The following is a 454,166-nucleotide window of genomic DNA, read 5'->3' on the forward strand; positions in this document are numbered from 1 at the left end:
CGGCTTTGCCGGGCGAAATCGCTCAAAGTATCGAGTTCTTCAAGAGCGTGGCCGTCTAGACCAGCTCCCGTAAGAGCGGCACCGGAGATAAGCCGCACCGCTCTGCTAGTCGGTACTTACGCCATCAGCTTCTCGATCAGTGCCGCCGCCGCTTCCGCAATCACGGTTCCGGGCGGGAAGATCGCGTCGGCGCCGGCTGCCTCCAGCGCCGCAAAATCCTGCGGCGGGATGACGCCACCGACTGCGATCAGAATATTGCGGGCGTGGCGCCGGGTGAGCGTCTCCTTCAATTCCGGCACCAGCGTCAGATGGCCGGCGGCAAGCGACGATGCACCGACGATATCGACGCCTTCGCGAACGGCGACGTCGGCGACTTCCTCAGGCGTCTGGAACATGGCGCCGACGACGACATCGAAGCCAAGATCGGCAAAGGCCGTAGCGATCACCTTTTGCCCGCGGTCGTGCCCATCCTGGCCCATCTTGGCGATGAGGATGCGGGGCTTTTCGCCGCGCACCGTGCGGAAGGCCTCGACCTTGGCGACAGCCTTGTTGAAAGCGGGATCGGCGTCGCCGACTTCCTGACGGTAGACGCCTGAGATGGTCCTGATCTCGGCGACATGCCGGCCATAGGCCTTTTCCAACGCGAGCGAGATTTCGCCGACGGTCGCTCTTGCCCTTGCCGCCTTCACGGCGAAGTCGAGCAGATTGCCGGTGCCGTTTCGCGCGGCATCCGTTAAGGCATCCAGGGCTGTTTCGACGGCTGTCGTCTCGCGCGTGCCCTTCAATTGCTGCAGCTTGGAAAGCTGGCGTGCCCGCACCTCGGAATTGTCGATCTTCAGAACGTCGACCTCGATATCTTTTCCCGGCCTGGAAAAATTGATGCCGACGAGGGTTTGATGGCCGCTGTCGATGCGTGCTTGCGTGCGGGCCGCCGCTTCCTCGATGCGAAGCTTGGGGATGCCTTTCTCGATCGCCTTTGCCATGCCGCCAAGTGCCTCGACTTCCTCGATATGGGCAAGGGCGCGCGCGGCGAGATCATGGGTCAGCCGTTCGACATAGGCCGAGCCGCCCCAGGGATCGATGATGCCTGTCGTTCCCGATTCCTTCTGCAGCAGGATCTGCGTGTTGCGGGCGATGCGGGCGGAATGATCCGTCGGCAGCGCCAGCGCCTCGTCGAAGGAATTGGTATGGAGCGACTGCGTGTGTCCCTGTGTGGCAGCCATCGCCTCGACCATAGTGCGGATGATGTTGTTCATCGGGTCCTGCGCCGTCAGCGACCAGCCGGAGGTCTGGCTGTGGGTTCTGAGCGCCAGGGATTTCTGGTCCTTCGGTGCGAAATTCTTCTGCATCAGCGCGGCCCAGATCAGCCGCCCCGCGCGCATCTTGGCGACTTCCATGAAGAAGTTCATGCCGACGGCCCAGAAGAAGGAGAGGCGAGGGGCGAAGCTGTCTATATCGAGCCCGGCTGCCACGCCTGCCCGCGCATATTCGATGCCGTCGGCGATGGTGTAGGCGAGTTCCAGATCCGCCGTCGCGCCGGCCTCCTGCATGTGGTAGCCGGAGATCGAGATGGAGTTGAACTTCGGCATACGCTGGCTGGTATAGCTGAAAATGTCAGAAACGATCCGCATCGAGGGTTGGGGCGGATAGATATAGGTGTTGCGGACCATGAACTCCTTGAGAATGTCGTTCTGGATCGTGCCGGACAGCTTGTCCTCGGAAACGCCCTGTTCCTCCGCCGCGACGATATAAAGCGCCATGACCGGCAGCACCGCGCCATTCATCGTCATCGATACGCTCATCTCATCGAGTGGAATGCCGTCGAAGAGCTGGCGCATGTCGAGGATGGAATCGATCGCCACACCCGCCATGCCGACATCGCCTGATACCCTCGGATGATCGCTGTCATAACCGCGATGGGTGGCAAGATCGAAGGCGACGGAGAGCCCTTTCTGGCCGGCGGCGAGATTGCGGCGATAGAAGGCGTTGGATTCTTCCGCCGTGGAGAAGCCGGCATATTGGCGGATAGTCCAGGGCTGCTGGACATACATGGTCGGGTAGGGGCCGCGCACAAATGGTGCAGCGCCAGGATAGGTTTCAAGGAAGCTCAGGCCGGCGAGGTCGTTTTCGTCGTAAGCGCGCTTGACGCTGATGCCTTCGGGGGTTTCCCACGCCGGGGCGGTGGTCGTTGGTGCCGTTGCTTGTAGCTTGGCCCAGGGGATGGTGGCGAAGTTGGGGATCTTGGTCATGGAGCGGATGCCTCCGCGAACACGATGTCCATTCTCATCCCTCCATCCCCTCATCCAGCCGCATCGGCACCAACCCCGTCCCGCCAGCGATCGGACTCAAAGGGCCCAAAACCGTCACTGGCCGCTCGGTCTTCATGGCAAACAGCGTCGTCCCTACGATCGGCTTGGCGATGCGGCTCTCGCGTGCCTCGGCAACCATCGCCGCCAACTCACCGCTGGGAATGACCCTCGCCAATCCGCCCTTGCTTTCGATCTCGATAAAGATATCCCATGCCCGCTCGCAAAGCGCGTCGGTCAGCGCCTCGATGCCACCCGCACCGGCAGCGGGATCGAGGACATGATCGAGGTGGCTTTCGGCAATCAAAATCGTCTGCATGTTGCGCGCCAGCCGCCGCGCCAGCGGGTCGGGTATGCCGTGCGTCAGGCTGTGCGGCAGGACGGAAATCTCGTCAGCGCCGCTGACGCCGGCTGAAAAGACCGCGATCGTGTTGCGCAGGATGTTCGTCTCCGGATCGAGGCGGGTCAGCATGCGATAGCTCGTCTCCGCAAAGAGATGCGCCGGTCGTGGGTCGGTGACGCCGCAGGCCCCGGCGATCCGGGTGAAGATCAGCCGTGCGGCGCGCATCTTCGCGATGGTCGTGAACTGGTTCTGATCGGCTGAAAGGCAGAGGCTGGTTGCCGCAAGCGCTGCTTCCGGCGACAATCCGATCTCCTCAAGCAGTCGTAAATGGCCGACGAGGCTTGCTGCCATCACCGCCAGTTCCTGCGCCTCGGTCCCGCCGGCGTTATGCACGGCACGGCCGTCTGCATTGACGATCGTGCCAACCGACTTCAACTCTTTGAAGTATTTGATGTCCTTGGTAAAATTGGCGAAATGCACGGCTGTCAAGAAAGCGTCGAGCCCAAGGTGCAAACTTTGGGCACCACCGTCCACAACCGAGGCTGCTACCGTTTTGGCGATGCTGGAGGAAAAGCCGTCGAGGCGCAGAGTTGTCGTCTTGGCGGATGCTGCTGCCAGCACTTCGGAAAAGGTTGGCGACTGAGCGTCCATGCCGATGCCGAAAGCCGAAGCGGCACTGCTGGAAACCAAGCTGATACCGCTTGCGCCGTTGGCAAGATCGTTGCTGAGCTGCGCTATTGCCCGCTCGGGGTCCGGATCGTCCATGCGCTGCGTCACCGTCCAGGGCAGCTCGGCCCGCTGACGAAATAGCGGCTTGCCGTCGCGCCGTCGCTCGTAAAGCGGCTCTATCGTGATGCCGTCATCGGTTCGCGAGACCAGTGCTTCCTGGAAATCCTTGCCTTTCAGCGCCCGTTCCACCAGCTTCAGCCAAGTCTTGTGGTCGGTCTGGCCGAAGATGCCCGGGTCGAGACTGTCGATATTCATGCGCTCCTCCGTACTGCATTGGTCTAGCCCATGATGCCGCAAGGGAAAACAGGAGTTTGGCTGATCGGTGCAATATCTTCGTTGGAACCGTCTGGTGATCGACGCCAGCCTCGCTCCAGCCGCGGCATTCATTATGCGGCCGATCCGATGTGTCCCAACTGGTTTCCGATAATGGCCGACCTGCTGCCTGTTTCCCGTCACCTGTTTGTCGCTGCCGCGCTGACGACATTGTCCGCCTGCAGCATCATTCCTGATACGGGCGCCACCGATCCGGATCGCTTTGTGCAGGAGACGACGCCCGTCTTCTATCGTCCGGAGGGTATCGAGCCGAACAGGGTAAGGCGCCTGCCGGTGCAGCCCGTGCCGCAATCGCGCGATCTCTTCCGCACCCAATTCCATCAGACCTATGGCCTACCGACCTTCAATCCAGTGCATCAGGCCATGTATGCGCAGCGCAGCGAGGATGATTTCACGTTGCCGGCCATTCCCTACAAGCGCATCGATCCGCGCTTCCTGCGGCAGGAAGTGGACTACCAGACCAGGGAGCGCCCCGGCACTATCGTTGTCGATACGCGCGAACATTTCCTCTATTTCATCGAACCGGGCGGCAAGGCGATGCGCTATGGAGTCGGCCTCGGTGCGGCGGGATATGCCTGGCACGGAAGGGGCCTGATCCAATGGAAGCAGAAATGGCCGCGCTGGACCCCGCCCGCCGAAATGGTTGCGCGCGAACCGCAGATGAGGCCGCTATCGGCCGAGCGCGGCGGCATGAATCCGGGGCCGACCAACCCGCTCGGCGCGCGTGCGCTCTATATCTATCAGAACGGCCGGGATACGCTTTATCGGGTTCACGGCACGCCGGATTGGCAGTCGATCGGCAAGGCCGCATCTTCCGGATGTGTTCGGATGCTCAATCAAGATGTAATAGATCTCTACAGCCGGGTGCCCGATAAGGCAGAAATCGTCGTTCTGTAGCGGTATTTTACCACAAATTTTCGTGATGTTGCATAAGTGCGATAGTCGGGGTGGTTTGCGCTCTTTAGTTTTGCGTCTGTCTCTGCGAACCTCTCGGGGAGCCGAATCAGCCTGTTGTTACGGGTTTTCGCTTCCTCCACAAAAGGAACTATGCTGTCGACATGAGCCTTCCTTCATCCCTATCCCGACGTAACTTCCTCGCTCTAGCTGGTCTCGGCGCCGTTTCGACGCTTGCCAGCTGCGCCTCCACCATCGACAACGGCCCCGTCGTCAGCCCGGTTCAATATACCGGCTCCCCCCGGCCGTTCCGCACCTGGTTCTCCAGCTATGATGGCGAGCAGCCCGATCCGGCCGTAATCTATGCCTCCGTCGAGGATGGGGGCTTCATAATTCCGGCGGTTCCCTACCAGCAGATCGATCCACGCTTCTACCGTCAGCGGGTGGTCGACCCAACAGGCGAGGCACCCGGCAGCGTGATCGTCAATACAACGCAGCGCATGCTCTATGTGACCGAGCAGGGCGGAACGGCGATGCGCTATGGCATCGGCGTCGGCCGCGAAGGATTTGCCTGGCAGGGCCGCGGCGTCATTCAGTGGCGCAAGAAATGGCCGCGCTGGAATCCGCCGGATGAAATGGTCGCCCGCCAGCCGGAACTCGTGAAGTATTCCATCGCCAATGGCGGCATGGACCCGGGTCTGAAGAACCCGCTGGGCGCACGAGCTCTCTATATCTTCGAGGACAAGCAGGATTCGCTTTACCGTCTGCACGGCAATCCCGACTGGCGCTCCATCGGCAAGGCCGTTTCCTCTGGCTGTGTCCGCTTGCTGAACCAGGACGTCATCGATCTCTACGATCGCGTGCCGGAACGGGCGCCGATCCTGGTCACGGCCTGATACCGTATTGAAAAAAGGGCGTCACTGGGCGCCCTTTTTGTTTGAGTCCTGACCGGATTATCCGGCATTCCTGAAATCGATCTCAAACCATTGTCAAATTGAACTTCGGCTACCGGCGCTGGTCGCGCGGATTGGCTATTTCCCTCATATCGCGGCCGTTGCCATCTTCCTGTTGCCTGGATTGTCGCAATTCATTTTCCCAAATCAAATTGCGAAATATATATTGCGCGCGATTAAATCGTGATGTATATAAAATCCATCCAACCGAAGGAGACATGACATGCCTATTCTCTACACGACCAAAGCTTCCGCCACCGGTGGCCGCGCCGGCCATGCAGTTTCCGAAAATGGCGTCCTCGACGTCACGCTGACCGTGCCGAAGGAGCTCGGCGGCGATGGCGCTACCGGCACCAATCCGGAGCAGCTCTTTGCAGCCGGCTATTCCGCCTGCTTCCTGGGTGCCCTGAAATTTGTCGCAGGCCAGCAGAAGGTCAAGATTCCGGAAGACGCGAAGGTCACGGCGACTGTCGGCGTCGGTCCGCGCGCGGATGGCACCGGCTTCGGCATCGAAGTGTCCCTAGCCGTCCACATTCCCGGCATGGACAAGGCCGAGGCTCAAAAGCTCGCCGCCGCCGCCCATATGGTGTGCCCGTACAGCCACGCCATGCGTACTTCGACCGAGGTGCCGGTTGCTGTTGTCTGACGCGCACCGCGCCGCCAGCCGATTGAAGGCCGGAAATACGGAATATATTGAAAAGGAGCGACAGTTTGATCTGTCGCTCCTTTTCTTTTGCAAGAAAAATGCTATATCTTTTCCTAGGAAAGGAAGTAGCCATGATAAAGGCCCAGACAATAGGTCATACGATGCCCGGCGAAGCGCTCGTTATGACTAAAGCCGTCGTCAACGCTGCTGAAAGACTGGGATTGAACGCCCGTAGCCTGGCGGCCATCATCGGCGTGTCGGAGGCGACGGTATCGCGCATGAAGCGGCAGGATCATCTGTTGGAGCGCGATAGCAAGCCTTTCGAACTTGCCGTGCTTCTCGTTCGTCTCTTCCGTTCGCTCGACGCTATCGTCGGCGGCGACGAGGCTGTGGCGCGGCAATGGCTGCGTAACGGCAATATCGCCTTCGGCGCGGCGCCGATCGACAAGATCATCTCGATTTCTGGTTTGACCGATGTCCTTGCCTATCTGGACGCCCGTCGCGCTCTCGTCTGAAGCAAGGGCCATTTCCGGCGAATATTGGCGGCTGGTGGAATCGCAGCATCAGGTCTCCACGCTAAAGCTTGTGGACACGTTGGAGGAGCAGGCGCTTCTCGAAAGCATCCTGGAAGAAAGCAAGCCGGTTCTGCCGCCGGAATGCGCCGGGCTCGACTATCTGCTCGCCACACCCTTCCGCTATGGCGCGATCTATCCCCACGGTTCCCGTTTCCGGCGCGCCGGCCGCACGCTCGGAGTCTTCTATGCCTCGGAGCGGGTGGAGACGGCCCTGGCGGAGATGAGCTTCTATCGGCTGCTCTTCTTCCGTGATTCCCCCGATACGCCGTTGCCCGCCAATGCCGCCGAATATACCGCATTTGCTGCTGCAATTACGACGAAGGCGGCGATCGATCTGACCGCGCCTCCCTTGGATCGCGATCGGAAACTCTGGACCGATCCGATCAACTACGAGGCCTGCCAGTCGCTTGCGGAAGCGGCCCGAACCGGTGGCATTGAGGCAATCCTCTATCGTTCCGTCCGTGATCCTCGCGGAGGCATGAACATAGCGCTGCTCACGGCCAGAGCCTTCTCCGCCCGTGAACCCGTTGAACGCCAGACCTGGCGCATCCGGCTGTCGCGCGTCGGGGTGCAGGCGCTGTGCGAATTCCCACGGCGTCGCATCGGCTTCGAAAGGCAGGATTTCGAGGGCGATCCGCGGCTATTTGAGGCGCGATTCAAAGCAGAATAGCAAGATCGCTACGCAGGCGGTCGCCGCTGCCGTCGGGCAGTCGCTCTTCGAGGGCGGCATGCGTCGTCTTCCAGATTGGCACGGCGGCGGCGAGTGCTACCTTGCCGGATGGGGTGAGGCTGAGCAGGCGGGCGCGCCGGTCTTTTGGATTCGGTATGATATTGACCCACCCCCGCCGTTCCAGCGGCTTTAAGGCCGCCGTCAGTGTCGTCTGGTCTATTGCCAGGAGTGCTGTGACCGATCCCATGGACGCCGGCACCGGCCGGTTCAGGGACATCATCAGGGAAAACTGGCCGTTGGTAAGGCCGAACGGCCGCAGCGCCTCGTCAAAGCGACGGGCAAGGGCGCGCGCCGCCCGCTGAACATGCAGGCACAGGCAGGTATCGCGGACTAACAACGTGGTTTCAAAGGGAATTTCAACTGCGTTTGACATGATTCATTAATATTGATATCAATATATTTGTCAAGATTTGGAAATGAAAACGCCGGAGGAGGGCGCGGACAATGAACCAGGTCGTTTCCAGAGAAGTGTGGCTCGAGGCCCGCCGTCAACTGCTCGCCAGGGAAAAGGAGGCCACGCATCTTCGCGATCGTGTCAATGCGGAACGCCTGGCCTTGCCCTGGGTAAAGGTCGATAAAGACTATGTTTTCGACACGCCGACCGGCAAGAGGACACTTGCCGATCTCTTCGACGGCCGCAGCCAGCTGATCGTCTATCACTTCATGCTTGGTCCGGATTGGGATGCCGGCTGCACCGGCTGCTCCTTCCTTGCCGATCATTTCGATGGAACGCTTCCGCATCTCAACCATCACGATGTCACGCTGGTCGCAGTGTCGCGCGCGCCGATCGAAAAGATAGAGGCTTATAAGAAGCGCATGGGCTGGAAATTCCCCTGGGTGTCGTCCTTCTCCAACGATTTCAATTTCGACTATCACGTCTCTTTCACCAAAGAGCAGCTTGCCGGTGAAAAGGTGTTCTATAATTTCAGCGATATGGACGCCGCCAACGGCAATGACGAGTTGCCTGGTCTCAGCGCCTTCTACAAGGATGAAGCCGGCAATATCTTCCACACCTATTCCAGCTATGCCCGTGGAGGCGAGGAAATGATCGGTACGCTGATGATCCTCGACAATGCGCCGAAGGGCCGGAATGAAGGCCAGACCATGGATTTCGTGCGCCGCCACGACGAATATCAAGACGCGGCGAAGGCGGGCTCCTGCTGCCATTGAAGCATGACGAGACTGTCAAATTTACGTCATGCGGCGCAAGGGGTCGAATTATTACGTCTTGCGCCTAGTTAAGACCTGGAGCCTGCTCGCCGGGGAGCGACGGATCAACCGATTGACCATCGTTCGGCTGTTACGTTCATCGGCCATGATATACTTGCGCCGACATCAGGCTCAGGATGAGACGGATGACCGCAACAATCACAATAGGGAGAGAGATATCATGGCAGAGAAGGGATATTTTGTCTGGTACGAGCTGATGACGACGGACATGAAGGCGGCGGAAGCTTTCTATACCAAGGTCGTCGGCTGGGATGCGGCGGATGCCGGCATGCCTGATGTCGGCATGGACTATACGCTGTTCAGCGCAGGCGCGGGCCCCGTTGCCGGTTTGATGATCCTGCCTGACGAGGCCAAGGCCATGGGGACGCCGCCTTGCTGGACCGGCTATATCGGCGTTCCCAATGTCGACGAAGCAACGAAGACCGTTGTCGGGAAGGGCGGCAAGACCTATCGCGAGCCTACGGATATTCCAGGCGTGGGCCGATTCTCCGTCGTCTCCGATCCCTACGGTGCAGCCTTCTGCCTGTTCACGCCGCTGCCGGGCCAGGATTGGGAGCCGCCTGCTCCTGCGACACCGGGCTACTTCGGCTGGCACGAGCTCTATTCCAACGACGGACCGAAGGCCTTCGATTTCTACAGCGAGATGTTCGGCTGGGAGCTAAGCTCTGATTTCGACATGGGGCCCATGGGCAAGTACAAGATCTTCAAGATCGGCGACCGCGACTTCGGCGGTATCATGACCAAGCCGGCGGAAATACCCGTGGCTGCCTGGAACTTTTATATCAACGTCCCGGCGATCGACGCCGCGATCACCCGCATCACGGAAGGCGGCGGCAGGATCGTCAATGGCCCGATGGAGGTCCCCGGCGGCAGCTGGATCGTGCAGGCGACCGATCCTCAGGGCGCGTTCTTCTCGCTCGTCGCGCCGGTGCGCTGATCTTTACCTCCCCTTGAGGGAAGGCCGCCGCAAAGCGGCGGGTGGGGGTGACACTCTGAGCTATAATGAGTGTCGCAGATCACCTCACCCCGGACCTGCGGTCCGACCCTCCCCTCAAAGGGAGGGTAAAACTTCTACCTTTTCAAACTGCCGAGAATACCCCGCACCAGTGCCCGCCCGACCTGCGTTGCCACCGTGCGCGCCATGCTTTTCATCGTCGCTTCGAGGATTGTCTCGCGCTGATAGCCCGAACGGCCGCGGCTTGCCGGCTTGCTGCTGTCGCCGCCGAAGCCGGGTAGGGTCCAGCCATCGCCAGCACTCTCGCTCTGCGGCGCAGCCGCCTTGCGTGCCCGCTCCGTCAGTATTTCATAGGCGGATTCGCGGTCGATCGTCTGATCATAGACGCCGGCAACCGGACTGCCGTTGATGATGGCTTGACGCTCGCCATCCGTGACGGGGCCGATACGGCCGGATGGCGGGCGGATCAGCGTGCGTTCGACGATGGAAGGCGCACCCTTGCCCTCGAGCATCGATACCAGCGCCTCGCCGGTGCCGAGCGTGGTAATGACGGTGGCACAATCGAAAGCGGGATTGGGGCGGAAGGTCGAGGCCGCCGTTTGCACGGCCTTCTGCTCGCGCGGCGTATAGGCGCGAAGCGCATGCTGCACGCGATTGCCGAGCTGTGCCAGCACGGTTTCCGGCACGTCGAGCGGGTTCTGCGTGACGAAATAAACGCCGACGCCCTTGGAGCGGATGAGGCGCACCACCTGTTCGACGCGCTCGATCAGCACCTTCGGTGCATCGTTGAAGAGCAAGTGCGCCTCATCGAAGAAGAAGACCAGCTTCGGTTTTTCCGGATCGCCGACTTCGGGCAGTTCCTCAAACAGCTCGGAGAGCAGCCACAGCAGGAAGGTGGCGTAGAGGCGCGGGTTCATCATCAGCTTGTCGGCCGCAAGCACCGAAACCTGGCCGTAGCCGTCATTGCTGACCCGCATGATGTCGGAAATTTTCAGGGCTGGCTCGCCGAAGAAGTTCTCCGCGCCCTGCTGTTCCAGCACAAGCATTGCGCGCTGAATCGAGCCGACGGAAGATTTCGAGATCAGGCCGTATTTGCTGGAAAGCTCGCTGGCATTGTCGCCCATATAGTTCAGCAGCGCCTGCAGGTCCTTGAGATCGAGCAGCGCCAGGCCATTCTCATCGGCGATCTTGAAGGCGATGTTGAGCACGCCTTCCTGCGCCTCGGACGCATCCATCAAGCGCGCCAGCAGCAGCGGCCCCATCTCGGCGATGGTGGTGCGCACGCGATGGCCTTTTTCGCCATAGAGGTCCCAGAAGATGACGGGGAACTGATCGAATTCATAGGGCGACAGGCCGATTTCCTCGGCGCGCTTCAGCAGGAAGTCCTTCGGCTCGCCCTTGACGGCGATGCCGGAGAGATCGCCCTTAATGTCGGCACAGAAGACGGGCACGCCGGCCTTGGAAAATCCTTCCGCCAGCACCTGCAGCGTCACCGTCTTGCCGGTGCCGGTGGCGCCGGTGACGAGGCCATGACGGTTTCCGAATTTCAGCGTCAGGAACTCGTCCTTGTTGATGCTGTCATCCGGATTGCGGCTCGCGCCGACGAAAATCTGTCCATCCTGCTGCGGCATGGTGTCGTCTCCCTTAAAGCACTTCCAGCAAAAGTGCGAAGCGGTTTTGCGTCCGGAACTAGGGTGGCGGCATAGCAGCTTTTCAAAGCTGCCAGGCCGTTCATCGATTTGTCCTGACAGTGTTATAAGAACTCGCGTGAAGGGGGACAACCATTCGCATCGCGGTTCCGCTTCTGGTAGAATGATAGCCGCCGGGGTGTCTTGTGCCGGTTGCCGCATTCAGTTACGTTGACGTTAACGTTATAAAGGCAGGAGGCCACAGTGAACGAAGTTATTGATCAGATCGCGACCAAAGCTGGCATCGCTCCCGACCTTGCGGAAAAGGCCGTCGGCATGATTCTAGGTTTCCTGCAGCGCGAAGCTCCGGATGGTCCCGTCACCAAGATGATCGAATCCATTCCCGGCGCCTCCGATCTCGTTGCGCAATATAATGGCGAGGAAACGGGTGGCGGTGGCCTGCTCGGCGGCCTGCTCAGCGCAGTCGGCGGTGGCGGCGGCCTGATGGCCCTCGGCCAGCAGCTGATGAGCAGCGGTCTCAGCATGGGCGAGATCGGCTCGCTCGCCAAGGAGACGATTGCAACTGCTCGCCAGCATGCCGGCGACGAGGTGGTCGACCAGGTCGTCAATTCCGTCCCGGGCCTGCATCAGTTCATTTGAGGCTGCTATGCCTTGAAAGAAAGCCGCCGGGCCAAATCCCGACGGCTTTTGTTGTTCAAAAGCAGGCAGTTGGCCTCTATCGGTTGATCTTCTCCAGGATCAGAACTTCCTGCTTTTCGGCGTCCCATCGATCTCATGCCATTTGCGGCCGTCGCGTTCGATGAGTTCGTCGGCGCAGGCCGGGCCGGTGCTGCCGGGAGCGTAAGGATCGGGTTTGCCGCCCTCTGCCCAGAGGTCTAGGAAGGGCTGCACCGCCGCCCAGCCGGCTTCGATGCCATCGGCGCGCTGGAAGAGCGTCTGGTCGCCGACGAAGAGTTCGTAGAACAGGCTTTCGTAACCGGTCTGCTTGCCGATATCGAAACTGTCGGCGTAGCGGAAGTCGAGCGAAACCGGCGCTGTTTTCAGCACCAGCCCCGGCGATTTGATCGAGATTTCCATATCGAGGCCCTCGTCGGGCTGCACCTGGATGATGAGCCTGTTCGGCGGCAGTTCGGGGCGGGATTCGTGGCGCGGGAACTGGGCGAAGGGAACCGGCCGGAAGGTGATGACCACTTCCGTATCCCGCGCCTTCATCGCCTTGCCCGTGCGCAGATAGAAGGGCACACCAGCCCAGCGCCATGTATCGACCAGGAGTTTCAACGCCACGAAGGTTTCGGTGTTGCTGTCGGGCGCGACATCGGGTGTCTGGGTAAAGGCCGGCAGATCCCTGCCGGCAATAGGCCCGGCCGTATAGGCGCCGCGCACGCCGTTCTTGATTGCCTCCTCCCGCGAGTAGACGCGCAGGGCCTTCAGCACCTTGCCCTTTTCATTGCGGATGGATTCGGCATCGAAGCTGTTCGGCGGCTCCATCGCCACCATTGCCAGCAGCTGGAAGAGATGGTTCGGCACCATGTCGCGAAGCGCGCCGGTCGCATCGTAGAATTTGCCGCGCGTGCCGACGTCCACAAGCTCGGCCGCCGTGATCTGCACGTGGTCGATATAGTTGTTGTTCCATAATGCCTCGATCATCATGTTGGCGAAGCGTGTCGTCATGATGTTCTGCACGGTTTCCTTGCCGAGGAAATGGTCGATGCGATAGATCTGACTTTCGGACACATGGTTCAGCAACCGCGCATTCAAAGCCTGTGCCGAGGCAAGATCGTGGCCAAAGGGTTTTTCGATCGCGATGCGGCGGAAAGCCCCGGTGGCCTCGTTCATCAGCCCGTTTTCGGAGAGTTTCTCGGCGATATCGCCGAAGAAGCGGGGTGGCACGGCGAAATAAAAGGCCGCGTTGGCGCTCGGCGCATGCGAGAGATAATCCGAAATTTCCTTGTAGACGCCGTTCTGGGTGAAATCGCCGGAGATGTAGCTGATGCGCTTGCGCAGGCTCTGCCATGCCGCCTGCCGCTCAGAATCGTCCATGTCCCCCGATGTCTTCAGGAACGATTCCAGGCGATCTAGCAGCATCTCGACACCGCCGGTTTCGATGCCGATGCCGAGGATATGCAAGTCCTCGCCGATAAGCCCGCTGCGGGTCATGTTGATGAGCGTCGGGATCAGCAGGCGCCGGGTGAGATCGCCCGCGGCGCCGAAGATCACGAATGTCAGCGGCGGGGCCGGTGCGACGTCAGGGGTGGTCATGCGCGCATCTCCTTCTGACGGCCATATTCGGGGCTTCTGGACGACATCGACTATCTCCTCGGAGCTATTGCTGTTTCAGCTTTGGCTATGGATGTTCTAGCGCGGGCCGGCGCCGGTTGTCGATGGGATCGACGCATCGCCATCAGCCGGCATTTCGGGGCTCATAAATGACTTATTTCTTCACCGCGACCAGGAAGAGCCGCGGAAAGCGCAACAGCACCTTGCCGTCGACAAGCGGCGGATAGGCCCGCTCGATATGCTTCAAATATTTGGCGGTGAAGGCATCGCGATGCTCGGCACCGGCATGGTCAAGATAGGGGCGCAGGCCTGTGCCCTTCACCCATTCGACGATGGCCGCTGCGTTTTCCAGCGCGTGATTATAGTTCGTGTGCCAGATATCGACGCGAGCCGACTTGCCGATCAGCCTGTTGTAATAGACCGAGGGCGCGGGCAGGGGATTACGGCGCACGCTCTTCTTCGCAAAGGCATCGCTCCAAGGACCATTCTTGGCCGTCTCCTCCATCATCAGATGGCTCTGTTCGGTCAGATTGTCGGGCATCTGCACGGCAAGCACGCCGCCAGGCTTCAGCCCGTCCATCAGGTGGTCGAGGATGTCGAGATGATTGGGCAGCCACTGAAACACGGCATTGGCAAAGAGCAGATCCACGGGCTCTTCCGGCCGCCATGCGGCGAGATCAGCCTTGACGAAGCTTGTGCCCGGCAGGCGCTTGCGCGCCGCCTCCAGCATATTGTCGTCGCTGTCGAGGCCGGAAACGCCGGCGACGCCGTATCGTTCGACGATAAGTTCCGTCGAATTGCCTGGGCCGCAACCGAGGTCGATCGCGCGTTCGATACGCTCCAGCGGCACCTGTGCCAGCAGATCGCGCGCCGGGCGCGTGCGTTCATCCTCGAATTTCACATATTGGCCGGCAGACCATGCCATGAGCGTTTCCTCTTTCTGGATTGCCGTTTCTTCCGATGCGCATAGCACCGGGATATATCAAAACCGTGTAATGACGCTGATGCCCTTGCCCTCGGCCTTATCAAGCGACATCAGCGCCGGAACGGCTTCTTCCAGGGTGATTCTGCGGCCGATGAGCTTCTGCGGCGCGATTTTGCCGGCGGCGAGCATGTCGAGCATGGCATCATAGCGCCAGGCCTGCATGCCGTGGCTGCCATAGATTTCCAGCTCATGGCCGATGACCTGCGCCATAGGGATCTGCGGCGTCGCATAGTCACCGAGCATGAGGCCGACCTGCACATGCCGGCCGCGCCGGCGCAGGTTCTTGATAGAGTTGAAGCAGGTCGTGGGATGGCCGAGCGCATCGATCGAGACATGGGCGCCACCCTTGGTGATCTCGCGCACCGCCTCGGGCACATCGGCGACCTCAGCCGCATTGATCGTCGCCACCGCGCCGCATTCGCGGGCGAAGGCGAGCTTCTCGTCGGAAATGTCGATGGCAATGGCATTGGCGCCAAGCGCGCTGGCAATCATGATCGCCGACAGGCCGACGCCGCCGCAGCCATGCACGGCGATCCATTCGCCCGGCCGCGTCTTCGCCTGGTCGGCAACGGCGCGGAAGGAAGTAGCGAAGCGGCAGCCGAGGCTTGCCGCCGTCGCATCGTCGACCGTCTCTGGCAGGTGGACGAGATTGGTGTCGGCATAGTCGATCGCGACATATTCGGCGAAGGAACCCCAATGGGTGAAGCCCGGCTGGAACTGACTGGGGCAGACCTGCTGGTTGCCGGAGTGGCACTCGGCGCAGTGGCCACAGCCGGAGACGAAGGGAACGGTGACGCGATCACCGACTTTGAAGCGGACGACGCCGCGCCCGGTCGCCACCACCTTGCCGGCGAGCTCATGACCCGGCACATGCGGCAGCCTGATATCGGGATCATGACCCATCCAGCCGTGCCAGTCGCTACGGCAAAGGCCAGTGGCGCCGACGGCGATAACGACGCCATCTTCGCCGGGTGTCGGGTCGGGCAGGGTACGGATTTCGGGTGTTGCCTCGAAGGCCTCGTAATACATCGCTTTCATGGGAGTGCTCCCTCTCTCCTGACGATCCCTATGGTCCATCACTTCTGGTGATGGACCCATTCGTCAAGCTGTTGTTTCGACGCATGAAAATTGCGCTATGAATGCGATATCGGGCGCTTTGTTGCAAATGGATTTTGCCGCGCAGTTTCTGCTTGACCCTTAGGTTACGCGGTTATTTGTTCGTCGCCATCTCAAGCAATTCCGCCAAAGCGCGGTCACGGCTTTCCGTCCGGAGTTGCGAGAAAACAAAGAGATGGAGCGGTTCCGCAATCCCGCGAAAGCTGAACCGCTCAAAGGGAGGAAATACCATGTCCGTCGATACATCGCCCCGTACTGCCACCTGGACATATGTCGAAGGAGAATGGCTCTCCGGCAATCCGCCGCTGATCGGACCGACCTCGCACGCCATGTGGCTCGGCTCGACCGTGTTCGACGGCGCGCGCTGGTTCGATGGCATTGCACCCGATCTCGACCTCCATTGCCAACGCATCAATCGTTCGGCCGTGGCCATGGGGCTGAAGCCAATCAAGACTGCTGGGGAGATCGAGGCGCTCGCCTGGGAAGGCATCAGGAAATTCGACGGCAAGACGCCGATCTACATCAAGCCGATGTATTGGGGCGAGCATGGCTCGCCGGGCAGCGTCGTCGCCGTCGATGCGGAATCGACGCGCTTCGCCCTCTGCCTGTTCGAGGCGCCGCTTGGCGGCAATGGTGGCATCACGCTTACCGTCTCTCCCTTCCGGCGCCCCTCTCCGGAAACGGCGATGACGGACGCCAAAGCCGGCTCGCTCTATCCGAACAGCGGCCGCATGATCCTGGAGGCGAGGGGTCGCGGTTTCAACAATGCGCTCGTCCGCGACATGAACGGCAATGTCGTCGAGACAGCGTCGTCCAACGTCTTCATGGTCAAGGACGGCATCGTCTATACGCCGGTCGCCAACCGCACCTTCCTTGCCGGCATCACTCGTGCCCGCGTCATCGGCCTGCTGCGCCAGGAAGGCTTCGATGTGCGTGAGGAAACCCTGTCCGTCGAGCAGTTCATGGGCGCCGACGAGATCTTCACGACCGGCAACTATTCCAAGGTCGTCAGCGTCAACCGACTGGACGACCGCGAATTCCAGGAGGGGCCGGTCGCCCGCAAGGCGCTGGAACTTTACATGGATTGGGCTCACGGCCGCAGCGCCAGCGAAGAGTGAGCTTCTGAGGTCCCCGGGCAATCCCTGTCTAAGGATTGCCCAGGCAAAAGGCCATGGACCGAGGTTTGCCCCCGATCAGCCTATGGATTCCGCCTGCTTCTTCGGGCTGACCCACCAGCAATAGATCGCGCCGATCGCCAGCAGCACGCAGGTTCCGAGGAACACGGCACGCATACCGATATGGCCGCCGACGAAGCCACCCATCACGGGACCCGCCACCTGGCCGACATATTGCGAGGAGATGGAGAGCCCGAGAATGCTGCCCGTCGCCGCATCGGGAACGTTGTGCCTGATAACGGCGGTGATGCAGGGTAGAAGGCCGCCAAGCGCCACACCCATCAGGAAGCGTAAGCCGATCAATTGCCAGGCCGAGGTCACGAAAGCCTGCGGTATCAACAGCAGCGCTGCGACGGCAAGCGCCGCCATGATGACGCTCCAGTAGCCGATGCGGTCGGCGAGCTTGCCGAGCCATGAGGATGACAGGATGCTGCCGAGCGCCGCAGCCGCCATGACGACGCCCGAGACCATCGTCACCTTGGCGTCCGTGACGAACTGCGCGACATAGACAGTGATGATCGGTTCGATTGACATATTGGCCAGCATCAGCAGCAGGCCGAGCGACAGCATGGCGACGACGGGGCGTTTGTCCGGAATGGAGGCCCAGCTGCCGCTGGCCTTCGCAGCCTTCTTCCGCGCCGTGGATTTCTCTTCCTTGATGAGGAAGGTTGTCGCCAGGAAGGTGAAGAAGATCACGCCGCCTGCGAGCAGGAAGGTGCCGCGAATGCCGATAATAGGCGGCAGCGCGCCACCGATCAGCGGTCCGACAAGGTTGCCGGCCATGATGCCGGCGGACAGCGTGCCCAGCGCCCAGGCGGAGCGATGCTTCGGCGTCTGCGCCGCCACCAGCACCATCGACCCCGAGGCATAGCCACCGGCGAGGCCGGTGAAGAGGCGCAGCGCCACCAGCTGCCAGACATTGCCGGCCATGCCCATCAGCGAGATGGCGACCGTCATGCCGAGACTGGCGCGGATCAGCATCAACTTGCGGCCGTAGATGTCGCCGAGCCGTCCCCAGAGCGGCGCGACGAAAGCGGCGGCAAAGAAGGTGGCGCCATAGGCAATGCCTGACCATTGCACGATCGCCGCTTTATCGGTGATGCCGAGTTCCTCGACATAGAGCGGCAGGAAGGGGAGCAGCAGAGTCATCGCCACGATCGTCGTGAACGAACCGACGAGGCAGATGATCAGGTTCCGCATCCAATGCGCGGTTTCCGGCTCGGCCGGTGCTGCTGCATCCCATCTCGTTTCGGTCATTTCTCGGCCTTTGCATTCAATGTGTAAAACAGTTCCTGGCTGCCCGATGCGAGGATATGACCTTTCGCGGCGGCGATGAGATCGGCGCGGGTGAAGAGATCCGGCAGGTTCAGTCGGTCGACATCGAGCGCATAGACAGTGACGTGATAGCTGTGGACACGCGCATCGTTCCAGGGCGGGCAGGCACCCATATAACCGCCATGCGGTCCGTCCTTCAAGTTGCCGCCGCCGGCACCATTCTGGCCGCGTCGCCCATAGACCGTGCGCTCGAGCGGCAGGCCACCTCGCGAGGGGCCGTTTCCGTCCGTGCCTTCGGCAAGGCTGGTGCGCGAGGCGGGAATATCGGCCAGTACCCAGTGAACGAATTCCATCCGCTTGAAATCCTTCGGAATGGTTTTGTCCGCCTTGTTGAACAGTGAGAAATCGGCGGGCACGTCAGGGTCGACCATCGTCAGCGCATAGGATCGTGTGCCCTTCGGTCCTTTCGACCAGGAGACGGCAAGGCTCTTGTTGGGACCGGGGGCCGACTTGTCGGACCCTGTCGAAATGCAGGAGGCGTTTTCCGGCAGCAGCGCGCGGCCATTGCTCTTTGCGAATGTCACCTCGAGATCGGCCGATAGGGCCGGGGTGGCGACAACTGCTGTGATGATGGTGGCGTTCAGAAGGTTGAGCATGGTTTTCATGATTTGCCCTTTCGCATTTGGCTCGTGAGGGCAGGGTCTAACAAATCTGTGTCGAGCGCTGGCGTACGCAAACGCTCAAAATGCGGCCGGAAACGCTCACGCGCTGCGAAGTCGATCGGCGAAACGGCGCGGCGAGCGATAGCCTGTCGCAAGGGCGGCTTCGCGCAGCGAAAGCCCATCTTCGGCAAGGAGAGTCGTCGCTAGCGCCACGCGCTCGCTTGCCAGCACATCCCGCAGGGAAGCGCCCTCGCGTGACAGGCGGCGGCGCAGCGTGGCGTTGCTGGTGCCGAGCTCTGCGGCGATGAGATCGGCTGTCCAGGCTCGATCCGGCTGCCAGCGCACCAGCGCACGCACCGCCTCGGCTGTGGTCTCCGGCGAACCGGGCAGGGCGCCGCGCATGCCGAGCACCATGAGGATTTCGAGAAGCCGGTGCTCGATCAAAGGGATCGGCATATTGCCGCCGGCAATGCCTTCGCCTGCATGATTGATGGCGGCAGCCAGTAGCGGATCGAGCGGCAAGTCTATCTGAGAAGCGATACGGGCAGGCGGAAAAGCCTTTGCCGCCCGGCGCGTCAATTCCTCGGGGAAGGTGATGAAAATCGCCCGATAGACGCCGGTCTGCGGATCGGGGTCGTTGACTACATCGCCACTCCAGCCGGCCGGCAGCACGAGCACCGTACCGGCCGCAAAATGCCGCTGCCGTCCCATGCTGACGATTTCCTTGGAACCTTCGAGGATGGTGACGATTGAAACCTGTGAAAAGGCCGACCCGGCAATGCGCTCGCGTTCGCGCGTGACGAAGGTAAAAAGCGTGGAATAACTGCCGATGCCGCTCGGTGCGATCGTCGGGCGGTTATCCTTTGCCGCCAAGCGGCGCAGCTTTTCCAACATGTGGTGATGAGCCTCGGACACTGCGATGGCTTCCTGCTGATTGGGGTGCTCGATGAGTTTGGACCACGCGGCCGGCATTGCCAAGTCCGCAAAGCGCCTTGTTGGTTCACCCGGCTGATGTTATAAACTGATTGCATTATGCAATCAGTTTATGGCTGGCGGATCAAAAACCGCACTGATGCAAAGGAGGAGGCAGATTATGAATTCCCTCGAAAATGCCCGTTGCGATGCGGTCAAGCGGCTGTTTGCAGCCTATGTCGCTCAGCATCCCGATATCGTCGACCCGATGCTGACCCTGGATTTCACCTTTTCCAGTCCGCGCGACGATCACATCGACCGGAAGCAGTATTTCGAGCACTGCTGGCCGAAGGAGAAGGTATTCCGCCATATTCATATCGAACATCTTGTGCCCGATGGTGATGATGTGATCGTCGGCTATCGCGCCGAAAAAATGGATGGCGGCAGCTTTCGCAATGTCGAACTGATCCGCTTTGCCGGCGACCGCATCGCCGAGGTGAACGTCTATTTTGGGCGCAACCTGTAATGCTTCAGCTACCCGCAATCTTCGCCATCGCCGCGGCAAGTGCGGCCGCCGGACCGGTCATAGGCTGCGGGCAGTTTACCGGAAGAAGATGAACTGCATCGGTCATCGACGCCTGAGCGAAAGCAATCGTGACAGCGCTTTCGCCGCTGGCCGCCGTTACCGCATCGGCAATGGAAGCAAGGTAGGCCGAGAGATTCCCGGCCCGAAAGTACGCCCATGCGCCCGGCACCAGCCGAACCTCGATTTCGGCACCCGTCGCCTTAGCCGCTGCTTCGAAAAGTGCAGTCGTCGGGGCGATGGTCGTTTCGACGGTGCACAGCACGATAACCTTGCCACCGCGACAGACCGCTTGCTTTGCCAGCATCGCATCAGCACGGATGATCGGGGCTCCGGCACCGGCCGCGATCCTTGACGCCGCCGGCCCGAGCGTCGAGCAGTTCAGCACGACGGCATCGGCATCCTCCGCCAGGTGCCAGAGAAGCGCTGCCGTTTCCGCCGAAATCTCATCCGTCAGGCGCCCCGCCTTTTCGGCGGCGAGAAGAAGATCGGCGCGGACATGATGACGCAGCATGCCATCAGGCAACCCGAGTGCGTTTGCCGCCGCTTCATAGACGGCGATATTGCTTTCGGCGGTGTGCAGGCAGGCGATCGTCATGGGGTTCCCATCAAAGCTGAATATCTATGAACCTAGCCATGGCAGCCTTTCTTGTCGACGTTTTGCCGCAGCATTCCGCCCTGTATCGAAACATCATCATATGCAATAAGCTAAACTTCAAAGTCGATGCTATACCTACTTGAAAACTAGGGCAATTTTTACTCCCGAGTGCAACTTTTTTGGCATGTCGCCGGTTGCTCTTCCAGGCGACGGCTCCTATGTTCCGCTTCACCTGCCGACGCAATTTTTTGCCAAGAGGAGATATGACCATGGCTTTCGAATTGCCTGAACTTCCATATGATTACGATGCACTTTCGCCCTTCATGTCGCGTGAGACCCTCGAGTATCACCACGACAAGCACCACAAGGCCTATGTCGACAACGGCAACAAGCTCGCTGCGGAAGCAGGTCTTGCCGATCTTTCGCTCGAAGAAATCGTGAAGAAGTCCTTCGGCACCAATGCAGGCCTCTTCAACAATGCAGCCCAGCACTACAACCACATCCATTTCTGGAAGTGGCTGAAGAAGGGTGGCGGCGGCAACAAGCTGCCGGGCAAGCTCGAAGCAGCCTTCGCCTCCGATCTCGGCGGCTACGACAAATTCAAGGCCGATTTCGCCGCTGCCGGTGCCACTCAGTTCGGCTCCGGCTGGGCATGGGTTTCCGTCAAGAACGGCAAGCTCGAAATCTCCAAGACCCCGAACGGCGAAAACCCGCTCGTTCATGGTGCCGACCCGATCCTCGGCGTCGACGTCTGGGAACATTCCTACTACATCGACTACCGCAACCTGCGTCCGAAGTACCTCGAAGCCTTCATCGACAGCCTGATCAACTGGGACTACGTCCTGGAGCGCTACGAAGCCGCTACGAAGTAAGGTTTGCCGCATAGGCTGGCTTTCGCACCCGGCGTCTTCCTGGCGTCGGGTGTTTTCTTATGAGCAGCCTTGTTGATATATCCGTGTGCCGCATGGCCGCCCCAGGAGATCGCCCAAGGAGGCTGAATGCCATCAGCACCGCTCTTCCGCTTTGGTGTCATCGCCGATCCGCAATATGCGGATCTTGAGCCGAATCTGACCCTCAATCGCTATCCGGCGAAAAGCCTCGACAAGCTTCGCGCGGCGATCGGGGAGTTCAATCGGCACGATCTCGCCTTCGTTGTCACGCTTGGTGACATCATCGATCGCGAATGGAAGAGCTTCGACGCCATTCTGGCTGTCTACGAAGCCTTGCGGCATCGCAAGCATTTCCTCCTCGGCAATCATGATTTCGCCGTGGCATCGGAACATCTCGGCGGCGTATCCGCCCGTGTGGGCATGCCGTCTCCCTATTACGATTTCCGCCTTTCCGGTTATCGCTTCATCGCGCTCGACGGCAACGAAATCAGCGTCTTTGCGCCGCCGGAAGGCGATCCGCGGCGGCAGGAGGCGAAGGAAATGATGCGGGCGCTGGAAACAACCGGCGCGCTCAATGGTCAGCGATGGAACGGAGCGATAGGCGACACGCAATATGACTGGCTTGCTGCGAAGCTCAGGGAAGCAAAGGCGGCAGGTGAGAAGGTCATCGTCATGAACCACTATCCGATCTTCCCAGAGAATGGGCACAACGCGCTCGATAGCGATCGCATGCTTTCGCTTTTGGCCGAGCATGACCATGTCGTCGCTTACCTCAATGGCCACAATCATGCCGGCAATTTCGGAGTGTCGGGCGGCACATACTTCGTCAACTTCAAGGGCATGGTCGATACCGAAGATACGAGCGCCTATGCGATCGTTGCTGTCTACAATGATCGGCTGGAGGTTACGGGCTTCGGGCGCGAGGATAGCCGGGTGCTGGCGTTGACCGGCGTTTGATGAATCCCCTGTATCGTTCGACATGGGGAACGATCCGCATCGTTGAAAGTTTAGGAACTGAGGCTGCTGTGAGGCGGAGCCGATGTTTCCGGCATTGCAAATTCTGACAATCCTGGTCGTGGCAGTCGCCATGGCACTGGCGCTGGCGCATTTGCTGGAGCTGCCGGGAAAAATGCGACTGTCGAAAGAAGACTACATGACGGTTCAGCGGATTTATTATCCCGGCTTCACGATCGGCGGCGTTGCCGAGCCGATCGGTACTCTTTTGCTTCTGCTTCTGCTGTTCCTGACGCCAGCCAACATCATCGTATTCTGGTTGTTTGCCGCTGCTTTTGCTGCCATGGCCGCCATGCATGCAGTCTTTTGGTTGCTGATACAGCCCGTAAACAATTTCTGGCTCCAGGATGCCGAGTTGAACGGGTTGGGCGCAGGTTTCTTTTCCCATGTTCCAGTCGGCGGTCATCGGATCGAAGCTGATGCCGAGGCGGACTGGACCATGCTGCGTGATCTCTGGGAATGGTCGCATGCCGCACGCGCTGTCTTGGGGCTACTGGCTTTCATTCTGTTAGTGACTGCGATTGCTTTATAGCGGTGCGTAAAGCCGGAGTTGATCGGTTATTACTCCGCCGCCATCCGCATCTCGGTCACGTCCCTTTTCGGCGGCGTGCCGAACATGCGGGCATATTCACGGCTGAACTGCGAGGCGCTTTCATAGCCGACGCGGTAGGCAGCACTCTCCACATTGGCGTGCCCGGCGACCATCAGGCGGCGGGCTTCTAGCAGCCGCATCTGCTTCTGGTACTGCAGCGGCGTCATCGAGGTCAATGTCTTGAAATGCTGATGGAAGGAGGAGGGACTCATGCGCGCGGCGGCCGCCAGCTGCTCGATGCGCACCGGCTCCGCGAAATTGTCACGCAACAGGCGGATGGCGTCGGCGATGCGCCGGGTCTGTCCGTCCGGCAGCACAAGCTTGCACACCTCGCCGCCATTGGGACCGGTGAGCAGCCAGAAGCAGATTTCCCGCATGATCGCCGGATAGAGCACCGGAATGGCGCTTGGGTTCGACAGCAGGCGGGTCAATCGCAGGAGGCAATCTGCAAGCTCGTCGCCGAGATTCTCGACGAAGATGCCAAGCTGGGCGCCGCCTGTCGGTTTCGGCGGCCCCTCGAGCTGCTCCATCACCTCACGCATCATGCCGACATTGAATTCGAGTGAGATAGCCATATAGGGCTTCTCGACACTCGCCTGGGTCACCCTGCCGGCGGCGGGCAGCTCGATGCTGATGATGAGCGCCTGCATCTCGGCATAGTCGATCACCCTGTCATTGAGCATCAATTGCTTCGCACCCTGCAGAATGACGCAGAGCGCAGGTCGATAGATCATCGCATGCGGCATTTTCGGCTCGGTCGAGCGCATGATGTGCAGGCCATCGATGCCCGTGGAAAACACACCATCGCCTCCGCTGTCATTGGCTTCGATGAATTGTGTGATCGCATCTTTAAGGGCTGAGGACATAGGCGTTCTCCCGGGGCAAGTGCCATTGTGGCATCATAGCAGCGAGGTGTCAGCGAACAAGGCAGTTGGAGGAATAGGCAAGAAATTCGAGAGTTCCGGCATTCAGGGAAATGGCTCTGCAGGCGTAGATTCCGGCCATCAAACATTCCTTGGAGACGTTGCAATGACGACTGAAAATATTGATAAATCAAAGACAAAGATTGCGATCATCACTGGCGGCAGCCGCGGCCTGGGCCGCAATGCCGTCATTCATCTCGCCAAGCGCGGTGTCGATACCATCCTGACCTATAACGCGAATAAGGCAGAAGCCGATAGCGCCGTTGCCGAGATCGAAACGCTCGGTCAAAAGGCTGTTGCGTTGCGGCTCGACGCTGGCGATATCGCATCCTTCGACGCTTTCGTCGCCGAAGTCGGCCGCGTGCTGCAGCAGCGTTGGGGTCGCGATCGCTTCGATTTCCTCGTCAACAATGCCGGCACCTCTTATCATGCCTCCATCGCCGAAACGACGGAAGCCGAGTTCGACAAGCTCTACAATGTTCATCTCAAGGGCGTCTTCTTCCTGACGCAAAAGCTGTTGCGGCACATCAATGATGGTGGCCGCATCGTCAATATCTCCTCCGGTCTTGCCCGCTTCAGCAATCCGGGCTCGTCCGCCTATGCAGCCATGAAGGGTGCGGTCGAAGTGCTGACGCGCTATCTCGCCAAGGAGCTCGGCTCACGCGGGATTACAGTCAACACCGTGGCGCCCGGTGCGATCCAGACGGATTTCAGCGGTGGCATCGTTCGCGACAATCCGGAGGTGAACAGAATGGTTGCGTCCATGACGGCGCTCGGCCGCCCGGGCCTGCCCGACGATATCGGCCCGATGATCGCTTCGCTTTTGTCGGACGACAATCGCTGGGTCAACGGCCAGCGCATCGAAGCCTCAGGTGGTATGATCCTTTAATTCGCAATGGTAGATCTGTGGGATCTGCAGCACCTCAGCCGGCAGCGGCTGGGGTGTTTATCTGCCAGCCATTCACCCAGATCTGCCTGAGGCCATCGCCTTCGCCCTTGAACCAGAGGCCGGTCGGCTGGCAATCCTCGATCCGGTCGCTGCGGAAATTGCGGATGGCCTGGCGCAGCTCGCACCAGGCAACGATATTGGCGGTCTCCGAATAATAGATCAGCGCAATCGGCCGGATGATGCGTTCCGTGGGGCGGCCGAGCTCGTCGCGATAGGCAAGGTCGAGCTTTTCCTCATCGCGAATGGCGCGGCGAACCAGCGAAAGATCGATCGCAGCAGCCGAGGGTGCGGCAAAGCCCCAGGCATGCAGCGCATTGGCATCGAGCGTCTGACGCAGCGGTGGAGGCACCGCGCCGGCAATCTTGGCCGTGACGCGCTTGGCTGCCTGCTTGAGTTCCGCATCGCCCGTGCGCTCCAAGAGCGCCAGCGACAGCACGATCGCCTCCATCTCCTCGATCGAGAACATCAATGGCGGCAGGTCGAAGCCGGGCCGCAGGATATAGCCGATGCCCCGCTCACCCTCGATCGGCACCCGCATCGCTTGAAGTGCTGCGATATCGCGATAGACGGAGCGCACCGTCACCTCCAGCCGGGCGGCAATGTCGGCCGCTGTTACCGGCCTCTTGGCCAGCCGCAGGATCTGGATGATCTCGAACAGGCGCGATGCCTTGCGCATTTCTTGCCCCAAAGATAAAGGCTACTGACAATACCCCGTCAGTTGGCTCGATTTATAAAGCCGCCTATTCACTTGAAAATCAACCATTTCCTCTCCTGCTTTCAAGGCGAGGGCGATAGGCAACTGACATGGGTTACGCAGAAAATCTCTGGCTCTTCTTCATCCTCCTATTGGGCATTATCATCGTACCGGGCATGGACATGCTGTTCGTGCTCGCCAATTCACTGACCGGCGGCAGCAATCGCGGTCTTGCCGCGACAGGCGGCATCATGCTCGGCGGTGCGGTGCACTCGCTGAATGGCGCCATCGGCATCGGCTTGCTGATGCATTTCGTGCCCATCCTTTTCAATCCGCTGCTTGTTATCGGCGGAGCCTACATGGCCTTCATCGGCTATACGCTGATGCGCAGTTCCATCACGGTGGGAGGCGACGGGCCGGCCGGCAGCCGCTCTGCCTGGAAAGCCTTCCGGCGGGGAGCGGTCACTTGCCTCATCAATCCCAAGGCCTATCTCTTCATCTTTGCCGTGTACCCGCAGTTTCTGAAGCCCGAATATGGTCCGATGTGGATACAGGCCGTCATCATGGGAGCCATGACCATCGCGACGCAATTTGCCATTTACGGCGGACTTGCCATTACTGCCGGGCGCAGCCGCGATCTGCTGGTCGCCAATCCCAGGGCAACCGCATTCGCAGGCCGCGCAGCTGGGCTGCTCCTTGTCGCAGTTTCGGTGTTCACAGTATGGGAGGGCCTGAAATTGGCGTGAGGGCTGATGCGGCGAACGGAACGGGTGTGTCTATTGCATGACACTGATTTCACTCAGCTCTCACTACTTTGTGACTTCATTGCCGGAAAGGAAATCGGCAAACATGTCGCCGTAATCATGCGCCGGGCCGCACGCGCGGTCCTGATCACTCGGAGAGAGGTAGGAGAACGAAATGAAGTGGAAAGCGATTGTGATGGCGACGGCCCTAGCCGGCATCGCACTGGGTTCGGTCGTCGCGGCCGATGGCACGCATGACTCCCGTATCGGCATGATGAAGAAGATCGGCGGCGCCACCGGGGCTCTTGGCGCGATCGCCAAGGGCGACAAGCCCTATGACGCCGATATCGTAAAGGCGTCGCTGACGACGATCGCCGAAACCGCCAAGGCCTTCCCGGATCAGTTCAATCCGCAGAGCGACAAGACCGATCCCGAGGTCAATCCGAAGATCTGGGACAATCTCGATGACTTCAAGGCCCATGCCGCCAAGCTTTCGACCGATGCCGAGACGGCGCTCGCCCAGCTTCCTGCCGATAAGGCCGGCGTCGGCGCGACGCTGAAGACCCTCGGCGCTAGCTGTGGCGCCTGTCATCAGGCCTATCGCATCAAGAAGGACTAAGCGGTAGGTCGGCCTCGCCCAGAGCAATTCTGGGAAAACTGCGCAGCGGTTTTCCGTCCGGAATTGCGTAAAGGCTCTAAATATCGATTTTGGCGTCCGCACCGGTTCTGCCGGCGCGGAGCCTTATAACCAGAGCTGAGGCGAGGGGTGGAATGATGGCGCGGTTTATTCGATGGCTGCTTTGCCTTTTCGGCGTGATCATCCTCGGCAGCGGCGCGTTTTACGTCATCACCGCGCCGTCGCCTTTGCCGGCGAGCCATTGGGCCAATCTCGGTGATCCAGATGTCAAGAACGGCGAGATGGTCTTCTGGGCGGGCGGCTGCACGAGCTGTCATGCCGCTCCCGGCGCGCAAGGCGACGCCAAGTTGGTGCTTTCGGGTGGTCTGGCGCTGACGAGTCCCTTCGGAACCTTCCATGTCCCGAATATCTCGCCGGATGAGAAGGCGGGGCTCGGAACCTGGACGCTTGCCGATTTCGGCAATGCCATGAAGCGCGGCGTCGGTAAAAACGGCGACCACCTCTACCCGTCCTTTCCCTACGGCTCCTACACCCGCATGAGCGACAAAGACATCAACGACCTCTGGGGCTTCCTGAAGACGTTGCCGAAGAGCAGCAATGTCGCGCCTCCGCACGAGCTGTCCTTTCCCTTCAATATTCGGCTGGCGCTGGGCGGCTGGAAGTTCCTCTATCTCAACGACCAGCCGCGCGTCGTGCTTGCCAATGCCGACGAGAGGGTCAAGCGTGGTCAGTATCTCGTGGAAGGGCCGGGCCATTGCGGCGAATGCCATACGCCACGTGACGGCCTCGGCGGCTTCGTGAGCGGCCAATGGCTGGCTGGCGCGCCCAATCCGGAGGGCAAGGGCCAGATCCCAGATATTACCCCGGATTCCAAGGCGATCGGCAGTTGGAGCGCCGGCGACATCGCCAACTACCTCGAAACCGGCTTCACCCCGGATTATGACTCGGCCGGCGGCTCGATGGCCGAAGTCCAGCAAAACATCGCCCACCTGCCGGCGACCGACCGCGAGGCGATCGCGGCCTATCTGAAGGCGTTGCCGGCGAAGTGAAGCTCAAGCGGCGCCCGAGCGCTTGGCGAGATAGAGATGCGTTTCGTAACGCAGCTCGAATACGCCGCCATGCGCGTTGATGGCATCAGCAAGCTCGGAAAGCAGCGTTTCCCGCTGATCCTCGGTCAAAAGCCGGTAGCTTGAGAGCGTCCGCAAAAGGTCGGTATAGCTTTGTGCCGTGTGCGAGCGGCTCCAGGAATAGCAATGATGCGCAGGAGCTTCGAAGTGGTCGGACTGCCGCAGCTCCCGAGCAAAGGGGCCATCCGGGAGATACCAGGCTTCCACGGGCGGGCCGGCGAGTTGCGGGGCATGGCGGGCATAAATCTCAGCGAACTTTTCTGACAGCGGCGGTTCCGGCTTCATCGGCACATTGCCGAAGACAGCGAGCGTTCCTTCCGGCGCGAGGAGGGCGGCAGTCCTGGCGAAGCGCAATCCCGGTGAAACCCAATGGAAGGATTGTGCCGCGAATATCAGCCTGAAGCTCTCCGGCTTGCCCGGCCATGCTTCGAAGGTGGTTTGCTCGAACCGCACTCGCGGAAATTCCGCCAATCTTTCCTGAGCAACTGCAATCAGTTCCGCGCCGGGATCAAGCGCGAGAACCGAGAGGCCATGGCGAGCAAAGCCCTCAGTCGCCTGTCCGGTGCCGCAGCCGATTTCGAGAACCTGATCCTTGGCGTCCAGCCCGGCAAAATCGATGACATCGGCAAAAAGCGCATCGGAATAGAGCGGGCGGGAAGCATTGTAGAGGCTGGCGACGCCATCGAATGTGAACCGTTGTTCCAAGTCGCATCTCCAGTTGCAGATCGAAGCCGACAGCCATTTTTCTAGCGCATTTCCGGTCAAGCTTGTAGCCACAGGATTCGGCAACAGGAAAGGGTAGTCGTGGACGCAAGGGTGGCGCGGAAGGTTCCTTATTTCAGCCAATGGGAAACGCCTGACATGACGCTGGCGGTCGTGGCTGAGGGTGCACAATCGGCCTTGCTGAAGGACCCGCTCTGGGCATCATCCGGCGCAAGCAGCATCGAGGATTATGCCCGCTGGGCCGGCAATCTCTGTGGCATGGCCTGCCTGAAGATGGTGCTTGCCGCCCGCACCGGCAAAACCATCCCGATCATGGATCTGGCAATGGGCTGCCGGGATTATGGCGGCTATGTCGAGGAGGCGGATGGCCGGATCAAGGGATTAATCTATGCGCCGTTCGTCCCATTCGTTAAGGCTCGCTTCGATCTGGATGCCCGGGTCGTCACTGGGATTTCCGTCGCCGACATCGCTGATATCCTCGACCAGTCGGAGTTCTTCATCGCGTCGGTGCATCATTCGATCCGCTGGCCAGAGACCGAGCCGCCGGCCAAAGGCGGCCATCTCGTGCTGGTGACGGCCATCGACGGAAACAGCATCCGCTTCCACAATCCCTCCGGTCACGTCGATGCGACGCGCGAGGATGCAGAGATGCCGCTGGAGGTATTCGAGAGGTTCTTTGCAGGCCGCGGGATCGCCATCGATCGCTAAAGCATTTCCAGGCACATACCAGAAAAGCGCTATAGTGAGTCTTCGAAGGCGATCCTCTTAAAGGCCGGCATCAGGCCAGAGCCTGCAGGTAGCGCATACCGGTGACCGGACGCGGCTTGAAATCCATGTTTTCGTAGAAGCGGTGGGCCTGGAGATTCCCCGTCGCGGCGCCGACCGAAAGATAGCTGCAGCCGGCCTTGCGGGCGATATCGCGGGCGCGGTCGACGAGATGCTGCCCGACGCCATGGCCGCGATGGCCGTCACGCACGAAGAGATGGTGCAGATCCATGCCACGCTGTCCCTCTTGCGCCTTGTAGAGCGGCACGAGGATGGCGTAGCCGATCAGCCCCTGTTCGCCTTCGGCAACAAGCGCCGTGATCCACGGCATAGGACCGAAGAGATCGCGCTCAAGCTGCTCGGGCGTGGTGCCGGAGGGGTCGCCATGATGGGCGGCGAGCAGCCGGATCATGTCGTTGAGCTCAGGCAGGTCGCGCGGCTGCGCATTGCGAATGGTCAGAACCGGAGGGCGGAGAAGTGAGATGTCGCTATCGTCTAGCATGGCATTTTGCGTCCTTGTTTTTCAAATGAGCCGTCAGGACGCTGCCGATACAACAAAGCCGCCTGACGGCGGCTTGTTGACATATGATCTGTCTTGGCCGCCCTCTACAGGTACAGCCAAAAATACGAGCAATTATGGAGCGCGTGCGTGATCATGGGCGCATCAATGATCTGGTTCAGCGCGTTTGTCAATGGGGCCTCAATGCTCGTGTTCGCACAGGCCGTGATCGGAGAGTGCGCGAATGACATAGCAGTCTTCGATGCTGTGGCCGTCGCAATGCGAAACGATGCGCTCCAGTTCGTGCTCCAGCTTCTTCAGGCGTGCGATCTTGGTACGAACGTCATCGAGATGCTCCTTGGCGATACGGTCGGCGCCGACGCAGGGACGGTCCGGATGCTGGCTGAGCGAGATCAGCTCCTTGATGGCGTCGATCGTCAGGCCGAGGTCGCGGCCGTGGCGGATAAAGGCGAGGCGCTCAAGATCGGCTTTGGAATAACGCCGCTGATTGCCTTCGCTGCGTTCCGGCTCCGAGATCAACCCCATCTGCTCGTAATAACGGATCGTCGGCACTTTCACGCCGGTCCGCCTGGATAGATCGCCGATCGTCAGCATTGCATGCCTCTCCAATACCTCTAGTCTCTAGAGAAATATATGCGGCTGTCGGCGCAAAATTGCAAGGTCAGGTGGAGCGCTAACCGGCCCCGGATAGTCCTCCGGCTTTTTCATTGCCCAGGCCGTCGCCGCAAGAAGGTGCTTCCAATGTGTCGTCATTAATACTATACCCCCCTATATTATAATTGAGGCCACGATGTCCCATACTATTCGTCAGCAAGCCAAGCTCCTCTCACGCGTCCGCCGCCTCAAAGGGCAGATGGAAGCGGTGGAGCGGGCGCTCGAGGCCGAGCGTCCCTGCGGGGAAATCTTGCAGTTGCTCGCCTCCATTCGCGGCGCCCTGACGGGACTGACCGGGGAGGTTCTGGAAGACCATCTGCAGGAGCATGTGCTGCATGCCGAAAGCGAAGAGGCCCGTCGTCAGGCGGTGGATGAGATAGCCGACGTGCTGAAGACCTATCTGCGGTGACCAAAGCATGTCGCGCAAAAGTGTGCGGCGGTTTTGCGATAACGACATGCGAAAAATCGAAGGCATAAAACGCTAGGAGCGCATCTGAAAGATCGCGACGCGTTTTATGGTTTCAGGCGTTCAACGAGAAAGTAAAGTCATGAGTATTTCCTCCGAAATGGGCCACAGCCACGTTTTTCTGGGCTCCGACCACCAGCGTAACGAACGCCGCATCTGGCTCGTTATCGCGCTCACAGCGGTCATGATGGTGGTCGAGATCGGCGCGGGCACGATCTATGGCTCGATGGCGCTGCTCGCCGATGGCTGGCATATGTCGACCCATGTCAGCGCCATGCTGATCTCGGCGCTTGCCTATCTCTACGCCCGCCGGCATGTGCATAATGCACGCTTTACCTTCGGCACCGGCAAGTTCGGCGATCTCGCGGGCTTTGCCAGCGCGATCGTGCTCGCGCTGATCGCGCTGATCATGGGCTGGGAGAGTATTCTGAGATTGCTCGACCCGGTGGCGATCAACTTCCGGGAAGCCATTGCCATTGCTGTTGTCGGCTTTATCGTCAATCTCGTCAGCGCATGGCTTCTGCGCGACGATCACAGCCATCACCACCACGGCCATGCCGGCCACGGGCACAGCCATGGCCACGCCCACGATCATGACCATCATCACGAGCATGGTGACGATCATCACCACCACGATCATGGTCAAAAAGGTGGTAGGGATAACAATCTGCGCTCTGTCTATGTCCATGTCATCGCCGACGCGATGACCTCGGTTCTCGCCATCATGGCCCTGCTGCTCGGCAGCCGTTTCGGCTGGACCTTCCTCGATCCGATCATGGGCATTGTCGGCGGCCTGGTCATTCTGCAATGGGCATGGAGCCTGCTGCGTAGTTCCGGCGCCGTTCTCCTGGATTTCATCCCGCAGGGTGAGGATCTGCCCGAGGAGATCCGTGAGGCGATCGAGACGGACGAAGATCGCATCACCGATCTCCATGTGTGGCAGGTCGGCCCCGGACATCATGCCGCGATCGTCGCGGTCGCAACGCCCGTCTCGCGCGATCCGTCCTTCTACAAGGCGCGGCTTGCCGAGATCCACGAACTCTCGCACGTGACGGTCGAAGTTACCGTCGACAAGGCGGCATAGAATCCGTTAGCAATCGGTCAGGTCAGAGGCTTGCCACATTCCTCGCATAGCCCAAGACCTGCCGATTCTGCTGGAGGCCTCTCACATGCCCACATTGCTCACGCGCCGCCGCCTCATGGCTGGCTCGGCGCTGCTTCTTCCCGCCGTGACGCTCGGCCCCGGTAGGCTTTTCGCTGAGGATAGCGGCGCATCGCCGCCTCCCGCGGCAACTGACAATTCGGCAACGCCCGACGCCGGCGGCCAGAGCCCGCAAGGCGACAGCGGAGCGCAGGACAATTCGCAGCTGTCCGACGATGTCGACAAGCAGCTTGCCGATCTGGAAAAGAAGACCGGCGGTCGTCTCGGCGTCTCCGTGCTCGATACCGAGACCAATATTTCCCTCGGCCATCGGGAAGAGGAGCATTTCCCTCTTTGCAGCACCTACAAGGCGCTTGCTGCCGGCTTCGTGCTGGCGCGCGTCGATCAGGGCACGGAAAAGCTCGACCGCCGTGTCACCTATGGCAAGGATAAGGTGGTCACCTATTCGCCGGAGACCGAAAAGCATGCCGGCGGCGATGGGATGACCATCGCCGAGCTCTGCGCAGCCGCGATCACGCTGAGCGACAATACGGCCGGCAATCTTCTGCTCGAAAGTTTCGGCGGACCTGCCGCGTTGACCTCGTGGCTGCGCACCACAGGCGATACCGAGACCCGCCTCGACCGCAACGAGCCGGATGTCAACCAGGCCGTCAAGGACGACCCTCGCGATACGACGACGCCGGATGCGATGCTGGATTCGATCGGCCTTCTGACACTCGGCAATACGCTGTCGGAAACATCGAGGGATCAGCTGGTCAACTGGCTGGTCGCCAACACGACGGGCAACAACCGCTTGCGCGCGGGCTTGCCGAAGGATTGGAAGGTCGGCGATAAGACCGGCACAGGCAACAACGGTTCCTATGCCGATATCGCCGTCATCTGGCCGCCGGATCGGGGTGCGATCTTGGTTACGACCTTTGTTGCCGAGGCGACCGCGCCTGCAAAGGATGTAGAGGCGGTGTTTGCCGAGATCGGCAAGATCGTCATCGACATGGTAGGGCAATAGCGAGATATCGCTAATGAAAACAATAGGATGCGAGCGATATGTGAATCAGCTCGGCATTGCCTTCAAGTGGTTTGGCAATTGACTAAGACGAGCGCCAGTGTCGAGGCCGCACTGTTCGTTTCCTGATCGCTATCACCATCGGCATTGCCGGCGCCGAGCTTCTGCTTGATCTCATCGGCAATCTGGTCGTTGATTGCCTTCTGCTCGTCGGCCGGCAAGGACTTGAACGAATCTTCCGTCAGGCCATGTGCCTCGAGATATTGAGCGCGGATCTTCTGGGAAGGAGTCATATTCGCCCATTTGGCAAACTCCTCGAGAATATCCTGATCGGATTGCCCGCTAGACGATGCCGAGCTGCTTCCGTCTGCAGCCGTCGCGCTATTCTGATCGCTGCCACCATCCGATGTCGAGGACGAGTCGCTGCCGAACTGGCTGAGCCACAGGCCGGATGAAATGGAGGAGGGGACACCGCTGGACGCGATGGAGGGCCCCTGCGAATCATCCTGCTGGCCGTCGCTATCATCAGGCAGCGAGAAGGGCGTGCTGTCGTCGCCGTCGCTGCTCTGCGAGCTGCGGATCGGCGTGCTGAAATAGTTTTGAGTGCTGCTGTGCACTTTCATCGCAATATCTCCCCAGCGGTTGCGAGGACGATGACTCTGCAAGCCTGTGTGGAGCTTATCGCTCAAGCTTCCTCAAGTGCCGCAGAAAGTCTGAAGCACCCGTTCCGTCGGCAGTGGCGGCTCGGCAAAAGACGCAAAAGCAGGCTGATCCTGATAAGGAGTTGCCAGCACCTTCAGCAACGCTTCAAACAATGAGAAATCGCCATCCTCGACCGCAGCTCGGATGGCCTGCTCGATTCGGTGATTGCGGGGAATGAAGGCCGGATTGACCTTGCGCATCGCCGCCGCCCGTATTGCCGGCGTCTGCGGATCGCGAGCAAGCCGCTCCCGCCAGCGTTCGAGCCAAGGTGCTGCTGCTTGCGGATCGTTGAACGTGGCGGCAAAATCTGTCACCTCGTCGTCTGCGGTGAGTGCCGCAAGTTGGCGGAAGGTGAGGGTGAAATCAGCGCCCTGCTGCATCGTCGCCAACAGCGACTGGATCAGCTCGAGATCGCCGTCTTCCTCGCTCGCAAGCCCGATCTTGGCGCGCATGCCGGTAAGCCAATAGGCCTGAAAACGTTCGCCATAAGCTTTGATGACCGTGTTCGCTAGATCGATTGCCGCATCGACGGAGGGGTCGATCAGCGGAATCAGCGTTTCGCCGAGGCGCGCCAGATTCCATTGGCCAATGGCCGGCTGGTTGGCATAGGCATAGCGGCCGTTGCGGTCGATGGACGAGAACACGGTCGCCGGATCATAGGCATCCATGAAGGCGCAGGGGCCGAAATCGATCGTCTCGCCCGATACGGTCATATTGTCGGTGTTCATCACGCCGTGGATGAAGCCGACATGCAGCCAGCGCGCGATCAATGAAGCTTGCCGATCGGCTACGGCTTCCAGCAGTGCAAGATAAGGGTTCTTGCGGTCTCTGATTTCCGGGTAATGCCGGGCAATGACGTGATCCGCCACGGTCCGCACGCTCTCCGTATCGCCCCGCGCCGCAAAGAACTGGAAGGTGCCGACGCGGATATGACTTGCCGCCACGCGGGTAAATACCGCACCAGGCAGCACCTCTTCGCGATAGACAGGCTCGCCTGATATCACGGCAGCAAGCGCCCGCGTTGTCGGAATGCCGAGCGCATGCATGGCCTCGCTGACAATATATTCACGCAGAACCGGGCCGAGTGCCGCGCGCCCATCGCCGCGGCGGGAAAACGGCGTTGGCCCCGAACCCTTCAGCTGGATGTCGCGGCGCTTGCCGCTGCGATCCTTCACCTCGCCGAGAAGGATGGCACGGCCGTCGCCGAGCTGGGGAACGAAATTGCCGAACTGATGGCCGGCATAGGCCATGGCAATCGGCCGCGATCCCGGCAGCAGCTCGTTGCCCGAAAAGATCGCCGCCGCATTTTGCTTCAGCGTTTCCACATCCAGCCCGAGTTCCCGTGCCAGCACCTCGTTGAATTTGATCAACTGCGGTGCGGCAACCGGCGTCGGCGCCTGATCCGCGAAAAACTGCGGCGGCAGGCGCGCGTAGCTGTTGTCGAAGGCGACCGTCGGCGCCCGAAGCGCGGCATCATCGTGAAGAGGAGAGCTCATGCTCCTAAAGTAGGGCTGACCGGGTGGCGGCGCAAGGCGCTTGCCCCAGGTAGGAAATCATCCTACTTTATCCTACCAGATGAGGAATTTGCGATGAACGAGAAACTGAGTATCTCTCTCCCGAGCGAAATGGTTGCCGCGATCAAGGCCCGTGTCGATGCGGGCAGCTATGCCTCTACGAGCGAGGTGTTACGGGCGGCAGTCCGGGTCTGGCTACGGGAAGAAGAGGAATATCAGCAGCGGATTGCCGCGATCCGACAGAGAGTGAAAACATCGCTCGATGATCCCAGGCCGAATTTAAGTCTGCAGGATGTAGACGATTGGATCGAGACGCTGGGGGCGGAAAAACAATAACCGTATGAGCGATTTCTGTCGTATTTCGCGAAGCGGCGAAAGCTGATCTTCAGTCATATTCGACTACGTGTTGGAGCAAAGTAAAAGCAGGGGCGCGGCAGAGATTACGCAGCCCTCGTGGCGCGCCCCTAGCCGTTTTCCAACTCCCGCGCCATCTCCGCAAGCTTGCGCACCGTATTGAGATTTCTCGACGTTCCCGCCTTCAGCGCCGGCAGCTTCAGCTTCGATCGTCCCGAGCCATCGGGATAATGCACGTAGATTTCGCGGCCGGCGATATGCACTTCCTCGCCGCCGGGTGCGACGAGTTTGTCGAGTGCATCCGCCGGTGCAGCCTCCTGTAGGAAAGTCACCAGCAGGTAGTTCGGCTTGGCATGCGGGAAGGGCGAATTATCAGCCGCCCTTTCCAGAGCCTCGCGGCCGCGCAGGATCACGCCCGGAGACTTGCCCATCTTGGCCGCCAGCGCCTGTTCGAGCCGAGCCTGCACCGTCGCCTCGTCCTCTCCCGCGCGGAAGACCACGTTTCCGCTCTGGATATAGGTGCGCACATCCTGAAAGCCGATCTCTTCGCACAGGGTCTTGAGATCGGCCATGGATAGCATGCCGGTGCCGCCGACATTGACGGCACGCAGGAGGGCGACGAAAACAGTCATGGCTTCCTCCGCTGTTCGGCCTACATCTTCTCGGCGACCTTGACGGCGAAGGCATATTCGAACGCCACCTCCTCCAGGCGCTGGAAGCGGCCGGAAGCGCCGCCATGGCCGGCATCCATGTTCGTCTTCAGGAGAATAGGCGCGTTGCTCGTCGTCTTGTCGCGTAGCTTGGCGACCCACTTGGCCGGTTCCCAATAGGTGACGCGCGGATCGGTGAGGCCGCCGAGCGCGAGGATCGGCGGGTAGGGCTTCTCGCCGACGTTGTCGTAGGGACTATAGGCGGCGATCTGCTCGTACTCTTCCTTGCTCTCGATCGGATTGCCCCATTCCGGCCATTCCGGCGGCGTCAGCGGCAGCGTGTCGTCGAGCATCGTGTTGAGCACGTCGACGAAGGGCACGGCGGCGACGATGCCGGCGAATTTCTCCGGCGCCATGTTGGCGATGGCGCCCATCAGCATGCCGCCGGCCGATCCGCCCTCGGCAATGATCTTCGCGTAAGAGGTGAACTTCTCCTGATTCAAATAGTCGGCGGCTGCGATGAAGTCCTTGAAGGTATTGGTCTTCTTTTCCATCTTGCCGTCTTCGTACCAGGCGAAACCCTTATCCTTGCCGCCGCGGATATGGGCGATGGCATAGACGAAGCCGCGGTCTGCAAGCGACAGGCAGTTGGTGTTGAAACCGGCCGGGATGGTAACGCCATAGGCGCCGTAACCATAGAGAAGGCAGGGGGCTGAGCCGTCGAGAGGCGTGTCCTTGCGATAAAGCAGCGTCACCGGCACGGTCTCGCCATCCCATGCGGGTGCGAAGACGCGGCGCGTCACATAGTCTTCCGGATTGTGGCCAGAGGGCACTTCCTGCGTCTTCAGCAGGGTGCGCTCGCGCGTCACCATATTGTAATCGTAGAGCTGGCTCGGCGTCGTCATCGAGGAATAGGAGAAGCGGATGACATCCGTATCGTATTCCGCCGCGCCCTGCAGGCCGAGTGCATAGGCTTCCTCTTCGAAGGCGATCGCGTATTCTTCGCCAGTGCGGCGGTCGCGGATGACGATGCGCGGCAGGCCGTCCTTGCGCTCCAGCCAGAGGAGATGGCGGGCATAGGCGAGATGGCTGAGGATCAGAGTGCCCGGCTTATGGGGCACGACCTCACGCCAGTTTTCCTTGCCTGGGTTCTCCGCCGGCGCTTCCATGATCTTGAAATCCTTGGCGTCGCCGTCATTGGTGAGAATGTAGAAGACGTCGCCGCCCTCGCTGATCTCATATTCGATCTCGGTTTCGCGCTCGGCCACGATCTTGGGCTCGGCGGTCAGATCCGAGGTCGGGATGATGCGGTATTCGCTGGTCTCATGATCGTGGATGTCGATGAAGATGTAATCGTCGAGCAGCGAGCCGCCGACGCCCATGAAGAAGCCCGGATCCTCCTCCTCATAGACGAGCCGGTCGTCCGACTGCGGTGTGCCGATGATGTGATGGAAGATCTTCGAAGGGCGATGGTTCTCGTCTTGCAGCGTGTAGAAGAAGCTCTTGCCGTCGGGCGCCCAGACGGCATCGCCGCCGGTGTTCTCGATCACGTCGGGTAGATCTTCGCCGGTCTCGAAATTGCGGATCTTCAGCGTGAAATATTCAGAACCCTTGTCGTCATAGCCCCAGATGCCGAGGCTGTGATCGGAGGAGTGATCGAGGCCTGAAAGGCGGAAATAGGATTTTCCCTCGTTCTCCTTGTCACCATTCAGCAGCAGCTTGCGTTCGCCGCCGTTGCGCGGTTCGCGGAAGAAGTGGGGCTGTTCGCCGCCGGTAACGAAAAGCGTGCCGTAAGCGTAGGGCCCATCCTTCATCGGTATCGAGCTGTCGTCTTCCTTGATGCGGCCCTTCATCTCGGCAAAGAGAACCTTCTGCAGCTCCTTCGTGTCCGCCATTGCGGCGTTCATGTAGGTATTCTCCGCCTCCAGGTGTAACCGGATTTCCGGCGCCAGGATCGACGGGTCCTTGAACATCGCCTGCCAGTTGTCGGCCCGCAGCCACGCATAATCGTCGGTGCGGCTAATGCCGTGACGTGTATCCGTAAATGGCTTCTTCGGAGCTGCAGGCGGGGTGGGGAGATTCTTGAAAACTGACACGGGGGGCGCTTTCTTTGATGTGAAAGTCGGATGTGAAGTGAAGAGAGAAATAGAGGGCAGCGAGGTGAGGTTCAAGCGGCAAGTCTGTTCCTCAAGCTTCATGCAAGCAGCCGATATTAATCTTACTGAGCCCGGCAGCTTGTGGGAGACCCATCGGGGCGCTGCCTTGATGAGACCACATTCTTTATCGAAGTCGGCATACAGTGCGTCGACATAAAGGCGGTCAAAGCCTTCTCTGATGGAGTGAACGCACTCAAATCCAAAACAAAGCAAGGGACCGGTCTTCATGCTGAAACTCTTCGCCATCCTGATTCCACTGGCTAGTGTCGCCACCTCCGCCTTCGCCGTCGATGCGGCTATCAAGAAGCAGTTGGAGAAGCTCGATCCGTCGGAACGAATGGAACAGGCGTGCGACGCAGAGGCCATGAAGCGCATCGGCACGGACAAGACGGGTTTCAAGCCGGACAAGGTGATCGCCTATACATTCGGCGATCCGGATATGCAGCCGGATGCCATGAATGCGCCCGGCGCGGTCTTTCGCAGCAAGGGTGACTGGTATCACCTCTCATATACATGCGTGACCGGGCCGCAGCACATCCATGTCCGCGATCTAAGCTATCAAATCGGCGACAAGGTGCCGCGCGAGGCCTGGCAGGAGCATTATCTTTACGATTGAGCACCCGGATGAAGTATCAGGGCCGCCTCGGACATCACGTCATGGCGGCCATGCTCCGCCCCAGATTTTTTAGGCGCCTTATCGCCGTCTCAGCGATTCCACACGCGTCAACTCCGACAGGATGTGTTCCTGCACATCGGGTGGCTGCCGACAAACGGCGTCCGTCAGGTCTCGCAGCGTCGCTCTGAGGCTGTGAAGCTGGTCCACCAGATCTATGACGACATCGACGCCAGGTTCATTGACGCCCATCGCGCTGCTGAGATCGAGGATGAGCTGGCCGCGCGCAATGTCGGCGTCGTGGAAGTTGCGGCCCTCATCCGTGACTTCGGGCACGACCCAGCCTTGAGATATCCAGACTTCCAGCACCGTGGTTTCGATCCGGAGGTGAAGTCGAAACTCGTTCTCGTTCATCGCTTATCCTCCCATGGTCTTTCTGGGATCTTGCTCCTTGCCTGCCTCCCATTCGGAAACGAAGCGCGTCAGCTCGGCGTCCGGCGCATCTGGCAGGACGATCTTCAGCGAGACATAGGCATCGCCGTTGTCCTTGCCGCGCACGGGCGCGCCCTTGCCCTTCAAACGCAGCACCTTGCCCGTATTGGAGTTCGGCGGCAGCGTGACGGTGACAGCTCCGGACGGCGTCGGGACGCGAATCTTGCCGCCGAGCACAGCTTCGGCCAGCGAGATCGGCACTTCCAACCGGATATCGTCGCCATCGCGGGTATAGAAGCGGTGCGGGCGAACATGTACCGCAATCAGTGCATCTCCCGGCTTGCCGCCGTTGAAACCTGGATCACCCTTGCCCTTCAGCCGAAGCGTTTGCCCATCGCGCGTTCCCGGTGGAATTTGAACGTCCAGCGCAGGCCCGTCCGGCAAGCTGATCTGCTTCTTGGCGCCATTGATGGCGTCGAGAAAATCGACTTCCATCGTATAGTGACGGTCTTGACCCTGCATTTGCGATTGGCCTCGGCTGCGACGCGAGAAGAAGCTGGAGAATATATCGTCGGCATCGCCAAAATCGGCAAAGCCGCCCGCATTCTGATAGCGGCCGCGCTGGCCTTCCTGCGCTGCATAATCGCGGTAGTAGTTGCGCGGCGCCTGTTCGGCGCCACTGCTGTCGATTTCGCCGCGGTCGAACCGCGCACGCTTCTCCTCGTCGCCGAGGATGCCATAGGCGGCCGAGACCTCCTTGAATTTGTCCTCGGCCTGCTTGTCGCCGGGGTTGAGGTCCGGATGCAGCTTCTTGGCAAGCTTGCGATAGGCGCTTTGAATATCCTTTTGCGGGGCGTCCCGCTTTACGCCCAAAATTTCATAGGGATCGCGACTCATACATGTCTCTCTTTAGGAGCACGGAAAAATACGCAGATAGTGTCACGCCAATCTCATATCAATCGTAGCATAGACGCGATGAGGTTGAAGCCCGTTTCACGCCTGATGCATTTCCGATGTGAAATGGCATAATGCCGCCAGTCCGTCATATTTCCGGCGTGTTGCCGGATGATGGCGGGCATTGCGGTTAGGAATGGCATCATCTTTCTGCCGCCAGATTTCGTTTGCTTGATCGATCCGGTGGCCGCCTGATGAAACGCCTTTTTCTGACATCCATGCTCTTGTTTGCCGCAAAGCTTGCTTTTGCCGCCCAGCCCGAGCAGCCGCCTGCCGGTTGGCCGCAGCTGCCGCCGAAGGCGCCGGTTTCGAAGATCAAGCTCGTGGAGCCGCATCTGCACGTCGATCGTGCCGGCAAGGGCGCGCCCCGCATCGCGCTCACCTTCGATGCCTGCATGGGCAAGACCGATCCGCGCATTCTGAGCACCCTTGTCGATCAGCGCATTCCGGCGACGATCTTCGTCACCGCGCGCTGGCTGCGCACCAACCCGGACGCATTGAAGGTCTTCCTCGCCCATCCGGACCTCTTCGAACTGGAAAATCACGGGCAGAACCATATTCCGGCCGTCGATATCCCGGCCAAGGTTTACGGTATCGCCGCTGCTGGCTCGCCGCAGGCGGTCGCCCAGGAGGTAAAGGGCGGTGCGGACGCCATGATCGCAGCCGGCATTGCGCAGCCGCACTGGTTCCGCGGCGCGACCGCGAAATACACGCCTGCCGCCATCATGCAGATCCGCGGCATGGGCTATCGGATCGCCGGCTACTCGGTGAATGGCGACAGCGGTTCGCTGCTGCCGGCCAAGATGGTGGAAAAGCAATATGCCTCCGCCAAGGACGGCGATGTCATCATCTCCCACATCAACCAACCGACGCATGCGGCAGGCGAGGGTGTCGCGGCCAGCATCCTCGCGCTAAAGGCCAGGGGCGTCGATTTCGTTCGTCTGCAGGATATTCCCGAAAAAGGCGACGACGACACGACCAACTGAGCGGTTGAGTGCTCAAGCAATTCCAGGAAAAGTGCGCAGCGGTTTTCCGTCCGAAATTATGTGAAAACAAAAAGATAGAGCGGTTCGGAGATTCGATGAAAAACTGAACCGCCTCTAGCCCGGCAATTGCGGCTGCGTTTTTTCCTCGATGAAAAGTTCGTCGATGACAGTCATGACGATCAGCGACAGCGGCAGCGCCAGCATGGCGCCGACCGCGCCCCACATCCATGTCCAGAAGATGATGGCTAAAAAGACGACGAAGGGATTGAGCTCCCATTGGCGACCCATGATCGCTGGAAAGACGAGGTTTTCCACGGTCAGGTGCACTGCGAAGAAGGCGACAGCCGGCGCGAGGCCGAAAATGATGTCCGAATGCGTGATAATGCCGGCGATCGCAAGCGCGATCGTCATGGTCGTGACGCCGAGGAATGGGATGAAGCTGGATACGAAGGCGAAAGCGCCCCATAGCACTGGCACGCTCATGCCGCCGACATAGGCGATAAAGATCATTGCGAGGCCGATCCCGGCATAAATCAGCGAAGCAGTGGCGAAATAAAACCCCAGCACCCGCTCTACGGAATTGATGATGCGGATGGCATTCAGTCGAGACGTCCTGCTGGAAAAGGTCATGATGATCGTCTTGCGCAGGCTTACCCTCCCGGCAAGGAATAGAAGCAGGGCCGCAAAGAAGATCAGGATCTGCACGATGGCAGGTGTCAGACTGGTGGAGACGACATGCAGCACGTTGCCGCTGTTCTCCAGCAGAGTGCTGATCGACATCGAGCTGCCTTGAAAGGTTGTGGATGAAATGTGCAGCCATGGAAACCGGTCGAGATAGGGCATCAGCCGGTCGGATGTGCGCTGGAAGAAGTCGGGCGCCTGCTGTGCGAGCTTGGCGACCGGTCCGGCGAGCGCATTGATGATGAGAAAGATCACAAGCGCAACGCTGGATGAAAGAATGATGGCATTCAGAACGCGGGGAATGCCGAGCTTGCTGAGCCTTTCGGCCGCCAAGCCGAGAATCATCCCGACGACGACGGCAAGCGTCACCGGAATGAGGATCAGCGACATCATGTAAACGGCGGTGAAGGCCAGCATCAGGAAGATGCCGATCGTCGCCCACGAGGCAGCAATGTCGAGCTTGTCGCGTCCTCGCTGGTCTGAGAGACCGAAAATTTCCGTTTCGTCGTCTTGTGCACGAGATGCTTTGCGATCGATCCCCTGGCCGGCATCCTGCGACGCGGTTGCTGCATCCGATCGGCCGGCGGTGATTTTGTCGAATTCCATCCCCGGAAAGTTCCCCGAAGGCAGGATTGCCTCACCACTTCAACGCGAAAAAGCCCGCCGCGGTTCCGCAACGGGCTTGTCGAATGGCGGTTGAGTCGGAAAAGTCAAGCGATGAGATTAAGTCCGATACCCCATGGGTCGCGCAGCGATACGCCGCCGTCGCGCTTCTCCGTCCTGATTTCGTGCTGCTCCAGGGCGGCGACGGCCTTATCCAAGGCTGCCTTGTCGTTGAAGCGCAACGTATAGTCGGAAAGACCGGTCATATGTTCGCTGCGGACGCCGGCGCCGCGGCTGTTCCAGGTATTGGCGCCGAGATGATGGTGATAGCCGCCGGTCGCAAGGAAGGTCGCGCCAGGATAGCGCGCCGCCATGACCTTCATGCCGAGGACGTCTCGATAGAAGGCATTGGCTTCGGCGACATCGCCAACCTGCAGATGGATATGGCCGATGGCCGACCCTTCGGCCATACCATCCCAGCGATCCTGCGGCGCGCTTTCGTAGAGCTTCTGCAGATCAAGCCGGAGCGTCGCCATCTCGACCGTACCGTCATCGTGGAAGGTCCATTCCTCATGCGGGCGATCGGCGTAGATTTCGATGCCGTTGCCTTCGGGGTCGGACAGATAGATGGCCTCGCTGACGATATGGTCCGAAGCGCCTTCCAGCACCACATTTTCATGGGCGGCATGCCGGAGCCAGCGGGCAAGCTCGACACGGCTCGGCAGCAGGAAAGCAGTATGGAACAGACCGGCGGCCGTTGTCGGTGCACGCACAGCCGCCCGATCGGTCGTTAGCGTCAGAAGGGGAAGACCGGCCGCGCCCAGAACTTCGCCGCTTGCAGTCTTTTCAATGACCTTCAGACCAAGCATATCCTGATAGAAGCGGGACACGAGCGGCAGATCGGTAACGACGAGATGGGACTGGCCGACATAGGCGGGACGGGTCAGGGCGTAGGAGGGGGCAGTTTCGGTCATGGTGTTAGTTCCAAACTTGGGATGGAGTCTTGAAAAGGCAACCGGCGTCGGCGGCAAGGGCCGCCCGTGATGAACAGGAAGGTTTCGCCGGTTGATATGCCTTTTTGATCCCGTGGTCCGCTGTACTTGCATATTCATATGGCGGATTTCGATTGTTCACAGAAGACCATAAATTGCGGATTGAGCGTTCGCTTTCCATTGACAAGCGATAATCCAGCCCTGTGGCAAGCCGTTCACGAAGATTGATCGATGTGGGCGTTTGGCGCAGTTGTCTCCTTCCTCTTCTAGTGCAAGGATCGGTTTCCAACGAAAACGGAACCGGATGAAATGACCGAGTACAGAGGCATCCGCTGGGCCTATGATCGCTATGAGATCATCGCAGACGGCATCGTCAATGGTGTGGGCGTGGTCCTTGCGCTGATCGGTGCCACAGTATTGATCTTCTATGCGACGGTTTGGAGCTCCTACGGCGAAATTGCCGCCGCCTGGATTTATGGCGTCGGTCTGGTGCTGACGCTTGGAATGTCCTTCACCTACAATCTATGGCCGGTCTCCCGGACGAAGTGGTTTCTCCGCCGCTTCGATCACTCCTTCATCTATGTCCTGATCGCTGCTACCTACACGCCTTTTCTGCAGCGGGGGTCCCAAGATCCGCTGCTTTTGGCCGTGTTGATCGCCGTCTGGGTCTTTGCGGCCTTCGGGATCATCCTGAAGATTCTTTTTCCAGGACGCTTCGATCGGCTGGCGATCCTGCTCTACCTTGCGATGGGCTGGAGCGGCATCCTCGTCGCCAAGCCCGTTTCCATGCATATCCCGTTTGCCTCGATGCTGCTCATCATCATCGGCGGCGTCATCTATTCGCTCGGCGTGATCTTTCACGTGTGGGAAAAGCTGCGCTTCCAGAATGCCATCTGGCATGGCTTCGTCGTTGCTGCCGCCGCCGTACATTATTCGGCGGTGCTGACCTGCTTCAGCCTGTCGCCGGAAAACTTTTGACGATCTCGGCTGTGGGCGCGCATTTCTTCGTCGAACGCAGGCTGCGCACGAGGCGCATGACGATGGCATCGTAGCGCTGCATGTCCGCCTTCGAATAGTCCATTTGGAAGAAGGCGGCGCCACCGTTGCAGAGCGCAACTCCACGCACATAGACGATGCGCCCCTGCCTAGTGCCGGAAAAGCTGATGCCGCGCGAATTCGATTTCGAATAGGAAATTTTCCAGCCTTGGTCCCTGGCGAGTGCCACGCGCCCATTCGCTTCCGATGCAAAATCGCCATTGGCAACCATCGTGCCGAAGACCTGCAGCGAAGCTGAGCGATCTGCCGGCGACAGCGACAGCCGATCCGTATCCTCGGAAGAGGCGGCAAGGTGGAATTCCGAGGGCAGCTCGATCGCGTAGCCTAGACCCACATTGTCATAGGACCACCAGTCCGCGGCAAGAGCCGTGGCCGGGAAGAGGAGTAGGATGGCGATCAGGCGGGCGAGCATTGCGGTTTCCGGGAGGCAGGATCTGCAAACCGATCGAGATTAGCGCTTTTTTGAGCGCAATTTCCATAGCGGTTCAGAAAATACCGATAAATTAGTGCAAATTCATTACAACTTCATTGCGAGCCATGCAGGAATGGCAAGGAATTCTGCAATGCTCCAACGTTCAAACCGGCATCGTGGGCTTCCGGACGATCCCTTATGTCCTGCAACCTCTACGGTTGCAGGCAGCAAAAATCGATTTCAGTGGTTTACGTCCGGTTTTCCCTTGTCGGGGCTTGAGACGATGTGTCCTTTCGCCTATCCCTTCAAGACCGTTCCGGCTTTGCCGGATTCTGCATGAACGTTCAGTTAGGGGGGAGCATGGCCGCCGCCACCGCGGGCCTGACATTCCTGGCTTTATGCCTGCCCTTTCTCGGTGCGCTGATCGCGCCGGTTGTCGTTCGGCGTTTGGGCCATAATGCGGCGTGGCTCCTGGCACTGTTTCCCGCTCTCGCCTTTCTGCATTTTTCGCGCTTCCTTCCGGCCGTCGCAGCCGGCGGCGTGCAACTTGGCGGTTTCGATTGGGTGCCGAGCCTTGATCTTAGGTTTTCCTGGCTGATTGACGGCCTGTCGCTGACCTTTGCATTGCTCATCACCGGCATCGGCATGCTGATCGTCCTCTATGCCGGCGGCTATCTGAAGGGGCATGTGGATCTCGGCCGCTTCTTTTCCTTCATCTTTCTTTTCATGGGCTCGATGCTCGGCCTCGTCGTCTCGGATAGCTTCCTGACGCTCTTCGTCTTCTGGGAGCTGACCTCGATCACCTCCTTCCTGCTGATCGGCTTCGATCATCACCGGGAGGTTTCGCGGCGGGCCGCACTGCAGGCGCTGGTCGTGACCGGCGGCGGCGGGCTGCTGTTGCTGGCCGGCCTGCTGCTGATCTGGCAGATCACCGGCATCGGCGCGATGTCCGATCTCCTGAAGGCTGGCGATGTCCTGCGCGCAAGCCCGCTCTATTTGGCGGCCCTGATCCTTGTTCTTGGCGGCGCCTTCACCAAATCGGCGCAGTTCCCGTTTCACTTCTGGCTGCCGAATGCCATGGAGGCGCCGACCCCGGTCTCGGCCTATCTGCACTCGGCAACCATGGTGAAGGCCGGCGTCTATCTGCTGATGCGGCTCAATCCGGTCATGGGTGGGACAGCGGCCTGGCAGACGATCTTGCCGGTCTTCGGCGCGGCGACCCTGTTGGTCGGAACCCTGCTTGCCATCCGCCAGACCGACTTGAAGCTGAAGCTCGCCTATACGACGGTTTCCTCGCTCGGCCTGCTTGTGATGCTTACCGGCTTCGGCACCGATTATGCCGTCGAAGCCGCCGTCCTCTATCTGGTGGCGCATTCGCTATTCAAGGGCGCCCTGTTCATGATCGCCGGCATCGTCGATCATGAAACGGGGACGCGCGACATCACCCGACTGGGCGGCTTGCGCTCGGCCATGCCGCTGACCTTTGCTGCAGCCTTGGTCGCCGCCGTGTCGATGGGTGGTCTGCCGCCGGCCTTCGGCTTCCTTGCCAAGGAAGAGATTTATGCCGCACTGGCACAGGCATCGCCTGCCGCGATCATCCTCACCATCATCGCCGTAGCTGGCAATGCGCTGATGTTTGCCATCGCCTTTGCGGTGGCGTTGAAGCCCTTCATCGGCGCGGTCACGGAGACGCCTCATCAGCCGCATGAGGCGCCGCCATTGCTCTGGCTCGGGCCGGTCGCGCTCGCTCTTCTCGGCCTCTTGTCGGCATTGTTTTCGGGCCGGTGGCACGATTATGTCTCTTCGCCGATGGCAAGCGCCGTTGGCGGCAAGGGATTGGAGATTTCGGTCTCCTTGATCCCCCATATTGGCGTGCCTCTTGCGCTTTCGCTGGTCACCGTGCTGATCGGCGTCATCGTCTACTGGCAGCTCGATCGCGCTCGTTTCCTGATGTCCGTCGTCCTGCGTGCCCTTGGGCCGGGACCGGATCGCGGTTTCGATGGGTTCATCTCCGGCCTGGTGCGATTGTCGCATGCCGTGTCGCGGCTGTTGCAGCCCGGCCGACTGGAAATCTACGTCACCGTCACTTTCCTTTGCCTGGCGGCGATGTTGCTGATCCCTCTCGCTGCTCATAGCGAGCTGCCCGCCATGCCAGCCTGGCCGAATCTGCAATGGCATGAGGCGACGATCTTCTTGATCGCGGTCATCGGCGTTGTGGCGGTGGTGTTTGCGCGCGATCGGCTGACGGCGATCGTTTCGCTCGGCATCCAGGGCTTTGCCGTCGCCGTCATCTTCCTGCTGTTCGGCGCACCGGATCTCTCCTTCACGCAGTTCATGGTCGAGACGCTTGCGGTCGTGATTCTGGCGCTTGTCATGACGCGGCTGAGGCTTTCGCCTTCCGATCGCCGGCCGCCGCTCGCCAGGATCGCCCATGCCGTGCTTGCCATTGCCTGCGGCAGCGGCTTTGCACTCCTCCTGCTGAAGGCGACCGAAGCGCCGTTCGACCTGACGCTGACGGCCTTCTTCAATCAATATTCGAAGCTGATCGCGCACGGCGACAATGTCGTCAACGTCATCATCGTCGATTTCCGCGGCACGGATACGCTCGGCGAAATCGCTGTCGTCGCCATGACTGGGCTTGCGATCCTGGCACTGATCCGCATCCGCGCCGGCGGTGAGCACAAGCTTGCGGCCAACGACCCCGACCTTGAGGATAAGCCTGGTCTTGACCAGAGGATGGAGGCCGGACGCCCATGAATACGCTGATCTTCCGCACCGCCGCGCCGTTTCTGACGGCCCTGATGCTGCTCTTCTCCGTTTTCGTGCTGCTGCGTGGCCATAACGAGCCCGGTGGCGGCTTTATCGGCGGTCTGATAGCGGCTTCGGCGCTCGCGATCTATGGTATCGCCTGTGGTGTGACCGCAGTCCGCCGCGCGATTGTCTTCCATCCGCTGTCGATTGGCGGCTTCGGCCTAGCTGCGGCGACCATCGCAGGCATCGTGTCCATATTGGCCGGCGTGCCGTTCATGACGGGGCTGTGGATCTATCCGCATCTCTTCGGTGTCGAAGTGCCGCTCTCCACCGTCATGCTTTTCGACACCGGCGTTTATCTGGTCGTCGTCGGCGCCATCACCTCGATCGCACTCGCGCTCGAAGAGCGGGAGGTGGATTGATGGAGGCCGTTTTCGCCGTCGTCGTCGGCATCTTCTTCACCGCCGCGATCTATCTGATGCTGTCGACGTACTCGATCCGCATCATGCTCGGCATCGCGATCCTCGGCAACGCCGTCAACCTTCTGCTATTCACGGCCGGCCGGGTTACGCCCGAAGTGCCGCCCATCATTCAGAAAGGCAAGACCACGCTCGATCTTGCAGCCGCCAATCCGCTGCCACAGGCCTTGATCCTGACGGCGATCGTCATCTCCTTCTCGTTCCTGGCTTTCCTGCTTGTCCTGACCTATCGAGCCTATCAGGCCTTGAAGACCGACAACACGGGCGAGATGCGGCTCGCCGAACCGGAGGAGCGGCCGCTGCCGCCCTTGGGGTACTGACGCCATGGCCGGACCCACGGAGACAGCAGTCGATCTCTCCCATGCGCTGGTTGCCGCACCGATACCAATGGGACATTGGCTCGTCATTTCGCCGGTCGTCTTGTGCATCGGGCTCGGCGCACTTCTTCTGATGCTGCGCAATCGCACCGAATGGCATGCCGCGATCGCCATTCCAGGCCTTGTGCTGCTGGTGCTGATCGATGCCGCCTTGCTCTATAGGGTCGTCAGCGATGGCGCCGTGACCATGGTCATGGGGCGATGGCTGCCGCCCTTCGGCATTGCCTTCACCGTCGATATTTTCGGCGCGCTCATGGCCTTGACGGCGGCGGTCGTCGCGCTCGCGGCAAGTTTCTATTCGCTTGGCGAAATCACGGTGAGCGGTCGGCGGTATGGCTTCTTTCCATTCCTGATGCTGCTACTCGCCGGCGTTAGCGGTGCCTTCCTGACGGGCGATGTCTTCAATCTCTACGTCTGGTTCGAGGTGCTGCTGATCTCGTCCTTCGGCCTGCTGATCCTCGGCTCGGAGCCGGAGCAGATCGACGGTGCGCTGAAATATGCCGTCCTTAACCTGATCGCCACCACGCTCTTTCTCGTCTCCGTCGGCTATCTCTACGCCGTCTTCGGCACGCTCAACATGGCCGATATCGCGATGAAGGCGAGGGCAGGTGACAGCAGCGCACCGCTGATGACACTGGCCGGCCTGTTCCTGCTGGCCTTCGGCATGAAGGCCGCCGCCTTTCCGGTCAATTTCTGGCTCCCGGCCTCCTACCACACGCCACGCATCACCGTTTCGGCTATTTTTGCCGGCTTGCTGACCAAGGTCGGCGTCTATGCGCTGATCCGGGTTCTGGTCATGCTGCTGCCTGTCGAGCGGGCAGGACTTGGTCCGCTCGTCACGGTCGTCGCAATTGCCACCATGCTTGTTGGCGTCGTCGGCGCGCTCGGGGCAAACGACGTCAGGCGCATGCTTGGCTATATTGTCATCTCGGGCATCGGCACGATGCTGGCCGGCGTCGCCCTCGGCAATGCCGACGGCCTCAGCGGGGCGATCTTCTATGCACTGCATTCGATGGTGCTGATGACGGCACTTTACCTGCTCGCAGGGCAGGCGGCGCGGCTCGGCGGCAGCTTTTCCTTGAGCGCCCTCGGCGGTCTCTATCGCCGCAGCGGCTGGTTTGCCGGCATCTCGCTGGTGCTCTTTTTCGCCATCAGCGGCCTGCCGCCCTTTTCCGGCTTCTGGCCCAAGGTCGTGCTCGTGAAGGCGGCGCTCGCGACGGGCGCATGGGGGCTTGCGGCAACAATCCTTTTGGCCGGTTTCCTGACGACGATCGTCTTCGGGCGGGTATTTCTTCTAGCCTATTGGCGCCCGGCGGCGGCAGGTGAGATCGCAGCGGAGCCGATTGCATGGCAGGCAGCGCTGCCGCTCCTTGCTCTTTCTCTGCTCGTTGTCGGCTTCGGCCTGTTTCCGGAATGGCTCCTACACCTGACGCAGGCCGCCGCTGCCGGCCTTGAGCAACCATCGGCCTATCTGCGCTCGGTCTTCCCCGCGGCAGGGGGCGCGCAATGATCCTGTTCGTCTTCAACCTTTTGCTCGCCATCGTCTGGGCCGCCATCACCGGCAGCGCGTCCTTCATCAATCTGGTGTTCGGATTCGTTCTTGCGGCAATTGCGCTGGCGATCGTCCGCTCGTCCTATGGCGGCGTGCTTTATCTCGGGCGTGTGCACCGCATTTTGGCATTGCTGTTGCTGTTCATACGAGAGCTCGCCAAGTCGGTCTGGGCGGTCGCCATCGCCGTCATGAGCCCCAGGATGGATGTGAAACCCGGCATCTTCGCCTTTTCCCTTACGGTCGATCGTGATTTCGAAATCACCCTGCTTGCCAATCTCATCACCCTGACGCCTGGCACGCTCTCCGTCGACGTCTCCGATGATCGCAAAACGCTCTACGTCCATGCGCTCGACTGCTCCGATCCGGAAACGATCCGGGGCAGCATCGCCGACGGCTTCGAACGCCGGATCATGGAGGCTTTCCGATGATGGCCGCATCCGTCGTCTCAGCCGCCGCGATGGTGGCGCTCGGCATTCTGAGCATTGCCTTCCTGTTGACCGTGTATCGCGTGGTGGCCGGCCCAACCTTGCCGGACCGGGTCCTGGCGCTCGATATGCTGGTGGCGATCGCCATCGGCTTCATCGCCGTTATCGCCATCAAGACGGGTTTCACGCTTTATATCGATATTGCCATCTCGCTCGGTCTCGTCGGCTTTCTCGCGACCGTTGCCTTCGCACGGTTCATCCTGACACAGGGGCAATCCGATGCCGTGCAACAGGCCGGCGCAGGACGAGAGAGTATTGCTGCCGAAGGCAAAAGGCCGCGTAAGCACCGCGGGCGGAAGAAGGGAGGGCGATAGTGGATTTGCTTTGGGCCGTCATAGTAACTGCGCTTCTACTTTCGGGCGCGCTTTTCTCGCTTATCGCTGCGATTGGCATCGTGCGTCTTCCCGATCTCTACAGTCGCATGCATGCGGCGTCGAAGGCGGGTACGGTCGGCTCCGGCCTACTGCTACTTGCAGTCGGTATCCATTCGCAGGACATATCCGTTCTGGCAAGAGCATTGGCCGGCTTCGTCTTTTTCGTGCTGACGGCACCGATTGCGGCACATCTTCTCGCGCGTGCGGCACACAAGGCTGGACATCGCCTGACGCCGCCCTCCGTGCGGGATGAACTGCTGACGAGGGAGCAGATCACCAAAGGCGCGTATAGAAAGAAGGGCTAACAAACGTGTAAATTGTTCAGGAAGGAATAGCTGTTCGCGTTATTAGTTACCTGTTTTTTAGTAGATGAATTTTTTGCGAAGAAATGTAGGGATTAAAAACTGGACATTTGGATAAAGAGTGCTAATTCAGATTCAAGTAGAGTTCTGATGTTGAGTTAGTCTCGACCGGGTTTAAGCTCTCAATGCTTTTATCTTTCTTTGATGAAAAGCTGAGCAAAACTTTCTTCCGGTAAGCGATTAAAGATCGCTATCGCGGTCGCTAATTCTGATATCAGGCGGCAAGGGGCGGTTTTCTCTCTCGTGAGGTCTAGGGGTGGATTTCATGTGGAAAGAAATTTGGTTTTATCCACCGTTTTCTTGCTGGTGACTGCTACGAATACGAGCAATGCGTTTGCGCTGATTGCTCGGCGCTGGGACATATCGAAATCAACAGATTTCCGTAGCCAAGCGCAAATTATATAGCAACGTTGTGCCCTGCGTGCTCTCCGGAGGCGCGGACGCAGCAGGCAAGCCGATGAACAGGAGAACACAATGACAGATGCGGCCCTTGGCAACGGGCAGGAGTTACTGGTTGAACTGACTGCCGACATTGTTGCGGCCTATGTCAGCAACCATGTCGTACCGGTCAGCGACCTTCCGAATTTGATTTCCGACGTACATTCCGCCTTGAGCAGCACCTCGGCTCCGGCACCTGCCGTAACCGTGGTCGAAAAGCAGAAGCCGGCCGTATCCGTTCGCAAATCCGTGCAGGATGATCAGATCACCTGCCTCGAATGTGGCGGCAGCTTCAAGTCTTTGAAGCGCCATCTGATGACTCATCATGGTCTTTCGCCGGAAGAGTATCGCGAAAAGTGGGATCTCGCTGCCGATTATCCGATGGTTGCGCCAGCCTATGCGGAAGCCCGTTCGCGCCTGGCAAAGGAAATGGGCCTCGGTCAGCGTCGCAAGCGCGGCCGCTGAGGGTTCCATAAAGAGCTTGAAGATAACCCGGCTTTTGGGCCGGGTTATCCCCATTTTGGCTGCAGGGTGGCCTATGCCGCGGCCCTGACACGAGCCTCTTCGCGAATGCGTTTGATCATCGAGCGCAATCCGTTGGCGCGCTGCGAGGACAGATGCTCCACCAGCCCGATCTTTCCGAAGACGTCGAGAGCATCGAGGGCCGCGATTTCCGAAGCTGGCTTGCCGGAATAGGTGGCAAGCACGATTGCCACCAGCCCGCGCACGATATGTGCGTCTGAATCGCCTTCAAAGGTCAATATCGGATTGTCCGGATCGCCAGATGCATGCGTGACGAGCCAGACCTGGCTCGCACAGCCCTGCACCTTGTTTTCCAGCGTCCGCTTTTCCTCCGGCAGATCGGGCAGTGCCTTGCCGAGCTCGATCACAAAGCGGTAGCGATCCTCCCATTCGTCCAGGAAGGAAAAGTCTTCGATGATCTTCTCAAGCGGTGTCATTGCAGCAGTCCAGATTGTCCATTGTCTTGGATATAGGCGAAACGATGCCCGATTTGAACCCGGGACGACAAAGAACGCCACCGACCATAGGGTCGGCGGCGCTGAAGTTGGGGCCAATGGAAGAAATGTCAGATATGTGGGCGCGGCATCGGCAGCGGAATGGAGGACGGTAGTTTGACCGTGCCGGTAACGACGACGTCGGCAGTGTCGGTGCCACTGATGCGTTTGGCCGGCATCGGCTGCGCCATGGCAGCGACCTGATCGGTATTAGCGTGAGGTGCCGCGACATTGGCTTCGGCGGCAGACTGCTGATCCTTGAAGTGACGGCCGAGCATGTCGTAGGCGACGCGAGCGCCATCGCCGACCTGATAGCCGAGCGCCGTCAGCGTTTCGCCGCCCTTGGCACAGACATCCGGCTTCTCGTTGCACATGGCGCCGACATATTGAACGACGCCCGATGCAGCCGAAATCGCATCGGAAACCTGTACCGTCGGCTCGCCGCCTGGCGGAGGCCCGCCTTCGGGTTTTGCAAAGATCGGCAGGAACATGAGAACCAGCGAAAACCAGAACCCTGCTCTAATCAGAAACCACATCGCCTAGCCCATCCTCTCTGTCGCTCGGCTCGAGCGCCGATTCGGACTTGCCCGTCCGATCTGGTTCGAACCCTATCTGGCAGAGGACAACAGCGCTTTTCAAAACTCGGCAGTATTTTCTGCAATTTTGATTCAAATTTTAGCTTTCCGGCTTTGAACAGCATTTGGTTCAAATTGTAGCGATTGCTGTTAAGCATGTCTCGCCCTATCCGCCTGATATGCAGGGGTTTGCGGATGCAAGCCTCGCCACAAAAGTTAACGCGCGGCGGAAATACGAATAAAATCCGTTGCTTACCCGCTGTTAACCACAAAAAACAAAGGTCCCTCATTCTGCGTCAAAACGGGATTTTGCGCCCTTTTCGGCCGTCCTGCGCGTTCCTTCTTTATTCTTTCCTTAAGCCGGCGGGGCCTATTGTGCAGTCCGATAAGTGACCGTTTTGACGGGTTGTAGTGTGCGCGTATTGAGTGACATTTCTGTCGGGGCCGTAGCCTTCGTGAACCGGGTAGGCCGAAGCTGGCTCTCCCGGACGAGCGGGGATGGCGAAGTCCGTGGGCAGGAGCTGGCGATCCTGCGCCGGCTTGCGCTCGTCTCTTCCGTGGCGCTGTTTGCCGTTCCGGCTGGTCTTTCCCTCGTCACCAGCCCGGCCGTGGCGCTGCCTGCCGGTGTGGCCACGGTCTGTGCCGCTTTCCTCTTTTCGGCCGTCGGCAGCATCGCGCTGTCGCGCCAGCGGCCTGCCCTCCACCCGGCGGAGGCCGTCGTCGTCGAGCACCGCGATCTGATGCTGGAGTCGGCCTTCGGCCTCGTCCTGCTGCTCGATCCCCAGGGCAATGTGACCACAGTCGGTGGTCGCGATCGCGCGGAATTTCTGAGCTGGATGCGCGACCCAACCGGGCGTGGCTTCATCGAGCAGATCCACGTCTCGGACAGAATCGTCTTCCTGCAGGCGATCGACGTGCTGCGCCAGGGTAGGGATGCCCATAGCGCCGATCTGCGCCTGGAACGTTCGGCTGTTGTCGGCGGTGATGACCAGTTCGTCCATGTTCGCATGGAGCTGACCGCTCGCCGCGATGGCGAGGGGCGCCTGGCGGCAATCGTCAGCCAGCTGCGCGATATCTCCCAGGACCAGCAGCTTCGCGAGGATGCGGCACGCAAGGCGGCCGAGGCGGAATCGGCCAATGACGCCAAGTCGCGCTTCCTCGCTGCCGTCAGCCATGAGCTGCGTACCCCGCTCAACGCGATCCTGGGCTTTTCCGATATTCTGAGCGGCGAATATTTCGGCAAGCTGGAAAATGACCGCCAGCGCGAATATGTCGGCCTGATCCGTCAGTCAGGCGCGCACCTGCTATCGGTCGTCAACACCATGCTCGATATGAGCAAGATCGAGGCCGGCCGCTACGAACTGCTGCTCGAATCCTTCGCGATCGAAGACACCATTGCGACATGCGAAGCCATGCTGGGACTGCAGGCGAAGGAAAAGGGACTGACGCTCACAAGCCGCATCCAACGGGGTCTCGGCGAGATCGTCGCCGACCAGCGGGCGATCCAGCAAATCCTCATCAACCTCGTCGGCAATGCCATCAAGTTCACCGATGCGGGCGGCGCGATCACCATCGATGCGGCTTTGGCTGACGGCATGTTGAAGCTGTCGATCGGCGATACGGGCATCGGCATTGCCAGCGAACGGCTGGCATCGCTCGGCCAGCCCTTCGTGCAGATCCAGAACGACTACACCCGCCGCTATGCCGGCACCGGCCTCGGGCTCTCACTGGTCAAGGGCCTCGTCGGCCTGCATGGCGGAAACTTCTCGATTGCCAGCGCGCCGGGCGAAGGCACGGTCATTACCATCCTCATTCCGTTCGACGGCTCCGGTGCCGTGACGATGCAGCAGCCTGTGGATGTTAATCGCCCTGTCGATTTTCCGCCGCGCCTGAAACATACTGTGGAGATAGATGAAGGGCGAAACAAGGAACTGATGAATGGCCCCGCAAAAGCGAAAATCGCCTAAGGGAAGAGGAAGGGGCAAGCGCAAGCAGCCCGGCCTGGCTTCCCGTGGTGCGGTTGCCCTTGGCAGCCTGAGCCTGCGCGGCAGCACCGCGCTGGGCGGCCTTGGCCTTCGCGGTGCGGGCGCGCTCGCCGCCGTGATCGGCAGTGCAGTCGGCCGTCATCCCGCCATTGCCGGCGGCGTCGCGCTCTTCTTCGGGGTTTTCGGTTTCGTCACCGCCAACGCACTCTGGTATCAGACAGGCGCGCATCCATCGCCCATATTGCGCACACGCGATCCCGCGTCTCCCTACCAGATCCCTGGCCGCAAATCCTTCCTGCACGCGCAGCAGGCCGATGCCGGCAACGTCACCACCTTTCGGATAGAACGGCAGGATTCGGCCTCCGATCCTGCCACGCCACCCTCAACAGGGCAGGCCGCAAGCGCAGCCGCAGCACAGTCGTCCAACGCGCCATCGAAACTGATTGCCGATGTACAGGCCGAGCTCATCCGTCATGGCCTCTACGATGGCGCAACGGATGGAAAGCCGGGATCGCGCACGACATCGGCCATCCTCTTCTTCCAGGAGGCGTCCGGTCTTCCGCAGACCGGCACGCCGACACCGGAGCTTCTGGCCACCCTCAAGGCCAGCAATGCCGCCGCTGCACAGTCGGCCGGCAGCCGAGCGAATGTGGCGGCTGCCGTCCCCACCGAGCGCCCCGTCAACGTTTCCGCCACGGCGGATGCGATCGACCCTGTCGCTGCCGCCATCCAGAATGCCGAGAAGAACATCCGGACCGGTGCTGTCGTTGCCAAGGCAACGCCGAGCGATGCGGTCAACAAGGTCAATATGGTCATGCAGATCCAGAAGGGTCTAAGCAACATCGCCTATAGCAATGTCAGCATCGACGGCGTTGCCGGCGAGCAGACGAAGGCAGCTATCCGCCGCTTCCAGAAGCACTATCGCCTGCCGGAGACCGGGGAGCCGAACATGGCGGTCCTCAAGAAGCTGCAGGATATCGGCGCGCTCTGAAGCCCGCCGTACAAACCTCTGCCGCAAAGCTGGTACGACTACGCGCTGTAGGCGGCTTCAATTGCCTTGGCGGGCCTGCACCGCTATAGCTCGGGCATGAGATTGCGCAGCGACATCTTTGTTTCCGCTCTTGTCCGCCGCTTGTTTGCGCGTGGCGATTTTGCCGCTGTCGAACACAAGGGCGAGGAGCAGGCCGGCGCGATCTTCTTCCGCCAGCGCTTCCGCGATGGATCGGAAACCCTCTATGCGCCGGCACCGCAGAGCCTGTTCGATGAGGAGGAGAGCGGGACGCGGCTCTTCGAGATCCGCATCGAGCGGAAGGAACCGCAGGAAATCCGCGAAACCCTTGATCGGGAGCTGAAATTCGATCCTGATTTATGGATCGTCGAACTGGAAACGGACGATATCGGCGATATCGTCCCCTTAGCCGGTTTCCGCGCCAATCCGCTGGATTGAGCCGTCCTTATCGACGGTTTGCGACACGCAACGCGCGGATGGATCCCGAATTCGGCCCGAACAGCGGTGCGGCAGGACGCTGCGCCGGCTTTTCCTGCGGCAGATAGGTATAGCTGTCGGCGCGACGCCACGCCTCGACGCGCGCCTGGCTCTCTTCCGAGTCGATATCATCGAGCACCAGCCATGCGCGGCTGACGCTGCCATGCCGTTCGGCCAGATGCGGATAGAAGCGCTCGAGCGAATAGACGGCATCGGCGATGCCCATGCCGAGGCTGACGAGCGTGACGGCAAGTTGTTGCCCCGAAGTGTCGAGCAGGATGCGTTCAGCAAGCCAGTAGCTGGAGGAGAGGGCATCGGCGAGCGTCGTTGCGAATTGCACTGCATCGCGCTCGCGGGCAAAACGGACGAGCAGCGCCTCGTGCGTCTCGCTGAGGCTGCGCAGACCGAGCCGGTCGCTGTCGTCGCGGGTCAGATGACGCGCAGCCTGTTTGATCTGCTGGCGTAAGATTTCTTCGCGCGACTGCCGTTCGGTTTCCGCCGTCTCGGCTTGGGATGAAGCCGCGGCCGCCGGCTGCTCCGGCACTGTCATGCCACGGTCCGGTTCGGCCTGATGCAGGCCGACGAGCGCGTCGATGACCTTGGGAGAGAGCGACGAGCGGCGGACGATTGCCCGCGCGTGGGCGGCCCCTTGCGTGCGGGCGATAGTGATGAGTGTATCGTCGTCGATCGCCTGCGAACTCGTGAGGAACGGAGCGGCAATGGCGATCGGCTGACAGCCGATGAACAGGGCAACGGCCTGGGGCACGGTTTCACATTGGGAGAGGGCGGCAACCGCCTGCCGCTTCGCCTCGTTCGAAGATGCCTGGAAAACGGGGGTGAAAAGCTCTGCGAACTGGCGAAGTTCCGATTTGGACGGATGGCCCATACCTTCGAAGCTGGTGATCGTCGCCATCAGAACCACGTCCTTCTTGCGGACAGTCGCAGGTTCTTCAAGGTCTCTAAACCGATCACGCACGCCAACACCCATACTGATACGCCGAACAAAAAAGCAGGGAGCCCGAAGGTCGACCATGGCTTCCGCTTTGCTTCACTCCAGTCGGACGGAACGACTCTTTCGATAAAGAGGGCGTCCTCGATGATGACTGTCGAAACGGGTATGGACACGGTCGTCCTTATGTGGCTTTCGCCAAAGACTAAGGCCGGCAGGGTTAATGGTTCGTGAAAACTTTATTAAAATCCGAATAAAAATTGCGCGTTAAGCTTGCGCGAGGTGCGCAGCCGCATTTTGTCCGCATGGACGGCAGTCGGGAAGAAAGCGAGCCTGTGGAAAACCTTTCAGCGCATAGACGCCCGCAGGCAAATTCAACCTATGAGTGCTTCGGCTGCGGAGATAGTCAAAAGCAACGCTACCCGCTGCAAAGCGGAGATCCAGTCTCTTCATGCAGATAGGATTCTTCAGATGCCCTTGTGCTCGCGCAAGGCTGCGAGCAGCTTTTCCGAGGTGTTGTAGCCGGATTGAAAAAGGCCTATTGCGGCCGTAGCCGCGAACTGGGCTTCCGTGCTTTTAATATCGATCCGCTTTTCCAGGCACCATCCATCCAGCGCATCGCGCAGGACGGTGACATCCTCCGGTGAAAAGACGGAGCTGCCCGTCGCATACATTGATTGCCCTCGAATTACGACCTTACATTACGTTAATTTTTTGTGAGCGCAAATAATATTTGTATGACGCTTTTCTGCAACGTTGCATTCACGCTTTCTATGTGCCCGCTAGGTCATCTGGGTAGGTAAGGTCATGATATTGCTCGATTTCAGGGCAGAAACGCGTCCCGCAATTTTTCAACGGCCGATGAAACCAAAGCCGCCGTCGCGGCGTTAATAGAGCATAACAAGTGATGCCGAGAATGACGGACGACGAGAATTAGCATTCTGTTAACTGCGATATGTCTGAATTCCGATTGAAAGCAGCCATTGGCAGAATGTGATTGATGTAAAGGCAGCATGAAAGCCGAAAATCGGTGCTCATGCCACGGTGTAAGGGAAAGGCCGTGAGAAGGCGCGAATGCCTCCATTGAAGCCCAGAGACAAAGGCTGGAATGGAGGGGAGCGCTAGCCCGCTTCAGTGGCGGGCAGGGTGAAATCAAGTCGCAGGTTCATCCGTCTCGAGACATTAATGGAGACGAGAATGGCAAAGATCATATCTCTTACGGATTGGCGATTGCGCCTGCCGCCGCGCGCCCAGAAAGAGCCGGTGGAGGCAAAGATACTGTTGTTCACCGGCGTGCGTTACGAGCATCTTGACACACCAACGCATCGTCCCGGGACGGGGCCGAAGCGGGCAAAGGGAAAGTAAGCGCTTCAATATATGCAAGCCAAGGGCGAGTTCGCGCCGGCCTGTCATTTGCCGCCGCAAAGATTTCAGCCAACAAAAGATATCAACCCCCAAAGATATCAACCATTGTCGAATTCGTCGCAGCCGGCCTGAGAGAGGAATTCTTGCGCCGCATCATCGAAACTTCCCTGCGGCGCCATGGTGCGCAGCACCGCATAGCCTTGAGCCCGCGGCACTTCCACCAGGATCGATTGGGCAAGGGTGGATGGGAGCGCCTTGCGTATGCCAGTCAGCTGGACAGGCGATGCAAGTAGCAAATCGAGCGCTCCGCCGACCGATGTGCGATCGCTCATGCTGAACACTTCATTGGATGCCGCGTCATAGATGGCAAGCGACCAGAACGGCACCTTGCCCTTCGCGGTCAAATGAACGGGCGTATCCTCGATGTCGAAAGCGCAGACGGCCGTGCGGATATAAGGATCGGTGTTGGAAAGCCCAGCATCGTCATCCTTGTCGTCGAGCATGTAGAAATGGTTCTCGTCGCCCTCATCCGAAACGCGCGTATAGGCATCCCGATCGGAGAAGTGCGGCAGCGACAGAATGATGATGATATGCAGCAGTACCGCACCGAATAGGCCGGTCAGAATCGCGAAGACGAATCTAAACATTGCCGCACCCGATCTTCTCGAGTTTCGGCATGCCAAGATCGATCAGGCCGGAATTGCTGGCCGCCGGCGAATCCAGGAGCGTCCATACCAGGCGGAAATTGCCAGATGAGGGCAAGGCGAGCCAATTGCCCGCCTGGGCTGAGGATGAAACGGTGATGTTGAAGGTCGAATCCGGCTTGCGCAGCACCACCCAGGAATTGATGGTGGAAGGGCGACCGGCAGCATCTTCGATCGGCCGGCCGTCATTGCCGGCGATGAAGAGGGTCCACAGCCTTGCCGGCGGCGTCTGGCCGCTGATGCGGTAGCTGCAGCTCGCCGTCAATCTCGCGCCGGCATCGTCATCGGAAGCGGTGAATACCAGCCCTTCGGCAGTACCGTAAAGCAGCCGCCCCGCACGAGCTCTATGCGATTTCGCATAAGGGTCCGCATCCGCCGTCTGCATTTCGGGGAAGGCCTGCCAGGCGCCAAGCTTGATCGCGCCAAAGCCTGATGTGGCATCCAGCGCCAGAAGCGTGAACACGATACCGCCGCCAAAGGCGATGACAAGCGAAAGCGCAACAAGAAGGGGAACTCGGAACACCCTAGGATCGTCCTCGTGACAAATCAGTGTCGATTTATTCCTGATTCTGGCGGTAGGGGAAAGGGCAAGCCACTATTTACGGCTATCTTGAGAACAATGACGAAGATCGGGAACGGCAGCGGGTATCCAAAACATGGGCTTCCGTCCTGAGGTCCGACGGCAGGTTTGCCGCCATCATCTGCGTTGCGCCGCGGCGCATTTTCTGGGGGAGTTGGTCACTCAGGCGCCGTCGTGCTGCGATGCTCAGCCGTCGCCACCTTCTGTGCCCCGAGCGGTGTCGCGGCCTTCAGCCTTTCGCCGATATCGCGCAGGATGTTTGTGGAGTCCACCGAAAGCGAGCGTGGGCGCACCAGCGGGGGCAGGCCACCACTGGCGGGGTCGCCGGGCTTCTTGGCGGCAACGGTTTGCGGCTTCTGTACAGGGAAGGGGTTGGTGATTCCCGGGATCGGCTTCAGTACGATGCCCTGATTGGCGTAATCCATGATCTTCTTGAAGGTCATGGCCGGCAGGGTGCCGCCCGTCATGTTGTTCGTGGAGGTATAGTCGTCATTCCCGAACCAGACGGCGCAGGTGTAATTGCCGGTAAAGCCGATGAACCAGGCGTCGCGATAGGCCTGCGTCGTGCCGGTCTTGCCGCCGACCACGATGCCATTGTCGAGGGCTGCCTTGCGGCCGGTACCGATCACCGGAACCTGCGTCAGCATCTGGTTCATATAGGATGTGGCTTTTTCGCTGAGGACCCGCTTGGCCGGCTGTTCATCGTGACTGAAATCGTAGAGCACCTTGCCGTCATAGCCGGTGATCTGTTCGATGCCGTGACGCCGCGACTGCATGCCGTTGGCCGGGAAGACCGCATAGGCCGTCGCCTGGTCGAGGATGGTCACTTCCGATGTGCCGATCGGAATGGTCTTGTCGTTACGGATCGGTGTCTCGACGCCCATGGCCTTGGCCATGTTGCGGATCGGCTGAATGCCGAATTTCTCCTTGGCGAGCCGCACGGGGATGGTGTTGATCGATTGCGTCAGCGCCTGGGTGAGCGTCACCTTGCCTTCGTAGCGGTTTTCGTAATTATGCGGGCTCCAGTTGCCCCAGCTGATCGGCGCATCGACGATGGTGGACGTCGGCGTCATGCCGTTTTCCATCGCGACCGAGTACGTATAGATCTTGAAGGATGAACCCGGCTGGCGCAGCGCCTTGGTCGCGCGGTTGAACTGGCTTTCGCCGTAGTCGCTGCCGCCGACCATCGCGCGCACCGCGCCGCCGTTTTCGATGACGACGGAAGCGCCTTGTTTGGCCTTATAGCGCTCGCCGAACTCCATTAGACTGGATTGAACCGAATCCTCCGCCGCCTTCTGCAGCCCCATATCGATGGTGGTGCGCACGATCAGCGAGCGTTCGGGGAAGCGGGTAGCAAGCCGCTGCACCTCATCAAAGGCCCAATCGAGGAAATAGTCCGGGGATTCGATCTGGGCGCGGTCGACCACCGAAGCCGGGTTGCGCCGTGCGGCGACGACCTGTCCCTCGGTCATCAGCCCGCTCTGCACGAGATTGGACAGTACGTCGTTGGCGCGCGCACGCGCCGCCGGCAAGTTGACATGCGGCGCATATTTCGCCGGCGCCTTGAAGAGGCCGGCAAGCATCGCGGCTTCGGCCAGATTGACGTCGGTAATGCTCTTGCCGAAATAGAACTGCGCTGCTGCCGCTGCGCCGAAGGTGCCGCCGCCCATATAGGTGCGGTCGAGATAGAGGCTCAGGATCTCCTTCTTGGAGAGATTGGCCTCCAGCCAGATCGCCAGGAAGGCTTCCTTGACCTTGCGTTCGATGGAGCGCTCATTGCTGAGAAAGATGTTCTTGGCAAGCTGCTGCGTCAGCGTCGAGCCACCCTGGACGACGCCGCCGGCCTGCGCATTGACGGTGACTGCGCGGAACAGGCCGATGACGTCGATGCCGAAATGGTCGAAGAAGCGCCGATCCTCGGTCGCCAGCACCGCCTTGATGAAATAATCCGGCAGCTGGTCGACCGGCACGGAATTCTCGTGAATGATGCCGCGATGGCCGATGACATTGCCGTAGCGGTCGAGGAAGGTGACGGCGAAATTGCCGCGGTTGCGCCAGTCGCCCTGTGTGGCCTCGAAGGCCGGCATGGCGAGCATCAGCATGACGACGGAGCCGGCCGTCCCCAGCGTCAGGCCTTCACCGAGCAGTTCGAAAAGAATGCGTTTCCAGCCGCGAACGCGGAAACGGCGGAAGAAGATTGTGATCTCCTCCCATGCTTCGGCGAGACCGAAACCGGCATTCCATAAAGTGGAATCGATCCATGAATCGAGGCGTAAAAAGAAATAGCGCTTCCGACGCCGCGGCTTTTCGGCCCCGTTATCCCTAGGCGTCTCGGGCTCCATCTTCGGCCCGTTTTCTGGATTGGATGGGTCTTCCACGCTCTACTTCCCGACCACATTACTGCCGCGTGTCTCCTTGTGACACACGCAAAGCCCATTATCTCATAGAACGGCTAATTGAATAATTGGTTGATTTAGAGAAAAGAACAAGAGACATGCATGCCGCAGCCCGAATTCCCTCTTTGGCGGGTGGCGAGGACGACGATGATGACAGATGAGATACCCTTCTGGAAAAGCAAGACCCTGGCGGAGATGAGCCCGTCGGAATGGGAGAGCATTTGCGACGGCTGTGGTCTCTGTTGTCTCAACAAGCTGGAGGAGTGGGATAGCGGCGACGTCTATTTCACCTCGATCCGCTGCAAGCTGATGGATGGCGAAAGCTGTCGCTGCACAAGCTATCCGAACCGCTGGGATTTCGTGCCCGACTGCGTGCAGCTGACGCCGGAGAAAGTGCCGGAGCTGGAATGGCTGCCGCCCACCTGCGCCTACCGCCTCGTCAATGAGGGCCATGATCTCTATTGGTGGCATCCGCTGATCTCGGGTGATCCGGAAACGGTGCATATCGCTGGTGTTTCCGCCAGAGGGCGCACCGTCAGCGAGAAGGATGTCGATCTTGACGATTTCGAAGATTATGTCGTCGACTGGCCGCTGACCGTCGAGGACGACATGATGCCTAATCCTCCGGCACAGTCATAGATTTCGGCGCTGCATTCCGCCAGGCCTGGCGCATCAGTCTTTTGACCTCTTCGTTTCCGGCATCGCGATGAAAAAGTCGTGTCCACCCCTTCAGGCCCCAACCGCCTGGTACGGCGGCGACATGTTCAGGCATGATGGTCGAAGCCATCTGCTGCTGGTCCGGCGTCAGCTTGACGACGCAGAAATCCGGTCCCCGGAGTGTCATGAAGATCTTGCCCCGAACACGAAAGTCGCGGGTTCCGAAGTGTGAGCTTTCTGTAGCCTCCGGCAGGCCAAGGGCAAGGGATATAAGGTCCTCGTCGGTCATGGTCGCGATGATAGCATGCCGCGCCGCCACGCGGTAAATGCCACCTGCATGACCTGCGACGAGATGGTCCAGGAAGCGAAGGGACGGTTTGTTGAATTGCTCCCACACGCATGGTATCGCGCGATGCCCTCGCATATGCACAAGGAGCCGCCTCGTGGTCCGTCATATCGTCTTCTTTACCGTCCCCGATCGTGCCAAGCTTGAGGAGGTCCGTTCCGGCCTCTCGATCCTCACGGCCATTCCGCATGCGCGGCTTTTGGAGATCGGCACGAACGTCAAGACCGATCAGCTTGGAACCGAAGTCGATCTGGTAGTCTACGGCGAATTCGACGACGAGGCGGCATTGGCGGCTTACAAGGCTCATCCGAATTACCAGCGCTCCATCGAGCGCGTTCGTCCGCTGCGCGAAATGCGCATTGCGGCAGACTATGAGACGGCGACGGCCGTCCGTAAACCTTTCTGAACGTCTGGCCCGGGGCAGCCTTTTCAATGGATTGAGCACACCAGCGGAATCGGATTGTTGGCAAGCGGATTTTCGGCTTGAGGTTCTTCAATCAACTTTTGAAGCCCCGGCCTCAACTTGAGAGGAAATCGTGGCAAGCGATTCAAAGGACTCAAGGAAATCGCCACGCCTTATGCCGATAAGGCGTCTTCAGGCCGGTTGCATCGGCCACGAGGGGGCACTGTCATCTCGCCCACATGAACCGATGATAAGCGAGAATGATTAAAAATGGCTAAGCCTGCGGCTCCGGATGTGGTGCCCGCGAACGCGGACATGCATCGATTCACGCATATCGCCGATAGATTGTATTGGGGCCGCGCTCTGGAGCGACAAACGGTTGCCGTTGTCACGTTGCAGTGGATTCACATTCAATAATTTCAAAGACTTAACGCATCAGCCCGGCGCCCCTTGCGCCCGATGGATCGAAAATTACAGCCCATTCATTTGCCATTCAGACGTGTTTGGGTAAATAATCGACCAAGTTCATATCCCTGTGGGAAGTCCGAAGCATGGCCTCATTTTCAAGCATGGCAGCAGCGGCCCTCGTCCTGGCTGGCTCGTCTGTTCTGCCGGCGCCAGCGCCGACGTCGACCCTGGTCGCGCGCGCTAACAGCGATTGCAGTGAGGCAGCCGAGGAGGTCGTCGCCAAGACAGGTGGCCAGCTTCTTTCGGCACAACCTTCCGGCGACAGCTGTATCATCACCGTTCTCGTCCAGGGCAACGGCCAGCGCCCGCGCAAGGTGACGATGAAGGTGCCGATGTGATCCCCGCGCTTTTGGTGCCAACCTAAAGCCTTGAATCTTACACGAAATCTTATTGTTTCCGTGATTCCACTGCACCACAATTTGCGGTACTGTTTCTCGAACCGGGGAAATTGGATTTAGAGATGCGCATTCTCATAGTCGAAGACGATATCAACTTGAACCGTCAGCTTGCCGAGGCCTTGAAGGAGGCAGGCTATGTGGTCGATACGGCCTTTGATGGCGAGGAAGGGCATTTCCTCGGCGATACCGAGCCTTACGACGCGATCATCCTCGATATCGGCTTGCCTGAAATGGATGGCATCACAGTGCTTGAGAAATGGCGCGGCGCCGGGCGCACCGTGCCGGTGCTCCTCTTGACCGCCCGTGATCGCTGGAGCGACAAGGTGGCGGGCATCGATGCCGGTGCGGACGATTACGTCGCCAAGCCTTTCCATGTCGAGGAAGTGCTCGCCCGCATCCGCGCGCTCATCCGCCGCGCCGCGGGCCATGCCTCCTCGGAAATCGTCTGCGGTCCGGTGCGTCTCGACACCAAGAGCTCGAAGGCGACCGTCGACGGCAAGCCGCTCAAGCTTACGTCTCATGAATACCGGCTGCTTGCCTATCTCATGCATCACAAGGGCGAGGTCGTCTCCCGCACCGAGCTGGTCGAGCATATGTATGATCAGGATTTCGATCGGGATTCCAATACGATTGAAGTGTTTGTCGGGCGCCTTCGCAAGAAGATGGGTGTCGACCTGATCGAAACGGTTCGCGGCCTTGGTTACAGAATCCAAGCTCCAACCAATGCGAATTAAGTCTCTCACCGCTCGCGTCCTGCTGCTGACCACGCTTTGGTCTGCTGTGGCGCTGGTGGTGATCGGCCTTGTCATCTCCGATATCTACCGCAAGAACGCCGAGCGCGGCTTTCAGGACCTATTGCGCGCCCAGCTCTATAACGTCATCAATTCCGTGACGATCGGTGATCAGGGTGCGCTGTCAGGCAGTCCGCAGCTTGGAGACCTCCGTTTCTCACAGCCGAAAACCGGCTGGTATTGGATAGTCGAGCCGCTCGGCACATATACGTCAACCCCCTTAGTTTCGTCGTCGCTCGGCGCGTCGAACCTGCCGGTTCTATCCGTCCTGGAAGCGCCTTTCGATAAGAATTACGAGCGCTATTATATCGTCACCGACGCCTTCGGAAATCGCGTGCAGGTGGCGGAAACGGAAATCCAGTTCGATACGGACCATGCGGCTCGGTTTCGCGTCACCGGCAATGTCGCCGTGGTCGAGGATGATGTCCGCAATTTCTCCCACAGCCTCTACTTCGCACTCGTCGGCTTCGGCGTCGGCAGCTTGATCGTCAATGCGCTCGCCATTCTTTATGGCTTGAAGCCGCTCGATAAGGCGCGTGCGGCGCTGGAGCGTATCCGCGCCGGTGAAAGCGAGCGTCTGCAAGGTGACTTTCCGCGCGAGATCCTGCCGCTTGCCAATGAGATCAATGCGCTGATCGATAGTAACCGGCGTATCGTCGAGCGCGCCCGCATGCAGGTCGGCAATCTCGCACACTCGCTAAAAACGCCGATTGCGGTTCTTCTGAATGAATCCCGTGTCTTGGAGCGCTCGCATGGCGATCTGGTAAAGAACCAGGCCGAGGCGATGCAGGGTCAGGTGCAATCCTATCTCAATCGTGCCCGCATCGCCGCGCAGCGCGAATCCGTGCTGGCGCGCACTGAAGCCGAGCCGGCGCTGGAGCGGCTCGTCCGTGTCATGCGTCGGCTGAACGCCGACAAGGAGTTCGAACTCTCCGTCTCGCCCAATCTGGCGCTCGCCATGGAGCAGCAGGATCTTGAGGAGACGGTCGGCAATCTCCTTGAAAATGCCGCCCGCTTTGCCGAACACAAGGTGCGTCTGGTTGCAAGCGAGGCGCCGGCCGAGGTCAAGGGCATCGATCCGGCGCGTCGCCATTGGGTGGAACTGGTGGTTGAGGACGATGGTCCCGGGCTAGAGCCGGATCAGATCCGCGAAGCCCTAAAGCGCGGGCGTAGACTGGATGAGAGCAAGCCCGGCACCGGTCTCGGCCTATCGATCGTCAGCGAGATTACGAATGAATATCAAGGCCGTTTCGAGCTCTCCCGGGGCAGCTGGGGCGGGCTTCGCGCGAGCCTAATTTTGCCGGGCTTGACGAAGGATGTTGCGTGAGGAACGGCATGATGCCAAAAAGGCGTTGTGGGTCATGATGATGCCGCAGCGCAGTACCTATGGTTTTGCTTTTTGATACTGGTTCGGTTGTATGAAGCTTCGTACCTTTTTTCTAATTGTCCCCTCTCTTTTCACCGCGGTTGCGCTTTCAGGTTGCTCGACGACAAGTAGCCTGGGAGGCGGCAAGAGCCTGTTTTCGTCTGCGAAGCCTCCGGCTTCCGCAACCTTCATCAATGCTCTTGATGGTGGCATCGTCGAGCGCACCGGCATCAAACTCAGCGACAGCGACAAGCAGCGGGCGCTGGAAGCCGAATATCGGGCGCTTGAGACCTCGCCGCTTGGCCAACCCGTGGCATGGAAGGGCAGGAATGCGAGTGGCGAGGTTGTCCCCGCTGCGCCCTATCAGGTCGGTTCCCAGAATTGCCGGCAATATACTCATATAGTCACGGTCGACGGCAAGCCGACGACGGCAAGGGGTGCGGCCTGCCGCAACGACGACGGCACTTGGACGCCGCTTGAATAGGCGTCTGCACTGAAGGGCGCGGCCAAACGCCTCAAATCTTCGTCAGATAGCCTTTCCCGGTTGGAATAAGCGCCCCGTTAAAGTATTGGGCGTCTATGCTGTTCTGGATTCTCGTGGCCGTTCTTACGGCGGTTGTTGGCGCTGTGCTGCTCTATCCTCTTCTGCGTGGTGCGAAGGAGGCGGAGGAGCGTCGTTCCGGAGAGGCCGAGGTTTATCGCGATCAGCTTCGTGAATTGGAGCGCGATCTTGCCGGCGGCCTCATCTCCGCACAGGAGGCCGGCTATGCCCGCGCCGAAATCGGACGGCGCCTCATCGCTGCTGCCAAGGATGAAAAGACGACAGTGAAATCGCCTGCGCATGGCAGCTATCGTCTTGCCCAGGCCTTCATCATCGTCCTTCTTCCGGCCGTTGGTCTCTGTCTCTATCTTTTCAATGGCGATCCCGGCCTGCCGGCGCAGCCGCTGGAAGCGCGGCTCGAAAAGCCAGGAAGCGATCTCGCCATTTCGATCGTCAAGATCGAGCAGCATCTGGCCAAAAACCCGGATGATGCCAAGGGATGGGAGGTCCTGGCGCCGATCTATTTCAAGACCAACCGTATCGGCGATGCGGAGCTTGCCTATCGCAACGTCATCCGCCTGCTGGGGCCGAACGCAACTCGGCTTGGCGATCTGGGCGAGGTGCTGGTCGTCAAGGCCAATGGCATAGTAACGGCGGAGGCGCGCGGCGTGCTGCAGCAATCCCTAGCGCTCGATGCCGCCAATCCGCGCACGCTTTTCTATCTGGCGCTCGCGCTGGAGCAGGAGGGCAAAGCTGAAGATGCAAAGACCGCCTTCGAGGCTCTCGCCAAGCAATCGCCGCCTGATGCGCCCTGGCTTGCTGTCGTTGACCAACACGTCGTCAAGAATGGTGGCCAGCCGACGGCATCGGCGAACGACAAGGCACCCGGCAATCCGACCGCGGAGGATATCGCTGCGGCCAATGCGCTGAGCAGCGGCGACCGCCAGCAGATGATCCGCGGTATGGTCGACAGCCTCGATGCTAAGCTCAAGCAAGATCCGAAGAATTTCGAGGGCTGGATGCGGTTGATCCGCTCCTATGCGGTGTTGAATGATCGGGAACGCGCAGCGGATGCGTTGAAGCGCGGTCTCGCGGCCTTTCCGGCCAATGGAGGGGAGGGCCAGCAGCTTTTGGCGCTGGCGAAGGAATTGGGATTGCCGACGGAGGAGACGCAGCAATGACCCGCAAGCAGAAACGACTGGCTGTGATCGCCGGCGGCATGGGTTTCATCGCTGTTGCCGTGCTGCTCGTCCTCTTCGCCTTCAGCCAGTCGGTCGCCTATTTCTACATGCCGGCCGATCTCGCCAAAACGCCAGTCAATGCCGGCACGCTGATCCGCCTGGGCGGGCTTGTCAGGGAGGGCTCGATCGTGCGCGGTCAGGGAACGCAGGTTCAATTCTCGGTCACCGACGGCGCCGATACGATCAAGGTCAAATATGACGGCATCCTGCCGGATCTGTTCCGCGAAGGACAGGGTGTCGTCACCGAAGGCAAGTTTGAGCCGGGCAGCGACGTTTTCGTTGCCGACAGCGTACTCGCCAAGCATGATGAGCGCTACATGCCGAAGCAGGTCGCCGACAAGCTGAAGGCTGATGGCGTGTGGAAAGGCGAGGAGGCCAGCCAATGATCATCGAGCTCGGACACTATGCCCTGGTGCTGGCGCTCGCGACCGCGCTGATCGTCTCCATCCTGCCTGTTATCGGCGCCCGGCGCGGTGACGTGTCGATGATGAATATCGCCCCGGTCGGCGCGATCGTCATGTTTCTGCTGGTCGCCTTCTCCTTCGGCGTGCTGACCTATGCCTATGTTGCTTCCGATTTCTCCGTTCTCAACGTCTGGGCCAATTCCCACTCGCTGATGCCGCTGATCTTCAAGATCTCCGGCGTCTGGGGCAATCACGAGGGATCGATGATGCTTTGGCTGTTGATCCTGGCGCTGTTCAGTGCGCTCGTTGCGCTATACGGGCGCAATCTGCCCGACGTGCTGCGCGCCAACGTGCTCGCCGTGCAGTCGTGGATCTCGTCGGCCTTTCTGGTCTTCATTCTACTTACCTCGAATCCGTTCCTTCGGCTCAACCCGGCCCCGGCCGAGGGCAAGGATCTTAATCCCGTGCTCCAGGATATCGGCCTGGCGATCCATCCACCCTTGCTCTATCTCGGCTATGTCGGCTTTTCCGTCTGCTTCTCCTTCGCCGTCGCCGCACTTCTGGAAGGGCGTATCGATGCCGCCTGGGCGCGGTGGGTTCGCCCCTGGACGCTCGCTGCCTGGAGTTTCCTGACGCTCGGCATCGCCATGGGTTCTTATTGGGCCTATTACGAGCTCGGCTGGGGCGGCTGGTGGTTTTGGGATCCGGTGGAAAATGCCTCCTTCATGCCCTGGCTTGCCGGCACGGCGCTACTGCATTCGGCTGTCGTCATGGAAAAGCGCGACGCCCTAAAGATCTGGACGGTGCTGCTGGCGATCCTCACCTTCTCGCTGTCGCTGCTTGGTACCTTCCTCGTTCGCTCCGGCGTGCTGACTTCGGTCCATTCCTTCGCCAGCGATCCGACGCGCGGTATCTTCATCCTCTGCATATTGCTGATCTTCATCGGTGGTGCCCTGTCGCTGTTTGCCCTGCGCGCCCCGAAGCTTGCCGCCGGCGGATTGTTCGCGCCAATCTCGCGCGAGGGCGCCCTGGTGCTGAACAACCTGATCCTGACCGTCGCCTGCGGCACGGTTTTGACCGGCACGCTCTATCCGCTGGCGCTCGAAACACTGACCGGTGACAAGATTTCCGTCGGCCCGCCCTTCTTCAACATGACGTTCGGACTGTTGATGACGCCGATCCTCGTTGCCGTGCCGTTCGGCCCGCTGCTCGCCTGGAAGCGCGGCGATCTGCTCGGTGCGCTGCAGAGGCTTTATGTCGTTGCGAGCCTGGCCTTCCTGGTCGGCCTTATCCTGTTCTATGTCGAGCATGGTGGGCCGGTACTTGCTGCTCTCGGCCTCGCCGCCGGTTTTTTCCTGGTCTTCGGCGCCTTGGCCGATCTCTGGTATCGCGCCGGCGTCGGCAAGGTGGCGGCGGGTGTCGCCTGGCGGCGCTTGAGTGGGCTGCCGCGCTCAGCCTTCGGCACCGCTCTTGCCCATGCGGGTCTCGGCATCACCGTACTCGGCATTGTTGCGGTGACCACCTTCGAGGGGGAACACATCACCAGCATGAAGCCGGGTGAGACAGCCGAGCTCGGCGGCTACAGCCTGCGCTTTGACGGCGTGCAGCCGGGTGTCGGCCCCAATTTCACAGAAGATCGCGCTCACTTCACCGTTAGCCGTGGAGGGGTTGCCTTTGCGGAAATGTCCTCCGCCAAGCGTGTCTTCACGGCAAGCCGCACGGCGACTACCGAATCCGGCATCCTCACGCTCGGCCTCAACCAGCTCTATGTGTCGGTCGGCGATGCCGGCAAGGATGGCGGCATGGTCGTGCGCATCTGGTGGAAGCCGTTCATTCTTTGCATCTGGCTGGGAGCGCTGATCATGGCGATCGGCGGCTTCGTATCGCTCAGCGACCGTCGTCTGCGCGTCGGCGCCCCGAGCCGTAAGGCGAAACCGGCTCGTCCGACCCTGGAGCCGGCTGAATGATAGGTTTGATTGTCACACCCCCATCGGCCCCTCGGAGAGAAGGTGCCCGAAGGGCGAATGAGGGGGGATTCCCCATCAAGAATAGAGGGGCTGGAAAGAAGGCAGGGGTGTTCGTCGGCCTGCTTATGCTGCTGGCATTGCTCTTTGCCGCGGCACCCGCCTTTGCCGTCAATCCCGATGAAGTTCTGCCCGATCCGGCCTTGGAGGCGCGGGCGCGCACCATCTCGGCCGAATTGCGCTGCATGGTCTGCCAGAACCAATCCATCGATGATTCCAATGCCGATCTCGCGCGTGACCTGCGCTTGCTGGTGCGCAAGCGCCTGACCGATGGCGACACCGATCAGCAGGTGCTTGATTACATCGTCTCCCGCTATGGCGAGTTCGTGCTGCTCAAGCCGCGCCTGAGCGCGAAGACCTATATTCTCTGGGGCGCACCGATCGCGCTTTTCTTAGCAGGTGGACTAGCCCTTGCCGTCTATGCGCGTCGTCGTACCGGCAAGCCCACCGGCAACCCCCTGAGTGCCGATGAAGAGGCGCAGTTGAAAGACATCCTGGGGAAGTGACGCGGCTTCATCTTCCGTCGTCACATTGCAACGATTTCCTTACATTACAAATTTTTCATGGGGCGGACAGTTCGTTGTAAGGTGCCGTGCCCTATATCTCCATCATGATGAACCATAGCCGGTTCTCCCGGCGCAAATCCGACGAGAAGAGAGAAGGTAATTCGCATATGTTCAGGAATATCAAGGACACCTTGTCCCGCAGCACTGCTATGAAGGCTTCCGTCGTCGCCGGCCTCGCTGTCGCTGCCCTGACAACGGGTGTTCCGGCCGTAGTCACCGGTGCCTATGCCGATGCCGTCAACGTTCAGGCGCCGCAGGTTCCGAGCTTCGCCAATGTGGTGGACGCCGTATCGCCGGCTGTCGTGTCCGTTCGCGTCGAATCTCGCGTCAACTCGGTTGCCGACGAGGATGATTCTTTCGGTCTTGGCCGCGGCTTCGATGACCTTCCGGACGATCACCCGTTGAAGAAGTTCTTCCGCCAGTTCGAGCAGCAGCAGGGTCGCGGCCAGCAGCATGGCCAGAACCAGCAGAAGAATTCCGATGACAAGGGCCGCCTGCGCCCGGTCGCTCAAGGATCCGGTTTCTTCGTCTCCGAAGACGGCTACATCGTCACCAACAATCACGTCGTTTCCGATGGTGCCGCTTTCGTCGTCGTCCTCAATGACGGCACCGAACTCGACGCCAAGCTCGTCGGCAAGGATAGCCGCACCGATCTTGCTGTCCTGAAGGTCGATCCCAAGGGCAAGAAGTTCACCTATGTCGGCTGGGCCGATGACTCCAAGGTCCGCGTTGGCGATTGGGTCGTTGCCGTCGGCAATCCGTTCGGCCTTGGCGGCACGGTCACGGCCGGTATCGTCTCGGCTCGCGGCCGCGACATTCATTCCGGCCCCTATGACGATTACATCCAGATCGACGCGCCGGTGAACAAGGGCAACTCGGGTGGCCCGACTTTCAACCTCAACGGCCAAGTGGTCGGCATCAACACCGCCATCTTCTCGCAGTCGGGCGGCAGCGTCGGCATCGCCTTCGCAATTCCGGCCACGACCGCCAAGGATGTCGTAACCGACCTGATCAAGACCGGCACGGTTTCGCGCGGCTGGCTCGGCGTTCAGATCCAGCCCGTCACCAAGGACATCGCCGAATCCCTCGGCCTGTCCGAAGCAAGCGGTGCTCTGGTCGTCTCCCCGCAGGATGGCTCGCCTGGCCAGAAGGCCGGCATCAAGAATGGCGACGTCGTGACGGCGGTCAATGGCGATCCGGTGAAGGATCCGCGTGATCTCGCTCGTCGCATCGGCGCCATGCAGCCGGGCTCCAAGGTCGATGTTTCGATCTGGCGTGCTGGCAAATCGCAGTCGGTCACGGTCGAACTCGGCACGCTTCCCGCCGATCAGAACCAGGCCTCCAATGACGACTCGCAGCCGGATCAGCAGCCGCAGCAGCCGTCCTCCGAGAAGGCGCTGGCTGACCTCGGCCTCACCGTCGGCCCTTCCGACGATGGCAAGGGTGTCGCGATCACCGCTGTCGATCCCGACTCCGATGCCGCCGACAAGGGCGTGAAGGAGGGCGAGAAGATCACCTCGGTCAACAACCAGCAGGTCTCGAACGCCGGCGACATCGCCAAGGTCATCGAGCAGGCGAAGAAGGATGGCCGCACGCGCGCCCTATTCCAGATTCAGTCCGGCAATGGCAGCCGCTTCGTCGCTCTCCCGATCAATGCCGGTTGATCCTTTAAGCGAATGAAATGAATCAGGAAGCCGCGCAGGCCACGGCTTGCGCGGCTTCCTTTTTACAACATATCAAAGATGACTGGCTCCAAGGCAGGTGAAAGATGACAACCGCTAGCCAACATGCCGTGAATTCTCCTGATTCTGGTTGTGCCGAGGCTGCGTCGGCAGGTAATGTCGCTCATATGAAGATTCTGATCATCGAAGACGATCTCGAAGCGGCGGCTTACCTCACCAAGGCGTTTCGCGAGGCCGGCATTATTGCCGATCACGCGAGCGACGGCGAGAGCGGTCTCTTCATGGCCACTGAAAACACCTATGATGTTGCCATTATCGACCGCATGCTGCCGCGCCGCGATGGCCTCTCCGTTATCAGCGAACTGCGCCGTAAGGGCGTTCATACGCCGGTTCTGATCCTTTCCGCACTCGGCCAGGTCGATGACCGCGTCACCGGCTTGCGCGCCGGCGGCGACGATTACCTGCCGAAGCCCTATGCCTTCAGCGAGCTTTTGGCGCGCGTCGAAGTGCTCGGCCGTCGCAAGGGCACGCCGGAGCAGGATGTTCTTTATCGCGTCGGCGATCTGGAACTGGACCGCCTCTCGCATGAGGTGCGCCGCGGCGGCAAGGAAATACTGCTGCAGCCGCGCGAATTCCGCCTGCTGGAATATCTGATGAAGAATGCTGGCCAGGTCGTGACCCGCACCATGCTGCTGGAAAATGTCTGGGATTATCATTTCGATCCCCAGACGAACGTCATCGACGTCCACGTTTCGCGTCTGCGCTCCAAGATCGAGAAGGATTTCAGCCAGCCGTTGCTGAAGACGATCCGCGGCGCCGGCTACATGATCAAGGACGAGGGATGAGTCGCTTCCGCGTCCTCTTCAAGTCCACCGCAGTCCAACTTTCAGCCCTCTACATCCTTCTTTTCTCGCTTTGTGCCGCGACGCTGGTCTTCTATGTCACGGCCATGTCCGAACGGCTGCTGACGGGACAGATCCGCGATGCCGTCCAGCAGGAGGTCAGCCAGGTCAAGCGTGCCTACGACATTGGCGGTCTGAACCTGCTTCTGCGCACCATGGAGCGCCGCGCCCGCCAGCCGGGTGCCAATCTCTATGTTATTGCGGGACCTTCCGGCGACATCCTGGCTGGCAACGTCGCATCCGTACAGCCCGGTGTGCTTGGCGCGGCCGGCTGGACCGAGCTGCCTTTCTCCTACGAGCGCTACACCGACGCTTCCAACGATCCGGAGCGCCGGCACCTGGCAATTGCCAACATTTTCATTCTCGACAATGGCTTGCGCATCCTGATCGGCCGCGACCTCGGCGAGCCGGAGCGCTTCCGCGTGCTGGTGCGCCAGGCGCTGATGCTGGCGCTGGCGATCATGGGTCTCGGCGCATTGGTCATCTGGTTCGGCATCGGCCGCAACGCATTGAAGCGCATCGACCGGATGACGGATGCCAGCCGCAAGATCATGGCGGGCGATCTCTCGCAACGACTGCCGGTCGGCGGTTCTGGCGATGAGTTCGACCGCATGTCCGCTTCGCTGAATGCGATGCTCGAGCGCATCGAGAAGCTGAACGAAGGGCTGCGGCAGGTCTCCGACAATATCGCTCATGATCTCAAGACGCCGCTGACGCGCCTGCGCAACAAGGCCGCCGATGCGCTCGACAGCGCCGACAGCGAGGGTCGTCGTGTCGCCCTTGAAGGCATTATCGGCGAATCCGATCAGCTGATCCGCACCTTCAATGCTCTCCTGATGATTTCCCGTGTCGAGGCGGGGTCGGTGGCGGCCGAAATGACTGAAGTCGATCTCTCTTCCATCGTCGCTGACACAGCCGAACTTTACGAGCCGGTCGCGGAAGAGGCGGGTCTGACACTGACGGCAGATATCGAGCCGAATGTCGAAATTCAGGGCAATCGCGAGCTGATTGGTCAGGCACTCTTCAATCTCATCGACAACGCCCTCAAATATGCGACGGGCTGCAATGGCGAGCAGAAGATCATTTTCAAGCTGGCGCGCACGAACGACGCGGTGACGCTCGCGGTCGCCGATCATGGGCCGGGCATTCCGGCCCATCAACGTGCCGATGTGGTCAAGCGTTTCTTCCGTCTGGACGAAAGCCGCTCCAAGCCGGGAACCGGCCTCGGCCTTGCGCTGGTGGAGGCTGTCATGGAGCTGCATGGCGGTCGGCTCGAGCTTTCCGATACGATACCCGACAGTCCTGATGCCAAGGGATTAACGGTCACCATGATCTTCCCCATGCAGAAACAATAGGTTAATCCTGCACTAGAGCAGTTCCAGCAAAAGTGCAGAGCGGTTTTGCGTCCGGAACTGCGTAAAAACCAGAAGATGGAGCGTTTTCGCGATTCGAAGAAAAGCGGAAATGCTCTAGAGCCGGATGATTTTAGGTCGAAACGACCTAAAATCTGAATCCGCTCTAGCGTCAAAGACGTAGAGCATGATGTTGTCCGAAAACCGCTCACACTTTTCGGCATCATGCTCTATCCGCTTGCTGTTGGGGAGAACTGCATGACGACGACGCAAAGCGATTTGCTGCGGGATGTTCCGGCCGGGCGGTTGCGGCCGCTGAACCAGACGGAGACGAAATCTGCGCTTGCCGATCTCAAGCAGATCGCCGGAACGGAGCCGGTCGCCGCCGACCTCCTCGCAGGCGAGAGCGCATTGCGGGATTTCATCGTCGCGGCTCTGACCTTGTCCCCTCATTTGCGCGAAATCGCCAATCTCGAACCGTCGCTCCTCGTTGCCGCGATCGAGAAGCCGCTGTCGCCGCAGATCGAGGCTTTGGTAGAAGAGGCTCGCCGCGCCTGGCTGCCGGCGAGCGGCGAAGGAGCTTCTCCTACGGAATCCGAGGTGATGAGCCGCCTGCGCATCGCCAAGCGCCGCGCAGCCTTCCTCGTTGCCCTTGCCGATCTCGCGCGCATCTATGACGGCAGGGTGACGACACGCTGGTTGAGCAGGCTTGCGGAGGCCTCGATCTCAGCGGCGATCGATCACCTGTTGCTGTCGTCGCACGAGGCCGGCAAGATCGTGGTTCCCGATCCCGCCGCCCCGAGCCGGAAATCCGGGTTGATCGTCCTTGGCATGGGCAAGCTTGGCGCCGAAGAGCTGAACTATTCCTCCGACATCGATCTGGTCGTCTTCTTTGACGAGACTGCGGGCATCGTGCCCGATCCAGACGATGCCATCGACATCTTCCCGCGGCTGATGCGGCGGCTGGTGCGCATCCTTCAGGAGCGCACGGCGGATGGCTATGTCTTCCGCACCGATCTTCGCCTGCGCCCCGATCCCGGCTCGACGCCGCTTGCGATTCCGGTCGAGGCGGCCATGATCTATTATGAGGGCAGGGGACAGAACTGGGAGCGCGCCGCCTTCATCAAAGCGCGGCCCGTCGGTGGCGATATCGCCGCCGGTCAGGCCTTCCTCCGCGATCTCGTGCCCTTCGTCTTCCGTAAATATCTGGACTATGCCGCGATATCAGACATTCACTCTATCAAGCGCCAAATCCATGCGCATAAGGGACACGGCGCGATCGCGGTCAAGGGCCATAACGTCAAGCTTGGCCGCGGCGGCATTCGCGAGATCGAGTTTTTCGTGCAGACGCAACAGCTCATTGCCGGCGGCCGCATGCCGTCTCTGCGCAGCCGGTCGACGGAGGAAACGCTTTCCGAACTGACCGAGGCGAAGTGGATCGATGCGGAAACGCGCGACGAGCTGATATCGGCCTATTGGTTCCTGCGCGATGTCGAGCATCGCATCCAGATGGTGCGGGACGAGCAGACGCATCTGCTGCCGGAAACCGATGCCGAACTCCGGCGCATCGCCTACATGATGGGCTTTGCGGACGTGTCGGCTTTTTCCGAAGCGCTGGTGACGACGTTGAAAACCGTCGAGCGTCGCTATGCGCGCCTGTTCGAGCAGGAGACCAAGCTGTCGAGCGAGACCGGCAATCTGGTCTTTACCGGCCAGGGTGACGATCCCGATACCCTGGAGACGCTACGTCGTCTGGGCTTCGAACGGCCATCGGACATCGCCAATGTCATCCGCACCTGGCACTACGGACGATATCGCGCCACCCAATCGGTGGAAGCGCGCGAACGGTTGACGGAACTGACGCCGGAGTTGCTGCGCGTCTTCGGCGAAAGCAAGCGTGCAGACAAGGCATTGCTGCGCTTCGACAGCTTCATTTCCGGTCTGCCGGCGGGCATCCAGCTCTTCTCGCTGCTGGGGACCAATCCGGCGCTTCTCTCGCTCATCGTCAACATCATGTCGTCGGCGCCGCGGCTTGCCGAGATCATCGCGGCCAAGCCGCATGTCTTTGACGGCATGCTGGATCCAAGGCTGATGGCCGAGCTGCCGACGCGCGATTATCTGGCCGAGCGCCTCCAGAGCTTCCTTGCTCCGGCAGGGCATTATGAAGAGACGCTCGACCTGCTGCGGATCTTTGCCTCCGAACAGCGCTTCCTGATCGGCATTCGCCTGTTGACGGGCGCGATCGGCGGGGTCATGGCGGCCCGTGCCTTCACCTACCTTGCCGATCTGATCGTCGAGGCGGCGCTGGACGCCGTCATGAAGGAAATCCGGGCGGCGCATGGGGAATATCCCGGCGGCCGTGTCGCGGTCGTCGGAATGGGCAAGCTCGGCAGTTTCGAGCTCTCTGCCGGTTCCGACATCGATATCATCCTGCTTTACGATTACGACGATGCGGCCGGCGAATCCGATGGTCCGAAGCCGCTCGATGCCACGCGCTATTTCACGCGCATCACGCAGCGTCTGATCGCGGCCCTCTCTGCGCCGACGGCTGAAGGTGTGCTCTACGAGGTTGACATGCGCTTGCGTCCTTCCGGCAACAAGGGGCCGGTCGCCACGCGCATCAATTCCTTCGAGAAGTACCAGCGCGAGGAAGCCTGGACCTGGGAGCATATGGCGCTGTCCCGATCTCGCTTGATCTGTGGCGACGAGGACTTGGTGAATGATGCGGAGCGCATCATCGGCGAGGTTCTTTCGACAAAGAGAGATGTCGCCAAGATCGCCAGGGATGTTCGCGAGATGCGCGCCTTGATCGAACAGGAAAAGCCGCCGGAAAGCATCTGGGATCTGAAGCTGATATCAGGCGGCCTGATCGATATCGAATTCATCGCGCAATATCTGCGGCTGGTCGCGTCGGTCCGCGGCGTTGGCATCGATGCAAACGGCCTCAGCACGGCCGAAGCGTTGAAGCTGCTCGGCGGCAGCCTGATGGATCGCAACGATCTCGACGTTTGCCTGGAGGCCCTGCAGCTCTATACGGAAGTGTCGCAGCTGATCCGTCTTTGCATCGACGGCACGTTCGATCCGAAAAATACGCCGTCCGGCCTGATCGAACTGGTCTGCCGTGCGGGCGATTGCCCCGATATCCGCACGCTGGAAGCTGAGTTGAAGCGCCTGTCGAAGGCGGTGCGGAAGGTATTCCAGGCGACGGTCGCAAGCTGATCAGCTCTGATCCGGGATGCGGATCGCGATCACCGTGCCGGTGCCCTCGCGGGAGCGGATGCGCATGCGGCCGTGATGCAACGCGGTCAGCGATCTGGAAATGGCAAGCCCCAGGCCCGAGCCTCCCTTGCTCTTCGCATATTGGCTCTGCACCTGTTCGAAGGGCTGGCCGATCTTGCTGAGCGCCGATTTCGGAATGCCGATGCCGGTATCGGCGATGACGAGCATGACGGCATCGTCGACCCTGCGGGTACGAACTGCGATGCGGCCGCCATCATTGGTGAATTTCACCGCGTTGGAGAGCAGGTTGAGTACGATCTGCTTCATCGCCCGCCGGTCGGCATTGAGCTTGATCTCGGAGGAAATGTCCTGCTCGACGAGAATATTCTTCTGCGCAGCCGGAATGTGGGTGAAGCGCAGGCATTCCTCGATGAGCGGTGCGAGATTGATCCGCTCGCAGCTGAGCTTCATATGCCCCGCTTCGATCTTGGACATGTCGAGAATGTCGTTGATGACATTGAGCAGATGCTTGCCGCTGTCGTGAATGTCCTTGGCATATTCGTTGTAGCGCGCCGAGCCGAGCGGACCGAACATCTGGTCCTGCAGGATTTCGGAGAAACCGAGGATAGCGTTGAGCGGCGTGCGCAGCTCGTGCGACATGTTGGCGAGGAATTCCGATTTGGCCCTGTTGGCGGCTTCGGCGCGTTCCTTTTCGGCGAGATAGTTGGCGTTGGCAGTCGAAAGCTCCGCCTTCTGCTTCTCAAGGATCTGCCGCGATGCGGAGAGATCATTGATCGTCGCCATCAGCCGGCGCTCGGACTCGCGAAGGCGCTCCTGGTTGCGCTTGAGCTGGGTGATGTCTGTGCCGACGGAGACAAGGCCGCCGTCGCGGGTGCGCCGTTCGTTGATCTGCAGCCAGCGCTCGTCGGCGAGCTGCACTTCCGTCGTCTGCGAATGATTGGAGCGGCCGGGATCGACGATGCGGCGCTCGATGACCGGTCGCGCCGCAGCGGCATTGACCACGGCCCGCTCGGTGCCCGGCACGAGCACATTGTCGGGCAGACCATAGGCCTGCTGGAAATGCGCGTTGCACATGACCAGGCGATCGTTCTTGTCCCACAGCACGAAAGCTTCGGAGGTACATTCGATAGCATCGGCCAGGCGCTGGTCGGCCTCGGCATAGCGCTGCGCAAGCCGGTGCTGTTCGGTTACATCCATGGCGATGCCGATCATATGGACGCGGCCGGAATTGGTGCGGATCACCTGGGCGCGGGCGCGCATCCAGACATAATGTCCCTTGGCGTGGCGGATGCGCAGGATTTGGTCCACCTGGCCGGCATTGCCGCGGGTGACGGTGCGAGCGAGCATATGCAGGCTGTTGTCGTCCGGATGCATCAGCCGCGCCGCATCGGTAAAGGCGAGTGGTTTGTCGGCGACCGGCAGCCCGAGCATGTCGTACATCGACCGTGACCAGAAAAACTGGCGGCTGGTGAAATCGAAATCCCAGAGGCCACAGCGCCCGCGCGACAGTGCGGTCTCGACCCGCAGGTTGGATTCGAGGAAGATTTCGTCCGCGTCCCGGGCGCGTTTCACCTGCGTATAATAGGCATAGAGGATGACAAGCAGGATGGAGGATATGCCGGCAAACAGCGTGACATTGAGCGTCAGCTCATCGCGCCAGAGCTTCTCGATCTGATCCATCGAGGCGGCAGACAGAATGAAATCGCCCTTGTCGCCGATCAGGGAAATCGCCGCATAATAGGGCTCGCCGCCGATCATGGTCTCGATCACGTCGGCATGGTCGCCAAAACTGCGGATGGCCGACACTTCCGGAAAGAAATCGGAGACAAGCATGCCGATATAGCCGGAGCCGGCGGCCGACGAGCCGAACACCCGGCCGCTTGCCTGAACCAACAGAACGAAAGCGCCGGTGTCCAGCCGATCCTGCGGCAGATAGGAGGCCAGTTTCCGTTCTGCGCCGCTGCGGTCCCCGGCCTGAAACAGGCTCGCGTCATTCGAAAAGGCTGCGGCTGCGGCTGCGATGGAAAGCGAGGTTGCGCGGCGGGCCGATGCCGCCATCCGGCTATGTTCCGTAATCATGCCGAAGAAATGCGAGGCGGCAACGACCATCAGGAAGGAAACGATGAGAACGGGAATGATGCGCTTGAGAATATGTTCCGTCTGCGGAAAACGACGTGAAATCGTTTCCATCCGCACTCCGGTTCGATCGGTAACGCCGCTATGCCAGGATTTCAGACCGTCGAAATTAACACGCAGCCGTCCATCGGCCGCGGTTGCCCGCCGCACGTCCACCATCGCTTTAGCCTTGTCCCTCGTGTGATTCGCTGCGCCGCTCGCCCGAATCTGCCTTAATGAATCATTCGTGATTCGGCTTGTCCAGAGGGTGCGGTAAAACTTTCTTAACCCTCTGCGATTTCAGCATATTTTACACACGCAGCGGTAAGTTGCGCGCGGCCGGGACTCGCTGAAGCTGAAAAGGCCGATGCAAATCAGCCTTTGAAATCGGCATGTTGAGCGATCGAAATCACTCTTTGAGGATACGCTCAACGATGTCGCGCACGTCCGTCGAAAGACCGCCTGCACGCTCGATCCGCATCAGTGCCGAGCGTGCATGGTCGGCCCGCACTGGCTCCAGCAGGCGCCAGGAGCGCATCGAAGTCAGGATGCGGGCCGCAAGCTGCGGGTTGCGTTGATCGATCTCGAGAATCTGGTCGGCCAGGAAATTGTATCCTGCACCATCTACGCGGCCGAAGCCGGTGGGGTTGGCGAAGGCAAAGGTGCCGACCAGCGCACGCACGCGGTTCGGATTGGTGTGCTTGAACAGCGGTGTCCCCATGAGCAGTCGAATGCGTTCCAACGCCCCGGCGCCGGGAATCGCTGCCTGAATGGCGAGCCACTTGTCGATGACGAGCGCATTGTCGGCGAAGCGGTCGCGGAAATGCGCAAGCGCCGCCGCCGTCTCGGCAGTATCAGGGAACCGCTGGGCCAGAATGGTCAGCGCCGCACTGAGATCGGTCATGTTGTTCGCGACATCATAGGCCGCTTTGGCTCGTGCTGGCGTCTCGTCCGATTGCGACAGGTAGCTCAAAGCCGCATTGCGCAGGGCGCGACGCCCGGCGCTTGCAGCATCCGGGCTGAAGTGACCCGGCGTTTGCATGCCGTCATAGAGCGCGGCGAACACATCCTGTCCAGCTACAGCGATCCGCTTGATGATTGTCTGGCGTGCGGCATGAATGGCATCCGGGTCGTTATTGCCGCCGAGTTCGCGGGCAATATCGGATTCGCTCGGCAAGGTTAGGACCTGAGCGCGGAACGCCGGCTCCAGACTTTCGTCGGCGGCAGCTGCAAGCAGCGCGTCGGTGAAGGCCGGATCACAGGTGATCTCGACGCCCTGGCGTGCATCGCGGGCGGCTTGCAGGAGGTTCGGCAGGCCGAGGTCGATCAGCGCCTGCCAGCGGGCGAAATGATCGGTCTCGTGACGGGCGATCAGAGCGAGATCGCCGGCGCTCTGGCTGAACTGCAGATTGATTGGCGTCGAGAAGCTGCGATTGAGCGACAGGACCGGCCGTCGCGGAATACCGTGGAACGTCACCGTCTGCGTCTGCTTCGTCAGGTGCAATACGTCGCCGGTCAGCTCGGCTCCTGTAACGGATGTCGGTGTGATGATGGTGCCGTCTTCGGCAAGCAAGCCCATGCGCAACGGAATATGCATCGGCTTTTTGACGGCCTGGCCAGGCGTTGCCGGTACCATCTGTTCGAGCGACAGCGTGAATGTCTTGGCATGGGGATCATAGGCGCCGGATGCGGTGACGAGGGGCGTGCCGGCCTGATGGTACCATAGCGAGAACTGCGTGAGATCGCGGCCGCTGACATCTTCGAAGCATCTGACGAAATCTTCGATCGTCACGGCCTGTCCGTCATGCCGATCGAAATAGAGGTCCATGCCCTTCTTGAAGAGATCGCGGCCGAGCAGCGTCTCGATCATGCGTGTGACCTCGCTGCCCTTCTCATAGACCGTGGTCGTATAGAAGTTGTTGATTTCGCGGTATGTCGTCGGCCGCACCGGATGGGCAAGCGGCCCGCTATCCTCCGGAAACTGCTCCGATTTCAGATGTCGAACTTCGGCGATGCGCTTGACGGGGCGCGAACGCTGGTCGGCGGAAAACTCATGATCGCGATAGACAGTCAGGCCTTCCTTGAGGCAGAGCTGGAACCAGTCGCGGCAGGTGATGCGGTTGCCCGTCCAGTTATGGAAATATTCGTGGGCGATGATGGCTTCGATATTGGCATAATCGGCATCGGTCGCGGTCTCTGGATCGGCCAGAACGTACTTGTCGTTGAAGACGTTGAGGCCTTTGTTTTCCATTGCTCCCATGTTGAAGTCCGAGACGGCGACAATCATGAAGATATCGAGATCGTATTCGCGGCCGAACCGCTCTTCGTCCCACTTCATCGAGCGCTTCAGCGCATCCATGGCGTAGGTCGCGCGCGGCTCCTTGCCGTGCTCGACGTAGATCTTCAGTGCGACCTCACGGCCGGACATTGTGGTGAATGTGTCCTCAACGACGCCGAGGTCGCCGGCAACGAGCGCGAAGAGATAGCTCGGCTTCGGATGCGGATCGAACCAGGCGGCGAAATGCCTGCCTTCGCCATAGCCGGCGCCGCCAAGGAAATTGCCGTTCGACAGCAGCAGCGGATTGGCGGCCTTGTCGGCGATGATGTTGACCGTATAGGGGGCGAGAACGTCCGGCCGGTCGGGGAAATAAGTGATGCGGCGGAAGCCTTCGGCTTCGCACTGCGTGCAATAAATGCCGCCGGTGCGGTAGAGGCCCATCAGCTGCGTATTGGCTTCCGGGTTGATGACGGTCGTGATCGTTAGCTCGAAAGGCGTGCTTTCCGGCAGATCGCGAACCGTGAGGCTCTCGGGCGTGGCGTCATATTGCGCGGCAGGCAGTTCCGCCTGATCGAGCAACAGGCCGGAGAGCACGAGCTCGTCGCCATCGAGCAGCAGGGGCGCCTTGGGATCGATACCTTCCCGGCGATGGAAGATCAGCCGTGCCTCCACTTTGGTCTCGGTCGGATGCAGATCGAAGGTCAGGTCCACGCGTTCCAGAACGAAGTCGGTGGGACGATAGTCTGCCAGATTGACGATCTGGCCGGTGTCTGTGCGCATGGTCTATCCTGATCAGGCTATGCTGTGGCGGGTACAGTCCGAAGCCTTTCTCCGGACTGAAAGTGCCGCATCATTACACCGAAATCTGAACCAAAGTTAAAGTCATATCGCAATGGCAATATGTTTTGTTATGGCACAATAAGTATTCGCTCGCCGGGCAGTTCTCAATTCAGCTATCCGAATGAAAAGTGGCAGCTTTGCGCCTGCATTTGCAGACTGGCGGTACAATTGCTACGATAACACTGAGGTGGATCATCATGACTGCATTGCTGTTAGATGCGGGCCGTTACGGTCGGGAAACAATAATTTAAAGTAAATTGTTTGTTTAACCCCTTGCGATATAAAGGTGCTTGCATAACTATAGCATGCTATTAAACGTCGGAATTATGATCGATTCCGATTATTTCGTTCACAAAAATGAAACATCCACTTTCTGTTGCTTTTTAAGAAGGGCACCCCAGGAGGCCCGATTGAGTTTTTCCATCGAGCAACTTGCTCGTCACCCCAAGTTCGTAGCATCCTTGAGCTTTCTCTCCGAGACATTGCGTAACCGCTATGACAACGCCCCCAGGGTTGCCCGCATGCTCGCCTCACATCAGCGCTGGCTTCTGACCCAGGCCGCTTATGCGCTTCATCTTGAATATGATCCGGGGATTCCGGGCTCGGGACTGACCGTCGTTGCCCTGCGCAATCTCATCACGCATTACCGCATCGCCAGTCGCAACACGGTCCTGAGTTTTGTCGAGGAATTGCTGACCTACCGCTTTCTGGAGTTGGCTCCAGGACCTGCCCGCCGTCCCCGCCGCTACGTGCCGACGGAAATCAGCTACACGGGGATGTTCGGCTGGTATCTCGCCAATCTGGCCGCGCTCGATCTCCTTGACAATGGCAGCCGAGCAGCTGCGCTGGTCGCTTCGCCGATGCTGATGGATCTGGCACAGCCGCGCATGACCCGCAATTGTCTGGCGGCCGACATCTGGCGCGAACCGCCGGAAAGCGTCGGCCTATTTCTTTGGACGGAATCCGGCGGTCTTGTCGTCGATCATATCGTGTCCAGGCTGGATCTCAATGGACAAGTCGGCGATCAAATCGATATCGGCCATGTCGACGCCCGCGCTCTGGCGGCACATTTCATGATATCGCGCACCCATTTGCAGCGTCTTCTGCGCAAATCTGCCGATCGCGGAGACATCGGCTGGCATGACGAACCCAAGAAGACGCGTATGTGGATATCGCGCAATTTTCTCGATCAGTATTGCGAATGGCAGGCCGTAAAATTGGCGGCGGTCGATGAGGCCTTCGCTTGGGCGCGGTCCGCCTAGAGGGCAGGGGTCTTTCGGATCTGTCCGTTCGGCTCGACCCGATGATCAGGCAGTGTAATTCCGTCCGTAAAATCTCAAAGCGGAATGCTGGTCGCGATGATCCGGGCAGCACTTGTGCTGCGGCATTCGTCCTTGTGAAAATTGCGCGCGCGCTCGAATTCCTCCGCCGCCCGCACCGCCGAGCCGATATGGCCGACGGAATCGAACAGAGCGATGAATGAACGCAAACCCGAAGACATGATGGAAATCCTGATACTTGAACGTTACGCTGTATCGCCCGGCAATTCGCGCCCGCAGGTCAGCAGGCGCGGAAATCGGCGAAAATGGCCGTCGGGCGGCTGATGCGAGCCGAGATGCCGGTGCCTCGTGCGGTCATCTGCTCATTCGCGGCGATGCCGAGGTTGCGATGGCCGTTTATGGCGCGCACGGGCTCAATGGCGCGGCGCAGGGTATCAAACCCGCAGTGAATAGGGCGAAAACGTGCAGTCATTGCCTTGGTTCCTTTCGAATTCCTCCCAAGACAATCTTTATATTGCAGTGCAACATAGATTCTGCAATGCGCAGCGGAAGAAGACTGCCATGTCAAAAATGCATGGCTAGTGTCATTCTCCGTTAATACCTGTTGAAATTAGCCTAATATTTCAGCGGCGATATAATTTTTGAAAGCCAGAAGATCGCTCCAGGCCAGGCGTTTATTGATCGGCGCGGTCAGCAATTCCTGCGGATGCAGGCTGGCGATAGCGGGGATGGTTCGGCCGAGAATGCTGATTTCCCGCCATTGTCCGCGCAATCCATGGATGGTTTCGCCACCGCCGAAAAAGTGGCGAGCCGTGAAATTGCCGAGCAGCAGCATAGCCTTCGGCTCGGCAAGCGCAATCTGCCGTTCTATGAACGGACGACATATCTCGATTTCCGCCGGAGACGGGGCGCGGTTACCCGGCGGCCGCCACGGAATGACGTTGGTGAGCAGGATCGAATCGCGCTGCAGGCCGATAGCAGCGAGCATCCTGTCGAGCAACTGTCCTGCGCGGCCGGCAAACGGTGCCCCCTCGCGATCATCGTCGGCGCCCGGCATCGGCCCGATCATCATGATGCGGCCCTCCGGCGTACCGCTTGCAAAGATCGTCGAACGGGCGCTGTTCTTGAGATTGCAGCCATTGAAGGCTTCGATCGCCGTCTTCAACTCACTGAGAGAACGCGCGCTTTCGGCCGCGAATCGGGCCTGCTCCACGGCTTGCTCGTCGGGAATGGCAGGCGTCGCGCGCGGCGCTGCTGCAGCGCGAGGTGTCGCAGGTTTTGCAGCTTGGCGGCGCTCGGGTTGCGACCGTGTGGCGGGTGCTGGCGCTTCGGCCCGTGGCTGCGTTCCGCGCGAGCCTTGCCGCGCCGCGCGCATCGCCTCGAATTCGGCAAACCGATCCACCGGCTCATCTTCCAGCAGCCAGTCGACGCCGGCATCCGCATGGAAATGCAGAAGGGCGGCAAGCTCGGCCGGTGTGAGGTCGCTGGCGGAAATCATGCGCGAACTCTATCCAAAGCGGCGCAGGAACGAAAGGGCCGGGAACGGCGCGATCTCACGCAGTCCACTGGGCGATATCGTCGCGCTCGCCGATCAGGGCCAGACCATGGGCGATGGACAGCAATTCGCCGCCCGTCTCGATCCGCTCCCGGCCGAAGCGTTCCGTAAAGATGCGCCGTACTGCGGGAACGAAGGAGGTGCCGCCCGTCAGGAATACCTTGTCGATCGCATCGGGCGATGTGTTCGTCGTTGTCAGCACGTCATCCAGCGCCCCTTCGATGCGGACGAGGTCTTCTGCAATCCACGTCTCGAAATCGGCGCGGCGCACATGCTTGCGGCCGGCCTTGCCGAGCGGCGGGAAATTGAATTCGGCCTCTTCCTGGCTCGAAAGCGCCATCTTCGTCGCCGATACGGCCTGATAGAGCGGATAGCCCTCGTCATGCTCGACGAGTTCGATGAAGGTTTCCAGCTTCTCCGGCTCCAGGCTGCTGCGCACCAGCGTCTTCAGGTCGGCATATTCGCGCGAGGTCTTGAAGATCGAAAGCTGGTTCCAGCGGCCGAAATTGGCGTAATAGGAGGTCGGTACTTCCAGCAGCTTGTCGAAGCTCTTGAAGAAGCTGCCCTTGCCGATGGCCGGCGAGACGATGTTGTCGATCATCCGGAAATCGAAATGATCGCCGGCGATGCCGACACCGGAATGGCCGATCGGCGTCGCCGTCAGTTTGCCGCCGTGAGTCTCGAAACGGATGAGCGAATAATCGGTTGTGCCGCCGCCGAAGTCGGCCACCAGCACGGTCGCATCCTTCTTCAGGTGCTGCGCGAAATAAAATGCGGCTGCGACCGGCTCGTAGACATAATGGATTTCCGGAAAGCCGAACCGTGCAAGAGCAGCATTGTAGCGCTCGGTCGCAAGGGCAGGGTTCGGATTGGCGCCGGCAAAATGCACCGGTCGACCGGTGACGATGCGCGAAACATTCTCCGGCCATCCCTCTCCGGCGTAGGCGCGCAGACGGCGCACGAAGATCTCCATCAGATCCTCGAAGCTGTGGCGCTTGGCGTAGATCAGCGTGCCCTGGAAGAGCGCGCTTGCCGCAAAGGTCTTGATCGACTGCAGGAAGCGACAGTCGCCGGGATTGTCGATGAACTGCCGGATGGCCGCGTGCCCGGCCTCGACCTTGAGTGCGGCCGCGCCCAGCCCCGGATCCTTCATGAAGGAGAGAGCCGTGCGCATGCTGTCGGCGGTGCCGGCAGCACTGTTGAAGGCGACCGATTGTGTCGCCGGTCCGTCGGCCATCGCCAGAACCGTGTTCGTCGTGCCGAAGTCGAAACCAAGCGCCCGAGCCATGCCCGCACTCCTTTCCGTCGAAATTGTCTGGATTGGGGCCAAGCCCCTGATGGGACGCATGACGCGCCCTGTCGCAAAGAGGGCGCGTCATGACATGGCTGGACGTCAAGTTCAAGACGTGAAGGTGCTTTTATTTTTGCCACGCCGTGGCATCCGACGACAGTATTTCACCGGCGATGCGTTTCGCTTTGTGGGAAAAGGAATGGGCGCCTTTCGGCGCCCGTTTTGTCATTCCGCGGCGATCGCCGACGGGGGTTCCTTCTGGTGCGGCTCGCCGTCCTTGCGCCGGCCGAAACGACCGAGGAAGTCGCTCAAGCGGTTCATCTCAAGGAAGATGACCGGCGTGATGAACAGGGTCAGAAGCTGCGAAACCACCAGGCCGCCAACCACGGCGATACCGAGCGGCTGGCGCAGCTCGGAGCTTGCGCCGCTGCCGACCGCGATCGGTAGGGCGCCGAGCAGGGCGCAGAAGGTGGTCATCATGATCGGGCGGAAACGGCGTACGCAGGCTTCGTGGATCGCTTCCGCCGGCGACATGCCAGCACTCGAGCGCAGCGTTTCCAGCGCCACGTCGATCATCATGATCGCGTTTTTCTTGACGATACCGATCAGCATCAGCAAGCCGATGAGCGCGATGACCGACAAGTCGAAGCCAAAGATTTTCAGCGCAAGCAGCGCGCCGAGAGCGGCGGCCGGCAGACCGGACAGAATGGTCAGCGGGTGGATGAAGCTCTCGTAGAGAACGCCGAGAACCACATAGATCGTCAGCACCGCAGCCAGGATCAGATAGGGCGTGCTGCCCTGCGACTGCTGGAAGATCTGCGCCGTGCCGCCGTAGGACGTGAAGATGTCCGCCGGCATGTTGATGTCCTTCTTGATCTGTTCGATCTGCGCCGTAGCGTCGCCGAGCGCTTCGCCGGCCGGCAGGTTGAAGGATACGGTGGTCGAGACGAGCTGACCGGTCTGGTTGATGGTCACCGGACCGGTATTGCGCTCGATGTGCGCGAAGGCCGACAATGGAACCTGCTGGCCGCTCGAGGATGTAACATGGATACGCGACAGTTTCTGGTCGTCCCAAGGCTGGTTTGCATCATATTCGATGATCACGTCGTAGCTGTCGCCGGTGGACTGGATCTGTGCGGCGGCGTAGTCGCTGAAGGCCTCTTCAAGCGTGGTGCGCAGCAGGTTGTTGTTGATGCCATAGGCGGCGGCTTTCTCGGTATCGACCACGATATTGGCCTGCAGCGCATTGTATTGCGCGTCGGTGGTCACGTCGGTGAAGCGTGGATCCTTTCGCATCTCCTGCAGCATCTTGTTGGCCCACTGGTTCGTCAGATCAGCGTTGAGTGCTTGGATGACGAGCTGATATTGGCTGGCGGTCTGGCGTCCGCCGAAGCGAAGGCTTTGCTGAGGATTGATGAAGACCTGAATGCCCGGGATTTTGGCGACGGCGGCGCGCATTTCGCGCAAAGTCTGGTCGAGCGGCGGACGATCCTTCTTATCCTTCAGCTGAGCGTAGATCGTACCGTTGTTGAGTGTCTGACGCGCGCTGGCACCGACCACCGACATCACGTGCTCAACGGCGGGATTCGCCTTGATCGCCGCAGCGGCCTGGTTCTGTAGGTCACGCATCGCCGGATAGGAAATATCCTGGCGGGCGCGCGTTGAAATCTGCAGCCGGCCGATGTCTTCCTGCGGGAAGAAGCTGGCAGGCAGCGTCAGGAAGAGGTAGGCCGAGAGCGCGACCGAAGCAAGGAAGCTTCCAAGCACGATGTAACGATGGCGAATACACCATTCCACGCCCTTGCCGTAGTTGACCTCGGTCCAGTTGAAGCCCTTGTTGAAGAGGCGCACCGGCAGGGGAGGATGGTTGTGGGCGTTGGAAAGACGCGAACCGAGCATCGGCGTGACGGTCAGCGAGACCACCGCGGACGACACGATGGCGATTGCCACGACCATCCCGAACTCGTTGAAAATACGGCCAACGACGCCGCCCATCAGCAGGATAGGGATGAACACGGCGATGAGCGAGACCGACATGGAGATAATCGTATAGCTGACTTCGGCCGCGCCCTGGATGGCCGCCTGCCGCACAGGCATGCCTTCTTCCATGTGCCGTAGAATGTTCTCCAGCATGACGATGGCGTCGTCCACCACGAGGCCCACAGCGATCGTCAACCCGAGCAGCGAGATATTGTCGACGCTATAGCCGAGCACATACATCATGCCGAAAGTTGATATCAGCGAAAGAGGCACGGCGAGGCCGGGGATAATCGTTGCCGTCACGTGGCCCGTGAACAGGTAGATGACGAGAACGACGAGGCCGATGGTCAGCAGCAAGGTAAATTTGACGTCCGAGATGGCCTCGCGGATTGGCTGGGCCGAGTCGTTCATAACGGTCATTTTCACGGAAGCCGGCATTTCGGCCTGCAGCTTCGGCAGTGTCTTGCTGACGGCATCGACGACGTCGACGGTGTTGGCATCGGGCTGGCGCTGAATAGCCAGAATGATCGCTCGCTGGCCATCATACCAGCTACCGATATTCTGGTTTTGGACGCTGTCCTGGACGTCGGCGACGTCGCCTAGGTGAATTGGCTTGCCGTTGGGATTGGCAATCACAAGCGTGCGAAACTCGTCGGCGTTGACGCGCTGCGTATCCGCATTGATCGTCATGCTTTGCGCCGAGTCTTGCAACGTGCCGACCGGGACCTGGTTGTTGGCGTTGACAACGGCTGTGTTGACCGTGTCGATACCGATGCCGCGATCCAGAAGCTTGTTCGGATCGACGTCGATACGCACCGCGTAGGTCTGCGCCCCGTTTACGGTCACTTCAGCGACGCCAGGCAGTGTCGAGATCGATGGAGAGATGATGTTCTCGGCGATATCGTCGAGCTTGCTGCGCTGCAAGGTATCGCTTTGTACGGCGATCAGCATGACAGGCGCGTCGGCCGGATTGGTCTTCCTGTAGCTTGGCGGGGTGGTCAGGTTGTTGGGAAGTTTTCTTTGCGCGGTCGAAATCGCTGCCTGCACGTCACCGGCGGCGGCGTCGATGTTGCGGTCGAGATTGAACTGCAGCACGATGCTGGTATTGCCAAGCGAGTTTGTCGAAGAAATTTCGCTGATGCCGGGGATCGTCTCGAACTGCTTGATCAGCGGCGTGGCGACCGATGTCGCCATTGTCTGTGGTGAGGCGCCCGTCAGCTGGGCCGAGACGTTGATCGTCGGGAAATCCACCTGCGGCACTGCTGCGACGGGGATGAGCTGATAGCCGGCGAGACCGGCAAGCACCACGCCGATCGCGAGGAGCGTGGTCGCGACCGGACGCTGGATACAGAAGGTCGGGATCATTGTTGCGCTCCAACTGCGATGGTTTCGGTTTTTCCATCATCGGCCGAAGCGACCTTCTCGTTTGGATTGTCGCTGAACTGTTCCTTGACTTCGGTGCCGTTGTTCAGTTGCGACTGGCCTTCGACAACGACATGATCGCCGACCGAAAGGCCTGTGGCGACAGCTGTGCGACCGCCATTGGCGCGAGCAATTGTCACCGGCGTGATCTTGACCTTGTTGTCCTTCACCACAAAGGCGATATAGCCGTCCGGCCCCGGGCTGACGGCAACCGTCGGCACGACGATCAGCTGCTCGTTGTCGGAGAAGTGAACCATGACATTCGCGGAGCGTCCCGGCCACAAGGCACCATTGGCGTTTTCGAAGGTTGCCTTCACGGCAATGGTTCCGGAAGCCTGGTCGACTGTGTTGTCGTAAAAGGTGATCGTCCCGGTGCGAGGCTTGCCCTGTGCGGAACGGGGAACGGTGGTGACGTGGACAGGACCCGCGGCCAGCTGTTCCTGCAGTTCGCGCAGATTGTTTTCCTGCATGGTAAACTTGATATATGCCGGATCATATTTGCTGATCGTCACGATCGGCGTGCCGGCGCTGACATAAGCCCCCAGGCTTAATTGAACATCGCCAAGGCGGCCATCATAGGGTGCCCGTATGTCGGTATTTCCGAGCAGGACCTGATCCGAGGCAAGCTGTGCCTGGTCCGCGCTGAGCGTGGCAATGGCGGAGTCGCGGGTCGCACGTGCTTCATCGGCAGTCGCCTGAGTGCCGGCGCTGCTCGTAAGCAAGCTATTGGCACGGGTCAGCGCGGTCTCCGCTTGGGCAAGGTTTGCCTGGTCTTTCGTAATGTTCGCCTGGTCTTTGTTGACGGCAGCCTGTGCCGTGCGCGGATCAAGCTTTGCGATCAGGTCGCCAGCTTTGACCGTCGCGCCATCTTTTACCGCGATCTGCGTGATCAGCCCGGCTTCCTGTGCGGCGATCGTCGTTGAATCGATCGGCACGACCCAGCCGGTCGCGGGAACGTCCATGGGGAGCGAAGTTTTGACGGCGGCAACGGTCTTCACCGCGATTGGGCCGGCCTGACGCTTGCCGCCGGCCTGCGCCGCCTTGCCGGTATCTTTGGTTTCTGCTGAGGCTTGATCGACAAATGCGGAAAGGAAAGGAATACGGTCGCGATAGCCCCATGCGGCAAGGGCTGCGACGACAAGAAGGCCGAGGGGAAGCCAGAATTTTTTCATACTTAAAGAACCGGTCGGGGCTTGTTGCAGGAAGCGCAGTGACGTTGAAGTGTATTTATTGCGTCGCACAACAAAAACGAGCTTCGCCGCAATTCATCACATCGCCGTCGCCGCTAACGTTCGGTAATTCTGTCCCTTTAACGCGAATTCATGAACGTTGATGCCGTGCAATCTACCACAGTTCCGGACGACGAAAAATTAAAGCTTGGAAAGCTTTCGAATTGTTTCTGTTTGTGCGGTGCAACAAACAGCCAAATGACTATTTTTTGATTGCCGCTATGTAATAATCGGTCGGCAAAAACAGCTTTAGGCGGTATTTATAGTGTGGAGATGTGCTGCAGCGTGCATAGAAGCGTTGCTTCAGCTCACGGAATTGTGTTGTCAGGCCCTATTGCAAGGGCCCCGCACTCTATTCGCCGGTGGCGATCTCAAAGAGAGCGAGCAGCTCCCCCATCGCAGCGGACCATGATGCCTGTCACGTAGCTCGCCGGTTCGCTGCAAAGAAAGGCGGCGGTGGCGGCGAATTCCTCGACGCGGCCATACCGACCGGCGGGAATGCGCTGTTGACGCTCGGCGCTGACATCTTCGAGGCTCCTGCCTCCGCGCTTGGCTGTGGCGGTATCGAGCTCGGCTAGCCGATCTGTCGCAATGCTGCCCGGCAGCAGCATGTTGACCGTGATGCCATGCGCAGCCACTTCGCTGGCCAGCGTCTTGCTCCAGCCGGCAAGCGCCGGGCGCAGCGTGTTGGAAAGCGCGAGATTGGGAATGGGCTCGACGACACCGGAGGAGGCGACGGTGAGAATACGTCCCCAGCCTTGTGCCTTCATGCCTGGTAAGAGCGCAGTGGTCAGGGTGATGATCCGGGACACCATGGAGATGAAATAGGTCTCCAGCCGGTCGGCGGTCATATCTTCCGTCGTGCCGGGCGTCGGTCCGCCGCTGTTGTTGACGAGAATATCGATGCCGCCAAGCTTCTCTATGGCTGCCTTGGTGACCACATCCACGAAGTTCTCGTCATTGAGGTCCGCCCAGATCCAATCCGCCCGACCCTTGCCCTCGGCATTGATGGCCTTGCAATTGTTCTCGAGCCTTTCGCCGCTGCGGCCGCAGAGCAAGACATTCGCGCCCTCGCGGGCGAGCGCCACTGCGATGCCATGGCCCAGCCCCTTCGACGACGCGAGCACCAGCGCGCGCTTTCCGCCAATACCAAGATCCATCTTGATCACCCTTCTTGCTATTCGGATTGTCTGATCGGCATTTATAGAGCCATCGGAGGACTATGGAAGGCGCACTTCGCAGGTGGTCGCAAATACCATCGGAATATTGACGTTAACGTAAGAGTAATTTAACTTGTTTTACGTGTTGGGCAAATTGGGGGATTGCCTGTCGCTTCCCGGCTCGACAATCCCTTCCCATTTTGACAAGAGATAACAGAAATGGGGAAGACGCCCAAAGGGGATGAGGCCGTGGTCCAAGATCATCGGGCGCCGGCCAAGCGGAGAAGATGAATGACTGACGCCAGCGAGTTGCCGGAACGCGAGAGCATGGAATTCGACGTCGTGATTGTCGGCGCAGGTCCAGCGGGCCTGTCGGCTGCGATCCGGCTGAAGCAGATCAATCCGGATCTGACCGTCGTCGTGCTCGAGAAGGGAGCCGAAGTCGGCGCGCATATCCTGTCAGGCGCCGTCGTCGATCCGATCGGCATCGACCGGCTGCTGCCCGGCTGGCGCGAAGAGGAGGGGCATCCCTTCAAGACCGAGGTGACGGATGATCATTTCCTGTTCCTGGGGCCGGCTGGCTCCATCCGCCTGCCGAATTTCCTGATGCCGCCGCTGATGAGCAATCACGGCAACTATATCGTCTCGCTCGGCAACGTCTGTCGCTGGCTGGCCGAAAAGGCCGAAGCCCTCGGCGTCGAGATCTATCCCGGCTTTGCCGCGACCGAAGTGCTCTATAATGACGAGGGCGCCGTCATCGGTGTCGCGACCGGCGACATGGGCATCGAGAAGAACGGCGAACCCGGCCCGAACTATACGCGCGGCATGGCGTTGCTCGGCAAATATGTGCTGATCGGTGAGGGTGTGCGCGGCTCGCTTGCCAAGCAGCTGATTGCCAAGTTCGATCTCGCGCGCAACAGCGATGTGCCGAAGTTCGGCATCGGCATCAAGGAACTCTGGGAGGTCAAGCCGGAGAACCACAGACAAGGCCTAGTGCAGCACTCCTTCGGCTGGCCGCTCGGCATGAAGACCGGCGGTGGTTCCTTCCTCTATCATCTGGAGGACAATCTGGTCGCCGTCGGCTTCGTCGTGCACCTGAACTACAAAAACCCCTATCTGTACCCTTTCGAGGAATTCCAGCGCTTCAAGACGCATCCGGCCATCCGCGGCACCTTCGAGGGCGGCAAGCGCATCTCCTACGGCGCGCGTGCCATCACCGAGGGCGGCTGGCAATCGGTGCCGAAGCTCACATTCCCGGGTGGCGCGCTGATCGGCTGTTCGGCCGGCTTCGTCAACGTTCCCCGCATCAAGGGCAGCCACAATGCGGTGCTGTCGGGCATGCTCGCGGCCGACAGGATCGCCGCGGCGATCGCGGCCGGTCGCGGCAATGACGAAGTGATCGAGATCGAGAATGAATGGCGCACCTCCGACATCGGCAAGGATCTGAAGCGCGTCCGGAACGTCAAACCGCTGTGGTCGAAGTTCGGCACGGCGATCGGCGTGGCGCTCGGCGGCCTCGACATGTGGACGAACCAGCTGTTCGGCTTCTCCTTCTTCGGCACGCTGAAGCACGGCAAGACGGACGCGCAGAGCCTAGAGCCCGCAGCCCAGCACCAGAAGATCGACTATCCGAAGCCGGATGGCGTGCTGACCTTCGACCGCCTCTCCTCGGTGTTCCTGTCGAACACCAACCACGAGGAAGATCAGCCGGTGCATCTGCAGGTCAAGGATATGGCACTGCAGAAGAATTCGGAGCATGACGTTTATGCCGGTCCATCGACGCGCTACTGTCCGGCCGGCGTCTACGAATGGGTGGAGAAGGACGGCAAGGATACCTTCGTCATCAACGCCCAGAACTGCGTCCACTGTAAGACCTGCGACATCAAGGACCCCAACCAGAACATCAACTGGGTGCCGCCGCAGGGCGGCGAAGGACCGGTCTATCCGAATATGTGAGATGCGATGACGGAGATCGAACTGGGCGTCTGGACGATCCGTTCGGCCAGGGCCGACGAACTGCATCTGCTCGCCGCCATCGAGATCGATGCCTTCTGGGCTCTGCATGAGGCCGGCGCGGTCGCTTGCGAGCCGACGTCGCTGCCGCTTGACGTGTTGGAGCAATCCCTTGCGAAAGGCTTGCTGTTCGTTGCCGTCGACGGCATGGATCAGCCATTCGGTTTCGTGGCCGGCCTTCTCAAAGATGGCTCGGTCCATATCGCCGAACTCGATGTGGTCAGGCGTTGGCAGAAGCGAGGCGTCGGGCGCCGGCTGATGGAGACTGCGATTGAAACGGCCCGAGCTCAAGGTGCTGCGGGCGTCACTCTGACCACAGACCGGCAGGTGGCCTTCAACGCGCCGTTCTATGCCTCAATGGGATTTCGCGTTCTGGATGACGAGGAAAGGCCAGCCGTTCTCACGCAGATCCTGGAGAATGAGGCTGCCCACGGTGCCGATCCGATCAGGCGCGTCGCCATGGCGCTTCGATTTTGATCCTTGCTCGATGAATTGCATCGGCAAACAGAAAGAGCGGCTCAGCATTTCGCTGAACCCCTCCATATCTCCACAAGATGCGAACTAGTGCTGGACGGCCTTCCGGGCCAGTACCCCGGTCGAAAGCGCCACTCCTAGTCCCGTAACAATCGCTGCGGCAATGCCGGCCATTCCGATTTCTTCACCGAGCAGAAAGCCGCCGCCGATGGTGGCGAGAACCGGCGTAATCGCGGTGAAGGCTGCGGCCTGCGTGCCGCCGAGAGCCTGGACGGCAAGACCATAGGCCAGTGTGGCGGCAAGGCCTGACAGCAGCCCCTGACTGACGATCTGCAGGCCGATTTCCGGCAGCGGCACCGAGGCAAGCGAGCTGCCGAAGATGGCGGCCAGTGCGACATGGATCAGGAACGACCAGACGGCGATGATGGCGCTCGACTGCACGGCGTTCAGCCCGGAGCGGCGGAAGGCGTGGGTATAGGTCGCCCAGAGCAGGGCGGCAAGCGGCAGCAGCGTAAAGCCCTCCCAGAAGATCTGGACGCCATAGAGGCTGCGGGCAAGCAGGATGACGACGCCCGCCACGATGCCGCCAAGACCGAGCCAACGGGTGATATCGAGCCGCTCGCGAAACAGCAGCACGCCGATCAGGGCGGCAGCTAACGGCATGGAGCCGCCGAGCAGAATGCCGGCCGACGATGCCGGCGTGAACTGGATGGCGAAGGTGGTGAGCTGGAAGAAGAGGGCGCCGGAGCCGCAGACCATCAGCGCCAGCAACTTCAAAGGCACGCTCTTCGGCAGTAGGCCTGTCCGCCACCAGACGGGAGCAAGCACCAGAGCAGGAACGCCGTAGCGGATCAGGCCGAGATCGATGGTGCCCATCTGCGTTTCGGCTGTATGACGTGTGGCAAGAATCCAGTTTGCCCAGATCAAGACGGTCACGATGGCACCGGCATAGCCGACCATGGTGGGGGTTGCCTTGCGGGTGGAGAGAGACAAAGCGGTCATCGACATATCCTTTCCAACGATCCGGTTCTCTTTCGAATGAGGAAAATATAGCGCCGAAGGCCGAGGCATGTCCTTGCTAGTTCTGGCTCAGAAATCATGCTATGAGCAATGATCTGCCAATATGAGAGATCAAGTTTCCCGGATATGCCAAAACTGGATAAGTTCGATATTGCGATCCTCAACTGTCTGCAGGAGGATGCGCGCGCCACCAATGTCGAGATCGCCGAGCGGGTAAATCTCTCGCCGTCTCCCTGCCTGAGGCGCATCCGAAATCTGGAAAAATCCGGACTCTTGCGCGGCTACCGCGCAGATATCGACCGCAAGCAGGCCGGCCTCGGTCTGACGGTCTTTGTGGAACTCAAGGTCGGTCATCATTCAAAGGAGAATTCCGAGACGCAGCAGGCAGCATTGCTCGCCATTCCGGAAGTCGTCGCCTGCCATCTGATTTCGGGTACGGCCGATTTCCTGGCGGAGGTCGTGGTGGAGGATCTTGCTGCCTATGAGAAGGTGATGTCGGAAAAACTTCTGGTGCTTCCCGGCGTGGTCGATCTGCGTTCGAACTTCGCCATCCGCACCATCAAGACCAATGGTGCTCTGAAACTGCCGCAGCCTGAATGAAGCAGCCGGAGTGAAAACACAGAAGGGGCCATTGCTGGCCCCTTTCGATGAGAATCTGATTGTCCTCAGAGCATCGTTCCGCTGAGGATCAGCAGCGCGACCGAGAAATAGATGACAAGGCCGGTGACATCGACCAGCGTCGCGACGAAGGGCGCCGACGCGCTAGCCGGATCGAGGCGCAGCTTCTGCAAGACGAATGGCAGCATCGAGCCGGCGAGCGAGCCGAAGGTGACGATGCCGATGAGGGCAGCGAAAACCGTAAGTGCGACCAGCTGCCAGTGCGGGCCATAATCGAAGAGGCCGATGTTCTGCCAGAGCACGATGCGGGCGAAGCCGACGAGGCCGAGGATTGCGCCGAGCACGATTCCCGTCGGCAACTCGCGGAAGGCCACGCGCCACCAGTCCGAGAGCTTGAGTTCGCCGAGCGCCAGCGCCCGGATGATGAGCGAGGTTGCCTGCGAGCCGGAATTGCCGCCCGAGCTCATGATCAGCGGGATGAAGAGCGTCAGTACGACAGCCTTCTCCAGCTCTCCTTCGAAATGCTGCATGGCGCTTGCGGTCAGCATTTCGCCCAGGAAGAGGGCTGCAAGCCAGCCGGCGCGCTTGCGGATCATGCCCGCAAAGCTGATCTTCATATAGGGCTGGCCGAGGGCTTCCATACCGCCGAACTTCTGGGCGTCCTCGGTCGTATCGGCGATCATCGTGTCGATGACGTCGTCGACCGTGACGATGCCGAGCATGTGGCCCTTGTCGTCGACAACAGGAAGTGCCAGCAGATCGTGGCGGCGGATCAGGCGCGCGACGTCCTCCTGCTTCATCAGCGGCGGTGCCGTGACGGGCACACCCTTCTGGGCCACGGTCAGGATGCAGGCATCCGGCTCGCCGGTGATGAGACGGCGCAGCGTCACGACATGCAGCAGCACATGCGTCTCGTCATCGAGCACATAGATGGCATAGACGGTTTCGCGGGAGCGCTCGACCTGGCGAACGTGATCGAGCGTCTGGGCAACGGTCCAGCTCGCGAAAACGCTGACGAATTCCGTCGTCATGATGCCGCCGGCGGTGCGCGGCGGATAGCCCATCAGGCTCTGGATCGCCTGCCTTGCATGGTCATCGAAGGTGGCGAAGAGACGGGCGCGCGTGTCGACATCCATTTCGAGCAGCACGTCGGCGACGCGGTCGTTCGACATGCCATGCAGCAGGCGCGCGGCATCCGCATTGCCCATGACTTCGAGAATGGCGGGTGCGTTGCGCAGTTCCGGCCGGTCGAGAATGCGCACGGCGCGCTCTTCCGGCATTTTGGCGAGGATGCGGGCAGCCTCCGCTACGTCTGTTGCGTTCAGAGCCTCGACGCGTTCCGCAATGGTGACGGCGCGATTATTATTGATGAATGCACGAGCGGCATTGCCGGCCCGCGCGGGAAAGCTGTTGATGTTCATTATAGCTCGCCTTTCCGGTCGATCCGCCGTCGTAGCGGATCGTGGCGAGCCGACAGGAGTCGGTTAGTGCACGAATGCTACTGACGGCAAAGGCAATCGACTACTACTGTCGCTAGGCATCGAAAGATGGCTCCGGTTAATCGGTATGGAAAACGCTGTTCCCCACGTGCGGACAAGTCGCGCCGAAGGCATGAAAAGTCAAGAGGCGGAGATGCCTAAACGCTCGATCCTGCGATAAAAATTTGTTTAGGCGGCTGCAAATTTTTGCAATGCAACAAAACCCGGTGCAAATGCGTTAAAACAATGCGGCCGGACGACATTCGCCCGGCCTGATCTGTCGCGAATATCGGTCGCTCAGAAGCCCACCAGAACGACCTTTCCCTTCATCTTGCCGGTCTCGACGAGGGCATGCGCCTTCTTGAGATTGGCGGCATTGATCGTGCCCGCGGTCTCGCTCAGCGTCGACCTGATCTTGCCGGCATCCACCAGCTCGGCGATCTTCGTCAATAGCTTGTGCTGTTCGATCATGTCGGCCGTGTGGTAGAGGGGGCGAGTGAACATCATCTCCCAATGGATCGATATCGCCTTCCACTTGAAGGGCACGACATCGAGCGTCTTCGGATCGTCGATGAGGGCGAACCGGCCCTGGGGCGCGATGGCCTCGGCGATCGAGGCGATATGATCCGACGTGTTGGTGGTCGAGAAGACGAATGCGGGGGCGCCGATACCAAGCGCCTCGATCTGTGGCGCAAGCGGCTTCGAATGATCGATGACGTGATGGGCGCCCAATTCCTTCACCCAGGCCTGCGTTTCCGGGCGGGATGCCGTCGCAATGATAGTGAGATCGGTCAGCGCGCGGGCGATTTGGATGGCGATCGATCCGACGCCGCCGGCGCCGCCGATGATGAGAATGGCATTGGCCGCGCCGGGAACCGGATCCTGCACCTTCAGCCGGTCGAACAGCGTTTCATAGGCGGTGATCGAAGTCAGCGGCAGTGCGGCAGCCGCTGGAAAATCGAGGCTCTTGGGCTTGGCGCCGACGATGCGATCGTCGACGAGGTGGAATTCGGCATTCGAACCGTCGCGATTGATGGCACCCGCATAGAAGACTTCGTCTCCCGGCTTGAACATGGTGACGTCGGGCCCGACCGCCTTGACGATGCCGGCAGCATCCCAGCCGATGATCTTATATTCGCCTTCGGGTGGGGTGACATTGGCGCGGACCTTGACGTCGACCGGATTGACGGAAACGGCCTTCACTTCGACCAGCAGATCATGGCCCTTTGCCTCGGGCGTCGGCAGCTCGATGTCGATCAGCGATGTCTCTGCGGAAATGGGTTGTGGTTGTTTATAGGCGACTGCGCGCATGGAAGAAGCTCCTGGGTTGGTTGCACAGAGGCTAGATGCGCATTATCCTTAAAAGGCGCAAGAATGCACAATTTCTGTACGTAGGTACAAAAAGGATACTGTCGATGTCGGTTCCCCGCTCCAAGCTCGTCGGAAATTTTCCTGGTTGCCCGGTCGAGGCGACGCTGAGCGTGCTCGATGGCAAATGGAAAGGCGTGATCCTGTTTCACCTGATGGAAGGAACGCTGCGCTTCAACGAAATCCGCCGCAAACTGCCGTCGGTGACGCAGCGCATGCTGACCAAGCAATTGCGCGAACTGGAAGAATCCGGGTTGCTGTCACGCACCGTCTTTCCGGTGGTGCCGCCGCGCGTCGAGTATGCGCTGACGCCGCTTGGCGCCAGCCTGGGGCCGATCATCAAGGCGATGGCCGCCTGGGGCGAGGAGAATGTATTTTGCCGCGATGGGCGCCAGCAGCTGGGTGCCCCAGGCATGTCATGCGCGCCCGGTGCGGCGCTCCAAGCCAACTGAAACGGCGAAGACTGCAAGGCCTGCCACGGAGAGCACCGCACCGACATAGCCGGTCGCGGCAGCCGTGAAGCCCCAGGAGATCACCAAACCGCCCAGCCAGGCGCCGAGCGCATTGGCGATGTTGAAGGCGGAGTGATTGGACGCAGCAGCTAGGGTCTGCGCATCCGCGGCCACATCCATCAGCCGCGTCTGCACGGCCGGGCAGGCGGCAAAGCCGCAGCCGATGAGGAAGACGCAGATGCAGAGCATGATCGGGTTAGCCGCTGTCAGCGAGAAGAGCGTCATAATGATGATATTGAAGATCATCATGCCGCCGATCGTTCCCTTGATGGAGATATCGCCAAGGCGCGAGCCGACGATGTTGCCGACATTCATGCCGATGCCGAAGAGAGCCAGCACGACCGGCACCATGGCGGAGCCAAGGCCGGCGACTTCGGTCGTCGTCGTGGCGACATAGCTGAAGATCGAAAACATGCCGCCGAAGCCGACGGCAGCGACGCCGAGAGAAAGCCAGACCTGGATGCGCTTCAGCGCACCGAGTTCACGGGCGATGCTGGCGCCTTCCTCGACCCTGTCCTTGGGGAGGAAAAGGGCGATCAGCAGCATGGTGGCGAGGCCGATGGCGCCGACCATCATGAAGGCTGCGCGCCAATTCAGAAGCTGCCCGAGGAAAGTCGCGATCGGCGTACCGATCAGCGTCGCGATCGTGAGGCCGAGCATGACCTGGCCGACGGCGCGCACGCGGCGGTGTACCGGCACCATCGAGGCAGCAACGAGGGCGGCAACCCCAAAATAGGCGCCATGTGGCAGGCCGGTGATGAAACGCAGCGCCGTGAAGCTTTCGAAAGTCGGTGCGAAAGCGCTGGAAATATTGCCCGCGGCAAAGATCGCCATCATCAGCAGGAGCAGCGTGCGACGCGCCATCTTGGCGGCGAGCACGGCGATGATTGGTGCACCGACGACGACGCCGAGCGCATAGGCGCTGATCACATGACCTGCTTCCGGAGTGGTGACGCCGAAGGTGTCGGCAACATTGGGCAGAAGTCCCATGATGACGAATTCACCCGTGCCGATACCGAAGCTGCCGACGGCCAGCGCCAAAGTCACCAGCGCTATGGCGGTGCGAGACGGCGCTTCGACGATGGTCTGGCTATCGAGGGCCTCGACGGAAATATCGCTCACGGAAACTCCTTGGGCGGCACACCAAATTCAAGCGCCGCGAATGATGCGGCAAATCCCGGCATTCGGCGCTCAGTGCATCAAAATGGAATAAGGGACACGGGGGCATGGACACACCCTTGTTGATACTATCAATGAGGGCAATGTTTCTGTCGCGTGCATTTTTTGCAGTGCAGCATGGCGGATCATGCATAAGTGCGCTGCAGCCGATCTCGGCGAAACGGCTACAGCGCTTGAAATCGTTCTCTCCAAAACCATCTGAGAAGAAGCGCACGGGCCTTTGCCCCTGATACAATTTGCGGAACGACCGAGAGCCCCCGATGAAGTTGATCGGCTTTTTCAATCGCGATGGCGGAACGTTCCGCACGACTGACATGGCTGCCTATGAAAAGAGAGCGGAGCAGGTCTTCCGTGACGCCGGTCACGATTTCGAAGCTGTTGTCGTGGAGGGGCGCAACGTCGTCTCGGCGATGGAGCGTGCTGCACGCCGCGACGACATTGACGGGATCGTTGCGGGCGGCGGCGATGGCACGATTTCGGCTGCTGCGGCCATCGCCTGGAAAAACGGCGTCGCCCTCGGTGTCATTCCGGCCGGCACCATGAACCTCTTTGCCCGTTCTCTGCGCCTGCCGCTCGACATATGGCAGACGCTGAACGTGCTCGCGACGGGTGAGGTCGACAATGTCGATATCGGCAGCGCCAACGGTCGCGCTTTCATTCACCAGTTTTCAGCGGGCTTGCATGCGCGCATGGTCCGTTATCGCAATGGCTACACTTATCGCTCGCGCATTGGAAAAATGTCCGCAAGCACCCGCGCCGCCTTCGGCGTTATTGCCAATCCACCGGAATTCGACGTCGACTTCGAGGCCGGTGGCATCCGCGAGCGCCGGCATGTTTCGGCGATCTCGGTCTCCAACAATCCCTTCGGCGCCAATGCGCTGCTCTATGCCGATAGCCTGCGCAGCGGCGAGCTGGGCTTCTACACGGCAAAGCCGCTGCGACCGCTCGGTGTCGCACGACTTGCCATCGACATGCTGCGCGGCCGGGTTCGCGAAAATGCCGATGTCATGGTCATGCACGCACCGGAGGTGCATCTGCATTTCCCGAAACTGCGCCAGCTTGCCAACTGTGTGATGGATGGCGAGTTGCTGCCTCTCGAGCGCGACGTGACGCTCAAGGTGCACCCAGGCGAACTCAAGGTGATGGTGCGAGAGGGGACCGCCGCCAGCGGTGCCCGTGAGGGCGCCATCGACAGCGTCGCTATTTGACGGATTCAGAGGCGGGGTAGGTAGGTGCGATAATCGAAATCGGAGACGGTTCGCAGATGGCAGGTCGCTTCCTTGTGCTTGGTATCGCCATAGAGCCTTTGATATCGCTCGCCGAAGACATCGGCGATGAAGGCGGAGGCGCGAAAGCGCTCCACCGCGGTCAGGAAATCATGCGTCAGCTTGGGCGCATCGGCCGGCACGTAAGCCGGCGTCGTCTCCTCACCCGGATCGAGGTCGTTCTTAAGGCCCAGCAACATACCGCCGAGAATTGCCGCCAGCATCAGATAGGGATTGGCATCGGCGCCCGCGACGCGGTGCTCAATGCGCGCGCCCGGCCCGTCCTTTTCCGGGATGCGCACGGCCGTGCCGCGATGGCCGAAGCCCCAGGTGAGATCGACGGGGGCAAATGAGCCCGGCTGGAAGCGGCGGTATGAGTTGGCATAAGGCGCAAACACCAGCTGCGCATCCTGCAAGGTCTGCAGGAGGCCCGCGCAGATCGACTTCAGCCTCTTCGGCTCGCCGCCGGCCGCATCGAGGACATTGCGCCCCTGAGCGTCGATGATGCTGGCATGCACGTGCAGTCCCGAGCCGGCATGGTCGGTATAGGGCTTTGCCATGCAGGTCGATTTCAGGCCATGCTTGCGCGCCGCCTGCTCGGCCACGCGCTTCAGCATGATGCAATCATCGGCAGCGGCCAGCGCATCCGGGCGGTGCAGCAGGTTGACCTCGAACTGACCGGGGCCGAACTCCGCCGTCATTGCATCCGCCGGCAATCCCTGCGCCCGCGCGTAAGCGCGCAGCGTTTCGAGATAATCGTCAAGAAGATCGACGGCATCCATGTCGTAGAGCTGAAAGCCGTTGGGCTCACCCTGATAGGTTAGGGCAGGCGGCGGCGACGGGACGCCTCTGTCGCGCCAGTCTCCGGCCAGAAGGTAGAATTCCAGCTCGGTCGCGATGACGGGCGTCAAGCCGAGCGCCTTGTAGCGATCGACAACGGCCGAAAGAATAGCGCGCGGATCCTGGAAGCTCGGGCTGCCGTCGAGCTCGTGCATGGTGCCGAGCACCTGCTTCGATCCCGCCGGCGCCCAGGGCATGTCGGCGAGCGTGCGCTTGTCGGCGACACAGGTCCCGTCCGGATCTCCGATCGCCAGCGACAGGCCGGTAATATCGTCATTGTCATCGCCCCAGATATCGAGCGATTGCGTCGAGGTCGGCAGCCGCACGGCGCCGGACCAGACCTTCTTTTCGGCTGAAATTGGGATTTGCTTGCCGCGCAGCCGGCCGTTCATGTCCGAGATCAGCACCTCGATGCGCGCGTTACCTTCGGTTGCGTTGTCGGCCGCCATGCTCTTGTAAATCCTCGATGCTCACGGCATGGTCGTAAACCAAGATGGCTTGCAGTCAAGTCCGGCTGCGTCGCGGCGTCGGTGGACTTGCCTGACAAATGCCAATTCAAAGAGGGTTCGAATAAGCCATGTCCGACACACCAAGCCGCTCCAATCTCGCCGCCCTTGATGCCGCCCATCACCTCCATCCGTTTGCCGATATGCGCAAGCTTAATGCCGAGGGTGCCCGCGTCATCCAGCGCGGCGAGGGTGTCTATATTTTCGATGCGGAAGGACGGAAGTATCTGGATGGATTTGCCGGCCTCTGGTGCGTGAACATCGGTTATGGTCGCACCGAAATCGCCGACGCCGTTGCCAGACAGATGAACGAACTGCCCTATTACAACACCTTCTTCGGCACCACGACTACGCCTGCCACGCTTCTTGCCGAGAAGGTCTGCGCCCATGCCGGACCGCAGTTCAACCATGTCTTCTTCACCAATTCCGGCTCGGAGGCCAATGATAGCTGGTTCCGCATGGCGAGGGTCTATTGGGGCGCTGTGGGCAAGCCGACGAAGAAGACCATCATCGCCCGCAAGAACGGTTATCACGGCTCGACGGTCGCCGGTGCCAGCATGGGTGGCATGAAATACATGCACGAGCAGGGCGACCTGCCGATCCCTGGCGTCGTCCATATCGGCCAGCCCTATTGGTATGCCGAGGGTGGCGATCTCTCGCCGGAGGAATTTGGTCTCAAGGTCGCTCGCGAACTCGAAGCCAAGATCGACGAACTGGGTGAAGACAATGTCGCAGCCTTCGTCGCCGAGCCGGTCCAGGGCGCCGGCGGTGTCATCATTCCGCCATCGACCTATTGGCCCGAGATCGCACGCATCTGCAAGACAAGGAACATCCTGCTCGTCTGCGACGAGGTGATCTGCGGCTTCGGCCGCCTCGGCGCCTGGTTCGGCCATCAGCACTTCGGCGTCGAGCCGGATCTCGCACCGATCGCTAAAGGACTGTCGTCGGGCTACCTGCCGATTGGCGGCTTGCTCGTCAGCGACCGCATCGCCGATGTGCTCATCAATGAAGTCGGCGAATTCAATCACGGCTTCACCTATTCCGGCCATCCAGTCTGTGCGGCAGCGGCGCTGGAAAATCTGCGGATCATCGAGGAGGAAAGGCTGGTCGAGCGCGTGTGCGACGATATCGGCCCTTACTTCGCCAAGGCTTGGGGCAGCCTTGCCGATCACGACATGGTCGGCGAAGCCGTCAGCATCGGCTTGATGGGCGGCCTGCAGCTCGCCGCCGATAAAGCGACGCGTCGCCGTTTCGAAAAGCCTGACGCTATAGGTTCCGCCGTCCGCAACCAGGCCCTGGCGAACGGCCTGATCCTGCGCGCCACCGGAGACCGCATGCTGGCCTCGCCGCCGCTCATTATCACCCATGAGGAAGTAGATGCCATGGTGCGGATCGCGCGTGGCGCGCTCGATGCCGTGTGGGCGGAGAGGAAATCGTAGTCAGGGCTTGGGTTTCGGCACGTCCCACTTGCCCGCCTTGTGAAGGGCAAGGGTCAGCGCCGCAACATGGATGACCTGGATCATCTTGCCTTCCAGCGCCAGCTCGATTGCTTGGCGGATCGGCATGCGGATCAACCGGATGCGCTCGGTCGGGTCGTCCGCCGGCTTGCTTGCAAGTTCGACATTGCGGGCAATAACGATATGCGAGTGGTTTGTATGCGTGGCAGGATTTGGTGCAAGCTTGCCGACGTAATCCCATTCGGTGGATGAAAGCCCGGTTTCCTCGCGCAGCTCGCGCGCGGCCGCCTCGACCGGGCTCGCGTCGCTCGCATCCACGGCTCCGCCAGGGAGCTCGAGCGCCACGACGCCGAGGCCGTGACGATACTGCTGAACGAGGTAGATATGATCCTCGGCATCGAGCGCAATGATCTCGACCCAATCGGGATATTCCAGCACGTAATAGGGCGCGATCTCCACGCCCTCCGCCGTCACGCAGTTATCCGCACGAACCTTCAGCCAGCGATCATGAACAAGGCGCGTCGAGCTTGTTGTCCGCCATGGTGGCAGGTCTGCCGCGTCCGATAGCTGGCTGTTGATATCGTCTTTCGAGCTCATGCGCGGCTCAGCTCCTGTTGCGGATAGGCGCGGACCTAAACGCGATAGGGCCTAGGCGTCCTGATGATCGCGATCGAAGATCTTGCGCACGATATAGTTCGGCGAGAGATCGTCGCGATAATAGATGCGGGCGATCATTTCGGCGAGGATGCCTGTCGTGATCATCTGTACCGACGACAGGAGCAGCACGACGCCGACCATCAGCAGCGGACGGCTGCCGATATCGTCGCCGAAGATGAACTTGTCGATGAAGAGCCAGAGCAGGATGATGCCGGCAAGCGCGCCGAGGCCGAGACCGAGCGAGCCGAAGAAGTGTCCCGGCCGCGCCTTGTAGCGCATGAAGAACATCACCGACAGGAGATCGAGAATGACGCGGAAGGTGCGCGAAATCCCGTATTTCGACGTGCCGTGCTGGCGGGCATGGTGGGTGACCGGGACTTCGCCGATCCGCGAGCTCGGCACGACGCCGGCGACCCAGGCGGGGATGAAGCGGTGCATTTCGCCCATCAGCTTCACCTGCTTGATGATGGAGGAGCGGTAGATTTTCAGGCTGCAGCCATAATCGTGCAGCTTGACGCCCGTGATGCGGCCGATCAGGTAGTTGGCGCACCAGGAGGGAATCTTGCGCAGCAGAAGCCCGTCCTGACGGTTCTTGCGCCAGCCGACGAGCAGATCGAGCTGCCGCCGCTCCAGTTCCTCGACCATCGAAGGAATATCCTTCGGGTCGTTCTGCAGATCGCCGTCCATGGTGGCGATCAGGCGGCCGTTCGCCGCATCGATGCCGGCCTGCATGGCTGCCGTCTGGCCGAAATTGCGCTGAAGCTCGACGATGCGCAGCGTCAAGCCTTCCTGCGAAAGTGACCGGCGGGCATTGACGAGCGTGGCGTCCGTGCTGCCGTCATCGACCAGGATCAGCTCCCAGGACTTGTCAAATCCACGCATGGCGGCACAGATGCGCTCGATGAGTGGTCCGACGCTTTCTTCCTCGTTGAAGACAGGCACGACCAGCGAAAGCTCGAGAGGGCTTGCCGGATCGGCCTGGGGGAGGGTCGACTCTGCCGTTGTCTGCAACACTTCTTTCTCCTAAAAGACCGGCAGTACGTGCCGGACGAAACGAGCGAAAAGTCCGGTTTCAGCCTTCCGCTCGCATTTGGGTGCCCTAACTACATGAAGACTCCGACGGTTGCCAGCCGACAGAATTGGTTTATTCGCAACCGAATGACGCTGCTGACGCTCGCGGTCGTCCTTGCCTATGCCGCCTTCATCGAATGGTTCTGGGGCTGGGCCTCGATCCTGGCCCAATGGGGCAAGGTCGGCGCCTTGCCGATCCTTCTGGCGCTGGCGCTCCTGACAAGCACCTATTTCCTGCGCACCTGGCGCATCTACGATTACTTCCCGAAGGAAACTTCGGGCCATTTCGCGGCACTGTTCCGCGTCACGCAGGTTCATAATCTGCTGAATATCATGATGCCGTTCCGAACGGGCGAGACCAGCTTCCCGGTGCTGATGCGCTCCGAATTCGGCATTCCGCTGGCGCGGGGAACCTCCGCGCTGTTCGTCATGCGGCTGTTCGACCTGCATGCGCTGCTGGCCGCAGCCGGCGTCGGCCTTGCGCTTGCTTCGCCCTATCATGTCCTGGCCTGGATCGTATGGGCAGCCTTTCTGCTGCTGCCGGTCGTAGGCTTCGCCTCTCGTCGGCCCCTGATCCGCCTTGCCGCCCGCGCCCTGCCAAAGAAGGCGCAAGGGCTGGTGCATGAGCTGGAGCGCGGTCTGCCGGTTGATGCCAGCGCCTTTGCGCGCGCCTGGCTGACGACGATCGTCAACTGGCTCGTCAAGGTCGTGGTACTCGCCTGGGCGCTCGGCCTCATGAACGTCACGCCGCTTTCAGCAAGCTTCGGCGGTGCTCTCGGCGGCGAATTATCATCAGTCCTGCCCGTGCATGCGCCCGGAGGCGTCGGCACCTATCCGGCCGGCATCACCGCCGGCGCCATGGCTTTTGGTGCTTCGAGCGCCAAGGAGGCAATCGAAAATCTCGCACAGGCGAGCATCAACGCTCACCTGCTGATCGTGGTTTCTGCCTTGACGGGGACGGCGATCGGATTGCTGATCTCACGCAAACGCGTAGCTGCGCCCTAAAAGATCGCGCCGCGCTTTAATGCCGCGTCGTCTTGTCGTCAAGCTCGGCCAATCGCCTGCGCAGAAAAGCCTGCTCCGGCGCCTGCTGGCATAGCGAAAGCGCCCTTTGATAGGATTGCCGCGCCTCATCCATCCGGCCAAGCTGGCGCAGGAAATCGGCTTTTGCGGCGTGGGCGAGGTGATATCGCGCCATCCGTTCCTCTTGTAGCAGCCCATCGACGATGGAAAGCGCTGCCACCGGACCATCGCACATGGAGACTGCGACCGCCCGATTAAGCTCGATCACCGGGGAGGGGCTCGCCATCAATAGCAGGTCGTAGAGCGTCACCAGCTTTTGCCAATCGGTATCCTCTGCGGTCACGGCGCGGGCATGTTCCGCGGCGATCGCTGCCTGCAGTGCATAACTGCCGACGCTATCTGCCGCCATCGCTCTTGCCGACAGCGCCAAACCTTCGCGGACCTGACCATGATCCCACAGCGCACGATCCTGATCGACAAGCAGAACGAGATCGCCGGATGCGCCGGTGCGCGCATGCCGCCGTGAATCTTGTAGCAGCATGATTGCCAGCAGCCCCTCGACTTCCGGATCCGGCAATAGCTGCAGCAGGAGCCTGCCAAGCCGAATGGCCTCCGCGGCAAGATCGGCGCGCACGATCGCAGAGCCGGAGGATGCCGAATAGCCTTCGTTGAAGACGAGGTAGATGACGTGCAGCACCTGCGCCAGCCGCTCCGGCAGTTCGGTCTTGCTGGGGACCTCATAGGGAATATGGTCGGTGCGAATGCGGTTCTTGGCGCGGACGATGCGCTGCGCGACTGTCGGCGGCGGGATCAGGAAGGCATGAGCGATCTCTTCCGTGGTCAGGCCGCAGACCTCCCGCAAGGCCATCGCCAACCGCGCCTCGGCGGGAATAAGCGGGTGACAGCAGGTGAAGATCAGTCGCAGCATGTCGTCCTCGATCTCCTCGCTTTGCGATGTCTCCATTATCTCGCCCTCCGGATAGAGGCTGTCGGCAATGTCGGCCTTGGCAGCGTCGAAACGCGTGCGCCGCCTTATATTGTCGATGGCGCGAAAACGTCCGGCGGAGACGAGCCAGGCATAGGGATTGGCCGGGATGGTCTCCTCCGTCCATTGCTGCGCCGCTGCTGCAAAGGCATCATGAAGGGCTTCCTCCGCTCGGTCGAAATCGCCAAGCAGACGGATCAGCGTTGCCAGCACACGGCGTGAATGGCTGCGATAGATGCCGTCGATGGTCTGGTTCAGCGACACGGCGTCAGCCTTCCTCCACTAGGTCTCCCCGAAGGGTGAGGATACGAACCGGACGGATTTCGACGGCGCCGTAACGCGCCGAGGGGATGCGCTTGGCGATATCGACAGCTCCATCGAGGTCAGGGGCTTCGATGAGATAGAAGCCGGCCAGGTGCTCCTTGGTCTCTGCGAATGGGCCGTCCGTGACTGAAAATCCGTCGCCGCCGTTCGGCCGGATGACGATCGATTTGTCTCGGAGCGCCAGTGCATCGGAAACGATCATGGTGCCGTCCCGCCGCAAGCCCTCGTCGAAGACGAAGTGCTCGCCGATCAGATGATTCATCTCGTTCGGCGACAATCGTCCGTCGACATCCACGGATGTGTAGATCAGGCATAGAAACCGCATGTCTTCTCCTCTCGCTGCTATTCATTCGGAAAGCGGATGTCGAAGGCGGCGCGAACCTCGATCATGCCGTATCGGGCGACAGGGAAGGTGGCGGCGATTGCCGTCGCTTCCTCCATGTCCCGGGCCTCGATCAGCACGAAGCCGCCGAGATGTTCCTTGATCTCCGCGAACGGGCCGTCGGTAACGGCGGTTTCGCCCCTGCGCACGCGAACTGTTTTCGCAGTCTCCGGTTCGCGCAGGGCATTGGCGACGATGAGGTGGCCGCTCTCGCGCAGCCGGTTGTCATTATCGACCGAATCCTGCGTCAGCTTTCGTCCTTCCTCTTCGGAAATCTTGGCGATCTCGGATGTCTCGAACCAGACCTGACAAAGAAATTTCATGGTAACCTCCTCAAGCGTCCGGGCCGAAATTATAGATCGGCCGTACCTCGATGGCGCCGAGCTTGGCGAGCGGAATGCCGGCGGCAATCCGGATCGCATCGTTCAGGTCTTTTGCCTCGATCAGGATGAAGCCGCCGAGATATTCCTTGGTTTCGATGAAAGGCCCATCCGTCACCGACGTCTCACCATTGCGGACCCGCACCGTCACCGCAGATCTCGGCGATTGCAGCGCTTCGGCATGGATCATATTGCCGCTCGCCATCAGATCGCGGTCATAGCCGAGCGAATCCGAATCGAGCTTGCGCTTTTCATCCTTGGTCATGACGTCGAGCTTCGCGCCATCGAACCAGACCTGGCAGAGATATTTCATTGCAGCGTCTCCTCTTCAATTTGCTGACAGCCCTAGACGAGTGGCTGCCAAGCAAATCGACATCCCAATCCGCAGCATGACAAAAATTTTTGATGCTGTCGAAAAAGCCTGAGCCCGGTCGACCAGTTCCGTCAAAACCATAAGGAGAGACGGAAATGTACAGTCTGGAAGCCGCAATCGTGCATTACTGGCAAAAGAAGACGCTGTCGGAAGAGGAGCTGCTCGACGCAGCCGATGTCGGCAGGGTCGTGTTCCGCACCTGGGTCGGCTTGGCGGGCTTTGCCCTGCTGATCCTGTGCCTGAGCTGGGGTGCGCAGCCAAACGACGAACGGCCGCAAGTCGCGGCCGCTGCTAATGTATATTCTGTGCCCGTGGATGGGCAGTAGCAAGCAAGCGCTGTCGTTTACTGAAATGCCGTTTCGAAGAAGCTGCGCAGCTTACGCGAATGCAGCGCTTCCGGCGGCATGGCGGCCAGTTTCTGAATGGCGCGGATACCGATCTGCAGATGCTGGTTCACCTGGGTGCGATAGAATGCCGTCGCCATGCCCGGCAGCTTCAGTTCGCCATGCAGAGGCTTGTCCGAAACGCAGAGCAGCGTGCCGTAGGGAACGCGGAAGCGGAAGCCGTTGGCGGCGATCGTCGCCGATTCCATATCGAGCGCAACGGCGCGGGCTTGCGACAGCCGCTTGACCGGGCCTGCCTGATCGCGCAGTTCCCAGTTGCGGTTGTCGATGGTGCCGACCGTGCCCGTGCGCATGATGCGCTTCAGCTCGAAGCCTTCATAACCGGTGATTTCGGCAACGGCGGCCTCCAGCGCCACCTGCACTTCGGCGAGTGCCGGGATCGGCACCCAGACCGGCAGGTCGTCGTCGAGAACGTGATCCTCGCGCATATAGGCATGGGCGAGCACATAGTCGCCGAGCCGCTGGCTGTTGCGCAGGCCGGCGCAATGGCCGAGCATCAGCCATGCATGCGGACGCAGCACGGCGACGTGGTCGGTGATCGTCTTGGCGTTGGATGGGCCGACGCCGATATTGATCATGGTGATGCCGGCATGGCCCTTCTTCTTCAGATGGTAGGCCGGCATCTGCGGCAGCCGCGGCGCGGTCACATCGCCCTCGGGCTGGCTGGAACCAGCCTTCGTGATGATGTTGCCCGGTTCGACGAATTCGGTATAGCCGTCGCCGCCGCTCGCCATCAGGTCGCGCGCCCATTTGCAGAACTCGTCGATATAGAACTGATAGTTCGTGAACAGCACGAAATTCTGGAAATGCGCCGCACTGGTCGCCGTGTAGTGGACGAGGCGGGCCAGCGAGTAATCGATGCGCTGTGCTGTAAACGGCGCAAGCGGCGAGGGCTCGCCCGGCGGCGGGATATATTCGCCGTTGGCGATTTCGTCGTCCGTGGTGTTCAAGTCCGGCGTGTCGAAGAGGTCGCGCAGCGGAATGTCTTCGAAAACGGTGGCGGTTGCTTCCACATGAGCGCCTTCGCCGAAGGCGAAATGGATCGGGATAGGTGTCGTCGATTCCGACACCACCACCGGAACATTATGGCTGCGCATCAGGAGCGTCAGCTGCTCCTTGAGATAATGCTTGAAGAGCTGCGGACGGGTGATCGTCGTCGTGTAGACGCCGGGCGCGGTGACATGACCGTAGGAGAGGCGTGAATCGACGTGGCCGAAGCTGGTGGTCTCGATGCTGACCTGCGGATAGAAGGCGCGGTAGCGCGCTGTGATCGGCGCACCTTTGGCAAGCTTGGTGAAATTGTCGATCAGGAACGCCGTATTGCGATCGTAAAGTTCCGTCAGCGCTTCCACGGCCTTGCCCGGATCATCGAAGGTCCGCGGCTGGTACGGGCTGGGGGAGGAGATGTCGAGGGGTGAAAAGGGAGAGATTCTGTTGCTCATGCGCCATTATAGAGTGTCGTCGGTTACAAGCAAACGACGTTGCAACAGGCGGCCTGGATTCTCGCAGCTATTTTTAGAGCCGCCCACGGGCCTGCGCGAGGATTACTCGCAGGCGTTCGTTATTGCACCGCCGTGCAGTAAGGCGCGCCGGTCTGCAGGCAGGTGAAGCTTGCGCCGAAGTGCGATTGTGCGCCGCTGCGACCGCCATGCTCGACCGCAACCGAGAAGCTGAATGCGAAGATGGCGGCAAACAGCATGATAACAACGAAGCGCCGCGCGATGATGATCGAGTCCATATTCCTGGCCTACCCGTGCCCTATACTGGACACTGTTTTGCCATGGTCAGGCTGAACAGGTGCTGAGATACCGGTTCATCCGGCGTTCATAAATATTACCAGCTTCGAAAGGGCGCCTGCATCTTCCGCAGCCAAATAAAAAAAGCCTGCCAGCCGAGAGCGTGCAGGCACGTTAAATGCTTACTGGAATAGGCAGATGCTGCTTTAGAGCTTCGTCCAGGTCTGCGACTTGCAGAATACCTTCAGCACGCAGCCTTGCATCTTGATCTTGTTGCCGCTGACCGTGCCGGAACCGCTATAGGTCTTGTCTTCCGAGGGGTCGGTAAGCTCGCCCGTATAGTTGTTGCCCGAGCCCTGCATCTTGCCGATCTGCTTGCCGGCATATTTGCCTGTCTTCAGGGTCACGCAATAGCTGTCGCCGCAGGGAGCGATGGCAGCCGTGTCGCCAGCAACCGTTTTCCAATTGCCGACGATCGGCTCTTCGGCAAGAGCGGCACTCGCGCTCATCAGCAATGCCATCGCAAGAACGGTAGTGCGGATCATGGTGTCATTCCTCCCCCAAGGCGCATCCGGTTCTGTGACCGGGAATGCAGTGAGATTATCTAACGCGAACGTAAAGGTAAATATGGTTTTCAGAGCTCAAATACCCGTTTGGGCGGGTATCCGCGCGCCGTCGAAACACGACATCGAATTCAACTGCGCTCTTTTTGTGGTGAAGAAAGAGTTTAAATCCAAATCCTAACGAAAGGTAAAGCCTGCCCGAAAATCCTTAATTTGCAAGGGAAGCGATGTTTAACAAAATCCCAAGTTTACCAAGCATTTGCACTTTGTTTGCATCGAATTAATCATGCATTTTAGGCGTTTTTTGAAAGCCGTCTGCGATAGTGAAGCCATCAAACGAGCGGGGCAAACCCGCCGGCCGGAAGAACCGGAAGCCGCGTATGACGGCAAGGTTCGGATGGAAAACAGGGCAGATACGAACAGAAGTCAAACAGGGATAATAGCAATGGCACGCTTCGAAACGCCGATGTCTGGAAATGCCATGATGGGTGGTAACAGCGCCGATGCCCTTTGCGAACTGGGCGTGAACTATGCGACCGGCAGGGGCTGTAATGCGGACCTCGTTGCCGCCCACAAATGGTTGAATATCGCCGCCATCCGTGGCAGCGAGCGCGCCGCCGAGCTTCGCGCCGACGTGGCCGCGACTTTGACCAAGATGCAGCTCGCAGCAGCGCTGCGCGCCGCCCGCGAATGGATGACCACGCACTAGAGCCGGATGATTTTAGGTCTGTTCGACCTAAAATCTGAATCCGCTCTAGAATCAAAGAAATAGAGCGTGAAGTCGTCCGAAAACCGCCTGCACTTTTCGGCATCACGCTCTAAGGCGTGCCGTAAGCGATAAGACTTCCTGACTTCGAAAGAGGGGATGTCGGCGGCCGAGGGAGATGCCAGCCGAATGATGAAAACCGCGACCGGCCGGAACAAGGCTGGCGCGGTTTCGTCGTTTAAGACTTAGCCGATTGCCTTCAATACCTTGGGCAGCGCCTCGGCCAATAGATCGAGATCATGCTTTGGCCCGACGCTGACGCGGATGCAGCGATTGAGCGGCGCAACCCCCGGCATGCGGATGAAGACGCCGTGCTGGATCAGCCCGTCGACGATGGCGCGGGCATAGGTGCCGTCGCGGCCGCAATCGATCGCGACGAAATTGGTGGCGGAGGCGAGCGGCAGCAGCCCATTGTCGCGGGCGATCGTGCCGATCTCCTCGCGCGCGGCCCGGATCTTGCCGACTACTTCGGCAAGATAGGCCTGATCCTTCAGGGCGGCGAGCGCCGCCACAGTCGCGAGCCTGTTCATGCCGAAATGATTGCGGATCTTGTCGAAGGCCAGTACGGTCTCCGGCGCGCCGATAACATAGCCGACGCGGGCGCCGGCAAGGCCATAGGCCTTGGAGAAGGTACGGGTGCGCAAGACATTCGGCAGGTCGATCAGAGCCGAGATATCGGGAAGCGAGCTGGCAGGCCCGGTCTCGCTATAGGCTTCGTCGAGGATCAGCAGGCAGTTTTCCGGCAGCGCCCGGGCAAAGGCGATGATCTTGTCGGCACCCCACCAGCTACCCATCGGATTGTCGGGATTGGCGAAATAGACGAGCGGCGCATTCTCTCGCTTCACCGCGTGGAGCAGCCCATCGAGATCCTCGCGATCATCGACATAGGGCACGGTGACGAGGCGGCCGCCGAAGCCGGCGACATGGAAATTGAAGGTGGGATAGCCGCCAAGCGAGGTGACGACGGGCGTACCCGGCTCGATGACCATACGCGCGATCAGGCCAAGCAGGCTGTCGATCCCTTCGCCGACGGCGATATTGGCGGATTGAACGCCGAGATGGGCCGCAAGCGCCTGCTTCAGCTCGTAATTTTCCGGATCGTTATACATCCAGATATCGCCGGCCCGCTCACGCATGGCCGCGATGACGGATGGCGCTGGCCCAAAGCCGTTCTCATTGGCGCCGATACGGGCCTTGACCGTCAGCCCGCGCTGACGCTCCAACGCTTCTGGGCCGACGAAAGGAACGGTGGAGGGAAGGGCGCTGATCAGCGGCGTGAAGCGCAAGAAGGCGGACATGCTGGCATTGTTCCCGAATTCGGTTGCTGGGTGCGGCAGAATAGGCGCTTGGCGGTTGGTTGCAAGGGTGGAAAACGCGGCCTTCGGATTGCGTCGTCGCAATCATTGAAAATCCTTGTCAGGTGCCATTTAAAGGGAGTTTCGGTCATCGCGATAGCATCGATCAACGAGGTCCCTGACGGATAAGCTCGCAATAGCGTTCCTTGCATCAAACAATGGAACCTCATTTCGGACGGTCAACGAGGCCATTCGAGCGAACACAATGAATGCTGCCGCCGTCGTGCTGGTTAGCAATAGGGCCTCGTCCGCAGCACTAGCCTATGCTGAGGCCAACGGTATTCCATCGTTTCATATTCCGACGAAGGACAGGGAAGCTGATGCGGATAAACAGCTTCGCGACATTCTAATCGCCTATGGCGCTGAAATCGTGGTTCTATCTGGCTATCTCAAGAAACTTGGCCCGCTTACGCTAGCCGCGTTTGATGGGCGAATATTGAATGTTCATCCGGGGTTGCTACCCAAATACGGCGGCTTGGGAATGTACGGGCGAAGAGTTCACCAAGCCGTGCTCGACAATCGGGAAACGGAAACAGGCGCAACAATCCACCTCGTGGACGGAGAGTATGACCACGGAAGAACTGTGGCCACAACGACTGTTCAAATCCATTCCGACGACAGCGTAGTTTCGCTGGAACAACGGGTCATGGCTGCAGAATGCGATCTTTTCACCGATCTCATACGCCGCATATCAATAGGCAGACTGCGCCTGCCACTATGAAATGAGACGTTCGCAAAAGGCCGAACGCAGCCGCCGGCCCGCGCTCCCGGGGCCGACGGCTGCGTGTTCTCTCTAATGCACGGTCGAGTCGGAACGGCAGCAGCTTTTGGGCTGCACCGATTGCGGTTACAAATCTGCCTCAGCCATCCAGAGTTCAGCATCCGCACCGCCCGGAATTCGCAGCGGGGCGGATGGATCGGTGGCTGCCCGCCACACTGCCTTCGCTACGTCGGGAGCATAGGTGACGGGGCCGGTGTCGTCCTGCACATTCTTGATGAATTGCTGAATGAGCGGAGCATAATCCGCATCGTCCAGACCACGCAAATGTGGACGCGCATTCTCCCCAAAGCGAGTTTCCGGCGACCGGCCTGGCAGGACAATATGCACCCGCACGCCAAATGGCTCCATCTCCACCGACAAGGACTCGGTGAAGGCGTTCACCGCTGCCTTGCTCGCCCGGTAGATTCCAATCACCGGCAGAGTCTTGACCGTCACCGTAGAGGTGACGTTAACGATGACTCCGGCCCGACGTTGACGCATCTGAGGCAATACGGCCTGAACCATCGCCAATGTGCCGATCGTATTTGTCTGGAACAGCGACTGCACCGTCTCCGGCGCAGTCAGCTCGATCGGTGAGGGCGCTCCGAAACCGGCATTGTTGACCAATACGTCTATCGGGCCGGCAGCCTTCACAGCTTGCGCGATACTTGCCGGATTGGTGACGTCGAGCGCGAGAATACGCAGGCATTCGGAAACCGGTAGTAGCTCGGGTTTGGGCGTGCGCATTGTCGCGATGACATCCCACCCTCGTTCAAAAAACAGTTTCGCAGTCTCCAGGCCGAAGCCAGACGAGCAACCGGTGATCAATATCGTAGACATAAGCTTCTCCAAACCAAAGGAATGATGCCATGGTAGTGACCTAGCGCGAGACTTTATATATGCTACAGTCTCCATTTCTTTAGCGTTAGTCCTGATTATGACCGTCGATCCCCTTGCCGAAATCGTCACGCTGCTACAGCCGGCCGCACGCTTTTCGAAGCTGGTGGAATGCGCCGGCGCCTGGCGAATTCATCGCGAGGCCACAGGCGAGCCATTCTACTGCGCAATCCTTGAGGGGCGTTGCCGCGTAACGTTTGGAGGACATCAACCTTTCATCCTCCGAGCCGGCGATTTCGTGCTCGTGCCGGCCATGCGCGACCTCATCAACGAGAGTGTCGACGCACCGGCCGGTCTGTCCGCCATGGTTCCGACGCAGTTGAGTGGCGGTCATTTCCGGGTCGGCCGCCTCGAAGGGCCGGCGGATATGCGCATGCGCATAGGGCATTGCAGCTTTGGCGCGCCGGATGCGGCCTTGCTCGTTTCCCTATTGCCTGATGTCGTTATCGTTCGTGACGAGCCCCGACTCGCGACGCTGATGCAATTGGTCGGTGAGGAAACGCGCGAGCGCCGGCCGGCGCGCGAACTCGTGTTGGAACGGCTGCTGGAGGTGTTGTTGATCGAGGCATTGCGATCCGGCACGGAAACAACCGTCACGTCGAGCTTGAGTCGCGGCCTTGCCGATGAACGCCTAGCCGCAGCACTTCACGCGATGCATGCGCGTCCTGCCCATCCTTGGACTGTCGCGGATCTTGCGACCGAAGCGGCCCTGTCCCGATCGGCTTTCTTTGCGCGTTTCAGCCGCGTCGTTGGCCTGCCGCCAATGGAATATCTATTGGCTTGGCGCATGGCCCTCGCAAAGCAGCTATTGCGCAGCCGCGAATTGGGGATGGATCAGGTAGCTGAACGCGTTGGCTACGGATCGGCAAGCACCTTCAGCGTCGCCTTTGCGCGATACGCAGGCATGCCGCCTGCACGATATGCCCGCGGGGACGTGCCAAGCGATTGAGGACGTGAAGCCGAATTTATACCGGCCGCCGCCTGCCGCGTGCCGCCAGCGCTTCGACATTGCCGATCATGAAATCGGCGCGCACGACGCGGCGGAGGGTTTCCGGCTCGATCAGGTTGATGAAGCGGACATGGACGCGGTTGCCGTTGCGGCTCGTTTCAGCGCAGGCGATGCGGTAGGCGAGGCCGAGGATGTTTAGATAGTAATGGGTCGGCAGCCCGACGGTCGTGGCGACCGTGAAGCTGGCGCCGCCGCGCGAGATGTCGGTAATCTCGGCGCTGCGCACCGAAATGCCTGTCAGACAGGGACGAACAGCCACGAGACGCGCCGGCCTCTGGACGTAGAACCGTTCCCAGCTGCGTTCGTAGACTTCGGATTTGACTTTCGCCAGATGGGTTGCGCGAAGCATTGTCATTCCCTATTGAAGAACAGACCGAATTCATCTCGGTTACTCCATGAACCTTGCACGGAGGTTTTGCGGAAGCGTCAATTGCATTGGTAGAATTTTAACGGGTTCGTCTTTTGTACCGATTTGGGCGCATCTTGACAGGCGCATCGGCTTCGCTCATACGAACGAGCGGTTCGAGGCGCCTGCCGCTCGCGGATGAAAATCCAGGGTGAAGTCCTCGCTGTTTATAGGTCACAGCCATTCAGGGCATGCTGACTTACGGTAATGCGAGCTCCGTTTCACGGTCGTAATTGCGTGCCCTAGCAAAGGCTGATCCTATGACGACGTATCCGTCCATAGATGAATTGAAGGCTCAGGCCCGGCGTCTGCGTCAGGCGATGGCCGAGCGCGGAGACGACATGAGCCACTCGACGGCACTGGAACTCATCGCCAAGCAACACGGGCTGCGCGACTGGAATACGCTGTCGGCGCTTGCCGCAAAACCCAACGATGGGCCGGATGCGCTCTTCGATGTCGGCTCCGCCGTGCGCGGGCGCTATCTGAACAAGCCCTTCACGGGCAAGGTTCTGGCGATGTCGGCGAAGTCTGGCGGGCTCTACAAGATAACGATCCATTTCGACGAACCGGTCGATGTGGTTGAATTCGAGAGCTTCTCGGCCTTCCGCCAGCGCATCAACGCTCAGGTCGATGCCGACGGAATTTCGCCGCGCCGGACATCGAACGGCCTGCCCCATCTGGTTCTCGACATCTAATCTTCATCCTTTATCGATAGGTCCCTATCTTCGCCTATAGCGAGAGATTCCGTCCGGATACCACCATGACGCACGCACTCGAAAACAACATGTTCCTCACCGGCTGGCTGCCTGGCGTCTTCGTCAAGACCGCGGCGCCGATCGTCGTTATCACGACAGTCAGCGGTCTCTTTGCCGTCGTCGACGCCTATTTCCTTGGCGTCTATGTCGGCGCCGACGCGCTCTCCGCCGTCAGCCTCATCTTTCCGGCGCTGATGCTGCTGATCGCGCTGCAGACGCTGGTTTCCAACGGCATGGCGAGTATTCTCGCCCGTCGCCTCGGCGCCGGCGATCGTGACGGCGCGAAGTCCGTGTTTACCGGCGCCCATACGCTGGCGCTTGCCGTCGTGGTGGCGATCAACCTCGTCTACTGGCTCGCAGGCCGCCAGTTCATTGCCGTGGCAGCGGCGGGAAACGCCGATGTTGCCCGCAGCGCCGAGGCCTTCATGGGCGTCATGGTCGCCTTCGCGCCGATCAGCTTCTTTCTTTCGATCCATCTCGACGGGCTGCGTTGCGAAGGGAAGCTCGGCTTCATGACGCTGGTGACGCTTGCCTCGACGCTGCTCAACATTCTGGCAAACTGGCTGCTGATGGCCGTTGCGCACTGGGGCGTGGTCGGCTCCGCCGGCGGCTCGGTGCTGGCGCAATTCATCTGCCTGATGATCGTCATCATCTATCGCCTGCGTCGGCCGAATGGCCTTTGGGTCGACATGGCGCTGCATGTTCGCGAGTGGCGCGGCATCTTCGCCTTCGGCGCTCCGATGAGCCTCGGTTTCATCGGCATTTCGCTAAGCTCGGCGGCGATCCTCTTCAACGTGTCGATCTGGCATGAGGGGGATTATGTCGCGACCGTCGGCGCCTACGGCATTGTCACCCGGGTAATGACCTTCGCCTATCTGCCGCTGTTGGGCTTGAGCATCGCGTTGCAGACCATATCAGGCCATAATCATGGCGCCGCCCTTCCAACCCGCGTCGGTCATAGCGTCTTGATCGCCCTGATTTCGGCTCTCGTCTATTGCGCAGCCGTCGAACTCATCGTCGAGTTGCTGGCGGGGCATATGGGTTCGATTTTCGTAGGCGATCCTGTGATCGTCACGGAAGTCGGCCGCATCCTGCCCTGGACGATCGGCGCCTATTTCCTCTTTGGTCAGGCGATCATTCTGTCGTCCTATTTCCAGTCCATCGGTGATGCGAAGCGTGGTGCGATCTTGGGTCTGTCGCGGTCCTATCTGTTCACCTTGCCGCTGACATTCCTCCTGCCGCTCGTCTTCGGCGAACGTGGGATCTGGATGACGCCGATCTTTGCAGAAATGGGGATGATCCTGCTGACCTGGCTGGTGTTGTCGCGGAATGCCAGGGATCGGAAATGGCGTTACGGCCTGTTGCCGGCGTAGGAATGGAAAAGGCCGCACTTTCGGGCGCGGCCTTTTTTACTGGGAAGCTTGTGGCCAACCTCGCCCTTCGAGGCTTCGCTCCTCAGGGTGAGGATGGAGTGGACATCGTCGCGTAAACCGGCTCTCTACCGCATGAGGCGAGTTCAACGGGTAGCCTCGTGCAGGAGAGGAGACTAGCCCTCATGGTGAGGAGGCCCAAAGGGCCGTCTCGAACCACGAGGGCGCGTCGTTGAGGACCTGAAGCTTCTTCAGGACTTCAGCAGCCACTCGTGCTCCGTGGCATTGTGGAATTTCCAGATACGCTTCGGGCCGGCCATGACATTCAAATAATAGAGATCGTAGCCGTGGCAGGCGGCGCAGGGGTGATATCCCCTAGGCACCAGCGTCACATCGCCATCCTCCAGCACCATGACTTCGTCCAGCGAGCGATCGTCCGTATAGACGCGCTGGAAGCCGAAGCCTTGCGGCGGGTTGAGGCGGTGGTAATAGGTCTCCTCCAGGAAGCTCTCGTTAGGGAGATTGTCCTGATCGTGTTTGTGCGGAGGGTAGGAGGAGGTGTGTCCGCCGGGCGTGATCACTTCCACGACGAGCAGCGAATGCGCCGCGCCATCGTCTTCCGGCATGATGTTGTTGACGTGGCGGACATTGGTGCCCTTGCCGCGCGTCAACGCCGGATGCGTGCCCGGCGGAATGGCGCGAGCTTCATAGGAGCCGCCGCCCGGGGCCGAGCAGACGGCCAGTTCCAGATCGGTCTCGGCGGTCACCGACCAGCTCGAGCCCGCTGGAATATAGAGCGCGTGGGGCGCTCCCTCGAAGGGACTCATGCGCCCGCCGAGCGAGCCGAAATCCTTTGCACCCGCCTTGGCGCTTCCCTTGCCACTGACCCAGACGAGGCAGACTTCGCGATCGCCGGTTTCGGCCGAAGCGGTTTCGCCCGGTTTCAGACGATGTAGGTCGAAGCCGACATAGGTCCAGCCGGCGCTTTCTGGCGTGACATGGGTGACACGGCCATGCGAGCCGCTAGGTTTGACCTTCAGATTGGGCATGGTCTTGCTCCATTGCTTGGAGAGTGCCCCTCGCCAACCTGTGACGGAGGAGAGGGGTGCTCGTCTTCCGTTATCCCTTGGGAAAGCCTTCGGTTTCAACCGTGTAGCCTGCGGCCGTCATCACGCGCATCAGCTCGGCATGGCCGATCTCGGCCATCTTTTGCGGCGGCGCCTTGCGCGGATCCTGTTCGGCTTCGACCACGAACCAGCCTTCATAGCCGTAATCGGCGAAGCGCTTGACGATCGCGCCGAAATCGAGCGAGCCATCGCCCGGCACCGTGAATGCGCCAAGCGCGACGGCATCGAGGAAGGACTGCTTGCTGCGATCCAGCCCGTCGACGACCGACTTGCGGATATCCTTGACGTGGACATGGTTGATGCGGGCGTGGTGGTTGTCGATGGCGCGCAGTACGTCGCCGCCGGCAAAGGCGAGGTGACCGGCATCGAGCAGCAGCGGAATGCCTTCGCCGGAATTGCGCATGAAGGCATCGAGTTCCGGCTCGGTTTCGACCGCGGCTGCCATATGATGGTGATACGAGAGCGGCATGCCTTGGTCGGCACACCATTCGCCGAACTCGGTGACGCGGCGGGCGTAGGCCTTCATCTCGTCATCCGAAAGGCGCGGCTTGGTGGCGAGCGGCTTGGAGCGGTCGCCCTGGATGGAGCGGCCGACTTCGCCATAGACGATGCAAGGCGCGTTGACCGCCTTGAACAGTTCGATCATCGGCGCGATGCGATCCTTGTTGGCGGCAAGCGCCTCGTTGACGAGGGTGCCGGAGAACCAGCCGCCGCAAAGCGTCACGTCGGCGGCACGCAGGATCGGCAGCATCTCATCAGGGTTGCTAGGGAAGCGCCGGCCCTGTTCCATGCCGGTGAAGCCCGCGCCGCGCGACTGGCGCAGGCATTCTTCCAGAGATACGTCGTCGCTGAGCTCAGGAAGATCGTCGTTCCACCAGGCGATGGGCGACATGCCGAGTTTGGCCTTCATCAATGGTCTCCTTGAAAAAGCTGTCGGAGGAGCCGAAAGCTCCTCCAGAAACAGGACGGAAATGGATCAGCCGATGCGCTGGGCGGCGCGGGCTTGTTCGTAAGCCGCGCGGGCCTTGTTGACCTCGGCGCGAGGGCTGACTTCGGGAACGGCGACATCCCACCAGTGGCCGCCTTCATCCGTGGTGATCAGCGGGTCGGTGTCGATGACGATGACCGAGCTGCGGTCGTTCTTCTTCGATGCTTCGATGGCCTGTTCCAACTCGGCGATGGAGGAAACCTTGACCGCAATCGCACCCATGCTCGCCGCATGCGCTCGGAAGTCGATCTCCGGCATCACTTCGAAGCGCGAGTCCTTCAAGAGGTTGTTGAAGTTCGCGCCACCGGTCGCCATCTGCAGGCGGTTGATGCAGCCATAGCCGCGGTTGTCGAGGAGAACGACCGTGATCTTCAGGCCGAGCATGACAGAGGTCGCCAGTTCGGAATTCAGCATCATGTAGGAGCCGTCGCCGACCATGACGACGACATCCTTCTCCGGCCGCGCCATCTTGACGCCAAGCCCGCCGGCAATCTCATAGCCCATGCAGGAGAAGCCGTATTCCATGTGGTAGCTGCCCGGCGCCGTCGCCGGCCAAAGCTTGTGCAACTCGCCGGGCAGGCCGCCGGCAGCACAGACGAGGATGCTGTCCTTGCCGCCTAGCGTGCGGGTAACGGCGCCAATGACCTGGGCGTCGGAGGGCAGGGCGGCATTGGTCGTCGCCATCGCCTTGGCGGCAGCTTCCATCCAGATCTTCTTTTCCCGTGTCGCCTTTTCGGCGAGCGATGCCGGCGCGCGCCAGCCCGTCAGGCCGGCGGAAAGCGCCTTCAGCCCTTCGCGCGCATCTGTCACCAGTGGGTGACTGTTGTGTTTCAGCGCGTCATAGGCCGCAATATTGAGGCCGATCATGGCCAGCTTTTCGTTCTTAAACAGCGCCCAGGAGCCGGTGGTGAAGTCCTGGCAGCGGGTTCCCACAGCAATCACCAGATCGGTATCCTCGGCAATGGCATTGGCCGCCGAGGTGCCCGTCACGCCAACAGAGCCGAGCGCGAGGGGATGCGTCTCGTCGATGGCCGATTTGCCGGCCTGCGTGACAACGACGGGAATATCATGGGCTTCGGCGAAAGCGGCGAGTTCCTTCGTCGCCTGCGAATAGAGCACGCCGCCGCCGGCGAGAATGACGGGCTTTTCCGAACGACGGATCAGCGAGATGGCGCTGGCGAGTTCGTCGGCATCCGGCTGCGGTCGGCGCTGGGTCCAGACATGCTCTTCGAAAAAGCTTTCGGGATAATCATAGGCTTCGGCCTGTACGTCCTGGCAGAGCGAGAGGGTCACCGGGCCGCAATCGAGGGGATCGGTCAGCACCTGCATGGCGCGCTTCAGCGCCGATATGATCTGTTCCGGGCGGGTGATGCGGTCGAAATAGCGGGAGACCGGGCGGAAGGCGTCATTGGCCGACACGGTGCCGTCACCGAAATCCTCGATCTGCTGCAGTACCGGATCGGGGGCGCGATTGGCAAAGACGTCGCCGGGCAGGAAGAGGACCGGAATACGGTTGACGTGGGCGACGCCGGCGGCTGTCACCATATTCAGTGCGCCGGGGCCGATGGAGGTCGTGCAGGCCATGAAACGCTGACGAAAGCTCGCCTTGGCATAGGCGATGGCGGCATGGGCCATGCCCTGCTCATTGTGGGCGCGGAAGGTCGGCAGCTCCTCGCGCACCTGATAGAGTGCCTCACCGATACCGGCGACATTGCCGTGACCGAAGATAGCCCAAACGCCACCGAAGATCGGCTGCTTTTGCCCGTCGATGATGGTCATCTGCTTCTTGAGGAAATGCGTGACGGCCTGCGCCATCGTCAATCGGATCGTCTTGCCCATCGGGCGCCTCCCAAATGCTTGTTACTTACACGCCGCGGGTTTTAAGCCACGCTTGCGTCAGTTGCCGGAAGCGGCCGGCCATATCGGCAATCGCTTCCTCGTCGTTCATGCCGCCCGACAGCCATGCGCGGGCCGCATCGGAGAAGATGGTTCGCCCGACGGCGAAGCCCTTGACTGAAGGGGCTGCCAGCGTCGCCTCGAAACTGCGGATCAATTCCTCCGCCGGCGCCTCCAGGCCGAGCAGCACGATACCGCGGCACCATGGATCATTTTTGGCGATCACGGCATCGATTTTTTTCCAGGCTGATGCCGATTCCTGCGGCTCCAGCTTCCACCAGTCCGGCTTGATGCCGAGAGCGTAGAGCTCTTCCATGGCAGTCGGGATCGTGTCGTCGGTTAGTGGTCCATTCTTGCCAGCGATGATCTCGACGAGCAGTTCGCGGCCGACCTTGCGCGCGGCTTCGAACAGCGTCCGCAGCTTCTCCTGCTGCTCCGCCTTCAGCTCCTTTGGATCGTCCGGATGGTAGAAGCAAAGGCATTTGATGCAATGATTAAGCGGCCATTCGACAAGCTGCGAGCCGATATCCTGGCTGAATTCGAATTTCAGCGGTTTCGATCCCGGCAACTCCACAGGGCGGCCGATCCAGGAGAAATTCTTGGTTGCCGCATCGAAGAAGGCGTCGCGCCCGAAGCGTTCATCGATCAGCATGCCATAGCCAGGGCGGCCGTCGGCCACACGCGCCGCAGCCTCGACCGCGAGCCGCTTGAAGGCGACGATCCTGTCGTAACCGACGCTTAGCTCGTCGCAGACGCTGACGAGCTGCGAACGGTGGTCGATCGCAAGCGCCATCAGCAGCGGGATTTCGTCGCTGCGGCGCGTCGTTGCCCAGTGGATGTGGTTGATCGCCTCATCCTTGCGCAGCGCCCGGTGCTTGCTGCCCGTCCTCAGGAAGAAATCGAGCTCAGCCCACGTCGGATATTCCGGCGAGCAGAGCAGGCGGGAAACGGCGAAGGCGCCGCATGCATTCGCCCAGGTGGCGCAGGTCTTCAAGGGCTCGCCGCGGAGATAACCGCGCAGGAAGCCGGACATGAAGGCGTCGCCCGCGCCGAGAACGTTGAAGACCTCGATCGGGAAACCCTGGCCGACGATACCGGCTTCGAGATCGTCGGAGATCGGACCGTCGTAGACGATGCAGCCCATGGCGCCGCGCTTCAGTACGATGACGGCGGACGAGAGGCGGCGGATTTCCTTGAGCGCGCCGAGCACGTCGTCGGCACCGGAGGCGATCATGATCTCTTCTTCGGTGCCGACGATCAGGTCGCAATCCGGCAGCGTCTCCTTCATTTTGGAGGACACGCGTTCCGACTTCACATAGCGCTCGAAACCTTCGGCGTGGCCGGCGAGGCCCCAAAGGTTCGGCCGGTAATCGATGTCGAAGATCACCTTGCGGCCGTGCGCCTTGGCGATGCGGATCGCCTTGCGCTGTGCCGCCTCGGTATTGGGCTTGGAGAAATGCGTGCCGGAGACCAGAACGGCGCCCGAGGACTTGATGAAGCCTTCGTCGATATCGTCTTCATTCAGCGCCATGTCGGCGCAGTCTGAGCGATAGAAGATCATCGGCGAGACGCCCTCGGCCTCGACCGCCAACAGCACCAGTGCTGTCAGCCGCTCCTTGTCCGTCGCGATCCCATCGACGGCCACGCCCTCGCGTGCCGCCTGTTCGCGGATGAAGCGGCCCATCTGCTCGTCGCCGACACGGGTGATGAGGCCGGATTTCAGGCCGAGCCGCGCGGTGCCAATGGCGATATTGGCCGGGCAGCCGCCAACCGACTTGGCAAAAGAGGCTATGTCTTCCAGGCGCGAGCCGATCTGCTGGCCGTAAAGGTCGACGGAGGATCGGCCGATAGTGATCACATCGAGTTTTGTCTCCGGCTGACCGCCCGGATTGTCGTGTGCCATAATGTCCTCCCGTCGGGGCATGACCTCTTCTGCTTTTCAGCCCGCGCCGAGATCATGCGTTATTGAAAGTGCCGGTGCTCGTTTCGTCCCGGCTGCTATGGATCTAGCGGCCATCTCCCGCGGCCGTGATCTTGGTTGTAGTGAAACATTGGTTCCGAGATTTTGTCAATTCGGAATGTTTATTCCATTTTCGTTTTATCGGCTTTTGTTGCAGCTTTTCGCCGGCGCTCGGCAATGGCAACCGGAAAGGCCATGATCAGCGCCATCGATGCCGACAACGAGCGGAAACCGGCAAAATCGGCTTCCGCCACTTCAAACCAGTAGTCCGCGCAAGCGGTAAGCGGCGAAAAAGCCGAATCGGTAATGGCGATGACCGGCACGTCGCGCGAGGCGAGATCCTGTGCCTGCGCCAGGCTATCGGCTGCATAGGGCGAAAAGCTCGCGGCGATCGCGGCATCCTTCTCCGTGGCGAAGCGGGTTATCTCGCCGTCAATGCCGTTCGGCGAGGCGACGATCTGGTGACGTATGTTGAGCTTGGAAAAGGCATAGGTCATATGTGCCGTCAGCGGATAGGAGCGGCGCTTGGCGATCAGATAGATCGTCTCGGCCGCTGCAAGCACGTCGACGGCTTTGGCGAAGGTGTCGGTCTCGATGGTTGCGGCGAGCTTGCTGACGGATTGGCTCGCCGCAGAGAGGAAGCCGGAGAGAATGCTGGCTTCTTCGTTCTCTACGCCGGAGCGTTCTAGCGTTACCAGCCGCTCCTCATAGCTCAGCGTCCGGTCGCGCAGCCGTTCGCGAAAGATACTCTGAAGATCGGAAAAGCCCTCATAGCCGAGGTGACGGGCAAGGCGCACCAGCGTGGAGGGTTGAACTTCGGCGGCCGCGGCAATGCTGGCTGTCGTGCCGAAGGCGATCTCATCGGGATTGCCGAGCGCAAAGGCGGCAACCTGGGCCAATCGCTTGGGCATGGCATTCTTGCGCTCTATGATGGTGCTGCGCAGGCTTTCGAAGTCGCGTGGTACCTTGGTCTGCGTCTCGATATTGTTGTCCATGCACCGTCCTTCAGTTCCCCCAATGCCCGTAATGAAACAAACGTTCCATATTTCCAACGATACCGGATTTTGAATCGTTCGGCACGAATAATTTTAAGTTTATGATTTTAAATAGATAAATATGGATTCTTGCGTGCGGAAGAGATGCTGAAGCCATGAGTGTGCTTGTCAAAACGGTCTAAATATTCCAAAAATCGCGCAACTTCGGGAGCGGATTTGAGGAGGAAGGGCAAATGAAGCCGTTGGGCGTTGGATTGATCGGCACCGGTTATATGGGAAAATGCCACGCGCTGGCCTGGAATGCGGTGAAGACCGTATTCGGTGACGTCGCGCGGCCGCGCCTGGTGCATCTCGCCGAAGCCAATGCCGATCTGGCAAAGGCGCGCGGTGACGAATTCGGCTTCGAAAAGGCAACGGCCGATTGGCGCGAGCTGATCGCAGACCCGGATGTCGACGTCGTCTCGATCACTACCCCCAACCAGTTCCACCCGGAAATGGCGATCGCAGCCCTTGAAGCTGGCAAGCACGTCTGGTGCGAGAAGCCGATGGCGCCCGCTTATGGCGATGCCGAACGCATGCTGGCTGCAGCCAAGGCCTCGGGCAAAGTCGCCATCCTCGGTTACAATTATATCCAGAACCCGGTGATGCGGCATATCAAGTCGCTGATCGCAGAAGGGGCGATCGGCACGGTCAATCACGTTCGCGTCGAGATGGATGAAGATTTCATGGCCGATCCGAACGGTCTCTTCTATTGGAAGAGCGAACTTGCTTCCGGTTACGGCGCTTTGGATGATTTCGCCGTGCATCCGCTTTCGCTTCTTTGGTTCCTGTTGGGCCATGTCGAGGCCGTGATCACCGACATGGTGAAGCCCTATGCCGAACGGCCGTTGAAGGATGGCGGCAGCCGCGCCGTTGAAAACCACGATCTTGCCAATGTGCTAATGCGCCTCGACGGCGGCATTTCCGCCGTGCTGATGGCCAATCGCTCGGCCTGGGGCCGCAAGGGCCGGATCGCGCTGCAGATCTTCGGCTCCAAGGGCTCGATCTCCTATGACCAGGAGCGCATGAACGAATTCGAGCTCTATCAGGCCGAGGGCAGGGACAGCGAACAGGGCTTCCGCAAGGTGCTGGCCGCACCGGCGCACAAGCCCTATGACCGTTTCATCCCGGCGCCCGGTCATGGTCTCGGCTTCAACGATCTGAAGATCATCGAGTGCCGGGAGCTGATCCGCGCCATATCAGGCGAGGCTGCGTCAGTCGTCGCTTTCAAAGACGGCCTGCGCATCGAAAAATCGGTGCACGCCATGGCCCAATCCTTCCACGAACGCCGCTGGGTCGAAATATCAAGCTGAACGTTTGGCCTAATTTTCTCCCGATCCGGGGCGCAGGGTCAGCCGCGATTGACGCTTGCGGATGCAGGCGTTACCCCTGAAGTCCATAGGCAGCCTTCCGCGCAGCGCGGAAGGAGCGCCATAATAACAATGGAGTACGGATCGTGACGGGCAGATTGGTCATTGTTGGGGCCGGGCAGGCGGGTTTCGCGCTCGCTGCCAAATTGCGCGGGTTGGGTGATTCGCGGCCGATCACCATCGTCGGTGCCGAAGAGAACCTTCCCTATCAGCGACCGCCACTGACCAAGAAGTATCTGCTGGGCGAGATGACTTTCGATCGTCTGCTGTTCCGGCCTGAACATTGGTATGCCGATAATAATGTCGAGATCCGCCTGTCCACCTGGGTCGAGCAGATCGATCGCGCCGCAAAGCAGATCGTCATGCAGGACGGCTCCAGGCTGGATTACGAGACGCTGGCGCTTGCGACGGGCTCGACGCCCCGCCGCCTGCCGCCCTCCGTCGGCGGCGCGCTCGAAGGTGTCTATCTCGCCCGTGACAAGCGCGATGCCGATCTTCTTGCCGGCGAAATGCGCCCTGGGCGCCGGGTGCTCATCATCGGCGGCGGCTATATCGGGCTCGAAGCGGCCGCAGTGGCGCGCCATCGCGGCCTCGAAGTGACCCTCATCGAGATGGGCGACAGGATACTGCAGCGTGTCGCCGCCAAGGAAACCGCCGACATTTTCAGGGCCATTCATCAAAAGCACGATGTCATCATTCGCGAAAAGATCGGCCTGAAGCAGCTCATCGGTCGCAACGATCATGTCACCGCTGCCGAATTGTCCGACGGGTCTACCATCGATGTCGATTTCGTCGTGGTTGGCATCGGCGTCGCTCCCAATGACAGACTTGCCAAGGAGGCCGGCCTTGAGGTCGGCAACGGCATCGTCGTCGATTCGTTCGCCCGCACCTCCGATCCCGCAATCTTGGCCATGGGTGATTGCGTGGAGCTGCCATGGGAGGGCGGCCGTATCAGGCTCGAATCCGTGCAGAATGCCGTCGACCAGGCGGAAGCCGCGGCGGGAATCATAGCTGGCAACGAAAAGGCCTATGACCCGAAGCCGTGGTTCTGGTCGGATCAATACGATGTGAAGCTGCAGATCGCCGGTTTCAATCTTGGTTACGACGAGACATTGCTGCGGCCGGGTGCTCGCGAGGGCGCGGCCTCCGTCTGGTATTTCAAGCAGGGTCGTTTCATCGCGGTCGACGCCATAAACGATGCAAAGGCCTATGTTACCGGCAAGAAGCTGCTGGAAAGCGGCGCCAATCCATCCAGGGAGATCCTTGCCGACCCCGCCGCGGATTTGAAGCAGCTGCTGGCTTGATGTGAATTTTCGAGCCGGCCGGACCATGCTTCGGCCGGCAATTGCCTGTTGCTGAATCACGGAAAGAACGTACACAAGCGCGAAAAAGCGCTTGCGTCGATAAATGAATGGCCCTATCAGGGCCGCACCGGAGAGGTGGCCGAGTGGTCGAAGGCGCTCCCCTGCTAAGGGAGTATACCAGAAATGGTATCGTGGGTTCGAATCCCATCTTCTCCGCCATTTTGACTCAATTGTCATCATCAGCAGACGGCCCGCGATGCCGGTTCCGCCAAATACAGCAAAACCGGATATTATAGAGAATCGCGGCCTGCAAAGCCTTCGTAGCGTTTCAGATGTGCTATGAGCGCGCGCAGCTTGGGAGCCATGTTCCGTCGGTTGGGATAGTAGAGGTAGAAGCCCGGGAAATAGGGGCAATATTCCTCGAGGATCGGCACCAGCTCGTTTCTGCCGATGAAGGTGCGGAAGCTTTCTTCCATCCCGAATGTGATTCCCGCTCCGGCGATAGCCAGCCTGATCATCACGCTCATGTCATTCGTCGTCACCTCCGGCGCGACCTCCACGCGGAATTCCTTGCCTTCTTCGGCAAACTCCCAGCGATAGGGGACAGCCTTTGGCGAGGGGCGCCAGCCTATGCATCGATGCATGGAGAGCTCTTTCGGATGCCGGGGGATTCCGAATCGATCGCGATAGACAGGCGAGCAGACGGCCAATTGCCGCTCCTTACCGGCGACGGGTACGGCAATCATGTCCTGCTCGATGACTTCGCCAAGCCGGACGCCCGCGTCATAGCCTTCTGACACGATGTCGAATTCCTCGTCCGTGACAGTAATATCGAGTTGGATTTCGGGGTTGGCGGCCGCGAAGCCCGCGAGAAAATCGCCGGAGAGAAATCGCTCCGCGATCGACGAGACGGCAAGCCGTAATTGACCGCGGGGCCGCGTCCGCAAAGTGTCCGTCTTTTCCATCGCGGTGCGTATGTCAGAGACTGCCGGCTCCACCTCCGCGTAGAGCCGTTCGCCGGCCTCCGTCAGGCTGACGCTGCGGGTTGTGCGCTGTAGCAGCGCGATACCCAGGCTCTCCTCCAATCGCCGGATGGTCTGGCTGACTGCCGAGCGGGTGACGCCGAGCCTATCGGCCGCGGCGCGAAAATTGCGCTCCTGAGCGACAAGGATGAAGACGGCGAGAGCATTGAGATCGGGCCACATTGGTAACTACTACTTTCCAAGCTGTCACTGAATGGATGGCTTATCACGACAATGAGGCTCTGTATCCTCCCTATAGCCGGTTCCAGGAGAGAACCGTTCACATAGCAAGGAGTGATCGCATGCCTATCGATAAAGTCGTTCTCATTACGGGTGCCTCCAGCGGCATCGGTGCGGGCATCGCCCGCGAACTCGCTTCCGCCGGCGCAAAGGTCATGCTCGGCGCCAGGCGTATCGACAGATTGGAAGCATTGGCAGCCGAGATTCGGGAAATGGGCGGCACGGTTATGACCCGCCGGCTCGATGTCACCGATAGGGCTGACGTTGCCGCCTTTGCAGAGGCGGCACGCGCGGCTTGGGGAAGCGTTGATGTGATCGTCAACAATGCCGGCATCATGCCGCTTTCCCTGATGGCTTCGATGAAAGTCGAGGAATGGGACAGAATGGTCGACGTCAACATCAAGGGCGTGCTTCATGGCATTGCGGCGGTCCTGCCGGAAATGACGGCGCGCGGCTCCGGCCACATCATCAACATCGCTTCGATCGGGGCTTTGGCCGTCTCTCCGACCGCCGCCGTCTATTGCGCGACCAAGTATGCCGTTCGGGCGATCTCCGATGGGCTGCGCCAGGAATGCCGCGATATCCGGGTCACCTGCATCCATCCGGGCGTCGTCGAGAGCGAGCTGGCCGATACGATCACCGATCCGGTAGCAGTCGAAGCGATGAAATCCTATCGAGCCGTGGCGCTGGCGCCCGATGCCATCGGTCGGGCGGTGCGTTTCGCCGTCGAGCAGCCCGATGATGTCGATGTCAATGAGATCGTCGTTCGCCCGACGCGGGCGACACATTGATTCGCGGTCTCTTTGCTCTCACCCTGGCCGGCCCGCGTCGTATTCGCGCCGCCTGCGCTTTCCGAGGATCGAATTGAAATGAAGAAACCGATACATGCTTACGTCGGCATGTGGACGACTGCCGACAATCATATCCGTCATGAACTCCTGCCACACGGCCGATATATCGAAGCGCGGGGAAGCCGTGAGCGTGCCTATCAGGGGCGCTACGCGGTGACGGGCGATCATATCGACTATTGGGACGATACAGGTTTCACCGCCGATGGCGATTTCATCGATGGCGTGCTCCATCACGCCGGAATGATCCTCTATCGAAGGAAATGACGTGTAGAGCGATATCTGGTCGCTGGCGGTTTGGCCTTTGCTCGATGCCTGCACGTCGCAGTCGAATCGGCCATTTCAGGGAATCACCCGCGTCCTTGCGTCGTTTTGGGACGCGGGCCGGGCCTAACAGTGGTTGTCGATACCGGGAAGGCCGGCGAAGAAGCGTCATACAGAGCTTACCAAACCCAGCAAAATCCGCCGGTTAGCCATGGAAAGGCCATTCGAGTGCCTTTTTCCAATTAGCGGCGACCGTTTTCACTGCGCACGTAAGTGCCGGTAGATTAAGGAGTTTCTTAATGAAGTCTAAATAATTGCGGCCGCCGTGTTGCTGACTTGTGTCCTTTCGGCAACAGGGCTTGCGGAAGGCTTACGCAAATCCCCCGTTCCGCGAAAATGTCGATTGCGTGACAGTGCACGTCTTGTATTTTCACTCTCGGAAGCGAGGGCGATTGATCGTCCACTTCTTGAAACACGAGGATGGGACAGGGAATACCTTCGGGTAGTTCTCATTCTCGATATAAAACTTTGACTGGAGGTCAATATGAACATCAAGAGCCTTCTTCTCGGCTCCGCTGCCGCGCTCGTGGCAGTTTCCGGTGCTCACGCGGCTGACGCTATCGTCGCTGCTGAGCCGGAGCCGCTCGAATACGTCCGCATTTGCGACGCATACGGTGCTGGTTACTTCTTCATCCCGGGCACGGAAACCTGCCTCAAGATCGGCGGTAAGGTTCGTACCGAAGGTCAGTGGTATGACGCTTACAATCCTGACAGCCACCTGGGCACGCTGTGGCACACTCGTGCTGAGCTCCGCCTGCAGACGGCAACCGATACCGAATACGGCCCGCTGAAGACCAACACCGAAATTCGTTGGGACTGGAACGACGGCAACGCCACCAAGACGAACCTGCTGCACGCCAGCATCAGCCTCGGCGGTTTCACCGTTGGTAAGGAAGACTCGGAGTTCAACGTCTTCACCGGTTATGCCGGCGACGTCATCAACGACGACGTGGTCTATGACGGCCCGTACGAACTGAACCAGATCACCTACAACTATGATGCCGGCAACGGTTTCACGGCTGTGATCTCGCTCGAAGACAGCAACTCCGGCACGGGCGCGACCGGTGCAAACGGCGAAGACAGCACGAACCACTACCTGCCTGACGTTGTTGCAGGTGCCGGCTTCAAGTCTGGTGCATGGGGCTTCAAGGTCGTTGGCGGTTACGACTCGATCGTCGAAGAAGGCGCTATCAAGGCTCGTGTCGATGCTGACTTCGGTGCGTTCTCGGCTTTCTTGATGGGCGGCTGGAACACCGATGGCGACAAGCTGAACAAGTACGCCGGTGCAAACGGCGCTGGTCCGGCTTCCAACATCGGCTGGGGTGATTGGGCTGTCTGGGGCGGCGTTGGCGTTCCGGTCAACGAAAAGCTGAAGTGGAACCTCCAGCTCGCCTACACCGACTCCAAGATCTTTGCCGCCACGACGAACGTCAAGTGGAACCCGGTCAAGAACCTGCTCATCGAGCCGGAAGTCTCCTACACCAACTGGGACTCCATCAATCAGGACCAGTGGGCTGGTATCCTCCGCTTCGAGCGCTCGTTCTAATCTGATTTGACTTCGGTCATTTGAGATTTCTCACTACGGTGATGGAAAGCCCGGCCAATGGCCGGGCTTTCTTAATTTGAGAATATCGACAAATTAGAATGCAGTCTTGAGAGTGCTCTATACTCTTTTTCGACGCGATCGACCCGTGGTCGCGTGTATTTTTAGCGTAATCTTAAGTAACTGTGAGCTGGGACGTGTCGGCAATATGACAGTTTTGCGACGTGATTTTTGTGCAACGCACTCGTTTGAAACCGCCGTCACAATTGTTCATAGTTTATCTCTGATATTGCTCTGAAAAAAACGATCTGTAGGTTCCAAATCGGAAACGAGACTTAGTGTCTTGGTTCTCCCAGATCAGGGGTCAACTTTTAAAACCAGGTGGGTAGGGCGCGTCGATTTTCTCGGCGTGAATTGTCATACCTGATCGATATTGGAACTGGAGTTACTATGAACATCAAGAGCCTTCTTCTCGGCTCCGCTGCTGCGCTGGCAGCAGTATCCGGTGCTCATGCTGCTGACGCGATTGTCGCTGCTGAGCCGGAGCCGCTGGAATACGTCCGCATCTGCGATGCATATGGCGCTGGCTACTTCTTCATCCCGGGCACCGAAACCTGCCTCAAGATCGGCGGCCGTGTCCGTACCGAAGGCGGCTGGTACAACGCCTACAAGGCTGGCCAGGACGCTGGTGGCCGCGGTACCTATTGGCATACCCGCGCTGAACTCTCTCTCGACACTGCCACCGACACCGAATACGGCCCGCTGAAGACCAATACCGTTGTTCGTTGGGACTGGAATGACGGCAATGCGACCACGACCAAGCTGCTTTGGGCCAACATCAGCCTGGGCGGTTTCCTCGTCGGTAAGGCCGATTCGGTCTACTCGACCTTCCTCGGCTACGCCGGCGACGTCATCAACGACGACGTGATCGAATACGGCATCAACGGCACCGACGAACTGAACCAGTTGACCTACAAGTATGACGCCGGCAACGGCTTCACGGCTGTGATCTCGCTGGAAGATTCCAATTCCGGCACGGGCGCGACCGGTGCAAACGGCGAAGATAGCACGAACCACTACCTGCCTGACGTCGTTGCCGGTGTTGGCTACAAGGCCGGTGCCTGGCAGTTCCGCGTTGTCGGCGGCTACGACTCCATCGTCGAGGAAGGCGCCGTCAAGGCTCGCGTCGATGCCGATTTCGGCGTTCTCACCGCTTTCGTTATGGGCGGCTGGAACACGGATGGCGACAAGCTCAACAAGTATGCCGGTGCCGGCGGTGCTGGTCTCGGCTGGGGTGACTGGGCTGTTTGGGGCGGTGTTGGCGTTCCGATCAACGAAAAGCTGAAGTGGAACCTGCAGCTTTCCTACGATGACCTGAAGACTTTCGCCGCGACCACGAACGTCAAGTTCAACCCCGTCAAGGACCTGCTGATCGAGCCGGAAGTGACCTACGTCAACTACGACGCCGTCAACAAGGACACCTGGGCTGGTATCCTGCGCTTCCAGCGTGTGTTCTAATTCGGTTCGCCGAACAAGTTTGACAAATCTTCTGGTCAGACCTCCGATCAGAAGAGGAAAGGCCCGGTTTCCCAACCGGGCCTTTTGCTTTGGGCAGGTGTCGAACAGTGCGCGGGTGCCTGTTGTCAAAACTCCGAGATGAAATGTCGGATCGCATCCGGGACATCGCCCAAATGTAAAATCGGGGCATGTCCTTGCCCTCTCGCGATCTTAATGACCATCTCCGGATGGCGCCTTGCCATCTCGTCCGTTGTGATCTGTGTCAGAAGCTTCGAATTCTCGCCACGAATCACCATCAGCGGAATATCTTGAAACGCTTGGAATTGCGGCCACAGGTCTGGAATCGGCGCTTCCAGGTCGAGTGCCTGCATCTGCGCTGCGATGGCAGGATCGTAATCGGCAACCGGCTTGCCGTCGCGAAAGGCATAGATTGCCCGTGCCATGTCCTGCCAATCCTCTTCGTCAAGCGCGCCAAAGGCGCCGCCATGATTCTCCCGTAGGATCTCGATCGCCTCGTCCCAATTGGCGGGTTTCTTGTCCCGATTGAGATAACCGCGGATATCCGCCAATCCGATCTTCTCAAGGACTGGACCGATATCGTTAAGAATTACCGCCTTCAGGATATCCCGCCGGCTGGCTGCGAGCATGTGCAGAACCAATCCGCCGCGCGACGTGCCGATGAAGATCGCCTGATGAATCCCGAGCGCAGCGCAGACCGTGAGGACATCTTGCCCTTCCACGATGAGATTGTAGCGGGATTTGTCCTTATCCCATTCGGATGCCCCGCGTCCGCGGGCATCGAGCGTGATTACCCTGCGCGGGGCTGCCGGGTCCTGGGACAGAAGCAGCGCCAGTTGATGAAAGTCCCGAGAGTTGCGCGTCAGGCCGGGCAGGCAGAAGACGGGTGTTCTGGCCTTCGTGATCGTCTCATCGCCGGCATAGTCCCGCACATGGAGCTTCAGGCCATCTTCCGCTGCGATCGTTCTGGCAAGAAAACCGCTTTCGTCGTCGCTGCGCATGCGCCATCCCTCGTACCTTGGCTGTCACGAGGGATGTAACGTCATTTCCGCAGCCTACACAACTACGGTTGTTGGCTGAAGCATATCGCGCAAGGCCGGGCGGCACCTTCGCGATAGTGATCGGCCTTAGCCGCGGCCGTCGACCAGATCGTGTACGATATCGGTCTTCTGTCCCAGCCGGGCCTTGTAGACCTGATAGTTTTCCATCACGCGCTGCACGTAGTTGCGGGTCTCGGGGAAGGGGATGCGCTCGATCCAGTCGATCACATCGTCGAGCGACTTGCCGCGCGGATCGCCATAGCGGCTGATCCATTCCGGCACCTTGTTCGGCCCTGCATTGTAAGCGATGAAGGTCAGGATGTAGGAGCCGCCGAAGGTGTCGATCTGCTCGCCGAGATAATGGGCGCCGAGCGTGGCGTTGTAGCCGGCATCCTGCGTCAGCTTGTCGGCGGAATAGGTTATGCCGTGCCGGCCGGCAACGGCCTTTGCCGTCTTCGGCAGCAACTGCAGCAGGCCGCGGGCATTGGCAGAGGAGATTGCGGCCGGATTGAAGGCGCTCTCTTGCCGGGCAATGGCATAGGCGAGCGCCTTGCCGGAGCCGGAAATATTGGCATTGTCCGGAATGACGCCGATCGGGAAGGCGAGGGCTGCGACCTCGATGCCGCGCCCATAGGCAATCTTGCCGATCTGCAGCGAAAGCTGATGATTGCCGGAACGTTCGGCACGGGCGGCCAGCATGGCGACTTCGCCGGGGCTATCCAGCTGTTTGGCGAGAGCGCGATAGAGCGCGTCGGCACGCCATCCGTGTCCTGCGGCCTCAAGCCGCGAAATCGCCTGTACCGCCTCGCGTCCCTGGAAGCGCTGACGATCCGTAGCCGAGGGCGAGGGATAGGTGACGTTAAGGGTGCGGCGGCCAAGTTTCTCGGCAGCAAGCTGGCCGTAGAAGGTGCTCGGATAGGAAGCGGCCTTCGTGTAAAAATCGGCCGCCTTGCCCGGTCCGCCAGCTTCGGCGGCGCGGCCGAGCCAATACCAGCCGCGCGATTGCGAGATCGGTCCGTTCGAGACCTGCAGGATCTTGCGGAAATGGGCTGACGCGTTTGTGCCGTCCTGCAGCCCGCGCAGAGCGTACCAGCCGGCATGGAATTCGGCCTCGCCGACATCCTGCGGGCTTTCCGCGACGCTGGCGTCGACGACGCGATAGGCGGCCTTGAATTCACCTTGATCCACCAGGCCGCGGCTGACGATGCGCTGTTCGGCCCACCATGCGCCGGGGCTGACGAGCACATTCGGGTCACGCGGCATTTGCGCCAGAAGATTGGCGGCATCGTCATATTTGTTCTGGCGACGCAGGTTTTCGATCCGCATGAAGAGATAGGCGGGGTCCCTGCGCCATTGCGCGTCGATGGACGCAATCAGTGCATCAGCCTTCGGCGAGCGATCATTGACCGCCGCCCATGCCTTGTAGAGCGATTGCGCCCTGCCGAGGTCGCCGAAGCGTTTGGCCTGCGCGGTCCGGTCGCGATAAAGCAGATAATCCATGCGCGCCTTGTGATCGGCAGGCGAAAGCAGGCTGGGGAATTCCGCAAGGATCTTGTCTTCGAGAGCCTTGTCCAATGGCTCATCGCGCCAGATCTTGCGGATCAGCTTTGCGGCCTGCGCCGACGCGCCGCGTGCCATAAGGGCACGCGAGAGGATGATGCTGCCCTCCACGGTCTCCGGCTGCGAGTTGCCGAAGGCGGCAAGGACTTGATCCGTTGCCGGGTTTTCTGTGTAGAGCGCCCGCTCGGAATTGGCACGCAGGCTGCCGAGGCCCGGCCAGCCCTGAAGCTCGCGGGCGGCGGCGGCAATCTCGCCGGAGGGAATGCCCGGTTGGCCCGAAGTCGCGATTGCCCAGGTCAGGATATGGCGATCGAGCGTGCCTTCGTCCATGCCGTTGCGGATGGCGAGCGCCTGCATCGGGTTCTTGTTGGAAAGGGCATCGAGGCCTGCTTTCAGGTCGCCGCTGACGGGGGCGATAGCCCCGCTGCGCGGGATCGCGGCCGTGCTCATGGGGTCCGGCGCCATGGCGACATAGGCATTGGCGCTCGTCGGTATCTGCTGGCCGGGAAGTTGCGAGGCAACCGCGCCCCAGGCGACCGCCAAGCCCACGGCGGTCCAGATCATGACAGGTCTCTTCATCCGGCTACTCACAAAACAAAAGGCCCCTTCCATTTGCCAAATGCAATATTAACGAAACCTTACCGGTGGCCCGAATTTCAATCAATTATGATATCGGAAACTGCCCTTAACCATTCAAAGCGTGCTTGTCGCCGTCAAGCCGGCGCTTTATGGTGCGCGGATTCATAACCATGGATTGCGGCTGAAGCATGAATGCCGCGCCGCTAGGAGACTTGCATGTTCCAGGGATCCATTCCCGCTCTCGTGACGCCCTTTACTGACGCCGGCAAGGTGGACGAGGCTTCCTTCGTCTCGCATGTCGATTGGCAGATAAAAGAGGGCAGCAAGGGACTGGTGCCCGTGGGTACGACGGGTGAATCTCCCACCCTCTCGCATGATGAACACAAGCGCGTCGTCGAGCTCTGCATCGAGATCGCCAACAAGCGCGTCCCGGTGATGGCAGGCGCTGGTTCGAACAACACACGTGAGGCGATCGAGCTGGCGCAGCACGCCGAAAAGGTCGGGGCTGATGCGGTGCTGGTTGTGACGCCCTATTATAACAAGCCGACGCAGAAGGGCCTCTACGCCCATTTCGCCGCAATCGCGGAAGCCGTGAAGCTGCCGATCTACATCTACAACATTCCCGGCCGCTCGGTCGTCGACATGACGCCGGAGACCATGGGCGCGCTTGCCAAGGCCTACGCCAATATCGTCGGTGTGAAGGATGCGACCGGCAAGATCGAGCGCGTGTCCGAGCAGCGCATCACCTGCGGCCGCGATTTCCGCCAGCTTTCCGGTGAGGATGCGACGGCGCTCGGCTTCAACGCCCATGGCGGTGTCGGCTGCATCTCGGTCACGGCCAACGTGGCGCCGCGTCTATGCGCGGAGTTCCAGGCGGCCACACTTGCTGGTGACTATGCCAAGGCTCTCGAATATCAGGATCGATTGATGCCGCTGCACAAGGCGATCTTTCTCGAGCCTGGCCTCTGCGGTGCCAAATACGGTCTCTCCCGCCTTGGCCGCATGAGCCGCAATGTGCGCTCGCCGCTGCTGTCGACCCTGGAGCCGGGCACGGAGGCGGCGATCGACGCGGCCTTGCGCCACGCCGGCCTCTTGAACTGAGACTTCACAAGCCTGCTACCGAAACTCTGCAGGGCCGCTCTCTTCACAAGGAGGGCGGTCTCGCTTATTTAGGGTGCAGGAACCTGGCGCGCCCTTAGCCGCTGCCGGAATGACGCAAGAAAAGAAGAAGAATCATGGCACCCAAAGGCAGCCAGCGCGTGGTGAATAAGGTCGTGGCGGAAAACCGCAAGGCTCGCTTCAACTACGAGATCATCGATACCTATGAGGCAGGGCTCGTGCTGATGGGCACGGAGGTGAAGTCGCTGCGTGAGGGCAAGGCCAATATCGCCGAATCCTACGCTTCGGACGAAGGCGACGAGATCTGGCTGATTAACTCCTATCTGCCGGAGTACCTGCAGGCGAACCGCTTCAACCACGAGCCGCGCCGCCGCCGTAAGCTATTGCTTTCCAGCCGCGAAATCGGCCGGCTGCGTTCGGCGATCAATCGTGAGGGCATGACCCTGGTACCGTTGAAAATCTATTTCAACGACCGTGGCCGCGCCAAGCTGGAACTGGCCCTTGCCAAGGGCAAGAAGCTGCATGACAAACGCGAATCCGAGAAGGAACGCGATTGGAACAGGCAGAAGAGCCGCCTGCTCAAGGACAATGGGTGAGGGTGAGGAGCGATCGGGCAAAGCCCGAGCAATCGATCCAGTGAATCGATTGCAGCGACGAACGCCCTGAGCCCTAGCGAAGGGCCGGCTGCTGCGGCAAACGCGAACGCTTCCGCCATGCACAGCTATCCCTGGGCAACTATAGCTGCACGTGAATCGATTGCAGCGACGAACGCCCCTTCGGCAGGCTCAGGATGCCCTAGCGAAGGGCCGGCTGCCGCGGCAAAGACGAAACGCTTCCGCCGCGCAACTAGTCTTCGGTAAACAACGCACCTATCTGATGCAGCCAGTCCCAATTATTCTTCGACATCCGAAGCGGCTGGTGTCGGTTCGGCGGGACGTTGTGGGCGCTCCGAAGCCTCACGGCCGATTTCCGCCTTCAGTGATACGAGATCGATGAAATGATCGGCCTGGCGGCGCAGGTCGTCGGCGATCATCGGCGGCTGGGTCGACATGGTCGAGATAACCGACACCTTGCGTCCACGGCGCTGGAGAGCTTCCACGAGGGTCGTGAAATCGCCGTCGCCGGAAAAGATCACCAGATGGTCGACGGTTTCGGATTGCTCCATGGCGTCGATCGCCAGCTCGATGTCCATGTTGCCCTTGATCTTCCGGCGGCCCATGGAATCGGTGAATTCCTTGGCCGGCTTGGTGATGACCTTATAGCCGTTATAATCGAGCCAATCGATCAGCGGGCGGATCGAGGAATATTCCTGATCTTCGATAAGTGCGGTGTAATAATAGGCGCGCAGGAGATATCCGCGTTTTTGAAATGCTTTCAGGAGCTTACGGTAATCAATATCGAAACCGAGGCTCTTGGATGCAGCGTAAAGATTGGCGCCGTCGATAAAGAGTGCAATTTTTTCGCGTGGGTCAAACATCGCTTACATATCCACTGTTATAAAAACGTAATCACTTCATTTAAAAGCAGCTAAAACAAGGCCTTGTAAGGCATTGCAGAATAATTCGTATTACTTTATGAATTATTCATATAATCGAGATTTAGGGCACGAAATGCGATATTCCAAGCAACCTCAGGTGGAAAACGCCGTTTGTCTAGGGGAATTTTAGCACTTTCCCAGAGGGTGCAAAGGCGCTGAAACAGGAAAAACTTGAATTTGCCATCGTTTGCTTGTATCGGCGTGCTACTCCGAGACATGATGACGACATCACGACCGCAAAGGACAGGCAATGGCCCGTGTCACAGTAGAAGATTGCATTGATAAAGTAGAGAACCGGTTCGAGCTCGTGCTGCTCGCCAGCCATCGCGCCCGCCTGATTTCGCAGGGCTCGTCGATCACCATCGATCGCGACAACGACAAGAACCCGGTCGTTGCTCTGCGCGAAATCGCCGACGAGACGCTGTCGCCGGACGATCTCAAGGAAGATCTCATCCATTCGCTGCAGAAGCATGTCGAAGTGGATGAGCCCGAGCCCGATCCTGCAAGCCTGCTCGCCGCCGGCGCTTCCGCCTCCAGCGACGAGGAAGAAGATCTGCCGGAAACCGTTACGTTCGATCAGATGTCGGAAGAAGAACTTCTGGCCGGTATCGAAGGTCTGGTTCCGCCGGAAAAAAGCGACGATTACTGATCGTCGACCTTGATGCTCCGGGCAGGAGCGATATGATGTGGAAATGCGTGCGCCGGTCATATGACTGGCGCGCTTTTGTTTTTGCTGGAGTAGCTTTGGAATGATGCGGCAATACGAGCTTGTCGAGCGCGTGCAGAAATACAAGCCCGATGCCAACGAAGCTCTCCTCAACAAAGCCTATGTTTATGCGATGCAGAAGCATGGCCAGCAGAAACGTGCCAGCGGCGACCCCTATATTTCCCATCCTCTGGAAGTTGCTGCCATCCTGACGGATATGCGCCTGGATGAATCGACCATCGCGGTCGCTCTTCTCCACGACACGATCGAGGATACGACGGCGACGCGTGCCGAAATCGACGAGATGTTCGGCGAGGACATCGGCCGTCTGGTCGAGGGCCTGACGAAGATCAAGAAGCTGGATCTCGTCACCAAGAAGGCCAAGCAGGCCGAAAACCTGCGCAAGCTGTTGCTCGCCATTTCCGACGACGTGCGCGTGCTTCTGGTGAAGCTTGCCGACCGCCTGCACAATATGCGCACGCTCGATCACATGTCGCCGGAAAAGCGCGCTCGCATCTCCGAAGAGACGATGGAAATCTATGCGCCACTTGCCGGCCGCATGGGTATGCAGGACATGCGCGAGGAGCTGGAGGAGCTTTCCTTCCGCCATATCAATCCGGAAGCGCATGACACCGTCACCAAGCGCCTGGAAGAGCTTTCGCGGCGCAACGAGGGCCTAGTCAAGAAGATCGAGACCGAACTGCGTGATCTGCTTGTTGCCAACGGCCTTGCCAACGCCATGGTCAAGGGCCGGCTGAAGAAGCCCTATTCGGTCTTTCGCAAGATGCAGTCGAAGTCGCTCTCCTTCGAGCAGCTTTCCGATGTCTACGGCTTCCGCCTTCTCGTCGACGATATCCCGTCCTGTTACCGTGCGCTCGGCATCGTGCATACCCGCTGGCGAGTCGTTCCCGGACGGTTCAAGGACTATATCTCAACGCCGAAGCAGAATGATTATCGCTCGCTGCATACAACGATCGTCGGGCCCTCCAGCCAACGCATCGAGCTGCAGATCCGCACGAAGCGTATGCATGAGATCGCCGAATTCGGTATTGCCGCCCACACGCTCTATAAGGATGGTACAAATAGCAACGGCAACGGTGCGGATGGTGAGCTCCTGTCGCGGGAAAGCAATGCCTATTCCTGGCTGCGCCACACGATCGAAGCGCTGGCCGAAGGCGACAGCCCGGAAGAATTCCTCGAGCACACGAAGCTCGAGCTGTTCCAGGACCAGGTCTTCTGCTTCACGCCCAAAGGCAAGCTGATCGCCCTGCCGCGCGGCGCGACGCCGATCGACTTTGCCTATGCTGTCCACACCAATATCGGCGACACCACAGTCGGCGCCAAGATCAACGGCCGCATCATGCCGCTGGTGACGCGGCTGAACAACGGCGATGAAGTCGAGATCATCCGCTCCGGCGTGCAGGTGCCGCCGGCCGCCTGGGAAGAGATTGTCGTGACAGGCAAGGCGCGCGCCGCGATTCGCCGCGCCACCCGGCTTGCCATCCGCAAGCAATATGCCGGCCTCGGCCACCGCATTCTGGAGCGCACCTTCGAGCGCGCCGGCAAAGTCTTCTCGCGCGATGCCCTGAAGCCGGCCCTACACCGCCTTGGCCAGAAGGACGTCGAGGATGCGATCGCTGCTGTCGGGCGAGGGGAGATGTCGTCGCTCGACGTTTTGCGCGCCGTCTATCCCGATCATCAGGATGAACGCGTGACCGTGAAGCCCGCCGGCGACGAGGGCTGGTTCAACGTCCGCAGCGCCTCGGGCATGATTTTCAAGATCCCGGGCAAGAACAAGGCCGAGATTTCCGACGGCGGCGATCTCGATGCGCCGCCGATCCGCGGCATCTCCTCGAATGTCGAGGTGCATTTCGCGCCGACCGGCGCCGTTCCTGGCGACCGTATCGTCGGCATCATGGAGAAGGGCAAGGGTATCACCATATATCCGATCCAGTCGCCGGTCCTGCAGCGGTTCGATGATGAGCCGGAACGCTGGATCGATGTGCGCTGGGATCTGGACGAAGCCAACAAGTCCCGCTTCGCCGCCCGCATTCTGATCAATGCCCTCAATGAGCCGGGCACCCTGGCAAAGGTGGCGCAGACCGTGGCGGATGTGGACGTCAATATCCGCGTGCTCAACACCGTTCGGGTTGCGGCCGATTTCACCGAAATGGCTCTCGACGTCGAAGTATGGGATCTGCGTCAGCTCAACCAGCTTCTGGTGCAGCTCAAGGAACTCGACTGTATTGCCACCGTCAAGCGCCTTTACGAGTGAGATCTGCCGGATTGCTGTCGGTCTGAGGCAGGCTGCATATTTTGTGATCATTTTATGACCAAATTCGAGCGTCTTTTCGGATAGATATGCAGTCTATGCATGGCTGTGTATATTTTAGAGCGGTGGTAATTAACCTTTGTCGCGCCTATCTTCTGGTCATCGAAGAAACGAAACTGAGATGAGAGAAGACAATGTTTAGCCCGATCAAGAAAATCGCCCGTGCCCTGCGTGTTCCGAGTGTTGAAGAGCGCGAAATGGCTTACCTGAATGGCTCGCATGACCGTTTTGACCTTGAGTATCGTCAGCGTCAGGTCGACCGCGGTCTGTTCCGCACGCGTTAATCGCTGCTAATACTTGAAAGACCAAGAGGGGCGCGTCGTTATTGCGCCCTTGGAGCATCCCGATCTTGCGGGATTGCTTCCGGTAAATGAAGAGAGCGCCCATTTTCTGCGCGTCGCGCAGATGACGTTCCAAAAAGAGCCGCACTTTCGGTTCTTAATCGGTGCATGATACGTTCGGTCGCTCTTGTCACGACGGCCCCCATTGCACTAGATAAGCCGCATGCTGTTTCGTCGCCGAAAACCACTGACATTCAAGGAAAAGTTGCGGGAGCACCTTTGGCCGCGCAAGGGTTTTGTCCGCTCGTTCCAATATTTCGGTAAACGCCTCGTTCGCCTTGCCGCTTCACCGCATTCGGTTGCAGCCGGCTTTGCAGCTGGTATCGTCGTGTCTTGGACACCGTTCATCGGTGTGCATTTCGTCATGGCGATCATCATAGCCTATCTCGTCGGCGGCAATGTTATTGCCTCCGCGCTCGGCTGTCTGGCTGCCGGCAATCCGATCACCTATCCCTTCATCTGGGCTTTGACCTGGGAAATCGGTCATCTGATCCTGGCGCGTGACAGCGGCGGCCAGGGCGGCAGCATCGATTTGCCGGCGCTGTGGCACAAGGGCGATCTCACGCAAATCTGGGATCCGGTTTTGAAGCCGATGCTGATCGGCGGCATTCCGCCCGCCATCGTGACGGGTGTGATCGTCTATGCGCTGACCTATTATGGTGTGAAGACATTCAAGACGCGCCGCAAGGAGCGCCTGATGGAACGTGCCCGCGAGCGGCTGGCGCTCGCCGAAAACGCATCGAGCGTCTGACGTGCCTGACCTCGTTCGGACCGCCAGGAGGGCCTTCCCATGATCATCGGCATAGGCAGCGATCTTATCGACATCCGCCGGGTCGAGAAGACGATCGAGCGTTTCGGCGCCCGGTTCACCGAGCGCTGCTTTACCGATATCGAGCGCGCCAAGTCCGAGCGCCGCAAAAACAAGGCGGCGTCCTATGCCAAGCGTTTTGCCGCCAAGGAAGCCTGCTCCAAGGCTTTAGGCACGGGATTGGCCCAGGGCGTCTTCTGGCGCGATATGGGTGTCGTCAATCTGCCAAGCGGTAAGCCGACCATGCAATTGACCGGCGGTGCCGCCGAAAGAGTGGCGGCCATGCTGCCACCAAATCATCGTGCCGCCATTCATTTGACGATAACGGATGATTTTCCTCTTGCTCAGGCCTTTGTGATCATCGAAGCGCTGCCGATGGATGCCTGAATCACGGCTGCATGTCGCTTTTGATCTCCGCGCCATTGCCGCGATGATGTGAAGCGAGTAGACAGTGCCTGAATATAAGTGCGCCGGTGGGGTGCGAAAAAGGAATAAGACTGCGTGTCCGAGAAAGCCGTAAAACAGCAGAACGCCCTGTGGGAGAACATCAAGGTCATCGTTCAGGCGCTTGTCCTAGCCATGATCATCCGCACATTTCTCTTTCAGCCATTCACCATCCCGTCAGGCTCGATGATGCCGACGCTTCTTGTCGGCGATTACATCTTCGTCAACAAGTTCGCCTACGGCTATTCCAAGTATTCAATGCCGTTCTCGCCGGATCTGTTCAGCGGCCGCATCTTGGGCAGCGAGCCAAAGCGTGGCGACGTCGTGGTTTTCCGCTTCCCGCCAAATCCTGATGTCGACTACATCAAGCGCGTGATCGGTCTGCCGGGCGACCGCATCCAGGTCAAGAACGACATCCTCTACATCAACGGTCAGGCCGTTCCGCGCGAGCCGCACGGCACCTTCTCGTCGGACTATAGCCAAGAGCCGGGCGACAACATCGCCGTCTATAGCGAGCGTCTGCCGGATACCGGCAAGGTCTTTGACACGCTGGATCTCTCGCCGAATTCGCGTGGCGACAACACTCAGGAATATGTCGTTCCGCCGGGCCATTATTTCATGATGGGCGACAATCGCGACAATTCCGACGACAGCCGTTTCGATGTCGGCTATGTCCCTGCCGAGAACCTGATCGGCCGCGCCAGCATCATCTTCTTCTCGCTGGGTCACGATACCTCGTTCCGTGAAATCTGGAAATGGCCGACCAACATGCGTTGGGACCGTATTTTCAAGGTTGTCGAATGACGAAGGCGCAGACGCTCTCCCAGGCGGATCGTGCCAGGCTTGAGGTCGTTATCGGCCACGAATTCGCCGAAAAGGAGCGTCTCGACCGCGCGCTGACCCATGCCAGCGCGCGGACGCACAAGACGGGCAACTATGAACGGCTGGAATTTCTCGGCGACCGTGTTCTTGGCCTCTGTATCGCAGAATTGCTTTTCAAGACCTTCGGTGCGGCGACGGAAGGCGAACTTTCGGTGCGTCTCAACCAGCTGGTGAGTGCAGAGACCTGCGCCGAAGTCGCCGATGAGATGGAGCTGCATCTTTACATCCGCACTGGCGCCGACGTGAAGAAACTGACGGGCAAGCGCATGCTGAACGTGCGCGCCGATGTCGTCGAAAGCCTGATTGCCGCGCTCTATCTGGATGGCGGGCTCGAAGTCGCCCGCGCGTTCATCCTGCGTTTCTGGGAGCGCCGCGCTATTCGGCCGGAAGGCGCAAGGCGCGACGCGAAGACGGAATTGCAGGAATGGGCGCATGCGAAATTCGGCGTCACCCCGGTCTACAGGGTTGATGATCGTAGCGGACCGGATCATGATCCACGCTTCACTGTGACGGTAGAAGTGAAGGGAACAGCGCCTGAAACGGGAATAGAACGGTCCAAGCGTGCGGCCGAACAGATGGCGGCGACACGGATCCTGGAACGCGAAGGTATATGGCAGCCTCAGTTGACTGAGAAGTGACTGCCGGAGAATAGTGGAAAATGACCAATCAGCAGGACACGCCCGCCGAAGACGGCGCGGTTGAACATATTGGCCCAACGCATTCGGGCTTCGTCGCTCTTATCGGCCCCACTAATGCCGGTAAGTCGACGTTGGTCAATCGGCTCGTGGGCGCAAAGGTCTCGATCGTCAGCCACAAGGTGCAGACGACGCGCGCCATCGTGCGCGGCATTGCCATTCACAACAACGCGCAGATCGTCTTCATGGACACGCCCGGCATCTTCAAGCCGCGCCGCCGGCTTGATCGCGCCATGGTGACGTCCGCTTGGGGCGGAGCCAAGGATGCCGACCTCATCATGCTGTTGATCGACAGCGAACGTGGTCTGCGCGGCGATGCTGAGGCCATCCTGGAAGGACTGAAGGACGTTTCCCAGCCGAAGATCCTGGTCTTGAACAAAATCGACCGCGTCCGCCGCGAGGACCTGCTGGCGCTTGCTGCCGCCGCCAACGAGAAGATCGCTTTCGAGCAGACCTTCATGATCTCGGCGGAGAACGGCTCTGGCTGCGACGACGTGATGGACTATCTGGCAAAGACCCTACCGGAAGGTCCCTGGTATTATCCTGAGGATCAGATTTCGGACCTGCCGATGCGCCAGCTCGCCGCCGAAATTACCCGGGAAAAGCTTTTTCTGCGCCTGCACCAGGAGCTTCCCTATTCCTCGCATGTCGAGACCGAGAAATGGGAAGAGCGCAAGGATGGCTCGGTTCGCATCGAACAGGTGATCTATGTCGAGCGCGATAGCCAGAAGAAGATTGCGCTCGGCAAAGGTGGCGAGACGATCAAGGCGATTTCGACCGCGTCGCGCAAGGAACTCTCCGAAATTCTGGAGCAGCCCGTGCACCTCTTCCTCTTCATCAAGGTCCGTGAAAACTGGGGCGATGACCCCGAGCGCTTCCGAGAAATGGGCCTCGACTTCCCGCATTGATCTGCGCTTGCGTTCCTCGAACGCTTTATATTACAGTGGCTTATAGGGGCATATTCTGTTTGCCGCTGTAATTTGAGGGGTTGTATCATGGCGAAGGCAGCCGGGACGGTCCATGGACGGCGCACGCCTTGCCAGCAATGTCCGCTGAGATCCCTGCCTCATTTCCGAGAGTTCGAGCGTGACGAGCTGAATTTCATCAGCGGCTTCAAGAAGGGTGAGCTTCTTGTCGATGCCGGTGCCACGATCTTCCTCGAAGGCGCGCATAGCGCTCACCTTTTCACCATCCTCTCCGGCTGGGGCTTCCGGTACAAGACACTGGAAGACGGCCGCCGCCAGATCCTGAACTACGTAATGCCCGGCGATCTCATCGGATTGCAGGGGTCGATCATGGGCGAGATGCAGCATTCGACGGAAGCGCTCTCGCCAATATCGCTCTGTGTTTTCGAGCGCACGGAACTGATGACGCTCTATAATTCTCATGCCTCGCTGGCCTATGATCTGACCTGGATCGCATCGCGCGAGGAGCGGATTCTCGATGAGCATCTGCTGAGCATCGGCCGCCGCTCCGCGATGGAGCGGGCAGCCTATCTCATCGCATATCTGCACCAGCGCGCCAGCACTCTGCGCCTTTTCAACGGCAGCAAGGTCATCCCCATCACGCAGCAGCATGTCGCCGATACGCTCGGCCTTTCGGTCGTCCATACCAATAAGACCTTGAAAAAACTGGCGGCCCGAGGGTTGCTCCTTTGGCAGGAGAGGGGCTGCGAGGTTCTGGATGGGAAGGGGCTTGCAGAACTTGCGGGCTGGGACGGTTTTGATTCGGGCAAGCGCCCCTTCATCTGAGTTCGGTCTTTTGACAGACGGCATGTCTTTTTTAAATGCCGACAAGAACTGTATCAGCATAGACTATCGTCATCGTCACTTTTCTACCAGTTTCACCTTTTACTAACCCCGGCTGAAGAAGCGATTGGAGCATGGTGACGAGCCCATAGTACCGCAGTGCAAAAAGTGCGAAGCGGGTTGGAGGCAAAGTCATGCCACAAGAGACTGAGCCAAGACGGATGGAGCAAACCATCCATTCAATACGGGCCGATGATTGGCGCCGGAGGGATAGATGCGGGACTTTTTACGGGCGGCGCCGGTGGGCGTATGCGTACAAGGATGGCGCTGATATGACGTTTCAGCGCGTGCTTATACTGGAAGACAATCTCATTATTGCAATGGAGACCGAGGAAATCCTTCGTCTTGTAGGCATTCAGCAGATTGAGATTGCTTCGAATCTGGAACAGGCGGTCAACGCGATCCATTCCGAACATTATGATTTTGCGATGCTTGACGTGAATCTCGGGGAGTCGACGAGTTTCGGCTTTGCCCGATTGCTGATAGAACGCGGCATTTCCTTCGGCTTCGTCAGCGGTTATTCCGATACGCTCGATTTTCCGGCCGATCTGCGGCATGTGCCGCTTTTGAACAAGCCTTTCGATGAGCAATCCATGCGCCTCTTCGTCGAGACGCTGGCCGGCAACTCTCCGCTCGCCATGTGACAGCGGCAGCCATTTGTCCTAAACTCGAATCGCAGAAATTTTTCGGGGCAGCCGGCCAATGCAATGGCAGGACCATGCGATCATTCTGGGTGTCAAACGTCTCGGCGAGACCAGCGTCGTCGCCGAGGTGATGACGCGTGCCCGTGGTCGCCATATGGGACTGGTGCGGTCCGGCCGCTCGCGTGCCATGCAGCCGGTACTGCAGGCCGGCAATCTCGTCGAAGTCACCTGGCGGGCGAGACTGCATGAGCATCTCGGCGAATTTCGCATGGAGCCGGTGACACTGAGGGCTGCACGGCTGATGGAGACAGCAACCGCCGTCTATGGCGTGCAGGCGATGGCCGCTTTGCTGCGGCTGCTGCCGGAGCGTGATCCGCATCCACATCTCTACGATGCGCTCGATGTCATCCTTGAAAACCTGCAGAATCCCGCAGATGCCGGCGAACTCTTCGTGCGCTTCGAGCTTGCCGTGCTGAACGATCTTGGTTTCGGCCTCGATTTGACGGAATGTGCGGCAACCGGCGTGCGCGAGGATCTGGCTTTCGTCTCGCCGAAGTCCGGCCGCGCCGTTTGCCGGGCGGCCGGCATGCCCTGGGCGGACAAGATGTTGGCATTGCCGCCGTTTTTGACGACCGGAGCCATGATAGCCGCGGATCGGGAAAGCCTTTCCGCCGCCTTCCGGCTGACCGGCTACTTTCTGCATCGCCACGTCTACGAGCCGCGTGGCATCGAGATCGCCGCGGCGCGCGACGGTTTCATGCAGGCCGCCTTGAAGGCGGTTGCTGTCGCTTCGCTGAACGAGGGCATCGCATCGCTGGGCCTTGTCGCCAAAGGCTGAGCTGGAAAAGACCTGCACATAGGATCAGTTTTAGCGCCGCTTGAGCGCCCAGCCCTCCGGCCGCTCTTCGAGCACCGTCACCGCATCGCCGATCTTCACCGAGCCTTCGCCGCGCGGTACGGCGTTCCAGCCGAAGAGCGGGCCGGGGACACGCCGGTCGGCGGACATGCGGACGCGGCCCATGGCGGGCATGGGGTTCGGTACGTCACGCGAGCCCGTCTGCTGATCCTGCGTCGTCATGATGCAGCGCGAGCAAGGCTTGACAAGATCGAGACGGATGCCGCCGATTTCGATGGCGGCCCAGCGATCCTCCGGCCACTCCTCGTCGATATCGATGACGATGTTGGGCCGGAAGCGTTCCATGCCGACCGCGCCTTCGCCGTGAGCGGCGAGATCGGCGTTGAGCGCCTTCAGCGAGCCGGTGGTGGTGACCAGAATCTGATAGCCATCGACAAAAGTGACGGGCGTATCCTCGCCCGCCCATTCCGGGTTGGCGATGCGGTTGGCAAGCCTGTCGAAGAAGACCATTTTGACTTCGCGGCCCATCCATGTCGATAAAGCCTTGTTGGTGTCCTCGTCGGCAACGGATGCGTTGACGGCCGATTTCCAGACGATGATGTTCATGCGGTTGTCGGGGTGTGGCGGCGGCACGATGATGTCGGATTTGCCCTCCATCTTCAGACGCAGATGGGAAGGCGCCGACTGGATATCGATCCGCGCCAATGCCTGCAATTCGCGCTGGGTAATGAAGTTGCCCGAGGGATCGACCAGCATGGCGCGGCGATCACCCGCAAGACCGAAAGCATCGATGGCCGCCGACGGAATGGCGATGCCGCGGGCGCTCTTAAGAGGATAAATGAAAAGATCGCTGACGCGCATGGGTGGCCCTCAGATTTCGTCGATGAACATTGCCAGCACGGTCTTCAGCCGGTCATGCCGTGAACCGGCAAACCTGGCTCCGGTCTCTGTCTGGAATCCATCCGCCAGTTTGAACAGCTTTGTCTCGAAATGGTCAATGGCGAAGCGCTTGTCGTCAAGCGGCCGCTCTGTCGCAAGCGGATCGAAGGGGTCGTAAAGGCCGGAGCCGAGACGGCCTGCAATGTAGAAGCAACGTGCCGCACCGACCATGCCGATCGCATCCAGCCGGTCGGCATCCTGCAGGGTCTTCGCTTCCAGTGTTTCCGGCGGCAGGTTGGCGGAGAAACTATGCGTGGTGATCGCATGCGCGGCGGCCGCGATATCTTCTTCCGACCAGCCGAGCTGTCGCAGGATGCCCGAAGCTTTCTCGGCCGCAAGCCGCGAGGCCTGCGCGCGATGCGGCGAATTCTTTTCGACGGCGACGCAATCATGCAGCAGCACGGCTGCGGCGAGAATGCGCGCATTGCCGCCTTCTTCGGCCTGGATGGCCATGGCATTGCGGAAGACGCGCAGGATATGGGCAATATCATGCGAACCATCATCACCATCCGCTGCGTAGGGGATGAGATCCGCAGCCAGCGCTTCGAACGGGGCAAAGGCCCGCGCCATCTTGTCAGTATCCATTGTTGCGCTTGCTCCGGAATGATCAGTCGGCAGGTTCTTTCTTCCTACCGGGCGAATGGATTCGCCGCAATCACTCCGTCGCCTTCTTGCGCGTCAGGATCCTCTGGTAGAATAGGCCGATACCGATCAGCACGGCGCCGAGGCCGATGAACGACAGCGCCCGCAGGAAGCCTTCAAGGTTCGCCATGTCGATCAGGAAGGCCTTGACGACGGCAATGAAGACCAGCACCGCCGAGGCGATGCGCAGGCTCCGTGCCTCGAAGCGGGCGCCGAGCCCGAGAAGCGCGATGCCGATCAGCAGCCAGACGACGGAATAGGAATAGAGTTCGCCCTGAATGAAGCCGTTCCAGAAGGGAATGTACTCACCCTGCCAGAAGCGGCGCACTGACAAGGTTGCCCATGCGAAGGCCATCACGGCCGCCGCGACCGCCAGCATGCCGACATAGGGCAGAGGACGACGGTTGCGGGCAAAGAGCGCCAGGCCGCCATAAGCGATACCAGGCAGGAGATAGGCGAGCAGCAACAGGTTGAAGAGCGGGATACGACCCGTGCTCTCGCCCGTCATGAATGGGTTCAGACCTAGCAGATGCAGGGTGAGGATCATGAAGACCGAAGCGACGCCGAGGGCCATGCCGCCATAGCGGAAGACAGGGTTTGCGGCGCTGAGATCGAGCGCCATCAGCGTCGCCGAGGCACCGATTGCCAGCAGCGTATAGATCGACTGTTCCCCGAGCGTTGGAGCCGCATCGTTCAGAACGCCGCCGTTCATGGCGTGGCGCACGAGGATGGCGATCGTCAACAACACGAGGAAGCAGGCGAGCGCCTGTAAAGCGTTGCGCAGCCGCAGGCTCGGCGAATCACGCGTGATGAACGCCGCAAGGACGGCAAGGGCGGCCGGAATGCCGTAACCGGCAAGCAGCATGTTGAAGACCGGCGTCGTCCCAAGTTCCGACGGATCGACGATCGTCGGCTGCCAGGCGATGCGCCCCATGGCGATGACGAGCGCGGCAACCATGGTCCAGGGCAGAACGAGCCAATTGCGCAAGCGCCCCGCCAAAAAATAGGCGATACCGAGAATCGGCAGCAGGATCGTCGCGGTGGCATGATGCGCAAGCGTATGCAGGGCGAAGACGGCCGCGGCAAACGAGCCGGCCGCGAGGATGTTCGTCGGCAGGTTCAGCTCTTCGCGGTCGCGGCGATCCTGCCATTCGGCAAGCCCGATGAGAACTAGTGCCAGTCCGATTCCGTAGAGCCCATGCAGCCAGTCGAGCGTCCAGTTGCCGAAATTGACGAAGCTGATCGTGGCGATCGCCAGCGGCGTAGCGGCCATCACAAGGCTCCAAAGCGCAGCATAGGGTTTCTCATGCGCGGCAAAGCGTCGGAGGAAGAAGGCGCCGATCAATACGAAGAGGGCGCCGAGGCCGAGCACTTCATAGAGCACCGTGCTCTGCAGGCTGGCGGTGCCGTCCGTAGCCGTGGATTCGAACCCGGCAATCCAGTTGGTCAGAATGCCGGACGCGCCGACGACGGCAACAAGCGCGGACAGGATCGTTGCCCAGGCCGCGTGCAGGCGACCGGCACCGAAGGCCGCAACCGCCGCAACGATCGCTGCGAACATGAACGTGGCGTCGACAATAGGATATCCCTGTTGAAGGCTGTAGGTGATGAGGCAGAGAGATACCGTGAGCGCACCGATCGCGGCCGTCAGCGTCATGCCGAGGGGCTGTCGGGCGAGAAATGCCGCCCATTCCATGCCGGCGCTTACTCGCTGGGGCATATCTTCGGCCGGTGTCGTTGTTGCGTCTTCTTTCTCCGCTTCTGAGATCGGATAGCGCCCCGGCCAAAGGAAGATGGTACCGCCGATCATGGCCAGCATGGTAAGCGTAACCGGCGTCAGATCAACGGCGGTGCTGAAGGTGATGTAGAGCAGGGGCCAGAGGCTCAGTAGCCCATTCGCGAGGGATGGGACAATCACCCAGCGGCGCAGGCGGGACGCCAAGAGGGTCGCAAGCCAGGTCAGAACGAGATAACTGAAGAGGATCCACGGCCTTGGCGCGTTCGAAGCGATCAGGGCGGGAGTTGCCATCGACGCCAGCAGGCCGAGGCCGGCAAGCGCCTGTCCATGCAACAGCGATAGGCCGAGCGTGGCAAGCGAGATCAACGCGAGAAGAATGAAGGCGGTCGGGGGGCTGATGAACTCGTAGATGGCATGTGACGCATAGGTGGAGCCGAACAGGGCGACGACGCCGGCTGCCGTGAGCACGCCGGGGATCATCGCATTCTGGAAGGCATTGTTCAGAACCGGCGCGGCGCGGCGACGGATCACTTCGCCGGCGGCAATCAGGACGAGACCGAAGAGCGCGGCAAGAACAAGCCGGATACCAGGGCTGAGAAGACCACTCTCGATCGAATATTTGACCATGAAGATGCCGCCGAACGCCAGCGCAATGCCGCCGACCCAGACGGCCCAGCGTGCACCGATCGTGCTCTCCAGGCTTTCCTTGGTCTGCACGGATGTCTGGGCGGCAAGAGGGTCGGCCTCTTCCTCGACCGCATCCGCGACATTGTTTGCGGCGAGGACCGGCTGCTCGATATCAGGCGTGGAAGTGGCTTCGATCGCTGCTTTCGGCTCCCCTTCGACAGGCTGCGTCGCAGCAAGAGCCGCCGAATCCGCCGAGGGGATCGATTCGCCCGTTTCCGCCGTCAGCACCTTGCCCGTGAGAGCATTTTGCAGCTCCTGAACGCGCGCTTCCAGCTGCTTTATCCTTAGGTTGTGGCCTCGCAGTACCAGGATGCCGACGACCAGGATGACGAGCGGTAACAATTCCATCATGCCTTCTCCATGGGCGATCATCCGTAGCATATACGAAACCGCCCGCCGGGTAAGGTCGGATAGTCAGATTCCCCTATGATTCCAGTGGATTATACCGGATTATCTTATAACGGATTGCAAAGGAAACATTAGGAGATTCAGATTTACCACTTGGGACCTATGGTTAATACTCATTAACAATTTGTCTTTACCGGCAGCGCGAAGCAGCTTAAAAGCGAGTTCATAGTCCAACTCTGAATGTATTGCGTACAAACGACGTCGCATGAGGCGGCTCCTACCCTAGGAGGTTTGTATGTCCCATGTTTCTTCCGTATCCAACAACTCTTACCCGTATCGTGGCACGCTTTCGCGCCTCGATTCGAATGGCGATGGCCTTTTGAGCCAAGAGGAACGCGCGGTGGACGAGCGCCCCGGCATCCTCGAGGCTAACAATACCGACGCTGCTGGCGATGGTTCGAGCGGTGCATTGAGCGGCCTGATTGCCAAGCTCATGCAATTGCCGAGCGCCGATACCGCCTCTACGGTCAAGTCACCGGAATCCAGTGTCAATTTCGACCTGGATCTGCTGTCGCCGATGGAGGCCTACAACAGCACATACGGCCAGTATGACGTCGACAGCATGGCGGCCTGACAAGCACGTCCATCCGATGTAGGGCGACCTGCCGGAATGCCGGCAAGTCGCCTTATCTTTTTGATTAGGGCCATTTTTTCCATTCGCCGGAACCCTCATGCCCGCCGCGCGTTGGGCAATTGCCACGCAGAACAGGGAGGGTGTTCCATGAAGCGGATGACGATCGTTGCAATTCTTGCCCTTGCTGCAGCCGCGCCCGCGGCAGCGCAAACTCAAAGTCAAAACACCGCCACTGCTGATTTCGTCGGCATCGACGGTAAACAAGCCGGCCGAGCGACGTTGACCGAGGGCAAAAAGGGCGTGTTGATCGAGATGGAAGTGTCCGGCATGCCCGCCAATCGCTGGGTCGCCTTCCACATCCATGAAAATAGCCGTTGCGACCATACGCACGGCTTCGAGTCAGCCGGTGGTCATTTCAATCCCACCAAGGCGGAACATGGCTTTCTCGCCGCCAACGGCCCGCATGCCGGCGATATGCCCAACCAATATGTCGATCAGGATGGCAAGCTGCGCGCCCAGGTCTTCAATGGCATGGTGTCGCTGAACGGCAAGAACGGCATCCGCGGCCGCACGCTGATGATCCATGCCGACTCGGACGACTACCGCAGCCAGCCCGTCGGCGGCGCCGGCAAGCGCCTGGCATGTGCGGTCATTCAATAGGAAGCCGGTCGATACGAAAGCGAAGATGATTCGCGCCACTGAAGCGGCGAATGCCAAGCAGCGGTTGTTCTCGCTGCGTAGGCGCCCACCGGCGATATGATTCCATGTCTGTCAATTATGGTTAATCGTGAACTAACACCGATCTTCAACCGGCAGGGCAAACAGATCTATTCTCTCTGCAGATGACTAAGCGTGCCGGGGTCTATCAAACACGCGATGGCATTTGCCGTAGGAGATTTGGATGAGCGGGGTTTCTTCAATTGGAAGCAGCATGACGGCTGCCTCGTACAGTCCCCTGGATAAGAATCAGGATGGCGTCGTCGATGCTCAGGAGCTGCAGGAGGCGGCCCAGTCCGGGCTTCTGTCGGCGAGCATTCTCAGCGATGAGGATAGTAACGGCAGCAGCGATCCCAGCGCGACGAATGTCTTTTCCGGCAATCTGGCCTCGATGCTGTTACAGATGCAGCAGAACAGCCAGTCGAGCGGTTCTACGTCGGCCGAGGGCTCTTCCGGCGAATCGCCTATGGACCAGCTGTTTGCCAGCCTGGACACTGACAAGGACGGCAAAGTCTCGCAGGACGCGTTCGTTGCTGGCCGTCCGAAGGATATGCGCGCGAGCGATGCTGAAAACCTGTTCAAGAGCCTTGATACACAAAACGCCGGCTCCCTGACGAAAGATCAGTTCGCCGAGGGCCTCGATGCCCTGAAATCGTCGGATGCTTCAGCCGCCGATATGCTGTCGCTGGAGCCCGATACGAGCGACAGTAGTCCAGCGGATGCTGCGACGTTTACCAAGGATCAGGCGCTGAGTGTCTTGCTGAACGACATGCAGGATCCGTCGTCGCTTTATCAGAATACTTATGGTCAGTATGACCCGGATCAAACGGGTGGCGTCGCCGCGTAATCGCGGCGGTTCATTGTTGTGAAACGAGCGGAGATTGCGAAACGCGTCTCCGTTTCAAGTGCCAGTGCTCAAGTCGGCCAAGGGCAGCATGAAAGGCGCGTTGCCGTCAGTGCCTGCACCACGCCCGATCTCTTTGACTGCAGCAACCAGACGCCCGCGGCGTCCAAGCATGTCGTCGCCGATGGCGACCAGTCGGGCATTCGGCGTGGCGAATGGCGAGCTCGCGCGCAGGCGGCGTACCAGCACTAGATCGTCTTCTTCCGGGTGAACGGACAGAGCCGCGATCAGTGCTGCCGCGGGCGACCGCGAGACGCCCATCCAGCAATGGATGAGCAAGGGCGCGCTACGATCCCAGCCAGTCGCGAAATCGATGATGGCGCGAACATGCGTTTCCTGCGGGGCGACGAGATCGCCGGTTCCGGCAAAGCTGATGTCGTTCATATTGAGCAGCAGATGCCGGTCCGCCTGGATGACCGCGGGACGGTGAAAGCTGTGCTCCTTGGCCATCAGGCTGATCATCTCGCGCGCGCCATGGCGCACGGCTATTTCGGCGATGCGCGCAAGCGGCGATATGACGATCGCGGTCACGCTCCAACCCTCATGGTAGCGCGCTCTGCCTCGATCGCTTCGAAGCGCTTGAGAAACAACCGCTGCGCCTCGACTGCCGGCATAGGGTCGATCGGCAGCATCTCGCGCGTGATGTCGCGCGGCTGGCCGAAGAATTTGCGGGCTTCATCGGGCGTGAAGCCGGCGAGCAGTGTCGCCTCGAAATAGGCAGAGATCGTATCGGCCTTCTTGATCTTTTCCTTGAGTTTCGGCGCGCAATGCGGAGGCAGGGCGAAGCGCCGGTAGATGGCTGCTTCGAGCCGCTTCTCCACGAGCTTGTAATCACCGCCGACGACGGACTTGAACGGTGAGATCATGTCGCCGATCACATATTCCGGTGCGTCATGCAGCAAGGCGGCAAGCAGTTCGTCAGGCGTTGCCGGATTGAGATGGCGAAAGATCGCCTCCACCACAAGGCTGTGTTGCGCCACCGAAAAGGCATGCTCGCCGGAGGTCTGGCCGTTCCAGCGTGCGACACGGGCAAGTCCATGCGCGATGTCGCTGATCTCGACATCGAGCGGCGAGGGGTCGAGCAGGTCGAGCCTGCGTCCGGATAACATGCGCTGCCAGGCGCGCGCGGCCGTCGCCGATGTCATGCCGACGCCTCGTCGGCGCGGGTGGGGAAGGAGAGGCCGGACCAGACCGGAAGAGACGCGGTGACGTCGACCTCGCCAGCCTTTATCGGAACCTCTTCGGCGATGGCTTCGCCGGCCCGGTCTATGCGGACGATGGCAAGGCCCATATTGCCGGCGGTCGAGCCGAGCGTTCCGATCGGCTTGCTGCCGACAATCAATTCCGTACCGGGAGGCGGCAACTCGGCGCTGCCGTTGACGATGACGACACGCCTGCGCGCCGTTCCGCGATGGTGCATGCGGGAAACCACTTCCTGACCGATATAGCAGCCCTTGCGGAAGCCTAGCCCGCCGTTCAGATCCATCAGCACATCATGCGGGAACGCGTCCTGCAATGCGAAATCGCGGCCGGAAACGGCGATGCCGTTGGCGATCCGCAGCGCATCATAAAGTGCCTCGGGGTCGCTGCCGTGCTCGCCGGGCGTCCGGGTCAGCACAATTTCCGCCTTGGCGAAGCGGCTGTCCTTCGGTCCATGCGTTGCGTCATCTCCCCACGCGACCGTAACGCCCTGGGTATCCTCCGCGACGAAATCGACCTTGGCGCGCAGGCGATACATGGTGAGACGCTTCAGCAGAGCCTCCCGCTGTGCCGTGTCAGTTTCGAGTAGAAATCCTGTGCCATCTCGCCAGATCATGAAGTCGAACAGGATCTTGCCCTGCGGGGTCAGCAGCGCGCCCGGGCGCGCCTCGTCGGTGCCGAGCGAGGCAAGATCGGTGGTGATGAGATTGTGCAGGAACGTCTCCGCCTCCGCGCCGGCAATGCGGATGAAGGAGCGCTCTCTCAGGAATACGGCTGACATGATGGTTCCGCTGATTTGACCTAAAGCACGTTGCGATCTTTCAGATCGCTTCCTGCGCTTCAGGTCTTTGATCTTGCGCATGTCGTTGCCGCAAAACCGTTGCGCACTTTTGCGCGACATGCTTCATCACGCAGAGGTAGGGCCTTCGGCGGGGAACCGCAAGTTCCCCCTTCGGATCATTCGCCCGAGGTGAAGAATTTCCAGCGGCCGTCCGGCGTGATGCCGACGCGATAAAAATTATAACCGCCGAATTCCAGCATGTCGGCATAATCGCCGGCCGTCACGATGCGCATCAGATCGACCTTCTCCGGCGTGGAGAGCGTTTTGATGTCCTTCTCGGCGAAATAAGGCCAGACATAGACCTCATCAGGGGTTCCCTGGCCGACATGGGCGAAGCCCGTCGACATGATATCGAGGAGGATGGACAGGATCTCGATGCCGTCTGGATCGCCTGAAAGGTCATGCAGCGTCTTGATCGGATCTTCGCCGGGGTCGTCGGCGGTAACCTGCGTCTGCTTCAGGCCCGCCCCGATATTCATCAGCGGGCGCAGGCGTTCTAAATCACCGGAAGCGGCGGCCTCGACGATCGCCGCGCGCAGCTTCTTTACCGGCTCCGGCGCCTTGTCGATATCGTAGAGGAATTCGACCGATTTGCCGGTACTGGAAGCGCCACTACTGCTCTGGGCGGCCTGCTTGTTGATCAATGGATCGGGCGCCGGCAGCGCATTGTTGGCGGGTGCTTCCAACGCCTGCTCGATCGGCTTCTCGTTCTTCTGCTGTACGGACTGTGCTGTATCTTTCGCCTGGGGGGCTGGCGGATTGAGCTGAGAAAAGGCGCTGGCCGGTAGCGGCAGGACCGTGCTGCCCAAAAACAGGGTTACGGCAGCGAAGGAGGCAATGGAACAGGTGAGCGCATTGCCTGAAAAGATACGCATTAGCAATCTCTGGTTGTTATTGCAGGGTGCGGTTCGGAGAGAATTCGCCAGCGAGCATGCGTTCACGCAGTGATTCGAGCAAGGCTTCAGCGCCCTGTTCCCCTTGAATCCGGATCGTCTCGCGAATCGCGTGTGCGATGGCTGCGTCGGCGATGATTTCGGGCTCGATGCCATCTGCCATGCCATCGGCCCAAGCTTCATTCTGGTATTCCAGCGCTGCCTGCATCTTTTCATGAACGATCATGTCGTCGATTTCGTTCAGGCTGGTTTCCATTGTTTCTTTCCTCGAGACGTTCATGTCCTTACCACTTGCTTAATAACTCTATCAGCCTTTTCCCAAAACGACACGGCTCGCTATGAAAAGAGGTTAATAAATCGTCAATTTCCAAAGCGTGCGGTGATTTCTGTCGCCAGTGTTGCACCTTCGTTACGGTATCGCTCTTCCGCGGTGCGGGCCTGCGGCGTGCAATTCGTGTAAACCGATGCAAAGGACCGATATCCACGGTTGAAGGCCGCAGTGAGCCTTTCCTTTCGTTTCGGCTCGCTTTTGGTCTCCGTGTCGAGCAAGTGCTGCATGTCGCCGCGCCATCCGTCTTCCCGCGTCGGGCTGCATAGATTGCGCAGATAGTCGATCGAGCCGAGAATTTCGGAGAGCCGGGAGAGCTGCTCATCATAGGGCGCAGGCTGCTCGGCATTCGCATTATCGGCCGCCTGTGCCGGTGGTGCGCTTGCTGCCGGCTGTGCCGCAGCCGGGAAGGCTGCGGCAAGCGCGATGCAGATCAGAAGCGGTCGGCCAAGGCTGTTATGAATCATGTAACCATGTTGACCGGACAAGCATGACGGGAACAAGGCGCGGCAGGTGGTTTCCACGCCGATATTGCTCAGCATCGTTAATTTCGGCGCCGAGCTATGCGTTTTTTGCAGCAAGTCGTTCCACACATTCGAGCACACTGGCCGGAACGGGCAGGGTGCGCAACTCCTCCAGCGTGTACCAGCCGATGGCAGCCGCATCGTCGGCGGCTTCGGCGACCGCATCCTCATCGGCGTCCACAAGGAAGACCGAAAGCAGGAAATGGCTCGTCAGCGTTCCGTCTGCCGCATGGGAGCGCAGGTCGTAAGTCTCGAACAGGCGAGGATTGCGCGCAGATATGCCCGTCTCCTCCTTGAATTCGCGCAGCGCCGCCTCGGCCGGTGTCTCTCCTTCTTCGGCCCGCCCTCCCGGAAAGGCGTACATATCGGCGGACGGCGGGTTGCTGCGCAACACCAAGAGGAAGCGACCATTGCGTTCGAGAATGGCAGAGGACGCGGGGCGAGGATTGGAGGTCATGGATCGCTTTACATTCGGATAGGAAAATTGATGCGCGATGGCGATGAGCCATCTGCGGCCATTTCTACAGGAAACGGCACTTGCTGTCCCACGGGAAAGCCCCTTAACTCGCTCCCGGCCGAAGCGACGATTCTCAATGCGCCGAATATAAGGACGATCGGGGATGATCTACGGGCTATATGCTTTGGCGGCTCTCGCCGAAATAGCGGGCTGCTTTGCCTTCTGGGCGTGGTTGCGTCTGTCGAAGCCCGTCTGGTGGCTCGCACCCGGCCTCGTCTCGCTGGCGCTCTTTGCCTGGCTGCTTGCACTGGTGCCGAGCGAGGCGGCCGGGCGCACCTTTGCTGCCTATGGCGGCGTCTATATCGTTGCCTCCATTCTCTGGCTCTGGCTCGCCGAAGGGCGGCTGCCGGACCGGTGGGATATTTCTGGAGCCGCCATCTGCCTTGCCGGCGCGGGGATCATTCTCTTCGGTCCACGCGGCTGACCTTGGGCTTGACCCGCCGCTTCTCGGATGCAAAACAGACCCAATGTGCGGACGTTTCGCTTTGACATCGACGGCAGACCAGGTGGGCGAAGCGCTCGGCGTCCTGCTGAACGAGGCTTTTCCCGCGCGCTATAATATCGCGCCGACGCAGCCGATCCTCGTTGTTATCTCTGGCGACAGGCAGCGGCCGGGCAGCAACCTGCCGGATCGCCGAGCCTTACTCGTGCGCTGGGGCTTTATGCCCGACTGGGTGAAGGATCCCAAGGAATTCCCGCTGCTGATCAACGCGCGGGCGGAAACGGCCATCGGCAAGGCATCCTTTCGCGCGGCCATGCGCCATCGCCGCATCCTCGTTCCGGCGTCCGGCTTCTACGAATGGCATCGACCGCCGAAGGAAAGCGGTGAAAAGCCGCAAGCCTACTGGATTCGGCCCCGCAGTGGCGGCGTCATCGCCTTTGCCGGGCTGATGGAAACCTGGTCGTCCGCGGACGGTTCGGAAGTCGATACGGGTGCGATCCTGACGACGGCGGCAAACAGCGCTATTCGATCCATTCATGACCGAATGCCCGTCGTCATCAAGCCGGAGGATTTCGCCCGCTGGCTCGATTGCAAGACGCAAGAGCCTCGCGATGTCCTTGATCTGATGAAGCCGGTCCAGGAGGATTTTTTCGAGGCGATCCCCGTTTCGGATCGCGTCAACAAGGTTGCCAATATGGGGCCGGATGTGCAGAAACCCGTGACGCTCGATCCGGTCAGGAAGCCGCCGAAGAAGGCGGATCCGGATAATGGCCAGCTAAGCCTTCTCTGAGCGGCCGCCATTCGGCGGCCAGTGACCGGAAATGCTGCCTGCCGATATTGGTCGGCGGCGGCCAGAACCATAGTCTCAGGCGATCTTCTTCTTGAGCGGCTTCGTCTTCAGCATCAGATGCGCCGCAAGAACGGCCTTCAGGCCCAGCGGACGATAGTGCTTGCTGGGATCGATCTTTGCCTGCGGTTGTGCCGGCTGGTCTTTCTTCTGCGTCATGTTTCACTCCTCACCATGCTCCCCCGGAGCATTTTTCGATTCACAGTCGAGTAGTGCTTTTTGTCGTAAATCATGACAAATCGAAGGCGTTTTCCAATCAGCTTTTGTAAACAACGACCATATTTCGAGAGATTAGCGTCGAAACCTCGTGTAGAATCCGCACTGCCGCAATGTTTGAATCTGAGGAAATATCCCGCCGAGCCGGCTTCCCATTGCGCCGATCAGCGATCGTCATGTCTCTGATTGATAAGGGAGACTTACAGACTAGCGGTTGCAGCGCTGCGGTGCCGCCAGAGGACTGTTGTGCAGCGGTTTGATATGCCGGCGCTAGATATGCCGGCCGATATCGTCGTTGGAATCGTCGACATTGGGATCGGCGGGGCCATTGATGGTGTAGGTGCCGTATTTCTTCGCCCAGGAGCGTGCGCCGAAGGGCAGGGACAGCAAATAGATGACGACGGTCACGACCATGACATGCCACGTATAGCTCATCAGCAACGCGACATAGACGACAAGGCCGAGCATGATCGGCAGCACCAGATCGCGCCTTACGCCATTGCCTTCCGATTTGCCGGACCATACGGGCAGGCGGCTGACCAGCAGGAAGCCGATGAGAACGGTGTAGGCGGCACCCCATAAGGCGAAGGTGCGGTCCGGCGTCAGGCCGAGAAAGCCGAGATAAACAGGCGCCAGCACCAGCATGGCGCCGGCAGGCGCGGGTACGCCGACGAAGTATTCTGATTGCCAAGACGCCTTATGCTCGCGCTCGGCCATGACGTTGAAGCGCGCAAGCCGCAGTCCGGCGGCGATCGTATAGATCAGCGCCGCGATCCAGCCGAGCGAGCGGGCCTGATCGAGGAGGAACACGTAGACGACGAGCGCCGGGGCAACGCCGAAGTTGACGATGTCGGCGAGCGAATCCATCTGCGCGCCGAATTTCGAGGTGGCCTTCATCAGTCGCGCGACGCGCCCGTCGATGCCGTCGAGGAAGGCAGCGACCAGCACGGCCACGACGGCGAGTTCGTAGCGATTTTCGAAAGCGAGGCGAATGCCCGTCAGACCCGAGCAGATTGCCAGCACGGTGATCATGTTCGGCACGATCAGCCGCAACGGAATTTCCCGGAGACGCGGTCCGCGCGCTTCGTCGTTGGGCCCGTGCGGCTCGAAAGGCGGAAAAGGCGTCTTCATCTCGCTCGTATTCCTACACTTCAGCTACGGCGGCTAATGGTTGCGCCTTTGTCCGAACCGAATTCGGCAATGACGGTTTCACCGGCGATCGCCCGCTGGCCGACGGCAACGCGCGGCGAAGCACCTTCCGGCAGGAAGACATCGAGGCGCGAGCCGAAGCGGATGAGACCGATGCGCTCGCCGGCATCCAGCGGCTCGTTCGGATGGACGAAGCAAAGAATGCGGCGGGCAACGAGGCCGGCAATCTGCACGACGCCGATTTCGCCATGCTTTGTTTCGATGACAAGGCCGTTGCGTTCATTCTGTTCGCTGGCCTTGTCGAGTTCGGCATTGAGGAAGCTGCCCTGGCGATAGGCGACGTTTGTGATGCGGCCGCGCATCGGCGAACGGTTCACATGGCAATCGAAGACGTTCATGAAGATCGAGATGCGCAGCATCGGCTGGCTGCCGAGGTTGAGCTCGGCCGGCGGCGTCACCATTTGCACGCTCGAAACCTTGCCGTCTGCCGGCGATATCGTCAGATCATCGTCCTGAGGTGTCATGCGTTCGGGATCGCGGAAGAAATAGGCGCACCACAGCGTCAGGATCAGGCCGATCCAGAAGAGCGGCTTGAAGATCCAACCGAGCACCAGCGACGCGACGAAGAAGCCTGCAACGAAGGGATAGCCCTCCTTGTGTACGGGAACGATGACATTGCGTACGCTGTTCATCAAGCTCATCTATGGCCTACTCCGTTAGGGCATTCCCGTCAGGAACCAACTTTCGGTCCTCGACAAGATCATGCCAGTCAAAAGAATGAGAACAAGATAAGCGGTCTTGCTCTGAATACCAGTCGAGCGTGACTACAGGCAAACTCTGTCATGGGCAATGGTTTCGCGCGCTCGTCCTCAACGCAATCCGCGTCGAGCAAGATGCCAACGTTCCCCTGACTTGAAAAGTGCGGCCTGTGGAAACCCGTTTGGGACGCAATGAAAAGGCCGCCGATGGCGGCGGCCTCCTGTGTACTGCGTCGGCCGATAGGAAATCAGAGGCCGAGAGCGGCGCGCAGTTCAGCCTTGGCGCCTTCGTACTCGGTCTTGTAGTCATCATGCGTCATGATGGTTTCGGCAATGACGGTGCCTGCGATGCGGCCTGCCTCGATATCGGAAGCATAATGGATGCCGCCGACGATGCGATTATGGCCATATTCCCAGGCGCGGGCCATGATGACGGCACGCTTTTCCGGCACCATGTTGGCAAGCACGATGCCCATCAGCGTGCCGACCGTGGTGTGGCCGGACGGATAGGAGCCGGACTTGGAGAGCGGTACGATCGGCTTGACGAGATCGCTGTAGAGATGCGGGCGCGGGCGCTTCCAGACATCCTTGGCCGGATCGACGACGGCGCCTTCGGTCTCGACGACGCGATCGAAGAAGGCCGAGAACTTCGGCAGGTTTTCCTTGGTGAATTTCGGATTGTCGATGACGTCTGAGAAGCGCCAGACGTTCTCTTCGGCGTCCGCCACGGCGCGAGCCGCCATTTCCGGCGTGCGGGTCACCTGGATCGTCAGGATTTCGCCGAGTTCCGCCTTCATCTGCGCGGAATCATTGGCGGGCGGCGGCGGCAGCAGATCAAGGAGGTTGATCTCCTTGGCATCGGCGAAAGGCTTGGCATCCTCGGCGAAAACCGGCGAGGCCAGGCCGACAACGAGCAACAGGCTTAAAGCTTTGGCAAAAGTACGCATTTAGGGGCTCCGTTGAAAAAGACCCTCGTACCTAGCAAGCTGTCATCTCAGTCTCGTGACAACAATCGGTGCATAACCGCCGCGTTCCCCCGCTTGCCATCGGGGCGCAGAATGCAACGTCTCTCGGGCTTTCTCACTTTGCCGGTGCCAGCCGGTCGATAACGCCCAGATCGTCACTCTCACGCACTTGCTTCAGATGCTCCTCGGCCTGCGTCGCCTCGCGCTGGCGGTTCCACATGGAGGCGTAGAGGCCGTTTCGCGCCAGAAGATCGGCATGTGTGCCACGCTCGGCGATGACGCCGCTTTTCAGCACGATGATCTCATCCGCGCCGATGACGGTCGACAGACGATGCGCGATGACAAGCGTCGTGCGGTTCTTGGAGACGACGTCGAGGGCGGCCTGTATTTCGCGCTCGGTCGTCGTATCGAGCGCCGAGGTCGCTTCGTCGAGGATCAGAACCGGCGGCGATTTGAGAACGGTGCGCGCGATCGCCACGCGCTGTTTCTCGCCGCCAGACAATTTGAGGCCGCGTTCGCCGACCTTGGTCTCGAAACCTTCGGGCAGCTGACGGATGAAATCGCCGATCTGGGCGATCTCCGCTGCTCCAGTCACTTCCGCTTCGCTCGCGCCCGGCCGGCCATAGCGGATGTTGTAGGCGATGGTGTCGTTGAAGAGCACGGTATCCTGCGGCACCATACCGATGACCTTGCGCAGGCTTTTCTGCGTGACGGTTCGCAAATCCTGGCCGTCAATGGTGATCGTGCCGCTCTGCACATCATAGAAACGATAGAGCAGGCGCGACAGCGTCGATTTCCCGGCGCCGGAAGGCCCGACGACGGCGACCGTCTTGCCGGCCGGCACCTCGAAGGAGATGCCCTTCAGGATGGGTCGCGCCGGATCATAGGCGAAATGCACGTCCTTGAACGCGATCGCGCCATTGCCGATGACGAGCTCCCTGGCGTCAGGCGCATCGACCACTTCCGGCTGGACTTCGAGCAGGTCGAACATTTCCTCGATATCGGTCAGGCCCTGGCGTATTTCGCGATAGACGAAGCCGATGAAGTTGAGCGGCACGGAGAGCTGCAGCAGCATGGCGTTGATGAAGACGAAATCGCCAACCGTGTGTTGGCCGTTGAGGACCGACCAGCCGGACATGACCATCATCACTGTCGTGCCGAGGCCAAAGATCAAGCCTTGGCCGAAGTTCAGCCAGCCAAGTGACGTCCAGACGCTGGTGGCTGCCTTTTCATATCGCTCCATCGATTGATCGAAGCGTCTGGCTTCCATCTCCTCATTGCCAAAATATTTGACTGTCTCGAAGTTCAGCAGCGAATCGATCGCCTTGGTGTTGGCGTCGGTGTCGCTGTTGTTCATCGTCCGGCGGATGGAGATGCGCCAGTCGCTCGCCTTGACGGTGAACCAGATGTAGAGCCAGACCGTGACGGCCGTGACCGCGAGATAGGAAAAACCATAACCGCGCCAGAAGATGATGGCCGTCAGCAGGAATTCGATGAAGGTCGGAAAGGTGTTGAGGATCGTGAAGCGGACGATCGTCTCGATGCCCTTGGTGCCGCGCTCGATGATGCGAGAGAGGCCGCCTGTCTTGCGCTCCAGATGAAAACGCAGCGAGAGCTCGTGCATGTGCACGAAGGTCCTGTAGGCGAGCTGGCGCACCGCATATTGGCCGACGCTTGCAAACAGCGCGTCGCGCAGCTGATTGAGGCCGAGCTGGATCAGGCGTGTCGCGTTCGTGGCGATGATCAAGGCGATGGCGCCGACGAGGAACGCAGGCAGTATGCCTTGCATGTCGAGCTTGCCGTTCAGCGCATCGACGGACCATTTGAAGAAGTAGGGGACCAGCAGTAGGAAGAATTTCGAGACCAGCAGGAAAACGGTCGCCCAGACCACCCGCATCTTCAAATCCATGCGCCCGCTCGGCCACATATAGGGCCAGAGATTGACGATCGTGTTCAATGGATTGCTGGAATCCGCCGATATGGTTTTCTTCTGGCCTGCCATGTCCGTCTCCGGCGAATGATTGGGCAGCCGGGCGTGACAGTCTTTGCACAGCCGACTGGCAAGCCTTCACAGCCAAGACATGGCCATTACGCGAAGGCTATGGGGGTCGGGCGACGCTTATACTATTTTCATACCGTATAAAAGCAGCGGCCAGTCGCTGATGAGCCTGGCCGCGGCCAATGTTCACGATGGACGGTCGTTGCCGCTAGAGATGCTCACCCGAAAGCCGCTTGCGATGAAGCTCCTCGGCATTCGGCAATGCGTCCTTTGGCAGGCCGAAGACCTGTCCCGGCAGGATCCGGTCCGGATTGTTGATCTGGTCCTCGTTGGCCAGATAGATGGTTGTATAGCGCACACCCGCACCGTAGATGCGGCGCGAGATCTGCCACAGCGTATCGCCGCGACGGATGATGACGGCATTGGTGTCCTGCGACAGCGGTGCCTGCTCGATCGTCTTCGGGCCGCTATCGTTGGATGAGACCTCTGTGTTCGGCTGTGCCGGTGCCGTCTGAACAGGCTCCGTGATAACAGCGATCATCTGTTCGAGCCCAGGCAGCGCCGCGCCGACCGATTTCGGATCTTTCGGCAAAGCCACCAAGGTGGCAAGCGCCCTGGAGGCCGCGCTTGAAGCGTCGGCCGCAGCCTTTTTCAGCATAGCACTGGCGCTGATGGTCGGCCGGAATTCCGACAGCGACTTGAGCGCTATTTCCGTGCCGGAGCGGGCGGCTGCGAGCTGTTCAGTATTCGGCTGCTTGCCGTCGGTAAAGAGGCCCTTGAGCAGCGCAAAAGCTTTGCCAGCGCCTTCCTTGAGCTTGGTAAGCTCGCCCTCGTCGAGCGGTACCATGTTTGCCATGGTCGCCTGCGCCTGACCATTGGCGGCGGCGGGTGTCTGCGCCGCGACCGTCACCTGATTGCCTTCGGGGCGCGTGAAGTTGACGCTGGTCCGCACCACCACTTTGCCGGCTCCATCGAGCACGTCGACGCGGATTTTGTGATCGCCGACAGCAAGAGGCATGGGTCCGTCTACGACGAAGTGACCGTCTGCACCCGCGACGTTCTCACCGATCAGCTTGTCGTCGGCATAGGCACGGACTTTTGCATTCGGCTTCGTGGTGCCGGCAACGAAGATATGGTTGTTTTCGATCTCCACCGCGTTGACCATGACGTCTTGATCCGCCTCCACCTTCGCTGCGGGCGGTGTTGCCGCGCCTGCCGCAGGATTGGCGGATGCGATCGCCGTACCATCCTGTTGCGGCTTGGCATCTGCCGTGGCTGCCGGCTTATCCGTCGCTTTGGCCTGTGCGTCGGCTGCCGACGCGTCCTGTTCGCCGGCGGTCACGCGGCCCTGCTTGGCGGAAGGCGCGGTGATGATGCGGCTTGCAGCGCCTGGCTTCGACACCATCGCGAGGACCTGGGTGGAATTGTCCTTCGGCACGGAGACGGTGGCGACTTCCTCGGAATTGACGGCCTTGCCGTCCTTGCCGGTGGCGCGCAGTACCAGTTCGTGATCGCCAGGCGGCAGCGGATTGTCGAGTACGGCGGCAAAGTCGCCGCTCGGGCCGACATTGATCGTCGTGACGACCTTTTCGCCGTCGACGATTTCCAGCTTGGCATTTGGCTCGGCCGAACCGGCGATAACCGTCGAGCCATCCGGCTCGACGCGCAACACGTCGAATGACGGTACGCGAGGATTGGCAGCCGCGTCGGTCTCGGGCGCCTGTTTGCCTGTCAACGCTGCGAAAGCCTTGTCGATCGCCACACTGGCTTCGGCGGGGTTTTCCGGAAGAGATTGGATGATGGCGAGCGCCTTGCCTGCACCGTCCTGCGCTTTCTTAACGAGTCCCGTCGTCGTTGCGTCGATCCCTTCGGGGAGCGCGAAGCCGACGATCGATTGCAGGGCGTTGGTTGCCTTCGTCTTTGCGGCCGTGAAGGTATCCTGGGACGGTACGTTGCCATCCTTGAACAGCGCCTTGAGATCGGCAAGCGAGGTGGTCGCCGCACCCGTAAGCTCGGTCAGCTTCTTGGTGAGGTCTGCGGTGTTGACGGCGGTCGATACGGCATTCTGCGTGGCCTTGGTCGCGTTCTCGGCGGTCTCGCCGGCCTTCTGTGTGTTTTGGTCGATCGTATTCTTCACCGCGTCGCCGGCTTGATTGACCACATTGCCGATCGGGGTCTTGTCGCCGTTGATGCGTGGCATCACGAAAAAGACCATCAACAAGGTCGCCACTGCCAATACCAACAGAGCCAGCCAACCGGCACGGTTCTTCATCATCATTCATCTCCACGCGGCGAAGTCGTCGCAACTCCTGAAATTGCTAGCGATTTCGCCTGCTTTTACAAGCTTTCTCAGCCATTTTCGCATGTCCCGACACAAGTTTTCCTTTGAAAAATCTTGACTGAGCATCTGCAGCATAGTTGTTTGCATTCATGACCGACGATTCCATGCCAATTCGAACCATTTGCGTCTATTGCGGCTCGCGGCCGGGGCGCGATCCCTCCCACATGGCTGCCGGCCGCGAACTGGGCAAAAGCATTGCCGAAAACGGCCTGCGTTTGATCTATGGCGGCGGAACGAAGGGCATCATGGGCGCTGTCGCGAGCGGCGTGCTGTCACACGGCGGTCAGGTCACCGGCATCATTCCGGAATTTCTGGTCGATATGGAAGCGACGCGCCATTCGCTCGGTCAACTCGACGAACTCATCATAACGCCTGATATGCATGCGCGCAAACACGGCATGTTCGAGCGCGCCGACGCCTTCGTGGCATTGCCGGGCGGCATCGGCACCTTGGAAGAGATCGTCGAGATCATGACCTGGGGTCAGCTCGGCCGTCACGAAAAGCCGATGGTCTTCGCCAATATCAACGGTTTCTGGGACCCGATGATGGAACTCATCCGCCATATGACGGAAGAGGGCTTCGTCCATACCGCCCACCGCGTCCAGCCATTGGTTATCGACAAGATCGCCGATATTATCCCGGCCATCCGCAAACACGCCGCCGAGACGCATGGCGACCGGGGCGGCGAAGAGGCCGTGATTTCCAAGCTTTGATTGGGGATCTGCTAACCAGGCCCGCTGGTTAGCCTCCTCTGCTCTGACGCAGCATCGACCAGCTGTAGAGCACGAGACCGGCCCAGATCAGCGAAAATGCAACGAGCTGCGTCGTGCCGAAGGGTTCCTTGAACAGAAAGACGGCGATCAGGAAGACCATGGTCGGCACGATATACTGCATAATGCCGATGGTCGACATTCTCAGAAGCTTCGCGCCATTGGCGAAGATCATCAGCGGAAGCGCCGTCACGAGTCCGCAGCCGAGCAGAAGCGCAGTATCCGAAATGCCGGTCTGGTAAAAGTGGCCTTCCCCGCGCGCTTCCAGATAGAGGATGTAAAATGCTGCCGGGATGCAGAGCAGCAGCACCTCGATGAAGAAGCCCTGATTGGCTCCCACAGGCAGGGTCTTGCGGAAAAAGGCATAGAAGCCCCAGGAGAAGGTCAGTGACAACGCGACCCAGGGCAGGGTGCCGGCTTTCACCGTCAGGATGATGACGGCGGCGGCTGCAAGGCAGATCGCGACGATCTGCGTCGGCGCAAGCTTTTCCTTGAGCAGGATGGCGCCGAGCGCAATGCTGAATAGCGGATTGATGAAGTAGCCGAGGGCAGCATCGAGCGAATGGCCGGCGCCGATCGCCCAGACATAGGTTCCCCAATTGATGGTGACGAGCGCTGCCGTCAGCGATGCCATGGCGATCGTGCGCGGATTACGAAACGCCGCCTTCACGTCACCCAGGCGACCGAGCGCCAGCAGCACGATGCCTGCGACGGGGACCGACCAGACGATGCGATGGGCAATGACCTCGAAAGCCGGGATATGCGCCAGCGCCTTCATATAGAGCGGCAGGATGCCCCAGAAGAGATAGGCCGTCATCGCAAAGCCGAAGCCGCGGATAGCGTCGTTGTTCTTGATTTCAGGTTCGACCGCGTCGGTGGCCATGAATTTTCCCGTCTTTCACAATTATTTGAGACGGGATTACTCCAATGCATACGGCATGGCTAATTCATTTCCTTGACGGCATCGTCAAGCTTTTTGATGGGCGGCGGATCACTCCGCCGCTATTCTGCCTGCCATATGGCGGTTTTTCATCAGCTTGTAGATGACGGAATCCATCAGCGCCTGGAACGATGCATCGATGATGTTCTCGGACACGCCGACCGTCCACCAGCGTACGCCGTCGCTATCGGTAGATTCGATCAGGACTCGGGTTATGGCCTCCGTACCGCCGTTGAGGATACGCACCTTGAAGTCCGCCAGTTCCAGGTCGTCGATCTCATGCTGGTATTTGCCGAAATTCTTGCGCAGCGCCAGGTCGAGCGCGTTGACCGGGCCATCGCCTTCGGCCACCGACATGATCGTCTCGCCATCGATGATGATCTTGACCACCGCTTCCGAGACGATTTTCACCCGGCCGTGGGAATCGAAGCGGCGTTCGACCATGACGCGGAAACCATCGATCGCGAAGAACTCCGGGATGGTGCCGAGCGTGCGCCGCGCCAGAAGCTCGAAGCTCGCGTCCGCGCCTTCGTAAGCATAGCCTGTCGCTTCACGCTCCTTGACGATCTGGATCAGCTGGTCGAGCTTGGGGTCGTCCTTGCCGACCTCGATGCCGCGCCGTTTTAGCGCATTGATGAAATTCGACTTGCCGCCCTGGTCGGAGACCATGACCTTGCGGAAGTTGCCCACGCTCTCCGGTGGCACGTGCTCATAGGTGCGCGGGTCCTTCAGCAGCGCCGAGGCGTGGATGCCGGCCTTGGTGGCAAAGGCGGATGCGCCGACATAGGGGGCCTGATGGTCCGGCGAGCGGTTCAGTAGCTCGTCGAAGGCATGCGAAAGGCCGGTTAGGCCCACGAGCCGCTCGGCGTCGATCGTCGTTTCGAAGCGTTCGCTATAGGCCCTTTTCAGTGCCAGCGTCGGGATCAGCGTGATCAGGTTGGCATTGCCGCAGCGCTCACCGATGCCGTTCAGCGTGCCCTGGATTTGCCGAACGCCGGCCTCGACCGCGGCAAGCGAATTGGCAACGGCCTGGCCGGTGTCATTATGGGCATGGATGCCAAGACAGTGCCCGGGAACGCCGCAGGCGATGACGGCTTCGACGATGGCGCGGACTTCCGGCGGCTGCGTACCGCCATTGGTGTCGCAGAGTACGACCCAGCGCGCTCCGGCATCATAGGCCGTCTTGGCGCAGGCAAGCGCGTAGGTCGGATTGGCCTTGTAACCGTCGAAGAAATGCTCGCAATCGACGAGAGCCTCCTTGCCGGCATTGACGGCTGCCTTGACGCTTTCTGCGATGCTTTCGAGGTTCTCCTCGTTGGTACAGCCAAGCGCCACCTTGACGTGATAGTCCCAGCTCTTGGCGACGAAACAGATCGCGTCGGACTTCGCCTGCAGCAGGCTCGCAAGGCCGGGATCATTGGAAGCGGAGATGCCGGAGCGCTTCGTCATGCCGAAGGCGACGAAGGTGGCCGATGTCGTGCGCTTCTCATCGAAGAAGGCCGTGTCGGTCGGATTGGCGCCGGGATAACCGCCTTCGATGTAGTCCAGGCCGAACTCATCCAGCATGGTGGCGATGGCAATCTTGTCCTCGACCGAGAAATCGATACCGGGCGTCTGCTGGCCGTCGCGGAGCGTCGTGTCGAAGAGATAGATTTTTTCGCGTGTCATACTGTTTCCTCCGGCGAACCGGTTCTTCTTGCTCAGTCGCTCCCTCTCCCCGTTAACGGGGAGAGGGCTGGGGTGAGGGGCGTTCCGAGATCAGATCTTCCCTGCAAACTTATCCGTCGCGCGGATCAGCCGATCGAGAATGCCAGGCTCCGACGAGGCATGGCCTGCGCCCTCGATCAGATGAAATTCCGCTTTCGGCCAGGCCTTGTGCAGCGCCCAGGCATATTTGGCGGGGCAGGGCATATCGTAACGGCCATGGACGATGACGCCGGGAATGTCCTTCAGCTTATAGGCGTCGCGCAGCAGCTGGCCCTCTTCGAGCCAGCCGGCATTGACGAAGAAATGGTTCTCGATGCGAGCGAAGGCATGTGCATATTCTGCATCCTCGAACTGGGCGCTGACCGCCGGCTCCGGCAGAAGCGTGATTGTCTCGCCTTCCCATATCGACCATGCCTTCGCGGCTTCCAGGCGGGCAGCCTTGTCCGGATGCGTCAGCAGCCGATGGTAAGCGGCCATCATCTCATGACGCTCTTCCGGTGGGATCGGGGCAATGAAGCGCTCCCATTTGTCGGGGAACATCTCGGAGACGCCGAACTGATAATACCAGTCGAGTTCGGCTTTCGTCAGCGTATAGATGCCGCGCACCACCAGCTCGGAAACGCGATCCGGATGCGTTTCGGAATAGGCAAGCGCCAGCGTCGAGCCCCAGGAGCCGCCGAATACAAGCCATTTCTCCACACCGGCCATTTTGCGCAGCCGCTCGATATCGTCGACCAGATGCCAAGTCGTATTGGCCTCAAGCCCGGCATGCGGCGTCGAGCGCCCGCAGCCGCGCTGGTCGAACAGGGTCACGTCGTAAAGCGTGGGATCGAATACGCGGCGATGGCTGGGCGAGATGCCGCCGCCCGGACCGCCATGCAGGAAGACCGCGGGCTTGGCGCCGGGCGTTCCCACCCGTTCCCAATAGATCACATGACCGTCGCCGACATCGAGGTGACCGGAAGCATAGGGTTCGATTTCCGGATAGAATGTGCGCAGGAGCTCGGTCATATTTTCAGCCCCTCGGCGGGCCAGACATCCGTATCGTGGTCGGGATGCTGGAAGGAAATGATCTGCTCCTGCCGCGAATAGAAATCCGGATCCTGATAGACGGGTTTTTCGAAGATTGTCTCCACCCAGGGCAGACGATAGGCATGGTTAACCTGGATCTGCGGGGCGAGATCATCGCGCTCGTCGAAGGCGCCGATGGCAATTTCGAGGCCGCCGGGATGACGGTATGTCAGCGGTGTGCCGCAGTTCTTGCAGAAGCCGCGGTCGATATTGACGGAGGACTGGAAATAGGTCGGCTCGCCGCGCGTCCATTCCACGCCATCTTCAGGTGCCGTAACGAGGGCGGAGAAGAAGTTGCCGAACTGCTTTTGGCACATGCGGCAATGGCAGATCGACGGACGGCCGAGCTCGCCGCGAATGCGAAACCGCACCGCGCCGCATTGGCATCCTCCGCTTCTGGTAGCTTCACTCATGGCTCTTCTCCTCTGGCCAGCTTGAGGTATCGTGATCGGGATGTTGATGATTGGAGAGCTTGATCGATATCGCACGATCCGAGCTATCCTCATCGGGTTCCATCGGCAGCGCATTGAGCGCCTGGAACCAGGACATCTTTCCCGCGGGGTTCGATTGCGCGATGGGTTGGATCGCCGCTGGCTCGTCCAGCGAGCCAAGTGTCACATTGATGGAATCCGTGCCTGGAACGTCATAGAACAATGGCGTACCGCAAGTGCCGCAAAAGCCACGGCGCACGAGATCGGACGAATGAAACCATGAGGGTTCGCCGCGCGTCAGTTCGAAATCGACACGCTTGGCATTCCCCAGCGGCAGGGCGTAATTGCCGGAGGCCTTCTGGCACATGCGGCAATGGCAAAGATGCGGATAGCCGAGCGCACCGGCGGTGCGATAACGAACCGCGCCGCATTGGCATCCGCCGCTATATCCCGCTGCCATTGTCATTTGCTACTCTCCAGTGGCCATGCCGCCGTATCGTGGTCGGGATGCTGATATGACACAAGTTCAAGCACGAAAGGCGCCTGCTCAGCGTCCTCTTCCGTCCGGTGTCCAGGCAGCAGATGCAGCCGATCGACGAAGCCGATCTTGGCTTCCGTGCCATATTGCACGACAGGCGGCAGTTGCGAGGGATCGTCGAACGTGCCGGCCGCGACTGCGATGCCATCGGGCGCCTCGTAGGTCAGTGGCGTGCCGCAATCTCCGCAGAAGCCGCGCTTCACATAGTTGGACGATTGAAATGCCTTCCGCTCCCCACGTGTCCATGTAAGCTCGGTGCCGCGCACCGAAACCAGCGGCGCATAATAGGCGCCGAAGGCCTTCTGGCACATGCGGCAGTGACAGATGGAGGCGTCCTTCAGCTCACCCCGCACCCGGAAGCGAACCGCGCCGCACTGACAGCCGCCGGTGAAGGTCGAGACGGTCATGCTTTATCCTTTCCGAGAATGATGAGGATATGCATGCAGACGTTCTCTATGTCCTTCAGAACGTCGTCCATTCCAGAAACGCACAACCGCCCAGCCGTCAGCTTCGAGACGACGGGTACGAACCTTTTCATAGGTCTGATCGTCGTCATTGCCATGTTGGGAGCCATCGACTTCGACGATGAGTTTTTCAGAAGGGCAGGCGAAATCGACGATATAGCCGGCGATGGGCAGCTGACGGCGAAAGCCGAGGCCCATGAGGCGGTGGGCGCGTAGTTCATTCCAGAGACGCGCCTCGGCATCCGTCATGACCTTGCGCATACGGCGGGCATTGCTTCGGATCTTCGGCGGGACTGGAGTATGCGGCAAGTTACCCCCCTCTGTCCCTGCCGGGACATCTCCCCCACAAGGGGGGAGATTGTTAACTCGTAGCACTCGCCCAGCACAAACGAAGATCGAATCCGTGGAGACTATCCTCCTTGGTTTTGAGAAGAGGCGCGGCAAACTCCCCCCAATCTCCCCCCTTGTGGGGGAGATGTCACGAAAGTGACAGAGGGGGGTAACCAGGTTCACCGCTTGATCTCCCAAGTCGTGATGCGCTCGCCCGTCGCCGCATCCTTCCCATCCTTGAGCTGAACACCTCTTGCCGTCAGCTCCTCGCGAAGCTTGTCGGCTTCGGCGAAGTTCTTTGCCTTCAGCAACTCCAGACGCTGGCGCACCTTGGCATCGATCTCTGCGACCACAGCTTCGTCGATCTCTGCCTTCTTCGGCAGCAGGCCGAGAAGATCGGCGCTGGCCGCGAAGACGGGCAGGAGGCTGGCATCGGCATTGGCGGCCTGTGCCAGGGCATGCAGTGCCTGGATGGCGGCGACGGTGTTGAGATCGTCGCCGAGTGCGGCAAGCACTGTTTCATCCGGCGCCGCTTGACCGGCATCCGCTGCCGGCCATTTGGCGATCAGCCTTTCCGCTTCCTCAAGACGCTTGACGGAAAAGTCGATCGGCTCGCGATAATGCGTCATCAGCATGGCAAGCCTTAGCACCTCGCCCGGCCAGGTTCGGCCGCCGAGCTTGTCCGTCTGCAGCAATTCGTGGATGGTGACGAAATTGCCTTCCGATTTCGACATCTTGCGGCCTTCGACCTGCACGAAGCCGTTATGCATCCAGACATTCGCCATGGCATGCGTGCCATGCGCGCAGCGCGACTGGGCGATTTCGTTTTCATGGTGCGGGAAGATCAGGTCGAGCCCGCCGCCGTGAATGTCGAAGACGTCGCCGAGATAGCGCCCGCTCATGGCCGAGCATTCGATATGCCAGCCCGGACGGCCGCGGCCCCAGGGGCTTTCCCAGCCCGGCTCGTTTTCATCCGACAGCTTCCAGAGCACGAAATCGCCAGGGCTCTTCTTGTGTTCGTCGACGGCGACGCGGGCGCCAGCCTGCTGCTCATCGAGATTGCGCTTCGAAAGCTGGCCGTAGTCGGCCATCGACTTGGTGTCGAACAGCACTTCACCGGCCGCGCGATAGGCGTGGCCCTTCTCGATCAGCGTTTCGATGATCGCGATCATTTGCGCGATATTGTCGGTCGCCCGCGGCTGTACCGACGGCTCCAGGCAGCCGAGCGCCGTCGTATCCTCACGGTACTGCCGCTCGGTCTTTTCCGTCACCAGGCGGATCGCATCATTCAGCGGCAGGCCGGGATGGTCGCGGAGCGCGCGCGCGTTGATCTTGTCATCGACGTCGGTGATGTTGCGGACATAGGTGACCTGGCTCTCGCCGTAGACATGCCGCAGCAGCCGGAACAGCACGTCGAAAACGATCGCCGGGCGGGCATTGCCGATATGGGCGAAATCATAGACCGTCGGGCCGCAGACATACATGCGGACGTTGTCGCGGTCGATCGGCTGGAAATCGACCTTTTCGCGCGTCAGCGTGTTGTAGAACTTCAATTGCGGCTCGGCGGCCATATCACTCTCCCAAGGCATAAATCCGAAAAAATACCGTCACCGGCAGGCCGGACGTTTGTCATCTTGGATTTTGGGAGACGAAAACGGCCAGGCCAGCGAAACGCTAGTGAATAATCTTCCGGCAGATAATGCAGATAACCGTTTTCATGGGCGGCTTTATCGCGCGCCGGATGAATTTGGTCAAGTAGGGATAAGGCGCCTCAGGTAAAGGCCTGGGCTGTTTTTATTCCGGCATCCGGTAGTCGACGAGCCTGTTCTCGCGCACGACGAAAAGCTTGCCGGTTTCAGTGACGTCCGGGCCGGTGAGCGGGACGATCGCCTGGGCGACCTCTCGCGGATGCGGCAGCGTATCCGGGTCTTCGCCGGGCATCGCCTGGGCGCGCATGGCGGTACGGGTAGCGCCCGGATCGACGCTGGTAATGCGCAGCGGCGTGCTCTGTGTTTCCCCGGCCCAGGTGCGGGCCAAAGCTTCGACAGCCGCCTTGGAGGCGGAATAGGGACCCCAGAACGGTCGGCAGCGATGGGCGGCGGCCGAGGAGAGGATGACGGCGCGGCCGGCATCGGAGCGCATCAGCAGTGGCTCGACGGAACGGATCAGCCGCCATGTGGCGGTGACATTGATCGTCATCACCTTCTCGAACACCTTGGCCTCGACATGGCCGATCGGCGAAATCACGCCGAGAACACCGGCATTGGCGACGAGGATGTCGAGTTTGCCCCAGCGCTCGAAGATGGAGGCGCCGAGCGCGTCGATGGCATTCATGTCGGCAAGGTCGAAGGGCACCAGAGTTGCCGAGCCGCCGACAGCCTTGATGGCATCGTCAAGCTCTTCAAGCCCGCCGACCGTGCGGGCGCAGGCGATCACATGCGCGCCGGCCTTGGCCAGTTCCAACGCCGTGAAATAGCCGATACCGCGCGATGCGCCGGTGACGAGGGCGATCTTGTCCTTGAGGTTGACGCTCATGCTGCCTGGATCCGGATATGTAAGGGAAGGGAAAGGGGCGAAATGCCCCTCTCGGCCGTTACTTGGGCGTGTCAGCCGTTGCTGGCGAGAACGGAAAGTTTGCGCACGTTGCTGGTGCTTTCCTTGTCGAGCAGGCGGGTCGGATAATCCCCGGTGAAATAATGATCGGTGAACTGCGGCTGCGCATTGTTGCGCGGCTCGCCGCCCACGGCACGGTAAAGCCCGTCGATCGACAGGAATTCCAGCGAATCCGCACCGATGAAATCGCACATGGCCTTCAGGCTGCTGTACTGGTTGGCGAGTAGCTTGTCGGCGTCCGGCGTGTCGATGCCGTAGAAGTCCGGATGGAAGATCATCGGGCTGGCGACGCGGATATGCACTTCGCTGGCGCCGGCATCGCGGATCATCTGTACGATCTTCACGGACGTCGTGCCGCGCACAATGGAATCGTCGACCAGCACGACGCGCTTGCCTTCGATGATGGCACGGTTGGCGGAATGCTTGAGCTTCACGCCGAAGGCGCGAATCTGCTGCGTCGGCTCGATGAAGGTACGGCCGACATAATGGTTGCGGATGATGCCGAGTTCGAAGGGAATGCCGCTTTCCTGCGCATAGCCGATGGCGGCCGGCGTGCCGCCATCCGGCACCGGCACGACAACGTCGGCTGCGACGGGCGCTTCCTTGGCGAGATTGATGCCCATGTTCTTGCGCGCAACATAGACGTTGCGGCCGCCGACAACGGAATCGGGACGGGCAAAATAGACATATTCGAACAGGCAGAGACGCTCGGGCTGCGAAACGTCCGGCTTGCGTGCGTCGATGGTGATCGAACCATCAGGCTGGATCTCGCAGATGATCACTTCACCGTTTTCAACGTCCCGAATGTATTTTGCGCCAATGATGTCGAGCGCGCAGGTTTCCGAACAGAAGATCGGCTTGCCGTCGAGTTCACCCATGACAAGCGGCCGGATGCCGATCGGGTCGCGCGCTGCGATCAGCTTCGTGCGCGTCATGGCGAGCATCGAATAGCCGCCTTCCATCTGCCTGATGGCATCGATGAAGCGGTCGGAAGAGGAAGCCTGCTTGGAACGGGCAATGAGGTGAAGAACGACTTCGGTATCCGAATTCGACTGACAGATGGCGCCATCGGCGATCAGCTGCCGCCGCATGGTCAGGCCGTTGGTGAAGTTGCCGTTATGAGCGATGGCGATGCCGCCGACTTCCAGTTCGGCGAATAGCGGCTGCACGTTGCGAAGCACGGCGTCGCCCGTCGTCGAATAACGCACATGGCCCATGGAGCGGTCGCCGGGCAGGCGGGCAAGAGTTGCGGGATCGGTGTAGTGATCGCCGACGAGACCCATCCGTCGCTCGGAATGGAAGCGCTGACCGTCGAATGAAACGATGCCGGCCGCCTCCTGGCCGCGATGCTGTAGGGCGTGCAGGCCGAGGGCCGTCAAGGCAGCCGCATCCGGATGTCCCAGAATGCCGAAGACGCCGCATTCTTCATGCAGCGTGTCGCCGTCGATATCGTCCTCGAAGGAAACGGAATGATTCATGGCTGCGGGCCTTTGCTCTCAACGTGGGCGGATCGGGGCGGCGTCACGAGTGACCATTAAAATAGCTCAAAATCCGGCCGGAAAAAATATCGGGCCGGATCTTCTAATGTCACGCCGCTCAAATGGCGATTCTCGGGCGGCAGGTCAAGCCTGTAAACGCACTGTCAATTATTTGTCTGCGGCGCAGGCGCGTCATCCGACGGTGCGGTATCGTTCGGCGTGGCGTTGTCGCCGCTTCCCTGCTGCTTCGGCGCAATCTTGTTGAGGATCTCGGCCGGCAGCCTTGCCTGAATGTCCTGCGGAAGCGCTGCCGTCAGCTTCTCGACCATCGAATCGAGGAATGGCTTCGATTTCGCGTTGTTGACCCAGTCCGGACGGGCGGCCGGTGCTACCAGCCAGTTCCAGAAGGCAACGACGACGACCATCAGGAGCAGGCCGCGCGCCGCACCGAAGAGGAAGCCAAGCGTGCGGTCGAGCGCACCGATGCGGCTGTCGATGATGAAATCGGCAATCCGGATGGTGATGAAGGAAATGATGATCAGCGCCAGCAGGAAGATGACGGCGGCAGACGCGATCGTCGCGATCTTGGTGTCGGCCTTGTATTGCAGGGCGTAGGGAACGAGCAGCGGATAAAGATAGTAGGCGGCGACTGCGGCGCCGCCCCAGCTCACGATCGAGAGAATTTCGCGCGAGAAGCCGCGAACCATGGCCAGAACGGCGGAGAAGAGAAGAACGCCGATAACAATACCGTCGAAAATCGTAATGGGCATCTATAATCCACTTCAAGACTTGCCGGACCTTTTTGGTCGGCATCGGCCTCAATCAGGAGCCTCTTCTTCGCCAAGAACGGCTGAAGTAAGGCTCAGTCTTCGTCTTCCGCGCGCTTGAGCGCACCTTTCGATCCGGCAATGCGCGCCACCAGATCCGGCAGGCTGTCGATCTCACTCCAGCGTCCGCCGTTGACCTTCGGTAGATCGGCGGAAGCTGCAGGCAAGACGGCCCCTGAAAATCCCAGCTTCTCGGCTTCCTTGAGGCGCTGGGCGGTGTGCGCGACCGGCCGGACGGCGCCCGACAGGCTGACTTCGCCGAAATAGACGCAATCGGCGGGCAGAGCAAGACCGGCTAGGGAGGAAACCAGTGCAGAAGCGACGGCAAGGTCCGCAGCCGGCTCGGAAATGCGGTAGCCGCCGGCAATATTGAGGTAAACATCGTGCTGGCCGAGCCTGACGCCGCAATGCGCTTCCAGAACGGCGAGAATCATCGAAAGGCGCGCCGAATCCCAGCCGACGATGGCGCGGCGCGGAGTGCCGAGCGATGTCGGCGCCACTAACGCCTGCACTTCGACCAGCACCGGACGTGTCCCCTCGATGCCGGCGAAGACGGCCGCACCTGGCGATTTTTCGTTGCGCTCGCCGAGAAAGAGCTCGGACGGATTGGGTACGTCGCGGAGCCCGGCGTCGGACATTTCGAACACGCCGATCTCGTCGGTGGGGCCGAAGCGGTTCTTCACCGTGCGCAGGATGCGGTAATGATGGCCGCGATCGCCTTCGAAATAGAGGACGGCATCGACCATATGCTCGACGACGCGCGGCCCTGCAATCTGGCCGTCCTTGGTGACGTGGCCGACCAGCACCATGGCCGTGCCAGTCTGCTTGGCGAAGCGGATCATCGCCTGCACGCCGGTACGCACTTGCGTCACCGTCCCGGGCGCGGATTCGGCAAGCTCGCTCCACAGCGTCTGGATGGAATCGATAATGACGAGATCCGGCCGCTTGCCCTCGGAAAGCGTCGCCAGGATGTCTTCGACATTGGTTTCGGCGGCGAGCAGCACTTCCGTGTCAGCCGCCTTCAACCGCTGCGCGCGCAGACGAACCTGTGCCACGGCCTCTTCGCCGGAGACATAGACGATCTTGTGGCCCTGGCGGGCGAGGGCTGCTGCCGCCTGCATCAGCAGCGTCGATTTGCCGATGCCGGGATCGCCGCCGACGAGAACAGCCGATCCCCGCACGAAACCGCCGCCAGTGGCGCGATCGAGTTCGGATATGCCGGTATGGATGCGCGGCGCTTCCTCGATTTCACCCGAAAGCGTGGTCAGCGCGACGGGCTTGCCCTTCTTCGGCGTCTTGGCCGGTCCGCCGCCGATCCCGCCCATCGGATCTTCCTCGACGATGGTGTTCCACGCGCCGCAGCTGTCGCACTTGCCGGCCCAGCGATTGTGGACCGTGCCGCAGTTCTGGCAGATGAATTGTGTGCGGGCTTTGGCCATCGGATGTTCTCAAACTTCGAATGCGTTGCTTTTCGCGACGAATCGCTCAGGCAGTCAGATAATGTCTTTCCCGGCCTATCAAAACTAATGATTTCCGTATCAACGGTGATCGTGTCAGCTTTTATGCCGGGTTTTATGGATGATGACCGATGTTTGACTATTCGCTTGCGCACTGGATGGGCTTTCTGACCGCTGCAATCCTCCTCAATCTGTCGCCGGGACCGGATATCGCCTTCATTCTCGGTCACACGATCAGAAGCGGCATGCGCTCCGGCTTTGCAGCGCTGTTCGGCATCTGGAGCGGCGCGTGCCTGCATGTGCTGATGGCGGCCGCCGGCCTCTCGGCGATTCTTGCCGCTTCCGCGCTGGCCTTTTCGACGGTCAAATGGATCGGCGCGGCCTATCTGATTTGGCTCGGCATTCAGGCGCTGCGCTCGAAGGGCGAGGGGGCATGGATCAAGGAGGCCGGTAGGGCCTTGTCCCTCAGCCGCATTTATCGGCAAGGCATCATGGTCTCGCTGCTCAACCCGAAGGTCGCGATCTTCTTCCTGGCTTTCCTGCCTCAATTCGTCGTCGAAGGCGCTGGCCCGGTCTGGGCGCAGCTTCTGCTGCATGGAAGCCTGATCATCGTAGTCGCCGCCTTCATCGAACCGCCGTTGATCCTCCTCGGTGGCCGATTGAGTGACGCGCTTCGGCGCAATCGGAGCCTGGGCCTGTGGCTCGATCGCGGTCTTGGCACGCTGTTCGTCGCCCTTGGCGTCCGGTTAGCGATCAGCGCTCGCTAAATATTTTGAGGAGTAGCCGGGCTATTCTTCGGTCTCTTCCGAGATATACCGGCGCTCGTGTCGCAGCCCCATGCTGGTCAGCATCTCGTAGCCGATCGTGCCCGCAGCCTTTGCAGCCTCATCCACGGGGATATTTTTGCCGAAAAGTTCGACGTAGTCACCGGCTCTGACCAGGTTTTCCGGCAGGTCGGTGACATCGAAGATGGTCAAGTCCATGGTGATGCGGCCGGCAACGGGCACCTTATGCCCGGCGATAAAGCCATGACCGCCTGGGATGCCGGTCTGGCGCAATGGCACGCCGGCGCTCGACTGGCTGCGCATATAGCCGTCAGCATAGCCTGCCGAGACGATCGCCAGCCGGCTGTCGCGGGTCAATTGCAGCGCGCGGCCGTATCCCACCGTTTCGCCTGCCTTGACCGATCGGGTCTGGATGATCCGCGCCTCGGCCGTCGCCACCGGGCGCATCGGATTGGCCATGCCGGGCACTGCCTCGCCGCCATAGGTGGCGATGCCGGGGCGGGTGAGATCGAAATGATAGTCGGCCCCAAGAAAGATGCCGGCCGAATTGGCAAAGCTCGCTTCGATGCCTTCGAAGGCGGCACTGACCTTTCGGAAGGCCTCGAGCTGCTGCCCGTTCATCGCATTGGAAGGATCGTCGCCGCAGGCGAGATGGCTCATCACGAGAACCGGCGCAAAGCTTGCGGGACGGGAAACGTCATCGGCAAGCGCGATCGCATCGTCCATCGGCAGGCCGAGCCGGTTGAAGCCGGTGTCGACCTGCAGCGCGCAGGGATAGTCGCCATAATCCGACAGAACCGACATCCAGAAGGTCAACTGTTCTTCCGAAGCAATGACCGGTACGAGGTCGTTTTCGAAGAACCGCCGCTCCATGCCCGGCCAGATGCCGCTGAGCACGAAGATGCGGGCCTCGGGGGCATAGAGCCGCAAGGTCGCGCCCTCATCCGCTGTCGCGACGAAGAAATCGCGCGCGCCGGCGCCATAAAGCGTTTCGCCGACATCCTCGATCCCGAGCCCGTACGCATCGGCCTTGACCACGGCCGACGTGCGGGCCTTTCCCGAGCGGCGCGCGAGGTCGCGCCAGTTTTCGACGAGCGCGCCGAGATCCACCGTCAGTCGCAGGCCGGCGGAAGCGAAAGCATCATCGTCATTGAAATTATCTGTCATGGGGCGCCCTGAATAAGGAAGTGGCCGGAGGTGATTTGGCTTGGATCAGGATACTGGCCGTCGATGAAAAGAAAAAGTGCTGCGAGGCATGTATGCGGAATTAGGCAGAAACTGCCGCCACACCAGAGGCTGCTTCGAGGCACGAATGAGCTGCAGGGCTGCCCTTCAGACACTCTGCGCGCATCATCCTGAAAGTAGGCTGTTGCGGCCTTTAGTTTCCGGGATGGTGGTTATTTCGGAATAGCGGCAACGGACAGTGCCCCGCGGGCGATCGCCGGATAGGACTCAGTCGTCACGCCTTCTCACCGCCCATGAGGCGGTATCGCGATCAGGGTGCTGGTTGTTGCTCGTCTTGATCGCCGCAGCCCATTCGGCACCGTTATTTTCAGTCACACCGGTATTTTCTAGGCCCGTAATCGTATCGAACCATCTAACCATGTTCTCGGTGCAGGTGTTGGCATGCGGCGGGAAGGCGTGCGGATCGTCCAGCGAACCTATCATCAGGTTGGTGCGGCCGTTTTCGAGGTGATGGAAGAACAATGGCGTGCCGCAATTGGCGCAGAAACCGCGCTCGACAAGCTCGGAACTCTTCCAGACGCTCGGTTTGCCGCGCGTCCAGGTGAGCGCATCATCGGGCGCGGCGACGAGCGCGGCAAAGATGTTGCCCGAGGCTTTCTGACACATGCGGCAATGGCAGAGATGCGAATTATCATGCATGGCAGTTGCGTGATAGCGCACGGCACCGCACTGGCAGCCGCCGCTCACCTTCATCTCGATGCGTTTCAATTTGTCTTCTCCTTCAAAGGCCTAACGCTTTTTAGGTTTTCATCTTTGGATCGTCCAGCAGAACGACGGATCCGATCACGCCTTCTCAAGAAAGCGCGGACAGGCGGATACCAGTCTTTCCCACACGCGATCACTTTTGTTCAAGACGCGCAGGAGCAGGGACGCTAATGTGCTGATATGCATAATGTTTCGCAGAAAGAGGCCGCTGACGCCATGCCGCTTGCCAAGGTGGAATCGACCCGCTTCTGGCGAGACGGTCGCTTTCGCGGCATGGAATGTCTAAGCGCAAGCTTCGTGACGCATGAATATGCGCCGCATGCGCATGACACGTTCAGCATCGGGACGATTGAAAGAGGCAGCCAGATCACCACACTACTCGGCAGGCGGGAAGAAGCCGGACCGGGCGATCTCTATCTCATCAATCCTGGCATAGTGCATGACGGCGCTCCGGGCGGCGAAGGCTATCGCTACCGAATGATCTACCCGGACACGAAGCTCTTCGTCGACATTCTGGAAGATGTCACCGGCAAAGCCTTCAACGCGACGCCATCTTTCGCCCGTTCGTTGTTGCGCGATCCTCAGCTTGCCAACGCCTTCCACAAGGCGCACCGCACACTCGAGAGCGGCGCCGGCGCGCTGGAATCCGATGAAGGCATGTTCTCGGTGCTGGCGGCGCTCTTTGCGCGCTACGGCAGCACGATCATTCTTCCCGTCGATACGAAGGAGCGTAGCGCCGTCGCGCGCGCCCGCGATTATCTCATGGAGAATTTCGACAGCGATATCGGATTGGAGGAGTTGGCCAAGGTTGCGGGGCTGAGCCGCGCGCACCTGATCCGCGCTTTCCGTAGGGAGTATCATATTACGCCCCATGCCTTTCTGACCGACCGGCGCGTCATCGTTGCCCGCCGATTGCTCAGGGAGGGCCGCATGCCGGCCGACGTCGCCATGGAATGCGGTTTCGCCGATCAGGCGCATTTCACGCGCCACTTCAAATCGCGCACCGGCGTTACCCCGGGCCAGTTCCGCGTTGGCTAGCGTATTTCCAGGAAAACTGCGCAGCGATTTTACGTCCGGAATGCGCTGGGAAATAAGAACATGGAGCATTTTCGCTTGTCTGCGGATATTGAAAACGCGTTGCGGATCTGGATGGAGCTCTAGTCACTTTCGTTCAATACAGCGCCGCTGCCGTCGGCTACCTCTCCGTCATTGTTGAAATGGGGGTTGCCAATGTTGCAGCAAAGCCGGCCGGCCGGCGAATTCAATGCCGGGATGCGTGCCATTTTTCCGCTGATCGTCGCCGTCCTGCCGATCGGCCTCGTGTTCGGCGCGGTTTCGGCGACCAAGGGGCTTTCGCCGCTGGAGACCACACTGATGAGCGCGCTCGTCTTCGCCGGTGGATCGCAATTCGTGGCGATGGATATCTGGACACATCCCGCAAGCTGGATTGGCGCCGGCTTCGCGGCCCTGCTCGTCAATGTCAGGCACTTGCTGATGAGCGCCTCGATCGGCACGAAGATGCAGTCTTTCGCCGGCATCAAACGCTATCTCGCCATGCTGTTTCTCGCCGATGAGATTTGGGCCATGGCGGAATTCCGCGCCGGCGCAACGCGCCTCTCACCTGCCTGGTATGCGGGCATCGTCACGCCCTTCTACTTGGCCTGGGTCGGCTCGTCGCTTGCGGGTGCTCTGCTTGGCGCCTTTCTCGGCGATCCCGCCGTCATCGGTCTCGACTTTGCCTTTCCGGCCGTCTTCATCGTGCTGGTCATGGGCTTCTGGAAAGGATCGGAAACCGGCGCGGTGCTTGCCGCAAGCGGAATTGCAGCCGTTGCTGTCCATCAGTTCGTGCCCGGTGTCTGGCATATTGCGGCCGGTGCGCTGGCGGGACTGGCAATGGCATTCTGGAAAGGCAGGGCGCGGGAGCAGGCGGCATGACGCTCGATCTCAACACTCTGCTCGCCATCCTAGCCATGGCTGCCGCAACGATCTTCACCCGTGTTGGCGGTCTCGTCCTGATTCACTACGCGAAGATTGACGAGCGCCGGCGAACCGCAATCGAAGCCATTCCGCCGGCCGTGCTGATGGCTGTCATTGCCCCGACGGCTTTTACTACCGGCTGGGCGGAGACGCTGGCCTGCGCCGCCACCGCAATCGCCTCCCGCCGCTTGCCGATGCTGGCAAGCGTTGTTGTCGGCGTTGCGACGGCGGGTTTGCTGCGGGCTGCGGGACTCTGAAGCGTATCCGGGAAAAGTGTGAAGCGGTTCTCCGGCCAGCGGGACATTGACGCGCCAAGCTTCGTGTCAATGTTCCTCATACTGCGTGAAAGACGGGTCGGCGAGGTCGGCAAATCGGGTGAATTCCGACTGGAAGGCCAGCTTCACCGTGCCGGTCGGTCCGTGACGCTGCTTGGCGATGATGACATCGGCCGTGCCCTTCACGCGATCGAACAGCGCTTCCCATTCCGCATATTTCGGGTCGTTCGGGTCGCGCGGCTCCTGGTTCTTCACATAATATTCCTCGCGGAACACGAAGAGCACCACGTCGGCGTCCTGCTCGATGGAGCCGGATTCGCGCAGGTCCGAAAGCTGCGGCCGCTTGTCGTCGCGGCTTTCGACCGCGCGCGAGAGCTGGGAGAGCGCGATGATCGGCACGTTCAATTCTTTGCCGAGCGCCTTCAAGCCGGTGGTGATCTGGGTGATTTCCTGGACGCGGTTCTCGTTCGATTTGCCGGAGCCGGTCATCAGCTGCACGTAGTCGACCACCAGAACGTCGAGGCCGCGTTGACGTTTCAGGCGTCGAGCACGCGCGGAAAGCTGGGCGATGGAGATGCCGCCGGTCTGGTCGATATAGAGTGGCACCTTCTGCATCATCATAGAGCAGGCAACGAGCTTTTCGAAATCGGCGTCATTGATATCGCCGCGTCGGATCTTCGACGAGGAGACTTCCGTCTGCTCGGAGATGATACGCGTGGCGAGCTGTTCGGACGACATTTCCAGCGAGTAGAAGCCGACGACGCCGCCGTTCTTCGCCTTCATCGAGCCATCCGCTTGGACTTCGCCCTCGTAAGCAGCGGCGATATTATAGGCGATGTTGGTCGCAAGCGAGGTCTTACCCATGCCGGGGCGGCCGGCAAGGACGATCAAGTCGGAGCGCTGCAGGCCGCCCATCTTGCTATCCAGCGAGTGGATGCCGGTGGAGATGCCGGAGAGTCCGCCGTCACGCTCCTTGGCGACGGCCGCCATGTCGATCGCAAGCGCCACGGCGTCGTTGAATGACTGGAAACCGCCGTCGTAGCGGCCATTCTCGGCAAGCTCGAACAGCCGGCGTTCGGTATCCTCGATCTGCGTTTGCGGCGGCATGTCGAGCGGCGCGTCATAGGCGATGTTGACCATGTCCTCGCCGATGGTGATCAGCGCGCGGCGGAGCGCCAGATCATAGATGGCGCGGCCATAGTCTTCCGCATTGATGATCGACACGGCTTCGACGGCAAGGCGCGCAAGATACTGCGCGACCGTCATGTCGCCGACCTTCTCATCCGCCGGCACGAAGCTCTTGATCGTCACCGGATTGGCTGTTTTGCCCATGCGGATGATGTCGCCGGCGACCTCGAAGATCTTGCGATGCAGCGGTTCGTAAAGATGGATCGGCTTCAGGAAGTCTGAGACGCGGTAATAAGCATCGTTATTGACGAGGATGGCACCGAGCAGAGCCTGTTCCGCCTCAATATTGTTGGGCGCTTCGCGATAATGCTGGTCGGCGGGAGCAATGGCGGCGAGCTTGCGCGCAGCTTCGTTCATTTTCCATCTCTTCATGCTTTAGGGTGTCGTCTGGTTTGCGATGTTCCGATGTCATGGTCAACCGTGCAAACGGATGGCCATACCGACCTATCAACGTTGTTCCACTCGTCCACAGGGACAAGTTTCCGCCACGTAAAAAATCCCTTGTGGCCACTTTGCAACGCAAAGACCGACACACGAATCACTTATGCAAATTATCCGTGGGGAACATTTTAGCCGGGTCTTTCGCTGCACGCATCAACTGTTGCAGCTATCCTGCTTGAAAAGCTGGGAAAATCCGGGTATTCCCCTTAAATTAGGGTAGGATGCTTATAGTATAAAGTTGCAATAATGCCAGGTGCGCCATCAAGACAAGAACTCTTCGACGACCTTTCCGCGTTCAATCGCAAGCTGAGGGCAGCGTTTGACGCCCTCGTTCGCGAACACGGCATGACCCTTTCCCGTGCAAGGGTTTTTCGCAAGCTCTCGCGCCGGGACGGAATAAACCAGAGGGAGCTCGCCGACGAACTGGAGCTGGAAACGCCGACGCTCGTGCGCATCCTCGATGCGATGGAGGCGCAGAATTTCATCGAACGTCGTGCCGCCGTATCCGATCGTCGCGCCAAACAGATCTTCATGACGGAATCCGGAAAAGTCGTCGCCGCCGAGGTCGAAGCTCTTGCCACCGGTGTGCGCGCGGATATCTTGGAAGGAATTTCGGACGAGGATGTCGGCATGGCGCTCAAGGTTATTCGCGCAATGACTGCCAATCTTCAGAATATTGGCAAATCATGAGGTAATGCATGAGCGGGGAACCGGGCCCGGTCGCCAATGCGCAAGCCAACGCCGTCCCGCCCGCTCCACCGCCTATGCCGGGCTGGAAAGTGCCGCTCTATATTGCGGCATCCGTCATGTTCTTTCTGACACAGGGCCTCGGTCTCAATCTCGCCTTCGCCAATCTGACCCAGATCCAGGGAACCATCGCGGCGACCACCACCGAATCGGCGTGGCTGTCTGCCGCTTATATGGCGCCCAATGTGAGCCTCGCCATCGCGCTGGTGAAGATCCGCCTTCAATATGGCGTGCGAAATTTCGCCGAGGTCAGCATTCTCGGCTTCGTGCTCGCCTCGCTGCTCAACCTCTTCGTCTCCGACCTGCATTCTGCGATCGTCGTCCGTTTCGTGAGCGGGATTGCTGCTGCGCCGCTCTCGACGCTAGGCTTCCTTTATATGCTGGAGGCCTTCGAGCCGGCGAAGAAGATGACGATCGGCGTCAGCCTGGCGATGATGAACACGCTGCTTGCTGCGCCCATCACCCGCCTCGTGTCGCCTTCGCTGCTGGATTATGGCGAATGGCGCGGCCTCTATACGCTGGAGATGGCATTGGCGCTGCTCGTCATGCCGATCATCTATCTGCTGCCGCTGACGCCGCCGCCGCGCGTCAAGGTCATCGTGCTGGGCGATATCTTCAGCTATCTTCTCGTGGCGATCGGTTTCGGCTGTCTGGCCGTCGCCCTGTCCGTCGGGCGCCTCTATTGGTGGCTGGAGGTACCATGGCTCGGGGTTGTGCTGGCGATTGCCGTCGCGTCCCTGACCGTTGCCATCGTCGTCGAACTGAGGCGGTCGACGCCTTTGATCGACGTTCGCTGGCTGCTTCGGCCGGAAATTCTGCATCTGACGGCGATCCTGCTGGTCTTCCGCATCATTGCCGCCGAGCAGACCTCCGTCATCATGACCTTTTATCAGAATGCCGTCGGGCTGCTCTACGATCAGCTCTCCATTCTGTACTGGATCATCCTGGCCTTCTCCATCATCGGGGGCCTCATCTGCACCGTGTTCATGAGTTATGGCTTCAGCTGGCAGATCCAGTTCGTCGCGCTCATCCTGATGGGCGCGGGCTCGCTGATGGATTCGCAGGTGACGAACCTGACCCGCCCCGAGCAGATGTATCTCAGCCAGGCGCTGGTGGCAGCGGGCGCTGCTCTCTTTCTGCCGCCATCCATGTCCGTAGGCTTCAAGGAGGCTATATCGAAGGGGCCGCCCTATCTGGTGACCTTCTTCGTCGTCTTCACCTTCACGCAAAGCATCGGCGGCCTTGTCGGCTCGGCCTTCTACGGCACGCTGATCACCATTCGCGAGAAGTTCCATTCGGCCGTTCTGACGGAGCGCGTGCTGCTGATGGATCCGCATGTGGCCGCACGCGTCAGCCAGCTTTCATCCTCCTATGGCAAGGTGATCGGGGATAGCGCGCTTCTGAAGGGGGAGGGGCTGGCGCTGCTCGGCGCACAGGTCAGCCGTGAGGCCAACATGCTTGCCTATGGAGATGCCTTCTTCACTGCCGCCGTAATCGCCTTCCTTTCGCTTGCCGGCCTAACCATTCATGTTCTCTTTCGCGTCGTCAGGGCTCGCCTGGCCGGCGATCGGGTAGAGGTCGCGACATCCAACCCATGAGGATATGAAATAGCTCCATGTCGAGGCTCGTTCGCTCCCCAATCGAAGTCATCGCCGTTCTCGCCGGCATCGGCGGCGTCATGCTGGTGCTCTATGCCTGGCATCTGCCGCCGTTCAAGACCGCGGTCGAGACCACGGACGACGCCTATGTCAAAGGCTATGTCACGACCATCAGCCCGCAGGTTAGCGGCTATATCACCGATGTGCCGATCAAGGACTACAAGCTCGTCAAGGAGGGCGATGTGCTCGCCCAGATCGATAACCGTATCTACAAGCAGAAGGTGGCGCAGGCACACGCCACGCTGGACGGACAAAAGGCCGCGCTTGCCAATTCGCAGCAGCAGGAACAGGCCGCCAAGGCCGGCATCGTCTCCAGCCAGGCGCAGATCGACAGCGCCAATGCAGCGCTGAAGCGTGCCCAGCTTGCCTTCGACCGCGTCACGACACTGGTTTCGAGAGGCGTCTCGACCACGAGCGATTCCGAACAGGCGCAGGCGACGCTGCAGCAGGCTCAGGCCTCGCTCAACCAGGCGAAAGCCGGTCTCGATGTCTCTCAGCAGAACCTGACGACGATTATCGTCAACCGCGCCTCGCTCGAGGCCGGCGTCAGCGGTGCCGAAGCGGCCGTGCAGCTTGCCGATATCGATCTGGACAATACGACCATCAGGGCGCCGCAGGATGGCCGCCTCGGGGAGGTCGGCGTACGCCTCGGCCAATATGTGACGCCTGGCACGCAACTGATGAACCTGGTGCCGAAAGACGTTTGGGTCATTGCCAATTTCAAGGAAACGCAGCTCGACGGGATGAAGCTCGATCAGCCCGCCACGATCTCCGTCGATGCGCTGGGGCATCGCGAGATCAAGGGGCGCATCCAGCGCTTTTCCCCGGCAGCAGGTTCCGAATTCGCCGTCATCAGGCCCGACAATGCCACAGGCAATTTCACGAAGGTCGCTCAGCGTATTGGCGTCAGGATCAAGATCGAGGATGGGCAGCCTCTGGCGGATCAGTTGGCACCCGGCATGTCCGTCGTCGTTTCGATCGATAAGGATTCGGCTCCATTGCCGGAGCCGAGGGCCGGCGACTGAAAATCACGCTTTGTCCTGCGCAAGGCAGCATAGCGCGCTCCATCCTCACCCCGAAGCGCCAAGCCTCGAAGGACGAGGAAGGCTCGTGCATTCCAACCAGCAAAAAAGCCTGGGCCGCAAGACCCAGGCTTTTTCATTCACATTACTGCGAAAACTTGAGGATCAAGCTTCTTCTTCGCCGTCGCGGTCAGCTTCCGGATCGAAGAAATCTTCCGGACGCAGCGCGTCTTCGTCAATGCCGTAGATGGCGTCGGCGGAGGTGAGGGTTTCGCCCTTGGCCTGACGTTCGGCTTCTTCGGCGGAACGGGCAACGTTGAGCTGAACGTGGATTTCGACTTCGGCATGAAGTGCGATGGCAACGTCGTGCAGGCCGATGGACTTGATCGGCGTGTTCAGGTGAACCTGGCTGCGGCCGATGTTGAAGCCTTCGGCAGCGAGGATTTCGACGACGTCACGTGCAGCGACCGAACCGTAGAGCTGTCCGGTTTCGCCAGCCGAGCGAACGACGATGAAGGACTTGCCGCCGAGAACGTCGGCAACCTTCTGGGCTTCGCTCTTGCGCTCAAGGTTGCGGGCTTCGAGCGTGGCGCGCTCGGCTTCGAAACGAGCCTTGTTGGCGGCGTTGGCGCGCAGCGCCTTGCCGAGCGGCAGCAGGTAGTTACGGGCAAAGCCGTCGCGAACCTTGACGGTTTCACCCATCTGGCCGAGCTTGGAGATGCGTTCGAGGAGAATGACTTCCATTTTCGTTGTTCCTTTCGATATCAGATTTTCGTGTCTTGTTTGGGTGTGTCGGCATTCTTGTTCGGGGTGAGCGATATCGCCTTACGGGTATCGTAAAGACCGAGAACAAGAACGATGAAGAGCGGCAGCGTCACAAAGAAGCATACCAGGTAGCAGATGATCAGAACCGGCAGACGCCAGTCCTTGCCCCGCGTCCGGTAGTGCAGCGAAGCAAAGCCGGAAACGATGAAGCCCGCGCCGAAGGCGCCAAGCACGGCGGCGGCGATGAGGCCGAGAACGCCACCGAAGAAGATAGCGACGATCGCCACGAGAAAGACGAAGATCGCATTGCGGTTCATGCGCAACGCCGAGGGAATGTCCTCGCGCGGACGCTGGCTGCGGCCAGAGGCGACAACAATACGCGTTGCAAAATAATAGGCTGCAAATACAGCAGAGACCCAGCACATGCCCCATACGAAGGGGACTGCGTAAAGCAGGATAGTCTTCAACTTTTCGATCGATGCAGCATCTAACGCCTGTTGCTGCTGATCATTCAGAAGTTCCAGATTGAAAGCGATCGTCTTGCCAATAAGATCTGGACCGTAGCCCATGAGAACGCCAGCGGCGACGATTGCGATGGAGGCAACTGCACAGAGATGCAGCATGATGTCCGAGAGCGGATACCACGCCATTAGATGATCCGGGCCACCAAGCTCAGATGCTGGGCGCGCCAGACTTGCAAGATGGCTGAGCCAAGCTGGGACGGCGGCGAGAACGATTGCGGTCAGTGCAAATGGCAGCGGACCGATAACGATGCCGAAAATACCGGCAGCAACAACTGCGGTTGCGACAGCGATATTTCCCCAGCCGAGACCCACGATCAAAATAGGAAGAGCTGAAGCACTGATGAACACGATAGCGAGAAATGGCTGACGTAGCGCGCCATACACGAGTAGGGCGGCGGTCAGACCGGCGAGCGCGCCGATGCCAAGCTCTTTTGCGTTCAACTTTTTCACGTCGCTGTCCTGCTTCGTATCGAGCAGTTAGAGGATGCCTTCGCCACTCGGGCGTGAAAGCTTATCCCCAACATGGGGTTTCAAGGTTCCGATCCGCGCCCATCGCGAAAGGGAGAAGGGAAGGCATCGCTGCCTTCCCTCTAATTCAGTCGGCGTCAGCTTATATTAAGCGACGACGTAGGGCAGCAGGCCGAGGAAACGGGCGCGCTTGATCGCCTGAGCGAGTTCGCGCTGCTTCTTCTGGGAAACGGCCGTGATGCGGGACGGAACGATCTTGCCGCGCTCGGAAATGTAGCGCTGCAGGAGACGAACGTCCTTGTAGTCGATGCGCGGCGCATTGGCGCCCGAGAACGGGCAGGTCTTGCGGCGGCGATGGAACGGACGGCGGACCGGTGCGGAGGAAACTTCAGACATTCTCAAATCTCCTTATACGCGGTCTTCGCGCGGACGGCGCGGACGGTCTTCGCGGTCACCACGATCCGGGCGCGGACCACGATCGCCGAAGCTGCGCTCGGGGCGGTCGCCATCGCGGCGCGGACGGTCGTCACGGTCGCGCTTCTGCATCATGGCAGACGGGCCATCTTCGTGCTTCTCGACAGCGATCGTCATGTAACGCAGGACGTCTTCGCTGATGCGCATCTGGCGTTCCATTTCCTGGATCGCAGCGGCCGGAGCATCGATGTCCATCAGGGCGTAGTGAGCCTTGCGGTTCTTCTTGATGCGGTAGGTGAGGGACTTGAGGCCCCAGTTCTCGATACGCCCGACTTTACCGCCGTGAGCTTCGATGACACCCTTGTACTGTTCTACGAGGGCGTCGACCTGCTGAGCGGAAATATCCTGCCGGGCAAGGAATACATGTTCGTAAAGAGCCATGGATAGCTTTGCCTTTCTTGCGTTGGTCTGAACCCGATATTCGGCGGCTAAGCCTCAACGACTGCTCCTGAGAGGGTAAACCCAAGCAAGAAAAGCGTTTCCGAGACGGTCGAGAGCGGAGACACGGGAGGCTGGAACGCTTCCGTTCCGAACGATTCCCCTTGCGGAAAACCGGCCCTCCGTTCAGCCACCAGCCAGAAGACCGGGTTGCGAACAGGGCGGCTTATACGGATTTTTCTCCGAAAGGCAAGGGTACGAGCGAAATTATGCCGTTTTGCCCGAGAGCGGCCTTGATGCTCGGGCCAAATCGCGAACTCCCGTCCGCCGCAGCGTTGCACCCGCCACACTCTCACATATGATGGGATGCGAATTGCAGCAACAGGGATGGTTCATGCGCATCTTTCTCGTTCGGCACGGCGAATCCCTCGGCAATATAGACGATCGGTCCTATCGGCAGTTCGGCGATCATAATGTGCCCTTGACGGAATGGGGCTATCGGCAGGTGCTGGAGGCGGGTGAGGCGATATCAGCCTATCTGAAGGCATTGCCATCAGCCGAATTACGCAAGCTGAGCGTCTGGTACTCGCCCTTCCTGAGGACGCGGCAGAGCAAGGATGCCTTGCTGGAGGTTCTGCCTGCCGAACTCATCGGGGATACCAGAGAGGATTATCTGCTGCGCGAGCAGGATTTCGGCCTCTTCACCGAAATCTACGATCACGCCGAACAGAAGCGGAAATTCCCTGATGAGTTCGAGAAATGGGCCAGGCTGCGCAACAACAACGGCAAATTCTACGCGCGTCCGCCGGATGGCGAAAGCCGCGCCGATGTCGCCCAGCGCGTCCGCCTGTTCCTGCAGACCGTCATGCACGACGCCGAAAACGGCAGAAACAATGTCATCATCGTCGGCCACGGCGTCACCAACAGGGCTTTCGAGATGAACTTCCTGCACCACCCGGTCGATTGGTTCGAGCGCTCCGACAATCCGGGAAATGCCGATGTCACTTTGATCGAAGGACGCAGTTCGGACGGCTATCGGTCGATCCTGCTTCACAAGTCTGCGGACCGTGTGCAAGGACAGGACGAGTTGCGCGGGGCCCATGGTTCCGAATTGGCGATTGCGCCGAAGGCGGAGTAATAGAGTATCTGTCGTGCAGGTTCGGCCCGGTACACCTTATGATGTTGAGGCGCCCTGAAACAGGGCGCTTTTCCAGCCTCACATCGGCATCGGATACTTGCGATGCACCTGCTCGATCTCGGCCAATGCCTCTTCCGGCAGTGTCACATAAGCGGCCGCCACATCGGTCTCGAGCTGCGCCATCGTCGTCGCGCCGATGATAACCGAGGTCATGAAGGGCTTGGTGAGGCAGTAGGCCAGCGCCAGTTTCGACGGGTCGATATCGTATTTGGCAGCGATTTCGAGATAGGCCTTTACCGGTGGCTCCTGCAGCGGCTGCAGGCGGCCACCGATATCGAGATTGATCGAGCCGCGCGAGCCGGCCGGACGGGCGCCGCCGACATATTTGCCGGTGAGGATACCGCCGGCGAGCGGCGAATAGGCGAGCAGCCCAACATCTTCGTGATGCGACAGTTCAGCCAGATCGAGGTCGAAATGGCGGTAGAGGAGGTTGTATTCGTTCTGGGTGGTGGCGACGCGCGGCAGGCCCTTCTGCTCGGCAATCGTCAGATATTTCTGGATGCCCCAGGTCGTCTCGTTCGAGAGGCCGACGGCGCGGATCTTGCCGGCTTTCACCAATTCACCCATCGTTTCCAGGATCTCGGTGATCTCGGCTATGACTTTCTCGCGATCCTGGTTGAAGGGGTTATAACGCCAGTTCTGTCGGAAATGGAAATGGCCGCGGCTCGGCCAGTGAACCTGATAGAGGTCGATATAGTCAGTCTTCAATCGCTTCAGGCTGGCGTCAACAGCTGCATTGATATTGGCGGCGTCCGGACCTTGCCCGCCGCGCAGATATTCGCGGCCCGGGCCGGCGACCTTGGTGGCGAGCACGACATCCTTGCGCTTGCCGCTCTTCTCGAACCAGGTGCCGATATATTCCTCGGTGCGGCCTTGCGTCTCCGGCCCCACAGGCGTTGTCGGATACATTTCGGCGGTATCGAAGAAATTAATGCCCTTCTGGACAGCATAATCCATCTGTTCATGGGCTTCGCCTTCGCTATTCTGTGTGCCCCAGGTCATCGTGCCCAGGCAGATCTGCGAAACGGAAATATCGGTGCGGCCTAATCTCTTATATTTCATGGGAAAACCTTGGGGATGGGAGAAGGTCAAAATGAATGAGGTCGCGCAAATTTAGGCCCGATCTGAGCGAGCGCAAGAAAAAAATCATTGCGCTTCGCAGGCGCAAAAGCCTGTGGCCGCGGGTCTTGCACTATTGACTCCGCTGGAAACAATGTCATTGGGAAGCAAAACGACCCCCAAAAGGACGCTTTATAATGACAGTTGCTTTCACATTTCCCGGCCAGGGCAGCCAAGCCGTCGGCATGGGCAAGGACCTTGCCGACAATTTCGCCGAGGCGCGTGCCGTCTTCGAGGAAGTCGATGAAGCGCTCGGTGAAAAGCTTTCCGACGTCATCTTCAACGGCCCGGAAGACAAGCTGACGCTGACGGCCAATGCGCAGCCTGCGCTGATGGCAGTGTCGATGGCAGTTATCCGTGTACTGCAGGCGCGTGGCCTCGATCTGAAGAGCAAGGTCGCCTATGTCGCCGGTCATTCGCTCGGCGAATATTCCGCTCTCTGTGCCGCCGGCACCTTTTCGCTTGCCGACACGGCGCGGCTTCTCCGTATCCGCGGCAACGCCATGCAGGCGGCCGTGCCCGTCGGCGTCGGCGCGATGGCTGCGATCATCGGCCTCGAACATGCCGATGTCATCGCGGTTTGCGAAGAAGCTTCCACGCTTGGCGCCTGCCAGATCGCCAATGACAATGGCGGCGGCCAGATCGTCATATCCGGCGAGAAGGCTCCGGTCGAAAAGGCTGCCGAGCTTGCGACCGCCAAGGGCGCCAAGCGCGCCATCCTGCTGCCCGTCTCCGCGCCTTTCCATTCCGCATTGATGGCGCCTGCTGCGGACGCCATGCGGGAAGCGCTTGCCGGCGTCGCCAAGACCAACCCGGTCGTGCCTGTTATCGCCAATGTGAAGGCGGCTCCGGTTACCGATGCTGATGAGATTGCGCGATTGCTCGTCGAGCAGGTTACCGGACAGGTGCGCTGGCGCGAGACGGTGGAATGGTTTGCCGCCAACAATGTGACGACATTGTATGAAATTGGCGCCGGCAAGGTGCTGACGGGTCTTGCCCGTCGCATCGACAAGACGGTCAACGGCATCGCCGTCAACAATGCTGCGGATATCGACACGGCGCTCGCCGCATTGCTCGGCTGATATATTCAAGGAACGAGGGACACACATGCTTGATTTGACCGGCCGGAAGGCCCTGGTAACCGGTGCATCCGGTGGCATCGGCGAAGAAATTGCCCGGCTCCTGCACAAGCAGGGCGCCATCGTCGGCCTGCACGGCACGCGCGTCGAAAAGCTCGAGACGCTGGCCTCCGAACTCGGCGATCGCGTCAAGATCTTCCCGGCCAACCTGTCTGACCGCGACGAAGTCAAGGCTCTCGGCGCCAAGGCGGAAGAGGAACTCGGCGGCGTCGATATTCTTGTCAACAATGCCGGCATCACCAAGGACGGCCTCTTCGTGCGCATGAGCGACGAGGACTGGGACGCCGTGCTGGAAGTCAATCTGACCGCCGTCTTCCGCCTGACGCGGGAACTCACCCATCCGATGATGCGCCGCCGCTATGGCCGCATCATCAACATCACCTCCGTCGTCGGTGTGACAGGCAATCCGGGTCAGGCGAACTATTGCGCCTCCAAGGCCGGCATGATCGGCTTCACCAAGTCGCTGGCGCAGGAAATCGCGACGCGTAACGTTACGGTCAACTGCGTTGCTCCCGGCTTCATCGAAAGCGCGATGACGGGCAAGCTGAACGACAAGCAGAAGGAAGCCATCATGGGGGCGATCCCCATGAAGCGCATGGGCACGGGTCAGGAAGTTGCTTCCGCCGTCGCTTATCTCGCTTCCTCGGAGGCGAGCTATGTCACGGGCCAGACGATCCATGTCAACGGCGGCATGGCGATGATCTAAAGGAATTGCTGTTGGGGGGAACTTTCCCGCCAATAGCATGTTGAGCAACCCGGAGCCGGCTATTTTCTGGCTTTGCGACGGACTTAAACCGTGTTAAGCGGGCCATGACTGTGAACAGTCGTCCGGAAAATTCAGGCGGACTGGGCCACATTCAAGGCGCTGGACCGGATCTCAATGCCGGGTTGAACGGGTTTGCCAGCGGCGTCGGAACAGATGCTGCAGGTTTGAATTAGGGTAGGGATGTCACAAGGCATTCTCATCAGGATATAAGGTCGAGGAAACCGACATGAGCGATATCGCAGAACGCGTAAAGAAAATTGTTGTTGATCATCTTGGCGTTGACGCCGACAAGGTTGTTGAAAGCGCAAGCTTTATCGACGATCTGGGTGCGGACTCGCTCGACACCGTCGAACTGGTCATGGCCTTCGAAGAAGAATTCGGCGTTGAAATCCCGGACGACGCTGCTGACTCGATCCTGACGGTCGGCGACGCGGTAAAGTTCATTGAGAAGGCCCAGGCCTAATCTTTCGCGCTTTTTGACGGGGCGGGCTGAAGAGTCCGCCCTATTTCGTCCGGCGCAGCCGGCGGAAACCTATTTATACGCATATCATCATAAAAAGACGGGGGTCTGCGGGCGATGAGACGTGTCGTTATCACGGGTACCGGCATGGTATCACCTTTGGGCTGTGGCACGGAGGTGTCCTGGACGCGTTTGCTTGCTGGGCACAACGGTGCACGCCTCGTGACTGAATTCGAAGTCGAAGACCTCGCGGCAAAGATTGCCTGCCGTATTCCTGTCGGCGATGGTACCGACGGCACGTTCAATGCTGACGATTGGATGGAGCCGAAGGAACAGCGCAAGGTCGATCCCTTCATCATCTACGGCATGGCGGCCGCCGATATGGCGCTGGCCGATGCCCACTGGCACCCGGAAACGGACGAGGATCAGATTGCCACGGGCGTCATGATCGGCTCGGGCATTGGCGGCCTCGAAGGCATCGTCGAAGCCGGCTATACGCTGCGCGACAAGGGGCCGCGCCGTATCTCGCCCTTCTTTATCCCCGGACGCCTCATCAATCTCGTTTCCGGTCAGGTCTCGATCCGCCACAAGCTGCGCGGCCCGAACCATGCGGTCGTCACCGCATGCTCCACCGGTGCGCATGCGATCGGCGATGCCGCCCGCCTGATCATGCTCGGCGATGCCGATGTCATGGTAGCAGGCGGTGCCGAAGCTCCGGTCTGCCGCATTTCGCTTGCGGGCTTTGCTGCGTGCAAGGCGCTGTCGACAGACTTCAACGATACGCCGCAGAAGGCCTCGCGCCCCTATGACCGCGACCGTGACGGCTTCGTCATGGGGGAGGGCGCCGGTGTCGTCGTTCTCGAAGAACTGGAGCACGCCAAGGCGCGCGGTGCCAAGATCTACGCCGAAGTCGTCGGCTACGGCCTCTCAGGCGACGCGCATCATATCACGGCTCCGTCCGAAGACGGCGAAGGCGCTTTCCGCTGCATGACATCGGCTCTGAAGCGCGCCGGCCTGACGCCTGATGATGTCGACTACATCAATGCCCATGGCACATCGACCATGGCCGATACGATCGAACTCGGCGCTGTCGAGCGGCTGGTCGGCAATGCCGCCTCACGGATTTCCATGTCGTCCACCAAGTCGGCGACGGGCCATCTTCTTGGGGCTGCCGGCGCTATCGAAGCGATCTTTGCCACGCTCGCCATTCGCGACAATGTCGCCCCGCCGACGCTCAATCTGGACAACCCGGAGCGCGAGACCGCCATCGATCTCGTTCCGCACAAGGCCCGCAAGCGTGAAATCAACGTCGCGCTGTCGAACTCCTTCGGCTTCGGTGGCACGAATGCGTCGCTTGTCCTGCGCCGTTATGAGGCTTAATAACAACGCGTAACTGTTGGGGTGAGGGTGCCTTGTGGCAATCTCGCCCGCATCCTTGATTGTTGCTGCGCCTTCGTCTTTCTCGGGAATGTGGTGCGGGAACGCCTGATCGGTCGAAGTCGGAGCCTGGAGTTCCGCCTTATCTTCTGAACCTGCTTTTTGCCGCATTGCTTGGCCAAAGAGCAGGCAATCACAAAAAGGAAGGGATTGCCGGTGAGCGATACGAACCAGAGCAACGGAACTCCGAATGGGCAGAAAGGGCCGATTATCCCGAAATCGGCGAATGAAGCCCTGCGTCCGGAGCGTGTTCCGGATCCGCCGAAGCGTTCGCGCAAAGCCCGCAGCCAAATGGTCATCTTCCTGAACTTTCTGATGACGCTTGCGGTTTTCGTCGCCGTTGTCGCCGTCGGCGGAGCCTATTATGCGTTTTCGATCTATCAGGGTCCCGGTCCTCTGACGACCAACACCAATTTCATCGTGCGCAATGGTGCTGGCCTTAGCGAGATCGCCAACCGTCTGGAATCCAATAACATCATCACGGATCAGCGCATCTTCCGCTGGCTGACGGCCAGCTATCTGCATGATGGTGAAACCCTTCGCGCCGGCGAATACGAGATCAAGGCCGGCGCTTCCATGAAGGACATCATGGAGTTGCTGAAGTCCGGCAAGTCGATCCTTTATTCGGTGACTTTGCCGGAAGGGCTTACGGTGCGGCAGATGTTCAACAAGCTGCAGGCCGATGTCGTGCTGGAGGGCGATCTGCCGTCGGCTCTGCCGCCGGAAGGCAGCCTGAGGCCGGACACCTATAAGTTCACACGCGGTACCAAGCGCACCGAAATCATTCAGCAGATGGCGGCGGCACAGGCCAAGCTGGTCGATCAGATCTGGGAAAAGCGCGATTCGAGCGTTCAGCTGGCGAACAAGCAGGATTTCATCACGCTGGCTTCCATCGTGGAGAAGGAAACCGGCCTGGCGGACGAGCGCGCCCATGTCGCTTCCGTCTTCCTGAACCGGTTGGGCAAGGGCATGCGCCTGCAGTCCGACCCAACGGTCATCTACGGCCTCTTCGGTGGTGAAGGAAAACCGTCCGATCGCCCCATCTATCAGTCCGACCTGAAGAAGGACACGCCTTATAATACCTATCTCATCAAGGGCTTGCCGCCGACGCCGATCGCAAATCCGGGCAAGGACGCTCTGGAGGCGGTCGCCAACCCCTGGAAGACGCAGGACCTGTATTTCGTGGCGGATGGCACCGGCGGACATGTCTTTGCCGCGACGCTGGACGAGCACAATGCCAATGTCAAACGCTGGCGCAAGCTGGTTGCCGAGAAGGGCGAAGACCCCAGTGCCATTGCCGTGGACGGTCAGCCGGACGATGCTGCCATAGCCCCCGGTTCGGGCGCGCAGCAGAAGAAGAAGACCAACTAATCCTCACCGCGCCGTAGTCTGCATAGAGCCCGGCGCGGATTCACTTTACATTGATCCGTAATCCGAAGATTTTCGATGGATTGGGGATAGGAACTATCGGAGGCTTGCATGGCATTGCAGTCCATGACCGGCTTTGCCCGGCGTGAGGGAACGAGTGGTCGTGGCCGCTGGGCATGGGAGCTGCGTTCCGTGAACGGCAAGGGATTGGACGTTCGTCTGCGCCTGCCGCCAGGCCTAGAGCGCCTAGAGGCTGATGTCCGCAAGTCGATCGCGGATCGGCTCACGCGCGGCAATCTGCAGGTCAGCCTATCTCTTTCCATCGAAGAGAGTCGCGTTGAGGTCGTCGTGAATCAGGATGCGCTGGCGGCCGTCCTGGCGCTACGCGATCAGCTAGCCGGCATCGTCGATCCCGCGCCGCTGCGGCTGGAAAGCCTGATGGCCGTGCGCGGTCTCGTGGAGTTCAAAGAGACCGAGGAAGACGAAGAGGTGGTTGCCGCGCGTGACGCCGATATCATGGCGGGCCTTGAGGCGGCGCTCGGTGATCTCCGCGATATGCGCCAGCGGGAAGGCGATGCACTCGGCAAGGTTCTGCTTGGTCATGTCGCGACGATCGAGACGCTGACATCGACGGTCGAGCGTGATCCCTCCCGTTCGCCGCAAGAAATTGCCGCGAGACTGGCGACGCAGGTTTCGATGCTTCTGGACGGCTCGTCCGGCCTCGACCGTGACCGGCTGCATGCAGAGGCCGCCCTTCTTGCCACCAAGGCCGATCTGCGCGAGGAAATCGATCGTCTGAAGGCGCATGTGGCGGCGGCGCGCGATCTGATATCCAAGGGCGGCCCCGTCGGCCGCAAGCTCGATTTTCTTGCACAGGAATTTAACCGGGAATCGAATACCATCTGTTCGAAATCGAATGCAGCGGCCGTGACCGCCGCCGGCATCGAGCTGAAAGTGGTAATCGACCAGTTCCGCGAACAGGTCCAGAATTTGGAGTAGGCCATGAAGCCGGCGACATCCACATCCATTCCGATCGCTCGCCGGGGGCTGATGCTTGCCATCTCCTCGCCCTCAGGCGCCGGCAAGTCGACGATCGCGCGCACATTGCTCGATAAGGACAAGCAAGTCAGCCTGTCGGTTAGTGTTACCACCCGGCAGCGTCGCCCGAGCGAGATCGAAGGCGTGCACTATCATTTCGTCTCGCAGCGCGAATTCGAGCGTCTACGCGATTCCGACTCCTTGCTCGAATGGGCCGAAGTGCACGGGAATTTCTACGGCACGCCGCGCGAGCCCGTTGAGACCGCGATGGCGGAAGGCCGCGACATGCTCTTCGACATCGATTGGCAGGGCGCCCAGCAGCTGCAGGAGAAGATGCCGGCTGATGTCGTTTCCATCTTCGTGCTGCCGCCGACCATGACAGAGCTGCAGTCGCGCCTGCATCGCCGCGCAGAGGATTCCGAAGAGGTCATCGCTATGCGTCTCGCCAACTCCCGGGCCGAGATCGCTCACTGGCGCGAATATGACTATGTCATCGTCAATGACGATCTGAACGTTGCTTTCGATGCCGTTCAGTCGATCGTCAAGGCCGAGCGCCTGCGCCGTGACCGTCGGCACGGCATGTTCGATTTCGTTCGGGACTTGCTGGAAGAGACGCCGAAGCTGTAAAGCGGGTTATAAGCAATTCGCCAGCCGGCAGAATTCTTCCACCGAAAGCGTTTCGGCGCGGCGCTGCGGGTCGATATCGGCCTTCAGCAAAAGCGCTTCGCCGCCAAGCGGCTTCAAGCTCTGGCGCAGCATCTTGCGGCGCTGGCCGAAGGCGGCCTGGGTCACCTTCTCCAGCTTGTCGACGGCGCAGGGAATAGGGTTTTCCTTCGGCGTCAGATGCACCACGGTTGAGGTCACCTTCGGCGGGGGCGTGAAGGCCTGCGGAGATATGTCGAACGCCATGTGAGCCAATGTCCGCCAGCCACAGAGCACGCCAAGCCGACCGTAGTGGTCGTCATCTTCCTGCGCCACGATCCGCTGGCCGACTTCCTTCTGGAACATCAGGGTCAGGGATTGCCAGAAGGGCGGCCACTGCGGCGGCAGAAGCCAGTTCACCAGCAGCTGTGTCCCGACATTATAAGGCAGATTGGCGATGATCTTGACTGGTCCTTGCGGGGCAAGGGCGGCGAAATCCGTCTTCAGCGCATCGCCTTCGATCACCTCGAGTCGGCCCGGATAGTGATCGGCGATTTCCGCCAGCGCCGGCAGGCAGCGCGCATCGCGTTCGACGGCGATGACCTTGGCCGCCCCGAGTGCCAGGATGGCGCGCGTGAGGCCGCCCGGTCCAGGCCCGACCTCGAAGACGGTGACGCCCTCGAGCGATCCGGCTGTACGCGCGACCTTCTGCGTGAGATTGAGGTCGAGAAGGAAGTTCTGCCCAAGCGCCTTGCGCGCGTCGAGGCCATGACGCTGGATTACATCGCGAAGGGGCGGTAAGCCATCGAGAGCGGCCATCAGGGATTGTTTCCGGTCTTGCTGCTGATTTCGCTGGCCAGCTTGAGCGCAGCGACAAGGCTGTCTTCCTCGGCAATACCCTTGCCGGCGATGCCGAAAGCCGTGCCGTGATCGGGAGACGTGCGGACAAAGGGTAAGCCGAGCGTGACATTGACGGAATCGTCGAAGCCGAGCGCCTTGGCCGGGATCAAGGCCTGATCGTGATACATGCAGATGGCGACGTCGTAACGTCGACGGGCGTCGTCATGGAACATGGTGTCGGCGGGCAGGGGGCCGAATGCGTCGATGCCCTCGGAGCGGAGCTTGTCGATCGCCGGCCGGACGATCTCGTCGTCCTCCTTGCCGAGTGCGCCATTCTCTCCGGCATGCGGATTAAGACCTGCCACGGCAAGGCGCGGCTTGGAGATGCCGAAACGGGCGCGGAGGTCGTGATCGGTAATCCGGCATGTCTCCGCGATCAGATCCGAGGTCAATGCTTCAGGCACTTCCTTCAGAGGAATATGGATGGTGACCGGGATGGCGCGAAGTTTCGGACCGGCAAGCAGCATGACCGGCATGACCGGCTTTCCGGTCGCACGCGTCGCGAGATCCGCCAGGAATTCCGTATGGCCGGGAAAGCCGAAACCGGCGTCATAGAGCACCGATTTGGCGATCGGATTGGTGACGACTGCGGATGTCTGGCCACTCATGCTGAGGGAAACGGCCTTTTCGATGGCGGCAATCGTGCCTTTTGCGGTCGCTACATGCGGCTCGCCGGCGATGACATCCATGCCAGCTTCGATGGGCAGGATCGGCAGCGCATCGGGAAAGATATCGCACGCATTCGCCGGATCGGCGGCCGCAAGCGGTACGGTCAGGCCGAGCTGAGAAGCCCGTGCCGCAAGCATGGCGGCATCGCCGAGAAACAGGAAGGGGGGCAGATCCAGCTCGCCGCGGCGAAGCCAGGCGGCGAGCGTGATATCGGGGCCTATGCCAGCCGGATCCCCCTGTGTGAGCGCAAGGGGGAAGGAAGCGCGCGGTGGCATCGTCAATCAGCGATAGACGATCTGCGCCTTGGAACGCAGTTCATCCATGTATTTCTTGTCATTGGCGCTCACACCCGTTGCCTTGTCCTTGCCGATATCCTCGGCACGGAATACGGCAGCGGCGGCAACGTCGTCATTGACCTGGCGCTGCGAGCAAATGGCAACATATTCGACGCCACGATCGGTCACGATTGGAGCGGTGGTGTTGCCGGATGCTTTTTCCAGCAGCGGCTTCCACATTTCCGGTACTTCCGGTGCGAGGACACGGCCAAGGTCCTGGACGGAGACGTCACGCATGGTCGCGGCAAAGACCTTTGCCTGGTCGCAGCCCGGGAACTTCGACCGCGACGCTTCGGCTTCTGCCTTGCGCTGGTTTAGAATGGCGTTCCGCTTCGCAGCCGGTACGACGAAGACGATCTGCTTCAGGAAATACTCGGTCGTAACGGGCTTCGTCTTGTTTTCCGTCATGCGGGTCACGAGATCGTCGTTCGACATCCGGCTTTTTGCGCCGAAGCGTGCATTGACGACCCGCGGCCAACTCATGGATACGGCGATATAGGACTTGAAATGATCAACGCCAACGCCGGCCTTTTCCAGAATCTGGCTGAGTTGCGCCGGTGTCATCTTGTTGCTGGAGGCGAAGCGCCCGAAGGCGGCATCGACGTCCGTCGTCGAAACGGACATGCGCAGGCGGGAGATCTCCGCACGCTTCAGCGTTTCGTCGACAAGCTGCTCCTTGGCTAGTTTGTTCAGATCGCCCTTCTGGCGCTGCAACTTGAGAAAGGCGACGCGCTTGGCGATATCGCCGGATGTGATCACCTGGCTATTGACGAGGACCTTCACTTCGCTTGCTGCGAAAGCAACATCGCTGCTCGGCACGGCGAAGCTTGCCATAACCAAGGCCGCGGCTCCGAACAACAGAGCGCGCATCGGTGTCTTTCCAGAAAACATCAATTACCCCTTCCCAAAGGTATTTCCCGCCAGCATTGCGCCGTTTTGCTATGCCTGTCGCGCAATACGGCAACTTTGCGCCACATGTCTACATCAAGCGCGATGAATTGCAAAATCCTTGCGGCGAAACAATGACACGACAGCGCCGCGCGTCACATGTGACGCGCAAAGGTCGTTGCAGTATTTTAAATCTGCCGCGTAATTCCTTAAATCGATCCAGATTTAAGGAATTACGCGGTAGGTAGCGGCCAACCGCATGCATGCAAAAGAGCCGGCGATGAAGCCGGCTCTCTGCAGTTTCGATTCAGATCAGAACGTTGCGTCCTGGACGCTGCCAAGGTTGACGTCGCCAAGCGTACGGAAGGTCAGGCGAGCGCCGATCGACCAATTGCTTGCCGAGCTGGCTGTGGAATCCTTCTTATCGAGAAATGACACGGTGAAGATCGTGCATTCGTCCTCGTAGGAAAGACCGACACCCTGGCGGGTGATCTCATTGCTGTTGAGATCATAGCTCATCGTGCCGAAGACGGACCAGTATTCCTTGAACTTGACCTGCGCGCGCGACTGGATTTCGTCCTGATTGCTGGTGAAGCCATATTGCGGCTGGGCCGCAATATGCGTGTAGATCAAGGATGTCTGGAACACATCGTTCGAGAAGCCGACCGCCGTATCCCCGCGACGGAAAGCGAAATCCTTCTCGTCGAAGCGATAGGACTGCGACAGCGAAATGCCTTGCGGCGTCGTCAAGCCGAACATGGTGACGTAGTCGGAACGGGTGGTTTCAAGTCCCGAATCCGAACCTGCTCCGACCAGATCGTCTGTTGCAAAGGAGTTGCGTCCCGCGAGCTGGTAGGACTGCCCGAAAATATGCTGCAGTTTGTAACCGCTGTCGAAGCTGGCGGTGTAGCGCCATCCGACATTGGCACGCGTGCCGCCTTCAATACGGTCGAAGCCCGAGAACTTGTCACGATCAAACAGGTTGGTCGCATCGAAGACAAAGCTCTGCGCGTCTTCATTCGGCAGCCGCCCGGCAAGCTGCTCGTCCGGGCGCACATAGATCTGCGCGATCGGCTCGAACACGTGCGTGCTGTTGCTTGTCGTGATGAGGAACGGATACTTGGCTTCGAGACCCACCGTCGCCATGCCACGCGCGGCATAGTCGCTGTTGTCATAATTGCCGGAGTAGGTGCCTGCCGCCGGCCCGTTCATGTCCAGGCCGTAGACGTCGCCGCGAAGTGCCGCCAGCGGCGTCAAAACCAGGCCCTGATCCGTGGTGAAGGTACGCTGCCACTGCAGCTCGGTGCTCAGGCGCGTATAATCTCCGGAAAGACCGAGGTAACGGTCATTCAGACTGGCGTCGTTAAGAGAGCTCGCGGCGTCAAGGAAGGATGTCTTGTCACGCGACAGATGCGTGAAATTCATCGTTGCCGACAGCTCGCCTCCGTAAACCGAGTTCGGGTCGACATAGTGATAGTCGACGCTCGGATAGACATATGCCTGCTGCTTCTGCGCCGTAGCGTTATTGTCTGTGTCCTGCACGTTATAGTAGAAGGCGCGCATATCGAAGAAATTGCGCTTTCCGATGCCTGTCAGATAGGCCTGGTTGGTATGGGTGCTCTGGTTGAGACCATCCAGGCCATAGGTGCGCGAGAAGTTATTATCGCTCTGCGCCATGACATCCCAGCCGAACGTCCAGCGAGGATTGATCCTGAAATCCGCCTTGGAGCTGATCATGCCGCGCGTCTTGTGCTCGGCATCGGTCGTACCGGCCGTGAAGGCGTCCGGATTCATCTGGCTGATGCCGGCGACACGCAGCGTGTGGGTTCCGTTCTCGAAGCGCTGGCGGAATTCACCCTCGAGCAACAATCCCTGATTGCTAAAACCCGTGGCGGTGACTGTCGCGTCCATGCTCGGCGAGATGACGTAATAGTACGGAACCCTTACGCCAACGCCGAGACGCTGCGAAACGCTCACGGACGGAAACAGGAAGCCGGACTTGCGCTTGACCGTGTTGTCGGGAACCGTGACCCACGGAACATAGGCGATCGGCAGGCCGAACAACTCGAAGCGAGCATGCTCGAGACGAATGGTATGGGTCACGCCATTCTGAACGACACGCTGGGCTTTGACCTGCCACAGCGGCGCACGGCCCTGTTCCGAGCAGGCCATGCAAGCCGTATAGACGCCCTTTGTGAGAATCAGTTGATTGCCGCCGACTCGCTCGCCCTTTTCGGCGACCATGCGGGTGTTGTCAGGCATTTCAATGCGAAGGGCGTTGACGAAGCCGTCGGAGAAGCTGTCGGTGACGTCCATTTTGTCACCGTACATGCGATTGCCGTCCGGGGTGATCAGCTCGACATTGCCGAGAGCCGTCATCCGCCCGGACTTCTGATTATATTCGACCTTCTGGGCGACCATCCTGTAGCCGCCATAGTTGATCTGGACCGCACCGCTCGCGGTGACGATCTGTGTATCCTTGTTGTAGACCAGTTCGTTGGACGAAAGGACTAGCTTTGCGCCTTCCGGCACCTTCACCTTGATAGGAGAGGTTGCAGCGCCGGCGCCGCCATTGTTGCTGTTGGCATTATTATTATTGACCTGGGCGTAAGCGACGACCGGGCTCAAAATATATGCACACGCGGCCGTGCCCGTAACGAGGGCAGCCACATACTTTCTGATACTCTTGCGGTTGCCTGCCGCCACTTAGCCGTCCTCCTGATGAAGCAGGATCGTTGCTCCGAATGCCAATGCGACGATCACGGGTATCCATGCCGCCACGTAGGGAGGAACCACTCCGCTGCTCCCGAATGCCTTTACAAGCACGGTGACAACATAAAGCACGAAGCCGGAGAGGATTCCACCCAGAATCACAGAGCGCGATTGATTGAATCTACTGAATTTTAGGGACACGGTTGCCGCAATCAGAGTCATTGCCACAAGAAGGAATGGCTGTGACAGCAGCGAATGAAACTGTGTCTCAAGTGCGTTGGTCGAGATGCCGAAGGAGCGTGCGACCTTTATTCGATTAGAAAGATCATAAAAAGCAATGGTTTCCGGTTGCGCCAAACGTTGTGAGACGAAATCCTGTTTCAGATTCGTACGGACCTGTATCGAATTTTTGTGATCCGGAATTTCGCCCGGCCGCCGTTCGACGACATTGTTAAGAAGCCAGTAACCATCTTCCAACTTTGCCGAGTCCGCATCCTGTCGCAGGACGATATTTCCCTGTGAATCGAAGTGGATAAATACGACGCCCGTCAGTGTCGTACCGTTGTTCAGAATGGCCTTTGCACCAATGATCGTGTCGTCTTTTCCGTTGGACTGGCGCAGCCACGGGATCGAAAGTGTATTGCGATAGGACGGGTCGCCGCGCAGATCGGCTTCGATCGCTTCGGCATGTCGCTGGCCCCATGCCGCTATCGGATTGAGGGCAAGCATGGTCAGAAGCCCGACGCTGAAAGCGCCCATCAGGAAGGGCGTCATGAACTGCCAGACGGAGATGCCGGCCGCGCGCGCGATAACCAGCTCGCGTCGGCGATTGAGCGCGATCAGTACGGTCATGCCCACGAAGAGCGCGATGAACGGTACCGTCTGCTGCAGGATGAATGGCAGTCTGACCGCCGTCATCAGCAAGCCGACGGAGACGGTATATCCGGGCAGACCGGCAAGCCGTCCGGCGGTCTCGCTGAAATCGACGAGATAAACGATCGAGAGGACGCCAAGGAAGAACCAGAACGTCGTCACGATGTAACGCGTGAAGAAGTAGCGCCCGAGCGTGCCGAAAATCATGCACCGCCCCCGTTCGAGCTGCCTGGTGCGGTCGGCATGCGGTCCTGAACTCTTTGCCGCCAGTTGCTGAGGCGGTTGCGGATCGAGACGGGCATCGTCATCTTCCGGTTCCGCAGCAAGAGGAGGATCGCGATAAGCGCCGCGATGATATTGATTCCGTAGAGAACACCGATGAATTTGGCTGAATGGTCGATCTGGTTGGCAGCGTAGAAATCTGCCCAGCGCAACGCGAAGGATAGGGTCAGCGCCGACACCATCGGATGTAGCCGCGCCTCGCGATGTGATCGCGCATCACCGGCGATGACAAGCGATATCAGCGCAAAGATTGCCGGCAGCGCCCAGTCGTTGAGGCGGCGATGCAATTCGGAGCGGTAATCGCCGGGTCTTTGCTTGTAGTCCGGATCGTTCGTATCCGGATTGAACAGGAAGCCAAGGCTGCGGTCGCTGGCACGGGCATTTGCTTGGCCGCGGCTTTGCGTCATATCCGACAGGTCGAAGGAATAGGAATCGAACTTGATGACCGAAACGCTGCCATCGGGCGTTTTGCGGTGCACCTCGCCATCCTTCATCAGCAGCGACGTGCCGCTCGGATCGACGGCACCTTCCTTCGCATAATAGATGAGATCAAAGGCCGGGTCCCGGGAATCGACCACGAACAACCCCTTCAGGATTCGTCCCGACAGGCGCTGCGAGATCTGCACATAGAGCCCATCCTCGATGCGCCGGAAGTTCTTCTCTTCGATCACGGTGGACAGAAGATCTGCATATGCCTCGGCCACCATCTGGCGGGCGGCGACACGCGCTCTCGGCTCGACGACATTGTCGACGAAAAAGGAGAATACGCTGATCGCAATGGCGAGAATCATGATCGGGCGGATGATGATGCTGCGCTTCGCGCCGGCAGCCTCCATGACCGTGAGCTCGGAATCGCTGTTCATCGCCGTCAGGGTCTGCGTGATGCCGATGACCAATGCGAAAGGCAGAACGATCGGGATGATCGTCGGCAGAATGAGCGTTGCGAGCTTTGCGAACGATCCCATCGACTGGCCGCTATCGGTCACGAGATTGATGCGTTGCAGGACCTGGGTGGTCCAAATAATGGCGAGCACCGGCAGCAGCGCTACCAGGAACATCATACCGACACGCCGTACGATATATGTCTCGAATAACTTCATGCCGGCCCTTAAACGCAACAGCTGCCGAACGAGCCGACAGAGATTCACCCTCCTCTACGCTGTTTACGTTTTTTTGGCGACAACCAACTCGAAAAAAATTCGTTAATTTCCGGAGATTCTTCTGTCGTGTGTTGTTTGGGATAAAGCGAGCAGCGCGGCGAATACGACAAGCGACGAAAGCCAGCCGAGGACCGCATCGGAGAGATAGTGTCCGCCAAAGGCGACTCTAAGTGCCGGAATCAGCAGCGAAACTGCCGTGATCGGCAGGGCAGCCGCCGATCGGAACGGCTGCGGAATGATGAGGATCAGACAGAATAGCCAACCAGCCGCTGCCGCTTCGCCAGAGATAAAGGAACAGTTGCTGACACATTTGCCGGCGAAGGATCCGGCATGCACGAAATCGAGCGTGCCGCCGAAGAGATCGGTCTGCCGTGGCCGGGGGCGCCCGGAGAAGCCTTTCAGCCATAGATTGACGATCAGCACAGGGCCTAGGAGCAGGGAGCCCAGTGCAACCTTGAGATTGCGGGCTCTGAGCGCGTTGAAGGTCGCGCCATGATCCTGCCAGCATCTGAGAAGCATCCAGAGCAGCAGAAAGGCGACGACATAGGGGAGTTGAAAGAAGATTTCCCTCAACAGGCGCATGTGCTGATCGCTGCTATAAGGAAAAGTGCCGCAGATCTGATCGGGCCTGGTGCTTCCAAGGCATTGCTGCGGTTGGAAGAACATGTTTGCGACGCCGAGATCGATCTGTGGAAAAAGGGAAAACAGACCCAGCAAAGCCCACCAGAGACAGAAGAGGGCGATGAAAGCATCACCTGCCGTGCGCGGTCGCAGAATCTCTGGAAAGCGATCTTCGCGATTGAGGCTGTTGAAATCTATGATCAAGGCGGCTTTCCGACAAGAATTGTGCCGCCGAGGCGGCTAAAACACCATCGCGTGCAGCCTACTCGCACTAAATGACAGGGATTTGAAGCCGCTGACCGCCATTATCGCCATATATAAGGAATGCCGCGCCAAACGCTTGTATTCCTTAGTCAGACCTTGAATGATGGTTGTGCAAAGTTCTCTCACTACGACGCATATTATCGGAGCAGAAATGTCTGTGAAATTCGAGATTTCCTTCGCCAAGTCGGCTCGTCTCAGCGGCGGTCTGGCCATTCTCCTGAAAGGCACGGACAGTGAGCTGCCGGCTGGTGCCGAGAGCGCCGATCCGGCGAATGTTTTCGCCAAGGCGGCGCCGGTATCCGGCTTCAAGAGCAAAGCGTTGAGCAGTCTGGATATCATCGCCCCCGAGGCCTCGCCCGTCGACCGGATCATCGTCATCGGTGCCGGTAAGGCTAAGGGCCTGACCGCGCACGACTGGCTGAAGTTCGGCGGCACCGCAGCTGCAAAAATCCGCAATACGGAGAAGGTGGCGATCTTCATCGATGCGCCTGCCGTCGAGGTTGGCGCCAAGGAAGCAGCCGATTTTGCCTTGGGCATGCTGTTGCGCGCCTATAGTTTCGATACCTATAAGACGAAGAAAGGCGATGAGGACGAGAAGGGTGCCTCCCGCAAGGCGGTAAAGGTCACGATCGTTACCCAGGAAGCGGCAGCTGCCAAGAAGCTATATGCGACCTCCGAAGCCGTGGCCGGCGGCGTGATTCTCGCGCGCGATCTCGTCAACGAGCCGCCGAATGTTCTCGGTCCCGTCGAATTTGCGGCGAAGGCCAAGGAATTGGAGAAGCTCGGTGTCGAGATCGAGATCCTGACAGAGCGAGAAATGCGCCGGCTCGGCATGGCGGCTCTGCTGGGCGTCGCGCAAGGTTCGGCCCGGCCGCCGCGCCTGGTGGTCATGCAATGGAAGGGCGGCAAGGCGAAGGACAAGCCGGTCGCCTTCATCGGCAAGGGCGTCGTCTTCGATACCGGCGGTATTTCCATCAAGCCGGCTGCCGGCATGGAGGAGATGAAAGGTGACATGGGCGGTGCGGCAGCCGTCACCGGCCTCATGCATACGCTTGCCGCACGCGAAGCCAAGGTAAACGCCATTGGCGTCATTGGTCTTGTGGAAAACATGCCCGACGGCAATGCGCAGCGCCCGGGCGATATCGTCACCTCCATGTCCGGCCAGACGATCGAGATCATCAACACCGACGCCGAGGGCCGGCTCGTTCTCTGCGATGCGCTCTGGTACACCAACGACCGCTTCAAGCCCCAGTTCATGATCAACCTGGCGACGCTGACCGGAGCAATCCTTGTCGCGCTCGGCAACCTGCAGGCTGGCCTGTTCTGCAATGACGACAAGTTGGCAGGCGAACTGACGGCGGCAGGTCTTGCGACCGATGAGCGCCTGTGGCGCATGCCGCTTGGCAAAGACTACGACAAGATGATCGACAGCAAGTTCGCCGATATGAAGAATACCGGCGGCCGCCATGCCGGCTCGATCACCGCTGCCCAGTTCCTGAAGCGCTTCGTCGGCGACACGCCCTGGGCCCATCTCGATATCGCCGGCACGGCGATGGGTTCGGTTCAGGACGAGATCAACCAGTCCTGGGGTTCCGGGTTCGGCGTGCGCCTGCTCGATGAACTGGTCCGAGCCAATTACGAATCGTGACCGGCCGGATTTGCAAGATAGAGCCTTTCCGCTTTTCTTCGAATCGCGAAAACGCTCTATCCTTTTGGTGACGCAATTCCGAACGGAAAACCGCTTCGCACTTTTCCTGGAATTGCTTTAGAAGAGGCGCCATGACCGACGTTCTCTTCTATCATCTGACGGAATCGAAACTTGAAGACGCCCTGCCGCCGCTGATCGACAAGAGTGTCGAACGTGGCTGGCAGGTGGCCGTGCAGATGCGTGAGCCGGCACGGCGCGATCTCCTCGATAGCCATCTATGGACCTATCGCGAGGACAGCTTTTTGCCGCATGGCACCGATGAAGGCGAAATGGCTGACCAACAGCCGGTGCTGCTGACCATTTCCTCTGACAATATAAATAACGCCACGGTGCGTTTCTTCATCGACGGCGCCGAGGCAACGGATGTCGGAGCTTATCAACGCGTCGTGCTGATGTTCGACGGCTATGATCAGGAACAGTTGGAAAGCGCGCGCGTCCAATGGAAGCGCCTGAAAGGCGAGGGACATAACCTCACCTACTGGCAGCAGACGCAAGACGGCCGCTGGGAGAAGAAGGCCTGATCTTCTTCCTCTTTGCGGAACGGTGCTTTAGGCGCCTTCCGACAGAATCTTCTGGATGAAATCCTTTTTCGCCGCCGTATAGGACGCGCGATCATTGGCATATTTTGCCGCAAGCTCGATCTTCAGTGCCTCATAGGCATGCGCCAAATCCGGCTCCCTGCGCAACCGGTCGCGAAAGATCAGGAAGTTGCGCCAGGTTGGACCGCCATATTCGACCACATGCACGAGATGCGTGCGGGTATCCCCTTGAATGTCACGACCGAAAATATGGTCGTCCGGTACGATATTGCTGCCGGCATAGACGTAGCCGATAGACGCCATCGGCTCGACACAGGCAAGCCCATCCTCGAAACGCCGCACGCCGACGGCAATATCGATGATCGGCTTGGCTTTTATCGTTGGGATCGAAGTGCTGCCGAAATGCTGGACATCGACGGCAAGGTCCCCGAGAGCCTTGCGAATGGCAGCTTCCTCCAGCAAATAGGCTTCATGCCAGCTCTGGTTCGGGTCGGCGAGCTTGACGGATTTGTTGCCGACGCCGAGGCCAAAAGATTGTTCATGCTCCGATGCCATAGGCATCTCTCCAGTGAAGACGATGCGCCACGCTAGCACGCCGCGGGCGGCATTGTCTTCACCGGGAAAGCCTCATCAATCGTAAAATGCTTCAACGAATTTGCGCTTGCCCAGCATGAAGGCATCGGCGACGTGGCGCAGCGGCGAAAGATCGACGTCGGATGTCCCGGCTTTGACGATCTCCGCAAAACGGCGATAGAGCGAGGGATATTCGGCCTCGGGCGCCGAGAATGTGAGCTCGCCATTGACGGAAAGCTTGGAGCCGCCTTCGGCCAGAACCATCTGGCCGGCATCCGTCTCTGCAACAATATCCCAGCTCTGCTTGCCAGTCTGGCGCCAGTCAAATTCGGCGTGGACAGGAAGGCCGGCTCCGCTCTTGAAGTGCAGGTCGGCCGCGATCGGCGAATCGCGATTTTCCGGGAATTCGAGTGTCGCGCCGGTCAGGAAAAGCGGCGGCAGGATATGGGTGACGATCGACAGCGCATTGATGCCCGGATCGAAGACGCCAAGGCCGCCGGCCTGCCAGATCCATTCCTGGTTCGGATGCCAGTGGCGGACATCTTCCTTCCAGATTACGTGAGCGCTACGGATATTGGTGCTGGCGAGGAAGCTCTTTGCAGCCTCCACCGCCGGAGCATAGCGCGAGTGCCAGCTCGCGAAGAGAGATACGCCCTTGGCTTTTGCCAGGTTCTCGAGATCGGCCACTTCGCTCAGCGTCGCACCCGGCGGCTTTTCCATGAAAACATGCTTGCCGGCCGAAAGCGCCTTGTACGCGGCTTCATAACGATATTGCGGCGGCATGCAGAGAGAAACGGCATCGATGTCAGGCACGGCATCGAGCATGGCTACAATCGTCGTGAAGGCAGGAATGCCTTCGACCGTGCCATGACGGCTTGCCGTGGCGATCAGTTTGAAATCCGCATTGTTCGCGATGGACGGAAGATGCTGGTCGCGGACGATCTTGCCGACACCGACGATAGCGAGGTTGATGGGGGACATGTGCGTCTCTCGATTAGTATGATTATTGAAGCGATCTTTATCAGAATGCCTGATGTGGGCAAGGGCGGCAAATCGCAAATGCAGGCATCGGGTCCAATCTTGGACCATTGTACCCATGCGTCATCATGCTTGGAAAACGGGTACCGGCTCTTGATTCACAGCCTGAAATCGGCACTCTTTCGCTGTGCAGCCAAAAGATCCGGGAAGAATCGCTGCGGGGGGAAATCATGAAAACATTGCTCGGCTTCAGCCGAATCGTCGACTATGTGACTGAGATCATTGGAAAATCGGTCTCATGGCTTATTCTGGTGGCCGTCTTGGTCAGCGCCGGAAACGCGATCGTCCGAAAGGTCTTCAACACCTCATCCAATGCGTGGCTGGAAGCGCAATGGTATCTGTTCGGTGCCGCCTTCATGCTTGCAGCCGCCTATACGCTCCGGCAGAACGAACACATCCGCATCGACATCGTCTATGGCTCGCTGCCGCGCCGGGTGCAGCATTGGATCGATCTACTCGGCCACTGCCTGTTCCTGATGCCCTTCGTACTGTTGATGGTCTACGATCTCGTGCCTTATGTCCGCATCTCCTTCATGTCTGGAGAGGTTTCCTCGAGCGCCGGCGGCCTGATCATCTGGCCGGGCAAGGCATTGCTGCTGGCGGGCTTCTTTCTGCTGGCGCTGCAGGGGATTTCCGAGATCATCAAGAAGATCGCCGTCATGCGCGGCGATATGGATGATCCGACACCCTATGTGCCGACGCATGCGCCGCTCGATGTCGAAACCCCGGCCGGGGAGGCGCGCTGATGATCGAATTCATTGCCGTGAACATGGCGCCGATCATGTTCGCCTCGCTCATTATTTTCCTGCTTCTGGGTTATCCAGTCGCCTTTGCGCTTGCTGCGAATGGGCTGCTGTTCTTCTGGATCGGCGTCGAGCTCGCCCCTTATTCGGGCGGCACCATCAATCTCTCATGGCCGCTCCTCAATGCTCTTCCGGATCGCTTCTGGGGGGTGATGTCGAACGATACGCTGCTGGCGATCCCGTTCTTCACCTTCATGGGCATCGTACTGGAGCGATCCGGCATGGCCGAAGACCTGCTCGACACCATCGGCCAGCTGTTCGGGCCGATCCGCGGCGGTCTTGCCTATGCGGTGATTTTCGTCGGAGCGCTGCTGGCGGCCACCACCGGCGTCGTCGCTGCCTCTGTTATCGCCATGGGGCTGATCTCGCTGCCGATCATGCTGCGCTATGGCTATGACCGGCGGGTTGCCTCCGGCGTCATCGCCGCTTCCGGCACGCTGGCGCAGATTATTCCACCATCACTCGTCCTGATCGTACTGGCCGACCAGCTCGGCCGTTCCGTCGGCGACATGTATGCCGGCGCCCTCATTCCCGGCCTGGTGCTGACCGGTCTCTACATGCTCTATGTGCTGATCATGTCGATCGTGAAGCCGAACTCCATGCCGGCCTTGCCGAAGGAGGCCCGCTCGCTCGGCTCCGGCGTCACATCTTTGCTGATCGCATTGCTGGTGTGCGCCGGCGTGGCCTATGCCGCCCACATCTATCTGACCCCGACCTATGGCGGGGATGCGGATATTCTCGGTGCCACCGTCGGCGTTGCCTTCATCTATGCCATTGCAGTCGTGGACAAGGGGCTGAAGTTCAACGTGATGTCCCGGCTGGCGCAGCAGGTCATCATCGTCCTCATTCCACCGCTGGCGCTGATCTTCCTCGTTCTCGGCACGATCTTCCTGGGCATCGCGACGCCGACGGAAGGCGGCGCCATGGGGGCAGTCGGCGCGCTTGCGATGGCCGCGGCCAAGGGCAGGCTGAACATGGAGGTCATCCGCTCGGCGCTGACCTCCACGACAAGGCTTTCGGCCTTTGTACTGTTCATCCTGATCGGCTCGCGTGTCTTTTCACTGACCTTCTATGGCGTCAACGGCCATGTCTGGGTCGAGCATCTGCTGGTGTCGCTGCCCGGCGGCGAGGTCGGCTTCCTGATCGCCGTCAACCTCCTCGTCTTTGTGCTGGCCTTCTTCCTCGACTTCTTCGAGCTTGCCTTCATCATCGTGCCGCTGCTGGCGCCTGCGGCCGACAAGCTCGGCATCGACCTCATCTGGTTCGGTGTCCTGCTCGGCGTCAACATGCAGACGAGCTTCATGCACCCGCCCTTCGGTTTCGCGCTGTTCTATCTCCGCTCGGTCGCTGCCCGCGTGCCCTATCTCGACAGGGTGACGGGCAAGCAGATCGCGCCCGTCACGACGGGCCAGATCTATTGGGGATCCGTGCCCTTCGTCGGCATCCAGATCCTGATGGTGGCATTGACGATCATGTTCCCGCAGATGGTCATGCACTACAAGGGAGCGGGAACGGGTATCGATCCCAACACGATCAAGATCGACGTCCCCGGCTTCGGCGCACCCGGCCAGGACAATGGCGGCGGCCTCGGTCTGCCGGGTCTGCAGCTTCCAGGCGGCAATCCCCTTGACGGCAAGCCGGCGGATCAGGGCGGCGGCAATCAGCCGAAGCCGCCAGCCAACGATCTCAGCCAACCTCCATCTTTTAATTGATGCACACGGCGCGCATCGGCCTGCTTGTCGATCCAGCACAACGAAAAACCCCGGAGCATCGTGAACTGACCCCGCTCCGAGGTTCCCTCTTTTGGGATCGGCTATTCGATCAAATCTTCCCAGAGCGCTGCAGCGTCATCATGTAGACGTCGTAGCTGTATTCGGCGACCTGGGTATAGAGATAGTGCTGGCCGCGGAAGCCCTTGATCGATTCCCAAATCTTCTTGAAGGTCGGGTTGTTGGCTTCCATCTCGGCATAGACCTCGTTGGCCTTGTCGAAGCAGGCGTTCATGATTTCGGTGCTGAAGGGCCTGAGCTTCGCCCCTTCCGCGACTACTCGCTTGATGGCGGCCGGGTTCAGGTAATCGTATTTCTGCAGCATGTTGGCGTCCGTCGCCTGGGCGGCCGTGCGCAGCAGCGATTGATAGGCCTTCGGCAAGCCTTCATAGGCCGCTTTGTTGAACATGACATGCACGGTCGGGCCGCCTTCCCACCAGCCGGGATAATAGTAGTAGGGCGCGACCTTGTAGAAGCCGAGCTTTTCGTCGTCATAGGGGCCGACCCATTCGGCTGCATCGATCGTGCCTTTTTCGAGCGCCGGATAGATATCGCCGCCGGCGATCTGCTGCGGCACGACGCCGAGGCGTTCGACCACCTTGCCGGCAAAGCCGCCGATGCGCATCTTCAGACCCTTGAGATCGGCAACCGTGTTGATTTCCTTGCGGAACCAGCCGCCCATCTGCACGCCAGTATTACCGGCCGGGAAGCCGATCAGTCCCTGCGTCGCCAGGAATTCGTTGAACATGTCGATGCCGCCGCCGTGATATTGCCAGGCATTCATGCCGCGGGCGTTGAGCGCGAAAGGAACGGCAGCTCCCAAGGCCCAGACCGGATCCTTGCCCCAATAATAATAGGCGACCGAATGGCAGGCCTCGACGGTTCCGGCCGAAGTTGCGTCTGCCGCCTGCAGACCAGGCACGATTTCGCCCGCCGCAAACACTTGGATGTTGAAATTGCCGTCTGTGGCCTCAGACACATATTTCGATAGCACTTCGCCGCCGCCATAGATCGTATCGAGCGATTTCGGAAACGACGATGTCAGGCGCCAGTTGATCTTCGGATTGCTCTGGGCAATGGCCGGAGCGGCAAGTGTTGCAGCTGCTGCAACAGAGCCGGCGCCGGCGACGCCGGCTTTCCGCAGAAATGAACGACGATCCATCTAATACTCCCCCCGGATACGAGCGGGCGGGCTCGCCCGCTCTTCGTGATCACGACTGCAGCTAATCACGCCCCTCGACGCGTTTCAAGCGTATCGGAAGCTGGTGCAACCATTGATTTTTGCTCGAACCCGGAAGAGGGGCGGCCTAGAGGTTTTTGCCTTTCACGATCGTTTCCCGCAGGAAGCTGTAGCCCAGCGCGGTACGTGTCGCGCGTTCCGTCGAAGCGCCGTCACCGCCATGGCCACCCGAGCCGAATTCGTGGAACAGCGGGTGATGACCGAGCGCTTCCAACTGGGCTGCGAAGCGCCGGGCATGCGAGGGATGAACCCGGTCGTCATTGCTCGAGCTTTCGATGTAGATCGACGGATAAGTGATCTCGGAGGCAGGCTTGACATTGTGCAGGGGCGAATAGGTCAGCAGGTAATCGCGGTCCGCCGGATTGTCGGGATCGCCATATTCGTCGATCCAGGCTTTTCCGGCCGGGAAGACATGGAAGCGGGTCATGTCCAGGACAGGCACCTGGCACCAGATCGCGCCGAAATCCTGCGGATAGCGTGTCGTCATGACGCCAGTCAGCAAACCTCCATTGCTGCCGCCATTGCCGGCAATGCGCGATGGCTTGGTATAGCCGCGGGCGACGAGATCGCGGGCGACGGCGGCAAAGTCCGCGAATGCCCTGTGGCGACCTTGGCCTTTTGCGACGCGGTGCCAGTTCGGGCCGAATTCGCCGCCGCCGCGAATATAGGCCATGACATAGGCGTTGCCTTGTTCCAGCCAGCGGCCAATGACGCCGGAATAATAGGGGCCAAGCGAAACGTCGAAGCCGCCATAGCCATACATCAGCACCGGCAGCTCGCCCTTTGTCCAGTTCTTCGGCAAGACGATATGATAGGGTACTTTCGTACCGTCTTCGGAAATGGCTTCCAGCAGGAGGGAGGTCATGCCTTCGCTGTCGAAATAGGTCGGTGAGCTGCCAATGTGCTTGAGTCCAAGCGGGGTCTGGCGATCGCCAAGATCCAGCCGGTAGGAGGAGGGCGGCTGCAGAAAGCCGGCGCCATAGACCTGCAGCGTATCGTCGCCGAGATGCAGATCGGAATAGAGTGGCGAGACCGACACCGTCTGAACATCGTCAGGCAGCGCGATTTCGCGGATTTCGGCATCGGTCCTGGTCAGATCGAGAACGAAGAGATGCGGTTGCATATTGTCCGAGACGATGAAGACGCACCATTCGCGCAGCAGCAGGAATTGCGAAACCGATTGGCGCTCATTGGGCGAAAACAGGATGCGTCTTTCATCAGCATTGCTCTTGCTGGGCTCCCGCGGCAGGGGCTGCAGGGCCAGGCTGCCGGCCGGGATCCGTTCGTCTGTCTTGGCAAGCCAGATCAGATGGGAGTGGTTGAACCCGAACTCGGCATCCTTCGGCAAGTCGATCCGTCGCAGCGAACCGTCCCCATCCTCGATGAAATGGCTGGCGCTGCCGATTTCGTGACCTGCGCTGAAGATCCGGATCGGCCTGGCCGCATCTCCGGTCGCAAGACCGGCGAGCTGCGGATCGAAGATCGAACAGGAGCCATAGATGTCGCTGTCTTCGGCGGCATAGAGTACGGGCGCATCCGCCGGCGACTGGCCACGCCTCAGGCGGCGGCCGACACGCGGCCAGCCGGAACGCGTCGAGGATTCGCGGTCGATGGAGCCGAAATAGGCGATTTCGTCGCGGCCGAGCCAGGTCGCGTGACTGCGCACGGCCGGCGTGTCGAAGCCGCCTTTGACGATGCTCTTCGTCTCGCAATCGAATTCGAGCATGCGAATGGGATCGGAGCCGCCATCGGAAAGGCAAAGCAGCACGCGCGTCGGCTCCCACGGGCAGGTGATGGCGCCGCGCCAGAGCCATTTCCTGTCTTCCTGTGCACAGAAAGCATCGAGATCGAAGATCGGTTCCCACGGCGCATCGGGCAGAGGCGCGAGATCGGCCGGCAGCCGATACCAGCGACCAAGCGGATGATCGGCGCTGCGATGAAAATCGAACAGCCAGTTGCTGCGCCGGGTGGTAGTGATCAGCCGATCCTCGCGTTCGATCATCTCCTTGATCGCGTTGCGATCCGCCTCGAATTCCGGCGTCTTCAGCAGCCGCTCGGAGTCCGCATCCATTTTGGCGACGAATTGCAAGGTTTGCGGATCGTCGTCGCGTTCAAGGTGGAGGTGCATGGCGGCTCCAGATTCTATTGCTGATAGTGATGAGGCATCAGCAAATCAAAATAAGGGCGCAGAAGCAACCGTGCAGCCGCGCCCTTATTGTCCATGGATTTTTCGGTATTGACCCGCCTTAGCGGACCATCTTGGTATCAGCCTGTGCGACCAGATTGGTCGCCGGGGCCGGTTCGCGCTTGTATTTCAGCGTGACGACCTTGTAGCCCTCATTTTCCAGCCGGCGCAGGAGAACAGGGAGCATCCTGACAGTGCGCTGGTGGATGTCGTGCATCAGAACGATGCCGCGGCCGCGCTGATGGAGCTGCTTCATGGTGCGATCGACGACCGAGGCGGGCGTCGAGGTGAAGTAATCCTTGCTATCGATATCCACGTCCATGACGATCATATCGCGGGCTGCAATTGCGGAGCGCAGGCGCTTGGAGTCGGCAAGATAGGGGAAGCGGAAGAAGGGAACATCCGTGCCGATCGCCTTGGTGACAGCATCCTTGCCGCGGGCGATCTCGGTCATCGCCGCATCGAAGGTCATCTTGTCGAGATCGGGATGGCGGAAAGTGTGGCTGCCGATCGCATCGCCATGCGCAAGCACCTCGCGTGCCGTCGCCGGATGAGCCTGCGCCATTTCGCCGACCATCATGAAGGCGGCCTTGACGCCGAATTTATCGAGCGTGGCGAGAATGCGTTCCGTCTTGCCCGGAGCCGGGCCATCGTCGAAGGTCAGAATGACTTCCTTGTCGGCGAGCCTGATATCCTTGAGCGAAGAGACCTCCAGCGTGCGGCCGGCAAGATTGTGCGGGCCGCTCAACTCCGCCAGATCATCCCGGGTTTCGAGATCGGCGACGAGCCATTTCTTCGGCTCCATCTCGATGGGATCATTGGCCTTCAGCGGCTTGTGGCGCGGCTCTTCGGCGGCATAGCTGCTCTTGAGCGACGCTTCATTGCCTGGTTTCGTGGCGCATCCTCCGAGAGCCAGGGACACGGCGAGACCAGCTAGCAACACACGGTAGTTCATCAGAATCGCTCAACAATATGTCTATGAAAGTTGAGCGCATTTTCTGCAGTTATGGTTAATGATCGGTTAGGATCGGCTGCGAATTCCTTAACGAGCCGTCAGGTTTCAGCCGGCCATGCCGCTTTCATATTCCGATGACAGCTCGAGCCATTGCTCCTCGGCGGCCGCAAGCTTCTCGGCGGCATCCGCACGCTGCTTTGCCTTTTCCGCAGCCTTTGCTGGTGCCTTCTCGTAGAGGGCGGGATCCGCAAGTTCTACATCAAGAGCCTGAATCAATTTCTCAAGCTTGCCGGTCAAGGATTCGATTTCGTTGATCTTCTTCTTGAGCGGCGCCAGCGAAGCACGGCGGTCTGCATTCAGCTTGCGTTGATCCGCCTTTGAAACGGAATCGTCGCCCGCACTCGCCTTCGCTTTGTCATCTTTGGCTTTCGGGCTGGCCACGACGAGGCTGCGGTATTCTTCGAGATCGCCGTCGAAGATGGAGACGGTGCCATCGCGCACCAGCCAGAGACGGTCGACGGTGGCCTCGATCAGATGGCGGTCGTGCGAGATCAGGATGACGGCGCCGGAATAATCGTTCAGCGCCTGGATCAACGCATTGCGGCTGTCGATATCGAGATGGTTCGTCGGTTCGTCGAGGATCAGAAGGTTTGGCGCGTCGAAGGCGGCGAGACCCATGAGAAGGCGTGCCTTCTCGCCGCCGGAGAGATCCTTGACCTGCGTGTCCATCTTCTCCGTCGCCAGCCCCATCTGCGCAACGCGGGCACGCACTTTCGCTTCCGGCGTTTCGGGCATGCGGCGACGTACATGTTCGACGGCCGTCTGGTTCGGAATGAGATCGTCGAGCTGATGCTGGGCGAAGAAGCCGATCTTCAGGTTCGGTGCGAGCCTGACTTCGCCGCTCTCCGCGCTCAGCCGGCCCGAAATGAACTTCGCGAAGGTAGATTTGCCGTTGCCATTGGAGCCGAGCAGGGCGATGCGGTCATCCGCATCGATGCGCAGGTTCAGGCGCTTCAAGATCGGCTTGCCCGGCTCGTAGCCGACGGCCCCGCCGCTAATCGCGATGATAGGCGAAGCGGGCTGCTTCTCCGGCTCCGGAAAGCTGAAGCCCATCACATGATCTTCGATAACGGCAGCGACAGTACCCATGCGTTCCAGCGCCTTGATGCGGGACTGCGCCTGCCGGGCTTTCGAGGCCTTTGCCTTGAAGCGGTCGATGAAGCTCTGCAGGTGCTTGCGCGCCGCGTCGTTCTTAGCCTTCGCCTTCATCTGCAACTCGTCGGCTTCAGCCTTCTGCCGCTCGAACTGGTCGTAGGAGCCGCGATAGAAGGTGAGCTTCTTCTGGTCGAGATGCACGATGGAATTGACAGCCGTGTTCAAAAGATCGCGGTCGTGCGAGATGATGATGACCGTGTGGGGATAGCGGCGGATATAGTCCTCAAGCCAGAGTGTGCCTTCAAGGTCGAGATAGTTCGTCGGCTCGTCGAGCAGCAGCAGGTCCGGCTCGGAAAACAGCACGGCCGCAAGCGCAACGCGCATGCGCCAGCCGCCGGAGAAGGAGGAAGCTGGGCGCTTCTGCGCTTCGTGGTCGAAGCCGAGGCCGGCGAGAATGCTGGCGGCGCGTGCTTCGGCCGAATGCGCATCGATATCGGCCAACCGCGTCTGAATATCGGCGATGCGGTGCGGATCGGTCGCGGTTTCGGCTTCCGCGAGCAGTGCGGAGCGCTCCTTGTCTGCTGCCAGCACGATATCGATCAGGGGCTCCTCGGTGCCGGGGGCCTCCTGCGCAACCTGGCCGATGCGCGCATTGCGCGGGATCGAGACAGAGCCGCTTTCGGCGGCGAAATCGCCGGTGATGATCCTGAACAGTGTGGATTTGCCAGCACCGTTCTTGCCGACGAGGCCAGCCTTTGTGCCCGCCGGAAGCGTCACGTTGGCATGATCGATGAGGAGGCGGCCGGCAATGCGGGCGGAAAGGTCTGAAATCGAAATCATGGCGCGGTTTTGGCCGAACTCGACGCTGAAGGCAAGAGCACGAAGTCGCTTAGGCGCCGGCGTCTTGCGAGGATTTCGAGAGGTTGGCGCAGTTGCGCAGCCGCTCCGTCAGCTCCGTCTCATAGAGCATGAGATTGCTGAGCGAGGCATTGAGACTGTCGAGGGCGGTATCGGCATGCGGAGCCGTATCGATCTTGCGGGCAAAATGCTGCTTCTTCCTCAGCCCTTTGGCGAGCTGATCCGCCACTTCGCGCAGCATTTCGGCCGCATCGCTTTCCGATTTGCGCGCCACCAGCCCGCAATGGCTGACGAGACGATACTTCAGGCCGATCTCATCGAGCCCGCTTTGCGAGGGACGAGGGCCAAGCGCCTCTATTTCTTCGGCAAGATGGCGATCCTGCCCGTAAAGCGCCTCATGAAAAAGCTGATAGTTGCGCGGCAGGTTCTTGACCTTCAGCCGCGTCATGAAGCGGCCGATGATCTCAAGCTCGGTTTCCGTTTCATCATCATTGATGGAATATGCCGAAACGCTTGTCTGCGAGTTCTTCATGCCTGCTTCTAACCGTGAGCTGATATATCTTATCAATCTGCAGGTTCGCAGGTTAAGGGAACATGAACAAAGTGCCTTAATCACGCTGCATCGCAACAAAATGAGGCAGGTGCTCAACGTTTTGGCGAAAGCAGAAAACAGCGGTTCGCTTCTCGCTCACATCCAGCGTATCCCTTCGCTGCGCAGGAAGTTAAGCAGATCCAGCACCAGCGACGGCTTGCCCACGGATGTAAGAATGGTATGGCATTGGCCGCGGTGGTGGGTGTGATGATTGAACATATGGGATACCGCCGCATGGAGGGGAACGGTAATGGCGCCCGGCCGCAGGATTGAGGTATAGGTGATGTCGACCGCAAGCGCCTCGGCATTGAGTGTTTCCAGCCATGTGATGATATTTCGATCTTCCGCCTCCCGTAAGCTGTAAAGTCCTTTCAGCGTGTCATGCAGGACGGTATCGAGTGACGCCGGCACCCCGCCGGTGCCGTTAAAACGGTGCATCCACAGCCGGTCCGCTATCAGCAGATGGTTCAGCGTTCCGTGGAGCGAACCGAAGAAGGCGCCGCGATCCTCGTGGAATTCAGCGTCGCTGAGGTCTGCCGCGGCGTTGTAGACTTGAACATTGGCCCAACGATTATAGTCGGCAAGCATCCTGAAATGTCTGAGCATAGGCGTCTCCTCTTATAGTGGCAGTGATGTTATCGCGAAGTTCGGTGGCGGGCAGCCGCTTCGCCACCCAGCGGATCGCGAATCGACCGCTCCGACCGTGACAGCGGCGTGAAATTGGCCGATCCCCCTTGTTTTCGGGCCTTGGGGCAGGTAAAGACCGCCCCACTTTTCTCTGATTACAAGGAATGGACCCATGGCGATTGAACGTACTTTCTCGATGATCAAGCCGGATGCGACGAAGCGCAACCTGACTGGCGCCATCACCAAGGTTTTTGAAGACAACGGCCTGCGCGTCATCGCCTCCAAGCGTGTCTGGATGAGCAAGCGCGAAGCAGAAGGCTTCTACGCCGTTCACAAGGAACGTCCGTTCTTCGGCGAACTCGTCGAAGGCATGACCTCCGGCCCGACCATCGTTCAGGTTCTGGAAGGCGAAAACGCCATCCTGAAGAACCGCGAGATCATGGGTGCAACCAACCCGGCCAACGCTGCCGAAGGCACGATCCGCAAGACCTTCGCCCTGTCGATCGGCGAAAACTCCGTTCACGGCTCGGACGCTCCGGAAACGGCTGCTGTCGAAATCGCTTACTGGTTCTCCGAAACCGAAATCGTCGGCTGAATCGACCTTTCAGCGAAAGCGCTGAACGATTTGAATTGACTCATGAAAGCCGGGGCCTCGCGTCCCGGCTTTTTTCACGCCGGACAGGCAACATCCTTTCCATAGTCGGCGCTGCCATCGCCCTTGAAGACATCTGGATTGGCGGTATAGACCGGGCCGACGACCAGCGGCTTCGTCGGCAGCACGGTCTGATCGAGATCGGATTTGACCTCGGTCTTGATCGTCTGGATCGTCTTGTCGCTGGCATCGATCAGCTTGATCGAGACGGCATAGGGGCGGTCCTTGCGGACGCAATGGAGGTCCGGGCTTTCCAGCGTGATCTTATCCCAGAATGTATAGATCTTCTGGTTGACGACAAGCGGATCGCCGCCGGCCGGATTTTCAAATTCCGCGATCGCCTTTGTTCCTTCAGGGATCGGGGCGATCTTCTTGAGTGTGATCATGTAGCTAGCGCTCGCCACCCGGTAGTTGAAGACGAAGAGGCGACCGGTAAGCTGGGTCGGTCCCTCATCGTCTTTCCGCTGGCAGCCGGCCAGTCCTAGGCCGGCGATGATCGCGACACTTATCGTTGTCAGCACAATCCTTCTTATTGTCATGGCGCAGTCTCCTCCTTCTTGCGCCGGTAGTGCCGGCTGGCTTTGGCCCGGTTGCCGCAAACCGCCATGTCGCACCAGGCGCGGCTCTTGTTCTTGCTGCGGTCGATAAAAAGCCAGCCGCAGTTGCGGCATATTTTCATCCGTTCCGGATCGGGCATGGCGATGAGGCGCAAGGTCGAATGGACTGTCGCGGCATCGAGCCCATCGGATGAGGCGCGCTTCAGGACCCCAGCCAATGCCGCAAGCAGATCGGCGAGCAGCAGATCCGCAGCCTCTCCGAGAACACGCGCCCGGAAATAGCGGTCGATCGCTTCGCGCAATCCGATGAAATCGGTCCGGTTTTCCCGCTTCACCGGCAGAATATCGCCGAAGAGCGCCCGCTCCGCGCAAAAATTGGCAGCCGCTTTCGGGAAGCTATCCATCTGCCCTGCCGCCCCGAAGCGGTCGATCCGGCGCTCGTCGTCATGGCGCAGGATCACGCTGTTGGCGACATCGAGCGCAAGCGCGCCGCCGGAGAAGCGATGTGGGGTCCAGGAAAAGCTCATGACGAAAATTATAACTGGTAAAATGAATTTTGCCAGTTACTATTTGCTGGTTCTTCGGAGGGGTGAATGGCCTATCTTCTGCAGCAATTGGCGAATGCCGTTCCGCTCGCTGCACTTTATGCGACGTTGGCCTTTGGCTATTCCCTTGCATTCGGGGTCATGAAGCGGGCCGATATCACCTATGGCGCGCTCTTCGCCTTTGCTGGCCAGATGCTCGTGCTCTTCACCGATGTCGGTTATACCAAGATGTATCTTATCCTGCCGGCCGCCTTTGCTTTCGGCGCCGTCATCGCCGTCGGTTACACGATCGGCACCAGCTTTCTCGTCGGCCGCGCGATCATGCTGCCGCTGTCGCGCAAATCGCCAAATACCGTGATCGTCGCAGCACTCGGCATGATGATCATCCTGATGGAAACGGCGCGGCTTGCGTCGAATACGCGCGGCATCTGGTTGCCGCCTTTCCTGAACGGCGCAATCGTCTTCTGGGATAGCGGCGGTTTCCGTGTGACGCTGACGGAAATTCAGCTGCTCAACACGGCGTTGATGATCCTTGTCATCCTCTCAGGCGCCTATGTGCTGAAATTCACCGGATGGGGCCGCATCTGGCGGGCAGTGACGGACGATTCCCTTGCCGCCGAGCTTTGCGGGGCGAGCGCCAACCGTGTCTTTCTGCTGGCCTATGTCGCGTCAGCCCTGGTGGCAACCATCTGCGGTCTGCTCGCCACCTCCTATTACGGAACGATGGATTTCGGGGCAGGGCTGATGTTCGGGCTGAAGGTCCTGATGATCGCGGCGGTCGGCGGCTATTCCGATCCGCTGAAGTCGGCCGGCGGGGCCGCGCTCCTCGGCCTGACGGAGACGATGTGGGGCGCTTACGGCCCGTTCCTGTGGCGCGATTTCGTCATCTTCTCGCTCCTCGTCCTGCTGCTGGTCATGAGCCGGCGCGAAAGAGTGGTGCCTTGAAGCTTACGTGTTGCCGGCCCACTTGGCCCGCGCGGCATCGTCGGCATCCCTAGCCGAAACCCAGCCACCTTCTTCGCCATCCTTGCCATGCTCCTTTTTCCAGAAGGGCGCAGAGGTCTTCAGAAAATCCATGACGAAATTGGCACCGTCGAAGGCGGCCTGCCGATGCGGTGCCGCGGCAATGACGAGCACGATGTTCTCGCCCGGCGGAATCTTGCCGTAGCGATGGATGGCGGTCAGGCCGAGAAGTTCGAAACGCTCGATGGCCAGCTTGGCGATGCGGGTGATCTCCGCCTCCGCCATGCCGGGGTAGTGCTCGAGTTCGAGGGCGCCCAATGTGCCGCCTTCGTCACGGCAAAGCCCCGAGAAGGTGACGACTGCGCCGATATCGTGCCGCCCGGAGGTTAGTTGGCCGATCTCCGCCTGGAGATCGAAATCCTCCCGCTGGACTTTGACGAATGGTGAAATCATCGCAATTTCCTTGATCGGCTTCGCAAACATGCTGAGGTGCCTCTCGACCCTTCGCCAAGGCATCCTGAGCCTGCCGAAGGGGCGTTCGTCGCTGCAATCGATTCACTGGATCGATTGCTCGGGCGTTGCCCGACCGCTCCTCACCCCCCTGTCATCGGCGGGAAGAGGCCGATTTCACGCGCTCCGGCGATCGGCTCATCGTGCTCGGCGTGCTCCATATTGATCGCGACACGGATCGCCTGCGGGAATTGAAGTGCGGCCTCGTATTCCTCGCCCAAGCCCTTCAAATGACTCAGGAGATCGCCGACGGTGACGACATCGGCGGGAAGGGAAATCTCTTCCTCGGCCTTGCCGATCCGCTCACGCACCCAGGCGAAATAGACGAGTTTCGTCATCATTCCTCATCCACGACATGCTTCAGCCCGGCCCGGAAATAATCATAGCCGGTATAGATGGTCAAAAGCGCTGCGACCCAGAGCAGGATGATGCCCATCTCCGTCGTATAGGGTAGCACCTTGTCGCCTGCCGGCCCAGCCAGAAGGAAGGCGATGGCGACGAGCTGGGCTGTCGTCTTCCATTTTGCGATGCGGGTTACGGGAACGCTGACTTTCAGCGCTGCCAGATATTCGCGCAGGCCCGAAACCAGGATTTCGCGGCAAAGGATGATGATGGCCGCCCAGAGCGACCAGCCGGCAATGGTACCGTCGGCGGCAACCAGAAGCAGGATCGCGGAGACCAGCAGCTTGTCGGCGATCGGATCGAGCATCCGGCCGATATTGGAGGTCTGGTTCCAGATGCGTGCGAGATAGCCATCGAGGAAATCGGTGATCGAGGCGATGACGAAGATCCAGAGCGCGACCCAGCGCGCGAAATCCGAACCCTCCAGCTTGCCCTCGACGAAGAAGCATAGAACGATCAGGGGTACGCAGATAATGCGGCCGTAGGTGAGCAGATTGGGGATGCTGTAAGCGCGCGAAGCCATGGAAATCGTTTCGTTTCTGTTGTCTCGACCGAACCGGCCTGGGCACTGTTGATCCCATCCCGCTGAAGTCGTTTGATGGAGTGTGACCACCAAAAACCGCTCCGCACTTTTTGGTGGTCACGCCCTAGATGATGGTTTGGTCAGTTTATCGTCAATATTGTTTCTGTTTTTTCACCGCTATTGCGTGGAATTTGCGACGAGCTTTCCCTATTTCGCGGCGTCCTCGTGGAAATGGTTATAGACCTGACGCGCCACCGCTTCGGAAATGCCCTCGACTGCCATCAGGTCGGAAAGGGCGGCTCGCGACACGGCCTTCGCGGTGCCGAAATGCTGGAGAAGCGCGCGCTTGCGAGAAGGGCCGATGCCGCCGATCTCGTCCAGCGGATTCCTAACCATTTCCTTCTTGCGGCGGGCGCGGTGAGAACCGATGGCGAAGCGGTGGGCTTCATCGCGTAGGCGCTGGATGAAATAGAGCACGGGATCGCGCGGCGGCAGCGAGAAGCTTTCGCGCGATGGCGCAAAGAAACGCTCGCGCCCGGCCTCGCGGTCGACACCCTTGGCGACGCCGATGGCGATGACGCTGTCGGTGATTCCGAGCTCCTCGAGAATGGCGCGCACGGCCGTCATCTGCCCCTGGCCACCGTCGATGAGGATGACGTCGGGCCAGGCAGGGAACGCGCGATCGGCGGCCTCGACGCTGGTGTCGGTCTCACCGTTGCGGTCGGGCTTGCCTTCCTCCTTCAGTAGACGAGAGAAGCGGCGGGTCATGACCTCGCGCATCATGCCGAAGTCGTCGCCTGGCGTGATGTCGGTCGATTTGATGTTGAACTTGCGGTACTGGCCTTTGACGAAGCCTTCCGGCCCGGCCACCACCATGCCGCCGACCGCATTCGTGCCCATGATATGGGAGTTGTCGTAGATCTCGATACGCTGCGGCACGTAGGGAAGTTTGAAGGTTTCCTTGAAGCCTTCGAGCAGCCGCGATTGCGAAGCGGTTTCCGCCAGCTTGCGGCCATGCGCCTCGCGGGCATTGGCGATGACATGCTCGACCAGATCGCGCTTTTCGCCGCGCTGCGGCACGAGAATCGTGACCTTGTGGCCGGCCTTCTCGCTGAGGGCCGCCGCCAGCAGCTCGATTTCCTCAACCGTCTCCGACAGCAGGATCTGCCGCGGCACGGGCTTGTCGTCATAAAACTGCGCCAGGAAGGCGTTCAGCACTTCGGCGCCGGAGAGCGATGGATCGGCCTTCGGGAAATAGGCGCGGTTGCCCCAGTTCTGGCCGGTTCGGAAGAAGAAGACCTGGATGCAGGAAATGCCGCCCTCGTGGTGGATGGCGAAGACATCAGCTTCCTCGACGCCGGCCGGGTTGATGCCCTGATGGCTCTGCACATGCGAGAGCGCAGCCAAACGGTCGCGGAAAATGGCGGCGCGCTCGAAATCCAGATCCTCGGCGGCGGCGTTCATCGCCTCGGCCATATGCGCCTTGACGTTCTGGCTCTTGCCGGAAAGGAAGTCCTTCGCCTCCTGCACCAGCTCTCCATAGCCTGCGTCGCTGATTTCGTGCGTGCAGGGGCCGGAACAGCGCTTGATCTGATAGAGCAGACAGGGCCGCGTGCGCGTCTCGAAGACGCTGTCGGTGCAGGTGCGGATCAGGAAGGCACGTTGCAGCGAATTGATGGTGCGTCCAACGGCGCCCGCCGAAGCGAAGGGGCCAAAATAGTCGCCCTTGCGGGCGCGGGCGCCGCGATGCTTGAAGATCGCCGGCGCGCGATGATCGCCCGTGATCAGAATATAGGGAAAGGATTTGTCGTCCCGCAGCAACACGTTAAAGCGCGGGCGCAAGCGCTTGATGAGATTCGCTTCCAGCAGAAGCGCTTCCGTTTCCGTGCGCGTGGTGACGAATTCCATATTGGCGGTTTCGCGCACCATGCGGGCGATGCGGTTTGAATGCACCTTGCCCAGCGCATAGTTGGAAACACGCTTCTTCAGGTTTCGCGCCTTGCCGACATAGAGTACGTCGCCGGCTTCGTTGAACATGCGATAGACGCCGGGATTGTTCGGCAGCCGCTTGACGAATTCGGCGATCAGTTCAGCGCCGCGAAGCCCGGTCTCGTTCTTTCCGCCTTCGTTCCAATCGACAGGCGCAACAGGGGAGGCGGCGGCATCGCCTTCCACCTCGATGTCGTCTTCGATATCCTCTGATTCGTCGTAGAGAACGCCGCCATCGGGCAGCTTTCTTCCATTCATTCCGCACTCTCCGACACATCTGGCGTTTCCCAGGCAAGGTGCTGGCCGCCATCGAGCGCTATCATTTGGCCCGTGATCGAGGGCGTGTCAAAAAGAAAGCGGATGGTCCGGCCGAATTCTTCGAGCCCCGGTGCCGCCTTTAATATGAGGCCGTCGATCTGCGCTTGAAAGTCCTCTTCGGTCTGCCGCACGCTGCGCACGGTCGGGCCCGGGCCGATTGCGTTGACGCGGATGCGCGGCGCAAAGCTCTGCGCCATCGTCTGAGTCGCCGTCCAGAGGGCAGCCTTCGACAGTGTATAGGAATAGAAGCGCGGATTGAGCGCCCAGACCCGTTGATCGACCATGTTGACGATCAGGCCCGGATGCGGTTCGGTAAGCTGCCGGACGAAATCGGCAGCCAGAATCGACGGCGCCCGCACATGGATTGCGAAATGCGCCTCGAAGGCTTCTGCGTCAAAATGATCGGCGGAATCACCGAGGAAGGCAGAGGCATTATTGACCAAAAGATCGAGTGGGCCGAGGGCGTCCGCCGCCCTTTCGACAAGGGTTGAAGTCTCGCTCAAATCCTGCAGATCCGCCTTGATCGCAATAGCTCTCCGGCCTATTTGCCGCAGTTTCGCCGCAATTTTCTCAGCCTCGGTGAGGGACTGATTGGCATGCAACGCCACGGCGAAGCCATTAGCCGACAAATCCTCGGCAATTGCCAGGCCTATTCTTTTGGAGGCGCCGGTTATCAACGCCGTGCGTAGTTTTTCCTGGCTCAAGAGATCGCCTTTTGCTCATTGTTACCCAATCGATGCTCATATAGGGCTTCGATACACCATATGAAAAGATGCATGAGCGAATGAAGCGCCTCGGGGTTTCTTATGTAAAACTTGCGATATATTTAGTTTAAAACAAGTATACACGGTTTAACCAATGATTAGGGTTAACAATTCCTCTGTTGCGATGAAGCAACATCGAAATTCAGCCACGTCTGTGCCACAATGATATCATATTTTGGCTCTTCCATTTCCTCATTTGCATTCCAATTTCAACCTCGATCCGGGAGGGATATGTTTTAATTGCTCGTGGCGCTTCGAAGTCAAGGACAGTAAGCGGGGCACACGGGACTGAAAGGAGAAAAGTATGCGTACTCTTATCACGACCCTCATGGTCTCCGCTTTCGCTCTCGGCGGCTACACCGCAGCTCAGGCTGCCGACGCTGTTGAGCAGATTCCGCAGCCGCCCGTCGCTCAGGAAGCAGCTCCGGCCGTCAACAACTGGTCCGGCTTCTACATCGGTGGTGCAGGCGACTGGAACAAGGGTCACTTCACCCGCAATGGCAACGGCTACGGCTTCGGCGGCCAGGCCTTCACCGGCTACAACTGGCAGCAGGGCCAGATCGTATACGGCATTGAAGCAGACCTCGGCTACGCAGGCATTGACAGCACCCGCAACGGTCTGACCGCCAAGAACGGCGTCAACGGCTCGGTTCGTGGCCGCCTCGGTTACGACTTCAATCCGTTCATGCTGTACGGCACGGCCGGTCTGGCACTCGGCCAAAACAAGCTCGAAGATGCTACCTCGTCCGACAGCAAGACGGCTGTTGGCTACACGGTCGGTGCAGGTGCTGAAACCTTCATCACCAACAACATCACCGCTCGCCTCGAGTACCGTTACACGGATTACGGCAAGAAGAACTTCGACCTCGACTCCGGTCGCTTCTCTCGCGGCTACGACGAGCAGAGCGTCAAGGTCGGTATCGGCGTCAAGTTCTAATCACTTGACGGCATAGAATAAAGAAAAAGCCGGGGTTCACGCCTCGGCTTTTTTGTTGACCCGATATCAGTTGCCGATGTGACGCGAGACGTCGCAGAACCGCTTCAGACTTGCGGCTTCATCGTAGGAAAATCGGGGAAATGCTTCTCGAACTTGCGTGCCCAGTCCGTCAATCCCGCATAGTCCGCTTCCCACTGCCCTTCGAAACGGAGCTGCAGATAGCCGACGAGAGAGGCAAGCGCGAAGTGACCCGCATGCAGCTTCTTACCGATCTTCGGCGGCTCGGCATCGAGATGGGTGAGGGCGCGGCTGACCTTCGCCCACTGCCGGTCGATCCAGGGCTGATGCTGCTTCTCGGGTTCGCGAAAGCGGCGCTCGTAGACGATCGACAGCAGGCACTCGTTGGTGCCGTCGATCAGCGCTTCCAGAACTTCGATCTCCGTGCGCTTGCCTTTCTTCGATGGGTAGAGCCCGCCCTCGCGCCGGTCGAAATAATGCATGATGGCGCGGCTGTCGAAAATCGCTTCGCCGTCGCCGGTCAGCAATGTCGGGATCTTGCCGAGCGGATTGTTGTCGATCAGCAGTGTCGGACCGGCATTCGTGTCGACGTGTATTTCCTCGAGCTTGATGCCGAGATGGCGTGCCGCCATGCGCACCTTGCTGGAGAAGGGGGAGGTGGACGAGCAAAGAAGTCTCATGAAATCACCTGTAGGTATGTGGGAAAGTTCAATGCTCGCCACGCAGCCAGAAGGCGCGCTGCGAGGCGAAGCGGTCCTGCGCCAGGATATCCTTCAAGACCGGCAGCAGCGCATGCAACTCGTCCTTCAGCGTGAAGGGAGGATTGACGATAATGAGGCCGGAGCCGGTAAGCCCGGTGAAGCCGCGATCGCTTTTGACGCTCAGCTCGGCGCAGAGCATTTTTGGAATTTCCAGCGCCTGTAGCGCCTCGTGGAAAGGCTTGATAGGCGCATCCTTCTTGATCGGATACCAGAGGCAATAGGTGCCGCCAGGAAAGCGGCGCCAGGCCTTTGCGAGGCCGTCGATCAGCCGCTCATATTCCCCTTCCTCTTCGAAAGGCGGGTCGACAAGCACGATGCCGCGCTTCTCCTTCGGCGGCAGATGCGCACCGAGCGCCAGCCAGCCGTCCAGCTCGGTAACACGGGCATGATGATCGCCCTCGAAGAGCCGGTGCAGCCGCTGAAAATCGTCCGGATGCAGCTCCATCGCAGAAAGCCGGTCCTGCGGGCGAAACAGCATGCGGGCGAGCTTCGGCGAGCCGGGATAGAGCCTGAGGCCGCCTTCGGGGTTCAATTCCCGGATGGCGGCAAGATAGGGCTCTAGCAGGTCGGCGACCTGCGGCACGAGTTCCGCCTCCAGCACCCTGCCGATACCGTCACGCCACTCGCCGGTCTTCTGCGCTTCCTCGGAGGAAAGATCGTAGAGTCCGATGCCGGCATGGGTGTCGAGGACACGGAACGCCTTGTCCTTGTTCTGCATGTAGCGGACGAGGCGCGTGAGGATTGCGTGTTTCAAGACATCGGCGAAATTGCCCGCGTGGTAGATGTGCCGATAGTTCATCGTCGTTGAAGTCCGCATGAATTGTTGAGATGGGCCGGATTGTCTCTAGTGGCCGGACATCGCTTGAAATATACAAACATCATGAACATTGCGACCCCTATCCAAGCCAAATCGCGCATCGGCCACACGGCCTGTCCGCATGACTGTCCCTCCACCTGCGCGCTGGAGGTCGATCTGACTGAGGACGGCAAGATCGGCCGGGTTCGCGGTGCCAACGACCATTCCTACACGTCAGGCGTCATCTGCGCCAAGGTCGCCCGCTATGCCGAAAGGCTTTACCATCCCGATCGCCTGATGAAGCCGCTGCGCCGCGCCGGCGCCAAGGGCGAGGGGCGCTGGCAGGAGCTTTCCTGGGACGCGGCGCTGGATGAGATCGCCGAAGCCTTCGTCAAGGCCGAAGCTAAGGACGGCAGCGAGGCGATCTGGCCCTATTTCTATGCCGGCACCATGGGCTGGGTGCAGCGCGATTCCATCGAGCGGCTTCGCCATGCCAAGCGCTATTCCGGCTTCTTCTCGTCGATCTGCACCAACCCGGCCTGGACCGGTTTCACCATGGCGACCGGCGTGCTGCGCGGCCCCGATCCGCGCGAGATGGGCCGCACCGACTGCGTCATCATCTGGGGCACCAATGCCGTGGCGACCCAAGTCAACGTCATGACCCATGCGGTGAAATCCCGCAAGGAGCGCGGCGCCAAGATCGTTGTCGTCGATATCTACGACAATCCGACCATGAAGCAGGCCGACATGGCCTTGATCGTCAAGCCGGGCACGGATGCGGCGCTTGCCTGCGCCGTCATGCACATCGCCTTCCGCGACGGCTATGCCGACCGCGACTACATGGCCAAATATGCCGACGATCCCGCCGGCCTCGAAGAGCACCTGAAATCGAAGACCCCGGCATGGGCGGCCGCCATCACCGGCCTTTCGGTAGACGAGATCGAAGCCTTCGCAAAGCTCGTGGGAACGACGAAGAAGACCTATTTCCGTCTCGGCTACGGCTTTACCCGCCAGCGCAACGGCGCGATCGCCATGCATGCTGCGGCGTCGATCGCCACCGTTCTTGGTTCCTGGCAATATGAGGGCGGCGGTGCCTTTCATTCGAACAGCGATATTTTCCGCATGGATGCGAGCGAGCTCACTGGCCGCGCCATGAAGGATCAGGATATCCGCATGATCGACCAGTCGCAGATCGGCCGTGCCCTGACCGGCGATGCCGTGGCGCTTCGCCACGGCGGTCCGGTCACGGCCATGCTGATCCAGAACACCAATCCGCTGAACATCGCGCCGGAACAGCGGCTGGTGAAGCGCGGCTTTGCCCGCTCCGATCTCTTCGTCGCCGTGCACGAGCAGTTCATGACCGATACGGCCGACATGGCCGATATCGTCATCCCGGCCACCATGTTCGTCGAGCATGACGACATCTATCGCGCCGGCGGCCAGAACCACATTCTTCTCGGCCCGAAGCTCGTGGAGCCGCCGCCGACGGTACGCAGCAATCTCTTCGTGATCGAGGAGCTTGCCAAGCGCCTCGGCGTTGCGGATCGCCCCGGTTTTGGCTTCTCCGCTCGGGAGATGATCGACCGGGTTCTGTCGAGGAGCGGCCTGCCGGACTACGATTATTTCGTCGAGCACAAATGGTTCGACCGTCAGCCGGATTTCGAGGAGGCCCATTTCATCAAAGGCTTCGCTCATCCCGACGGTAAGTTCCGGTTCCGTCCCGATTGGACGAACCAGCCGGCGCCGAACCGCCCGCCAGCATCCGTCGGTCTGCTCGGCCCTCATATCGAGCTCCCGGAGTTTCCGGATCAGGTCGATGTTATCGAGGTGGCCGACCCCGAGCATCCGTTCCGGCTCGCTACTTCGCCATCGCGCAACTTCCTGAATTCGAGTTTCGCGGAAACGAAGACATCGCGGCAGAAGGAAGGGCGCCCCGAGGTGATGATCAATCCGGCCGATGCCGAGCGGCTTGATATTGCTCATGGCGAACTCGTTCGCATCGGCAATACACGCGGTGATATCCGCCTCCACGCGCGCGTAACGACGGAGGTGAAGCCGGGCGTGCTGATCGCCGAGGGACTGTGGCCGAACAAGGCTCACGTCGATGGTGAGGGCATCAATGTGCTCACCGGCGCTGATCCGGTCGCACCCTATGGAGGCGCGGCTGTCCACGATAACAAGGTATGGCTTCGCAAGGACGTGGCATGAGTAAATTCGAAAACGCGAAAGCCGAAATCGTCAGCGAAAAGACGCTGGCGGATCAATGGACTCGGCTGAGCACATTCGAGGTCGACTACACGGATTCGCGGGGTGAAAAGCATCGCCTGAAGCGCGAGGTCTATCATCGCACGCCGGCCGCCTGCATCCTGCTTTATGATCCCAGCCATGAAACGGTGGTGCTTGTTCGGCAACACCGTCTGCCGTCGCAGCTTGTCGGCCTGCCGGAGAGAATGATCGAGGTGCCCGCCGGCCTGCTCGACGGCGATGATCCGGAAGCGGCGATCCGCCGCGAAGCCATGGAAGAGACCGGTTTTCGCGTACGCGACGTCCGTTTCCTCTTCAAGTCGATGACGTCGCCCGGTTCCTCGACCGAGGTCATCCATTTCTTCGCCGCCGTGATCGATACCTCCGACCGTGTCACCGATGGCGGCGGCCTTGCGGAGGAGCATGAGGATATCGAGGTGCTGGAAGTTCGCCTGTCCGATGCGATTGTCATGATCGAGAAGGGCGACATCTACGATGCCAAGACGATCATGCTGCTGCAATGGGCAGCTTTGAATGTCGCCAGCTTGAGATAGACCACCGGGTGAGCGGGAGCTTTGTGAAAACTCTGCTCGCCATTCATCACAATGTCACGAATCGAGCTTACCGGGGCGTGCTGGCCGGAAACATTCGAATGTTTCCGAGCCTCCTTCGATCATGGACGCTGTTTCAGGAGAAAGCCGATGTGGCTCAGCAATTTCACGCTCGTTCTTCCCAATGAAGTCGTCGAAAAGGGCGCGGTTCGCATCAAGGACGGCGTGATTGCCGAAATACGCTCGGAGCCGGTGGAGCAGCCGACTTTCGATGGCGGCGGCCGTTTGCTGATGCCGGGATTCGTCGATCTGCACTGTGACATGGTGGAGCGCGAGATCGCGCCGCGTCCGAATGCGATGATGCCGATCGATTTCGGCATTCACGAGCTAGACAAGAAGCTGGCGGCGGCCGGCGTCACCACCGCCTTCGCCGCGCTTTCCTTTGCGACCGAAAGCGTCTACGGCCACGTCCGCTCGCTCGAAACCACCTCGGCTGTCATTCGCGGCATCGGCAGCCTGCGCGACGAGCTCCTGATCGACCACCGTGTCCATGCACGCTACGAAATCACCAATCTCGGCGCGGCTCCGACCCTGGAGCGGCTGTTGGAGGAGGGCTCCGTCGACATGGTTTCGCTCACCGACCATACACCGGGGCAGGGGCAGTATAACGACATCGAAAGCTATATCCGCAGCATGTCGGAGCGCCGGTCCGTGTCGCGGGAAGCTGCCGAGGAAGTCGTCGCACAGCGCATCGCGCAGCGCCAGGACCCTGAGATCGAGCGCAAGCTGCATGACGTGGTTGAACTTGCGTTGAAGCACAGGCTGTCGCTCGCCTCGCATGACGACGACAGTGCCGAAAAAGTCGTCGCGATGCACAATCTCGGCGTGACGATCAGCGAATTTCCGGTGACAGGACCAGCAGCCGAAGAAGCCTGCCGCCGCGGTCTCTGGACCTTGATGGGTGCGCCGAACGCGCTGCGCGGCCAGTCCATGTCCGGCAATCTCAGCGCCCTGGATGCAGCTCGGTCCGGTCTGCTTGGCATCATCGCCGCCGATTATCACCCCGCAGCCTTCGTGCCGGCCATCTTCAAGATTGCGGATGTTGTTGCCGGCGGTCTGCCGGTGGCTGTTGCGACGGCAACCGCCAACGCTGCCCGTTCGGCCGGTCTCATGGATCGGGGTGAGATTGCTGTCGGCCAGCTTGCCGATCTGGTGGCTGTCGAGCCCGGTTCGGTTCACCGCATCCGCGCAACCTTCCGCGGCGGCCGCATCGTCTATAGCGACGGCACGCTGCACCCGCTGATGGCGATTGCGGCTTGAGAAAGATTGTGAGGGTGAGACACTGGCTCCCCCTCATCCGCCCTTCGGGCACCTTCTCCCCGAGGGGAGAAGGAGGGTCGCTATAAACGCCGATCCCGGCAAAAAGCACTTTGCCGGGAAGACTAGACTTCCGCTTCAAAGGAAGTTGCATAACCCCAAACGCGATGGCTTTGCTGAAAGGGGAGCACCTGAAGCGCTTCTCCCTCTCCCCTTGGGGAGAAGGTGCCCGAAGGGCGGATGAGGGGGCGTTTAGCCACAGAATTCCTTATTTAACCTGCATCCCCAAGCAGTGACAAAATCTGCCGTCCATCGACAGCGGGTGTTTTACCGAGGCTCACGGCCTTGCCGCCTTCCATCCTGACCTTGCCTTCCGCCACCAGCCGCAGCGATTGCGGATAAATCTGATGTTCGACCGTAAGCACGCGGGCGGCAAGGCTGTCGGCGGTATCGTCGGTCAAGACAGGCACGGCAGCCTGGCCGACGACCGGGCCTTCATCCATGCCTTCCGTGACGAAATGCACGGTGCAACCGGCAATGCGCATGCCGGCGTCGATCGCGCGCTGATGCGTGTGCAGGCCGGGGAAAAGCGGCAGCAGCGAGGGATGAATGTTGATGATCCGGCCCTCGTAAGCCTGGATGAAGCGGCCAGAAAGCAGCCGCATATAGCCGGCAAGGGAGATGATGTCGGGGGAGAGGGCTTCCAGCTGTGAAAGGATCGCCTCTTCATGGGCTTCCTTGCTGGCAAATTCCTTGCGCACGAAAGCGAAGGTCGCAATGCCTTCCGCCGCAGCCTTTGCGAGGCCACCCGCATCAGCCTTGTCGGAGATGACGCCGACGATCTCGGCAGGGTAGTCCGTTGCCTTGGTGGCTTTCAGAAGGGCCAGCATGTTGGAGCCGCCGCCCGAGATGAAGACGACGACGCGTTTGCGCGGCGTGGTCATAGAGCGAGCGTGCCCTTATAGACAGTGCCGGGAGCGCCTTCTTCGCGAGCGACCATGCGGCCGAGCGTAACGACTGCTTCGCCTTCAGCCTCAAGCACGGCTTTCACGGCTTCGACATTCTCTTGAGCAACGACGACGATCATGCCGATGCCGCAGTTGAAGGTGCGCAGCATTTCCTTGGCCTCGACGCCGCCTGTCTTGGCAAGCCACGAGAAGACCGGCGGCACCTTGACGGCGGCCAGATCGATTTCGGCGGCGAAATGCTTCGGCAGTACGCGCGGAATATTCTCCGGAAAGCCGCCGCCGGTGATGTGGGCGAGGGCCTTAAGGGCATGGGTTTCGCGGATGGCTTTCAGCAGCGGCTTCACATAGATGCGCGTCGGCGTCAGCAGTGCTTCGCCGAGCGCCTTGCCTTCGGCGAAGGGAGCAGGCGCATCCCAGCCAAGCCCGGAAAGCTCGACGATCTTGCGCACCAGCGAGAAGCCGTTGGAATGAACGCCTGACGAGGCGAGGCCGAGAATGATGTCGCCTTCGGCAATATCGCCCGAAGGAAGCAGTTGGCCGCGTTCGGCGGCACCGACGGCAAAGCCCGCCAGATCGTAATCGCCGTGGGAGTACATGCCCGGCATCTCGGCCGTTTCGCCGCCGATCAGCGCGCAGCCTGCATCGCGGCAGCCGGCAGCGATGCCGCCGACGATCGCGGCTCCCTGGTCCGGGTCGAGCTTGCCGGTGGCGAAGTAATCGAGGAAGAACAGCGGCTCGGCGCCCTGGACGACCAGATCGTTGACGCACATGGCAACGAGGTCGATGCCGACGGTGTCATGATAGTTGGCGTCGATCGCGATCTTGAGCTTGGTGCCGACGCCGTCATTGGCGGCAACCAGCACCGGATCGGTGAAGCCGGCAGCCTTGAGGTCGAACAGGCCGCCGAAGCCGCCGATCTCGCCGTCCGCACCCGGCCGACGCGTCGAACGGACGGCAGGCTTGATCTTTTCGACCAGCAGGTTGCCGGCGTCGATATCGACACCCGCGTCGCTATAGGTCAGACCGTTTTTTCCAGACTGGCTCATGCTTCCGCCTCCGATGGCCGCCCATCCATTATGACAGGGCTTTGATCGGGTCGCCATTGCATGATAGGGGCCTTTATGCAAGGCGCAAGCGCCGCAAACCCTTCGATTTCCCCGCTTCCCATTGCCCGAGACGGATTTCCGGTCTCAGGCTTGACCATAATTGCGGCATCATCCTATGTCCTAAGCACACGGCAAGCGAGCGCGAAGTAACGGGGAAGACGATGGAGCAAAAGGTCAGCGGGGCGAGCCTCAAGCGTCAAGTCACCTTCTGGGTGATCGTGCTCGTCACTTTCATCGCCTTTATCTATATCTTCAGTACGATCCTGCTGCCGTTCATCGCCGGCATGGCGGTGGCCTATTTCCTCGATCCGGTCGCCGACCGGCTGGAGCGGATCGGCCTCAGCCGCCTGATGGCGACGGTGGTGATCCTCGTCTCCTTCGTGCTGGTCTTCGCGCTGGCTCTGACGATCTTCATTCCGATCATCGTTAATCAGTTCAACGATTTCATCCAGCACATTCCGACCTATGTGCAGCAGATTCAGCAGCTGATCGCCAAGGCGCAGACGATGGTGCTGCCGGATTGGATCCGCAATCAGCTCGGCGCGATCAAGGACAATTTCTCCAGCATCATGTCCGAGGGTCTGAGTTTTGTCGGCGGCCTGTTCGCGCAGCTCTGGAGCTCCGGCAAGGCGCTGGTCAACATTCTCTCGCTGATGGTCGTCACGCCCGTCGTCGCCTTCTATATGCTGCTCGACTGGGATCGGATGGTCGCCAAGGTGGACGACTGGATCCCGCGCGATCATGTCGCCACCGTTCGCCAGATCGCCCGCGAGATTGACCAGGCGATCGCCGGCTTTATCCGGGGACAGGGTTCGCTATGCATTATCCTCGGCGTCTATTACGGTGTCGGTCTCTCGCTGGTCGGCCTGAACTTCGGCCTGCTGATCGGCCTTTTCGCCGGCATGATCAGCTTCATTCCCTATGTCGGCTCGATGGTCGGTCTCGTTCTGGCCGTCGGCGTCGCGCTCGTTCAGTTCTGGCCAGACTATCTCTGGGTCGGCCTGACGCTCGTCGTCTTCTTCACCGGCCAGTTCCTGGAAGGCAATGTGCTGCAGCCGAAGCTCGTCGGCGAAAGCGTCGGCCTGCATCCGGTCTGGCTGATGTTCGCCCTTTTTGCCTTCGGCGCGCTTTTCGGCTTCGTCGGGCTGCTGATCGCCGTTCCTGCCGCTGCGGCCTGCGGCGTTCTTGTCCGCTTCGCCCTTTCGCGCTACCTTCAGAGTGATCTCTATTACGGACGCTCGGAAGCGGGCAAGGCGCGCAGAGCCAAGGCCAGCAAGACCGAGAATAGCTAGACATGACCGACGCAAAGAACGCTGATCTAAGGCGCAAGGCCGCCGAGCAGCTGCCCTTGGCCTTTACGCATGATCCCGCAAACGGGCGCGACGATCTGCTCGTCGCCGATCCCTTGAGCGCGGCGGTGAGGATCGTCGATTCCTGGCCGCATTGGCCGTCGCCGGTCGTCATCCTGGCGGGGCCCGTCGGTTCGGGCAAATCGCATCTCGCCAGCATCTGGACCGAGCGGTGCGGAGCCGTCCACATTCATCCTGTCGCCGGCTCCGATGCCGCAGTTGCAGCGGCGAACGGCCCCGTCATCTTCGAAGACGTGGATCGCCTCGGCTTTGACGATACCGAACTCTTTCATGTCATCAACAGCGTTCGCGAAAACGGCACCAGTCTCTTAATGACGAGCAGGCTCTGGCCGATGTCCTGGCCGGTGACGCTGCCCGATCTGCGCTCCCGCCTGAAGGCGGCGACGGTGGTCGAAATCGGCGAGCCGGACGAGGAATTGCTGTCGCAGGTAATCGTCAAGCTCTTCGCCGACCGCCAGCTTTATATCGATGACAAACTCGTCCTTTATATCGTCAATCGCATGGAGCGTTCCCTGAACGCGGCGCAGCTGATCGTCGACAGGCTGGACCGGCTGGCTTTGGCTCGAGGAACAAGGATAACGCGCCTGTTGGCCGCCGAGGTCTTGAACGAGCTGGGTGGTTCCGGCCAGACGGATTGAGCTGGCTGCGACTGTCACAGTTCCGTCGTCAAACTGATATAGGTGGCACAAGATTGGAAAGAGGGTAGGTGGAACATGGACTCGGCACTCACGGAACATCAGGACGCCAACCAGGAAAATCCAGAGGCCGCACCTCCGGTCAGCGAATTGATGACCAGCCCCGAGCGCTTCATCAACCGCGAATTCTCCTGGCTGCAGTTCAACCGCCGCGTCCTTGAAGAGACGCTGAACACCGCTCATCCGCTGCTGGAACGCGTCCGCTTCCTCTCGATTTCCGCCGCCAACCTCGATGAGTTCTTCATGGTGCGTGTCGCCGGCCTGGAAGGCCAGGTCCGCCAGAAGATTCTCGTGCGCACGCCAGACGGCAAGACGCCGGCCGAGCAGCTCGACGATATCCTCCGCGAGATTGACAATCTGCAGATGGAGCAGCAAGCCTCCCTTGCCGTCCTGCAGCAATATCTCGCCAAGGAAGATATTCTGATCGTCCGCCCGGCTGCCCTTTCCGATGCCGATCGTCAGTGGCTTCATACCGAGTTCGAGCAGGCGATCTTCCCGGTCCTGACGCCGCTTTCCATCGACCCGGCCCATCCGTTCCCGTTCATTCCGAACCTCGGTTTCTCGATCGCGCTGCAGCTGAAGAGCATGAACGGTCGCGAGCCGATGACGGCGCTGCTGCGACTGCCGCCGGCGCTGGACCGTTTCGTCCGCCTACCGGATGCCAGCAACGTCATCCGCTACATCACGCTCGAGGATGTGGTGAACATCTTCATCCACCGGCTCTATCCCGGCTACGAGGTGCAGGGCTCTGGTACCTTCCGCATCATTCGCGACAGCGATATCGAAGTCGAGGAAGAGGCCGAAGATCTGGTGCGCTTCTTCGAAACGGCGCTGAAGCGTCGCCGCCGCGGGTCCGTGATCCGCATCGAAACCGATTCCGAAATGCCGCTGGAGCTTCGCCAGTTCGTGGTGGAGTCGCTGAACGTCCCGGGAAACCGCATCGCGGTTCTGCCGGGCCTGCTCGCGCTCAACACGCTGTCGGAAATCTGCAAGGCGCCGCGCGACGATTTGCGCTTCGAGCCCTACAATGCGCGATTTCCTGAGCGCGTCCGCGAACATGCCGGCGATTGCTTCGCCGCGATCCGCGAAAAGGACATGGTCGTCCACCACCCCTACGAGTCCTTCGACGTGGTGGTCCAGTTTCTTCTCCAGGCTGCTAGGGATCCTGATGTTCTGGCGATAAAGCAGACGCTTTACCGCACATCGAACGATAGCCCCATCGTCCGCGCGCTGATCGATGCAGCCGATCTCGGCAAATCGGTTACCGCGCTGGTGGAATTGAAGGCGCGCTTCGACGAGGAAGCCAACATCCGCTGGGCGCGCGATCTCGAGCGCGCCGGCGTGCAGGTCGTCTTCGGCTTCATCGAGCTCAAGACCCATTCGAAGATGTCCATGGTTGTGCGTCGCGAAGACGGCAAGCTCCGCACCTATTGCCATCTCGGTACCGGCAACTACCATCCGGTCACCGCCAAGATTTACACGGACCTTTCCTACTTCACCTGCGATCCGACGATCGCCCATGACATGGCGAACATCTTTAACTTCATTACCGGTTACGGTGAGCCGGAACAGGGCATGAAGATCGCGGTTTCGCCCTATACGCTGCGTCCTCGCATCCTTCAGCATATCGAAGGCGAGATCGAACATGCCAAGAACGGCCGTCCGGGCGCGATCTGGATGAAGATGAATTCGCTCGTCGATCCCGATATCATCGACGCGCTGTATCGTGCCAGCAATGCCGGCGTCGATATCGAGCTTGTCGTGCGCGGCATTTGCTGCCTGCGTCCCCAGATCCCCGGGCTTTCGGAAAGGATCCGCGTCAAGTCCATCGTCGGTCGCTTCCTCGAGCACAGCCGCATTTTCTGCTTCGGCGACGGTCACGGCCTGCCGTCGGACAAGGCGCTGGTCTATATCGGCTCTGCCGATATGATGCCGCGCAATCTCGATCGCCGCGTCGAAACGCTCGTGCCGCTCACCAACAAGACCGTGCATGAACAGGTGCTTTCACAGATCATGCTGGGCAATATCATTGACAATCAGCAAAGCTACGAGATATTGCCGGACGGGACTTCACGGCGCATGGAAGTGCGTCAGGGAAAAGAGCCATTCAATGCACAGCAGTATTTCATGACCAATCCCAGCCTGTCCGGCCGTGGTGAAGCCTTGAAATCCAGCGCACCGAAACTCATCGCTGGGCTGCTGTCGGGCCGCAACAAATAAATTGGACCTGCATGGTTGAATCAGAAGCCCAGGGGCGTCTTCCGGGCATCGCCCCTGTCTCCGTTGTCGATATCGGGTCGAATTCGGTCCGTCTCGTCGTCTATGAAGGCCATTCGCGGTCGCCGACCATCCTCTTCAACGAAAAAGTGCTATGCGGCCTGGGCAAGGGCATAGCACTGACGGGAAAGATGGACGAGGAAAGCGTGGCGCGGGCGCTTGCCGCGCTGCATCGCTTCAAGGCACTCTCCGATCAGGCGCGTGCCGCCACCATCTACGTTTTGGCAACGGCCGCGGCGCGTGAAGCCAGCAACGGTCCGCAGTTCATCCATCAGGCAGAAGCCATCCTCCAGCGCAAGGTGCGGGTACTTTCAGGCGAAGAAGAGGCGCGCTTTTCCGCGCTCGGCATTATCAGCGGTTTTTTCCACCCCGATGGCATCGCCGGAGATCTTGGCGGCGGTTCGCTGGAGCTGATCGACATCAAGGATCGGGAGATCGGCAAAGGCATAACGCTGCCGCTCGGCGGCCTGCGCCTGTCGGAATATGCCGGCGGCTCGATCGAGAAGGCGCGCAGCTTCGCGCGCAAGCACGTCAAGACGGCCAAGCTATTGAGCAAGGGCGAGGGCCGCACCTTCTATGCGGTCGGCGGCACATGGCGAAGCGTGGCCAAGCTGCACATGGAAATCCGCAAATATCCGCTGCACATGATGCAGGGCTATGAAGTACCGCTCGACGAAATGATCCGCTTTCTGGATCAGATCGTCGAATCGAAGGATTCGAAGGACCCGGCGCTGCAGGCGGTTTCCAAGCATCGTCGTTCGCTGCTGCCCTTCGGCGCGGTCGCGATGCGCGAAGTGCTGACCGCGATGAAGCCCTCTGTGATCTCCTTCTCCGCCCAGGGCGTGCGTGAAGGTTATCTCTATTCCCTGTTGACCGAGGCGGAGCGCAACAGCGATCCGCTGCTCACCGCCGCCGGTGAGCTTGCCATCCTGCGCGCGCGTTCGCCGGAACATGCCCGCGAGCTGGCGGAGTGGACGGGGCGGATGTTGCCGTTTTTCGGCATCACTGAGACCGACGAGGAAAGCCGCTATCGCCAGGCAGCCTGCCTTCTTGCCGATATCAGCTGGCGTGCCCATCCGGATTATCGCGGCCTGCAGGCGCTGAACATCATCGCCCACACGTCCTTCGTCGGTATCACTCATGCCGGCCGCGCCTTCATCGCGCTTGCCAATTACTATCGTTTCGAGGGCTTGAACGACGACGGAGCGACCGAGCCGCTGGCGACGATCGCAACGCCGCTCTACATCGAACGCGCCAAGCTGCTCGGCGGCCTGTTGCGCGTCGTCTACCTGTTTTCGGCCTCGATGCCCGGTATCGTGCGCAATCTGTCGTTCCGCCGCTCGACAAACCCGGATTTGGACCTCGAATTCGTCGTCCCGGCCGAATATCACGATTTTGCCGGCGAGCGGCTGGACGGACGCCTGCAGCAACTCGGCAAGCTCACCAACCGCCGGCTGGCTTTCTGCTTCGAATGAAGAACAACCTTCTCCCCAGCGGGGAGAAGGTCGCGCGCAGCGCGGGTTGAGGGGGCGCTCGCGATAGGACTTGTTTCGGCTCCTATGAGAAAGCCATTCCCCTTCATCCGCCCTTTGGGCACCTTCTCCCCGAGGGGGGAAGGGAATTTTCTTACTTCGCGTTCAGGAAATCGCCGACTTCGAGCAGGCTGAATTCGTTGTCGTCAGCCTTCTCGACGGCGCGGCCTGCCGAGAAGGGCAGGTTGTTGTCGTTGCCGATGATGATGTGTGTGGCATCGACGCGGTCGACATTCTCGATGGTGACGAAGGGCATGTCGTAGAAGCCTTCGCCGCCGCCCTGGCGACGCTTGTGGTCCGGATCTTCGATGCGCAGCAGGTCGATATAGCCGATCTTGCGGACGGCCTTGCCGACATTGGCGTCGCTCAACTCGATCTTGTAGACGCGCTTCAGCTCGGCCGGAGCCTCGAAGCAATCCGGCTTCGGCTGCTTGGGATCGGCGCAAGCCTTGTCCTTCGTGCCGGCGCCGTTGTCGCGTTCGATGACCAGGGCCGTGGTTGCGTCGAGCATGTTGAAATCGCCGATCGAGACGCCCTTGTCGGCGAAGGGATAGAGCCAGCTGCGGCCGGTCCAGCTCTTCGAGGCGATGTCGAATTCGATGACCCGGATGGCCGTCTTGCCGTCGACGCTCTCCATCTGGCCGTCATCCTTGTAGATCGGGCCTTCCAGCAGGCCGTAGAGCTTCGAGCCGTCCTTCGACATGGCGAGGCCTTCGAAGCCGCCGGAGCGCTTCAGGTTGAAGACGGGCATCTTCTGTGTGGGGTTGCCGGGCAGCTGGATCAGCGGGTTGTCGGGCGACAGGACCGGCTTGCCCTCGAGCGTCGTTGCGAAGACGTCGGTCAGTTGGCCGTTCGTGTCGAATTTCAGCAGGTAAGGACCGAACTCGTCGCCGATCCAGAAGCCATCGGCAACAGGCTGGATCGATTCGATGTCGAAATCGGCGCCCGTCAGGTAACGCTTGTCGGCGCCTTCCATGACGATCGGGAAGGGGGCTTTCTTGTTCGGGTCGGACAGGAACAGGTTCTTGACGACCTCGACCTTGCCATTGTCCCAGTCGAATTTCAGCTGATGCAGGAAAAGCATCGCGTCGGAGGAGTTCTGTTTGGAGCCGAAGCCGTTGTCGGAGAGCGTCCAGAAGGTGCCATCGGGCATGGTCTTGATGCCGGAAAAGCCCTGGATCGGCTGGCCGGCGAAGGGCAGCTTCAGGTCGGTGACGCGGGCGCCGTCTTTGCCCGGCACGGTGCCGAGTGCGTCGGTGCGCTCGCGATCCGGCGTGGTGAACTTGCCTGACGTTTTCAGGAAGTCGGGCGCATCGGCGGGGGCGGCAGTGATGGTGTTGGCCGGCAGGATCGCCTGGCCGACGAGCTTTGCCTTGAATTGCTGCTCGTCTGCTTGCGCCGATGCGGCAAGCAGAATGAAGAGTGCCGTCGAGGCGGAAAGGATTCGGGTCATCATGTCACCTTGTGGTGGAGAGTGGTAAAAACAACTCCGCTTAACAGGCGACCCATGTCTGCGAATTAACGCTTAGGTGAAGATTTGGTGACTGTGGACAACCCATAGGCTGTGAAGTCCAGGCGTGCATCAATATCGAAATGCAGCCCAAAATGCGTATTGTTTACGATCTGCCGCGAACGCTCTTCAACGCTTGCCGGTCCTGCGTGTGAAGGGCGATGACGCCAAGGTGCTGATCGCGTCCGCGAACGGCATGTTCGCCAAGCTCTTCCTTGATGATCCCGTCGGGTAGCTCCACCCGTCTGGCAAGGTCGCTGGAAATCAGCACCTGTCGCTCCAGCGTTTTGCAGAGTGACTCCAGCCTTGCGGTCGTATTCACCGTGTCGCCGAAATAGGCGATCTTGTGGTGGTCGACGCCGATTTCGGCCGTCACGACATTGCCGCCATGCAGAGCGGCTCTAAGACGCGGCACCCTGCCGTAGGATTTCAGCCAGGTCTCGGCGTTCTTTTCGATATCGTCGAGGATATTGAAGACGCAGCGCACGCAATTGGCATTCTTGACGCCCCGCTGGAGCGGCCAGGTGATGATGGCGGCATCGCCGATATAGTCGTCGATCGCGCCCTTGTGCCGCCGCACCGGCTCGGCCATGGCGCCGAACACCGCACCGAGGAATTCTTGCGTTTTCAAGTCACCATATTCCTCGGCAAAGGCAGTGGAGCCGACGAGATCGACGAAAAGAAAGACGCGCTCCTCCTGCACCGGATTGCGGTAACGGCCGGTCAACAGGCTGGAGAAGACGTCGCGGCCGAGCAATTCCCGCACGCGCCCGATGAAAATGACGATGGCAGTCACCACCACGGCATAGATATAGACGTCTATCTTCAGCACCGTCAGGTCTTCCCATGATGCTTTCACGAGGCCTAGCAATTTCATGGAGCTGCCTGCGGTGGCATAGCCGACGCTCATCAGCAGGAAATCGACGACGAGAGCCGAAAGGATGAAGGCCGGCGTTGGCAGCCTATGCATCCAGTCACTCAGCCGCGGCAGGATCATGCGGCGCTCGAAGGCAAGCAGCGGCATGCCGCAGAACAGGGCGAAGATTCCGCCGATATATATCGGAGATTCCGGAAAGAATAGTTTGCCGTAAATGACGCCCGTCGAAGCGACGAACAGCGATATCAGGATCCAGTTGCGTATCGAATGGAAAATGCCCATTCACTTTTCCGCCGAGAAGCGACGTCTGTCATCGACGCGGGATTGCGCCGGCAAACTGGAACGTCATCGAATAGAACGATTACATCAGACGTTCATTCCACGAGATTTGCGGCGCAATCGTGATTGCAGCCGCGATATCGCTCGGCGAATCATACGCAATTACAAGGGATCCGGGAAGGAGAATGTCGCGGCTAGAGAGCGACGGTCTCGATCCGCTTGCCGACGAAGCGCAGGGCCACCTGGCCCTGGATCAGCTGCAGGGCCGTCTCGCCGAAGAGATCGCGCCGCCAGCCGGTCAAGGCCGCCACATCGGCCTTCTCTCCTTCCGCGGCGATCTTGTCGAGATCGTCGCTGTTGGCGATCACCTTCGGAGCAACGCCATGTTTTTCCGCAATAAGCTTCAAAAGGACCTTCAACAGTTCGGAAGCCGCTGCCGTGCCCTCGGGAGCCTGCTGATGGCGCGGCGGATGCGGCATTTCTGCCTTCGGCAGAGCCAGCGCCGCGTTGATCGCCTCAAGCACCGCCGTACCGGCGGCCGAGCGCTCCCAGCCCTTGGGGATGGTGCGCAGCCGCGCAAGCGCCTCGGTGTCCTTCGGTTGCTGCTGGGCGATTTCGTAGATCGCGTCATCCTTCAGTACGCGGGCGCGTGGGACGTTGCGGGCACGTGCCTCGCGCTCGCGCCAGGCTGCAACGTATTTCAACACCGCCAGCTCTTGCGGTTTGCGCAGCCGCATCTTCAGCCGCTGCCAGGCATCGTCGGGGTGCAGGTCGTAGGTCTCGCGCGCCTCCAGGATCGCCATCTCCTCCTGCAGCCAGGAGGCGCGCCCTTCACGCTGCAATTGCTCCTTGAGCGAGAGATAAACGTCGCGCAGATGCGTCACGTCGGCGAGTGCATAGTCGAGTTGCTTTTCCGAGAGCGGCCGGCGGCTCCAGTCGGTAAAGCGCGAGGATTTGTCGATATGGACGTTCTTGATGCGGCTGACGAGCTGATCGTAGGAGACCGAATCGCCGAAGCCGCAGACCATCGCCGCAACTTGCGTATCGAAGATCGGATGCGGAATGAGATTGCCGCGATGGAAGATGATTTCGATGTCCTGGCGCGCAGCATGAAACACCTTCAGCACCGATGGGTTCGCCATCAGTTCGAAGAAGGGTGCCAGATCCAGCCCCTTGGCCAGCGGGTCCACCAGCACTTCGGTGGTGGGGCTTGCCATCTGTATCAAACACAGCTCCGGCCAGAAGGTCGTTTCTCGCAGGAATTCCGTATCGATGGTAATGAATTCCGACTTGGCCAGCTCTTGGCAGGCCGCCTCCAATTGGGCGGTAGTTTCGATCATATCAACACATTCAATGGTAAAATACTTCCTTAACTTCCTTCTCCTTTCAGCCCGATATGTCAATACTTTCGCGGACAAAGCCTTTGTCGCATTTCGCTTTTCACTGAAATTGCCGGAAACAGGGACGGCTTCGACCAAGGCAACCAGAAATCGAAGCGGCTCGCGACTGGCTAGGCCACCCGTACGTAACTTGTCATGCCCGTCTTCTGGTGTTCGATGATATGGCAATGCAGCAGCCAATCGCCGGGATTGTCGGCGACGAAGGCAAGCTGCACTTTCTCATCCGGCTGGATCAGATAGGTATCGGAGACGAAGGGTTGCACCTGCCGCGTCGAAGAGGAGATGACGGTAAAGCTCATTCCGTGCAGGTGGATGGGATGGCTATGCGGCGTCACGTTTTCCATGTCGATGACATAGCTCTTGCCGAGCTTGAGTTCGGCAAGCGGCGCGGTCGGATCGGGCGTATCGCCCGGCCACGGCACCTTGTTGATCGCCCAGAAGCTGTAGCCGAGCGAACCGCAAATGCTGTTGTCGGCGGTGTTTTCTGCCGTCGAGCTCAAGATCAGTGGAATATGGGTGGCAGAGCCGAGATCAGCCTTCTGCACGGGATTGCTTTCGAGCGGCGCCAGATCGCGCACGTCGCGCTTCAATGATGCGCCCACGGCGCGCAGCGTCGCCAGTACCTTCGGATTGGTGCCCTTGATGTCCTCGAGCTTGACGATCGCGCCTTCGCTGTCGGGTATGCGCACGGCAAGCTCCAGCCGCTGTCCCGGTCCGAGCTGCAGGAGATCAAGCGGAAAACGCTGCGGTACGGGATTGCCGTCGATCGCGATCACGGTCGCCTCGGCGCCATCCATGCGGAAGGAATAGATGCGCGTGACGTCGGTAATGGCAATGCGCAACCGCACCAGACCGCCGGAGGGCGCATCATATTGCGGCTCCTGCTGCCAGTTAGCAGTCCGCACCGTGCCATAGGTGCCGGACTTGGCTGCATCGCGCGGCTTGAATTGCGCGATGAACTGGCCGTCGCTGCCAAGCCGCCAGTCGCGCAGATTGAGCACGACTTCCGAATCGAAGGCGGGATCCTTGGGATTTTCGACGACGATGACGCCGGTCATGCCGTGGCCCATCTGTTCCAGGGTGTTGCAATGCGGATGATACCAGAAGGTGCCGGCGTCCGGCGGCGTGAAAGCGTAATCGAAATGATCGCCAGTATAGACATAGGGCTGCGTGAGGAACGGTACACCGTCCATATTGTTGGGCAGACGAATGCCGTGCCAATGAACGGTCGTCGGATCGTCTATGCCGTTGATCAGTCGCGCGGCGAAGAGCTCGCCCTTCTTCATGCGCACCACCGGCGGCATGCCGGCGTTGCCATAGGTGAGCACGCTCCTGGTCGTGCCGCCGTCGGTGAGATTGGCCTCGATCTTGGCCGTCTTCAGCGTGAGTGGCTCGGCTGCCGCTGCCTTGCCCGCAAACTTCCCCGCGATTCCGAGGCCGACGCCATAGGCGCCGGCAATGGCTGAAGCTTTGAGCAGATTGCGGCGGGTAAGGATCGGCATGTTATGCTCCGGGGCGAAGATATATGGATGCCTGTTTAAAGTTGACTGAAGTGTTCAGCAATAGCGCCGAGGTAGCCAAACCGCCGCAGCGGCTACTTGCGGATGCTGTGTTGGATAGCGACTGAAAACAGCTTTAAGCTGACTTCCGGTGTTCGAGCCTTGACAAATCGGGCGTGCCATGCGCTTTTCCGCCCGATTTTCTCGTCGGCAGGCGAGGGGCTTGCATGTCCTTTCGCCGCGGCCCGCCAAGTCCAGGATTATATACTATGCATCGCTATCGCAGCCACACATGCGCCGCCCTGCGCAAGTCCGACGTCGGTTCGACCGTCCGCATCTCCGGCTGGGTTCATCGCGTCCGAGATCATGGCGGCGTGCTGTTCATCGACCTGCGCGATCACTACGGCATCACCCAGGTCGTTGCCGACCCTGATTCTCCGGCCTTCAAGCTCGCCGAAACCGTTCGCGGCGAGTGGGTGATCCGCATCGACGGCCTCGTGAAGGCCCGTACGGAAGACACCGTCAACAAGAACATGCCGACCGGCGAGATCGAGCTTTACGCGCAGGAGATCGAAGTGCTCTCCGCTGCCAAGGAGCTGCCGCTTCCTGTTTTCGGCGAACCGGACTATCCGGAAGACGTTCGCCTGAAGTATCGCTTCCTCGATCTTCGCCGCGAAACGCTGCACAAGAACATCGTCAAGCGTACGCAGGTCATTTCCTCGATGCGCCGCCACATGGGCGAAGTCGGTTTCACCGAATACACGACCCCGATCCTGACGGCATCGTCGCCGGAAGGCGCGCGCGACTTCCTCGTGCCGAGCCGTATCCACCCCGGCACCTTCTACGCGCTGCCGCAGGCGCCGCAGCAGTACAAGCAGCTGCTGATGGTCGCCGGCTTCGACCGCTATTTCCAGATCGCGCCGTGCTTCCGCGATGAAGATCCGCGCGCCGATCGTCTGCCGGGCGAATTCTACCAGCTCGACCTCGAGATGAGCTTCGTCACCCAGGAAGATGTCTGGAACACGATGGGGCCGCTGATGACCCAGGTGTTCGAGGAGTTTGCCGAAGGCAAGCCGGTCACCAAAGAGTGGCCGCGCATCCCTTACGATGTTGCCATCCGCAAATACGGCTCCGACAAGCCGGACCTGCGCAACCCGATCGTCATGGAAGCCGTCACCGAGCATTTTGCCGGCTCGGGCTTCAAGGTCTTCGCCAACATGATCGCCTCCAACCCGAAGGTCGAAGTCTGGGCCATCCCGGCCAAGACCGGCGGTTCGCGCGCATTCTGCGACCGCATGAACGCCTGGGCGCAGAGCCAGGGCCAGCCGGGCCTCGGCTACATCTTCTGGCGCAAGGAAGGCGAGAAGCTCGAAGGCGCAGGTCCGCTTGCCAAGAACATCGGCGAAGAGCGCACCGATGCGATCCGCACCCAGCTCGGACTGGATGATGGCGACGCCTGCTTCTTCGTCGCCGGCGATCCCGCCAAGTTCTACAAGTTTGCCGGCGAGGCTCGCACCCGGGCCGGCGAAGAGCTGAACCTGGTCGACCGCGACCGCTTCGAGCTGTGCTGGATCGTCGACTTCCCGTTCTTCGAATGGAGCGAGGAAGAAAAGAAGGTCGATTTCGCCCACAACCCGTTCTCGATGCCGCAGGGTGGCCTCGAGGCGCTGCAGAACCAGGATCCCCTCACGATCAAGGCGTTCCAGTACGACGCCGTCTGCAACGGCTTCGAAATCGCTTCGGGCTCGATCCGTAACCAGTCGCCGGAAACCATGGTCGCCGCCTTCGAAAAGGTGGGCCTCAGCCAGGCAGACGTCGAAGAACGCTTCGGCGGCCTTTACCGTGCCTTCCAGTATGGTGCGCCTCCGCACGGCGGCGCTGCCTTCGGTATCGACCGTATCGTCATGCTTTTGGTCGGCGCCAAGAACCTGCGCGAGATCTCGCTGTTCCCGATGAACCAGCAGGCGCAGGATCTCCTGATGGGTGCTCCCTCGGCCGCAACGCCGACGCAACTGCGCGAACTGGCGATCCGCCCGGTACCGCCGGTAAAGAAGGACTAAGTCCTTCAGGGCTTACCAAAATGCAAAAACCCGGCGACCGAAATCGCCGGTTTTTTTTGCTTAATAGGCCGATGTCAGTCAGATCGCAGCGTAGATCGCCTTCGCCAGATCCGTGGTGAACTGACCCCACATACCCTCAAGGGTCGTATTGGTCAGGGCGACCACCGTCAGGCCCTTTTCGGCGTCGACGAACCAGCTGTGCCCATAGACGCCTCCCCATTTGATCGTGCCAGCCGAGAAGGGAACCTGCGCGACCAGGGGATCGAGGACAACGGACCAGCCGTAGCCGAACCCGAAACCGGCCTGCTGCGCCTGCATATGCCCGCCCGCCTGATCGGCCATCATGGTTTTCACTGTATCGGCCGATAGCAGCGGTGCACCGCCCTTCCTGATCGTGTCCAGAATGGCAAGGATGTCGCTTGCCGTTCCGGCCATGCCGGCGCCGCCGGAGTGATAGGATGCGGGATCGAATATCCTGTCGGGGGCAAAGCGGATCACGCCGTCGAAGATTGGAACGAGCGCCTCGTCGCCCATTCGCTGCGGCTCTGGAGTACCATTCACATAGGCAGCTGCCAGGCGGCTGCGGTCGCGCACGTAGAAGCCCGTGTCGGAAAGGCCGAGCGGCTTCGTGACAAGATCGGCAACCGCATCGCCGAGCGGGCCGCCGGTTTCCTTCTCGATGATGCCGCCAAGGACATCCATCGCCAGGGAATACTGCCAGTTTTCGCCGGGCGCGAAGAGAAGGGGCGCGCTGGCGAGGCGCGGGAGGTTGTCAGCCAATGATCGGCCTGGAGTGTCCAGCCCGTCGGATACGCCAGCCTTGTGATAGGGGCCGTCTTGCGCCTCGGCGAATGTGTAGCCCAGCCCGGAGGTGTGGGTGAGAAGATGCCGGATGCGGATAACGGCTTCACCACCATCCGGCAGACGCGGCCGGAAATCCGGCAGCCACTTGGTGATCGGATCGTCGAGCCCGATACGGCCCTGTTCGACGAGCCGCATGGCGGCAATGGTGACGATCGGCTTGGTGACAGAGGCAAGGCGGAAGATGGCATCTTCCCGCATAGCCACCCTGTTTTCCCGATCCGCCAGACCGGCGGCGCGGGCGTAGACCAATTCTCCATCCTGAGCGATCAGAACGACGCTCCCGACCAGCCTCTTTTCGGCTAGGGCGGAATCGATTGCAGCATCGACGCCTTCAGCAAGGCTGCCGTCGCTGATGCGTGCGGAATTTTCCAGGGGAAGACTCATGGGGCAAAACCTTATATAATCACAATGACCATTCCTGAATAAACCAAGTCGGGAAATAATTCCAGAGTGACCATTGTGAAAAATATTGAAGAGAAGAACAATTCTTCACCGCGCAAGCGCGGACGCCCACCGGCCTTCGATCGCGAGACGGTTCTCGCTGCCGCCCGGGACACCTTCTGGAAGCACGGCTATGACGGTTCCTCCATCGCCGATCTGACGGCGGCGATGGGCATCACGCCGCAAAGCCTCTATGCGGCCTTCGGTTCGAAGGCCGACCTCTATCGCGAGACGCTTGATCAATATCGGCGCATGCCTCGTCCGGAACCCGGCAATCCCTTTCAGGACAAGCTGGATACCGTGACTGCCTTCGAGCGCTTTCTGACGAACTCCGCCAGGATCTTCACGGCTCCGGAGCATCCAAAGGGCTGCATGATATCGACGGCGGTACTGAATTGTGCGGAGGAGAACGAGCCGATCGCCCATCATGTCGCATCGATGCGCCTGCAGACGCTGGATATCTTCACCGCCCGGATCGCGCGCGGTATCGAGGAGGGAGACATCCGGCCTGACGCCGACCCTCGCTCGCTGGCGCGTTTTCTCGGTGCGATCGTGCAGGGCATGTCCGTTCAGGCGCGCGATGGGGCGACGACGGAGGAGCTGCTTGCCCTGATGTCCCATGCGCTTAACGAGCTCAGGACGTATCAGCTTCCAAAAGCCTCCGGGCTTTGAGGCAAAGAAAAACCCGGCGACCGAGATCGCCGGGTTTTGAATGGTTCGACGAGCGGCCGCTCAGTCGTTCGAGGAAACCTTGAGGCCGATAACCTGCGGGATCGTCGTCGGTGCGCCCATGGCGGCGCCGATGATCATCGGCACCGGCACCGGCTTGCCCGGGGCGGCGGTGACGGTCAGGCTCTTCGGGTTGTCGAGATAAGTGCTGACCGCCGCGGAGACGGCATTCTGCAGCTCCGGAATGTTGAGCTGCGCCATCATGATCGGCGTCATTGCCTTCAGTGTGTCGGCAAGCTGCTTGCCCGTGACGCCCTGCTGCTTGCCGGCAAAATCGAGCGCACGTGCCGTGATCGATGCGTCGTCGAAGCGGATCTGGGCGCTGTTGAAGGTGAGCTGCTGCAGCAGGCCGAGCATGGCGAGGCCGGCGGACTGCTGTGCTTCCTGCTGGTTCGGATTGGAGCGAACCGTCTTCAGCGCATCCTGCAGCGACTTGGCGAAGGCAGGCGTGTAGCCGGAAATGCTGAAGGCGAGATTCAGCTTGCCGATATCCCTGAAGTCGAAGGAATATTCGCTGATGTTGATGGTGCCAGGCCCCATGTCCCAGCTGCCCTTCATGGAAACAGTGCCGTCGATCTGCTGCAGCTTCAGCGCGTCGATCGCTTCCTTGGTCTTCGCATCGTCGACCTTGCTGAGATCGGCCTTGATGCCATTGATCTTGGCGTCGAAGTCGAGGCCCGACTTGTCGTCGCGCTTCTTCATGTTGGCGTCGGCGCCCTCGATCGAGAACACTTCGGTATCGTCCTTGGTCACGGATACGGCGCCGGCATGGGCGCTCTTGTAATAGAGCAGCGAGCTCAGGTCGCCCTTGCTCGAGTCGGCCGGAATCTCGACGCCGGTCAGCTTGAGGTCGGTGGCGGAAACGGAGGCGCCGTCCTTGTTGAAATCAACATCCGCAAAATCGATTTCCTCGATCGTGTAGCCGCCATTGTTTTCCTCGACGCCATCGAGGGTGATGTCGCCGAGCGGAATGCTGTCTTCCATGCCGGCGGGCTTGAAGCTTGTGCCCTTCAGCGTCACCGTGCTTCCGTCGACATCGATGCCTGTGGCAGCAATCGAACCGCCCTGCTGGCCATAGACGTCGTTGATCTTCTTCAGCAGATCATTGCCGTCGAGCGCAAAGGCGGAGCTGGCGAAAGACAGGATGGCGGCACTGCACAGCATCAGCCGCGTGGTCCGATAGAAAGTCATGATGGCGTTCCTCGTTGAGCCGGTGGTATTGGCGGGGGCGTACAGATTGAGCGTGTACTGCGCTGACTTATATTGATCTTTCTCTGAAAATCCAACGACAATGAATGTAGAGCGCCAGTGCAGCAAAAATGTATCGATAGCCACCCCGCAATATGCTTGAAACGCCTTCATCCACAGGTGCTTTCCGCTGATTTCTTGCTGTGAATCGCCATCTCTTATAGTCAAGGGCCATGGGAAAAAATCTGACACCGCCGCCCGGTGACGGCGACGACAACATCCTTCCGGTCGATCTGAAGGCCGCGCTCGAGGAGCGCTACCTGGCCTATGCCTTGTCGACGATTACGCAACGCGCGCTTCCGGACGTCCGCGACGGGCTGAAGCCGGTACATCGCCGTATCGTTTATGCGATGAGCGAGATGGGGCTGCGCCCCAATGCCGCCTTCCGCAAATGCGCCAAGATCGTCGGCGAGGTGATGGGTAACTATCACCCGCATGGCGACCAATCGATCTATGATGCACTGGCGCGCCTGGCGCAGGATTTCTCGCAGCGCTACACGCTGGTCAACGGCCAGGGCAATTTCGGCAATATCGACGGCGATAGCCCGGCTGCGATGCGTTACACCGAATCCAAGATGACGGCGGTTTCCGAGCTGCTGCTCGAGGGCATCGACCAGGATGCCGTGGATTTCCGCGACACCTATGACGAGTCGAATTCCGAGCCGATCGTTCTGCCTGGAGCTTTCCCCAATCTGCTCGCCAACGGCTCTTCTGGCATCGCCGTCGGTATGGCGACCTCTATCCCGCCGCACAATGCTCACGAGCTTTGCGATGCCGCCCTGCATCTGATCAAGGATCGCGATGCGACGGTCGAGAAGCTGGTGGAGTTGTATATTCCAGGGCCGGACTTTCCGACCGGCGGCATCATCATCGATGATCGCCAGAGCATTATCGAAAGCTACAAGACCGGCCGTGGCGGCTTCCGTGTCCGATCGAAGTGGGAGATCGAGGATCTCGGTCGTGGCGGCTACCAGATCGTTATCACGGAAATTCCGTTTCAGGTGCAGAAGTCGCGGCTGATCGAAAAGATTGCCGAGTTGCTGCTGGCACGCAAGCTGCCGCTGCTCGAGGACATTCGTGACGAATCCGCCGAGGATATCCGGGTCGTTCTCGTGCCGAAAAGCCGCACAGTCGACGCGACGATCCTGATGGAATCGATGTTCAAGCTCACCGAGCTTGAGAGCCGGTTCCCGCTCAACATGAACGTCCTGTCCATGGGCCGCATCCCCAAGGTCATGGCCTTGAACGACGTGCTGAAAGAGTGGCTGGATCATCGCCGCGAAGTCCTGCTGCGCCGCTCGCGCTTCCGGCTGGCGGCCATCGAAAAGCGCCTCGAAATCCTCGGCGGCTTGCTGATTGCCTATCTCAACATCGATGAGGTCATCGCCATCATCCGCGAGGAGGATGAGCCGAAGCCTGTCATGATGGAGCGGTTCGGCCTCACGGACAATCAGGTCGAGGCGATCCTCAACATGCGGCTGCGCTCCTTGCGCAAGCTGGAAGAATTCGAAATCCGTAAGGAGTTTGACGGCCTGACGAAGGAGAAGGCCGACATCGAGGCACTGCTCGCTTCGGACGAGAAGCAGTGGCAGACGGTTGCCTGGGAAATCGGCGAGGTGAAGAAGAAGTTCGCCAAGGCGACCGAGATCGGTCGCCGCCGCACGCAGTTTGCCGAAGCGCCTGAAGCCGATGATGAGGCTATCCAGCAGGCGATGATCGAGAAGGAACCGATTACCGTCGTCGTCTCCGAAAAGGGTTGGATCCGCGCCCTCAAAGGCCATATTTCCGATACGTCCTCGCTGACCTTCAAGGAGGGCGACGCTCTCAAGGTTGCTTTCCCGGCGCAGACGACGGACAAGATCCTCATCATCACGACGGGCGGCAAGGCCTATACGCTCGGCGGCGACAAGCTGCCCGGCGGCCGCGGCCATGGCGAGCCGCTGCGCATTATGATCGACATGGAAAACGATCAGGATGTGCTGACCGCCTTCGTCCACGATCCGCAGCGCAAGCAGATGATCGCATCGACGGCAGGCAACGGCTTCATCGTTGCCGAGGCGGAACTGGTCGCCAATACCCGCAAGGGCAAGCAGATCATGAATGTCTCCTATCCCGACGAGACCAAGCTTCTCGTCCCGATATCAGGCGACCATGTTGCCGTGGTCGGCGAGAACCGCAAGATGGTCATCTTCCCGCTCGCGCAGGTGCCGGAAATGTCGCGCGGCAAGGGCGTGCGCTTGCAGAAATACAAGGACGGCGGCATCGCGGATGTCAGGTGCTTCGCGATCGCCGATGGCCTGACATGGGAAGACAGTGCCGGCCGCACCTTCACCAAGACCAAAGACGAATTGGTGGAATGGCTGGGCGACCGCGCCGGCGCCGGTCGTGCCGTGCCGAAGGGCTTCCCCAGGAGCGGCAGGTTTTCTGGGTGAGGAGCGGTCGGGCAAAGCCCGAGCAATCGGCCCAGTGGGGTCGATTGCAGCGACGAACGCCGGAGCTCTAGCGAAGGGCCGGGTGGTGCGTCGTCTCGACTGCGAAAGCCTGGGCGGAACCTTGACGAGGGCGGATCGACGCCTGAGGCTTCAATCTGTGTAGGGAACGCAGACGTCTCGCAGGAAGCGTGTCGCTCCCTCTTCATCGATTTCTCCGGCGGCCACTGCTATGACGAAGCTGTAAAGATTGGCGTCTGTCGTTTGAATACGGTAGCCGTTTTCCATAAGAAAAACTGCTGTCGCCACGATGGCGATGCGCTTGTTGCCATCTACGAAGGCGTGGTTTTTCGCCAACCCAAATAGATAAGCGGCCGCTAGTTCGATGATATCATCACTGCCGTACTGAGCTTTGTTGATCGGGCGTGCCAAGGCGGATTCGAGGGAGCCCTCGTCTCGTAGACCATAGGAGCCGCCGAACCTTTTGATCTGCATCTTATGCAATTGCTCAATGAGCGGCCTAGTCAGGAAGATAAAGGGCATTATTCTGCCAGCTTCTTGAGTGCCACTTTATATTGATCCATGAAGCGCTGCGCATGCTCCATCTGGCGTGCAAAATCCGCGTCAGCCGGCTGCATCAGCAATCCGCCATCTTTCAAACTGAGTTCCAACCTGTCACCGGCTCCGAGACCAAGCTGATCCAGGACTTCTTTCGGAATAATCACGCCCTCGGAATTGCCGATTTTGCGGATGGTGACGTTCATGTCTCAGCTCCAATGTGATAACCTAGTTATAACATTGGAAGAGGACTACTTCAATGCGCAAGGCTCTCTGCGGTGATTGCTGCTCTGGCTTTCACCCGCGCCTGCCAGAGCGAGTGACCTGCCAGTGCCAGGATCAGTATCGCGCCGCCGGCAAGCGTCATGTTGGTCGGCGCTTCTGAGAAGATCATCCAGACCCAGATCGGTGCGAGGATCGTTTCCAGCAGATAGAACATTGCCACTTCCGGTGCCGAAAGAAAACGCGTGCCCGTCGCAAGGCACCAGAAGGAAAGCGGCATCAGCACGGCGCCGTCGAAAAGGATCCAGCCGGGATGGTCGATGGAAAAGCCCGAGGGCACCATATGATAGAGCCCGACTGCCGCCGGAATGACGGCCGCCAGCAAGGAAGCAAAACCCATGTCCCGGCCCGAGGCGCGACTGATCGTGATGGCGCAGGCGATGGAAAGCGATGCGAGCACGGAAAGCGCGTCGCCAAGCAGATGCCCAGCCTCCATGCCGTCACCCACGATCAGGCCAACACCGAGGATCATGACAGCCATGGTAATGAAGGTGGAAAGGGCAGGGCGCTCTTTCAGGAAAATCCAGGACAGCAGCGCGGTGAACATCGGGTTGAGCGCGATGATGAAGACCACATTTGCCGCCTTGGTATAATAGACGGCGAGAAGGAAGGTGATGGTGGTCAGCCCATAGAAGAAGCCAACGGGAATTCCGAGCCAGCCCGGTAACACAGTCTTCAGCGAGCCAGTGACCCGGCGAATGACGAAAAGGGCGGCCAGCGCCACGACGATGGTCGCAAGGCTGCGGAAAGACAGTACCGACCAGACTTCGCCGCTGGAAAGTCGTATCAGCGGAATATCCATCGACAGCGCCAGACCGCCGAGCGTCGTCAGCAGCAGGCCCTTCTTATGGTCCGAGAGATGGGAAAACATTCAGCGGAAGGTATCTTTGTCGCCGTCGGCTGTGGGGTCGAAACGTTCCCAGCCGCGCGGCGTCAGATGTTCCTGCGGCTGAAAGCGGGTCTTGTAGTCCATCTTGCGCGAGCCCTTGACCCAATAGCCGAGATAGACGTGCGGCAACCCCAGCGCCTTCGTCCGCTTGATATGATCGAGGATCATGAAGGTGCCGAGTGATCGCTCGTCGAGATCGGGATTGAAGTAGGAATAGACCATAGACAGCCCGTCGCTCATCACATCGGTCAGAGCCGCAGCCAGCAGTTCGCCCTTCGGACGCTGCTCCAGCCCCGAACCTTCCTCGCGACGGCGATATTCGATGATGCGCGTGTTCACATGCGTGTCCTCGACCATGATCGCATAGTCGAGCACGGTCATGTCGGACATGCCGCCTTGCTGATGACGATAGTCGAGATAGCGGCGGAAGAGCGAATATTGCTCGCTGGAGGGCTGCGCCGGAAATTCGGTGGCGATGATATCGCTGTTTGCTGTCAGCACCCGTTTCATCGATCGGGTGGGCTCGAACTCTTGCGCCAGGATGCGGACCGATATGCACGCCCGGCACGATTCGCAGGCGGGACGATAGGCGATGTTCTGAGAACGCCTGAAGCCGCCCTGCGTCAGAATATCGTTCATCTCGGCGGCGCGAGGCCCCACAAGGTGCGTGAAGACCTTGCGTTCCATCTCGTGCGGCAAGTACGGGCAGGAAGCCGGTGCCGTCAGATAAAACTGCGGAGATGGCGTCGACTGCGTGTTCATCTGCCGTTGATTGACCTTTCTTTCGGCATCCGTTTCTACAAGCATGGCCCAAGTTTAGAAAACGTCAACTACGTCCTTCGCTAAAGATCGAAGTTTCCTAATGGACCATGCACAGAAATATCTCCCGCGCGCCCGGGGGACCGCGGGAAATTATGAGGTGCCCTATGCTTGTACGCTGTTTTATGCCGTTCGGGCGATGACCGTGCCAAGCAGCAGATCGTGCACGAGCCGGCTGCGGTCGGTGAAGAGACCCACCAGCAGGATGAGCGGCGTCAGGACGGAGTTCAGGATCCAGAACAGCGCCAGATGGACGATCGCCGTTAGGAAATCCATTCGCCGGCCGTCGACACGAACCATGGTGAGGCCCATAGCGCGCATGCCGAGCGAAGCCTGGTAAGGACCGCCGAGTGTCCAGCCGAAATAGAGACCTGCAACGAGAACGAACAGCACCGGATAGAGGAAGAAGCCGAGCCCCAGTGTCAGGATCGAAACGAAAAACAGCAGCACGGCCGCAGGAATGCACAGCAGCGCGACGATGATGTAATCGACGATAAACGCAAAGATGCGCCGGCTCAGCACGCCACTATAGGCGCGCCAGTCGTCCGGTGCTGCATAGAGCGGGCTGTGGTTCAGGCTCATTGCTTTCCTCCTTGAGGAAACATTGGGGGAAACATTTGCCGAACATATGGTATCGGCTCCAGCAAATACAATAAGCTGATGGACCGAAGCTATTTCTTCGCCAGATGTCTCGCCACATCGACAGCGAAATAGGTGAGGATCCCGTCACAGCCGGCGCGCTTGAAGGCGAGCAGGGTTTCGAGCATTACCTTCTCCCCGTCGATCCAGCCATTGGCGGCGGCCGCCTTGATCATCGCGTATTCGCCGGAGACCTGATAGGCAAAGGTCGGAAGGCCGAAGGCTTCCTTCAGCCGCCAACAGATGTCGAGATAGGGGAGACCGGGCTTGACCATCAGCATGTCGGCGCCTTCCTCGACATCGAGCGTGGCGTCGCGCACGGCTTCCGTGCCGTTGGCGGGATCGATGTAATAGGTCTTCTTGTCGCCCCTCAGCAGGCCGCCGGTCGAAATCGCCTCGCGATAGGGGCCGTAGAAGGCCGAGCTGAATTTCGTCGCATAGCTCATGATGCCGACGCTCTGGTGCCCCGCGGCATCGAGCGCCTGGCGGATCGCGCCGATGCGACCGTCCATCATTTCCGAAGGCGCGATGATGTCTGCTCCGGCATCCGCTTGGTAGACCGCGGCCAGCGCCACCTGTTCGACCGTTTCATCGTTGACGATCTCGTTGCCGCGCAGGATGCCGTCATGGCCGTGGCTGGTGAAAGGGTCGAGCGCGACGTCGGTAATGACGCCGATATTCGGAACGGCCTTCTTGATGGCGGCAGTGGTGAGATTGATGAGATTGTTCTTCTCGAGGCTGTTGGAGCCGGTCTCGTCGCGCAGCTCCATTTCGATGTTAGGGAAGGTGGCAAGCGCGGGGATGCCGAGATCGGCCGCTTCCTTCGCCGCCTCCACGGCCTTGTCCACGGTCATACGGTTGACGCCGGGCATGGCAGGGATCGGCTCGACGATGCCGGTGCCCGGGATCACGAAGATCGGCCAGATCAGATCGTCGACCGTCAGCCGGTTTTCCTGCACGAGACGGCGCGTCCAATCGGCCTTGCGGTTGCGCCGCATGCGCCGATGACCGGTAATCTCGTCAACGAGATGCGTCTTGTTCTCCATGATGCCGCCATCCTTCTTCGTCTATTTATGGCATTCTATATGGGGCGCGTACCTATCACGCCGTCCCCAGGATTCAAAACAAGGCGAAAGGCCGCAGCCATTATATTCTGGCGAGGCACGTGCCTCCTACGTATTGTTCGCGCATGGAACCTGATTCTTCGACCGTACCCAAGAATACGCTGACGGACATCCTGTTCGTGCTGTTCCTGCGGCTGATTGCGATCGCCTGCTTCTGGCTCGGCCTGCAATATTGGGCCATGCTGGTCGGCTACTCGCTGGAAGGTCATGCGCGCTTCGATCTGCTGGCGCTGCCATGGAAGGTCGCGGGCGCAGGCTTGGCCGTTGTCTTCCCCGTCGCGGCACTCGGATTGTGGCTTACCGTCTCGTGGGGGCCGGTCATGTGGGTGGTGGCGGCAGGCGGGCAGGCACTGATGTATGGCGTATGGCCGGAGATATTCGGATCCAATCCGCTGATCATGATCTTGCATGCCTGCGTCGCCGTGATTTATTGCCTTTTCCGTATCCTGCTATGGCAGGAGAAACGCCGGCGCCGGCAGCAGCAGGTAATGGTTGATTTACCCTGAGACAGCAACACTTCCTGGTAAGGTGCTGTTAAGCCTGCAGTTTAAGTAGAATTTTATGTGTATTCGATAGGGTCTCACTCAAGGCGGGAAGAAAACGACACCGCCAAACAAAACAGAGTGAGGCCAAGTCATGATGAACACGAAAATCAAGCCGCAGGCAGTTGCAAACGCTCGGGACCAGCAGGTTGATGACATCCGGGCTCTCTATATGGAATCCCTTCACCTGGTCGAGCGTCTGCACCGCCGCCTGCTTGATGTTATCAAAGACGAGTTCGACCGTCAGGGTCGCGACGACGTCAACGCCGTCCAGGCACTTCTCCTCTTCAACATCGGCAATTCCGAATTGACGGCCGGCGAGCTGCGCTCCCGCGGTTTCTACCTCGGCTCCAACGTTTCCTACAACGTCAAGAAGCTGGTCGACCTTGGCTTCATCAACCATCAGCGCTCGCGCATCGACCGCCGCTCGGTCCGCATCAGCCTGACGGAAACCGGCCAGGATATCGCCGAAACCGTCGCTAAGCTCTATGAGCGCCACATCGGCTCGATCGACAAGGTAGGCGGCATCGGCACCGATGAGTTCACCCAGATGAACAAGCTCCTCCAGCGCCTCGATCGCTTCTGGAACGATCAGATCCTCTATCGCCTCTAAGTAACGGGCAGGGATTGATCCTAAGACCTGCCAGTAAAAGCAAGCTGGACACGTTCCCTGCGTGTCCGGCTTGAACGCATTGTCGGCCCGATCGTTGTGCGCTTTTTGCCACGTCCGCGCTTCACCTTCCGTCCCATGTAACGTCCCGGACGGCTAAGCCATTGACGCCGGATCAGGACACGCTATGAACCACGCGCAGCTGTGGTATTTTAGCAAAAGCAGTTTGGCTTTTCTTTCGCACTGGCGTGGCAAAGCAAGTTTCATGCCGGGAGACACGAATTGGCCATATTGCTATGACAGCGGAAATCGACTGCAGGCAGCGTTCTCGAAATACGATCTTCCGACCTGAAGGTCTTGGCTTCGCGATATTGTGATAGTTCGTGGCCAAGTTTTTGGTGGTGCATTAAGGGAACGGGTTGATACTGAGCCACGTTACTTGGCGCAAGCTGCGCTATTTACTGCTTCCTCTCTAGGCTGCGCATGATTGGATCGCAGCGTTGAACGGTTAGGATATGTCGAAGAAAAACGGAATTGGACCCTTTTCGCGCCGCGCTTTCCTGCGGTCGGCTGCAACTCTTGGCGCTGCCGCACTGGCCGCTCCGGCCCTTGCGCAAAACGCAACTCCGCTCGAGGCGTTGATCAACGATCGCTCCCGCGGCAATTGGGACGACCAGTTCGACGCCAAAGCCGCGGCGCGCACTGCCGCCGCTGTCCAGTCGAACGCGCCAATCCTCGGGCCAGATTCCGTATCGAATATTCAGCAGGCGATCGCGCAATATCAGAGCATTGCCGCCAACGGCGGATGGCCGCAGATCAATCCGACAAGCCAGCAGGCGCTGCAGCTCGGTGCGACCGATCCGGCCGTACAGTCGCTGCGCCAGCATTTGATGATCACCGGCGACCTGCCGCGTGAGGCTGGCATCTCCTCCGCCTTCGACTCCTATGTCGACGGCGCGGTCAAGCGTTTCCAGGCCCGTCACGGTCTGCCGGCAGATGGCGTCCTGGGCGATTTCACGCTGAAGGCGATGAACATCCCCGCCAATGTCCGTCTGCAGCAGCTCAACACCAATCTCGTCCGCCTCCAGACGTTCCCGTCCGACCTCGGCCGTCGTCACGTCATGGTCAATATCCCTGCGACGCGTGTCGAGGCCGTCGAGGATGGCCAGGTGGCGTTGCGCCACCAGGCGATCGTCGGCCGGGAATCGCGGCCTACGCACATCATCAATTCGAAGATCTATGAGGTCATCCTCAACCCGTACTGGACGGCGCCGCGCTCGATCGTCATCAAGGACATCGTGCCCTTGATGCGTAAGGATCCGACCTACCTGACGAAGAACAACATTCGCCTTCTCGACGGCAAGGGCCAGGAAGTGGCGCCGGAGACGATCGACTGGAATTCGGACAAGGCGCCAGACCTGATGTTCCGGCAGGATCCGGGCAAGACGAATGCCATGGCGTCCACGAAGATCAACTTCCACAATCCCAACAACGAATACATGCATGACACGCCGGAACAGGGCCTGTTCAACAAGCTGATGCGTTTCGACAGCTCTGGCTGCGTCCGCGTTCAGAACGTACGCGATCTCGCAACCTGGCTGCTGGCCGAAACACCCGGCTGGCCGCGTCAGCACATCGAGCAGGTCATCTCCACCCGCGTCAACACGCCAATCACCTTGGCGTCGGAAGTGCCTGTCTATTTCGTCTATATCTCGGCCTGGAGCGCCCGCGATGGTATCGTCCAGTTCCGCGACGATATCTATAATCTCGACGGCAACTCCCAGTTGGCGCTCAATACGACCCAGGGCATGGAGCAGCCGGTTCAGTAATCGGCATTGTTCCAACCACCATCGACATGAAAGCCGCATCCCCGGGTGCGGCTTTTTCGTTCGTCGTCGGCGCTCATCGTAGTTTGCCCAGCAAATGTCGCTGATCGTATTGCTCTCCGGCGACCCTGACGCTAATACCGTCTGCATTGCCGTTCCGGCCCGTTCAGGAGCTTTCACGATGACCAATGCGTCCACCGAACCCTTTTTCAATCGCTCGCTTGCCGATACCGATCCGGAAATCTTTGGCGCGATCGGCAAGGAGCTCGGTCGCCAGCGGCACGAAATCGAACTGATCGCCTCGGAAAACATCGTCTCACGCGCCGTTCTGGAAGCGCAGGGCTCGATCATGACCAACAAATACGCCGAGGGATATCCGGGCAAGCGCTACTACGGCGGCTGCCAGTACGTCGATATCGCCGAGGAACTCGCCATCGAGCGGGCCAAGAAGCTGTTCGGCGTCAACTTCGCCAACGTTCAGCCGAACTCCGGTTCGCAGATGAACCAGGCAGTCTTTCTCGCGCTCCTTCAGCCCGGCGACACCTTCATGGGCCTCGACCTGAATTCGGGCGGTCACCTCACGCACGGGTCGCCGGTCAATATGTCCGGCAAGTGGTTCAACGTCGTGTCCTACGGCGTGCGCGAAGGCGACAACCTGCTCGATATGGATGAAGTGCAGCGCAAGGCCGAAGAAACCAAACCGAAGCTCATCATCGCCGGCGGCACGGCCTATTCCCGCATCTGGGACTGGAAGCGCTTCCGCGAGATCGCCGACAGCGTTGGCGCCTATCTGATGGTCGACATGGCCCATATCGCCGGTCTGGTTGCCGGCGGTCAGCATCCGTCGCCATTCCCGCATTGCCACGTTGCCACGACGACCACGCACAAGTCGCTGCGCGGCCCGCGCGGCGGCATGATCCTCACCAATGACGAGGATCTGGCCAAGAAATTCAATTCGGCCGTCTTCCCCGGCCTCCAGGGCGGCCCGCTGATGCACGTCATCGCCGCAAAGGCCGTCGCCCTCGGCGAAGCGCTGCAGCCGGAGTTCAAGGACTACGCCGCCCAGATCGTCAAGAACGCCAAGGCTCTTGCCGAAACGCTGATATCCGGCGGCGTCGACGTCGTCTCCGGCGGCACCGACAACCATCTGATGCTGGTCGACCTGCGCAAGAAGAACGCCACCGGCAAGCGTGCCGAGGCCGCACTCGGCCGCGCCTACGTCACCTGCAACAAGAATGGCATTCCCTTCGACCCCGAGAAGCCCTTCGTCACGTCAGGCGTTCGCCTCGGCACCCCGGCCGGCACAACGCGCGGCTTCAAGGAAGCCGAATTCCGTGAAATCGGCAATCTGATCATCGAAGTGCTCGATGGTCTGAAGGTCGCCAATTCCGACGAAGGCAATGCCGCCGTCGAGGCTGCCGTGCGCGAGAAGGTGGTCAAGCTCACCGACCGCTTCCCGATGTACGGCTATATGGGCTAAGGAGAGCGCATGCGCTGCCCTTACTGCGGCTCAGAAGATACCCAGGTCAAGGACTCGCGCCCGGCGGAGGACAACACGTCCATCCGCCGTCGGCGCATTTGTCCGGATTGCGGCGGCCGCTTCACCACCTTCGAGCGCGTGCAACTGCGCGAACTGATGGTCATCAAGAAGACCGGCCGGAAGGTGCCGTTTGATCGCGACAAGCTGGTGCGCTCCTTCGAGATCGCGCTGCGCAAGCGCCCGGTCGATCGTGACCGGATCGAGCGGGCCGTATCGGGCATCGTCCGTCGTCTCGAAAGCTCCGGCGAGACCGAAATCAGCTCCGAGCAGATCGGTTTGCAGGTACTGGAGGCGCTGAAGAGCCTCGATGACGTCGCCTTCGTGCGCTATGCCTCCGTCTACCGCGATTTCTCGCATGCCGAGGATTTCGAGCACGTGATCGACGAGATCAACGCGAAGATCGCTCGCGATCCGCTGGATCCCTGACCATGGCGCCGCGGCCCGAGGACGAGCGTTTCATGGCCGCGGCCATCCGCCTGTCGCGCCGGCATCTTGGACTGACCTCCACCAATCCGTCCGTCGGCTGCATCGTCGCTAGGGATGGTGTCATCCTCGGCAGCGGCGTAACCGCACTCGGCGGTCGCCCGCACGCCGAGCCTCAGGCGCTGGCCGAGGCAGGCGAGGCGGCCAGAGGCGCCAGCGCCTATGTGACGCTCGAGCCCTGCTCGCATTACGGCAAGACGCCGCCCTGCGCCGAGGCGCTCATCGCTTACGGCGTGGCACGCGTCGTCATCAGCGTCACCGATCCCGACCAGCGCGTTTCCGGGCGTGGTATCACCATGCTGCGCGAGGCCGGCATTGAGGTCGATACCGGTGTTTTGGAGACGGAGGGCAGGCGATCACTCGCTGGCTATCTCATGCGCCAGACGAGAAACCGCCCCTATGTGACTCTCAAGCTTGCCGTTTCCGCCGATGGCATGATCGGCAAGACGGGCGAGGGGCAGGTGCGCATTACCGGCGATATCGCGCGCGCGCAGGTGCAGATGCTGCGCGCCGAAAGCGACGCCATTCTCGTCGGCATCGGCACAGCGATATCAGACGATCCGGAATTGACTTGCCGGCTTCCCGGCTTGGAGGATCGTTCGCCGCTCCGTATCGTCATCGATGAGCAACTGCAGCTTCCGCTCGGCAGCAAGCTTGTGCAGACGGCACGCAAGTACCCGGTCATCGCGGTCGCCGGCCATCCGCCGTCCTTCGATGACAATACCGATGCCGCATTCCTCGGACGTCGTGCGGCGCTCGATGCCGCCGGTGTCGAGGTATTGCAATCCAATTCCAGCGAGCCGGGAGAGTTGCCGGAGGCGCTTGCTACACGCGGCATCTCGTCGTTGCTGGTGGAAGGCGGCGCCAGGACGGCGCAGCGCTTTCTCGATGCCGGACTGGTCGATCGCATCCTGCTGTTCCAGGGGCCGGCCGATATCGGCGAGAGCGGTATTGAATCGCCAGTCCTCAAGTCCAATATCCCAGCTGACTTTATGCATGTCGGCGAGAGCCGCTTCGGCGACGATCTCTGCGACGAATACGAAAGAGGTTTTTGATGTTTACCGGAATTGTCACCGACGTCGGCACGGTTGAATCCATTTCTCTCTTGAAGGAAGGCATCAAGCTGCGCGTTGCCACCAATTACGATCCGGCGACGATCGACATGGGCGCGTCCATCTCGCACGCCGGCGTTTGCCTGACGGTTACGGGTCTGCCTGAGCAGGGCAGCAACGGACGATGGTTCGAGGTCGAGGCCTGGGAAGAGGCACTCCGCCTGACGACCATCGGCAGCTGGGAAGCCGGAGCCAAGATCAATCTCGAGCGTTCCCTGAAGATCGGCGACGAGCTCGGCGGTCACATCGTGTCCGGCCATATCGATGGCAAGGCGGAAATCCTTTCGGTGACATCAGAGGGCGAAGCCACCCGCTTCCGCCTGCGGGCGCCGGAGCATCTTGCCAGGTTCGTCGCGCCGAAGGGGTCCGTCGCGCTCGACGGCACCTCGCTCACGGTCAATGCCGTCGAGGGTACGGAATTCGACGTGCTGCTGATCCGCCATTCCCTGGAAGTGACGACCTGGGGCGAGCGCAAGGCCGGTGACTTCGTCAATTTCGAAGTCGACACCATGGCACGCTACGCCGCTCGCCTGGCGGAATTCCCTGTCGTCCGCGAGGGCTGAGTGTCACAGGCGCGCTGCAGGAGGACGCCGGTCGGCGCCTTGGCAGCTTACGCGAGAGTTTTTTCCATCAGGAAATTCGACAAGATCTGACCGCGCTTTTCTACCTGCTGCGCGGTCACGATGACAAAGCCTTTGCGTTCGAAGAAGGGGCGGGCGGTCAGGCTCGCTTCAGTGAATATCCGTCGAAAGCCCTGTTCGCGGGCCGCATTTTCGACGGTCGCGAGCAACAGGCTGGCGACGCCCTTTCCCTGATAATCGGGCGAAACGAACATCATATCCAGGCAACCATCCGATTTCAGATCGGTAAAGCCGATGGGTTTTGAACCATCCATCGCAAGCCAGGTCGGCCGGTTCGCTCGATATTGTGCCCATATTTCGGCATCATCGACCTTCGCCCAGGCAGCGATCTGCGCCGGATTGTAGTCCTTGGACGCCACCTCGCGAATGGCCCTCAGGAAAATGTCGATCGTGGCTCCGGCGTCATCGGGCTCGTAAGGTCTGGCGGAAAACCTATCCTGCAGAGCTGACATGATTGTTCTGCCCGCAACGCTTAACGTTCGAATAGGACGTTGGATCTGTCCTTGAGCGTGAATTCGCCGATACGGCGGAAGCCGATCTTTTCGGCAACCCGTATCGACGGCAGGTTTTCGAAATCCACGATGCAGGTCATGCGACGGCCTGCGAACTGTCCGTCCGCCCAGGCGATCGCTGCGTTCATGGCCTCCGTCGCATAGCCCTTGCCCTGCATCGGCGGCGTGATGCCCCAACCGGCTTCCAGCGTGCCTTCCGTCATCGGTGTCATATCGCGATGCAGATCCAGAAATCCCACTTCGCCGATCAGCCGGCCGCTTTGGCGTTCCTCGACGGCAAAGAAACCGAAGCCGAGATGATGCCATAGGCCGGCATAGCGTAAAAGGCGGGCCCAAACCTGTTCGCGCGTGGGCATCTCGCCGCCGATGAAGCGGACGATATCCTTGTATTTCCAGAGCTCGAGGAATTCGTCGAAATCATCAAGCGTATGGCCCCGCAGCAGAAGCCGATCGGTCGTCAGTGTCGGAATATGGGTCATCGGATTAGGTCTTTGCTGAAAATGGTTTTGGTGGTGGTCAGTCGTCGGAGGCGCCGGGCTCGCCGTCCCAGTAGTCGAGGTTGGTGGCAGCGGCGCGGCCGATCGCACGGAAAGCCGTCCTGCCGTCGCTATAGGTTTTGGCCAGGAACTTGCCGGAATCGGGATATTCCACGATTTCGGTCCGCGCCTTCGTGGAAATGGCGAGATAGGTGAGCACGCCGGGGCCGACATTGATCAGCTGATGTGCCGTTTCCGGGCCGCCGGCTGGAGCGCCCAGAACATCGCCCTTGCCGACCGCGATGCGCTGGCCGCCGAAGCGATATTCGCCTTCGCCGTCGAGAATGACGAACATCTCCTCCTCGACATGATGATTGTGAAACGGACAGCCGGATTTGCCCGGGGGCACCTCGTTGTAGCTGATGCCGAGCTGCTTCAGCCCGAGCTTCGCTCCGAAGGACGTGTCGCTGCCGGCAAAGAAGCTGCCTTGCTGCCAATGTTCCAGTTCAAGCTCGCCGACATTGATGGCGGGTGTGGATTTCTTCGTCATGAACCTCCCCCTCGCAGGCTGCAAATTATTATCGAAGCGGTTGCGTGTGCGGAAGCCACAATTTCCGCGGCGCGCCGATCATTTCCAAATAGGGTCGGAATCGGCGCGGGCCATTGAAAAACACTTGCCAAGCGAGGCCCGCCGTGGTTTGACCCGGCCTAACAAGGTGCCGCGCCCTCTCAAATTGCAGGTGATGTATGACCAGCTCTTCCAATGCTCATATCCTTATCGTCGAAGCTCGCTTCTATGACGATATGGCCGATGCCCTGCTCGACGGCGCCAAGGCCGCTCTCGAGGAGGCAGGCGCGACCTATGATATCGTTACCGTGCCCGGTGCTCTGGAGATCCCCGCGGCAATTGCCATGGCGCTCGATGGCGGCGACAATGGTAATGTGGTTTATGACGGCTATGTGGCTCTCGGCATGGTTATCCGCGGCGAGACCTATCATTTCGATATCGTCGCCAATGAATCCTCGCGGGCTCTGATGGATCTGGCCGTCAGCGAATCTCTCGCGATCGGCAATGGTATCCTTACCGTCGAGAACGATGAGCAGGCATGGGCGCGTGCGCGCCGTTCGGACAAGGACAAGGGCGGTTTCGCCGCCCGTGCGGCGCTGACCATGATCGCGCTGAAAGAGAAGTTGGGTGCATAATAGATGAGCAATCAGGATAACGAGCGACCGGCCAAGCCCGCCAACCAGCGGGGTGCCGCGCGTCTTGCGGCGGTTCAGGCGCTCTATCAGATGGATATCGGCGGAACCGGCGTTCTGGAGGTGGTGGCTGAATACGAAGCCCACCGTCTCGGGCAGGAGCTGGATGGCGAGACCTATCTGAAGGCCGATGCATCCTGGTTCCGCTCCATCGTGTCGGGCGTCGTGCGTGAGCAGACGCGGCTCGATCCGCTGATCGGCTCTGCGCTTCAAGACGACTGGGCATTGTCGCGTCTCGATAGCACCGTGCGCGCTATCCTGCGCGCTGGCACCTTCGAGCTTATCGACCGCAAGGACGTGCCGGTTCCTGTCATCGTCACTGAATATGTCGAAATCGCGCATGCCTTCTTCGAGGAGGACGAGCCGAAGCTCGTGAATGCCGTGCTCGACCGAATCGCCAAGCAGGTTCGCGGCGAAGCGAAGAAATAAGCCTCGTCGGACGCTCGGATCGTAGCGGTACGCATTTTCGTTTCCTTCGTTCGCGCCTGATTTCATCTTCGAATATTCTTTTGAACCTTCTGCGGGTGTTTTACCCGCGGACGGTCTTGACGCGACGTTTTCCCGCCATCAATCTCGCAACTGCACATCGGCCGATCTCCTGGAGGAGGGGATCGACCGTTGTTGCAGGCGGCCGGGGGAGGAGTGAACCGCCGGCTTTTTTGGAGGGAAAAAGCGAAATGTCGATTCTTTTAGGAGTGATCGCATGCGGACTGCTCTCGGTGATTTACGCCGTATGGGCAACCCGGTCGGTGCTCGCTGCCGATCAGGGCAACGCCCGCATGCAGGAGATTGCCGGGTATATTCGTGAAGGAGCGCAAGCCTATCTGGCGCGCCAATATAGAACCATCGCCATCGTCGGGATCATCGTTTTCATCGCGGCCTGGCTCCTCTTGTCGGCCGAAGCCGCTTTTGGCTTCCTGATCGGCGCAATCCTCTCAGGCGCCGCAGGTTTCATCGGCATGCACGTCTCCGTGCGTGCCAATGTTCGGACCGCGCAAGCCTCGTCGCAGAGCCTGTCTGCTGGCCTCGACATTGCCTTCAAGTCGGGCGCCATTACCGGCATGCTGGTCGCGGGCCTCGCCTTGCTCGGCGTGTCCATCTACTTCTACGTCCTGACCGGTATTCTCGGCCATGAAGCCGGTTCGCGTGACGTGATCGATGCGCTCGTCGCCCTTGGTTTCGGCGCCTCGCTGATCTCGATCTTCGCCCGTCTCGGCGGTGGTATCTTCACCAAGGGGGCCGACGTCGGCGGTGACCTCGTCGGCAAGGTTGAAGCCGGCATTCCGGAGGACGATCCGCGCAATCCGGCCACCATCGCCGACAACGTCGGCGACAATGTTGGCGATTGCGCCGGCATGGCGGCCGACCTGTTCGAAACCTATGCGGTGTCCGTTGTCGCGACCATGGTTCTCGCCGCTATCTTCTTCGCCGGCTCACCGCTTCTTGGCTCGGCCATGATCTACCCGCTGGCGATTTGCGGCGCCTGCATCATCACCTCGATCATCGGCACCTTCTTCGTCAAGCTCGGTGTCAATGGTTCGATCATGGGTGCTCTTTACAAGGGCCTCATCGCGACCGGCGTATTGTCGATCATCGGTCTGGCCGCAGCCACCTCGCTCACCATCGGCTGGGGTTCGATCGGCACCGTTGGCGGCTTCGACATCACCGGCACGAAGCTCTTTACCTGTGGTATCGTCGGTCTCATCGTCACGGCGCTGATCGTCGTCATCACCGAATACTATACCGGCACCAACAAGCGGCCGGTCAATTCCATCGCCCAGGCATCGGTTACCGGTCATGGCACCAACGTCATCCAGGGCCTTGCCGTCTCGCTGGAATCGACGGCATTGCCGGCGATCGTCATCGTCGGCGGCATCATCGCCACCTACCAGCTCGGCGGCCTGTTCGGCACGGGTATTGCGGTCACCGCCATGCTCGGCCTTGCCGGTATGATCGTCGCGCTCGACGCCTTCGGCCCGGTCACGGACAATGCCGGCGGCATCGCGGAGATGTCGCATCTTCCGCCGGAAGTACGCAAATCCACCGATGCGCTGGACGCTGTCGGTAACACCACCAAGGCCGTTACCAAAGGTTACGCAATCGGTTCGGCGGGTCTCGGCGCGCTGGTCTTGTTCGCGGCCTATGCGAACGATTTGCAGTATTTTGCCGCTCACGGTGACAAATACCCGTACTTCGCCAATGTAGGCACGATCTCGTTCGAACTTTCGAACCCTTACGTCGTTGCCGGTCTGCTGTTCGGCGGACTTATCCCCTATCTCTTCGGCGGTATCGCCATGACGGCCGTCGGCCGAGCCGCCGGAGCGATCGTGGAAGAGGTTCGCAAGCAGTTTCGTGAAAAGCCCGGTATCATGCAGGGCACGGAGCGTCCCGATTACGGCCGCGCCGTCGATCTGCTGACCAAGGCGGCCATCCGCGAGATGATCATTCCGTCGCTCTTGCCGGTTCTGGCGCCGGTCGTGGTCTATTTCGGCGTCCTGCTATTGTCCGGCTCCAAAGCCTCTGCCTTTGCCGCTCTCGGCGCTTCGCTGCTTGGCGTGATCATCAACGGCCTCTTCGTCGCCATCTCGATGACGTCGGGCGGCGGCGCCTGGGACAACGCCAAGAAGAGCTTCGAGGATGGCTTCGTCGACAAGGACGGCACGCGCCATATGAAAGGCTCGGAAGCTCACAAGGCATCGGTGACGGGCGACACCGTCGGCGATCCCTACAAGGATACGGCAGGTCCGGCCGTCAATCCGGCGATCAAGATCACCAATATCGTCGCCCTGCTATTGCTTGCGATCCTTGCCGGCTAAGCGAAGCAGACCGAACGCAAAAAGAAAACCCGCGGGGCGCAGTGCCTCGCGGGTTTTTCATTGAGATATCGTCCGGTCTTATTGGCCCGGGTTGAGGTTGTTGAGGAAGTTCCTTGCGCCGTTGACGCCGCTTCCGCTGCCCTGGAGGATCTGCTGCAGGAAGGTGATGTCGCGACCGCCGGTCGGGGTCGTGCGGCTGATCATGTCGAAGACCTTGCCGTCCTTCAGCGTGTAGTTGGCTTCCTGCTTCACCACCCCGTCCTTGTCGAAATAGATCGCCAGAATGTTCTGATCGACCAGCTTCGGCTTCATGAAAGCGACGGCGCGCGTACGCTTCTGGGAGATGTAGTAGAAGACTTCGCCATCGAAGGTCGCGGTGGTGGAAGGCGTGCCGAGCGACAGCAGGACTTGTTCGCGGCTCGAACCGACCGGCGCAAGTGCCAGCGACTGCGGGTCGAAGATATAACCGTTGTTCATAACCTCGCTGGTCTTGCAACCCGAAAGGCCCATGGTCGCAATCACCAGGGCAATGGCGGCAGCGCTGCTGAAAGTAATGTCAGACTTGAAATACCGTCTGGTCAACGACATCTCATCTCCCCTAATGAATCAATCCGATGGCCGGACGGCCGATATGACCTTGCTGTGCACATCATTGTGGCCTTTCCGCGATGGCAAAAGGCACAATCATGTTGTTCGGCACTCTTCGTCACCGATCATGCACAACGTGACGACGGTAAGGGCTGGAGCCTCGAAGCGGGCACAAACGGCATTGCAATTCGCGCCTGCTTCGGTAAACCAGCTTTTGCGTGGATGCAACAAGGCCAAGCAAAATCGGCGCGCTCCGAGGGAGCCAATTCCGGGAATTTTCATGATTTTTGGGCTCTTCCGCAAAAGAAATCACAATCAGATCATCGTTGTCAGGCAGTATGAGGCGCTGACATCCATGGCGCGACAGCCGATTTTCTATACCGACTACGAGGTGCCCGATACGGTGATGGGGCGCTTCGAATTGCTGTCGGTGATGATGATCCTGTTCTTTCGCCGCACGCGATCGTCGGCGACAAGCGGTCAGGAACTGGCGCAGGAAATCGTGGATGCTTTCTTCGAGGATATCGATTATTCGATCCGAGAGCTCGGTATAGGCGACAACAGCGTGCCGAAGCGCATGAAGAAGCTGGCCGGCATGTTTTATGGGCGGCTCGAAAGCTATGCGGGTGCCATGGATAGCGGCGATCGCACCGCGCTTGCCGCGGCGCTTCAGCGCAACATCTATCCCAAGGCGAGCGAAAGCGCGGCATCCATGCGTTCGCTGGCCGATTGGATGATAATCGCGGAAGCGCACTTGGCGACCATAACCGAAAACCAGATCGCTACGGGCTCGGCGACGCTGCCAGTGCCGGATAAAGTCGGCCAACGGGCCGGTTAGGAGATAAAAATGAAAAGACACGACTCCGATGAAACGCCATTTTCCTATCCGGTGAAGGTGGGACATATCTCCGCCAATCCGGTGGATGTCCATGTCGAGGCTGACGATCGCGAATTGGCCGGGCTCGCCGCTCTCTGGGATGTTCTTTCGGTCGGCAAGCTCGAAGCCGACCTCAAGATTTCTCGCTGGAAGCGTGACGGCGTGCGCATCAAGGGCAATGTGAAGGCAAAGATCGTTCAGGCTTGCGTTGTCACACTCGAGCCGGTCGAATCTGATATCGACGAGGACTTCGAGCACATCTTCGTGCCCGAGGATTCCAAACTGGCGCGTGCGCCTTCTGTGGATGCCGGAGAAATGATACTTGATCCCGATGGCCCGGATCTTCCGGAGACCTTTACCGGCGATACGATTGACGCCGGCGCGGCCGTTGCGGAATTTGCCGCCCTGGCCATCGATCCCTATCCGCGCAAGCCCGGGGTCGAGTTCGATGCGCATATAGAAGACACGGGCGAAGATGACAGAAAACCGTCGCCCTTTGCCGTTCTGAAAGATTGGAAAAAGGAATAGGCCCCGGTGCCGTTCGAGCACAATTCAGTTGTCACCGGGGGAGAAAACGGTATTTTGACGCCAAATTCGCCCGTCGCGGCGGAGAAAAAGGACTAGGGACGCGTGATCAGAATTTCTCTTGACCTAATGGGTGGCGACTTCGGCCCTGAGGTTGTTGTTCCCGGCGCGGCCAAGGCGCTGGATAGGCATCCCGATATTACATTCATCATGTACGGACAGAAGGAACGCTGCGAGGCGGTCCTCGCCAAATATCCCAAGCTTCGCGAAAAATCGGTTTTTCACGAATGCGAGGTTGCCATCAGCATGGATGAAAAGCCGAGCCAGGCGCTGCGCCGCGGCCGCTACGTCTCCAGCATGTGGCGCTCCATCGAGGCGGTGAAGACGGGCGATGCCGATGTCGTCGTGTCGGCCGGCAACACCGGTGCGCTGATGGCGATGGCGAAATTCTGTCTCCGCACCATGGCCAATATCGAACGTCCGGCAATCGCGGCGATCTGGCCGACGCTGCGCGGCGAAAGCATCGTGCTCGATGTCGGCGCGACGATCGGCGCCGATGCCCAGCAATTGCTCGACTTTGCCCTGATGGGTGGCGCTATGGCGCGCGCGCTCTTCGAGATCGAGCGCCCGACCGTCGGCCTGCTGAATGTCGGCGTCGAGGAAATCAAGGGCCAGGAAGAGGTCAAGGATGCCGGCCGTCTCATTCGCGAAGCCAATCTCGAATCGCTTGAGTATTCCGGTTTTGTCGAAGGCGATGATATCGGCAAGGGCACGGTCGACGTCGTCGTCACGGAAGGCTTTTCCGGCAATATCGCGCTGAAGGCGGCGGAAGGCACGGCAAAGCAGATCGGCGCCTATCTGCGCGCCGCCATGTCGCGCACGCTGCTTGCGCGTATCGGCTATGTATTAGCCAAGGGCGCCTTCGATCTGCTGCGCGAGAAGCTCGACCCCAGCAAGGTCAATGGCGGCGTTTTCCTCGGCCTCAACGGTATCGTCATCAAGAGCCATGGCGGCGCCAATGCGGAAGCCTTCGCAGCCGCCATCGATGTCGGCTATGATATGGCCAAGAATGGGCTCACGCAGAAAATCGAAAACGATTTGAAGAGATATCATGCCAAACGGCTGCCCCCCATCGGGCCGGAAGCGGCATGAGAGACGGGGTACAAGCAGAATGATCCGTTCAATTGTTCGCGGTTTTGGGGCGGCGCTCCCCAAACGCGTCATGACCAATGCCGAGATGGAGCAGGTCGTCGATACCAGCGACGACTGGATCGTCCAGCGCTCCGGCATTCGCCAACGCTATATCGCCGGCGAAGGTGAAACCACGGCTTCGCTTGGCGAGCAGGCGGCGCGTGCGGCTCTCGCCAATGCCGGGATGACGCCGGATGACCTCGACCTCATCATCGTTGCCACATCGACGCCCGACAATACCTTTCCTGCCACGGCGGTGAATATCCAGAACCGGCTCGGCATGCATCATGGCTTCGCCTTCGATGTCCAGGCCGTCTGCACCGGCTTCGTCTATGCGGTAACCACGGCTGACGCCTATATTCGCGGCGGCCTTGCCAAGCGCGTGCTCGTCATCGGCGCCGAGACATTTTCCCGTATCCTCAATTGGACGGATCGTACGACGTGCGTCCTTTTCGGTGATGGCGCTGGTGCGCTGATCCTTGAAGCTGGCGAGGGAAGCGGTGCCAATAGCGATCGCGGTGTGCTGACGGCAAGTCTGCGCTCCGATGGCTCCCACAAGGAAAAGCTTTATGTCGATGGCGGCCCGTCCACGACGGGAACGGTCGGTGTCCTGCATATGGCGGGGCGCGAAGTGTTCAAGCACGCCGTCGGCATGATTACCGACGTCATCCAGGCCGCATTCGATGCGACAGGCACCACGCCCGACGATCTCGACTGGCTCGTGCCGCATCAGGCCAACCGCCGCATCATCGATGGGTCCGCCAAGAAGCTCGGAATCGCTCCCGAGAAGGTTGTGGTCACTGTAGACCTTCATGGCAACACGTCGGCTGCGTCCATCCCGCTTGCGCTCGCCGTTGCGGCCGGTGACGGGCGAATCAAGAAGGGCGACCTGGTGATGCTGGAGGCCATGGGCGGCGGCTTCACCTGGGGTGCGGTCCTGTTGCGCTGGTAGTGCCGCATCTCTAAAAGCCGTTCCGAACAAGAGCTTGACCGTTCGGCGCAACGGCAATAGTCTCGCAAAACCTGAAGAAGATTACGCAGCAATATGGGCGGGGAGCTATGACGGGCAAGACAGTGACGCGCGCAGACCTGGCGGAATCGGTATTCCGGAAAGTTGGTCTCTCCAGAACGGAGTCGGCTGAGCTCGTCGAGACTGTGATCGATGAAATTTGCAACGCCATCGTGCGTGGAGAAACGGTAAAGCTCTCCTCGTTTGCGACATTCCAGGTGCGTGACAAGAATGAGCGCATTGGCCGCAATCCGAAGACCGGCGAGGAAGTGCCGATCTCTCCGCGGCGTGTCATGACCTTCAAGGCGTCGAACGTCCTCAAGACCCGCATTCTGAAAGCACATGCGAGCCGCAAGGCGAAGGCCAAGCCGGTAAATCCCGCCTCCTGATCCATCCTTGTGATTTCTGTTTTCGTTCGGCCGCACGCTTTGCCGTGCGGTCGCTCCGGAGCATCTTTTGTGCTGATTTGTCGCCAGCCTGTGCAGCGGCTGAAGATGTGACTTGAATTTCTACCGCCAAACCGTTGAAATATGGTGAGTCGTATCATGGAGTGATACGAATGCCGACATCCGCTTTTGCGTGATCCGGCCAAACGGCGCCGTATGCGCAGTGTGGGAGTATGATGATGGACAAGAGCCCGGATGCATTTCGCACGATCAGCGAAGTCGCGGAAGACCTTGATCTGCCGCAGCATGTCCTACGGTTCTGGGAGACCCGGTTTCCGCAGATAAAGCCGATGAAGCGGGGTGGCGGCCGGCGCTATTATCGCCCCGAGGATGTCGACCTGCTGAATGGTATCCGCCATCTGCTCTACGATCACGGTTATACGATCAAGGGTGTTCAGAAGCTCCTGAAGACCAACGGCAACAAGTTCGTCGTCGCCGTCGGGCATGGCGATCTGGCCAGTGTGGAAGCGCTCGCGGCAGCTCAAGAGCCCGCCGCCGTGGAGCCCCGCGTGGCCTCTGCCAATTCTGACGAAGACCAGATTGTCGGCCGCGCCAAGGCGCCGATCAGCCGCCGTTTCTTCAATTTCGTCAGCGGTGACGACGGCGTGCCTGATGTCTCCATCGGCAAATCGAGTGTCGGCAAGGAGGATCGCGCTTTGCTTCAGGAGACGCTTTACGATCTTCTGGAATGCAAGCGTCTCCTCGATCAGGTGCGATAAGGCTGCCCGCACGCGTTGGGGCCGCACGTGTTGGGGATTGTGGCCAAAGCATTGTGTTTCGCAAGTGTACAACTGTGGTATGCATTCGCTCCAGCGCGTGTGTCGTGTCCGTTTTGTCATTGCGGCAGGCGCGTGACATTTTTGTCACGTCCGCTACTCTTCTGCGTTGCAGGAATTAGTTCGGCAGCCTTATTAACTTGCTGGGACAAGCTCACGGGTTCAGTTTGACGGCGAAGCTTATTGCTTCGCCCTGTTTGAGGGGAACAGTCAGGCTATGGAGGGGCACGCTGTTGTCTGCCGGGAGACTCCATCTCTGACGGATAGTCGAATGGAGACACCATGAACATCAAGAGCCTTCTTCTTGGCTCCGCCGCTGCCATTGTCGCGGCGAGCGCCGCCCATGCCGCCGACGCTATTGTCGCTGCGGAACCCGAACCGCTTGAATATGTCCGTATCTGCGATGGATACGGCACAGGCTATTTCTACATTCCCGGTACTGAAACCTGCCTGAAAGTCGGCGGAAAGGTTCGCACGGAAGGCGAGTGGTATGACGCCTATAATCCGCGCAGTAAAGTCGGCACGCTCTGGCATGAGCGTGTGGAGCTCAATGTCGATACGGCGACCGACACCGAATACGGTCCATTGAAGACCAACACCATCTTCCGCTGGGAGTGGAATGATGGAGGCGCGACCTCCTCCAAACTGCTGTTTGCCAATATCAGCCTCGGCGGCTTCACAGTCGGCAAACTCGATTCTCAGTACAATCTTTACGTGGGCTATGCGGGCGATGTCATCAACGACGACGTGATCTATGACGGGCCGTATGAACTTAATCAGCTGACCTATAAATACGAGCCGGACAATGGCTTCTCGGCTGTGATCTCGCTGGAAGACTCCAATTCCACCTCCGACGGTGAAGCCTCTTACGGTGCAGGCTGGTGGACGGACGACAAATCCAACCACTATGCTCCCGACGTCGTTGCCGGGCTCGGCTACAAGGCCGGCAACTGGGGCATCAAGGTCGTCGGCGGCTATGATTCCATTGTTGAGGAAGGTGCCATCAAGGCTCGTCTCGACGCCAAGTTCGGCGGCGTGGAAGCCTTTCTGATGGGTGGCTGGAATACCGACGGCGACAAGCTGAACAAATATGCCGGCACCAACCAGGATATTTCAGCTTGCACGACCTCAAGCGGCACCAACGCGGCCAAATGTGGCTGGGGTGACTGGGCGCTTTGGGCCGGCGTTGGCGTCCCGGTCAACGACAAGCTGAAGTGGAACCTGCAGCTTGCCTATACAGAGTCTAAGATGTTCGAGGCGACCACAAACCTCAAGATCTATCCGGTCAAGGATTTCCTGGTCGAGCCGGAACTCACCTATGTGCATTATGACTACATCAAGGATGATACGGTCGCCGGCATCCTTCGTTTCGAACGGAACTTCTGATCGAAAACGCGCCCGCGCTCTCGACGGGGTGCGGGCGCGCAAATCGGATATGAAGGCCCCGTCATCAGCGGGGTCTTTTCATTTGCACTAAGCTGCTATCCGGCCGTTAAGCACGATACCATCCTTGCGTGCAGTTTTGCCACGGTTTGACGGATTTCGCGCGGTGCTTGATAAGGTTGGTTGCCAAAGCTTACCTTTGGCTGTATTTCGCTTTCCCGGGGTTGTATCCTAAATTGCCGGAGGGAATATGCGCATACGTGCCACGATGGCGGCGAGCCTTGTCGCTATATCAACCATTCTATCGAGCTGTCAGACACCGCAGGAATCTGCGATGAATGCGGAAATGACCTGCCAGTCGCAGGGGTTCCGTCCGGGCACGCAGCGTTACAATCGCTGCGTCGGCGCGACGTACCAGTCCAATCGCGCCCAGGCGCAACAGGCTGAAAACCAGGCTGCCGCTCTGGCTGCTGCCGGCATCATCGGTGGCGTTCTCGTCGGCGCCGCTGTCAGCGATAATCATCATCACCGCGGCTATTATGGCCGACCCTATTATCGCCGCTGCTATCGCTGCTGGTAAGCGTGGCTTTTATCCGCATTACATCACACTCCGTCGGCTCATGCGGGCGGAGTGTTCGTTTTCAGATCCAACGAACCTCAAGAGCAAGTCCAGGAAACTGCAACGGTTTTCCGTCCGGAGTTGCGTAAAAGGCAAAGGGATGGGCGTTTTCGCGATTCGTGGAAAAGCGCGAAGGCTCTAATCTGGCGGGCTCATTTCCTGGCGGTTGACGAGCTTCACGCTTCGGTCCGGCTGGACGATATAGGTTTCGATAACATCCTGGCCCCACTGGTTCGTAAAGTGATGCTGGAATTGCGACCCGGGAGGCGATTTCGTCAGTTTCATATGCGGCTGGCCGCCATAGGTGATGCTGCCCGGGATAGGCTGCACCGATTCCGTCGTGTTGCACGCGGAGAGCAGCGATAGGCACAACAGGAGACTCATTACATAGGGCTTCATTGCTTTGACTTTCCGCCCACTTTCCGTCTTGCGAAGTCCGTCGCACATAAAGACGGAAGGGCATCTATGAGTGTGGCTCCAAATCACTATATACAGATAATGACGGCGTGCTCGGCAGCAAGGTTGTTGTGCGGATTTACTTGATGGCGCCGCCGGATTTCGAAGGAGTCGCATATGTTTACGATTGCGAGATCGATAACTGCCGCAGGCTTTGGTCTTATACTGGCGGCGGGTGCTATCATGCCGGCGAATGCCCTCACCATGCCGACCCTGACAGTGCCTGCAACCGGACGATCGGACATCATCCAGGTTCGCGATCACGGTCATGGCCACGGCCATCGGCATCATCACCATAATCGTTGGGGCAGCGGCCATCGGCTGCATGGCTCGGACAGCTATTATGACGACGATTCGGATAGCGGCGTGCTCTTCAAATCTTTTGTGACCGGCACTTTGTTCAACAGGCAAGGCTCACAGAGCTATTACGGCGCTCATGCGCGTGACTGCGCAAGCCGCTACCGCTCTTATCGCGCCTCCGATAACACCTATCAGCCGAGCCGCGGACCGAGGCAGCTGTGCCGTTGAACGGCAATTTTTTCTGAGCAGGCCGACACTTTTCGCTTGCGTCGGGAAACGCTAAACTCTAAACGAAACAAGCCGTTTCGGCAGGTCGGGGCGTAGCGCAGCCCGGTAGCGCACTTGACTGGGGGTCAAGGGGTCGCTGGTTCGAGTCCAGTCGCCCCGACCATTTATCTCCTTGAACTCCCAATCGAATTTCTGAAAATCAGCTACACCAGGATGTAGCCTGGCCGGTCCACCGACGCGCTAGACCTTCCGACACCATCTGATCGCCAAGCGAGCGCCCCGCGCGCATGGCAATGCGCAGCTTGCCCCCATTCGGGTCGTCGCGGCGGCTGCTGCCGGAAAGCACGAAGTTTCCATCGTTGAGAATGGCCTGCAGGCGCAGTTTCGCGGCCACCCCCCTCTGTCTTTCGCTGGGGCAGCGCGCGGCACCGGCGTCCGGCACATCGATATCGGCCAACTGAATCCGGATGCCATCCTGCCAGAAGGTATTGCCGTCGACGACGCAGTTCGTTCCGGATCCGGCGCCGCACAGCACGAAACGACCATCCGATTGTGCACGCAAGCTAGGTATCGGCCGTTCGACCGGTATCTTATTGACCGGCATCGCCACGGGAACGGCAGCGGGTGGCACCGGCAGGGCGGATGTCGCGCGCGGCTCCGAAGTGACTGCTGCCGTCCTCATCTGCGGCTTTGCCGCCGGCACGGGCGTCTCCCGGGCCATATGCGGCATGCCGGCGGCTGCTCCGGCATGCGCCAGCATCGACGGCATATCCTTGCGATGCTGATAGGCGTAGAGGCCGGCTACCGTTGCCAGGCCGACAACGCCCCATAGCCACATCGAATTGCCCGCCTTGGACTGCGGCTTGCGCCGCGTGCGTCGTTTCGCTTTCGCCATGGTATCGTCCCTCAATTGCGAGGGGGATTATCGCCGGCATTTCTTACCGATCCGTTGGCTTCCGCGGAGATCATGAACTGCGATGGGGCAAAGCTATTTTGCGGCCGCTGTCGGCGGCTTCAGTTTCACCGACATCGTCACCTGTCCGTTAATGGAAAGTCTCGTGCCGCGATTGTCTGGATTGTTGACCGAGGTATTGCTCGACAGAGCGCTTATCTCGCAGGCATCGGCGATGGTGTCGAGCAGGGTGGTGCAGCTGCTTGCGGCAATCTTATAGAAGGATTTCAAGGCCTTCTCCTGCTGCTCCTCGCTGTCGCCGTCCGCCACGGGATAGGAGATCGATATTCCCGATTGCACGGAAATATATCCTTCGGGCGGCTGACGAGGGTTGCGCAGCGGAAGATTCGAAAAATTCTGTGCGAGGGCCGGCAGGGCCGTTGCTGCAAGCGCCAAGCTGAGAGCCGTCCGTATCAGAAATTTGGTCATCATTATGCCTCCGTTTTTTCCCGCTTATTGCATATGCGGATAAAGGCTGGGTGATGCATTAACTTAAAATTGTACCCTCGATCGAATCTCCGTAAAGTTTGCGAATCAGAAATGCATCGCCCGAAATGCTTCCTTGCCAACCCCACACGCAAGGCGCATAGTCTAATCCTGTCGTCGGGAATAAAACGGGTGCCGGCGAGGTACTGCGTGCTTCTGCCCACGGACTATGAGACGCGCAAATGCTGGACACACCTATCCATCCACGAGATCTGCCGCTGTTTTCAGACGATCTGGATCGCCTCGAGAAGGTACTGGACACGGTCTGCAAGGATCGCGGCATGGACCCGCGCAGCCTTGAGGCAGAGCGCCTCGGCGCATTGATTATTCAGCTTTATCGTCAGGGCGTGAAGGACGACGCAAAACTTCTCGCGCTCGCACGGGCTTATTTCTGACGCAACTGCGTTTTTTTATGGCCGAAAATCTAATCGATTTAAGCTGATTTCACATAGCAGCAATGATGCTTTGTGCCTGTTCGAAGCGGACCGGCCTCCCTATATTTGCTGCGTTGCACAAAGAGATTCGATTTCTCGATGTCACTGATTCTGGAAAGGAACAGTGCGCGCCAGCCCGCAGCGGAGGAAAAAACCTGCCGTGGCTGACGTGGATAGAAAGGTCCATGATGAATTTTAAAGTTCCGAGCCGGCTTCGCCGCTTGCTCGTCGATTCCGTCGAGCTGCCGCAGCTCAAATTTCCGATGACGCAGCCGCAATCGCAGCCGTCGCGCCGTCGCGTTCCCACGCGCCCGTTGCCGCAGCGGCTGACGGAAGTTTTGTGGTTCGGCCGCAATCCTGGCGATTTGCGCATGCTCGAATATGTGCCGCCGGGTGTGAGGGGGCCGATGCCGCTCGTCGTTGTCCTGCACGGCTGTCATCAGAATGCCGAGGATTTCGATCGCGCGAGCGGATGGACGGCACTTGCGCGCCAGCATGGATTTACCGTGCTTTATGCGGAACAGAAGGCATCGAACAACCCGAATCTCTGTTTCAACTGGTTTCGCCCGAGCATGGTCACGCGTGATCGCGGTGAACTCGGCTCAATCAGAGAAATGATCGATTTCAGCCGTCGCCTGCATGCAATCGACGACAGCAGGATTTTCGTCATGGGCCTCTCGGCCGGTGGCGCTATGGCAGCGGCATTGCTCGCGACCTATCCGGAACTCTTTGCCGCAGGCGCCATCATCGGCGGCCTGCCTTTCAGCGCTGCCCGCGATGCCATGTCGGCACTTGATGTCATGAAACGCGGCTCAAGCCGCCCGGCGGAAAAATGGGGCGAGCTCGTTCGCGAAGTTTCCCCCGAAGCTGCTCGCTATCCGGCTGTCTCCATCTGGCATGGCGATGCCGATGATGTGGTGTCCTTCGCCAATGCCGAGGCATCCGTCGCGCAATGGTTGACCGCACGCGAGCGTCCGCGCACAAAGGGTCGGCTGCGCCTTTTCGAAGGTGGCGAGCGGCGCGAATGGCGCGACGACTATGGCCATATGATCCTTGAGCTCGTGACGCTCAACGATTTCGGGCATGGCCTGCCGGTTGGCTCCATTGTTGAAGGCTGGGAGCCGGCAAACAACACCGAACGCTACATCCTGCCTGCAGCCCTCTCTGCGCCCGAAGAACTTGTCAAAGGCTGGAAGCTGGCGGCCTGAAGCAGATCGCGCAAGGCTTTAAAGGCAGGAAGCGGCTCCTGGAGATTGCTACCCTGCATCAGCTATCAATCGTCATTGGTGGCATTCAGGTTCTCAGGCCGAATGCCATCATTCTCGGACCAATGCTTGAAGCGAATGCCGGGGCCGCCGGTGCCGTCACTGCCGCCGGCGAGGAAAAGCACGCCGTGGTTCTCGAGGACGGAGCGAACTGTCGCAAGCGCCCTCATATCCGCTGAGCCGATCCCTGTTTCCAGCGCTTCGATCGCCGAAACCGGAAGTTTGCTCTCCCTGGCAAGCGTTTCCACCGTCAGTCCGAGCATGGCGCGCGCGCCGCGCAATTGTGCTGAAGTAATCATGAGTTAAGTCTATCGCATCGGCTTGAAAAGCGGAACCGATTTCCGACGAAAATCCTCTGCGAGTTTAAAGGGCCGCCGCGCTCTTCTCCCGGCCCTTACGCTTATTGTCCAAAGTGGAATTTGCTATCAACTCCAGTGGGGCAGGGGCGGGGTGGCCGAGTAGGTCGAGATAAATCTTCTCGGTCGCATCAGCCATGCCGGCCAGCGTATAGCCATCCTTGCGGCGGCGGGCTTCGGCGGTAAAATTCGCCAGCAACGTCGGATCGGCAAAACGAGCCATCGCGGCCGCTAACGCTTCCGGATTATCGCTGTTCGGCACGATGTAGCCGTTCTTGCCGTGCTCCAGCACCGTGCGTGCGCCCCCGACATCGGCGAGCAGCAGCGGCTTGCCCGCAGCTGCGGCTTCCAGCATCACATAGGACATCGCCTCGTAGCGGCTTGGCATGACGACGACATCGAAGGCGTCGATGGCCGTCACACCCGGCACGCTGCCGTCGATGCGGGCGCGATCTTCAAGCCCGGCCGCCTTGATCATTTCTCTTGTGACATCGGCCAGCTCACCGATCCCGATCATCAGCAGATGGGCCTGCGGCAATTGGGTTGCTATCCGCGCAAAAGCCGCGACTAAGCGCTCGGGCGCCTTCTGCCGCGTCATCCTGCCGACGAAGCCGAAGAGCAAAGCTTCCTGAGGAATGCCGTAGCGTCTGCGGATGGCCGCTCGCTGGCTGAGCGGAGGCGCATTGACGCCGTTGACGACGACACGCAAGCGTCTTTCCGGAATGCCGAGCGACAGGGCGTGATTATATTCATCCTGCGAAACGCAGACCAGGCGATCCGTCAGCCATGTCCCGAGAAGGCGCTCGATCCCGCCATAGATCAGGCGGCCTTTCGCACCGAGCGTCGGGTCCATGGTGCGGAAGGCATGCGGCGTGTAGAGAACGGGGACATGGCGCCCAGGTAGCCGCAGGCGGGTAAGCGCGCCGGCTTTCGAGCTATGGCCATGGATCAGATCGAACGGCCCATGAGTGGCCGCGATCTTGCGCAGTTGCCACCATGCCGTCAGATCCCAGGGGCCGGGCGCGCGCCGCATGCCAAGCGGAATGACATTGTCCAGGCCGATATTTTCCAGCTCTGCGACGAAAGCGGGCTCGGCGCGCACTGGGGAATAGATAGCGGTCACGGAATGGCCGCGATGCTGCATGGCCCGGCATAGGTCGAGAAAATGTCGCCCGGAGCCACCGCCGCTCGGCTCGAGAACCTGCAGCAACGACAGGCGCTTGACGTTGGTGCGAATGTTCACGATGTAGCTTCCCTTTTGTTCAAGTCACGCTGAAACTTCTGCTCCAGGGCGCCGCAGCCCCAGACGATTCCGATCAGCATGTAGAAATGGCGCCAGTGGTCGGTATCGATGACGTTGCCGATGCCGACATGGCCGAGAATGACGATCCAGGCGATCATCAGGTAGGGCTGCCAGGGTCGCTCTCTCAGGAGGTTGCGGAAGCCGATATAGATGGTCCAGCAGATCATGCTGATCCACGTTACGAAGCCGATCCAGCCGTAGGTGGTCAGCGTCTTTAGCCAGGTATTATGTTCGTCTTCGCGGAAGATCTGGCCGAAGACCAGCGGCCCGATGCCGAAAGGCCGTTCCATGGACATTTGGAAGCCGATGCTATGGCGTTCGAAGCGGCCGAGATGGCCTCCGTCGTAGCTCTGAACCAGCTGCAGGCGCGTCGAAAACAGGTCGCTGACCTGCGGAAATTGCAGCGCGACGACGAGCAGCACGACCATGAGGATGATGGCCGCCAGCGACATCACCAGAATGCGCAGCCGGAAGGTATTGCTACGGTGCTTCAACAGCATGCAGAAGATCAGCATCGCTGAGGCGAAGGCGAAGAGAGCCCAGGCTGCGCGGGAGAAGGACAGGAAAATGCCGAAGGCGAGCACGAACAGGCAGATGCCCATGATCGGCGCCTTCTTCAGGTCGCCGATCAGCAGGCCGTGCATGAGGTAGAGGCTCGGCGCCACGAGATAGGGGCCGAAGACGTTCGGGTCCTGGAACGCCCCCATGGCGCGGTCATAGCGGGTGAAGATGTCGAAGCCCGGCACGGCATGGAAGTAGCCGAGGATGCCGAGGCTTGCGGTGATCAGCGCTGCCACGACCCAGGTACTGAAGATCAGCTTCAGCCGCTTTTCGTTGTCTTCGGTAATGGTGGCATAGAAAACGGAGCTCAGCGCCAGGAAGGTGGAAACGGCGATATAGATCGGGCCGTCGAGGTGGTTGCCGGCAGCAAGATCGTGCATCTGCGTGATCGAGAGCATGCCACCAACATTGAACAGCAGGAACAGGGCCAGCAGTGGCGCGACGCTACGCGAGATTTTCAGCCCGAGAATGAACCAGGTACCGATCAGAAAAGCGAGCCACAGCTCATAGGGCGCCGGCTCGGCGATGACGAAGCCCGACAGGAACACACCGATGGCAACGCTGGCCGTACCGACCAGCCGCATGGCGGCAAGCTGCGGCTGCGCGACGCGGGGCGATGGCAGGTCGATCGCGCTCAATAGGCATTTTCCGTATTGAGCAGACGAAACGGCGTCAGGAACAGGATCTTCAGATCGAAGAGCAGCGACCAGTTCTCGATATAGTAAAGATCATAGGCCGTGCGGAACTTGATCTTGTCATCGGTGTCGATCTCGCCGCGCCAGCCGTTGATCTGCGCCCAGCCGGTCACGCCCGGTTTCACGCGATGGCGCGCGAAATAGCCTTCGACGACGTCGGCATAGGTACGGTTATGGCTTGCGGCTAGAACGGCGTGAGGGCGCGGTCCCACAAGCGACAGGCTGCCGAGCAGTACGTTGAAAAGCTGCGGCAACTCGTCGATCGAGGTCTTGCGGATGAAGCGGCCGACGGGGGTCACGCGCGGGTCGTTCTTAGTTACGGCATTGCGTGCCGACGGATCGCTCATGTGGGTGTACATCGAGCGGAACTTGAAGACGTTGATGATCTCGTTGTTGAAGCCATGGCGCTTCTGCATGAAGAAGACCGGCCCTCTTGAGGTTGTCTTCACGGCAATTGCCGCACCGAGCATGATCGGCCAGAGCAAAGCAAGTGCGACCAGGCTGAAGAAGATGTCGAAGATGCGTTTTGCAACGCCATCCCAGTCGCGGATGGGCTTGTTGAAGATGTCGAGCATCGGCACGGCGCCGACATGTGAGTAGGCGCGGGGGCGGAAGCGCAGCTTGTTGGCATGGGCCGCCAGGCGAATGTCGACAGGCAGCACCCAAAGCATTTTCAGCAATTGCAGAATGCGATCCTCGGCGCTGATCGGCAAGGCGATGATCAGCATGTCTATGCGCACGAGCCGGGCGAATTCGACCAGTTCCGATACCGTGCCCAGCTTCGGGTAACCGGCGACCATGACCGGCGAGCGCTTTTCGCCGCGATCGTCGAAGATGCCGCAGATACGGATATCGTTGTCGGGCTGATGCTCGAGCGCGCGGATGAGTTCCTTTGCCGGTTCGCCGCCGCCGACGATGACGGCGCGCCGCTCCATGACGCCGTTGCGAGCCCAGTGGCGGATACCGTAGGCAAACAGGAGGCGAGCCACCAGAAGGAACCCTGCGCCTGCCGCGAGCCAAAGGCTGAGGAGCGAAAGGGAGTAGATATTGTTAATGTCGAAGGGCAGAAGGGCAATGACCATGACCGCAAAGGCGGCCCCCCAGGACCCGAGAATCCGGTGGAGGAAATGATGCGGCGAGCGCAAGACCGGTATCTGATAGGCATCCGCAATCTGCAGAAAGACGATTGCAAGACCGCAGAGGGCGATCGTCACCACAGTCTTCGACAGGAAAGGATGATTGTCCGACGTACCGAAGAGGAGGATCGCAAGTCCGAATGCGAGTAGCGACAGAAATTCGAACAGCCGGTATTGTCCGACGATGATCGCCGGAGACTGGTTGGTTTCGCGAAGCTGTTCGGCGATTTGCCGTGCGTAGGCATTCATGCCATCTGGACGATCGCTATGAGTCTCGCCGGCACCGCGGGTGCGGATTTCCGAAACCTGCTTGCGAAGATTGTCCAAGTCGAATTGCTCGGACTTTTCCGTAGTGTTCATGGCAGCTTATCCGGTCGTTACCAGACAACGCGTATCAGATATCAGCTAAGAAACACTTACAACACTTGGCTGTATTCTAACCGTCGCTGTTCAGACCAAGTATATTTTGATACAGGCGCAAAGTATCCCGCGCCATGGCCGAAGCCGAAAAATTCGATCGTATCGTCCCGATATCGGGCATGTTGCTGGCACCCCATAGCGGTTCAGTGATCGCTTCAGCCATGATGCGCGAGAGGTCATCGGCATCTTCCGGTTTGGCGAGTGCGGGGCTGTTTTCGCCAAGTGCTTCCGCAACGCCGCCGACGCGTGAGGCGATGACGGTCTTTCCGGCTGCGAGCGCTTCCAGAACGATATAGGGCATGGCCTCGGCGCGCGAGGGGACGACGATGTTCTGTGATACCGTGAAGGCTTCCTGCACGCGCATCGCCGGCAGCATACCGATACGGTGACCGAGGCCCCGCTCGACCATCATCCGGTGATATTTGTCTCTGTCCGGCCCGTCGCCGATCATCAGCGCGGAAAGCGGCCTGCCGATCCGCCGCTCCGTTTTCGCAAAGGCGTCAACGAACAGATCGGGACCTTTGAGGTCCCGCAGCATGCCGATATAGACGAAATGCACGGAGTCCGATCGTGTCGGTATGGTGCGAAAATCTCTTTCGCTGATGCCATTATAGATCATCACCGAACGGGTGCGCGGCTTGCCGATCTTTCTTTCATAGGTGCGGCGTTCGAAATCGCAGATGAAGATCAGGCCGTCGGTGAGAAACTCGAGCACCCGTTCCAGGCTGTGCACCAGCATGCCCTGGAACGAGCCGCGCGAGAAATGCAGGCTTCCGCCATGCGCAGTATAGAGGCGGGCTACGCGACACCTGTTGACCCGCAGTATCGAGCCGAGAACGCGCGCAAGCAGGCCGCCCTTGGCGCCATGCCCGTGCAGCACATCCGGCCGCAAGCTCTTGATTTCCTTGTAGCTTCTCCAAAGTGTAGCAGCATCCGAGAAGGTAATTTGCCGTCGGATCGGCAGACGAACGATGCCAAGAGCCAGGAACGGCGCGATATCGTCGAACAGACGATCCTCATGCTCGCCGCCCGTCAGGCTGTCGCAAAGGATGCCGACTTCATGGCCCGCTTTGCTCTGTTCCTCCGCCAAATCCCGGACATGGCGGAAGACGCCGCCGACGGGCGATCTGAAGCAATGAAGAATACGAAGCGGTCGGGCCATGAGCGGTCGCGGTTAGAATAACCGCTCTCTGACGTAGATGGTGTCGCCTGCCAGCACCGGATCGGAGATGCCGACCCGTCCAGTCATGACATGACCGTTGATCTTGCGGGTGACATCCGCGTTGGATTGGTTGGCCCGGCTGGTGAACCCGCCTGCGACCGCGATGGCATTCTGGATGGTCATGCCCGGCACATAGGAATATTGGCCCGGCTGGCCGACTTCGCCCATAATATAGACCGAGCGATAGCGGTCGATGTCGATGGTGACGTCTGGATCGCGAATATATCCCTGGCGAAGCTTCTGCGCGATCTGGCCGGAGAGCTGCTGCAGGGTCCTGCCGCGGGCAGCGACCTGGCCGATCAGCGGGAAGGCGATATAGCCGGCCTGATCGACCGTATAGGTGTTGGTCAGCCCGGCTTGGTCGAACACGGTCACGCGCAACCGGTCGCCGCTATCAAGCGTATAGGGCTGGATCGTGGCCTCGTTGAAGGCCTTGGGTGCCGGTTGATAGGTATTGCAGCCGGTGAGCGCGGCGCTCACGGCAGCCATGCCGAGTGCAAGGACAATCTTTGGCTTTGCGAAGGGCATTTCGCGCTCATTGGAAAGGGAAGGACACTGCTGTCGTTATCGATCCGTTAGGGTTAACGGTCGGTAAAGAGCAAATGAAAATCCAGGAAAAAATTAGCGATGCCAAAAATAATGCTGGCGAAATACTATTAACGCTTGGGTTACTATAGTCGTTTACAATTAATTCCGGCTTTCTATTACGGAGTTTTGTATATGTCCGGTGTCAACAGCACCCAGCAGGATGTGGACATCGATCTCGCTCAGCTCTTTCGCGCTGTATGGCAGCGGCGGGTGCGCGTCATTGCCATCACGCTGGCCGGCGCCTGCGCGGCACTCGCGATTGCCAAGGTCATGTCGCCGGAATATCGCAGCGAGGCCCGCATCCTCATCGAGCAGCGTGCGCCCGCCTTTGCGGCGACGACATCGGGCAACGATGCCGGTGCCGGCCCTCTATTGGACGAGCTGAACATTGCCAGCCAGGTGCAGATCCTGCAGTCGGCGGATCTGGTGAAGCAGGTCATCACCAATCTCAAGCTCTACGATCGTCCCGAATTCGCCGCCGGCAACAACGGCTCCGCGCTCTCTGATATTCTGATCAAGCTGCATCTGAAGCGGGCGGCGGCCGACAAGGCCCCGGAAGAGCGGATGCTGGACGCCTTCAACAGCCGCCTGCAGGTCTATCAGATCAACAGCTCGCGCGTCATCGGCATCAGCTTCACGTCCCGCAATCCGGATCTCGCCGCCAGCGTGCCGAATGCCATGGCGCAAGTCTATTTATCCATGCAAAGCGGCGCCAAGCTCGATTCCAACAGCGAGGCGACGCGCTGGCTAGAGCCGGAGATCGCCAAGCTGCGCGATAAGGTCAGCGAGGCGGAAAAGAAGGTTGCGGATTATCGTTCCGCCAACGGTCTTCTCCAGACCAGTCAGAACAACAATTTCGCCACGCAGCAGCTCGCGGATATTTCGACGCAGCTGGCACAGGTGCGTGGCGACAAGGCCAACGCCGAGGCGCGGGCGCAAGCGGTGCGCAGCGCATTGTCCAGCGGCCGCTCCACCGATACTCTTGCCGACGTCGCAGGCTCGCAGACCATTCAGCGGCTGAAGGCGACCCAGTCGAATCTCGAGTCGCAGATCTCGGATCTCTCCACGACACTGATGGATGGGCATCCGCGGCTGAAGAGCCTGCGGGCGCAGCTCGTCGATATCCGTCAGCAGATCGATCGCGAGACCCAGAGGATTCTGGCAAGCATCGAGAACGAAGCAAAGGTAGCGCAGCTGCGCGAGCAACAACTCCTCGCCCAATCGAACACGCTGAAGGCCGACAGCGCCCGGGCAGGGGAGGACGAAGTCGGCCTCAACGCCCTGGAGCGTGAAGCTACGGCCGAGCGGCAATTGCTCGAGACCTATCTCGCCCGTTATCGCGAGGCGGCCTCTCGCGTCGACAAGAATTCCAGCCCTGCCGATGCGCGCATCGTTTCCACAGCGGTCGAGCCGGTCGATCCCTCTTTCCCGAAGGTCGGTCCGATCGTCGTCGTCGCTACCCTTGCCACTTTCATTCTCACCGCCATCGTTATCATGCTCGCGGAGCTGTTCAGCGGTCGCGCTTTGCGTCCGGTTGGGCTTGTTCGCAAGGAAGATGCCGCCGCGCTGGAGACGGCGCAGCGCACTCAACCCGTCACCGAACCGGCTCCGGTTCGGCCAGTTGCGCGAGCGAGCAGCGTCGAGACGCCCGCAAGCATGCTCTCCCTCCCCGTCGAGGAAATCCCGGTTCGGGCTGCGGATACCGTAACTGCTCCAGAGCAGGCAATCGCCTTGGACACCGCAATCGCTCCGGATCACGGGCCGAAGCAGGTTGCTCAGACTGCCGCGGAGGAAGAGGAGGATTTCTCCATCCAATCCGTCGCCGATTATCTGATCGATAGCGGCTCGCGGCTGGCGATCGCCATATCACCGACTGGTGACAACGGCTCGACCGCCACCGTCATGCTGGCGCGGACCATTGCCGATGCAGGGAGCCGTATCGTGCTGGTCGATATGACCGGCACCGGATGTCCCTCCAGGCTCATGGCCGAGCACGACGAACTTCCCGGCGTAACCGACCTGCTGTGCGGCGAAGCGGCCTTTGGCGATACGATCCATCCGGATCGCCTGTCGGACGCCCATCTCGTGCCGCAAGGCATGAGCGACCTTGCCCGCGCCATGCGCGGCGCCGACCGTCTGTCGCTGATCCTCGACGCACTGGGTTCGGCCTATGACATCGTTCTGGTGGAGTGTGGCGCGGCCGAAGTCTCCGGCGTCGCACGGCTGACGCGCAGCAAGGAGACGGAAATCATCCTCTCCATGCCCGAACCCGACGAAAGCCAGTTCATCGCTGCCATGACGGAATTCCAGAAGGCCGGCTACGAACACATCATTCTGATGTCCGGCTGGCGCGAGGAGCATGATCCGGATACGCGCCGGGACGCTGCCTGATCAATCCGCGTCACCGCCTCCGTCATCCGATGCGGCGCCGGTTCCGTGTCGCGCCCGCAGACGCTGGATGAAGGAATAGAGCTTGCGATTGGATTTGATCGCGATCTTCGTACGCGTGATGATCCGGTTCAACGTTGCCGTAAGACGCCCCATGCCTGAGACCGGCAGGAAGAGGTCATACTGTACCGTTTCCATCGAGCACCAGGAACGCTTGTAGATCTGATCGCCGATACCGAAATCGAAGAGCGCGACGCCTTCGCGATGCAGCCGCTCGATCATCAGCCAGAACAACAATTCGCCGGGGCTTGCCTCCGCAACCAGAGCCTCGTCGATCGAGGCAAACTGGCAGATGACATGATCTCCCTTGCGGGACAGGGCAGCGATTGCCGGAATATGGCCTTCATGCTCGCCTTTCAGGCGCAGCGCATGTATCTGCAGTGTCGCGCCGATGCCATCGTCTTGGCGTCGGTGCAACATAGCGTGCAGCGCGGCCTTGATCCGGTCATCCTTGAACGCATCGGGCAAGCCGGCATCCTTGAAGCGGACTGCCTTCTGCTGGAAGAATCGATCGAGCAATGCGTCCTGCCGATCAGGACCGGCGATCACATATTCGTAGCCACCCTTGGCATCGAGAAGCCTGCTTTGATGCTTGAACTTCTTGCGGCGGCGCTTGGCATTCACCTGCTTCAGACTTGCTTCGAAACTGCCGAGGAAGGGCATCTGAAAGGCATGGTTCTGGTTTTCGATCGACGTCAGCGGCGCGAGCGGGCTTTTGCGACCGCGCCATTCGAGCGGGACGTTGCGCAGGATGACGACGTCCACCCTGCCGCGCAAAGCCGCCGAGATGGCGCTCGCCTGAACGGCGGTCAATTCTCCGTTCGCCAGGAACCGGGCTGAAAACAGGCCCGTGTTGATATTGTTATGGTGGCCTCCGATGAACTCGGCCCGTCTTATCCGGTGACTGCGGATGATCTCAAGTGGCAGGATGAAGGCGACGTGATCTTCGATGGAGCCCCTGACGATGGCGAGAGGGCGTTCGAGGTTCTCCACCCAAGCTGCGCACCAGTCATAGCTCTGGTGCAGCGAGTTGAGATCATCCCGTTCCAGTGCGCGCCATTCGGCTTCGAGCGGTGCCATACTGTCGAAGATGTCGATCCGCAGTTGATCGGCGGCCGCGGGCTTCATGTCGATGGACGCAATCCGCTCGTCCGCTGCTTGGGCGGCCATGTGGGCGATATCTCGCGTCTGGATCTGCATCCGGTCTTCTCCGCTCCGGCGGTATTCGGACGCAGTTTGGCGGGCAACGGCTTATTTTTGGCTTAAGATGGGACAGTCATGCGGGATAGGGCGCGGATCAGGGTTAGCCTAACGTAAATCGTGCCGGGACGAGCGTCATTGTGGGCGTGGCCCGGCCATCCATTTGATGATGCCCATCGCCGGCAGCACCCAGATGATGCCGCTGAAAAGGAAATACAGGAAATGCACCCAGCCGGGTTGATCTGCAAGCGTTCGCACTGCAACGATCATGGCAACGATCGCATAGATTGCAACCAGCAGCACCAGCAGGATCATGCCAATGAATTTGCGCAGGCGAAGGGGCACGGGGTTTTCTCCTCATTATCACAGCATGCCGCGACGGCATGCCGCAAACTCCCGGGACTTGTTTTGCACGCCCCTATCGGGCAAATCAACAGCCTGATCGAAGGGAGAAGCCATGGCTGCCACTAATTTTACGACCGAACAGGCTATTTTGAAGGAAGTGGCCCGTCAGGACCGCAATCGCCGCGCCATACGCATCTGGCTCGCTTGCGTACTTCTGGTTCTCTTCGGTCTCGTGCTTGTGGGAGGTGCCACGCGCCTCACCAATTCCGGCCTGTCGATCACGCAATGGCAGCCGATCCACGGCGTCATCCCGCCGCTGAATGCACAGGAATGGCAGGACGAATTCGATCTCTACAAGCGCATCCCGCAATTCCAGATCATGAACAAGGATATGACGGTCGAGGAGTTCAAGGGCATCTTCTGGTGGGAATGGGCGCATCGCCTGCTGGCGCGCACCATCGGCATCATCTTCGGCCTGCCGTTGCTGTTCTTCGTTCTGACTGGCCGTGTCGAGCGAAAGCTCTGGCTGCCGCTGGCCGGCATTTTCCTGCTCGGCGGCCTTCAGGGTGCGATCGGCTGGTGGATGGTCTCCTCGGGATTAGAAGCACGCACCGACGTCAGCCAGTATCGGCTTGCCACACATTTGGTGACCGCCTGTCTGATCTTTGCCGCCTGCATGTGGTTCATGCGCGCTCTGTCGCCGCATTCGAACGAGCCGCCGCCAACGCGTCATTCGGCGAAACTCGGCGGTTTGATCGTCTTCATGGCTTTGTTCCAGATCTATCTCGGTGCTCTCGTCGCCGGGCTGGACGCCGGTCTCAGCTACAATACCTGGCCGCTGATGGATGGTGCCGTCGTGCCCAGCGATCTCTTCATACAGTCGCCGGGCTGGGTCAATTTCTTCGAGAACCCGAAGACGGTCCAGTTCGTTCACCGTCTCGGTGCCTATGCGCTCTTCGCGGTGGTCACGATCAATATGATCCTCTCGCTACGCGCGGCGGCGCAAACGACCCATGCGCGCCGGTCCGTCGTTCTCTTCGTGCTCGTGCTGATCCAGGCGATCCTCGGCATTTCGACGCTGCTGCTGCATGTGCCGCTGCATTTGGCCCTGGCGCATCAGGCTGGCGCCCTGATCGTCTTCGGTTTCGCGATTGCCAATTGGCGCGGCTTCTATGGTGAACTGCCGCGCCAGACCTCGATCGTCGTGAGAGATTGAGGCGCTTTGCGCCTCAAATCCCTCTAACGCGCGGAAGCGACGCTTGCAGCCGACGACATCCGCGAGACGACTTTCAACCGCTTGATTTCGCCGCGTCGGAAGGCAGCCAGGAAGCGGTTGTAATCCTTGAAGACAACGCAGCCATTCGATTCGCCGCGGCCGCCTCTGAGCATGTATGTGTGAGCCAGCAGGCCGTCGCGGCCATAGACGCGGGCGCCGCTTGCGGGTGTCAGGCGCAGGGCCTGCACGCCATGGAACAGGCTTTCCCTATATGTCAGGTTATAAGTTTCAGGCGGCGTCGGCCCGGTATTCTTGCGGTCGACATAGCGGGGATTGTCACGCATGTGGCCGAGACCGGAATGGGCCTCGAGGCGTTCGCCGCTCGGCAGGTAAACGGTCTTCGCTTCGATATCGTAGATCGCAGTGCCTGGGCCGGGGCTGATGGCGGCAAACGGGTTGATGAACGGCTTATTCTTGCGGACCGAGCTGTCATCCGGATCGGCATAGGCCATCATGCGCGATGGCGGTTGCGTGGTTGTTTCGCTGCCCGTTGCCCTGGCGATGGCGCTTGTGGCGCCGGCGCGTTGCACGGGCGTTTCTCGGGCGGGACGGGCCACGGGAATGACGTTCAGCACAGCTTCCGCCACCGCAATGTCGGCGTCTTTCGCAGGCACCGGCTTTGCTTCCGCAATGGCGGGCAGGCTGATCTCCGGGGCCGCGGAAGCGACCGCGGGCGGCTGCTCCGTGGCTTTCAGGGGGCCTGCAGCCGGCATCAGGGCAGCCGCATATTTTGCCTGGCTTAGCGATTGCACTGCGGTTGCGAAATTGATCGCGATAACCTTGCGCAGATGGTCGATCGTCTCAGGCGAAGCCGCAGCTACTTCGAGACGGCCGCTCTTGATGCTTGCGGCCGCAATCTGAGCTTGCTTCATATCGGATGTCTGCTGTGCGAGTGCATATGCTAGTTGCGCATGAACCGCATCCGTCCCGCCAGCTTTCGTTTGAACCTCCGCAGCGGCGACGCTGCCGAAGCGGCTTTGCCCATGCAGCGAAGTGGTTTGACTCGCATAACGGGCAGGGCGCGCCACATGGCTTTGCGGAACGATGAATGCCGATGCGCGGGGTGCCAGGAAATTATCGGTCGGCGCCGCCGCGCCGGGAAGCGACAGCACCATCGATTGCGTCGTCATCAGCGTTGCAGCCACCCAGGCGAAAGCCGCGACCGCGACGCCGGTGGCCAGGGTGCCGGGACGGATGCTGAGGGATTTTTTTGATCGCGAGGCGTAGCCGGAGCGCGAATTGAAGTTACCGAACGTTTCGGTTACGAACGCCATGATACTCGTTATCCAAACTACACAGACACCAAGCCGGCTCAAGAACGCACACGCGCCCTAACGCAAGTGTCGCGTTCGGTCGCCAACTTGCCGGCTGTCTGGAAGCATGCCGAATTATGGTAACCAATTCCTTTACGATGGCTCATTCTTGGATATTCATTGAAAAAGGGATGGTTTTTAACGTCCCACCTATTCGGGCCAGCAAAGCCGTTAAAGAGCAAATCCGGCCGACAATTGGTCGCAAGCCCAACGGTTGTTCACTTTTCCGTGTAGGTTCCGCTAATTTAGGGCAACGGCAAAAATAAGGCCGAGTACGGCAGCGGAGCCTAAATTGCGCAAAACTGCTTTTGACGTGAAAAGGCCCGGCCTGAATAAACGGGCCGGGCCTATCGAATTTCAATCCGCGTTGGACTGAGTTACGCGCTCAGCATCAAGTCCATGTTCTGTACGGCTGCACCCGATGCGCCCTTGCCGAGATTGTCGAGCAGGGCAACGAGGTTGACCTGCGCTCCGCCCGGCGTGCCGAAGACGAAGAGCTTCATCGTGTCCTTGCCGGCAAGCTCGACGGCGTTGACACGGGGCAGGGCGCGGCTCTCATCGAGCGAAACGACCTGAACGATATCCTGGCCGGTGTAATGGTCGACGAGCGCGGCGTGAATGCTCTCCAGCGTCGCGCCTTCCGCGAGATCGCCGAGATGCAGCGGCACCTGCACGATCATGCCCTGGGGGAAGCGTCCGACAGAGGGCGAGAAGATCGGTGCGCGCTCCAGCAGGCCGTGGGTGGTCATCTCGGGCACATGCTTGTGGGTCAGCGGCAGGCCATAAAGGAAATGCGGCGCGGCGATCGCATCCGGATGATCGGGATTTTCCATCTGGGCGATCATCTGCTTGCCGCCGCCGGTATAGCCGGAGACCGCATTGACCGTCACGGGGTAGCCCGTCGGAAGGATGCCGGCGGCGCGCAACGGCCGGATGACACCGATCGCGCCTGTCGGATAACAGCCGGGATTGGCGACGAAACGCGCCGCCCTGATCTTGTTACCCTGGTTGCTGTCCATCTCGGCAAAGCCGTAGGCCCAGTCGGGATGGATGCGGAAGGCCGTCGAGGTGTCGATGACGCGGACATTGTTGTTGCCCGCCACCATCTTCACCGCGTCCTTCGACGCATCGTCGGGCAGGCAGAGGATGGCGATATCGGCGCTGTTCAGCATGTCCTCGCGCATGGCGGCATTGCGGCGTTCGGCTTCGGGAATGGACAGCAGTTCGACATCGCGGCGGTCGGCCATGCGCGTGCGGATCTGCAAGCCCGTGGTTCCGTGTTCGCCATCGATGAAGATTTTCGGTGCCATCTTATTCCTGCTCTTTCAATAGGTTGCGGATATTTCCGGACTCAGTTTGCCATGCAGTAGATTCAATTTCATAACGCTCGTTGCTGAAGCGGTAGGGCGGCTTTCGAAAACCTTCCTCCCTATCCCGAAATCATGTCTCAACGACCGCTCGCACGTCGTTCGGCGTGGAGACCGAGCATATACATCGCCACGGTCGCCCCCGCAATGGCGGTGATGTCGGCGTGGTCGTAGGCAGGGGAGACTTCGACGACGTCGGCGCCCCGGATATCCAGCTGATGCAGCCGCTGCAGCACCGACAGGATCTTGGCGCTGGAAGGACCTCCGGCGACCGGCGTTCCCGTGCCCGGAGCAAAGGCCGGATCGAGGCAGTCGATATCGAAAGTAAGATAGGTCGGCGCGCCCTTGGTATGCGAGATGATCGTCGAAGCAATCTCGCCGGCGTTCATGTCCTCGACCTGATGGCCATACAGAATTTGGATGCCGAAATCGTCAGGCGCATGCGTGCGGATGCCGATCTGGATGGAGCGGTCGGGGTCGATCAGCCCGTCGCGTACGGCGCGCGCAACGAAGGAGCCGTGGTCGATACGCTTGCCGTCGTCGTACCAGGTATCCTGATGGGCATCGAACTGCACCAGTGCAAGCGGCCCGTGCTTGGCGGCATGCGCCTTCAACAGCGGCCATGTGACGAAATGATCGCCACCGAGCGTCAGCAGGAAGGCGCCGCTGTCGAGGATCGTCGCCGCCTGTCTTTCGATTGCAGCGGGCGTATCCTGATGATTGCCGTAATCGAGCAGGCAGTCGCCGTAGTCGATGACGGCCATCTCGGCGAAGAGATCGCGCTCGAAGGGATATTGCGGATCATTGTCGAAGATTGCGGAGGCGCGGCGGATTGCCTGCGGCCCGAAGCGCGTTCCCGGCCGGTTCGAGGTGGCGGCATCGAAGGGGATGCCCCAGACCACGGCATCGGCGCCTTCGAGTGATTTGGTGAAGCGGCGGCGCATGAATGAGAGCGCGCCGGCAAAGGTCGGGTCGCTGGCAGCCGAGGTCAAGCTGACGGTAGTGAAGGCGTGATCAATCGAGGTGCTCGGCAAACGCGTCTCCCTCGCGCAGCTGGAAATCATAAGCCCGTTCTACCCGCGCTATGCGAACCTTATATTGCTCATACCAGCGCTCGCGGCCTAGTTTCTGCGCCGCCAGATGGGCGACGACGTTCTTCCAGGCAAGAATGCTTTCCCCGTCTCGCCAGAAGGAATTGGTGATACCGAAGCCGTCGGCGCCTCTCGCACTCTCAAGACCAAGGCAGCCGTCTTGCGCCAATGCCATTTCCTCCATGCGTTCGCCCATGGCGCCATAGCCATTGTCACCGGCTGTCCGGATCGAAGCGAAGGAGACGATATAATAGGGCGGCTCGGGAGTGGCCGCAAAGCGGGATGCCTTGTTGGTGCTCATGACGTGCCTCACGGGATGGAACGGAATTCCGTTCTGTGAATCGCAGATAGGTCGTGTTCGATGCTTATTTGCCCGATCGAGCGGTGCATTGATACGTCTTTTTCACGCAGGCGATCTGCGGCGTTGAGCAATCGGCCCGCCCATCGGTCACGACACAATAGGAGCAGCTGTCGTTGAATTCGCGACAGTCCGGGTTTGTCTGAAGAAAATCCTTCATGCTCTGCATTTCTGCGGCCTTATCGGCTGGCGGAGCGTCGTCGCACAGAGCCGGTGAGACGATGCTGATCGAGAACAGAAACGAAAAGATGAGGCCGCGCATTCAATTCCCCGATGCTTGTAGGAGGACTTTGCCATAAAAAGCATTCCCTGCCTTGGCAAATCTGCACCATTTCAATGCCGCAAAGAAAAAGGCCGGGGAAACCCCGGCCTTTCCAATAATCCGATCTCGGATAAGCGATTAACGCTTGGAGAACTGGAAGGAACGACGTGCCTTTGCACGGCCGTACTTCTTACGTTCGACAACGCGGCTGTCGCGGGTCAGGAAGCCACCCTTCTTCAGCACGGAGCGCAGGCCCGGCTCGAAGTAGGTGATCGCCTTGGACAGGCCGTGACGAACGGCACCGGCCTGGCCGGAGAGGCCGCCGCCGGCAACGGTTGCGATGATGTCGAACTGGCCGTCACGGGCAGCAGCGACGATCGGCTGACGCAGGATCATCTGCAGAACCGGACGGGCGAAGTAAGCCGTGTAGTCCTTGCCGTTGACGATGATCTTGCCGGAGCCGGCCTTGACCCAAACGCGGGCTACGGCGTCCTTGCGCTTGCCGGTCGCGTAGGAGCGGCCGAGCGAGTCAACCTTGCGGACGTGAACCGGAGCAGCAGCTGCTTCCGACGTCGTGCCGAGGTCCTTCAGGGAGGAAAGGTCAGCCATTATCAGGCGCTCCTTACGTTCTTCTTGTTCAGCTTGGCGACGTCGAGGACGACCGGCTGCTGAGCTTCGTGGGGATGGTTGGAGCCGGCGTAGACGCGCAGGTTCTTCATCTGGCGACGGCCGAGCGGGCCGCGGGGAACCATGCGCTCGACGGCCTTCTCAACGACGCGCTCCGGGAAGCGGCCTTCGATGATCTGGCGAGCCGTACGCTCCTTGATACCGCCGGCATAACCGGTGTGCCAGTAATAAACCTTGTCTTCGTACTTCTTGCCGGTGAAGACGACCTTGTCGGCATTGATGACGATGACGTTGTCGCCGTCGTCGACGTGCGGCGTGAAGGTAGCCTTATGCTTGCCGCGCAGACGCATTGCGATGATAGAAGCGAGGCGGCCAACGACAAGCCCTTCGGCGTCGATGAGAACCCACTTCTTCTCCACCTCTGCAGGCTTCTGGGAGAAGGTTGCCATGTTGCATACTCTCTTTTAGGACCCTTGGCCCGAAGGCGTCTGGGCGTTTCTTGTTGCTTGGTTTGGCACGCATGGATGGGTGCCAAAAAGAAAGCAGCCCGGAAAGGCTGCAATCTGCGGCGGCTTATAGATCGATTAAGAGCCAGGGTCAATATCGTCTGATTGGGGAGGCTGTAAAAATTATAAAGCAAAATCAACATGTTGCTTGTATGGTAAAATAAAACCACATAATTTATCATCAACCCAGCCGCAAAACCAGCACTCCGCCAGCAATAATGGCGCCGGCAATATACCGCCAGCTGCTGGATCGCTCTTTCAAAACGACGACGGATATCACCAAAGCGAAGAGGATCGAAGTCTCGCGCAAGGCGGCGACCATGGCGACCGGCGCCTTCGTCATCGCCCACAATGCCAGTCCGTAGGAGGCGATCGAGCCGCCGCCGCCGATCAGCCCGCGCCACCAGTTGTAGCGGACGTGGGCGGCGACGGCATTAAGGCCGCGTTGCGATATCGCCCAGGCGAATAGGAGGATGGGCGGCAGGAGCGCCATCCATAGAGTATAGGAAACCGAATTGCCCGATATCCGCGCGCCGATGCCATCGACATAGGTATACGTCGCGATGACAACGGCATTGGCGAGGGCGAGAACGATCGCCCGGCGGCTGCCCTTTCGGGCCTCGAAGGCAAGCGTCAATATGCCGGCACAAATGGTCATGGTGCCGATCAATGCGCCGCCCGAAAGCGTTTCCTTCAGGATGAAGCTGCTTGTCGAGACAATGATGAGTGGCGCGACACCGCGCATCAGCGGATAGACGAGCCCGATATCCCCGGCGCGATAAGCGGCCGCCACCAACTGGAAGTAGGCGAATTGAAGGATGGCCGAGGCACCGATGAACGGCCAGGCCGCAGAGGCGGGCAGGGGAAGGAACGGTAGAAGGGGCAATGCCGCGACCGCGCCGCCGGCCGAAACCAGCGCCGCATCGAGCGACTTGTCGGTTCCGGCCTTGATGATCGCATTCCACGTCGCGTGCAGCAGGGCGCCGAAAAGAACGAGCGCGATAACGTCGAGAGACACGGAAAACCTCGGAAATTGGCAGGCGTAATGGCAATGCTTGGTATTTTGTGGGAGTGCGGTCCCCATATGATCCGCAATACATCGAAAAGCAACGAAATATCGATCATTCTGACGGCTTCCCCTTCGCTCCGGTCATGAGGGGCGCCGAGAATGGGGTTTTCGTTATGTTCCAAATCGCCCTTTCTAGAATTATAAATAACTAATTTATTGGAGTATGAAGCGCGAACAAATATCGCATGTCCTGTGAACGCGGGAGTAGCATTAGACACTTCTTACTTAAAAACGACAGAGGGCTGTGTCGCCTGCAGCGCCGTGTGTTGCCGGGCGTGCGAAAATCGCCGCGCAAACGCCGCGCGCAATCTCTTTTTTCCCCATGAATAGAGTGGATAATTCTACAAGAGATGAAAAATATTACAGCTAGCGCGCGATGCCGCTGATAAAAATCATACTAAGAGCTAAGTATAGAATCATCGAATCAAAACTTGATGGGGTATATCATTGCGCGAACTCGAAAATTATTCTGTGGAAAAAATAATGAAATAGCATATGTTCCGCGTTCGCATTCGGTTCTCGTTGGAATTGACTGTCCATGCGAAGTTTCTAATTTATATGCGAATAAATAGCGAACAAAGATTGCATTTCCTGAGAACGCAACCCTGTGGCTTCGGAAAAATTTATGAAAGCGCTTTGGGAAGGGCTTGAACGCAGGCGTATAAATGCTCGTGCACGGCCACAGTGCCGAAGATGCACCGTGCCTGCGACAATCAATGGTCGTATCGAACTCGTGAGCCGTCCGCCATATCAAGCCGTAATCTATCGCGATCAGCGTCGGAAAATCAAATCATCGTCATCGAGATCGGTTGCCGGCCGGCATATGTAGACCGGACAGGAAGCGCGATCCTTCGTGGGAAGATAATCCTGATAGGCATAAAAGCCCATGTCGCAGGCGCCGCTGTCGGCGACATAGCGATCATAGAGCGTCATGTTCGGTGTTCGTCTGGCCGGATAACGCATGATGACAGCGCGCTCCCGATTGATGACCGCCCTGGCCTCGGCGCAGGTCATGGACATGGAATTATATCGCGAAATCGCCAATGCCGGCGTCGCGGCCGAAGTGACGAGCAGGCCCAGCAGGATGAAATTTTTCATCTGAGTAATCCTCCCTGAAGTTGTTATAATACAATATATATACGCGGAGACCGCCATTGCGGTTTCCATATTTGTGACAAAACGCAAGTGTGATCGAGGTGGGAGGCTTCGTGATGAACCACGATAGTTATGACGATTCCTATATAGCCGATATCCTCTTGTCCGTAAGGACCATCGCGCTCGTCGGCGCTTCGCCCAATCCCGCGCGCCCGAGCAACGGTGTGATGGCCTATCTCCTGAACAGGGGATATCGCGTCATCCCCATCAATCCCGGACAGGCCGGTAAGGAAATTCTGGGGCAATGGGTCTATGCACGCTTGGCCGACATTCCCGAGCCTGTGGACATGGTCGATGTTTTTCGGGCGCCCGAATATCTCCGATCGGTCGTAGAGGAGACGATCATGATCGAGCCGCGGCCCCCGGTCATTTGGGGTCAGCTTGGCGTGCGTGACGACGCCGCCGCGGCAAGAGCCGAAGCCGCAGGGGTAAGGGTCGTCATGGACCGCTGCCCGGCTATTGAGTATCCGCGCCTGGTCGCTTGACCGAGATCGCGCATGACGGCTGCATTCGGCCGTTTATCGCGCGATCTCACTGAAAGATGGCAAGTTTTTTCTGCGAGCCGAGAAGCACGGCAAAGTTCGCGGTTAACTTTCATGTGCCAGGCGTTATGCTTTTCCCGTTACGAACAAGATCCGGCGGGAGGAAAGTTATGCCAACCAGCAACCCAGGTTTCGACACGCTTGCGATCCACGCCGGCGCGCAGCCGGACCCGGCGACAGGTGCACGCGCGACGCCGATCTACCAGACGACATCCTTCGTCTTTCAGGATGCGGATCATGCAGCCGCTCTGTTCGGATTGCAGCAGTTCGGCAATATCTATACCCGTATCATGAACCCGACGCAGGCCGTGCTGGAAGAGCGGGTGGCGGCCCTTGAAGGCGGCACTGCGGCTCTCGCCGTCGCCTCCGGTCATGCGGCGCAGCTCCTCATCTTCCATGCCATCATGCAGCCGGGTGACAATTTCGTCGCGGCCAAGCGGCTCTATGGTGGCTCGGTCAATCAGTTCGGGCAATCTTTCAAGAATTTCGACTGGCGGGTCCGTTGGGCCGATTCCGCCGACCCTGCTACCTTCGAAGCGCAGATCGACAGTCGCACCCGCGCCGTCTTTATCGAAAGCCTTGCCAATCCCGGCGGCACCTTCGTCGATATCGCCGCGATCGCAGCCATCGCACACAAGCATGGCCTGCCACTGATCGTCGACAATACCCTGGCCAGCCCCTATCTCATCCGGCCGTTGGAGCATGGCGCCGATATCGTCGTGCACTCGCTGACGAAGTTCCTCGGCGGCCACGGCAATTCCATGGGTGGCATCATCGTCGACGGCGGCACTTTCGACTGGTCCGCCTCCGGCAATTATCCCATGCTGTCTTCACCGCGTCCGGAATATAACGGCATCGTTCTGCATGCGACCTTCGGCAATTTCGCTTTCGCCATTGCCTGCCGCGTGCTGGGCCTGCGCGATCTCGGCCCGGCCATCTCGCCGTTCAATGCCTTTCTGATCCTGACCGGCATCGAAACGCTGCCGCTGCGCATGCAGCGCCACTCCGACAATGCGGCTGCCGTTGCACGCTGGTTGAAGGCGCAGGAGAAAGTGGCATGGATCAACTATTCTGGCCTGGAGGACGATCCGAACCACGCCCTACAGCAGCGTTACTCGCCGAAGGGCGCCGGTTCTGTCTTCACCTTCGGACTGAAGGGTGGCTATGAAGCCGGCAAGGGGTTGGTCGAAGGCCTGGAGCTCTTCTCGCATCTTGCCAATATCGGCGACACGCGTTCGCTCGTCATCCATCCTGCCTCGACGACCCACAAGCAGTTGACCGACGAGCAGAAGGTCGCGGCCGGCGCCGGTCCGGATGTGGTGCGTCTGTCCATCGGTATCGAGGACGTCAAGGATATCATCGCCGATCTGGAGCAGGCGCTGGCGAAAGTCTGATGTGGTTCCTCACATACCCTTGAGAACGCTTTTTATTAGGTTGTATTGAGTCGATCGCCGAAAAAACCTTGAAAACGCGGCGCTCGCAGATATGGCCTCGACAATTCTCATGGGTCTCTTCAAACTGACCCTATAGGATGCCGGTTACAAAGCGATCCAGCCGGGTTTCAGGTCGATAGAGCGTCTTGACCAGGATCGCCGCGAAAAAGGCGGTAAGTACCCCGCCCATGACGTCAGTGACATAATGCGTGCCGACATAGACTCGCGAGACGGATACGAGGATCGCGCCGAGTAGGAAGAAGAGGCTCCGCCCCGGCATGCGTTGAAGCGTAAATGCGGCGGCGATTGCGAACGCGGCCGTCGCGTGGTCAGAGGGAAAGGACGGGTCATTGCTGCGATCTACAAGTAGCTTGGTGACCCCGGCATCATACGGGCGAAGGCGGCTGACAAAAAGCAGGATGACCTGGTTGATACCGAGACTGACGACGAATGTCAGGCCCGCAGCAACGAGTGCGTGTCGGGTTTCCGATCGACGTTCTCCGACCCACCATTGGATAGCGACAAGAGCGATCAACAAGGGAACGCCGTATGCCGAGATTAGGATCATCAGGCGGTCGACTGTCGGGTTTCCGGCTATGCCATTGATCCACTCTGTTATAACGGCATCTAGTTCATACATGCTGGCTCCTTCTGAACCGCGATTACGATTTCGGCCCGATCGAGATGGTCGAGCCAAATTAACGAAGCGCACTAGGGCATTGTTTTCTGACGTTTCCCTGAAAGGTGGCCCTTGATATCGGGCGGCAGGTTAGGATGATGTGCGTTCCGGGTTCGCATGTCCTTGAGCTCGCGGAGAGCCACATGAGGCAATAGACAGGAGACATTCGTGACGACCTATCTGGCAGTGGACATCGGCGGCGTTGAACCGGAAACGGGCGCGCCCGCAGCGGACCGTCTCATTTCGGGAGCCCCAACCTTCCGAACCTGGAGTCTCGATGAGACCGAAGGCGGCCTTTACGCTGGCATATGGGAGGCGACACCAGGGAAGTGGAAGATCGCCTATGACGAGTGGGAGTATTTCAACATTCTCTTCGGCTATTCCATTGTGACAGCCGATGACGGCGAGACGTTTCATCTGCGCGCAGGCGACCGCATGATCTTGAAGCCGGGTTTCAAGGGGACGTGGGAAGTTATTGAAACGACTCGCAAGGACTATGTAATCCGCCTTTGAGTATGGCCTTGATTCAAAACATGAAGATCGCCTTGCTTTATGAAAGGATGCGAGCCTTTTCCTGTAGCTCGGCAACGGTCACTATGCTTGCTGCAGGTTGTGTCACCGCTGCTTCATTAAACTGTCATCAAACTGAAACAATGCGGCATTAGAGCCATCACTGTCGCCGGGAGGTCGAGGTGGGGTTCCTAACCGATGGGATACTTCGTGCTTAGCTCCTGCTCGCCATCCTTTCGTCACTCTGGGAAGTGAGTTCAATCATGTTGAATCAAAAATTTCGTTCGCTTTGCCTGACTGCAGGCTTCATCGCGGCTATGTCCGTTTCGGCCTCCGCTGCCGACATCACGGGCGCCGGCTCGAGCTTCATCGCACCGGTTCTGTCCAAGTGGGCTGAAGGCTACAAGGCTGCGACGAACAATGTCGTCAACTATCAGTCGGTCGGTTCGGGCGCCGGCATCAAGCAGCTCCTCGACAAGACCATCGTATTCGGCGCTTCGGACAAGCCGATGAGCGACGCCGACCTCGAGAAGAACGGCATTGCCCAGTTCCCGATGATCTCCGGCGGTATCGTCGTTTCCTATAACGTTGAAGGCGTAAAGCCGGGCGAACTCGTTCTTGACGGCAAGACGCTGGCCGACATCTTCCTCGGCAAGATCGCCAAGTGGGACGATGCAGCCATCAAGGCGCTCAACCCCGATGTAAAGCTGCCGTCCACGGCAATCTCGGTCGTTTACCGCGCCGACAGCTCGGGCACGACCTTCAACTTCACCGACTACCTGTCGAAGGTTTCGCCGGAGTGGAAGGAAAAGGTTGGCTCGAACACGGCCGTTGAATGGCCTGTTGGCTTCGGCGCCAAAGGTTCGGAAGGCGTTTCCACCACCGTCAACCAGACGGCTGGTTCGATCTCCTACGTTGAATATTCCTACGTCGTCGCCAACCACATCGGTTTCGCGAAGATGAAGAACGCTGCCGGCAAGGTTATCGAGCCGAGCCTCGAGACCTTCAAGGCTGCCGCTTCCAATGCCGATTGGGCCAAGGCCAAGAACTTCAACCTGATCATCACCAATCAGCCGGGTGAAAAGAGCTGGCCGATTGCCGCTTCGACCTGGGTTCTGCTCTATAAGAAGCCGGCCGATGCTGCTAAGAACGAAGAGGCACTGAAGTTCTTCAAGTGGTCCTATGAGCATGGCCAGAAGGACGCGACCGCCCTGTCGTATCTTGCGGTACCGGACAATGTTGTCGAGATCGTCGAGAAGTCCTGGAAGACGGACTTCGGCACGAAGTAATTTGTGTTAGGCGAGAAAGTTGCGGCGGACAGGGTATTGCCCTGTCCGCCTTTCGTGACAGGACAAGGGGAAATCGATGGCTGACGCGACTCAGATGGCTGGCTTCCAGGCTGTGAATACCTCAGCCGCGACCAGAAAGTTTCGGATTCAGGACCGGATTTTCTATTTGATGACGCTTGGCTCGGCTATTCTTGTCGTGCTTCTGCTGCTGGCCATCCTCGTGGTTCTTGTCATCGATGCCTTGCCCACATTTCAGACCTTTGGCTTGTCGTTCCTTTGGGGTACCAAGTGGAGCGCGCCGGCCGATATTTATGGCGCCGTCCCTGCCGTGGTCGGCACACTCGTAAGTTCGTTCATCGCCATGTTGATTGCCGTTCCCCTCGGCATCGGCATCGCCATCTTCCTCACGGAACTTTGCCCCGGCAGCCTGCGCCGTCCGATCAGTACGGCCATCGAGCTTCTGGCGGGCGTTCCCTCCATTATCTATGGCATCGTCGGCCTGTTCATTCTCGTGCCGCTGATGCAGAACAATATCCTGCCTTTCCTGATGGCGACGGTCGGCCAGGTGCCGGTAATCGGCCTGCTGTTCCAGCCGCCAGCACCGGGCGTCGGCCTGCTGACGGCAAGCCTCGTGCTCGCCGTCATGATCCTACCCTTCATCACCGCGATCTCCCGCGACGTGTTCAGCACCGTGCCGCCGATGCTGCGTGAATCCGCCTACGGCATGGGCATGACGACATGGGAAGTGGCCCGCCACATCCTGATCCCCTACACGCGCCGCGGCCTCGTCGGCGGCATCATGCTTGGCCTTGGCCGCGCGCTTGGCGAAACCATGGCCGTCACCTTCGTCATCGGATCGGTGAGCCGCCTGCAATCGTCGATCATCTCGCCGTCCACCACCATTTCCGCCCAAATCGCGAACAATTTCGGCGATGCCGACGGTCTGCAATTGTCGAGCCTGATTGCGCTCGGCCTGCTCCTGTTCGTCCTGTCCTTCTGCGTGCTCGCGCTGGCGAGATGGATGATCGGCCGCGGCGACTCGCACTGAGGAAAAAACCATGGACAATGCAATTCGTCAGAACCTCGTGTCGAGGCGTTATGGGAAGAACCGGGTGATGATGGTCTTGTGCTTCATCGCGGCCATCCTCGGCATCTTCTTTCTCAGCGTGATCCTTGCGACCCTGCTTTATCGCGGCATATCGGCGCTGAGCCTCGACGTGTTCACCATGTCGATCCCGGCCCAGGGGTCGCGCGGCGGTCTGATCAACGCGATCTACGGCACCGTGCTGGTCACGGGCCTAGCCATCGTGATCGCCGCACCGATCGGCATTCTTGCCGCCACCTATCTTGTGGAATATGCCAACGGCAGCAAACTTGCCGAGGCTGCCAAGTTCCTCAACGACATCTTGCTGTCCGCGCCCTCGATCATCATCGGCGTGTTCGTCTACGGCGCCGTGGTCGTGCCTATGCACGGCAATTCCGCTATCGCGGGCATCCTTGCGCTGGCGCTGATCGCGCTTCCGGTCGTCAACCGCACGACACAGGACATGCTGTTGCTGGTACCAAACGCGCTTCGTGAAGCGACCGCAGCGCTCGGCGCTCCGCGCTGGAAATCCATGATGATGGTGGTTTACCGTTCCGCCTGGACCGGCATTCTCACCGGCATCCTGCTGGCCGTCGCCCGCATCAGCGGCGAAACCGCGCCATTGCTCTTTACGGCCGGTTACAGCAAATTCATGAATACAGACCTGACCGGTCCGATCGCCACATTGCCAGTTGCGATCAATACGCTCGCTGCCGATGCCGGCGAGGATCTCAAACAGCTGGCCTGGGCCGGCGCGTTGATCATCACCGTTGCCATCCTTGCGCTTAACATCCTTGCCCGTGTCTTGAGTGGGCGCCGCCAGTGACGCAGCCGCCGAACGATAGGAATGAGACCATGAACATGAGCGACAGCAAATTCCAGAGCGTCAACGCACAGCAGGGGAAGGACGCCGCTTCCCAGTCGGATCTCGGCCTGGCGAAACTTGAGGTGAAGAACCTCGATTTCACCTATCAGAACGGCCACCGCGTTCTGAAGAGCGTGAACATGAATATCCGCAAGAATGCGGTCACCGCCTTCATCGGCCCTTCGGGTTGCGGCAAATCCACGCTGCTGCGCACCTTCAACCGCATGTATGATCTCTATCCGGGCCAGACGGTTGCGGGCGAGATCCTGCTGGATGGCCGCAATATTCTCACCAAGGACGTCGATCTGAACGATTTGCGCGCCAAGGTCGGCATGGTGTTCCAGAAGCCGACGCCGTTCCCGATGTCGATCTACGAGAACGTCGCTTTCGGCATCCGCCTTTATGAGAAGGTCTCCAAGTCGGAAATGGACGCACGCGTCGAAGCGGCGCTGACGGAAACGGCGCTGTGGAGCGAAGTCAAGGACAAGCTGCACCAGAGCGGACTTGGCCTTTCCGGCGGCCAGCAGCAGCGCCTCTGCATCGCTCGCGCCATCGCCATTCGTCCCGAAGTCCTGCTGCTCGACGAGCCGACCTCGGCTCTGGACCCCATCTCGACCGCCAAGGTCGAGGAACTGGTGTCGCAGTTGAAGGGCGACTTCACCATCGTTATCGTCACGCACAATATGCAGCAGGCAAGCCGTATCTCCGACAGCACCGCTTTCATGTATCTCGGCGAACTGATCGAATATGGCGCAACCGAGCAGATCTTTCAGGCGCCGAAGGTCAAGCGCACGGAAGACTACATCACCGGTCGTTACGGCTGATACGGCTGGACATTGCCGCACAATTTGCCAAGGCGCGCTGTTCAGGCGCGCCTTTTGCGTTTGAGAATGGCCGCCTTGTTGGGCTGTCGTATGATTTGATCAAGCTAAGGCCTATCGAATGGGATATGCCGGATGAGCCGATTACATCCTGGCGAGCGTGCCCATGCGCCGCAAGGCGTGGATCTGGTCGTCGAGCGTCGGCACCAGCTCACCTTCATCCGCTGCGGTCGTCGCGTCTGGCTCTCTGGCGGTCTCCATTTCATTGAAGACGATGGTGCAGTTGCGGCCTGCGCGCTTGGCGGCATAAAGTGCGCGGTCTGCAAAGGAGACAAGCCGGTCCCAGCTGACGGTGTCGCGCGGCATGATCGCGACGCCGACGCTGACCGTCGCCGGCACCAGCGAGCGGCCGGCAAGCAGCGGCACCCGGCAGAAATCGGCGCGGATGGTTTCCGCCAGCGCTTCCGCCTGCGCTTGATCGTCTATCGGAACGAAGGCGACGAATTCCTCACCGCCCATTCTCCCGAATGCGCCGCTACGTGGCACGAACTGGCGGGCAATGCGGGCAAACTCGACCAGAACCGCATCGCCTGCCTGATGGCCATGACGATCGTTGATCTTCTTGAAATGGTCGAGATCGAACAATAGGGCGGCAAGCTTTGGCGGCTCCTGCTGGTCTTTCCCGACGAGAATATCGTAGCTTTCCTGAAGCCCGCGCCGGTTCAGAACTCCCGTCAACGTATCGGTGATGGAAATCGCCCGCCAACGGCGCTCGGCGCGTTCCATGAGAAGCTTCCCATTGAGAACGATGGCGACGATGATGAGCAGTGCATAGCCGAGTGCCATGTAGCCACGATAGATCATGGCCTGTTCCAATGGCGGGGCCACCAACACCATCCAGAGAGCCGAGCCGAAGCAGAAGCAGGCGAGTGTCACGAAGACGATGCCCAGCTGCCCGCGCGCCGGTTCGCGCCGCCCATCGGCCGGCTGAACGGCAAAGGCGAGCAGGGTCGCGCCGACGGCGCCCGCGAGATCATAGACGATGATGCGATTGACGAAATCATCGGTGACCCAGGGCAGGCTGGCGCCAATCAGCCAGAGCATGGGGGGCAGGAATGCCGACCATTCCAGCTTGCGTTTGTCCATTATGCGGAAGCCGGCGATCCAGGCGCTTTCGCCAAGCAGCCCGACGGCATTGCCGATCTGGATCGACCAGATGTCAGGGATGACGCCGCGAGCTGCCACCAAGGCGAATCCCGCCGCGCTGACCGTGAAACCCAGAGCCCAGATGAGATAGGCGGGGGACTTGCGGTCGTGCCGCCAGGCAAGAAGGAGAACGGTCGCCAGGGTGATGGCTTCCGAACACCAGATGGTGAGGCCTGTGGTCATATTCAGCACGATCGGACGTCTCCGCTGTTTTGGTCCGTCGGCGCAAGCAGCACGACGATTTCCGCGATCGGCTCATCCTTGCCCAATAAGATGGCAAGTTCCTTAAATGAGTTGGTAAATTTTGCCTGTGGTGGAGATCGCCACCCGGCCGGGTACGGACCTTCATGCTTCCTTCACCTTGCGGCCGCGAATTGTAGTGGGTAGCGGACGATGCGTCGCTGCGGCACCTTGGCATTCGAGGAGCCGTGGTTAGAAATGCTGTATGAACGCTTCGTGGGGTATGAGTGCTTTTTGACGTTATGCTTTCGGGCGTCTTGAAGTGCAGGGCAGGGACACTCTATGTAGGAGTAAAGGATTTTTACTCCGATTCCCGGCGTCTCCATCGCCGGGGCAAGTTTGATAAAGGACGCACATGAGAAATCCAGTCGATACAGCTATGGCTCTGGTGCCGATGGTTGTCGAGCAGACCAACCGCGGGGAGCGGTCTTACGATATCTATTCCCGCCTGCTGAAGGAACGCATCATTTTCCTGACCGGACCGGTCGAAGACCATATGGCGACGCTGGTGTGCGCCCAGCTTCTCTTCCTCGAGGCCGAAAACCCGAAGAAGGAAATCGCGCTCTATATCAATTCGCCCGGCGGCGTCGTCACCGCCGGCATGGCGATCTATGATACGATGCAGTTCATCAAGCCGGCCGTTTCGACGCTCTGCATCGGCCAGGCCGCATCCATGGGTTCGCTGCTTCTGGCCGCCGGCGACAAGGACATGCGTTTCGCAACGCCGAATTCCCGCATCATGGTTCACCAGCCTTCGGGCGGTTTCCAGGGCCAGGCTTCGGACATCGAACGCCACGCGCGCGACATCATCAAGATGAAGCGCCGTCTCAATGAAGTTTACGTCAAGCATTGCGGCCGGACCTATGAAGAGGTCGAGCAGACGCTCGATCGTGATCATTTCATGTCCTCGGATGAGGCCAAGGAATGGGGTCTGATCGACAAGGTGCTGACGTCGCGTACTGAAATAGAAGGTGAAACCGCCTCGTGATTATCCACTAGGCGGTGACTTCTACGCCACAGTTCTATCCCATTTGTGATCGAATAGGGGTTTAATGTGGAGCGGAACGCGGTAATAGTACGCATTAATGCTATGTAGCGTTTTTATGACATAGCATTCGGCATTCGAAGGGGGATTCGTTGCCACGCAGTTCGGGTTGGTTGCCTGGCCTGCGTTCAGTACCCTGAAGGGCGCCGCGATCTGCAAACGAGGGGCAGGTCCGGCGGGCGCATAGAGTGGACCGCAATTTCAATTTGGAAATTTGCGGCGTGCTGGAAGGAAAGTGATATGAGCAAAGTCAGCGGCAGCAACGGCGGCGACTCAAAGAACACGCTTTATTGTTCGTTCTGCGGTAAGAGCCAGCATGAAGTCCGGAAGTTGATCGCCGGACCGACCGTATTCATCTGCGACGAGTGCGTCGAGCTATGCATGGACATCATCCGCGAGGAAAACAAATCCTCGATGGTGAAGTCTCGTGACGGTGTTCCGACCCCGCAGGACATCATCAAGGTTCTTGACGAATACGTCATCGGCCAGCGGCAGGCGAAGAAGATCCTCTCCGTTGCCGTTCACAACCATTACAAGCGTCTCGCTCACGCATCGAAGAACGGTGACGTCGAGCTGGCGAAGTCGAACATCATGCTCGTCGGTCCGACAGGCTGCGGCAAGACCTATCTCGCCCAGACGCTCGCCCGCATCATCGATGTGCCGTTCACCATGGCCGATGCGACGACGCTGACGGAAGCCGGCTACGTCGGCGAGGACGTCGAAAACATCATCCTGAAGCTGCTGCAGGCCGCCGACTACAACGTCGAGCGCGCGCAGCGGGGTATCGTCTACATCGACGAAGTCGATAAGATTTCCCGCAAGTCGGACAATCCGTCGATCACGCGCGATGTCTCGGGCGAGGGCGTGCAGCAGGCGCTTCTGAAGATCATGGAAGGCACCGTGGCTTCGGTTCCCCCTCAGGGCGGCCGCAAGCATCCGCAGCAGGAATTCCTGCAGGTGGACACGACCAACATCCTCTTCATCTGCGGCGGTGCATTTGCCGGCCTCGACAAGATCATCTCCGCCCGTGGCGAGAAGACTTCGATCGGCTTCGGCGCGACCGTCAAGGCACCGGATGACCGCCGCGTCGGCGAAGTGCTGCGCGAGCTGGAGCCGGAAGATCTGGTGAAGTTCGGTCTCATCCCGGAATTCATCGGCCGCCTGCCCGTTCTGGCGACGCTGGAAGATCTGGACGCGGATGCGCTGATCCAGATCCTGTCCGAGCCGAAGAACGCGCTGGTGAAGCAATATCAGCGCCTGTTCGAGATGGAAGACGTCGAGCTCACCTTCCACGAGGATGCTCTGCGCGAAATCGCTCGCAGGGCGATCGTCCGCAAGACGGGTGCCCGCGGTCTGCGCTCCATCATGGAGAAGATCCTCCTCGATACCATGTTCGAGCTACCGGCGCTGGAAGGCGTGCGCGAAGTGGTCATTTCCGAGGAAGTGGTTCGCGGCTCGGCCCGCCCGCTCTACATCTATGCCGACCGGCAGGAGGAAAAGGCCAACGCAACGGCCTGATCCATCATCCATGATCACGAATCGGGGGCTCGTCATCGACGGGCCCCTTTCTGTTTGAAAAATCGCACGGTTTGCTGATAAAGTCTTGGATAAGCTTATGGGAATGCCGTCGAAACCGGTTGTGAAGAACCCCAGCTGCAGCCATGATGGCATGATTCTGGAGCACGAGGCGGACGGGGCGCAGGCCCGGCGTTTTTCTTCGGATCTTAACGTCGCCGGCAGCGTTCGAGTTGTCGGGCTTTGGTGTTTTGTTGTTGCGTTCCTCCTTGCGGATATGCGGGATCGTTGCCTTGTGGCGGGCGTTTCCTGTGACTTGAAATAGGCAGTGTGAAGCTCCACTTGTTTACCAAGTGAGAGAGCCGGCTAAATCCCCCCGCCGGCAGAGAGCCCGGGAACGGGACGACGGAAAGGAAATGACATGAGTAAGAAAACGTCTGCGGCACACGACAGCATTGCCTATCCGGTATTGCCGTTGCGCGACATCGTGGTCTTCCCCCACATGATCGTGCCTCTGTTCGTCGGACGGGAGAAATCCATTCGCGCGCTGGAAGAGGTCATGGGTTCGGACAAGCAGATCATGCTCGTCACCCAGATCAATGCCAGCGATGACGATCCCGCGCCGGACGCCATCCACAAGGTCGGCACCGTTGCGAATGTCCTGCAGCTGCTGAAACTGCCCGACGGCACCGTCAAGGTGCTGGTGGAAGGCCGTGCGCGCGCAGAAATCGACGAATATACCGGCCGTGAAGACTTCTACGAAGCCCTTGGCCATGTCCTGCATGAGCCGGAAGAAGACCAGGTCGAGCTCGAAGCTTTGAGCCGCTCCGTCGTTTCCGAATTCGAGAGCTATGTGAAGCTCAACAAGAAGATTTCGCCGGAAGTGGTCGGTGCAGCCAGCCAGATCGATGATTATTCGAAGCTGGCGGACACCGTTGCATCGCATCTTTCGATCAAGATCACCGAAAAGCAGGAAATGCTGGAAACCACCAGCGTCAAGGCTCGCCTGGAAAAGGCGCTCGGCTTCATGGAAGGCGAGATTTCGGTTCTGCAGGTCGAAAAGCGCATCCGCTCGCGCGTCAAGCGCCAGATGGAGAAGACGCAGCGCGAATATTACCTGAACGAACAGATGAAGGCGATCCAGAAGGAGCTTGGCGACGGCGAAGAAGGCCGTGACGAGATGGCCGAACTGGAAGAGCGCATCTCCAAGACCAAGCTGTCGAAGGAAGCCAAGGAAAAGGCCGATGCCGAGCTGAAGAAGCTCAGGCAGATGAGCCCGATGTCGGCTGAGGCGACCGTGGTGCGCAACTATCTCGACTGGCTGCTGGGCATCCCCTGGCACAAGAAGTCGAAGATCAAGGCCGACCTGAACAATGCCGAGAAGATCCTCGAAGCGGATCATTTCGGCCTGGAAAAGGTCAAGGAGCGCATCGTCGAATATCTGGCCGTCCAGGCTCGCGCGACGAAGATCAAAGGCCCGATCCTCTGCCTCGTCGGCCCTCCGGGCGTCGGCAAGACCTCGCTCGCTCAGTCGATCGCCAAGGCGACCGGCCGTGAGTATGTCCGCATGGCGCTCGGCGGCGTTCGCGACGAAGCCGAGATCCGCGGTCACCGCCGCACCTACATCGGCTCGATGCCCGGCAAGGTCATCCAGTCGATGAAGAAGGCGAAGAAGTCCAACCCGTTGTTCCTGCTCGACGAGATCGACAAGCTCGGCCAGGACTATCGCGGCGATCCGTCTTCGGCCCTGCTTGAGGTGCTGGACCCGGCGCAGAACTCGACCTTCATGGATCACTACCTGGAAGTCGAATATGACCTATCGGACGTGATGTTCATCACGACGGCGAATACTTTGAATATCCCTGCGCCCCTGATGGACCGCATGGAAGTCATCCGTATCGCCGGCTATACGGAAGATGAGAAGCGCGAGATCGCCAAGCGGCACCTGCTGCCGAAGGCCATCAAGGAACATGCGTTGCAGCCGGAGGAATTCTCTGTCACCGACGGCGCCCTGATGGCGATTAGCCAGCAGTACACCCGCGAAGCCGGTGTTCGTAACTTCGAGCGCGAATTGATGAAGCTCGCCCGCAAGGCGGTCACCGAGATCATCAAGGGCAAGGTGAAGTCGGTCGCCGTCACGGCGGAGAATATTTCCGACTATCTCGGCGTGCCGCGCTTCCGCCACGGCGAAGCCGAGCGCGACGATCAGGTCGGTGTTGTCACCGGTCTTGCCTGGACCGAAGTCGGCGGCGAACTGCTGACGATCGAAGGCGTGATGATGCCGGGCAAGGGCCGCATGACGGTCACCGGCAACCTCAAGGAAGTCATGAAGGAATCGATCTCGGCGGCGGCCTCCTACGTCCGCTCGCGCGCTGTCGATTTTGGCATCGAGCCACCTCGCTTCGACAAGAGCGACATCCACGTGCACGTGCCGGAAGGTGCGACTCCGAAGGATGGCCCGTCGGCCGGTGTCGCCATGGCAACCGCGATCGTCTCGATCATGACCGGCATCCCGGTTTCCAAGGATGTTGCCATGACGGGTGAAATCACGCTGCGCGGCCGTGTGCTGCCGATCGGCGGCCTGAAGGAAAAGCTGCTGGCAGCATTGCGCGGCGGTATCAAGAAGGTGCTGATCCCGGAAGAAAACGCCAAGGATCTGGCGGAGATTCCGGACAACGTGAAGAACAGCATGGAAATCATCCCCGTGTCGCGCATGGGGGAGGTGATCAAGCACGCGCTTGTCCGCCGTCCCGAGCCGATCGAATGGGATGGCACCGTGGAAACGCCTGTGATCGCAACGGTCGAAGGCGTCGACGAAGTGGGTTCTACCATCGCTCATTGAGCCCCTTCGCCTCAATTCTGTCGAATTGACATAAATGGACGAAAAGACCGGCATTTTTGCCGGTCTTTTTTTGTGAAAAGCGTGTGGCAACGCTTGCTTTTCCTTGATTTGCAGGGCTTTTGGGGTTGCGGCGGGTAAGAGCATTGCTATTTTGCGCCCCGCTTACTGATAAGTCGTTTCATACCAGAGAAAGGGGTGGAAACATGAACAAGAATGAGCTCGTGTCCGCAGTGGCCGAGAAGGCCGGTATCACGAAGGCTGACGCTGCTTCCGCTGTCGACGCTGTTTTCGATACTGTCCAGGCCGAACTGAAGAAGGGCGGCGACATTCGCCTTGCTGGTTTCGGCAGCTTCACCGTTTCCCACCGTGCAGCCACCAAGGGCCGTAACCCGTCCACCGGCGCCGAGGTCGATATTCCTGCCCGTAACGTACCGAAGTTCACGCCCGGCAAGGGCCTGAAGGACTCGGTCAACAGCTAATTCGTTTCACCCGCTACGAGGCTTTAGCCTTGCGGGGTGGACAAGATTGGGGCCCGCAAAAGCGGGCCCTTTTTTATGGTCCCATGCAGATTAGGCGCTGAGCAATCGATAGGAGATGCGAACATTCGCACTTTGTCAAAGCGGATGGCTCCAACCCGCGCAGATGACGAACGATATGATGGCTCTCACTTCTTCAAGACGATGTGCGTGGCTTTCGCAGTCGCCTCGTGGGCGGCGACCTGAAAGCCAAGCGAAGGCAGGTCGATGCCGGCAAACATTGCCTCGCCCCTCCCGAGCACGACTGGCGAAATGGCATAGTGTATCTCGTCGACCAAGCCCGCCTGGAGATATTGCCGCACCGCGCTGACACCGCCGCCGATCTTGATATCCTTGGCCCCGGCCGCAGCCTTGGCCTGCACGAGCGCGTCCTCGATCCCGTCCGTGACAAAATAAAAGGTCGTACCGCCTTCCATGACGATCGGCTCGCGCGGATAATGCGTCAGGATGAAGGTCGGTGCGTGATAGGGCGGATTGTCGCCCCACCAGCCTTTCCAGTTTTCATCGGGCCATTCGTCGCGGATGGGGCCGAACATATTGCGGCCGAGGATGAAGGCACCAAAACCGGTATTTGCCAACGCTGCATATTTCGCATCGGCACCCTCGGTTTCACCCTCTTTGCCGAACATCGCCTGGAATGTCTGGGTCGGGAAGAACCACTCAAACAATTCCGGCCCGCGCTTGCCCAAAGGGTCGTTCAGGCTTTGCTCCGGTCCAGCCCCGAAGCCATCGATCGAGAGCGAGAATCCTGCAACACGAACTTTCGACATGCTGTCCTCCATCTAATTGCAATTTGCAACTGGTTGTGTGTTAGCATGGCTCGCTCTACATTGCAATCGATTCACCAAAGGAAGCGAATATGGATATCGAGCGGCGGTCGGGATGCCCGATCAACCTGACAATGGAAGTGTTGGGGGATCGCTGGAGCTTGGTCGTCATTCGAGACATCATGTTCGGCAATCGCCGACATTTTCGCGAACTGCTCAATCGCTCCGAGGAGGGGATTGCCTCCAACATACTCGCCGCGCGCCTAAAGCGCCTTGTTTCACTCGGCTTGATCACCAAGCTGGACGATCCCAGCCACAGTCAGAAGGCGATTTACAGCCTGACGGAACCGGCGATTCAGCTTGTGCCGATGATCGCCATGATCGGCGCCTGGGGTAGGCGGCATCTGCCTGCCAGCGAAGACCTGAGCATCCGCGCCGAACTTCTTGAGAAAGGCGGACCGGCGCTTTGGGATGACTTCATGAACGATCTTAGAAACATTCACATTGCGGACCCGATCGGCGGAGCAAATGGGAGTGTCACATCGCCCGTTTTGATGGGTCTTACAAACGCCTTTCTCGAGGTGCGCGCAAAAATGGAACGCAAAGAGTGAGATCGTTTTGCGCCGCTAACTGCGGGAATGCTTCGATTCGGTGACTGTGCGCAGAAACCGCAATGCTCGCTGAAGATGTAAAATGGCGGTAAGCACCGCTATCTCGGTTGGAGCCGTTTGTTATAGAATCCGTTTTTCTGCCTGGCGACGTCAGAGCAGCGTCCGGCCGCCATTGACCGCAAGCTTCTGACCGGTGATGAAATCTGCCTTGCTCGAGGCGAGGAAGACGACGGCGTCGGCGATATCCTCCGGCCTGCCGAAATGGGCCATCGGCGTGTGCGCGAGATAGCCGTCCCTTGCTTCTTGCGAGGCATCGGAATGGCGCTCGACCGGTATCCATCCAGGCGCAATGAGATTGACGGTAATGCCTTCCGGCGCGAGCTCCCTTGCCCAGGACCGCGTCATCGAAAGCATCGCGCCCTTGGCGGCGGCATAATTGCCGAAATTCGGATTGCCAAGCTCAGCGATCTCGGAACCGATATTGATTATGCGGCCGGATTTGCGCGCCCGCCAATCGGGGAGCACAGCTTGGAGCAGCTCCAGAGGCGCCTTGACGAAGAATTCGAGCTGGTCGAGGTAAGTCCGCCAGGATTGCTCCATGAGCGGCATTTCGGGCTGAGGGCCTGTGGCATTGTTGACGATGAGATCGACCGGTCCGAGCGCTGCCTCGATCTTTTCCAGGCCGTCCACGAGCTGGTCCTTGTCGATCACGCTGAATTGTGCGGCATAAGCTTGCCCACCACGCTGCCGAATGGTCTCGACGATCTTCTCGGCCCCCTGAGTGTCGCTCGCATAGTTGACGGCGACGGCCCAGCCGGCCTCGGCAAGCTTCAAGGCGATCATCGCACCCAGACCGCGAGAGGCGCCCGTTACCAGCGCTACTTTCATGGCATTCCTCCTTGGGCCTGTCCGGCCCTTTCCTCAACGGCGGCGAGCTTGGCAGCAGCATATTGATGCTGTCTCTGTACCTGCGGAACAATATGCCCATCGTGGCCGAAGCTCGTTCCGGCCACGTATTTCAGATATGGATGTTACCAGCGATGATGAACATGCGGCGCGATCAGGCGCTCGTAGATCTCGCGCGTCGCCGCCATGACATCGGCCGGAAGCGGAGCGAGATCGGCCGCGGCCGCGTTGGCCTTAGCCTGCTCGGCATTGCGCGCACCCGGAATGACGACGGTGACGGCATCGTTCATCAGGATCCAGCGGAGTGCAAAGGCTGCCATGCTCGCACCGGCCGGAACCAGCTTGCGCACTTCCTCCACGGCCTGGAGACCAACCTCGAACGGCACGCCCGCAAAGGTCTCGCCGACATCGAAGGCCTCGCCGTGGCGATTGAAGTTGCGGTGGTCGTCGCTGGCGAATTGCGTATCGCGGGTGATCTTGCCGGAGAGCAGGCCGGAGGCCAGCGGCACGCGGGCGATGACAGCCACGTTCTTGCGCTTGGCTTCCTTGAAGAACAGATGGTCGGGACGCTGGCGGAAGATGTTGTAGATGATCTGGATGCTGAGCACGCCCGGATATTCGATCGCCTTCAGCGCTTCCTCGACCTTCTCGACGCTGACGCCGTATCCTTTGATCTTGCCAGCCTTCTGCAATTCGTCGAGACCGGCAAAAACTTCGGGCCGATAGAGAACTTCGGTCGGCGGGCAGTGAAGCTGGACGAGGTCGAGGCTCTCGACGCCGAGGTTCTTCAGGCTGCGGTCGATGAAGCTTTCGAGATTGGCCTTGTTATAGCCGTCGGCGACATGCGGGCTCAGCCGTCGACCGGCCTTCGTCGCCACCATCGGGCGCTCGCCGCCGCGTGCGTTCAGCACATCGGCAATGATCTTTTCCGAGCGGCCGTCGCCATAGACGTCGGCGGTGTCGATGAAGGTCATGCCGGCATCGAGAGCGGCGTTCAACGCCGCGCGGCCGTCGGCCTCGCTGACATCGCCCCATGCGCCGCCGATCTGCCAGGCCCCGAAGCCGACATCCGTCACGATAAAGGGCGTCCGTCCAAAGGCATGATGTCTCATGAAAAGTCTCCTCTCTTTTATTCGTAAGATGATAGCGCAGTAGCAGCCGTCCGACAGGGCCACAAGCGCACATTGGCGATCGAGGATCGCAATCGCGTGACTGAGAAACATGGCAGGCGCTGGCCGGCTTACGAAACCGTTGGATGAAGCCGTAGGCGCGGTATTCATCGCGCCTCCATTTCCGTACAAGGGAAGGACAGCATATCTGATTGCTATTGGAGCCCATGCCCTCTTTCAGCTTCATCCACGCCGCCGATCTCCATCTTGGCAGCCCCTTCCTGGGCCTGGCTTTGAAGGACGCCGCCGTTGCGGCGGTCTTCGTCGAAGCGAGTCGCAAGGCGTTCTCGACCCTTGTGGGCTTGGCGATCGAAAAACGCGTCGATTTCTTCGTCATTGCCGGCGATGTCTATGACGGCGATTGGAAGGACAACAAGATCGGCCTGTTCTTCAACCGCGAGATGGCGCGGCTGGAGCGGACGGGAATTCCGGTCTACCTGCTGCGCGGCAATCACGATGCGGCGAGCGTCATCACCAAGACCATCACATTGCCGCCAAACGTCCACGAATTTCCGACCAGCAAGCCGGGTAGCGTCAGACTGGAAGCGCTGAAGGTGGCACTGCATGGCCAAGGCTTTGCCGAACGCTCCGCTAACGACAATCTGGCGATCACCTATCCCGCGCCCGTTTCCGGCTGGTTCAATATCGGCATTCTCCATACCTCGCTCACCGGCCGCGAGCCGCACGCGCCCTACGCGCCGTGCTCCGTGGATGACCTGCGTTCGCGCGGCTATGATTACTGGGCGCTCGGCCATGTGCACGACTTTGAAGTGGTGGCGCAGGAACCGCTCGTCATTTTTCCCGGCAATCTGCAGGGTCGCAATATCCGCGAGCGCGGTACCAAGGGCGCAGTGCTGGTGACTGTGGAAGACGGGCGGATCGATCATGAGCGGCTGATCGTCGATGAAGCGCGTTTTGCGCAAGTCGATATCGTGGTTGGACCGGAGGACGATCAGGCGGCGATCCTGCGCCATGTGGAGCAGGCGGTGCAGCCGATTGCCGATGAGATGGCGGGGCGTATGACCGCGCTGCGCGTCCGGCTTTCCGGTGTGTCACCGTTATACGGCGCGATAGCCGCCAACCGCCAGCAATGGCGCGACGAGGTGGAAGCTGCCTGCCATCGTGTGCATGAGGATATCTGGCTGGAAAAGCTCGAACTGCGGCTGGAGCCGCCGCCGGAAAGATCGGCGGAGGCGGACGGCGCGCTCGATCTGCGCCAGCTGCTGACAGACCATGCCGGCGATACCGATATTGCGACGGAGGCAGCCCGGTTGATCGACGAGATCGCAGTGCGCCTGCCGGGCGGCCTCGGCGCGACGGAACGGCCACTGGACGACAGCATGGATGCTCTCATCGAAGAGGCTCGGCAATTGCTGCTGACGCGCGGGCAGGGGGCAGGCTGATGCGCTTTACCCGCCTCGACATTCTCCGCTACGGTGCGCTGACCGATCGAGCGATCGACTTTCGCCCCGATGCACGGCTGCATGTGATCTATGGTCCGAACGAGGCGGGTAAATCTTCGGCTTTGAGCGCGATCTCCGATCTTCTCTTCGGTTTCCCGACCGCTGCCGAGCAAAGCTTCCTGCATGAGCCCGGAGCCTTGAGGATCGGCGCTGACATCAGCGCGCGTGACGGTGCACGCTTAAGCTTCCGCCGCCGCCGCGGCCGCAAGGGCACGCTTCTCGCGCCCGACGACAAGGAGACGGCGCTCGCCGAAGATGCGCTTGCGCCCTTCCTCGGCAATCTCAGTCGCGATGTCTTCGAGCGCGCCTTCGGTCTCGATTCGCAGCGATTGCGGCAGGGCGCGTCCGCCATGCTGCGCAGCGGCGGCGAGATCGGCAGCCTGCTATTTTCGGCGGCGTCCGGACTGACCGGCCTCTCACGCCTGCGCCAGTCGCTGGAAGCGGAGGCTGACGGCATCTATGCGGCCAGGCGCTCGAAGGACCGCGGCTTCTATCAGGCCCTCGACCGTTACGAGGATGCCCGCAAGGCAGAGCGAGACAACGAGCTGAAGTCCGGCGACTGGAAGAAGCTGCTTGCCGAAGCCGCTGAACTTGAGACGGAACTGGAGCGCCTGCAGGCGGAGCGGCGCGGCACGCGCGAGTCGCTGGATCGGCTTAAGCGGCTGAAGACCCTGCAGCCTCTGCTGTCAGAAATCGATGCGGAAACTCATGCGCTCGATGGCCTTTCCGATCTTGCCGCCATACCGGACGGCTTTGCCGACAAGCTAGAACAGAGACTGCGGGATAAAGAGGCGAGCGAAGCGGAACTGCGACGCGCGCGGCAAGCCGTTCTGCGCGCGGAAGAGGATCTCTCGCGCATCCAGGTGGATGAAGCGTTACTGCGGATGTCGACCGATATCACGCAGCTCTTTGCCGATACCGGCAACTACCGCGCCCAGCGTCACGATCTGCCGCGCGTCGATCAGGAGCTTGCCGGTTACGACACAACGCTCGCGCAGCTTACCCGTCGTCTTGGTCTTGCCGAGGCTGAGCTGGAGCGGCGGCAGCCGAGCGATATCGATCGCGCGCGCCTGTCCGAATTGGTGGAGCAGGGCAGGCAGCTTGCGCGGCAGATGCAGTCGCTTGCCGAGCAAGCTGACGGTGAGCGCAGGCAGTTGGCCGCGCTCGAGAAGGACAGCCTTAACGGGCGGCTGATCGATCCGAGACCTTATATTGACCAACTCGAGGCTTTGGGCAGTGATCTCTCCGCCTTGGCCCGCCTTGATGGGTTGGAAACCCAGATACGCCGCACCGAGGCCGATCTTCACGAGACGGCCGGACGTCTGCAGCCACCGATCGGTGACATTGATATATTATTCTCGGTACCGCTGCCGGAAGTGACGGAGATTACAGGACATCGCGATGCGATCGACGCCGCGCGATCGAAGGTGCGCGACGCCACCGGCAAGCTGCAGACCTATGATGAGCAGCTGGCTGAGATAGAGAGGATCCTTGCAGACGCCGAGCGTACCGGGCCAGTTGTCACGCGCGAGCAGATCATCGCCGCGCGCGAAAGTCGTGATGCGCAATGGTCGTCCATCCAGGAAAAATGGAAGGGCGGCGTAACGCCGGAAGCGAAGATTCTTGCGGGATTGGCCGTCAGCGTGGCCGAGGCGGACCGTCTGGCCGATGCCGCCCTCAGCGATGCGGATCGTGTCGCGCGCCACGCCGACTATCGTTTGCGGCAAACGCGCCTGCTGCGGGAGCGGGAGGAGGCTTCCGTTCGGCTCAAGGGTTGCGAGAAAGCACTGAAGGATGCACAGGCAGCCTTCGCAGCCCTTTTTGAGCCTTGCGGCGTCGATGCCCTCGATCCATCGACGATGCTAGAATGGCGCCGCGCAGTGGAGCTGCTGCGACGCGAGCGCAAGGCTTTGCGGGATTTAGTCGATCAACGCGATGAGAATGCACTGGCGGAAGACCGAGTCTTGCCCGCTCTGCAGGATATCGTCGAGGCGACTGGCTACAAGAGTGGCCGTCTTCCGCCGGCAGCGATTGCGGAAGGCCTGCGCAAGCATCTCCGCCTTCTGTCCGAACGCTGGAGCGAAAGCCGCACGCGGGAAGGGGAGATCGGTGCGGCGCGTGAAAGGCTGGCCCGGTTCGGCGACCAGCAACAGAGCTTGGAGCGACAGCACACCGATTGGCGTGGCGCCTTCGCCAAAGCCGTAGAACTGCTCGGTCTGCCATCCGACACGACGCTGGATATGGCAAATGCCGCCTTGAAGGCATGGCAAGAATTGCCCGATGTCCTGGCGGAGCGCGAAAACCGCCTGCGCCGGGTCAGCGGCATGCGGCGCGACATGGCGGATTTCGAGCGGCGGTTGGCGACCCTTGCCGCCAATAGCGGCTATGAGCTGGATCATCTGTCGCCGGATGCCGCGGTCGAGGCGCTGCACACGCACGTCAACGTCATGCGCGGCGAGCTGAAGAAGCGCGACGGTCTCGAAGAGGATCGGCAGCGTGGAGAAGCGCTTGTGGCGCGGCAGGAAGCTGCCCTTGCCACCATTGCCGCCGATCTAGACCAGTTGACTGCGGATCTCGGCGGCGTCGACGATCTGCCAGCACTGCTCTCCCGCCTGCGTGAACGCTCGCGTCTGACCGCCCGGCTCGCCGAAAGCCGTGATCGATTCCGACTGCAGGCCGACGGCAAGGCCGAAGACGAACTCCGCGCGGAGCTAGCAGGCTTCGAACGCGTTGCTGCCGATCTCGAAATCGAGCGATTGACCGAGGAAGATCAGCGGCAGTTCGCCGTCCATGGCGAACTTTCCGCACGGCTGGCGGAGAACCGCCGGCAACGACAGGCACTGGAAATGGGCCCCAGTGCCGAATACGCGGTTTTCGAGAAGCTCTCGGCCGAACAGGAGGCAAAGGATCTCGCGCGGCAATGGGTCGTGCTGAAGATTGCAGCCCGCATGCTGGCAGGATCGATGGAAGCCTATCGCGAGAAGCAGGCCGATCCCGTCATCAGCCGTGCCGGCGAGCTGTTTTCGCAGCTGACGGGTGGCCGCTTCTCCCGCCTTGTCGAAGCCCATGATGAAAGCGATGCGCTGCAGTTGCTGGCGGAACGTGCGGCCGGCGAACGCGTGCCGCTCGACGGTCTGAGCGAGGGGACGGGCGACCAGCTCTATCTCGCGTTGCGGCTGGCGTTCCTCGAAGATTACTCCGCCCGCAACGAGCCTGCGCCGTTGATCGTCGACGACATCTTCCAGACCTTCGATGACGAGCGTGTCAGCGCAGGCTTGCAGGTGCTTGCCGCGACGGCCGATCGTTTCCAGACGATCCTGTTTACCCATGAGAGAAGCGTGGTCGACATCGCCAAGAGCGAGATCGGCCGTGATCTGGACCTGATCCAGCTCTGACGCGGTTCACCGACAAATTGCGCTACGGCATCGACGGGATATACAGCCGCGTCGGCACCACGATCCTGGGGTCCGATTTATCGCGGCTATAGGTTGGATTGAGCGCGCGGTCGATGAAACCCTGGGTGGCGTGGAGCCGGCGCAAATTCTGCTTTTCCTGCTCGAAGCGCTTCTTCCGTTCACCGGATTTGTCCGAGCCGCGCGACAGCGATTCATGGTGATAAAGGCAAGCAAACGGCGTCCAGACGATGCGATAGCCGGCCTTGTGCGCCCGCAGACAATAATCCACGTCATTATAGGCGACCCCGAAATTCTCCTCGTCGAACAGGCCGATTTTCCGTAGGCAGTCACCCGAGATCAGCATCACTGCTCCGGTCACGCAAGTCATGGTGTTGCGCACATGCAGCCGGTTCATCGGTCCGCCGAACTCCTTTGGCTTGTTCATGTACCAGTGACCGGCAAGGCCGCCGAAACCGATGACTACACCGGCATGCTGCATCTTGTCGTTGGGGAAGAGCAGTTTGGCGCCGACGATGCCGGTCCTGTCATAGGCGAGGCAGGAGACCATTTCCTTCAACCAGTCCGCTTCGATGACCTCGACGTCGTTATTCAGGATGAGATAGTGTTCCCCCGTCGCTGCGCTCAGGCCGCGATTGACCGAGCGCGAGAAGTTGAAGGCTTCCGGTGTGATAGTTGCCGAAAATCGCGGCTCGCTCCGCCGGTAGCGCTCGTAGAGATCGAGAACCGGTTGATCCGTAGAGCCGTTGTCGATGACCAAAACTTCGAAATGCGGATAATCCGTCTTTTCAAAGAGATCGCCGAGGATGCGTGAAATCAGATCGAAATTGTTTTTGCTCGGAATGACGATCGAGATTTTCGGCCACGCATGCGGGGCTTCGAAGATGATCCGGTGCAGCGTCGTGGTGAGAGCGCCCTCGACGGCGATCGTTTGCTTTAGCCGCTCGAATCGTTCGACCAGCGCCTTTCTGGCGTTCGTGGTGGCGGCCTCCATGAACTTGCGGGAAAAGGTCTTGCCATTGCGACGCCACCAATATGCCGGGTAGGGCAGGTGGAGGATGCTCTCCTCCGGGATGCCCTCCAGATAACGCAGCAGCAGATCGTAATCCTGCGAGCCGTCGTAGCCCATGCGGAGATAGCCGATCTTGCGAAGGCGATCATGGCGGTAGATGGAAAAATGGTTGATGTAATTGACGCCCGTCAGCAGCACGGAATCATAGGCCGGCTTCAGCATGACGCCCGTCGGCTTCAAGATGTCGTCGACCACCAGTTCGTCCGTATAGAGGAAATTCGCGCCCGGATTTTGCTCCAGCGTATGCCGGATAAGCTTGAAGGCATGCGGTGCGATAACATCGTCATGATCGAGAAAAGCGATCCATTGTCCCCGTGCTTGGGAGAGACCCGCATTGGTAGCGGCCGCGATGCCGCCGTTGCGCTCATTCAGCACAAAGCGGATATCGTCTTTCGATTGCCGGCTCTGATACCATTGCCGCGTTTCCGGCGACGTCGAGCCATCATCGCTCAGGATGAGCTCGGTGCCTGTTTCGCCCTGTTCTTCGAAAGATTTGACGAGGTCGTCCAGATAGCGGGGCGGCGCATTGTAGACCGGGACGACGACGCTCAGCCAGGCTCCGGCCGTTGCGGATATTGGTGCCCTCTCCAGTGCGGAGGCAAGCCCATAGCTGGCGTCGGCATATTGCACGGTCAGGCTTGCGGCGCGTCGCCCGAAGCGAAGCCTGGGCAATTTCATCCAATATTGCGGGAGCTTGCCGAGATCGACACGCTTGGTCCGTCCATCCGGTTCAAGAAGGGTCGCAATATATGCTTCGGCCGATTTTTTTGACGCAAAGCTCTTGGCGGCGAACTGGAATGTCGTCGGGAAGCTTGCCGGATCGGCACGCAGGGCGCAAATGGAGCCGGCCGAACCGATATCGGCGGTAATGACGAAACGATGCCCTTCCGGAAGCGAGACCGTATCCTTCTCTCGGAAGCCATAGCCGCGATTAATATAGAACTTGGGATCTAGGGGCTCGTCGGTCGCGGCTACATAGATAACGACCAGTTTCTTTCGCATGGGCAAAAATCTGATCTCGAAAGCCGGATCATCCCCTAGGGATTTCCATAGGCTGAGATCGGCATCAGTAGAGATTTCCCGTTCGAGATCGGCGTTCGGTATGATTTTGAGTGTCATCGAAATATTGATTTCTTCCACATGCGAGCAGAGGCATTGCCTGCGAAATTCCTGGCCTAGCCCGCGCCGCTGAGAGGTTCAAAACGTATGCCTGGAAATGTCGGACTGGCATATAGCCGCATTTTCTCGATCGAATGTCGTGTGGCATCGCGGGCAGAAAGCCGCAGCACACGGTCGCCGATGAGCAGGTCGATAGCGGCAAGCCACTCGTCGGCGGTATTGCCGATGTGAAGTTCCCCGGCAACGACGCATCGCTCGAAAGTCGGGCATCTGGAAAATATGGCGGCTGCCTGCAGGCGGCTGATGTCGATCCGCTTGGTATCCGAACGGCTTGCATTCGTCTTTCCGGACAGAAGGGGGGCCAGAGCGATATCAGCTCGATGATGCGCTGTCTTTGCGAGATAGGCCGGCCATGGAAGCGGCGGGATGATCGTCATTCTTGCTGGATCGATCCCTTGCAAAGCCCAGCGTCGGGCGAGAGCGCCGGCGGCAAAAACCTCGAAATGCAGATTGCCGTGTTTCTCCATCGCGGCTTTGACGATGGGCATGAGGAACTCGTGTTCGCGGCGATGGACGCCGGTGGCATGATAGACCATCCTCAGCCGCGCGCCTCCGTCATCCCCGGTATTGACCACGATTTCTGCTGCGTCCGTTGGAAGCGGGGGCAGGATATCGATCCGATGGTTTCTCATCGCGAGCGCGTTTGCCAGGGGTTCGGTCGAGGTCCAGACATGAGTGAGAAGCCTATTGACCCTCGGCATTGGGCGGACGGCCAATTTGATCAGCCTGAACTTATAGAGCCAACCGGCCTCGTTGCCTGTCACGACCGCGGGAATGTCGTCATCGACGAAATAGGCGACCCCGGCAAGCGAGCCTCGTCTTTCTTCCAGCCAGCGCAATTGCGGCTGCTTGATGTAGCGGCAAATGATGACGAAGAGCCCGTCGCTATCGATAGCGTCGAGGGGGTCGTCGAGGCCTTTCATGATGACCGGAATGTGGCCGAGTGTCTTGGCCCGCTCAGCAAGATAATAGCTGAAACTCGGATTGGGATGGCGCGACAAGATCAGCAGGCGCCGAGCAACACGCTCACCATCTTCCGCCAACGCACTGGATGGCCGTGGTCTTGGAAGCAATTGATAGACGATGTCGCGCAAAATTTGCATGGGGCTTCGTGCAACTACGCCAGACGACTTCGGAGATTTGCGAGGATGCCGAAAACCGCGCCCCAGGCAAGCATTGTCACGCTAAAGATGCCGGCGATCCAGAGTGTCCGCTGCGGATACTCGGCCTCGTCGGGGAGGCTGGGCGCCAGGAACGTATCGAGGTAGAGCAGCTGCTGCTTGCTGACGAACTTGACCTGCTCGAGCGTCTTCATGCTCGTGGCGAATTGCTGTTCGGCAAGGCTCTGTTCCAGTTCGCGTTGTGACATGTCCACGGAAACGTCCGCAAGATTCTGCGCGGACTTGTTCTGTCCTGCGACTTGGCTGTTGAGCTGATCGATCTGCTTCTGCCTGCTGTCGATTTCGCGTTTCAACACGCGCATCTGCGGTGCATCGGCGGAGACAGTTCCAAGCAGCGCATCATATTTCTGTTGAAGCTCTATCCTCTCCTTCTGCACGGATGAGATCAAGTTGGTGATAACGGTCGACGATCCCTCGACGCTGAGGACGCCTGTCTGGTTGCGAGCAATCAAAAGCTGATCCCGCGCTTTCTGCAGCTGATCCCTAGCATTGTCGAGATTCGCCTGGGCGGTTGAGATGACATCGCGCCAGATGCGGGTGTTGACGTCGTTGACAACGACTTCGGACGCGGCGACGACCTCGCGCAATACCTTCTGGGCATCGGCCGCGGTGAAAGCGCGCGCCTTGACCGTCACGATGCCGCTATTCGCATCGATTTTGACGGAAACCATGTCTTCCCAGTAATCGAGCAGCTTTTCCGAGCTCGCATCCTTCTTCAGGCGCGCAATCCGATCGATCGAGTCGCTGCCGTAGATCTTTTGAAAGTCGACCCTTTCCTCGAGCGCGGTAACCATGTCCTTGCTCTTGATGAAGTTAGTGACGATCAAGGTGTTCTGTACGATCTGCGCCGGCGGCAGGCCGGTCACCTTGGTAATCTGATTGCTGCCGAGTGCGGGCGTGGAGGTGCGGACAGTAAAGCGCGTTTCCGATTGATACTGATCGGACGCGACACAGGTAAAATAGTAGATCGAAGCGACATTGGGCACGACTATCAGCAGAAAAGTCGATGCCAGCATGACTTTGCCGATGATCTGCTGCATCGGCCGCGGCCGCAGGCCGACGGCCTTGAACAGCTGGCTGCGCCTCGATGTCGAGAAGCGCAGTTTCCGCGCGGTCACCGACAGATTCGTGGCCACGTTCCGGCTATGCTCCGTCGCGCTGAGCCGAAGCGCTTTTGGCGCGTTTTCGGTATCATGAGCCATATTGGGCCTTGCCGTCGATCCCTGATCTTCTATCGATTCAATCTGTAATAAGCTTCGATAGCCTGCTCTACCTTATCGAAGACGATAAGTCTGCCATCGACAAGTACAATACCCCTGTCGCAATGTGTATTAATCATACTCATGCTATGGGACACCATGATGATATCGGAATTCTTGCGTCTGTTCTCGAATGCGATGCGGCAGCGCTCCTGGAAGCGCGCATCGCCAACGGCAAGAACCTCGTCCACCAGATAGCATTCGAACTCGATCGCCATTGAAAGCCCAAATGCCAATCGCGCGCTCATGCCCGAGGAGTAGGTGCGCACCGGGGCGTCGAGGTAGTCTCCCAACTCGGCGAACTCTTCGACAAAGCGGGAGACGCGCCTGACATCCTCACCATAAGCGCGCGCAACGAAATGAACATTGGCTCGCCCCGTCATGAAGGGATTGAAGCCGCTGCCGAGGCCCAGCGGCCAGGATACCCGGACATTCTTGCTGATCTTGCCCGAATTCGGCAGCATCGTGCCTGCAATCATGCGGATCGTCGTCGATTTTCCGGCACCGTTCACGCCAAGCAGGCCGTAGGAATAGCCAGATTCGAACTCGCAATGCACCCGGTCGAGGATGATCTTCTTGCCGCTTTGTGTCTTGAAGAATTTGGAGACGTTCTTGAAGCTGATCATGGTGCTTTTCCGCTCATATCCGGTGATCCTCGACGGATGCCCAGATGAGAGAAAGCGTCGCCCAGGCGACAACAAGCGCAAGCAATATGATCAGCGGTGTGCTGACACGACGCGGAAATATCGATTCGTCAGGCAGCACCGGCTTGACGAAAACGGCGAGGTAGAGAGTCTTGCGCAGAGCTTCGGCAAGTACGGCGTCATAGTTCTTCTGCGCGCTTTCGTAGAGTTTTTCCGCGATCATACGATCGGTTTCAAGCCTGGAATAATCCAGCAGAGCCTTTGCAAGGCTCGCATTCTCAGGGCCTGTCAACTCCGATCTCATCTTTTCGATCTGCGCATCGAGGCTGTCCTTGGCGAGATTGAGCTGCTGATAGGTCGGAGAATTCTGGGCGTTGGACTGTCGCATGACGAAGAGGCGCGTTTCGAATTCCAGCTTTTGCGCAAGCAGCCCGGTCAGAAGCGTGCCGTTGTTCTGCGCCTGTGTCTGCGGGCTCAGAAGGCCGGATGCATTTTGGAACTGGTTGAGGGCGATCAATGTATCGCCATAGGTCTTGCCGCTTTTCTGAACGTCGGCCTTCATGCTCTGCACGATGTCGTTGCGCGCCCGTTCGGAAAGCTCGTTGATGAGCTTTTCGCTTTCCTCAATGATGGCGTCCGCGAGCTTGACGGAATCATCAGGCGTGAAAGCCCTGACCTTCAGTGTGATGATGCCGGAGGTGACGTCTATATAGGCGCTGACATGATCGTTCCAGTACTTCAGGAACTCTTCGTCGGATCGCGCCGAGCTGAATCGCGACAGGAAATCCGCATCCTGCCGGGTAAACATGGCCCGGTAATCGAGTTTCTTGCCGATCCGGTTCAGAATTTCCGTCGAGTGGATGAAGCTGGTGACGACATAAGCGTCCTGTGAAGCCGAGCGCATGTTCAGAGCGCTGGTGGCTCCGCCGGCATCACCCGCATCGCTGGTGTCGCCTGCTCCCGACACGGCACGAACGGCAAAACGTGCTTCCGCCACATATTGGTTCGAGGCAATGAAGGCGTAATATACTGAGCTGGCCAGGAAAGGCAGAATAACGAGCAGGACAAAGCCGATGAGTCTCAGCGGCGGCTTGCCGCCCGACTGTGTTTCGGGCTCGTTGCCGTCATGCACTGGTATGTATTCGACGTCCTCGAGATCGGTACGCGCACGCTGCGCCGGCAGCCTGCGCCGAAACAGCGAAGGCAGGATATGCCGGCTCGTTTTTACCCGCGGAGAGTCCTGGACTATCGCGTCTTCAATGACTGTCTTCGGCATGTCAGCTTGCAATCGTTTCCGGCAGTCCGGGCGCGGTTGGTTTCATCGCCTGACGCACATAGTGGTCGAAAATCAAATCCTCTTCGAGCATAAGTTCGGCAATATGCAATGAACGCAACCTTGCTGCAACGTCTTCAAGGGTGCTGTGTCTGGGTGGCAACGGAAAATCGTCAACCGAAATACCGATGAGCTCGCTGAGCGCTTGTTGAAAATAAAGACTGTCCGTATCGAAACCGACAATGGCAAAGCGCGAGAGAAGATCGATCGCGGTAGCAACATCGCCGCGTGTCACGGTCTGTTCCGGTATGGTCGTGGCCAATTGCCGGGTGACCGGAGATACCAGAACATTTCTGACACTCTGAGGCGCTTTCTTCAGGGCTGTCTTGAGAGAGGCTTCGTTTTCGAGGCTTACCTCGGCAAAATGCTCCGCAGCAGGCGCCAGGATGATCTTGTCGCGATCGCCGAAAAAGGAAATCTGAGTTTTCGCCATTCGTTTCAGAAGGAATATCCGCAGAGCAAGTTCGTAATAGGGATCGGTAAGCAGAACGATGGCCTTGAATCCCTTGTCGAGGAATTCTTCATAATTGCGCATCAATAGCCTGCCACTAAGATAGATCGACTGGATGGCGTTTAGATGAAAGGCCTGCAGGGTGGTTTCGTGACCGAAGCGCTCGACGGATGAAAGCTCATATTGAAAGTTGCGCCCGCAATAGTAGTCGAATTTGACCATTGGCAGCAGCTGTGTCTCTAGCCTTACAATCTTTAACGGAATCGTGTTCGATACTTGCGGTCGCCGATAGATTAACAATCCGGATTTAGCGTCATGGATCATCAGCGACGTACGTTCCATGAGGTCCGGCATGATTGTGGTATCGAGCCTGAAGCCGACATAGCCATCTTCGTGCCGTCCTGAGTCGATGACCGCCTGTTTGAGCTGGTCGCATGGCAAGATCATCAGATCGCCATCGGCGTCCGAGATTCTGATCTGTGGTTTGTCGGAGAAGCCATCGGGGATCAGATAGCCCTCGATAACGTTGCCGCGATCATATTCGAGGTTAAAAAGCACGGAGTTTCTCCGGCGCTTTTACCAGATCGGCACAGTGCCGAAATTGGCGATGGGATGACGCTATTGCACCCTGCATAGCATCATATCTGTCAAGATGCCTATCGATATCGCGGATGTCAGGCCTTGGCATTCGAACCTCGTCAGGTCTTGCTGGGCGCTTTTCGTGCCAGCAGCGAAAAGCTGGGGCCGCCTGGATGGCTCAGATTTTCATCTCGGATGACAACGTCATTGAAGCCGAATGTACGCAGCAGCATCAAGATGTCGTCCCTGTGCATCCAAAAGTGCCGGTCCTTCATGCCACCGCAGAAAGACGCATTGGCATTGGCATGGTGATAGCTACGTTCGTAATAGCGCACCGCAATGCCGTCTATCAGTTTCGTCTCCACTTTACCGCTGAAAGGCAGCCACCGCACGTCGCCCTCTGGCATTGCCTCCTCTAGGACGAAGTGCGTCCAGATGAAAACCGCGCTGGATCGCTTTGCCAGCAAGCGAAGAAATTCACCGGGGTCGGCCATATGATAGAGAACCCCCGATGCAAGCGCTAAATCGTAGATTTCTTCGCCTTCCGCCAGCCACGCCTGAATATCGCCGAGCATGAAAGAGGCGGTATTTATGTTCAGGATCTGCTTGGTCACCAGACATCTTAAAAAACAGAGCCGGTTTGCTTCGATTGCATCGATCCGTGCCGGGCGATGGCAATTCAGCATGTGGGTATGCATCCCCTCGAGCGGACCGACTTCGAGAACGGTCCTGCCTTCTATCGATCCGAATGTGTGCAACGCCCAATCGATGCGATCGTCGGCATAAAGGGGCAGGTTGCCGGCGCTGAGACCGAATGCCGGCGGAAACGCACAGTTCCATCCTTGAAGTGCATCGATGGCGTTCTGGTGCGCTGGCCTACCTTGCTCGTACTGATCGAATATCTCCAGAGGACTTTTCGATGCTTTCTTTTGGGAGCGCTTTGAAAAACCAAGCATTAATACATAACCTTCATTTCAATCGGCATTCCGCCGATCCGGAGACGTTCTCGCATTGGCGCATCGCGGCTCCCAAACCGCTGTCGCCTTGCGGCGAGTTGGCGGAATTTGTAAGTGCCGATGGACAATCGAGCATTGCCGAGGCTGATTCGAGGAGCCATTGATGCTATCTCGCTGGAGGCAGAAATTCGGCAAGTACCGATTGTTGTGGTCTGTCATCTCTGCATGGGTTGCGGATCAGGACTCAACTCTTTTACAGGCAATAGCAATCTTATGAAAAGCGGCATAAGTGCGATTCTGCGGAACTTTATGTCGGCGATCGGGGCGATTTTTTACTATTGCCTTTGCTTAACGGCTTCCTTTTATTTTTCAGAAAATTTTAATTTTAAATTCCAAATAATACTCGTGCAAATTGCTTTAACTGCCTTTGCCCCATATAAATCCGATTTGATCGGGCGCTTCTTGAAACCCGGGTGTGTTCAGATGATCGCACCTGATATTTTTGATTGTATTCCCGGCGTTTGGGCTTGTTGACGCGTGCCCGTTATGCTTTTCAAGGCGTCGATAGATTTGATGCATTCCATGTCGATGTATGCCATCAGGTAATCACGGCAGCTAATTGGTTTGAGGTTTTCAATTGTTTCGTATTGGCGCCGTACTTTGTTGCGTGGTTCTGGCGGGGTGCAATTCCGTCTCGAGCGAAGGTCCTTTAGCTGGCGCCATTGTAAAGGACGCTGGTCAATCCAGCGTTGAACTAGGCCGCAGAAATGCTGCCGTCTTCGATATCGTTGACATCGACAGCCGCAGTGCGCGTCTGGTTTCCGATTATGTTTCCTCCACGCTCAATCGCCGTTTTGGCATGGGCGGCGGCGTCGGTCCGGTCGTTATCGGTGTCGGCGATGCATTGAAGGTCACGATTTTCGAAGCTGGCGCCGATGGCCTGTTTTCGACGGCGCAATCGAAGCAGGTATCGCTCGATATTGTCGTTCAGCCGGATGGCACGGCGGCAATCCCTTATGCCGGCTCGGTTCGCTTCGCCGGCAAGACGCTTGACCAGGCTCGCAAGGCAATCCTCGCGGCTCTGGCAACCAAGGCCGTCGAGCCTGACGTTATCGTGACAAGCATGGGCACGCCCTCGCGGAGCGTCACCGTTTCGGGTGCGGTTGGCCGTCCTTCCATGGTGCCGTTGGACCTGACCAAGGAAAAAATCACCGAAGTCATCGCCAAGGCGGGTGGGCCTGCGACGCAGCCCTACGAAACCTATATTACGCTGGTTCGGGGCAGTAGAACCGGAACGGTTCTGCTGAAGTCGATCATCGAGCATCCTTCTGAAGATATCTATGTCCAGCCGGGCGACCAGATTTTCCTCGTCCGCGATCCGCGAACCTTCACCTTGCTCGGCTCTGTTCGCGGAGACGGCCGTATCGAGTTCGGCGCGAACGATCTGAATCTGCTCGAGGCCGTTGCCCTCGGTCATGGCGCGATCGACGATGCGAGCAACGCCAAAGGCTTCTTCCTGTTCCGCTACGAAGAGCCTGAAATCGCCAAGATTCTGCTCGGTCCCGCCCGTTTCCAGGACCTGCTGCGGAAGGGAATGGTGCCGGATGCCAAGGGACGCTATCCGATCGTCTATCGGTTCGATATGTCCAATCCCGACAGCCTGATCGTGGGACAGACTTTCCCCGTCAAGAGCCGCGACGTCATCTACGTGTCGCGCCATCCTTCCGTCGACATTAGGAAGTTCTTGAATCTTATCGGTACGCCGCTAGGTATCGCGTCCCAGGGAGCAGCAACAGCGGTGAATCTGGGACAGTAATCCTGGAAAAATGAAGGGCAGCGGTTCCATCTGGTCTCCTGCGCTCCTATTCGTCGGCGGATGCCGACATCTGTATGATTGTGACGGATCGTGCCTTGTCGGCAACGGAAATTCATCGCGAACTGACTTGTCGAAAACACGACAATCGTCGCAAGCAATAGCTGCGATCTTCGATTTGGATTGAAGGGTGTAAGAGATCGCATATTGCATCGGTTGTTGCGCTGCCGCATATTGGTTGCACACGCAATTTTTTTGTCGATAACAACCACAGATAATAACGTGTGCAGTTGATATTGAATTCGGCCAGTTTGGTGCCCTTCTTTGAGTATTGCTGAGAGAACATGACAGTTGAAATTATCGGACGCGCAAGCGTTGCCCCAGGGGCGAGTTCGATTGAAGAACTGCAGCTTGTCCTCAAGGAGGGGCGTTGTACGGTAAGCCGCATACCAGAGGAGCGCTGGGATCTCGCGCGCTTTTGGCATCCGGCTGTTGGTATTCAGGGGAAGACTTACAGTTTTGCAGCTGGCGTTTTCGATAATGTCTACGCCTTCGATCCCGCGGTTTTCGGCCTTTCTCATCGCGAAGCGATGCAGATGGATCCGCAGCAGCGCATCCTGCTGAATATAGTCTGGCGCGCTTTGGAAGATGCAAACCTGCCCATCGATGGATTCGAGGGACAGCGCGTCGGCGTCTATGTCGGGGCATCCTCCCTTGAATATGGCAATCTGACGCTGGAAGACCCCGCCTCGGGCAGCCCGTATTTCATGACGGGCAACACGCTCTCCATCGTTTCCAACCGCATCTCCCACATATTCGGATTGCGCGGACCGAGCATGACGATCGACACGGCCTGTTCGTCGTCGCTGGTCGCGCTCGATCAGGCAGTGAAGGCGCTGGAGAACGGCGAGATCGATACGGCGATCGTCGGCGGCATCAATATCCTACTCAACCCCATGTCCTTCGTGGGCTTCGCCCAGGCGCGCATGCTATCGCCGGAAGGGCTCTGCCGTGCCTATGACGACAACGGCCGCGGTTACGTCCGTGCAGAAGGTGGCGCGGCGATCGTATTGCGCCGGACGGACGTTGCACTGCGCGAGAAAGACCGCAGCTATGCCAGGATACATGCCGTAGGCGTCAATTCTTCGGGACGCACCAACGGCATTTCCATGCCGTCCCGCGAGGCGCAGGCCGCCTTGCTTCAGTCGATCTATGAAGGCCGCAATATCGATGTCAATCGCATCGCCTTCATCGAAGGGCATGGAACGGGAACAAAGGTCGGCGACCCCGCCGAAATATGGGCGATCGGTGAAGTCATAGGCCGCAATCGGCGGGCGCCGGTGCCGATCGGCTCGATCAAGACCAATATCGGCCATACCGAACCCGCATCCGGCCTTTTCGGGCTGTTGAAGGGGGTGATTGCGCTCGAAAATAATTTCCTGCCAGCCTCGTTGCATTTCGATCATCCGAACGAGTCCATAGACTTCGAGGGACTGAACGTTAGGGTCAACACATCGACAATCGAGCTTCTTCCGGCCAAGCAGGTGCGCTTTGCCGGGATCAATTCCTTCGGTTTCGGCGGAACGAACGCTCACGTCGTCATCAGCGATCCCGATCCGATTGCGCCGCCGGAGCCGCCAATCCGGGGCGAGGGGATTGTTTTTGCCGTCAGCGCTCACACTGCGTCCGCTCTTTCGACATTGCTCGAGGAATACAGGACCCGTCTTGAAACTGCCGAGCCCAAGGAAGCACGTCAGATCGTTGCTTCCGCCGCGGCCAATCGCGAACCCATGCGCCATCGTTTTGCTGCCCGCGCGAGGGACAGCGCGGCCGTGCTTGCCGCGATCGATGCGCATCTCGCAGGCAAAAATTCGGTCGGCGAGGCGGGTGAGGCTCCGGCGCAGGCCGCCAAGATCGCTTTCGTCTTTTCCGGCAACGGTTCACAATGGGCGGGAATGGGTGTCGGTGCCTATCAGGAAAACCGCCATTTCCGGCAATGCTTCCAGTCCTTCAGCGCGCTCTTTGAATATTATCTCGGAGAGAAGCTGACCGATGTCCTGGTCGCTTCCGATCTTACCGCGCGCTTGGCTGATACAAAGATCGCGCAGCCGCTGTTGTTCGCCATCCAGGCTTCCCTTTCGGATTGTCTGTGGTCCATGGGGGTCAAGCCCGATGCGGTCTTCGGCCATTCGGTCGGCGAAATTGCCGCCGCTTATGCCGCCAAGGCGTTGACGGCTGCCGAAGCGGTTGCCATCGTCGCCAAGCGCTCGCTGCATCAGGATCTCCTCGCCGGCGAGGGCAAGATGGCCGCCGTGGTGCTAGGCGAGGATGCCGCGCTGGCCTTTGCGAAATCCAGAGGTCTCGACAACATATGCATCGCGGCGATCAACGCGCCGAATTCGGTAACGATCTCCGGTCCGGCCGATGAGATAGAGGTCTACAGGGACGCTGCGCGCAAATCCCAGATCGTCGCGCATATTCTCGATATCAATTATCCGTTCCATCATCCGATTATCGACCGCGCCAAAGAGGCCTTTTTCGCGGACTTGCCCGATCTCGCACCGGATAGCGGCACGGGGATTTTCATTTCGACGGTAACAGGTGAATTGCGTGACGGGCGCCTGCTGGATACGCAATATTGGTGGCGCAATGTTCGCGATCCCGTGCTCTTCAAGGCCGGTTGTCAGGCCGCGATGGCGATGGGATGCAACCTCTTCATCGAGATTTCGCCGCGCCCGATCCTGTCGAACTATGTGGCGGAGATCGCCAAACAGGCATCGGTTCAGGTCATTGCGATACCGACCTTGCTACGGGAGGCACCCGTCGCTGACCATGATCCGGTTTCGCAATCATTTGCGCGGGCAGTCGCCAATGGAGCGCCTGCGCTGCGTGCTCGCGGCAGCGCCACCCGTAACGCCTTCGTCAAACTGCCGTCTCTGCCTTTCGAGCCAGTGGAGCTTCGCACCCCTCCGACGACGGATGAGATCGATATCTTCGGTCGGGATCGCAAGAGCCCATATACGCTGCTCGGTTGGCGCGCCGATCTCAATGGTTCGAATTGGAAGAACCATCTCGACGCCCGTCTCTTCCCCGATCTTGCGGAACATGTGGTCGACGGCAAGGCAATCATGCCGGGCAGTGGCTTCGTCGAGATCGCGGTAACGGCGGCGCAACGCTATTACGGGACAGATGCGGTTGAAATCGGTAATCTCGAAATCATCCGGCCGCTCGAATTGTCCCAGGATCGAATGGTCGAGCTATCGACGATCCTGTCGCCGGAGACCGGAGATATCGAGATCCGTTCGCGCGAACGCCTAAGCCATGACGAATGGACGGTTCACGTAGTTGGACGTTGCCGCAAGCCGCTGGCGGGCGAGGGGGACGGCAAGCCCTTCGAGCGATCGGGTACAGAGCGCAAATCCACGTTGACCTCCGATGTGACCTACGAAACGGCGGAACGTTTCGGATTGCATTATGGCCCGCATTTCCAGCTTCTGTCGAAAGCCGTGGCCTTTGGTCATCATGCGATCGAAGTGGATCTGAAGCCGGCTACCCCGCCGTCTCATCCCTTCGCCAGCTATAATCTCAACCCGATGTCGGTCGATGCGGCGTTTCACGGCCTCGTAGCATTGTTTGATCAATTCTCCGGCGACGAAACCGGTGCTCCCTATATTCCCGTTCATTTCGGCACAGTGAGAGCTTTCGGCAAGGGAAGACCGATCGTCAAAGCCGTTATCGACATCGAGCGGTTTAGCGCGAATTCAATCAAGGCCCGTTTCACTCTGTTCGATGCAGACGGCAGGCCGGTCGTCGTTCTTGACGATTGCCGTTTCCGCCGCACGCAGCTGCGCCGCAGGGCAACGCTCGATTCCGTCGCCTTTCATTATGAGGGAGTGCCTTCAGCTCATTTCGCCCGCGGAGACAGACCTAGCGCCGGTACACGGTGGATTTCATCGCATGGCGCCTCCGATGGGAACCGTGCACTCAACAATGCAAGTCTTCTTCTTGACGCCGCGATCTATCGGGCCTGCCATGATATCGCGCTGAAGGTTGCGGACCGCAACGGTACTGTCGCATTCTCCGGCCTTCCCGGTGATCCCGAGTTCAGGTCTTTCCTCGTCAATTGCCTTTACATTTTGGAGGACGCCGGCATCGCGGAGACGGGGGACGGCAGGTGGCATGTACCCCTGGAGCCGACGCTGCCGCCGGTGGGGGAGCTGGTGCAGGAAATCTATCGCGAGGACGCCGGGCGCGTGGCCGAGAGTGTCCTCGTTGGCGACGCCTATCGCGAGACGCTCGAGCATCTGACGATGATACGCCCGCATGTGCTGGAGCGTGAGCCTGCGGCCCAGGGTGCAAATATGCCCGGTGGGGCGACGCTGGAGCATGTGCTTGTCCATTCTCCCTTGAGCCGGAGACGGCTTTCGATGCTGGCGGAGGCATTGGCGTCTTCCATCGAGGCCAACGACGGGGCGATCGGGCACGTTCTTGAGGTCGGCTCGGTATCGGTTGCTTTCAGTCGAAAGCTGGCAACGATCGCTGCGGCCGCAGGCGCATGTCTCGTGATCGCCGAGCCGCGCGAGCAAGCCCGCCGAGCATTGGAGATCGCCTTCGAGCGTGATGTACATGTTATTGTGGCCGATCCAACCAGGCTGAAGGATCGCCCTGTCGCCGACATCGTGATTGCCTCCGGCGATCAGAGCCAGCATTTGATGCGCCACAATGATGATATCAAGCGGATGGTTCGGTCGGTCGCCGCCAGCGGCGCGCAGTTGCTGCTCGCCGATCGCGCGCCGAGCGCCTTCAACGATTTCGTCTTCGGCCTTTCCGCAGGCTGGTTTGCCGATAGCCAGTCGCCCGAATTTCCGGTCGGACGGCTCGGTACACCCCAGCAGATTGCCGATCTCGTCGGAACTCTGGGCTTTGCCAAGCCTCTGATCCATGAACAGACCTTTTCCGAAGGCGCGCTGATTACGGTGTCGGCCGTCTCCGAGCGGCAGCCGGCAGAGGATATTGTCGTGGAAGCCGTCGATCCGATCCTGATCTTGTCGGAGCAGGGCAGGAAAGGTCTCGGCAAGCTAGGCAGGAATATAACGGTCATCGATCTCGACGCATCGTCTCCGGATATTGTCGACGCTCTCGATGCCATTGACCCGGCTACGCGCCGCGTCGTTTATCTTGCGGATATGAAGCGTGGCGATGCAGCGGAACTCTCGTTGTCACGTCTCGCCGCCTTCACGCAATTGGCGAACCTGCTGTCTCAGCACGCCGATGGAACACGGCCTCGACTCGTCATCGTGGCGCCCGGCGGCTCTCCGCTGTCGGCTAGCTCTATCGATGGTGCCAATGCCGGCCTGTGGGCTTTCGGACGCGTCCTTCAGAATGAATACGATGCCTTTGACGTGCACCTGCTGGATGCCGATATGTCTGGCAGTCGAGTGCTATCGGTGATCGATACCCTGATGGTCGCGGAAACGGACAATAGGGAATGGTTGCTGGATCGCGTGACCGGAAGGGTCCGGGAAATCCGGGCTGTGGCTGGTCCCTTCGATGCCATCGAAGCGAGCGGCAGTGATTTCACGGCAGCAACGATCCGCCAGCATGTGAGCGGGCGTCTGGATAGCGTAGCCTGGGAGGAGACGAGCCTTCCCGCGCCCGACCAAGGCGAGGTTGTTGTCTCCGTCGAAGCCACCGGCCTCAATTTCCGGGATGCCATGTGGGCTATGGGCGTTCTGCCCGAAGAAGCATTGGAAGACGGCTTCGCCGGTGCCACGATCGGCATGGAATTTGCTGGACGAATTCTTGCGGTTGGCGATGCCGTCGGCGATCTCAAGCCGGGTGACAAGGTGATGGGGATCGGGCCTGCTGCGTTCTCGACCCATGTGCGTGTTCACCGCGATGGCGTGACGAAGCTCCCCGAACGGATGGACACCGTTGCGGCTGCAACCCTGCCTGTAGCTTTTCTGACCGCCTATTATGCGATGGTCGAGCTTGGGCGCATTCAGCCGGGTGAAACCATACTAATTCATGGAGCTGCCGGCGGCGTCGGTCTGGCGGCGCTCCAGATTGCCAAGCTTAAGGGTGCCAAGGTGATCGCCACCGCCGGTACGGTCGAGAAGCGTGGCTTCCTCGAAATGCTCGGCGCCGATCATGTGCTTGATTCCCGCTCTCTGGATTTTGTTTCCGGCGTGCGGCGGCTTACGGGCGGCGAGGGTGTCGATCTTGTTCTCAATTCGCTCTTTTCGGAAGCGATGGAGCGAAGCATCGAGCTGGTCAAGCCATTCGGCCGCTTCCTAGAGCTTGGCAAGCGTGACTATTACGCCGATCGTAAGATCGGCCTGCGTCCATTCCGGCGCAATGTCAGCTATTTTGGTATCGACGCCGATCAGCTTCTGGTCAATGTACCCGACCTGACACGGCGCATCTTCAGGGAGATCGGCCAGCTTTTCGCCGAGGAAAAGCTGACGCCCTTACCATATCGCGCCTTCGCTTATGACGAGATCGGCAACGCTTTCCGGCTGATGCAGAATGCCGGCCATATCGGCAAGATCGTGGTGCGTCCACCTGTTGCGGGTGTCGACAATGTCCTGCGGGCGCCCGCGAAATCGCTGCGCTTCGATGCCAGGGGCGTTTTCCTGGTTGCGGGCGGCATTGGCGGCTTCGGCCTGTCCGCCGCCGATTGGCTTGTTTCCAGGGGTGCGCGCCGCATAGCGCTGTGCTCGCGCCGAGGCATTGCCGATGCGGAAACGAAAAAGGCGATAGCCGATTGGGCCAGGCGCGGTGTCGTGACGACGCTGCATGCCTGCGATGTCACCGATGCTGTCGCGGTCGAGACGCTGCTTGCCTCGCTTCGCGCCGAAGGCGCGCTGAAGGGTATCGTTCATGCCGCCATGGTTCTGGATGACGCGCTGCTTGCCAACCTGACGCCGGAGCGCAATCGCCCCGTTCTCGAGGTCAAGATCCGTGGCGCTGAAAACCTGGATCACCTGACGCGGGACGACAAGCTGGAGCTTTTCCTGCTGTTCTCCTCGGCAACGACCATGCTCGGCAATCCCGGCCAGGCGAATTATGTGATGGCAAACGGCTACCTGGAGGGCCTGGCGCGGGCTCGCCGCGCTGCCGGCAAGCCCGCGCTCGCCGTCGGTTTCGGCGCCATTGCCGACAAAGGCTTCCTTGCCCGCAATATCGAGGTCAATGATCTCCTCTCCAAGCGCATCGGTAAGGCAGCGCTGAAGGCGCGCGACGCTCTGGAGCAGGTCGAGCGTTATATGCTGGCGCACAGAGGCGCGGTCGATGCGGCGGCAGTCATGATCGCCGAGATCGATTGGAATGCCGTTCGCCTGCTGCCAATCTCCGGCCGGTCGCTGTTCGAACCGCTGATGCGGCATACAGGCAGCCATCAGGCTCTGAACGAGGGAGATGGCATCGATCTCAAGGAGCTGATCAAAGGGAAATCGGAAGAGGAGGCTCAGGCCGTCCTGCATGCGCTCGTCGCTGCGGAGATTGCTGCCATCCTGCGCGTGACGGAAGACACGGTGACGCCCGACAAGGTTTTGAAGGATATCGGCCTCGATAGCCTGATGGCCATGGAGCTCGGCATGAGCTTCCAGCAGAAAACCGGCTTCGATATTCCTTTGAGCGGCGTAGGCGAGGGCACGACCGTGGGCGATGTCGTCAGCCGCTTGCGTGATCGAGTCATGAATCGCAATGGTGATGATGCTAGTGGTGACGCGGCCGGAGACGAGGTGGTCGAGCGTCTGGCGCGCAGCCATGCCTCAGACCAGGAAAAAAGGGCCGTCCAGTGACCATGTATGATGCCGATGATGGCAATCCGGCGGAGCAGAAGAAAAGCAAGTTGCTCGAACAGATGCGCCGAGTTGGCGAATCCTCCGGCCGTAATCGAACCGAACGGCTGAACCGGCAGCCGCAGGCACAGCCGCGCCATGTGACGCGCTTCGAGGATCTGCCGGAGTACAAGCGTGTCGCAACGCAACGTATGGCAGGCGAGCTGCTCGGTGTCGCCAATCCCTTCTACCGGTCGCATGATGCCGCTGCCGGCGCGACGACGCGCATCGGCGGGCGCGAGTTCGTCAATTTTGCTTCTTATGACTATCTGGCGACCAATACCGATCCGCATGTCGCCACACGTGCCAAAGAGGCGATCGACCGCTTCGGAATTTCGGCTTCGGCGAGTCGCCTCGTGGCAGGAGAGCGGCCTGGTCACGTCGAGCTCGAACGCAGGCTCGCCTCAGTCTATGGCGTCGATGCTGCCGTCTGTTTCGTCAGCGGCTACCTGACCAATGTCGCCGCGATCGGCTGCCTGATGGGGCCACAAGATCTGGTGATCCATGATGAATTCATTCACAACAGCGCGCTTGCCGGCATCAAGCTTTCCGGCGCGGCACGCCGGCTGTTTCAGCATAATGATCTCGACAGCCTCGAAAATATCCTGAAGACGCTCTCATCGGATTTTCGGCGCGTCCTCGTCATCGTCGAAGGCATCTATTCGATGGATGGCGATATCGCCGATCTGCCCGCTCTGCTGGAATTGAAGACGCGCTACGGTTTTTGGCTGATGGTCGACGAAGCGCATGCGCTTGGCATTCTCGGCAAGACGGGTCGCGGCACGTTCGAGCATTTCGATCTCGATCCGCGTGACGTCGATATCTGGATGGGCACGCTGTCGAAGACGACCTCCAGCTGTGGCGGCTATATTGCCGGCAGCAGCGCGCTCGCCGATATTCTGAAAGCGGAAGCCGGCGGTTTCGTCTATAGCGTCGGTCTTTCACCGGTTCTCGCCGCCGCTGCCATCGCTGGCCTCGATATCCTCAAGTCCGAACCGAAGCGAACCGAACGCCTCAGGCGCAACGGCCACCTTTTTCTTGAAGAAGCAAAAGCGGCAGGACTCGATACCGGCCTCAGTATGGGCCATTCGGTCGTGCCCGTCATCGTCGGCGATTCGCTTCGTGCGGCGCAGCTATCGAACGACCTGCTCGCCGAAGGCATCAATGTGCTGCCTATCATCCATCCGGCGGTGCCGGAAGGCATGGCGCGGCTCCGCTTCTTCATCACCTGCGATCACACCGAGGAGCAGATCCGGCGCGCCGTCAGGCTGACAGCGGAAAAACTCAAGAGTTTGAAGGACCGCAATTTCGGTCTCGCCTCGCTGGATATGGAGAAAATGATGCAGCTGCTGCCCCTGGCTCAGGCTCCAGGCGGCTCATAAGTTCGGGCGGTCGTCTCATGCACGTTATCGTCACGGGAGGTTCAAGCGGAATTGGTCTGGCGGTAGCGAAGCTTTACGCGGCGCGGGGGGCTCGAGTTTCGCTCCTTGCTCGCGATACGCGGCGCCTCGAAGACGCACGTGCCGAAATCGCAGCGCTTCCCGGTGTCGACGGCGCCTTTATCCGAACGGCTTCCGTTGATGTGGCTTCGGCCGAGCAGACCACGGAGGCGGTAAAGCTTTGCGAAGCATCCTTCGGCCCTTGCGATATCCTCATAGCTTCTGCGGGCATCGTCGAGCCCCGCGCCTTCGATGCGATGCCGGCATCGGTTTTCGATGAGCAGATCTCCATCAATGTCCTTGGGACGGCCAACGCGGTTCGCGCTGTTTATAAGGGTATGAAGAGCCGGCGCAGCGGCCGGATCATGATGATCTCCTCGGGAGCAGCCTTGATCGGCATATTCGGCTATACCGCCTATTGCGCATCCAAATCGGCGCTGACTGGCTTTGCTGAAGCTTTGAGCGCCGAGGCTGCCGCTTCGGGCGTAAAGATTTCCATCTGTTTCCCACCCGATACGATGACGCCGCAATATCGTCGGGAAATCTCTCTCAGACCTCGCGAAGCGGACATGTTGATGGGAGCCGTCAAACCGTGGAGTGCCGAGGCGGTCGCGGCGAAAATCGTCCAAGGATTGGATCGCGGCAAGCAAAGAATCTATTTCGGATTTTCGCTGACGGCGCTCGCATTTTTCGGACCATTGATAAAACTGCCGCTTCTATGGTGGTTTTCGCGCAAGACGCGAAAAATATTTGGTGGGGAGGGGGATCGCGCTCTTGCCGATACCGCCGAGCAAGGCTTTGATAGCGATAAGTAATACGAAACAACTATCGGTGTTGCGCTGTCGGTGAAACGCGTGCAAGAGAAGGTAAGTCAGGGAATTGGCGGCCCGTTCCTCGCGGATATGAGAAATGTCATAGAGGCGGCGGGCATTTGGATGGCGCAATCTTGAAGCTTCATGATTTTCCAGTTCTTTTGACGCTTGCCTGCTTCGCGTTTTCCTGCGTCATCGTCCTGCTAACCGATCCTTTCGCCATGCCGGCTGCCGTCACCGCCGAGAATCGCCCGAAAAGAAGCTGGCGGCGGGTAGCTTGCGACTGGGTGGCCAGGATTCCGGTCATCATATTGATCTATGTCGCCTTCTTCGCCATTTCCTGGCGCCCGCTCTACAGCACGCAGGCTGTCATCAGCTTCTTCGTCATCTTCACGGGCATATCGAGGGCGAAGTTCGAGTTTATCCGTGAGCCTCTGGTTTTTTCGGACATCGCGCTGGTCGTGGATGTTTTCAAATACAAGGAGATCTTCTACGCGACCTCGCTGAACATCGTCTTCTGGATTATCGCCTTCGCTTATGTTTTCGGCCTCAGCGGCCTCTATATGTATCTCGAGCCATCGGTTTTGCCGGCGTCGAACCAATTGTTATGGGTTCTGTTGATGTTGGTCGTCGCCTTCGCGCCATGGCTCGCGCTGTTCAGCAGGGTCGTCAGCGAGCCGGTCTGCCGTTTCACACAGAAGTTTCTCGGCAAGGTTGACGTAAAGATCGATACGGTGAGGTTCGGCACCTTCGCCTCCGTCGTCTTTCATTTCGTCATCTGGGTCGGTGTCCGGCGCGAGGCGATCGTCACGGAATTGTCCGGGCGCTTCATGTCGGCGCTTCAGGAGCTTTGGGAACATGGTGAAGATGAACCGCTCATCGTCGTCTGGCAATCCGAATCCTTCATCGATCTCAGACATTTCGGTGTCGACAACATCAAGCTTCCCAATCTCGATCGCCTGCGCGAGCAGGCCGCACAATGGGGCCGCATGACCAGTGTCTTCGAGGGTGGCTATACGCTGCGAACCGAATTTGCCGTCTTGAGCGGACTGCTGCCCGAAAATGTGCATATCGATGCCAGCTACCCCTATCTGCGCGCCAGCCACTATAAGGATGTGGTCTGGCCGGCGCGGCTGAAGAAGGCGGGCTGGAAGACGCAGTTCATCCATCCCTACGACAAGACATTCTTCCTTCGTCACAAGGCATTGCCGCAGCTCGGCTTCGACCGGATGATGATGCTGGACGAGTTCGATCACAATCCGGAACGCGATGGCCCCTACGTCAGCGACCTCTCGCTGACGAAGAGCGTGATTCGGACGATCGACGACGATGGTACCGGCAAGAATTTCCTCTTTGTCGCATCCATGGCGAATCACGGCCCCTGGGAACCAGGTCGCTGCGGCGATCTCGTCAATCCGGTGGATATCTATGGCGAGCTCCTGATGCGCGCCGATCATGCGCTCGGCAATCTCGCCCATCATCTCGACAGGCTGGATCGCCCGGTCTGGCTGCTCTTCTATGGTGATCATGCACCCTTGCTGAAGGCCTTTGCGGATCCGTTCCCCGACCCGCGCACCGATTACGTCATCGTTCCGCTTGGCCGCGCGCGCTCGCACTCCCAAAAGCCACAGCCGCCGCAGGAAGAGGCGCCCTGGAACCTGTTCGGTACGTTGCTGCACTATGCCGGCCTTGCCACCGAGGTTGCGGAGTGATGCTGAGCGGGGAGGGCATCGCCCCCGCGCGCATATTCCTGTTCCTGCAGGGGCCATCCTCGCCATTGTTCGTCGAGATCGCCAGGATTCTGGAGATGGCCGGCAGCCGCTGTATCCGCATCAACCTGAATGCCGGGGACTGGATTTCTTGGCGCCGGCGCGGCGTCTCCAATTATCGCGGCGATTTTGCCGGATGGCGCGCCTATGTCAGACAGCGAATCGAGGCCGAGAACCTCACCGACTTGATTCTGCATGGCGAGGAGCGCCCCTACCATCAGGTTGCCATCGAGGAGGCGCGGCGTGCCGGCGTTACCGTCAATGTCGTCGAGATGGGATATTTGCGGCCGGACTGGGTGACGCTCGAACGGGACGGCCTCTCTTCGAATTCGCACTTTCCGGCCGATCCTGCCCATATATTGAAGGCGGCGTCCAAGCTGCCGGAACCTGATTGGACGCGTCGTTACAACCAGACTTTCCTAGCGGAAGCGCTTTACGATCTCGCCTATTATCTGCCGACGGTTTTTCTGTGGTTTCTCTACCCCGGCTATCGGCGGCACGGGCTTTACCATCCCTTGTTGGAATATGCCGGCTGGTTGAGGAAACTTCCTTTCAGGGGCAGGAGGGCACGAGAGGCAGAGGGTGTGATCAAGGATCTGATTGCCGGCGGCAAACGATTCTTCGTCTATCCCCTACAGCTTCAGACCGATTTTCAGTTGCGGGCACACTCGCCTTTCCATCTGCAGCAGGATGCGATCCGGCTGATTCTCCGTTCCTTCGCGGAGAATGCCGCGCCCGACGCGCATCTCGTCCTCAAGCTTCATCCGCTCGACAACGGGCTCGTGGACTGGCGGACCTATGTCGAGCACATCGGCGCTTCTTACGGATTGCCATCTCGCCTCCATCTGATCGATGGCGGCAGTCTGGACCGGCTGATTGCCGCCAGCCAGGGCATGGTAACTGTCAACTCGACTGCGGCACTTTCAGCGCTGCAGGTGGGAAAGCCGGTCAAAGCGCTGGGAGCGGCGATCTACGATATCGATGGTTTGAGCGATCAAGGCAGCCTGGATCGATTCTGGCTGGAGCCGACGCCACCGTCGTCGGAACTGCGCGGCGCATTCTTTCGCCTGCTGGCCGCGGCTGTACAGGTGCGCGGCAACTTTTGTTCCAGGGAGGGCGCGCGTGCCGCCGCCGCGCAGATCGCAGAGAGATTACTGTCGCGGACGGTCAATCTGCCAGATGCCTATATAGACCCACCGCCAAGGCGGCGACCGGCGAAGCGCCATGTGCCATAAGGGCGACGAAATACAATGGAAGAAGAACTGTTGTCCCTGCGAGGATCTTCAGGCTGAAATTGACAACGAGGCCACTTACATGTGGACTGATACCGAACCCAGCGCGTCGATTCGACGTTGGGAATGAATGTGGTAACGGTTTGCGGGAGCAAACGGCATGGATGACAGCAAGATGGAACGATTCATGTTGAAGGAGCTGCTGGTTATCATAGCAGCCCTCGTGCTTGTTTCCGTGGTGCTTCTGGCCGTCATTATTCTCGGCAACTACTGAGCCACACGTATTGGTCGCGCAAAGTCGCTCATCGTGATTGCAGCAGCGAACAGCCGGCGATCTCAAACTGACAATTGAATACGTGAAGAATGGTGGGCGATGAGAGACTCGAACTCCCGACATCCTCGGTGTAAACGAGGCGCTCTACCAACTGAGCTAATCGCCCCTCTGCGAAGCGGGTCATTGGCCCGCCGCGTTCGGTGGCCGTGATCTATGCGGAACGACGACAAACCGCAAGAGTGTTTGTGAAGATTTTTTGATTTTTTTGAATTTTACACGTCTCCGATCGTGGTCATCCACATGAGCGGATGGGAGGCCTGCCTAATTATTCCTACGCATATCAGGCTCGAATGAAATGCGTGAGGCGGGAGCCTGCTATGTGAAATCGAGGGGACCGAAAACTGCGGGAGTGCTTGTCCAAAACAATTCGCATTCTGTCATCGATTTGTATTCAAACCTGCTTGACACCCAAACACGAACCCCGTAGTTAGCCGCTCATCGAACGGCGAGGGCCGCTTTGATGGGTGCGGAAGCATCTGGAATGCTTGAAATGAAATGCGGGTGTAGCTCAGTCGGTTAGAGTGCCGGCCTGTCACGCCGGAGGTCGCGGGTTCGAGCCCCGTCACTCGCGCCATTTCAAGGCAAATTTCAGATCTGCATCGGCTGAAAGGCCAAACAATGCGCGGGTGTAGCTCAGTCGGTTAGAGTGCCGGCCTGTCACGCCGGAGGTCGCGGGTTCGAGCCCCGTCACTCGCGCCATTCTCTCCAAGCCCTTACAATCAAACATCAATTTATTGCGATTGCGAAGGAGCCTTTTCGCGCCAGCGCTGATTTGTCGCGTTGCCGTCGCAACACATTGATATCTACCGCTCGATAGTACCCTAACAGACAGATTCAAAAGGCTTGCGCCCGCGCTCCGGCTGCGCTAACCACGGCTCTGTTGCAACGCTCTTTCGCTTGCTGGGCATTTGCTCAGATGCGCCGCCCCGGCGCTGACGCAAGCAGGGATGGACATGATGACTGGACTGCTCAGTTCCTATATTCCGATAGCGATTTTCATTGGTATTGCCTTGGTAATCGGCCTGGCGCTGTTGATCACGCCGTTTGCCGTCGCCTTCAAGGCGCCTGACTCGGAAAAGCTGTCGGCTTACGAATGCGGCTTCAATGCATTCGATGACGCCCGCATGAAGTTCGATATCCGCTTCTACCTGGTATCGATTCTCTTCATCATCTTCGATCTGGAAGTCGCCTTCCTCTTCCCGTGGGCCGTATCCTTCGGTGCGATCGGTTGGTTCGGGTTCTGGTCGATGATGGTGTTCCTCGCGGTGCTGACCATCGGCTTTATCTATGAATGGAAGAAGGGAGCCCTGGAATGGGAGTAGCCCCAAGCAACACGACGCTCGTTGCGCCGCAGCCGAAGGGGATTATCGATCCCGCAACCGGCAAGCCCGTTGGCAGCAACGATCCGTTCTTCGGCGAGATCAACAACGAGCTCGCCGACAAGGGTTTTCTGGTCACCTCCACCGATGAGCTGATCAACTGGGCCCGCACCGGCTCCCTGATGTGGATGACTTTCGGTCTCGCCTGCTGCGCCGTGGAGATGATGCAGGTTTCCATGCCGCGTTATGACGTCGAGCGCTTCGGCTTTGCGCCGCGCGCTTCGCCGCGTCAGTCCGACGTCATGATCGTCGCCGGCACGCTCACCAACAAGATGGCGCCCGCGCTGCGCAAGGTCTACGACCAGATGCCGGAGCCGCGTTACGTCATCTCGATGGGTTCCTGCGCCAACGGCGGCGGCTACTATCATTATTCCTATTCCGTCGTTCGCGGATGCGACCGTGTCGTGCCGATCGACATCTATATTCCGGGCTGTCCTCCCACGGCGGAGGCGCTGCTTTACGGCGTGCTTCTGCTGCAGAAGAAGATCCGGCGCACCGGCACGATCGAACGGTAAGGCAGGGGACAAGGTATTATGAGTGAAGCCCTGAACGAACTCGCCGCCTACCTCACGGAAGTTCGCAGCGCCCTGATTTCTTCGAGCGAGATCAAGTACGGCGAGCTGAACGTGACGACGACGACCGAAAACGTTATCGCCCTGCTGACCTTCCTGCGTGACGACGCCAAGTGCGGCTTTGTCAACATGACGGATATTTGCGGCGTCGACTGGCCGCAGCGCGCCGAGCGTTTTGATGTGGTGTATCATCTGCTGTCGCCCAAGAAGAACTTGCGCATTCGCGTTAAGGTTCCTGTCGGCGAAGATCAGCCTGTTCCCTCCGCTTGCGGCGTCTATCCCGGCGCCGATTGGTTCGAGCGTGAAACCTGGGACATGTACGGCGTTCTCTTCACAGGTCATCCCGATCTACGTCGCCTGCTGACGGATTACGGCTTCGAAGGTCATCCGCTGCGCAAGGACTTCCCGACGACCGGTTTCGTCGAAGTCCGCTACGATGATGCCGCCAAGCGCGTCGTCTACGAGCCGGTGGAACTGAAGCAGGAATTCCGCAACTTCGATTTCCTGTCGCCGTGGGAGGGCACCGACTACGTGCTCCCGGGCGACGAAAAGGCGAAGGCCTGATTGTTGGCGTGTGGCGGGCTTCGGCCTGCCATCCTCTGAAATTCCGAAAACGCGAGCATCGCCGTCATGACAGAACATAACGTTCGCAACTTCAACATCAATTTCGGTCCGCAGCATCCGGCTGCGCACGGCGTTTTGCGTCTTGTCCTCGAACTGGACGGCGAAATTGTGGAACGCGTCGATCCCCATATCGGCCTGCTGCATCGCGGCACTGAAAAGCTGATTGAGACGAAGACCTATCTTCAGGCCGTTCCCTATTTCGACCGCCTCGACTACGTGGCGCCGATGAACCAGGAGCATGCCTATGCGCTGGCCGTCGAAAAGCTGCTCGGCATCGACATCCCGATCCGCGGCCAGCTGATCCGCGTGCTCTATTCGGAAATCGGCCGCATCCTGTCGCATCTGCTGAACGTCACCACGCAGGCCATGGACGTCGGCGCGCTGACGCCGCCGCTGTGGGGCTTCGAAGAGCGCGAAAAGCTAATGGTGTTCTACGAGCGCGCCTCCGGCTCGCGCATGCACGCAGCTTACGTCCGTCCGGGTGGTGTTCACCAGGATCTTCCGGAAAAGCTCGTTCAGGATATTGGCGATTGGTGCGATCCCTTCCTCAAGGCGCTCGATGACATCGACGATCTTCTGACCGGCAACCGTATCTTCAAGCAGCGCAACGTCGATATCGGCGTGGTTTCGCTGGAAGACTGTTGGGCCTGGGGCTTCTCGGGCGTCATGGTCCGCGGCTCGGGTGCCGCCTGGGACCTGCGCAAGGCTCAGCCCTACGAATGCTATTCCGATCTCGAATTCGACATTCCGATCGGCAAGAACGGCGATTGCTACGACCGTTATCTCATCCGCATGATCGAAATGCGCGAATCCGTCCGCATCATGAAGCAGTGCGTCAATCGCCTGCTCGGCGATGCCAAGGCCGGACCTGTTTCGTCGCTGGACGGCAAGGTCGTTCCGCCGAAGCGCGGCGAGATGAAGCGCTCCATGGAAGCGCTGATCCACCATTTCAAGCTTTACACCGAAGGCTATCACGTGCCGGCCGGCGAGGTTTATGCGGCTGTCGAGGCGCCGAAGGGCGAGTTCGGCGTCTATCTCGTCTCGGACGGCTCCAACAAGCCGTATCGCTGCAAGATCCGTGCGCCGGGCTATGCGCATCTCCAGGCCATGGACTTCATGTGCCGCGGCCACCAGCTCGCCGACGTCGCGGCCGTGCTCGGCTCGCTCGATATCGTGTTCGGTGAGGTGGATCGTTGATGCGAGCCTGGCAGGTCGTCATTCCAGCGCTTCTGGTCGCCTGCGGTGCCTCTGCACAGCAGACCGGCAAGACGCAGGGCCTGCCGAGCATCAACCTGCAGAATTCGAATTCGATCAATTCGAATTCTGCGAAAAGTGGAAGTGAGATTGCGTCGGGCGGAGATTCGACCATGGGTGATCTCCTTTCCCGCGGTTACGAGATCAAGGCCGCTGTGCCGAATGGCGGCAAGTTTGTTGTGTTTATGCAGAAAGACCAGTCGGCCTATGCCTGCGAATTCTCGTCTCTGACGAATACGCGGTGTGGGTCCTTAAACTGAGATAAGGCGTGAAAGATGTCCGTTCGTCGACTAGCCGAAGATCAATTCCAGCCTGCCGCCTTCGCTTTCAATGCGGAGAATGCGGTCTGGGCTGAAAAGACGATTCAGAAATATCCTGATGGTCGTCAGCAATCCGCGATCATCCCGCTGATGATGCGCGCGCAGGAGCAGGAAGGCTGGGTCACCAAGGCGGCTATCGAAACGATCGCCGACATGCTCGATATGGCCTATATCCGTGCGCTCGAAGTCGCGACCTTCTATACGCAGTTCCAGTTGCATCCGGTCGGCACCCGCGCCCACGTCCAGGTCTGCGGCACGACGCCCTGCATGCTGCGCGGCGCCGAGGGACTGATCAAGATCTGCAAGAGCCGGATCAACGATCATGCTTTCGAGCGCAATGCCGACGGCACGCTCTCCTGGGAAGAAGTCGAATGTCAGGGCGCCTGCGTCAACGCACCGATGGTGGTGATCGGCAAGGATACCTATGAGGATCTGACACCGGCACGTCTCGAAGAGATCATCGATGCATTCGCCGCAGGCAAGGGCCATGAGATTCAGACCGGCCCGCAGATCGATCGCGTTTTCTCCGCTCCGGAAGGCGGTTTGACGTCGCTGCTTTCGGATGAGGCGAAGGCAAAGAGTGTTGCAAGCAAGACGGCCAAGGCCACTGCCGAAGCCGTATCGATCCCGCCGTCGGAAGCCGGCCGCGCGAAAAGCACGGACGCCGAAACCAATCCCAGCCTGAAGACGCCGGCAACGGCGCCGAAGGAAGCAGCCAAGAATGCCAAAGCGGCCGAAACGCAGCCGCTTTCGGGCACTGCAGCTGCGGAGCCCGTTGCGGGCAAGCCGTCGCTCGACGACAAGGATCGGCCCGCAGGTATCGAAAGACCCGCGCAGCCGGATAATCTGCAACTCATTTCAGGCGTGGGCCCGAAGATCGAAGGGACCTTGCACGAGCTCGGTATCTTCACATTCGCGCAGATTGCCAGCTGGAATGAGGCGGAGCGCCGCTGGGTCGATGGCTATCTGAATTTCAGGGGCCGGATCGAACGTGACGACTGGGTCAGGCAGGCTGAGGCACTCGCTAAGGGTGGCGAAGCGGAATATATCAAGGTCTTCGGCAAGAAGCCGCGGTAAGAGGTGAAGCATGTTACAGGATCAGGATCGCATCTTTACCAATATCTACGGCCTCAAGGATAAGTCTCTGAAGGGCGCGATGTCGCGCGGCCATTGGGACGGCACGAAGCAAATCCTCGAAAAGGGTCGTGACTGGATCATCAACGAGATGAAGGCTTCCGGCCTTCGCGGTCGCGGCGGCGCGGGCTTCCCGACCGGCCTCAAGTGGTCCTTCATGCCGAAGGAAAGCGACGGTCGTCCGCATTATCTCGTCGTCAACGCCGACGAGTCGGAACCCGGCACCTGCAAGGACCGCGACATCATGCGCCACGATCCGCATACGCTGATCGAAGGTTGCGTCATCGCCGGTTTCGCCATGGGTGCCAACACCGCTTACATCTATGTCCGCGGCGAGTACATGCGCGAGCGCGAAGCCCTACAGGCTGCGATCGACGAATGCTACGATGCTGGATTGCTGGGCAAAAACAACAAGCTCGGCTGGGATTTTGATGTTTTCGTTCATCACGGCGCCGGCGCTTATATCTGCGGCGAAGAAACCGCGCTGCTCGAAAGCCTCGAAGGCAAGAAGGGCCAGCCGCGCCTGAAGCCGCCGTTCCCGGCCAATATGGGTCTCTACGGCTGCCCCACGACGGTCAACAATGTCGAGTCGATCGCCGTTGCCCCGACGATCCTGCGCCGCGGCGCCGGCTGGTTCTCCTCCTTCGGCCGCCCGAACAATGTCGGCACGAAGCTGTTCATGCTCTCCGGTCACGTCAACCGTCCCTGCACGGTCGAGGAGACGATGGGCATCACCTTCCGCGAACTGGTCGAAAAGCACGGCGGCGGCATTCGCGGCGGCTGGGACAACCTGCTTGCCGTCATTCCCGGCGGCGCATCTTGCCCGGTCGTTCCGGCCGCCGATATCATCGACTGCCCGATGGATTTCGACGGCCTGCGCGAAGTCAAGTCGTCCTTCGGCACGGCTGCGGCGATCGTCATGGACAAGTCGACCGACATCATCAAGGCGATTGCCCGCATCTCGGCCTTCTTCAAGCACGAGAGCTGCGGCCAGTGCACGCCGTGCCGTGAAGGCACCGGCTGGATGTGGCGCGTTCTTGAGCGCATGGCTCGTGGCAACGCCCAGAAGCGCGAGATCGACATGCTGTTCCAGGTGACGAAGCAGATCGAAGGTCATACCATCTGTGCGCTCGGTGACGCAGCAGCATGGCCGGTTCAGGGCCTGATCCGCAATTTCCGTCCGGAGATCGAAAAGCGCATCGACCAGTACACCGCCAACGCGACGAGCCACGGCGCGGTTCTGGAAGCAGCCGAGTAAGGATCGAAGATGGCGAAGACCAACGATATCAGGCAGGAAAGCGGAGCGGCCGGCAATGCATCGGCCGATTTTGGCCGTGCCGCTGCCGATATGTTTGGGAACGCGCCGATCATGCCGATCCATCCGCTGATGGCCCATCCTGCCGCAGCCATTGCTGCGGTTACTGCGATCGGCTTCGGCTTTACCTCGCAGCTGGCGGGTGCATTCTTCGGTGCTTTCCAAGGCGCCGTTGAAGCGACCACCAAATTGGCCGAAGCCCTGGACGACGAAAAGCATCAGGCTGAAGTTGCTGCGAAGCCGACTGCTGCGAATGGCGGGGCAGGGGACGCAAAGCCTGTAAAGGCAGCGACCGTTGCCAAGGCAGCTGCGCCGAAGCCGGTTGCTGCCAAGCAGAAGGCGGTTGGCGTAAAGAAGGCTGAGCCGAAGCCTGTCGTTGCCGCGCCCAAGGCCGCGACGACAACTGCAAAGAAGACGGTGAAGGTAAAAGTCGCTGCGCCGGCTGCCGCAAAGAAGGTTGAAGTTGCCGCATCAGTTGCAGCCAAGCCCGCCCCTCCGCGCGGTCGCAAGGTGGCTGAGAAGACTGACGACCTGAAGCGGATTTCCGGCATAGGTCCGAAGCTGGAGCAGGTGCTGAACGGACGTGGCATCAAGCGGTTTGCCGATATTGCCGGCTGGAGCGATGCGGATATCGATCGGATCGATGGCGAACTCGGTTTCGAAGGTCGCATCCGGCGCGATGACTGGGTTGGCCAGGCGAAGGCGCTGCTGCCGAAGGGCCGCAGTTGAGGATTTCCCCGGCTGGATCGCGGCCGGGGAGCGTGAATGACGGCGATGGAGACGATGCAGGTGACCCGCATGGCTCGATCGCAAAGCTGGTCTTGCGGGGACAAGGCTCGGCAAAGCTTATTGTGAGCGAACCGGTGCCATCAGGCGTTTGAGCCGCCCCGATGGCAATCCGGTTTGCGATCATGAAATTGTCTGCGGCCAGGTTGGGCTGGAGACGTGACATAGGACTGAGTGGACGATGGCTAAACTGAAGATTGACGGTAAAGAGATCGAAGTTCCGGATCACTACACGCTTATCCAGGCGTGCGAGGAAGCCGGCGCCGAAGTCCCGCGCTTCTGCTTCCATGAACGACTGTCGGTGGCCGGCAATTGCCGCATGTGCCTCGTAGAGGTGAAGGGCGGACCGCCGAAGCCGCAGGCATCCTGCGCCATGGGCGTTCGCGATATTCGCGGCGGCCCGAATGGCGAGCTTCCGGAAGTCTTCACCAACACGCCGATGGTCAAGAAGGCCCGCGAAGGCGTGATGGAATTCCTGCTGATCAACCACCCGCTGGATTGCCCGATCTGCGACCAGGGCGGCGAATGCGACCTGCAGGATCAGGCCATGGCCTTCGGCATCGACAGCTCGCGTTATCAGGAAGATAAGCGTGCCGTCGAAGACAAGTATATCGGCCCGCTCGTCAAGACAGTGATGAACCGCTGCATCCACTGCACGCGCTGCGTTCGCTTCACGACGGAAGTTGCCGGCATTTCCGAACTCGGCCTCATCGGCCGCGGTGAAGATGCTGAAATCACCACCTATCTCGAGCACGCAATGACCTCCGAGCTGCAGGGCAACGTCGTTGACCTTTGCCCGGTCGGCGCGCTGACCTCGAAGCCCTTCGCCTTCACGGCTCGTCCGTGGGAACTGAACAAAACCGAATCGATCGACGTCATGGACGCCCTTGGCTCGGCGATCCGTGTCGACACGCGCGGCCGCGAAGTCATGCGCGTTCTGCCCCGCGTCAACGAACAGATCAACGAAGAGTGGATCTCCGACAAGACTCGCTTCATCTGGGACGGCCTGAAGACGCAGCGCCTCGACAAGCCCTATGTCCGCAAGGACGGCCGTCTGCAGCCGGCAAGCTGGAGCGACGCTTTCGCAGCCATCAAGTCGGCCGTTTCCGCCACCAGCGGCGACAAGATCGGCGCGATCGTCGGCGATCTTGCCTCGGTCGAGGAAATGTACGCTCTTGGCGAACTGCTGAAATCGCTCGGATCGGAAAATCTCGACTGTCGCCAGGACGGGGCGGCGCTTGATCCGTCGCTCGGCCGCGCAAGCTACATCTTCAATCCGACCATTCAGGGCATTGAAGCCGCCGACGCGCTGCTGATCGTCGGGGCCAATCCGCGCTTCGAAGCGGCCGTGCTGAACTCGCGCATCCGTAAGCGCTGGCGCCGCGGTAAGTTCCCGATCGGCGTAATCGGCGAAGCCGCCGACCTTCGCTACTCCTATGATTATCTCGGCGCTGGGCCAGATACGCTGGCCGATCTCGTCAGCGGCTCGCACAGCTTCGCAGACGTGCTGAAGAATGCTCAGAAGCCGATGATCATCATCGGCCAGGGCGCCCTGATCCGCGAAGAGGGTGCCGAGGTTCTGGCAAATGCCGCTAAGCTCGCTGCCGCTGCTGGCGTCGTCAAGGAAGACTGGAACGGTTTTGCCGTGCTGCACACCGCAGCCGCGCGGGTCGGCGGCCTTGATCTCGGCTTCGTGCCGGGCGCAAAGGGCGTCAATGCCGCTGCTATGCTCTCGTCGATGGACGTCCTCTTCCTGTTGGGCGCCGATGAGCTCGACTTCAGCCGCAAGGGCGCGAAATTGACTGTTTATATCGGCTCGCACGGCGACAATGGTGCACAGAATGCCGACGTCATCCTTCCGGCAGCCGCCTACACCGAAAAGTCGGGCACTTGGGTCAACACGGAAGGCCGCGTCCAGATGGGCAACCGCGCCGGTTTCGCGCCGGGCGACGCCCGCGAGGACTGGGCGATCATCCGAGCCCTTTCCGACGTGCTCGGCAAGAAGCTTCCCTTTGATTCGCTGAGAGAATTGCGCGCGAAGCTCTATGCAGCCTTCCCCCATTTCGCCGGCATCGACGAGATTGCCGAAGGCGATAGCGCCCAAATTGCCGCACTTGCGAAAAAAGCCGGCGCGATGGGCAAATCGGCATTTGCTTCGCCGATCAAAGACTTCTATTTGACGAACCCGATAACGCGCGCATCGGCTGTCATGGCCGAGTGCTCGGCATTGGCCCGCAACAATTTCCGCGTTGCGGCAGAGTAAGGGCAGAGGACTATGGATTCATTCGTTTCGACCTATCTCTGGCCGGCGCTGATCATGATTGGCCAGTCCCTGCTGCTCCTGGTCTGCCTGCTGATCTTCATCGCTTACATTCTGCTTGCCGACCGCAAGATCTGGGCGGCCGTCCAGCTACGCCGCGGCCCGAACGTCGTCGGTCCCTTCGGCCTGTTCCAGTCCTTCGCCGACTTGCTGAAGTTCATGTTCAAGGAGCCGATCATTCCGGCCGGTGCCAACAAGACCGTGTTCCTGCTGGCCCCGCTGGTTTCCGTGGTGCTGGCGCTCTCCACCTGGGCCGTCGTGCCTGTCGCGCAGAACTGGGTCGTCGCAGACATCAATGTCGGCATCCTCTACATTCTGGCGATCTCGTCGCTTGAAGTGTACGGTATCATCATGGGCGGTTGGGCTTCGAACTCGAAGTACCCGTTCCTCGGCGCGCTCCGCTCGGCCGCGCAGATGGTGTCCTACGAAGTCTCGATCGGCCTCGTCATCGTCACCGTGCTGCTCTGCGTCGGTTCGCTGAACTTGACGGATATCGTGCTCTCGCAGCAGACCGGCCTCGGCACCAAGCTCGGCCTGCCGGCCTCGTTCCTCGACTGGCACTGGCTGTCGCTCTTCCCGATGTTCATCGTGTTCTTCATTTCGGCTCTGGCTGAAACGAACCGTCCGCCCTTCGATCTTCCGGAAGCGGAATCGGAACTGGTTGCCGGCTTCATGGTCGAATACGGCTCTTCGCCCTACATGATGTTCATGCTCGGCGAATATGCCGCCGTCGTCCTGATGTGCTCGCTGACGACGATCCTCTTCCTCGGCGGCTGGCTGCCTCCGGTCGATATCTGGATCCTGAACTGGGTTCCGGGCATCATCTGGTTCCTGCTGAAGTCGTGCCTTGTGTTCTTCATGTTCGCGATGGTGAAGGCATTCGTGCCGCGCTACCGCTACGACCAGCTCATGCGCCTTGGCTGGAAGGTTTTCCTGCCGCTGTCGCTCGCGATGGTCGTTATCGTTGCATTCGTGCTGAAGCTGACGGGATGGGCATGATGATGTCGATCCTCGCTTCAAGCAGATTTGGAGGTTGAAGATGGCCGGAATTTCCAACGCCGTCAGCTCGCTGTTCCTCAAGGAATTTGTCGGCGCATTCTTTTTGTCGATGCGTTACTTCTTCAAGCAGAAGGCAACGATCAACTATCCCTTCGAAAAGGGGCCGGTCAGCCCGCGCTTCCGTGGCGAACACGCGCTGCGCCGTTATCCGAACGGCGAAGAGCGCTGCATCGCCTGCAAGCTCTGTGAAGCCATCTGTCCTGCCCAGGCCATCACCATCGAGGCCGGGCCGCGCCGCAACGACGGCACCCGCCGCACGGTGCGTTACGACATCGACATGGTGAAGTGCATCTATTGCGGCTTCTGCCAGGAAGCCTGCCCGGTCGACGCCATCGTCGAAGGGCCGAACTTCGAATTCGCCACCGAGACCCGCGAAGAGCTCTACTTCGACAAGGCGCGGCTTTTGGACAATGGCGACCGCTGGGAACGCGAAATCGCGCAGAATATCGCGATCGATTCGCCGTACCGCTGAGCGGAATTTTGAATATGCCGTGACGGGCGGCCAAGCGTTGCCGTCGCGGTTGAATCTAGACCGGGGCTTTGCCGGACATGGGTCCGACCGAGCCCCATCGGGCAGGGGAAACACCTCGCTGCCCGGGGGAAGACGAAAAAGGCACCAACATGGGTCTGCAGGCTCTTTTTTTCTATATCTTCGCCTTTGTCGCTGTGGCGTCGGCGTTCATGGTCATCTCGGCGCGGAATCCGGTCCATTCGGTCCTGTTCCTCATCCTGGTTTTCTTCAACGCGGCCGGCCTCTTCCTGCTGATGGGGGCTGAATTCCTGGCGATGATCCTGCTGGTCGTTTATGTCGGCGCCGTGGCGGTTCTCTTCCTCTTCGTCGTCATGATGCTGGATATCGATTTCTCCGAGCTCAGGGCCGGCATTCTGGAATACGCACCCATCGGCGCTTTGATCGGTGTCATTCTCGCCGCCGAGCTTATCGTGGTGATCGGCGGCAGCGTGATTTCGCCGACCGTTGCCAAGACCGTCGCCATGCCGATCCCGGCCGTGACGCAGCGGACAAACACCGCCGCTCTCGGCGACGTGCTTTATACCAACTACGTTTATTTCTTCGAGATCGCTGGCCTCGTTCTGCTGGTCGCGATGATCGGCGCAATCGTGCTGACGCTGAAGCATCGCACGCACATCAAGCGCCAGAACATTTCCCAACAGGTCGCCCGCACGCCCGCGACCGCCGTCGAGGTGGTCAAGGTCAAGCCGGGGCAGGGCGTCTGAGGCGAGGCACGAGGATCAAAGGAACAACAACATGGTCATCGGACTTTCCCATTACCTCACGGTCAGCGCCATCCTCTTCGTGCTCGGCGTCTTCGGTATCTTTCTGAACCGCAAGAACGTCATCATCATCCTGATGTCGGTCGAACTCATATTGCTCGCGGTCAATATCAACATGGTCGCCTTCTCGTCGTTCCTCAACGACATCGTCGGCCAGGTTTTCGCTCTGTTCATTTTGACCGTCGCTGCGGCTGAAGCAGCGATCGGTCTTGCAATTCTCGTCGTCTTCTATCGCAACCGCGGCTCGATCGCGGTCGAAGACGTCAACGTGATGAAGGGCTGATAAAGCTATGTTTTTATATAAGGCTATCGTCTTTCTTCCCCTGATTGGCGCGATCATAGCCGGCCTTTTCGGCCGTGCGATCGGCGCCAAGGCTTCGGAATATGTTACCACCGGCCTGATGATCATCGCGGCCGTCCTCTCTTGGATCGTCTTCTTCACGGTGGCGCTCGGCCATACGGATGGCCCGATCAAGGTTGAAGTCCTGCGCTGGATCCAGTCCGGCGGCATCGACGTTTCCTGGGCGCTGCGCGTCGACACGCTGACCTCGGTGATGCTGATCGTCGTGAACTCGGTCTCGACCCTAGTTCACGTCTATTCGATCGGATACATGCATCACGATCCGCATCGTCCGCGCTTCTTCGCCTATCTCTCGCTCTTCACCTTCGCCATGCTGATGCTGGTGACCTCCGATAACCTCGCCCAGATGTTCTTCGGCTGGGAAGGCGTCGGTCTCGCCTCCTATCTGCTGATCGGCTTCTGGTTCAAGAAGCCGTCCGCTTCGGCCGCTGCGATGAAGGCCTTCATCGTCAACCGTGTCGGCGACTTCGGCTTCGTTCTCGGCATCGCCGGCGTCTTCGTCCTCTTCGGATCGATCAATTTCGATGTCATCTTCGGCAATGCCCAGAGCTTCGCTTCCGGGCAGGGCGGCCAGCCGACCGATATCGTGCTCAATTTCCTTGGCATGCATCTCGATCGTGGCCACGCGCTGACGGCCGTCTGCCTGCTGCTGTTCATGGGCGCGATGGGTAAATCCGCGCAGTTCCTGCTGCACACCTGGCTGCCGGACGCCATGGAAGGCCCGACGCCGGTCTCCGCACTCATCCATGCCGCAACTATGGTCACCGCCGGAGTCTTCCTCGTCGCCCGCATGTCGCCGATCTTCGAATTGTCGCAGGATGCGCTGACCTTCGTCACCATCATCGGCGCGATTACGGCCTTCTTCGCCGCGACCGTCGGCCTCGTGCAGAACGACATCAAGCGCGTCATCGCCTACTCGACCTGTTCGCAGCTCGGTTACATGTTCGTCGCTCTCGGCGTCGGTGCTTATGGCGCTGCAATCTTCCATCTCTTCACCCACGCCTTCTTCAAGGCTCTGCTCTTCCTCTGCGCCGGCTCGGTCATTCACGCCGTCGATGGCGAGCAGGACATGCGTCATATGGGTGGCCTGCGTCCGCATATCCAGAAGACCTTCTGGATGATGGTCATCGGCACGCTGGCGATCACCGGCGTCGGCATTCCGCTGACCCATATCGGTTTCGCCGGCTTCCTCTCGAAGGATGCGATCATCCTGGCGGCCTTCGCTTCGCACAATGCAGCTGCCGGCTTCGCCTTCACGCTGCTGGTTATCGCGGCGATGTTCACCAGCTTCTATTCCTGGCGCCTGATCTTCATGACCTTCTTCGGCAAGCCGCGCGCTTCGCACGAGGTCATGCACCACGTGCATGAATCGCCGAACGTCATGCTGATCCCGCTTTATCTGCTGGCGATCGGCGCTGTTGCCGCCGGCATGTATTTCAACGCTGACTTCGTCGGCCACGCCTACGAGGAATTCTGGAAGCATGCGCTGTTCACGCTCCCGGACAACAAGATCCTCGAGGAAATGGAACATGCGCCTGTCTGGGTTGAACTCAGCCCCTTCATCGCCATGCTTCTCGGCCTCGTCACCGCCTGGTATTTCTACATCAGGTCGCCGGAAACGCCGCGCCGTCTCGCTCAGCAGCAGCGCGTGCTTTACGAGTTCCTGCTGAACAAGTGGTATTTCGACGAACTCTATGACTTCCTCTTCGTCCGCTCCGCCAAGGCGCTTGGCCGCTTCCTCTGGAAGAAGGGCGATATCGGGGTCATCGACACCATCGGCCCGAACGGCATTGCCGCCCGCGTCGTCGACGTTACCAACCGTGTCGTGCGCCTGCAGACCGGCTACCTCTATCACTACGCCTTCGCGATGCTGCTCGGTATCGCAGCCCTCGTTACCTGGATGATGCTCGGGAGTTCCCTCTGATGACCGATTGGCCCATTCTTTCAACGGTCACATTCCTGCCGCTGGTAGGTGTCGTTCTCCTGCTGTTTACACAGGACAACGGTGCCAATGGCCGCCGGAACGTCCTGAACATTTCGCTGGCAACGACCATCGTCACCTTCATCGTGTCGCTGTTCGTCTGGATCTGGTTCGACAATGCCAATCCGGGTTTCCAGATGGTCGAAAAGCATGAGTGGCTGACGGGCGGCATCAGCTACCACATGGGCGTCGACGGCATTTCCATGCTGTTCGTCATCCTGTCGACCTTCCTGATGCCCTTCTGCGTGCTCGCAAGCTGGCTCTCGGTCGAAAAGCGTCTGAAGGACTACATGATCGCATTCCTCGTCCTCGAGACGATGATGGTTGGCGTGTTCGTGTCGCTGGATATCGTGCTGTTCTACGTCTTCTTTGAAGCCGGCCTCATCCCGATGTTCCTGATCATCGGCGTCTGGGGCGGTAAGGATCGCGTCTACGCCAGCTACAAGTTCTTCCTCTACACGCTGCTCGGCTCGGTGCTGATGCTGCTCGCCATCATGGCGATGTACTGGCAGGCCGGTACGACCGACATCCCGACGCTGCTCGCTTACAAGTTCCCGCCGCAGCTGCAGACTTGGCTCTGGCTCGCTTTCTTCGCCTCCTTCGCGGTGAAGATGCCGATGTGGCCTGTTCATACCTGGCTTCCCGACGCGCACGTTCAGGCGCCAACGGCAGGCTCGGTTATCCTGGCAGGCGTGCTCCTGAAGCTCGGCGGCTATGGCCTCATCCGCTTCTCGCTCGGCATGTTCCCGAACGCTTCGGAATATTTCGCGCCGCTCGTTTTTGCCCTTTCGGTCATCGCCATCATCTACACCTCGCTGGTCGCGATGATGCAGGACGACATCAAGAAGCTGATCGCCTATTCGTCGGTCGCCCATATGGGCTACGTGACGATGGGTATCTTCGCGGCCAACCAGCAGGGCGTCCAGGGTGCGATCTTCCAGATGCTGTCGCACGGCATCGTCTCGGGCGCGCTCTTCCTTTGCGTCGGCGTGATCTATGACCGCACCCATACCCGCGAAATCGCGGCTTACGGCGGTCTGGTCAACAACATGCCGAAATATGCCGTCGCCATGATGGTCTTCACCATGGCGAACGTTGGTCTGCCCGGTACCTCCGGCTTCATCGGCGAATTCCTGACCCTTATCGGCGTCTTCCGCGCCAATACCTGGGTTGCGCTCTTTGCGGCGACCGGTGTGATCCTGTCGGCAGCTTATGCGCTCTGGCTCTACCGCCGCGTGATTTTCGGCGCGCTGGAGAAGGAAAACCTGAAGAAGCTTCTGGATCTGTCGCCGCGTGAACAGCTGATCCTCTATCCGCTGATCGCGCTGACGATCCTCTTCGGTGTCTATCCGGCTCCGATCTTCGATGCCACGGCGGCTTCGGTAGATCTGCTGGTGAACAATTATACCGCTGCCCTGCACGCTGCGCAGAATGTTGCGCTGTCGATGAATTGATGACGGGACTTATTCGACATGACTGCTGACACAATTCTTGCAAGCCTGCATCTTTCCATTCCGGAGCTCATCCTCGCGGTCGGTGCGCTTGTGCTGCTCATGATCGGCGTCTTCTCGGGCGAGCGGTCGGGACCCACGGTCACCGGTCTTGCCATCGCGGTCCTCGCGGTGGCAGGTCTCTGGATCATCTTCGTGCCGGGCGAGGGGCTGGCCTATGGCGGCGCCTACCTTGCCGACGGCTTCTCCCGCTTCATGAAGATCGTCGCGCTGGTCGGCTCGATCGTCGCCATGTTCCTCAGTATTGGCCAGGCGCGCGAGCAGCAGCTCGATCGCTTCGAGTTCCCGGTGCTCCTTTTGCTCGCGACCCTCGGCATCCTGCTGATGATCTCGGCGCATGACCTGATCTCGCTCTACCTGTCGCTGGAACTGCAGTCGCTGGCCCTTTACGTCGTTGCCGCCATCAACCGCGACAGCCTGAAGTCGACCGAAGCCGGCCTGAAGTACTTCGTCCTCGGTGCATTGTCCTCCGGTATGCTGCTTTATGGCATGTCGCTGGTTTACGGCTTCACCGGTCACACGAGCTTCGATGCGATCGCGACCGCACTCAGCGCCGAAACCCGATCGCTAGGCCTGGTCTTCGGCCTGGTCTTCGTGCTTGCGGGCCTCGCCTTCAAGATTTCCGCCGTTCCGTTCCATATGTGGACGCCGGATGTTTATGAAGGCGCGCCGACGCCGGTCACCGCCTTCTTCGCGGCTGCTCCGAAGGTTGCCGCCATGGCTATCCTGACCCGCATCGTCGTCACGGCCTTCCACCCGGTGCTTGCCGATTGGCAGCAGATCATCGTGTTCATCTCTATCGCTTCGATGCTGCTCGGCTCGTTCGCGGCGATCGGACAGCGCAACTTCAAGCGACTGATGGCCTATTCCTCGATCGGTCACATGGGCTATGCGCTCGTCGGCCTCGCCGCCGGCACCAAGACCGGTGTCTCCGGCGTCATGCTCTACATGGTCATCTATATGGTCATGACGCTCGGCACTTTCGCCATCATCATGGCGATGCGCCGCAAGGATGGCCGTCAGGTTGAAAACATCGACGATCTCGCCGGCCTTTCCGCGACCAATCCCTTCATGGCTGTCGTGCTGACGGCGCTGATGTTCTCGCTGGCCGGCATTCCGCCGCTCGCGGGCTTCTTCGGAAAGTATTTCGTCTTCGTGGCAGCCATCCAGGCGCATCTCTATGCGCTCGCCATCATCGGCGTTCTGGCTTCGGTCGTCGGCGCTTACTACTATCTGCGCGTCATCAAGGTGATGTGGTTCGATGAAGCCAAGGACGAATTTACGCGCACAGCCGGTTCGCTACGCCTCGTCTTCGGTCTCTCCGGCCTGTTCGTCATTGCCTACGTCTTCTTCGGCGGCGCAATCGGCGGTGCTGCCGATCTGGCCGCTGCGACGCTGTTTTGATGGCGTCTGACATGAATAGCCGGAAGTCGCTCGCCGACTTCCGGCATGATGCCCTTCAGGAAACCTCGTCCACAAACAGCGTCTGCCTCGAACGGGCGCGTGCAGGCGACCCCGGAAACCTTTGGGTGACCGCCGGGCGCCAGACGGGGGGACGCGGCCGCCGCGGTCGCGCCTGGGCGTCGGAAGCCGGCAATCTCTATGCATCTCTCCTTCTGATCGATCCTGCTCCCATGGACCGCCTCGGCTCTCTGCCGCTTGCGGTGGCGCTCGCCGTGCATCAGGCAGTACGCGGCGTGCTGCCGCTCGCCGCCGAGCCGGTCGAGATCAAATGGCCGAACGATATCCTGATCGGCCGCAAGAAGACCTGCGGCATCCTGATCGAGGGCGAGGCGCTGCCGGACGGCCGGTATGCGCTTGTCATCGGCATTGGCATCAACATTGCCGTCATGCCTGATAATCCGATGTATCCGGTCACATGCCTCAGGCAGCAGGGTTCCATGGTGTCACCGGAGGAATTGTTTGCCCATCTTTATGCCACGATGTCGGAGGCGCTCGGCGTCTGGAACCGTGGCAAGGGTGTTCGCGAGATCACTGCGCGCTGGCGGGAGTTCGCATGCGGCATCGGGGAAAAGATCACGGTAAACTTGCCGGATCGCTCGATTTTGGGCCATTTCTCGGGAATCGATGATAATGGCTTGTTAATGCTCGAAACCGAGGACGGCAGGATCATGCCGATCGCGGCGGGCGACGTTTTCCTTAGATAATGGTTGGGGATCAGATGGCGAAGCAAGACGAATTGGTGTTTCTGCCCCTCGGCGGCGTCGGCGAAATCGGCATGAATCTCGCGCTCTACGGCTACGGCCCGGCGGAGCAGCGCCAATGGATCATGGTCGATTGCGGTGTCACCTTCCCAGGGCCGGATCTGCCTGGCGTCGATCTCGTCTTGCCGGATATCCGTTTCCTCGCCAAGGAACGCAAGAACCTCAAGGGCATTATCATCACCCACGCCCATGAGGATCACTACGGCGCGCTCAACGATCTCTGGCCCGGCCTGAACGTTCCGATCTACGCCTCCGCCTTCACCGCCGGCCTTCTCGAAGCCAAGCGCGATTACGAAAAGTCGATGGGTGAGATCCCGGTGACGCTGTTTAAGGCTGGCGACCGCATCAATGTCGGCCCCTTCGAGATCGAAGGCGTGGCCGTCAACCACTCGATCCCCGAGCCGATGTCGCTGATGATCCGCACGCCGCTCGGCAATGTCGTCCATACAGGTGACTGGAAGATCGATCACGAACCGTCGCTTGGGCCGCTGACCGACGAGGCCCGCTTCCGCCAGCTCGGCGAAGAGGGCGTGCTGGCGCTGATGTGCGATTCCACCAACGCGTTGCGCGACGGCGTATCGCCGTCGGAAAAGGACGTCTCGGAAAGCCTGCGCAAGATCATCGAGGATGCCGAGGGCAGGGTGGCGATCACGACCTTCTCGTCGAATGTCGGCCGCATCCGAACCATTGCCGAAGCTGCCGAAGCTGCCGGCCGCGAAATACTTTTGCTCGGCAGTTCGCTGAAGCGCGTTGTCGATGTCGCCCGCGATATCGGCATCATGGAAGGTATCAAGCCTTTCATCGCCGAAGACGAATATGGCTATATTCCGCGCGACAAGGTTGTGGTCATTCTGACCGGCAGCCAGGGCGAGCCACGGGCCGCGCTTGCCAAACTTTCACGCGACGAGATGCGCAACGTCGCATTGGCGGCTGGCGATATCGTCGTCTTTTCCTCGCGCGCCATTCCCGGCAATGAGAAGGCCATTCAGGACATCAAGAACGGCTTGATCGAGCAGGGCGTGCATGTGGTGACGGATGCCGAGGCGCTCGTGCACGTTTCCGGCCATCCCCGGCGCAACGAATTGCAGAAGATGTATGAGTGGACGCGCCCGAAGGTCGTCATCCCCGTGCATGGCGAGGCGACGCATCTGACCGCCCATAAGGAATTGGCCGAACAGAGCGGCATTGCCACCGTGCCGCGCGTACGCAATGGCGATGTCGTGCGCCTTGCACCGGGTGCCGTCGAGGTGATCGGCGAGGCGCCGCATGGACGCATCTTCAAGGATGGCATATTGATCGGCGATTTCGACGAAATGGGCATCGGCGAGCGCAAGAAGCTTTCCTATGTCGGCCATGTCGCCGTTAACGTCGTGCTCGATGCCCGTTATGATATCGTCGGCGATCCCGACCTCGTGCCGATCGGCCTGCCGGCCTATGATGATGAAGGCGAGGAGATGGAGGACACGCTCTTCGACGCCATCGTCAGCGCCATCGAGAGCATTCCGCGCGCCCGCCGCAAGGATCTGAATATGCTGCAGGAGGCTATACGCCGAGCAGTGCGCGCCGCTGCCAACCAGGGTTGGGGCAAGAAGCCGATGGTGACCGTGTTCGTCACGCGCACCGGCAGCTGAGATCTGATCGAGGAGGAGAGAGCCATGCTGGGACGCATCAATCACATCGCGATCGCCGTTCCCGATATCGCCGTGGCTTCCCGAGCCTATCGTGAAATGCTTGGCGCAACTGTATCTGCGCCTCAGGCGTTGCCGGAACACGGCGTAACCGTCGTTTTCGTCGAGCTGCCGAACAGCAAGGTCGAGCTGCTCGAGCCCTTGGGCGAAGCTTCGCCCATCGCCTCCTTCCTCGCCAAGAACCCGGATGGCGGCATGCACCATATCTGTTACGAAGTCGCGGATATCCTTGTGGCACGCGATCAGCTGGCTGCCGGGGGCGCGCGCGTGCTTGGTAACGGCGAGCCGAAGATCGGCGCGCATGGCAAGTCCGTGCTCTTCCTGCATCCGAAGGATTTCTTCGGCACGCTCATCGAGCTTGAGCAGGTGTGACATCAGAGCCGGATGATTTTTGGCGGAACTGGCCTAAAATCTGAATCTGCGTTAAGTGCGCTGATCGGCGCTTTGAAAGGTGACTGCTTTGCCCCTATAAGCAGTTTGGAAGAGAAGGGGGCGAGCAGGCTCGTCTCGAAGGGAGCACAATGGCACAGCAGATTGCCGCCGGTTTCGCCGTCTATTTCGTCATCTGGTGGATTACGCTTTTCGCCGTCCTACCCTTTGGCCTGCGCACTCAGGCCGAGGATGAGCATGTCATCCTGGGTACGGTCGAAAGCGCGCCGACGAAATTTCGTGCCTGGAGGGTCGTGCTCGTTACCACGCTGGTATCGGCCCTTATTTATGGCGCCTGGTATATCGCCTCGCGTTATTTCGGGCTGAGTATAGATTCCATTCCGCAGATCGTTCCAAGCTACAAGTGATCTATGAAAACTGTAGATTAAAGGTGCCTGGAATGCGGGCACCTTGTGATGGCCATCAATTCTTCACACGCTTGTCATGAGCGTGGCGCAAAGAATTTACAGGCTGTGTATATTATTTCAGCAGAAGCATGAGCCGAGTGTTTCGGGCAAATCTCTGGACGATCGAGGCTGAGCTGAGAAAGCAAAAAAAAACAAGGCTATAAGCCTTGTTTTAAAGTATCGCGTGATCCTTATCCGTTACCGGGGCAGCGAACGAGCGCGCCTAAGATCTGATCCTCCCAAGACTTGACCGCGAAACGACAAGAATTTAGCCTTCCTGCCTCTTTTGTAAGCTAAAATTAGCTCAAACATTGAGCTTTGTCATCCTTTTTTTTGCTTTTTTGCTACAGTCGCGCAGAATTTTTCTGTTGACGAATTTCCGTCGTAAATCCTTATAAACGTGCGCTTTTTCGAAACATCGAAAATAGTCTCTATCCCCTGTATTCTCAGGCTTTTATCAAATTCTTCTATTGAAGAATGCGGGTTTCCTTCCTGCGCCGAAGCAGTTATGAACTGCCTCCAGTACATAATTTGCTAACGATTCCGCCGCGAGCGGAACGTCAAACCATCTGGAACAAGCGTCATGCGTCTGTCTCGTTACTTCATGCCCATCCTGAAGGAAAATCCCAAGGAGGCTGAAATTGTTTCCCATCGGCTCATGCTGCGCACCGGCATGATCCGGCAGCAGTCGCAGGGCATCTATTCCTGGCTGCCATTGGGCAAGCGCGTGCTGGACAAGGTCAACAAGATCATCCGCGAAGAGCAGAACCGCTCCGGCGCCATCGAACTGTCGATGCCGACGCTGCAATCGGCTGAGCTTTGGCAGGAAAGCGGCCGCTATGACGCCTATGGCAAGGAGATGCTGCGCATCAGGGACCGGCAGGATCGGCCCATGCTCTATGGCCCGACCAACGAGGAGATGATCACCGATATCTTCCGGTCCTACATCAAATCTTACAAGGACTTGCCGCTGAACCTCTATCACATCCAGCTGAAGTTCCGTGACGAGATCCGTCCGCGTTTCGGCACGATGCGCTCGCGCGAATTCATGATGAAGGATGCCTATTCCTTCGATCTGACACAGGAAGGCGCCGTGCATTCTTATAACAAGATGTTCGCCGCTTACCTGCGCACCTTCAATCGCCTCGGCCTGAGAGCTATCCCGATGCGCGCGGATACCGGCCCGATCGGTGGCAATCTCAGCCACGAATTCATCATTCTCGCCGACACCGGCGAGTCGGAAGTTTTCTGCCACAAGGATTTCGTCAATTTCGACATTCCCGGCGAAGACACCAATTTCGATGATGTCGCCGGCCTGAAGGGGATTTTCGACAAGTGGACCTCGGTCTACGCCGCCACCTCGGAAATGCATGACGAAGCCGCCTTCAACGCGATCCCCGAAGGCGAACGCCTGTCGGCGCGCGGCATCGAGGTCGGCCACATCTTCTATTTCGGCACGAAATATTCCGAGCCGATGGGTGCGAAGGTACAGGGTCCGGACGGCAAGGAACATGCTGTCCACATGGGATCTTACGGTATCGGCCCGACACGCCTTGTTCCCGCCATCATCGAAGCATCGCATGACGAGAACGGAATCATCTGGCCGGCTTCGGTCGCGCCTTTTGACGTCGTTGTGATCAACATGAAGGCTGGCGATCAGGCCTGCGACGAGGCTTGCGAAACAGTCTATGCCGCGCTGTCGAAGGCTGGCAAGGACGTGCTGTATGACGATCGCGACGAGCGCGCCGGAACGAAGTTCGCCACGGCCGATCTGATTGGCGTGCCCGTGCAGATCATCGTTGGCCCGCGTTCGATCGCGGGCGGCGAAGTGGAAGTCAAGGACCGCAAGACCGGCGCTCGCGAGACGATGACGGTCGAGGCAGCGATCAATCGGCTGGCAGGCTGATTGACGATACAAAGGATGAAAGGCGAATGGCGGTGAGCGCGGCAGTGGAACAGCAGGAAAATTCGTTCAAGGCCGGCCCATCGTCTCGCCCGTTTTCCGGTTTCGAACGGCTTGTGGCTTGGCGTTATCTGCGCTCCCGGCGCAAGGAAGCCTCGATTTCGGTCATTGCCGGCTTCTCTCTGGTCGGCATCATGCTCGGCGTTGCGGCGCTGATCATTGTCATGGCCGTGATGAATGGGTTCCGTGCCGAACTCTTCAAGCAGATTCTCGGCTTCAACGGTCATGTCGTTGTTCAGCCGATTGATTCGCCATTGAACGACTATGCCGATCTGGCGAAGAAATTTTCAGCAGTTCCTGGCGTCACGATGGCCTTGCCGCTCGTGGAGGGCGAAACGCTCGCCTCCGGCCGCGGCGGCTCCGGCACCGGTGCATTGGTGCGCGGCATCCGCGCGGAAGATCTGACCAAGCTCAAATCGGTCTCGGATCACGTCGTTTCCGGAGATATAGTCGGCTTCGCTTCGGGACAGGGTGTTCTTGTCGGCAGCCGGCTGGCCCGGCAATTGGGTCTGACGGTCGGCGATCAGATCACGCTCACGGCGCCGGATGGCGACGTCACGCCCTTTGGTGTCAACCCGCGCGTCAAAGCCTATACGATCTCCGGTATTTTCGAAGTCGGCATGTCGGAATATGATTCCTCCGTCGTCTTCATGCCGCTCGAAGAAGCGCAGGTTTTCTTCAATGCTGAAGGCATTGTCGAGAAGATCGAGCTCTTCATCACCAATCCGGATGACGTCGATCAACTGCGCCCGAAGATCGAAGAGGCGGCCGGCCGGCAGATCTTCCTGACGGACTGGCGGCAGGTCAACGCCACGTTCTTCTCGGCCCTGCAGGTCGAGCGCAACACGATGTTCATGATCCTGACGCTGATCGTTCTCGTCGCCGCGCTGAACATCATTTCCGGCCTGATCATGCTGGTGAAAGACAAGGGCAGCGATATAGCTATCTTGCGCACCATGGGGGCGACATCAGGCGCGATCATGCGCATCTTTTTCATGACAGGCGCGGCGATCGGCGTCGTCGGAACGCTCGCTGGCGTCATCCTCGGCGTTCTGGTTTGCCTCAATATCGAATCCATACGCCAGTTCTTCTCCTGGATTTCGGGCACCGTGATTTTCAATCCGGAGGTTTATTTCCTCAGCAAATTGCCGGCCCAGATGAATCTCAGTGAGACCATCTCCGTCATCGTGATGGCGCTCACTCTATCCTTCCTTGCCACCATCTTTCCGGCCTGGCGAGCCTCGCGGCTCGATCCGGTGCAGGCGCTGCGCTACGAATAAGGATATTTCATTTGATGAAACGCAACGTCGTTCTCCAGCTCTCTGGCGTGGAGCGTCATTACGGGCAGGGAGAGACGAGCCTGTCGATCTTGAAGGGGGCCGATTTCACCCTGCACAGCGGCGAGATCGTTGCGCTCGTCGCGCCGTCAGGCACGGGTAAATCGACGCTTCTGCATGTGGCGGGGCTGCTGGAGCATCCGGATGGAGGCGAAGTGCTCGTCAACGGTCAGGCCTGCGAAGGCTTATCCGACGACAGGCGTACAGCCGTGCGCCGCAGCGAGATCGGCTTCGTCTATCAGTTCCACCACCTGCTTCCGGAATTCTCGGCGCTTGAGAATATCATGATGCCGCAGCTCATTTCCGGGCTCTCGCGTAAAGATGCGAGCGAGCGCGCTGCTCAGCTTCTCGACTACATGCGCATCGGCCATCGCGCCGATCACCGTCCCGCCGAGCTCTCCGGCGGCGAGCAGCAGCGCGTCGCAATCGCCCGTGCCGTCGCCAATGCGCCGCTGGTGCTGCTGGCGGATGAGCCCACGGGCAACCTCGACCCGGCAACGGCGCATTACGTCTTCGATGCGCTGGAAGCACTGGTGCGTCAGTCAGGCCTCGCAGCATTGATCGCCACGCACAATCACGAACTCGCCGCCCGCATGGATCGCCGTGTCACCTTGAGCGAAGGCAAGGTGGTCGAAGTCTGATCGCCCCGTCATGGAACGATCAGGCCACCGCGATAATCCAGCTCATAGGCTTTGTGCTCTTTCACCATGATGGCTTCGTGCCCGATAAAGTGGTCGCATGATCCGGTGCTGCGGTCGATATAGCGGCCGTAGACATGTTCGAATTCGAAGCCGCCTAAAAAGCGTTTTTCATCCTGATAGAGGCGCAGAAGTGCAGCCTTGATGACCATGCCGGCGCGCGTTCCGTCGATCAGATCGGGCTCAACGATATGGCCGAAATAGTTCATGGCCCATACCGGCTGGTCGTCATGCCAGACGAGTTCCTGCCCCGCGAAATCTGTGCCGCCGAAATAGCTGTCGAGATAGCGCCAGCGGTCGCTCGTATAACCGATGTCATGCGAGCCGCTTCGGCATGACGGCAGCCTCTCGCCGTCACCGACATAGGTCTCGGCTTTGGCGGCGACAATAAAATCGTTCAGCTCGGCAAGATCCGGCATGGCCCTCTCCATTTTTGGTGAGCGGCCAAGATGCCATTCAATGCGAGATTTGTAAAGAACAAAAAGAGAACGCGCGCTAGCGATGGCTGCTTTCGCAGGCCTTCTGACCGATATCATCCTGCCAGTCCTGTATACTGACGGTCTTGGCATCGGCCTTCAGCGTCTTGTCGTCCTTGGTTACCCTGCCGGTCAGAACGTTGTAATCGCAGCTATAGCTGTTACCGGCTTCGAGGTTGTCACGAAAATCGTAGCCATAGCCGGCAACCAAAAATGCGCTGTTGCGGTAGGCGAGCGTCAGCGTTTGATGCCATCGGTCGCGCCCGATAGCATCGTTCTGCGAGGTGATCGCGATTGAACCGTTCGGCAGTGCGGCGATCGATGGTTCCTGGCCGTAGATGCCATCAGGCTCAGCGCGGCCCCATACCTTATCAGGGGCGGCGGCGGCCAACTTGAGCAGCTCATGTTCCTTGTCGCGGAGATAGATATAGATCCCGATCTCATAATCGGCATGGTCATTCGGCGGCATCGTCACCAGTAACGCAAGGTCCGGCTTACCGTCCTTGTTCCAATCGCCGATCGCCGCGTCAATGATGCGGTCGGAAGCAATGGTTTTTTCGGCGCGAGCCGCGATTGCGGTCAAAAGAAGAATGAGAGCGCAGCCAAGTGACTTCATCGTGATCTCCCGGTTTGCCTTTGCATAGCGCCCGGCCGCGCCGGCGTCCATTGCAGGCTAAAAAGTCGCCTGATGAAATTTCTTGATCCATCTATTGACTCTCGAACAAAAATAGAACAAAAAAAGAACATAACGAGTAAGGAGCGCCTAAATGACCGACATTATTCGAGACGTTGCAGCATTCACTTCCATCGTCATGTTCGTTGCCAGCTTTTCCCTCATCATGATGGCAATGTAAATTTTATCCCCCGTTTGCACATGCTGTTCCCATATTTGATGGGAGCAACTTCTGGACTTTACGGTCCGCAATGCCGAAAATGTCGCTGATTCATTCAGGCGTGCGGAAAGGTATGAAATGGCGGATGCAGGTGGCAGCGGCGCGGCAGCGCCGGTCGGCGAAATGCCGGAATTCGTGCACCTCAGGGTTCATTCTGCCTATTCTCTGCTAGAGGGCGCATTGCCGCTCAAGAAGATATTGGCCAAGGCGGCTGGGGACAGTCAGCCGGCCATTGCCATCACCGATACCAACAATCTGTTCGTTGCTCTGGAATTCTCGCAGAAGGCGATGGATGAGGGGCTGCAGCCGATCATCGGCTGTCAGGTATCGATCGATATGGAGGATGGCGGCGAGGGCGAGAAGCGTGGGCCGCAGCAGGCTTTGGCGAAGCTGCCGTCCATCGTGCTGCTTGCCGCCACCGAACAGGGATATGAGCGCCTCGTCGATCTCGTCAGCCGTGCCTATCTCGGCGGCGAAGGTAACCATGCCGTTCACATTACAGCCTCATGGCTGGACGAGATCGGTACGGAAGGATTGATCGCGCTCACCGGTTCGCTGACCGGCCCAGTCGATATGGCGTTGAAGGAAGGCCATGCGCCGCAGGCGCTTTCCCGGCTTTTGAGGCTGAAACAACTGTTCGGTGACAGGCTTTATCTCGAATTGCAGCGTCATGGCACCTATGATCGTCGCCACGAGCAGAAGATGATCGCGATGGCTTACGAGCATGAGATTCCGCTCGTTGCCACCAACGAAGCCTTTTTCCCGGCGCGCGACGATTATGATGCGCACGACGCCTTGATGGCGGTTGCCCACAATGCCATCGTCTCGGACGATACGCGGTTCCGCCTGACGCCGGATCATTATCTCAAGAGCCGTGCCGACATGGCGAAGCTCTTCGCCAACTTGCCGGAAGCGCTTGAGAACACGGTCGAGATCGCCCGTCGGTGCTCCTTCGTGTTGAAGACACGCTCTCCGATCCTCCCGCGCTTTACCGGGGCGACGGACGATCCCGAAGAGGCTGGACGCGCCGAGGCGGCCGAGTTGCGCGCCCAGGCAATCGAGGGTCTCGAGCAGCGTCTCGCCTCGCTCGGCATGGCGCCGGGTTACGAGGAGAAGGAATATCGCGACCGCCTGGAGTTCGAACTCAGCGTCATCGAACGCATGAAGTTTCCCGGCTACTTCCTGATCGTTGCCGACTTCATCAAATGGGCCAAGCGTCATGATATCCCCGTCGGCCCAGGCCGCGGTTCCGGTGCGGGTTCGCTGGTCGCCTATGCTCTGACCATCACGGACGTCGATCCGCTGCGCTTCTCGCTGCTGTTCGAGCGCTTCCTCAACCCGGAACGCGTCTCGATGCCGGACTTCGATATCGACTTCTGCCAGGATCGGCGCGAAGAGGTGATCCGCTATGTGCAGGCCAAATATGGCCGCGAGCAGGTGGCGCAAATCATCACCTTCGGTTCGCTGCAGGCGCGTGCCGCCTTGCGCGACGTTGGCCGCGTGCTGGAAATGCCCTACGGCCAGGTCGACAAGATCTGCAAGCTGGTGCCGAACAATCCCGCCAATCCGACGCCGCTGAGCAAGGCGATCGAGGAGGAGCCGCGCTTGCAGGAGGAGGCGGACAAGGAGCCGGTCGTCGCCCGTCTTCTCGATATCGCCCAGAAGATCGAAGGTCTCTATCGCCACGCCTCGACACACGCCGCCGGTATCGTCATCGGCGACCGTCCGCTGTCGAAGCTCGTACCGATGTATCGCGATCCGCGCTCCGACATGCCGGTCACCCAGTTCAACATGAAATGGGTGGAGCAGGCTGGGTTGGTGAAGTTCGACTTCCTTGGTCTTAAGACGCTGACCGTCCTCAAGACCGCCGTGGATTTCGTTGCCAAGCGCGGCATCTCGATCGATCTTGCCGGCATACCGCTCGACGACAAACCGAGCTATGACATGCTCTCGCGCGGCGAGACGGTCGGCGTGTTCCAGGTGGAAAGTGCGGGCATGCGCAAGGCGCTGATCGGCATGCGTCCTGACTGCATTGAGGATATCATCGCGCTGGTTGCCCTCTATCGTCCCGGTCCGATGGAGAATATCCCGGTCTATAACGCCCGCAAGCACGGCGAGGAAGAGATCGAGTCGATCCACCCGAAGATCGACTATCTTCTGAAGGAAACCCAGGGCGTTATCGTCTACCAGGAACAGGTGATGCAGGTCGCCCAGGTGCTTTCCGGCTATTCGCTCGGCGAAGCGGATCTTCTGCGCCGCGCCATGGGTAAGAAGATCAAGGCGGAGATGGACCAGCAGCGCGAGCGCTTCGTCGACGGCGCCATCAAGAACGGTGTGTCGAAGGGGCAGGCCGACGTTATCTTCGATCTGCTCGCCAAGTTCGCCAACTACGGCTTCAACAAATCGCACGCCGCAGCCTACGCCATCGTCTCCTACCAGACCGCCTATATGAAGGCACATTATCCGGTGGAGTTCCTGGCCGCGTCGATGACGCTCGATATGTCCAATACCGAGAAGGTCAACGACTTCCGCCAGGATGCCAAACGGCTGGGCATCGAGGTCATCGCCCCCTCTGTGCAGACTTCGTTCCGCCATTTCGAGACCGGCGACAATCGCATCTATTATGCACTGGCCGCCATCAAGGGCGTCGGTGAATCCGCCGTCGACCATATCGTCGAGGTGCGTGGCGACCAACCCTTCGCCGGCATCGAAGATTTCTGCCTGCGCATCGATCCCAAGCAGATCAACCGCCGCGTTCTGGAAAGTCTGATCTGCGCCGGCGCTTTTGATTGTTTCGAGATCGACCGCGCCCAGCTGATCGCCGGCCTCGACCGCATCATGGGCTATGCCCAGGTGGCACAGGAAAATAAGCGCAGCGGCCAGCATGATATGTTCGGAAGCGCGGCCTCCGGCCCGGAAAAGATCGTGTTCCCGCCCTATACGCCCTGGCTCGCCTCGGAGCGTCTGCTGCGAGAATTCCAGGTGCTCGGCTTCTATCTGACGGCACATCCGCTCGATACCTATAAGAGCGTGCTCGACAAGATGCGCGTGCAGCCTTTCGCCGATTTTTCCGCCGCGGTGAAGCAGGGTGCCAGCAACGGACGTCTCGCTGGTACTGTCATCTCGAAGCAGGAGCGCAAGACGCGCACCGGCAACAAGATGGGGATTTTCGTCTTCTCTGATGCTTCAGGCCAGTTCGAAGCCGTGCTCTTCTCGGAAACGCTCAACCAGTATCGCGACGTGCTCGAAGTCGGCAAATCCTTCGTGATCACGGCCCAAGCGGACGAGCGCCCGGAAGGCATCAGCCTGCGCCTGCAGACGGCACAGTCGCTGGAGGAGAAGTCGCTGCAGATGCAGAAGGCGCTGCGCGTCTACGTCCGCGATTCAGGCCCGCTGAAAGCCGTTGCCGCGCATCTGAACACGAAAGGCGACGGCCTCGTTTCCTTCATTGTCATCAAGGAAGAGGGCTTGCGAGAGGTCGAGGTGGCACTGCCGGAGAAATATCGCATCACGCCTGAAATCGCCGCTGCCTTGCGCACGGCACCCGGCGTGATCGAGGTGGAGCTTGTTTAACCTTTTTTACCAAGCGCACCGTTGTTGGTGATCGTAATGAAATCGGTCTCGTTGCCCGTTTCCGGTCCGACGCCGGTATCGGAAATCGTCAGCGACGATCCCGCGGTCAGCAGATCCTCGATGCGGTGACGGATATCGTCAGGAATGGTGATGCGATTAAGCGCCTGTCCCGCTGCGTCGAACGATTGCGATTGTTCCTCGCTGGTGATGCCGTAGCGCTTCTTCGTCTGCTTGCTCAGATCTTCCTCGAGCGTCATGCCGAACCAGTCGGCCTTGCCGCTGATCCGGTCGATCGCGTTGGCGGTGAAGAAATGCACGCCGAGCGCCTCCTGCGGCTCGGCAATGATGGCCGGTCCTTCGAAGAGCGGCTTGAAGTTCTGCCGGACCATGATCGCGCCGTTCGGCGGTTCGCCTTTGCCGGCCGCGGCATAGACTGCCTTCATCAGCGCGGGGCTGACGAGGCCGCCCGTCGTCTTGATGTCATGCGCCTTCTTGAAGTCCTCGATCGCCTGCACTGTCGCAGGCCCGAGCATGCCGTCGGGTGTTCCGGTGATAAAGCCCATGCCATTCAGGATTCCCTGCAGGTCGCGGACGTTTTCTCGCAGACCACGTCGGGTGATGAGGATGCTGAGCGGCGCGGGATCGGCTGGCAGCGCCATGGTTTCCTGCGCCTTCGGTATCTGGATCGAGGTTACGTCGTTCGTCGCGACCTGCAGCTGTTGTGCCTGCGGCAGGAAGCTCGCGGTCATCGGACGAAGTTCGATGCCGGAAAACAGCGCCGGCGGCGGAGCTGGCAGCGGCTGGAACAGCATCGAATTTTCGAAGGGCTGCGGCACCAGCGGCTGATTGGCGATGACGACATGCACGCCGCGCTCGGTCATCTGGTAAAGCATCTTGGCAAAGGCCTTCGGCATGCGCACGCAGCCATGGGACGCCGGATAATTCGGCACCGAGTTTGATTCGTGCAGCGCGATTCCCGACCAGGTCAGCCTCTGCATGAAGGGCATGGGCGCGGCCGAATAGAGATTGGACTCGTGATAGACCTTCTTTTCCAGAATGGAGAAGATACCGCTCGGCGTCGTGTGGCCGCGCTTGCCGGTGGAAACCTTCGAGGTCGCGATCACCTTGTCACCGTCATAAACCGCAAGCGACTGCCTGTCTTTCGACACCACGATCTGCAAGGTGCGGGCATCCGGCGCGGCAAAGACGGGATGGTAAAGGGCGGTGGCTGACACCAGCGCGAGCCCCAGCAACAAAAATGGCTTCATAGATACAACCAAAACGCAATACTCGTTGTACGTGAGGTTAGACTTCGAAGTTTAAGGAAGACTTGCCGAAACCTAATGCCTTCCCGCGTCCATAAAAGCGTGAGTTCGCCAAACGCTAGCCCAATGCAGCATCGCCGAAGCGGAGCGTTCAAACTCTGCTTCGGCGATGATTGAAAACTTGAACTGACAAGGAATCAGTGGACGCTGGACGCCACCCAGTTGTGCCAGTCCTGCTCGCTGCCGTGGAAGGCGTTAAGGTCGATCCTGCCTTCGACGCCGTGGGATACACCGGAGCTGGAATATTGCCAGAACAGCCATTTACGGCCCGGATAGACCTTGGACGGATGTTGAGCCACGGCGCGCAGCCAGAAGGGATAGTCGAGTAGCTCGCCGCTCAGATTGTCGCGATAGAAATCCGGAGCCGTGTAGACGATCGGGCGTTGGCCGTAATGCTTTTCCAGCTTGTCCATGAACACCTGCATCTTGGCGAGAACCTGCTCACGCGAAGGACGCCGCTTGCAGCTCGACTCGCCGTTCCATTCGACGTCGATGACTGGCGGCAAAGCACCAGCTTCCTTCGGAACATTGCGGATGAACCAGTCGGCCTGCTCTCCGGCAGTCCGGCACCAATAGAAGAAATGATAGGCGCCATGCTTCAGGCCGGCCTGCTGGGCGGCCCGCCAGTTCTTCTTGAACATGGGATCGAGATGATCGCCGCCATCGGTCGCCTTGATGTAGACGAAGTTCGCACCCTGGGTGCGCAGCGTATCCCAGTCGATCTCGCCCTGCCAGCGCGAGACGTCGACGCCATGGACGGCGAGCTTCCGAGGCGAGGTGGACGTACCGAAGTTGATAGGCTTGGCATCGCGGAAGCGATGGCTATAGATCTGCATCGGCTGCTGCCGCAGGGCGCGGGGCACCGGATTCGATGGCGAGAGCATGGCGAGCGGCCGTTGCAGCGGGACTGGTGCGTCATCGTCTCCACTCTGGTCGGAGGGCATAAGTCCCTCAGGCCGGAGATTCGTCGGCATCGCGACCGCGAGCGCTTGCTGCCGCTCGACACGCGAAACGGTTTCGCCGATTTCGACCGAAGGCACGACCCTACTGGTCTTTGTGATGGAACCGGTCAATTCTTTCGAAGGCGGGGCGGCTTGCGCGGCTTCGCGCTCACCTCGGGCGGCGCAGCCTGAAATCGTCAGGCAGGCGAGAAAAATGGTCGATACAGCCAATAGACGCATAGGAACCCGTACGCAAAACACCAGAGGCGACGAGTTCACGCCGCCGGAAAGTTACAGAATCCAAGTCCTAATGGAAATTTACCAAAAAAGTTTGAATCCGAGCTTTCTCGCGCGAAAGAAACGCGCGCGGGCTGCGATTATTTGGGCCACTGCCAAAAATCTCCATCTGGTGACTTGTGTTAAATAATTGTTATTTATGGTTTTTGTCACCAAACGTGTAGCCGGTTTCGACAGTCTTGTTGCCGAATTTTTCTCGCAGCTTGTCCATGGCTGCTTCCGCAGCGGCCCGTCGCGTGGCCTGAACGTCGATAAGATCGGGCGGATCTGCGCGCCCGGCATCGCCAAGATCGGTGACGCCGATACCGATGAGACGGAATTTCGTGCCGTCCGTTTCGGGTTCGAGCAGCCTCAGACCGGTGCGGAAAATCCGGTCCGCCAGTTGGGTCGGATCTTCCAGCCGACGATTGCGTGTGCGAATCTTGAAATCCGAGGTTTTCAGCTTCAGCACGACTGTCTGGCCGGCAATGCCGCTGCGCTTCAGACGTCGTGAAACCTTCTCGGAGAGGTCGCGCAGGATCGGCACGAGATCCTCATGGCGCCAGATGTCTTCGAAGAAGGTGGTTTCGGAAGACACGCTTTTCGCCGCTTCGTTTGGATGCACAGTTCGGTCGTCGATCCCGCGCGAGAGGCGGAAAAGCCGTTGGCCGATCACACCGTAACGGCGCATGAGGTCGCCTTCCTCCATGGCCTGCAATTGACCGATGGTGCGAATGCCGTCGCTTTCCAGCGTCGCGGCAAAGGCCTTGCCTACTCCCCAGATGGTCGTGACCGATCGTGGCTCGAGAAAGGAGAGGGCCTCTTCCTTGCCGATAACGGAGAAGCCTCGCGGCTTTTGCAGGTCGGAGGCCACTTTGGCGAGGAACTTGCAGTAGGAAAGCCCGACGGAGATGGTAATGCCGATTTCCTGCTCCACCCGCTTGGCGAACTTGGCGAGGATGCGCGCTGGCGGATCGTGATGGAGCCGCTGTGTGCCGTCGAGCTCGAGAAAGGCTTCGTCGATCGAAAGCGGCTGAACCAGCGGCGTCAGGTCCTGCATCATGCCTCGAACTTCGCGGCCGATGCGCACGTATTTCTCCATATTGGGCCGGATGACGACGGCCTGCGGGCACGCTTCCAGCGCCTTGAACATCGGCATGGCGGAGCGCACCCCATGGATGCGGGCGATATAACAGGCGGTGGAGACGACGCCGCGCTTGCCGCCACCGATGATAACGGGCTTGTCGGCCAGCTCCGGATTGTCGCGTTTCTCGATGGAGGCATAAAAAGCATCGCAATCGATATGCGCCAGCGTCAGTGCGTAGAGTTCCCGGTGGTAAACGAGGCGAGGGCTGCCGCAGCTCCGGCAGCGCATGCGCGTGGCCGATTGCTCGCTCAAACAATCGCGACAGAAGCCGGAGATATTGTCGGGCGCATGGGTCATCGAGCGAGAACAAAAATTGAACATCGCCACTTTATGATCTAAGCTCACGAGTCTCAAGCTGGAAAACCGCCGGGGAGGCGCGAGTGCAGAACTTATTCGTGCAGCCATTGACTTCGGATCGCTGGAACGATTTCGAGGCGCTCTTTGGACCAAGCGGCGCTTGTTATGGTTGTTGGTGCACCTATTTCCGTGTCCCGACATCGCAGCGCAAGACGATGGACGCAGCAGCAAAGAAGCAGTTGATCCGCGAGCGAATCTCGATCGGGCCGCCGCCCGGTCTTCTGGGCTACAAGGATGGGCAACCAATCGCCTGGGTGCAGGTTGGTCCGCGTGCAGAGTTGCCGCAATGGAACTCGCCGAAAACGGTGTCTCGTCCGCTCGATCCAGCCGATGCGGAAGATAGTTCCGTCTGGGCGGTGAGCTGCTTCTTCATAAATTCGAAGGATCGCGGCAAGGGGCATAGCCATCGCATGCTGTCGGAAGCCGTGAATTTCGCCCGCGCCTCCGGCGCACAGCTGTTGGAGGGCTGTCCGATCGAGCGTACGAAGCAGTCGAAATCCGTAGGCCTCTATGTCGGTTCGCAGCGCATATTCGAGGCCGCCGGATTTTCCGAAGTTGCGAAGCGGAAAGATGGCAGGCCTCTGATGCGCCTGGTCCTTTGAAAGGTGATGGTTCCGGTGAGGTCAGCGCGCGATGTGAGCCTGGATCAGCGGCGCTGCCTGGCCCCATTCATTGGCTTCCGGAATACCCGCGGCGGCGGCCGGCGCCATGCGGTGGACAATGGAATCCGGTTTCAAATTGATGAGGAGGCACTCCGGAACATGCTCGCTGACCGAATGCAGGTTGTGGGCCATGTCGTCGACGAAGGCGACGGGCGTTTCGCGCTGTCGATGAAGCGAACGCACGATCGGCCCCTTCGGCCGCAGCGACGCGAGCAACGGATAGGCAAGCTCGAGTCTGTCGAGGAGCCGCCGTCTCTGCTCCCAGAATTGCGGTGGCATGGCCGTGAGGAAAACGATGTCGGCGTCTTTCGAGAATTCGCCGAGCGTATCGACAACGCGATCAAGCGGTGTCTGCCATTGTTCCTGCGCCTCGAAGAAAGCCTCGATCAGCCGGTGAACGTCCTTTTCTTCCAGCGCGGAACCATTGGCCTTGGAGACGATGTTGCCCGTCAGCCGGAAGGAACGCGGCAGGAATTCATGGCCTTCGGCGTCGATGAAGGTCAGGAAGGGCGCAAAGAAATGCAAGACAACATCGTCGACATCGCAAACGATCAACGGCCGCTCCTGCAGCCGGATATGCGATACGTCGAATTCGATCGGGGCATCCATGATCAGTATTCTCCAGAGGCAAGGCCGGGCGGCGAAAAATGCGCCGATGCGGTAGCGACGGCCTCCGGCGGAATGCCGCTGGCCTCGCAGAAGGCCAGCAATGTCGGTTCGTGGTTCATGAGGAAGTCGAGCATGCCGGCAAGAAAGGCGGGCTCGTTGATGGCGTTACGCACCTGTGCCGGCTCTACGCCGGTCAACGACAGGAAGCGGCCGAACATATCCGGTTCATTGGCAAGCCAGCCGAGTACGGCAATGGCAGTCTCTTGCGGGTCGGCCGCGCTCTTCTTCGGGTTCTTGAAGTTACTTTGCATTTTGAAGGGTGAGTTACCTATTTTTCAACCAAATGCCGGTAGTTTGCGATTCAACTATTTCTGGAATCGGTTCCTCGCGACCCTATATTTCGAGAGAATGGATGCAATACCGGATGCAGGGACAGCTTTCCATGCCTAAGCAGGTAATGATTGTAGAAGACAATGAGCTGAATATGAAGCTCTTTCGCGATCTGATCGAGGCGTCCGGCTATACGACGATCCAGACCCGCAACGGCATGGAAGCGCTCGATCTCGCTCGCAAGCATCGCCCGGACCTGATTCTCATGGATATCCAGCTGCCGGAGGTTTCCGGCCTGGAAGTCACCAAGTGGCTGAAGGAAGACGACGACCTGCACGTGATCCCTGTGATCGCGGTCACGGCCTTCGCCATGAAGGGCGATGAGGAGCGCATTCGCCAGGGCGGGTGCGAGGCCTATGTCTCGAAACCGATTTCGGTGCCGAAATTCATTGAGACCATAAAGACCTATCTGGGCGACGCCTGATGATGGGGAAGAGCTGATGACCGCACGCATTCTGGTAGTCGACGATATTCCGGCCAATGTGAAGCTTCTGGAAGCGCGGCTGCTTGCCGAATATTTCGAAGTGCTGACAGCCGAAGACGGCGTAAAGGCGCTCGCCATTTGCGCGAGTACGCAGGTCGATCTCATTCTTCTTGATATTATGATGCCCGGCATGGATGGTTTTGAGGTGTGCGAACGCCTGAAATCCGATCCCCGCACCGCCCATATCCCCGTCGTCATGGTCACGGCACTCGATCAGCCCGCCGACCGTGTGCGCGGCCTCAAGGCCGGTGCTGACGATTTCCTGACCAAGCCCGTCAATGACCTCCAGCTCATCTCGCGCGTCAAGAGCCTGCTCCGCTTGAAGACATTGAGCGACGAGCTGCATATGCGCAACGAGACCGCGCGCAATTTCGGTATCGACGATCTGATGCGAGCTGGCGACGGCCGCACCGAGGAAACCGGTCAGGTACTGCTGGTCGATGGCCGAGCCAATTCGCAGGAGCGCATCATCCGCACGCTCAAGCCGATTGCCCAGGTCGTCGCGATGTCCGATCCGCAGGCGGCTTTATTCGAAGCCGCCGAACGGCCGTTCGAGCTCGTCATCGTCAATTCGAATTTCGACGACTACGACCCGCTGCGGCTCTGCTCGCAGCTTCGTTCGCTGGAGCGCACGCGTTTTCTGCCCGTGCTGCTGGTGACGGAGCAGGGCGCAGACGACATGATCGTCCGCGCGCTGGATCTCGGCGTCAACGATTATATCGTCCGGCCGATCGATCCGAACGAACTTGTCGCACGCTGCCTCACGCAGATACGCCGCAAACGCTATAATGATCGCCTGCGCGCCAGCGTACAGCAGACGATCGAGCTTGCCGTCACCGACGCGCTCACCGGGCTGCATAACAGGCGCTATCTCGACAATCACCTCAAGGTGCTTTTCGACCGCTCCTTGGCACGGGGCCGGCCGCTCTCGATATTGATTACCGATATCGATCGCTTCAAGACCGTCAACGACACCCATGGCCACGATGCCGGCGATGAAGTTCTCAAGGAATTTGCGGCGAGAATCCGTTCCACGGTGCGCGGCGCAGATCTCGCATGCCGTTATGGAGGCGAGGAGTTCGTTGTGGTCATGCCGGATACGCCGGCCGATACGGCCGCCGCAGTCGCGGAACGCCTACGCGCTGCGGTAGAAAATATGCCGGTGAAATTACGCGAAAACGGTGTTGCGCTTAACATCACTGCATCCTTCGGAATTTCGTGCCGTTTGGAGACAATCGAGACGCCGGAGCAGTTGATGAAGCAGGCGGACCTCGCGCTTTACGAGGCCAAAAGAGCAGGACGCAACAGGGTTGTAGCTTCGGCGGCCTAAGCTGAATGGCGGAAAAATGCGGCTACCCATGAATATTGAGGGTATTTTTCAAGTTTTGAACAACAATTCAAATTTTTTGTTTCGTAGCCTGCGAGCATGACCACATAGCCCCGTTTTAAAGAAACGCTGCATACTTATACTTTTGAATTTGATAGATGCGTTCGCTTTTAGGGTACCTTCGAAATATTTCTGTTGTGTCGGTATATAGTTTTGTTTTTTTGGCGGCTTGTTGATGCGATGTCCGTTGGAAGGTGACGAATTAACTGAATGTAATTTGTATATGCAAATGCTCTTGAATATCTGTATTCGATCTTTTCTACCAAAGGAGGCGTTATCACTTTATTCTTGATGGTTTCTTGAGTTTATTTCACTAAGACTATTGGATATTCCTTTCCACCAAAGTCATGAATTTTAACCATCCGAGCAGACAAGCATTTTTTATCATTAAGAATTTGTTGATTTTCTTTCGATTTCGCGCGAATTTAGTCTCGTACATGGACAACCCGCAAGGGCTCCAAGATACCCCATGATGCTCAGGTCCGCCGCATCTCCTGGGTCGTGGGGTCGGTCGGCTGGCAGGCAGAAGATAACGGTTCCTCGTGCCGTTTTGCAGGCTAGCCGGCCCCCAATTTTAAAACGCCGCCCTTCGTTCATCGGAGGCGGCGTTTTTCTTTTCCGTCGGTATGGCAAGCCATTACTCAACTTGGGAATTTTCCGACTGATGTCGCAAAATCGGACGCCGAGCGAGGCGATACCGACAAAACAAAAAAAGGCGCCAACCCTAGGGTTTAGCACCTTTTTGTAACCTGAAGTTTAGGAAACTTACTTGATCTTCGTTTCCTTGAACTCGACGTGCTTCTTAGCAATCGGGTCGTACTTCGTCTTCGTCATCTTGTCCGTCATCGTACGGCTGTTCTTCGTCGTGACGTAGAAGAAACCGGTGTCGGCCGTCGACAGCAGCTTGATCTTGATGGTGGTAGCCTTGGCCATGGTCGTCCTGCCTTTAATAAAAATGAACGCCGTGGACGGCCAGTGCGGAGGTCCACGGCGAATTCTGGCGCGAAAATACAAATCGCGCCCGAAAAGTCAACCTCTGTTGCCCATGAAAAGCAGGCGTATCCCCGAAAGCAGGACATAAAGACCGAAGAAAAACGCCACAGCCCAGGCAAAGCCGCTGGGATTGGCGAGATCCATAGCCGTACCGATCGTCGGCGGGCCGAGAACCATGCCGACGGCGTAACAGAAAACGAAGGCCGCATTGGCGGCGACGAGATCGACGCCGGTCAATCGCGTGCCGAGGTGACTGAGGCCAACCGTATACATGCCGGAAACGCAGCCACCCCAGAAGAGCAGGATGATGGCAAGAATGATCCAGTTCGATGACAGGGAGGGCAATAGAAGCGCGCCAACAAGCCCGATGGTCGCCATGATCGACAAAAGCGGACGCTTGTCGCGCATCCGGTCGGCAAGCAGGCCTAGCGGGATCTGGAACACGAAATTGCCGACGCCCATGACGGTCAGCAGCAATGCGGCCTGTGATTCGTTGAAGCCGAGACGTGTCGCATAGCTGGTGAAGAGCGAGCCGCCGCCGACGGTGACTGCGCCGAACACGAACACCGCGGCCGTCGCCGTTGGCACCAGGAAGATGTAGCGCACGAAATGCAATTCCGGCTTTTCGTCGACGATCGGGCTCTCATTGCGGGCAATGAAGATCGGAATGGCGGCCGCCAGGATGATGCAGGCGCCGACGATGAAGGGCAGCAAGCCCTCGCTGCCGACCACGGAGAAGAGCAGGGGGCCGGCCGCAAAGCCGAGCGAGAACACCGTGGAATAAAGGCCGAGCACGAAGCCGCGCTTGGAAGGCGGCGAGGCCGCGTTGATCCAGAATTCCGACAGGATGAAGAGCGTTGTCGTCGCCCCATGGAAGACGATACGCAGCGGGAACCATAAAAGCAGGTTCTCGGCATAATAGAAGCCGAGTGAGCTTAACGCCGAGAGAAAGACCGCACAGATCATCGTTTGTACGACGCCGAAGCGGTGCGCGAGCTTGGTCGTGATGACCGCGGCCAGCATCGAGGCTACTCCCATCATCGCCGTGTTGAGGCCGATCAGGCTCGAGGGAATGCCACGCTTTTCAAGAATGATGCTGAGAAGCGGCAGGCCCAGCCCGATGGCGATGCCCACGGCCGACACGGAGGCAATGGCCGCGACGAGCGACGGCCAGTGAATTTCTTCGACATGGCCGGCCTTGTCGTTCGTCGGTTCAAGCATAAACTAAATCCTGGAGCATGAGGCAGGCGAATCGATCCGGATGCGCAACATAGAAAGGCACGGCTCGGCCAAATTCAGTTGACGGGTCGGCTTTCATGAGATCGGTCAAACCCTCCGGAACAGTCCCCTTGACGCGCGGCATGTTCAGACAAGAAATGCTGCCGATGTCAAGCCGTTGCTGATGAACGAGCTCGCGCGAATGGCGAATATCGGTCGAATCGGCGACGATTCCCGATAGAAGGGTGAGATGTCGCAAGACAACTTCGGCCATGGGCGCTGGCCGGCTTCGGGGGCGGGCACCTATCGTCACGAACGATCGTTCCCTTGATCCCATTCCTCCGGGCTGTCGTCATGGCCGCCGAAGCCATGCATGCGCAGCGCCCATTGTAGGCCGATGACGCCGCCCTTGATCGGCTGGATGATGGCAAGCGCCGCGATAATGGTGATGGGTGCCCAGATGGCGAGATGCGCCCAGAGCGGCAGCTTGAAAGTCATGTCCGTCAGCATGTAGCCACCGACGATAAGGTGGCCGAGAACGAGGATTACCAGATAGGGCGGCAGGTCGTCGGCACGTTGATGAGAGATATCTTCGTCGCAGACCGCACAACGGTCGACGGGCTTCAGGAAAGCGCGAAAGAGTTTGCCGGTGCCGCAGCGCGGGCAGCGGTTCAGCATGCCGCGGGAAATCGACCGTCCGAGCGGACGTTCGCTCTCGTCTGAACCGCCGAAACGGATGGGAGAGTCGGAAGGGCTGCCCGTCATGAATACGCTTCCTCCGTGCCGGCAGCCGTGTTTTACCTGCGGCCGCGCGGCGGTCTCGTGCCCGGCGCCTTGCGCGCCTGGCTCTTGTTGCGGCGGGTCGCCTTGTGGAAGGAGCGCACCGCCGTCGGCATAGGCTTGCCATCGCTCAGCATTTCGAAGCGCAGGGCTCCGGCAAGCGGAACGGCTTCCGCCAGTCTCACCGTGACATCGTCGCCGAGGCGATAGCCGAGCCCCGTTCTTTCACCCGTCAGCGCCTGATGCGCCTCGTCATAAATGAAATAATCGGTGCCGAGCGTAGATATAGGGATGAAACCGTCGGCGCCATAGTCCGGCAGGGTGACAAAGAGTCCCGACTTGGTGACACCGCCAACGCGCGCCTCGAATTCCGCACCGACGCGGCCGGCAAGATGATGGGCGATGAGCCGGTCCACCGTCTCGCGCTCTGCGGCCATGGCGCGACGCTCGAAGGTCGAGATCTCAGCTGCAATATCGTCGAGCGATGCTTCTTCGTCCGGCGTGATCCCACCTTCGCCGAGGCCGAGCGAGGCGACGAGCGCGCGATGCACGATCAAGTCGGCATAGCGACGGATGGGCGAGGTGAAGTGGGCGTATTTCATCAGATTCAGGCCGAAATGCCCGATATTGTCAGGGCTGTAGATCGCCTGGCTCTGCGAGCGCAGCACCATCTCGTTGACCATGGTCTGATGCGCTGTGCCTTCAGCTTTCGCGAGGATGCCGTTGAAGCTGTTGGCGCGTACATTGCCGCCCTTGGCAAGCGATATGCCGAGGGTCGCCAGGAATTCGCGCAGCACTTCCTGCTTGGCGAGCGTCGGGCCGTCGTGGATACGATAGATCAGCACCTGCTTGCGCTTTTCAAGCGTCTCGGCAGCGGCAACGTTCGCCTGGATCATCATTTCTTCGATGAGCTTGTGCGCGTCGAGGCGCGGCGGCACGAAGACACGATCGACGGTGCCATCAGGCTTCAGCAGGATCTTGCGCTCGGGCATGTCGAGCTCGAGCGGTTGGCGCCGGTCGCGGCCCTTTTTCAAAATCTCATAGGCGTGCCAGAGCGGCTTGAGGATCGGCTCCAGCATCGGACCGGTCTTGTCATCGGGCTTGCCGTCGATCGCCGCCTGCGCCTGCTGGTAGGAAAGCTTGGCCGCGCTCTTCATCATGATGCGATGGAAGGTATGGCCGGCCTTGCGGCCTTCCTTGGAGAAGATCATCTGCACCGCGAGGGCAGGCCGATCGACGCCCTCCTTCAGCGAGCAGAGATCGTTGGAAATGCGCTCAGGCAGCATCGGCACGACGCGATCAGGGAAATAGACCGAATTGCCACGCTTTAGCGCTTCGCGGTCGAGCGGCGAGTTCGGACGCACATACCAGGAAACGTCGGCGATGGCGACGGTGACGATCACGCCGTCGGGATTATCGGGCGAGGGGTCCATTTCGGCGTAGACGGCGTCGTCATGGTCCTTGGCGTCGGCCGGGTCGATGGTGATCAGCGGCAGGCTGCGCCAATCCTCTCGATGGGACATGGTCGCCGGCTTGGCGGCATCGGCCTCCGCAATCACGGGAGCCGGAAATACATGCGGTATTCCATGCGCATGAATGGCGATCATCGAGATCGCTTTTTCCGACGCGACAGAACCGACAACAGACAGAACTTTGGCGCGAGCAAGACCGAAGCGGCCGAGACGCGCAACTTCGACCTCGACCAGATCGCCGTCCTTGGCGCCGCCGGTATAATCCGGATCGATCACCATTTCTTCGCCGCGCCGCTCGATCGGCATGAGGCGGCCGCCGCCACCTGGCGTTTCGCGGAAGACGCCCATGGAGGCGCCCTGCCGCTTGTCGATGACCTTGATGATGCGAGCCGTATAGGCCGGGCCGCCGCGATCGACGGCCGAAAAGATCTTCGCAAGAATGCGGTCGCCCATGCCGGCAACCGGCGCCTTGCCCGTGCCGTTGCGGCCGGCAGGCGAGGAGGACTGCTTGATCATGACTGCGGGCGCGACGCCGTTTTCGTCGGCCCATTCGGCGGGGCGGCCGATCAGCATGCCATCCTTGTCACGGGTGGTGATATCCAGCACGGCGATCGGCGGCAGCGCGCCGGGGCGGATGAGCGATTTGCGGCTCTTCTGCACCATGCCTTCTTCTTCGAGCTCGCGCAGCAGTTCTTTCAGCGCGACGCGGCTCTCGCCCTTCAAGCCGAAGGCCTTGGCGAGCTCGCGCTTGGAAGCCTGCTGCGGATGATCGGCGATGAAGCGCAGGATGACCTCGCGCGGCGGCAGCTCGCCGTGGATGATCGCCATCATCGGTTCGGCGTTCTCACCCCGCTTGGTCGCACGACCAGACTTGCCGGGGCGTCGCTCCGACGATGAAATCCTGCCGCGGGGTTCTCTGCTCACTCTGCACTCTTCTTTTTCGCTGCCGTCTTCGCCGCAGGCTTCTTTGCAGCAGCCTTCGGCTTGGCGGTCGTTTTCGTCGCTTTGGCGCCGGCAGCCGCGGTCTTTGCCTTGGCGGGTACCTTCTTGGTGGTGCCGCGGCTCTTGCCGGCCTTGGCGGCGATCAAAGCGAGAGCTTCCTCGACGGTGATTGCTTGCGGGTCCGTACCCTTCGGCAGAGTTGCGTTGACCTTGCCCCAATTGACATAGGGGCCATACTTGCCGTCGCGAACGGTGATCGTGCCGCCGCCATCCGGATGCGCGCCGAGATCCTTCAACGCTGCGGGCGTCCCGCCGCGCGCTCCACCGCCTGCCTTGCTCTGCTTTTCGGCAAGAACGGTGACGGCGCGGTTCAGACCGACGGTGAAGACATCCTCGACGCTTTCGAGATTAGCGTAGCTGCCGTCATGCAGCAGGAAAGGCCCATAACGGCCGATGCCGGAAGAAATCATCTTGCCGGTTTCGGGATGCTTGCCGATGTCGCGTGGCAGCGAAATCAGCGCCATCGCCTTCTCATAGTCGATATCTTCGGGCTTCCAGCCGCGCGGCAGCGAAGCGCGCTTGGCATCCTTGCCGTCGCCGCGCTGGATATAGGGACCGAAGCGGCCCGAACGCAGCGTCAGCTCTTCACCGGTCACCGGATCGGTGCCGAGCGCTTTCGGTTCGTTCAATCCGTTGGATTCGGCCTCTGCGCCCCCTTCCGACGAAAGCTGGCGGGTATAATTGCATTCCGGATAATTCGAGCAGCCGACGAAGGCGCCGTATTTGCCGAGCTTCAGCGAGAGGTTACCCGTGCCGCATACTTGGCAGATGCGCGGATCGCTGCCGTCTTCGCGCTTCGGGAAGACAAGCGGTGCCAGCGCATCGTTCAGTGCATCCAGAACATTGGTGACGCGCAGTTCCTTCGTGTCTTCGATCTGGGCGAAGAAATCGCGCCAGAAATCGCGAAGCACGTCCTTCCAGTTCAACTCACCGGCGGAGATGCGATCAAGCTTCTCTTCCAGATCGGCCGTGAAGTCGTATTCGACATATTTAGTGAAAAAGCTTTCGAGGAAGGCTGTGACCAGCCGTCCCTTAGCCTGCGGCACGAGCTTGCGCTTGTCGATGGTCACGTAGTCGCGGTCGCGCAGGGTTGCGAGCGTCGCGGCATAGGTGGAAGGACGGCCAATGCCGAGCTCTTCCATCTTCTTGATTAGTGAAGCTTCCGAATAGCGCGGCGGCGGTTCGGTGAAATGCTGGGTCGAATTGATCTTCTGCTTGGCGAGATTTTCCCGCGCGTTGATGTCAGGCAGGCGGCCGCCTTCTTCGCTGTCGTCGCTCTGCTCGCCGTCTTCCTTCTGGTCGGTATAGGCGGCGATGAAGCCATCGAAGCGGATGACGGAGCCGACGGCGCGAAGGCCGGCCTTCTTGCCGGCATTGTCGGCCAGGATCTCGACGGTCGTACGCTCGATTTCGGCCGATGCCATCTGGCTGGCTATGCCGCGCTTCCAGATCAGATCGTAGAGCTTGAGTTGGTCGTCATCGAGGAACTTGCGGATGCGGTCCGGCACGCGGTCGAAATCGGTCGGGCGGATTGCCTCGTGCGCTTCCTGGGCATTCTTTGCCTTGGTGGAATAGAAGCGTGCCTTTTCCGGCAGGTAGCGGTCGCCGAACTGGTTGGCGATGGCGTGGCGTGCCGCATCGATCGCTTCCGGCGCCATCTGCACGCCGTCCGTACGCATATAGGTGATGAGACCGACTGTTTCGCCGCCGATATCGACGCCTTCGTAGAGCTTCTGCGCTACCTGCATGGTGCGCGAGGCCGAGAAACCGAGCTTCGAGGAGGCGGCCTGCTGCAGCGTCGACGTTGTAAAGGGCGGGCTCGGATTGCGCTTGACTGGCTTTGCCTCGACTGTGTCGACGACATAGGAGGCGCCTTCGAGCAGGGCCTTCAGCTTGCCGGCCTCTTCGCCGTTGCCGATCGCGCGCGGCTGCAGGCGCTTGCCGTCGGCGGAGACTAGGCGCGCTTCGAATTCATCGCCACGCGGTGTCTTCAGGATCGCCGAGAGGTTCCAGTATTCTTCCGAGATGAAGCGTTCGATTTCCGACTCGCGATCGCAGACGAGGCGAAGCGCCACGGACTGCACGCGGCCGGCCGAGCGAGCGCCAGGCAGCTTGCGCCAGAGAACCGGCGACAGGTTGAAGCCGACGAGATAGTCGAGGGCGCGGCGGGCGAGATAGGCATCCACCAGCGGCACGTCGATGTCACGCGGCTCGGCCATCGCGTCGAGCACGGCCTTCTTGGTGATGGCGTTGAAGACGACGCGCTTCACCGGCTTGCCGTTGATGACGCGCTTCTTGTTCAGTACGTCGAGCACATGCCATGAAATGGCTTCACCCTCGCGATCCGGGTCGGTCGCGAGAATCAGGCCGTCGGAGGTTTTCAGCGCATCGGCGATGTCCTTGATGCGCTTTTGCGAGGCACCATCGACTTCCCACAGCATTTCGAAATCCTGATCCGGCAGCACCGAACCGTCTTTGGCGGGCAGGTCACGCACATGGCCGAAGGATGCAAGAACCTTATATCCGGGTCCCAGATATTTATTGATTGTCTTGGCCTTGGCAGGCGATTCCACCACTACAACGTTCATCATCAAGTCTCTGAATACGAGGTCGCGCCGGTATAAGACGCGGGAGATACCGGGTTTTTCCGTCTTCCCGGCCTTCCGACATGGACAGGGAAATCGTCGCGGTCAAGAGGCTACTGCATAATTCCTTAAATCGGAATCGATTGAAGCATAAAATTATGCAGCACCTTTAACGTGCTACAGCGACCTTTGCGCATCTTATGTGACGCGCGGCGCTGTAATGCGATTTTTGCGCTTGGCGCGACGATGCGATGCTTAGAATCGGTACGCGTGTCACAGTTTTCAATCCAGCATGGAGATCGATACCAGTCCGCCGGGATGCCGATGCAGCCGGCCGGCCATGTCGAGTTCGAGAAGAACGGAGTGAACGGCCGATATCGGCAGGCCGGTATGGCGGACGATATCGTCGATCTCGACCGGTGTCGGTCCGAGCGCTTCGACGATGTGGTCGCGCTCGGCATCATCGGGCGGCATGGAGAGCGGCTTGCTTCTTTCGATAGGTGCTGTTGCGGGGCGCGGGCGAAAAAGGTCCGGCTCGGCGAGCGGCCGCAGCGCTTCGACGACGTCATCCGGCGTTGTTACGATCATCGCGCCATCTTTCAGCAGGCCATTCGTCCCTTCGCAGCGCGGATCGAGCGGCGAGCCGGGAACGGCAAAGACAAGCCTGCCGAATTCTCCGGCAAGGCGCGCCGTGATCAGCGAGCCGGAGCGGGTTGCCGCCTCGACGACCACGACACCGAGCGATATGCCCGCAATAAGTCGATTACGGCGTGGAAAATCGCGCGCCCGAGGTTCCCAGCCGAACGGCATCTCGCTGACGGCAAGCCCGTTGCCATCCCAGATGTCATTGAGCAGGCCGATATTCTCAGGTGGGTAGGGCTGGTCGAGCCCGCCCGCCATGGCGGCGATCGTGCCGGTCGCAAGGCTGGCGCGATGAGCGGCCGTGTCGATGCCGCGCGCCAGGCCCGAGACTACGGCATAACCGGCCTCGCCGCAGATGCGTGCAATCATGGCGGTGAATTTGGCGCCGCTGATCGAGGCATTTCGCGAGCCGACCATGCCGATGGCCGGTCTCGTCGCTACGGACATGTTGCCTTTGACGGCAAGCAGCGGCGGCGCACCATCGATCTCGCGAAGGGCAGGGGGATAATCCGGTTCGCCGATGCCGACGAAACGCGCCCCGAAGCGGTGTGCCGATTCCAGCTCCCGCAGGGCGTCCCGTTCATCGGCAATGCGGATCGCGCGCGTCGAGCCGCCGCGCTGCGAAAGCTCCGGCAGCGCGGCCAGAGCTGCTTCGGCCGAACCATAGTAATTGATGAGATCGCGGAAAGTGGAGGGACCGACATTGTCGGAGCGGATGAGCCTAAGCCAGGCGATCCTTTGTTTTTCGGTCAGCGCAACTCCGGTCCGTCTTGCGCTGCCTGTGTCCATTATCCCTTTGCTCCGATCTTGCCTTCCGTTCCCGCGGTCAGCCGGGCAATATTGGCCCTATGCTTGTACCAGGAGATAACGGTCATCAGCGCCATGACGGCGGCGATCTTATCGGCGCCCAATATCCACAATACAACCGGGATGACAAGAGTTGCAACCAGCGCGGAAAGCGAGGAGTAGCGGGTGGTAAAGGCGATCGCCAACCAGACGATGGCAAAGATCAGGGCCATCAACGGTGCAAGCCCGAGCAGGATGCCGAGATAGGTGGCGACACCCTTGCCGCCCTTGAAGCCGATCCACACCGGAAAGATATGGCCGATGAAGGCGGCGAAGCCTGCAAGCACACCGGCATCCTCGCCGAAGAAATGCACGGTGATCAGGACAGCGGCGGTGCCCTTAAAGGCATCGAGCAGGAGGGTTGCGGCTGCAAGCCCTTTGTTGCCGGTGCGCAGCACGTTGGTCGCGCCGATATTGCCCGAACCGATGTTGCGCACGTCGCCGAGCCCGGCCATGCGGGTCAGCAGGAGGCCGAATGGGATGGAGCCGAGCAGATAGCCGATGACCAGAGCTGCCAGCGCGGTCTGCAGGGTAAGCTGCCAAGTCCAGAAATCAGCCATCGCGTCCTATTCTCCGTAAACCCTGGCGCTTGCCTTAGAGACTGTAAACCAGCTTGCCGGCGACATAGGTTGCAACCGCCCGGCCGCTCATTCTCGCATCTTCGAAGGGCGTATTCTTCGAGCGCGACAAAAGCATGTCTTTTGCGACAAGCCAAGGCTCGTCGAGATCGACGAGAGCGATATCCGCTTTGGCGCCGGGCTTCAGTGTGCCGGCAGGCAGCCCGAAGATCTGCGCCGGCCGCGTCGAGAGCGCATCGATGAGCCGCATCAGGCTGACTTGGCCACTATGATAGAGCCGGAGCGCTGCCGGAAGCAGCGTTTCCAGCCCGACCGCGCCGTCCTCTGCCTCGCCGAACGGCAGGCGTTTCGTATCGACATCTTGCGGATCATGCGAGGAGACGATGATGTCGATCGTGCCGTCGGCCAGCGCCTCGATCATGCCTGTGCGGTCATCCTCGGAGCGCAGTGGCGGATAGAGCTTGAAGAAGGTCCGGTACTCGCCGATATCGTTCTCGTTGAGCGCGAGATTGTTGATGGAGATGCCGCAGGTGACCTTGGCGCCGCGCGAGCGGGCGAGGCGGATAGCCTCCGCCGATTCCGGCACTGAGATCATAGCAGCGTGGTAATGGCTGCGCGTCAGCGTCGCGATGCGGAGGTCGCGCTCCAGCGGAATCAATTCGGCCTCTTTCGGAATGCCCGAAAGGCCAAGCCAGCTTGCGAGCAGACCTTCATGCATGACGCCGTTTGCGCCGAGATATTTATCGCGTGTCTCGCAGGAAATGACGGCGCCGAATTCGCGCGCATAGGTCATGATGCGACGCAGAACCTGACTGTCGTGGACGCTGGAATGCGCGTCGGTGAACACGACGGCTCCAGCTTCGCGCAGCAAGCCGATTTCCGTCATCTCTTCGCCGGCCAGCCCCTTGGTAAGGGCCGCTGCGGGATAAACATTGACGACGGCCGTATCGCGTGCCGTCTTGCGGACGAATTCGACGAGGGCAATATCGTCGATAACCGGGTCCGTGTCCGGCATCATGATGAAGGAGGTGACGCCGCCGGCCGCAGCCGCACGGCTCGCCGAGGCGATCGTTTCGCGATGTTCACCGCCAGGCTCGCCGACGTGCACGCGTGCATCGACCAGGCCTGGAATGGCGACGAGGCCATTGCAATCGCGAACGGTTGCGCCTTTGGGAATGCCGTGGCTCTTCGTATCCTTGCCCGAGGCAACGATCACGCCGTCTTCGACGACGATCGTGCCGGTTTCATCGAGATTGCGCGAGGGATCGATGATGCGGACGTTCTGGAGGACGATCGAGTTGCTCATGCGCCCACTCCCTCGCTGCGAGGCCCCTGGTTCTGCGAAACGAGCAGCGTCTCCATCACGGCCATGCGGACGGCGACGCCCATCTCGACCTGTTCGGCGATGACGCTTTGCGGACCGTCGGCCACCTCTGAGGCTATTTCCACCCCGCGGTTCATCGGCCCTGGGTGCATGACCAGCGCATCCTCCTTGGCCGCCTTCAAGGTCTCTGCGTCGAGCCCGTAGAAGTGATAATATTCCCGCACCGAAGGTACGAAGGCGCCGGACATGCGCTCGCGCTGCAGCCGCAGCATCATCACAACGTCGGCATCCTTCAGCCCTTCTTTCATCGAATGGAAGACTTCCACGCCCATGTCGGCGATGCCGGCCGGCAGCAGCGTGGCGGGTGCGACGACGCGGACGCGTGCGCCCATCGCGTTGAGAAGCAGGATATTGGAGCGGGCCACGCGCGAATGCAGCACGTCGCCGCAGATCGCGACGATGATGCGCGAGAGCTTGCCCTTGGCGCGGCGGATCGTCAGCGCGTCGAGCAGGGCCTGAGTCGGATGCTCGTGCTGGCCGTCGCCGGCGTTGACGACGGAGCAGGAAACCTTCTGCGCCAAGAGCGCGGCAGCGCCCGCGCTCGAATGACGGATGACAAGCACATCAGGCCGCATGGCATTCAGCGTCATCGCCGTGTCGATCAGCGTCTCGCCCTTTTTGACCGAGGAGTTGCCGACCGACATGTTCATCACATCGGCGCCCAGCCGTTTTCCGGCCAGCTCGAAGGAGGATTGCGTGCGCGTCGATGCTTCGAAGAAGAGATTGATCTGCGTGAGACCGCGAAGCGTCGATGTCTTTTTCTCGCGCTGGCGGCTGATCTTGACCGCCTCGTCGGCCTTGTCGAGAAGATAGGTGATATCCTGCTCGGTGAGGCCCTTGATGCCAATGAGGTGGCGGTGGGGAAAGAAGACCATGAACCTGCCTCCGGATTTCGTCAGGCGGTCTATAAAGAGGGAGCGCCGATGGGGCAAGCGTGGGTATGTGCCGAGGCCGTTTGTTCCCCATGCAATTTCGCCCGAATCCCACTACAGGAGCGATGCCGGTGGGAGACGTAACTTCCAGTTTCCCTTTGCAACCCACTTGTTCTACAAGCGATTCATGACCCAAGCGACCCGGACTGACGACCCCTTTGCCGACCTGAACCAGCCGAGCCTCTGGACCGGCATCAATGCTTATCGTTCCGATCCGCTGATCGTCGATCTCACCTCCGGCCTGCCGCGTTCGATACGGGAAGAGCTGGAGCAGCATGGTCGTTTCGTCACCTCGCACGAGGCCCAGGAACTGGCGCGCATGGCGAACCAGGGCACGCCGCAGCTGCGCACCCACGGCCCGCGCGGCGAGCGTCTCGATGTCGTCGAGTTTCACCCCGCCTGGCACGCGCTGATGCGTCGCTCCATGGCGATGGGCCTGCATTCCTCGATCTGGGATGCGCAGGCTGACCCTGAAGCAAAGGGTCATTCGCACAAGGTGCGCGGCGCCCGCTTCTATCTGACTGCGCAGCTCGAATGCGGCCACCTCTGCCCGCTCACGATGACCAGCGCTTCGGTCGCCGCCATGATGGCTTCCCCAGCGGTGCAGAAGGATTGGGCACCGAAGATTCTCTCGCGTAAGTACGACTCGTCCAACAAGCCCGCCATGCAGAAGAGCGCCGTCACCATCGGCATGGGCATGACGGAAAAGCAGGGCGGCACGGACGTGCGCGCCAACAAGACAAGTGCTGACAAGGTCAGCGAAGGCATTTACCGGCTTTCGGGCCATAAGTGGTTCATGTCGGCGCCCATGAGCGACGCCTTCATCATGCTGGCCCAGACCAAGGACGGCATGGGCTGCTTCCTGGTGCCGCGGCTGCTGGAGGATGGTTCGGCCAATGGCCTTCATTTCCAGAGATTGAAGGACAAGCTCGGCAACCGCTCGAATGCCTCGTCAGAAGTCGAGTTCACCGATACGTTCGGCTTCCTGCTCGGCGCGCCGGATGCCGGCATCCGCACCATCCTCGACATGGTGACGCTGACGCGGCTCGACTGCGCGCTGGCCTCTGCCGGCATCATGCGTGCCTCGCTCGCCGAGGCCGTGCATCATGCGCGGGGTCGCAGCGTCTTCGGCAAGATGCTGGTCAACCAGCCAATCATGACGCGCGTGCTCGCCGATATGGCGCTCGATGTCGCTGCCGCAACCGCGCTCGCCTTCCGCCTGGCCGAAGCCTTCGACAAGGCAAGCGGCAGCTCGGAGGATGCGGCCTATGCCCGCGTCATGACGCCGGTCGCCAAATATTGGTGCTGCAAGATCGCGCCGGCGCTGATCTATGAAGCCATGGAGTGCATCGGCGGCAGCGGCTACATCGAAGAGCGTCCGATTGCCCGCCACTACCGCGAGGCCCCCGTCAATGCGATCTGGGAAGGCTCCGGCAACGTCATGGCGCTTGACGTCCTGCGTGTACTCAATCGGGGCAAGGACCTGTTCGAAACAGTCTTTGCCGGCCTTGCCCGCGATCTCGGCCCTGCCGGCAAGAAGACTATCGATGTTCTGCGTGCCGCCATGGCGCTTTGCGAACAGGATGAAGGCGCCGCCCGTTTGCTGGTGGAACAACTGGCGCTCGCAGCCGGTGCGGCCGAGCTTTATCGCCTCGGAGCCGGCAAGATCGCCGATGCCTTCATCGAAACCCGTCTCGCCGGTGGCTGGCGGGCGACCTACGGCATGCTCGATTCACGCTTCGACGCGAGCTACATCGTCGATCTGCTGTATCCGCCGGCGACATAGCACTGCGCCAGCGGTTCTGTCGCGACATCCTTGATTGATGCGATACCAATATTTATTATCTATTGGTATCGGCAAGGAGGGCTTCATGGCTCGCAACACATCCGTCTCGCTGGGAGATCATTTCAGCGCCTTCATCGAGGCACAGATAAAGACAGGCCGGTATGGCTCTGCCAGTGATGTCGTTCGCGCAGGTCTGCGGCTGCTTGAAGAGCACGAGGTAAAGGTCAAAGCCCTGCAGAATGCGTTGATAGCCGGTGAGGAATCCGGGGAGGTTGCTTCCTTCGATAACGCGGCGTTCCTCAAGCGAATGCGCGCGACCTATGGTGAATAGGCCTCGCAAGCACGGTCTTTCCCCGCTTGCGGTGGCCGATCTTGAAGGTATCTGGCGATATACGGTCGAGAACTGATCTGTAAGGCAAGCCGAGATCTACCATGCCGAAATCGTCGAGGCTTTCGAGGGATTGGCATCCAGCCTGAAAAACGGTCGTCCTGCTGACATCCGTGATGGCTATTTCAAATATGCCGTAGGGTCCCATGTGATCTACTATCTTTTACGGGATGGTGAAATCGCGATCATTCGCATATTGCACCGGCGAATGGATGTCGGCCGGCACCTTTGAAGAGATGTCTGGCGTCCGAAACGACAGTGTGGTTTGGTCAGTTTCTCTAATCTGTGGATTCGCGCGGTTTGGGGGACACGAGACCTGACGGTTTTGTTGTTCGCGGCGATTTGGCTTGCTATTCACCGCTCGGTGACAGATTGGAGTCGAGTCGATGGCCGTCGCAAACGCTGCTGTTAAAATCCCCCTGGAAGTGCCTGTCGTGGAAAAGCGCGTGCGCAATCGCGCCGCGACGGAGCAGGCAATCCTCGATGCCGCCAAACGCCTTCTGGCGGAGGAGGGGTTCCAGAATTTCGGCATCAATGCGGTCGCCCGCGGTGCCGGCTGCGACAAGCAGCTGATTTACCGCTATTACGGCGGCTTGAACGGCCTCGTGGAAGCCATCGGGACCGATCTCGGCAGCTGGGTGACGGATCGCATTCCTGACGACACCGGCGGCATGTTTCTTTTGACCTATGGCGATCTGATGGAGCGGCTTTCGATGCTGTTTCTCGATGCTTTGCGCGCCGATCCGCTGATGCGCCGCATCGTCGCCTGGGAAGTCTCCGAAAATAGCGAGCAGGTGCGCCGGCTGTCCGAGGCCCGATCCAAGGCGCTCGCAGGCTGGATCGAGCGCATGCGCGGCTCGCTCGTGCCGCCCAAGGGCGTCGATGCCCAGGCGGTCAACGCCATGATCTTTGCCGCCATCCAGCACATCGTGCTGGCGTCAGCCGTCAGCGATCAATGCGCCGGCCTCGTCTTGAAGAACGGCAAGGATTGGGAGAAGGCGGCAACGGCCTTGAAGCGGATCGTGCGCGGGGTCTACGGCTGATATCGACCATCGGACAGGGGATATCCACAGGTCCGCCTCGCTGTTAACCTTAACAAATGGTTTACATTGCGCCGCAGCGGTTAACTCGTCACTGTTGGAAGACGATTAGTTAACCATCAAGCGTGCAGCCATGGGGTTAAAACCCGCTAAATTAGTGTTTCTCGTTACGGCGGTGATGTTCTTTGCCGTGCTTGCACTAGATATCACGCTGCCGACAATGGTGTTGAGCGCTATGGCGCTGTCGAACTGGTTTGTCCTTTCGGCTGGCACGACGCAATTTCAGCGTCGAAGAGGTACCGCATGAAGTGGTTGTTGATTTGCTGGGCTGCCCCTGTCTCGTTCCTCGGGGCATGGTATTATCTATCGTATTACGACATGAGCTTCGGCATCTTCATGCTGACGCGGCAGATGCACGATCTGGTGTTCGATATCTACGGTAACGTTCTCGGCATCCCGCCGGAAACCATCCCGCCGCTTGTGGCGCGCGCCATCGCTTTCGACAGCCTGCTGGTCTTTGCAATCTATGGCTTTCGTCGTCGGGCGGCCATCATCGGATGGTGGAAACGCCGTCAGGAGGCGTCTGGATTGAGCAAGGCGGCCCTGCCGAGCGCCGACAACCTGTCCAATGCTCCCTGAAGAATGAAGCTTGCCGCCGCCGAGTCGATGCGCTCGGCGCGCTTGGCACGCGAGACGTCCATTTCCAGCAGTGCCCGCTCGGCCGCAACGGTCGAAAGTCGCTCATCCCAGAAGACGAAGGGCAGGGCAGTCTTTTCCGACATGCTGCGCACGAAGGCGCGCGTTGCCTGCACGCGCGGTCCGGCAGAGCCATCCATATTCATTGGGAGCCCTATGACGAAGGCCGCGACCTTTTCCTTCTCCGCGAAAGCGAGCAATGTTTCTGCATCCTGAGTGAATTTCACGCGCTTGATGACGGGGCGAGGCGTGGCAAAACGCCGCCCGAGATCCGACATGGCCAACCCGATCGTCTTCGTGCCGAGGTCGAGACCGGCGATCGGCTGGCCGGGCAGGAGCATCACGGCTAGATCTTCGATGGTCAGCGTCGTCATCAGGGTCGTGCTCCTGTCAAAACAAATTGAAGTCCTAACCGCTTTTCTTTGTTGCGGTTTGAGATATCTCCTAGAGCATTTCCAGCAAAAGCGCACAGCGGTTTTGCGTCGGGAAATGCGGAAGAACAAATGGATAGAGCGTTTCCACTGGAAATGCTCTGGACACCAGCCTACCATTTCAAATCAAGTCATAAGGAGAAATCCAATGAAGATCACCTGGCTCGGCCACTCCGCTTTTCGCATTGAAACGGCCAAGGCAAAGATACTGATCGATCCATTTCTGTCTTACAATTCCTCCTTTGCGGCCGCCGGTCTCAACATCAAGGACGTTGCGCAAGGCGTCACCCATATCCTGCTGACCCACGGCCATGCCGACCATGTCGGCGATGCGGTTCAGATCGCCAAGGATACCGGCGCGGTCGTTCTCGCCAATGCTGACCTCGCCTCCTGGCTCGGCACCAAGGGCGTCGATAAGCTGGAAATGGGCAATACCGGCGGCACCGTCGGCCTCGGCGGCTTCTCGGCCACCTTTACCAATGCGCTGCATTCCTCTGCCCAGATCACCGAAGACGGCGTTTCCCACGCGCTTGGCAATCCGAACGGCTTGATGCTGCATTTCGATGATGAGCCGACGCTGTTTCATATGGGCGATACCGACATCTTCTCGGATATGGGCCTTATCAACGAGCTGCATCAACCCGATATCGGCATCGTGCCGATCGGCGACCGCTTCACCATGGGCGGCGCGGTGGCGGCACTCGCCTGCCAGCGCTTCTTCAACTTCAAGACCGCCATTCCCTGCCACTACGGCACTTTCCCGATCATCGATGCGACGCCGGAAAAGTTCATCGCCGGCATGGAAGGTTCGAAGACTGCAGTTGCCGCGCCGAAGGCGGGGGAGAGCGTTTCTGCCTGACGATACCCGTTGCGTATGGCGGGCATGGCCTTTATAGCGTGAAGCAAATCCACTTTTGGTGGATAATCTTGCTATCCGGAGAATGCCATGTCCGTCGATCTCGCTACTGTCAAACGCGTCGCCCATCTTGCCCGCATCGCCGTCAATGAAGACGAAGCGCAGCGGATGATGGGCGAGCTGAACGGCATTCTGGGCTTCGTCGAGCAGCTCTCCGAAGTGAATGTCGATGGCGTCGAGGCCATGACCTCCGTCACGCCGATGGCGATGAAGAAGCGCACCGACGAAGTAACGGACGGCAACAAGGCTGCCGACATCGTCGCCAATGCGCCGAATACCGATCAGAATTTCTTCCTGGTGCCCAAAGTCGTCGAATAACGGTTCCTTCGAGCCTTTTCCGACCCGTTGCCCAATCCCAGATCTGAAGCGAAACAAAATGAGCGAACTGACCAGCCTGACCATTGCCGAAGCCCGCGACAAGCTGCGCGCCAAGCAGATTACCGCCACTGAACTGACCGAGGCCTATATCTCGGCGATCGAGGCGGCCAATGCTCAGCTTAATGCCTATGTGAAGGTGACGCCGCAAAAGGCGCTGGCAATGGCCAAGGTGTCGGACGCTCGCCTTGCGGAAGGCAAAGCCGGTGCGCTGGAAGGCATTCCGCTCGGCATCAAGGACCTGTTCGGCACGGAAGGCATTCATACGCAGGCCTGCAGCCACATCCTGGACGGTTTCGAGCCGCACTATGAATCGACCGTTACGCAGAACCTCTGGAATGACGGCGCCGTCATGCTCGGCAAGCTCAACATGGATGAGTTCGCCATGGGCTCCTCCAACGAGAGCTCCTACTACGGCCCGGTGATCAACCCATGGCGTGCCGAGGGTTCGAACCAGCAACTGGTTCCGGGCGGCTCGTCCGGCGGTTCGGCCGCAGCCGTTGCCGCACATCTCTGCGCCGGCGCGACAGCCACCGATACCGGCGGCTCCATCCGTCAGCCCGCTGCTTTCACCGGCACCGTCGGCATCAAGCCGACCTATGGCCGCTGCTCGCGCTGGGGCATCGTCGCCTTCGCCTCGTCGCTCGACCAGGCCGGCCCGATCGCCCGCGACGTGCGCGATGCCGCCATCCTTCTGAAGTCGATGGCAAGCGTCGATGCCAAGGATACGACCTCGGTCGATCTGCCGGTGCCGGACTACGAAGCCGCGCTCGGCCAGTCTCTGAAGGGCATGAAGATCGGCATCCCGAACGAATACCGCGTCGATGGCATGCCGGAAGAGATCGAGACGCTCTGGCAGCAGGGCATTGCCTGGCTGAAGGATGCCGGCGCCGAGATCGTCAATATCTCGCTGCCGCACACGAAATATGCGCTGCCGGCCTATTACATCGTCGCCCCCGCCGAGGCCTCCTCGAACCTCGCCCGCTATGACGGCGTTCGCTACGGCCTGCGCGTCGACGGCAAGGATATCGCCGACATGTATGAAAAGACGCGCGCTGCCGGCTTCGGCCAGGAAGTGAAGCGCCGCATCATGATCGGCACCTACGTTCTTTCGGCCGGTTACTACGACGCTTATTACCTGCGCGCTCAGAAGGTTCGCACGCTGATCAAGCGCGACTTCGAACTGGCCTTCAACGCCGGCGTCGACGCGATCCTCACGCCCGCCACCCCATCCTCGGCCTTCGGCATTGCCGACGAAAATCTCGCTTCCGATCCGGTGAAAATGTACCTGAACGACATTTTCACGGTGACCGTCAACATGGCCGGCCTGCCCGGCATCGCCGTTCCCGCGGGCCTCGACCCGAAGGGCCTGCCGCTCGGCCTGCAGCTCATCGGCAAGCCGTTTGAAGAAGAAACCCTCTTCAAGACCGCTCACGTCATCGAGCAGGCGGCCGGCAAGTTCACGCCGGCGAAGTGGTGGTAGGCACCTACAACGGCACGAGCAGCTTGATGAACGATCTCGTCAAGTTTCGCGGAGTTTAAAGCCAATAGAAAAAGGGGTCGTCCGGAAATCCGGACGGCCCTTTTTCATGTGCCAATATTCCGCCCGCGCGCCATCACATTTTGGACCGAAATACGATCATAAATTGCAGAGAGCCGCTTGGTCTCGTCCTCTGCAACCGAATCGGAAGGTCTCTTCATGCTCAAGCAAGTCACGACGATCCTGCTCCTCAGCGTGTCATCTCCAGCGATTGCGCTGGCGGCCGACAATGGGGCCATTCGATCCATTATCCTGTCTTCGGGCGGCCTGGCCCAGGTTTCCAGATCGGCCGATATCAATACTGACGGCGTGATCCGGATCGAGGTTCCCCTTGATCAGGTCGACGACATCCTGAAGAGCCTCGTGGTCAACGGGTCCGCTGGTTCGGTGGCCGGCATGTCGCTGGCCGGGCCGCGGCCGTTGCAGGAAACCTTCAAGGGCCTGCCGTTCAGTCTGGAAGCGCTCTCATCCGTGCCGTCGCTTCTGACATCGCTGCAGGGCGGCAAGGTGGCGGTCACCAGCGGCGGCAAGACTGTTGAGGGAAACATTCTCGGCATCGAGACGAGGAAGGTCGACGAGAAAACGACGGTGCCCTTGTTGACCGTCATCGACAAGGATGGCGCGGTCGAGACGCTGGCGCTCGGCGAGGATGCGTCCGTCCGGCTTGACGATCCCGACATGCGGGCAAAGCTCGGCAAGGCGGCGGCAGCCATTGCCCGCGGCAAGAACGATCGCACCCGCGCCATCGATATCAAGGTGAACGGCGTGAAGAACAGCGGCGATATCGGCCTGACCTATGTCGTCCCGTCGCCGATCTGGAAAACCGCCTACAAGGTCGTCTTCGAGGGAAATGACAAGGCGCGTCTGCAGGCATGGACGGTGCTGGAAAATGCCAGCGGCGAGGATTGGAAGGGCGTGAAGCTGACGCTGACGTCTGCCGAGCCGGTGACGCTGAAGCAGGGACTGCATCAACTCTATTGGAAAGAGCGGCAGGAGGTGCCTGTCAACACGGCGTCGAACAATGTCCCTGATGCGGATAGCGGAGACCTGTCCAACCGACAGCGCTTGCCGGCGAATTTCGAGGAACGAGCGGCACCCGCACCCGCAAAAGCGATGATGGGCGGCGTCAGTAGGAAGGCAGCGGCAGACACGGCTGACGAGCTGGAAAAGCCGGCTACACCCATGCAAATGGCTACAGTCGATCCCACCACTGAGACCGAAAGCGATATCTCCGCCACTTTCGAGCTCCCAGGCACTTACGATCTGGCCAATGGCGATACCTTGTCGGTGCCGATCATGGATGCGGATGTGGAAGCCGACATGGTGGATATGTACCGGGCCGGCAGTGCCTATCGCAATCCCATCGCTGCCGTGATGCTCAAGAACAGCACCGGCGTCAGCATGCCGGCGGGGATTCTGACGCTATACGACAGCAAGGCCGGCTATATCGGCGATTCCCAGCTATCGGCATTGCCGAAGGACGACACGCGCCTCGCCAGCTTCGCGACCGATCGCAAGGTAACGATCAGCGAGCAGCAGACGCCGACGGAGGAGATTGCCTCGCTGAAAGTTGCCGACGGCGTGATGAATGCCACCGTCAAATATCGGCAGACGACGACATACACCGTATCGGGCGCGCTGGATGGCGAACGGACTGTTGTCATCGAGCATCCGATCAGGGACGGCTGGTCGTTCTCGTCGGCTGAAGGCTTCGGCAAGACGGCAACGCATCAGCGCCTCAAGGCGGTCGTGTCGGCAGGCACGGAGAAAATGCTGACGGCGGTCGACGAGCAGCTTCAGAGCAGCAGTTATGCTTTGGTTGATACCGATCCGGACATGCTGCTCGGGTGGTCGGCCTCGACCCATGACAAGGCTCTGACCGACAAGCTCGCAAATCTCGCCGACGCGCGCAAAAGGCAGATTGCGATCCAGAACGAACTGGCGAGCCTCGATAGCGAAATCGAGAAAACCGTCAATGAGCAGGATAGGATAAGGCGCAATCTTGGCGCCGTGCCTGACAACAGCGATCTGAAGAAACGCTATTTGAAGGCTCTGGCGGATAGTGAGGATCAAATCGCCGCAATGAACGAAAGGCGAGATGCGGTGCAGCAGGAAAGCGATCGTCGGGGCGACCATGTGACTGACATCATCAGGACATTCTGATCGCTATCGGAGTGTCTTGCTCGAGCCGCATCGACAGGTGAGAGCCACCCATCGGGCGGCTCTCACCGCGTCGCTATCTGTTATCCAGCTGCGCCCTCACCAGCTTCAGTCCCTTTTCCGTGATCCGGTAGGGTTGGCCGTCGGTGGACCGGATGGCCTTCAAACGTCTGAGCCTGCGAAAGAGTTCAAGACTAAAATCAGGATAGAGCCAGCCATCCCGTGTGTAGCAGCTGGCGGTCTCGATCTTCTTCTTTTCGGTGCGTTCGAGTTCGATGCGCCCGCCCTGAGCGAGCAGGTGGAGAATGCGCTGTTCCGCGCGGGAAATGTCCATTGTTGTCAGAATCCGTATAGCGCCAAAGGGCGCACAAAAACGATCCGAGCCTTCCCTTGGGGAAGTCGGGGCTTCGTTTCTCAGGCCCGGCACGCAAGAAGACTTGCGAGCGGGGCCTCTACCGGGACTGACAAAAGTTAGACATCAAAACTCCATTGATACGCTTTTCTAAAGCGGGTTGCGCCTCGCAGTCAAGTTCAACTCGGCAAGCGCTTTTCCGTCGTCAGCAGCGCCAACGAATCTCGGCGCTGGCAAAAGCCTTTGGCCGGTGCTTTACTACTTGCAATGGCGGGGGCTCGATGATCCATATTCGCAATGCCCATGAAGGTGAAACGGCAGTATTGGCAAGCATCGGCCTGCGCTCCTGGCAGCGGGCGATGGGCGCGATCGGCGGCACGGGCGAGCTGTTGGAAAGCGCAAGCGAAGCCTTTGAAAATTTCACCCGCAATCTATGGCTGACGATCACTGTGATAGAGTTGAATGGCGAGGCTGTGGGATGGGCGGCACGCGAGGCGCTGGACGAGGCGATTTCCGATTTCTGGATTGATCCGGATTTCGTCAGACGCGGCCTCGGCTCGGCGCTTCTGGCGCGGATCGAGGCGGATGTGCGCGAGCAGGGGCTGGAGAAAGTTTCGCTGCAGAGTCATGCGGGCAACACCGATGCCATCGCCTTCTTCAGGGCGCGCGGCTATGAGATCCGCTGGCTGTCTATCGTTTATTCCCCGAAGCTCGACAGCGACGTGCCGACGGTCGAGCTTTCGAAATCGCTGGTCGATGACAGCGACGGCGCCTATGGCCCGGGCATATAGCAAGCGCCGACGCCGAAAGCCTTGCGCCGCCTCGCCAATTGCTCTACCTCACCAAAGCAGAAAACAGCATTATACAAGAGCTTCCCATGACCATTGTCGACGTCCGTACGCCTGATCCGAAACGCTTCATTCCCGGTGCCACCGGTGATTGGGAAGTCGTTATCGGGATGGAAGTCCACGCCCAGGTGCTGAGCAAGTCCAAGCTCTTCTCCGGCGCCTCGACGGAGTTCGGCAGTCCTCAGAATTCCAACGTGTCGCTCGTCGATGCCGCCATGCCCGGCATGCTGCCTGTTATCAACGAGGAATGCGTCAAACAGGCCGTGCGCACCGGTCTCGGCCTGAAGGCGCAGATCAACAAGCGTTCGATCTTCGACCGCAAGAACTATTTCTATCCCGACCTGCCGCAGGGCTATCAGATTTCGCAGTTCAAGGACCCGATCGTCGGTGAGGGCAAGATCGTGATCTCGCTCGGCCCCGATCGTCAGGGCCAGTTCGAGGATATCGAGATCGGCATCGAGCGCCTGCATCTGGAACAGGATGCCGGCAAGTCGATGCACGATCAGCACGCCACCATGTCCTACGTCGATCTTAACCGCTCCGGCGTCGCGCTGATGGAAATCGTCTCCAAGCCGGATATCCGCTCATCCGACGAGGCCAAGGCATACATGACCAAGCTGCGCTCGATCGTGCGCTATCTCGGTACCTGCGACGGCAACATGGACGAAGGCTCCATGCGCGCCGACGTCAACGTGTCCGTCCGTCGTCCGGGCGGCGAGTTCGGCACGCGCTGCGAAATCAAGAACGTCAACTCCATCCGTTTCATCGGTCAGGCGATCGAGTACGAAGCGCGCCGGCAGATCGCCATTCTCGAAGACGGTGGCACGATCGATCAGGAGACCCGCCTGTTCGATCCGAACAAGGGCGAGACGCGGTCTCTGCGCACCAAGGAAGATGCGCATGACTACCGCTATTTCCCCGATCCGGATTTGCTGCCCCTCGAATTCGATGACGCCTTCGTTGCGGAGTTGGCCGAGCATCTGCCGGAACTGCCCGACGACAAGAAGGAGCGTTTCGTCCGCGAACTCGGTCTGTCGATCTATGACGCCTCCGTTCTGGTTTCGGAAAAGGCGATCGCCGATTATTTCGAGGCGGTTGCTGCCGGCCGCGATGGCAAGATGGCGGCCAACTGGGTCATCAACGACTTGCTGGGCGCTCTGAACAGAACCGGCAAAGACATTGAAGAGACTCCGGTTTCGCCCGCCCAGCTCGGCGCGATCATCGATCTCATCAAGGCCGAAACCATATCCGGCAAGATCGCCAAGGATTTGTTCGAAATCGTGCTCAACGAAGGCGGCGATCCCGCCGAGATCGTCGAGGCGCGCGGCATGAAGCAGGTCACCGACACCGGCGCCATCGAAAAGGCCGTCGACGAGATCATCGCCGCCAACCCGGATCAGGTCGCCAAGGTCAAGGCCAAACCGACGCTTGCCGGCTGGTTCGTCGGCCAGGTGATGAAATCGACCGGCGGCAAGGCCAATCCGCAGGCCGTCCAGGCGCTGGTCAAGGCCAAGCTCGGCATCGAAGAGGAATAAGCGGTGTTCTTCGTCCGCACCGCCAGCGAGCAGGACCTGGAAAAGGTCCGCGCTCTGCTTGGCGAAACTTGGCATGCGACCTATGACCGGATCTACGGGCCGGAAAAGGTCAGCGAACTGCACGACTCCTGGCATTCGCCGGCTTCGCTGAAGGCGCGGCTGGCGAACAAGAACTCGGAATTCCTCGTTGCCGATGACGGCAGGACGATCGGCGGCATGGGCTACGCTGCCATGTCCAAAGAGATGACGAAAACAGTCATGCTCTACATGCTCTATGTCAGCCCCAAGCATCAGCGAGAGGGCATTGGTCGCGATATCTTTGCGGAACTGGAGACGTGCTTTCCGGATGCGGAGATCATGCGTCTCGAAGTCGAGCCGCAGAACGAACCCGCGATCGCTTTTTATCAAGCTCATGGCTTTGTCGAGGTCGGCCGCACGGAAAACTGCGGCAACGGGCAATCGGGCATTCCGGCGCTGATATTCGAGAAGCCATTGGCGGCCCACTGAAATAATAGACGAGACCGTTCATGGAAGACCCCCGCCTGGTGATCCGCGAAGCGAAAGAATCCGACCTTCGCGCCCTGATCGGCCTCTTTGCCGCCGACGCCGTGGGTGGTCATGGCGATACGACCGACCCCTCTGCCTATGACGACTATCTCCGTGCGTTTCGTACCATCGTGGCGTCGCCAGAGCAGACGCTGTATGTCGCCGAACTCGCCGGCGAAGCAGTCGGGACATTTCAGACGATGATCACGACGACGCTGACCGGGCGAGGTAGTTCCGCCATGATCATCGAAGCAGTCCAGACGCGAGCCGATATGCGCGGGCAGGGGATCGGCGCCGCGATGATCAATTTCTGCATCGACGAGGCAAAAAGTCGCGGCATGCGGATGGTGCAGCTGACCTCGAATGCGGCCCGCAAGGATGCGCACCGCTTCTATGAAAGACTGGGTTTCAAGCCGACGCATCTAGGCTTCAAGATGCTATTGAAATGAAGCCTTTTGCCCGCTGGAATCACTGGACAAGCCGGTCCGCTGGCGGCATAAGCAAACTATCGAATTCTGGTATCGCTCGCCCCTCAGCGGGTATCGAGGAAAAGACATGTGGAATTTCATCGTACAGACATTTACTTGGTGGAACGGTCAGACCATGGGCACGCGCTTCGCGACCTGGCGTTTTGGCAAGCGTGTCGGCGAGGATGAATTCGGCAACGTCTATTACGAAGGCGGCACGTCCTCCTACGGCCTTCCGAAGCGCTGGGTAATCTACAAGGGCTATGCCGAAGCTTCTGCCATTCCTCCGGGCTGGCACGGCTGGATGCATCATCGCACCGACGTTCCTCCGTCCAAGGAGAATTATGTCGCCAAGGACTGGCAGAAGGAACACCGCGCCAATCCCACAGGCTCGCCGCAGGCCTATCGCCCGCCGGGCTCTCTTGCCGTTGCCGGCGAGCGTCCGCGCGTGACCGGCGACTACGACGCCTGGACCCCGGGCAACTGAGCGCGACAGCCGGCTCGTCCTTTGGCCACAATTGGGCTTTAGGCGCGACATAGGCCGGCTTTTGCTCGGCGCCTTGACCGAGACCAAGCGGAGAGTGGCGGATATGATGTTTTTCACGCGGAGCGCTTCTTTGCGTGCACTGGCCGTAGCTGGCGTTGTTCTCGTCGCCGGCATCTTGGCAGCTTCTACCGCCGAGGCTGCCCGCATCGCTAACCCGGTCGCCGTTTTCTCCGGCCTCGACAAGATCACCGGCCGCATCACCACTTTCGACGTCTATGTCAACGAGACCGTGCAGTTCGGTGCATTGCAGGTGACGCCGCGCGCCTGCTATTCGCGAGATGATACCGAGCAACAGAAGGTGGACGGTTTCGTCGAAGTCGACGAGATCACCCTCGATCGCCGTATCCGCCGCATCTTCACCGGCTGGATGTTCGCGGACAGCCCCGGCCTCAACGCCGTGGAGCACCCGATCTATGACGTCTGGCTGAAAGAATGCAAGCAGAAGTCCGACGTCCCGGCGCCAGATACCGCTGGCGCCCGCGCGAAGTAATCGCTTTCAAGACAGGCGCTGCAGCATTGCATAGCCCGCAGAAGACTTGCTCCTGCGGGTATGGTTTTAGCTTTACCCGGTAGCGGCGGCGGCTTCACCTATCACCTGACGATCGGCAACCTCCGATAAGTCGAGAATGATCCTCATGCCGTCTTTGACCTTATGACGAAACACTTCGCTGTGGTCCGGATGGGTTCTCAATCTGCCTCCATCGCGAAGGGCCTGAAGCCGCGAGCGCGAGATCACCAACTCCGATGCAAGCAGCCGATCAAGACGCAGGTTTATCGGGAATTGGGCTGATATCTCGATATCAAGCAAAGTCCAGCCGCTTGCCGCACGTATCGCCTCCTTCTGGATGATAACGTCGGGCGGCTCGTCGATACGTTTTACTTTCCGCTTCAATCCATCAAGGTCGAATTCCTGCGCTCGCACCCACTCTGGATCGCTGCGTTGCAGTGCCTCGAGTGTGGACGGGGCAAGGCCGTGAACGGTCCGGCGCTCGAAGAGCGTTCGGTTCCATGTCTTGTCGCAATCGATGCACTTATAGACGAGCCAGGCATCGAGGCGCTTGCCATTGGCGTTGAGCCTGATCTTGCCGCTCGATCTGAAGGGTTTTGGAGATCCGCAGCCGCTGCAGGCGATCCATGGCTGAGGCGATGTTTTGGGCGTAAGGGTCCAACGGACCTGAAGAATATTGCACATACCGTCTTGGTCTTCCGTCTGGAAGTCCACCAAGCTGGCGGTGAGACAAGCCCGTCAGGGCGCGGTATGGCGATGTTGCGGGACGGCTGAAGAGCTGAGACAGCGGTAGGCTGCATTAGGCGCGTTTTGACAATGCCAAACCGGTCTCAGGCCATCACCCGATGGACATGAACATGCATCGGACGGCGCTGCGCCGCCCCGATGCACTGGGTGATTTGGATGAGACCGGTATTTACGACGGCAAAGTGGAACCTCTATGCACCCACGCTCTTCAACAGGAGGGATAGCAGACCACAATCAGAATTTGAAGCCGCAAAAGACTTCAGGCGTGGATTGCTTCAGGCGTCCGTATTCCCCTTGCGGCGAAACAGACCCAGGATCTTGCGACCGGCTGCGACGACACCCGCCAGCACGACGATGAGGCCTTTCTTCAACGCCAGAAGGGCAACGCCAAAACTCTTGAAGAAGCCGAGAACGACTGCAAGCAGACCAAGCTTTGCCGCAACCTTCACGCCCGCACCGGCAGCAATCATGCCTGCCATGCTGTAAGCGGCGATCTTGTCGCCGTTGGTGAAGTCGGCATAGCGCTTGCCGCTGTCATATTGCACGGTATTGATGACGTTGGGGATGGCGGCGTTGATTTCCTGCAGCTGATCCAGTCCGGCGACGAAATCGAGCTCGGTGACGCCCTCGCGTCCCAGCACGCGCACGGAATAGTTCAGCGTATGGCCGGCATTGGGATCCTTGCCGAAAATCAGATCGCGCGCCCAGTGCAGGGCATGGGTCGCCTTATCGTAATGTGGCGGTTCTGCCCAGCCGACCAGCGTGATCGGATCGAAACCCTGCTGTTCGCGTTCGGGATTCGCTTCCTTGATCGCGTCCTGGATCTTTTTCAGCAGATCGTCGTAATCGGTCGATGCGGCATCCTCATCGGAGACATAGCCACTGCCGTCATAGTCGATGACGGAACCCCAGGAATGTGGGTCGGTCGGCGGGTATTTCACCGGGAAGATCATGCCGAGCGGATTGCCGACCGAACTTTCCGGATTGCCCCAGAGCTCGACCAGCACCTTCTTCGAATCCTTCGGATTGAGATAGTAGAACTGGTCAGAGACATTCAGCGTGGCATTGGCGGTGGGGATTTTGATCGCGCCCTGCTGGAAATCCAGCGTTTTAAGCACGGCGCCTTCGTCACCCGCCGGCGGCTCGGTTCCGAACATGTCGTGGAATGATTTGGCATCGGCCTGCGTCGCGATGGTCAACGCGGCGAGAAAGACAATTGCAATATGGCTCTTCACGATTCTACCCTCGGCTGTCGTGCCGAACTTAAGGCACTCCGTTTCGGAATCAATTCATTTCGGGCAGATTTCCACCGTCGGTGAAGCTGAGATTGGGCGATTCCATCGCCTTCTCCAGCATCTTGGCATAGGCGTCCTTCGCTACGTCGATCGCACCGAATGTCTTCAGGTGCTCCGTGGTGAATTGCGTGTCGAGCAAAGTGAAGCCACGTTCGCGCAGACGCTCTACCAGATAGACGAGACAAATCTTGGAGGCGTCCGTACGGCGGGAAAACATGCTTTCGCCAAAGAAGGCCGATCCCAGCGAAACGCCATAGAGACCGCCGACCAACCGGTCACCTTCCCAGGCTTCGACGGAATGGGCATGGCCGATATCGTGCAGGGTGGCGTAGAGCGTGCGGATCGTGTCGTTGATCCAGGTACTGGGGCGATCGCTCGTCTCTTCAGCGCAGGCGGCGATGACCGCCTCGAAATCGGTATCGAAACGAATGTCAAAGGGGTGTTGGCGGATCTTCTTGGCGAGGCTCTTGGAGACGTGAAACGTATCCAGAGGGATGATGCCTCGCAATTCCGGCTCGACCCAGAAGATTTCCGGATCGTCTGCCGATTCGGCCATCGGGAAAAGCCCGATGGAATAGGCGCGCAACAGGATCTCCGGGGTAATGCCGGGATGTCTGCCGCGCGCTCCGGGCATCGCTAGGCCGATGTTTTCGCCAGGTAGTTTTCCAGCCAGTGGATATCGTAATCGCCGTTGGCGATATCCTGGTTGGAAACCAGATCCTGGAAGAGCGGCAGGGTGGTCTTGATGCCGTCCACGACGAATTCGTCAAGCGCGCGGCGCAGGCGCATCATGCATTCGACGCGGGTGCGCCCGTGCACGATCAGCTTGCCGATGAGGCTGTCGTAGTAGGGGGGAATCTTGTAGCCCTGATAGGCACCGGAATCGATACGAACGCCAAGACCGCCGGGCGCATGGAAATGCGTGATCGTGCCGGGCGAGGGGACGAAGGTGCGAGCATCTTCGGCATTGATGCGGCATTCGATGGCATGGCCTTGGAAATGCACCTCGTCCTGCGTGACCGAAAGACCGCCGCCGGAAGCGACGCGGATCTGCTCGTGCACGAGGTCGATGCCGGTGATGGCTTCCGTGACTGGATGTTCCACCTGCAGACGGGTGTTCATTTCGATGAAATAGAACTCGCCGTTCTCATAGAGGAATTCGATGGTGCCGGCGCCGCGATACTTCAGCTTCTTCATCGCGTCGGCGCAGATCTGGCCGATCTTCATGCGCTGCTCGACATTGAGCGCCGGGGAGTTGGCCTCTTCCCAGACCTTCTGGTGGCGGCGCTGCAGCGAGCAGTCGCGTTCGCCGAGATGGATGGCGTTGCCTTCGCCGTCACCGAAAACCTGGATTTCGATGTGGCGCGGCTTGCCGAGGTACTTTTCCATGTAGACGGATTCGTTGCCGAAGGCGGCTGCCGCTTCCGTGCGTGCCGTCGACCAGGCCTCGATCAGGTCTTCTTCCGTGCGGGCGACCTTCATGCCGCGACCGCCGCCGCCGGCGGTTGCCTTGATGAGCACCGGATAGCCGATCTCGCGCGCCGTCTTCAGCGCATCCGCCTCGGTCTTCACTTCGCCGTCGGAACCGGGAACGACCGGAATGCCGAGCTGCTGTGCCGTGGTCTTGGCGGTGATCTTGTCGCCCATGATGCGGATATGCTCCGCCGTCGGGCCGATGAAGGTGATGCCGTGCGCATCGAGAATATCCGCGAACTTGGCATTTTCCGATAGGAAGCCATAGCCGGGATGCACGGCGTCGGCGCCGGTGATTTCACAAGCGGCAACAATCTGGTGGATGTTGAGATAGCTGTCGCGCGACGGCGGCGGGCCGATGCAAACGCTTTCATCTGCCAGACGCACATGCATCGCATCGCCATCAGCGGTCGAATGCACCGCAACGGTCGCAATGCCAAGCTCCTTGCAGGCGCGCAGCACGCGCAGAGCGATCTCTCCGCGATTGGCTATGAGAATCTTCGAAATAACGGGCATGGGCCGACCTTACTCGATGACGACCAGGGCTTCGCCGTACTCGACCGGACGGCCGTCCTGAACGAGGATTTCAGTCACCGTACCGGACTTCGGCGCGGGAATCTGGTTCATCGTCTTCATTGCTTCGATGATGAGCAGCGTCTGGCCTTCCTTGACGGATGCACCGACCTGGATGAAGGCTGCAGAGCCCGGTGCCGGCGCCAGGTAGGCGGTGCCGACCATCGGCGCGCTGACGACGTTGTCGGGATTGCGGGTCTGGCCTGCGGGGGCAGCGGCTGCCGGCGCTGCTGCAGCGGCAGCAGGCGCGGCGTAAGCAGCCGGTGCGGCGATCGGTGCCTGAACATATTGGGTCGTGCCGGCGCGCGACACGCGGATACGCAAATCTTCCTGCTCGACTTCGATTTCGGTGAGATCCGTGTCGTTAAGAATGTTGGCGAGATCGCGAATCAGCGCCTGGTCGATACCCGATTTCTTTTCAGCCATTGGATTTCTTGCCCTGTATTTTTGTTATTGGGTGATGGATTTCAGCGCTTGAAGCGCCAGGATGTAGCTATGAGGTCCGAAACCGCAGATCATGCCCTTTGCGGCGGGCGCGATCATCGATTTGTGCCGGAATTCTTCGCGTGCGTGGATATTGGAGATATGCACCTCCACGACGGGAATGGAAATGGCGCGGATCGCGTCATGCAGCGCGATCGACGTATGACCGTAGGCACCGGGATTGATCGCGACACCGGCGGCCTTGTCGCCGGCTTCGTGCATCCAGTCGACCAGCACGCCTTCGTGATTGCTCTGGCGGAAATCGATGACGAAGCCCAGGCTTTCACCCGCGGCCTTGCAGTCGGCTTCGATATCCTTGAGCGTCTTGCCGCCATAGATGCCCGGCTCGCGCTTGCCGAGAGCATTTAAATTGGGTCCGTTCAGGACGAAAATAGTTTGCGCCATCAGTGGTTCCGTCAAAGTGCAGCGCAACCTATAGACTCCCAAGGCTCTGTAGGAAAGCCCTGGTGAGAAGGTTGCGTGCCTCTAGGTGTGGAAACGCCGTGATTTTGGCATTTTTGCGCCGTGCCATGCCACAGCATCGTTCCGAAGCTCTTAAAAAATGGATAGGCCCTTTGCTTACCCGCTTTTGAGGGTCGAATTTTGCGCTGTTCAGCAGCTCGTTTTGCCGCAGCTGCGAACGTTGGCGATCTTCTCCTTGATGGCATCGAGCCCGATCGCGCCCGAAACCATCTCGTTGCCGATGACATAGGCGGGCGTGCCATTGACGCCAAGATCGGTGGCAAGCTGGTAGGTGGCCTTGATCATGGCGGTATTTGGCGCTTTTGCCATTTCAGCGCGGATGGCAGCTTCGCTGACACCAAGCGAGGTGGCGACATCGATGGCGGTATCTTCGGAAGCGCGGCCGTCGCTGCCCAACAGCTTGTGATGGAACTCGGCATATTTTTCCGGCGCGAGCAGACGGAACGCGCCGGACACCCGGGAAGCGGCAACCGAATCCTGACCGAGGATCGGGAATTCCTTCAGCACGAAACGAACATTCTTATCCTGCTGCAGGAGCTTGTCCATGTCCCCCAGCGCATGCCGGCAATAGGTGCAGTTATAGTCGAAGAACTCGACAACGGTGATATCGCCCTTCGGATTGCCGATGGCCATGTCATCCTTGGAGTTGAAGATCGCATCCTTGTTCTGGGTGATCACCTCGGCCGACTGCGCAATGCGAGCTTCGTCCTGCTTCTTTTCGAGCGCGGCCTGCGCATCCAGCAGCACCTCCGGATGCTCGACGAGATATTCCTTGATGAAATCCCCGATTTCCTTCTTCTGCTGGTCGTCCAGCGCGGCGGCCGGCTGGATCGTGGCGAAGGATGCTGTCAGGGCAATCGCCGAAACCGTCAGCAGGCTTTTGAGAGAAAAGGTCATTGGGTCCTCGTTTGGATCTGGGCGGAGACGTCATTCTCGGATGCGCAATAACATCGTCGGGTTAACATCCGCAAATAGGCATCGACAATTTACGGTGCGTCCTTACTTCCAGAAACAGGAATTTTCACGACAAAGCCGCAATCGCAGGATTGTGAACGAGCCGATATTGCGGCAAATGTCGATCGCCAATCCGATCCGAAAGAGAATTGACCTTGTTTTCCCTATCCAAGCGCAGCGATGTCGAACCCTTCCATGCCATGGATGTGCTGGCGGAGGCGACGCGACGCCGCCAGGCCGGGCACCCGGTCATTTCGATGGCGGTCGGGCAACCCTCGCATCCAGCACCTCAGGCAGCATTGGAGGCGGCGCGCGCAGCCCTCGGGCATGGCCGCATCGGCTATACGGACGCGCTCGGCACTCTGGCCCTGCGGCAGGCGCTTTCCGCCCATTATAAGGCTCGCCACGGCCTCAGCATCGACCCGAAGCGGATAGCCATCACCACCGGATCGTCGGCCGGATTCAATCTTGCCTTCCTGACCTTGTTCGACGCCGGCGATAGCGTTGCGATCGCACGGCCCGGCTATCCGGCCTATCGCAACATCCTTGCCGCACTCGGCCTCGATGTAGTCGAAGTGCCGGTCACGGAGGAGACGCAGTTTACGCTCACGCCTGAGAGCCTGGAGGCGGCGCAGGCTGCAACCGGCAAGCGCCTGAAGGGCGTGCTTTTGGCAAGCCCCGCCAATCCCACAGGCACGGTGACGGGCAGGGCGGCTCTGAAGGCGCTGGCTGATTATTGTGCGGATCGCTCCATCGCCTTCATCTCCGACGAGATCTATCATGGGTTGACCTTCGTCGGCGAGGAGACGAGCGCGCTGGAACTGACCGACGAGGCGATCGTCATCAATTCCTTCTCGAAATATTATTGCATGACCGGCTGGCGCATCGGTTGGATGGTTTTGCCGGAGAGGCTGGTTCGCCCTATCGAACGTGTGGCCCAGAGCCTTTACATTTCCGCGCCGGAATTGTCGCAGATTGCCGCCGAGGCAGCGCTCAGCGCTGGCGCCGAACTGGATGTCTATCGCGAGAGCTACGGCCGCAACCGCGATTTTCTCATGCGTCGGCTGCCGGAAATCGGCTTCCGCATTGCCTCGCCGATGGACGGCGCTTTCTACGCCTATGTCGATGTCAGCCGTTTCACGAACGACAGCATGGTCTTCGCACAAAAGATGCTGGCCGAAATCAATGTCGCCGCCACGCCCGGCCTCGACTTCGATCCCGTGGAAGGACATCGGGCGATGCGTTTCTCCTACGCCGGCTCGAATGCCGAGATCGAGGAAGCCACCGAACGCATGACGGCCTGGCTGAAATAGAATCCGCAATCAACAGCTTGTCCCAGCTTGTGAAAGTGCTTTCGCAAGCCGAAGGGCTGTATGCGCTTTGGCCCCTCGATCTGTTTGGTACTTCGGCATGACAGGCGAATAAATCGAGTGCCGGAAACGAAAAATCCGGTCGTGTCGCCACGGCCGGATTTTGAATTCATCACGAATTGATCTTCTTAGAAGAAGCCGCGGCGCTGCCACCAGCCGGCCTTCTTCGGCTTGGTCGGCTCTCCGTCGCTTTCGCCACCTTCATTGGCTCGAGTGGATTTCACTACCGGAGCGGAGGAGGAAACGTTGGATTCGCGGTTGGCGCGGGCCGGCTTTGCTGCATCCTCAGTCGCTTCGGATGCTGCCGTTTCCGTCGAATTGTCCAGAGCTTCGGTGGTCTCGGCAACGGCCTCGACTTCAACATCCGCTGCGGGTGCTTCCTCGACGGCGGGCGTCTCGACCGGCGATACCTCGACAGTCTTTGCCTTGCGGCGACCGCGGCCCTTGGCGGGCTTGACGTCTTCGGTGACGACGGCTGCCGTTTCGACCGCTGCCATGGCAGGCTGCGCCTCGACGGCTGCTTCGCCTTCGGTAACCGCGATCTCGGCCACCGTTACGGCTGCTTCGTCGCCGTCTTCGGCATCATTCTCATCAGCTTCGCCGAAACCGGCTTCTTCGCCTGCAGCGATCTGTTCGCTGCCTTCGTTTTCACGATTGCGCCGGCCACCACGCTTGCCGCGGCGACGGCGCTTGCGCTTCTGCTGCGCGTCATCGTCACCGCCGGGGGATACGGCATTTTCTGCGCCGGCATCATCCTCGTCATCGTCGCCTTCGTCTCCATCTTCGGCGGCATTGGCCGTGGAGCCATCTTCGGAAGCAGCAGCGGCTTGGTTATCATTGCCGCGGCCACGACGCCGGCGACGGCGCTTGCGCTTGCGGTTGCCGTCATTGCCTTCGGAGCGAGCGACAGGCTGCTGCTCGGCGCTCGCAGCCTTTTCTTCCAGCTCTTCGTCTTCCTCCTCGTCCGCTTCGATGACGATATCGTCGTCATCATCGTCCGGGATGGCTGCGAAGTTGAACAGGCTTTCGATCTTCACCGGATTGGCGACCGGTTCGCCGCGGTCGATCGCGAAATGCTGCGTGCCGACGGCATTGTCGGCATCGATGACGATCGCGACGCCGAAGCGGCTTTCATAGTCGATGATCGTCTGGCGCTTGTGGTTGAGCAGATAGAGCGCAATGTCCGGCGTCGTGCGCACGGTAATGTCATGCGTCGTGTTCTTGAGCAGATATTCCTCGATGCCGCGCAAGACATGCAGGGCGACGGAAGACTGCGAGCGGACGTGACCCGTGCCGCCGCAATGCGAGCAGATCTGCGTCGTGCTTTCGAGAACCGAAGCACGGATGCGCTGGCGCGACATTTCCAGAAGGCCGAAATGCGAGATGCGGCCAACCTGGATGCGGGCGCGGTCGTTCTTCAGGCATTCCTTGAGCTTCTTCTCGACGGCGCGGTTGTTGCGCTTTTCTTCCATGTCGATGAAGTCGATGACGATCAGGCCCGCAAGGTCGCGCAGGCGCAGCTGGCGCGCGATTTCCTCGGCGGCTTCCAGATTCGTCTGCAGCGCGGTGTCCTCGATCGAATGTTCGCGGGTCGAGCGGCCGGAGTTGACGTCGATCGAAACCAGCGCTTCCGTCTGGTTCATGATCAGGTAGCCACCGGAACGCAGCGTCACCTGCGGCTGGAGCATGCGGTCGAGCTGCGCCTCGATGCCGGAGCGCGAGAAGATCGGGTGAATGTCGCGATAGGGCTGAACCACCTTGGCGTGGCTCGGCATCAGCATCTTCATGAAGTCTTTCGCTTCACGATAGCCTTCTTCGCCGGCAACGATGATCTCGCTGATGTCCTTGTTGTAGAGGTCGCGGATAGAGCGCTTGATCAGGCTGCCTTCTTCGTAGACGAGGCACGGCGCGGTCGAAGCCAGCGTCAGCGTGCGGACGTTTTCCCACAGACGCATCAGATATTCGAAATCGCGCTTGACCTCGACCTTGGTGCGGTTGGCACCGGCTGTACGCAGGATGACGCCCATGCCCTGCGGCACTTCGAGCAGCTTGGCGATTTCCTTCAGGCGCTTGCGGTCCTGCGGATTGGTGATCTTGCGGGAGATACCGCCGCCGCGCGCCGTGTTCGGCATCAGGACCGAATAGCGGCCTGCGAGCGAGAGATAGGTGGTCAGCGCCGCACCCTTGTTGCCGCGCTCTTCCTTGGCCACCTGCACCAGCAGGATCTGGCGGCGCTTGATGACTTCCTGGATGCGGTACTGCTTGCGCGGCTTGCGCTGGGCGCGATCGGGAACTTCTTCCATCGCGTCTTCGGCGCCGACGGATTCGATCACTTCCTCTTCGTGGTCATGATCGTCATCATCGTCGTCGTCATCGTGGCGGCGCTTGGAGGTTGCGGCGTCTTCGGAGATCGAATCGGTTTCGACCATCGCAGCCATTTCGCCGGACGGTCCTTCTTCTTCCTCGCTCGGCGCATCGACCGCAGCCGTTGCTTCCGGAGCGGGCGTCTCTTCGGTGGGCGCGTCCGCTACCGCCTTTTTGCGGCTGCGGCGCGGTTTTGCCTTCTTGGCCGGAGCTGCTTCTTCGGCGGACGCGGTTACCTCTGCGGCAGGGGCCTCTTCGCCGATCGCAGCCGGCACCTCGGCTTCTTTGCCTTCCTTCGCCACGATGCCGATATCGGGCTGTTCCTGCTGCGAAAGATCGAGCGCCGTCTCGACATGCTCGACGTCGTCGTCGCGGCGCTGCTCTTCGGCCTCGGCCTTCAGAAGCGCCTGCCGGTCGGCGAGGGGGATCTGGTAGTAGTCGGGATGGATTTCGGCAAAGGCCAGAAAGCCGTGCCGGTTGCCGCCGTAGTCAACAAAGGCGGCCTGAAGCGAGGGCTCGACCCGCGTTACTTTTGCAAGATAGATGTTGCCGCGGATTTGCTTCTTGTGCTGGGACTCGAAGTCAAATTCTTCTATGCGGTTCCCGCGAACGACAACGACGCGCGTCTCTTCCTCGTGAGACGCATCGATAAGCATTTTGTCTGCCATGAAAGCTGTGCTCCTCGGCGCAGACAATCGGATGGGGGCCTGCCTGTCGTAGGGACAGGCCGGACATGATCCGCAATTGTTGCACCGGATAATGAAAGTCGCGATTGGTTCGGCGATGACAGCATCCAGACGGCAGCCGGGGCATCAGTTCCCTGGGGTCTGTTGACTTTCTGAAAAAGCTGCTGCGGTAACATCCGTAACCAAGCGAGATCGACTATGCCTTAGACCCACAAATGAGTCCGATGAATGTGCTCTCTAAAGAGCGTTTGGTGGCTCTCCACCGATGAACTTCCCGTGTGAAACCGGAAATTCAGATATCCACTGTTTCGAGTAGAAGTACTGCAGACGGCGGATGAATGCCGCTTATTGGCGCCTGGTACTCGAGGCGGCTGCCTTTGCGACGACTCTATCCCGTCAACACTTCTACCCTAATATGCGTTGTATGTTTTATCTGTCACAATAGCAAGGGAAAAGCCAAGTATGCCATAATATTGATGGATTCGTCGGATGATGAGGACGCGGGAGGGTGTCTTGTCGATTCGTCTCCCGGCGCATCACCGATGCAGCCATCAGGTCAAACCTGGTTCCCGTTATTGGGACTTCAAAAACAACGTCGAAACCAATATGGGGCGCGTTGGGCACTTGGTAAAGGGATTGCGGCATGTGGCGGAGATTGGCGTGAAGGCTTTGCGATTAGCGGCAGCGGCCTTCACCCTGGTGATTCTGGTTTCGGTTTCTGCATTTGCGCCCGCAGCAGCAGCGGATGATTCCGTACTCGCCTATGGTGCCCGCATTGCCGGTGACGATGCCCGCACGCGTATCGTCATCGATATGGACCGGGCTCCCACCTTCACGGTTCACTACCTTGACAATCCCGTCCGTGTCGTTGTCGATCTCCCATCAACGGCATTCGGCTTCCCCGCCGGCAGTCTCAAGCCGACCGGTCTTTTCAAGGATATCCGCTATGGCACGATGGATGCGGACAGCGCCCGCATCGTGCTGACGGCAAAGAAACCGGTAAAGCTGGTTACAGCCAAGGTTCAGGCCGATGAGAGCGGCAAGGGCCAGCGCCTCGTGCTGGATGCCGAGATGCTGCCTGCTGAACAATTTGCCGAATTGGTGAAGAAACAGAACTGGACGAGCGACGATACCGCCAAGGATGTCGGTGCGGTCGAGCCGACGCAGAAGGCCGATCCGAATGTGTTCCTCGTTGCAGTCGATGCCGGTCATGGCGGTATCGACGCGGGCGCGACCGGTACGGACGGCGTCACGCAGGAAAAGGACATCACTCTCGCATTTGCGAAGATGTTTGCCGACAAGCTGAATGCGCAGCCCGGCATCAAGGCTTTCCTGACGCGCGACAAGGATCAGTATCTATCCCTATCCGAACGTGTGACGATCGCCCGGCAGAATCGCGCATCGCTCTTCATTTCGCTGCATGCCGATACGCTGAAGCAGAAGGATATTCGCGGCGCGACCGTCTATACCATCTCGGACAAGGCGTCGGACCGGCTCGCCAGCGAAGTGGCGGATCGTGAAAACAACTCCGATCAGATTGCCGGCGCCGAGGCTCAGACGCAGCCGGCCGCCGTCAACGACATTCTGATGGACCTGACGCGCCGCGAGACTCAAGCCTTCTCCATTTCGCTGGCGCAGGATGTCCTGTCCTCGTTCAACGGCCAGATCTCCATGATCAACAATCCGCATCGCCATGCCGGTTTCCAGGTTCTGACGGCGCCGGATGTGCCCTCGATTCTGCTCGAACTCGGCTTTCTCTCCAACAAGGAGGACGAGAAGCTGCTGCTCGATCCCGACTGGCGGCAGAAGGTCGCCGACCGACTGACGGAGGCGGTGAAGCAATATCGTGTATCGATTATCGCAAACGGCGGCTGAGCGCGCCGGATGGGACGATCCGCAGTGGCTTCCATGTAACAGCGATGCATTTTAGAATTGGATGAAATTAGAATACCGACGGCGAGCCCTATTTTGCTCACATTCCCGCCGTTACAGCGAAGTATCATTTGCTCGCGCATGAAGCACGGCTTTGTCCTATTGCCGTCTTGCATTCACGCCGCGAGCGTGCAAAACGCCCGTGATTATGCGATGATCTCGCGCACGTGCCGCATGAAGAACAAGCACCGGTAGTATCAGATGATCAGACTGATTGGATATTTCTTTGGCCTCGGCTGCCTCCTGTTCCTAGGTGCAGCGGCTGCGGCTGCCATCTATCTGAGCGTGGTCTCGAAGGAACTGCCCGATTACGAGGTGCTTGCCAAATACGCGCCGCCGGTCACGACGCGCATTCACGCCGGCAACGGCGCGCTGATGAAGGAATATTCGCGCGAGAACCGGCTTTTCGTGCCGATCCAGGCCATTCCCGATCGCGTCAAGGCGGCCTTCCTTTCGGCCGAAGACAAGAATTTCTATAACCATCCCGGCGTCGATGTCGGCGGTCTCATCCGTGCCGTCGCCGTGAACCTGCAGAATATCGGCTCCGGCCGCCGCTTCGTCGGCGCGTCCACCATCACGCAGCAGGTCGCCAAGAACTTCCTGCTCTCCGCCGACCAGACCTTCGACCGCAAGATCAAGGAAGCGATTCTCTCCTTCCGCATCGAGCAGGCCTACAGCAAGGACAAGATCCTCGAGCTTTACCTGAACGAAATCTATTTCGGCCTGAATTCCTACGGCATCGCCGGCGCTGCGCTCACCTATTTCGACAAGTCGGTCAACGAACTGACCATCGCCGAATCGGCCTATCTGGCATCGCTCCCGAAGGGGCCGTCGAACTACAATCCCTTCCGCCGTGCCGAAGCAGCGCTCACCCGCCGCAACTGGGTGATCGATCGCATGGTCGAGAATGGCTATGTCAGCCAGAGCGACGGTGAAGAGGCGAAGAAGCAGCCGCTCGGCGTCGTGCCGCCGAAGAGCGGCCCGTCGCTCTTCGCATCCGATTATTTTGCTGAGGAGGTTCGCCGTCAGCTGATCGACCAATATGGCGAAAAGACCCTTTATGAAGGCGGCCTTTCCGTTCGTACGTCGCTCGATCCGCAGATGCAGCTCGAAGCCCGCAAGGCCCTTCAGGATGGTCTGATCGATTATGACGAGCGCCGCGGCTACCGTGGCCCGCTCAAGCAGATTGCCACCTCGCAGGATTGGGGCGTCGAACTCGCCAAGGTTCCAAGCCTGAGCGACGTGCCGGAATGGCGGGTCGCCGTCGTCCTTTCCGTATCAGATCAAGGCGTCGATATCGGTCTGCAGCCGCGCGTCGATGCGGCTGGCAAGGTATCGACGGAGCGGACGCGCGGCACGATCGCTCCCGCCGACATGCGCTGGGCTTATCGCTCGGCCGGTGGCAAGTCGGTCAAATCGCCAAGCGGCGTTTTGAGCCCCGGCGACGTGATTTACGTGCAGAAGAGCGGCAATACTGATTCGAGCAGTTATCGCCTGCGTCAGCCGCCGAAGGTGCAGGGCGGTCTCGTTGCCATGGACCCGCATACCGGCCGCGTACTCGCCATGGTCGGCGGCTTCTCCTACGCGCAGTCCGAGTTCAATCGCGCCACGCAGGCTAAGCGTCAGCCGGGTTCGTCCTTCAAGCCCTTCGTCTACGCTGCCGCCATGGACAACGGCTATACGCCGGCCTCGGTCATTCTGGACGATCCGCTGCAGATCACGCTTAGCAACGGCGATGTCTGGAAGCCGACGAACTACGAGGGCGAGGGCGGTGGCGTCCATACGCTTCGGTTTGCGATCGAACACTCGCGCAACCTGATGACGGTGCGCCTCGCTTCCGACATGGGTATGCCGCTGGTTGCCGAATATGCCGAGCGCTTCGGCATCTACGACCATATGAACCCGGTGCTCGCCATGTCGCTCGGTGCCGGCGAAACGACGGTGCTGCGCATGGTTTCGGCCTATTCGGTCATGGCCAATGGCGGCAAGCAGATCAAACCGACGCTCATCGACCGTATTCAGGACCGCTATGGCAAGACCATCTTCAGGCATGAGGAACGCGTCTGCGACAATTGCAACGTCAGCGCCTGGCAGAATCAGGACGAGCCTGTCATCGCCGACAATCGCGAACAGGTGCTCGATCCGATGACGGCCTATCAGGTCACGTCGATGATGCAGGGCGTCATCATCCGTGGTACGGCTGCCGGCAAGATCAAGCTCAATACTGACGTCGCCGGCAAGACGGGCACCACCAACGATGAGAAGGATGCCTGGTTCGTCGGCTACACGCCGAGCCTCGTCGCCGGCCTTTATATCGGCTACGATACGCCGGCCACGCTCGGCCGCGGCGGCACGGGCGGTGCGCTTGCCGCGCCGATCTTCAACGAATTCATGCAAGCCGCCACGAAGGATGAGGCGCCCGAGAAGTTCCAGGTTCCTGCCGGCATGACGATGGTTGCGGTCAACCGCGCGACTGGCATGGCCGCGCAGCCCGGCGAGCCGAATGCCATCATGGAAGCCTTCAAGCCCGGCACCGGCCCGGCCACCAGCCTGCAGGTCATTGGCGGCGGCGATGCCGCGGCGCAGGTGGCGCCTGAGGAAATCCTCAGAACATCGCCGCAGGCGAACCAGGCTGTTACCTCCGGATCCGGCGGTCTCTTCTGATCCGATCCTATTTGTCTGATCGACATGCCGCGGGGCTTTACACCAGCGGCATGTATATCTATGTCACCAGCACTCTTTGAATTGGATGACCGCTTGTCTTGAGCGGTGAACTGAAGAAGTGGGATTATGCGAGCCGAAATCGAGAAAGTAGTCGATGAAACCAAGCAGGCTATCACCCTGCTGAGGAGGCATCTTTGACTGGGACCAGGCGATAAGACGACTGGACTGGTTGAACAACAAGTCAGAGGATCCGACCCTCTGGAACGACGCTGCCGAAGCACAGAAGCTGATGCGCGAGCGCCAGCAGCTTGACGATGGCATCAGCGGCGTGCGCGCGCTGGAGCAGCAGCTTGCCGACAATGTCGAGCTGATCGAGCTCGGCGAAGAAGAGGGCGACGCCGATGTCGTCCGCGAGGCTGAAGAAGCGCTCAAGGGCTTGAAGGCGGAAGCCGCGCGGCGGCAGGTGGAAGCCATGTTGTCGGGCGAGGCCGACGGCAACGATACCTACCTCGAAGTCCACTCCGGCGCCGGCGGCACCGAAAGCCAGGACTGGGCGAACATGCTTTTGCGCATGTACACCCGCTGGGCCGAACGCCAGCGCTTCAAGGTGGAGCTGCTGGAAGTCCATGACGGCGAAGAAGCCGGCATCAAATCCGCGACGCTGCTCGTCAAGGGCCACAATGCCTATGGCTGGCTGAAGACCGAATCGGGCGTGCATCGCCTGGTGCGTATTTCGCCCTATGACAGCAATGCGCGCCGTCACACCTCGTTCTCGTCGATCTGGGTCTACCCGGTCGTCGACGACTCGATCCAGATCGAGATCAACGAAAGCGATTGCCGCATCGATACCTACCGCTCGTCGGGCGCCGGCGGTCAGCACGTCAACACAACCGATTCGGCCGTGCGCATTACGCACATCCCGACCGGGATCGTCGTGCAGTGCCAGCAGGAACGCTCGCAGCATAAGAACCGCGCCAAGGCGTGGGACATGCTGCGCGCCCGCATGTACGAGGCCGAATTAATGAAGCGGGAAGAGGCTGCCAATGCCGAAGCCGCCTCGAAGACGGACATCGGCTGGGGTCATCAGATCCGCTCCTACGTCCTGCAGCCTTACCAGCTGGTGAAGGATCTGCGCACCGGCGTTTCCAGCACGGCGCCGAGCGACGTTCTGGACGGTGATCTCAATGAGTTCATGGAAGCAGCCCTTGCGCATCGCATCAGCGGCGCCGCCGATGCCGTTGTCGACGACGTCGAATAAGGTTGCATCCGTTCAAGCATGAAAAAGCCCTGGAGACGGGGCTTTTTCATGGTGCATCTTGCCTGGCTGCTTCCGGCCTTTTGGGCCTGACGCAGAATCTCTCTCAATCCGAAAACTGTTCCGCCAGGATCCTGTCCGACCATGACCTGTCCGGATCGGAGAGGATACGAGCCGTCGTATCCTCGCTCTGGCGGATCTGAATGCCGAGGACCGACTTGACCTCAGTATTGTCGGCGGCGGCGTTGACGGGGCGCTTATCCGCTTCGAGCACGGTAATGTCGACCGTCACCTTGTTCGGAAGGAGCGCGCCGCGCCAACGGCGGGGACGGAAGGCGCTGACCGGCGTCATGGCAAGCAGCGGCGCTTCCAGAGGCAGGATGGGGCCATGGGCTGAAAGATTGTAGGCGGTGGAGCCGGCTGGCGTCGTCACCATCAGCCCGTCGCAGATCAGTTCCGGCAGGCGAACCCGCCCGTCGATCTCCACCTTCAGCTTTGCCGTCTGATAGGATTGACGAAACAGCGAGACTTCATTGATGGCGAGCGCGACGCAGGAGCTGCCGTCGGCATTGCGCGTGGTCATCTGCAGGGGGTGAAACGCGTTTTCGACAGCTGCTTCGATGCGCTCGGCCAAGCCATCCGTGCGGTAGTCATTCATCAGGAAGCCGACGGAACCGCGATTCATCCCATAGACGCGTTTGCCGGTATTCATCGTCTTGTGCAGCGTCTGCAGCATGAAGCCATCGCCGCCGAGAGCCACGATGATATCCGCATCTTCCTGCGAGGTTTGGCCGTAGAGGCGAGTAAGCTCTTCCTGCGCCGCTTGAGCCTCTGACGCGGTGGAGGCGAGAAAACAAACGGATTGAAGATTGCGCGACATGCAATGTCCTCTGAATAGCGATTCTTCGTAATGTTATTCCCTTGCCGCGACAAGACGTTTCGCGCGAACTGGTGAATCGGTCGATCCCCAGCTTTGACGCCGATCGACCGATTTTCCCTTTACAGGATTTCAAAGTCTGTTATTTGGCATGCCCATACGCCCTTGTAGCTCAGTTGGTAGAGCACCTGATTTGTAATCAGGGGGTCGCGGGTTCGAACCCTGCCGGGGGCACCATTTTCCTGGATATCCTCAATCGTTTCATCTCCGGTATGGAAAACCGGTGGCGGTGACATAATATGTAGTCGTGCGCGAGTTCCGAACACGCGCAGCAGCCATCGCTCCTATATTCGTGTGCCTGGAACCCTATGCCCAGCAAACCCAAGAAGCCTAAACTCGAACACTCCGAGCTTTCGGGTGAATTCACCGACAATGGCGTGACCGTTCTGGTCGATATCTTTCGCCCGGCCGGCACCAATGCCGACTGGCGGATGGAGGTCATCACGCCGGAAGAGGATTTGATCGAATGGGAAGAACCCTTCGCGACAGACCGCGAGGCATTCGATGAGTTCCTTGCGACGATCGCTCGCGATGGCATCAGGTCGTTCTTCGACGAAGCGGATCCTGCGATACACTGATCACCTGTCCGGGCATTGGCGGCGCTGGGTGCGCGGAAAGATCAGCCTTGGGAAGGGGGCTCGCCTTCGCATGACGGCGGTCGCCAACATCAGAGATGTGGTGTTTGAGATACGGCGGGTAGCGGCCGGGCTCTGCTTATTTGCGTACCAGCAGCAACGGCTCGCCTTCCTCTTCTTCGGACTTCTGGAAACTGCCGTCGGGCTTCATATCGAAGGAGAGCGAGGAGCCGTCATTACCCAGCATGACAAGCCCGAACCCTTCCGTCGCCCAGAGTGAGAGCTTGAGGTCGCCGACTTCGCTGGCGCAATCGCCGCTCGGAGACATCTTGGAAGTGCCGTCCTGATCCTTGTCTGTGGTGAGCGTGATATCGCAGACGGGCTTGCCGTCCGGTGTCTGGATGCGCCACGCACCTGCAAGGCTTGCCGCGGTCGGCACATGGTCGACATCGCCGAGCGCCGGCAGCAGCCAGGTCGGATCGCCGCCTTCGCTTTCCCACGGTGAGCCTTCCTCTTGCTGGAAGCGCATGAGCGGCTTGCCCCCACCGTCCGCGATCGCCAGCGCGCCATCATCGGTGAAATTCCAGATCTTGGCCGCGGTAAGGGCGGGGAGCGGCATCGCGCATGCATCCGCCCCTGTAATCTCGTAGCCCCCGGAGACCGTATTCGTCCCGAAGGTGAGGCGGCAGCCCTGGGCGCCGCTTTCCGGCGCTACCAGCCAGACGCCTGCTTGCGCCTGGATCATTTCGTCATCGGCGGCGCGCGCCGGCTGGACTATGGTCAAAGCAAGGGCAGCGGCAACCGCCGCAGGACCAAGAAGACGGATCAAAGCAAATTCTCCCAACGTGCTGCGGCCGCCAAGGGCGCCACTATGATTTGAGATAGGACCGCGTTGCATATAGCGCGATCGCGGCAGCATTCGAGACATTGAGTGACTTGATGGCGCCCGGCATATCGAGCCGAGCGAGCGCATTCACCGTCTCCCGTGTCTTCTGGCGCAGGCCCTTGCCCTCGGAGCCGAGCACGAGGGCGATCTTGTCGCCGCTGAAGGTGCCTTCCAGCGGTGCCGGACCTTCCGAATCAAGGCCGATCGTCGTGAAGCCGAGCCGGTGCAGCTCGCCGAGCGCATCGGCGAGATTGGTGATCTGTATATAAGGTATGAGTTCCAGTGCGCCGGAGGCCGATTTTGCCATCACGCCTGATTCGGTCGGGCTGTGGCGCTGTGTCGTGATGACGGCACCTGCATCGAAAGCGACGGCTGAGCGCATGATGGCGCCGACATTATGCGGGTCCGTCACCTGATCGAGGACCAGCAGCAACGGGCTGTCCTTCAATGCCTCAAGCCTGCGTACGGGCAGGGGGCGCGTTTCCAGCATGACGCCTTGGTGAATCGCTTCTGGGCCAAGCACCTTGTCGATATCCTGCGGCGAGACGATCTCGACGGGAATGCCGAGCGCGTCGGCGGGGCCGATTTCCAGCCGCACCAGCGCATTCTGCGTCGTCGACAGCTTGATGTTCTTGCGCTCGGGATTGGCAAGCGCGGCGCGGACCGTATGCAGGCCATAGAGAAAGACCTGGTCGGGCGCGAGCGCCGGCGGCTTCCAATCGTCAGCGCCGGCCTTCTTGCGCTTCTGTGGCGCCGGCGTTGGGATTTCACCGCGCTCGCGCTTGGCATCGCGATGCGCGCGCCGCAAGGTGGCGTAGTGCGTGTCCTTGGCGGACTTGTCGCCGGTGATGTAGTCTTGGCCCTGGTGGCCGGTTTTTTTATCTTTGCTCATGCGGCTTTATAACCAGCGTGTCCGCGAGCGCATAGTCCTCTTTGACCTGTGGACTTTTTCCACGGGCTGAAATTTTTTTGTCATTTTTGGCAATTCCTTGTGTTGACAGACGGAAGTGGTCCGGCCATATACGCGGCGCAGATCACGGCGGCGACGCCACGGTCTGACAAGCTTGGTCGCAAGATCCAGTCGGAATACTGGAGGGATGCCCGAGTGGTTAAAGGGGACGGACTGTAAATCCGTTGGCTCAGCCTACGTTGGTTCAAATCCAACTCCCTCCACCATTCCGTGCCGGATCTTGACCATCCCGCGGGTATAGCTCAATGGTAGAGCAGCAGCCTTCCAAGCTGAATACGCGGGTTCGATTCCCGCTACCCGCTCCAAGAATTTCAATTTGTTAGCATCTTTATCGTTCTTTGTTACGGCAAAGAGCGTGCCCTGCTTTGCACGGTTGCTGGTCCTGATCGCTGCTTCGGTCAGCGTATCTCACCGGCTCGTATTAGCTTTGGTCTTTGCGTATTTGACATGAAGGGTTGCTTATATTTGCGCGAGCGATACATATTGCTCAGGCAACCGAAACGGGAGAGCGCAAATGGGTATCTTCGACAAGATCAAGGGTGCAATCTGGGGAGAGGCAAAGGCTGCCGAGGCAGCTCCGGCACCTTCGACCACTGCCGCAACCGCCAATCCGGCGCCAGCGCCGACACCGGCTCCTTCAGCGACTACGGCAGCGACCTCGCCTGCGACCAGCGCGCCGTCCGCTCCGGTGGATATCGCCTCGATCCTTGATGCTGCTGTCAAGAAAAGCGGCCAGAAGCTCGACTGGAAGCATTCCATCGTCGATCTGATGAAGGCACTCGGCATGGATGCGAGCCTTTCCGAGCGCAAGGAACTGGCGCAAGAGCTTGGCTATACCGGCGATACGGGCGATTCCGCCAAGATGAACATATTCCTCCATAAGGCTCTTCTGAAGAAGCTTGCGGACAATGGCGGCAAGGTACCGGCCGATCTGCTCGATTGATCGCTGCAAAGCTTCGGCGTCTTCGATCGGCTGCGTCGAATGTTGCATCGTGACAAACGACGATTGATTGTGGTTTGATAATTCTGCGCCCTTTCCTGCCGGGAGAGGGCGCTTTGCGTTCGAGATCGGACGAATTTCTCCCCCTCTAACGGCACTGGATTTCTTCGCCGTGCCTCCCTATGTAAGCGCCTGAACCGGCAAATGCTTTTTTGTCTTTCCGGATCGACCGGCGGACCTTACGCGGCGAAGGAATGTTGATGGCTTGAGATCATCTGTCGTCGGCCAGACTTCGCCCGGAATGGGGCCTGCAATTAAGTCTTGCGCAAATGCGATGAAAGCCTTAAACGGCGGCACTAAACCGGTTCGCCGGGGTCACTCATTACGTTCACAGGAAGCATTCAAATGGCAAAGAGTAAGTTTGAGCGCAATAAGCCGCACGTTAACATTGGTACGATCGGTCACGTTGACCACGGCAAGACGTCCTTGACGGCAGCGATCACGAAGTACTTCGGCGAGTTCAAGGCGTACGACCAAATCGATGCGGCTCCGGAAGAGAAGGCTCGTGGTATCACGATCTCGACGGCCCACGTTGAATACGAGACGCCGAACCGTCACTATGCGCACGTCGACTGCCCTGGCCACGCCGACTACGTCAAGAACATGATTACGGGTGCCGCACAGATGGACGGCGCGATCCTGGTTTGCTCTGCCGCCGACGGCCCGATGCCGCAGACGCGCGAGCACATCCTGCTCGCCCGCCAGGTTGGTGTTCCGGCGATCGTCGTGTTCCTGAACAAGGTCGACCAGGTTGACGACGCCGAGCTTCTCGAGCTTGTCGAGCTCGAAGTTCGCGAACTTCTGTCGTCCTACGACTTCCCGGGCGACGACATCCCGGTCGTCAAGGGTTCGGCACTTGCTGCTCTTGAAGATTCGGACAAGAAGATCGGCGAAGACGCGATCCGCGAGCTGATGGCTCAGGTTGACGCCTACATCCCGACGCCTGAGCGTCCGATCGACCAGCCGTTCCTGATGCCGATCGAAGACGTGTTCTCGATCTCCGGCCGTGGTACGGTTGTGACGGGCCGCGTCGAGCGTGGTATCGTCAAGGTTGGCGAAGAAGTCGAAATCGTCGGCATTCGTCCGACGTCGAAGACGACGGTGACCGGCGTTGAAATGTTCCGCAAGCTGCTCGACCAGGGCCAGGCCGGCGACAATATCGGCGCGCTGATCCGCGGTGTGAACCGTGACGGCGTCGAGCGTGGCCAGATCCTGTGCAAGCCGGGCTCTGTCAAGCCGCACAAGAAGTTCATGGCTGAAGCCTACATCCTGACGAAGGAAGAAGGCGGCCGTCATACGCCGTTCTTCACGAACTACCGTCCGCAGTTCTATTTCCGTACGACTGACGTGACGGGCATCGTGACGCTTCCGGAAGGCACGGAAATGGTTATGCCCGGCGACAACGTGACCGTTGCCGTTGAGCTGATCGTTCCGATCGCGATGGAAGAAAAGCTTCGCTTCGCCATCCGCGAAGGCGGCCGTACCGTCGGCGCTGGCATCGTGGCATCCATCGTCGAGTAATCTTCGGATTATTCCTTTATAAGAAGGCCTCGCTGGAAACAGCGGGGCCTTTTCGCATTCGGAGGTTCGCATGAGCTTGATTATTCTGACCGGTGCCTCCGGTTCGGGGAAGACTGCTATCGCGGAGGCAATAGCCAGGGATCATGCTGGAAGGTTAGCCGTCTATCATTTCGACAGCATCGGCATACCGTCTCTTGACGCCATGGTCAGGGATCATGGTTCGCCCGAGGCCTGGCAGCGCGACAAGACCATCGAATGGGTGGCGCGGCTTGCGCCGCAAGCGCACAAGGGCAAGGCCATTCTTTTCGAAGGGCAGATGCGGCCGTCCTTCGTCATCGAAGCCGCCTTGACTGCCAGGATCGATGACTATCGCCTCATATTGGTCGATTGCGATGACGCAACGAGGACGCATCGCTTGTCCGCTCAGCGAGGGCAGCCGGAACTTGCCGATGCGAACATGATGAACTGGGCCGCCTATCTGCGCCGCGAAGCTCAGGCATCGGGTCTTGAGATTCTCGATACGAGCCATCTTTCGCTGAAGCAGAGCGTGGATAATGTGCTGAGGCGCCTGATCGATTAATCCAACGACACTATCACCAGCCGGTGATATTTTCGATCGATGAGATCTCCATCTTCGCGCGGCGCAGGATATCGGCAACGAAATCGCTCTTGCCGCCGGTGTAGTGGTCCCAATCGCCACCGGCCTCTTCGGCCAGACGCCGTTTCAAGGTTGCATAATTCGCCGCACGTTCGGGATGGGCGCGCAGATAGTCGCGAAAGAGAAGGCGCTCCCGGTGGGCCTCGTTATCAGGCAGGCAAAGATAAAGTCGGGTGCCGTAAGGCGTCTCATCCTTGGTGAAGGTCCAGCGGCCGGCATCATGCGGATCGCCGTGAAAGCGATATCCGCCTTCCTTCAGGCGCTCCGTCGCGTCGTGTCTTGCACTCTCGGAGAAGAGGAACACCGTATCGATATCGAGCTTCGGTTTGGCGCATAGTCCGGCGATGGCAGTGCTGCCGATATGATGGAATTGGGCGGGGTGGCCGAGAATCAGGCCGATCGCCTTGCTTCTCCTTTTGAAGAGAAGGGGCCATTGCGGATCATATTCGACAAGCGTGATCGGCCGCATCCCACTCATCTCCTTTTGTCGTTTTCGCCATGCGGCATATGCTTTACCGAGTCGTCCCCATTATTTTGGCGGGAAAGTGTGAGGTCACCAAGCCGTGTCTTGCGAAACGGAGGCAACGGCCTATGTATCGCTCGATTTTATCTGGAGGAGATTTCATGAAGAAACGTATTTTGTTCACGGGCGGCAGCGGCAAGGCTGGACGTCACACGGTTCCTTGGTTGGTGAATGCCGGCTACGAGGTCCATAATGTCGATCTCGTGCCACTGAACAGTCCTGGCGTCACCAATCTGCAGGCCGATGTCACCGATGCGGGACAGGTTTATAATGTCCTTAGCATGCATCGCGATTTTCCGGATCTCGATCAGGGCAAGGGCGTGCAGCCTTTCGATGCCGTCGTGCATTTCGCCGCTATTCCCCGAATCCTGATCAAGCCAGATAACGAGACCTTCCGTATCAATACGATGAGCACCTACAATGTCATCGAGGCGGCCGCGAAGCTCGGCGTGAGGAAGATCATTGTCGCCTCCAGCGAGACGACCTACGGTGTGTGTTTTGCCGAAGGCCATCGCGATTTCCATCAGTTCCCACTGGAAGAAGATTATGATGTCAATCCGATGGATTCCTATGGCCTGTCCAAGGTCATAAACGAGAAGACGGCTCGGGCTTTTGCGGAACGTTTCGGCATCGACATCTACGCGCTGCGTATTGGCAACGTCATCGAGCCGCACGAATATGAGCGTTTCCCTGAGTTTTTCGCCAATAGCGAAATCCGCAAGCGTATCGCCTGGAGCTATATCGACGCTCGCGACCTCGGCCAGATCGTCCATCTCTGCATCGAGAAGAGCGGCCTCGGCTTCCAGGTGTTCAATGCCGCCAATGACACGGTTTCGGCCAACACGCCGTCGCGGGAGCTGGCCGCCAAGCACTTTCCGAACGTCCCGTTCACGCGCGAGATCGGCGAATATGAGGGCCTGCTGTCCAATCGCAAGATCCGCGAGGTCCTGGGCTTCAAGGAAGAACATGACTGGCGGAAGTATGTGAAGGTCTGAGGCGCAAAGCCTGAGAAATACCCCGGGCGCTGCTCGCTGGCGGCGTCCGGGAGAGAGACAAGCGGAAATCTCTCCATTTGTTACGCAGCATAACCAAAAATGCTTCCGCAAACACTCGACAAATATCCTCGTTTCTTTAAGTAGGTTCAGGTTCGCGGCATCTCGTGTAGATTGCGGCGCGCCGTGCGGCATATTCGGGCACATGTGTTGAACCCTCATCCCGCAGCCTATAGGCTTCATGCGATGAATTGAGCCTTGCTTGCGTCACGGCGAAAGATAATTTGCCGGCTGATTCAAAACAGACCAGCCGTTTCGGAGGTATCATGAAGGATAATGTTGCACGTATTTTCGTCGGATTCGATTCCAAGGAGGTCGTGGCCTACCACGTCCTGACCCAGAGCATCATCGAGCGCTCGTCGATCCCGGTGGTCTTCTCGCCGATCGTGCTCAACAATCTCGACGGCATCTTCACGCGTGAGCGCAACCCGCTGCAATCGACCGAGTTTTCCTTCTCGCGCTTCCTCGTGCCTTATCTCAGCGATTACCAAGGCTGGAGCATCTTCATGGATTGCGACATGCTCGCCCGCGCCGATATCGCCGAGCTTTGGGCGCTGCGTGACGATCGTTATGCCGCCATGTGCGTCAAGCACGACTATCAGCCGAAGATCGAAACCAAGTTCCTCGGCCAGACGCAGACGAAGTATGAAAAGAAGAACTGGTCGAGCATGATCCTGTTCAACAATGCCAAGTGCACGGCGTTGACCAAGGATTTCGTCAATACCGCGACTGGTCTTCAGCTTCATCAGTTCAAGTGGCTGGAGAATGACGACCAGATCGGCGAGGTGCCGGTCGTCTGGAACTATCTCGTCAACGAATACGATTATCGCGAAGATGCCAAGCTCGTGCATTTCACCGATGGCGGCCCGTATTTCGATGAATATCGCAACGACGACTACGCCGAAGAATGGTTTGCCATGCGCGACCGCATGCTGCACGTCCAGCAGAAGTGAGCGATTTGGATCATAAGACGACAGGAAACATCGATGTCGGCATACCGGCCGCGGGCTCCGCGGCCGGCTTGAACAGTGCCGACGAGTGGCGGACAATATTGGCAGGGTTTTCCCATATCGTTCTGGTCGCCAATAGCGACGCGGTCGATATCGCAAGCCTGCGGGCGCAGTTTCCCGGAACTGCGCTCTTCGTCTTCTTCAACAAGGTCTACAAGGTTCTGGATCGCCCGTTCCATGGGCATTCGCTGCTGATCTCCCGTGGTCAGCCGCGTGGTGCCAACATCGTCTATCGCGGCGAAGTGGGCGAGGTGGTCAAATTCTTTCCGAAGGAATATTTCCTCGGCATCATGAATATCCGGCTTGGTCCGGAAGAAAAGCTCAATCCCGCCGCCGACTTCCAGGCTGCGCCGACCGGCCACCTCGATCTCGTGGGCTTCTGCTCCGATTTTTATACGGAAGGCAAGACGCCGACGAGCGGCTTTGCTATGGCGCTTTGGCTCAGCGATCTGAAATTGCCCGGCGCGATCGTGCTTGCGGGTTTCTCGGCCAGGCGCGGTCAGAAGTGGAGGGTGGTTTCCGCCCATGACTGGAGCTTCGAGCAGACCTTCCTTCGTCTCTTTGCCCGCCTGGGCAAGATCACCATCCATGGTGGGATCGCACTGAACCCCTATATCAGCCTTGCCCAGCGCTTCACGGAGGTGCCTCCGGCCGAGATCGCCCTGGCCGCAGCCGATGTTCTGTCGGAACGGCTGGGCAATACCGATGCCGAAATAGACAAGCTGATCTCCCTGACCAATGTGATTCGCTCCGCCGACAATTTTATGCGTCACCTCAGGCCGAAATTTCTCAAGCGCAAGCCGAAAGGTTCTCCCGGAGAGTAACGAGGATAAGGGCATCCTTTCTGCAGCTTTTGCGGCGGCTTTGCCTGTCCGGCAGATCTGCCCGCTCGGGCACGTCTCATGTGAAGTTGCGGGTTCGATTGGGAAAAAGCAAAAAACGCTCTTGCCAATCGTTTCGTCCCGCCTTAAAGGGAGCGCCATGTCTTCGAACTGCTCGGACGGTCCACCGCCTGAAGCGAATATTCGAAGGAAGAAGGGGTATAGCTCAGTTGGTAGAGCGGCGGTCTCCAAAACCGCAGGTCGTAGGTTCGAGCCCTGCTGCCCCTGCCATTTTCCTTGATTTGACTGGCGCGTTGTTTCGCAGCTTCTCGGGTTGAGGGTTATGCCGGATTGCCGGCAAATTTTAGAAAACACCGTATCGCCTCTTGTTAAATCGGGAATCGGTGTTTATGTAGGGTTTAACAGACACGCGGTGCGTGGGGCTGATAGTTTCAGCTTTACGCGCCGTAATTGCGTGGGCAGTCAATGGCATCCAAAACGAATCCACTAGCGTTTCTGCGGCAAGTGCGCTCCGAGACGTCGAAAATCACTTGGCCCTCACGCCGCGAGACGATGATCTCGACGGTGATGGTGCTCGTCATGGTCGTTTTCGCCTCGCTGTTTTTCTTTGCTGCTGACCAGCTCATCGGCTGGATTCTCGGCTACGTGCTGAATACCGGCAATTGATATCGGGTGGAGATGAACATGGCGGCACGTTGGTACATCGTCCACGCTTATTCTAATTTCGAAAAGAAGGTGGCTGAATCCATCGAGGAGAAGGCCAGGCAGAAGGGTCTCGAGCATCTGTTCGAGAAGATCCTTGTGCCGACCGAGAAGGTCGTCGAGGTTCGCCGCGGCCGTAAGGTCGATAGCGAGCGCAAGTTCTTCCCGGGTTACGTGCTGGTGCGCGCCAACCTGACGGATGAAGCTTACCACCTGATCAAGAACACGCCGAAGGTCACTGGCTTTCTCGGCTCCGACAATAAGCCCGTTCCGATTCCGGATTATGAAGCCGAGCGCATTCTCGGTCAGGTCCAGGAAGGCGTCGAGCGGCCGAAGGCTTCCGTATCCTTCGAGATCGGCGAGCAGGTCCGCGTTTCCGATGGTCCGTTCGCGTCGTTCAATGGCACGGTTCAGGATGTGGACGAAGAGCGTTCGCGCCTGAAGGTGGAAGTGTCGATTTTCGGCCGTGCTACGCCGGTCGAGCTGGAATACAGCCAGGTCGAGAAGGTCTGATTGCGATTTCTACGAAAGGTTGGCCTGGCGGCTAGTCTTTCGTTCGAGTTTGGATATAAGCAAGTGCTTGCTTATATCTCGCGGCCAAGCCGCAATTCCGCGTGGAAGGGTAGGGTCTTAGCCGGGCCTGGTGATCCGCACCACGCAACCGCAGCCGCCGGAGCGATCCGGCATAGTGGGCCGGGCAACCGGTCATATAGAAAGGCAGAGAGAAATGGCTAAGAAAGTTGCAGGCCAGCTCAAGCTGCAGGTCAAGGCCGGCTCGGCGAATCCGTCGCCGCCGATCGGTCCTGCGCTTGGTCAGCGTGGCATTAACATCATGGAATTCTGCAAGGCGTTCAATGCCGCCACGCAGGAAATGGAAAAGGGTATGCCGATCCCGGTCGTCATCACCTACTACCAGGACAAGTCCTTCACCTTCATCATGAAGCAGCCGCCGGTCAGCTACTTCCTGAAGAAGGAAGCGAAGATCCAGTCCGGCTCCAAGACGCCGGGCAAGGGCGCCAAGGCTGGCACCCTGAGCAAGGCTCAGGTCAAGGCGATCGCCGAAGCCAAGATGAAGGATCTGAACGCCGCCGATATCGAAGGCGCAATGGCCATGATCGAGGGCTCCGCCCGCGCCATGGGCCTGGAAGTGGTAGGTTAAGACCATGGTAGCTAAGCGTATTCAGAAAATTCGTGAAGGCGTCGATCCGACCAAGCTCTACGCTCTGGATCTGGCCATCGGCATGGTCAAGGAACGTGCCGTCGCCAAGTTCGATGAAACCGTCGAAATCTCGATGAACCTCGGCGTGGACCCGCGTCACGCCGACCAGATGGTTCGCGGCGTCGTCAACCTGCCGAACGGCACCGGCCGTACGGTTCGCGTTGCCGTCTTCGCTCGCGGCGCCAAGGCTGATGAAGCCAAGGCTGCCGGCGCAGACATCGTCGGCGCGGAAGACCTGGTCGAAATCGTTCAGGGCGGCAAGATCGATTTCGATCGCTGCATCGCGACCCCGGATATGATGCCGCTCGTCGGCCGTCTCGGTAAGGTTCTCGGCCCGCGTGGCATGATGCCGAACCCGAAAGTCGGTACCGTCACGATGGACGTCAAGGGTGCTGTCGAAGCATCCAAGGGCGGCGCTGTCGAGTTCCGTGTCGAGAAGGCTGGTATCGTCCATGCCGGTATCGGCAAGGCCTCCTTCGACGCCAAGGCTCTGGAAGAAAACATCCGTGCCTTCGCCGATGCCGTCATCAAGGCGAAGCCAGCTGGCGCCAAGGGCAACTACGTCAAGCGCGTAGCGATCTCCTCGACCATGGGTCCGGGCGTCAAGATCGAGCCGTCGACGGTTACGGCGCCAAGCGCCTGATTGGTTCTGCCGGGCTCTGAGCCCGGCATTTAAGAATTCCCGGCCTTTCGGGGCCGGGATTTCCGGAGAAATCCGGAATTCCTGTCCGAGATTGCAGGTGGTTATCCCTTAATCACTTAAGCCTGCATGAGACGGGTAAGACCCGAATTTTGAAGAAGCTTCGCTTCGATGAACTCGGTTCGAGCCTTGGATGCCTTGTGCCTTGGAGCCGTCAGGCTCGAGCGCGAGGGGACAGGATCCTCAAGCGTCGCTTGGGATCTCATTGATCCCAGGAGGCAAAAGGCAACCCGGCAGGCCCGTTAACCCGGTCCTGTCAACTGGAGAAAAGCAGTGGAAAGAGCGGAAAAACGCGAATTCGTCACGGAACTGAACGAAGTCTTCAAGGCTTCGGGCTCGGTTGTCGTGGCCCACTATGCTGGTGCTACAGTCGCTCAGATGAACGATTTTCGTTCCAAGATGCGCGCTGCTGGCGGCACCGTCAAAGTCGCGAAGAACCGCCTGGCCAAAATTGCTCTTCAGGGCACGGATGCGGAAGGGATTTCCAATCTCTTCACCGGTCAGACGCTGATCGCATACAGCACTGATCCGATTACCGCTCCGAAGGTCGTCGTGGATTTCGCCAAGGGCAACGACAAGATCGTTGTTCTGGGCGGCGCCATGGGAACAACAACGCTCAACGCCGAAGGTGTAAAGTCGCTCGCGACCCTGCCTTCGCTGGACGAGCTGCGCGCGAAGCTGCTGGGCATGATCCAGACTCCGGCTACCCGCATCGCAGGTGTTGTTGCAGCGCCGGCAAGTCAGCTTGCTCGCGTGTTCTCGGCCTACGCCAAGAAGGACGAAGCCGCGTAAGGCGGTTTTTCGCTGTTTATAACCAAACCAGTTCGAACCGAACAAAAGGAACTACAAAAATGGCTGATCTCGCAAAGATCGTAGACGACCTCTCCTCGCTGACCGTTCTCGAAGCCGCAGAACTGTCGAAGCTTCTCGAAGAAAAGTGGGGCGTTTCCGCCGCTGCTCCGGTAGCTGTTGCTGCCGTTGCCGGTGGTGCTGGCGGCGCTGCTGCAGCTGCTGAAGAAGAAAAGACCGAGTTCGACGTCATCCTCACGGATGCCGGCGCGAACAAGATCAACGTCATCAAGGAAGTCCGCGCCATCACCGGCCTGGGCCTCAAGGAAGCCAAGGACCTCGTTGAAGCCGCTCCGAAGGCTGTCAAGGAAGCTGTTTCCAAGGCTGAAGCTGCTGACATCAAGAAGAAGCTCGAAGACGCCGGCGCTAAGGTCGACGTTAAGTAAGCTTGAAACTGCTTTGGGAGGTGGCATTTTGCTACCTCCCATTTGCCGTTTTTCTGAACGAATTACCCAAAAGCCGCGGGCAAAACGGCTTTTGGGTAATGGGTTCTTCAAGAGGATGGTCTCAAACCGAACCGCGACGCAATCCGGCTGAGCGGTTTTCGGTTAGATAGACGAGATTGAACTACTCATTGATTGATGGGGTCGCCTGGCCAGCGATTCCCATCCGTTGCAGGCCCGGGTGCAGGATTTTAAAGGAGCGACGATGGCTCAGACCCTTTCGTTCAACGGTCGCAGGCGCGTACGCAAGTTTTTTGGTAAGATTCCCGAAGTCGCAGAGATGCCGAACCTCATCGAGGTTCAAAAGGCGTCCTACGATCAGTTTCTCATGGTCGAAGAACCCAAGGGCGGCCGCCCTGACGAAGGTCTTCAGGCCGTCTTCAAGTCGGTTTTCCCGATCACCGACTTCTCCGGCGCTTCCATGCTGGAGTTCGTATCCTATGAATTCGAGCCGCCGAAGTTCGACGTCGACGAGTGCCGCCAGCGCGACCTGACCTATGCGGCGCCGCTGAAGGTGACCCTCCGTCTGATCGTGTTCGATATTGATGAGGATACGGGCGCGAAGTCCATCAAGGACATCAAGGAACAGAGCGTCTACATGGGCGACATGCCGCTCATGACGAACAACGGTACGTTCATCGTCAACGGCACCGAGCGCGTGATCGTGTCGCAGATGCACCGTTCGCCGGGTGTTTTCTTCGATCACGACAAGGGCAAGAGCCAT

General features: G+C 59.7%; 434 protein-coding genes, 9 tRNA genes and 1 pseudogene (2 of these 444 running past the window's edge). 235 read left to right on the forward strand and 209 right to left on the reverse strand.

Translation table 11 applies throughout. The features are described from left to right. A protein-coding gene (locus AC13RM_RS05375) for an alpha/beta hydrolase family protein (protein WP_488554687.1) crosses the window boundary here: on the forward strand, positions 1-59 show its 3' portion. The gene continues 925 nt to the left of window position 1, outside the view; the window shows 59 of its 984 coding nt (coding positions 926-984); the start codon falls outside the window, past its left edge; its stop codon occupies positions 57-59. A gap of 57 nt (positions 60-116) precedes the next feature. Here AC13RM_RS05375 and scpA read toward each other — a convergent pair whose 3' ends face one another. Then, positions 117-2,249 carry a methylmalonyl-CoA mutase gene (gene scpA, locus AC13RM_RS05380; RefSeq protein WP_374815795.1) on the reverse strand — a complete coding sequence of 711 codons (2,133 nt, stop codon included), beginning with the start codon at positions 2,247-2,249 and terminating at the stop codon, positions 117-119. A 34-nt stretch (positions 2,250-2,283) separates the two neighbouring features. After that, a complete protein-coding gene (locus tag AC13RM_RS05385) occupies positions 2,284-3,633 on the reverse strand; it encodes a methylmalonyl-CoA mutase family protein (RefSeq protein ID WP_374815797.1) in 1,350 nt (449 codons plus the stop codon). Between the two features lie 171 nt (positions 3,634-3,804). Between AC13RM_RS05385 and AC13RM_RS05390 the strand changes: the two genes are divergently transcribed. The 5 genes from AC13RM_RS05390 to AC13RM_RS05410 all read left to right on the forward strand — a co-directional run bounded on the left by AC13RM_RS05390 (position 3,805) and on the right by AC13RM_RS05410 (position 7,449). Then, entirely contained in the window at positions 3,805-4,608 is an 804-nt protein-coding gene (locus tag AC13RM_RS05390) for a L,D-transpeptidase (protein WP_374815799.1), read from the forward strand. 161 nt (positions 4,609-4,769) lie between these two features. Continuing rightward, on the forward strand, positions 4,770-5,501 hold the full coding sequence (locus tag AC13RM_RS05395) for a L,D-transpeptidase family protein (RefSeq protein ID WP_113232352.1): 732 nt from the start codon (positions 4,770-4,772) through the stop codon (positions 5,499-5,501). Between the two features lie 280 nt (positions 5,502-5,781). After that, entirely contained in the window at positions 5,782-6,204 is a 423-nt protein-coding gene (locus AC13RM_RS05400) for an organic hydroperoxide resistance protein (protein ID WP_488554688.1), read from the forward strand. Between the two features lie 131 nt (positions 6,205-6,335). Further along, positions 6,336-6,719, forward strand: coding sequence for an antitoxin Xre-like helix-turn-helix domain-containing protein (locus AC13RM_RS05405; protein ID WP_113232353.1), 384 nt, complete (start codon positions 6,336-6,338; stop codon positions 6,717-6,719). Next, positions 6,679-7,449: an RES family NAD+ phosphorylase gene (locus AC13RM_RS05410; protein WP_374815803.1), complete on the forward strand. Its 771-nt coding sequence runs from the start codon at positions 6,679-6,681 to the stop codon at positions 7,447-7,449. The genes AC13RM_RS05405 and AC13RM_RS05410 overlap by 41 nt, the downstream gene beginning before the upstream one ends. Here AC13RM_RS05410 and AC13RM_RS05415 read toward each other — a convergent pair. Next, the gene (locus tag AC13RM_RS05415) at positions 7,436-7,882 is read right to left on the reverse strand and encodes a MarR family winged helix-turn-helix transcriptional regulator (RefSeq protein WP_374815805.1); all 447 of its coding nucleotides are present in this window, start codon (positions 7,880-7,882) and stop codon (positions 7,436-7,438) included. The two genes, AC13RM_RS05410 and AC13RM_RS05415, sit on opposite strands and share 14 nt — an antisense overlap. A gap of 71 nt (positions 7,883-7,953) precedes the next feature. Between AC13RM_RS05415 and AC13RM_RS05420 the strand changes: the two genes are divergently transcribed. Together AC13RM_RS05420 and AC13RM_RS05425 are read left to right on the forward strand one after the other, a co-directional pair. Then, on the forward strand, positions 7,954-8,679 hold the full coding sequence (locus AC13RM_RS05420) for a DUF899 domain-containing protein (RefSeq protein ID WP_374815807.1): 726 nt from the start codon (positions 7,954-7,956) through the stop codon (positions 8,677-8,679). Between the two features lie 220 nt (positions 8,680-8,899). Further along, the gene (locus AC13RM_RS05425; RefSeq protein WP_113232357.1) at positions 8,900-9,676 is read left to right on the forward strand and encodes a VOC family protein; all 777 of its coding nucleotides are present in this window, start codon (positions 8,900-8,902) and stop codon (positions 9,674-9,676) included. Between the two features lie 134 nt (positions 9,677-9,810). Here AC13RM_RS05425 and AC13RM_RS05430 read toward each other — a convergent pair whose 3' ends face one another. Continuing rightward, a complete protein-coding gene (locus AC13RM_RS05430; RefSeq protein WP_374815809.1) occupies positions 9,811-11,325 on the reverse strand; it encodes a helicase HerA-like C-terminal domain-containing protein in 1,515 nt (504 codons plus the stop codon). 261 nt (positions 11,326-11,586) lie between these two features. Between AC13RM_RS05430 and AC13RM_RS05435 the strand changes: the two genes are divergently transcribed. After that, a complete protein-coding gene (locus AC13RM_RS05435; protein WP_015339165.1) occupies positions 11,587-11,982 on the forward strand; it encodes a hypothetical protein in 396 nt (131 codons plus the stop codon). A 99-nt stretch (positions 11,983-12,081) separates the two neighbouring features. Here the strand turns inward: AC13RM_RS05435 and zwf are convergent, their stop codons facing one another. The 3 genes from zwf to AC13RM_RS05450 all read right to left on the reverse strand — a co-directional run bounded on the left by zwf (position 12,082) and on the right by AC13RM_RS05450 (position 15,643). Then, the gene (zwf, locus tag AC13RM_RS05440) at positions 12,082-13,602 is read right to left on the reverse strand and encodes a glucose-6-phosphate dehydrogenase (RefSeq protein WP_374815811.1); all 1,521 of its coding nucleotides are present in this window, start codon (positions 13,600-13,602) and stop codon (positions 12,082-12,084) included. Positions 13,603-13,774: 172 nt separating this feature from the next. Then, a complete protein-coding gene (gene tam / locus AC13RM_RS05445) occupies positions 13,775-14,545 on the reverse strand; it encodes a trans-aconitate 2-methyltransferase (RefSeq protein WP_374815813.1) in 771 nt (256 codons plus the stop codon). A 57-nt stretch (positions 14,546-14,602) separates the two neighbouring features. Further along, a complete protein-coding gene (locus AC13RM_RS05450; RefSeq protein ID WP_285176479.1) occupies positions 14,603-15,643 on the reverse strand; it encodes a zinc-dependent alcohol dehydrogenase family protein in 1,041 nt (346 codons plus the stop codon). 308 nt (positions 15,644-15,951) lie between these two features. Between AC13RM_RS05450 and AC13RM_RS05455 the strand changes: the two genes are divergently transcribed. After that, the gene (locus AC13RM_RS05455) at positions 15,952-16,839 is read left to right on the forward strand and encodes a branched-chain amino acid aminotransferase (RefSeq protein ID WP_113232362.1); all 888 of its coding nucleotides are present in this window, start codon (positions 15,952-15,954) and stop codon (positions 16,837-16,839) included. 75 nt (positions 16,840-16,914) lie between these two features. On the opposite strand, the gene AC13RM_RS05460 is transcribed toward AC13RM_RS05455, so the two are convergent. From AC13RM_RS05460 to AC13RM_RS05470, 3 genes are all read right to left on the reverse strand, one after another. Beyond that, positions 16,915-18,153, reverse strand: a complete 1,239-nt coding sequence (locus AC13RM_RS05460) for an MFS transporter (RefSeq protein WP_440479092.1) — start codon at positions 18,151-18,153, stop codon at positions 16,915-16,917. Beyond that, positions 18,150-18,836, reverse strand: a complete 687-nt coding sequence (locus AC13RM_RS05465) for a YbhB/YbcL family Raf kinase inhibitor-like protein (protein ID WP_113232364.1) — start codon at positions 18,834-18,836, stop codon at positions 18,150-18,152. The genes AC13RM_RS05460 and AC13RM_RS05465 overlap by 4 nt, the downstream gene beginning before the upstream one ends. Positions 18,837-18,932: 96 nt before the next feature. Beyond that, the gene (locus tag AC13RM_RS05470; RefSeq protein WP_113232383.1) at positions 18,933-19,748 is read right to left on the reverse strand and encodes a helix-turn-helix domain-containing protein; all 816 of its coding nucleotides are present in this window, start codon (positions 19,746-19,748) and stop codon (positions 18,933-18,935) included. A 178-nt stretch (positions 19,749-19,926) separates the two neighbouring features. Here AC13RM_RS05470 and AC13RM_RS05475 point away from each other — a divergent pair, with 178 nt between their 5' ends. After that, positions 19,927-20,271, forward strand: coding sequence for a nuclear transport factor 2 family protein (locus AC13RM_RS05475; protein WP_440479093.1), 345 nt, complete (start codon positions 19,927-19,929; stop codon positions 20,269-20,271). Positions 20,272-20,275: 4 nt separating this feature from the next. Here AC13RM_RS05475 and AC13RM_RS05480 read toward each other — a convergent pair whose 3' ends face one another. Continuing rightward, positions 20,276-20,926, reverse strand: a complete 651-nt coding sequence (locus tag AC13RM_RS05480) for an aspartate/glutamate racemase family protein (protein WP_440479094.1) — start codon at positions 20,924-20,926, stop codon at positions 20,276-20,278. A 269-nt stretch (positions 20,927-21,195) separates the two neighbouring features. Between AC13RM_RS05480 and AC13RM_RS05485 the strand changes: the two genes are divergently transcribed. The 3 genes from AC13RM_RS05485 to AC13RM_RS05495 all read left to right on the forward strand — a co-directional run bounded on the left by AC13RM_RS05485 (position 21,196) and on the right by AC13RM_RS05495 (position 23,362). Next, positions 21,196-21,798 (forward strand): superoxide dismutase, encoded by a 603-nt coding sequence (locus AC13RM_RS05485; RefSeq protein ID WP_113232367.1) that lies wholly within the window; start codon positions 21,196-21,198, stop codon positions 21,796-21,798. A gap of 126 nt (positions 21,799-21,924) precedes the next feature. Beyond that, positions 21,925-22,773, forward strand: coding sequence for a metallophosphoesterase (locus AC13RM_RS05490; protein ID WP_440479095.1), 849 nt, complete (start codon positions 21,925-21,927; stop codon positions 22,771-22,773). 82 nt (positions 22,774-22,855) lie between these two features. Continuing rightward, positions 22,856-23,362, forward strand: a complete 507-nt coding sequence (locus tag AC13RM_RS05495) for an anthrone oxygenase family protein (RefSeq protein ID WP_440479096.1) — start codon at positions 22,856-22,858, stop codon at positions 23,360-23,362. 29 nt (positions 23,363-23,391) lie between these two features. On the opposite strand, the gene AC13RM_RS05500 is transcribed toward AC13RM_RS05495, so the two are convergent. Beyond that, the gene (locus tag AC13RM_RS05500; RefSeq protein WP_440479097.1) at positions 23,392-24,288 is read right to left on the reverse strand and encodes an AraC family transcriptional regulator; all 897 of its coding nucleotides are present in this window, start codon (positions 24,286-24,288) and stop codon (positions 23,392-23,394) included. A 163-nt stretch (positions 24,289-24,451) separates the two neighbouring features. Between AC13RM_RS05500 and AC13RM_RS05505 the strand changes: the two genes are divergently transcribed. Continuing rightward, entirely contained in the window at positions 24,452-25,234 is a 783-nt protein-coding gene (locus tag AC13RM_RS05505; protein WP_440479098.1) for an SDR family NAD(P)-dependent oxidoreductase, read from the forward strand. A 34-nt stretch (positions 25,235-25,268) separates the two neighbouring features. Here the strand turns inward: AC13RM_RS05505 and AC13RM_RS05510 are convergent, their stop codons facing one another. Beyond that, positions 25,269-25,970: a helix-turn-helix transcriptional regulator gene (locus AC13RM_RS05510; RefSeq protein WP_440479099.1), complete on the reverse strand. Its 702-nt coding sequence runs from the start codon at positions 25,968-25,970 to the stop codon at positions 25,269-25,271. A gap of 128 nt (positions 25,971-26,098) precedes the next feature. Here AC13RM_RS05510 and AC13RM_RS05515 point away from each other — a divergent pair, with 128 nt between their 5' ends. From AC13RM_RS05515 to AC13RM_RS05525, 3 genes are all read left to right on the forward strand, one after another. Next, positions 26,099-26,734, forward strand: coding sequence for a LysE family translocator (locus tag AC13RM_RS05515; RefSeq protein ID WP_285176492.1), 636 nt, complete (start codon positions 26,099-26,101; stop codon positions 26,732-26,734). A 172-nt stretch (positions 26,735-26,906) separates the two neighbouring features. Continuing rightward, a complete protein-coding gene (locus AC13RM_RS05520; RefSeq protein WP_069616043.1) occupies positions 26,907-27,350 on the forward strand; it encodes a c-type cytochrome in 444 nt (147 codons plus the stop codon). A 152-nt stretch (positions 27,351-27,502) separates the two neighbouring features. After that, positions 27,503-28,417, forward strand: a complete 915-nt coding sequence (locus AC13RM_RS05525; protein WP_285176493.1) for a c-type cytochrome — start codon at positions 27,503-27,505, stop codon at positions 28,415-28,417. Positions 28,418-28,420: 3 nt separating this feature from the next. Here the strand turns inward: AC13RM_RS05525 and AC13RM_RS05530 are convergent, their stop codons facing one another. Then, positions 28,421-29,200, reverse strand: a complete 780-nt coding sequence (locus AC13RM_RS05530; protein WP_285176494.1) for a class I SAM-dependent methyltransferase — start codon at positions 29,198-29,200, stop codon at positions 28,421-28,423. A gap of 156 nt (positions 29,201-29,356) precedes the next feature. Here AC13RM_RS05530 and AC13RM_RS05535 point away from each other — a divergent pair, with 156 nt between their 5' ends. After that, positions 29,357-29,926, forward strand: coding sequence for a C39 family peptidase (locus AC13RM_RS05535; RefSeq protein WP_488554823.1), 570 nt, complete (start codon positions 29,357-29,359; stop codon positions 29,924-29,926). A gap of 70 nt (positions 29,927-29,996) precedes the next feature. Here the strand turns inward: AC13RM_RS05535 and AC13RM_RS05540 are convergent, their stop codons facing one another. Then, complete coding sequence (locus tag AC13RM_RS05540) at positions 29,997-30,485, reverse strand: GNAT family N-acetyltransferase (RefSeq protein WP_285176496.1); 489 nt, start codon at positions 30,483-30,485, stop codon at positions 29,997-29,999. A 198-nt stretch (positions 30,486-30,683) separates the two neighbouring features. Continuing rightward, complete coding sequence (locus AC13RM_RS05545; RefSeq protein WP_285176497.1) at positions 30,684-31,097, reverse strand: MerR family transcriptional regulator; 414 nt, start codon at positions 31,095-31,097, stop codon at positions 30,684-30,686. 196 nt (positions 31,098-31,293) lie between these two features. Between AC13RM_RS05545 and dmeR the strand changes: the two genes are divergently transcribed. The 3 genes from dmeR to bla all read left to right on the forward strand — a co-directional run bounded on the left by dmeR (position 31,294) and on the right by bla (position 33,791). Further along, positions 31,294-31,566: a Ni(II)/Co(II)-sensing transcriptional repressor DmeR gene (dmeR, locus tag AC13RM_RS05550; RefSeq protein WP_015339187.1), complete on the forward strand. Its 273-nt coding sequence runs from the start codon at positions 31,294-31,296 to the stop codon at positions 31,564-31,566. Between the two features lie 139 nt (positions 31,567-31,705). Further along, positions 31,706-32,707 carry a CDF family Co(II)/Ni(II) efflux transporter DmeF gene (gene dmeF, locus AC13RM_RS05555; RefSeq protein ID WP_285176498.1) on the forward strand — a complete coding sequence of 334 codons (1,002 nt, stop codon included), beginning with the start codon at positions 31,706-31,708 and terminating at the stop codon, positions 32,705-32,707. 85 nt (positions 32,708-32,792) lie between these two features. Next, entirely contained in the window at positions 32,793-33,791 is a 999-nt protein-coding gene (gene bla, locus AC13RM_RS05560) for a class A beta-lactamase (protein ID WP_488554689.1), read from the forward strand. A gap of 62 nt (positions 33,792-33,853) precedes the next feature. On the opposite strand, the gene AC13RM_RS05565 is transcribed toward bla, so the two are convergent. Continuing rightward, positions 33,854-34,411 carry a hypothetical protein gene (locus tag AC13RM_RS05565; RefSeq protein WP_285176500.1) on the reverse strand — a complete coding sequence of 186 codons (558 nt, stop codon included), beginning with the start codon at positions 34,409-34,411 and terminating at the stop codon, positions 33,854-33,856. Positions 34,412-34,483: 72 nt separating this feature from the next. Next, positions 34,484-35,986 carry a protein adenylyltransferase SelO gene (locus AC13RM_RS05570; RefSeq protein ID WP_285176501.1) on the reverse strand — a complete coding sequence of 501 codons (1,503 nt, stop codon included), beginning with the start codon at positions 35,984-35,986 and terminating at the stop codon, positions 34,484-34,486. A gap of 93 nt (positions 35,987-36,079) precedes the next feature. Between AC13RM_RS05570 and AC13RM_RS05575 the strand changes: the two genes are divergently transcribed. After that, the gene (locus tag AC13RM_RS05575; RefSeq protein ID WP_285176502.1) at positions 36,080-36,340 is read left to right on the forward strand and encodes a ribbon-helix-helix domain-containing protein; all 261 of its coding nucleotides are present in this window, start codon (positions 36,080-36,082) and stop codon (positions 36,338-36,340) included. Positions 36,341-36,468: 128 nt separating this feature from the next. Here AC13RM_RS05575 and AC13RM_RS05580 read toward each other — a convergent pair whose 3' ends face one another. Further along, complete coding sequence (locus tag AC13RM_RS05580; protein WP_285176503.1) at positions 36,469-36,990, reverse strand: DUF1697 domain-containing protein; 522 nt, start codon at positions 36,988-36,990, stop codon at positions 36,469-36,471. Positions 36,991-37,010: 20 nt separating this feature from the next. Continuing rightward, positions 37,011-39,104, reverse strand: a complete 2,094-nt coding sequence (locus AC13RM_RS05585) for a S9 family peptidase (RefSeq protein ID WP_285176504.1) — start codon at positions 39,102-39,104, stop codon at positions 37,011-37,013. Positions 39,105-39,390: 286 nt separating this feature from the next. On the opposite strand from AC13RM_RS05585, the gene AC13RM_RS05590 reads away from it, so the two are divergent. After that, positions 39,391-39,780, forward strand: coding sequence for a DUF930 domain-containing protein (locus AC13RM_RS05590; RefSeq protein WP_113229424.1), 390 nt, complete (start codon positions 39,391-39,393; stop codon positions 39,778-39,780). Between the two features lie 78 nt (positions 39,781-39,858). Here the strand turns inward: AC13RM_RS05590 and AC13RM_RS05595 are convergent, their stop codons facing one another. Continuing rightward, the gene (locus AC13RM_RS05595) at positions 39,859-40,191 is read right to left on the reverse strand and encodes a chaperone modulator CbpM (protein WP_113229425.1); all 333 of its coding nucleotides are present in this window, start codon (positions 40,189-40,191) and stop codon (positions 39,859-39,861) included. Between the two features lie 3 nt (positions 40,192-40,194). Next, entirely contained in the window at positions 40,195-41,106 is a 912-nt protein-coding gene (locus tag AC13RM_RS05600; protein WP_113229426.1) for a DnaJ C-terminal domain-containing protein, read from the reverse strand. 251 nt (positions 41,107-41,357) lie between these two features. Between AC13RM_RS05600 and AC13RM_RS05605 the strand changes: the two genes are divergently transcribed. After that, positions 41,358-42,149 carry a polysaccharide deacetylase family protein gene (locus tag AC13RM_RS05605; protein ID WP_440479106.1) on the forward strand — a complete coding sequence of 264 codons (792 nt, stop codon included), beginning with the start codon at positions 41,358-41,360 and terminating at the stop codon, positions 42,147-42,149. A gap of 114 nt (positions 42,150-42,263) precedes the next feature. Here the strand turns inward: AC13RM_RS05605 and AC13RM_RS05610 are convergent, their stop codons facing one another. Both AC13RM_RS05610 and AC13RM_RS05615 read right to left on the reverse strand, forming a co-directional pair. Continuing rightward, complete coding sequence (locus AC13RM_RS05610) at positions 42,264-43,436, reverse strand: AI-2E family transporter (RefSeq protein WP_113229427.1); 1,173 nt, start codon at positions 43,434-43,436, stop codon at positions 42,264-42,266. Between the two features lie 104 nt (positions 43,437-43,540). Further along, entirely contained in the window at positions 43,541-44,407 is an 867-nt protein-coding gene (locus tag AC13RM_RS05615; RefSeq protein ID WP_285173639.1) for a VOC family protein, read from the reverse strand. A gap of 327 nt (positions 44,408-44,734) precedes the next feature. On the opposite strand from AC13RM_RS05615, the gene trhA reads away from it, so the two are divergent. Further along, positions 44,735-45,403: a PAQR family membrane homeostasis protein TrhA gene (gene trhA / locus AC13RM_RS05620; protein ID WP_113229429.1), complete on the forward strand. Its 669-nt coding sequence runs from the start codon at positions 44,735-44,737 to the stop codon at positions 45,401-45,403. Here the strand turns inward: trhA and AC13RM_RS05625 are convergent. Then, positions 45,378-45,893, reverse strand: coding sequence for a hypothetical protein (locus AC13RM_RS05625; RefSeq protein ID WP_440479107.1), 516 nt, complete (start codon positions 45,891-45,893; stop codon positions 45,378-45,380). The two genes, trhA and AC13RM_RS05625, sit on opposite strands and share 26 nt — an antisense overlap. A gap of 360 nt (positions 45,894-46,253) precedes the next feature. On the opposite strand from AC13RM_RS05625, the gene AC13RM_RS05630 reads away from it, so the two are divergent. The 8 genes from AC13RM_RS05630 (at position 46,254) to AC13RM_RS05665 (ending at position 53,176) form a co-directional block, all read left to right on the forward strand. Then, on the forward strand, positions 46,254-48,650 hold the full coding sequence (locus tag AC13RM_RS05630) for a putative monovalent cation/H+ antiporter subunit A (RefSeq protein WP_488554690.1): 2,397 nt from the start codon (positions 46,254-46,256) through the stop codon (positions 48,648-48,650). Then, positions 48,647-49,066 carry a Na+/H+ antiporter subunit B gene (locus AC13RM_RS05635; RefSeq protein WP_374815875.1) on the forward strand — a complete coding sequence of 140 codons (420 nt, stop codon included), beginning with the start codon at positions 48,647-48,649 and terminating at the stop codon, positions 49,064-49,066. Before AC13RM_RS05630 ends, AC13RM_RS05635 begins: the two co-directional genes overlap by 4 nt. After that, positions 49,066-49,443: a Na+/H+ antiporter subunit C gene (locus tag AC13RM_RS05640; protein ID WP_374815877.1), complete on the forward strand. Its 378-nt coding sequence runs from the start codon at positions 49,066-49,068 to the stop codon at positions 49,441-49,443. Before AC13RM_RS05635 ends, AC13RM_RS05640 begins: the two co-directional genes overlap by 1 nt. 4 nt (positions 49,444-49,447) lie before the next feature. After that, positions 49,448-51,010: a Na+/H+ antiporter subunit D gene (locus tag AC13RM_RS05645; protein WP_374815879.1), complete on the forward strand. Its 1,563-nt coding sequence runs from the start codon at positions 49,448-49,450 to the stop codon at positions 51,008-51,010. Continuing rightward, the gene (locus AC13RM_RS05650) at positions 51,007-51,480 is read left to right on the forward strand and encodes a Na+/H+ antiporter subunit E (protein ID WP_374815881.1); all 474 of its coding nucleotides are present in this window, start codon (positions 51,007-51,009) and stop codon (positions 51,478-51,480) included. Before AC13RM_RS05645 ends, AC13RM_RS05650 begins: the two co-directional genes overlap by 4 nt. Then, positions 51,477-51,851 (forward strand): cation:proton antiporter, encoded by a 375-nt coding sequence (locus AC13RM_RS05655; RefSeq protein WP_285173633.1) that lies wholly within the window; start codon positions 51,477-51,479, stop codon positions 51,849-51,851. The genes AC13RM_RS05650 and AC13RM_RS05655 overlap by 4 nt, the downstream gene beginning before the upstream one ends. After that, positions 51,851-52,216: a monovalent cation/H(+) antiporter subunit G gene (mnhG, locus tag AC13RM_RS05660; RefSeq protein WP_113229437.1), complete on the forward strand. Its 366-nt coding sequence runs from the start codon at positions 51,851-51,853 to the stop codon at positions 52,214-52,216. The genes AC13RM_RS05655 and mnhG overlap by 1 nt, the downstream gene beginning before the upstream one ends. 531 nt (positions 52,217-52,747) lie before the next feature. Beyond that, the gene (locus AC13RM_RS05665) at positions 52,748-53,176 is read left to right on the forward strand and encodes a Ros/MucR family transcriptional regulator (protein WP_069616071.1); all 429 of its coding nucleotides are present in this window, start codon (positions 52,748-52,750) and stop codon (positions 53,174-53,176) included. 71 nt (positions 53,177-53,247) lie between these two features. Here AC13RM_RS05665 and AC13RM_RS05670 read toward each other — a convergent pair whose 3' ends face one another. Continuing rightward, on the reverse strand, positions 53,248-53,670 hold the full coding sequence (locus tag AC13RM_RS05670) for a SufE family protein (protein WP_092710230.1): 423 nt from the start codon (positions 53,668-53,670) through the stop codon (positions 53,248-53,250). A gap of 128 nt (positions 53,671-53,798) precedes the next feature. Beyond that, on the reverse strand, positions 53,799-54,263 hold the full coding sequence (locus AC13RM_RS05675; protein ID WP_374815884.1) for a DUF5330 domain-containing protein: 465 nt from the start codon (positions 54,261-54,263) through the stop codon (positions 53,799-53,801). A gap of 452 nt (positions 54,264-54,715) precedes the next feature. Between AC13RM_RS05675 and AC13RM_RS05680 the strand changes: the two genes are divergently transcribed. From AC13RM_RS05680 to AC13RM_RS05690, 3 genes are all read left to right on the forward strand, one after another. Beyond that, entirely contained in the window at positions 54,716-56,269 is a 1,554-nt protein-coding gene (locus AC13RM_RS05680; protein WP_488554691.1) for a sensor histidine kinase, read from the forward strand. Next, positions 56,241-57,278, forward strand: coding sequence for a peptidoglycan-binding domain-containing protein (locus tag AC13RM_RS05685; protein ID WP_488554692.1), 1,038 nt, complete (start codon positions 56,241-56,243; stop codon positions 57,276-57,278). The genes AC13RM_RS05680 and AC13RM_RS05685 overlap by 29 nt, the downstream gene beginning before the upstream one ends. Positions 57,279-57,374: 96 nt before the next feature. Further along, positions 57,375-57,734 carry a DUF1491 family protein gene (locus AC13RM_RS05690; RefSeq protein WP_488554693.1) on the forward strand — a complete coding sequence of 120 codons (360 nt, stop codon included), beginning with the start codon at positions 57,375-57,377 and terminating at the stop codon, positions 57,732-57,734. A gap of 7 nt (positions 57,735-57,741) precedes the next feature. Here the strand turns inward: AC13RM_RS05690 and AC13RM_RS05695 are convergent, their stop codons facing one another. Next, entirely contained in the window at positions 57,742-58,761 is a 1,020-nt protein-coding gene (locus AC13RM_RS05695) for a DUF2336 domain-containing protein (protein ID WP_488554694.1), read from the reverse strand. 428 nt (positions 58,762-59,189) lie between these two features. Beyond that, positions 59,190-59,396: a hypothetical protein gene (locus AC13RM_RS05700; RefSeq protein ID WP_113229441.1), complete on the reverse strand. Its 207-nt coding sequence runs from the start codon at positions 59,394-59,396 to the stop codon at positions 59,190-59,192. Positions 59,397-59,919: 523 nt separating this feature from the next. Between AC13RM_RS05700 and AC13RM_RS05705 the strand changes: the two genes are divergently transcribed. Then, positions 59,920-60,087, forward strand: a complete 168-nt coding sequence (locus AC13RM_RS05705) for a hypothetical protein (protein ID WP_488554695.1) — start codon at positions 59,920-59,922, stop codon at positions 60,085-60,087. A 98-nt stretch (positions 60,088-60,185) separates the two neighbouring features. Here the strand turns inward: AC13RM_RS05705 and AC13RM_RS05710 are convergent, their stop codons facing one another. From AC13RM_RS05710 to AC13RM_RS05720, 3 genes are all read right to left on the reverse strand, one after another. Beyond that, entirely contained in the window at positions 60,186-60,734 is a 549-nt protein-coding gene (locus AC13RM_RS05710; protein ID WP_488554696.1) for a DUF1254 domain-containing protein, read from the reverse strand. After that, entirely contained in the window at positions 60,727-61,314 is a 588-nt protein-coding gene (locus AC13RM_RS05715) for a DUF1214 domain-containing protein (protein ID WP_285173623.1), read from the reverse strand. The genes AC13RM_RS05710 and AC13RM_RS05715 overlap by 8 nt, the downstream gene beginning before the upstream one ends. A gap of 215 nt (positions 61,315-61,529) precedes the next feature. Then, a complete protein-coding gene (locus tag AC13RM_RS05720; RefSeq protein WP_488554697.1) occupies positions 61,530-63,749 on the reverse strand; it encodes a transglycosylase domain-containing protein in 2,220 nt (739 codons plus the stop codon). Between the two features lie 168 nt (positions 63,750-63,917). Between AC13RM_RS05720 and AC13RM_RS05725 the strand changes: the two genes are divergently transcribed. Next, positions 63,918-64,406 (forward strand): YcgN family cysteine cluster protein, encoded by a 489-nt coding sequence (locus AC13RM_RS05725; RefSeq protein ID WP_440479128.1) that lies wholly within the window; start codon positions 63,918-63,920, stop codon positions 64,404-64,406. Here the strand turns inward: AC13RM_RS05725 and AC13RM_RS05730 are convergent. Beyond that, positions 64,384-64,713 (reverse strand): MmcQ/YjbR family DNA-binding protein, encoded by a 330-nt coding sequence (locus tag AC13RM_RS05730; RefSeq protein WP_162738099.1) that lies wholly within the window; start codon positions 64,711-64,713, stop codon positions 64,384-64,386. The genes AC13RM_RS05725 and AC13RM_RS05730 overlap by 23 nt on opposite strands. A gap of 154 nt (positions 64,714-64,867) precedes the next feature. Here AC13RM_RS05730 and AC13RM_RS05735 point away from each other — a divergent pair, with 154 nt between their 5' ends. The 13 genes from AC13RM_RS05735 (at position 64,868) to AC13RM_RS05795 (ending at position 80,127) form a co-directional block, all read left to right on the forward strand. Next, positions 64,868-65,176, forward strand: coding sequence for a Dabb family protein (locus tag AC13RM_RS05735; RefSeq protein ID WP_440479119.1), 309 nt, complete (start codon positions 64,868-64,870; stop codon positions 65,174-65,176). Positions 65,177-65,724: 548 nt separating this feature from the next. Continuing rightward, complete coding sequence (locus AC13RM_RS05740; protein ID WP_113229446.1) at positions 65,725-65,979, forward strand: hypothetical protein; 255 nt, start codon at positions 65,725-65,727, stop codon at positions 65,977-65,979. 122 nt (positions 65,980-66,101) lie between these two features. Next, positions 66,102-66,773, forward strand: coding sequence for a response regulator transcription factor (locus AC13RM_RS05745; RefSeq protein WP_015339225.1), 672 nt, complete (start codon positions 66,102-66,104; stop codon positions 66,771-66,773). Further along, positions 66,763-68,157 carry an ATP-binding protein gene (locus tag AC13RM_RS05750; protein WP_374815894.1) on the forward strand — a complete coding sequence of 465 codons (1,395 nt, stop codon included), beginning with the start codon at positions 66,763-66,765 and terminating at the stop codon, positions 68,155-68,157. The genes AC13RM_RS05745 and AC13RM_RS05750 overlap by 11 nt, the downstream gene beginning before the upstream one ends. 91 nt (positions 68,158-68,248) lie before the next feature. Further along, the gene (locus AC13RM_RS05755; protein ID WP_374815896.1) at positions 68,249-68,680 is read left to right on the forward strand and encodes an RT0821/Lpp0805 family surface protein; all 432 of its coding nucleotides are present in this window, start codon (positions 68,249-68,251) and stop codon (positions 68,678-68,680) included. A 95-nt stretch (positions 68,681-68,775) separates the two neighbouring features. Beyond that, positions 68,776-69,918 (forward strand): c-type cytochrome biogenesis protein CcmI, encoded by a 1,143-nt coding sequence (ccmI, locus tag AC13RM_RS05760; RefSeq protein WP_374815897.1) that lies wholly within the window; start codon positions 68,776-68,778, stop codon positions 69,916-69,918. After that, on the forward strand, positions 69,915-70,364 hold the full coding sequence (gene ccmE, locus AC13RM_RS05765) for a cytochrome c maturation protein CcmE (RefSeq protein ID WP_374815899.1): 450 nt from the start codon (positions 69,915-69,917) through the stop codon (positions 70,362-70,364). The genes ccmI and ccmE overlap by 4 nt, the downstream gene beginning before the upstream one ends. Further along, the gene (locus tag AC13RM_RS05770) at positions 70,361-72,349 is read left to right on the forward strand and encodes a heme lyase CcmF/NrfE family subunit (protein WP_374815901.1); all 1,989 of its coding nucleotides are present in this window, start codon (positions 70,361-70,363) and stop codon (positions 72,347-72,349) included. Before ccmE ends, AC13RM_RS05770 begins: the two co-directional genes overlap by 4 nt. 125 nt (positions 72,350-72,474) lie before the next feature. Then, the gene (locus AC13RM_RS05775; protein WP_374816250.1) at positions 72,475-72,912 is read left to right on the forward strand and encodes a cytochrome c-type biogenesis protein; all 438 of its coding nucleotides are present in this window, start codon (positions 72,475-72,477) and stop codon (positions 72,910-72,912) included. A gap of 167 nt (positions 72,913-73,079) precedes the next feature. Continuing rightward, positions 73,080-74,636, forward strand: coding sequence for a Do family serine endopeptidase (locus tag AC13RM_RS05780; protein WP_374815903.1), 1,557 nt, complete (start codon positions 73,080-73,082; stop codon positions 74,634-74,636). A 104-nt stretch (positions 74,637-74,740) separates the two neighbouring features. Further along, positions 74,741-75,499 (forward strand): response regulator transcription factor, encoded by a 759-nt coding sequence (locus AC13RM_RS05785; RefSeq protein WP_374815905.1) that lies wholly within the window; start codon positions 74,741-74,743, stop codon positions 75,497-75,499. Beyond that, on the forward strand, positions 75,496-76,911 hold the full coding sequence (locus tag AC13RM_RS05790) for a sensor histidine kinase (protein ID WP_488554698.1): 1,416 nt from the start codon (positions 75,496-75,498) through the stop codon (positions 76,909-76,911). Before AC13RM_RS05785 ends, AC13RM_RS05790 begins: the two co-directional genes overlap by 4 nt. 255 nt (positions 76,912-77,166) lie before the next feature. Further along, complete coding sequence (locus AC13RM_RS05795; protein ID WP_374815908.1) at positions 77,167-80,127, forward strand: bifunctional [glutamine synthetase] adenylyltransferase/[glutamine synthetase]-adenylyl-L-tyrosine phosphorylase; 2,961 nt, start codon at positions 77,167-77,169, stop codon at positions 80,125-80,127. Here the strand turns inward: AC13RM_RS05795 and AC13RM_RS05800 are convergent, their stop codons facing one another. Both AC13RM_RS05800 and pepN read right to left on the reverse strand, forming a co-directional pair. After that, positions 80,128-82,443 carry a PAS domain-containing sensor histidine kinase gene (locus AC13RM_RS05800; protein WP_285173613.1) on the reverse strand — a complete coding sequence of 772 codons (2,316 nt, stop codon included), beginning with the start codon at positions 82,441-82,443 and terminating at the stop codon, positions 80,128-80,130. 229 nt (positions 82,444-82,672) lie between these two features. Continuing rightward, positions 82,673-85,321, reverse strand: coding sequence for an aminopeptidase N (gene pepN / locus AC13RM_RS05805; protein ID WP_374815910.1), 2,649 nt, complete (start codon positions 85,319-85,321; stop codon positions 82,673-82,675). 470 nt (positions 85,322-85,791) lie between these two features. Between pepN and AC13RM_RS05810 the strand changes: the two genes are divergently transcribed. After that, the gene (locus AC13RM_RS05810; RefSeq protein ID WP_374815912.1) at positions 85,792-86,643 is read left to right on the forward strand and encodes a hypothetical protein; all 852 of its coding nucleotides are present in this window, start codon (positions 85,792-85,794) and stop codon (positions 86,641-86,643) included. 74 nt (positions 86,644-86,717) lie between these two features. Here the strand turns inward: AC13RM_RS05810 and AC13RM_RS05815 are convergent, their stop codons facing one another. From AC13RM_RS05815 to AC13RM_RS05845, 7 genes are all read right to left on the reverse strand, one after another. After that, positions 86,718-86,882 (reverse strand): hypothetical protein, encoded by a 165-nt coding sequence (locus tag AC13RM_RS05815; protein WP_167078217.1) that lies wholly within the window; start codon positions 86,880-86,882, stop codon positions 86,718-86,720. A gap of 59 nt (positions 86,883-86,941) precedes the next feature. Further along, positions 86,942-87,133: a hypothetical protein gene (locus AC13RM_RS05820; protein ID WP_092710297.1), complete on the reverse strand. Its 192-nt coding sequence runs from the start codon at positions 87,131-87,133 to the stop codon at positions 86,942-86,944. Positions 87,134-87,271: 138 nt separating this feature from the next. Further along, positions 87,272-88,159, reverse strand: coding sequence for a uracil-DNA glycosylase (locus AC13RM_RS05825; protein WP_374815914.1), 888 nt, complete (start codon positions 88,157-88,159; stop codon positions 87,272-87,274). 55 nt (positions 88,160-88,214) lie between these two features. Next, positions 88,215-89,504: an Hsp70 family protein gene (locus tag AC13RM_RS05830; RefSeq protein WP_374815916.1), complete on the reverse strand. Its 1,290-nt coding sequence runs from the start codon at positions 89,502-89,504 to the stop codon at positions 88,215-88,217. A 228-nt stretch (positions 89,505-89,732) separates the two neighbouring features. Continuing rightward, positions 89,733-92,852, reverse strand: coding sequence for an efflux RND transporter permease subunit (locus AC13RM_RS05835; protein WP_374815918.1), 3,120 nt, complete (start codon positions 92,850-92,852; stop codon positions 89,733-89,735). Next, the gene (locus AC13RM_RS05840) at positions 92,849-94,081 is read right to left on the reverse strand and encodes an efflux RND transporter periplasmic adaptor subunit (RefSeq protein ID WP_374815920.1); all 1,233 of its coding nucleotides are present in this window, start codon (positions 94,079-94,081) and stop codon (positions 92,849-92,851) included. Before AC13RM_RS05840 ends, AC13RM_RS05835 begins: the two co-directional genes overlap by 4 nt. Before the next feature lie 428 nt (positions 94,082-94,509). Next, the gene (locus AC13RM_RS05845; protein WP_374815921.1) at positions 94,510-95,298 is read right to left on the reverse strand and encodes an SDR family oxidoreductase; all 789 of its coding nucleotides are present in this window, start codon (positions 95,296-95,298) and stop codon (positions 94,510-94,512) included. Positions 95,299-95,589: 291 nt separating this feature from the next. Between AC13RM_RS05845 and AC13RM_RS05850 the strand changes: the two genes are divergently transcribed. Beyond that, a complete protein-coding gene (locus AC13RM_RS05850) occupies positions 95,590-97,254 on the forward strand; it encodes an electron transfer flavoprotein-ubiquinone oxidoreductase (RefSeq protein ID WP_374815922.1) in 1,665 nt (554 codons plus the stop codon). Between the two features lie 6 nt (positions 97,255-97,260). After that, positions 97,261-97,788, forward strand: coding sequence for a GNAT family N-acetyltransferase (locus tag AC13RM_RS05855; protein ID WP_374815924.1), 528 nt, complete (start codon positions 97,261-97,263; stop codon positions 97,786-97,788). An 84-nt stretch (positions 97,789-97,872) separates the two neighbouring features. On the opposite strand, the gene AC13RM_RS05860 is transcribed toward AC13RM_RS05855, so the two are convergent. Continuing rightward, positions 97,873-98,787, reverse strand: coding sequence for a DMT family transporter (locus AC13RM_RS05860; RefSeq protein WP_374815925.1), 915 nt, complete (start codon positions 98,785-98,787; stop codon positions 97,873-97,875). Positions 98,788-98,931: 144 nt separating this feature from the next. Here AC13RM_RS05860 and AC13RM_RS05865 point away from each other — a divergent pair, with 144 nt between their 5' ends. Continuing rightward, on the forward strand, positions 98,932-99,405 hold the full coding sequence (locus AC13RM_RS05865) for an Lrp/AsnC family transcriptional regulator (RefSeq protein ID WP_112335727.1): 474 nt from the start codon (positions 98,932-98,934) through the stop codon (positions 99,403-99,405). A 65-nt stretch (positions 99,406-99,470) separates the two neighbouring features. Here the strand turns inward: AC13RM_RS05865 and mgtE are convergent, their stop codons facing one another. Both mgtE and AC13RM_RS05875 read right to left on the reverse strand, forming a co-directional pair. Further along, positions 99,471-100,844: a magnesium transporter gene (mgtE, locus tag AC13RM_RS05870; protein ID WP_488554699.1), complete on the reverse strand. Its 1,374-nt coding sequence runs from the start codon at positions 100,842-100,844 to the stop codon at positions 99,471-99,473. A gap of 354 nt (positions 100,845-101,198) precedes the next feature. After that, positions 101,199-102,212, reverse strand: coding sequence for a zinc-binding alcohol dehydrogenase family protein (locus tag AC13RM_RS05875; protein ID WP_374815928.1), 1,014 nt, complete (start codon positions 102,210-102,212; stop codon positions 101,199-101,201). A gap of 104 nt (positions 102,213-102,316) precedes the next feature. On the opposite strand from AC13RM_RS05875, the gene AC13RM_RS05880 reads away from it, so the two are divergent. Then, positions 102,317-102,721, forward strand: a complete 405-nt coding sequence (locus tag AC13RM_RS05880) for a winged helix-turn-helix transcriptional regulator (RefSeq protein WP_285173648.1) — start codon at positions 102,317-102,319, stop codon at positions 102,719-102,721. Here the strand turns inward: AC13RM_RS05880 and AC13RM_RS05885 are convergent. After that, positions 102,686-103,903, reverse strand: a complete 1,218-nt coding sequence (locus AC13RM_RS05885; RefSeq protein ID WP_374815930.1) for an MFS transporter — start codon at positions 103,901-103,903, stop codon at positions 102,686-102,688. The two genes, AC13RM_RS05880 and AC13RM_RS05885, sit on opposite strands and share 36 nt — an antisense overlap. Before the next feature lie 317 nt (positions 103,904-104,220). Between AC13RM_RS05885 and AC13RM_RS05890 the strand changes: the two genes are divergently transcribed. After that, positions 104,221-105,168: a diacylglycerol/lipid kinase family protein gene (locus AC13RM_RS05890; RefSeq protein WP_488554700.1), complete on the forward strand. Its 948-nt coding sequence runs from the start codon at positions 104,221-104,223 to the stop codon at positions 105,166-105,168. 5 nt (positions 105,169-105,173) lie between these two features. On the opposite strand, the gene AC13RM_RS05895 is transcribed toward AC13RM_RS05890, so the two are convergent. Further along, a complete protein-coding gene (locus tag AC13RM_RS05895) occupies positions 105,174-106,514 on the reverse strand; it encodes a glutamine synthetase family protein (RefSeq protein ID WP_374815934.1) in 1,341 nt (446 codons plus the stop codon). Positions 106,515-106,642: 128 nt separating this feature from the next. On the opposite strand from AC13RM_RS05895, the gene AC13RM_RS05900 reads away from it, so the two are divergent. Continuing rightward, on the forward strand, positions 106,643-108,010 hold the full coding sequence (locus tag AC13RM_RS05900; RefSeq protein ID WP_374815935.1) for an aspartate aminotransferase family protein: 1,368 nt from the start codon (positions 106,643-106,645) through the stop codon (positions 108,008-108,010). On the opposite strand, the gene AC13RM_RS05905 is transcribed toward AC13RM_RS05900, so the two are convergent. Then, positions 108,011-108,625: an NUDIX hydrolase gene (locus AC13RM_RS05905; RefSeq protein ID WP_374815937.1), complete on the reverse strand. Its 615-nt coding sequence runs from the start codon at positions 108,623-108,625 to the stop codon at positions 108,011-108,013. A 51-nt stretch (positions 108,626-108,676) separates the two neighbouring features. Next, on the reverse strand, positions 108,677-109,696 hold the full coding sequence (locus tag AC13RM_RS05910; protein WP_374816252.1) for a glycosyltransferase family 2 protein: 1,020 nt from the start codon (positions 109,694-109,696) through the stop codon (positions 108,677-108,679). Positions 109,697-109,792: 96 nt separating this feature from the next. Here AC13RM_RS05910 and AC13RM_RS05915 point away from each other — a divergent pair, with 96 nt between their 5' ends. After that, a complete protein-coding gene (locus tag AC13RM_RS05915) occupies positions 109,793-110,761 on the forward strand; it encodes a lysylphosphatidylglycerol synthase domain-containing protein (RefSeq protein WP_374815939.1) in 969 nt (322 codons plus the stop codon). Between the two features lie 16 nt (positions 110,762-110,777). Here AC13RM_RS05915 and AC13RM_RS05920 read toward each other — a convergent pair whose 3' ends face one another. From AC13RM_RS05920 to AC13RM_RS05935, 4 genes are read right to left on the reverse strand one after another with little or no spacing between them, the layout of a single operon-like run. Beyond that, entirely contained in the window at positions 110,778-112,022 is a 1,245-nt protein-coding gene (locus AC13RM_RS05920; RefSeq protein WP_374816254.1) for an RNA polymerase sigma factor, read from the reverse strand. A gap of 10 nt (positions 112,023-112,032) precedes the next feature. Beyond that, positions 112,033-112,413, reverse strand: coding sequence for a YciI family protein (locus AC13RM_RS05925; RefSeq protein ID WP_113229476.1), 381 nt, complete (start codon positions 112,411-112,413; stop codon positions 112,033-112,035). 17 nt (positions 112,414-112,430) lie between these two features. After that, complete coding sequence (locus AC13RM_RS05930; protein ID WP_374815940.1) at positions 112,431-112,793, reverse strand: YciI family protein; 363 nt, start codon at positions 112,791-112,793, stop codon at positions 112,431-112,433. Positions 112,794-112,803: 10 nt separating this feature from the next. Next, entirely contained in the window at positions 112,804-113,163 is a 360-nt protein-coding gene (locus AC13RM_RS05935) for a YciI family protein (protein WP_374815942.1), read from the reverse strand. Positions 113,164-113,318: 155 nt separating this feature from the next. Here AC13RM_RS05935 and AC13RM_RS05940 point away from each other — a divergent pair, with 155 nt between their 5' ends. After that, on the forward strand, positions 113,319-113,549 hold the full coding sequence (locus AC13RM_RS05940; RefSeq protein WP_374815944.1) for a hypothetical protein: 231 nt from the start codon (positions 113,319-113,321) through the stop codon (positions 113,547-113,549). Between the two features lie 17 nt (positions 113,550-113,566). Here the strand turns inward: AC13RM_RS05940 and AC13RM_RS05945 are convergent, their stop codons facing one another. The 3 genes from AC13RM_RS05945 to AC13RM_RS05955 form a co-directional block, all read right to left on the reverse strand. Beyond that, entirely contained in the window at positions 113,567-115,069 is a 1,503-nt protein-coding gene (locus AC13RM_RS05945; RefSeq protein ID WP_374815946.1) for an AMP nucleosidase, read from the reverse strand. Between the two features lie 119 nt (positions 115,070-115,188). Next, entirely contained in the window at positions 115,189-115,365 is a 177-nt protein-coding gene (locus AC13RM_RS05950) for a hypothetical protein (protein ID WP_374815948.1), read from the reverse strand. Positions 115,366-115,569: 204 nt separating this feature from the next. Then, positions 115,570-115,908: a DUF2147 domain-containing protein gene (locus tag AC13RM_RS05955; RefSeq protein WP_113229481.1), complete on the reverse strand. Its 339-nt coding sequence runs from the start codon at positions 115,906-115,908 to the stop codon at positions 115,570-115,572. Positions 115,909-116,371: 463 nt separating this feature from the next. Between AC13RM_RS05955 and AC13RM_RS05960 the strand changes: the two genes are divergently transcribed. Next, positions 116,372-116,635, forward strand: coding sequence for a sel1 repeat family protein (locus AC13RM_RS05960; RefSeq protein WP_015339268.1), 264 nt, complete (start codon positions 116,372-116,374; stop codon positions 116,633-116,635). A gap of 242 nt (positions 116,636-116,877) precedes the next feature. On the opposite strand, the gene AC13RM_RS05965 is transcribed toward AC13RM_RS05960, so the two are convergent. Continuing rightward, positions 116,878-117,990, reverse strand: coding sequence for a pyridoxal phosphate-dependent aminotransferase (locus AC13RM_RS05965; RefSeq protein ID WP_374815951.1), 1,113 nt, complete (start codon positions 117,988-117,990; stop codon positions 116,878-116,880). Between the two features lie 193 nt (positions 117,991-118,183). Here AC13RM_RS05965 and purN (AC13RM_RS05970) point away from each other — a divergent pair, with 193 nt between their 5' ends. After that, a complete protein-coding gene (gene purN / locus AC13RM_RS05970) occupies positions 118,184-118,768 on the forward strand; it encodes a phosphoribosylglycinamide formyltransferase (protein ID WP_374816255.1) in 585 nt (194 codons plus the stop codon). Between the two features lie 126 nt (positions 118,769-118,894). On the opposite strand, the gene AC13RM_RS05975 is transcribed toward purN (AC13RM_RS05970), so the two are convergent. Beyond that, positions 118,895-119,647, reverse strand: a complete 753-nt coding sequence (locus AC13RM_RS05975) for an SDR family oxidoreductase (RefSeq protein ID WP_374815953.1) — start codon at positions 119,645-119,647, stop codon at positions 118,895-118,897. 97 nt (positions 119,648-119,744) lie between these two features. Here AC13RM_RS05975 and AC13RM_RS05980 point away from each other — a divergent pair, with 97 nt between their 5' ends. Then, positions 119,745-120,653 (forward strand): AraC family transcriptional regulator, encoded by a 909-nt coding sequence (locus AC13RM_RS05980; RefSeq protein WP_374815955.1) that lies wholly within the window; start codon positions 119,745-119,747, stop codon positions 120,651-120,653. A 16-nt stretch (positions 120,654-120,669) separates the two neighbouring features. Here the strand turns inward: AC13RM_RS05980 and AC13RM_RS05985 are convergent, their stop codons facing one another. Further along, the gene (locus AC13RM_RS05985; protein ID WP_208409399.1) at positions 120,670-121,068 is read right to left on the reverse strand and encodes a PilZ domain-containing protein; all 399 of its coding nucleotides are present in this window, start codon (positions 121,066-121,068) and stop codon (positions 120,670-120,672) included. Positions 121,069-121,379: 311 nt separating this feature from the next. Between AC13RM_RS05985 and AC13RM_RS05990 the strand changes: the two genes are divergently transcribed. Together AC13RM_RS05990 and AC13RM_RS05995 are read left to right on the forward strand one after the other, a co-directional pair. Then, entirely contained in the window at positions 121,380-121,814 is a 435-nt protein-coding gene (locus AC13RM_RS05990) for a glyoxalase superfamily protein (RefSeq protein ID WP_374815957.1), read from the forward strand. Positions 121,815-121,879: 65 nt separating this feature from the next. Continuing rightward, a complete protein-coding gene (locus AC13RM_RS05995) occupies positions 121,880-123,247 on the forward strand; it encodes an MATE family efflux transporter (protein ID WP_374815959.1) in 1,368 nt (455 codons plus the stop codon). A gap of 248 nt (positions 123,248-123,495) precedes the next feature. On the opposite strand, the gene iolB is transcribed toward AC13RM_RS05995, so the two are convergent. The 5 genes from iolB to AC13RM_RS06020 form a co-directional block, all read right to left on the reverse strand. Next, on the reverse strand, positions 123,496-124,293 hold the full coding sequence (iolB, locus tag AC13RM_RS06000) for a 5-deoxy-glucuronate isomerase (protein ID WP_374815961.1): 798 nt from the start codon (positions 124,291-124,293) through the stop codon (positions 123,496-123,498). 70 nt (positions 124,294-124,363) lie between these two features. Next, positions 124,364-125,281: a myo-inosose-2 dehydratase gene (gene iolE / locus AC13RM_RS06005; protein WP_374815963.1), complete on the reverse strand. Its 918-nt coding sequence runs from the start codon at positions 125,279-125,281 to the stop codon at positions 124,364-124,366. 66 nt (positions 125,282-125,347) lie between these two features. Next, complete coding sequence (gene iolD / locus AC13RM_RS06010; RefSeq protein ID WP_374815965.1) at positions 125,348-127,198, reverse strand: 3D-(3,5/4)-trihydroxycyclohexane-1,2-dione acylhydrolase (decyclizing); 1,851 nt, start codon at positions 127,196-127,198, stop codon at positions 125,348-125,350. Positions 127,199-127,223: 25 nt separating this feature from the next. Then, complete coding sequence (locus tag AC13RM_RS06015; RefSeq protein ID WP_374815967.1) at positions 127,224-129,158, reverse strand: bifunctional 5-dehydro-2-deoxygluconokinase/5-dehydro-2-deoxyphosphogluconate aldolase; 1,935 nt, start codon at positions 129,156-129,158, stop codon at positions 127,224-127,226. Positions 129,159-129,337: 179 nt separating this feature from the next. After that, entirely contained in the window at positions 129,338-130,210 is an 873-nt protein-coding gene (locus tag AC13RM_RS06020) for a MurR/RpiR family transcriptional regulator (protein WP_285173576.1), read from the reverse strand. Between the two features lie 233 nt (positions 130,211-130,443). Here AC13RM_RS06020 and AC13RM_RS06025 point away from each other — a divergent pair, with 233 nt between their 5' ends. The 3 genes from AC13RM_RS06025 to AC13RM_RS06035 all read left to right on the forward strand — a co-directional run bounded on the left by AC13RM_RS06025 (position 130,444) and on the right by AC13RM_RS06035 (position 133,142). Beyond that, complete coding sequence (locus AC13RM_RS06025; RefSeq protein ID WP_374815970.1) at positions 130,444-131,562, forward strand: Gfo/Idh/MocA family protein; 1,119 nt, start codon at positions 130,444-130,446, stop codon at positions 131,560-131,562. A gap of 143 nt (positions 131,563-131,705) precedes the next feature. Further along, complete coding sequence (locus tag AC13RM_RS06030; RefSeq protein WP_374815972.1) at positions 131,706-132,923, forward strand: NAD(P)/FAD-dependent oxidoreductase; 1,218 nt, start codon at positions 131,706-131,708, stop codon at positions 132,921-132,923. Positions 132,924-133,052: 129 nt separating this feature from the next. Continuing rightward, positions 133,053-133,142: transfer RNA gene (locus AC13RM_RS06035), tRNA-Ser, on the forward strand. Between the two features lie 71 nt (positions 133,143-133,213). Here AC13RM_RS06035 and AC13RM_RS06040 read toward each other — a convergent pair. Beyond that, a complete protein-coding gene (locus tag AC13RM_RS06040; protein WP_374816070.1) occupies positions 133,214-134,128 on the reverse strand; it encodes a LysR family transcriptional regulator in 915 nt (304 codons plus the stop codon). A 119-nt stretch (positions 134,129-134,247) separates the two neighbouring features. Between AC13RM_RS06040 and AC13RM_RS06045 the strand changes: the two genes are divergently transcribed. The 4 genes from AC13RM_RS06045 to AC13RM_RS06060 all read left to right on the forward strand — a co-directional run bounded on the left by AC13RM_RS06045 (position 134,248) and on the right by AC13RM_RS06060 (position 138,418). After that, positions 134,248-134,976: an SDR family oxidoreductase gene (locus tag AC13RM_RS06045; RefSeq protein ID WP_285173572.1), complete on the forward strand. Its 729-nt coding sequence runs from the start codon at positions 134,248-134,250 to the stop codon at positions 134,974-134,976. 72 nt (positions 134,977-135,048) lie between these two features. After that, positions 135,049-135,300 (forward strand): Atu4866 domain-containing protein, encoded by a 252-nt coding sequence (locus tag AC13RM_RS06050; RefSeq protein ID WP_374816257.1) that lies wholly within the window; start codon positions 135,049-135,051, stop codon positions 135,298-135,300. A gap of 541 nt (positions 135,301-135,841) precedes the next feature. Then, positions 135,842-136,903: a porin gene (locus AC13RM_RS06055; protein ID WP_113229498.1), complete on the forward strand. Its 1,062-nt coding sequence runs from the start codon at positions 135,842-135,844 to the stop codon at positions 136,901-136,903. Between the two features lie 447 nt (positions 136,904-137,350). Beyond that, a complete protein-coding gene (locus AC13RM_RS06060; RefSeq protein WP_113229499.1) occupies positions 137,351-138,418 on the forward strand; it encodes a porin in 1,068 nt (355 codons plus the stop codon). Between the two features lie 125 nt (positions 138,419-138,543). On the opposite strand, the gene AC13RM_RS06065 is transcribed toward AC13RM_RS06060, so the two are convergent. Beyond that, the gene (locus AC13RM_RS06065; RefSeq protein ID WP_374816073.1) at positions 138,544-139,437 is read right to left on the reverse strand and encodes an alpha/beta fold hydrolase; all 894 of its coding nucleotides are present in this window, start codon (positions 139,435-139,437) and stop codon (positions 138,544-138,546) included. Between the two features lie 126 nt (positions 139,438-139,563). Continuing rightward, positions 139,564-141,615: a lytic transglycosylase domain-containing protein gene (locus tag AC13RM_RS06070; protein WP_374816075.1), complete on the reverse strand. Its 2,052-nt coding sequence runs from the start codon at positions 141,613-141,615 to the stop codon at positions 139,564-139,566. Between the two features lie 216 nt (positions 141,616-141,831). Between AC13RM_RS06070 and dapA the strand changes: the two genes are divergently transcribed. Together dapA and smpB are read left to right on the forward strand one after the other, a co-directional pair. Next, entirely contained in the window at positions 141,832-142,716 is an 885-nt protein-coding gene (gene dapA, locus AC13RM_RS06075; protein WP_113229502.1) for a 4-hydroxy-tetrahydrodipicolinate synthase, read from the forward strand. A 134-nt stretch (positions 142,717-142,850) separates the two neighbouring features. Then, positions 142,851-143,330 carry an SsrA-binding protein SmpB gene (gene smpB / locus AC13RM_RS06080; RefSeq protein ID WP_015339291.1) on the forward strand — a complete coding sequence of 160 codons (480 nt, stop codon included), beginning with the start codon at positions 142,851-142,853 and terminating at the stop codon, positions 143,328-143,330. Positions 143,331-143,626: 296 nt separating this feature from the next. On the opposite strand, the gene AC13RM_RS06085 is transcribed toward smpB, so the two are convergent. Then, positions 143,627-144,211 (reverse strand): LabA-like NYN domain-containing protein, encoded by a 585-nt coding sequence (locus AC13RM_RS06085; protein ID WP_113229503.1) that lies wholly within the window; start codon positions 144,209-144,211, stop codon positions 143,627-143,629. A 310-nt stretch (positions 144,212-144,521) separates the two neighbouring features. Between AC13RM_RS06085 and rpoZ the strand changes: the two genes are divergently transcribed. The 11 genes from rpoZ (at position 144,522) to recO (ending at position 153,769) form a co-directional block, all read left to right on the forward strand. After that, positions 144,522-144,920, forward strand: a complete 399-nt coding sequence (gene rpoZ / locus AC13RM_RS06090; RefSeq protein ID WP_069616142.1) for a DNA-directed RNA polymerase subunit omega — start codon at positions 144,522-144,524, stop codon at positions 144,918-144,920. Positions 144,921-145,020: 100 nt separating this feature from the next. Next, positions 145,021-147,252, forward strand: a complete 2,232-nt coding sequence (locus tag AC13RM_RS06095; RefSeq protein WP_113229504.1) for a RelA/SpoT family protein — start codon at positions 145,021-145,023, stop codon at positions 147,250-147,252. 191 nt (positions 147,253-147,443) lie between these two features. After that, positions 147,444-147,593 (forward strand): DUF3563 family protein, encoded by a 150-nt coding sequence (locus AC13RM_RS06100; RefSeq protein WP_015339295.1) that lies wholly within the window; start codon positions 147,444-147,446, stop codon positions 147,591-147,593. A gap of 220 nt (positions 147,594-147,813) precedes the next feature. Further along, entirely contained in the window at positions 147,814-148,401 is a 588-nt protein-coding gene (locus AC13RM_RS06105; protein WP_069616144.1) for a DUF2062 domain-containing protein, read from the forward strand. A gap of 39 nt (positions 148,402-148,440) precedes the next feature. Next, on the forward strand, positions 148,441-148,845 hold the full coding sequence (acpS, locus tag AC13RM_RS06110; RefSeq protein WP_015339297.1) for a holo-ACP synthase: 405 nt from the start codon (positions 148,441-148,443) through the stop codon (positions 148,843-148,845). Between the two features lie 114 nt (positions 148,846-148,959). Beyond that, positions 148,960-149,706: a signal peptidase I gene (gene lepB, locus AC13RM_RS06115; RefSeq protein ID WP_113229506.1), complete on the forward strand. Its 747-nt coding sequence runs from the start codon at positions 148,960-148,962 to the stop codon at positions 149,704-149,706. Next, a complete protein-coding gene (gene rnc, locus AC13RM_RS06120; RefSeq protein ID WP_112337959.1) occupies positions 149,703-150,422 on the forward strand; it encodes a ribonuclease III in 720 nt (239 codons plus the stop codon). Before lepB ends, rnc begins: the two co-directional genes overlap by 4 nt. A gap of 20 nt (positions 150,423-150,442) precedes the next feature. Continuing rightward, the gene (era, locus tag AC13RM_RS06125; protein ID WP_113229507.1) at positions 150,443-151,387 is read left to right on the forward strand and encodes a GTPase Era; all 945 of its coding nucleotides are present in this window, start codon (positions 150,443-150,445) and stop codon (positions 151,385-151,387) included. A gap of 87 nt (positions 151,388-151,474) precedes the next feature. Then, entirely contained in the window at positions 151,475-152,230 is a 756-nt protein-coding gene (locus AC13RM_RS06130) for a Crp/Fnr family transcriptional regulator (protein ID WP_113229508.1), read from the forward strand. 329 nt (positions 152,231-152,559) lie between these two features. Continuing rightward, positions 152,560-152,931 (forward strand): response regulator, encoded by a 372-nt coding sequence (locus AC13RM_RS06135; RefSeq protein ID WP_440479717.1) that lies wholly within the window; start codon positions 152,560-152,562, stop codon positions 152,929-152,931. A gap of 58 nt (positions 152,932-152,989) precedes the next feature. Beyond that, positions 152,990-153,769 carry a DNA repair protein RecO gene (gene recO, locus AC13RM_RS06140; RefSeq protein ID WP_374816086.1) on the forward strand — a complete coding sequence of 260 codons (780 nt, stop codon included), beginning with the start codon at positions 152,990-152,992 and terminating at the stop codon, positions 153,767-153,769. Between the two features lie 30 nt (positions 153,770-153,799). On the opposite strand, the gene AC13RM_RS06145 is transcribed toward recO, so the two are convergent. The 3 genes from AC13RM_RS06145 to AC13RM_RS06155 all read right to left on the reverse strand — a co-directional run bounded on the left by AC13RM_RS06145 (position 153,800) and on the right by AC13RM_RS06155 (position 158,144). Then, entirely contained in the window at positions 153,800-154,648 is an 849-nt protein-coding gene (locus AC13RM_RS06145; protein ID WP_488554701.1) for an MOSC domain-containing protein, read from the reverse strand. A gap of 9 nt (positions 154,649-154,657) precedes the next feature. Then, complete coding sequence (locus AC13RM_RS06150) at positions 154,658-155,311, reverse strand: HD domain-containing protein (RefSeq protein WP_440479719.1); 654 nt, start codon at positions 155,309-155,311, stop codon at positions 154,658-154,660. Between the two features lie 70 nt (positions 155,312-155,381). Further along, positions 155,382-158,144 (reverse strand): DUF2339 domain-containing protein, encoded by a 2,763-nt coding sequence (locus tag AC13RM_RS06155; RefSeq protein WP_488554702.1) that lies wholly within the window; start codon positions 158,142-158,144, stop codon positions 155,382-155,384. A gap of 292 nt (positions 158,145-158,436) precedes the next feature. On the opposite strand from AC13RM_RS06155, the gene AC13RM_RS06160 reads away from it, so the two are divergent. From AC13RM_RS06160 to AC13RM_RS06170, 3 genes are all read left to right on the forward strand, one after another. Then, positions 158,437-158,775, forward strand: a complete 339-nt coding sequence (locus AC13RM_RS06160) for a hypothetical protein (protein ID WP_488554703.1) — start codon at positions 158,437-158,439, stop codon at positions 158,773-158,775. A gap of 147 nt (positions 158,776-158,922) precedes the next feature. Beyond that, positions 158,923-159,435 carry a superoxide dismutase family protein gene (locus AC13RM_RS06165; RefSeq protein WP_113229514.1) on the forward strand — a complete coding sequence of 171 codons (513 nt, stop codon included), beginning with the start codon at positions 158,923-158,925 and terminating at the stop codon, positions 159,433-159,435. A 241-nt stretch (positions 159,436-159,676) separates the two neighbouring features. Next, complete coding sequence (locus AC13RM_RS06170) at positions 159,677-160,339, forward strand: EF-hand domain-containing protein (RefSeq protein WP_488554704.1); 663 nt, start codon at positions 159,677-159,679, stop codon at positions 160,337-160,339. A gap of 54 nt (positions 160,340-160,393) precedes the next feature. On the opposite strand, the gene AC13RM_RS06175 is transcribed toward AC13RM_RS06170, so the two are convergent. The 7 genes from AC13RM_RS06175 to AC13RM_RS06205 all read right to left on the reverse strand — a co-directional run bounded on the left by AC13RM_RS06175 (position 160,394) and on the right by AC13RM_RS06205 (position 164,639). After that, complete coding sequence (locus AC13RM_RS06175; protein WP_488554705.1) at positions 160,394-160,927, reverse strand: tyrosine phosphatase family protein; 534 nt, start codon at positions 160,925-160,927, stop codon at positions 160,394-160,396. Further along, the gene (locus tag AC13RM_RS06180; protein ID WP_488554706.1) at positions 160,924-161,541 is read right to left on the reverse strand and encodes a YfbR-like 5'-deoxynucleotidase; all 618 of its coding nucleotides are present in this window, start codon (positions 161,539-161,541) and stop codon (positions 160,924-160,926) included. The genes AC13RM_RS06175 and AC13RM_RS06180 overlap by 4 nt, the downstream gene beginning before the upstream one ends. Continuing rightward, the gene (gene ygfZ, locus AC13RM_RS06185; RefSeq protein ID WP_285173558.1) at positions 161,538-162,377 is read right to left on the reverse strand and encodes a CAF17-like 4Fe-4S cluster assembly/insertion protein YgfZ; all 840 of its coding nucleotides are present in this window, start codon (positions 162,375-162,377) and stop codon (positions 161,538-161,540) included. The genes AC13RM_RS06180 and ygfZ overlap by 4 nt, the downstream gene beginning before the upstream one ends. A 176-nt stretch (positions 162,378-162,553) precedes the next feature. Next, positions 162,554-163,312, reverse strand: coding sequence for a hypothetical protein (locus AC13RM_RS06190; protein WP_285173556.1), 759 nt, complete (start codon positions 163,310-163,312; stop codon positions 162,554-162,556). Between the two features lie 16 nt (positions 163,313-163,328). Continuing rightward, positions 163,329-163,586 carry a hypothetical protein gene (locus AC13RM_RS06195; protein ID WP_034507811.1) on the reverse strand — a complete coding sequence of 86 codons (258 nt, stop codon included), beginning with the start codon at positions 163,584-163,586 and terminating at the stop codon, positions 163,329-163,331. Positions 163,587-163,690: 104 nt separating this feature from the next. Further along, positions 163,691-164,125: a TIGR02301 family protein gene (locus tag AC13RM_RS06200; protein WP_113229671.1), complete on the reverse strand. Its 435-nt coding sequence runs from the start codon at positions 164,123-164,125 to the stop codon at positions 163,691-163,693. A 94-nt stretch (positions 164,126-164,219) separates the two neighbouring features. Then, positions 164,220-164,639 carry an NUDIX hydrolase gene (locus AC13RM_RS06205; RefSeq protein ID WP_113229519.1) on the reverse strand — a complete coding sequence of 140 codons (420 nt, stop codon included), beginning with the start codon at positions 164,637-164,639 and terminating at the stop codon, positions 164,220-164,222. Positions 164,640-164,802: 163 nt separating this feature from the next. Between AC13RM_RS06205 and AC13RM_RS06210 the strand changes: the two genes are divergently transcribed. Both AC13RM_RS06210 and AC13RM_RS06215 read left to right on the forward strand, forming a co-directional pair. Then, a complete protein-coding gene (locus AC13RM_RS06210; RefSeq protein WP_113229520.1) occupies positions 164,803-165,123 on the forward strand; it encodes a YnfA family protein in 321 nt (106 codons plus the stop codon). A gap of 43 nt (positions 165,124-165,166) precedes the next feature. Then, positions 165,167-165,931: an SOS response-associated peptidase gene (locus AC13RM_RS06215; RefSeq protein ID WP_488554707.1), complete on the forward strand. Its 765-nt coding sequence runs from the start codon at positions 165,167-165,169 to the stop codon at positions 165,929-165,931. 75 nt (positions 165,932-166,006) lie between these two features. Here AC13RM_RS06215 and AC13RM_RS06220 read toward each other — a convergent pair whose 3' ends face one another. The 6 genes from AC13RM_RS06220 to AC13RM_RS06245 all read right to left on the reverse strand — a co-directional run bounded on the left by AC13RM_RS06220 (position 166,007) and on the right by AC13RM_RS06245 (position 173,350). Further along, entirely contained in the window at positions 166,007-166,147 is a 141-nt protein-coding gene (locus AC13RM_RS06220) for a hypothetical protein (RefSeq protein ID WP_015339320.1), read from the reverse strand. Positions 166,148-166,474: 327 nt separating this feature from the next. Next, a complete protein-coding gene (pssA, locus tag AC13RM_RS06225) occupies positions 166,475-167,335 on the reverse strand; it encodes a CDP-diacylglycerol--serine O-phosphatidyltransferase (RefSeq protein WP_095434375.1) in 861 nt (286 codons plus the stop codon). A 20-nt stretch (positions 167,336-167,355) separates the two neighbouring features. Continuing rightward, positions 167,356-168,054 carry a phosphatidylserine decarboxylase gene (locus AC13RM_RS06230; protein ID WP_488554708.1) on the reverse strand — a complete coding sequence of 233 codons (699 nt, stop codon included), beginning with the start codon at positions 168,052-168,054 and terminating at the stop codon, positions 167,356-167,358. Positions 168,055-168,359: 305 nt separating this feature from the next. Continuing rightward, entirely contained in the window at positions 168,360-169,058 is a 699-nt protein-coding gene (locus tag AC13RM_RS06235; RefSeq protein WP_113229523.1) for an acid phosphatase, read from the reverse strand. A 133-nt stretch (positions 169,059-169,191) separates the two neighbouring features. Continuing rightward, entirely contained in the window at positions 169,192-171,078 is a 1,887-nt protein-coding gene (locus AC13RM_RS06240; RefSeq protein WP_488554709.1) for an ABCB family ABC transporter ATP-binding protein/permease, read from the reverse strand. A gap of 205 nt (positions 171,079-171,283) precedes the next feature. After that, a complete protein-coding gene (locus AC13RM_RS06245) occupies positions 171,284-173,350 on the reverse strand; it encodes a LysM peptidoglycan-binding domain-containing protein (protein WP_374816112.1) in 2,067 nt (688 codons plus the stop codon). A gap of 155 nt (positions 173,351-173,505) precedes the next feature. On the opposite strand from AC13RM_RS06245, the gene AC13RM_RS06250 reads away from it, so the two are divergent. Further along, positions 173,506-174,129, forward strand: a complete 624-nt coding sequence (locus tag AC13RM_RS06250; RefSeq protein WP_113229673.1) for an LOG family protein — start codon at positions 173,506-173,508, stop codon at positions 174,127-174,129. A gap of 28 nt (positions 174,130-174,157) precedes the next feature. On the opposite strand, the gene rarD is transcribed toward AC13RM_RS06250, so the two are convergent. The 12 genes and pseudogenes from rarD to radA form a co-directional block, all read right to left on the reverse strand. Next, positions 174,158-175,069 carry an EamA family transporter RarD gene (rarD, locus tag AC13RM_RS06255; protein WP_113229525.1) on the reverse strand — a complete coding sequence of 304 codons (912 nt, stop codon included), beginning with the start codon at positions 175,067-175,069 and terminating at the stop codon, positions 174,158-174,160. A 108-nt stretch (positions 175,070-175,177) separates the two neighbouring features. Further along, complete coding sequence (cimA, locus tag AC13RM_RS06260) at positions 175,178-176,794, reverse strand: citramalate synthase (protein ID WP_113229526.1); 1,617 nt, start codon at positions 176,792-176,794, stop codon at positions 175,178-175,180. Positions 176,795-176,884: 90 nt separating this feature from the next. Then, positions 176,885-177,844: a prolyl aminopeptidase gene (pip, locus tag AC13RM_RS06265; RefSeq protein ID WP_113229527.1), complete on the reverse strand. Its 960-nt coding sequence runs from the start codon at positions 177,842-177,844 to the stop codon at positions 176,885-176,887. Next, a complete protein-coding gene (locus AC13RM_RS06270; RefSeq protein ID WP_113229528.1) occupies positions 177,841-178,317 on the reverse strand; it encodes a GFA family protein in 477 nt (158 codons plus the stop codon). Before AC13RM_RS06270 ends, pip begins: the two co-directional genes overlap by 4 nt. Beyond that, positions 178,310-178,801, reverse strand: a complete 492-nt coding sequence (locus tag AC13RM_RS06275) for a GFA family protein (RefSeq protein ID WP_113229529.1) — start codon at positions 178,799-178,801, stop codon at positions 178,310-178,312. Before AC13RM_RS06275 ends, AC13RM_RS06270 begins: the two co-directional genes overlap by 8 nt. Beyond that, complete coding sequence (locus AC13RM_RS06280) at positions 178,798-179,280, reverse strand: GFA family protein (protein ID WP_113229530.1); 483 nt, start codon at positions 179,278-179,280, stop codon at positions 178,798-178,800. Before AC13RM_RS06280 ends, AC13RM_RS06275 begins: the two co-directional genes overlap by 4 nt. After that, positions 179,277-179,646, reverse strand: a pseudogene (locus AC13RM_RS06285) (endonuclease domain-containing protein). The gene AC13RM_RS06280 and the pseudogene AC13RM_RS06285 overlap by 4 nt, the downstream one beginning before the upstream one ends. Positions 179,647-179,846: 200 nt before the next feature. Beyond that, a complete protein-coding gene (cysS, locus tag AC13RM_RS06290; RefSeq protein WP_113229531.1) occupies positions 179,847-181,238 on the reverse strand; it encodes a cysteine--tRNA ligase in 1,392 nt (463 codons plus the stop codon). Positions 181,239-181,461: 223 nt separating this feature from the next. Continuing rightward, positions 181,462-182,202 carry an SDR family NAD(P)-dependent oxidoreductase gene (locus AC13RM_RS06295; protein WP_113229532.1) on the reverse strand — a complete coding sequence of 247 codons (741 nt, stop codon included), beginning with the start codon at positions 182,200-182,202 and terminating at the stop codon, positions 181,462-181,464. 71 nt (positions 182,203-182,273) lie between these two features. Beyond that, entirely contained in the window at positions 182,274-183,758 is a 1,485-nt protein-coding gene (purF, locus tag AC13RM_RS06300) for an amidophosphoribosyltransferase (protein WP_113229533.1), read from the reverse strand. A 164-nt stretch (positions 183,759-183,922) separates the two neighbouring features. After that, positions 183,923-184,528 (reverse strand): CvpA family protein, encoded by a 606-nt coding sequence (locus AC13RM_RS06305; protein WP_113229534.1) that lies wholly within the window; start codon positions 184,526-184,528, stop codon positions 183,923-183,925. Positions 184,529-184,620: 92 nt separating this feature from the next. Further along, entirely contained in the window at positions 184,621-186,024 is a 1,404-nt protein-coding gene (gene radA, locus AC13RM_RS06310) for a DNA repair protein RadA (protein WP_113229535.1), read from the reverse strand. Positions 186,025-186,173: 149 nt separating this feature from the next. On the opposite strand from radA, the gene AC13RM_RS06315 reads away from it, so the two are divergent. Next, positions 186,174-186,809: a LysE family translocator gene (locus tag AC13RM_RS06315; protein WP_095436229.1), complete on the forward strand. Its 636-nt coding sequence runs from the start codon at positions 186,174-186,176 to the stop codon at positions 186,807-186,809. Between the two features lie 21 nt (positions 186,810-186,830). Here the strand turns inward: AC13RM_RS06315 and alr are convergent, their stop codons facing one another. Together alr and AC13RM_RS06325 are read right to left on the reverse strand one after the other, a co-directional pair. Then, positions 186,831-187,994, reverse strand: a complete 1,164-nt coding sequence (gene alr / locus AC13RM_RS06320) for an alanine racemase (RefSeq protein ID WP_488554710.1) — start codon at positions 187,992-187,994, stop codon at positions 186,831-186,833. A gap of 285 nt (positions 187,995-188,279) precedes the next feature. Beyond that, positions 188,280-188,780: a GFA family protein gene (locus tag AC13RM_RS06325; protein ID WP_374816136.1), complete on the reverse strand. Its 501-nt coding sequence runs from the start codon at positions 188,778-188,780 to the stop codon at positions 188,280-188,282. Between the two features lie 213 nt (positions 188,781-188,993). Here AC13RM_RS06325 and AC13RM_RS06330 point away from each other — a divergent pair, with 213 nt between their 5' ends. The 3 genes from AC13RM_RS06330 to AC13RM_RS06340 all read left to right on the forward strand — a co-directional run bounded on the left by AC13RM_RS06330 (position 188,994) and on the right by AC13RM_RS06340 (position 191,011). Continuing rightward, positions 188,994-189,815, forward strand: a complete 822-nt coding sequence (locus tag AC13RM_RS06330; RefSeq protein ID WP_374816259.1) for an AraC family transcriptional regulator — start codon at positions 188,994-188,996, stop codon at positions 189,813-189,815. Between the two features lie 192 nt (positions 189,816-190,007). Then, positions 190,008-190,712 carry an AzlC family ABC transporter permease gene (locus AC13RM_RS06335; RefSeq protein WP_374816138.1) on the forward strand — a complete coding sequence of 235 codons (705 nt, stop codon included), beginning with the start codon at positions 190,008-190,010 and terminating at the stop codon, positions 190,710-190,712. Next, positions 190,709-191,011, forward strand: a complete 303-nt coding sequence (locus AC13RM_RS06340; protein ID WP_374816140.1) for an AzlD family protein — start codon at positions 190,709-190,711, stop codon at positions 191,009-191,011. The genes AC13RM_RS06335 and AC13RM_RS06340 overlap by 4 nt, the downstream gene beginning before the upstream one ends. Before the next feature lie 66 nt (positions 191,012-191,077). Here AC13RM_RS06340 and AC13RM_RS06345 read toward each other — a convergent pair whose 3' ends face one another. Beyond that, the gene (locus AC13RM_RS06345) at positions 191,078-192,574 is read right to left on the reverse strand and encodes a replicative DNA helicase (protein WP_113229541.1); all 1,497 of its coding nucleotides are present in this window, start codon (positions 192,572-192,574) and stop codon (positions 191,078-191,080) included. Between the two features lie 330 nt (positions 192,575-192,904). Between AC13RM_RS06345 and AC13RM_RS06350 the strand changes: the two genes are divergently transcribed. Genes AC13RM_RS06350 through AC13RM_RS06360 form a run of 3 tightly spaced genes read left to right on the forward strand, consistent with a single transcriptional unit; the run spans position 192,905 to position 196,088 of the window. Next, on the forward strand, positions 192,905-193,348 hold the full coding sequence (locus tag AC13RM_RS06350; RefSeq protein ID WP_092710521.1) for a MarR family winged helix-turn-helix transcriptional regulator: 444 nt from the start codon (positions 192,905-192,907) through the stop codon (positions 193,346-193,348). An 8-nt stretch (positions 193,349-193,356) separates the two neighbouring features. Further along, on the forward strand, positions 193,357-195,003 hold the full coding sequence (locus tag AC13RM_RS06355; protein ID WP_285173490.1) for an MFS transporter: 1,647 nt from the start codon (positions 193,357-193,359) through the stop codon (positions 195,001-195,003). A 17-nt stretch (positions 195,004-195,020) separates the two neighbouring features. Then, a complete protein-coding gene (locus AC13RM_RS06360; RefSeq protein ID WP_113229544.1) occupies positions 195,021-196,088 on the forward strand; it encodes an HlyD family secretion protein in 1,068 nt (355 codons plus the stop codon). Between the two features lie 162 nt (positions 196,089-196,250). Here AC13RM_RS06360 and rplI read toward each other — a convergent pair whose 3' ends face one another. From rplI to rpsF, 4 genes are all read right to left on the reverse strand, one after another. Further along, entirely contained in the window at positions 196,251-196,829 is a 579-nt protein-coding gene (gene rplI, locus AC13RM_RS06365; protein WP_113229545.1) for a 50S ribosomal protein L9, read from the reverse strand. A gap of 20 nt (positions 196,830-196,849) precedes the next feature. Continuing rightward, positions 196,850-197,824: a YybS family protein gene (locus AC13RM_RS06370; RefSeq protein WP_285173488.1), complete on the reverse strand. Its 975-nt coding sequence runs from the start codon at positions 197,822-197,824 to the stop codon at positions 196,850-196,852. Positions 197,825-197,989: 165 nt separating this feature from the next. Continuing rightward, positions 197,990-198,238, reverse strand: coding sequence for a 30S ribosomal protein S18 (rpsR, locus tag AC13RM_RS06375; RefSeq protein ID WP_004122103.1), 249 nt, complete (start codon positions 198,236-198,238; stop codon positions 197,990-197,992). A 12-nt stretch (positions 198,239-198,250) separates the two neighbouring features. Then, positions 198,251-198,697, reverse strand: coding sequence for a 30S ribosomal protein S6 (gene rpsF / locus AC13RM_RS06380; protein WP_015339354.1), 447 nt, complete (start codon positions 198,695-198,697; stop codon positions 198,251-198,253). 391 nt (positions 198,698-199,088) lie between these two features. On the opposite strand from rpsF, the gene AC13RM_RS06385 reads away from it, so the two are divergent. Next, positions 199,089-199,832, forward strand: coding sequence for a histidine phosphatase family protein (locus AC13RM_RS06385; RefSeq protein ID WP_285173486.1), 744 nt, complete (start codon positions 199,089-199,091; stop codon positions 199,830-199,832). Between the two features lie 78 nt (positions 199,833-199,910). Here the strand turns inward: AC13RM_RS06385 and AC13RM_RS06390 are convergent, their stop codons facing one another. After that, entirely contained in the window at positions 199,911-200,954 is a 1,044-nt protein-coding gene (locus tag AC13RM_RS06390; protein ID WP_285173484.1) for an aldo/keto reductase, read from the reverse strand. Positions 200,955-201,148: 194 nt separating this feature from the next. Between AC13RM_RS06390 and fabD the strand changes: the two genes are divergently transcribed. The 7 genes from fabD to gmk all read left to right on the forward strand — a co-directional run bounded on the left by fabD (position 201,149) and on the right by gmk (position 207,846). Beyond that, complete coding sequence (fabD, locus tag AC13RM_RS06395) at positions 201,149-202,093, forward strand: ACP S-malonyltransferase (protein ID WP_285173482.1); 945 nt, start codon at positions 201,149-201,151, stop codon at positions 202,091-202,093. Between the two features lie 25 nt (positions 202,094-202,118). Further along, positions 202,119-202,856, forward strand: a complete 738-nt coding sequence (gene fabG / locus AC13RM_RS06400; protein WP_047627181.1) for a 3-oxoacyl-[acyl-carrier-protein] reductase — start codon at positions 202,119-202,121, stop codon at positions 202,854-202,856. 286 nt (positions 202,857-203,142) lie between these two features. Continuing rightward, positions 203,143-203,379, forward strand: a complete 237-nt coding sequence (locus tag AC13RM_RS06405; protein ID WP_004122114.1) for an acyl carrier protein — start codon at positions 203,143-203,145, stop codon at positions 203,377-203,379. A 114-nt stretch (positions 203,380-203,493) separates the two neighbouring features. Continuing rightward, entirely contained in the window at positions 203,494-204,756 is a 1,263-nt protein-coding gene (gene fabF / locus AC13RM_RS06410) for a beta-ketoacyl-ACP synthase II (protein WP_113229550.1), read from the forward strand. Between the two features lie 213 nt (positions 204,757-204,969). Beyond that, on the forward strand, positions 204,970-206,184 hold the full coding sequence (mltG, locus tag AC13RM_RS06415) for an endolytic transglycosylase MltG (RefSeq protein ID WP_285173475.1): 1,215 nt from the start codon (positions 204,970-204,972) through the stop codon (positions 206,182-206,184). A gap of 108 nt (positions 206,185-206,292) precedes the next feature. After that, entirely contained in the window at positions 206,293-207,180 is an 888-nt protein-coding gene (locus AC13RM_RS06420) for a YicC/YloC family endoribonuclease (RefSeq protein WP_374816148.1), read from the forward strand. Positions 207,181-207,183: 3 nt separating this feature from the next. Further along, the gene (gmk, locus tag AC13RM_RS06425) at positions 207,184-207,846 is read left to right on the forward strand and encodes a guanylate kinase (RefSeq protein ID WP_015339363.1); all 663 of its coding nucleotides are present in this window, start codon (positions 207,184-207,186) and stop codon (positions 207,844-207,846) included. Positions 207,847-207,852: 6 nt separating this feature from the next. On the opposite strand, the gene rsmA is transcribed toward gmk, so the two are convergent. The 7 genes from rsmA to AC13RM_RS06460 all read right to left on the reverse strand — a co-directional run bounded on the left by rsmA (position 207,853) and on the right by AC13RM_RS06460 (position 216,505). Then, positions 207,853-208,680 (reverse strand): 16S rRNA (adenine(1518)-N(6)/adenine(1519)-N(6))-dimethyltransferase RsmA, encoded by an 828-nt coding sequence (rsmA, locus tag AC13RM_RS06430; protein WP_374816151.1) that lies wholly within the window; start codon positions 208,678-208,680, stop codon positions 207,853-207,855. Next, positions 208,680-209,705, reverse strand: a complete 1,026-nt coding sequence (gene pdxA / locus AC13RM_RS06435) for a 4-hydroxythreonine-4-phosphate dehydrogenase PdxA (RefSeq protein WP_488554711.1) — start codon at positions 209,703-209,705, stop codon at positions 208,680-208,682. Before pdxA ends, rsmA begins: the two co-directional genes overlap by 1 nt. Positions 209,706-209,711: 6 nt before the next feature. Continuing rightward, positions 209,712-210,656, reverse strand: coding sequence for a SurA N-terminal domain-containing protein (locus AC13RM_RS06440; RefSeq protein ID WP_374816154.1), 945 nt, complete (start codon positions 210,654-210,656; stop codon positions 209,712-209,714). Positions 210,657-210,965: 309 nt separating this feature from the next. Next, positions 210,966-213,359: an LPS-assembly protein LptD gene (locus AC13RM_RS06445; protein ID WP_374816156.1), complete on the reverse strand. Its 2,394-nt coding sequence runs from the start codon at positions 213,357-213,359 to the stop codon at positions 210,966-210,968. Beyond that, on the reverse strand, positions 213,360-214,445 hold the full coding sequence (lptG, locus tag AC13RM_RS06450; protein ID WP_374816158.1) for an LPS export ABC transporter permease LptG: 1,086 nt from the start codon (positions 214,443-214,445) through the stop codon (positions 213,360-213,362). Continuing rightward, entirely contained in the window at positions 214,442-215,620 is a 1,179-nt protein-coding gene (locus tag AC13RM_RS06455; RefSeq protein ID WP_374816159.1) for an LptF/LptG family permease, read from the reverse strand. The genes lptG and AC13RM_RS06455 overlap by 4 nt, the downstream gene beginning before the upstream one ends. A 102-nt stretch (positions 215,621-215,722) precedes the next feature. Beyond that, positions 215,723-216,505, reverse strand: a complete 783-nt coding sequence (locus AC13RM_RS06460) for a phosphatase PAP2 family protein (RefSeq protein WP_440479480.1) — start codon at positions 216,503-216,505, stop codon at positions 215,723-215,725. A 211-nt stretch (positions 216,506-216,716) separates the two neighbouring features. Between AC13RM_RS06460 and AC13RM_RS06465 the strand changes: the two genes are divergently transcribed. After that, the gene (locus AC13RM_RS06465) at positions 216,717-218,213 is read left to right on the forward strand and encodes a leucyl aminopeptidase (protein ID WP_374816161.1); all 1,497 of its coding nucleotides are present in this window, start codon (positions 216,717-216,719) and stop codon (positions 218,211-218,213) included. A gap of 131 nt (positions 218,214-218,344) precedes the next feature. Then, positions 218,345-218,794: a DNA polymerase III subunit chi gene (locus AC13RM_RS06470; RefSeq protein WP_374816163.1), complete on the forward strand. Its 450-nt coding sequence runs from the start codon at positions 218,345-218,347 to the stop codon at positions 218,792-218,794. A gap of 27 nt (positions 218,795-218,821) precedes the next feature. On the opposite strand, the gene AC13RM_RS06475 is transcribed toward AC13RM_RS06470, so the two are convergent. Further along, positions 218,822-219,367: a GrpB family protein gene (locus tag AC13RM_RS06475; protein WP_015339373.1), complete on the reverse strand. Its 546-nt coding sequence runs from the start codon at positions 219,365-219,367 to the stop codon at positions 218,822-218,824. A 75-nt stretch (positions 219,368-219,442) separates the two neighbouring features. Further along, on the reverse strand, positions 219,443-220,366 hold the full coding sequence (locus AC13RM_RS06480; protein ID WP_374816165.1) for a Gfo/Idh/MocA family protein: 924 nt from the start codon (positions 220,364-220,366) through the stop codon (positions 219,443-219,445). A 227-nt stretch (positions 220,367-220,593) separates the two neighbouring features. On the opposite strand from AC13RM_RS06480, the gene AC13RM_RS06485 reads away from it, so the two are divergent. Together AC13RM_RS06485 and AC13RM_RS06490 are read left to right on the forward strand one after the other, a co-directional pair. After that, on the forward strand, positions 220,594-221,169 hold the full coding sequence (locus tag AC13RM_RS06485; RefSeq protein WP_374816167.1) for a TRAP transporter small permease subunit: 576 nt from the start codon (positions 220,594-220,596) through the stop codon (positions 221,167-221,169). Next, positions 221,169-222,938 carry a TRAP transporter large permease gene (locus AC13RM_RS06490; protein WP_374816169.1) on the forward strand — a complete coding sequence of 590 codons (1,770 nt, stop codon included), beginning with the start codon at positions 221,169-221,171 and terminating at the stop codon, positions 222,936-222,938. Before AC13RM_RS06485 ends, AC13RM_RS06490 begins: the two co-directional genes overlap by 1 nt. A 109-nt stretch (positions 222,939-223,047) precedes the next feature. Here the strand turns inward: AC13RM_RS06490 and dctP are convergent, their stop codons facing one another. The 6 genes from dctP to AC13RM_RS06520 all read right to left on the reverse strand — a co-directional run bounded on the left by dctP (position 223,048) and on the right by AC13RM_RS06520 (position 230,586). Beyond that, positions 223,048-224,157 (reverse strand): TRAP transporter substrate-binding protein DctP, encoded by a 1,110-nt coding sequence (dctP, locus tag AC13RM_RS06495; RefSeq protein WP_015339378.1) that lies wholly within the window; start codon positions 224,155-224,157, stop codon positions 223,048-223,050. A 145-nt stretch (positions 224,158-224,302) separates the two neighbouring features. After that, positions 224,303-226,363, reverse strand: a complete 2,061-nt coding sequence (locus AC13RM_RS06500; RefSeq protein WP_488554712.1) for a prolyl oligopeptidase family serine peptidase — start codon at positions 226,361-226,363, stop codon at positions 224,303-224,305. Positions 226,364-226,481: 118 nt separating this feature from the next. Beyond that, positions 226,482-227,375 (reverse strand): polysaccharide deacetylase family protein, encoded by an 894-nt coding sequence (locus AC13RM_RS06505; protein WP_374816174.1) that lies wholly within the window; start codon positions 227,373-227,375, stop codon positions 226,482-226,484. 105 nt (positions 227,376-227,480) lie between these two features. Continuing rightward, complete coding sequence (locus AC13RM_RS06510) at positions 227,481-229,370, reverse strand: ABC-F family ATP-binding cassette domain-containing protein (protein ID WP_374816175.1); 1,890 nt, start codon at positions 229,368-229,370, stop codon at positions 227,481-227,483. Between the two features lie 49 nt (positions 229,371-229,419). Next, complete coding sequence (locus AC13RM_RS06515; protein ID WP_374816176.1) at positions 229,420-229,920, reverse strand: hypothetical protein; 501 nt, start codon at positions 229,918-229,920, stop codon at positions 229,420-229,422. A 156-nt stretch (positions 229,921-230,076) separates the two neighbouring features. Then, positions 230,077-230,586: a DinB family protein gene (locus AC13RM_RS06520; RefSeq protein WP_374816177.1), complete on the reverse strand. Its 510-nt coding sequence runs from the start codon at positions 230,584-230,586 to the stop codon at positions 230,077-230,079. A 193-nt stretch (positions 230,587-230,779) separates the two neighbouring features. Here AC13RM_RS06520 and ndk point away from each other — a divergent pair, with 193 nt between their 5' ends. Beyond that, positions 230,780-231,202 carry a nucleoside-diphosphate kinase gene (ndk, locus tag AC13RM_RS06525; protein ID WP_113229569.1) on the forward strand — a complete coding sequence of 141 codons (423 nt, stop codon included), beginning with the start codon at positions 230,780-230,782 and terminating at the stop codon, positions 231,200-231,202. Positions 231,203-231,276: 74 nt separating this feature from the next. Here the strand turns inward: ndk and AC13RM_RS06530 are convergent, their stop codons facing one another. Further along, positions 231,277-231,798 (reverse strand): hypothetical protein, encoded by a 522-nt coding sequence (locus AC13RM_RS06530; RefSeq protein ID WP_374816179.1) that lies wholly within the window; start codon positions 231,796-231,798, stop codon positions 231,277-231,279. Next, entirely contained in the window at positions 231,795-232,343 is a 549-nt protein-coding gene (locus AC13RM_RS06535) for a CGNR zinc finger domain-containing protein (protein WP_374816181.1), read from the reverse strand. The genes AC13RM_RS06530 and AC13RM_RS06535 overlap by 4 nt, the downstream gene beginning before the upstream one ends. Before the next feature lie 66 nt (positions 232,344-232,409). On the opposite strand from AC13RM_RS06535, the gene AC13RM_RS06540 reads away from it, so the two are divergent. Beyond that, complete coding sequence (locus AC13RM_RS06540; protein ID WP_113229572.1) at positions 232,410-233,306, forward strand: branched-chain amino acid ABC transporter permease; 897 nt, start codon at positions 232,410-232,412, stop codon at positions 233,304-233,306. A gap of 3 nt (positions 233,307-233,309) precedes the next feature. On the opposite strand, the gene AC13RM_RS06545 is transcribed toward AC13RM_RS06540, so the two are convergent. The 5 genes from AC13RM_RS06545 to AC13RM_RS06565 form a co-directional block, all read right to left on the reverse strand. Beyond that, positions 233,310-233,777 carry a molybdenum cofactor biosynthesis protein MoaE gene (locus AC13RM_RS06545; protein ID WP_113229676.1) on the reverse strand — a complete coding sequence of 156 codons (468 nt, stop codon included), beginning with the start codon at positions 233,775-233,777 and terminating at the stop codon, positions 233,310-233,312. A 140-nt stretch (positions 233,778-233,917) separates the two neighbouring features. Further along, complete coding sequence (gene moaD / locus AC13RM_RS06550) at positions 233,918-234,172, reverse strand: molybdopterin converting factor subunit 1 (RefSeq protein ID WP_069616328.1); 255 nt, start codon at positions 234,170-234,172, stop codon at positions 233,918-233,920. After that, complete coding sequence (pgsA, locus tag AC13RM_RS06555; protein ID WP_113229573.1) at positions 234,172-234,759, reverse strand: CDP-diacylglycerol--glycerol-3-phosphate 3-phosphatidyltransferase; 588 nt, start codon at positions 234,757-234,759, stop codon at positions 234,172-234,174. Before pgsA ends, moaD begins: the two co-directional genes overlap by 1 nt. Before the next feature lie 207 nt (positions 234,760-234,966). Beyond that, complete coding sequence (gene uvrC / locus AC13RM_RS06560) at positions 234,967-237,006, reverse strand: excinuclease ABC subunit UvrC (protein ID WP_374816182.1); 2,040 nt, start codon at positions 237,004-237,006, stop codon at positions 234,967-234,969. After that, complete coding sequence (locus tag AC13RM_RS06565; protein ID WP_374816184.1) at positions 237,003-237,770, reverse strand: SDR family oxidoreductase; 768 nt, start codon at positions 237,768-237,770, stop codon at positions 237,003-237,005. The genes uvrC and AC13RM_RS06565 overlap by 4 nt, the downstream gene beginning before the upstream one ends. Before the next feature lie 364 nt (positions 237,771-238,134). Here AC13RM_RS06565 and AC13RM_RS06570 point away from each other — a divergent pair, with 364 nt between their 5' ends. Further along, complete coding sequence (locus tag AC13RM_RS06570) at positions 238,135-238,767, forward strand: outer membrane protein (protein ID WP_113229576.1); 633 nt, start codon at positions 238,135-238,137, stop codon at positions 238,765-238,767. Between the two features lie 104 nt (positions 238,768-238,871). On the opposite strand, the gene AC13RM_RS06575 is transcribed toward AC13RM_RS06570, so the two are convergent. Both AC13RM_RS06575 and AC13RM_RS06580 read right to left on the reverse strand, forming a co-directional pair. Next, positions 238,872-239,465, reverse strand: a complete 594-nt coding sequence (locus AC13RM_RS06575; RefSeq protein WP_440479475.1) for a glutathione S-transferase — start codon at positions 239,463-239,465, stop codon at positions 238,872-238,874. Between the two features lie 28 nt (positions 239,466-239,493). Continuing rightward, a complete protein-coding gene (locus AC13RM_RS06580; protein ID WP_440479474.1) occupies positions 239,494-240,345 on the reverse strand; it encodes a 23S rRNA (adenine(2030)-N(6))-methyltransferase RlmJ in 852 nt (283 codons plus the stop codon). Between the two features lie 81 nt (positions 240,346-240,426). Here AC13RM_RS06580 and AC13RM_RS06585 point away from each other — a divergent pair, with 81 nt between their 5' ends. The 3 genes from AC13RM_RS06585 to AC13RM_RS06595 all read left to right on the forward strand — a co-directional run bounded on the left by AC13RM_RS06585 (position 240,427) and on the right by AC13RM_RS06595 (position 244,457). After that, positions 240,427-242,550 carry a molybdopterin-containing oxidoreductase family protein gene (locus AC13RM_RS06585; protein WP_440479473.1) on the forward strand — a complete coding sequence of 708 codons (2,124 nt, stop codon included), beginning with the start codon at positions 240,427-240,429 and terminating at the stop codon, positions 242,548-242,550. Beyond that, on the forward strand, positions 242,547-243,140 hold the full coding sequence (locus tag AC13RM_RS06590; protein ID WP_113229677.1) for an NUDIX domain-containing protein: 594 nt from the start codon (positions 242,547-242,549) through the stop codon (positions 243,138-243,140). Before AC13RM_RS06585 ends, AC13RM_RS06590 begins: the two co-directional genes overlap by 4 nt. Before the next feature lie 147 nt (positions 243,141-243,287). Beyond that, positions 243,288-244,457 (forward strand): alpha-D-ribose 1-methylphosphonate 5-triphosphate diphosphatase, encoded by a 1,170-nt coding sequence (locus AC13RM_RS06595; RefSeq protein WP_440479472.1) that lies wholly within the window; start codon positions 243,288-243,290, stop codon positions 244,455-244,457. Positions 244,458-244,726: 269 nt separating this feature from the next. Here AC13RM_RS06595 and purN (AC13RM_RS06600) read toward each other — a convergent pair whose 3' ends face one another. Then, entirely contained in the window at positions 244,727-245,398 is a 672-nt protein-coding gene (gene purN, locus AC13RM_RS06600) for a phosphoribosylglycinamide formyltransferase (RefSeq protein WP_440479471.1), read from the reverse strand. After that, positions 245,395-246,468, reverse strand: a complete 1,074-nt coding sequence (gene purM / locus AC13RM_RS06605) for a phosphoribosylformylglycinamidine cyclo-ligase (protein WP_285173411.1) — start codon at positions 246,466-246,468, stop codon at positions 245,395-245,397. The genes purN (AC13RM_RS06600) and purM overlap by 4 nt, the downstream gene beginning before the upstream one ends. A gap of 221 nt (positions 246,469-246,689) precedes the next feature. On the opposite strand from purM, the gene AC13RM_RS06610 reads away from it, so the two are divergent. The 4 genes from AC13RM_RS06610 (at position 246,690) to ppx (ending at position 252,345) form a co-directional block, all read left to right on the forward strand. Further along, positions 246,690-247,820: an AI-2E family transporter gene (locus tag AC13RM_RS06610; protein WP_440479470.1), complete on the forward strand. Its 1,131-nt coding sequence runs from the start codon at positions 246,690-246,692 to the stop codon at positions 247,818-247,820. Positions 247,821-247,822: 2 nt separating this feature from the next. Continuing rightward, a complete protein-coding gene (gene hdaA, locus AC13RM_RS06615; RefSeq protein ID WP_440479469.1) occupies positions 247,823-248,536 on the forward strand; it encodes a DnaA regulatory inactivator HdaA in 714 nt (237 codons plus the stop codon). A gap of 75 nt (positions 248,537-248,611) precedes the next feature. Further along, the gene (locus tag AC13RM_RS06620; protein ID WP_113229585.1) at positions 248,612-250,813 is read left to right on the forward strand and encodes an RNA degradosome polyphosphate kinase; all 2,202 of its coding nucleotides are present in this window, start codon (positions 248,612-248,614) and stop codon (positions 250,811-250,813) included. An 11-nt stretch (positions 250,814-250,824) separates the two neighbouring features. Further along, on the forward strand, positions 250,825-252,345 hold the full coding sequence (gene ppx / locus AC13RM_RS06625; protein ID WP_113229586.1) for an exopolyphosphatase: 1,521 nt from the start codon (positions 250,825-250,827) through the stop codon (positions 252,343-252,345). 151 nt (positions 252,346-252,496) lie between these two features. On the opposite strand, the gene AC13RM_RS06630 is transcribed toward ppx, so the two are convergent. The 4 genes from AC13RM_RS06630 to AC13RM_RS06645 form a co-directional block, all read right to left on the reverse strand. After that, positions 252,497-253,855, reverse strand: a complete 1,359-nt coding sequence (locus tag AC13RM_RS06630) for an esterase-like activity of phytase family protein (RefSeq protein ID WP_374816261.1) — start codon at positions 253,853-253,855, stop codon at positions 252,497-252,499. A 163-nt stretch (positions 253,856-254,018) separates the two neighbouring features. Further along, positions 254,019-255,071 (reverse strand): adenylate/guanylate cyclase domain-containing protein, encoded by a 1,053-nt coding sequence (locus tag AC13RM_RS06635; protein WP_374816205.1) that lies wholly within the window; start codon positions 255,069-255,071, stop codon positions 254,019-254,021. Positions 255,072-255,262: 191 nt separating this feature from the next. Next, the gene (rnd, locus tag AC13RM_RS06640; protein ID WP_285173405.1) at positions 255,263-256,408 is read right to left on the reverse strand and encodes a ribonuclease D; all 1,146 of its coding nucleotides are present in this window, start codon (positions 256,406-256,408) and stop codon (positions 255,263-255,265) included. A gap of 170 nt (positions 256,409-256,578) precedes the next feature. After that, positions 256,579-257,970, reverse strand: a complete 1,392-nt coding sequence (locus AC13RM_RS06645; RefSeq protein WP_488554713.1) for a multicopper oxidase family protein — start codon at positions 257,968-257,970, stop codon at positions 256,579-256,581. Between the two features lie 266 nt (positions 257,971-258,236). Between AC13RM_RS06645 and aspS the strand changes: the two genes are divergently transcribed. Continuing rightward, entirely contained in the window at positions 258,237-260,027 is a 1,791-nt protein-coding gene (aspS, locus tag AC13RM_RS06650) for an aspartate--tRNA ligase (RefSeq protein WP_488554714.1), read from the forward strand. A 78-nt stretch (positions 260,028-260,105) separates the two neighbouring features. On the opposite strand, the gene AC13RM_RS06655 is transcribed toward aspS, so the two are convergent. After that, positions 260,106-261,275 (reverse strand): serine hydrolase domain-containing protein, encoded by a 1,170-nt coding sequence (locus AC13RM_RS06655; RefSeq protein ID WP_488554715.1) that lies wholly within the window; start codon positions 261,273-261,275, stop codon positions 260,106-260,108. A 66-nt stretch (positions 261,276-261,341) separates the two neighbouring features. On the opposite strand from AC13RM_RS06655, the gene AC13RM_RS06660 reads away from it, so the two are divergent. After that, entirely contained in the window at positions 261,342-262,004 is a 663-nt protein-coding gene (locus AC13RM_RS06660) for a TetR/AcrR family transcriptional regulator (RefSeq protein ID WP_285173397.1), read from the forward strand. Between the two features lie 60 nt (positions 262,005-262,064). Here the strand turns inward: AC13RM_RS06660 and AC13RM_RS06665 are convergent, their stop codons facing one another. After that, positions 262,065-263,252 (reverse strand): YdgA family protein, encoded by a 1,188-nt coding sequence (locus tag AC13RM_RS06665; protein WP_113229592.1) that lies wholly within the window; start codon positions 263,250-263,252, stop codon positions 262,065-262,067. A 230-nt stretch (positions 263,253-263,482) separates the two neighbouring features. Here AC13RM_RS06665 and parC point away from each other — a divergent pair, with 230 nt between their 5' ends. After that, positions 263,483-265,741, forward strand: a complete 2,259-nt coding sequence (gene parC / locus AC13RM_RS06670; protein ID WP_374816213.1) for a DNA topoisomerase IV subunit A — start codon at positions 263,483-263,485, stop codon at positions 265,739-265,741. A 150-nt stretch (positions 265,742-265,891) separates the two neighbouring features. On the opposite strand, the gene AC13RM_RS06675 is transcribed toward parC, so the two are convergent. The 6 genes from AC13RM_RS06675 to hemB form a co-directional block, all read right to left on the reverse strand. Next, a complete protein-coding gene (locus AC13RM_RS06675; RefSeq protein WP_374816215.1) occupies positions 265,892-266,281 on the reverse strand; it encodes a type II toxin-antitoxin system death-on-curing family toxin in 390 nt (129 codons plus the stop codon). After that, on the reverse strand, positions 266,281-266,502 hold the full coding sequence (locus AC13RM_RS06680) for an AbrB/MazE/SpoVT family DNA-binding domain-containing protein (protein WP_113229595.1): 222 nt from the start codon (positions 266,500-266,502) through the stop codon (positions 266,281-266,283). Before AC13RM_RS06680 ends, AC13RM_RS06675 begins: the two co-directional genes overlap by 1 nt. 50 nt (positions 266,503-266,552) lie before the next feature. Continuing rightward, a complete protein-coding gene (locus AC13RM_RS06685; RefSeq protein WP_488554716.1) occupies positions 266,553-267,449 on the reverse strand; it encodes a DMT family transporter in 897 nt (298 codons plus the stop codon). Beyond that, positions 267,450-268,229 carry an arginyltransferase gene (locus AC13RM_RS06690; RefSeq protein ID WP_113229680.1) on the reverse strand — a complete coding sequence of 260 codons (780 nt, stop codon included), beginning with the start codon at positions 268,227-268,229 and terminating at the stop codon, positions 267,450-267,452. A 180-nt stretch (positions 268,230-268,409) separates the two neighbouring features. Beyond that, entirely contained in the window at positions 268,410-268,868 is a 459-nt protein-coding gene (locus AC13RM_RS06695; protein WP_113229597.1) for an RDD family protein, read from the reverse strand. An 89-nt stretch (positions 268,869-268,957) separates the two neighbouring features. Continuing rightward, a complete protein-coding gene (gene hemB / locus AC13RM_RS06700) occupies positions 268,958-269,971 on the reverse strand; it encodes a porphobilinogen synthase (RefSeq protein ID WP_488554717.1) in 1,014 nt (337 codons plus the stop codon). A gap of 143 nt (positions 269,972-270,114) precedes the next feature. Here hemB and AC13RM_RS06705 point away from each other — a divergent pair, with 143 nt between their 5' ends. From AC13RM_RS06705 to AC13RM_RS06735, 7 genes are all read left to right on the forward strand, one after another. Further along, positions 270,115-270,555, forward strand: a complete 441-nt coding sequence (locus tag AC13RM_RS06705; protein ID WP_113229599.1) for a DUF6163 family protein — start codon at positions 270,115-270,117, stop codon at positions 270,553-270,555. 133 nt (positions 270,556-270,688) lie between these two features. Next, complete coding sequence (gene ldtR / locus AC13RM_RS06710; protein ID WP_069616333.1) at positions 270,689-271,204, forward strand: transcriptional regulator LdtR; 516 nt, start codon at positions 270,689-270,691, stop codon at positions 271,202-271,204. Positions 271,205-271,716: 512 nt separating this feature from the next. Beyond that, positions 271,717-273,030: a L,D-transpeptidase family protein gene (locus tag AC13RM_RS06715; protein WP_113229600.1), complete on the forward strand. Its 1,314-nt coding sequence runs from the start codon at positions 271,717-271,719 to the stop codon at positions 273,028-273,030. Positions 273,031-273,208: 178 nt separating this feature from the next. Continuing rightward, positions 273,209-274,507, forward strand: a complete 1,299-nt coding sequence (gene glyA / locus AC13RM_RS06720; protein WP_015339424.1) for a serine hydroxymethyltransferase — start codon at positions 273,209-273,211, stop codon at positions 274,505-274,507. A 9-nt stretch (positions 274,508-274,516) separates the two neighbouring features. Continuing rightward, on the forward strand, positions 274,517-274,993 hold the full coding sequence (nrdR, locus tag AC13RM_RS06725) for a transcriptional regulator NrdR (RefSeq protein ID WP_015339425.1): 477 nt from the start codon (positions 274,517-274,519) through the stop codon (positions 274,991-274,993). 2 nt (positions 274,994-274,995) lie between these two features. Continuing rightward, positions 274,996-276,105 carry a bifunctional diaminohydroxyphosphoribosylaminopyrimidine deaminase/5-amino-6-(5-phosphoribosylamino)uracil reductase RibD gene (gene ribD / locus AC13RM_RS06730; RefSeq protein WP_488554718.1) on the forward strand — a complete coding sequence of 370 codons (1,110 nt, stop codon included), beginning with the start codon at positions 274,996-274,998 and terminating at the stop codon, positions 276,103-276,105. After that, on the forward strand, positions 276,105-276,725 hold the full coding sequence (locus AC13RM_RS06735) for a riboflavin synthase (protein ID WP_488554719.1): 621 nt from the start codon (positions 276,105-276,107) through the stop codon (positions 276,723-276,725). The genes ribD and AC13RM_RS06735 overlap by 1 nt, the downstream gene beginning before the upstream one ends. Before the next feature lie 47 nt (positions 276,726-276,772). Here the strand turns inward: AC13RM_RS06735 and AC13RM_RS06740 are convergent, their stop codons facing one another. Genes AC13RM_RS06740 through AC13RM_RS06750 form a run of 3 tightly spaced genes read right to left on the reverse strand, consistent with a single transcriptional unit; the run spans position 276,773 to position 278,341 of the window. Then, entirely contained in the window at positions 276,773-277,255 is a 483-nt protein-coding gene (locus AC13RM_RS06740) for a GNAT family N-acetyltransferase (RefSeq protein WP_488554720.1), read from the reverse strand. A gap of 20 nt (positions 277,256-277,275) precedes the next feature. Then, the gene (locus AC13RM_RS06745; protein WP_488554721.1) at positions 277,276-277,794 is read right to left on the reverse strand and encodes a GNAT family N-acetyltransferase; all 519 of its coding nucleotides are present in this window, start codon (positions 277,792-277,794) and stop codon (positions 277,276-277,278) included. Positions 277,795-277,831: 37 nt separating this feature from the next. Beyond that, complete coding sequence (locus AC13RM_RS06750; RefSeq protein WP_285173373.1) at positions 277,832-278,341, reverse strand: cupin domain-containing protein; 510 nt, start codon at positions 278,339-278,341, stop codon at positions 277,832-277,834. A 197-nt stretch (positions 278,342-278,538) separates the two neighbouring features. Here AC13RM_RS06750 and AC13RM_RS06755 point away from each other — a divergent pair, with 197 nt between their 5' ends. The 3 genes from AC13RM_RS06755 (at position 278,539) to AC13RM_RS06765 (ending at position 281,867) form a co-directional block, all read left to right on the forward strand. Next, positions 278,539-278,994 carry a 6,7-dimethyl-8-ribityllumazine synthase gene (locus AC13RM_RS06755; protein WP_285173371.1) on the forward strand — a complete coding sequence of 152 codons (456 nt, stop codon included), beginning with the start codon at positions 278,539-278,541 and terminating at the stop codon, positions 278,992-278,994. Between the two features lie 3 nt (positions 278,995-278,997). Further along, the gene (gene nusB, locus AC13RM_RS06760) at positions 278,998-279,480 is read left to right on the forward strand and encodes a transcription antitermination factor NusB (RefSeq protein WP_047627120.1); all 483 of its coding nucleotides are present in this window, start codon (positions 278,998-279,000) and stop codon (positions 279,478-279,480) included. A 248-nt stretch (positions 279,481-279,728) separates the two neighbouring features. Then, the gene (locus AC13RM_RS06765) at positions 279,729-281,867 is read left to right on the forward strand and encodes a sodium-translocating pyrophosphatase (RefSeq protein WP_113229608.1); all 2,139 of its coding nucleotides are present in this window, start codon (positions 279,729-279,731) and stop codon (positions 281,865-281,867) included. A 78-nt stretch (positions 281,868-281,945) separates the two neighbouring features. On the opposite strand, the gene AC13RM_RS06770 is transcribed toward AC13RM_RS06765, so the two are convergent. Continuing rightward, positions 281,946-282,455 carry an outer membrane protein assembly factor BamE gene (locus AC13RM_RS06770; protein WP_069616250.1) on the reverse strand — a complete coding sequence of 170 codons (510 nt, stop codon included), beginning with the start codon at positions 282,453-282,455 and terminating at the stop codon, positions 281,946-281,948. A gap of 280 nt (positions 282,456-282,735) precedes the next feature. Between AC13RM_RS06770 and AC13RM_RS06775 the strand changes: the two genes are divergently transcribed. The 8 genes from AC13RM_RS06775 to AC13RM_RS06810 all read left to right on the forward strand — a co-directional run bounded on the left by AC13RM_RS06775 (position 282,736) and on the right by AC13RM_RS06810 (position 289,242). Next, positions 282,736-283,293 (forward strand): ubiquinol-cytochrome C chaperone family protein, encoded by a 558-nt coding sequence (locus AC13RM_RS06775; RefSeq protein ID WP_488554722.1) that lies wholly within the window; start codon positions 282,736-282,738, stop codon positions 283,291-283,293. 9 nt (positions 283,294-283,302) lie between these two features. Beyond that, the gene (locus AC13RM_RS06780; protein ID WP_285173361.1) at positions 283,303-283,860 is read left to right on the forward strand and encodes a YceD family protein; all 558 of its coding nucleotides are present in this window, start codon (positions 283,303-283,305) and stop codon (positions 283,858-283,860) included. Positions 283,861-283,962: 102 nt separating this feature from the next. After that, entirely contained in the window at positions 283,963-285,009 is a 1,047-nt protein-coding gene (plsX, locus tag AC13RM_RS06785; protein WP_285173359.1) for a phosphate acyltransferase PlsX, read from the forward strand. Between the two features lie 19 nt (positions 285,010-285,028). Continuing rightward, positions 285,029-286,000, forward strand: coding sequence for a beta-ketoacyl-ACP synthase III (locus tag AC13RM_RS06790; protein WP_285173358.1), 972 nt, complete (start codon positions 285,029-285,031; stop codon positions 285,998-286,000). A 107-nt stretch (positions 286,001-286,107) separates the two neighbouring features. After that, positions 286,108-286,446, forward strand: coding sequence for an integration host factor subunit alpha (locus tag AC13RM_RS06795; protein ID WP_069616254.1), 339 nt, complete (start codon positions 286,108-286,110; stop codon positions 286,444-286,446). 230 nt (positions 286,447-286,676) lie between these two features. Then, complete coding sequence (locus AC13RM_RS06800; RefSeq protein ID WP_113229611.1) at positions 286,677-287,222, forward strand: MerR family transcriptional regulator; 546 nt, start codon at positions 286,677-286,679, stop codon at positions 287,220-287,222. 339 nt (positions 287,223-287,561) lie between these two features. After that, a complete protein-coding gene (locus AC13RM_RS06805) occupies positions 287,562-288,665 on the forward strand; it encodes a porin (protein ID WP_285173340.1) in 1,104 nt (367 codons plus the stop codon). 247 nt (positions 288,666-288,912) lie between these two features. Beyond that, the gene (locus AC13RM_RS06810) at positions 288,913-289,242 is read left to right on the forward strand and encodes a hypothetical protein (RefSeq protein ID WP_069616257.1); all 330 of its coding nucleotides are present in this window, start codon (positions 288,913-288,915) and stop codon (positions 289,240-289,242) included. Positions 289,243-289,419: 177 nt separating this feature from the next. Here the strand turns inward: AC13RM_RS06810 and AC13RM_RS06815 are convergent, their stop codons facing one another. Beyond that, the gene (locus tag AC13RM_RS06815) at positions 289,420-289,680 is read right to left on the reverse strand and encodes a hypothetical protein (RefSeq protein WP_374816857.1); all 261 of its coding nucleotides are present in this window, start codon (positions 289,678-289,680) and stop codon (positions 289,420-289,422) included. 174 nt (positions 289,681-289,854) lie between these two features. On the opposite strand from AC13RM_RS06815, the gene AC13RM_RS06820 reads away from it, so the two are divergent. Together AC13RM_RS06820 and AC13RM_RS06825 are read left to right on the forward strand one after the other, a co-directional pair. After that, a complete protein-coding gene (locus AC13RM_RS06820) occupies positions 289,855-290,265 on the forward strand; it encodes a BA14K family protein (protein ID WP_285174065.1) in 411 nt (136 codons plus the stop codon). Between the two features lie 86 nt (positions 290,266-290,351). Further along, positions 290,352-290,428, forward strand: a tRNA-Pro gene (locus tag AC13RM_RS06825). 36 nt (positions 290,429-290,464) lie between these two features. On the opposite strand, the gene AC13RM_RS06830 is transcribed toward AC13RM_RS06825, so the two are convergent. After that, positions 290,465-291,160 (reverse strand): thermonuclease family protein, encoded by a 696-nt coding sequence (locus AC13RM_RS06830; RefSeq protein WP_374816858.1) that lies wholly within the window; start codon positions 291,158-291,160, stop codon positions 290,465-290,467. Positions 291,161-291,253: 93 nt separating this feature from the next. Then, positions 291,254-291,646 (reverse strand): hypothetical protein, encoded by a 393-nt coding sequence (locus tag AC13RM_RS06835; protein WP_440479081.1) that lies wholly within the window; start codon positions 291,644-291,646, stop codon positions 291,254-291,256. Between the two features lie 239 nt (positions 291,647-291,885). Between AC13RM_RS06835 and AC13RM_RS06840 the strand changes: the two genes are divergently transcribed. Beyond that, on the forward strand, positions 291,886-292,098 hold the full coding sequence (locus tag AC13RM_RS06840; protein WP_113229617.1) for a hypothetical protein: 213 nt from the start codon (positions 291,886-291,888) through the stop codon (positions 292,096-292,098). Between the two features lie 224 nt (positions 292,099-292,322). Next, positions 292,323-293,345 (forward strand): extracellular catalytic domain type 1 short-chain-length polyhydroxyalkanoate depolymerase, encoded by a 1,023-nt coding sequence (locus AC13RM_RS06845; RefSeq protein WP_440479082.1) that lies wholly within the window; start codon positions 292,323-292,325, stop codon positions 293,343-293,345. 65 nt (positions 293,346-293,410) lie between these two features. Here the strand turns inward: AC13RM_RS06845 and AC13RM_RS06850 are convergent, their stop codons facing one another. The 6 genes from AC13RM_RS06850 to AC13RM_RS06875 all read right to left on the reverse strand — a co-directional run bounded on the left by AC13RM_RS06850 (position 293,411) and on the right by AC13RM_RS06875 (position 299,623). Beyond that, positions 293,411-293,701, reverse strand: coding sequence for a helix-turn-helix domain-containing protein (locus AC13RM_RS06850; protein ID WP_440479083.1), 291 nt, complete (start codon positions 293,699-293,701; stop codon positions 293,411-293,413). Positions 293,702-293,765: 64 nt separating this feature from the next. Next, the gene (locus AC13RM_RS06855; RefSeq protein ID WP_488554723.1) at positions 293,766-295,001 is read right to left on the reverse strand and encodes a glycosyltransferase family 4 protein; all 1,236 of its coding nucleotides are present in this window, start codon (positions 294,999-295,001) and stop codon (positions 293,766-293,768) included. Further along, positions 294,998-296,260: an O-antigen ligase family protein gene (locus AC13RM_RS06860; RefSeq protein ID WP_440479084.1), complete on the reverse strand. Its 1,263-nt coding sequence runs from the start codon at positions 296,258-296,260 to the stop codon at positions 294,998-295,000. The genes AC13RM_RS06855 and AC13RM_RS06860 overlap by 4 nt, the downstream gene beginning before the upstream one ends. Continuing rightward, complete coding sequence (locus AC13RM_RS06865) at positions 296,257-297,813, reverse strand: undecaprenyl-phosphate glucose phosphotransferase (protein WP_440479085.1); 1,557 nt, start codon at positions 297,811-297,813, stop codon at positions 296,257-296,259. The genes AC13RM_RS06860 and AC13RM_RS06865 overlap by 4 nt, the downstream gene beginning before the upstream one ends. Before the next feature lie 76 nt (positions 297,814-297,889). After that, positions 297,890-299,035 carry a glycosyltransferase family 4 protein gene (locus AC13RM_RS06870; protein WP_488554724.1) on the reverse strand — a complete coding sequence of 382 codons (1,146 nt, stop codon included), beginning with the start codon at positions 299,033-299,035 and terminating at the stop codon, positions 297,890-297,892. 12 nt (positions 299,036-299,047) lie between these two features. Beyond that, the gene (locus tag AC13RM_RS06875) at positions 299,048-299,623 is read right to left on the reverse strand and encodes a polysaccharide biosynthesis/export family protein (protein ID WP_112337566.1); all 576 of its coding nucleotides are present in this window, start codon (positions 299,621-299,623) and stop codon (positions 299,048-299,050) included. Positions 299,624-299,815: 192 nt separating this feature from the next. On the opposite strand from AC13RM_RS06875, the gene AC13RM_RS06880 reads away from it, so the two are divergent. Beyond that, on the forward strand, positions 299,816-302,074 hold the full coding sequence (locus tag AC13RM_RS06880) for a GumC family protein (protein WP_488554725.1): 2,259 nt from the start codon (positions 299,816-299,818) through the stop codon (positions 302,072-302,074). Here AC13RM_RS06880 and AC13RM_RS06885 read toward each other — a convergent pair whose 3' ends face one another. Both AC13RM_RS06885 and AC13RM_RS06890 read right to left on the reverse strand, forming a co-directional pair. Continuing rightward, entirely contained in the window at positions 302,075-303,331 is a 1,257-nt protein-coding gene (locus tag AC13RM_RS06885) for a GNAT family N-acetyltransferase (protein WP_374816866.1), read from the reverse strand. Between the two features lie 135 nt (positions 303,332-303,466). Continuing rightward, entirely contained in the window at positions 303,467-303,676 is a 210-nt protein-coding gene (locus AC13RM_RS06890; RefSeq protein ID WP_069616272.1) for a DUF2842 domain-containing protein, read from the reverse strand. Between the two features lie 112 nt (positions 303,677-303,788). Between AC13RM_RS06890 and AC13RM_RS06895 the strand changes: the two genes are divergently transcribed. Next, complete coding sequence (locus AC13RM_RS06895; protein WP_488554726.1) at positions 303,789-304,892, forward strand: COX15/CtaA family protein; 1,104 nt, start codon at positions 303,789-303,791, stop codon at positions 304,890-304,892. Positions 304,893-304,915: 23 nt separating this feature from the next. Here the strand turns inward: AC13RM_RS06895 and AC13RM_RS06900 are convergent, their stop codons facing one another. From AC13RM_RS06900 to AC13RM_RS06935, 8 genes are all read right to left on the reverse strand, one after another. Then, on the reverse strand, positions 304,916-306,226 hold the full coding sequence (locus AC13RM_RS06900) for a DUF2778 domain-containing protein (RefSeq protein ID WP_488554727.1): 1,311 nt from the start codon (positions 306,224-306,226) through the stop codon (positions 304,916-304,918). A gap of 416 nt (positions 306,227-306,642) precedes the next feature. Further along, positions 306,643-307,575: an N-acetyl-gamma-glutamyl-phosphate reductase gene (gene argC / locus AC13RM_RS06905; protein WP_488554728.1), complete on the reverse strand. Its 933-nt coding sequence runs from the start codon at positions 307,573-307,575 to the stop codon at positions 306,643-306,645. Between the two features lie 137 nt (positions 307,576-307,712). Then, positions 307,713-308,666 carry an agmatinase gene (gene speB, locus AC13RM_RS06910; RefSeq protein ID WP_285174102.1) on the reverse strand — a complete coding sequence of 318 codons (954 nt, stop codon included), beginning with the start codon at positions 308,664-308,666 and terminating at the stop codon, positions 307,713-307,715. Then, a complete protein-coding gene (locus AC13RM_RS06915) occupies positions 308,647-309,024 on the reverse strand; it encodes an antibiotic biosynthesis monooxygenase family protein (protein WP_285174103.1) in 378 nt (125 codons plus the stop codon). The genes speB and AC13RM_RS06915 overlap by 20 nt, the downstream gene beginning before the upstream one ends. Positions 309,025-309,481: 457 nt before the next feature. Further along, entirely contained in the window at positions 309,482-309,952 is a 471-nt protein-coding gene (gene rpsI / locus AC13RM_RS06920) for a 30S ribosomal protein S9 (RefSeq protein WP_075852256.1), read from the reverse strand. A 2-nt stretch (positions 309,953-309,954) separates the two neighbouring features. Further along, a complete protein-coding gene (rplM, locus tag AC13RM_RS06925; RefSeq protein ID WP_004122374.1) occupies positions 309,955-310,419 on the reverse strand; it encodes a 50S ribosomal protein L13 in 465 nt (154 codons plus the stop codon). A gap of 238 nt (positions 310,420-310,657) precedes the next feature. Further along, a complete protein-coding gene (locus AC13RM_RS06930) occupies positions 310,658-311,494 on the reverse strand; it encodes an EamA family transporter (protein WP_285174106.1) in 837 nt (278 codons plus the stop codon). 822 nt (positions 311,495-312,316) lie between these two features. Next, entirely contained in the window at positions 312,317-312,643 is a 327-nt protein-coding gene (locus AC13RM_RS06935; protein ID WP_095434485.1) for a hypothetical protein, read from the reverse strand. Positions 312,644-312,756: 113 nt separating this feature from the next. Between AC13RM_RS06935 and AC13RM_RS06940 the strand changes: the two genes are divergently transcribed. Both AC13RM_RS06940 and AC13RM_RS06945 read left to right on the forward strand, forming a co-directional pair. After that, entirely contained in the window at positions 312,757-313,185 is a 429-nt protein-coding gene (locus AC13RM_RS06940) for a CoA-binding protein (protein ID WP_015339469.1), read from the forward strand. Positions 313,186-313,352: 167 nt separating this feature from the next. Beyond that, entirely contained in the window at positions 313,353-314,636 is a 1,284-nt protein-coding gene (locus AC13RM_RS06945; protein ID WP_285174111.1) for an O-acetylhomoserine aminocarboxypropyltransferase, read from the forward strand. Positions 314,637-314,766: 130 nt separating this feature from the next. Here the strand turns inward: AC13RM_RS06945 and AC13RM_RS06950 are convergent, their stop codons facing one another. Beyond that, complete coding sequence (locus AC13RM_RS06950) at positions 314,767-315,315, reverse strand: phosphatase PAP2 family protein (RefSeq protein WP_285174113.1); 549 nt, start codon at positions 315,313-315,315, stop codon at positions 314,767-314,769. A 207-nt stretch (positions 315,316-315,522) separates the two neighbouring features. Between AC13RM_RS06950 and AC13RM_RS06955 the strand changes: the two genes are divergently transcribed. From AC13RM_RS06955 to pstB, 5 genes are all read left to right on the forward strand, one after another. Then, a complete protein-coding gene (locus tag AC13RM_RS06955; RefSeq protein WP_488554729.1) occupies positions 315,523-315,867 on the forward strand; it encodes a cupin domain-containing protein in 345 nt (114 codons plus the stop codon). A gap of 314 nt (positions 315,868-316,181) precedes the next feature. Next, positions 316,182-317,153, forward strand: coding sequence for a phosphate ABC transporter substrate-binding protein PstS (gene pstS / locus AC13RM_RS06960; RefSeq protein ID WP_374817066.1), 972 nt, complete (start codon positions 316,182-316,184; stop codon positions 317,151-317,153). A gap of 76 nt (positions 317,154-317,229) precedes the next feature. After that, positions 317,230-318,201 (forward strand): phosphate ABC transporter permease subunit PstC, encoded by a 972-nt coding sequence (gene pstC, locus AC13RM_RS06965; RefSeq protein ID WP_113229636.1) that lies wholly within the window; start codon positions 317,230-317,232, stop codon positions 318,199-318,201. A 10-nt stretch (positions 318,202-318,211) separates the two neighbouring features. Next, positions 318,212-319,063 carry a phosphate ABC transporter permease PstA gene (gene pstA / locus AC13RM_RS06970; protein ID WP_374816872.1) on the forward strand — a complete coding sequence of 284 codons (852 nt, stop codon included), beginning with the start codon at positions 318,212-318,214 and terminating at the stop codon, positions 319,061-319,063. A gap of 29 nt (positions 319,064-319,092) precedes the next feature. Further along, complete coding sequence (gene pstB, locus AC13RM_RS06975; RefSeq protein ID WP_374816873.1) at positions 319,093-319,926, forward strand: phosphate ABC transporter ATP-binding protein PstB; 834 nt, start codon at positions 319,093-319,095, stop codon at positions 319,924-319,926. A gap of 141 nt (positions 319,927-320,067) precedes the next feature. Here the strand turns inward: pstB and AC13RM_RS06980 are convergent, their stop codons facing one another. Then, positions 320,068-321,312, reverse strand: a complete 1,245-nt coding sequence (locus tag AC13RM_RS06980; RefSeq protein WP_374817068.1) for a GGDEF domain-containing protein — start codon at positions 321,310-321,312, stop codon at positions 320,068-320,070. Positions 321,313-321,724: 412 nt separating this feature from the next. Between AC13RM_RS06980 and clpP the strand changes: the two genes are divergently transcribed. The 4 genes from clpP to hupB all read left to right on the forward strand — a co-directional run bounded on the left by clpP (position 321,725) and on the right by hupB (position 327,250). Then, entirely contained in the window at positions 321,725-322,357 is a 633-nt protein-coding gene (gene clpP, locus AC13RM_RS06985) for an ATP-dependent Clp endopeptidase proteolytic subunit ClpP (protein ID WP_015339477.1), read from the forward strand. Positions 322,358-322,654: 297 nt separating this feature from the next. Then, the gene (clpX, locus tag AC13RM_RS06990) at positions 322,655-323,932 is read left to right on the forward strand and encodes an ATP-dependent Clp protease ATP-binding subunit ClpX (protein ID WP_015339478.1); all 1,278 of its coding nucleotides are present in this window, start codon (positions 322,655-322,657) and stop codon (positions 323,930-323,932) included. Between the two features lie 418 nt (positions 323,933-324,350). Further along, entirely contained in the window at positions 324,351-326,771 is a 2,421-nt protein-coding gene (lon, locus tag AC13RM_RS06995; RefSeq protein ID WP_112337550.1) for an endopeptidase La, read from the forward strand. Positions 326,772-326,974: 203 nt separating this feature from the next. Continuing rightward, positions 326,975-327,250 carry a DNA-binding protein HupB gene (gene hupB / locus AC13RM_RS07000; protein WP_015339480.1) on the forward strand — a complete coding sequence of 92 codons (276 nt, stop codon included), beginning with the start codon at positions 326,975-326,977 and terminating at the stop codon, positions 327,248-327,250. A gap of 185 nt (positions 327,251-327,435) precedes the next feature. On the opposite strand, the gene AC13RM_RS07005 is transcribed toward hupB, so the two are convergent. Next, a complete protein-coding gene (locus AC13RM_RS07005; protein WP_285174120.1) occupies positions 327,436-328,077 on the reverse strand; it encodes a dihydrofolate reductase family protein in 642 nt (213 codons plus the stop codon). Between the two features lie 89 nt (positions 328,078-328,166). On the opposite strand from AC13RM_RS07005, the gene AC13RM_RS07010 reads away from it, so the two are divergent. Beyond that, positions 328,167-328,685, forward strand: a complete 519-nt coding sequence (locus AC13RM_RS07010) for a winged helix-turn-helix transcriptional regulator (protein WP_285174121.1) — start codon at positions 328,167-328,169, stop codon at positions 328,683-328,685. Between the two features lie 150 nt (positions 328,686-328,835). On the opposite strand, the gene AC13RM_RS07015 is transcribed toward AC13RM_RS07010, so the two are convergent. Both AC13RM_RS07015 and AC13RM_RS07020 read right to left on the reverse strand, forming a co-directional pair. Further along, positions 328,836-329,573 (reverse strand): SDR family oxidoreductase, encoded by a 738-nt coding sequence (locus tag AC13RM_RS07015; protein ID WP_285174122.1) that lies wholly within the window; start codon positions 329,571-329,573, stop codon positions 328,836-328,838. Between the two features lie 143 nt (positions 329,574-329,716). Then, the gene (locus AC13RM_RS07020) at positions 329,717-330,703 is read right to left on the reverse strand and encodes an aldo/keto reductase (protein WP_285174123.1); all 987 of its coding nucleotides are present in this window, start codon (positions 330,701-330,703) and stop codon (positions 329,717-329,719) included. A 224-nt stretch (positions 330,704-330,927) separates the two neighbouring features. On the opposite strand from AC13RM_RS07020, the gene AC13RM_RS07025 reads away from it, so the two are divergent. Both AC13RM_RS07025 and AC13RM_RS07030 read left to right on the forward strand, forming a co-directional pair. Then, complete coding sequence (locus AC13RM_RS07025; protein ID WP_285174124.1) at positions 330,928-332,163, forward strand: metallophosphoesterase family protein; 1,236 nt, start codon at positions 330,928-330,930, stop codon at positions 332,161-332,163. After that, positions 332,163-335,618 carry an ATP-binding protein gene (locus AC13RM_RS07030; RefSeq protein ID WP_488554730.1) on the forward strand — a complete coding sequence of 1,152 codons (3,456 nt, stop codon included), beginning with the start codon at positions 332,163-332,165 and terminating at the stop codon, positions 335,616-335,618. Before AC13RM_RS07025 ends, AC13RM_RS07030 begins: the two co-directional genes overlap by 1 nt. A 22-nt stretch (positions 335,619-335,640) precedes the next feature. Here AC13RM_RS07030 and AC13RM_RS07035 read toward each other — a convergent pair whose 3' ends face one another. From AC13RM_RS07035 to AC13RM_RS07065, 7 genes are all read right to left on the reverse strand, one after another. Then, positions 335,641-337,827 carry a glycosyltransferase family 2 protein gene (locus tag AC13RM_RS07035; RefSeq protein WP_440478851.1) on the reverse strand — a complete coding sequence of 729 codons (2,187 nt, stop codon included), beginning with the start codon at positions 337,825-337,827 and terminating at the stop codon, positions 335,641-335,643. 56 nt (positions 337,828-337,883) lie between these two features. Further along, entirely contained in the window at positions 337,884-338,990 is a 1,107-nt protein-coding gene (locus AC13RM_RS07040) for a hypothetical protein (RefSeq protein WP_374816879.1), read from the reverse strand. A 14-nt stretch (positions 338,991-339,004) separates the two neighbouring features. Further along, positions 339,005-340,204, reverse strand: a complete 1,200-nt coding sequence (locus AC13RM_RS07045; protein WP_374816880.1) for a KpsE/RkpR family capsule polysaccharide export protein — start codon at positions 340,202-340,204, stop codon at positions 339,005-339,007. A 95-nt stretch (positions 340,205-340,299) separates the two neighbouring features. Then, the gene (locus AC13RM_RS07050; RefSeq protein ID WP_069616299.1) at positions 340,300-340,953 is read right to left on the reverse strand and encodes an ABC transporter ATP-binding protein; all 654 of its coding nucleotides are present in this window, start codon (positions 340,951-340,953) and stop codon (positions 340,300-340,302) included. A gap of 13 nt (positions 340,954-340,966) precedes the next feature. Further along, positions 340,967-342,247 carry a KpsE/RkpR family capsule polysaccharide export protein gene (locus AC13RM_RS07055; RefSeq protein ID WP_374816881.1) on the reverse strand — a complete coding sequence of 427 codons (1,281 nt, stop codon included), beginning with the start codon at positions 342,245-342,247 and terminating at the stop codon, positions 340,967-340,969. A 1-nt stretch (position 342,248) separates the two neighbouring features. Further along, positions 342,249-343,202, reverse strand: a complete 954-nt coding sequence (locus AC13RM_RS07060; protein WP_440478849.1) for a hypothetical protein — start codon at positions 343,200-343,202, stop codon at positions 342,249-342,251. A 251-nt stretch (positions 343,203-343,453) separates the two neighbouring features. Beyond that, positions 343,454-344,290, reverse strand: a complete 837-nt coding sequence (locus AC13RM_RS07065) for a class I SAM-dependent methyltransferase (protein ID WP_113229651.1) — start codon at positions 344,288-344,290, stop codon at positions 343,454-343,456. 114 nt (positions 344,291-344,404) lie between these two features. On the opposite strand from AC13RM_RS07065, the gene AC13RM_RS07070 reads away from it, so the two are divergent. The 7 genes from AC13RM_RS07070 to AC13RM_RS07100 all read left to right on the forward strand — a co-directional run bounded on the left by AC13RM_RS07070 (position 344,405) and on the right by AC13RM_RS07100 (position 359,202). Continuing rightward, complete coding sequence (locus tag AC13RM_RS07070) at positions 344,405-344,824, forward strand: hypothetical protein (protein WP_162738097.1); 420 nt, start codon at positions 344,405-344,407, stop codon at positions 344,822-344,824. A 103-nt stretch (positions 344,825-344,927) separates the two neighbouring features. Then, complete coding sequence (locus tag AC13RM_RS07075) at positions 344,928-346,106, forward strand: polysaccharide biosynthesis/export family protein (protein WP_113229652.1); 1,179 nt, start codon at positions 344,928-344,930, stop codon at positions 346,104-346,106. Between the two features lie 341 nt (positions 346,107-346,447). Beyond that, complete coding sequence (locus AC13RM_RS07080; protein WP_374816883.1) at positions 346,448-353,908, forward strand: type I polyketide synthase; 7,461 nt, start codon at positions 346,448-346,450, stop codon at positions 353,906-353,908. Between the two features lie 2 nt (positions 353,909-353,910). Next, positions 353,911-355,329, forward strand: coding sequence for an aminotransferase class I/II-fold pyridoxal phosphate-dependent enzyme (locus tag AC13RM_RS07085; RefSeq protein ID WP_374817069.1), 1,419 nt, complete (start codon positions 353,911-353,913; stop codon positions 355,327-355,329). Between the two features lie 17 nt (positions 355,330-355,346). Then, entirely contained in the window at positions 355,347-356,201 is an 855-nt protein-coding gene (locus AC13RM_RS07090; RefSeq protein WP_374816884.1) for an SDR family oxidoreductase, read from the forward strand. 131 nt (positions 356,202-356,332) lie between these two features. Beyond that, entirely contained in the window at positions 356,333-357,910 is a 1,578-nt protein-coding gene (locus AC13RM_RS07095; RefSeq protein WP_374816885.1) for an LTA synthase family protein, read from the forward strand. After that, positions 357,910-359,202: a capsule polysaccharide biogenesis protein gene (locus AC13RM_RS07100; RefSeq protein WP_374816886.1), complete on the forward strand. Its 1,293-nt coding sequence runs from the start codon at positions 357,910-357,912 to the stop codon at positions 359,200-359,202. Before AC13RM_RS07095 ends, AC13RM_RS07100 begins: the two co-directional genes overlap by 1 nt. Before the next feature lie 361 nt (positions 359,203-359,563). Here the strand turns inward: AC13RM_RS07100 and AC13RM_RS07105 are convergent. Then, positions 359,564-359,639: transfer RNA gene (locus AC13RM_RS07105), tRNA-Val, on the reverse strand. 391 nt (positions 359,640-360,030) lie between these two features. Between AC13RM_RS07105 and AC13RM_RS07110 the strand changes: the two genes are divergently transcribed. The 25 genes from AC13RM_RS07110 (at position 360,031) to AC13RM_RS07230 (ending at position 384,132) form a co-directional block, all read left to right on the forward strand. Beyond that, positions 360,031-360,107 (forward strand) — tRNA-Asp (locus tag AC13RM_RS07110). Between the two features lie 48 nt (positions 360,108-360,155). Beyond that, positions 360,156-360,232: transfer RNA gene (locus AC13RM_RS07115), tRNA-Asp, on the forward strand. A gap of 257 nt (positions 360,233-360,489) precedes the next feature. Further along, on the forward strand, positions 360,490-360,855 hold the full coding sequence (locus tag AC13RM_RS07120) for an NADH-quinone oxidoreductase subunit A (RefSeq protein ID WP_034489570.1): 366 nt from the start codon (positions 360,490-360,492) through the stop codon (positions 360,853-360,855). Further along, positions 360,846-361,427, forward strand: coding sequence for a NuoB/complex I 20 kDa subunit family protein (locus AC13RM_RS07125; RefSeq protein WP_113233049.1), 582 nt, complete (start codon positions 360,846-360,848; stop codon positions 361,425-361,427). The genes AC13RM_RS07120 and AC13RM_RS07125 overlap by 10 nt, the downstream gene beginning before the upstream one ends. A gap of 18 nt (positions 361,428-361,445) precedes the next feature. After that, on the forward strand, positions 361,446-362,048 hold the full coding sequence (locus AC13RM_RS07130) for an NADH-quinone oxidoreductase subunit C (RefSeq protein ID WP_069614978.1): 603 nt from the start codon (positions 361,446-361,448) through the stop codon (positions 362,046-362,048). A 66-nt stretch (positions 362,049-362,114) separates the two neighbouring features. Further along, a complete protein-coding gene (locus AC13RM_RS07135; protein ID WP_113233048.1) occupies positions 362,115-363,305 on the forward strand; it encodes an NADH-quinone oxidoreductase subunit D in 1,191 nt (396 codons plus the stop codon). Beyond that, entirely contained in the window at positions 363,305-363,622 is a 318-nt protein-coding gene (locus AC13RM_RS07140) for a hypothetical protein (protein ID WP_285174134.1), read from the forward strand. The genes AC13RM_RS07135 and AC13RM_RS07140 overlap by 1 nt, the downstream gene beginning before the upstream one ends. A 15-nt stretch (positions 363,623-363,637) precedes the next feature. Continuing rightward, positions 363,638-364,759: an NADH-quinone oxidoreductase subunit E gene (locus tag AC13RM_RS07145; protein WP_374816887.1), complete on the forward strand. Its 1,122-nt coding sequence runs from the start codon at positions 363,638-363,640 to the stop codon at positions 364,757-364,759. A gap of 10 nt (positions 364,760-364,769) precedes the next feature. Further along, positions 364,770-366,074 (forward strand): NADH-quinone oxidoreductase subunit NuoF, encoded by a 1,305-nt coding sequence (gene nuoF / locus AC13RM_RS07150; RefSeq protein ID WP_095434513.1) that lies wholly within the window; start codon positions 364,770-364,772, stop codon positions 366,072-366,074. A gap of 9 nt (positions 366,075-366,083) precedes the next feature. Next, complete coding sequence (locus AC13RM_RS07155) at positions 366,084-366,860, forward strand: 5' DNA nuclease (RefSeq protein ID WP_285174136.1); 777 nt, start codon at positions 366,084-366,086, stop codon at positions 366,858-366,860. A 238-nt stretch (positions 366,861-367,098) separates the two neighbouring features. Further along, on the forward strand, positions 367,099-369,180 hold the full coding sequence (gene nuoG, locus AC13RM_RS07160) for an NADH-quinone oxidoreductase subunit NuoG (protein WP_285174137.1): 2,082 nt from the start codon (positions 367,099-367,101) through the stop codon (positions 369,178-369,180). Between the two features lie 12 nt (positions 369,181-369,192). Beyond that, on the forward strand, positions 369,193-370,236 hold the full coding sequence (gene nuoH / locus AC13RM_RS07165; protein WP_034507519.1) for an NADH-quinone oxidoreductase subunit NuoH: 1,044 nt from the start codon (positions 369,193-369,195) through the stop codon (positions 370,234-370,236). A 40-nt stretch (positions 370,237-370,276) separates the two neighbouring features. After that, positions 370,277-370,768, forward strand: coding sequence for an NADH-quinone oxidoreductase subunit NuoI (nuoI, locus tag AC13RM_RS07170; RefSeq protein ID WP_113233043.1), 492 nt, complete (start codon positions 370,277-370,279; stop codon positions 370,766-370,768). Between the two features lie 149 nt (positions 370,769-370,917). Continuing rightward, on the forward strand, positions 370,918-371,532 hold the full coding sequence (locus AC13RM_RS07175) for an NADH-quinone oxidoreductase subunit J (RefSeq protein WP_285174138.1): 615 nt from the start codon (positions 370,918-370,920) through the stop codon (positions 371,530-371,532). 31 nt (positions 371,533-371,563) lie between these two features. After that, the gene (gene nuoK, locus AC13RM_RS07180; RefSeq protein ID WP_007689961.1) at positions 371,564-371,872 is read left to right on the forward strand and encodes an NADH-quinone oxidoreductase subunit NuoK; all 309 of its coding nucleotides are present in this window, start codon (positions 371,564-371,566) and stop codon (positions 371,870-371,872) included. 7 nt (positions 371,873-371,879) lie between these two features. Further along, entirely contained in the window at positions 371,880-373,874 is a 1,995-nt protein-coding gene (gene nuoL, locus AC13RM_RS07185) for an NADH-quinone oxidoreductase subunit L (protein ID WP_015339515.1), read from the forward strand. Continuing rightward, positions 373,874-375,385 (forward strand): NADH-quinone oxidoreductase subunit M, encoded by a 1,512-nt coding sequence (locus AC13RM_RS07190; protein WP_113233041.1) that lies wholly within the window; start codon positions 373,874-373,876, stop codon positions 375,383-375,385. Before nuoL ends, AC13RM_RS07190 begins: the two co-directional genes overlap by 1 nt. A gap of 18 nt (positions 375,386-375,403) precedes the next feature. Continuing rightward, positions 375,404-376,846: an NADH-quinone oxidoreductase subunit NuoN gene (gene nuoN / locus AC13RM_RS07195; RefSeq protein ID WP_113233040.1), complete on the forward strand. Its 1,443-nt coding sequence runs from the start codon at positions 375,404-375,406 to the stop codon at positions 376,844-376,846. Beyond that, a complete protein-coding gene (locus AC13RM_RS07200; protein ID WP_488554731.1) occupies positions 376,846-377,610 on the forward strand; it encodes a biotin--[acetyl-CoA-carboxylase] ligase in 765 nt (254 codons plus the stop codon). The genes nuoN and AC13RM_RS07200 overlap by 1 nt, the downstream gene beginning before the upstream one ends. Before the next feature lie 14 nt (positions 377,611-377,624). After that, positions 377,625-379,298 carry a ribonuclease J gene (locus tag AC13RM_RS07205; RefSeq protein WP_374816892.1) on the forward strand — a complete coding sequence of 558 codons (1,674 nt, stop codon included), beginning with the start codon at positions 377,625-377,627 and terminating at the stop codon, positions 379,296-379,298. A gap of 24 nt (positions 379,299-379,322) precedes the next feature. After that, entirely contained in the window at positions 379,323-379,727 is a 405-nt protein-coding gene (gene mce, locus AC13RM_RS07210) for a methylmalonyl-CoA epimerase (RefSeq protein ID WP_374816893.1), read from the forward strand. 149 nt (positions 379,728-379,876) lie between these two features. Continuing rightward, entirely contained in the window at positions 379,877-380,152 is a 276-nt protein-coding gene (locus AC13RM_RS07215; protein ID WP_374816894.1) for a DUF1467 family protein, read from the forward strand. 622 nt (positions 380,153-380,774) lie between these two features. Continuing rightward, on the forward strand, positions 380,775-382,097 hold the full coding sequence (gene proS, locus AC13RM_RS07220; protein WP_374816895.1) for a proline--tRNA ligase: 1,323 nt from the start codon (positions 380,775-380,777) through the stop codon (positions 382,095-382,097). 26 nt (positions 382,098-382,123) lie between these two features. Further along, the gene (locus AC13RM_RS07225; protein ID WP_285174144.1) at positions 382,124-383,434 is read left to right on the forward strand and encodes a lipoprotein-releasing ABC transporter permease subunit; all 1,311 of its coding nucleotides are present in this window, start codon (positions 382,124-382,126) and stop codon (positions 383,432-383,434) included. 14 nt (positions 383,435-383,448) lie between these two features. Continuing rightward, a complete protein-coding gene (locus AC13RM_RS07230) occupies positions 383,449-384,132 on the forward strand; it encodes an ABC transporter ATP-binding protein (RefSeq protein ID WP_285174145.1) in 684 nt (227 codons plus the stop codon). 8 nt (positions 384,133-384,140) lie between these two features. Here the strand turns inward: AC13RM_RS07230 and AC13RM_RS07235 are convergent, their stop codons facing one another. Together AC13RM_RS07235 and AC13RM_RS07240 are read right to left on the reverse strand one after the other, a co-directional pair. Beyond that, entirely contained in the window at positions 384,141-384,608 is a 468-nt protein-coding gene (locus tag AC13RM_RS07235; RefSeq protein ID WP_113233033.1) for a DUF5680 domain-containing protein, read from the reverse strand. 76 nt (positions 384,609-384,684) lie between these two features. Next, positions 384,685-385,281, reverse strand: coding sequence for a hypothetical protein (locus AC13RM_RS07240; protein WP_374816896.1), 597 nt, complete (start codon positions 385,279-385,281; stop codon positions 384,685-384,687). Positions 385,282-385,636: 355 nt separating this feature from the next. Here AC13RM_RS07240 and dnaE point away from each other — a divergent pair, with 355 nt between their 5' ends. After that, positions 385,637-389,131 carry a DNA polymerase III subunit alpha gene (dnaE, locus tag AC13RM_RS07245; protein ID WP_488554732.1) on the forward strand — a complete coding sequence of 1,165 codons (3,495 nt, stop codon included), beginning with the start codon at positions 385,637-385,639 and terminating at the stop codon, positions 389,129-389,131. Here the strand turns inward: dnaE and AC13RM_RS07250 are convergent. The 3 genes from AC13RM_RS07250 to AC13RM_RS07260 form a co-directional block, all read right to left on the reverse strand. After that, positions 389,128-390,399 (reverse strand): L,D-transpeptidase family protein, encoded by a 1,272-nt coding sequence (locus AC13RM_RS07250; RefSeq protein ID WP_285174146.1) that lies wholly within the window; start codon positions 390,397-390,399, stop codon positions 389,128-389,130. The two genes, dnaE and AC13RM_RS07250, sit on opposite strands and share 4 nt — an antisense overlap. Positions 390,400-390,593: 194 nt before the next feature. Then, entirely contained in the window at positions 390,594-391,637 is a 1,044-nt protein-coding gene (locus tag AC13RM_RS07255) for a glycoside hydrolase family 25 protein (RefSeq protein WP_488554733.1), read from the reverse strand. A gap of 190 nt (positions 391,638-391,827) precedes the next feature. Continuing rightward, positions 391,828-393,117: a DNA polymerase IV gene (locus AC13RM_RS07260; protein ID WP_488554824.1), complete on the reverse strand. Its 1,290-nt coding sequence runs from the start codon at positions 393,115-393,117 to the stop codon at positions 391,828-391,830. Positions 393,118-393,200: 83 nt separating this feature from the next. Here AC13RM_RS07260 and AC13RM_RS07265 point away from each other — a divergent pair, with 83 nt between their 5' ends. Next, positions 393,201-393,779: a GNAT family N-acetyltransferase gene (locus AC13RM_RS07265; protein ID WP_488554734.1), complete on the forward strand. Its 579-nt coding sequence runs from the start codon at positions 393,201-393,203 to the stop codon at positions 393,777-393,779. Between the two features lie 21 nt (positions 393,780-393,800). On the opposite strand, the gene AC13RM_RS07270 is transcribed toward AC13RM_RS07265, so the two are convergent. Beyond that, entirely contained in the window at positions 393,801-394,448 is a 648-nt protein-coding gene (locus tag AC13RM_RS07270; protein ID WP_488554735.1) for a hypothetical protein, read from the reverse strand. A gap of 2 nt (positions 394,449-394,450) precedes the next feature. After that, positions 394,451-394,759, reverse strand: a complete 309-nt coding sequence (locus tag AC13RM_RS07275) for a DUF3572 domain-containing protein (RefSeq protein WP_285174149.1) — start codon at positions 394,757-394,759, stop codon at positions 394,451-394,453. Positions 394,760-394,890: 131 nt separating this feature from the next. Here AC13RM_RS07275 and AC13RM_RS07280 point away from each other — a divergent pair, with 131 nt between their 5' ends. Then, the gene (locus AC13RM_RS07280; protein WP_028754034.1) at positions 394,891-395,262 is read left to right on the forward strand and encodes a response regulator; all 372 of its coding nucleotides are present in this window, start codon (positions 394,891-394,893) and stop codon (positions 395,260-395,262) included. Positions 395,263-395,278: 16 nt separating this feature from the next. Then, on the forward strand, positions 395,279-396,652 hold the full coding sequence (locus AC13RM_RS07285) for a PleD family two-component system response regulator (RefSeq protein ID WP_488554736.1): 1,374 nt from the start codon (positions 395,279-395,281) through the stop codon (positions 396,650-396,652). Positions 396,653-397,474: 822 nt separating this feature from the next. On the opposite strand, the gene rpmG is transcribed toward AC13RM_RS07285, so the two are convergent. The 10 genes from rpmG to AC13RM_RS07335 all read right to left on the reverse strand — a co-directional run bounded on the left by rpmG (position 397,475) and on the right by AC13RM_RS07335 (position 409,084). Then, on the reverse strand, positions 397,475-397,642 hold the full coding sequence (rpmG, locus tag AC13RM_RS07290) for a 50S ribosomal protein L33 (RefSeq protein WP_003587245.1): 168 nt from the start codon (positions 397,640-397,642) through the stop codon (positions 397,475-397,477). Positions 397,643-397,738: 96 nt separating this feature from the next. After that, positions 397,739-398,923 (reverse strand): MFS transporter, encoded by a 1,185-nt coding sequence (locus AC13RM_RS07295; protein ID WP_113233025.1) that lies wholly within the window; start codon positions 398,921-398,923, stop codon positions 397,739-397,741. Continuing rightward, the gene (locus AC13RM_RS07300) at positions 398,916-399,194 is read right to left on the reverse strand and encodes a hypothetical protein (protein ID WP_440479700.1); all 279 of its coding nucleotides are present in this window, start codon (positions 399,192-399,194) and stop codon (positions 398,916-398,918) included. Before AC13RM_RS07300 ends, AC13RM_RS07295 begins: the two co-directional genes overlap by 8 nt. A 35-nt stretch (positions 399,195-399,229) precedes the next feature. Next, on the reverse strand, positions 399,230-399,685 hold the full coding sequence (locus AC13RM_RS07305; protein ID WP_113233023.1) for a DUF983 domain-containing protein: 456 nt from the start codon (positions 399,683-399,685) through the stop codon (positions 399,230-399,232). Between the two features lie 32 nt (positions 399,686-399,717). Continuing rightward, positions 399,718-402,096 (reverse strand): ribonuclease R, encoded by a 2,379-nt coding sequence (gene rnr, locus AC13RM_RS07310; RefSeq protein WP_488554737.1) that lies wholly within the window; start codon positions 402,094-402,096, stop codon positions 399,718-399,720. After that, positions 402,093-404,762 (reverse strand): type I DNA topoisomerase, encoded by a 2,670-nt coding sequence (gene topA, locus AC13RM_RS07315; protein WP_440479715.1) that lies wholly within the window; start codon positions 404,760-404,762, stop codon positions 402,093-402,095. Before topA ends, rnr begins: the two co-directional genes overlap by 4 nt. Before the next feature lie 279 nt (positions 404,763-405,041). After that, complete coding sequence (gene dprA / locus AC13RM_RS07320) at positions 405,042-406,190, reverse strand: DNA-processing protein DprA (RefSeq protein ID WP_440479702.1); 1,149 nt, start codon at positions 406,188-406,190, stop codon at positions 405,042-405,044. Beyond that, a complete protein-coding gene (gene plsY / locus AC13RM_RS07325; protein WP_440479703.1) occupies positions 406,190-406,807 on the reverse strand; it encodes a glycerol-3-phosphate 1-O-acyltransferase PlsY in 618 nt (205 codons plus the stop codon). Before plsY ends, dprA begins: the two co-directional genes overlap by 1 nt. Before the next feature lie 34 nt (positions 406,808-406,841). After that, on the reverse strand, positions 406,842-408,131 hold the full coding sequence (locus AC13RM_RS07330) for a dihydroorotase (RefSeq protein ID WP_488554738.1): 1,290 nt from the start codon (positions 408,129-408,131) through the stop codon (positions 406,842-406,844). Further along, positions 408,128-409,084 carry an aspartate carbamoyltransferase catalytic subunit gene (locus AC13RM_RS07335; RefSeq protein ID WP_113233019.1) on the reverse strand — a complete coding sequence of 319 codons (957 nt, stop codon included), beginning with the start codon at positions 409,082-409,084 and terminating at the stop codon, positions 408,128-408,130. The genes AC13RM_RS07330 and AC13RM_RS07335 overlap by 4 nt, the downstream gene beginning before the upstream one ends. Positions 409,085-409,268: 184 nt before the next feature. Here AC13RM_RS07335 and AC13RM_RS07340 point away from each other — a divergent pair, with 184 nt between their 5' ends. From AC13RM_RS07340 to AC13RM_RS07360, 5 genes are all read left to right on the forward strand, one after another. Further along, positions 409,269-410,927 (forward strand): acyl-CoA dehydrogenase family protein, encoded by a 1,659-nt coding sequence (locus AC13RM_RS07340; RefSeq protein ID WP_440479705.1) that lies wholly within the window; start codon positions 409,269-409,271, stop codon positions 410,925-410,927. A gap of 85 nt (positions 410,928-411,012) precedes the next feature. Beyond that, positions 411,013-411,258 carry a type II toxin-antitoxin system ParD family antitoxin gene (locus tag AC13RM_RS07345; RefSeq protein ID WP_374816907.1) on the forward strand — a complete coding sequence of 82 codons (246 nt, stop codon included), beginning with the start codon at positions 411,013-411,015 and terminating at the stop codon, positions 411,256-411,258. 94 nt (positions 411,259-411,352) lie between these two features. Next, positions 411,353-411,547, forward strand: coding sequence for a type II toxin-antitoxin system RelE/ParE family toxin (locus AC13RM_RS07350; RefSeq protein WP_488554825.1), 195 nt, complete (start codon positions 411,353-411,355; stop codon positions 411,545-411,547). A 154-nt stretch (positions 411,548-411,701) separates the two neighbouring features. After that, a complete protein-coding gene (locus AC13RM_RS07355; protein ID WP_488554739.1) occupies positions 411,702-412,358 on the forward strand; it encodes a TetR/AcrR family transcriptional regulator in 657 nt (218 codons plus the stop codon). 300 nt (positions 412,359-412,658) lie between these two features. Continuing rightward, on the forward strand, positions 412,659-412,994 hold the full coding sequence (locus AC13RM_RS07360; protein WP_113233016.1) for a DUF6105 family protein: 336 nt from the start codon (positions 412,659-412,661) through the stop codon (positions 412,992-412,994). Here the strand turns inward: AC13RM_RS07360 and ruvX are convergent. Then, positions 412,928-413,425 (reverse strand): Holliday junction resolvase RuvX, encoded by a 498-nt coding sequence (ruvX, locus tag AC13RM_RS07365; protein ID WP_285174162.1) that lies wholly within the window; start codon positions 413,423-413,425, stop codon positions 412,928-412,930. The two genes, AC13RM_RS07360 and ruvX, sit on opposite strands and share 67 nt — an antisense overlap. 205 nt (positions 413,426-413,630) lie before the next feature. Between ruvX and AC13RM_RS07370 the strand changes: the two genes are divergently transcribed. The 4 genes from AC13RM_RS07370 (at position 413,631) to AC13RM_RS07385 (ending at position 418,476) form a co-directional block, all read left to right on the forward strand. After that, complete coding sequence (locus AC13RM_RS07370) at positions 413,631-414,341, forward strand: metal-dependent hydrolase (protein ID WP_488554740.1); 711 nt, start codon at positions 413,631-413,633, stop codon at positions 414,339-414,341. An 87-nt stretch (positions 414,342-414,428) separates the two neighbouring features. Next, a complete protein-coding gene (gatC, locus tag AC13RM_RS07375; protein WP_015339557.1) occupies positions 414,429-414,716 on the forward strand; it encodes an Asp-tRNA(Asn)/Glu-tRNA(Gln) amidotransferase subunit GatC in 288 nt (95 codons plus the stop codon). A gap of 58 nt (positions 414,717-414,774) precedes the next feature. Further along, positions 414,775-416,256, forward strand: a complete 1,482-nt coding sequence (gatA, locus tag AC13RM_RS07380; RefSeq protein WP_488554741.1) for an Asp-tRNA(Asn)/Glu-tRNA(Gln) amidotransferase subunit GatA — start codon at positions 414,775-414,777, stop codon at positions 416,254-416,256. A 216-nt stretch (positions 416,257-416,472) separates the two neighbouring features. After that, on the forward strand, positions 416,473-418,476 hold the full coding sequence (locus AC13RM_RS07385; protein ID WP_374816911.1) for a DUF4139 domain-containing protein: 2,004 nt from the start codon (positions 416,473-416,475) through the stop codon (positions 418,474-418,476). A gap of 73 nt (positions 418,477-418,549) precedes the next feature. Here AC13RM_RS07385 and AC13RM_RS07390 read toward each other — a convergent pair whose 3' ends face one another. Then, on the reverse strand, positions 418,550-418,807 hold the full coding sequence (locus AC13RM_RS07390) for a YjhX family toxin (RefSeq protein WP_152094282.1): 258 nt from the start codon (positions 418,805-418,807) through the stop codon (positions 418,550-418,552). Between the two features lie 299 nt (positions 418,808-419,106). Between AC13RM_RS07390 and AC13RM_RS07395 the strand changes: the two genes are divergently transcribed. The 6 genes from AC13RM_RS07395 (at position 419,107) to AC13RM_RS07420 (ending at position 423,258) form a co-directional block, all read left to right on the forward strand. After that, positions 419,107-419,616 carry a GNAT family N-acetyltransferase gene (locus AC13RM_RS07395; protein WP_374816912.1) on the forward strand — a complete coding sequence of 170 codons (510 nt, stop codon included), beginning with the start codon at positions 419,107-419,109 and terminating at the stop codon, positions 419,614-419,616. A gap of 86 nt (positions 419,617-419,702) precedes the next feature. After that, positions 419,703-421,208, forward strand: coding sequence for an Asp-tRNA(Asn)/Glu-tRNA(Gln) amidotransferase subunit GatB (gatB, locus tag AC13RM_RS07400; protein ID WP_440479710.1), 1,506 nt, complete (start codon positions 419,703-419,705; stop codon positions 421,206-421,208). Positions 421,209-421,211: 3 nt separating this feature from the next. After that, positions 421,212-421,715 (forward strand): GNAT family N-acetyltransferase, encoded by a 504-nt coding sequence (locus tag AC13RM_RS07405; RefSeq protein WP_374816914.1) that lies wholly within the window; start codon positions 421,212-421,214, stop codon positions 421,713-421,715. 20 nt (positions 421,716-421,735) lie between these two features. Then, complete coding sequence (locus tag AC13RM_RS07410; RefSeq protein WP_374816915.1) at positions 421,736-422,203, forward strand: GNAT family N-acetyltransferase; 468 nt, start codon at positions 421,736-421,738, stop codon at positions 422,201-422,203. Positions 422,204-422,309: 106 nt separating this feature from the next. After that, entirely contained in the window at positions 422,310-422,708 is a 399-nt protein-coding gene (locus AC13RM_RS07415; protein WP_113233007.1) for an NADH:ubiquinone oxidoreductase subunit NDUFA12, read from the forward strand. 103 nt (positions 422,709-422,811) lie between these two features. Continuing rightward, positions 422,812-423,258 (forward strand): DUF2155 domain-containing protein, encoded by a 447-nt coding sequence (locus AC13RM_RS07420; RefSeq protein ID WP_374816916.1) that lies wholly within the window; start codon positions 422,812-422,814, stop codon positions 423,256-423,258. A 72-nt stretch (positions 423,259-423,330) separates the two neighbouring features. Here AC13RM_RS07420 and AC13RM_RS07425 read toward each other — a convergent pair whose 3' ends face one another. The 7 genes from AC13RM_RS07425 to AC13RM_RS07455 all read right to left on the reverse strand — a co-directional run bounded on the left by AC13RM_RS07425 (position 423,331) and on the right by AC13RM_RS07455 (position 429,227). Further along, positions 423,331-423,960 (reverse strand): DUF1062 domain-containing protein, encoded by a 630-nt coding sequence (locus tag AC13RM_RS07425; RefSeq protein ID WP_374816917.1) that lies wholly within the window; start codon positions 423,958-423,960, stop codon positions 423,331-423,333. A 338-nt stretch (positions 423,961-424,298) separates the two neighbouring features. Next, positions 424,299-425,258 carry a DUF2167 domain-containing protein gene (locus AC13RM_RS07430; protein WP_374816918.1) on the reverse strand — a complete coding sequence of 320 codons (960 nt, stop codon included), beginning with the start codon at positions 425,256-425,258 and terminating at the stop codon, positions 424,299-424,301. A gap of 49 nt (positions 425,259-425,307) precedes the next feature. After that, the gene (gene aat / locus AC13RM_RS07435) at positions 425,308-425,952 is read right to left on the reverse strand and encodes a leucyl/phenylalanyl-tRNA--protein transferase (protein ID WP_113233003.1); all 645 of its coding nucleotides are present in this window, start codon (positions 425,950-425,952) and stop codon (positions 425,308-425,310) included. 2 nt (positions 425,953-425,954) lie between these two features. Then, positions 425,955-427,307 (reverse strand): acetyl-CoA carboxylase biotin carboxylase subunit, encoded by a 1,353-nt coding sequence (accC, locus tag AC13RM_RS07440; RefSeq protein WP_374816919.1) that lies wholly within the window; start codon positions 427,305-427,307, stop codon positions 425,955-425,957. A gap of 9 nt (positions 427,308-427,316) precedes the next feature. Continuing rightward, positions 427,317-427,790 (reverse strand): acetyl-CoA carboxylase biotin carboxyl carrier protein, encoded by a 474-nt coding sequence (gene accB, locus AC13RM_RS07445; RefSeq protein ID WP_374816920.1) that lies wholly within the window; start codon positions 427,788-427,790, stop codon positions 427,317-427,319. A gap of 24 nt (positions 427,791-427,814) precedes the next feature. After that, positions 427,815-428,252 carry a type II 3-dehydroquinate dehydratase gene (aroQ, locus tag AC13RM_RS07450; protein WP_113233000.1) on the reverse strand — a complete coding sequence of 146 codons (438 nt, stop codon included), beginning with the start codon at positions 428,250-428,252 and terminating at the stop codon, positions 427,815-427,817. A gap of 207 nt (positions 428,253-428,459) precedes the next feature. Beyond that, entirely contained in the window at positions 428,460-429,227 is a 768-nt protein-coding gene (locus AC13RM_RS07455) for a DsbA family protein (protein ID WP_285174173.1), read from the reverse strand. 212 nt (positions 429,228-429,439) lie between these two features. Between AC13RM_RS07455 and AC13RM_RS07460 the strand changes: the two genes are divergently transcribed. Beyond that, positions 429,440-430,597, forward strand: coding sequence for a pyridoxal phosphate-dependent aminotransferase (locus AC13RM_RS07460; RefSeq protein WP_374816921.1), 1,158 nt, complete (start codon positions 429,440-429,442; stop codon positions 430,595-430,597). A 185-nt stretch (positions 430,598-430,782) separates the two neighbouring features. On the opposite strand, the gene AC13RM_RS07465 is transcribed toward AC13RM_RS07460, so the two are convergent. After that, a complete protein-coding gene (locus AC13RM_RS07465) occupies positions 430,783-433,686 on the reverse strand; it encodes an Rne/Rng family ribonuclease (RefSeq protein ID WP_488554742.1) in 2,904 nt (967 codons plus the stop codon). Between the two features lie 624 nt (positions 433,687-434,310). On the opposite strand from AC13RM_RS07465, the gene AC13RM_RS07470 reads away from it, so the two are divergent. The 3 genes from AC13RM_RS07470 to prfB all read left to right on the forward strand — a co-directional run bounded on the left by AC13RM_RS07470 (position 434,311) and on the right by prfB (position 439,558). Continuing rightward, positions 434,311-435,579, forward strand: coding sequence for an N-acetylmuramoyl-L-alanine amidase (locus tag AC13RM_RS07470; RefSeq protein ID WP_374817074.1), 1,269 nt, complete (start codon positions 434,311-434,313; stop codon positions 435,577-435,579). 258 nt (positions 435,580-435,837) lie between these two features. Continuing rightward, positions 435,838-438,300, forward strand: coding sequence for a penicillin-binding protein 1A (locus tag AC13RM_RS07475; protein WP_113232996.1), 2,463 nt, complete (start codon positions 435,838-435,840; stop codon positions 438,298-438,300). A gap of 126 nt (positions 438,301-438,426) precedes the next feature. Beyond that, positions 438,427-439,558, forward strand: a protein-coding gene (gene prfB, locus AC13RM_RS07480) for a peptide chain release factor 2 (protein WP_113232995.1) whose coding sequence is annotated in 2 segments (ribosomal slippage) — positions 438,427-438,495 and positions 438,497-439,558 — 1,131 coding nt in all. Because the reading frame shifts where the segments join, the coding sequence is not laid out codon by codon here. A gap of 103 nt (positions 439,559-439,661) precedes the next feature. On the opposite strand, the gene AC13RM_RS07485 is transcribed toward prfB, so the two are convergent. Beyond that, entirely contained in the window at positions 439,662-440,435 is a 774-nt protein-coding gene (locus AC13RM_RS07485; protein ID WP_113233719.1) for an NAD kinase, read from the reverse strand. A gap of 158 nt (positions 440,436-440,593) precedes the next feature. Here AC13RM_RS07485 and AC13RM_RS07490 point away from each other — a divergent pair. Both AC13RM_RS07490 and AC13RM_RS07495 read left to right on the forward strand, forming a co-directional pair. Continuing rightward, a tRNA-Thr gene (locus AC13RM_RS07490) sits at positions 440,594-440,669 on the forward strand. 131 nt (positions 440,670-440,800) lie between these two features. After that, complete coding sequence (locus AC13RM_RS07495) at positions 440,801-441,070, forward strand: hypothetical protein (RefSeq protein WP_374816937.1); 270 nt, start codon at positions 440,801-440,803, stop codon at positions 441,068-441,070. Between the two features lie 136 nt (positions 441,071-441,206). Here AC13RM_RS07495 and AC13RM_RS07500 read toward each other — a convergent pair whose 3' ends face one another. Continuing rightward, positions 441,207-441,896 (reverse strand): AprI/Inh family metalloprotease inhibitor, encoded by a 690-nt coding sequence (locus AC13RM_RS07500; protein WP_374816938.1) that lies wholly within the window; start codon positions 441,894-441,896, stop codon positions 441,207-441,209. Positions 441,897-441,936: 40 nt separating this feature from the next. Continuing rightward, entirely contained in the window at positions 441,937-442,845 is a 909-nt protein-coding gene (rlmB, locus tag AC13RM_RS07505; RefSeq protein ID WP_374816939.1) for a 23S rRNA (guanosine(2251)-2'-O)-methyltransferase RlmB, read from the reverse strand. 199 nt (positions 442,846-443,044) lie between these two features. Between rlmB and AC13RM_RS07510 the strand changes: the two genes are divergently transcribed. The 5 genes from AC13RM_RS07510 (at position 443,045) to AC13RM_RS07530 (ending at position 446,024) form a co-directional block, all read left to right on the forward strand. Continuing rightward, a tRNA-Tyr gene (locus tag AC13RM_RS07510) sits at positions 443,045-443,129 on the forward strand. Between the two features lie 25 nt (positions 443,130-443,154). Continuing rightward, positions 443,155-443,228 (forward strand) — tRNA-Gly (locus AC13RM_RS07515). 209 nt (positions 443,229-443,437) lie between these two features. Further along, positions 443,438-443,866, forward strand: coding sequence for a DUF3597 domain-containing protein (locus AC13RM_RS07520; RefSeq protein WP_113233716.1), 429 nt, complete (start codon positions 443,438-443,440; stop codon positions 443,864-443,866). Positions 443,867-444,268: 402 nt separating this feature from the next. Continuing rightward, positions 444,269-445,444, forward strand: coding sequence for an elongation factor Tu (gene tuf / locus AC13RM_RS07525; RefSeq protein ID WP_075852341.1), 1,176 nt, complete (start codon positions 444,269-444,271; stop codon positions 445,442-445,444). Between the two features lie 70 nt (positions 445,445-445,514). After that, positions 445,515-446,024, forward strand: coding sequence for an AAA family ATPase (locus AC13RM_RS07530; protein WP_285177537.1), 510 nt, complete (start codon positions 445,515-445,517; stop codon positions 446,022-446,024). Positions 446,025-446,037: 13 nt separating this feature from the next. Here AC13RM_RS07530 and AC13RM_RS07535 read toward each other — a convergent pair whose 3' ends face one another. Continuing rightward, the gene (locus tag AC13RM_RS07535) at positions 446,038-446,571 is read right to left on the reverse strand and encodes a GrpB family protein (protein WP_285177538.1); all 534 of its coding nucleotides are present in this window, start codon (positions 446,569-446,571) and stop codon (positions 446,038-446,040) included. A gap of 155 nt (positions 446,572-446,726) precedes the next feature. Between AC13RM_RS07535 and AC13RM_RS07540 the strand changes: the two genes are divergently transcribed. The 11 genes from AC13RM_RS07540 to rpoB form a co-directional block, all read left to right on the forward strand. Continuing rightward, positions 446,727-447,620, forward strand: a complete 894-nt coding sequence (locus AC13RM_RS07540; protein WP_285177539.1) for an NAD-dependent epimerase/dehydratase family protein — start codon at positions 446,727-446,729, stop codon at positions 447,618-447,620. Between the two features lie 323 nt (positions 447,621-447,943). After that, complete coding sequence (locus tag AC13RM_RS07545) at positions 447,944-448,630, forward strand: glycosyltransferase (RefSeq protein WP_113233778.1); 687 nt, start codon at positions 447,944-447,946, stop codon at positions 448,628-448,630. A gap of 5 nt (positions 448,631-448,635) precedes the next feature. Next, a complete protein-coding gene (locus tag AC13RM_RS07550; protein WP_488554743.1) occupies positions 448,636-449,511 on the forward strand; it encodes a 3-deoxy-manno-octulosonate cytidylyltransferase in 876 nt (291 codons plus the stop codon). Positions 449,512-449,723: 212 nt separating this feature from the next. Then, a tRNA-Trp gene (locus tag AC13RM_RS07555) sits at positions 449,724-449,799 on the forward strand. A gap of 195 nt (positions 449,800-449,994) precedes the next feature. Continuing rightward, a complete protein-coding gene (gene secE / locus AC13RM_RS07560; RefSeq protein WP_015339590.1) occupies positions 449,995-450,195 on the forward strand; it encodes a preprotein translocase subunit SecE in 201 nt (66 codons plus the stop codon). An 18-nt stretch (positions 450,196-450,213) separates the two neighbouring features. Further along, positions 450,214-450,744, forward strand: coding sequence for a transcription termination/antitermination protein NusG (nusG, locus tag AC13RM_RS07565; protein WP_004123460.1), 531 nt, complete (start codon positions 450,214-450,216; stop codon positions 450,742-450,744). A 214-nt stretch (positions 450,745-450,958) separates the two neighbouring features. Next, positions 450,959-451,390 carry a 50S ribosomal protein L11 gene (rplK, locus tag AC13RM_RS07570; RefSeq protein WP_113233779.1) on the forward strand — a complete coding sequence of 144 codons (432 nt, stop codon included), beginning with the start codon at positions 450,959-450,961 and terminating at the stop codon, positions 451,388-451,390. Between the two features lie 4 nt (positions 451,391-451,394). After that, positions 451,395-452,093, forward strand: coding sequence for a 50S ribosomal protein L1 (gene rplA / locus AC13RM_RS07575; protein WP_113233780.1), 699 nt, complete (start codon positions 451,395-451,397; stop codon positions 452,091-452,093). A gap of 330 nt (positions 452,094-452,423) precedes the next feature. After that, entirely contained in the window at positions 452,424-452,942 is a 519-nt protein-coding gene (rplJ, locus tag AC13RM_RS07580; protein ID WP_004123444.1) for a 50S ribosomal protein L10, read from the forward strand. Between the two features lie 59 nt (positions 452,943-453,001). Continuing rightward, entirely contained in the window at positions 453,002-453,385 is a 384-nt protein-coding gene (gene rplL, locus AC13RM_RS07585; RefSeq protein ID WP_112337470.1) for a 50S ribosomal protein L7/L12, read from the forward strand. A 262-nt stretch (positions 453,386-453,647) separates the two neighbouring features. Further along, a protein-coding gene (rpoB, locus tag AC13RM_RS07590) for a DNA-directed RNA polymerase subunit beta (protein ID WP_374816944.1) crosses the window boundary here: on the forward strand, positions 453,648-454,166 show its start. The gene runs 3,624 nt beyond the window's last position; only the first 519 of its 4,143 coding nucleotides appear in the window; it begins with the start codon at positions 453,648-453,650; its stop codon lies beyond the right edge, outside the window.

The organism is Martinezella sp. CNPSo 3732 (assembly GCF_057784515.1).

Bases quoted from the DNA above. Each gene is read 5' to 3' on its own strand.
- scpA (WP_374815795.1), bottom strand. From the start codon at position 2,249: ATGACCAAGATCCCCAACTTCGCCACCATCCCCTGGGCCAAGCTACAA.
- AC13RM_RS05385 (WP_374815797.1), bottom strand. From the start codon at position 3,633: ATGAATATCGACAGTCTCGACCCGGGCATCTTCGGCCAGACCGACCAC.
- AC13RM_RS05390 (WP_374815799.1), top strand. From the start codon at position 3,805: ATGGCCGACCTGCTGCCTGTTTCCCGTCACCTGTTTGTCGCTGCCGCG.
- AC13RM_RS05395 (WP_113232352.1), top strand. From the start codon at position 4,770: ATGAGCCTTCCTTCATCCCTATCCCGACGTAACTTCCTCGCTCTAGCT.
- AC13RM_RS05400 (WP_488554688.1), top strand. From the start codon at position 5,782: ATGCCTATTCTCTACACGACCAAAGCTTCCGCCACCGGTGGCCGCGCC.
- AC13RM_RS05405 (WP_113232353.1), top strand. From the start codon at position 6,336: ATGATAAAGGCCCAGACAATAGGTCATACGATGCCCGGCGAAGCGCTC.
- AC13RM_RS05410 (WP_374815803.1), top strand. From the start codon at position 6,679: ATGTCCTTGCCTATCTGGACGCCCGTCGCGCTCTCGTCTGAAGCAAGG.
- AC13RM_RS05415 (WP_374815805.1), bottom strand. From the start codon at position 7,882: ATGTCAAACGCAGTTGAAATTCCCTTTGAAACCACGTTGTTAGTCCGC.
- AC13RM_RS05420 (WP_374815807.1), top strand. From the start codon at position 7,954: ATGAACCAGGTCGTTTCCAGAGAAGTGTGGCTCGAGGCCCGCCGTCAA.
- AC13RM_RS05425 (WP_113232357.1), top strand. From the start codon at position 8,900: ATGGCAGAGAAGGGATATTTTGTCTGGTACGAGCTGATGACGACGGAC.
- AC13RM_RS05430 (WP_374815809.1), bottom strand. From the start codon at position 11,325: ATGCCGCAGCAGGATGGACAGATTTTCGTCGGCGCGAGCCGCAATCCG.
- zwf (WP_374815811.1), bottom strand. From the start codon at position 13,602: ATGACCACCCCTGACGTCGCACCGGCCCCGCCGCTGACATTCGTGATC.
- tam (WP_374815813.1), bottom strand. From the start codon at position 14,545: ATGGCATGGTCTGCCGGCCAATATGTGAAATTCGAGGATGAACGCACG.
- AC13RM_RS05450 (WP_285176479.1), bottom strand. From the start codon at position 15,643: ATGAAAGCGATGTATTACGAGGCCTTCGAGGCAACACCCGAAATCCGT.
- AC13RM_RS05455 (WP_113232362.1), top strand. From the start codon at position 15,952: ATGTCCGTCGATACATCGCCCCGTACTGCCACCTGGACATATGTCGAA.
- AC13RM_RS05460 (WP_440479092.1), bottom strand. From the start codon at position 18,153: ATGACCGAAACGAGATGGGATGCAGCAGCACCGGCCGAGCCGGAAACC.
- AC13RM_RS05465 (WP_113232364.1), bottom strand. From the start codon at position 18,836: ATGAAAACCATGCTCAACCTTCTGAACGCCACCATCATCACAGCAGTT.
- AC13RM_RS05475 (WP_440479093.1), top strand. From the start codon at position 19,927: ATGAATTCCCTCGAAAATGCCCGTTGCGATGCGGTCAAGCGGCTGTTT.
- AC13RM_RS05480 (WP_440479094.1), bottom strand. From the start codon at position 20,926: ATGACGATCGCCTGCCTGCACACCGCCGAAAGCAATATCGCCGTCTAT.
- AC13RM_RS05485 (WP_113232367.1), top strand. From the start codon at position 21,196: ATGGCTTTCGAATTGCCTGAACTTCCATATGATTACGATGCACTTTCG.
- AC13RM_RS05490 (WP_440479095.1), top strand. From the start codon at position 21,925: ATGCCATCAGCACCGCTCTTCCGCTTTGGTGTCATCGCCGATCCGCAA.
- AC13RM_RS05495 (WP_440479096.1), top strand. From the start codon at position 22,856: ATGTTTCCGGCATTGCAAATTCTGACAATCCTGGTCGTGGCAGTCGCC.
- AC13RM_RS05500 (WP_440479097.1), bottom strand. From the start codon at position 24,288: ATGTCCTCAGCCCTTAAAGATGCGATCACACAATTCATCGAAGCCAAT.
- AC13RM_RS05505 (WP_440479098.1), top strand. From the start codon at position 24,452: ATGACGACTGAAAATATTGATAAATCAAAGACAAAGATTGCGATCATC.
- AC13RM_RS05510 (WP_440479099.1), bottom strand. From the start codon at position 25,970: ATGCGCAAGGCATCGCGCCTGTTCGAGATCATCCAGATCCTGCGGCTG.
- AC13RM_RS05515 (WP_285176492.1), top strand. From the start codon at position 26,099: ATGGGTTACGCAGAAAATCTCTGGCTCTTCTTCATCCTCCTATTGGGC.
- AC13RM_RS05520 (WP_069616043.1), top strand. From the start codon at position 26,907: ATGAAGTGGAAAGCGATTGTGATGGCGACGGCCCTAGCCGGCATCGCA.
- AC13RM_RS05525 (WP_285176493.1), top strand. From the start codon at position 27,503: ATGATGGCGCGGTTTATTCGATGGCTGCTTTGCCTTTTCGGCGTGATC.
- AC13RM_RS05535 (WP_488554823.1), top strand. From the start codon at position 29,357: ATGACGCTGGCGGTCGTGGCTGAGGGTGCACAATCGGCCTTGCTGAAG.
- AC13RM_RS05540 (WP_285176496.1), bottom strand. From the start codon at position 30,485: ATGCTAGACGATAGCGACATCTCACTTCTCCGCCCTCCGGTTCTGACC.
- AC13RM_RS05545 (WP_285176497.1), bottom strand. From the start codon at position 31,097: ATGCTGACGATCGGCGATCTATCCAGGCGGACCGGCGTGAAAGTGCCG.
- dmeR (WP_015339187.1), top strand. From the start codon at position 31,294: ATGTCCCATACTATTCGTCAGCAAGCCAAGCTCCTCTCACGCGTCCGC.
- dmeF (WP_285176498.1), top strand. From the start codon at position 31,706: ATGAGTATTTCCTCCGAAATGGGCCACAGCCACGTTTTTCTGGGCTCC.
- bla (WP_488554689.1), top strand. From the start codon at position 32,793: ATGCCCACATTGCTCACGCGCCGCCGCCTCATGGCTGGCTCGGCGCTG.
- AC13RM_RS05565 (WP_285176500.1), bottom strand. From the start codon at position 34,411: ATGAAAGTGCACAGCAGCACTCAAAACTATTTCAGCACGCCGATCCGC.
- AC13RM_RS05570 (WP_285176501.1), bottom strand. From the start codon at position 35,986: ATGAGCTCTCCTCTTCACGATGATGCCGCGCTTCGGGCGCCGACGGTC.
- AC13RM_RS05575 (WP_285176502.1), top strand. From the start codon at position 36,080: ATGAACGAGAAACTGAGTATCTCTCTCCCGAGCGAAATGGTTGCCGCG.
- AC13RM_RS05580 (WP_285176503.1), bottom strand. From the start codon at position 36,990: ATGACTGTTTTCGTCGCCCTCCTGCGTGCCGTCAATGTCGGCGGCACC.
- AC13RM_RS05590 (WP_113229424.1), top strand. From the start codon at position 39,391: ATGCTGAAACTCTTCGCCATCCTGATTCCACTGGCTAGTGTCGCCACC.
- AC13RM_RS05595 (WP_113229425.1), bottom strand. From the start codon at position 40,191: ATGAACGAGAACGAGTTTCGACTTCACCTCCGGATCGAAACCACGGTG.
- AC13RM_RS05600 (WP_113229426.1), bottom strand. From the start codon at position 41,106: ATGAGTCGCGATCCCTATGAAATTTTGGGCGTAAAGCGGGACGCCCCG.
- AC13RM_RS05605 (WP_440479106.1), top strand. From the start codon at position 41,358: ATGAAACGCCTTTTTCTGACATCCATGCTCTTGTTTGCCGCAAAGCTT.
- AC13RM_RS05610 (WP_113229427.1), bottom strand. From the start codon at position 43,436: ATGGAATTCGACAAAATCACCGCCGGCCGATCGGATGCAGCAACCGCG.
- AC13RM_RS05615 (WP_285173639.1), bottom strand. From the start codon at position 44,407: ATGACCGAAACTGCCCCCTCCTACGCCCTGACCCGTCCCGCCTATGTC.
- trhA (WP_113229429.1), top strand. From the start codon at position 44,735: ATGACCGAGTACAGAGGCATCCGCTGGGCCTATGATCGCTATGAGATC.
- AC13RM_RS05625 (WP_440479107.1), bottom strand. From the start codon at position 45,893: ATGCTCGCCCGCCTGATCGCCATCCTACTCCTCTTCCCGGCCACGGCT.
- AC13RM_RS05630 (WP_488554690.1), top strand. From the start codon at position 46,254: ATGGCCGCCGCCACCGCGGGCCTGACATTCCTGGCTTTATGCCTGCCC.
- AC13RM_RS05635 (WP_374815875.1), top strand. From the start codon at position 48,647: ATGAATACGCTGATCTTCCGCACCGCCGCGCCGTTTCTGACGGCCCTG.
- AC13RM_RS05640 (WP_374815877.1), top strand. From the start codon at position 49,066: ATGGAGGCCGTTTTCGCCGTCGTCGTCGGCATCTTCTTCACCGCCGCG.
- AC13RM_RS05645 (WP_374815879.1), top strand. From the start codon at position 49,448: ATGGCCGGACCCACGGAGACAGCAGTCGATCTCTCCCATGCGCTGGTT.
- AC13RM_RS05650 (WP_374815881.1), top strand. From the start codon at position 51,007: ATGATCCTGTTCGTCTTCAACCTTTTGCTCGCCATCGTCTGGGCCGCC.
- AC13RM_RS05655 (WP_285173633.1), top strand. From the start codon at position 51,477: ATGATGGCCGCATCCGTCGTCTCAGCCGCCGCGATGGTGGCGCTCGGC.
- AC13RM_RS05665 (WP_069616071.1), top strand. From the start codon at position 52,748: ATGACAGATGCGGCCCTTGGCAACGGGCAGGAGTTACTGGTTGAACTG.
- AC13RM_RS05670 (WP_092710230.1), bottom strand. From the start codon at position 53,670: ATGACACCGCTTGAGAAGATCATCGAAGACTTTTCCTTCCTGGACGAA.
- AC13RM_RS05675 (WP_374815884.1), bottom strand. From the start codon at position 54,263: ATGTGGTTTCTGATTAGAGCAGGGTTCTGGTTTTCGCTGGTTCTCATG.
- AC13RM_RS05685 (WP_488554692.1), top strand. From the start codon at position 56,241: ATGGCCCCGCAAAAGCGAAAATCGCCTAAGGGAAGAGGAAGGGGCAAG.
- AC13RM_RS05690 (WP_488554693.1), top strand. From the start codon at position 57,375: ATGAGATTGCGCAGCGACATCTTTGTTTCCGCTCTTGTCCGCCGCTTG.
- AC13RM_RS05695 (WP_488554694.1), bottom strand. From the start codon at position 58,761: ATGGGTGTTGGCGTGCGTGATCGGTTTAGAGACCTTGAAGAACCTGCG.
- AC13RM_RS05700 (WP_113229441.1), bottom strand. From the start codon at position 59,396: ATGTATGCGACGGGCAGCTCCGTCTTTTCACCGGAGGATGTCACCGTC.
- AC13RM_RS05705 (WP_488554695.1), top strand. From the start codon at position 59,920: ATGGCAAAGATCATATCTCTTACGGATTGGCGATTGCGCCTGCCGCCG.
- AC13RM_RS05710 (WP_488554696.1), bottom strand. From the start codon at position 60,734: ATGTTTAGATTCGTCTTCGCGATTCTGACCGGCCTATTCGGTGCGGTA.
- AC13RM_RS05725 (WP_440479128.1), top strand. From the start codon at position 63,918: ATGACAGATGAGATACCCTTCTGGAAAAGCAAGACCCTGGCGGAGATG.
- AC13RM_RS05730 (WP_162738099.1), bottom strand. From the start codon at position 64,713: ATGACCGACGAGGACCTTATATCCCTTGCCCTTGGCCTGCCGGAGGCT.
- AC13RM_RS05740 (WP_113229446.1), top strand. From the start codon at position 65,725: ATGGCCTCATTTTCAAGCATGGCAGCAGCGGCCCTCGTCCTGGCTGGC.
- AC13RM_RS05745 (WP_015339225.1), top strand. From the start codon at position 66,102: ATGCGCATTCTCATAGTCGAAGACGATATCAACTTGAACCGTCAGCTT.
- AC13RM_RS05750 (WP_374815894.1), top strand. From the start codon at position 66,763: ATGCGAATTAAGTCTCTCACCGCTCGCGTCCTGCTGCTGACCACGCTT.
- AC13RM_RS05755 (WP_374815896.1), top strand. From the start codon at position 68,249: ATGAAGCTTCGTACCTTTTTTCTAATTGTCCCCTCTCTTTTCACCGCG.
- ccmI (WP_374815897.1), top strand. From the start codon at position 68,776: ATGCTGTTCTGGATTCTCGTGGCCGTTCTTACGGCGGTTGTTGGCGCT.
- ccmE (WP_374815899.1), top strand. From the start codon at position 69,915: ATGACCCGCAAGCAGAAACGACTGGCTGTGATCGCCGGCGGCATGGGT.
- AC13RM_RS05770 (WP_374815901.1), top strand. From the start codon at position 70,361: ATGATCATCGAGCTCGGACACTATGCCCTGGTGCTGGCGCTCGCGACC.
- AC13RM_RS05775 (WP_374816250.1), top strand. From the start codon at position 72,475: ATGCTGCTGGCATTGCTCTTTGCCGCGGCACCCGCCTTTGCCGTCAAT.
- AC13RM_RS05780 (WP_374815903.1), top strand. From the start codon at position 73,080: ATGTTCAGGAATATCAAGGACACCTTGTCCCGCAGCACTGCTATGAAG.
- AC13RM_RS05785 (WP_374815905.1), top strand. From the start codon at position 74,741: ATGACAACCGCTAGCCAACATGCCGTGAATTCTCCTGATTCTGGTTGT.
- AC13RM_RS05790 (WP_488554698.1), top strand. From the start codon at position 75,496: ATGAGTCGCTTCCGCGTCCTCTTCAAGTCCACCGCAGTCCAACTTTCA.
- AC13RM_RS05795 (WP_374815908.1), top strand. From the start codon at position 77,167: ATGACGACGACGCAAAGCGATTTGCTGCGGGATGTTCCGGCCGGGCGG.
- AC13RM_RS05800 (WP_285173613.1), bottom strand. From the start codon at position 82,443: ATGGTGGACGTGCGGCGGGCAACCGCGGCCGATGGACGGCTGCGTGTT.
- pepN (WP_374815910.1), bottom strand. From the start codon at position 85,321: ATGCGCACAGACACCGGCCAGATCGTCAATCTGGCAGACTATCGTCCC.
- AC13RM_RS05815 (WP_167078217.1), bottom strand. From the start codon at position 86,882: ATGTCTTCGGGTTTGCGTTCATTCATCGCTCTGTTCGATTCCGTCGGC.
- AC13RM_RS05820 (WP_092710297.1), bottom strand. From the start codon at position 87,133: ATGACTGCACGTTTTCGCCCTATTCACTGCGGGTTTGATACCCTGCGC.
- AC13RM_RS05825 (WP_374815914.1), bottom strand. From the start codon at position 88,159: ATGATTTCCGCCAGCGACCTCACACCGGCCGAGCTTGCCGCCCTTCTG.
- AC13RM_RS05830 (WP_374815916.1), bottom strand. From the start codon at position 89,504: ATGGCTCGGGCGCTTGGTTTCGACTTCGGCACGACGAACACGGTTCTG.
- AC13RM_RS05835 (WP_374815918.1), bottom strand. From the start codon at position 92,852: ATGATCCCGACCTTCTGTATCCAGCGTCCGGTCGCGACCACGCTCCTC.
- AC13RM_RS05840 (WP_374815920.1), bottom strand. From the start codon at position 94,081: ATGAAAAAATTCTGGCTTCCCCTCGGCCTTCTTGTCGTCGCAGCCCTT.
- AC13RM_RS05845 (WP_374815921.1), bottom strand. From the start codon at position 95,298: ATGGATCTTGGTATTGGCGGAAAGCGCGCGCTGGTGCTCGCGTCGTCG.
- AC13RM_RS05850 (WP_374815922.1), top strand. From the start codon at position 95,590: ATGACTGACGCCAGCGAGTTGCCGGAACGCGAGAGCATGGAATTCGAC.
- AC13RM_RS05855 (WP_374815924.1), top strand. From the start codon at position 97,261: ATGACGGAGATCGAACTGGGCGTCTGGACGATCCGTTCGGCCAGGGCC.
- AC13RM_RS05860 (WP_374815925.1), bottom strand. From the start codon at position 98,787: ATGACCGCTTTGTCTCTCTCCACCCGCAAGGCAACCCCCACCATGGTC.
- AC13RM_RS05865 (WP_112335727.1), top strand. From the start codon at position 98,932: ATGCCAAAACTGGATAAGTTCGATATTGCGATCCTCAACTGTCTGCAG.
- mgtE (WP_488554699.1), bottom strand. From the start codon at position 100,844: ATGAACATCAACAGCTTTCCCGCGCGGGCCGGCAATGCCGCTCGTGCA.
- AC13RM_RS05875 (WP_374815928.1), bottom strand. From the start codon at position 102,212: ATGCGCGCAGTCGCCTATAAACAACCACAACCCATTTCCGCAGAGACA.
- AC13RM_RS05880 (WP_285173648.1), top strand. From the start codon at position 102,317: ATGTCGGTTCCCCGCTCCAAGCTCGTCGGAAATTTTCCTGGTTGCCCG.
- AC13RM_RS05890 (WP_488554700.1), top strand. From the start codon at position 104,221: ATGAAGTTGATCGGCTTTTTCAATCGCGATGGCGGAACGTTCCGCACG.
- AC13RM_RS05895 (WP_374815934.1), bottom strand. From the start codon at position 106,514: ATGGCGGCCGACAACGCAACCGAAGGTAACGCGCGCATCGAGGTGCTG.
- AC13RM_RS05900 (WP_374815935.1), top strand. From the start codon at position 106,643: ATGTCCGACACACCAAGCCGCTCCAATCTCGCCGCCCTTGATGCCGCC.
- AC13RM_RS05905 (WP_374815937.1), bottom strand. From the start codon at position 108,625: ATGAGCTCGAAAGACGATATCAACAGCCAGCTATCGGACGCGGCAGAC.
- AC13RM_RS05915 (WP_374815939.1), top strand. From the start codon at position 109,793: ATGAAGACTCCGACGGTTGCCAGCCGACAGAATTGGTTTATTCGCAAC.
- AC13RM_RS05925 (WP_113229476.1), bottom strand. From the start codon at position 112,413: ATGCGGTTTCTATGCCTGATCTACACATCCGTGGATGTCGACGGACGA.
- AC13RM_RS05930 (WP_374815940.1), bottom strand. From the start codon at position 112,793: ATGAAATTTCTTTGTCAGGTCTGGTTCGAGACATCCGAGATCGCCAAG.
- AC13RM_RS05935 (WP_374815942.1), bottom strand. From the start codon at position 113,163: ATGAAATATCTCTGCCAGGTCTGGTTCGATGGCGCGAAGCTCGACGTC.
- AC13RM_RS05940 (WP_374815944.1), top strand. From the start codon at position 113,319: ATGTACAGTCTGGAAGCCGCAATCGTGCATTACTGGCAAAAGAAGACG.
- AC13RM_RS05945 (WP_374815946.1), bottom strand. From the start codon at position 115,069: ATGAGCAACAGAATCTCTCCCTTTTCACCCCTCGACATCTCCTCCCCC.
- AC13RM_RS05950 (WP_374815948.1), bottom strand. From the start codon at position 115,365: ATGGACTCGATCATCATCGCGCGGCGCTTCGTTGTTATCATGCTGTTT.
- AC13RM_RS05955 (WP_113229481.1), bottom strand. From the start codon at position 115,908: ATGATCCGCACTACCGTTCTTGCGATGGCATTGCTGATGAGCGCGAGT.
- AC13RM_RS05960 (WP_015339268.1), top strand. From the start codon at position 116,372: ATGGCACGCTTCGAAACGCCGATGTCTGGAAATGCCATGATGGGTGGT.
- AC13RM_RS05965 (WP_374815951.1), bottom strand. From the start codon at position 117,990: ATGTCCGCCTTCTTGCGCTTCACGCCGCTGATCAGCGCCCTTCCCTCC.
- AC13RM_RS05975 (WP_374815953.1), bottom strand. From the start codon at position 119,647: ATGTCTACGATATTGATCACCGGTTGCTCGTCTGGCTTCGGCCTGGAG.
- AC13RM_RS05980 (WP_374815955.1), top strand. From the start codon at position 119,745: ATGACCGTCGATCCCCTTGCCGAAATCGTCACGCTGCTACAGCCGGCC.
- AC13RM_RS05985 (WP_208409399.1), bottom strand. From the start codon at position 121,068: ATGACAATGCTTCGCGCAACCCATCTGGCGAAAGTCAAATCCGAAGTC.
- AC13RM_RS05990 (WP_374815957.1), top strand. From the start codon at position 121,380: ATGACGACGTATCCGTCCATAGATGAATTGAAGGCTCAGGCCCGGCGT.
- AC13RM_RS05995 (WP_374815959.1), top strand. From the start codon at position 121,880: ATGACGCACGCACTCGAAAACAACATGTTCCTCACCGGCTGGCTGCCT.
- iolB (WP_374815961.1), bottom strand. From the start codon at position 124,293: ATGCCCAATCTGAAGGTCAAACCTAGCGGCTCGCATGGCCGTGTCACC.
- iolE (WP_374815963.1), bottom strand. From the start codon at position 125,281: ATGAAGGCCAAACTCGGCATGTCGCCCATCGCCTGGTGGAACGACGAT.
- iolD (WP_374815965.1), bottom strand. From the start codon at position 127,198: ATGGGCAAGACGATCCGATTGACGATGGCGCAGGCCGTCACGCATTTC.
- AC13RM_RS06015 (WP_374815967.1), bottom strand. From the start codon at position 129,158: ATGGCACACGACAATCCGGGCGGTCAGCCGGAGACAAAACTCGATGTG.
- AC13RM_RS06020 (WP_285173576.1), bottom strand. From the start codon at position 130,210: ATGGACAACAATATCGAGACGCAGACCAAGGTACCACGCGACTTCGAA.
- AC13RM_RS06025 (WP_374815970.1), top strand. From the start codon at position 130,444: ATGAAGCCGTTGGGCGTTGGATTGATCGGCACCGGTTATATGGGAAAA.
- AC13RM_RS06040 (WP_374816070.1), bottom strand. From the start codon at position 134,128: ATGTGGCCCGATCTCAATGCTCTCGCCGTCTTCATCCTTGTCGCTCAG.
- AC13RM_RS06045 (WP_285173572.1), top strand. From the start codon at position 134,248: ATGCCTATCGATAAAGTCGTTCTCATTACGGGTGCCTCCAGCGGCATC.
- AC13RM_RS06055 (WP_113229498.1), top strand. From the start codon at position 135,842: ATGAACATCAAGAGCCTTCTTCTCGGCTCCGCTGCCGCGCTCGTGGCA.
- AC13RM_RS06060 (WP_113229499.1), top strand. From the start codon at position 137,351: ATGAACATCAAGAGCCTTCTTCTCGGCTCCGCTGCTGCGCTGGCAGCA.
- AC13RM_RS06065 (WP_374816073.1), bottom strand. From the start codon at position 139,437: ATGCGCAGCGACGACGAAAGCGGTTTTCTTGCCAGAACGATCGCAGCG.
- AC13RM_RS06070 (WP_374816075.1), bottom strand. From the start codon at position 141,615: ATGAAGAGACCTGTCATGATCTGGACCGCCGTGGGCTTGGCGGTCGCC.
- dapA (WP_113229502.1), top strand. From the start codon at position 141,832: ATGTTCCAGGGATCCATTCCCGCTCTCGTGACGCCCTTTACTGACGCC.
- smpB (WP_015339291.1), top strand. From the start codon at position 142,851: ATGGCACCCAAAGGCAGCCAGCGCGTGGTGAATAAGGTCGTGGCGGAA.
- AC13RM_RS06085 (WP_113229503.1), bottom strand. From the start codon at position 144,211: ATGTTTGACCCACGCGAAAAAATTGCACTCTTTATCGACGGCGCCAAT.
- rpoZ (WP_069616142.1), top strand. From the start codon at position 144,522: ATGGCCCGTGTCACAGTAGAAGATTGCATTGATAAAGTAGAGAACCGG.
- AC13RM_RS06095 (WP_113229504.1), top strand. From the start codon at position 145,021: ATGATGCGGCAATACGAGCTTGTCGAGCGCGTGCAGAAATACAAGCCC.
- AC13RM_RS06100 (WP_015339295.1), top strand. From the start codon at position 147,444: ATGTTTAGCCCGATCAAGAAAATCGCCCGTGCCCTGCGTGTTCCGAGT.
- AC13RM_RS06105 (WP_069616144.1), top strand. From the start codon at position 147,814: ATGCTGTTTCGTCGCCGAAAACCACTGACATTCAAGGAAAAGTTGCGG.
- acpS (WP_015339297.1), top strand. From the start codon at position 148,441: ATGATCATCGGCATAGGCAGCGATCTTATCGACATCCGCCGGGTCGAG.
- rnc (WP_112337959.1), top strand. From the start codon at position 149,703: ATGACGAAGGCGCAGACGCTCTCCCAGGCGGATCGTGCCAGGCTTGAG.
- era (WP_113229507.1), top strand. From the start codon at position 150,443: ATGACCAATCAGCAGGACACGCCCGCCGAAGACGGCGCGGTTGAACAT.
- AC13RM_RS06130 (WP_113229508.1), top strand. From the start codon at position 151,475: ATGGCGAAGGCAGCCGGGACGGTCCATGGACGGCGCACGCCTTGCCAG.
- AC13RM_RS06135 (WP_440479717.1), top strand. From the start codon at position 152,560: ATGACGTTTCAGCGCGTGCTTATACTGGAAGACAATCTCATTATTGCA.
- recO (WP_374816086.1), top strand. From the start codon at position 152,990: ATGCAATGGCAGGACCATGCGATCATTCTGGGTGTCAAACGTCTCGGC.
- AC13RM_RS06145 (WP_488554701.1), bottom strand. From the start codon at position 154,648: ATGCGCGTCAGCGATCTTTTCATTTATCCTCTTAAGAGCGCCCGCGGC.
- AC13RM_RS06150 (WP_440479719.1), bottom strand. From the start codon at position 155,311: ATGGATACTGACAAGATGGCGCGGGCCTTTGCCCCGTTCGAAGCGCTG.
- AC13RM_RS06155 (WP_488554702.1), bottom strand. From the start codon at position 158,144: ATGATGGAATTGTTACCGCTCGTCATCCTGGTCGTCGGCATCCTGGTA.
- AC13RM_RS06160 (WP_488554703.1), top strand. From the start codon at position 158,437: ATGTCCCATGTTTCTTCCGTATCCAACAACTCTTACCCGTATCGTGGC.
- AC13RM_RS06165 (WP_113229514.1), top strand. From the start codon at position 158,923: ATGAAGCGGATGACGATCGTTGCAATTCTTGCCCTTGCTGCAGCCGCG.
- AC13RM_RS06170 (WP_488554704.1), top strand. From the start codon at position 159,677: ATGAGCGGGGTTTCTTCAATTGGAAGCAGCATGACGGCTGCCTCGTAC.
- AC13RM_RS06180 (WP_488554706.1), bottom strand. From the start codon at position 161,541: ATGACATCGGCGACGGCCGCGCGCGCCTGGCAGCGCATGTTATCCGGA.
- ygfZ (WP_285173558.1), bottom strand. From the start codon at position 162,377: ATGTCAGCCGTATTCCTGAGAGAGCGCTCCTTCATCCGCATTGCCGGC.
- AC13RM_RS06190 (WP_285173556.1), bottom strand. From the start codon at position 163,312: ATGCGTATCTTTTCAGGCAATGCGCTCACCTGTTCCATTGCCTCCTTC.
- AC13RM_RS06195 (WP_034507811.1), bottom strand. From the start codon at position 163,586: ATGGAAACCAGCCTGAACGAAATCGACGACATGATCGTTCATGAAAAG.
- AC13RM_RS06200 (WP_113229671.1), bottom strand. From the start codon at position 164,125: ATGATTCATAACAGCCTTGGCCGACCGCTTCTGATCTGCATCGCGCTT.
- AC13RM_RS06205 (WP_113229519.1), bottom strand. From the start codon at position 164,639: ATGACCTCCAATCCTCGCCCCGCGTCCTCTGCCATTCTCGAACGCAAT.
- AC13RM_RS06210 (WP_113229520.1), top strand. From the start codon at position 164,803: ATGATCTACGGGCTATATGCTTTGGCGGCTCTCGCCGAAATAGCGGGC.
- AC13RM_RS06215 (WP_488554707.1), top strand. From the start codon at position 165,167: ATGTGCGGACGTTTCGCTTTGACATCGACGGCAGACCAGGTGGGCGAA.
- AC13RM_RS06220 (WP_015339320.1), bottom strand. From the start codon at position 166,147: ATGACGCAGAAGAAAGACCAGCCGGCACAACCGCAGGCAAAGATCGAT.
- pssA (WP_095434375.1), bottom strand. From the start codon at position 167,335: ATGAAGACGCCTTTTCCGCCTTTCGAGCCGCACGGGCCCAACGACGAA.
- AC13RM_RS06230 (WP_488554708.1), bottom strand. From the start codon at position 168,054: ATGAGCTTGATGAACAGCGTACGCAATGTCATCGTTCCCGTACACAAG.
- AC13RM_RS06235 (WP_113229523.1), bottom strand. From the start codon at position 169,058: ATGCGTACTTTTGCCAAAGCTTTAAGCCTGTTGCTCGTTGTCGGCCTG.
- AC13RM_RS06240 (WP_488554709.1), bottom strand. From the start codon at position 171,078: ATGGCAGGCCAGAAGAAAACCATATCGGCGGATTCCAGCAATCCATTG.
- AC13RM_RS06245 (WP_374816112.1), bottom strand. From the start codon at position 173,350: ATGATGAAGAACCGTGCCGGTTGGCTGGCTCTGTTGGTATTGGCAGTG.
- AC13RM_RS06250 (WP_113229673.1), top strand. From the start codon at position 173,506: ATGACCGACGATTCCATGCCAATTCGAACCATTTGCGTCTATTGCGGC.
- rarD (WP_113229525.1), bottom strand. From the start codon at position 175,069: ATGGCCACCGACGCGGTCGAACCTGAAATCAAGAACAACGACGCTATC.
- cimA (WP_113229526.1), bottom strand. From the start codon at position 176,794: ATGACACGCGAAAAAATCTATCTCTTCGACACGACGCTCCGCGACGGC.
- pip (WP_113229527.1), bottom strand. From the start codon at position 177,844: ATGACCGAGCTCCTGCGCACATTCTATCCGGAAATCGAACCCTATGCT.
- AC13RM_RS06270 (WP_113229528.1), bottom strand. From the start codon at position 178,317: ATGAGTGAAGCTACCAGAAGCGGAGGATGCCAATGCGGCGCGGTGCGG.
- AC13RM_RS06275 (WP_113229529.1), bottom strand. From the start codon at position 178,801: ATGACAATGGCAGCGGGATATAGCGGCGGATGCCAATGCGGCGCGGTT.
- AC13RM_RS06280 (WP_113229530.1), bottom strand. From the start codon at position 179,280: ATGACCGTCTCGACCTTCACCGGCGGCTGTCAGTGCGGCGCGGTTCGC.
- cysS (WP_113229531.1), bottom strand. From the start codon at position 181,238: ATGGCCGCCGAGCCGCAATTGAAGTTCTACAACACGCTGACGCGCGAA.
- AC13RM_RS06295 (WP_113229532.1), bottom strand. From the start codon at position 182,202: ATGAGCGTCAACCTCAAGGACAAGATCGCCCTCGTCACCGGCGCATCG.
- purF (WP_113229533.1), bottom strand. From the start codon at position 183,758: ATGAATCATTCCGTTTCCTTCGAGGACGATATCGACGGCGACACGCTG.
- AC13RM_RS06305 (WP_113229534.1), bottom strand. From the start codon at position 184,528: ATGCCCATTACGATTTTCGACGGTATTGTTATCGGCGTTCTTCTCTTC.
- radA (WP_113229535.1), bottom strand. From the start codon at position 186,024: ATGGCCAAAGCCCGCACACAATTCATCTGCCAGAACTGCGGCACGGTC.
- AC13RM_RS06315 (WP_095436229.1), top strand. From the start codon at position 186,174: ATGTTTGACTATTCGCTTGCGCACTGGATGGGCTTTCTGACCGCTGCA.
- alr (WP_488554710.1), bottom strand. From the start codon at position 187,994: ATGACAGATAATTTCAATGACGATGATGCTTTCGCTTCCGCCGGCCTG.
- AC13RM_RS06330 (WP_374816259.1), top strand. From the start codon at position 188,994: ATGCCGCTTGCCAAGGTGGAATCGACCCGCTTCTGGCGAGACGGTCGC.
- AC13RM_RS06335 (WP_374816138.1), top strand. From the start codon at position 190,008: ATGTTGCAGCAAAGCCGGCCGGCCGGCGAATTCAATGCCGGGATGCGT.
- AC13RM_RS06340 (WP_374816140.1), top strand. From the start codon at position 190,709: ATGACGCTCGATCTCAACACTCTGCTCGCCATCCTAGCCATGGCTGCC.
- AC13RM_RS06345 (WP_113229541.1), bottom strand. From the start codon at position 192,574: ATGAACGAAGCTGCGCGCAAGCTCGCCGCCATTGCTCCCGCCGACCAG.
- AC13RM_RS06350 (WP_092710521.1), top strand. From the start codon at position 192,905: ATGCCAGGTGCGCCATCAAGACAAGAACTCTTCGACGACCTTTCCGCG.
- AC13RM_RS06355 (WP_285173490.1), top strand. From the start codon at position 193,357: ATGAGCGGGGAACCGGGCCCGGTCGCCAATGCGCAAGCCAACGCCGTC.
- AC13RM_RS06360 (WP_113229544.1), top strand. From the start codon at position 195,021: ATGTCGAGGCTCGTTCGCTCCCCAATCGAAGTCATCGCCGTTCTCGCC.
- rplI (WP_113229545.1), bottom strand. From the start codon at position 196,829: ATGGAAGTCATTCTCCTCGAACGCATCTCCAAGCTCGGCCAGATGGGT.
- rpsR (WP_004122103.1), bottom strand. From the start codon at position 198,238: ATGTCTGAAGTTTCCTCCGCACCGGTCCGCCGTCCGTTCCATCGCCGC.
- rpsF (WP_015339354.1), bottom strand. From the start codon at position 198,697: ATGGCTCTTTACGAACATGTATTCCTTGCCCGGCAGGATATTTCCGCT.
- AC13RM_RS06385 (WP_285173486.1), top strand. From the start codon at position 199,089: ATGCGCATCTTTCTCGTTCGGCACGGCGAATCCCTCGGCAATATAGAC.
- AC13RM_RS06390 (WP_285173484.1), bottom strand. From the start codon at position 200,954: ATGAAATATAAGAGATTAGGCCGCACCGATATTTCCGTTTCGCAGATC.
- fabD (WP_285173482.1), top strand. From the start codon at position 201,149: ATGACAGTTGCTTTCACATTTCCCGGCCAGGGCAGCCAAGCCGTCGGC.
- fabG (WP_047627181.1), top strand. From the start codon at position 202,119: ATGCTTGATTTGACCGGCCGGAAGGCCCTGGTAACCGGTGCATCCGGT.
- AC13RM_RS06405 (WP_004122114.1), top strand. From the start codon at position 203,143: ATGAGCGATATCGCAGAACGCGTAAAGAAAATTGTTGTTGATCATCTT.
- fabF (WP_113229550.1), top strand. From the start codon at position 203,494: ATGAGACGTGTCGTTATCACGGGTACCGGCATGGTATCACCTTTGGGC.
- AC13RM_RS06420 (WP_374816148.1), top strand. From the start codon at position 206,293: ATGGCATTGCAGTCCATGACCGGCTTTGCCCGGCGTGAGGGAACGAGT.
- gmk (WP_015339363.1), top strand. From the start codon at position 207,184: ATGAAGCCGGCGACATCCACATCCATTCCGATCGCTCGCCGGGGGCTG.
- rsmA (WP_374816151.1), bottom strand. From the start codon at position 208,680: ATGGCCGCTCTCGATGGCTTACCGCCCCTTCGCGATGTAATCCAGCGT.
- pdxA (WP_488554711.1), bottom strand. From the start codon at position 209,705: ATGCCACCGCGCGCTTCCTTCCCCCTTGCGCTCACACAGGGGGATCCG.
- AC13RM_RS06440 (WP_374816154.1), bottom strand. From the start codon at position 210,656: ATGTTTTCTGGAAAGACACCGATGCGCGCTCTGTTGTTCGGAGCCGCG.
- lptG (WP_374816158.1), bottom strand. From the start codon at position 214,445: ATGATTTTCGGCACGCTCGGGCGCTACTTCTTCACGCGTTACATCGTG.
- AC13RM_RS06455 (WP_374816159.1), bottom strand. From the start codon at position 215,620: ATGAAGTTATTCGAGACATATATCGTACGGCGTGTCGGTATGATGTTC.
- AC13RM_RS06465 (WP_374816161.1), top strand. From the start codon at position 216,717: ATGTCTGTGAAATTCGAGATTTCCTTCGCCAAGTCGGCTCGTCTCAGC.
- AC13RM_RS06470 (WP_374816163.1), top strand. From the start codon at position 218,345: ATGACCGACGTTCTCTTCTATCATCTGACGGAATCGAAACTTGAAGAC.
- AC13RM_RS06475 (WP_015339373.1), bottom strand. From the start codon at position 219,367: ATGGCATCGGAGCATGAACAATCTTTTGGCCTCGGCGTCGGCAACAAA.
- AC13RM_RS06480 (WP_374816165.1), bottom strand. From the start codon at position 220,366: ATGTCCCCCATCAACCTCGCTATCGTCGGTGTCGGCAAGATCGTCCGC.
- AC13RM_RS06485 (WP_374816167.1), top strand. From the start codon at position 220,594: ATGAAAACATTGCTCGGCTTCAGCCGAATCGTCGACTATGTGACTGAG.
- AC13RM_RS06490 (WP_374816169.1), top strand. From the start codon at position 221,169: ATGATCGAATTCATTGCCGTGAACATGGCGCCGATCATGTTCGCCTCG.
- dctP (WP_015339378.1), bottom strand. From the start codon at position 224,157: ATGGATCGTCGTTCATTTCTGCGGAAAGCCGGCGTCGCCGGCGCCGGC.
- AC13RM_RS06500 (WP_488554712.1), bottom strand. From the start codon at position 226,363: ATGCACCTCCACCTTGAACGCGACGACGATCCGCAAACCTTGCAATTC.
- AC13RM_RS06505 (WP_374816174.1), bottom strand. From the start codon at position 227,375: ATGAACTACCGTGTGTTGCTAGCTGGTCTCGCCGTGTCCCTGGCTCTC.
- AC13RM_RS06510 (WP_374816175.1), bottom strand. From the start codon at position 229,370: ATGATTTCGATTTCAGACCTTTCCGCCCGCATTGCCGGCCGCCTCCTC.
- AC13RM_RS06515 (WP_374816176.1), bottom strand. From the start codon at position 229,920: ATGAAGAACTCGCAGACAAGCGTTTCGGCATATTCCATCAATGATGAT.
- AC13RM_RS06520 (WP_374816177.1), bottom strand. From the start codon at position 230,586: ATGCTCAGACATTTCAGGATGCTTGCCGACTATAATCGTTGGGCCAAT.
- ndk (WP_113229569.1), top strand. From the start codon at position 230,780: ATGGCGATTGAACGTACTTTCTCGATGATCAAGCCGGATGCGACGAAG.
- AC13RM_RS06530 (WP_374816179.1), bottom strand. From the start codon at position 231,798: ATGACAATAAGAAGGATTGTGCTGACAACGATAAGTGTCGCGATCATC.
- AC13RM_RS06535 (WP_374816181.1), bottom strand. From the start codon at position 232,343: ATGAGCTTTTCCTGGACCCCACATCGCTTCTCCGGCGGCGCGCTTGCG.
- AC13RM_RS06540 (WP_113229572.1), top strand. From the start codon at position 232,410: ATGGCCTATCTTCTGCAGCAATTGGCGAATGCCGTTCCGCTCGCTGCA.
- AC13RM_RS06545 (WP_113229676.1), bottom strand. From the start codon at position 233,777: ATGATTTCACCATTCGTCAAAGTCCAGCGGGAGGATTTCGATCTCCAG.
- moaD (WP_069616328.1), bottom strand. From the start codon at position 234,172: ATGACGAAACTCGTCTATTTCGCCTGGGTGCGTGAGCGGATCGGCAAG.
- pgsA (WP_113229573.1), bottom strand. From the start codon at position 234,759: ATGGCTTCGCGCGCTTACAGCATCCCCAATCTGCTCACCTACGGCCGC.
- uvrC (WP_374816182.1), bottom strand. From the start codon at position 237,006: ATGAATGGAAGAAAGCTGCCCGATGGCGGCGTTCTCTACGACGAATCA.
- AC13RM_RS06570 (WP_113229576.1), top strand. From the start codon at position 238,135: ATGCGTACTCTTATCACGACCCTCATGGTCTCCGCTTTCGCTCTCGGC.
- AC13RM_RS06575 (WP_440479475.1), bottom strand. From the start codon at position 239,465: ATGAGACTTCTTTGCTCGTCCACCTCCCCCTTCTCCAGCAAGGTGCGC.
- AC13RM_RS06580 (WP_440479474.1), bottom strand. From the start codon at position 240,345: ATGAACTATCGGCACATCTACCACGCGGGCAATTTCGCCGATGTCTTG.
- AC13RM_RS06585 (WP_440479473.1), top strand. From the start codon at position 240,427: ATGAACATTGCGACCCCTATCCAAGCCAAATCGCGCATCGGCCACACG.
- AC13RM_RS06590 (WP_113229677.1), top strand. From the start codon at position 242,547: ATGAGTAAATTCGAAAACGCGAAAGCCGAAATCGTCAGCGAAAAGACG.
- AC13RM_RS06595 (WP_440479472.1), top strand. From the start codon at position 243,288: ATGTGGCTCAGCAATTTCACGCTCGTTCTTCCCAATGAAGTCGTCGAA.
- purN (WP_440479471.1), bottom strand. From the start codon at position 245,398: ATGACCACGCCGCGCAAACGCGTCGTCGTCTTCATCTCGGGCGGCGGC.
- purM (WP_285173411.1), bottom strand. From the start codon at position 246,468: ATGAGCCAGTCTGGAAAAAACGGTCTGACCTATAGCGACGCGGGTGTC.
- AC13RM_RS06610 (WP_440479470.1), top strand. From the start codon at position 246,690: ATGGAGCAAAAGGTCAGCGGGGCGAGCCTCAAGCGTCAAGTCACCTTC.
- hdaA (WP_440479469.1), top strand. From the start codon at position 247,823: ATGACCGACGCAAAGAACGCTGATCTAAGGCGCAAGGCCGCCGAGCAG.
- AC13RM_RS06620 (WP_113229585.1), top strand. From the start codon at position 248,612: ATGGACTCGGCACTCACGGAACATCAGGACGCCAACCAGGAAAATCCA.
- ppx (WP_113229586.1), top strand. From the start codon at position 250,825: ATGGTTGAATCAGAAGCCCAGGGGCGTCTTCCGGGCATCGCCCCTGTC.
- AC13RM_RS06630 (WP_374816261.1), bottom strand. From the start codon at position 253,855: ATGACCCGAATCCTTTCCGCCTCGACGGCACTCTTCATTCTGCTTGCC.
- AC13RM_RS06635 (WP_374816205.1), bottom strand. From the start codon at position 255,071: ATGGGCATTTTCCATTCGATACGCAACTGGATCCTGATATCGCTGTTC.
- rnd (WP_285173405.1), bottom strand. From the start codon at position 256,408: ATGATCGAAACTACCGCCCAATTGGAGGCGGCCTGCCAAGAGCTGGCC.
- AC13RM_RS06645 (WP_488554713.1), bottom strand. From the start codon at position 257,970: ATGCCGATCCTTACCCGCCGCAATCTGCTCAAAGCTTCAGCCATTGCC.
- aspS (WP_488554714.1), top strand. From the start codon at position 258,237: ATGCATCGCTATCGCAGCCACACATGCGCCGCCCTGCGCAAGTCCGAC.
- AC13RM_RS06655 (WP_488554715.1), bottom strand. From the start codon at position 261,275: ATGAGTCTTCCCCTGGAAAATTCCGCACGCATCAGCGACGGCAGCCTT.
- AC13RM_RS06665 (WP_113229592.1), bottom strand. From the start codon at position 263,252: ATGACTTTCTATCGGACCACGCGGCTGATGCTGTGCAGTGCCGCCATC.
- parC (WP_374816213.1), top strand. From the start codon at position 263,483: ATGGGAAAAAATCTGACACCGCCGCCCGGTGACGGCGACGACAACATC.
- AC13RM_RS06675 (WP_374816215.1), bottom strand. From the start codon at position 266,281: ATGCCCTTTATCTTCCTGACTAGGCCGCTCATTGAGCAATTGCATAAG.
- AC13RM_RS06680 (WP_113229595.1), bottom strand. From the start codon at position 266,502: ATGAACGTCACCATCCGCAAAATCGGCAATTCCGAGGGCGTGATTATT.
- AC13RM_RS06685 (WP_488554716.1), bottom strand. From the start codon at position 267,449: ATGTTTTCCCATCTCTCGGACCATAAGAAGGGCCTGCTGCTGACGACG.
- AC13RM_RS06690 (WP_113229680.1), bottom strand. From the start codon at position 268,229: ATGAACACGCAGTCGACGCCATCTCCGCAGTTTTATCTGACGGCACCG.
- AC13RM_RS06695 (WP_113229597.1), bottom strand. From the start codon at position 268,868: ATGAGCCTGAACCACAGCCCGCTCTATGCAGCACCGGACGACTGGCGC.
- hemB (WP_488554717.1), bottom strand. From the start codon at position 269,971: ATGGAGAACAAGACGCATCTCGTTGACGAGATTACCGGTCATCGGCGC.
- AC13RM_RS06705 (WP_113229599.1), top strand. From the start codon at position 270,115: ATGGAACCTGATTCTTCGACCGTACCCAAGAATACGCTGACGGACATC.
- ldtR (WP_069616333.1), top strand. From the start codon at position 270,689: ATGAACACGAAAATCAAGCCGCAGGCAGTTGCAAACGCTCGGGACCAG.
- AC13RM_RS06715 (WP_113229600.1), top strand. From the start codon at position 271,717: ATGTCGAAGAAAAACGGAATTGGACCCTTTTCGCGCCGCGCTTTCCTG.
- glyA (WP_015339424.1), top strand. From the start codon at position 273,209: ATGACCAATGCGTCCACCGAACCCTTTTTCAATCGCTCGCTTGCCGAT.
- nrdR (WP_015339425.1), top strand. From the start codon at position 274,517: ATGCGCTGCCCTTACTGCGGCTCAGAAGATACCCAGGTCAAGGACTCG.
- ribD (WP_488554718.1), top strand. From the start codon at position 274,996: ATGGCGCCGCGGCCCGAGGACGAGCGTTTCATGGCCGCGGCCATCCGC.
- AC13RM_RS06735 (WP_488554719.1), top strand. From the start codon at position 276,105: ATGTTTACCGGAATTGTCACCGACGTCGGCACGGTTGAATCCATTTCT.
- AC13RM_RS06740 (WP_488554720.1), bottom strand. From the start codon at position 277,255: ATGTCAGCTCTGCAGGATAGGTTTTCCGCCAGACCTTACGAGCCCGAT.
- AC13RM_RS06745 (WP_488554721.1), bottom strand. From the start codon at position 277,794: ATGACCCATATTCCGACACTGACGACCGATCGGCTTCTGCTGCGGGGC.
- AC13RM_RS06750 (WP_285173373.1), bottom strand. From the start codon at position 278,341: ATGACGAAGAAATCCACACCCGCCATCAATGTCGGCGAGCTTGAACTG.
- AC13RM_RS06755 (WP_285173371.1), top strand. From the start codon at position 278,539: ATGACCAGCTCTTCCAATGCTCATATCCTTATCGTCGAAGCTCGCTTC.
- nusB (WP_047627120.1), top strand. From the start codon at position 278,998: ATGAGCAATCAGGATAACGAGCGACCGGCCAAGCCCGCCAACCAGCGG.
- AC13RM_RS06765 (WP_113229608.1), top strand. From the start codon at position 279,729: ATGTCGATTCTTTTAGGAGTGATCGCATGCGGACTGCTCTCGGTGATT.
- AC13RM_RS06770 (WP_069616250.1), bottom strand. From the start codon at position 282,455: ATGTCGTTGACCAGACGGTATTTCAAGTCTGACATTACTTTCAGCAGC.
- AC13RM_RS06775 (WP_488554722.1), top strand. From the start codon at position 282,736: ATGATTTTTGGGCTCTTCCGCAAAAGAAATCACAATCAGATCATCGTT.
- AC13RM_RS06780 (WP_285173361.1), top strand. From the start codon at position 283,303: ATGAAAAGACACGACTCCGATGAAACGCCATTTTCCTATCCGGTGAAG.
- AC13RM_RS06790 (WP_285173358.1), top strand. From the start codon at position 285,029: ATGATCCGTTCAATTGTTCGCGGTTTTGGGGCGGCGCTCCCCAAACGC.
- AC13RM_RS06795 (WP_069616254.1), top strand. From the start codon at position 286,108: ATGACGGGCAAGACAGTGACGCGCGCAGACCTGGCGGAATCGGTATTC.
- AC13RM_RS06800 (WP_113229611.1), top strand. From the start codon at position 286,677: ATGATGATGGACAAGAGCCCGGATGCATTTCGCACGATCAGCGAAGTC.
- AC13RM_RS06805 (WP_285173340.1), top strand. From the start codon at position 287,562: ATGAACATCAAGAGCCTTCTTCTTGGCTCCGCCGCTGCCATTGTCGCG.
- AC13RM_RS06810 (WP_069616257.1), top strand. From the start codon at position 288,913: ATGCGCATACGTGCCACGATGGCGGCGAGCCTTGTCGCTATATCAACC.
- AC13RM_RS06815 (WP_374816857.1), bottom strand. From the start codon at position 289,680: ATGAAGCCCTATGTAATGAGTCTCCTGTTGTGCCTATCGCTGCTCTCC.
- AC13RM_RS06820 (WP_285174065.1), top strand. From the start codon at position 289,855: ATGTTTACGATTGCGAGATCGATAACTGCCGCAGGCTTTGGTCTTATA.
- AC13RM_RS06830 (WP_374816858.1), bottom strand. From the start codon at position 291,160: ATGGCGAAAGCGAAACGACGCACGCGGCGCAAGCCGCAGTCCAAGGCG.
- AC13RM_RS06835 (WP_440479081.1), bottom strand. From the start codon at position 291,646: ATGACCAAATTTCTGATACGGACGGCTCTCAGCTTGGCGCTTGCAGCA.
- AC13RM_RS06840 (WP_113229617.1), top strand. From the start codon at position 291,886: ATGCTGGACACACCTATCCATCCACGAGATCTGCCGCTGTTTTCAGAC.
- AC13RM_RS06845 (WP_440479082.1), top strand. From the start codon at position 292,323: ATGATGAATTTTAAAGTTCCGAGCCGGCTTCGCCGCTTGCTCGTCGAT.
- AC13RM_RS06850 (WP_440479083.1), bottom strand. From the start codon at position 293,701: ATGATTACTTCAGCACAATTGCGCGGCGCGCGCGCCATGCTCGGACTG.
- AC13RM_RS06865 (WP_440479085.1), bottom strand. From the start codon at position 297,813: ATGAACACTACGGAAAAGTCCGAGCAATTCGACTTGGACAATCTTCGC.
- AC13RM_RS06870 (WP_488554724.1), bottom strand. From the start codon at position 299,035: ATGGCCCGACCGCTTCGTATTCTTCATTGCTTCAGATCGCCCGTCGGC.
- AC13RM_RS06875 (WP_112337566.1), bottom strand. From the start codon at position 299,623: ATGCCCTTCGCAAAGCCAAAGATTGTCCTTGCACTCGGCATGGCTGCC.
- AC13RM_RS06880 (WP_488554725.1), top strand. From the start codon at position 299,816: ATGTCCGGTGTCAACAGCACCCAGCAGGATGTGGACATCGATCTCGCT.
- AC13RM_RS06885 (WP_374816866.1), bottom strand. From the start codon at position 303,331: ATGCAGATCCAGACGCGAGATATCGCCCACATGGCCGCCCAAGCAGCG.
- AC13RM_RS06895 (WP_488554726.1), top strand. From the start codon at position 303,789: ATGGCTGCCACTAATTTTACGACCGAACAGGCTATTTTGAAGGAAGTG.
- AC13RM_RS06900 (WP_488554727.1), bottom strand. From the start codon at position 306,226: ATGGCGTTCGTAACCGAAACGTTCGGTAACTTCAATTCGCGCTCCGGC.
- argC (WP_488554728.1), bottom strand. From the start codon at position 307,575: ATGGCACCGAAAATCTTCATCGATGGCGAACACGGAACCACGGGCTTG.
- AC13RM_RS06915 (WP_285174103.1), bottom strand. From the start codon at position 309,024: ATGAGCACCAACAAGGCATCCCGCTTTGCGGCCACTCCCGAGCCGCCC.
- rpsI (WP_075852256.1), bottom strand. From the start codon at position 309,952: ATGGCTGACCTTTCCTCCCTGAAGGACCTCGGCACGACGTCGGAAGCA.
- rplM (WP_004122374.1), bottom strand. From the start codon at position 310,419: ATGGCAACCTTCTCCCAGAAGCCTGCAGAGGTGGAGAAGAAGTGGGTT.
- AC13RM_RS06935 (WP_095434485.1), bottom strand. From the start codon at position 312,643: ATGAAAAATTTCATCCTGCTGGGCCTGCTCGTCACTTCGGCCGCGACG.
- AC13RM_RS06940 (WP_015339469.1), top strand. From the start codon at position 312,757: ATGAACCACGATAGTTATGACGATTCCTATATAGCCGATATCCTCTTG.
- AC13RM_RS06945 (WP_285174111.1), top strand. From the start codon at position 313,353: ATGCCAACCAGCAACCCAGGTTTCGACACGCTTGCGATCCACGCCGGC.
- AC13RM_RS06950 (WP_285174113.1), bottom strand. From the start codon at position 315,315: ATGTATGAACTAGATGCCGTTATAACAGAGTGGATCAATGGCATAGCC.
- pstS (WP_374817066.1), top strand. From the start codon at position 316,182: ATGTCCGTTTCGGCCTCCGCTGCCGACATCACGGGCGCCGGCTCGAGC.
- pstC (WP_113229636.1), top strand. From the start codon at position 317,230: ATGGCTGACGCGACTCAGATGGCTGGCTTCCAGGCTGTGAATACCTCA.
- pstA (WP_374816872.1), top strand. From the start codon at position 318,212: ATGGACAATGCAATTCGTCAGAACCTCGTGTCGAGGCGTTATGGGAAG.
- pstB (WP_374816873.1), top strand. From the start codon at position 319,093: ATGAACATGAGCGACAGCAAATTCCAGAGCGTCAACGCACAGCAGGGG.
- AC13RM_RS06980 (WP_374817068.1), bottom strand. From the start codon at position 321,312: ATGACCACAGGCCTCACCATCTGGTGTTCGGAAGCCATCACCCTGGCG.
- clpP (WP_015339477.1), top strand. From the start codon at position 321,725: ATGAGAAATCCAGTCGATACAGCTATGGCTCTGGTGCCGATGGTTGTC.
- clpX (WP_015339478.1), top strand. From the start codon at position 322,655: ATGAGCAAAGTCAGCGGCAGCAACGGCGGCGACTCAAAGAACACGCTT.
- lon (WP_112337550.1), top strand. From the start codon at position 324,351: ATGAGTAAGAAAACGTCTGCGGCACACGACAGCATTGCCTATCCGGTA.
- hupB (WP_015339480.1), top strand. From the start codon at position 326,975: ATGAACAAGAATGAGCTCGTGTCCGCAGTGGCCGAGAAGGCCGGTATC.
- AC13RM_RS07005 (WP_285174120.1), bottom strand. From the start codon at position 328,077: ATGTCGAAAGTTCGTGTTGCAGGATTCTCGCTCTCGATCGATGGCTTC.
- AC13RM_RS07010 (WP_285174121.1), top strand. From the start codon at position 328,167: ATGGATATCGAGCGGCGGTCGGGATGCCCGATCAACCTGACAATGGAA.
- AC13RM_RS07015 (WP_285174122.1), bottom strand. From the start codon at position 329,573: ATGAAAGTAGCGCTGGTAACGGGCGCCTCTCGCGGTCTGGGTGCGATG.
- AC13RM_RS07020 (WP_285174123.1), bottom strand. From the start codon at position 330,703: ATGAGACATCATGCCTTTGGACGGACGCCCTTTATCGTGACGGATGTC.
- AC13RM_RS07025 (WP_285174124.1), top strand. From the start codon at position 330,928: ATGCCCTCTTTCAGCTTCATCCACGCCGCCGATCTCCATCTTGGCAGC.
- AC13RM_RS07030 (WP_488554730.1), top strand. From the start codon at position 332,163: ATGCGCTTTACCCGCCTCGACATTCTCCGCTACGGTGCGCTGACCGAT.
- AC13RM_RS07035 (WP_440478851.1), bottom strand. From the start codon at position 337,827: ATGACACTCAAAATCATACCGAACGCCGATCTCGAACGGGAAATCTCT.
- AC13RM_RS07040 (WP_374816879.1), bottom strand. From the start codon at position 338,990: ATGCAAATTTTGCGCGACATCGTCTATCAATTGCTTCCAAGACCACGG.
- AC13RM_RS07050 (WP_069616299.1), bottom strand. From the start codon at position 340,953: ATGATCAGCTTCAAGAACGTCTCCAAATTCTTCAAGACACAAAGCGGC.
- AC13RM_RS07055 (WP_374816881.1), bottom strand. From the start codon at position 342,247: ATGCCGAAGACAGTCATTGAAGACGCGATAGTCCAGGACTCTCCGCGG.
- AC13RM_RS07060 (WP_440478849.1), bottom strand. From the start codon at position 343,202: ATGATCTTGCCATGCGACCAGCTCAAACAGGCGGTCATCGACTCAGGA.
- AC13RM_RS07065 (WP_113229651.1), bottom strand. From the start codon at position 344,290: ATGCTTGGTTTTTCAAAGCGCTCCCAAAAGAAAGCATCGAAAAGTCCT.
- AC13RM_RS07080 (WP_374816883.1), top strand. From the start codon at position 346,448: ATGACAGTTGAAATTATCGGACGCGCAAGCGTTGCCCCAGGGGCGAGT.
- AC13RM_RS07085 (WP_374817069.1), top strand. From the start codon at position 353,911: ATGTATGATGCCGATGATGGCAATCCGGCGGAGCAGAAGAAAAGCAAG.
- AC13RM_RS07090 (WP_374816884.1), top strand. From the start codon at position 355,347: ATGCACGTTATCGTCACGGGAGGTTCAAGCGGAATTGGTCTGGCGGTA.
- AC13RM_RS07100 (WP_374816886.1), top strand. From the start codon at position 357,910: ATGCTGAGCGGGGAGGGCATCGCCCCCGCGCGCATATTCCTGTTCCTG.
- AC13RM_RS07120 (WP_034489570.1), top strand. From the start codon at position 360,490: ATGACTGGACTGCTCAGTTCCTATATTCCGATAGCGATTTTCATTGGT.
- AC13RM_RS07125 (WP_113233049.1), top strand. From the start codon at position 360,846: ATGGGAGTAGCCCCAAGCAACACGACGCTCGTTGCGCCGCAGCCGAAG.
- AC13RM_RS07130 (WP_069614978.1), top strand. From the start codon at position 361,446: ATGAGTGAAGCCCTGAACGAACTCGCCGCCTACCTCACGGAAGTTCGC.
- AC13RM_RS07135 (WP_113233048.1), top strand. From the start codon at position 362,115: ATGACAGAACATAACGTTCGCAACTTCAACATCAATTTCGGTCCGCAG.
- AC13RM_RS07140 (WP_285174134.1), top strand. From the start codon at position 363,305: ATGCGAGCCTGGCAGGTCGTCATTCCAGCGCTTCTGGTCGCCTGCGGT.
- AC13RM_RS07145 (WP_374816887.1), top strand. From the start codon at position 363,638: ATGTCCGTTCGTCGACTAGCCGAAGATCAATTCCAGCCTGCCGCCTTC.
- nuoF (WP_095434513.1), top strand. From the start codon at position 364,770: ATGTTACAGGATCAGGATCGCATCTTTACCAATATCTACGGCCTCAAG.
- AC13RM_RS07155 (WP_285174136.1), top strand. From the start codon at position 366,084: ATGGCGAAGACCAACGATATCAGGCAGGAAAGCGGAGCGGCCGGCAAT.
- nuoG (WP_285174137.1), top strand. From the start codon at position 367,099: ATGGCTAAACTGAAGATTGACGGTAAAGAGATCGAAGTTCCGGATCAC.
- nuoH (WP_034507519.1), top strand. From the start codon at position 369,193: ATGGATTCATTCGTTTCGACCTATCTCTGGCCGGCGCTGATCATGATT.
- nuoI (WP_113233043.1), top strand. From the start codon at position 370,277: ATGGCCGGAATTTCCAACGCCGTCAGCTCGCTGTTCCTCAAGGAATTT.
- AC13RM_RS07175 (WP_285174138.1), top strand. From the start codon at position 370,918: ATGGGTCTGCAGGCTCTTTTTTTCTATATCTTCGCCTTTGTCGCTGTG.
- nuoK (WP_007689961.1), top strand. From the start codon at position 371,564: ATGGTCATCGGACTTTCCCATTACCTCACGGTCAGCGCCATCCTCTTC.
- nuoL (WP_015339515.1), top strand. From the start codon at position 371,880: ATGTTTTTATATAAGGCTATCGTCTTTCTTCCCCTGATTGGCGCGATC.
- AC13RM_RS07190 (WP_113233041.1), top strand. From the start codon at position 373,874: ATGACCGATTGGCCCATTCTTTCAACGGTCACATTCCTGCCGCTGGTA.
- nuoN (WP_113233040.1), top strand. From the start codon at position 375,404: ATGACTGCTGACACAATTCTTGCAAGCCTGCATCTTTCCATTCCGGAG.
- AC13RM_RS07200 (WP_488554731.1), top strand. From the start codon at position 376,846: ATGGCGTCTGACATGAATAGCCGGAAGTCGCTCGCCGACTTCCGGCAT.
- AC13RM_RS07205 (WP_374816892.1), top strand. From the start codon at position 377,625: ATGGCGAAGCAAGACGAATTGGTGTTTCTGCCCCTCGGCGGCGTCGGC.
- mce (WP_374816893.1), top strand. From the start codon at position 379,323: ATGCTGGGACGCATCAATCACATCGCGATCGCCGTTCCCGATATCGCC.
- AC13RM_RS07215 (WP_374816894.1), top strand. From the start codon at position 379,877: ATGGCACAGCAGATTGCCGCCGGTTTCGCCGTCTATTTCGTCATCTGG.
- proS (WP_374816895.1), top strand. From the start codon at position 380,775: ATGCGTCTGTCTCGTTACTTCATGCCCATCCTGAAGGAAAATCCCAAG.
- AC13RM_RS07225 (WP_285174144.1), top strand. From the start codon at position 382,124: ATGGCGGTGAGCGCGGCAGTGGAACAGCAGGAAAATTCGTTCAAGGCC.
- AC13RM_RS07230 (WP_285174145.1), top strand. From the start codon at position 383,449: ATGAAACGCAACGTCGTTCTCCAGCTCTCTGGCGTGGAGCGTCATTAC.
- AC13RM_RS07235 (WP_113233033.1), bottom strand. From the start codon at position 384,608: ATGCCGGATCTTGCCGAGCTGAACGATTTTATTGTCGCCGCCAAAGCC.
- AC13RM_RS07240 (WP_374816896.1), bottom strand. From the start codon at position 385,281: ATGAAGTCACTTGGCTGCGCTCTCATTCTTCTTTTGACCGCAATCGCG.
- dnaE (WP_488554732.1), top strand. From the start codon at position 385,637: ATGGCGGATGCAGGTGGCAGCGGCGCGGCAGCGCCGGTCGGCGAAATG.
- AC13RM_RS07250 (WP_285174146.1), bottom strand. From the start codon at position 390,399: ATGAAGCCATTTTTGTTGCTGGGGCTCGCGCTGGTGTCAGCCACCGCC.
- AC13RM_RS07255 (WP_488554733.1), bottom strand. From the start codon at position 391,637: ATGCGTCTATTGGCTGTATCGACCATTTTTCTCGCCTGCCTGACGATT.
- AC13RM_RS07260 (WP_488554824.1), bottom strand. From the start codon at position 393,117: ATGACCCATGCGCCCGACAATATCTCCGGCTTCTGTCGCGATTGTTTG.
- AC13RM_RS07270 (WP_488554735.1), bottom strand. From the start codon at position 394,448: ATGGATGCCCCGATCGAATTCGACGTATCGCATATCCGGCTGCAGGAG.
- AC13RM_RS07275 (WP_285174149.1), bottom strand. From the start codon at position 394,759: ATGCAAAGTAACTTCAAGAACCCGAAGAAGAGCGCGGCCGACCCGCAA.
- AC13RM_RS07280 (WP_028754034.1), top strand. From the start codon at position 394,891: ATGCCTAAGCAGGTAATGATTGTAGAAGACAATGAGCTGAATATGAAG.
- AC13RM_RS07285 (WP_488554736.1), top strand. From the start codon at position 395,279: ATGACCGCACGCATTCTGGTAGTCGACGATATTCCGGCCAATGTGAAG.
- rpmG (WP_003587245.1), bottom strand. From the start codon at position 397,642: ATGGCCAAGGCTACCACCATCAAGATCAAGCTGCTGTCGACGGCCGAC.
- AC13RM_RS07295 (WP_113233025.1), bottom strand. From the start codon at position 398,923: ATGCTTGAACCGACGAACGACAAGGCCGGCCATGTCGAAGAAATTCAC.
- AC13RM_RS07300 (WP_440479700.1), bottom strand. From the start codon at position 399,194: ATGGCCGAAGTTGTCTTGCGACATCTCACCCTTCTATCGGGAATCGTC.
- AC13RM_RS07305 (WP_113233023.1), bottom strand. From the start codon at position 399,685: ATGACGGGCAGCCCTTCCGACTCTCCCATCCGTTTCGGCGGTTCAGAC.
- topA (WP_440479715.1), bottom strand. From the start codon at position 404,762: ATGAACGTTGTAGTGGTGGAATCGCCTGCCAAGGCCAAGACAATCAAT.
- dprA (WP_440479702.1), bottom strand. From the start codon at position 406,190: ATGGACACAGGCAGCGCAAGACGGACCGGAGTTGCGCTGACCGAAAAA.
- plsY (WP_440479703.1), bottom strand. From the start codon at position 406,807: ATGGCTGATTTCTGGACTTGGCAGCTTACCCTGCAGACCGCGCTGGCA.
- AC13RM_RS07330 (WP_488554738.1), bottom strand. From the start codon at position 408,131: ATGAGCAACTCGATCGTCCTCCAGAACGTCCGCATCATCGATCCCTCG.
- AC13RM_RS07335 (WP_113233019.1), bottom strand. From the start codon at position 409,084: ATGGTCTTCTTTCCCCACCGCCACCTCATTGGCATCAAGGGCCTCACC.
- AC13RM_RS07340 (WP_440479705.1), top strand. From the start codon at position 409,269: ATGACCCAAGCGACCCGGACTGACGACCCCTTTGCCGACCTGAACCAG.
- AC13RM_RS07345 (WP_374816907.1), top strand. From the start codon at position 411,013: ATGGCTCGCAACACATCCGTCTCGCTGGGAGATCATTTCAGCGCCTTC.
- AC13RM_RS07355 (WP_488554739.1), top strand. From the start codon at position 411,702: ATGGCCGTCGCAAACGCTGCTGTTAAAATCCCCCTGGAAGTGCCTGTC.
- AC13RM_RS07360 (WP_113233016.1), top strand. From the start codon at position 412,659: ATGAAGTGGTTGTTGATTTGCTGGGCTGCCCCTGTCTCGTTCCTCGGG.
- ruvX (WP_285174162.1), bottom strand. From the start codon at position 413,425: ATGACGACGCTGACCATCGAAGATCTAGCCGTGATGCTCCTGCCCGGC.
- AC13RM_RS07370 (WP_488554740.1), top strand. From the start codon at position 413,631: ATGAAGATCACCTGGCTCGGCCACTCCGCTTTTCGCATTGAAACGGCC.
- gatC (WP_015339557.1), top strand. From the start codon at position 414,429: ATGTCCGTCGATCTCGCTACTGTCAAACGCGTCGCCCATCTTGCCCGC.
- gatA (WP_488554741.1), top strand. From the start codon at position 414,775: ATGAGCGAACTGACCAGCCTGACCATTGCCGAAGCCCGCGACAAGCTG.
- AC13RM_RS07385 (WP_374816911.1), top strand. From the start codon at position 416,473: ATGCTCAAGCAAGTCACGACGATCCTGCTCCTCAGCGTGTCATCTCCA.
- AC13RM_RS07390 (WP_152094282.1), bottom strand. From the start codon at position 418,807: ATGGACATTTCCCGCGCGGAACAGCGCATTCTCCACCTGCTCGCTCAG.
- AC13RM_RS07395 (WP_374816912.1), top strand. From the start codon at position 419,107: ATGATCCATATTCGCAATGCCCATGAAGGTGAAACGGCAGTATTGGCA.
- gatB (WP_440479710.1), top strand. From the start codon at position 419,703: ATGACCATTGTCGACGTCCGTACGCCTGATCCGAAACGCTTCATTCCC.
- AC13RM_RS07410 (WP_374816915.1), top strand. From the start codon at position 421,736: ATGGAAGACCCCCGCCTGGTGATCCGCGAAGCGAAAGAATCCGACCTT.
- AC13RM_RS07415 (WP_113233007.1), top strand. From the start codon at position 422,310: ATGTGGAATTTCATCGTACAGACATTTACTTGGTGGAACGGTCAGACC.
- AC13RM_RS07420 (WP_374816916.1), top strand. From the start codon at position 422,812: ATGATGTTTTTCACGCGGAGCGCTTCTTTGCGTGCACTGGCCGTAGCT.
- AC13RM_RS07425 (WP_374816917.1), bottom strand. From the start codon at position 423,960: ATGTGCAATATTCTTCAGGTCCGTTGGACCCTTACGCCCAAAACATCG.
- aat (WP_113233003.1), bottom strand. From the start codon at position 425,952: ATGCCCGGAGCGCGCGGCAGACATCCCGGCATTACCCCGGAGATCCTG.
- accC (WP_374816919.1), bottom strand. From the start codon at position 427,307: ATGCCCGTTATTTCGAAGATTCTCATAGCCAATCGCGGAGAGATCGCT.
- accB (WP_374816920.1), bottom strand. From the start codon at position 427,790: ATGGCTGAAAAGAAATCGGGTATCGACCAGGCGCTGATTCGCGATCTC.
- aroQ (WP_113233000.1), bottom strand. From the start codon at position 428,252: ATGGCGCAAACTATTTTCGTCCTGAACGGACCCAATTTAAATGCTCTC.
- AC13RM_RS07455 (WP_285174173.1), bottom strand. From the start codon at position 429,227: ATGACCTTTTCTCTCAAAAGCCTGCTGACGGTTTCGGCGATTGCCCTG.
- AC13RM_RS07465 (WP_488554742.1), bottom strand. From the start codon at position 433,686: ATGGCAGACAAAATGCTTATCGATGCGTCTCACGAGGAAGAGACGCGC.
- AC13RM_RS07470 (WP_374817074.1), top strand. From the start codon at position 434,311: ATGGGGCGCGTTGGGCACTTGGTAAAGGGATTGCGGCATGTGGCGGAG.
- AC13RM_RS07475 (WP_113232996.1), top strand. From the start codon at position 435,838: ATGATCAGACTGATTGGATATTTCTTTGGCCTCGGCTGCCTCCTGTTC.
- AC13RM_RS07485 (WP_113233719.1), bottom strand. From the start codon at position 440,435: ATGTCGCGCAATCTTCAATCCGTTTGTTTTCTCGCCTCCACCGCGTCA.
- AC13RM_RS07495 (WP_374816937.1), top strand. From the start codon at position 440,801: ATGCCCAGCAAACCCAAGAAGCCTAAACTCGAACACTCCGAGCTTTCG.
- rlmB (WP_374816939.1), bottom strand. From the start codon at position 442,845: ATGAGCAAAGATAAAAAAACCGGCCACCAGGGCCAAGACTACATCACC.
- AC13RM_RS07520 (WP_113233716.1), top strand. From the start codon at position 443,438: ATGGGTATCTTCGACAAGATCAAGGGTGCAATCTGGGGAGAGGCAAAG.
- tuf (WP_075852341.1), top strand. From the start codon at position 444,269: ATGGCAAAGAGTAAGTTTGAGCGCAATAAGCCGCACGTTAACATTGGT.
- AC13RM_RS07530 (WP_285177537.1), top strand. From the start codon at position 445,515: ATGAGCTTGATTATTCTGACCGGTGCCTCCGGTTCGGGGAAGACTGCT.
- AC13RM_RS07535 (WP_285177538.1), bottom strand. From the start codon at position 446,571: ATGCGGCCGATCACGCTTGTCGAATATGATCCGCAATGGCCCCTTCTC.
- AC13RM_RS07540 (WP_285177539.1), top strand. From the start codon at position 446,727: ATGAAGAAACGTATTTTGTTCACGGGCGGCAGCGGCAAGGCTGGACGT.
- AC13RM_RS07545 (WP_113233778.1), top strand. From the start codon at position 447,944: ATGAAGGATAATGTTGCACGTATTTTCGTCGGATTCGATTCCAAGGAG.
- secE (WP_015339590.1), top strand. From the start codon at position 449,995: ATGGCATCCAAAACGAATCCACTAGCGTTTCTGCGGCAAGTGCGCTCC.
- nusG (WP_004123460.1), top strand. From the start codon at position 450,214: ATGGCGGCACGTTGGTACATCGTCCACGCTTATTCTAATTTCGAAAAG.
- rplK (WP_113233779.1), top strand. From the start codon at position 450,959: ATGGCTAAGAAAGTTGCAGGCCAGCTCAAGCTGCAGGTCAAGGCCGGC.
- rplA (WP_113233780.1), top strand. From the start codon at position 451,395: ATGGTAGCTAAGCGTATTCAGAAAATTCGTGAAGGCGTCGATCCGACC.
- rplL (WP_112337470.1), top strand. From the start codon at position 453,002: ATGGCTGATCTCGCAAAGATCGTAGACGACCTCTCCTCGCTGACCGTT.